The 337,747-nt window shown below is 62.9% G+C and carries 315 protein-coding genes, 1 tRNA gene, 4 pseudogenes and 1 riboswitch; of the genes and pseudogenes, 173 read left to right on the forward strand and 147 right to left on the reverse strand.

The annotated features are described in order from the left end of the window. Positions 1–67: 67 nt before the first annotated feature. The gene (locus AC0L3U_RS06715; RefSeq protein WP_456765402.1) at positions 68–769 is read left to right on the forward strand and encodes a helix-turn-helix domain-containing protein; all 702 of its coding nucleotides are present in this window, start codon (positions 68–70) and stop codon (positions 767–769) included. A gap of 38 nt (positions 770–807) precedes the next feature. Here AC0L3U_RS06715 and AC0L3U_RS06720 read toward each other — a convergent pair whose 3' ends face one another. The 4 genes from AC0L3U_RS06720 to AC0L3U_RS06735 are packed head-to-tail and all read right to left on the reverse strand — an operon-like array spanning position 808 to position 6,713. Then, complete coding sequence (locus AC0L3U_RS06720; protein ID WP_473288989.1) at positions 808–2,121, reverse strand: MFS transporter; 1,314 nt, start codon at positions 2,119–2,121, stop codon at positions 808–810. A 23-nt stretch (positions 2,122–2,144) separates the two neighbouring features. Continuing rightward, entirely contained in the window at positions 2,145–2,666 is a 522-nt protein-coding gene (locus tag AC0L3U_RS06725) for a PRC-barrel domain-containing protein (RefSeq protein ID WP_473361144.1), read from the reverse strand. A 22-nt stretch (positions 2,667–2,688) separates the two neighbouring features. Beyond that, positions 2,689–4,893, reverse strand: a complete 2,205-nt coding sequence (locus AC0L3U_RS06730; protein ID WP_473361145.1) for an amylo-alpha-1,6-glucosidase — start codon at positions 4,891–4,893, stop codon at positions 2,689–2,691. A gap of 56 nt (positions 4,894–4,949) precedes the next feature. Beyond that, positions 4,950–6,713 (reverse strand): ABC transporter ATP-binding protein, encoded by a 1,764-nt coding sequence (locus AC0L3U_RS06735; RefSeq protein ID WP_473288992.1) that lies wholly within the window; start codon positions 6,711–6,713, stop codon positions 4,950–4,952. A gap of 277 nt (positions 6,714–6,990) precedes the next feature. Here AC0L3U_RS06735 and AC0L3U_RS06740 point away from each other — a divergent pair, with 277 nt between their 5' ends. Further along, the gene (locus AC0L3U_RS06740) at positions 6,991–8,061 is read left to right on the forward strand and encodes a glycosyltransferase family 4 protein (RefSeq protein WP_473288993.1); all 1,071 of its coding nucleotides are present in this window, start codon (positions 6,991–6,993) and stop codon (positions 8,059–8,061) included. Positions 8,062–8,246: 185 nt separating this feature from the next. Here the strand turns inward: AC0L3U_RS06740 and AC0L3U_RS06745 are convergent, their stop codons facing one another. The 5 genes and pseudogenes from AC0L3U_RS06745 to AC0L3U_RS06765 all read right to left on the reverse strand — a co-directional run bounded on the left by AC0L3U_RS06745 (position 8,247) and on the right by AC0L3U_RS06765 (position 14,387). Then, positions 8,247–10,178, reverse strand: a complete 1,932-nt coding sequence (locus AC0L3U_RS06745; protein ID WP_473361146.1) for an alkyl/aryl-sulfatase — start codon at positions 10,176–10,178, stop codon at positions 8,247–8,249. 124 nt (positions 10,179–10,302) lie between these two features. Beyond that, positions 10,303–11,583, reverse strand: coding sequence for a TRAP transporter large permease (locus AC0L3U_RS06750; protein WP_456769682.1), 1,281 nt, complete (start codon positions 11,581–11,583; stop codon positions 10,303–10,305). Positions 11,584–11,799: 216 nt separating this feature from the next. Further along, positions 11,800–12,363: pseudogene (locus AC0L3U_RS06755) on the reverse strand (TRAP transporter small permease); the annotation flags it as partial. Between the two features lie 67 nt (positions 12,364–12,430). Beyond that, positions 12,431–13,432 carry a DctP family TRAP transporter solute-binding subunit gene (locus AC0L3U_RS06760; protein WP_473361147.1) on the reverse strand — a complete coding sequence of 334 codons (1,002 nt, stop codon included), beginning with the start codon at positions 13,430–13,432 and terminating at the stop codon, positions 12,431–12,433. A 184-nt stretch (positions 13,433–13,616) separates the two neighbouring features. Further along, complete coding sequence (locus AC0L3U_RS06765; protein ID WP_473361148.1) at positions 13,617–14,387, reverse strand: methyltransferase domain-containing protein; 771 nt, start codon at positions 14,385–14,387, stop codon at positions 13,617–13,619. 169 nt (positions 14,388–14,556) lie between these two features. On the opposite strand from AC0L3U_RS06765, the gene AC0L3U_RS06770 reads away from it, so the two are divergent. The 5 genes from AC0L3U_RS06770 (at position 14,557) to AC0L3U_RS06790 (ending at position 20,338) form a co-directional block, all read left to right on the forward strand. Next, positions 14,557–15,300 (forward strand): SDR family NAD(P)-dependent oxidoreductase, encoded by a 744-nt coding sequence (locus AC0L3U_RS06770; RefSeq protein ID WP_473361149.1) that lies wholly within the window; start codon positions 14,557–14,559, stop codon positions 15,298–15,300. A gap of 261 nt (positions 15,301–15,561) precedes the next feature. Next, positions 15,562–16,893, forward strand: coding sequence for a metallophosphoesterase (locus AC0L3U_RS06775; protein WP_473361150.1), 1,332 nt, complete (start codon positions 15,562–15,564; stop codon positions 16,891–16,893). Beyond that, positions 16,890–18,947 (forward strand): ORC-CDC6 family AAA ATPase, encoded by a 2,058-nt coding sequence (locus AC0L3U_RS06780; protein ID WP_473361151.1) that lies wholly within the window; start codon positions 16,890–16,892, stop codon positions 18,945–18,947. The genes AC0L3U_RS06775 and AC0L3U_RS06780 overlap by 4 nt, the downstream gene beginning before the upstream one ends. After that, positions 18,944–20,008 carry a hypothetical protein gene (locus tag AC0L3U_RS06785; protein WP_473361152.1) on the forward strand — a complete coding sequence of 355 codons (1,065 nt, stop codon included), beginning with the start codon at positions 18,944–18,946 and terminating at the stop codon, positions 20,006–20,008. Before AC0L3U_RS06780 ends, AC0L3U_RS06785 begins: the two co-directional genes overlap by 4 nt. 108 nt (positions 20,009–20,116) lie before the next feature. Further along, positions 20,117–20,338, forward strand: coding sequence for an SDR family oxidoreductase (locus AC0L3U_RS06790; protein ID WP_473361153.1), 222 nt, complete (start codon positions 20,117–20,119; stop codon positions 20,336–20,338). A gap of 111 nt (positions 20,339–20,449) precedes the next feature. Here AC0L3U_RS06790 and AC0L3U_RS06795 read toward each other — a convergent pair whose 3' ends face one another. Then, the gene (locus tag AC0L3U_RS06795; RefSeq protein ID WP_081747934.1) at positions 20,450–20,803 is read right to left on the reverse strand and encodes a UBP-type zinc finger domain-containing protein; all 354 of its coding nucleotides are present in this window, start codon (positions 20,801–20,803) and stop codon (positions 20,450–20,452) included. Positions 20,804–21,040: 237 nt separating this feature from the next. Next, positions 21,041–22,102, reverse strand: coding sequence for an isocitrate/isopropylmalate dehydrogenase family protein (locus tag AC0L3U_RS06800; protein WP_473361154.1), 1,062 nt, complete (start codon positions 22,100–22,102; stop codon positions 21,041–21,043). 169 nt (positions 22,103–22,271) lie between these two features. On the opposite strand from AC0L3U_RS06800, the gene AC0L3U_RS06805 reads away from it, so the two are divergent. After that, entirely contained in the window at positions 22,272–23,660 is a 1,389-nt protein-coding gene (locus AC0L3U_RS06805; RefSeq protein ID WP_473361155.1) for an MFS transporter, read from the forward strand. Between the two features lie 4 nt (positions 23,661–23,664). Here AC0L3U_RS06805 and AC0L3U_RS06810 read toward each other — a convergent pair whose 3' ends face one another. Beyond that, the gene (locus tag AC0L3U_RS06810; RefSeq protein ID WP_473361156.1) at positions 23,665–25,284 is read right to left on the reverse strand and encodes a B12-binding domain-containing radical SAM protein; all 1,620 of its coding nucleotides are present in this window, start codon (positions 25,282–25,284) and stop codon (positions 23,665–23,667) included. Between the two features lie 259 nt (positions 25,285–25,543). Between AC0L3U_RS06810 and AC0L3U_RS06815 the strand changes: the two genes are divergently transcribed. The 10 genes from AC0L3U_RS06815 to AC0L3U_RS06860 all read left to right on the forward strand — a co-directional run bounded on the left by AC0L3U_RS06815 (position 25,544) and on the right by AC0L3U_RS06860 (position 34,687). Continuing rightward, entirely contained in the window at positions 25,544–25,993 is a 450-nt protein-coding gene (locus AC0L3U_RS06815; protein WP_007594050.1) for a (2Fe-2S)-binding protein, read from the forward strand. Positions 25,994–26,004: 11 nt separating this feature from the next. Then, a complete protein-coding gene (locus tag AC0L3U_RS06820; RefSeq protein WP_473361157.1) occupies positions 26,005–28,191 on the forward strand; it encodes a xanthine dehydrogenase family protein molybdopterin-binding subunit in 2,187 nt (728 codons plus the stop codon). A gap of 53 nt (positions 28,192–28,244) precedes the next feature. Beyond that, positions 28,245–29,516 (forward strand): FCSD flavin-binding domain-containing protein, encoded by a 1,272-nt coding sequence (locus tag AC0L3U_RS06825; protein WP_473361158.1) that lies wholly within the window; start codon positions 28,245–28,247, stop codon positions 29,514–29,516. Continuing rightward, entirely contained in the window at positions 29,509–29,961 is a 453-nt protein-coding gene (soxX, locus tag AC0L3U_RS06830; protein WP_473361159.1) for a sulfur oxidation c-type cytochrome SoxX, read from the forward strand. The genes AC0L3U_RS06825 and soxX overlap by 8 nt, the downstream gene beginning before the upstream one ends. Positions 29,962–29,969: 8 nt before the next feature. Next, complete coding sequence (locus tag AC0L3U_RS06835; RefSeq protein WP_473361160.1) at positions 29,970–30,437, forward strand: SoxY-related AACIE arm protein; 468 nt, start codon at positions 29,970–29,972, stop codon at positions 30,435–30,437. Further along, positions 30,437–30,754, forward strand: coding sequence for a thiosulfate oxidation carrier complex protein SoxZ (gene soxZ / locus AC0L3U_RS06840; RefSeq protein WP_473361161.1), 318 nt, complete (start codon positions 30,437–30,439; stop codon positions 30,752–30,754). Before AC0L3U_RS06835 ends, soxZ begins: the two co-directional genes overlap by 1 nt. Beyond that, on the forward strand, positions 30,751–31,530 hold the full coding sequence (gene soxA / locus AC0L3U_RS06845) for a sulfur oxidation c-type cytochrome SoxA (protein ID WP_473361162.1): 780 nt from the start codon (positions 30,751–30,753) through the stop codon (positions 31,528–31,530). Before soxZ ends, soxA begins: the two co-directional genes overlap by 4 nt. A gap of 78 nt (positions 31,531–31,608) precedes the next feature. Further along, on the forward strand, positions 31,609–32,931 hold the full coding sequence (locus AC0L3U_RS06850; RefSeq protein WP_473361163.1) for an ABC transporter substrate-binding protein: 1,323 nt from the start codon (positions 31,609–31,611) through the stop codon (positions 32,929–32,931). Beyond that, positions 32,928–33,866 carry a carbohydrate ABC transporter permease gene (locus AC0L3U_RS06855; RefSeq protein WP_473361164.1) on the forward strand — a complete coding sequence of 313 codons (939 nt, stop codon included), beginning with the start codon at positions 32,928–32,930 and terminating at the stop codon, positions 33,864–33,866. The genes AC0L3U_RS06850 and AC0L3U_RS06855 overlap by 4 nt, the downstream gene beginning before the upstream one ends. Beyond that, positions 33,863–34,687 carry a carbohydrate ABC transporter permease gene (locus AC0L3U_RS06860; protein WP_473361165.1) on the forward strand — a complete coding sequence of 275 codons (825 nt, stop codon included), beginning with the start codon at positions 33,863–33,865 and terminating at the stop codon, positions 34,685–34,687. Before AC0L3U_RS06855 ends, AC0L3U_RS06860 begins: the two co-directional genes overlap by 4 nt. On the opposite strand, the gene AC0L3U_RS06865 is transcribed toward AC0L3U_RS06860, so the two are convergent. Together AC0L3U_RS06865 and AC0L3U_RS06870 are read right to left on the reverse strand one after the other, a co-directional pair. After that, a complete protein-coding gene (locus AC0L3U_RS06865; protein ID WP_473361166.1) occupies positions 34,688–36,343 on the reverse strand; it encodes a regulator in 1,656 nt (551 codons plus the stop codon). Between the two features lie 10 nt (positions 36,344–36,353). Beyond that, positions 36,354–37,055, reverse strand: a complete 702-nt coding sequence (locus tag AC0L3U_RS06870; RefSeq protein ID WP_473361167.1) for a cysteine hydrolase family protein — start codon at positions 37,053–37,055, stop codon at positions 36,354–36,356. Positions 37,056–37,747: 692 nt separating this feature from the next. Between AC0L3U_RS06870 and AC0L3U_RS06875 the strand changes: the two genes are divergently transcribed. Then, positions 37,748–41,224 (forward strand): indolepyruvate ferredoxin oxidoreductase family protein, encoded by a 3,477-nt coding sequence (locus AC0L3U_RS06875; RefSeq protein WP_473361168.1) that lies wholly within the window; start codon positions 37,748–37,750, stop codon positions 41,222–41,224. 140 nt (positions 41,225–41,364) lie between these two features. On the opposite strand, the gene AC0L3U_RS06880 is transcribed toward AC0L3U_RS06875, so the two are convergent. The 4 genes from AC0L3U_RS06880 to AC0L3U_RS06895 form a co-directional block, all read right to left on the reverse strand. Next, positions 41,365–43,092, reverse strand: a complete 1,728-nt coding sequence (locus AC0L3U_RS06880; protein ID WP_473361169.1) for an FAD-dependent oxidoreductase — start codon at positions 43,090–43,092, stop codon at positions 41,365–41,367. A gap of 59 nt (positions 43,093–43,151) precedes the next feature. Then, positions 43,152–44,171 (reverse strand): S1C family serine protease, encoded by a 1,020-nt coding sequence (locus AC0L3U_RS06885; protein WP_473361170.1) that lies wholly within the window; start codon positions 44,169–44,171, stop codon positions 43,152–43,154. A 91-nt stretch (positions 44,172–44,262) separates the two neighbouring features. Beyond that, complete coding sequence (locus tag AC0L3U_RS06890; protein ID WP_473361171.1) at positions 44,263–44,712, reverse strand: gluconate 2-dehydrogenase subunit 3 family protein; 450 nt, start codon at positions 44,710–44,712, stop codon at positions 44,263–44,265. 7 nt (positions 44,713–44,719) lie between these two features. Further along, complete coding sequence (locus AC0L3U_RS06895; protein WP_473361172.1) at positions 44,720–46,318, reverse strand: GMC family oxidoreductase; 1,599 nt, start codon at positions 46,316–46,318, stop codon at positions 44,720–44,722. 196 nt (positions 46,319–46,514) lie between these two features. Between AC0L3U_RS06895 and AC0L3U_RS06900 the strand changes: the two genes are divergently transcribed. Then, a complete protein-coding gene (locus AC0L3U_RS06900) occupies positions 46,515–47,303 on the forward strand; it encodes a thermonuclease family protein (RefSeq protein ID WP_473361173.1) in 789 nt (262 codons plus the stop codon). Positions 47,304–47,520: 217 nt separating this feature from the next. Here the strand turns inward: AC0L3U_RS06900 and cyoD are convergent, their stop codons facing one another. From cyoD to AC0L3U_RS06920, 4 genes are read right to left on the reverse strand one after another with little or no spacing between them, the layout of a single operon-like run. Beyond that, positions 47,521–47,910 (reverse strand): cytochrome o ubiquinol oxidase subunit IV, encoded by a 390-nt coding sequence (gene cyoD, locus AC0L3U_RS06905; protein WP_018457172.1) that lies wholly within the window; start codon positions 47,908–47,910, stop codon positions 47,521–47,523. Next, positions 47,907–48,548 (reverse strand): cytochrome (ubi)quinol oxidase subunit III, encoded by a 642-nt coding sequence (locus tag AC0L3U_RS06910; protein WP_473361174.1) that lies wholly within the window; start codon positions 48,546–48,548, stop codon positions 47,907–47,909. The genes cyoD and AC0L3U_RS06910 overlap by 4 nt, the downstream gene beginning before the upstream one ends. Further along, positions 48,548–50,548, reverse strand: coding sequence for a cytochrome o ubiquinol oxidase subunit I (cyoB, locus tag AC0L3U_RS06915; protein ID WP_473361361.1), 2,001 nt, complete (start codon positions 50,546–50,548; stop codon positions 48,548–48,550). The genes AC0L3U_RS06910 and cyoB overlap by 1 nt, the downstream gene beginning before the upstream one ends. Continuing rightward, entirely contained in the window at positions 50,538–51,371 is an 834-nt protein-coding gene (locus tag AC0L3U_RS06920) for a cytochrome ubiquinol oxidase subunit II family protein (protein WP_473361175.1), read from the reverse strand. Before AC0L3U_RS06920 ends, cyoB begins: the two co-directional genes overlap by 11 nt. A gap of 233 nt (positions 51,372–51,604) precedes the next feature. Between AC0L3U_RS06920 and AC0L3U_RS06925 the strand changes: the two genes are divergently transcribed. The 3 genes from AC0L3U_RS06925 to AC0L3U_RS06935 are packed head-to-tail and all read left to right on the forward strand — an operon-like array spanning position 51,605 to position 53,788. Continuing rightward, the gene (locus AC0L3U_RS06925) at positions 51,605–52,417 is read left to right on the forward strand and encodes an SDR family NAD(P)-dependent oxidoreductase (RefSeq protein ID WP_473361176.1); all 813 of its coding nucleotides are present in this window, start codon (positions 51,605–51,607) and stop codon (positions 52,415–52,417) included. Between the two features lie 14 nt (positions 52,418–52,431). After that, the gene (locus AC0L3U_RS06930; RefSeq protein WP_473361177.1) at positions 52,432–52,986 is read left to right on the forward strand and encodes a carboxymuconolactone decarboxylase family protein; all 555 of its coding nucleotides are present in this window, start codon (positions 52,432–52,434) and stop codon (positions 52,984–52,986) included. 1 nt (position 52,987) lies between these two features. Continuing rightward, positions 52,988–53,788 carry an SDR family NAD(P)-dependent oxidoreductase gene (locus AC0L3U_RS06935; protein WP_473361178.1) on the forward strand — a complete coding sequence of 267 codons (801 nt, stop codon included), beginning with the start codon at positions 52,988–52,990 and terminating at the stop codon, positions 53,786–53,788. A 192-nt stretch (positions 53,789–53,980) separates the two neighbouring features. On the opposite strand, the gene AC0L3U_RS06940 is transcribed toward AC0L3U_RS06935, so the two are convergent. Continuing rightward, positions 53,981–55,312, reverse strand: a complete 1,332-nt coding sequence (locus tag AC0L3U_RS06940; RefSeq protein ID WP_473361179.1) for a PQQ-dependent sugar dehydrogenase — start codon at positions 55,310–55,312, stop codon at positions 53,981–53,983. Positions 55,313–55,558: 246 nt separating this feature from the next. Between AC0L3U_RS06940 and AC0L3U_RS06945 the strand changes: the two genes are divergently transcribed. The 3 genes from AC0L3U_RS06945 to AC0L3U_RS06955 all read left to right on the forward strand — a co-directional run bounded on the left by AC0L3U_RS06945 (position 55,559) and on the right by AC0L3U_RS06955 (position 58,108). Next, positions 55,559–56,749: a urate hydroxylase PuuD gene (locus tag AC0L3U_RS06945; protein ID WP_473361180.1), complete on the forward strand. Its 1,191-nt coding sequence runs from the start codon at positions 55,559–55,561 to the stop codon at positions 56,747–56,749. A gap of 146 nt (positions 56,750–56,895) precedes the next feature. After that, the gene (locus AC0L3U_RS06950; RefSeq protein WP_473361181.1) at positions 56,896–57,753 is read left to right on the forward strand and encodes a VOC family protein; all 858 of its coding nucleotides are present in this window, start codon (positions 56,896–56,898) and stop codon (positions 57,751–57,753) included. Between the two features lie 79 nt (positions 57,754–57,832). Next, entirely contained in the window at positions 57,833–58,108 is a 276-nt protein-coding gene (locus AC0L3U_RS06955) for a hypothetical protein (protein ID WP_473361182.1), read from the forward strand. Here the strand turns inward: AC0L3U_RS06955 and AC0L3U_RS06960 are convergent. Further along, positions 58,105–59,139, reverse strand: coding sequence for a L,D-transpeptidase family protein (locus AC0L3U_RS06960; protein WP_473361183.1), 1,035 nt, complete (start codon positions 59,137–59,139; stop codon positions 58,105–58,107). The two genes, AC0L3U_RS06955 and AC0L3U_RS06960, sit on opposite strands and share 4 nt — an antisense overlap. 182 nt (positions 59,140–59,321) lie before the next feature. Here AC0L3U_RS06960 and AC0L3U_RS06965 point away from each other — a divergent pair, with 182 nt between their 5' ends. Then, positions 59,322–60,278 (forward strand): lytic transglycosylase domain-containing protein, encoded by a 957-nt coding sequence (locus tag AC0L3U_RS06965; RefSeq protein ID WP_473361184.1) that lies wholly within the window; start codon positions 59,322–59,324, stop codon positions 60,276–60,278. Between the two features lie 50 nt (positions 60,279–60,328). On the opposite strand, the gene AC0L3U_RS06970 is transcribed toward AC0L3U_RS06965, so the two are convergent. Then, entirely contained in the window at positions 60,329–61,453 is a 1,125-nt protein-coding gene (locus AC0L3U_RS06970) for a DUF1236 domain-containing protein (protein ID WP_473361185.1), read from the reverse strand. Positions 61,454–61,554: 101 nt separating this feature from the next. Between AC0L3U_RS06970 and AC0L3U_RS06975 the strand changes: the two genes are divergently transcribed. Continuing rightward, positions 61,555–62,040 carry an NUDIX hydrolase gene (locus AC0L3U_RS06975; protein ID WP_473361186.1) on the forward strand — a complete coding sequence of 162 codons (486 nt, stop codon included), beginning with the start codon at positions 61,555–61,557 and terminating at the stop codon, positions 62,038–62,040. Here AC0L3U_RS06975 and AC0L3U_RS06980 read toward each other — a convergent pair. Then, complete coding sequence (locus AC0L3U_RS06980; RefSeq protein WP_473361187.1) at positions 62,027–63,001, reverse strand: Bug family tripartite tricarboxylate transporter substrate binding protein; 975 nt, start codon at positions 62,999–63,001, stop codon at positions 62,027–62,029. The genes AC0L3U_RS06975 and AC0L3U_RS06980 overlap by 14 nt on opposite strands. Before the next feature lie 439 nt (positions 63,002–63,440). On the opposite strand from AC0L3U_RS06980, the gene AC0L3U_RS06985 reads away from it, so the two are divergent. From AC0L3U_RS06985 to AC0L3U_RS06995, 3 genes are all read left to right on the forward strand, one after another. Beyond that, positions 63,441–64,097 carry a hypothetical protein gene (locus AC0L3U_RS06985; protein ID WP_473361188.1) on the forward strand — a complete coding sequence of 219 codons (657 nt, stop codon included), beginning with the start codon at positions 63,441–63,443 and terminating at the stop codon, positions 64,095–64,097. After that, positions 64,094–64,375 (forward strand): HGGxSTG domain-containing protein, encoded by a 282-nt coding sequence (locus AC0L3U_RS06990; RefSeq protein WP_456765448.1) that lies wholly within the window; start codon positions 64,094–64,096, stop codon positions 64,373–64,375. Before AC0L3U_RS06985 ends, AC0L3U_RS06990 begins: the two co-directional genes overlap by 4 nt. 419 nt (positions 64,376–64,794) lie before the next feature. Beyond that, positions 64,795–65,145, forward strand: a complete 351-nt coding sequence (locus AC0L3U_RS06995; protein ID WP_456765449.1) for a hypothetical protein — start codon at positions 64,795–64,797, stop codon at positions 65,143–65,145. 126 nt (positions 65,146–65,271) lie between these two features. Here the strand turns inward: AC0L3U_RS06995 and AC0L3U_RS07000 are convergent, their stop codons facing one another. Together AC0L3U_RS07000 and AC0L3U_RS07005 are read right to left on the reverse strand one after the other, a co-directional pair. Continuing rightward, positions 65,272–65,763 (reverse strand): GNAT family N-acetyltransferase, encoded by a 492-nt coding sequence (locus AC0L3U_RS07000; protein WP_473361189.1) that lies wholly within the window; start codon positions 65,761–65,763, stop codon positions 65,272–65,274. A gap of 220 nt (positions 65,764–65,983) precedes the next feature. Beyond that, positions 65,984–66,364, reverse strand: a complete 381-nt coding sequence (locus tag AC0L3U_RS07005) for a hypothetical protein (RefSeq protein ID WP_473361190.1) — start codon at positions 66,362–66,364, stop codon at positions 65,984–65,986. Positions 66,365–66,617: 253 nt separating this feature from the next. Between AC0L3U_RS07005 and AC0L3U_RS07010 the strand changes: the two genes are divergently transcribed. Further along, positions 66,618–67,040, forward strand: coding sequence for a bleomycin resistance protein (locus AC0L3U_RS07010; RefSeq protein WP_473361191.1), 423 nt, complete (start codon positions 66,618–66,620; stop codon positions 67,038–67,040). A 181-nt stretch (positions 67,041–67,221) separates the two neighbouring features. Here the strand turns inward: AC0L3U_RS07010 and AC0L3U_RS07015 are convergent, their stop codons facing one another. Then, positions 67,222–68,418 (reverse strand): lysozyme family protein, encoded by a 1,197-nt coding sequence (locus AC0L3U_RS07015; RefSeq protein WP_473361192.1) that lies wholly within the window; start codon positions 68,416–68,418, stop codon positions 67,222–67,224. A gap of 198 nt (positions 68,419–68,616) precedes the next feature. Between AC0L3U_RS07015 and AC0L3U_RS07020 the strand changes: the two genes are divergently transcribed. Then, positions 68,617–69,891 carry a L,D-transpeptidase gene (locus AC0L3U_RS07020; protein ID WP_473361362.1) on the forward strand — a complete coding sequence of 425 codons (1,275 nt, stop codon included), beginning with the start codon at positions 68,617–68,619 and terminating at the stop codon, positions 69,889–69,891. 1,165 nt (positions 69,892–71,056) lie between these two features. Here the strand turns inward: AC0L3U_RS07020 and AC0L3U_RS07025 are convergent. The 4 genes from AC0L3U_RS07025 to xylB form a co-directional block, all read right to left on the reverse strand. After that, complete coding sequence (locus AC0L3U_RS07025) at positions 71,057–72,004, reverse strand: ABC transporter substrate-binding protein (protein WP_473361193.1); 948 nt, start codon at positions 72,002–72,004, stop codon at positions 71,057–71,059. A gap of 99 nt (positions 72,005–72,103) precedes the next feature. After that, positions 72,104–73,159 (reverse strand): ABC transporter permease subunit, encoded by a 1,056-nt coding sequence (locus AC0L3U_RS07030; RefSeq protein WP_473361194.1) that lies wholly within the window; start codon positions 73,157–73,159, stop codon positions 72,104–72,106. Then, positions 73,152–74,681, reverse strand: a complete 1,530-nt coding sequence (locus AC0L3U_RS07035; RefSeq protein ID WP_473361195.1) for a sugar ABC transporter ATP-binding protein — start codon at positions 74,679–74,681, stop codon at positions 73,152–73,154. Before AC0L3U_RS07035 ends, AC0L3U_RS07030 begins: the two co-directional genes overlap by 8 nt. 211 nt (positions 74,682–74,892) lie before the next feature. After that, positions 74,893–76,338, reverse strand: a complete 1,446-nt coding sequence (xylB, locus tag AC0L3U_RS07040; RefSeq protein ID WP_473361363.1) for a xylulokinase — start codon at positions 76,336–76,338, stop codon at positions 74,893–74,895. Positions 76,339–76,495: 157 nt separating this feature from the next. Here xylB and AC0L3U_RS07045 point away from each other — a divergent pair, with 157 nt between their 5' ends. From AC0L3U_RS07045 to AC0L3U_RS07075, 7 genes are all read left to right on the forward strand, one after another. Then, positions 76,496–77,740, forward strand: a complete 1,245-nt coding sequence (locus AC0L3U_RS07045; protein WP_473361196.1) for an MFS transporter — start codon at positions 76,496–76,498, stop codon at positions 77,738–77,740. Positions 77,741–77,834: 94 nt separating this feature from the next. Then, complete coding sequence (locus AC0L3U_RS07050) at positions 77,835–78,440, forward strand: nucleotidyltransferase domain-containing protein (protein ID WP_456650873.1); 606 nt, start codon at positions 77,835–77,837, stop codon at positions 78,438–78,440. Beyond that, positions 78,437–78,865, forward strand: a complete 429-nt coding sequence (locus AC0L3U_RS07055; protein ID WP_473361197.1) for a hypothetical protein — start codon at positions 78,437–78,439, stop codon at positions 78,863–78,865. The genes AC0L3U_RS07050 and AC0L3U_RS07055 overlap by 4 nt, the downstream gene beginning before the upstream one ends. Positions 78,866–78,902: 37 nt before the next feature. Then, positions 78,903–80,096: a M20/M25/M40 family metallo-hydrolase gene (locus AC0L3U_RS07060; protein ID WP_473361198.1), complete on the forward strand. Its 1,194-nt coding sequence runs from the start codon at positions 78,903–78,905 to the stop codon at positions 80,094–80,096. A gap of 10 nt (positions 80,097–80,106) precedes the next feature. After that, on the forward strand, positions 80,107–80,946 hold the full coding sequence (locus AC0L3U_RS07065) for an alpha/beta fold hydrolase (protein WP_473361199.1): 840 nt from the start codon (positions 80,107–80,109) through the stop codon (positions 80,944–80,946). 102 nt (positions 80,947–81,048) lie between these two features. After that, positions 81,049–82,137 (forward strand): mandelate racemase/muconate lactonizing enzyme family protein, encoded by a 1,089-nt coding sequence (locus AC0L3U_RS07070; RefSeq protein ID WP_473361200.1) that lies wholly within the window; start codon positions 81,049–81,051, stop codon positions 82,135–82,137. A 193-nt stretch (positions 82,138–82,330) separates the two neighbouring features. Further along, positions 82,331–83,479, forward strand: coding sequence for an amidohydrolase (locus AC0L3U_RS07075; protein WP_473361201.1), 1,149 nt, complete (start codon positions 82,331–82,333; stop codon positions 83,477–83,479). A gap of 6 nt (positions 83,480–83,485) precedes the next feature. Here AC0L3U_RS07075 and AC0L3U_RS07080 read toward each other — a convergent pair whose 3' ends face one another. Beyond that, positions 83,486–83,701, reverse strand: coding sequence for a hypothetical protein (locus AC0L3U_RS07080; protein ID WP_007607539.1), 216 nt, complete (start codon positions 83,699–83,701; stop codon positions 83,486–83,488). A gap of 94 nt (positions 83,702–83,795) precedes the next feature. On the opposite strand from AC0L3U_RS07080, the gene AC0L3U_RS07085 reads away from it, so the two are divergent. Continuing rightward, complete coding sequence (locus AC0L3U_RS07085; RefSeq protein ID WP_473361202.1) at positions 83,796–84,518, forward strand: DUF72 domain-containing protein; 723 nt, start codon at positions 83,796–83,798, stop codon at positions 84,516–84,518. Between the two features lie 139 nt (positions 84,519–84,657). Here AC0L3U_RS07085 and AC0L3U_RS07090 read toward each other — a convergent pair whose 3' ends face one another. Further along, on the reverse strand, positions 84,658–85,845 hold the full coding sequence (locus AC0L3U_RS07090; protein ID WP_473361203.1) for a CaiB/BaiF CoA transferase family protein: 1,188 nt from the start codon (positions 85,843–85,845) through the stop codon (positions 84,658–84,660). A gap of 166 nt (positions 85,846–86,011) precedes the next feature. On the opposite strand from AC0L3U_RS07090, the gene AC0L3U_RS07095 reads away from it, so the two are divergent. Continuing rightward, positions 86,012–86,899, forward strand: a complete 888-nt coding sequence (locus tag AC0L3U_RS07095) for a VOC family protein (protein ID WP_473361204.1) — start codon at positions 86,012–86,014, stop codon at positions 86,897–86,899. A 151-nt stretch (positions 86,900–87,050) separates the two neighbouring features. Here the strand turns inward: AC0L3U_RS07095 and AC0L3U_RS07100 are convergent, their stop codons facing one another. From AC0L3U_RS07100 to AC0L3U_RS07115, 4 genes are all read right to left on the reverse strand, one after another. After that, entirely contained in the window at positions 87,051–88,400 is a 1,350-nt protein-coding gene (locus tag AC0L3U_RS07100; protein WP_027568734.1) for a carbohydrate porin, read from the reverse strand. 136 nt (positions 88,401–88,536) lie between these two features. Continuing rightward, complete coding sequence (locus AC0L3U_RS07105) at positions 88,537–89,598, reverse strand: ABC transporter permease (RefSeq protein WP_473361205.1); 1,062 nt, start codon at positions 89,596–89,598, stop codon at positions 88,537–88,539. Continuing rightward, a complete protein-coding gene (locus tag AC0L3U_RS07110) occupies positions 89,595–91,121 on the reverse strand; it encodes a sugar ABC transporter ATP-binding protein (protein ID WP_473361206.1) in 1,527 nt (508 codons plus the stop codon). The genes AC0L3U_RS07105 and AC0L3U_RS07110 overlap by 4 nt, the downstream gene beginning before the upstream one ends. 51 nt (positions 91,122–91,172) lie before the next feature. Next, positions 91,173–92,138, reverse strand: coding sequence for a sugar-binding protein (locus AC0L3U_RS07115; protein WP_473361207.1), 966 nt, complete (start codon positions 92,136–92,138; stop codon positions 91,173–91,175). Between the two features lie 255 nt (positions 92,139–92,393). Here AC0L3U_RS07115 and AC0L3U_RS07120 point away from each other — a divergent pair, with 255 nt between their 5' ends. Beyond that, positions 92,394–93,656: an ROK family protein gene (locus AC0L3U_RS07120; protein WP_473361208.1), complete on the forward strand. Its 1,263-nt coding sequence runs from the start codon at positions 92,394–92,396 to the stop codon at positions 93,654–93,656. Between the two features lie 933 nt (positions 93,657–94,589). On the opposite strand, the gene AC0L3U_RS07125 is transcribed toward AC0L3U_RS07120, so the two are convergent. Continuing rightward, positions 94,590–94,760: a hypothetical protein gene (locus AC0L3U_RS07125; protein WP_007607525.1), complete on the reverse strand. Its 171-nt coding sequence runs from the start codon at positions 94,758–94,760 to the stop codon at positions 94,590–94,592. 1,106 nt (positions 94,761–95,866) lie between these two features. Between AC0L3U_RS07125 and nhaD the strand changes: the two genes are divergently transcribed. Beyond that, positions 95,867–97,147 carry a sodium:proton antiporter NhaD gene (gene nhaD, locus AC0L3U_RS07130; protein ID WP_473361209.1) on the forward strand — a complete coding sequence of 427 codons (1,281 nt, stop codon included), beginning with the start codon at positions 95,867–95,869 and terminating at the stop codon, positions 97,145–97,147. Between the two features lie 117 nt (positions 97,148–97,264). Continuing rightward, positions 97,265–98,485, forward strand: a complete 1,221-nt coding sequence (locus AC0L3U_RS07135) for a cytochrome P450 family protein (protein ID WP_473361210.1) — start codon at positions 97,265–97,267, stop codon at positions 98,483–98,485. Between the two features lie 342 nt (positions 98,486–98,827). On the opposite strand, the gene AC0L3U_RS07140 is transcribed toward AC0L3U_RS07135, so the two are convergent. From AC0L3U_RS07140 to AC0L3U_RS07170, 7 genes are all read right to left on the reverse strand, one after another. Beyond that, entirely contained in the window at positions 98,828–98,989 is a 162-nt protein-coding gene (locus tag AC0L3U_RS07140) for a hypothetical protein (RefSeq protein ID WP_473361211.1), read from the reverse strand. A gap of 83 nt (positions 98,990–99,072) precedes the next feature. Next, the gene (gene nhaA, locus AC0L3U_RS07145; protein WP_473361364.1) at positions 99,073–100,446 is read right to left on the reverse strand and encodes a Na+/H+ antiporter NhaA; all 1,374 of its coding nucleotides are present in this window, start codon (positions 100,444–100,446) and stop codon (positions 99,073–99,075) included. 513 nt (positions 100,447–100,959) lie between these two features. Next, positions 100,960–102,165 carry an ABC transporter substrate-binding protein gene (locus AC0L3U_RS07150; RefSeq protein WP_473361212.1) on the reverse strand — a complete coding sequence of 402 codons (1,206 nt, stop codon included), beginning with the start codon at positions 102,163–102,165 and terminating at the stop codon, positions 100,960–100,962. A 78-nt stretch (positions 102,166–102,243) separates the two neighbouring features. After that, entirely contained in the window at positions 102,244–102,942 is a 699-nt protein-coding gene (locus AC0L3U_RS07155) for an ABC transporter ATP-binding protein (RefSeq protein ID WP_007607511.1), read from the reverse strand. Next, positions 102,939–104,786 carry a branched-chain amino acid ABC transporter ATP-binding protein/permease gene (locus AC0L3U_RS07160; protein WP_473361213.1) on the reverse strand — a complete coding sequence of 616 codons (1,848 nt, stop codon included), beginning with the start codon at positions 104,784–104,786 and terminating at the stop codon, positions 102,939–102,941. Before AC0L3U_RS07160 ends, AC0L3U_RS07155 begins: the two co-directional genes overlap by 4 nt. Before the next feature lie 11 nt (positions 104,787–104,797). After that, positions 104,798–105,673 (reverse strand): branched-chain amino acid ABC transporter permease, encoded by an 876-nt coding sequence (locus AC0L3U_RS07165; RefSeq protein WP_007607509.1) that lies wholly within the window; start codon positions 105,671–105,673, stop codon positions 104,798–104,800. Between the two features lie 99 nt (positions 105,674–105,772). Next, the gene (locus AC0L3U_RS07170) at positions 105,773–107,107 is read right to left on the reverse strand and encodes a substrate-binding protein (protein WP_473292498.1); all 1,335 of its coding nucleotides are present in this window, start codon (positions 107,105–107,107) and stop codon (positions 105,773–105,775) included. A 458-nt stretch (positions 107,108–107,565) separates the two neighbouring features. On the opposite strand from AC0L3U_RS07170, the gene AC0L3U_RS07175 reads away from it, so the two are divergent. Both AC0L3U_RS07175 and AC0L3U_RS07180 read left to right on the forward strand, forming a co-directional pair. Beyond that, a complete protein-coding gene (locus tag AC0L3U_RS07175; protein ID WP_473247720.1) occupies positions 107,566–107,976 on the forward strand; it encodes a hypothetical protein in 411 nt (136 codons plus the stop codon). 113 nt (positions 107,977–108,089) lie between these two features. Continuing rightward, complete coding sequence (locus AC0L3U_RS07180) at positions 108,090–108,584, forward strand: MarR family winged helix-turn-helix transcriptional regulator (protein WP_473247721.1); 495 nt, start codon at positions 108,090–108,092, stop codon at positions 108,582–108,584. 145 nt (positions 108,585–108,729) lie between these two features. Here the strand turns inward: AC0L3U_RS07180 and AC0L3U_RS07185 are convergent, their stop codons facing one another. From AC0L3U_RS07185 to AC0L3U_RS07220, 8 genes are all read right to left on the reverse strand, one after another. Further along, on the reverse strand, positions 108,730–108,921 hold the full coding sequence (locus AC0L3U_RS07185; protein ID WP_007607498.1) for a hypothetical protein: 192 nt from the start codon (positions 108,919–108,921) through the stop codon (positions 108,730–108,732). Between the two features lie 150 nt (positions 108,922–109,071). After that, on the reverse strand, positions 109,072–111,336 hold the full coding sequence (locus AC0L3U_RS07190; RefSeq protein ID WP_473361214.1) for an alpha,alpha-trehalose-phosphate synthase (UDP-forming): 2,265 nt from the start codon (positions 111,334–111,336) through the stop codon (positions 109,072–109,074). A 105-nt stretch (positions 111,337–111,441) separates the two neighbouring features. Next, on the reverse strand, positions 111,442–111,636 hold the full coding sequence (locus AC0L3U_RS07195; RefSeq protein WP_007607496.1) for a hypothetical protein: 195 nt from the start codon (positions 111,634–111,636) through the stop codon (positions 111,442–111,444). A 360-nt stretch (positions 111,637–111,996) separates the two neighbouring features. Continuing rightward, the gene (locus AC0L3U_RS07200; protein WP_354056804.1) at positions 111,997–112,272 is read right to left on the reverse strand and encodes a DUF5985 family protein; all 276 of its coding nucleotides are present in this window, start codon (positions 112,270–112,272) and stop codon (positions 111,997–111,999) included. Next, positions 112,272–112,529 carry a DUF5985 family protein gene (locus AC0L3U_RS07205; protein ID WP_247502678.1) on the reverse strand — a complete coding sequence of 86 codons (258 nt, stop codon included), beginning with the start codon at positions 112,527–112,529 and terminating at the stop codon, positions 112,272–112,274. The genes AC0L3U_RS07200 and AC0L3U_RS07205 overlap by 1 nt, the downstream gene beginning before the upstream one ends. Positions 112,530–112,531: 2 nt before the next feature. Next, positions 112,532–112,903 (reverse strand): SMC-Scp complex subunit ScpB, encoded by a 372-nt coding sequence (locus tag AC0L3U_RS07210; protein ID WP_473361215.1) that lies wholly within the window; start codon positions 112,901–112,903, stop codon positions 112,532–112,534. Between the two features lie 170 nt (positions 112,904–113,073). Next, positions 113,074–113,580, reverse strand: a complete 507-nt coding sequence (locus AC0L3U_RS07215; protein WP_473247723.1) for a PRC-barrel domain-containing protein — start codon at positions 113,578–113,580, stop codon at positions 113,074–113,076. Positions 113,581–113,971: 391 nt separating this feature from the next. Beyond that, positions 113,972–114,769: a Crp/Fnr family transcriptional regulator gene (locus AC0L3U_RS07220; protein ID WP_473361216.1), complete on the reverse strand. Its 798-nt coding sequence runs from the start codon at positions 114,767–114,769 to the stop codon at positions 113,972–113,974. Between the two features lie 137 nt (positions 114,770–114,906). On the opposite strand from AC0L3U_RS07220, the gene AC0L3U_RS07225 reads away from it, so the two are divergent. Then, positions 114,907–117,000 (forward strand): sensor histidine kinase, encoded by a 2,094-nt coding sequence (locus AC0L3U_RS07225; RefSeq protein ID WP_473361217.1) that lies wholly within the window; start codon positions 114,907–114,909, stop codon positions 116,998–117,000. Next, on the forward strand, positions 116,972–117,646 hold the full coding sequence (locus tag AC0L3U_RS07230) for a response regulator (RefSeq protein WP_007607484.1): 675 nt from the start codon (positions 116,972–116,974) through the stop codon (positions 117,644–117,646). The genes AC0L3U_RS07225 and AC0L3U_RS07230 overlap by 29 nt, the downstream gene beginning before the upstream one ends. 689 nt (positions 117,647–118,335) lie before the next feature. On the opposite strand, the gene AC0L3U_RS07235 is transcribed toward AC0L3U_RS07230, so the two are convergent. Further along, entirely contained in the window at positions 118,336–118,566 is a 231-nt protein-coding gene (locus AC0L3U_RS07235; RefSeq protein WP_354056816.1) for a hypothetical protein, read from the reverse strand. Positions 118,567–118,891: 325 nt separating this feature from the next. On the opposite strand from AC0L3U_RS07235, the gene AC0L3U_RS07240 reads away from it, so the two are divergent. Continuing rightward, a complete protein-coding gene (locus AC0L3U_RS07240) occupies positions 118,892–120,142 on the forward strand; it encodes a cation:proton antiporter (RefSeq protein ID WP_473361218.1) in 1,251 nt (416 codons plus the stop codon). A 57-nt stretch (positions 120,143–120,199) separates the two neighbouring features. Here the strand turns inward: AC0L3U_RS07240 and AC0L3U_RS07245 are convergent, their stop codons facing one another. The 3 genes from AC0L3U_RS07245 to AC0L3U_RS07255 are packed head-to-tail and all read right to left on the reverse strand — an operon-like array spanning position 120,200 to position 123,342. After that, a complete protein-coding gene (locus AC0L3U_RS07245; RefSeq protein WP_473361219.1) occupies positions 120,200–121,624 on the reverse strand; it encodes a chloride channel protein in 1,425 nt (474 codons plus the stop codon). Next, positions 121,621–122,085 carry a hypothetical protein gene (locus tag AC0L3U_RS07250; RefSeq protein WP_473361220.1) on the reverse strand — a complete coding sequence of 155 codons (465 nt, stop codon included), beginning with the start codon at positions 122,083–122,085 and terminating at the stop codon, positions 121,621–121,623. Before AC0L3U_RS07250 ends, AC0L3U_RS07245 begins: the two co-directional genes overlap by 4 nt. Positions 122,086–122,115: 30 nt before the next feature. Continuing rightward, positions 122,116–123,342 (reverse strand): FAD-binding domain, encoded by a 1,227-nt coding sequence (locus AC0L3U_RS07255; protein ID WP_473361221.1) that lies wholly within the window; start codon positions 123,340–123,342, stop codon positions 122,116–122,118. Between the two features lie 232 nt (positions 123,343–123,574). On the opposite strand from AC0L3U_RS07255, the gene AC0L3U_RS07260 reads away from it, so the two are divergent. Beyond that, a complete protein-coding gene (locus AC0L3U_RS07260; RefSeq protein ID WP_473292538.1) occupies positions 123,575–124,615 on the forward strand; it encodes an AI-2E family transporter in 1,041 nt (346 codons plus the stop codon). A gap of 877 nt (positions 124,616–125,492) precedes the next feature. On the opposite strand, the gene AC0L3U_RS07265 is transcribed toward AC0L3U_RS07260, so the two are convergent. The 4 genes and pseudogenes from AC0L3U_RS07265 to fdhD all read right to left on the reverse strand — a co-directional run bounded on the left by AC0L3U_RS07265 (position 125,493) and on the right by fdhD (position 128,500). Next, the gene (locus tag AC0L3U_RS07265) at positions 125,493–125,678 is read right to left on the reverse strand and encodes a zinc ribbon-containing protein (RefSeq protein ID WP_473361365.1); all 186 of its coding nucleotides are present in this window, start codon (positions 125,676–125,678) and stop codon (positions 125,493–125,495) included. 71 nt (positions 125,679–125,749) lie between these two features. Next, positions 125,750–126,471 (reverse strand): annotated as a pseudogene (locus AC0L3U_RS07270) (DUF4396 domain-containing protein). A 125-nt stretch (positions 126,472–126,596) separates the two neighbouring features. Further along, the gene (locus AC0L3U_RS07275; RefSeq protein ID WP_473361222.1) at positions 126,597–127,373 is read right to left on the reverse strand and encodes a Crp/Fnr family transcriptional regulator; all 777 of its coding nucleotides are present in this window, start codon (positions 127,371–127,373) and stop codon (positions 126,597–126,599) included. A 293-nt stretch (positions 127,374–127,666) separates the two neighbouring features. Then, complete coding sequence (gene fdhD, locus AC0L3U_RS07280) at positions 127,667–128,500, reverse strand: formate dehydrogenase accessory sulfurtransferase FdhD (protein WP_007607465.1); 834 nt, start codon at positions 128,498–128,500, stop codon at positions 127,667–127,669. Positions 128,501–128,816: 316 nt separating this feature from the next. On the opposite strand from fdhD, the gene AC0L3U_RS07285 reads away from it, so the two are divergent. The 13 genes from AC0L3U_RS07285 (at position 128,817) to AC0L3U_RS07345 (ending at position 142,810) form a co-directional block, all read left to right on the forward strand. Continuing rightward, a complete protein-coding gene (locus AC0L3U_RS07285) occupies positions 128,817–131,111 on the forward strand; it encodes an FdhF/YdeP family oxidoreductase (RefSeq protein ID WP_473361366.1) in 2,295 nt (764 codons plus the stop codon). Between the two features lie 27 nt (positions 131,112–131,138). Continuing rightward, a complete protein-coding gene (locus AC0L3U_RS07290; RefSeq protein ID WP_473361223.1) occupies positions 131,139–131,792 on the forward strand; it encodes a cytochrome c3 family protein in 654 nt (217 codons plus the stop codon). Beyond that, positions 131,780–134,635, forward strand: a complete 2,856-nt coding sequence (locus tag AC0L3U_RS07295; RefSeq protein ID WP_473361224.1) for a 4Fe-4S dicluster domain-containing protein — start codon at positions 131,780–131,782, stop codon at positions 134,633–134,635. The genes AC0L3U_RS07290 and AC0L3U_RS07295 overlap by 13 nt, the downstream gene beginning before the upstream one ends. After that, positions 134,632–135,999: an NrfD/PsrC family molybdoenzyme membrane anchor subunit gene (nrfD, locus tag AC0L3U_RS07300; RefSeq protein ID WP_473361225.1), complete on the forward strand. Its 1,368-nt coding sequence runs from the start codon at positions 134,632–134,634 to the stop codon at positions 135,997–135,999. The genes AC0L3U_RS07295 and nrfD overlap by 4 nt, the downstream gene beginning before the upstream one ends. Beyond that, the gene (locus AC0L3U_RS07305) at positions 135,996–136,514 is read left to right on the forward strand and encodes a DUF3341 domain-containing protein (protein WP_473361226.1); all 519 of its coding nucleotides are present in this window, start codon (positions 135,996–135,998) and stop codon (positions 136,512–136,514) included. Before nrfD ends, AC0L3U_RS07305 begins: the two co-directional genes overlap by 4 nt. Beyond that, positions 136,511–137,041, forward strand: a complete 531-nt coding sequence (locus AC0L3U_RS07310; protein ID WP_473361227.1) for a c-type cytochrome — start codon at positions 136,511–136,513, stop codon at positions 137,039–137,041. The genes AC0L3U_RS07305 and AC0L3U_RS07310 overlap by 4 nt, the downstream gene beginning before the upstream one ends. Before the next feature lie 143 nt (positions 137,042–137,184). Then, positions 137,185–138,105, forward strand: a complete 921-nt coding sequence (locus tag AC0L3U_RS07315) for a hypothetical protein (RefSeq protein WP_473361228.1) — start codon at positions 137,185–137,187, stop codon at positions 138,103–138,105. Continuing rightward, positions 138,095–138,499 (forward strand): hypothetical protein, encoded by a 405-nt coding sequence (locus AC0L3U_RS07320; protein ID WP_473361229.1) that lies wholly within the window; start codon positions 138,095–138,097, stop codon positions 138,497–138,499. The genes AC0L3U_RS07315 and AC0L3U_RS07320 overlap by 11 nt, the downstream gene beginning before the upstream one ends. Then, positions 138,496–139,269, forward strand: a complete 774-nt coding sequence (locus AC0L3U_RS07325) for an SCO family protein (RefSeq protein ID WP_473361230.1) — start codon at positions 138,496–138,498, stop codon at positions 139,267–139,269. Before AC0L3U_RS07320 ends, AC0L3U_RS07325 begins: the two co-directional genes overlap by 4 nt. Further along, positions 139,266–140,207 (forward strand): cytochrome c oxidase subunit II, encoded by a 942-nt coding sequence (coxB, locus tag AC0L3U_RS07330; protein ID WP_473361231.1) that lies wholly within the window; start codon positions 139,266–139,268, stop codon positions 140,205–140,207. Before AC0L3U_RS07325 ends, coxB (AC0L3U_RS07330) begins: the two co-directional genes overlap by 4 nt. Continuing rightward, positions 140,200–141,873 (forward strand): cytochrome c oxidase subunit I, encoded by a 1,674-nt coding sequence (locus AC0L3U_RS07335; protein ID WP_473361232.1) that lies wholly within the window; start codon positions 140,200–140,202, stop codon positions 141,871–141,873. Before coxB (AC0L3U_RS07330) ends, AC0L3U_RS07335 begins: the two co-directional genes overlap by 8 nt. After that, the gene (locus tag AC0L3U_RS07340; protein WP_473361233.1) at positions 141,870–142,514 is read left to right on the forward strand and encodes a cytochrome c oxidase subunit 3 family protein; all 645 of its coding nucleotides are present in this window, start codon (positions 141,870–141,872) and stop codon (positions 142,512–142,514) included. The genes AC0L3U_RS07335 and AC0L3U_RS07340 overlap by 4 nt, the downstream gene beginning before the upstream one ends. Beyond that, positions 142,511–142,810: a cytochrome C oxidase subunit IV family protein gene (locus tag AC0L3U_RS07345; protein WP_473361234.1), complete on the forward strand. Its 300-nt coding sequence runs from the start codon at positions 142,511–142,513 to the stop codon at positions 142,808–142,810. Before AC0L3U_RS07340 ends, AC0L3U_RS07345 begins: the two co-directional genes overlap by 4 nt. 147 nt (positions 142,811–142,957) lie before the next feature. On the opposite strand, the gene AC0L3U_RS07350 is transcribed toward AC0L3U_RS07345, so the two are convergent. Continuing rightward, on the reverse strand, positions 142,958–143,671 hold the full coding sequence (locus AC0L3U_RS07350; RefSeq protein WP_473361235.1) for a PRC-barrel domain-containing protein: 714 nt from the start codon (positions 143,669–143,671) through the stop codon (positions 142,958–142,960). A gap of 370 nt (positions 143,672–144,041) precedes the next feature. On the opposite strand from AC0L3U_RS07350, the gene AC0L3U_RS07355 reads away from it, so the two are divergent. Continuing rightward, a complete protein-coding gene (locus AC0L3U_RS07355; RefSeq protein WP_473361236.1) occupies positions 144,042–144,854 on the forward strand; it encodes a Crp/Fnr family transcriptional regulator in 813 nt (270 codons plus the stop codon). 99 nt (positions 144,855–144,953) lie between these two features. On the opposite strand, the gene AC0L3U_RS07360 is transcribed toward AC0L3U_RS07355, so the two are convergent. Together AC0L3U_RS07360 and AC0L3U_RS07365 are read right to left on the reverse strand one after the other, a co-directional pair. Further along, positions 144,954–145,127, reverse strand: coding sequence for a DUF1328 domain-containing protein (locus AC0L3U_RS07360; RefSeq protein ID WP_007607434.1), 174 nt, complete (start codon positions 145,125–145,127; stop codon positions 144,954–144,956). A gap of 216 nt (positions 145,128–145,343) precedes the next feature. Next, the gene (locus AC0L3U_RS07365; protein WP_473361237.1) at positions 145,344–145,721 is read right to left on the reverse strand and encodes a response regulator; all 378 of its coding nucleotides are present in this window, start codon (positions 145,719–145,721) and stop codon (positions 145,344–145,346) included. Positions 145,722–146,082: 361 nt separating this feature from the next. On the opposite strand from AC0L3U_RS07365, the gene AC0L3U_RS07370 reads away from it, so the two are divergent. The 4 genes from AC0L3U_RS07370 to AC0L3U_RS07385 all read left to right on the forward strand — a co-directional run bounded on the left by AC0L3U_RS07370 (position 146,083) and on the right by AC0L3U_RS07385 (position 151,379). After that, complete coding sequence (locus AC0L3U_RS07370; protein WP_338014054.1) at positions 146,083–146,367, forward strand: BA14K family protein; 285 nt, start codon at positions 146,083–146,085, stop codon at positions 146,365–146,367. Positions 146,368–146,441: 74 nt separating this feature from the next. Beyond that, positions 146,442–147,194, forward strand: a complete 753-nt coding sequence (locus AC0L3U_RS07375) for a PRC-barrel domain-containing protein (RefSeq protein WP_473361238.1) — start codon at positions 146,442–146,444, stop codon at positions 147,192–147,194. Between the two features lie 84 nt (positions 147,195–147,278). Beyond that, positions 147,279–148,661 carry a DUF2254 domain-containing protein gene (locus tag AC0L3U_RS07380; RefSeq protein WP_473361239.1) on the forward strand — a complete coding sequence of 461 codons (1,383 nt, stop codon included), beginning with the start codon at positions 147,279–147,281 and terminating at the stop codon, positions 148,659–148,661. 369 nt (positions 148,662–149,030) lie between these two features. Continuing rightward, a complete protein-coding gene (locus AC0L3U_RS07385) occupies positions 149,031–151,379 on the forward strand; it encodes a membrane-bound PQQ-dependent dehydrogenase, glucose/quinate/shikimate family (RefSeq protein WP_473361240.1) in 2,349 nt (782 codons plus the stop codon). 370 nt (positions 151,380–151,749) lie between these two features. On the opposite strand, the gene AC0L3U_RS07390 is transcribed toward AC0L3U_RS07385, so the two are convergent. Then, positions 151,750–151,824, reverse strand: a tRNA-Gln gene (locus AC0L3U_RS07390). Between the two features lie 254 nt (positions 151,825–152,078). On the opposite strand from AC0L3U_RS07390, the gene AC0L3U_RS07395 reads away from it, so the two are divergent. Beyond that, on the forward strand, positions 152,079–153,857 hold the full coding sequence (locus AC0L3U_RS07395) for an acyl-CoA dehydrogenase (RefSeq protein ID WP_473361241.1): 1,779 nt from the start codon (positions 152,079–152,081) through the stop codon (positions 153,855–153,857). 40 nt (positions 153,858–153,897) lie between these two features. On the opposite strand, the gene AC0L3U_RS07400 is transcribed toward AC0L3U_RS07395, so the two are convergent. Next, a complete protein-coding gene (locus AC0L3U_RS07400) occupies positions 153,898–155,139 on the reverse strand; it encodes an MFS transporter (protein WP_473361242.1) in 1,242 nt (413 codons plus the stop codon). Positions 155,140–155,385: 246 nt separating this feature from the next. Between AC0L3U_RS07400 and AC0L3U_RS07405 the strand changes: the two genes are divergently transcribed. From AC0L3U_RS07405 to AC0L3U_RS07440, 8 genes are all read left to right on the forward strand, one after another. Continuing rightward, a complete protein-coding gene (locus AC0L3U_RS07405; RefSeq protein ID WP_007607416.1) occupies positions 155,386–156,147 on the forward strand; it encodes an enoyl-CoA hydratase-related protein in 762 nt (253 codons plus the stop codon). A 148-nt stretch (positions 156,148–156,295) separates the two neighbouring features. Next, positions 156,296–157,954 carry a bifunctional metallophosphatase/5'-nucleotidase gene (locus AC0L3U_RS07410; RefSeq protein WP_473361243.1) on the forward strand — a complete coding sequence of 553 codons (1,659 nt, stop codon included), beginning with the start codon at positions 156,296–156,298 and terminating at the stop codon, positions 157,952–157,954. Positions 157,955–158,087: 133 nt separating this feature from the next. Beyond that, positions 158,088–159,017, forward strand: coding sequence for a histone deacetylase family protein (locus AC0L3U_RS07415; RefSeq protein WP_007607412.1), 930 nt, complete (start codon positions 158,088–158,090; stop codon positions 159,015–159,017). Between the two features lie 73 nt (positions 159,018–159,090). Beyond that, on the forward strand, positions 159,091–159,342 hold the full coding sequence (locus AC0L3U_RS07420; RefSeq protein WP_027516568.1) for an exodeoxyribonuclease VII small subunit: 252 nt from the start codon (positions 159,091–159,093) through the stop codon (positions 159,340–159,342). A gap of 594 nt (positions 159,343–159,936) precedes the next feature. After that, complete coding sequence (gene dxs / locus AC0L3U_RS07425; RefSeq protein WP_247290957.1) at positions 159,937–161,865, forward strand: 1-deoxy-D-xylulose-5-phosphate synthase; 1,929 nt, start codon at positions 159,937–159,939, stop codon at positions 161,863–161,865. Between the two features lie 32 nt (positions 161,866–161,897). Beyond that, on the forward strand, positions 161,898–162,452 hold the full coding sequence (locus AC0L3U_RS07430) for a nucleoside 2-deoxyribosyltransferase (protein WP_473361244.1): 555 nt from the start codon (positions 161,898–161,900) through the stop codon (positions 162,450–162,452). A 26-nt stretch (positions 162,453–162,478) separates the two neighbouring features. Continuing rightward, complete coding sequence (locus AC0L3U_RS07435; protein WP_456769687.1) at positions 162,479–163,213, forward strand: TlyA family RNA methyltransferase; 735 nt, start codon at positions 162,479–162,481, stop codon at positions 163,211–163,213. Continuing rightward, on the forward strand, positions 163,206–164,453 hold the full coding sequence (locus tag AC0L3U_RS07440) for a class I SAM-dependent RNA methyltransferase (protein WP_473361245.1): 1,248 nt from the start codon (positions 163,206–163,208) through the stop codon (positions 164,451–164,453). Before AC0L3U_RS07435 ends, AC0L3U_RS07440 begins: the two co-directional genes overlap by 8 nt. Here the strand turns inward: AC0L3U_RS07440 and AC0L3U_RS07445 are convergent, their stop codons facing one another. Beyond that, complete coding sequence (locus tag AC0L3U_RS07445) at positions 164,454–165,056, reverse strand: hypothetical protein (RefSeq protein WP_473361246.1); 603 nt, start codon at positions 165,054–165,056, stop codon at positions 164,454–164,456. Positions 165,057–165,223: 167 nt separating this feature from the next. Here AC0L3U_RS07445 and AC0L3U_RS07450 point away from each other — a divergent pair, with 167 nt between their 5' ends. Both AC0L3U_RS07450 and AC0L3U_RS07455 read left to right on the forward strand, forming a co-directional pair. After that, entirely contained in the window at positions 165,224–166,282 is a 1,059-nt protein-coding gene (locus AC0L3U_RS07450) for a class I SAM-dependent methyltransferase (protein ID WP_473361247.1), read from the forward strand. 31 nt (positions 166,283–166,313) lie between these two features. After that, positions 166,314–166,493: a hypothetical protein gene (locus AC0L3U_RS07455; RefSeq protein ID WP_473361248.1), complete on the forward strand. Its 180-nt coding sequence runs from the start codon at positions 166,314–166,316 to the stop codon at positions 166,491–166,493. A gap of 4 nt (positions 166,494–166,497) precedes the next feature. On the opposite strand, the gene AC0L3U_RS07460 is transcribed toward AC0L3U_RS07455, so the two are convergent. Both AC0L3U_RS07460 and AC0L3U_RS07465 read right to left on the reverse strand, forming a co-directional pair. After that, entirely contained in the window at positions 166,498–167,130 is a 633-nt protein-coding gene (locus AC0L3U_RS07460; RefSeq protein WP_027568720.1) for a hypothetical protein, read from the reverse strand. Positions 167,131–167,305: 175 nt separating this feature from the next. Next, entirely contained in the window at positions 167,306–168,190 is an 885-nt protein-coding gene (locus tag AC0L3U_RS07465) for a DUF1194 domain-containing protein (protein ID WP_247290966.1), read from the reverse strand. A 286-nt stretch (positions 168,191–168,476) separates the two neighbouring features. Next, positions 168,477–168,567: riboswitch (Fluoride riboswitch) on the forward strand. Between the two features lie 136 nt (positions 168,568–168,703). Between AC0L3U_RS07465 and AC0L3U_RS07470 the strand changes: the two genes are divergently transcribed. The 7 genes from AC0L3U_RS07470 to AC0L3U_RS07500 all read left to right on the forward strand — a co-directional run bounded on the left by AC0L3U_RS07470 (position 168,704) and on the right by AC0L3U_RS07500 (position 173,481). Then, the gene (locus AC0L3U_RS07470; protein WP_473361249.1) at positions 168,704–169,915 is read left to right on the forward strand and encodes an MFS transporter; all 1,212 of its coding nucleotides are present in this window, start codon (positions 168,704–168,706) and stop codon (positions 169,913–169,915) included. Positions 169,916–169,922: 7 nt separating this feature from the next. Beyond that, on the forward strand, positions 169,923–170,321 hold the full coding sequence (gene crcB / locus AC0L3U_RS07475) for a fluoride efflux transporter CrcB (RefSeq protein WP_473361367.1): 399 nt from the start codon (positions 169,923–169,925) through the stop codon (positions 170,319–170,321). Between the two features lie 6 nt (positions 170,322–170,327). Further along, positions 170,328–170,756 carry a fluoride efflux transporter CrcB gene (gene crcB, locus AC0L3U_RS07480; RefSeq protein ID WP_473361250.1) on the forward strand — a complete coding sequence of 143 codons (429 nt, stop codon included), beginning with the start codon at positions 170,328–170,330 and terminating at the stop codon, positions 170,754–170,756. A 2-nt stretch (positions 170,757–170,758) separates the two neighbouring features. After that, positions 170,759–171,100: a DUF190 domain-containing protein gene (locus AC0L3U_RS07485; protein WP_473361251.1), complete on the forward strand. Its 342-nt coding sequence runs from the start codon at positions 170,759–170,761 to the stop codon at positions 171,098–171,100. Positions 171,101–171,145: 45 nt separating this feature from the next. Next, positions 171,146–171,451 carry an ATP-dependent Clp protease adapter ClpS gene (gene clpS, locus AC0L3U_RS07490; protein ID WP_007594672.1) on the forward strand — a complete coding sequence of 102 codons (306 nt, stop codon included), beginning with the start codon at positions 171,146–171,148 and terminating at the stop codon, positions 171,449–171,451. 547 nt (positions 171,452–171,998) lie between these two features. Next, positions 171,999–172,250, forward strand: a complete 252-nt coding sequence (locus AC0L3U_RS07495; RefSeq protein WP_473361252.1) for a hypothetical protein — start codon at positions 171,999–172,001, stop codon at positions 172,248–172,250. A 61-nt stretch (positions 172,251–172,311) separates the two neighbouring features. Continuing rightward, positions 172,312–173,481, forward strand: coding sequence for a sensor histidine kinase (locus AC0L3U_RS07500; protein ID WP_473361368.1), 1,170 nt, complete (start codon positions 172,312–172,314; stop codon positions 173,479–173,481). 44 nt (positions 173,482–173,525) lie between these two features. Here the strand turns inward: AC0L3U_RS07500 and AC0L3U_RS07505 are convergent, their stop codons facing one another. The 4 genes from AC0L3U_RS07505 to fabI all read right to left on the reverse strand — a co-directional run bounded on the left by AC0L3U_RS07505 (position 173,526) and on the right by fabI (position 177,493). Continuing rightward, positions 173,526–174,716, reverse strand: coding sequence for an adenylate/guanylate cyclase domain-containing protein (locus AC0L3U_RS07505; RefSeq protein ID WP_473361253.1), 1,191 nt, complete (start codon positions 174,714–174,716; stop codon positions 173,526–173,528). Positions 174,717–174,791: 75 nt separating this feature from the next. Next, the gene (gene aroC / locus AC0L3U_RS07510) at positions 174,792–175,880 is read right to left on the reverse strand and encodes a chorismate synthase (RefSeq protein WP_473361254.1); all 1,089 of its coding nucleotides are present in this window, start codon (positions 175,878–175,880) and stop codon (positions 174,792–174,794) included. 183 nt (positions 175,881–176,063) lie between these two features. Continuing rightward, a complete protein-coding gene (locus AC0L3U_RS07515; RefSeq protein WP_473361255.1) occupies positions 176,064–176,663 on the reverse strand; it encodes a histidine phosphatase family protein in 600 nt (199 codons plus the stop codon). Between the two features lie 14 nt (positions 176,664–176,677). Further along, the gene (gene fabI, locus AC0L3U_RS07520) at positions 176,678–177,493 is read right to left on the reverse strand and encodes an enoyl-ACP reductase FabI (protein ID WP_473361256.1); all 816 of its coding nucleotides are present in this window, start codon (positions 177,491–177,493) and stop codon (positions 176,678–176,680) included. 173 nt (positions 177,494–177,666) lie between these two features. Between fabI and AC0L3U_RS07525 the strand changes: the two genes are divergently transcribed. Both AC0L3U_RS07525 and AC0L3U_RS07530 read left to right on the forward strand, forming a co-directional pair. Then, positions 177,667–178,155: a sigma-70 family RNA polymerase sigma factor gene (locus tag AC0L3U_RS07525; RefSeq protein WP_007594679.1), complete on the forward strand. Its 489-nt coding sequence runs from the start codon at positions 177,667–177,669 to the stop codon at positions 178,153–178,155. A 106-nt stretch (positions 178,156–178,261) separates the two neighbouring features. Then, entirely contained in the window at positions 178,262–179,032 is a 771-nt protein-coding gene (locus AC0L3U_RS07530; RefSeq protein WP_473361257.1) for an anti-sigma factor family protein, read from the forward strand. A 328-nt stretch (positions 179,033–179,360) separates the two neighbouring features. Here the strand turns inward: AC0L3U_RS07530 and AC0L3U_RS07535 are convergent, their stop codons facing one another. Both AC0L3U_RS07535 and AC0L3U_RS07540 read right to left on the reverse strand, forming a co-directional pair. Further along, a complete protein-coding gene (locus AC0L3U_RS07535) occupies positions 179,361–180,326 on the reverse strand; it encodes a DnaJ C-terminal domain-containing protein (RefSeq protein ID WP_473361258.1) in 966 nt (321 codons plus the stop codon). Between the two features lie 109 nt (positions 180,327–180,435). Next, positions 180,436–180,837: an RT0821/Lpp0805 family surface protein gene (locus AC0L3U_RS07540; protein WP_247290981.1), complete on the reverse strand. Its 402-nt coding sequence runs from the start codon at positions 180,835–180,837 to the stop codon at positions 180,436–180,438. A 113-nt stretch (positions 180,838–180,950) separates the two neighbouring features. Between AC0L3U_RS07540 and pdxH the strand changes: the two genes are divergently transcribed. Continuing rightward, complete coding sequence (gene pdxH / locus AC0L3U_RS07545; RefSeq protein WP_473361259.1) at positions 180,951–181,592, forward strand: pyridoxamine 5'-phosphate oxidase; 642 nt, start codon at positions 180,951–180,953, stop codon at positions 181,590–181,592. Between the two features lie 96 nt (positions 181,593–181,688). Next, on the forward strand, positions 181,689–182,441 hold the full coding sequence (locus tag AC0L3U_RS07550; protein ID WP_007607375.1) for an SDR family NAD(P)-dependent oxidoreductase: 753 nt from the start codon (positions 181,689–181,691) through the stop codon (positions 182,439–182,441). Between the two features lie 205 nt (positions 182,442–182,646). Here the strand turns inward: AC0L3U_RS07550 and AC0L3U_RS07555 are convergent, their stop codons facing one another. Together AC0L3U_RS07555 and AC0L3U_RS07560 are read right to left on the reverse strand one after the other, a co-directional pair. Beyond that, positions 182,647–182,865, reverse strand: coding sequence for a hypothetical protein (locus tag AC0L3U_RS07555; protein ID WP_473361260.1), 219 nt, complete (start codon positions 182,863–182,865; stop codon positions 182,647–182,649). Positions 182,866–183,051: 186 nt separating this feature from the next. Continuing rightward, positions 183,052–184,029, reverse strand: coding sequence for a magnesium transporter CorA family protein (locus AC0L3U_RS07560; RefSeq protein WP_275171750.1), 978 nt, complete (start codon positions 184,027–184,029; stop codon positions 183,052–183,054). Positions 184,030–184,365: 336 nt separating this feature from the next. Here AC0L3U_RS07560 and AC0L3U_RS07565 point away from each other — a divergent pair, with 336 nt between their 5' ends. After that, positions 184,366–185,052, forward strand: a complete 687-nt coding sequence (locus AC0L3U_RS07565) for a L,D-transpeptidase (RefSeq protein ID WP_456765485.1) — start codon at positions 184,366–184,368, stop codon at positions 185,050–185,052. 37 nt (positions 185,053–185,089) lie between these two features. Here the strand turns inward: AC0L3U_RS07565 and AC0L3U_RS07570 are convergent, their stop codons facing one another. After that, a complete protein-coding gene (locus AC0L3U_RS07570; RefSeq protein WP_473361261.1) occupies positions 185,090–186,202 on the reverse strand; it encodes an extensin family protein in 1,113 nt (370 codons plus the stop codon). A gap of 65 nt (positions 186,203–186,267) precedes the next feature. Between AC0L3U_RS07570 and AC0L3U_RS07575 the strand changes: the two genes are divergently transcribed. Together AC0L3U_RS07575 and AC0L3U_RS07580 are read left to right on the forward strand one after the other, a co-directional pair. Further along, complete coding sequence (locus AC0L3U_RS07575; RefSeq protein ID WP_027568702.1) at positions 186,268–187,896, forward strand: fatty-acid--CoA ligase; 1,629 nt, start codon at positions 186,268–186,270, stop codon at positions 187,894–187,896. A gap of 171 nt (positions 187,897–188,067) precedes the next feature. Beyond that, positions 188,068–188,922 carry a DUF1499 domain-containing protein gene (locus tag AC0L3U_RS07580; protein WP_007594716.1) on the forward strand — a complete coding sequence of 285 codons (855 nt, stop codon included), beginning with the start codon at positions 188,068–188,070 and terminating at the stop codon, positions 188,920–188,922. A 7-nt stretch (positions 188,923–188,929) separates the two neighbouring features. Here the strand turns inward: AC0L3U_RS07580 and AC0L3U_RS07585 are convergent, their stop codons facing one another. From AC0L3U_RS07585 to AC0L3U_RS07600, 4 genes are all read right to left on the reverse strand, one after another. After that, the gene (locus AC0L3U_RS07585) at positions 188,930–189,853 is read right to left on the reverse strand and encodes an MBL fold metallo-hydrolase (protein WP_473361262.1); all 924 of its coding nucleotides are present in this window, start codon (positions 189,851–189,853) and stop codon (positions 188,930–188,932) included. 177 nt (positions 189,854–190,030) lie between these two features. Next, a complete protein-coding gene (locus tag AC0L3U_RS07590; protein WP_007594720.1) occupies positions 190,031–191,245 on the reverse strand; it encodes an acyl-CoA dehydrogenase in 1,215 nt (404 codons plus the stop codon). Positions 191,246–191,428: 183 nt separating this feature from the next. Continuing rightward, positions 191,429–192,505, reverse strand: a complete 1,077-nt coding sequence (gene ribB, locus AC0L3U_RS07595) for a 3,4-dihydroxy-2-butanone-4-phosphate synthase (RefSeq protein ID WP_007607359.1) — start codon at positions 192,503–192,505, stop codon at positions 191,429–191,431. Between the two features lie 157 nt (positions 192,506–192,662). Next, the gene (locus AC0L3U_RS07600) at positions 192,663–194,390 is read right to left on the reverse strand and encodes a cation:proton antiporter domain-containing protein (RefSeq protein ID WP_473361263.1); all 1,728 of its coding nucleotides are present in this window, start codon (positions 194,388–194,390) and stop codon (positions 192,663–192,665) included. A gap of 67 nt (positions 194,391–194,457) precedes the next feature. Here AC0L3U_RS07600 and AC0L3U_RS07605 point away from each other — a divergent pair, with 67 nt between their 5' ends. Then, positions 194,458–194,985 (forward strand): DUF3124 domain-containing protein, encoded by a 528-nt coding sequence (locus AC0L3U_RS07605; protein ID WP_473361264.1) that lies wholly within the window; start codon positions 194,458–194,460, stop codon positions 194,983–194,985. Positions 194,986–195,050: 65 nt separating this feature from the next. Next, entirely contained in the window at positions 195,051–196,283 is a 1,233-nt protein-coding gene (locus tag AC0L3U_RS07610) for an aminotransferase-like domain-containing protein (protein WP_473361265.1), read from the forward strand. A gap of 4 nt (positions 196,284–196,287) precedes the next feature. Here the strand turns inward: AC0L3U_RS07610 and AC0L3U_RS07615 are convergent, their stop codons facing one another. Beyond that, positions 196,288–196,560 (reverse strand): helix-turn-helix domain-containing protein, encoded by a 273-nt coding sequence (locus AC0L3U_RS07615; protein ID WP_018456224.1) that lies wholly within the window; start codon positions 196,558–196,560, stop codon positions 196,288–196,290. A gap of 158 nt (positions 196,561–196,718) precedes the next feature. Between AC0L3U_RS07615 and AC0L3U_RS07620 the strand changes: the two genes are divergently transcribed. Together AC0L3U_RS07620 and AC0L3U_RS07625 are read left to right on the forward strand one after the other, a co-directional pair. Further along, on the forward strand, positions 196,719–197,171 hold the full coding sequence (locus AC0L3U_RS07620; protein ID WP_473361266.1) for a hypothetical protein: 453 nt from the start codon (positions 196,719–196,721) through the stop codon (positions 197,169–197,171). A 96-nt stretch (positions 197,172–197,267) separates the two neighbouring features. Then, positions 197,268–197,495 carry a hypothetical protein gene (locus AC0L3U_RS07625; protein ID WP_026233110.1) on the forward strand — a complete coding sequence of 76 codons (228 nt, stop codon included), beginning with the start codon at positions 197,268–197,270 and terminating at the stop codon, positions 197,493–197,495. A gap of 173 nt (positions 197,496–197,668) precedes the next feature. Here the strand turns inward: AC0L3U_RS07625 and AC0L3U_RS07630 are convergent, their stop codons facing one another. The 8 genes from AC0L3U_RS07630 to AC0L3U_RS07665 all read right to left on the reverse strand — a co-directional run bounded on the left by AC0L3U_RS07630 (position 197,669) and on the right by AC0L3U_RS07665 (position 205,470). Then, positions 197,669–198,487, reverse strand: coding sequence for an aldo/keto reductase (locus AC0L3U_RS07630; protein ID WP_473361267.1), 819 nt, complete (start codon positions 198,485–198,487; stop codon positions 197,669–197,671). A 147-nt stretch (positions 198,488–198,634) separates the two neighbouring features. Beyond that, the gene (locus AC0L3U_RS07635) at positions 198,635–200,200 is read right to left on the reverse strand and encodes an alkaline phosphatase D family protein (protein WP_473361268.1); all 1,566 of its coding nucleotides are present in this window, start codon (positions 200,198–200,200) and stop codon (positions 198,635–198,637) included. A gap of 118 nt (positions 200,201–200,318) precedes the next feature. Further along, positions 200,319–200,732 carry a hypothetical protein gene (locus tag AC0L3U_RS07640; RefSeq protein ID WP_473292855.1) on the reverse strand — a complete coding sequence of 138 codons (414 nt, stop codon included), beginning with the start codon at positions 200,730–200,732 and terminating at the stop codon, positions 200,319–200,321. A 113-nt stretch (positions 200,733–200,845) separates the two neighbouring features. Beyond that, entirely contained in the window at positions 200,846–201,847 is a 1,002-nt protein-coding gene (locus AC0L3U_RS07645; protein WP_473361269.1) for an NAD(P)H-dependent flavin oxidoreductase, read from the reverse strand. A gap of 94 nt (positions 201,848–201,941) precedes the next feature. Beyond that, positions 201,942–203,561 (reverse strand): DHA2 family efflux MFS transporter permease subunit, encoded by a 1,620-nt coding sequence (locus AC0L3U_RS07650; RefSeq protein WP_473361270.1) that lies wholly within the window; start codon positions 203,559–203,561, stop codon positions 201,942–201,944. Then, positions 203,558–204,712 carry an HlyD family secretion protein gene (locus AC0L3U_RS07655; protein WP_473361271.1) on the reverse strand — a complete coding sequence of 385 codons (1,155 nt, stop codon included), beginning with the start codon at positions 204,710–204,712 and terminating at the stop codon, positions 203,558–203,560. The genes AC0L3U_RS07650 and AC0L3U_RS07655 overlap by 4 nt, the downstream gene beginning before the upstream one ends. Positions 204,713–204,912: 200 nt before the next feature. Beyond that, positions 204,913–205,071 (reverse strand): hypothetical protein, encoded by a 159-nt coding sequence (locus tag AC0L3U_RS07660; protein WP_473361272.1) that lies wholly within the window; start codon positions 205,069–205,071, stop codon positions 204,913–204,915. A 24-nt stretch (positions 205,072–205,095) separates the two neighbouring features. Then, complete coding sequence (locus tag AC0L3U_RS07665) at positions 205,096–205,470, reverse strand: PRC-barrel domain-containing protein (protein WP_456765499.1); 375 nt, start codon at positions 205,468–205,470, stop codon at positions 205,096–205,098. A gap of 156 nt (positions 205,471–205,626) precedes the next feature. On the opposite strand from AC0L3U_RS07665, the gene AC0L3U_RS07670 reads away from it, so the two are divergent. The 7 genes from AC0L3U_RS07670 to AC0L3U_RS07700 all read left to right on the forward strand — a co-directional run bounded on the left by AC0L3U_RS07670 (position 205,627) and on the right by AC0L3U_RS07700 (position 210,914). Continuing rightward, positions 205,627–207,414 carry a thiamine pyrophosphate-requiring protein gene (locus AC0L3U_RS07670; protein WP_473361369.1) on the forward strand — a complete coding sequence of 596 codons (1,788 nt, stop codon included), beginning with the start codon at positions 205,627–205,629 and terminating at the stop codon, positions 207,412–207,414. A gap of 8 nt (positions 207,415–207,422) precedes the next feature. Further along, entirely contained in the window at positions 207,423–207,650 is a 228-nt protein-coding gene (locus tag AC0L3U_RS07675; protein ID WP_007594757.1) for a hypothetical protein, read from the forward strand. An 88-nt stretch (positions 207,651–207,738) separates the two neighbouring features. Next, complete coding sequence (locus AC0L3U_RS07680) at positions 207,739–208,290, forward strand: DUF4142 domain-containing protein (protein ID WP_085352563.1); 552 nt, start codon at positions 207,739–207,741, stop codon at positions 208,288–208,290. A 206-nt stretch (positions 208,291–208,496) separates the two neighbouring features. Then, positions 208,497–209,387, forward strand: coding sequence for an SDR family oxidoreductase (locus AC0L3U_RS07685; protein ID WP_473361273.1), 891 nt, complete (start codon positions 208,497–208,499; stop codon positions 209,385–209,387). A 110-nt stretch (positions 209,388–209,497) separates the two neighbouring features. Further along, a complete protein-coding gene (locus AC0L3U_RS07690) occupies positions 209,498–210,082 on the forward strand; it encodes a phosphatase PAP2 family protein (protein WP_473361274.1) in 585 nt (194 codons plus the stop codon). Further along, positions 210,079–210,426, forward strand: a complete 348-nt coding sequence (locus tag AC0L3U_RS07695) for a DUF3147 family protein (RefSeq protein WP_473361275.1) — start codon at positions 210,079–210,081, stop codon at positions 210,424–210,426. Before AC0L3U_RS07690 ends, AC0L3U_RS07695 begins: the two co-directional genes overlap by 4 nt. Beyond that, positions 210,426–210,914, forward strand: a complete 489-nt coding sequence (locus AC0L3U_RS07700; RefSeq protein WP_473361276.1) for a DUF3147 family protein — start codon at positions 210,426–210,428, stop codon at positions 210,912–210,914. The genes AC0L3U_RS07695 and AC0L3U_RS07700 overlap by 1 nt, the downstream gene beginning before the upstream one ends. Here AC0L3U_RS07700 and AC0L3U_RS07705 read toward each other — a convergent pair. Further along, positions 210,911–211,078, reverse strand: coding sequence for a hypothetical protein (locus AC0L3U_RS07705; RefSeq protein WP_473361277.1), 168 nt, complete (start codon positions 211,076–211,078; stop codon positions 210,911–210,913). The genes AC0L3U_RS07700 and AC0L3U_RS07705 overlap by 4 nt on opposite strands. Before the next feature lie 175 nt (positions 211,079–211,253). On the opposite strand from AC0L3U_RS07705, the gene AC0L3U_RS07710 reads away from it, so the two are divergent. Continuing rightward, positions 211,254–211,502: a hypothetical protein gene (locus AC0L3U_RS07710; RefSeq protein WP_275171708.1), complete on the forward strand. Its 249-nt coding sequence runs from the start codon at positions 211,254–211,256 to the stop codon at positions 211,500–211,502. Between the two features lie 137 nt (positions 211,503–211,639). Here AC0L3U_RS07710 and AC0L3U_RS07715 read toward each other — a convergent pair whose 3' ends face one another. Further along, positions 211,640–211,846 carry a hypothetical protein gene (locus tag AC0L3U_RS07715; RefSeq protein ID WP_007594775.1) on the reverse strand — a complete coding sequence of 69 codons (207 nt, stop codon included), beginning with the start codon at positions 211,844–211,846 and terminating at the stop codon, positions 211,640–211,642. Between the two features lie 315 nt (positions 211,847–212,161). Next, entirely contained in the window at positions 212,162–212,356 is a 195-nt protein-coding gene (locus tag AC0L3U_RS07720; protein ID WP_027516515.1) for a hypothetical protein, read from the reverse strand. A 96-nt stretch (positions 212,357–212,452) separates the two neighbouring features. Here AC0L3U_RS07720 and AC0L3U_RS07725 point away from each other — a divergent pair, with 96 nt between their 5' ends. After that, positions 212,453–212,965: a DUF4142 domain-containing protein gene (locus AC0L3U_RS07725; RefSeq protein ID WP_473361278.1), complete on the forward strand. Its 513-nt coding sequence runs from the start codon at positions 212,453–212,455 to the stop codon at positions 212,963–212,965. A gap of 17 nt (positions 212,966–212,982) precedes the next feature. Here the strand turns inward: AC0L3U_RS07725 and AC0L3U_RS07730 are convergent, their stop codons facing one another. Then, positions 212,983–213,264 carry a hypothetical protein gene (locus AC0L3U_RS07730; RefSeq protein WP_473361279.1) on the reverse strand — a complete coding sequence of 94 codons (282 nt, stop codon included), beginning with the start codon at positions 213,262–213,264 and terminating at the stop codon, positions 212,983–212,985. Between the two features lie 279 nt (positions 213,265–213,543). On the opposite strand from AC0L3U_RS07730, the gene AC0L3U_RS07735 reads away from it, so the two are divergent. Both AC0L3U_RS07735 and AC0L3U_RS07740 read left to right on the forward strand, forming a co-directional pair. Then, positions 213,544–219,834 (forward strand): HAMP domain-containing protein, encoded by a 6,291-nt coding sequence (locus AC0L3U_RS07735; RefSeq protein WP_473361280.1) that lies wholly within the window; start codon positions 213,544–213,546, stop codon positions 219,832–219,834. 13 nt (positions 219,835–219,847) lie between these two features. Continuing rightward, positions 219,848–221,338 (forward strand): HWE histidine kinase domain-containing protein, encoded by a 1,491-nt coding sequence (locus tag AC0L3U_RS07740; protein WP_473361281.1) that lies wholly within the window; start codon positions 219,848–219,850, stop codon positions 221,336–221,338. On the opposite strand, the gene AC0L3U_RS07745 is transcribed toward AC0L3U_RS07740, so the two are convergent. Further along, positions 221,335–221,556: a hypothetical protein gene (locus AC0L3U_RS07745; RefSeq protein WP_018456200.1), complete on the reverse strand. Its 222-nt coding sequence runs from the start codon at positions 221,554–221,556 to the stop codon at positions 221,335–221,337. The two genes, AC0L3U_RS07740 and AC0L3U_RS07745, sit on opposite strands and share 4 nt — an antisense overlap. Positions 221,557–221,694: 138 nt before the next feature. On the opposite strand from AC0L3U_RS07745, the gene AC0L3U_RS07750 reads away from it, so the two are divergent. Both AC0L3U_RS07750 and AC0L3U_RS07755 read left to right on the forward strand, forming a co-directional pair. Next, complete coding sequence (locus AC0L3U_RS07750) at positions 221,695–221,952, forward strand: hypothetical protein (protein ID WP_473292795.1); 258 nt, start codon at positions 221,695–221,697, stop codon at positions 221,950–221,952. A gap of 95 nt (positions 221,953–222,047) precedes the next feature. After that, positions 222,048–222,296: a hypothetical protein gene (locus AC0L3U_RS07755; protein ID WP_007594791.1), complete on the forward strand. Its 249-nt coding sequence runs from the start codon at positions 222,048–222,050 to the stop codon at positions 222,294–222,296. A 91-nt stretch (positions 222,297–222,387) separates the two neighbouring features. On the opposite strand, the gene AC0L3U_RS07760 is transcribed toward AC0L3U_RS07755, so the two are convergent. Continuing rightward, a complete protein-coding gene (locus tag AC0L3U_RS07760; RefSeq protein ID WP_473361282.1) occupies positions 222,388–222,597 on the reverse strand; it encodes a hypothetical protein in 210 nt (69 codons plus the stop codon). Positions 222,598–222,615: 18 nt separating this feature from the next. Beyond that, positions 222,616–222,837: a hypothetical protein gene (locus tag AC0L3U_RS07765; RefSeq protein ID WP_456765513.1), complete on the reverse strand. Its 222-nt coding sequence runs from the start codon at positions 222,835–222,837 to the stop codon at positions 222,616–222,618. Between the two features lie 115 nt (positions 222,838–222,952). Here AC0L3U_RS07765 and AC0L3U_RS07770 point away from each other — a divergent pair, with 115 nt between their 5' ends. Both AC0L3U_RS07770 and AC0L3U_RS07775 read left to right on the forward strand, forming a co-directional pair. Next, the gene (locus tag AC0L3U_RS07770) at positions 222,953–223,147 is read left to right on the forward strand and encodes a DUF3072 domain-containing protein (RefSeq protein ID WP_473361283.1); all 195 of its coding nucleotides are present in this window, start codon (positions 222,953–222,955) and stop codon (positions 223,145–223,147) included. An 86-nt stretch (positions 223,148–223,233) separates the two neighbouring features. Continuing rightward, the gene (locus AC0L3U_RS07775) at positions 223,234–223,548 is read left to right on the forward strand and encodes a DUF6496 domain-containing protein (RefSeq protein WP_456765515.1); all 315 of its coding nucleotides are present in this window, start codon (positions 223,234–223,236) and stop codon (positions 223,546–223,548) included. Positions 223,549–223,554: 6 nt separating this feature from the next. On the opposite strand, the gene AC0L3U_RS07780 is transcribed toward AC0L3U_RS07775, so the two are convergent. Next, complete coding sequence (locus AC0L3U_RS07780) at positions 223,555–223,917, reverse strand: hypothetical protein (protein ID WP_007607279.1); 363 nt, start codon at positions 223,915–223,917, stop codon at positions 223,555–223,557. Positions 223,918–224,183: 266 nt separating this feature from the next. Further along, positions 224,184–225,719, reverse strand: coding sequence for a Do family serine endopeptidase (locus AC0L3U_RS07785; RefSeq protein ID WP_456765517.1), 1,536 nt, complete (start codon positions 225,717–225,719; stop codon positions 224,184–224,186). 209 nt (positions 225,720–225,928) lie between these two features. Between AC0L3U_RS07785 and AC0L3U_RS07790 the strand changes: the two genes are divergently transcribed. Further along, positions 225,929–226,765 (forward strand): universal stress protein, encoded by an 837-nt coding sequence (locus AC0L3U_RS07790; protein WP_473361284.1) that lies wholly within the window; start codon positions 225,929–225,931, stop codon positions 226,763–226,765. A 115-nt stretch (positions 226,766–226,880) separates the two neighbouring features. Here AC0L3U_RS07790 and AC0L3U_RS07795 read toward each other — a convergent pair whose 3' ends face one another. The 9 genes from AC0L3U_RS07795 to AC0L3U_RS07835 all read right to left on the reverse strand — a co-directional run bounded on the left by AC0L3U_RS07795 (position 226,881) and on the right by AC0L3U_RS07835 (position 236,034). After that, entirely contained in the window at positions 226,881–227,093 is a 213-nt protein-coding gene (locus AC0L3U_RS07795; protein WP_456765519.1) for a hypothetical protein, read from the reverse strand. Positions 227,094–227,291: 198 nt separating this feature from the next. Next, positions 227,292–228,029 (reverse strand): ribulose-phosphate 3-epimerase, encoded by a 738-nt coding sequence (gene rpe, locus AC0L3U_RS07800; RefSeq protein WP_473361285.1) that lies wholly within the window; start codon positions 228,027–228,029, stop codon positions 227,292–227,294. Beyond that, entirely contained in the window at positions 228,026–228,961 is a 936-nt protein-coding gene (cbbX, locus tag AC0L3U_RS07805) for a CbbX protein (RefSeq protein ID WP_473292815.1), read from the reverse strand. Before cbbX ends, rpe begins: the two co-directional genes overlap by 4 nt. Positions 228,962–229,059: 98 nt before the next feature. Beyond that, positions 229,060–229,467, reverse strand: coding sequence for a ribulose bisphosphate carboxylase small subunit (locus AC0L3U_RS07810; RefSeq protein ID WP_007594833.1), 408 nt, complete (start codon positions 229,465–229,467; stop codon positions 229,060–229,062). An 11-nt stretch (positions 229,468–229,478) separates the two neighbouring features. Beyond that, positions 229,479–230,939 (reverse strand): form I ribulose bisphosphate carboxylase large subunit, encoded by a 1,461-nt coding sequence (locus tag AC0L3U_RS07815; RefSeq protein ID WP_027516500.1) that lies wholly within the window; start codon positions 230,937–230,939, stop codon positions 229,479–229,481. A 31-nt stretch (positions 230,940–230,970) separates the two neighbouring features. Then, positions 230,971–232,056 (reverse strand): class II fructose-bisphosphate aldolase, encoded by a 1,086-nt coding sequence (gene fba, locus AC0L3U_RS07820; RefSeq protein ID WP_473361286.1) that lies wholly within the window; start codon positions 232,054–232,056, stop codon positions 230,971–230,973. A gap of 14 nt (positions 232,057–232,070) precedes the next feature. Continuing rightward, positions 232,071–234,092, reverse strand: coding sequence for a transketolase (gene tkt / locus AC0L3U_RS07825; RefSeq protein WP_473361287.1), 2,022 nt, complete (start codon positions 234,090–234,092; stop codon positions 232,071–232,073). Between the two features lie 16 nt (positions 234,093–234,108). Then, positions 234,109–234,984, reverse strand: coding sequence for a phosphoribulokinase (locus AC0L3U_RS07830; protein WP_063993396.1), 876 nt, complete (start codon positions 234,982–234,984; stop codon positions 234,109–234,111). Between the two features lie 12 nt (positions 234,985–234,996). Continuing rightward, the gene (locus AC0L3U_RS07835; RefSeq protein ID WP_473361288.1) at positions 234,997–236,034 is read right to left on the reverse strand and encodes a class 1 fructose-bisphosphatase; all 1,038 of its coding nucleotides are present in this window, start codon (positions 236,032–236,034) and stop codon (positions 234,997–234,999) included. A 121-nt stretch (positions 236,035–236,155) separates the two neighbouring features. Here AC0L3U_RS07835 and AC0L3U_RS07840 point away from each other — a divergent pair, with 121 nt between their 5' ends. Continuing rightward, a complete protein-coding gene (locus AC0L3U_RS07840; RefSeq protein WP_473361289.1) occupies positions 236,156–237,121 on the forward strand; it encodes a LysR family transcriptional regulator in 966 nt (321 codons plus the stop codon). A 257-nt stretch (positions 237,122–237,378) separates the two neighbouring features. Here AC0L3U_RS07840 and AC0L3U_RS07845 read toward each other — a convergent pair whose 3' ends face one another. From AC0L3U_RS07845 to AC0L3U_RS07860, 4 genes are all read right to left on the reverse strand, one after another. Further along, a complete protein-coding gene (locus AC0L3U_RS07845; RefSeq protein WP_354263459.1) occupies positions 237,379–237,588 on the reverse strand; it encodes a hypothetical protein in 210 nt (69 codons plus the stop codon). A 138-nt stretch (positions 237,589–237,726) separates the two neighbouring features. Next, the gene (locus tag AC0L3U_RS07850; protein ID WP_473361290.1) at positions 237,727–238,137 is read right to left on the reverse strand and encodes a DUF4118 domain-containing protein; all 411 of its coding nucleotides are present in this window, start codon (positions 238,135–238,137) and stop codon (positions 237,727–237,729) included. A gap of 135 nt (positions 238,138–238,272) precedes the next feature. Continuing rightward, on the reverse strand, positions 238,273–239,466 hold the full coding sequence (locus AC0L3U_RS07855) for an MFS transporter (protein ID WP_473361291.1): 1,194 nt from the start codon (positions 239,464–239,466) through the stop codon (positions 238,273–238,275). 52 nt (positions 239,467–239,518) lie between these two features. After that, positions 239,519–240,139, reverse strand: coding sequence for a TetR/AcrR family transcriptional regulator (locus AC0L3U_RS07860; RefSeq protein ID WP_473361292.1), 621 nt, complete (start codon positions 240,137–240,139; stop codon positions 239,519–239,521). A 1,138-nt stretch (positions 240,140–241,277) separates the two neighbouring features. Here AC0L3U_RS07860 and AC0L3U_RS07865 point away from each other — a divergent pair. Next, on the forward strand, positions 241,278–242,417 hold the full coding sequence (locus AC0L3U_RS07865) for an MFS transporter (protein WP_473361293.1): 1,140 nt from the start codon (positions 241,278–241,280) through the stop codon (positions 242,415–242,417). 6 nt (positions 242,418–242,423) lie between these two features. Here the strand turns inward: AC0L3U_RS07865 and AC0L3U_RS07870 are convergent, their stop codons facing one another. Next, positions 242,424–243,413, reverse strand: coding sequence for a Bug family tripartite tricarboxylate transporter substrate binding protein (locus AC0L3U_RS07870; RefSeq protein WP_473361294.1), 990 nt, complete (start codon positions 243,411–243,413; stop codon positions 242,424–242,426). Positions 243,414–243,709: 296 nt separating this feature from the next. Here AC0L3U_RS07870 and AC0L3U_RS07875 point away from each other — a divergent pair, with 296 nt between their 5' ends. Continuing rightward, positions 243,710–246,547, forward strand: coding sequence for an ATP-binding protein (locus tag AC0L3U_RS07875; RefSeq protein ID WP_473361295.1), 2,838 nt, complete (start codon positions 243,710–243,712; stop codon positions 246,545–246,547). Positions 246,548–246,570: 23 nt separating this feature from the next. Here AC0L3U_RS07875 and AC0L3U_RS07880 read toward each other — a convergent pair whose 3' ends face one another. The 3 genes from AC0L3U_RS07880 to AC0L3U_RS07890 form a co-directional block, all read right to left on the reverse strand. Continuing rightward, a complete protein-coding gene (locus AC0L3U_RS07880; RefSeq protein ID WP_473361370.1) occupies positions 246,571–247,509 on the reverse strand; it encodes an aldo/keto reductase in 939 nt (312 codons plus the stop codon). Between the two features lie 93 nt (positions 247,510–247,602). Continuing rightward, the gene (locus AC0L3U_RS07885) at positions 247,603–249,099 is read right to left on the reverse strand and encodes an MDR family MFS transporter (protein ID WP_473361296.1); all 1,497 of its coding nucleotides are present in this window, start codon (positions 249,097–249,099) and stop codon (positions 247,603–247,605) included. After that, a complete protein-coding gene (locus AC0L3U_RS07890) occupies positions 249,096–250,241 on the reverse strand; it encodes an HlyD family secretion protein (RefSeq protein ID WP_473361297.1) in 1,146 nt (381 codons plus the stop codon). Before AC0L3U_RS07890 ends, AC0L3U_RS07885 begins: the two co-directional genes overlap by 4 nt. Before the next feature lie 48 nt (positions 250,242–250,289). Between AC0L3U_RS07890 and AC0L3U_RS07895 the strand changes: the two genes are divergently transcribed. Beyond that, on the forward strand, positions 250,290–251,018 hold the full coding sequence (locus AC0L3U_RS07895) for a TetR/AcrR family transcriptional regulator (protein ID WP_473361298.1): 729 nt from the start codon (positions 250,290–250,292) through the stop codon (positions 251,016–251,018). A gap of 49 nt (positions 251,019–251,067) precedes the next feature. On the opposite strand, the gene msrA is transcribed toward AC0L3U_RS07895, so the two are convergent. The 6 genes from msrA to AC0L3U_RS07925 form a co-directional block, all read right to left on the reverse strand. Then, complete coding sequence (gene msrA, locus AC0L3U_RS07900; protein ID WP_473361299.1) at positions 251,068–251,583, reverse strand: peptide-methionine (S)-S-oxide reductase MsrA; 516 nt, start codon at positions 251,581–251,583, stop codon at positions 251,068–251,070. 172 nt (positions 251,584–251,755) lie between these two features. Continuing rightward, entirely contained in the window at positions 251,756–252,178 is a 423-nt protein-coding gene (locus tag AC0L3U_RS07905; protein WP_473361300.1) for an OsmC family protein, read from the reverse strand. 206 nt (positions 252,179–252,384) lie between these two features. Beyond that, positions 252,385–253,233 carry an enoyl-CoA hydratase/isomerase family protein gene (locus AC0L3U_RS07910; protein ID WP_473361301.1) on the reverse strand — a complete coding sequence of 283 codons (849 nt, stop codon included), beginning with the start codon at positions 253,231–253,233 and terminating at the stop codon, positions 252,385–252,387. Positions 253,234–253,294: 61 nt separating this feature from the next. Then, positions 253,295–254,608 (reverse strand): epoxide hydrolase family protein, encoded by a 1,314-nt coding sequence (locus AC0L3U_RS07915; RefSeq protein WP_473361302.1) that lies wholly within the window; start codon positions 254,606–254,608, stop codon positions 253,295–253,297. 261 nt (positions 254,609–254,869) lie between these two features. Beyond that, positions 254,870–255,595: a VOC family protein gene (locus AC0L3U_RS07920; RefSeq protein ID WP_473361303.1), complete on the reverse strand. Its 726-nt coding sequence runs from the start codon at positions 255,593–255,595 to the stop codon at positions 254,870–254,872. Between the two features lie 33 nt (positions 255,596–255,628). Then, positions 255,629–256,300, reverse strand: coding sequence for a sensor histidine kinase (locus AC0L3U_RS07925; protein WP_473361304.1), 672 nt, complete (start codon positions 256,298–256,300; stop codon positions 255,629–255,631). Between the two features lie 333 nt (positions 256,301–256,633). Between AC0L3U_RS07925 and AC0L3U_RS07930 the strand changes: the two genes are divergently transcribed. Continuing rightward, the gene (locus AC0L3U_RS07930) at positions 256,634–259,477 is read left to right on the forward strand and encodes an ATP-binding protein (RefSeq protein ID WP_473361305.1); all 2,844 of its coding nucleotides are present in this window, start codon (positions 256,634–256,636) and stop codon (positions 259,475–259,477) included. A gap of 118 nt (positions 259,478–259,595) precedes the next feature. Next, a complete protein-coding gene (locus AC0L3U_RS07935) occupies positions 259,596–260,303 on the forward strand; it encodes a hypothetical protein (RefSeq protein WP_473293768.1) in 708 nt (235 codons plus the stop codon). A gap of 31 nt (positions 260,304–260,334) precedes the next feature. Here AC0L3U_RS07935 and AC0L3U_RS07940 read toward each other — a convergent pair whose 3' ends face one another. Further along, entirely contained in the window at positions 260,335–263,217 is a 2,883-nt protein-coding gene (locus AC0L3U_RS07940) for an ATP-binding protein (protein WP_473361306.1), read from the reverse strand. A 354-nt stretch (positions 263,218–263,571) separates the two neighbouring features. On the opposite strand from AC0L3U_RS07940, the gene AC0L3U_RS07945 reads away from it, so the two are divergent. After that, positions 263,572–264,555: a helix-turn-helix domain-containing protein gene (locus AC0L3U_RS07945; RefSeq protein WP_473361307.1), complete on the forward strand. Its 984-nt coding sequence runs from the start codon at positions 263,572–263,574 to the stop codon at positions 264,553–264,555. An 83-nt stretch (positions 264,556–264,638) separates the two neighbouring features. On the opposite strand, the gene AC0L3U_RS07950 is transcribed toward AC0L3U_RS07945, so the two are convergent. Next, entirely contained in the window at positions 264,639–266,960 is a 2,322-nt protein-coding gene (locus AC0L3U_RS07950) for a molybdopterin guanine dinucleotide-containing S/N-oxide reductase (protein ID WP_473361308.1), read from the reverse strand. Positions 266,961–267,288: 328 nt separating this feature from the next. On the opposite strand from AC0L3U_RS07950, the gene AC0L3U_RS07955 reads away from it, so the two are divergent. Beyond that, positions 267,289–267,657: a RidA family protein gene (locus AC0L3U_RS07955; RefSeq protein WP_473361309.1), complete on the forward strand. Its 369-nt coding sequence runs from the start codon at positions 267,289–267,291 to the stop codon at positions 267,655–267,657. A 25-nt stretch (positions 267,658–267,682) separates the two neighbouring features. On the opposite strand, the gene AC0L3U_RS07960 is transcribed toward AC0L3U_RS07955, so the two are convergent. Continuing rightward, entirely contained in the window at positions 267,683–268,627 is a 945-nt protein-coding gene (locus AC0L3U_RS07960; RefSeq protein WP_473361310.1) for a LysR family transcriptional regulator, read from the reverse strand. Between the two features lie 232 nt (positions 268,628–268,859). Here AC0L3U_RS07960 and AC0L3U_RS07965 point away from each other — a divergent pair, with 232 nt between their 5' ends. The 3 genes from AC0L3U_RS07965 (at position 268,860) to AC0L3U_RS07975 (ending at position 271,862) form a co-directional block, all read left to right on the forward strand. After that, positions 268,860–269,795: an MBL fold metallo-hydrolase gene (locus tag AC0L3U_RS07965; RefSeq protein ID WP_473361311.1), complete on the forward strand. Its 936-nt coding sequence runs from the start codon at positions 268,860–268,862 to the stop codon at positions 269,793–269,795. A 15-nt stretch (positions 269,796–269,810) separates the two neighbouring features. After that, complete coding sequence (locus AC0L3U_RS07970) at positions 269,811–270,812, forward strand: alpha/beta hydrolase (protein WP_473361312.1); 1,002 nt, start codon at positions 269,811–269,813, stop codon at positions 270,810–270,812. Positions 270,813–271,079: 267 nt separating this feature from the next. Further along, positions 271,080–271,862, forward strand: coding sequence for a Crp/Fnr family transcriptional regulator (locus AC0L3U_RS07975; RefSeq protein ID WP_473361313.1), 783 nt, complete (start codon positions 271,080–271,082; stop codon positions 271,860–271,862). On the opposite strand, the gene AC0L3U_RS07980 is transcribed toward AC0L3U_RS07975, so the two are convergent. Together AC0L3U_RS07980 and AC0L3U_RS07985 are read right to left on the reverse strand one after the other, a co-directional pair. Beyond that, the gene (locus AC0L3U_RS07980; protein WP_473361314.1) at positions 271,837–272,778 is read right to left on the reverse strand and encodes a glycosyltransferase family protein; all 942 of its coding nucleotides are present in this window, start codon (positions 272,776–272,778) and stop codon (positions 271,837–271,839) included. The genes AC0L3U_RS07975 and AC0L3U_RS07980 overlap by 26 nt on opposite strands. A gap of 12 nt (positions 272,779–272,790) precedes the next feature. Next, a complete protein-coding gene (locus AC0L3U_RS07985) occupies positions 272,791–273,078 on the reverse strand; it encodes a hypothetical protein (RefSeq protein ID WP_473361315.1) in 288 nt (95 codons plus the stop codon). 354 nt (positions 273,079–273,432) lie between these two features. On the opposite strand from AC0L3U_RS07985, the gene AC0L3U_RS07990 reads away from it, so the two are divergent. The 15 genes from AC0L3U_RS07990 to AC0L3U_RS08060 all read left to right on the forward strand — a co-directional run bounded on the left by AC0L3U_RS07990 (position 273,433) and on the right by AC0L3U_RS08060 (position 289,130). Further along, on the forward strand, positions 273,433–274,533 hold the full coding sequence (locus tag AC0L3U_RS07990; RefSeq protein WP_473361316.1) for an inositol-3-phosphate synthase: 1,101 nt from the start codon (positions 273,433–273,435) through the stop codon (positions 274,531–274,533). Continuing rightward, positions 274,533–275,129 carry a histidine phosphatase family protein gene (locus tag AC0L3U_RS07995; RefSeq protein WP_473361317.1) on the forward strand — a complete coding sequence of 199 codons (597 nt, stop codon included), beginning with the start codon at positions 274,533–274,535 and terminating at the stop codon, positions 275,127–275,129. Before AC0L3U_RS07990 ends, AC0L3U_RS07995 begins: the two co-directional genes overlap by 1 nt. Next, positions 275,126–276,229 (forward strand): CgeB family protein, encoded by a 1,104-nt coding sequence (locus AC0L3U_RS08000; protein WP_473361318.1) that lies wholly within the window; start codon positions 275,126–275,128, stop codon positions 276,227–276,229. Before AC0L3U_RS07995 ends, AC0L3U_RS08000 begins: the two co-directional genes overlap by 4 nt. A 2-nt stretch (positions 276,230–276,231) precedes the next feature. Then, positions 276,232–277,041, forward strand: a complete 810-nt coding sequence (locus tag AC0L3U_RS08005; protein WP_473361319.1) for a nucleotidyltransferase family protein — start codon at positions 276,232–276,234, stop codon at positions 277,039–277,041. After that, the gene (locus AC0L3U_RS08010; RefSeq protein ID WP_085348979.1) at positions 277,038–277,805 is read left to right on the forward strand and encodes a TIGR04290 family methyltransferase; all 768 of its coding nucleotides are present in this window, start codon (positions 277,038–277,040) and stop codon (positions 277,803–277,805) included. The genes AC0L3U_RS08005 and AC0L3U_RS08010 overlap by 4 nt, the downstream gene beginning before the upstream one ends. Next, positions 277,802–278,755: a glycoside hydrolase 5 family protein gene (locus AC0L3U_RS08015; protein WP_473361320.1), complete on the forward strand. Its 954-nt coding sequence runs from the start codon at positions 277,802–277,804 to the stop codon at positions 278,753–278,755. The genes AC0L3U_RS08010 and AC0L3U_RS08015 overlap by 4 nt, the downstream gene beginning before the upstream one ends. Then, positions 278,743–279,948, forward strand: a complete 1,206-nt coding sequence (locus AC0L3U_RS08020; protein WP_473361321.1) for a phosphopentomutase — start codon at positions 278,743–278,745, stop codon at positions 279,946–279,948. The genes AC0L3U_RS08015 and AC0L3U_RS08020 overlap by 13 nt, the downstream gene beginning before the upstream one ends. Before the next feature lie 210 nt (positions 279,949–280,158). Beyond that, positions 280,159–281,271 (forward strand): NAD-dependent epimerase/dehydratase family protein, encoded by a 1,113-nt coding sequence (locus AC0L3U_RS08025; protein ID WP_473361322.1) that lies wholly within the window; start codon positions 280,159–280,161, stop codon positions 281,269–281,271. Beyond that, entirely contained in the window at positions 281,271–282,335 is a 1,065-nt protein-coding gene (locus AC0L3U_RS08030; RefSeq protein ID WP_473361323.1) for a GDP-mannose 4,6-dehydratase, read from the forward strand. Before AC0L3U_RS08025 ends, AC0L3U_RS08030 begins: the two co-directional genes overlap by 1 nt. Beyond that, positions 282,332–283,618: a TIGR04295 family B12-binding domain-containing radical SAM protein gene (locus AC0L3U_RS08035; RefSeq protein ID WP_473361324.1), complete on the forward strand. Its 1,287-nt coding sequence runs from the start codon at positions 282,332–282,334 to the stop codon at positions 283,616–283,618. The genes AC0L3U_RS08030 and AC0L3U_RS08035 overlap by 4 nt, the downstream gene beginning before the upstream one ends. Then, on the forward strand, positions 283,615–284,718 hold the full coding sequence (locus AC0L3U_RS08040; RefSeq protein ID WP_473361325.1) for a glycosyltransferase family 4 protein: 1,104 nt from the start codon (positions 283,615–283,617) through the stop codon (positions 284,716–284,718). Before AC0L3U_RS08035 ends, AC0L3U_RS08040 begins: the two co-directional genes overlap by 4 nt. Then, positions 284,715–285,845: a CgeB family protein gene (locus tag AC0L3U_RS08045; RefSeq protein ID WP_473293747.1), complete on the forward strand. Its 1,131-nt coding sequence runs from the start codon at positions 284,715–284,717 to the stop codon at positions 285,843–285,845. The genes AC0L3U_RS08040 and AC0L3U_RS08045 overlap by 4 nt, the downstream gene beginning before the upstream one ends. Beyond that, a complete protein-coding gene (locus AC0L3U_RS08050; RefSeq protein WP_473361326.1) occupies positions 285,842–286,930 on the forward strand; it encodes a CgeB family protein in 1,089 nt (362 codons plus the stop codon). The genes AC0L3U_RS08045 and AC0L3U_RS08050 overlap by 4 nt, the downstream gene beginning before the upstream one ends. Next, positions 286,927–288,051, forward strand: coding sequence for a CgeB family protein (locus tag AC0L3U_RS08055; protein WP_473361327.1), 1,125 nt, complete (start codon positions 286,927–286,929; stop codon positions 288,049–288,051). The genes AC0L3U_RS08050 and AC0L3U_RS08055 overlap by 4 nt, the downstream gene beginning before the upstream one ends. Before the next feature lie 11 nt (positions 288,052–288,062). After that, the gene (locus AC0L3U_RS08060; RefSeq protein ID WP_473349233.1) at positions 288,063–289,130 is read left to right on the forward strand and encodes a UDP-glucuronic acid decarboxylase family protein; all 1,068 of its coding nucleotides are present in this window, start codon (positions 288,063–288,065) and stop codon (positions 289,128–289,130) included. Positions 289,131–289,164: 34 nt separating this feature from the next. Here AC0L3U_RS08060 and AC0L3U_RS08065 read toward each other — a convergent pair whose 3' ends face one another. Both AC0L3U_RS08065 and AC0L3U_RS08070 read right to left on the reverse strand, forming a co-directional pair. Next, positions 289,165–289,425 carry a hypothetical protein gene (locus AC0L3U_RS08065; RefSeq protein ID WP_473361328.1) on the reverse strand — a complete coding sequence of 87 codons (261 nt, stop codon included), beginning with the start codon at positions 289,423–289,425 and terminating at the stop codon, positions 289,165–289,167. Between the two features lie 89 nt (positions 289,426–289,514). Continuing rightward, positions 289,515–290,012: a ferritin-like domain-containing protein gene (locus AC0L3U_RS08070; protein WP_473361329.1), complete on the reverse strand. Its 498-nt coding sequence runs from the start codon at positions 290,010–290,012 to the stop codon at positions 289,515–289,517. Between the two features lie 225 nt (positions 290,013–290,237). Here AC0L3U_RS08070 and AC0L3U_RS08075 point away from each other — a divergent pair, with 225 nt between their 5' ends. From AC0L3U_RS08075 to AC0L3U_RS08090, 4 genes are all read left to right on the forward strand, one after another. Next, positions 290,238–290,840 (forward strand): NuoB/complex I 20 kDa subunit family protein, encoded by a 603-nt coding sequence (locus AC0L3U_RS08075; protein ID WP_473361330.1) that lies wholly within the window; start codon positions 290,238–290,240, stop codon positions 290,838–290,840. 29 nt (positions 290,841–290,869) lie between these two features. Further along, complete coding sequence (locus AC0L3U_RS08080) at positions 290,870–291,739, forward strand: MBL fold metallo-hydrolase (protein ID WP_473349229.1); 870 nt, start codon at positions 290,870–290,872, stop codon at positions 291,737–291,739. 73 nt (positions 291,740–291,812) lie between these two features. Next, on the forward strand, positions 291,813–292,166 hold the full coding sequence (locus AC0L3U_RS08085; RefSeq protein WP_456768726.1) for a hypothetical protein: 354 nt from the start codon (positions 291,813–291,815) through the stop codon (positions 292,164–292,166). Between the two features lie 204 nt (positions 292,167–292,370). Further along, a complete protein-coding gene (locus AC0L3U_RS08090) occupies positions 292,371–293,258 on the forward strand; it encodes a manganese catalase family protein (protein WP_027566451.1) in 888 nt (295 codons plus the stop codon). 53 nt (positions 293,259–293,311) lie between these two features. On the opposite strand, the gene AC0L3U_RS08095 is transcribed toward AC0L3U_RS08090, so the two are convergent. Continuing rightward, positions 293,312–293,548 (reverse strand): hypothetical protein, encoded by a 237-nt coding sequence (locus tag AC0L3U_RS08095; protein WP_473361331.1) that lies wholly within the window; start codon positions 293,546–293,548, stop codon positions 293,312–293,314. Positions 293,549–293,619: 71 nt separating this feature from the next. Then, positions 293,620–294,816 carry an NADH-quinone oxidoreductase subunit D gene (locus AC0L3U_RS08100; protein ID WP_473361332.1) on the reverse strand — a complete coding sequence of 399 codons (1,197 nt, stop codon included), beginning with the start codon at positions 294,814–294,816 and terminating at the stop codon, positions 293,620–293,622. A gap of 162 nt (positions 294,817–294,978) precedes the next feature. Here AC0L3U_RS08100 and AC0L3U_RS08105 point away from each other — a divergent pair, with 162 nt between their 5' ends. Then, positions 294,979–295,215: a DUF3551 domain-containing protein gene (locus AC0L3U_RS08105; protein ID WP_247402501.1), complete on the forward strand. Its 237-nt coding sequence runs from the start codon at positions 294,979–294,981 to the stop codon at positions 295,213–295,215. A gap of 68 nt (positions 295,216–295,283) precedes the next feature. Continuing rightward, the gene (locus AC0L3U_RS08110; protein WP_473361333.1) at positions 295,284–296,258 is read left to right on the forward strand and encodes a patatin-like phospholipase family protein; all 975 of its coding nucleotides are present in this window, start codon (positions 295,284–295,286) and stop codon (positions 296,256–296,258) included. A gap of 27 nt (positions 296,259–296,285) precedes the next feature. Here the strand turns inward: AC0L3U_RS08110 and AC0L3U_RS08115 are convergent, their stop codons facing one another. From AC0L3U_RS08115 to AC0L3U_RS08135, 5 genes are all read right to left on the reverse strand, one after another. Continuing rightward, positions 296,286–297,146: an SIR2 family NAD-dependent protein deacylase gene (locus AC0L3U_RS08115; RefSeq protein WP_473361334.1), complete on the reverse strand. Its 861-nt coding sequence runs from the start codon at positions 297,144–297,146 to the stop codon at positions 296,286–296,288. Then, entirely contained in the window at positions 297,147–297,626 is a 480-nt protein-coding gene (locus AC0L3U_RS08120) for an NUDIX hydrolase (RefSeq protein ID WP_473361335.1), read from the reverse strand. It abuts the gene before it with no gap. A 76-nt stretch (positions 297,627–297,702) separates the two neighbouring features. After that, complete coding sequence (locus tag AC0L3U_RS08125; protein WP_473361336.1) at positions 297,703–298,488, reverse strand: succinate dehydrogenase iron-sulfur subunit; 786 nt, start codon at positions 298,486–298,488, stop codon at positions 297,703–297,705. A 37-nt stretch (positions 298,489–298,525) separates the two neighbouring features. Continuing rightward, positions 298,526–298,690, reverse strand: a complete 165-nt coding sequence (locus AC0L3U_RS08130) for a hypothetical protein (protein WP_156949026.1) — start codon at positions 298,688–298,690, stop codon at positions 298,526–298,528. Then, positions 298,662–299,171 (reverse strand): DUF2243 domain-containing protein, encoded by a 510-nt coding sequence (locus AC0L3U_RS08135; protein WP_473361371.1) that lies wholly within the window; start codon positions 299,169–299,171, stop codon positions 298,662–298,664. Before AC0L3U_RS08135 ends, AC0L3U_RS08130 begins: the two co-directional genes overlap by 29 nt. Before the next feature lie 228 nt (positions 299,172–299,399). Here AC0L3U_RS08135 and AC0L3U_RS08140 point away from each other — a divergent pair, with 228 nt between their 5' ends. Together AC0L3U_RS08140 and AC0L3U_RS08145 are read left to right on the forward strand one after the other, a co-directional pair. After that, positions 299,400–299,879, forward strand: coding sequence for a DUF4142 domain-containing protein (locus tag AC0L3U_RS08140; protein WP_473279976.1), 480 nt, complete (start codon positions 299,400–299,402; stop codon positions 299,877–299,879). A gap of 86 nt (positions 299,880–299,965) precedes the next feature. Continuing rightward, on the forward strand, positions 299,966–300,181 hold the full coding sequence (locus AC0L3U_RS08145; protein ID WP_249806685.1) for a hypothetical protein: 216 nt from the start codon (positions 299,966–299,968) through the stop codon (positions 300,179–300,181). A gap of 791 nt (positions 300,182–300,972) precedes the next feature. Here AC0L3U_RS08145 and AC0L3U_RS08150 read toward each other — a convergent pair. Next, complete coding sequence (locus tag AC0L3U_RS08150) at positions 300,973–301,146, reverse strand: hypothetical protein (protein ID WP_456768714.1); 174 nt, start codon at positions 301,144–301,146, stop codon at positions 300,973–300,975. 149 nt (positions 301,147–301,295) lie between these two features. Here AC0L3U_RS08150 and AC0L3U_RS08155 point away from each other — a divergent pair, with 149 nt between their 5' ends. Both AC0L3U_RS08155 and AC0L3U_RS08160 read left to right on the forward strand, forming a co-directional pair. Continuing rightward, positions 301,296–301,865 (forward strand): DUF1236 domain-containing protein, encoded by a 570-nt coding sequence (locus tag AC0L3U_RS08155; protein ID WP_473361337.1) that lies wholly within the window; start codon positions 301,296–301,298, stop codon positions 301,863–301,865. A gap of 41 nt (positions 301,866–301,906) precedes the next feature. Continuing rightward, entirely contained in the window at positions 301,907–302,095 is a 189-nt protein-coding gene (locus AC0L3U_RS08160; protein ID WP_473293726.1) for a hypothetical protein, read from the forward strand. A gap of 20 nt (positions 302,096–302,115) precedes the next feature. Here the strand turns inward: AC0L3U_RS08160 and AC0L3U_RS08165 are convergent, their stop codons facing one another. Together AC0L3U_RS08165 and AC0L3U_RS08170 are read right to left on the reverse strand one after the other, a co-directional pair. Then, complete coding sequence (locus tag AC0L3U_RS08165; protein ID WP_473361338.1) at positions 302,116–302,583, reverse strand: metallophosphoesterase family protein; 468 nt, start codon at positions 302,581–302,583, stop codon at positions 302,116–302,118. A 14-nt stretch (positions 302,584–302,597) separates the two neighbouring features. After that, the gene (locus AC0L3U_RS08170) at positions 302,598–302,816 is read right to left on the reverse strand and encodes a DUF6894 family protein (RefSeq protein ID WP_473361339.1); all 219 of its coding nucleotides are present in this window, start codon (positions 302,814–302,816) and stop codon (positions 302,598–302,600) included. A gap of 131 nt (positions 302,817–302,947) precedes the next feature. Between AC0L3U_RS08170 and AC0L3U_RS08175 the strand changes: the two genes are divergently transcribed. From AC0L3U_RS08175 to AC0L3U_RS08230, 12 genes are all read left to right on the forward strand, one after another. Next, positions 302,948–303,070: a hypothetical protein gene (locus AC0L3U_RS08175; RefSeq protein WP_473361340.1), complete on the forward strand. Its 123-nt coding sequence runs from the start codon at positions 302,948–302,950 to the stop codon at positions 303,068–303,070. A gap of 150 nt (positions 303,071–303,220) precedes the next feature. Then, complete coding sequence (gene coxB, locus AC0L3U_RS08180; RefSeq protein ID WP_473361341.1) at positions 303,221–304,195, forward strand: cytochrome c oxidase subunit II; 975 nt, start codon at positions 303,221–303,223, stop codon at positions 304,193–304,195. 2 nt (positions 304,196–304,197) lie between these two features. Continuing rightward, positions 304,198–306,105 (forward strand): cytochrome c oxidase subunit I, encoded by a 1,908-nt coding sequence (ctaD, locus tag AC0L3U_RS08185; protein ID WP_473361372.1) that lies wholly within the window; start codon positions 304,198–304,200, stop codon positions 306,103–306,105. Further along, on the forward strand, positions 306,102–306,701 hold the full coding sequence (locus tag AC0L3U_RS08190) for a cytochrome c oxidase subunit 3 (protein WP_473361342.1): 600 nt from the start codon (positions 306,102–306,104) through the stop codon (positions 306,699–306,701). The genes ctaD and AC0L3U_RS08190 overlap by 4 nt, the downstream gene beginning before the upstream one ends. Beyond that, on the forward strand, positions 306,698–307,051 hold the full coding sequence (locus tag AC0L3U_RS08195) for a hypothetical protein (RefSeq protein ID WP_473361343.1): 354 nt from the start codon (positions 306,698–306,700) through the stop codon (positions 307,049–307,051). Before AC0L3U_RS08190 ends, AC0L3U_RS08195 begins: the two co-directional genes overlap by 4 nt. Then, positions 307,039–307,962: a cytochrome c oxidase assembly protein gene (locus AC0L3U_RS08200; protein WP_473361344.1), complete on the forward strand. Its 924-nt coding sequence runs from the start codon at positions 307,039–307,041 to the stop codon at positions 307,960–307,962. Before AC0L3U_RS08195 ends, AC0L3U_RS08200 begins: the two co-directional genes overlap by 13 nt. A 72-nt stretch (positions 307,963–308,034) precedes the next feature. After that, complete coding sequence (locus tag AC0L3U_RS08205; protein ID WP_473361345.1) at positions 308,035–308,826, forward strand: GlcG/HbpS family heme-binding protein; 792 nt, start codon at positions 308,035–308,037, stop codon at positions 308,824–308,826. 112 nt (positions 308,827–308,938) lie between these two features. Continuing rightward, on the forward strand, positions 308,939–310,786 hold the full coding sequence (locus AC0L3U_RS08210) for a methanol/ethanol family PQQ-dependent dehydrogenase (RefSeq protein ID WP_473361346.1): 1,848 nt from the start codon (positions 308,939–308,941) through the stop codon (positions 310,784–310,786). Continuing rightward, complete coding sequence (locus AC0L3U_RS08215; protein WP_473361347.1) at positions 310,770–311,609, forward strand: substrate-binding domain-containing protein; 840 nt, start codon at positions 310,770–310,772, stop codon at positions 311,607–311,609. The genes AC0L3U_RS08210 and AC0L3U_RS08215 overlap by 17 nt, the downstream gene beginning before the upstream one ends. After that, the gene (locus tag AC0L3U_RS08220) at positions 311,609–312,244 is read left to right on the forward strand and encodes a c-type cytochrome (protein WP_473361373.1); all 636 of its coding nucleotides are present in this window, start codon (positions 311,609–311,611) and stop codon (positions 312,242–312,244) included. Before AC0L3U_RS08215 ends, AC0L3U_RS08220 begins: the two co-directional genes overlap by 1 nt. Before the next feature lie 19 nt (positions 312,245–312,263). Beyond that, positions 312,264–312,632 (forward strand): c-type cytochrome, encoded by a 369-nt coding sequence (locus AC0L3U_RS08225; protein WP_027570896.1) that lies wholly within the window; start codon positions 312,264–312,266, stop codon positions 312,630–312,632. 5 nt (positions 312,633–312,637) lie between these two features. After that, positions 312,638–315,037, forward strand: a complete 2,400-nt coding sequence (locus AC0L3U_RS08230) for a glucose/quinate/shikimate family membrane-bound PQQ-dependent dehydrogenase (protein ID WP_473361348.1) — start codon at positions 312,638–312,640, stop codon at positions 315,035–315,037. Here AC0L3U_RS08230 and AC0L3U_RS08235 read toward each other — a convergent pair. The 3 genes from AC0L3U_RS08235 to AC0L3U_RS08245 are packed head-to-tail and all read right to left on the reverse strand — an operon-like array spanning position 314,997 to position 317,499. Beyond that, entirely contained in the window at positions 314,997–316,823 is a 1,827-nt protein-coding gene (locus AC0L3U_RS08235) for an SDR family oxidoreductase (RefSeq protein WP_473361349.1), read from the reverse strand. The two genes, AC0L3U_RS08230 and AC0L3U_RS08235, sit on opposite strands and share 41 nt — an antisense overlap. A 57-nt stretch (positions 316,824–316,880) precedes the next feature. Beyond that, positions 316,881–317,282: a hypothetical protein gene (locus AC0L3U_RS08240; RefSeq protein ID WP_473361350.1), complete on the reverse strand. Its 402-nt coding sequence runs from the start codon at positions 317,280–317,282 to the stop codon at positions 316,881–316,883. A gap of 22 nt (positions 317,283–317,304) precedes the next feature. Continuing rightward, entirely contained in the window at positions 317,305–317,499 is a 195-nt protein-coding gene (locus tag AC0L3U_RS08245; RefSeq protein ID WP_473361351.1) for a hypothetical protein, read from the reverse strand. A 562-nt stretch (positions 317,500–318,061) separates the two neighbouring features. Here AC0L3U_RS08245 and AC0L3U_RS08250 point away from each other — a divergent pair. From AC0L3U_RS08250 to AC0L3U_RS08265, 4 genes and pseudogenes are all read left to right on the forward strand, one after another. Further along, positions 318,062–320,494: an autotransporter family protein gene (locus tag AC0L3U_RS08250; RefSeq protein WP_473361352.1), complete on the forward strand. Its 2,433-nt coding sequence runs from the start codon at positions 318,062–318,064 to the stop codon at positions 320,492–320,494. Positions 320,495–321,458: 964 nt separating this feature from the next. Further along, the gene (locus AC0L3U_RS08255) at positions 321,459–323,420 is read left to right on the forward strand and encodes a diguanylate cyclase domain-containing protein (protein WP_354208762.1); all 1,962 of its coding nucleotides are present in this window, start codon (positions 321,459–321,461) and stop codon (positions 323,418–323,420) included. A gap of 359 nt (positions 323,421–323,779) precedes the next feature. Beyond that, positions 323,780–324,045, forward strand: a pseudogene (locus AC0L3U_RS08260) (hypothetical protein). 182 nt (positions 324,046–324,227) lie between these two features. Further along, positions 324,228–324,515, forward strand: coding sequence for a DUF1330 domain-containing protein (locus tag AC0L3U_RS08265; protein ID WP_473361353.1), 288 nt, complete (start codon positions 324,228–324,230; stop codon positions 324,513–324,515). A 37-nt stretch (positions 324,516–324,552) separates the two neighbouring features. Here the strand turns inward: AC0L3U_RS08265 and AC0L3U_RS08270 are convergent, their stop codons facing one another. Further along, on the reverse strand, positions 324,553–325,587 hold the full coding sequence (locus AC0L3U_RS08270; RefSeq protein ID WP_473361374.1) for an adenylate/guanylate cyclase domain-containing protein: 1,035 nt from the start codon (positions 325,585–325,587) through the stop codon (positions 324,553–324,555). A 766-nt stretch (positions 325,588–326,353) separates the two neighbouring features. Here AC0L3U_RS08270 and AC0L3U_RS08275 point away from each other — a divergent pair. From AC0L3U_RS08275 to AC0L3U_RS08290, 4 genes are all read left to right on the forward strand, one after another. Next, positions 326,354–329,107 carry a S8 family serine peptidase gene (locus AC0L3U_RS08275; RefSeq protein WP_473361354.1) on the forward strand — a complete coding sequence of 918 codons (2,754 nt, stop codon included), beginning with the start codon at positions 326,354–326,356 and terminating at the stop codon, positions 329,105–329,107. Between the two features lie 1,337 nt (positions 329,108–330,444). After that, positions 330,445–331,947 carry a DUF5939 domain-containing protein gene (locus tag AC0L3U_RS08280; RefSeq protein WP_473361355.1) on the forward strand — a complete coding sequence of 501 codons (1,503 nt, stop codon included), beginning with the start codon at positions 330,445–330,447 and terminating at the stop codon, positions 331,945–331,947. Positions 331,948–332,403: 456 nt separating this feature from the next. After that, positions 332,404–332,937 carry a hypothetical protein gene (locus AC0L3U_RS08285; RefSeq protein WP_473361356.1) on the forward strand — a complete coding sequence of 178 codons (534 nt, stop codon included), beginning with the start codon at positions 332,404–332,406 and terminating at the stop codon, positions 332,935–332,937. Positions 332,938–333,452: 515 nt separating this feature from the next. Further along, on the forward strand, positions 333,453–334,019 hold the full coding sequence (locus AC0L3U_RS08290; RefSeq protein WP_473361357.1) for a hypothetical protein: 567 nt from the start codon (positions 333,453–333,455) through the stop codon (positions 334,017–334,019). Between the two features lie 584 nt (positions 334,020–334,603). Here the strand turns inward: AC0L3U_RS08290 and groEL are convergent. Further along, positions 334,604–334,794 (reverse strand): annotated as a pseudogene (gene groEL / locus AC0L3U_RS08295) (chaperonin GroEL); the annotation flags it as partial. 94 nt (positions 334,795–334,888) lie between these two features. On the opposite strand from groEL, the gene AC0L3U_RS08300 reads away from it, so the two are divergent. From AC0L3U_RS08300 to AC0L3U_RS08310, 3 genes are all read left to right on the forward strand, one after another. Further along, entirely contained in the window at positions 334,889–335,107 is a 219-nt protein-coding gene (locus AC0L3U_RS08300; protein WP_473361358.1) for a hypothetical protein, read from the forward strand. Between the two features lie 865 nt (positions 335,108–335,972). Beyond that, entirely contained in the window at positions 335,973–337,124 is a 1,152-nt protein-coding gene (locus AC0L3U_RS08305) for a helix-turn-helix transcriptional regulator (RefSeq protein WP_473361359.1), read from the forward strand. A gap of 393 nt (positions 337,125–337,517) precedes the next feature. Next, positions 337,518–337,747, forward strand: a 230-nt coding sequence (locus AC0L3U_RS08310) for an NYN domain-containing protein (protein ID WP_473293655.1), incomplete at its 3' end; no start/stop codon positions are given.

A 337,747-nucleotide genomic window follows, 5' to 3' on the forward strand; every position in this document is an offset into this window, starting at 1 on the left:
ATCTCGCGAAATTTTCGAGGCACCCGATACCGCGTACCAAAGCGTCATCACAACGGAGATGGCGCAGATGCTGACCCAGACGATCAACACCCAGGCGATCAAGACCCAGATCAACGGCAGCAAGATCGCCCCGGGCCATCCCGTCTCCGACCAGTTCGGTGCGATCGCTGGCCATGTCGGCCTCGTTGCCACCGAGTTCTCCTACCGCAAGGAAGAGGAGATCTATGGCGAGGACGAGCCGGCCGAGTATGTCTATCAGGTCGTCACCGGCGCCGTGCGCAGCTACAAGCTTCTCTCCGACGGCCGCCGCCAGATCGGCTCCTTCCATCTTTCCGGCGATGTGTTCGGCCTCGAATCCGGCACCACCCATCGCCTTGCCGCTGAAGCCATCATCGACACCACGGTGCGCCTCGTGAAGCGCGCGAGCCTCGAGAAGGCCGCAGCCACCGACGTCCAGGTCGCCCGCAAGCTCTGGGCCATGACCGCTGGTGAGCTTCGCCACGCCGAAGACCACATGCTGCTGCTGGGCCGCAAGACCGCGATGGAGCGCGTCGCTACCTTCCTGCTCGAAATGGACCGCCGCCTCGCGGTTGCCGGCATGATGGCGCTGCCGATGTGCCGCCGCGACATCGGCGACTATCTCGGTCTCACGCTCGAGACCGTCTCGCGCGCGCTGTCGCAGCTTCACGCCCAGGGCATTCTCGGCTTCTCCGGCGCCCGCCAGATCGTGCTGCGCAACCGGGCACGCCTGCACAATCTCGACGCCTGATCTCTTCTCCCCACCCGCTCATGGCCGGCTGAATTGGTTCAGCCGGCCATTTCTTTTGCTGCGATCATGCCCTTGCGCCGCGTCTCCGGCATCACAAGCAGAATGAGCAGAAGTCCCGTCGCCGCGACGCCGGACAGTCCGGTGAACGCCATGGCATTGCCGAATTTATCGCTGACATAGCCGCCGAGCGCGGTGCTCAGCGACGCGCCGATGCCCATGGCCGTGCCGACGATGCCCTGCGCCAGGTTGAAATGGCCGCTGCCGAAGGCGACGTCGGCCACGATCAGCGGGATCATCACCGCGAACACCGCCGCGGTGAGGCCGTCGAACACCTGCACGAGCACCAGCAGATACGGATCGCGCACGGTCGCAAACAGCAGGCCGCGAATCGTCAGCGCCGCGAATCCGATCAGCAGTAGCGGCCTGCGACCCCATGCTTGCGCCTTGCGCCCGACGCTCGGCGACAGCAGCGCCACGATCGCTTGCGGCACGACGATGCAAAAAGCGACGAGCACCGTCGCCCACTCGCTCGATCGCGCCGTCACCGCGCTTGCCATCAGCGGCATCATCGAGGCGTTCGCGAGCTGTAACAAGAGCACGCTGAGCGCGAAGACAATGAGCGGCCGCTGCCGGATCAGATGCCAGATATTGGTGTCGCCGCGATCCTCCGCCTCGCGCGGCATCTCGCCGTGACAGCGCGCGATGTCGACCTCGTGCTCGCGGATGCGAGAGAGCGCGATCAAAGTGGGGATTGCGAGTAGGAACGTGACCAGGAAAACCGAGCGGCTCGACAGCAGATAGCCGGCCGTTCCCATCACCGCGGCCGCAACGCCGTTGCCAAGCGAAGCAAAGCGCGCGTTGCGGCCGAGACGCTCGCCGATCGCGAACGGGCCGACCAGACCGAGGCTGATCGCCGCGATCGCCGGTCCGAGCACGCAGCTCGCCGCCGCGTGCAAGGTGGCCGCAGCCACCACCACGGGGAAGATCGGCATCGCCGCATAGGCGAGCGCACAGCAGCCGATGGTGGCGATCGCGAGGCCGGCGACCAATCGCTCGGATTTCGCGGCATCGATGATGGCGCCGCCCGGCATCTGGCCGATCAGCGCAACGATGCCGCCGATCGACAGCACGAGGCCGATCTCGACCTGGGTCCATTTCTGGGTCGTCAGATAGACCGCGATGAACGGCCCGAATCCGGTCTGCACGTCCGCGAGGAAGAAGATGAACCAGTCGAGGCCGCGCAGGCTTTGGCGCGACGGCGCCGGAATGCCGGCAGGCGACGGCGCCGCAAATTTGTCCTGCTCAACGCGACCCTCGCGATCCGCATGATTCGGCTTCCTCGACAACAGCACCGGCGGCCATCCCTCCCCGCGCCTCACTGAACGGCTTGCAGCGGCTGCAGGCTGCCGGACGCGCCGAGCACCACCATCGGCGTGTCCTCCTTGTATTCCGGCGCGGCTGCGACCTGTGCCTTGGTCAATTCCAGCGTGATGCTGTCCTTCTTGTTGACGATCTTGCCGAACCGCATCGCGTTCCAGTCCACCACGATCTTGCGGCTGCCGACGCCGAGGAAGCCGCCGAAATCGATCACGGCGGCGCGCACGTGCCCGCTCCGATCGACGATGACGTCGACGATGCGGCCCATGTCCTCGTTCGCCGCGCTGAGCACGTCACGGCCAAGCACACCGTGCGCATCGCTCGCGCCGATGATCGTGACCGACGGCGGCGGCGCGGCATTCTTGGGGGTGACGGGGACCGCTGACGCCGGCGGCTGCGCCGTCGGCGGTGCATTCGCTTCGGTCGAGGGTGCGGGCGCCTCCTCCGCGGCGCGTGACACGGCGAACGTCATTCCGCAGACGATCACGATGCTCAAGGCCAACCATCCGGCGGTACGCATGCACCCTCCTTCCGGCGCGCCGTTAGCGCGCCAGCACGATCGAGACCTGAATCTGGCCACGCGTGCGCAACACCTCCAGCGCCACGTCGTCGCCATGGCGGCTGACGCGCAGGTCCACGCTGGACTCGCCCAGACGCAGATCGCGCAAGATCACCTCGTGCAGAAACGCCGGCAGATGCGGATTGCGCAGCCGGATCTCGCCGCGCGCCACGTCGAACTCGATGCCCAGCGCCGCCTCCAAGAGCGTGAACGCGGTTGCGCTGGCCCAGGCCTGCGGGGCGCAGGCGACCGGATAGAGCGTCGGGCCGCGGCGTTTCTCGCGCCGGAAACCGCAGAACAATTCGGGCAACCGACGCAGGTCCATGTAGGTCGCGGCGTCGAACAGTCCCTTGAAGACATGCGCAACCGAATGCTTGAGCCCGTAGCGCGCGAGCCCAAGCGCGATCAGCGCATTGTCGTGCGGCCAGATCGACCCGTCATGGTAGGACATCGGGTTGTAACGCACCTCGCCGACAGCGACGGTGCGGATGCCCCAGCCCGAGAAGAAATGCGGCCGCATCAAATCGGCAGCGACGAGGCGCGCGCGGTCCTCGCGGATCATGCCGCTGAACAGGATCTGGCCGGCGTTCGAGGTCCGCACCTTGCAGGGCCGCTTCTTGCCGTCGAGCGCAAGCGCATAGGTGCCGAGCTCCTCGCACCAGAACGCGGCCTCGAAACGCTCGCCCAGCGTCTTGGCCTCGGCTTCGAGCTTCCTGGCGAGATCAGGCTTGCCAAGCCGGAGCGCGCAGCGCGCGGCGAGCCGCTTGGCGGCAAAGACGTAGCCTTGCACCTCGGCCAGCGCGAGATTGCCTTCCGCAAGCTGGCCATCGGCATGGAAGATCGCGTCGTAGGAATCCTTCCAGCCCTGGTTGGCGAGGCCCTTTTCCGTGGCGCGCTGATATTCGACGAAGCCGTCCTTGTCGGGATCCCCGGGGCCGTCGATCCAGGCCAGCCCCGCCTCGATGGCCGGCCACAGCTCGGTCAATGTCTTCTCGTCGCCGGTGCGTTCGAAATAGCTTCCTGCCAGCAGGACGAACAAGGCCGTGGAATCGACGCTGCCGTAATATTGCGCGAACGGCACCTCGCGCAGCGCCGCCATCTCGCCGCCGCGCATCTCATGCAGGATCTTGCCCGGCGCGGCATCGGCGAGCGGATCGACCGCCTTGGCCTGGAAATGGGCGAGCCGCCGCAGCACACCCTTGGCAATCCGCGGATCGACCCACAGCATCTGCAGCGCCGTGATCAGCCCATCGCGGCCGAACGTCGTCGAGTACCAGGGAATCCCCGCATAGGGATAGCGCCCCTGCGGCGTCTCCGTCATCAGCATGTTGAGGTCGGCCATGGCCTGGCACAGCACCTCGTTGAAGATGTTGTTGGAGGTCTCGATGCTGGCGGCCCCCATCGTCGATTGCCGCATCTCGCGGCGATGGGCGAGCAAACTCTGGAAAAAGCGCGCCGGCTTCTCCGCGATCGGCCGATTGCAGGACACGGCCACGAACAGGGATTTCGACTCATGCGGGTCGAGTTCGAGCTGCCAGGTCGCGGCGTTCACCGACAACTTCGTCGGGCGCGGATCGAAATGCAGGCCCGTGGTGCGCTCGGCGTCATCGAGACCGCGGTAGTCGAACAGCACGTCGGTCGGTCCCAACAGCCGGCTCGAGCCGATGCCGCGGCGCGGGCGCCGCTCGCCGCGGACCTCGAACAGATCGGCGAAATCGTTGTCGAACAGCAGCGTCAGCGCGAAGCCGGCCGGGCGGTCGCCGTGGTTCTGCACGCCGATGCGCTGATAGGCGGTGCCGCGCCACAGGAAGATCGTGCGCACGATGTGCAGCAGGTCCTTTTGCAGCACGAGGCTGCCCTGCCGGTAGATGTCCGGATTGGTGAGATCGACGGTCAGGGCTGAATTGTCGTCGCGCAGGTTCGAGCCCAGCAGCAACGGCTGGAGATCGTCGAGCACGAGCTCGAGCCTGGCAAGATAGCGCGTGTCGTGATGAAACAGGCCGTCGGGCCCGCCGGCCGAAGCGCCGATGTCGCCATGGCTGTCGAGCACGATAAAGGTGTCGTCGTGCTTGAGCGAACGCCGCGGCCGCGCCGACGGTCCCGTCATCGGAATATAGAAAGGCTGCTCCGCGACCTGGTCCACGGTCCGCGTCACGGAGACGAATTGGGTAACGGCTTCAGCCGACATCAGCAGCTCCCCTGCGCTTGTTTCGACACGCAACCGACTCAAACGCGACTGTTGGTTTACGCGGCGGCCTGGGCGAGCCGGCTCATTTCCTGCGTGACCAGCTCACGATAGGGCCCGTGGCCCTGCATCAGACGCTCGGGCGACCCGTCCTCGATGATCTTACCACCCCTCAACACGACCACGCGATCGAAATTGCGCAGGGTCGCGAGGCGATGCGCGATCGCAATGACCGTGCGGCCGCGCATCAGCCGCGACAACGCCTCGCGGATCGCCTCTTCGGATTCGCTGTCGAGCGCGGCGGTCGCCTCGTCCAGCAGCAGGATCGGCGCGTCCTTCAGGAAGGCGCGCGCAATCGCGATGCGCTGGCGCTGACCGCCGGACATCTTGACGCCGCGGTCGCCGACCATGGTGTCGAGACCACCAGGCAGGCTTTCGACGAAATCGCAGCGCGCCGCAATCGCGGCACGCAGCACCTCGTCGTCGGTCGCGTTCGGGCGGCCATAGCGGATGTTCTCGCGAATCGAGCGGTGGAACAGCGAGATGTCCTGCGGCACGACGGAGATCGCCTCGCGCAGGCTCTGCTGCGTCACCTTGGAAATGTCCTGGCCGTCGATGGTGATGCTGCCCTCGTCCGTATCGTAGAAGCGCTGCAACAGCGTGAACAGCGTCGACTTGCCGCCGCCGGACTGGCCGACAAGGCCGACGCGCTGGCCGGGTTGCAGGCGCAAGCTGAAGCGCTCGAAGATCTTTTCAGCCCCGGGATAGCCGAAGGTGACATTGTTGAACGCGATCGCGGCGCCGCTCTTCACCAGCGGCTCGGCCTCGGGGTGGTCGCGCAATTCATGCGGCACCAGCAGCGTGGCGATCGCCTCGGTGAGCCGGGCAACGTGCTGGGTGACGTCGACCAGCGCCACCGCGAGATCGCGCGTCGCGTTCAGAATGGAGAGACCGAGGGTGCAGACCAGCACCACGTCGCCGGTGGTCGCCCGGCCATCCTGCCAGAGCATGATCGCCCAAGCCATCAGGGCGATCGTGAGCACGACAGTGACGCCGGCATGGATAAGCCGCAGCTTCTCCAGATAGCGCAGGCTGCGGCCGCGCGCGGTGAGCTCCCGATTCACAGTCGCGTCGAACCGCTCATGCTCGTGCCCGATGCCACAGAAGGCGCGCACCAGCGGCATGTTGCTGATGACGTCGATCATCTCGCCGTCGACGACGGCGGCCTTGTCGGCGAAGTCGTCATGCAGCGGTTTTCCCGCGGCGGCGAGGCGGAACATCGCAAGCACCATGCCGCCGGCAATCACCATCAGGCCGAGCGCCATATAGGGACTGACCGTTCCAATCAGCGCGATGGCCGCAACCGTTGCGATGCACGGCGGCAGCACATTCCAGACGAACATGTTCTCGACCGTGAACACCGCGTTCGACGTCGCCGTGATGCGGCTCGTCAGCATGCCGGGCATGCGATCGGAGAAGTAGCTCGGCGCATGGCCGGTCAGATGGCGAAATATGTCACGGCGTAAGTCACCGGTGACACGGACGAAGGTGAAGCTGGCCGTCCAGCTCGCGATCCGCCAAAGGAAATTGTCGGCGGCGATGAGCGTCATGAGGAAAATGAATGCCAGCCATACGCTCCCACCATGCGCAGCGCCGGCCGACAAACTGTCGACGAGGGATTTGACGCCATACTGAGTGCCTACGGAGCAGGCAACGGCCGCCACCACAGCCGTCAGGATCACGAGATGCGACGCGAGCCGACGCCGAAGATAGCGCAAAACAAAGGCAAACGGCCGGTGCGCATACCCAGAAAGATGATCCATGTGACTATCGACCCCGTCGTGATGATTCAAACTTTTATTGTTAGTCGACTGAACATCGACACTTCGCCTCGGTTCCCGGGCACACTCATCACGACATGCGGATGCGGGCGTTCTGCGATGATGTGATGGCAGCATCGCGACGGGCATCCGACGTGTCGAATAAGTAACGTTCGGAAGGAGGAACTTCGCAAGTGCGGGAACGTTCCCTTGTCTGGCGTGCCGGTGCTGAACAGGCGGGGGCTTTCTACAATCATGATCGCACAGAGGAGATGGTGAGATGCGCATCGCGCAGGTAGCTCCGTTGACGGAGGCTGTTCCACCCAAGCTGTATGGCGGCACCGAGCGGGTGGTGCATTGGTTGACGGAAGAGCTGGTGGCCCTTGGGCACGATGTGACGCTGTTCGCGAGCGGCGATTCGCAAACCTCGGCAAAGCTGGATGCGCTGTGGCCGCGGGCGCTCCGCCTCGACGGTTCCGTGCGCGATCCCAATGCGCTGCACATGGTGATGCTGGAGCGGGTGCGGCAGAAATGTGACGACGAGGAGTTCGACTTCCTCCACTTCCATCTCGATTATTATCCGTGGTCGCTGTTCTACCGGCAGCCGACGCCGTTCCTGACCACGCTGCACGGCCGGCTCGACCTGCCGGAGCATCAACCGGTCTTCAACACCTTCTCGAAGGTCCCCGTCATCTCGATCTCGAATGCGCAGCGCCGCCCGGTGCCGCAGGCGAACTGGGTGAGGACGATCCACCACGGCCTGCCGGAGAACCTGCTGACGCCGAAGCCGGCGAAACAGGAATATCTCGCCGTGCTCGGCCGCATCGCGCCGGAAAAGGGCGTCGACCGCGCCATCAAGATCGCGACGCATTGCGGCATTCCGCTCAAGATCGCCGCCAAAGTCGATCGTGCCGACCAGGATTATTATGACGAGCTGATCCGACCGATGATCGAGAACAATCCGCTGGTGGAATTCATCGGCGAGATCAGCGATCACGAGAAGTCGGACTTCTTGAGCGGCGCGCTCGGCCTCTTGTTGCCGATCGACTGGCCGGAGCCGTTTGGCCTGGTGATGATCGAAGCCATGGCCTGCGGAACGCCGGTCGTCGCCTTCAACCGGGGCTCGGTGCCGGAGATCATCGACGAGGGCCTCACCGGCTTCGTCGTCGAGGACGTCCTCAGCGCAGCCGGCGTCGTCGGTCGCCTGTCGCAACTCGACCGCTCCGTCATCCGCAAGCAGTTCGAGACGCGCTTCACGGCGCGGCGCATGGCGCTGGATTATCTCGCGGCCTATCGCAGCCTCGGCGAGGAACAGGCGCCGCGGATCAAGCTGGTGAGCAGCGCGGAGTAGCAGGAGCACGCGCCCATCCCATCGCGATCGTCATGGCCGGGCATGTCTCGGCCATCGACATTTGGGTGGGGCGCGCTCCACTCGATCAACCGTCATTGCGAGCGCAGCGAAGCAATCCAGTCTGCCGCCGCAGAGGGATTCTGGATTGCTTCGCTACGCTCGCAATGACGGAGAAGGCGGTAGCCCTACCTCACCACTGCCCGCTTCGGCTCGACGATCTCGAACATGCGCGGGAATTCGTCCATCAGGCCCATCAGTTCGGCGAGGCGCATCGGGTTGCCGGCGAACTTGACCTTGCCGGCGGCCACGGCCTCGGGAAAGCTGGTCAGTTTTGCGATCACTTCATCGAGCGTCGACCGCGCGAGCGTGAAGCTGGCATCGGCATTGTCCGCCTGCATGCCCTCCGTGTAAGTCAGCGCGCAGTTCTCCAGATTGAGCACGAAGGTCTCGCCGGTGTCGGAAAAGCTCCAGTTCAGCACGATGTGCTTTCCTTCCGCCTTTGGTCCGTTGAGGCGGATGCCGAGCACGTCCCAGAGCTGTGAGGTGCGCAGCGCTGCCAGCGTCTCGCGCGGCATCGGCGGGCGTGCCGGCACCTTCGGCATGCCCTGGCGCAATTCCTGCGCGCCGAACAGATAGGCATTGCGCCAGGTCGCGCTTTCAGCGGCGTAGCCGAGCTGCTCCAGCGTATCCGCCAGCAACGCACGTGCAGCCTGATTGTCCGGCTCGGCAAAGACGAGATGGCCGAGCGCCTGCGCCAGGAAGCGGAATTCGCCCCTGTCGAAATCGGCACGCGCCCGCGCGAGGATGGCGCCGGCGCCACCCATGTACTCGACATACTTCTTGCCCGACTCGACCGGCGGCAGCGGATCGAGATTGACCGGATTGGCGTCGTACCAGCCCAGATACTTTTGATAGATCGCCTTCACATTGTGCCGGATGTGGCCGTAATAGCCGCGGCCGTGCCAGGCGCCCTCGAGGCTCTTGGGCAGCTGGATCGTCTCGGCGATCTCGGCCGCGGTGAGGCCGTGGTTCATCAGGCGAATGGTCTGGTCATGCGCGAACTTATAGAGGTCGCGCTGCTGCCGGATCATCGTGCCGATGCGTTCGCGTCCCCACACCGGCCAGTGATGCTGGCCGCACATCGCCTCCGCCTTGCCGTCCCAGAGCTGCAGGGCCTCGCCCAGATATTTCGACCAGGCTAGCGCGTCGCGCACGTCGGCGCCACGGAACGGCAGCAGATTGTGGAAATTGTGGGTGCAATTCTCGGCGAGGTTCAAAAGCTTGTAGCGCGGGATGAAGAAATGCATCTCCGCCGGCGCTTCGCTGTTCGGCGCCATCTGGAATTCGAACGCGACGCCGTCGATCACGCGCCGGTCGCCGGTCGCCATGATCAAATCGGTCGGCCGCAGCAGCGCCACTGAACCTGCTGCCATCGACTTGCCGAGCCCGCAATCGACCTGCCCGCGCGCGCCCTTGGCGAGGAGCGGCCCGAACTGGTACTGCGCCCGGCGCAGCATCGCAGGTCCCGCGATGATGTTCTCGGAGACAGCATGCTCCATGAACAAGTTCGGCGCGATGATCGGCACGCGGCCGGTCGCGAGCGCATCCTCCTCCAGCACGCCGCGCGCGCCGCCCCAATGGTCGGTGTGGGTGTGGGTGAAGATCACGGCCGCGACCGGTCGCTGGCCACGGTGCTTGTAGTAGAGATCGAGCGCGGCGCGCGCGCCCTCGATCGAGGTCAGGGTGTCGACGACGATGACGCCGCTGTCGCCTTCGATCAGCGTCATGTTGGCGATGTCGAGCCCGCGCACCTGGTAGATTCCGGGCACGACCTCGAACAGGCCGTGCTGCATGTTGAGCCGCGACTGTCGCCACAGGCTCGGATTGACCGTGGGCGGCGCCCGCTCGGCGGCGAGAAAGCCGTAAGGCTCGAGGCTCCAGACCGTCCGCCCTTGCGGACTGGTGATCGCCGCGTTCTCGATCGTGCCGAGGAAGCCGCGCGCGGCGTCGTCGAAATCCCGGGTGTCGGAGAACGGCAACGCATTCAGCATCGCCGTTTGCTGCGCGATGACGGACGGTGTTGCGCCCTTCGGCTCGTTGCTGGACGTGTCCGTCATCTCGATCTCCTCCCCGCCTGTCGCGCGGCATCTAACCGCATCTGGCGGCCGATTGCCATGGCGGGAGGACGCAGCAATGCGTAGTCCCGCGCCGACAGGTGGAGAGAAGCAGCGTGTTCGCGGGCTACATGCCCAGCAATCTCGGCAGCCACAGCGACAGACCCGGCCAATAGGTCACGACCACCAGGAACGCCAGCATGGTCAGCAGCCATGGCCACACCGCCACCGTGAGCTCGGTGATGCCCATCTTGGCGATGCCCGAGGCCACGTAGAGATTGAGGCCGACCGGCGGATGACACAGCCCGACCTCCATGTTCACCGTCATCAGGATGCCGAAATGGATCGGATCGATGCCGAGCTTGATCGCAACCGGAAACAGGATCGGCGCCATGATCAGGATGATCGAGGACGGCTCCATCACGTTGCCCGCCAGCAGCAGCAGAAGATTGACGACGAGGAGGAAGCCGATCCAGCCGAGGCCCTGGTCGATCATCCATTGCGCGAGCGCTTGCGGCACGTTCTCGTAAGTCATCAGGAACGAGAACAAGACGGCGTTGGTGATGATGTAGAGCAGCATCGCCGAAAGATTTGCCGACGACAGCAACACCCGCGGCACGTCTCGCAGCTTCAGATCCTTGTAGATGAACACGGCGACGATGAAGGCGTACACCGCGCTGACGGCCGCAGCTTCGGTCGGTGTGAACAGGCCGCTATAGATGCCGCCGATCACGATCACGATCAGCAGGATACCCCAGATCGACTTGCGGAACGCATCGAAGCGCTCGGAGAGGGTTGCTTTCGGCATCCTCGGATAGTCGTTACGCCAGGCCCGATAGAACGTCGTGGCGCCGAGCAGCATGGCGAGCACCATTCCCGGCACGATGCCGGCGATGAACAGCTTGCCGACGGAGGTGTTGGTGGAGACGGCAAAAAGCACCATCGGAATCGAGGGTGGAATGAGAATTCCGAGCGAGCCCGAGGTCGTGATCACGCCCGCCCCGAACCTCTTCGGAAATCCCTGCGCGATCATCGCGGGCAGGATCACTGATCCGATCGCCACCACGGTGGCGGGCGACGAGCCGGAAATCGCGGCGAACAGCGCGCAGGCGACCACGCCCGAGAGCGCAAGGCCGCCGTACCAATGGCCGACCAGCGAAGTCGCGAACGTGATCATCCGGCGCGCCACGCCGCCATGGGTCAGGAAGTTGCCGGCAAGGATGAAGAACGGGATCGCCATGATCTCGAAGCTCTCGATGCCGGTAAACAGCTTCAGCGCCACCGATTCCGTTCGCACGTCGGTCAGCGTGAACATGAAGCTGAGCACGGTCAGGCCGAGCGCGATCGAGATCGGCATGCCCGTGAGCATCAATGACAGCAGGAGGCCGAAAACCACGGCAACACGCATGCCCTGCGGCAGCGTGATCACGTGCGCGGAATGGGCGAAGCACACGGCGACGATCAGGATCGGCAACAACATCAGGACCCAGCCGAGCGGGCTGCGTTCGTCGCGGACGACCTGACTGCGGGTGACCGGGGCCGGATGGACCGGGTCTATTTCGACACCCTCGACGCCGGCCATGTCGTGATGCGGCAACTCGCCGGTGCGATAGAACGACCAGGCGACCTGCAGGAAGCGGAAGCACATCAGCCCGGAGCCGAGCGGGATGGTGAGATACACCAGCCACATCGGCGCTTCCAGATCGTTGGATTGCTGGCCGGTCTGCCACATCTGGCCGACGAACGCGGCCCCGAAATAGCACACGATCGCGGTGAAAAGGGCACCGCACATCAGGCCGAACGTGATGACGCGGCGACGCGATCCGCCGGGAAGGATATTGACCAGGACGTCGACGCCGACATGAATGCCGGTGCGCACCCCGTAGGCCGCACCGAACTTCGCCATCCAGATGAACATGTAGATGCAGAGTTCCTGCGCCCAGGACAGGTCGAGAGCGGCAAGCCAGACGAACGCGGCTCGCATGGGGACGGCCAGGAAGGCCAGGTTGCGCGCCTCCGCCCATTTGGCGATGTCGATCGACAGCCCGGCGCCATACCGGTGCAGCACGGCAACGAAGATGAGCGATGTCGCGGCCGCGATCATCGTCGCGATCAGCCATTCCTCGAGATGATTGAGCACACGATTCAATGCACGCAGCAACTTGGTCCCCTCAGCTTGGCTCATCATTCAAGAGCAACGGCCGGGAGTGCGATCACCCCCGACCGTTCATGGTTGTTCTCAAAGCGCGCTCGCGTCAGTTCATCTTGACGTCGAGCTCCTTGGCGACGAGATCGAGCACCTCCTGCCCGACCCGCCCCTTCGCCCATTTGTAGGTCGGCTGCATCGCTTCTTGCCACGCCTTGCGATCGGCGTCAGTCAGATAATGCAGCGTGGTCTTGCCCGTCTTCTTGATCTCGGCCAGCGCATCCTCGTTTTCCTGGCGCGCGATCGAGTTGGTGTAGTCGGTCGCCTCGTTCATCGCCTTCTCGAGCTGGGCGCGGACATCGGGCGGCAGGCCGGACCAGAATTTCGAATTGACGATGACGGCATATTGCAGGTGCGCGTGATAGGACACGGTGATGTCCTTCTGCACCTCGTAGAACTTCTGCGTCAGGTAGTTGGACGCGGTGTTCTCGCAGCCGTCGACCACGCCCGTCTGCAAAGCCTGGTAGACTTCGGAAAACGCCATGATCTGCGGGATCGAGCCCATGATCCGGAGATATTGGTCCGCGACCTTCGATCCGGAGATGCGGAATTTGAGCCCCTGGAAATCGGCCGGCTTCATCAGGGCACGGTTGGCGGAGAGCATGTGGAAGCCGTTGTCCCAATAGGCGAGCCCGGTGATGCCCTTGGTCTCGAGCCTCTCGAATAGCCACTTGCCGATCGTGCCCTTCATCGCGTTGGAATAGGTCTGGTCATCCTTGAACAGCCAGGGCAGGTCGAGCGCCTCGAACTCCTTGATACCGAGCGGTGCGAACTTCGCGGTCGAGGGCGCTAGCATCTGCACGGAGCCGAGCTGCAGCGCCTCGATCTCCTCCTTGTCCTTGTACAGCGTGGAGTTCGGGTAGATTTCGACCTTGACCTTGCCGTCGGTGTACTTCTCCGCAAGTTCCTTGAACTTCAGGGCGCCCTTGCCCTTGGGAGTGTCGTTGGCAACGACGTGGCTGAATTTGATCACGATCGGGCTCTGGGCCTCGACAACGGCGGGACCCACGAGAACAGCTGCGGCGGCGACCGCAAGAAGCAGCTTGCGCATGAACGAACCTCCCAACAACCTCTAAAACCGGGTCTTTTTTGTTTTCCGATTTCAGTACTGACAGCAATCCGCCACCCGAACAACTAGACCTAAGCCCAATTTGCCGCAGCCAAGCTATCTTGCGCAACCCGGCTCCTGCTGCCGTTCCCGAAGCGAGCGCTTATGTCGCATTGCGGCAGTGCGATCAGCCGTTGCGCTGGGCGACCATGAACAGACGCCGGAACGGAAACAGCGTCTGTCCCGCGGCGTTCCTCGGATAGGCTTTCGCCACACGCGTCCCATAGGCGGCTTCGAACGCGGCCTTCTCGTCGCCCTGCAAGATGTCGAGATAGCGCGTCAGCCAGGTCCCCTTGGTCCACTCCTTCACGGGATTCTCGCCTTCCAGCACCTGCAGATATTCGGTCTCCCAGATATCGATATTGGACGACATTGGAGCAAGAAGACCGTGATAATAGGCCGGCGCTTCGACCGGCGGCGGCGTGACGAGATGCTCGACCTTGGACCGCCAGGGACCGTTCAGCGCGGTCTCGCCGATCAGCACATGCGAGGGCGCCAGAAAGTTGCGCGGCATCTGCACCGCGAGCATTCCGCCGAGCGTCACCTTCTCCATGAGCGACGGAAACAGGGCCCCATGATTGGGCAGCCAGTGCAGCGCGGCATTGGAGTAGACGACGTCATATTGCTTCGTCGGGCGCCAGTGACCGAGGTCCTCGTGTGACCATTCCACGTCCGGCGCCGCCTTGCGGCCGGCGGCGACCATCTCGGCCGAACCCTCGACACCGGTCACCGTCGCGTCCGGCCAACGCTCCTTGATCAGCTTGGTGACGTTGCCGGCACCGGCGCCAAGATCGGCAACCGCACGCGGACCAGCATCCGGAATCCGCATCAAGAGATCGACGGCGGGCCGGAGCCGGTGGCCGGAGAATTTCAGATATTGCTGCGGATCCCAGACCATCGCTCGGCGCCTTTTCTTTTTCGTGTTTCCTTCAACGCGGCTCTTGGTTACCACTGCTCGTCCCGGTCGGGCAAATCAGGCCGACGGGGCCAGGGCAGGAAACGAACAGAAAAACGAACAGCCAAGCGAACAGCGACAAGCAGAAAAGCAAACAAGAGGGCGCGTCACCATGGATCTCGGGCTCAAATCGAAAACCGCCGTCGTCACCGGAGCGAGCGTCGGCATCGGCCGTGCCATCGCCAAGGGCCTGGCTGCGGAAGGCGTGCGCGTCGTCGGCGTGGCACGGCGCACCGACCTGCTCGCCGAGCTGGTGAGCGAAGTCGGCTCCGGTCTGATCACGCCATTCGAGCAGGACGTCATGGCCAACGACGCGGCGGAGAGGATTTCGGCCTTCGCCGTGAGCGAGCTCGGCCATGTCGACATCCTCATCAACAATGCCGGCGGCAGCCGCCCCCTCCCCGTCGATGCGCCCGACAGCCAATGGGACGAGGCGATCGCGCTGAATTTCACCAGCTACCGCCGCATCGCGCATGCGCTGCTGCCGCAGATGATCGAGCGCAAATGGGGCCGCATCGTCAACATCACCGGCAAGTCCGAGCCGGAGGGCCTCAACGCCGCGTTCGCCGCCAAGGCCGCCGTGCACGCCTGGGCCAAGGGCCTGTCGCGCGAGATCGGCGAGCACGGCATCACCATCAACTGCATCCCGCCCGGCCGCATCATGAGCGAACAGATCCGCCGCAACTACGCGCCTGATTATCGCGAGCGGTTCGCGCAGGAAGAGATCCCGGTCGGCTATTGGGGCGAGCCGGAAGACCTTGCGGCGTTGGCGGTGTTCCTGGCGTCACCCGTAGCGCGGTACATCACGGGCACGGTGATCCCGGTGGATGGGGGACTGCGGAGGTATCAGTTCTAGCAGGAGGATTTCCCGACCCCGCCCCCACTAGGATGATACCTCCCCGCCTAGCTCGCCCGCTAGCTAGGTCTTGAACCCGCATAGGCAGATGATGCGCTGCATCGCAGACTTATACCTTCGGCGCAAAACCTCTGATGCATGTTGGTATTAGGCACTCCCTAAGATAGCATTGCAATTTTCGCCGCATCACCTCGGCTGCCATTGATTGCTTGACCGACACCGACAAGTATCTAAGCTGCCGTAACAACCTTTAGTAGATCGATGCCACTTAGCAAAATCACATTATTACAAATCGGGGATATTCATCTTCCTGACTGGGAAAGTCAGACCACAGAAGTCGATGTTAAGCTCTCGACCTTCTCTCCTACCATTATCTCAAGCCTTGCAACTAAACCTCTTACATCGGTCTTGGGAGCTTTGCGATCAATCTGCCGCGACGGATCGATCGATGCGGTATTTACAATGGGCGACTTCACAAGCCGGGGCGCCACTGACGTCATCGCAGATGCAGTATTAATCCTAGACGGCATCATTAATGAATCGTTGGCCGATCGGCGCATCCCAGTCTATGGCGTTCCCGGCAATCACGACGTTAGCCGCGAAGATGCAATTCGTTTCGGGGATATGGGAAAATTTGGTGCCCTGCAGGAAGCCTTCAAGAGGTCCAACTGGAAGGATCCGCCTGTCCGAAGTTTTGTCAGCTACGACGTTTTGGGCCTTAGCAAAATCAAGCTACCCACCATCATGTTGAACTCCAGCATCGGCTCATGGTCGAAGGCGCTCTATCCGAAAGGCCTCCAAGATTCTCTCTTGAGTCCAACTGGCCCTCCTCTTGAGCTATCGGGGCACGAACCGTTCGGCGACAAAGGATTGTTGATCGATAACTCTCCCGATCTAGCCACTCAAGTTTACGAACAGATCGATACGCCCTATTTTCGAGCAATCGATCTAGAGGAGATCGCGGCCCGCGTTGGCCGCGAAAGAAAAACGACCCTCATCGTCTCACACCACAACCTCCTACCTCAATATATTCCACGCATTAGCTACTTTGGCGAAGTGTTGAATGCTGGGTATGCGAGACGCCTCTTTCTGCAAACGAACGCCAACATCATATACCTCCACGGCCACATTCATGACGATCCCATCGAGATAATTAGTCAACCAACCTGTCTCGACGCTCGTATCATTTCTATCTCCGCGCCGCCCATCTGGAAAGGCTTCAACAAGATAGCGATCTTCTTCACTGAAGATCGTCAGCCTTTCGCGCTCAAGATTACTCAATACCGGATCGGCAAGGATGGAATGATTGAACTCGGCGAGACATCGCATCCAATCCTTATTCCGCTTCTGAATTCACCAGCTGAGCTTCTAAAGAAAGACACCAATCGATTTTGGTCTTACATGGAGAACGAAGTCAGCAAGCGCCAAGGCGAGATCTTCAACTTAGAGGAACTCAGTGAACACGCCACGTCAGCAGGAATACAACCTGATGCCATCGAGCCGATACTTCTGGCACTGTATTGTAGCGGAATGATCCAAATTCGCAATTTCAGCGACTCCCTTGCGACTTGGCGCATCGAGATTAAGCGATGAAGCTACTGCCTCAAAATCCGTTTTTTCCAACCAAGATTGAGTACGACCAAGATCCGGTCTTCTGGCTCTCCAGTGAAGCCCGCAGGCTTTCGCGCACAATGAAAACGGTGTTCGTATCGGGCTCTCGGGGCAGCGGGAAGACGACACTCTTGCGTTCGCTCAGGACGGCAGAGATAAAGACCAATGCTTCACTAAGGACACAATACGGTCGCTCAACTTATGATTGGTTCGGCGTGTATCTTCAGTTCAACCGAACACTTCAATCGATTAACGCCACCGCCTCGGACGCGATAGTTCGCTTCCTAGACCAGTCAGAAACGCGAAAACTAATAGATCGATCAAGAGTGCCCCTACGGACATTCCAAAACTACCTTGAAACAACGATCGTTCTTGCACTTATAGACGATCTTGTGCGAATTATGGACCGCAAAGAACTCTTCTTAAGCTCTAAGATGGAGCAATTTGTATGCGCCGAGGTTTCAGCGCGCATTGAACAATCGCCGCCGATTTCTGACATTTATGAATTGCGATCCTTCCTTGCTCGATCACGGGGGCATTTCTCGGCGCTCCCCACCGAAGATTCCATTCCAAAGCTCATTGAGCAGGTGAACAGGTTTGCTCCGGGCGAGTTGCTCGGGTGGATGGTGAACCTCGTCGAGGGACTAAAAGGCTCTCTGATTAGCAAGCACACTGCCATCAAGCTGATTGTCCTGATCGATGACTGTGAAAGCCTGACCGAAGATCAACAAACACTACTCAATACCGTGGTTAAACAATTTGAAGGACGCATCAAGTTCGTTATCTCGTTCATTGCCGGCCAGTACAATCGCAACAGCACTCAGCTTCCAAATACCGTTCTGAGCAACGCGGACTTTGACGCCATAAGCCTCGACGATGAGTCACGCGGAGACTTTATCTCTTTCTGCGAACGAGTAACTCAACTCCGCTTGAATCATTATTACGACAATGCTGCGGGACCGCCCCGACGTCCGCTTAAGGCATTTTCCCTAGACGAAACGTTGGGCACCTTCACCCCAAACGAACTGGTTCGCCTTATCGCAAGAAACTCCATCTCGTCGCACGTAAAGGGTTGGACGGCCGAGGTTGAAAAGACGAAAGAAAAACTTCGCGAAGTAATCGCAAGGCGCAAATGGCGGAAATTTTCAATCGAGGACGACCAAACTCCGTTCATTGAGCATGTGGTCATGTCCCTCATGGGTACTGATCCTTTCTCGCTAAGCGCTGAAACAAGGCAAGATTCATTTGCCAAGCTGATAGATCGAAAGAATTTTGCAGCTCTCATCTATTGCGTTCAAAATGAAATTGGATCTCGATCAATCCCGTATGCAGGCAAGGACGTGGTGTGCGGGCTCGCAACTGGTTGCATTCGTGACTACCTCGACATTATGGGAGCAATCTATGATGAGGCGATTGCAGATATCGATGATCAATGGCCTGAGTCGAAGGAGCCGAAGATTCGACATCTGGCGTACTTTGTCACGCCAGGACGGCCGATCCCGGTCGATCGACAGCGGACAGCTATCTATCGCGCGTCAGAAAGCAAATGGGATATTTTGCGGAAGTTTACGGTGCGATCTTCGTTCGAAATTGTTCAAGTCGTCTCGGGGCTAGGTAAGCTGCTTGAGCTTTTGCAGAAGCCATCCGATGGTTACAAAATGATCTCAAAAGGAGAACGCGGAAGGTTTGCGATAGATGGAGAACGAATGGATCGCGTCTTATCCATCCGTCGGTCTGAATTGACGACTCGTGAAGCTCTTAGAGTCTTACAAAGAGACGGATTCATTCGGCTCGTTTCTGCTCCAGAGACTACGGAGGGCGGCAAGACCAAGCCTGGACTCTTTGAGTTTCAATTGCACCGAAGGCTCTATCCAGTTCTAGGTCTGTCCCCCCGAGGGCCCTATGCGACAGTTTCTCTGGATGAAACGAGATTTGCCGCGCTATTGCTGGACACCAACATGGATACAGAAACCTGGGCGCAGCGAGCTCTGACTACGGCCGAGGGAACTGCGGTACAGGGCGAGATCGAACTATGACCAAACCCTCCGTGCGTAGGAATTCTTATCACGGCTACTTGCTAGAAGAATATGCCGGTCCACACTTGAGGACCATTCACTGCGACTTAGCAATATTCGTTGCCGGCTGGGAGACACGCTGTGTAAAGTTTGCACAAGACAATCTCGTGCACGCAAAGCAAAGTGTGGTCCTAGAATTTGATGATCAGGGAATCACCGAAAATCCTGGCGTGCATTTAGCGCGGCACGGGAGGTCTTGGTTGCCCCTTAAGCTCGGCTCTCACTACGACATGAAACGATGCATGTCGAGAGTCATAGAGATGCTGCAACATCAGGCTGTAGTAGGAAAAATCAACAGCGTCTTCATCGACGTATCGAGCATGCCAAAACTCTTGATTCAATGGATCAGCATGGAATTGACTAAGTCAAAGCTCGTCCCGGAGATATACTTTGGCTACCTGCCTGGAAAAGACAATTTACCGGGCAAAAGTGATAAGGATGACCACGATCAGGGAGTACGAGAGTTCCTGACGGTACCGCACTCAATCGGAGATAGTGGCGCATCGGTTGGGAGAGCCTGTATTGCCGGTCTAGGCGCGGATGAAAGGCTACTAAGTCACTATTTCGAGAATGAGTCAGGTTTCGATCGACATTTCCTGATTGCGTCCCTTGATACTGGCGATCCAGCCATCGTCCGGGCCGTCGAACAGCAAATTGCGGGTCTGTCCTTTCGCCACCAACTAGCTTCGAATGATGTAGCGCAAATATCAGCCACGTCCGTCCTGGATTGTCTTGCTGTTATGGAAGGCTTCGTAAGGTCATCCGGCAATTGCGATTCCTGGGAAATCTTTTGTTGTGGGCCCAAGCTCCACACGGTAGCCAGCTGTCTGCTGTCGCTTAAGCATAGAAATGTGCGCCTTGTCGGACGCGTCCCTCAAGAATATCGCCAACGAAATGTGGAACCAAGAGACATCTACTGCCTGCTGCGGTGTGTTGACCTGACCAATCCCCGTGTTGTCTTCCTGAAGGGGTTGGGACGTCCTCTCGGATCGGATGACTACGTGCTCGAGGCTTTAGCCTAGCAGGTGGTCGGAGACCAATATTCGCAAGAGTCATTTTCGCTTGGGTCCAATCTCGATATCTCTGCAACTCTAGCAGCCGCGCATCCGCTAAGCGACCGGCGGCGAAGCATGTGTTTCAGCGGCGGTAACGCACAGGACAGATCCGCAGATCCGCCGGAACTACCCACCGGACTATCGCGAGCGCTTTGCCGGGGAAAAGATTCCGGTCCGTTATTGGGGCGAGCGGAAGATCTGGCCGCACTTGCGGTGTTTTTGGCCTCACCGGTGGCGCACTACATCACCGGTACGGTGATCCCGGTGGATGGGGGACTGCGGAGGTATCAGTTCTAGAACCGATTGGACTTCGTAGGATGGGTAGAGCGCAGCGAAACCCATCGACAGCATACGACGTGAAACCTGATGGGTTTCGCAAGTGCTCTACCCGTCCTACGGCCTACCGCCTTACTCATGCAGCAGCGTTTGCCAGTCTGGAGGCACCGCGCCGTCCGGTCCGGGCACCGGCTGATCCAACGGATGCGCGTGAGGACCTTGAAGCTTCGGGCCGGCGAAAGCCTCTCCCGTGCGATAGTCGTAAAACCATCGTTCGCCCGGCTCGAAGCTCGTGATGATCGGATGACCTGTCGCCGCGCTGTGTTTCGTTGCGTGCTGATTTGGTGACGCATCACAGCAGCCGATGTGACCGCATTCGACACATCTGCGAAGGTGAAACCACCACCCGCCCGCAGCCGAGCATTCCACGCACCCCGTTCCGCTTGGTTTGGCCGCGAGATTGATGCCACCCCTCTCAGACTTCATAGGTCAGCTCACTGAAATCCCGCAGCCACCACCGATGCATTCACGTCGCGATCTCCGCCACGATCGCATTTTGCCAGTGTTTTGCCCGACGCGTCAACGTCATGGCCGCGGCGAATGTCGTCGCTGCGCGGTTCGGAAATCCCTTATTAATCAAGGGGCCTTCTACTGTGCATGGGGTTGTTTTCGCGTTTTTTGTTTTGAGCCCTTCAAAAAAACACGCAAGACCCGCATGACCACTCACCCAGCCTGCAAGATCTCCGCAATCGCCGCCCCTGCCGCGATCGTGCCGAGCTTGCCGCCGACGTCGCGCGTCGCCCTGCCCTCGCCGATCGCCTTCGCTACCGCCGCCTCGATCGCACGTGCGGCTTCCTCGTAGCGCACTGCGCCGGACTTCTCGCCATGCCAGGCCAGCAGCAACGCCGTCGACAGGATCAGCGAGACCGGATTAGCAACGTCCTGTCCGGCGATGTCAGGCGCCGAGCCATGCGCGGCCTGCGCCATGGCGAAGCCGTCGCCGACATTGAGCGAGCCGCCGAGGCCGAGGCTGCCGGAGAGCTCGGCGGTGAGATCGGACAGGATGTCGCCAAACATGTTGGTGGCGACGATGACGTCGAAGCGGTCGGGGTTGCGCACCACATGCGCCATCATGGCGTCGACGAGGATGTCGTCGACCCCAAGGCCGGTATAGGCCTTCGCCGCCTCGCGGCAGATGTCGAGGAACATGCCGTCGCCGAGCTTGAGCACATTGGCCTTGTGCACGATGGTGAGATGCTTGCGCCGCTTCATCGCCAGCCGGCACGCCGCATGCGCGATGCGCTCACAGCACAGGCGCGTGATCCGGCGCAGCGAGATGACGACGTCAGGCGTGACCAGCATCTCGCCATTGCCCTGCTCCATGTTGCGGTCGGCGTAAAACCCCTCCGTGTTCTCGCGCACCACGACGAGGTCGAAATCGCCGACCCGGCCGGACAGCCCCGTATAGGTGCGTGCCGGCCTGACATTGGCGTAGAGATCGAGGTTCTTGCGAAAGTGCCGCGACGGGTTGATCTCGCCATGGGCCTCGTCCTTGAAATCGAAAGTCGCGGTCGGGCCGAGGATCAGGCCGTCGGCGGCGCGGACGATGTCGAGCAGCTCGGGGCGCACGGTCGTGCCAAATTGTTTGAGGCTCGCATGGCCGACTGCGTGCTCCTCCAGGCGCAGATTGAGCTGGAAACGCTCGGAGGCCGCGCGCAGCACGCCTGATGTCGCGGTCGTGATCTCGGGCCCGATGCCGTCACCGGGCAAAACGACGATGTGCATGGCGCTCCCCTGAAATTGCAGCAGTTCGCGCGATCATACGCCGGCGCGCAGGTTCATCGCCCAGCCTTCGCGCATACACTGCATGCAAGCATATGCCTGTGGAACGCGGCCGCGCCGTAGTACATGCCAAGGCCCCTGGAGCCGGCGGCCGGAGCAACGCGCTAACGCAATGACAATCACGTTACCCGCCGGCGCGCGCAAGCCCGACCACACAATTTCCGATGGCCTTCCGGCCGCACAGCGGCGCTGGGCCATTGCCGCGATCTTCACCGCGCTGGCGATGGCCTCGCTCGACACCGCGATCGCCAACATCGCGCTCCCCGCCATTGCCGGCGACCTGCATGTCAGCCCGGAGCAATCGGTCTGGGTGGTCAACGTCTACCAGATCGCGCTGGTGGCGACGCTGCTGCCGCTCGGCGCGCTCGGCGAGATCGTCGGGCACCAGCGCATCTATCTCGGCGGCCTGATCCTGTTCACCATCGCCTCGCTGTTCTGCGCGGTGGCCTGGTCGCTTGAGAGCCTGCTCGTTGCGCGCACGCTGCAAGGGCTGGGTGCGAGCGGCATCATGAGCGTCAACACGGCGCTGGTGCGCTTCGTCTATCCCGGAAGGATGCTCGGCCGCGGCTTCGGCCACAACGCGCTGGTGGTCGCGACCGCCTTCACCTTCGGTCCCTCGATCGCCTCCGCCATCCTCGCGGTCGGCCCGTGGCCATGGCTGTTCGCCGTCAACATCCCGTTCGGCCTGGTCGCGATCGGCATCGGATTTGCGATGCTGCCGAAGACGCCGCGCGCCGATCACGGCTTCGATTTTATCGGCGCGGCCCTCGCGTCGGCCTGTCTCGGGTTGTTCATCACGGGAATCGGCAGTGCCGCGCATAAACTCTCACCGATGGTCGTGGGCATCGAGCTGGTCACGGCCCTTGCACTCGGCTTCATCCTGACGCGCCGCCATGCCGATCATCCGGCGCCGATGCTGCCGATCGACCTGTTCAGCCGGCCGATGTTCGCGCTGTCGGCGGCGACCGCGGTGTGTTCCTTTGCGGTGCAGGGCCTCGCCTTCGTCTCGCTGCCGTTCTATTTCGAGGACGTGCTGGGGCGCTCGCAGGTCGAGACCGGTTTCTTCATGACGCCGTGGCCGCTGGTGGTCGGCATCATGGCGCCGATCGCGGGACGCCTCTCCGACCGGCACGCGGTCGGATTGCTCGGCGGCATCGGCCTCGTGCTGCTCGGGCTCGGCATGGCGCTGCTGGCGATGCTGCCGACCAATCCTGCGATCCCCGACATCATCTGGCGGATGGTGATCTGCGGCATGGGGTTTGGCTTCTTCCAGGCGCCGAACATGAAGGCGGTGATGTCGAGCGCGCCGCCGCATCGCAGCGGCAGCGCCTCAGGCATCGTCGCAACCGCGCGCCTGACCGGGCAGACGACGGGGGCGGCGCTCGCCGCAGCCTGCTTCTCGCTGGCCGGTCACGACGGCGCAGTCGTGGCGTTGGCACTCGGCGCCGGGTTCGCGGCACTCGGCAGCGTGATGAGCTTTTTGCGGCTGGCGGTGAAGTAGACCGTCAGGCCAGATGTCGGGCCGCCGTCACCTCGACAGTCGCGGCCGGAATGACTGTCTCCTCGTCGAGTGCGGCGAGGCGCTCATCGATGGCAGCGATGACCTTGCGCGAGAACGGCCCGAGATGCGCATAGGCCGCGATCATCTGCACGGCGATCCGCGCCGATGTGGTGTCGCGCTTGGCGCAGTTCATGAAGGTCTGCCACAGCGGCCCGCGCGCCTCGGGAAGGGCTGTGACCACCTTGTGCACCGTTTCCATCGCGCCGATCCGGGCGCGGATATCGCCTTCCGCGAGCTCCTGGCGCTGGCGCGAGCGGTCGAGCAGCGTCATCAGACGATCGATACGCCTTGCATAGGCCGCCGGACTGTAGATGTGCTCCAGCACGCGCTTGTAGTCCGTCAGGATGTCGCGCAACGGGCGCACCGGATCGAAGTTGATCCCGGCGGTGCACTGATCCGCGCCGATGGTCGGCGCCAAATCATGGCCCGGATGCAGCCGGCCTTCGCGCTCGAGGCGGCGTGTCAGCTGGGTGTTCGGCAAGGCATAGAGCAGGCCGACCATGCTGACCGGGATCGCCGCCTCCTCGATGAAGTCGATCATGGCATCCGCCATCGAGAGCTTCTCATTGTCGAAGCCGACGATGAAACCCGCGGTGACGAGCATGCCCGCGGCGTAGATCTTGTGGATGCTCTCGGCGATGTTGCGCCGCGTGTTCTGCTTCTTCCGCATGGCGACCAGCGTCGCCGGATCCGGACTTTCGATACCGACGAAGATGGCGAAGAAATTCGCTTGGCCCATCAGGTTCAATAGCTCGGGATCGTCGGCCAGATTGACCGAGGCCTCAGTCGACAATTCGAACGGATAGCCGTGGGCACGCTGCCATTCGGCGAGCTGGGGCAGGAACAGCCGCAGCGACTTCTTGTTGCCGATGAAATTGTCGTCGACGAAGTCGAGATGGCCGCGGTAGCCCATGGCGTAGAGCCTGTCGAGCTCGACCAACATCTGCTCGTTCGTCTTGGTTCGCGGCACCCGGCCATAGAGCTCGATGATGTCGCAGAACTCGCAGGTGAACGGGCAGCCGCGGGAATACTGCACACCGAGATAAAGGTAGTCCTCGAACTTCAGCAGGTCGAAGCGCGGCACCGGCGTCTTGGTGACATCGGCCTGGAATTTCGGCGCGATGAAGACGCCGGAGCGTGCGCCACTGTCCCAGGCGGCGACGAATTCGTGGAGAACGCTTTCGGCCTCGCCGAGCACCTGGAAGTCGGCCCTCTCATAGATATGGGGGCTCGAGGTGGGATCGGGACCGCCGACGACCACCGGCTTGCCCGCGGCACGGCAAATTTCGATCAGGCGCAGCGTGTCGGCCTGCTGCGGCATCATACCGCCGGTGAAGACCACATCGGCCCAGGAAAGATCCTCGTCGCTGAAGGCTTCCGTGTTGCAATCGATCAGCCGGACCGTCCAGTGCTCGGGCAACATCGCGGCAACGGTGATCAGCCCCAAAGGGGCCGCGGGGCGCTTCACGCCCAACACTTTGCAGGATTCGCCAAAGCTCCAGAAGGACTCTGCCGAGAACAGCGGATAGAGCATCAGGACTTTGCAAGGCTGCGGTACGTTCATGGAACCTCTTTTTGGCTGATTCCACTGTAGCAGAGCATTGTCGACTTGCACCCCGGCAAAAGGGACAAACTGTCGCTCTCGGTTCCAGGGGCGCGACGGCGCGGAAGCCGGAGGACGGCGCCCCAGGCCGTGCCGCGGGCGTCCAGGGAGGGAATCTCCGGCGGCTACCCCTCGGACTGTTGATTTGAACGTTTCCAATTTGCCGGACACATTGCGCCGCTGAGTCCAATCGGTGGATTGGGCCAATCAGGGGACTGCGATGGCAAACCTAACAATCAACGGAAAAACCTTCACGCTCGACGTCGAGCCGGATACGCCCCTGCTGTGGGCGATCCGCGAGAATGCCGGCCTGACCGGTACGAAATATGGCTGCGGCATTGCACAATGCGGCGCCTGCACCGTTCACATCGACGGCGTCGCCACCCGCTCCTGCGGCGTTTCAGTCGGCGAGGCCGCAGGCAAGAAGATCACGACCATCGAAGGGCTCGCCTCCGGCAATGCACTGCACAAGGTGCAGGAAGCCTGGATTGCCCAGGACGTGCCGCAATGCGGCTATTGCCAGAGCGGCATGATCATGGCGGTGGCGGCGCTGCTGAGCGAGAAGCCGAAGCCGACCGACGCCGACATCGACGAGGCCATCACCAATATCTGCCGCTGCGGCACCTTCCAGCAGGTGCGCGAAGCGATCCACACGATCGCAAGCGCGTAAGGAGCCGCCACATGAACAAGCATGTCTCTCCCAAGATGAACCGCCGTGCCTTCGTCATCGGCACCGCCGCGGTCGGCGCAGGTCTCGCAATCGGCCTCGATATCCCCTTCGGCGGCCCCGCAATGGTCCGCGCGGCCGACGGCTCCCCCGAGATCGGCGCCTGGGTCGTGGTCAGGCCCGACGACACCGTCGTCATCCGCATCGCCCGCTCGGAAATGGGCCAGGGCTCGCTCACCGGCCTTGCCCAGCTCGTCGCCGAGGAACTCGAATGCGACTGGTCGAAGGTCTCGACCGAATATCCGACACCGGGCCAGAGCGTCGCCCGCAAGCGCGTCTGGGGCGATTTCTCGACCGGCGGCAGCCGCGGCATCCGCTCTTCGCAAGACTATGTCCGCAAGGGCGGTGCTACCGCACGCGTGATGCTGATCCAGGCCGCCGCCGAGGCGTGGAAAGTGCCGGCGTCCGAATGCACGGCCGCCAACAGCGTCATCACCCACACGCCGTCCGGCAAGACCACGACCTACGGCAAGGTCGCCGAGGCCGCGGCCAAGTTGACGCCACCGGCCGACGTCAAGCTGAAGGACCCCAAGGACTGGAAGCTGATCGGCAAGGGCGTGAAGCGGCTGGACACCGCCGAGAAGACCACCGGCACCATGATCTACGGCATCGACGTCAAGCTGCCGGGCATGCTGAACGCCGCGATCAAGGATTGCCCGGTGTTCGGCGGCAAGCTGAAGAGCTGTGACGAAGCCAAGATCACCGGCATGAAGGGCGTCAAGAAGGTCGTCAAGGTCGGCGATACCGCGGTCGCGGTCGTTGCCGACACCTGGTGGCTCGCCAAGACCGCGCTGGATGCGCTGCCGATCGTCTGGGACGAGGGCGACAACGCCAAGGTCTCCAGCGAGTCGATCGCGACATGGCTGACCGAGGGCCTCGACAACGGGCAGCCGGCCTATGTCGGCAACAAGAACGGCGACGCGAAGGCGGCGATTGCCGGTGCCGCCAAGAAGGTCGAGGCCGTCTACAGCTATCCCTACCAGAACCACGCCACCATGGAGCCGATGAACGCCACGGCGCTCTACACGGCGGACAAATGCGAGGTCTGGTGCGGCACGCAGAATGGCGAGGCGGCCTTCGCGGCCACGTTGGAAGCGTCGGGCCTTCCGGCGGAGAAGTGCGACGTGCACAAGGTGATGCCCGGCGGCGGCTTCGGCCGGCGCGGCCAGACCGACTATGTCCGCCAGGCCGTCCTGATCGCCAAGGAGATGCCGGGCACACCGATCAAGCTGTTGTGGTCGCGCGAAGAGGACATGGCGCACGGCAGATATCACCCGATCACCCAGTGCAAGATGACCGGCGCGTTCGATGCCGACAACAATCTGGTGGCGCTGCACTACCGCCTGTCCGGGCAATCGATCCTGTTCTCGCTCCGTCCCGAAGCGCTGCAGAACGGCATGGATCCGGCCGCATTCCAGGGCGTCGCCCAGACCGGCGAAGCCGCGTTCGGTTACTCCGTGCCAAACCTCCTGGTCGAGCATGCGATGCGCAACCCGCACGTTCCGCCCGGCTTCTGGCGCGGCGTCAACGTCAATCACAACGCGATCTACATGGAATGCTTCATGGACGAGCTGGCCCAGGCCGCAGGCCAGGACCCGCTCGAATTCCGCCGCAAGCTGATGGGCAATCACCCCAAGCATCTGGCGGTGCTCAACGCCGTGGCCGAGAAGATCGGCTGGACCACCCCGGCGCCGCAGGGCATCTATCGCGGCATCGCGCAGGTCATGGGCTACGGCAGCTATGTCGCCGGCGCCGCCGAAATCTCGGTGACCGACGGCAACAAGATCAAGGTGCATCGCATCGTCGCCTCCACCGATCCCGGCTACGTCGTCAATCCGGCGCAGGTGGAGCGGCAGATCGCCGGCTCCTTCGTCTATGGCCTTAGCGCCTTGTTCTACGGCGGCTGCACCGTCAAGGACGGCAAGATCGAGCAGACCAACTTCGACACCTACAATTCGATGCGCATCAACGAGATGCCGAAGGTCGAATCAGTGATGGTGCCGAGCGGCGGGTTCTGGGGCGGCGTCGGCGAGCCAACCATCGGCGTCGCGGCGCCGGCGGTGCTCAATGCGTACTTCGCGGCGACGGGCAAACGCATCCGCTCGGTGCCGCTACGCGATCAGAACATCACCTTCGCCTGAGAAACGCCGCGGCGGCCGTAACGCTCGCCGCGGCACACTTTCCGGACAAGCCCATGAATGCGTCGGTAACACGGCGGGATGCCGTCCTCGGCATCGCCGCCGCGGCTACATCATTCGCCGTTCCTTCGATCCTGCGCGCGCAATCGGCGGGCCGCGTCGTCGTGGTCGGCGGCGGTTTTGGCGGTGCGGCGTGCGCCCGCGCGCTGAAGCGCGCGCAGGCAAACTTGCAAGTCATCCTGATCGAACCCAATGCGGTCTTCACCTCCTGCCCCTTTAGCAACGAGGTGATTGCCGGCCTGCGCGACATCGAAGCTCAGCAATTTGGCTATGACAGGCTCGGTGCCAAAGGCGTGACGGTGATCAACCAAGCCGTAACCACAATCGAGCCGCAGCTGCGCAGCGTCGTGACCGCCGATGGCGTTGCGCTGCCCTATGATCGTCTCGTCCTCTCTCCCGGCATCGACTTCCATTTCGAGGCTCTGCCCGGCTACGACCATGCCACATCAGAAAAGCTGCCGCACGCCTGGAAGGCCGGTGCGCAGACGCTGTTGCTGCGTCGGCAGCTGGAGGCCATGCCGGACGGCGGCACTGTCGCCATTGCGATCCCCGCCAATCCCTCGCGCTGTCCGCCAGCTCCTTACGAGCGCGCCAGCCTGATTGCGCATTACCTGAAAACCAAGAAGCCGCGCTCGAAAGTGCTGGTCCTCGACGCCAAGGACAATTTCTCCCAGCAGCGACTGTTCGAGAAGGCTTGGAAGGAGCTTTACGGCGACATGATCGAACGCATCGGGCTGTCGCAAGGCGGCCGCGTGACCTCGGTCGATCCCGCGACCAGGACCATCGTTACCGAGTTCGGCAATTATATCCCTGACGTCGCCAACGTCATCCCGCCGCAGCGTGCCGGACGCATCGCCGAGGTCGCGGGCGCTACGGATGCCACCGGCTGGTGCCCGATCGATCCCGTCACCTTCGAGTCGAAGCTTGTCCAAAACATCCACGTCATCGGCGATGCCTGCCTCGGCGGGGGCATTCCCAAATCGGCCTCCGCGGCAAGCGCGCAGGGCAAGGCCTGCGCTGCCGCGATCGTGAACCTCCTTGCCGGCCGCGCACCAGAAACGCCGCGACTGACCGGCGTCTGCTACAACATTGTCGCACCCGGCTACGGCTTTTCACTCGCGGGCCATTACCAGCCCAAGGGCGACATCTTCGCCGAGGTCGAGGGCGGAGCGACCAGCCCGGTCGATGCGCCGAGCGAATTGCGCACCCGCGAGGCGGCTGAAGCCGAGCGCTGGTTTCAAACCATCACGGCGGACACCTTTGGCTAGAGCATTGGTCCATATCGCAGCGCTGATCGCCGCCAGTTGCGCCTTCGCCTGCCATGTGGGAGCCGAGGAACTTCTGCCCTACAACGTCGCCGGCGACGGCATTGCGGAGTCGCTCATCGGCGCGCCCGGCGATGCCGCGCGCGGGCGTGCGCTTGTGCTTGCGCGCACCACCACCTGCATCCTGTGCCATTCCGGCCCCTTCCCGGAGACCCGGTTTCAGGGCGACCTCGCGCCTGACCTCTCGGGTGCGGGGAACCGCTGGACGGTGAGCCAGTTGCGGCTTCGACTGGTCGATGCGGCGCGCTTCAACCCGGAGACCATCATGCCGTCCTATTATCGCACCGATCACCTCGTGCGGGTCGGGCGAAATTTCGCCGGCAAACCGATCTTGTCCGCCACCGAGATCGAGGACATCGTGGCTTTTCTCGCAACGCTTCGGGACTAGGACTGTTCATGCCAACCACGCGACGACAATTCCTCAATCTCGCCGGAAGCGTGACGGTCGCCGGGACGATCCCGATCGTCACGCTGCGGTCGCTCGAGGCGACACCGGCGATGCTCAATGCCGCGATCCGCAACTTCGTCGGCGAAGCACCAGTTCGCACCGGCAAGGTGAAGCTCGACATTCCGCCGCTGGTCGAGAACGGCAACACGGTGCCGCTGACCGTGAGCGTCGCGAGCCCGATGACGGCGAACGACTACGTCAAGAGCATCCACGTCTTCAACGAGAAGAACCCGCAGCCGAACATCGGCAACTTCCATCTCGGCCCCTCCTCCGGTCGCGCCCAGGTCTCGACCCGGATCCGCCTCGCCGACACCCAGAAGGTGGTGGCGATCGCGCGTCTTTCCGACGACACGTTCTGGCAGGTCACGACCGAAATCGTCGTGACGCTGGCCGCCTGCACCGAGGAGATGAATTGATGGCGGCGCTCATCAACGTTCCGGCGAAAGCCAGGCGCGGCGAAATCATCGAGATCCGCACATTGACCTCGCACGTCATGGAAACCGGCTTCCGCCACACCGCGGACGGGGCGCTGGTCCCGCGCGACATCATCACGAGCTTTACGTGCCGCTACAACGGCACCGAGATTTTTCGCGCCGATCTCTTCCCCGCGATCGCGGCCAATCCCTATCTGTCGTTCTTCACGGTCGCGAAGGAGAGCGGCAAGTTCGAATTCGAATGGATCGGCGACAACGGCTATTCGTCCAGCGCATCCGCATCGATCACGGTCGAATGAGTTTTTGGCGCGCGATATCGGCCGCGGCACTCCTCGCCACCGCCCCTGCTCTGCTCGCCGGCGAGATTCCGCCGGACGCGCGCCGCTCCGGCTATTCGTTCATGGGGCCCGACACGCGTGCGATGCAGGATGACGACAGCTCAAATCCCGGCATGCTGTTCGTGCTCGACGGTGAGGCGTTATGGACGAAGAGAACCGGAAGCGCCGACAAGGCCTGCGCGGATTGCCATGGCGATGCACGCGGCAGCATGAAAGGCGTCGCGGCGCGCTATCCCGCCTTCGACAAGGCGCTGGCGCGCCCGGTCACGCTCGACCAGCGCATCAATCTGTGCCGCAGCAATCATCAGCAGGCAACGCCGCTACCCTACGAGAGTCGCGACCTGCTGGCGCTGTCCGCCTTCGTCGCGCACCAATCGCGCGGCATCGCGATCGCGACCGGCGACGATCCGCAACTGAAGCCATTCGTCGAACAGGGCCGCGACCTCTTCATGCAGCGCCAGGGCCAACTCAATCTTGCCTGCACCAATTGCCACGACGATAATTTCGACAAGCGACTTGCCGGCGCGCCGATCACGCAGGGACAGCCGACCGGCTATCCGCTTTATCGCCTGGAATGGCAGACGCTGGGATCGCTGGAGCGGCGGCTACGCAGTTGCATGACGGGTGTCCGCGCCAAGGCCTATGATTTCGGCGCGCCCGAGCTGGTCGCGCTCGAACTCTATCTGATGTCGCGAGCGCATGGCTTGCTGATGGAAACGCCGGCCGTGCGGCCCTGAATTCCACAGATTAGGGCTAGGCAGACGCATAACGGCCGCTAGTATCCGCCCAAATTGAGTCACAGGGAGGGACCTAAAGTGGTCAACCATAAAATCTCGCGTCGTACGCTCTTGACCGGCACTGCCGCAGCTGGCGCGCTCAGCCTGACGGGATTGCCGGCGCGCGCCGAGGTGAACTGGAAGAAATACGCCGGGACCAAGCTCGAGGTGATCCTCGCCAAGGGGCCCCGCGGCGACAATTTGCAAAAATACGTCAAGGAGTTTACCGAGCTCACCGGCATCCAGGTCGAAGCGGAGCAGATTCCCGAGCAGCAGCAGCGCCAGAAGGTGGTGATCGAGTTCACCTCGGGCCGTCCGAGCTTCGACGTCGTCCATCTCAGCTATCACGTGCAGAAGCGGCAGTTCGAGAAGGCCGGCTGGCTCGCCGACTTGACGCCCTTCATGAAGGACCCCGCGCTCACCGCGCCCGATCTCGTCGAGAGCGACTTCTCGGCCGCCGGCCTGCAATACGCCAGGAACGACAAGGGCCAGATGCTGTCGCTGCCGTGGTCGGTCGATTATTTCATCCTCTATTACAACAAGGAGCTGTTCGCGAAGAAGGGCGTCGCCATTCCCAAGACCCTCGACGAGATGGCTGCGGCCGCCGAGAAGCTCACCGACACCAAGGAAGGCATCTATGGCTTTGTCGGGCGCGGCTTGCGCAACGCCAACATGGCGATGTGGAGTAACTTTTTCCTCAACTATGGCGGGGAATTCCTCGATGCCAAGGGCAACATCCTGACCGACGGTCCGGAAGCCATTGCCGCAACCAAGCTGTATCAGACGCTCCTGACCAAATCGGCACCACCCGGCGTCGCCGGCTTCAACTGGATGGAGTCGATGGCCTCGTTCACGCAAGGCCGATCCGCGATGTGGATCGACGGCGTCGGCTGGGCGCCGCCGCTGGAAGATCCGGCCGCCTCGCGCGTCGTCGGCAAGGTCGGCTACACCGTCGTGCCCGCCGGCCCCAAGGGGCAATATTCCTCGACCTATGGCGACGGCATCGGCGTTGCCGCTGCGAGCAAGAACAAGGAAGCCGCCTATCTGCTCTGCCAATGGGTGGTCTCGAAAACGCAAGGAGCGCGGCTGCTGCAGGCCGGCGGCGGCGTGCCGTTCCGCAACTCGATCCTTGGCGATGCCGAGGTCCAGAAGGGCGTCAAGACCAAGGAGTGGCTGCAATCGGTGATCGATTCCGGCAAGATCAGCAAGCTGGGCCTGCCCGTCGTGATTCCGGTCGCCGAATTCCGCGACATCGTCGGCGCCGCGGTCACTGCGACCTTGTCCGGCGCCGATCCCGCCGCCGAGCTGAAGAAGGCCAACGATCAGTACCGGCCGATCCTGGAGCGTAGCGAGAAGGCGTGAGTGCGTTGACACAATCGACTCCGGGCGCGGCACAGTCTGATGCCGCGCCGGAGAAGGAGTTGCGGCCGCCGTCCTACTGGCCGTTCGTGGTGCCGGCGCTGGTCGTCGTGATCGCGATCATCATCTTTCCGTGGGTCTTCACGATCTGGATGAGCCTGAACGAGTGGAAGGTCGGCTCGTCGACCACCTTCGTTGGATTGTCCAATTATCTGCGGCTGACGACCGATCCCCGCTTCATCGAGGCCGTCGGACATACACTGGTCTACACCATACTCTCCGTGCTGCTGCCGCTCGTGCTCGGCACGTTTGCGGCCGTGGTGTTTCACCAGAAATTCCCCGGCCGCGGCTTTCTGCGCGGCGTCTTCATCATGCCGATGATGGCGACGCCGGTGGCGATCGCGCTAGTCTGGACCATGATGTTCCACCCGCAGCTCGGCGTACTGAACTATCTGCTGTCACTCGTCGGAATCCCAGCGCAGCTCTGGGTATTCCATCCCGCGACCGTCATTCCCTCGCTCGTGCTGGTCGAGACCTGGCAATGGACGCCGCTGGTCATGCTGATCGTGCTCGGCGGCCTGGCCGCGATCCCGACCGAGCCTTATGAAAGTGCACAGATCGACGGCGCCAGCATCTGGCAGGTATTCCGCTTCATCACCCTGCCGCTGATCATGCCGTTCCTGTTCATCGCCGGCATGATCCGCATGATCGACGCCGTGAAGAGCTTCGACATCATTTTCGCGATCACGCAGGGCGGACCGGGATCGGCGTCGGAGACGATCAACATCTATCTCTACAGCGTCGCCTTCTCCTATTACGACCTCGGCTACGGCTCGGCGATCGCGGTCGTGTTCTTCCTGCTGATCGTTCTGCTTGCGGCGGTGATGCTTTATGCGCGCCAGCGCATGCTGTGGACCGAGATCGCGAGCGGCACATGACCCCACGTCAGATCATCGGCAAGATCGGCCTGTGGTTCTCGGTGTTCGTCATCGTGTCCCCTGCAATCCTGTTCTTCCTCTGGATGCTGTCGCTGTCGCTCAAATTCGAGATCGACAACGCCGCCTACCCGCCGGTGTTCATTCCCGAGCATGTCGCCTGGAAAAACTATGCCGACGTGCTCGCTTCCAACCGCTTCCTGACGTATTTCATCAACAGCCTGATCGTGACAGGGAGCGCGACGCTGCTTGCGCTGCTGGTCGGTGTTCCCGCCGGTTACGGCATCGCGCGAATGGCCGCGCACAAATCCGCGATCGTCATCCTGATCGCCCGTATCACGCCGGGCCTGTCCTATCTGATCCCGCTGTTTCTGATGTTCCAGTGGCTAGGCCTGCTCGGCACGCTGGTGCCGCAGATCATCATCCACCTCGTGGTCACGGTGCCGATCGTGATCTGGATCATGATCGGCTATTTCGAGACGACGCCGATGGAACTGGAAGAAGCAGCCCTGATCGACGGCGCCACGCGCTGGCAGGTCTTCCGCCATGTCGCGCTGCCGATCGCCAAGCCCGGCATCGCGGTGGCCTTCATCCTGGCCGTGATCTTCTCCTGGAACAATTTTGTCTTCGGCATCGTGCTGGCCGGACGCGAGACCCGCACCCTGCCGGTCGCCGTCTACAACATGATTTCGTTCGACCAGTTGAGCTGGGGGCCGCTCGCGGCCGCCGCGCTGATCGTCACCCTGCCGGTGCTGCTGCTGACGGTGTTCGCCCAGCGACAGATCGTCGCCGGGCTCACCGCTGGTGCCGTCAAGGGCGGGTAGCTACTCCGCCGGTGCCGCGTGCATGTCCGCATGCGGCATATAGGGCTCGCCCGCGCCGAGCCTGGTGGCCGCGAACAGACCGGCGGCCATCACGGCATAGGCGAACGCGACCGCGGGCGTGACGCCAAAGCCGCCGCCGATGCCGACGGCTTCGCCGTGCATGAAACCAAAGTAGGTCAGGATCGCACCAACCAGCGCAAACGCCGAGGCCTTCTCGAAGTCGCGCTCGATGATGAAGACGCCGATCGCACCCAGGATCAGGCCGCCGAGGATGGAGCCGCCGCCCATCACTTCTAACCCGTGATAGAACACGCCCTGCTGCGGCAAGGCGGCGATCGCCGCCGCCTTGACCGCGTCGGCCTTGTCGGCGGCCATTCCGCCGACGGTCGCAGCCGCGTTCATGGTCGAGCCCAACATCGTGTCGATCTGGAGCTTGGCCCACGCGGCAAGATGCGGCGTCAGTGCCAGCACGATCGCGGGCGCGTGCTTGACCGGCGTGGTCTGGAACGCCTGCGCGCCGATCAGCATGCCGATATAGAGCAGGATGGGCGAGATCGCGACGACCGGCACCAGCGCCAGCAGCACCGAGATGATGCCGAACCAGGCCAGCACCACCACCATGATGCCGGTCGCAGCCGAATAACCGATGCGGCCGCCCATCGCCTTCCAGCCGGGATGGCCGATATAGACGGCGTTGATGAAGGGATTGCCCATCAGGCAGCCGATCAGGCTGACGATTCCGTCGGCAGTGAGCACGCGCGTGGTCGGATATTCGTCGCCGGCGGCTTCCGCGCTCTCGACATTGTCCATGGCCTCGACGAGATCATAGATGCCGAACGGAATGGCGGTGACCAGGATGATTCCGAGGAATTCGAAACCGGAGAAGACGTAGCCCACCGCCGGGATCGGCACCGAGAAGCCGAAATTCGCGAAGGCATCACCGACGCCCTTGACGCTCAGTCCACCGAGACCGAGGCCGAACAGGTTCGAGCCCCAGGCGATGACCATGCCCACCGCGATCGCAACGAGACCGGCGGGAATGCCGCGCCAATATTTCACGCCGCCGAACCAGCTCACCAGGATGATGGCGAAGCAGACCAGACCGATCTGCGGCGTCATGTACATTTCGAGGGCCGGCCGCATCGAGATGAAGGTGACGGAGACACCCGCAAGCGTGCCGAGCAGCGCCGCGCGCGGCGTGATCTTTCGGATGAAAGGCGCGATAAAGCCGCCGATCATGAGAATAAAACTCTGGAAGAACACCCAGACCAGGCCTGCCGACCAGCCCTTGAGCGGATCACCGGTCTTGATCGTGATCGGCAGCATGATCACGAAGGTGACGATGAACATGTGCGGCACGCTGACGCCTGACGGCAGCGCACAGACGTCGTTGCGGCCGGTCTTCTGTGCCAGACGATAGGCAAGGAACGCGTAGTAGAAGGTGGAGAGACACATCATCAGGCCGAGCGCGGGCAGGATGCGGCCGAACACGAGACTGTCAGGCATCTTCAACACGAACCGCAACAGGCCCGTGAGCACCAGCATGTTGACGAGGATGTTGGTGCCGAAGCCGAAAAACGCGTTCCAGTCGCCCGGTGTCCATAGTGCCGGCTTGAACTCGGAGGTGCCGGCCGTCCCTGTCGTGCCTGTGCTCATCGTGATGCCCCTACGCTGATGTGGAAATCTTCATCGCCTCCAGTACCGCGGCTGAGCTTGCGACCCAGCCGAAGATGCCGCCCTGGGCCTTGATCATCTTCAGGCCCATCTCGTGAAACTCAGGAAAGTAGGACGCGCAGCCGTCCGAGATGACGACGCAGCGATAGCCGCGGTCGTTAGCCTCGCGCACAGTGGTGTTGACGCACACTTCGGTGGTGACGCCGCACACGAGCAGATTTTCGATGCCGTATTTCTCCAGCACGTCGGTGAGCTCGGTGGCGTAGAACGCGCCCTTGCCGGGCTTGTCGATCACGATCTCGCTGTCGAGCGGATAGAGCTCCGGAATGATGTCGTGGCCGGCCTCGCCGCGAATGAGTATGCGCCCCATCGGACCGGGGTCGCCGATGCGCAAGGATGGCGCACCGCGCTCGATTTTCGCCGGCGGCGCGTCGGAGAGATCGGGCAGATGGCCCTCGCGCGTGTGGATCACCAGCATGCCGGTGTCGCGCGCGGCCTTCAGCACGGCACCGATCGGCTTCACCGCGCGCGTGAGCTCGCTGACGTCGTTGCCCAGCGTCTCCCCAAAGCCGCCGGGCTCCATGAAGTCGCGCTGCATGTCGATGATGAGGAGCGCGGTGGCGGGCCAGTCGAGCTTGACCGGCTCCGGCTCGGCGCTGATGACACCCAGTGTCGGCTTGGTTGAGTTCAACATGACTCAAGGCCCCCGCGAGAACTCTCTCCCCAGGAGTTCTGCAAGCGCCATGCCATTGTGTACAATTGCGACTAAGCCGACGGCGCAGGAAAATTTACTGCGCTGTCAGAATGTTATTGGAAAAGCCGAGGTCTGCTTATTCGCTGTGCGGCGGCTTTGCGACGTGCATTTGCCCAAAGGATGAGCGCTCCCTGTCGTCATTCCGGGGCGACGCGTAAGCGTCGAACCCGGAATCCATCGGGCGGCTAAACACGTGGTGAAATGGCTTCCGGGCTCGCGCTACGCGCCCCCCGGAATGACGAAGGTGGCGTGAGCGACCCGCTCCATACAGCCGGATACTCCTCCCCGTAAGGTCCGCAAGAGGCATTCAGCGTCGCCATGTAGAGCGACCTTCGGCCGTGCCGCGCAATACTTCTGCGTGGAGCATCTGGTGCGGGTGGCGCCACGGCTCGATCAGAGCCTCAGCCGTCTCCATGACTCGGTATCGAACGCGCTTGCAGCCATCCTGTCCTCCGCAAGCAAGCCATGACTAGCAGGAGCGCCACGGATGCGGCCAGCGATATTGACTTCGTCTGTCCATGCCTTTGACTGTCACAATTCGCGTCGCGCAGCCGCTCCTCCCTCCCGCAGCGCAAACCCCAAGTCGAATACCAAGTCGAATAAAAGCCGAACAAGAGACGAGGACTCCTGAAATGACGCTGATGCAGGTCGAGCTGGACGACAAATACCGGCTCGAATCGAAGCGGATCTTCCTGTCCGGCACGCAGGCGCTGGTCCGGCTGCCCATGTTGCAGCGCGAACGCGACCGGCTGCAGGGGCTCAACACCGGCGGCTTCATCTCGGGCTATCGCGGCTCCCCGCTCGGCATGTACGACCACGCGCTGTGGCGCGCGAAGGAACATCTCCAGCAGCACGACATCGCCTTCGTCCCCGGCCTGAACGAGGACCTCGCGGCGACCGCCGTCTGGGGCAGCCAGCAGGTCGGTCTGTTTCCCGGTGCCAAGGTCGATGGCGTGTTCGGTATCTGGTATGGCAAGGGCCCCGGCGTTGATCGCTCGGTGGATGCGCTCAAGCATGCGAATGCCGCCGGCACTTCGCTCAATGGCGGCGTGCTCGCGCTCGCCGGTGACGACCACGGCTGCCAATCCTCGACACTGGCGCACCAGAGCGAGCAGGTCTTCGCAGCAGCGCTGATCCCCGTGATCAATCCCGCCACGCTGCAGGATTATCTCGACCTCGGCCTCTACGGTTTTGCGCTATCGCGCTTCTCCGGCTGTTGGGTCGGCTTCAAGGCGATCAGCGAAACCGTGGAGAGTTCGGCCTCGATCTACAGCGATCCCGAACGCATCCAGATCAAGCTCCCCGACGATTTCGAGATGCCGCCCGGCGGCCTCAACATCCGCTGGCCCGATCCGCCGCTCGATGCCGAAAAACGCCTGTTCGGCCCGAAGATGGCCGCTGTCCAGGCGTTTGCGCGTGCCAACCAGCTCGACCGCATCGTACTCGACTCCAGGCCGGCACGGCTCGGCATCGTCGCGACGGGCAAGGCTTATCTCGATCTGCGACAGGCGCTCGCAGATCTGGGCATTACCGACAAGGACGCGCAGGATCTCGGCCTGCGCATCTACAAGGTCGCGATGACCTGGCCGCTGGAAGAAAGCGGGGCCAAGCGCTTCGCCGAAGGACTTCAGGACGTGCTGGTCGTCGAGGAGAAGCGCGGCTTCATCGAAGACCAGCTGATGCGCATCCTCTACAACATCGATGCGTCCAGGCGCCCGACCGTGACGGGAAAACGCGACGAGCGCGGCGCGCCGCTATTGCCGAGCGAGGGCGAGCTGACGCCGACTATCGTTGCATCCGCGCTGGTGGCGCGGCTGCGCAAGCTCGGCCACCACAGCCCGGTGCTGGAGCAGCGCCTCGCCCGGCTCGAGGCCTTCGACACTCCTGTTCCGGCCTCCGCGCAAATCAAACTGGCCCGCACGCCGTTCTTCTGCTCGGGTTGCCCGCACAACACCTCGACACGCGTGCCCGAGGGAAGCCGCGCCATGGCCGGTATCGGCTGCCACGGCATGGCCCTGAGCATGCCGACCCGCCGCACCGATCTGATCTCGCATATGGGCGCCGAGGGCGTGAACTGGATCGGGCAAGCGCCCTTCACGACCGAGCAGCACATCTTCCAGAATCTCGGCGACGGCACCTACACCCATTCCGGACTGCTCGCCCTTCGCGCGGCATCGGCCGCCGGCATCAGCATCACCTACAAGATCCTCTACAACGACGCCGTCGCGATGACCGGCGGCCAGCCGGCCGAAGGCGCCTTCAACGTCGCCCAGATCGCGCATCAGGTCTGGGCCGAGGGCGTCAAGCGCCTCGCGATCGTCTCGGACGATCCGACCAAATACCCCGACGCCAACTACTTCCCGCAAGGCGCGACCGTCCATCATCGCCGCGAGCTCGACGCCGTGCAGCGCGAGCTGCGCGACATCAAGGGTCTTACGGTCATCATCTACGACCAGACCTGCGCCGCGGAAAAGCGCCGTCGCCGCAAGCGCGGGCTGTATCCGGATCCCGCCAAGCGCGCCTTCATCAACGAGCTCGTTTGCGAAGGCTGCGGCGATTGCTCGCAAGCCTCGAACTGCGTCTCGGTGCAGCCGCTGGAGACCGAGTTCGGCCGCAAGCGCCAGATCGACCAGTCGAACTGCAACAAGGACTTCTCCTGCGTCGAGGGTTTTTGCCCGAGTTTTGTCACCGTGCATGGCGGCACGCTCAAGCGGATCAAGACCTCGGCGGTGGATTCAGGCCAGTTGTTTGCCGACCTGCCGCTGCCCCCCGCGCGTGAGCTCGACGCCCCCTACAACATCCTCGTGACCGGCATCGGCGGCACCGGCGTCATCACCATCGGCGCGCTGCTCGGCATGGCCGCCCATGTCGACGGCCGCGGCTGCTCGGCGCTGGATTTCACTGGCCTGTCGCAGAAGAACGGCGCGGTGATGAGCCATGTGCGCATCGCCGCGAAGCCGGAAGACATCTCCGCGGTCCGGATCACCACCGGCGGCGCCGACGTCATCCTCGGCTGCGACATGATCGTCTCGGCAGGTCCCTCCGCGCTCAGCCGCGCCGAACGCGGAACGACGAAAGCGTATATCAACGCCGACCTGCAGCCGACCGCGAGCTTCGTGCAAAATCCCGATCTCGATTTCGAGATGGGCGCGATGCAGACGGTGCTGCGCGACGCTGTCGGCGACAAGAACCTCGACATCATCGACGCCACCGGTATTGCCTCGGCGCTGATGGGTGATTCGATTGCGACAAATCCCTTCATGCTCGGCTTCGCCTTCCAGAAGGGCGCGATCCCGCTGTCGCTGGAAGCGCTGCTCCGCGCCATCGAGATCAACGGCGCCGCGATCGAGATGAACAAGCTCGCCTTCACCTGGGGACGCCTCGCCGCCCACGACATGTCGCGGGTGCGCAGCGTGCTGCAATTCAGGAGTCGGGCCTCCGCGCCGACGAAGTCGCTCGACGACATCATCGCGACGCGCGCCGAGTTTCTGACTGGCTATCAGGACAAGGCCTACGCCGACCGTTACCTCGCCGCCGTCGCCAAGGTGCGCAAGGCGGAAGCAACCGCCTCGCCCGCGTCCACGGAGCTGACCGAGGCCGTCGCGAAAAACCTGTTCAAGCTGATGTCCTACAAGGACGAGTACGAGGTCGCGCGGCTCTACACCGATGGCAGCTTCTCCAAGAAGGTCTCAGAGAAATTCGACGGCGACTTCAAGCTGAAGTTCTATCTGGCCCCCCCGATCTTCGCACAGCGCGACAAGACCACCGGACATCTCCAGAAGAAGGAATTCGGCGGCTGGATGATCCACGCATTCCGCGTACTGGCCAGGCTGAAATTCCTGCGCGGCGGCGCGTTCGATCCGTTCGGCCGCACCGAGGAACGCCGGACCGAGCGGAAGCTGGTCGCGGATTATCTCGACATGATAGATCAGCGTATCGCCGGGCTGAAAGCGGAGCAGATCCCGCTGCTGACGAGGCTCGCGCGGCTGCCGGAGACGATCCGCGGCTTCGGGCATGTCAAGGAAGCTAACATCAAGCTGGCGGCGACGGAGAAGGCGCGGCTGGAAGCGGAACTGGAGAACAGCCGCTTTGCGGCGGCGGCGGAGTAGCGGAAGACTGGCGCTACATTCTCGGTGTCATCGCCCGCGAAGGCGGGCGATCCAGTATTCCAGAGGCCAAGCGTGGATACGGATAGGCCGCGGCGTACTGGATGCCCCGCCTTCGCGGGGCATGACAGCGGAGAGGATGGTTAGACAGAGGCTGACACGCTAGTACTCGCGCCGGCCACACTCCCCTCCGCCAGATGCCTTCCTGCGATGTACCCGAACGTCAGCGCCGGCCCCAGTGCAATCCCCGGCCCGGGACAATTGCCGTTCATGATCGAGCCCATGTCGTTGCCGCAGGCGTAGAGGCCCGCGACCGGCGTGTCGTCCTCGCGCAACACGCGCGCCTGGGCATCCACCTTCATGCCGATCGCCGTGCCGAGATCGGCGGGATAGATCCGCATCGCATAGAACGGCGCGCAGAGGATGGGCGCGACGCAGGGGTTCGGCTTGTGACTGATATCACCGAGATGACGCTGGTAGATGGTGCTGCCGCGACCGAATTCCGGGTCACGGCCCTCCTTCGCATCGGAATTGTAGTTGGCGATGGTCGCCGCGAGTGTCGACGGCTTGATGCCGATCTTCGCTGCGAGCTGCGCGATATCAGCGGCCTCGGCCAACTCGCCGCTCGCCGCATAGCGCCGGATATTGCGCGTGAACGGCTGGATGCGGCCGAGGCCGTAGCTCCACAGGAACTGGCGGTCGCAGATCAGGTGGAACGGCCGCTCCGGCTCGGCATTGCCGTCACGCAGCATGGCGAGAACGAACTCGTGGTACGACAGTGCCTCGTTGACGAAGCGCCGGCCGGCCGCATTGACCGCGATCACGCCGGGCTTGGCGCGGTCGGTCACCATGTGCGGGAAAGCGCCGCGGCTTCCATCAGCGCGCCGGAACAGCGAGGCCGGCACCCAATAGGCCGGGCTCGTCGCATCCGTATTGAGCGCTGCGCCGGTTGCATTCGCAAGGCGGAGCCCGTCGCCCGTAGCGGACGCGTGGGTCGCCGAGATGAATCCGGCCGCGGGTGGGAAGAAGCGCTTGCGCAAGGTTACGTCATGCGAAAAGCCGCCGGTCGCGAGCACCACGCCGCGACGCGCCGCGATCAGGCGATCGCGCGAGCCATGACGGATAATTACACCGCCGACGCGCTCGCCCTGCATCGACAGGCCTTCGACGTCCGCACTGAAGAGGATCTCGACCTGCCGGGCCAGCAGCGAGGCATACAGCCGCGCGGCGAGCGCATTGCCGAGATGCAGCGTCGTGCCGCGCGGGCTGCGCAGCCGCTGCCACGCATACTCCAAAACGAGCCGGGTCGCACGCAATGTCGAGCGCAGCGATTTCCCGGCCCGGCGCAGATGCGGGATGTCGAGGCGGTTGACCATCATCCCGCCGAACAACGTGAACTCCGGCAGCGGCGCGCGCAGCCGCGCGAAATGCGCGCCCAGCCGCGTGCCGTCGAAGACGACCGGCTCGAGCACGCGCCCGCCCAGCGTTGCGCCCAGCCGCTCCGGATAATAGTCCGGACAGGCTTTCACCGGCTGGAGGCGCACTTGCGTGTTGACTTCGAGATAGGCGACCGCCTCCGGTCCGCGCGCGAGGAAAGCGGCGCGGAGGCCCGCATTGGCGGGCTCCGGCACCGTGTTCGACAAATATTGCACGGCGTCCGTGATGCTATCGGAGAGCCCCGCCTGTTTCATTTTGGCATTGGCGGGGATCCAGACCATGCCATCAGACCATGCGGTGGTGCCGCCGACGAAAGCGGTCTTCTCGATCACGAGCACGCGCAGGCCCTCGGCGGCGGCGACGGCCGCGGCCGTCATGCCACCGGCGCCGGCGCCGACGACGATGACATCGTAGGTCTCATGCGCCGGCATCATGCGGCGGGGTTCCCGAAGCGAGGCATGACACCGTCATACCCCGCTTCGGCGCCCACACGCTAGCGGGCCGGCTTGCGCTCGACCGGGTCGATGTCGATCGCCCGCAGGCGGCCGAGCCGCAACACGTCCATCGCCAGCCGCCGGCCGATCCGGTCGCGATCGAGCACACGGATCAGATCGTCGACGCCGTTGATCTCGACGCCGTCGAGGCCGATCACGACATCGCCGGACAACAGGCCCGCCTTCGCGGCCGGCCCGTCCGGCTCGATCTGCGCCAGCAGCGCGCCCATCTTGTTCTCGACGCCGGCCAGCACCGCGTGCCGCCGCGGGATCGGCGCCGTCTGGCCGGCCACGCCGATATAGGCGCGGCGGACATAGCCGTGGCGGATGATCTCCGACAGCACGAATTGCGCGGTGTTGCTGGCGACCGCAAAGCAGATGCCTTGCGCGCCATTGATGATCGCGGTGTTGATGCCGATCACCTCGGCATTCGACGACACCAGCGGCCCGCCCGAATTGCCGGGGTTGAGCGCAGCATCGGTCTGGATCACGTCCTCTATGGTGCGGCCACTGACCGAGCGGATCGAGCGCCCGAGCGCCGAGACCACCCCGGCGGTAACGGTCGATTCAAAGCCGAGCGGGTTGCCGATCGCGATGACGAGCTGGCCGCGCCGCAAGGTCTTGGAGTTGCCGAGCGCCGCATAGGGCAAGTCACGCACCCCGTTGGCGCGAAGCAGCGCAAGATCAGTGTCGGGATCGACACCGAGCACCCGGGCGTCGCCGACATGGCCCTCGACGTCGCGCAGCCGGATCTCCTTCGACGAGCCGACCACGTGGCTATTGGTGAGCACGAGTCCGTCCGGCGAGATCACGATGCCCGAGCCGAGCCCGCCGCGCTCGCGGCCGTTCGGCACTTTTGGTCCGGTCTCGACGCGCACGACGGCAGGACCGACGCGGTCGGTCACGTCGATGACGGCATTGGAATAGGCGTCCAGCAGGTCCCGGTCATTGTCCGGGACAGCCGCTGTCGCCCGCGATGACGCGGCGTCATCGACGATGTCTGAAGTAAAATCCAACATGGTAGGAGTCCTTGAGGCTCACACAGATGGTGGCCTGCTCCTTTAGGCGCAAGGGACCCGCCCGGGGTGCAAGGCTGGACTGCCCAGGTGGCTAGGGTGCCCGTCGCAGCGTGCCCGCCCTTGCCTTGACCGGGTCCAGCAGCGACCAGTCGCCATCCGGCAGCACGTAACCCAGGGGGAACGGCGCGCGTAGCTCGAGCCCGAGCGAGCGCAGCACACGGTCGTCGCGGTAGTAGCATTGCAGCACCACGCGGACGAGCGTCGCGGCAGCCGCGCCGCCGGAACTGCGAAACTCCTGCGCCACCGCATCGCGCCTGGCCGCATCGAGCTCGGCGAACGGTTGGCCCGCGAGCCGCGCCAGATGGTCGAGCGCCGCCGCCACCAATTTGGCGTCACGCCCCAGCGTCGCCAGCATGTCAGCCTGGATCGCGGGGTCGTCGGCGCCGGGCACCTTGTACTCATCGCTGGCGGGAACGATCATCGCGGCGATAGCGCGGAGGTCGTCGCGCTGGCTGCGTGTCAGTTGATTGTCTGCGGACATGTCGGCCTCAATCGAACAAATTGGCGAGGCGCTGCTTCATCTGGTCGGCGATGTAGAGCGCGAGGGCCTGAATGGTGGACGTCGGGTTGACGCCGCCCGAGGTGACGAAGATGCTGCCATCGACGATGAAGAGATTCTTGACGTCGTGCGAGCGGCCCCATTCGTTGACGACGGAGCGTTCGGGGTCGGTGCCCATGCGTGCCGTGCCGAGCAGATGCCAGCCGCCCCACGGGATCGGCGAGTTGACGCAGATGTCGCTCGCCCCGGCGGTTTCGAGAATCTCCCGCCCGCGCGCCAGCGCATGCTCCATCATCTTCCGGCTGTTCTCGCTGATCGTGTAATTGATCTTCGGCGCGGGAATGCCGTGGCCGTCCTTTAAGACCGGATCGAGCGTAACCTGGTTATGCTCCTCCGGCAGGTCCTCGCAGATCGCGGAAAAGCCGAGCCGGTGGCCGTTGAGCTTGCGGAAGATGCGGTGATGATCGGCGCCCCACGGCAATATCCCCTTCTGCTCGCTGACGACAGCCTCGAACACCGGCCCCGCGCCGCGCACGAACTGAACGCCATAGCCGCGCACGAAGCCGCGCGAGAGGTCCGTGTCATACCATTCCTTGCTCCACAGGCAGGTCGGCGGCGCGCGGTTGCTATCGGTCGGCTCTTTTACGTAGCCGTAGATCTGCGCATAAGGATGGAACATCAGGTTCTTGCCGACGAGGCCAGACGAATTGGCAAGCCCGTTCGGAAAGCGGTTCGACGCCGAATTCAGCAGCAGCCGCGGCGTGCCGACGCCGTTGCAGGCGATGATCACGACATGCGCCGGCTGGAACTGCTCGACGCCGTCCTTGTCGTAATAGACCACGCCGGTGGCCATGCCGTTCTCGTCGGTGGTGATCTCGCGCACCCGGCAGTGCGTACGCAGCTCGACTCCGGCGCGGACCGCGTGCGGCCAATAGGTGATGTCGGTCGAGGATTTTGCGCCCTGCGCGCAGGCCGGCGTGCAATGGCCGAGGTTGATGCATCGCGCGCGGCCCTCGTAGTCCATGGTCGCGACCGTCGTATCCGACGGCCACCAGTGCCAGCCGAGCTTGTTCATGGTCTTGCCGATGATCGCACCGGACAACCCCATCGGCTGTGGCGGCATCGGCGGATGCGTCAGCGGTGAGAGCGGATCGCCCGACAAGCCGGAGGTGCCCATCATCCGGTCGTTCTCTTCGAAGAACGGGGTCAGCGCGTCGTAGTCGATCGGCCAGTCGTCGGCGACGCCGTCGAGCGTCCTCACCTTGAAATCGGAGGGATGCAGCCGCGGCCAGTGCGCGGTGTACATCACCGTCGAGCCACCGACCGCATTGTAGTTGACGACCTTGATCGGCGAATCGTCGTCGTTGATCGGATAGTCCTCGGGCCGCCCGCGGACGTTGGGGCTCGACGACCACTCACCGTAGAACTTGGCCTCCCAGTCCCGGCCCGTGCTGGGATATTCCGCCGGGTTCATCCAGCCGCCCTGCTCCAGGCAGAGAATATGCATCTTGGTCTCGGCCAGCGACCACGCCACCGCCGCGCCTGAGGCGCCGGCGCCGATGATCAGGACGTCCACGGGATCTTTCATCGCGAAATTTTCCTCCCTTCGCCGCTTCCCGGGCGATTCGGCCTCCGCTCCGCAAGGCCGGCGAACGATAGGATCAGAGCTACGGCTGAGTAAAGCCAGGAGGCCGGAATGTCGCACTTCGCGGGGCGCAGACCATTGGTATCGCCACATCCGGATGCTAGGAACAAGGCGCACGAGCCATCGATAGCGAGACCTTATGTCCTTCCGAAAATCCTTTGCCAGCGCCCGCGCTTTTGCGCTCGTTTTCCTTCTCGCCCTGTCCGGATTTCTGGGCACCTCCGGCCCCGCCTCGGCGCTGACCGCCGCCGCGACGGTCCGCGACGGCAACGCCATCCAGCTCGGCGACGTCACCTATCGCCTCGACGGCGTCGACGCACCCGAGCTGGACCAGGTCTGCATCGACGATCACGCCGATCCCTGGACCTGCGGCATCGAGGCCCGCGACCAGCTCGCCAAGCTGATTGGCAAGCGATCGGTGCGTTGCGACGATGTCGGACCCGAAAAGAGTTTTGGCAAGCGACACCGCGCGATCTGCACGGCCGAGGGCGACAAGACCAGCTTGAACGAGCAGCTGGTCAAGCTCGGCTATGCCATTGCTCGCGAGCCGGTCAAGGCGAACGTCAAGTCGGCCGCGGCCGACGCGAAATCAAGCTCGGCCGGAATCTGGAAGGGCTGCTTTGTTGCACCGCAAGAATTCCGCACCGGCAAGAAGGACGGCGCGCTCCTGGGCGCCGCCTGTCGCACCGACCGCGACAAGGAGATTCGCGCGGTGTTGTTTCCTGAGGATCCGACGATGCCGCCGAGCTGTGGCATCAAGGGCAAGCTTGCGGTCCGCGCGCGCGTGACCGGCAATATCGGCATCTACCATTTACGGGGCTGTCCGAGCTACCCCGCGACCACCAGGCCGGACCGCTGGTTCTGCTCTGAGGACGACGCCCAGGCTGCGGGCTTCCGCAAGGCCTACAATTGCCGGCGGCCGAAATAACGACGCCCATCACGCAGCCGTGAGCGGCAGCCGGAGACAGTATTCATCCGGAATTGAACTCTATCGGGAGTTGCTGCATTTGTAAGCGTACGCAAGCGCTTTGCGCGAGCGTTTCCTTGGCGGCAATCCGGCTCCGGCCCGATTGCTTTGCTCGGGCGTTTCCTCCCTAGACTTGGGCCGCTTGTCACAACAAGCGGCTCTTCTTTTTTGTGCGCCCTTAGCGGCGCATCGGCATGATCTGATCCATGGCCGGCATGTTCGCATTCAGATGCGCCATGATCCAGACGGTACCACCGACCACCAGGAACACGACCAGCAGTCCGAAGGCCAGCGCCAGCACGTTGTTGGTGTTGTCAGGGCCGGTGGTGATGTGCAGGAAGAACACGAGGTGCACGCCCATCTGCGCGATCGCCAGCACGATTAGCGCGACGGGAATCGAAGGCTGCCAGACCAGATCCGTGCCGGCGATAAAGAACGAGGTCGCCGTCAGCAGCAGCGCGAGGACAAGACCGACCACGTAGCCGAGGATACGCGTCCCAACGCTGTGTTGCTCCTCATCGCCCGGCGCAAGGTCATGGCCGGCCGGCATATGCGTCTGATCGCTCATACGCCACTCCCAAGCAAATAGACGACGGAGAAGACTCCGACCCAGACGATGTCGAGCGCATGCCAGAACAACGCAAAACACATCATCCGGCGCAGCACGTCGGCACGAAAACCCTTTGCGAAGACCTGGGCCATCATGGTGAGCAGCCACAATATGCCTGCCGAGACGTGGAGGCCGTGGCAGCCGACCAGCGAGAAGAACGAGGTCAGGAAAGCGCTGCGCGATGGGCCATAGCCGCGGGCAACGAGATCAGCGAATTCGCGAAACTCAATGACGAGAAAGATGAGGCCGAGCAAACACGTCACCGCCATCCCGAGATAGAACCAGAACCGGTTGCGCACATCGGCTGCGATGCTCGCCATGCCGCACGTGAAACTCGACAGCAGCAGGCAGACAGTCTCGATCGCGACGTTCCGCTGCTCGAATATCTCCGAACCCTTCGGGCCGCCGGCGGTCTGGTCGGCTAGCACCGCGTAGGCCGCAAAGAAGCAGGAGAACATCACGATGTCGGAGAGCAGGAAGATCCAGAAGCCATAGGCGGTCACGATGCGCTTCGGCGCGGGGCCAGGATGCTCGATGACGAGCCCGATGTGATGGGGATCGGCGTGCGCACGGCCGGCGGTCGCGGTCATTGACATCAGACTGTCCCCGCCATGCTGACGAGGCTACGCCGCTCCTCGAGATTGACACGATCGATCGCCGCGACCTCCTCGGCCGGAATGACGTATTCGTCATGGTCACGCCAGGCGAACACGACGAAGGTCGCGAACGCTCCGATGCCCCCCAAAATCACCATCCACCAGATGTGCCAGATCAGCGCAAAGCCCATGACCGTAGCGAAGAACGCGCAGACGAACCCGGTCGGTGAGTTCCTGGGCATCTCGATGTCATGATACTCGGGCGCGTCATGATCGAGGGATTGCTGCTTGGCATGGGTCTTCAGATCCCAGTAGGCATCCTCGCCGCGCACATCGGGATTGAAAGCGAAGTTGAAAACGGGTGGCGGCGATGAGGTCGCCCATTCCAGCGAGCGACCGTCCCAGGGATCGCCAGTACGGTCGCGCAGGGCCTCGCGGTTGCGGATGCTGACCACGATCTGCACGATCTGGCAGATCACGCCGATCGTCAGCACGGCCATGCCGACGGCTGCAACCAGCATCCAGGGCCGCCACGCCGCGACGTCGTAGTGCTGCATGCGCCGCGTCATGCCGAGCATGCCGGCGACGTAGAGCGGGATGAAGGTGACGTAGAAGCCAAGGAAAGTGAACCAGAACGCGAGCTTGCCCCAGCGGTCGTCGAGGCGAAAGCCGAACGCCTTGGGGAACCAGTACTCGAAGCCGGCGAAGGCGCCGAACAGCACGCCGCCGATGATGACGTTATGGAAGTGCGCGACCAGAAACATGCTGTTGTGGAGGATGAAATCGGCCGGCGGCACCGCGACCAGCACGCCCGTCAATCCGCCGATGATGAAGGTGACCATGAAGCCTATCGACCACAGCATCGGCGTCTCGAAGCGGATGCGGCCGCCATACATCGTGAACAGCCAGTTGTAGATCTTCACCCCGGTCGGTATCGCGATGATCATGCTGGCGATGCCGAAGATGGCGTTGACGTCGGGGCCCGCGCCCATCGTGAAGAAGTGATGCAGCCAGACCATGAAGGAGATGACGCAGATCGCCATGGTCGCCAGCACCATCGAGCGATAGCCGAACAGCGCCTTGCCGGAGAAGGTCGAGACCACCTCGGAGAAGATGCCGAAGGCCGGCAGCACCAGAATGTAGACCTCGGGATGCCCCCAGGCCCAGATCAGGTTCATGAACATCATGACATTGCCGCCGGCCTCATTGGTGAAGAAGTGGAAGCCGAGATAGCGGTCGAGTAGCAGCATCGCGAGGGTGGCAGTCAAAATCGGGAAAGCCGCGACGATCAGGAGGTTCGAGGCCAGTGTGGTCCAGCAGAACATCGGCATACGCAGATAGTTCATGCCTTTGGTGCGCAGCTTCAGCACCGTCGTTACGAGGTTGATGCCGGCAACCAACGTGCCGACGCCGGAGATCTGCAGCGACCACGCGTAATAATCGACGCCGACGCCCGGCGAGTAGGACAGCTCCGACAGCGGCGGAAAGGCGAGCCAGCCGGTGCGGGCGAACTCGCCGATCACGAGCGAGAGATTGACCAGCAGCGCACCGGTCGCGGTCAGCCAGAAGCCGACCGAATTGAGCGTCGGGAACGCGACATCCCGCACGCCAAGCTGGAGCGGCACGATGAGATTCATCAGTCCGATCACGAACGGCATCGCCACGAAGAAGATCATGATGGTGCCGTGCGCGGAGAATATCTGGTTGTAGTGCTCCGGCGGCAGATAGCCCTGGGACTGGAAGGCCACCGCCTGCTGGATTCGCATCATGATGGCGTCGCTGCCGCCGCGCAGCAGCATCACCGAGGCCAGCAGGATGTACATCACGCCGATCCGCTTGTGGTCGACGCTGGTGATCCACTCGTGCCAGAGATACGGCAGATGCCCCTTCACCACGACCCAGGCCAGCACGGCGAGAATCCCGACCAGCACCACGGCGCCCGCGATCAGCGGTATAGGCTGGTCGAACGGGATCGCCGACCAATCGAGCTTACCGAGCATCATGGCCTCCACTGTGCGACCGGCCTGCTTCGGATGCGAGCTCCGGCCCCGGTCCCGGCGGAATGTGCTGGGTCGCGATCAGGTCGAACAGTCGGGGATCATCGAGCCTGTAGGTCGGCCTGCCCTTCTCGATGCCCTGCTGCATCAGCTTCTTGTAGCTGTCCTCATTGAGGACGGCATCGCTCTTCGCCGTGGTCGCCACCCAATCCGGAAACGCGAGCGGCGAGATCACGTTGACGTCGAACATCATGTCCGGAAAGCCGTCGCCGGAGAAGTGCGCCGACAGTCCCTGCAGCTTGCCTTCGTTATCGGCGCGCAGGTTCAGCTTCGTCACCATGCCGTTCATGGTGTAGATCATGCTGCCGAGCTGCGGGATGAAGAAGGTGTTCATCACGCTCGAGGACGTCAGCTGGAAATTCAGTTCGGCGCCGGCCGGCACCGTCAGCGTGTTGATGGTGGCAATGCGCTGGTCCGGATAGATGAACAGCCATTTCCAATCGAGCGAGACGGCCTGGATGCGGACCGGACTGCCGGTGCCCGGCACGGGTGCCGCGGGATCGAGCTGGTGCGAACCGATCCAGGCGACGCCGCCGAGCAGGATCACGGTGAGCGCGGGGATCGCCCACACCACCATCTCCACCCGCCCGGAATAGACGAAGTCGGGCTGAAACTTTGCTTTGGGATTCGAGGCGCGAAACCAGAACGCAAAGGCCAAAATCGCAAAAATGGTCGGGACCACGATCGCGAGCATGATGAAGACGGAATCGACCAGGATGGTGCTGTTGGCCGCAGCCACAGGCCCTTGTGGATCGAGCAGATTCATCGGCAAGCCACTGGCGGTTGGGAAGCCCCGGGACAGAGCCTAGCGCGGGAAAGGCTCCGCAACAAACGCGATCGCGTGAGGTCGGTTCCTAACGGCGCGGGTCGATCGTTCGCCCTTCTCGTGCGGCGGCATGCAATTCCATGCGATGTCAATGACATGAAAGCGGGAGCCCGGCCCTTCTCGCCGCTCCGCGCGATTGCTAGACTGCACGAAAATATTTGGGATGAAACGACATGCAGGGGCCCGAGGACGATTCCGGTCTCGCCGGCAAGGTGGCGCTGGTCAGCGGCGGCGGCGCTGTGGGCGACGGCATTGGCAACGGCCGCGCCGCCGCAATTCTACTCGCTCGCGCCGGCGCCAAAGTGCTGGTGGCCGATCGCAACCTCAAGCTCGCCGAACGCACCGTGGAGATGATCGCAGCCGAAGGCGGCGCGGCCGCGGCTCATGGCGGCGAGGTCACCAGCGAGACCGATTGCAAGACACTGGTCGAAGCCGCGCTCGACCGCTGGGGCCGGATCGATTTCCTCGACAACAATGTCGGCATCGGCAGCCGCGGCAGCGTGGTCGATGAAGCCCCCGAGCGATATCGCCGCGTCATGCAGGTCAATGTCGAGAGCATGTTCCTGCTCTCCAAGCACGCGATCCCCGCAATGATCAAGACCGCCAAGGGGGGCGCGATCGTCAACATCTCCTCGATCTCGGCGCTGCGGCCGCGCGGACTCACGAGCTACACGACATCGAAGGCCGCCATCATCGGTCTCACCCGCGCAATGGCGGTCGATCACGGGGGCGACAATATCCGCGTCAATTGCATCTGCCCCGGGCCGATGTACACCCCGATGGTTTATGGCCGCGGCATGAGCGAGCAGGCCCGCGCCCAGCGGGCCAAGGCGTCTTTGCTGAAAACGGAAGGCACCGGCTGGGACGTCGGCCATGCCGTCAAATTCCTGCTCAGCAATTTTGCGCGCTACATCACCGGCCAGGTGCTGGTGGTGGACGGCGGCGTGACGCTGCAAGCGCCCGAACGTGAATCACAAGAACACTGAAAGGAACATCAGGGATGGCTCGCCTGCCCTATCTCGAGGCCGACCAGGTCGCACCCGAATATCGCGACATGCTCAAGCGCAACACCAATCTGCACAAGCTGCTGGTCAATTCGCCGGAGATGGCGCGCGCCTTCAACGGCATCGGCGGCTACATCCGCTTCAAGAGCAAGCTCGACCCGCGCCTGCGCGAGCTTGCGATCCTCCAGGTCGGCTGGATGGAGAAATCGGAATACGAGTTCACTCATCACGTGAAGATCGGCAGGGAGTTCGGCGTCACCGATGATGACATCGCCGGCCTGATGGCTGAGACCGAGGGCAAGCCCTCGACGCTCGAGCCACAGGTCAAGGCGATCCTGAAAGGTGCCCGCGAGATGGTACGCGAACTCGCGATGTCGGATGCGACTTTTGCCGAGATCAAGCAGCATCTCTCGGACGAACACATGGTCGACCTCGTGCTGACCATCGCTTTCTATTGCGGCGTGGTGCGCGTGCTCGCCACCATGAAGATCGACAACGAGCCATATTACAAAGAGGTACTCCAGAAGTACCCGATCCCGGGAGTGAACTGACATGCGCTTGAAGGACAAGGTTGCGGTCGTCGTGGGCGCCGGCCAGAGCCCCGGCGAAGGCATGGGCAACGGCCGCGCGACGGCGCTGACCTTAGCGCGCGAGGGTGCCAAGGTGCTTTGCGTCGATCATCATCTGGAATCGGCGCAGGAGACCGCCGCCATGATCGCCGCGAAGCATGGCACCGCCGCGGCGTTCAGGGCCGACGTGACCAAGATCGCCGATATCAAGGCGATGGTCGCGGAGGCGCAGGCGCGCTGGGGCCGGATCGACGTGCTGCACAACAATGTCGGCGTCAGCCTGTCCGGCGGCGACGCCGAGCTGCTGCAAATCACCGAGGAGGCCTTCGACCGCGTCGTCGCCATCAATCTGAAGAGCTGCATTCTGGCGGCGAAAGAGGTGATCCCGATCATGCGCGCGCAGAACAGCGGCGTGATCATCAACATCTCCTCGATGGCGGCGATCACCACCTACCCTTACGTCGCCTACAAGGCGACGAAGTCGGCGATGATCGCCTTCACCGAACAGCTCGCCTACCAGAACGCCGAATACGGCATCCGCGCCAACGTCATCCTGCCGGGCCTGATGAACACACCGATGGCCGTCGACACCCGCGCCCGCGAATGGCACAAGACCCGCGCCGAAGTCGAAGCCGAGCGCGACAGCAAGGTGCCGCTGCGCAGGAAGATGGGCACGGGGTGGGACGTCGCGAATGCCGCGCTGTTCCTGGCGTCGGACGAGGCGAATTTCATCACGGGTGTGACGTTGCCGGTGGATGGCGGAGCGAGTGTGCGACGGGGGTGAGCTCCGCAAGCGCAGTGCGTCTTCCCTTCTCCCCTTGCGGGAGAAGGTGGCGCGAAGCGCCGGATGAGGGGTTGCATCCACGAACTCAAGTAGCGAAGTGACTCGCCGATAGAACTCCTCACGCGTCCCGCCGCTGCGCGGCGAGCCACCCTCTCCTACAAGGGGCGAGGGTGCACCTCCACCGTGGCGAGGCTAGCGGCTCACCCGCCAGATCGTCCCGTTGCCATCCTCCGACACCAGCAGCGATCCGTCCTTCGCCACGGCAACACCGACCGGCCGCCCCCACACCTCGGTGTCGCTCACCACGAATCCCGTGACAAAATCCTCATACTCGCCGGTCGGCTTGCCATCCTTCATCCGGATTCGGATCACCTTGTAGCCGGTGCGCTTCGACCTGTTCCAGGAGCCGTGCTCGGCCGCGAAAGCATCGCCCTGGTATTCGGACGGAAACTGCGTGCCCTGATAGAAGGCCATGCCGAGCGAGGCGGAGTGCGGCTGCACCAGCACATCAGGCACCGTCACCTTGTCCTTGAGGTCCGGCCGCGCGCCGGCGTGGCGCGGGTCTTCGTTGCCGCCGATATAGAACCATGGCCAGCCGTAGAACGCGCCTTCCTTCACGCTGGTGACGTAATCAGGCACGAGATCGTCGCCGAGCCCGTCGCGTTCGTTGGTCGAGCACCAGGGCAGCCCGGTCTGCGGCTGGACCGCGAGCCCGACACAGTTGCGGATTCCGGTGGCGTAGATCTTCCGCTCCTTGCCTTCGGGGGTAAAGGCGAGCACCGTGGCGCGCTCGGTCTCGCTAGCCCAGGCCGCACCGAGCGGCTGCGCCTTCGACCAGGCTTCCACGCCACCCGGCGGCGTGCCCATGCCCTCGGCGACGTTGCTGAGCGAGCCGACCGACACCAGCATGCGCTTGTTGTCGGGCGTAAAGACGATGTCGCGGGTGGAATGACCGCCGTCGTGGGGCAGGCTTGCGACGATCGTCTCCGCCTTGCCACGCGCCTTGAGATCGCCGGCCTGATAGGGAAAGCGGACGACGCTGTCGGTGTTGGCGACATAGACCCATTGCGGATTGTCGCCGTTCGGGAAAAAGGCGATGCCGAACGGCTGCCGCAGTCCGGCAGCGAAAACCTCGTTGGTCGCGGCCTTGCCGCCGTCGCCGGCGCGCAACACGCGGATGGTGCCCGCGCGCGTCTCCGCGACGAAGACCTCGCCGTTCGGCGCCACGCGCACGATGCGCGGGGCGCGCAGGCCCTCTGCGAACAGCTCGATCTTGAAGCCGGCCGGGACCTGAAGCGCCCCCTCCGGCGGGCGCGGCACCACGCGCGACGAACTCGCAACCGACCGGGTGGCGCCGGGCCTGACCAGATCCTGCGGCCGGATCAACCTGACTGTGCCGGGCTTGTCGGCCTGCCAATCGCCGTAGGCGTCCTTGCCCTGCAGCACCGGCTCCGCCTGGGCGCAGCTCGTGACCGCGACCAGCCACCCCGCGGACATCGCCACCAACGAAATCCTATTCCTCACGTCGTTTCCTCCCGGCCGTTACGTCGGGCGCATCAACGTCGATCGACGCGCAAACGTTCTGCGACAGGTCAAATGCCTGCCGAATCCCACGTCAGCTCATGCCCGCACGATGTGCATCAGCCGCAGCCCATCGTACTGGAAAATGCGGCTGATCGGTGCGACACATTGTAAGGGCAAGGTAAGGGCGGGACCGCCGGTTGCGGTCATCAAGGCTGCGGCATTGGGGTCGCATCTGTTGGGGTGATCATGTGGGGATCCATCATATCGGAATGGGCGAGCCTGCTGCTCCGCTGGCTGCACGTGGTCGCCGCGATCGCCTGGATCGGCAGTTCCTTCTATTTCATCGCCCTCGACCTCAGCCTCAGGCCTGACAGCAAGCTGCCGGACGGCGTGCAGGGCGAGGCCTGGCAGGTCCATGGCGGCGGCTTCTACCGGATCATGAAATATCTGGTCGCGCCCGCCCAGATGCCGGACGAGCTGACCTGGTTCAAATGGGAGGCCTACACCACCTGGTTGTCCGGCTTCGCGCTGATGGTGGTGGTGTATTATCTCGAGGCCGATCTGTTCCTGGTCGACAAGTCGATCCTCGACCTCACGCCATTCCAGGCCGGCCTGTTCAGCCTCTGCAGCCTCGCACTCGCCTGGCTGCTCTATGAAGCCGCCTGCCGCACCGGGCTGGCGCAGCGCGAGCTGCCCTTCGCCCTCGGCGGCTATCTGTTCCTGGTGGCGTTGACCTATGCTTTCACCCACGTGCTGAGCGGGCGCGGCGCCTTCAACCAGATCGGGGCGATCATCGGCACCATCATGGTCGCCAACGTCTTCGCGCTGATCATCCCGAACCAGAAGAAGATCACAGCCGCCCTGATCGCGGGACAGGCGCCCGATCCAAAGCTCGGCAAGACTAGCAAGGAGCGCTCGGTCCACAACAACTATCTGACGCTGCCCGTGGTCGTGCTGATGATCAGCAACCACTATCCCCTGCTCTATGCCACCCGCTTCAACTGGATCATCGTCGCCATCATCCTGGCGCTCGGCCCCGTGATCCGGCACTTCTTCAACGAGGGGCATGCCGGACGCAAATCGCCGTGGTGGGTGTGGGGCATCGCAGCGGCGGGCGTGATCGCGATCCTCTTCCTCTCGGCGGCCGGCCCGCGCGAGGTCAAGACAAGCGCGCTGCCGGCGCAGCCGACGCTTGCCAATGTTGAGGAGATCGTGATGTCCCGCTGCAGCATGTGCCATGCGACCGAGCCGGTCTGGGCCGGCATCGTCACCGCGCCGAAGGGCATCTTGCTCGACGCGCCCGAGCACATCCATCGCAACATCCGCCTGATCGGCCGCGTCGCCGCCTGGTCCAACGCCATGCCGCCGGGCAACATCACCGAGATGACCAGCGAGGAACGCGCCATCCTCGCCGCCTATATCGAGCAGGCGCGCTGACGCCATCGCGCGTCGGTATCGCGTTTCGCGGAATGAATTTTCCGCATGTCCCGCCGATTTGAAAATGACTTGACCGCCTATCCGGCGTAGACAGGACTTGCGGCCGCCAGCGGCGGTCCAGTCAGTTTGCATGCGGGGAAAGAACAGTGGCACTCAAGAACGTCATCGGTATCGACCACGCCGTGGTTATGGTTCAGGACCTCGACAAAGCCGCCGAGAATTACCGGCAGCTCGGCTTCACCATCTCGCCGCGCGGCACTCACAGCGCACATATGGGCACCGGCAACTACACCATCATGTTCGACCCGGACTATATGGAGCTGCTCGGCGTGCTCGCGGCGACCGAGCACAACGCGCCGGCGCGTGCCTTCCTGGACAGCCGCGGCGAAGGCATCGAGCGCATCGCCTTCACCGCGGTCGATTCCACCGCCGGCGCGGAGGAGATCCGCGCGCGTGGCCTGGAGCCGATCGGCCCGACCGATTTCGAAAGGCCCGTGACGCTGCCTGATGGCACGGTGTCGGCGGCGAAATTCCGCACCTTCATGTGGCCGACCGCCGAAGCGCCCGGTGGCGTGCGCATTTTCGCCTGCCAGCACAAGACGCGCGACACCGTGTGGATTCCCGAGCTGATGAAGCATGCCAATGCGGCCAAGCGGATCAAGCAGACATTGATCGCGACGCCCGAGCCCGCGAAGGAAGCCGCGCATCTGGGGCGGCTGATCGACCGCGAGCCGAAGAGTGAAACCGATGGCGCGGTGACCGTGGCCTCCGGTGGCGATCGGGCCGATTTCGTTTACTTGACGCTGGAGCAGCTCGGCAAACGCTATCCCGGCGTGCCGCTCGCGGGTCTTTCCGAACGCGGTGGCGCTGCCCTGGTGCTCGTGAGCGGCGATCTCGCGGCCACCGAGAAGGCGCTTGGTTCGGCAGCGGTGCGCAGCGGGCCTGCGATCTGCGTGCCGCCGGCCAAGGCCAACGGCACCCTGCTCGCCTTTGTTGCCGGCTGATTTGAACTAATTCTTTAACAAGCGTTTTACCGGGCCGCCCTAGGCTTCTGGGCTACCCGCGCCTTCAGGGGCCAAGCGCATGTTCAAAGAGAAATCGCCGATCGCCTATTACGCGCCGGCCGAACTGAAGAAGTGGCCGTCGCTGAAAGGCGAGAGGCAGAAGGATCGAGGTCCGCCCTATCTCGTCTACAACGGCACGCTCGCCGACTGCGTCCGCGAGCTCATGGGCAAGCCGATCAACGGCATCTCGCTTTACGATATCATGACGAGGCCGCAAGCAGCGTTCGACCAGACCGTGCTATCGCCCGGCGATGCCGCCGAGATCGCGATGCGCAAGGACTTTCCCAAAGATTAGTTCGAGGCGCGCCTGCCGCCGGACTTCACCTGCTGCCTGGCCGAGGAGTCCGTCGGCGCATCCAGGAAGACCACCGGCGTGCCGCGCTTGACGTGCTCGCCGAGCGCGCGCACGTCCCAATTGGTCAGCCTGACGCAGCCATGTGACGCCGACTTGCTGACCCTGTCAGGCTCCGCCGTTCCGTGGATGCCGTAACCCTGCGCGGACAAGCCGATCCAGTATGCTCCCACCGGATTGTTCGGGCCCGGCTGAACATCGAACGGCTTTTTCGATTTGACGCTTCTGAACTTGTAGTCGGGATTGTAGTGATAGACCGGATTCTCGTGGGTGCTGGTGACCTTGAGCGTACCGCTCGGCGTCGGACGATCCGGACTTCCGATTGACGCGGGATAGAATGCGATCAGGGCGCCGCCCCCGTCGAATGCTTTCAGCGTGCCGTTCTTCTTGTCGATCTCGAGCCGCGCAACGGCTGGCAGATCGCTTCGTGCAGAGACATTCGCAACGGTAATCGTCTCTCCAGCCTTGTCGAAGGACTTGCCGGGATTGAGCGTCCGAAGCAGGTCTCCGCTCATGTGGAATTTCTCGGCAAGCCCTTCGAGCGGACTGGTGTAGCTCAGCGTCTTCAGCTGCTTCATGTCATCAAGCTTGCCGGGCAGCTCCTTCAGAAACGGGCCCTTCACATCCGCGTCCGTGATCTTGTATTCGACGAGGACGGCGCCTTCGCTCGCGGCATTCAACTTGTCCCAAAGCTCCGGTGCGATCGCTTTGTCGGTTGCAACGCCGTTCTGCTCAGCGAATGCCTTCAGCGCCTTCTGCGCGTTCTCCCCGAGCTTGCCGTCGATCTCCCCGGGCGAGAACCGGGCACGGTCGAGCAAGATCTGAAGCTTCACGATCGATGCGTTGAGCTTATCGGCAGCAATTTGCCTTGCGGGACGCGCAGCGTCGTTCACCGCTGCTGCATCGAGATTGCCCGCAAACGCAGGAGAGATCATCGACAGCGAAATCACCGCGCCAAGCATCCACCGCATCATCTCGCTCGTCCCAATTCGCCATGCCCGCAAAATCGCGGAGAAGGGAGTTTCCCGTCGGGAACACCGTAGTAACACCGGCGGAACCGACGAGACCGCAGCTTTGCCGCAATCGCTCGGTTAATAACTCCTTATCGCCGGCGCACCGCTGGCCGTTCACCCACAGTTCGAGGTTGCTCCAGCAAATGCGATTTGTCGTCGCGGCTTGCGCCGCGTTCATGATTCTGATGTGCGACTTCGATCCGTCGGCGTCCCGCCAAACATCAGCTTTCGATCACACCGTTCTTCAAAACACTCAGGCCGCGCCACTTGTTCCGGTGGTCGAACTGTTCCTTGCAAGCGTACAGGCCCTCGAGCTTGCCAATGCGCGTGCGGCCTATGAGGAGACACCCGAGCCGCGGGATACGGTCTACCCCGTCGCGCAGGCGCCGGTTTCGCCGACGGAGCGCTTCTGCCACGCGCTTCGTGGCGCTGCCGAAGCCAGCGGCATTCCAGTGCCGTTCTTCGCGCGTTTGATCTGGCAGGAGAGCCGCTTCAAGTCCAACGAGGTCAGCCAGGCCGGCGCGCAAGGCGTCGCACAGTTCATGCCGGAAACGGCAGCGGAGGTCGGGCTGGATGATCCGTTCGATGCGATGAAGGCGCTGCCGGCATCGGCCAAATTCCTGCGCAAGCTGCGCGACGATTTCGGCAATCTCGGACTTGCTGCAGCCGCCTACAACGCGGGTCCCGGCCGAATCCAGAAATGGCTAGCCAAAGAGAGCGAGCTGCCGCGCGAGACCCGCGACTATGTCCGCATCATCACCGGCACCAAGGCCGAGGACTGGACCGAACGTGCGGAAGCCCTCGCGATCCGGATCGACCTGCCGCGCGAGGCGCCATGCGAGGGCATCGGCAGCCTGTCCAAGACCAAAGACGTCGCCTGGGTTCCGGTGAACCTGACGCCCTCGGTCACGACCATCATTCGCAAGGCCGAGCAGCTGGCGGCACGATTGACCGCCAGCCGCGCACGCAAGCGGCTCGCGTCCCTGATCCGAAAGAGCAACCCGGGCAGGGCACGCAGCATGATCGCCGCGCGCGCGGCGGGAAAGAGCGCGAAGGCCCGCGCCATCCGTTTTGCGGCGCGCGAACGATCCTCAGGCTGATGCGCAAATCCGGAAGCCGCTCGATGGAGCGGCTTCCGGTGGTCCACGAACTAATCGATCTCCTCGATGATGCGGCGTTCGCGGGGCTCGATGACATAGGTCCGCGTATCGCGGTGAATGTAGCGGTACTCGCGCAGGTCGGGCGCGTCCCGGTAGACGGTGCTCGGGAATTCCTCCACCTCGACACTCTCGGGAACGCGGTCACCGACATGGATCTCGGACCGCGCAGTGCTGCCGGTGGTCTGTCGTTCGCTCCGTCCCTCCGTGCGGGTCTTCGCATGCTTGCGGATCACTTCGCGATCGCGATCCGAAAACTTGCTGGCGCTGCGCTCGCGTGTCGTCGTCGTTGTCGTTGTCGCGGTGGATTGTCCCGAGTACGGCAGCACGGTGACGATCTTGTATGTCGCCGGATCGACCACGACGATCTCATCCTTCACCAGCGCAAAGCTGTAGCCGCGATATTGCGGCACGATCTCGACGACGTCGGGTGGCAGCGTCGACAGCTGGACATCGCGCGGCACGACCGTGCCGACGTTGAGCGAGAAATTGACGCTGGTCAGCGGCCGCACGTTGAGGTGGGAGATGGACGCGCTGATTTTGGTTTCCTGCTGCTTGTTGAGGTTGACGTCCGTGCGGGCGGCGGTCTGTGAATTGGCACCGGTCCGCTGGTCCTGCGCCTGATTGCTGCTCGGCGCGTTCGGCGATTGCTGGGCCTGGTTGGTGCCAGACGCACCAGGCGCCTGCTGCGCCTGATTGGTAGTGTTCGACGGAGGGTTGGAGCGATCCTGCGCCTGGTTCGCGTTCGCCGCCGGCGGATTGGCGCTCTGCTGCGAGCCGGGCTGGTTGCCGGCCGTGTTCGAGTTTGCCGTGCCGCTGGGCGGCCGGGAGGACGTATCCGCGCTGTTGGTGGCGTTGGTCCCGGAGCCGGAATTGGCCGACCCGGAAGGCGGAGTCGTCGCCTGGGTATTCTGTGTCGACGCTGCCGGCGTTGATGATTGCTGCGGCTGCGATGGCGACTGCTGCGTCTGTGCCGCGCCAGACGGCGACGTGTTGGACGGAGCTGCGGAATTGGACTGGGATCGCGGCGTCTGCTCGGATTTGGTGCTTGGCGATTGCGCAAATGCGGCGTTCGCCAGCACCAGCCCCAAGGCGGTCGTTGCCAACAGGCGGATCATGGTTCACTCCCTTGTTCGGTTAAAGCGTTGGCTATTAACCTGCGCTAAAAGCGTCTGTTCCACTTTTCCCGGGCGAAGTCCGCGCCTGCACGGAACCTGCGATGCCATCGAAAAGCGCCGGGATCATTGCCTATCGGAAGCATGGGGAAATCGAGGTCCTGCTCGTTCATCCCGGCGGACCGTTCTGGCGCAACAAGGACCTCGGCGCCTGGTCGATCCCGAAGGGCGAGTATGCGGACGGAGAAGACGCAGACATCGCCGCGCGACGGGAGTTTGCCGAGGAGCTTGGACTCGAGCTGTCCGTGCCGCTGACTTCGCTTGGTCAGGTCAAGCAGCGTGGCGGCAAGGTCGTCACCGCGTTCGCGGCCGAGTTCGACCTCGACGTGCGCAGCGTTCGCAGCAACACTTTCGAGATGGAATGGCCGCCGCGCAGCGGCAAACGCCAGACCTTCCCGGAGGTCGATCGTGCGGAATGGTTCACGCTCGCAGAAGCGCACGAGAAGATCAACGCGGGACAGCGCCCGCTGCTCGAGCGGCTGGCTCAGGTGGTCGGCATCACGCCAAGCAGACGCCCTACTCCGCTTTGATGTTCGCCGCCGCCACGACTTCGGCGAGCTCCCTGGTCTCCTTCGCGATCTTGGCGGCATACTCGGCCGGGCTGAGCACGCTGACGACGCCCTGCGTCTCCAGCCGCTCCCGTAACACCGGATCGTTGGCGGCGCCGACGATCTCCCGGTGCAGCATCTCGAGGGTCGGCGCGGACGTTGCCTTCGGCATGAAGAAGCCGACCCAGAACGAGATGTCGAAACCGGGATAGCCGGCTTCCGCGACGGTCGGCACATCCGGCAGCGCCGGCAGCCGCTCGGCCGAGGACACCGCGAGCGCGCGCAGCTTGCCGGCCTTCACGAGCGGCACGGCGGACAAGGGATCGAACACCGCCAGCACCTCCTGCGCGAGGATGCCGACCTCGGACGCAGCACCACCGCGATAGGGCACGTGGATCATCTTGACGCCGGCCTTCTGGCTGAGCAGCTCCATGGCGAGATGGGCGAGGTTGCCGTTGCCGCCCGAGCCGTAGGCAAGCGCGCCGGGCGCAGCCTTTGCCGCGGCAATGAGATCGGCGACGGTGTTGATGTTCGCCGTCTTGGGATTCTCCGGATTGACCACGAGCACGAGCGGCGCCGACACGACGGTGGTGAGCGGCGCGAAGTCTTTTTCCGGGTCGTAGCGGATATCTTTGAACAGCGTCTTGTTGAGCGTGATCGTGGAGGAGTTGCACGCCAGCATCGTGTAGCCGTCGCCTTCCGCACGCGCGACGCCTTCGGCGGCGATCATGCCGTTGGCGCCGGCGCGGTTCTCGACCACGAAGGCTTGTCCGAGCTTGTTGCTCAGCCGATCGGCGACGATGCGCGCGACGACGTCGACCGGGCCGCCCGCGCTGAAGCCGACCATGATCTTGACCGGCCGCACCGGATATTTTTGCGCGAAGGCCTCCGTCGTCACGCACAATCCGGCGAGGATCGCCAGCAAGCGAAGCGTTCGTTGCATTCGTTTTCTCCCCAGACGAATCGCGCCGCTTTGTCATAACGCGGCGGATTCGCAGATCATGATGAGCGGGCGCGCCGGATTTCGCAATCGCGTTTGCGCGCCGGCATTCCGTCGCGCGGCAGGTCAGGGCCGCTCCGAAACAAAAATGCGAAAACAACCCCATGCACAGTAGCCGGCGCTTGCGAGATCAAGCACTTGCACGAACGCGGATAGGCACGAACGAGGATTGCGCGCTTCGTAATGCCGTTTGACTCGTCGGGCAAAACACTGGCAGAATGCGATCATCGCAACAATCGCCAGCGTCCACGCCACCCGACCACGGGGGGCTCGCGGTGATTGCGCGTAAGCCCTTCATCGACATCTCAAAAATCCCACAGGCGCGCGAGCCGAGCGATTGATTTCGCGCGCAATGAGCCCGCGCGGGCAAAGGACACAGCACATGACAACATCGGCCAAACGCCACAACACGCTGCCGGTTGCGGCAACCAATCGCAGCGGCCCCGCCGCGAGCCCGCGGATCAAGCTCTACAAGCGGGGGATTGCGATCCTCCATGCCGACCCGCAAGCCGGCGAACGGTTGCTGGCTGAGGCGCTCGGCGCCGCTGACCGCGACGCGCTGCATGGTCTTCTCAAGCAATTGGTGAAGGCCAGCATGACCGGACGGAAGCCCGATGAAGCCAATCTCGCCTTCATGATCTCGCTGGTGAAGAGCATCGCGCCGAAGGATTCGATCGAGGCCATGCTCGCGGTGCAGATGGTGTCCGTTCAAGCGGCGGCGATGCGCGCTGCCTGCCGCCTCGCCCTCACCGATGACATTCCGCAGCAGGAGAGCCTCACACGCGCGCTGACCCGGCTGGCCCGCACCTTCGCAAGCCAGATCGAGGCTCTCAGCCGCCACCGCAACAACGGGGAGCGTGCGATCACGGTCCGGAATTTGTCGGTGCAGGATGGCGGCAGGGCAATCGTGGGCAACGTCACGCAACACGCAAGCTTGATCGTGTCGGAGCCGAACGTTGCGACAGCCGCTGGAACGGTCCCGCCGCGCGAGACCGGCGAATGCGAACAGGCCGAATCGAGGCAAGGCGCCAGCGCATGAGCGGCGATCACATCCGCAACACGCATGCGATGTGGACGACCCCGCGCTGTGGCGCCGAGACGCGAAGCGGCACGACCTGCCGCGCGCCGGCGCTGCACGGCAAGACGCGCTGCCGCATGCACGGCGGCGCACGGAGATCGGGCGCGCCGAAAGGAAACCAGAATGCGCGAACGCATGGCGCTTTCACGCGTGATGCGGTCGCTGAACGAACGCAGGACCAGGCCGTGCTGGATGATGCGTTGAAGCTCCTTGCGGAGCTGTCGCGAGTTGCCGAATAGACGTTGCGGCGACCAGCGTAGATCGCAATTGTTGTTGACGATACTGTTGCTGAGACCCGCAACAGATGCTCTGCAGACTTGCATCGCGGGTCATTTCCATAAGTCTGTGATGGCTTTGGTCGGCTGCGCCGTCTTGGTCGGACAAGCTCGGCGCCAGCCTGGAGGTCGGCCAAGGGGCAAGCTAGGCAAAGAAGCAGCTGCACTGACCTTTAGTTGAAGCGTTGTCGTGTTTGAACCTTCGCTCGAATTGCCGGACTCACGTCAGCGGGCGATGGGAATGAACTGCCCCATCACAGCATCGAGCGATTGTAGCTATCGTCACTCGTCAGCGGCAGTTGCAACGGACTCGGTTTCCGGGTTGCCAGCCTAAGCCGCACCAAGCCAGCGGATCGGCCGGCGAATATCGCGGAGGCAAACAGATGTTTCCAGCGAAACTTGCGGCATCGTTGCTGGGTTCAGCGTTGCTACTGACGCCGGTCCTTGCACGCGACGATGGCCGATACGACCACTCTCCGCTGAAGTCGTGGTTTGAAAGCTTGCAGAGCGAATTTGGAAAGTGCTGTACCGATGCCGACGGATACATCGTGTCCGATGCCGATTGGGAGTCCAGTCGGGGCCGTTACCGCGTCCTCATCGACGGCGAATGGGTGCTCGTACCTGACGCTGCGGTTGTCACAGAACCAAACCTCTTCGGCCGTACAATGGTCTGGAGGCATTACATAGACGGCCATCCGCGCGTCCGATGCTTCATGCCTGGCATCATGACTTGACTTCACTTTCAATGTGCTCGGCTTCGGATCATTCGGTCGATTTGCCCGCGTATTCTCGATGTCCGCTATGGCCCTAGCTGGCGGCGTGCCGGACACTTCGCCTTCAGGCCAACAGGAGATCGTGGCTTAGGTTGTACGAGCGACCACCAGGTATTCAATGGTGTGGTAGGTGAATTCAGCGACCTCCGAGAAGCCGTACTTGGTGTGAGCTGCTCGTGATGCTGCGTTGTCCCTGCGAATGAACCCGACGCCTTCGCGTCCCCGAAGGAGTGATCCCTGCAATTCAAATAGCCTTTCCGCCAAACCTTGGCCGCGCTCGCTTGCCTCAATGCACAAAGGACCCGAATTGTAGGCGCCCGCCTTGGCGGGGTACGCCGTGAACTTTGCTTGCCCGAGTGCGTAGTCCTTCGTCCTTTCCGGTGCGCTCGAAACAAGATAGCCCACGAGCTGTCCACGACGCCGAGCAATGATAATTGGCATCTCCTGTACAGTCGTCTCGAACCAAGCCGCGGGAAACTCGACCGACAAGGCACCACCTTTAGCAATCTGATTTTCGGCCTGAAGCGCGAGTATTTCGGGGACATCTCCCGTAGTCGCAACGGAAACATCATAGATCATGCTCGATCACCGACGTTGGTACCCAGCCAAGAACCAGTCAGCCCTCATGAGACCAACTCGAAGTCCGAACATTGCCAATCCTTTCCAATGTCCGCAACGGGTCCACAAGCGGCCTTCCGGTATCCCGGCTGCTTACCTTCCGGTTGAGCCTTGGGAGCGGACATCACGGCGGCTGAGGAGCTCTTCGGCTCAAGGCCAATTGCAGACCTCGCCAGCTTCCTTAGCCTAAGGCGACCTGTTGCCTTCTGCGGAAATAGAACCAAGTCGCCCTCACAGCAGCGCTTGCCATGAACAACGATCCGCCAAGAATAACTGTCCAGAAATTTATCGCATACCCAAGCAGGGCATCGAGACTTTCATTTGGCTTAGCGGCCTCAATATCGACCGCCTCTCCGATGACCCAAACCGCCGCGCCAATGAGCACGGCCGCGAGCAGAGCCACACGGAACAGCCATCTAAAATTCGGGACCATCATCGCGATCAATGGCGATAACAGCCCGGCGCACAATACAACTTTTGCAATTGTGTTTGGAGAGGGCACAACATTCCTCGCAATGAGAACCCAAAACAGCCGGTTCAGGCCGCAACCGAGCGTCACCATAGCTCCGCCAGACCATCCAACGATAACCGAACGTGTCAACCATAGACCTCAGTTAAACGCTAAATTTTGATCAAATGGTGGGGTCAGCTACGGGTCACAAGCGGTCCTCCACCGGCTGCACGCGGCAGGTCAACTACGGGCCACAAGCACTTGCAGAGGATCGTGATAGATGGCCCCTCACGAGATCGGCATCGGCCCTGCCGCGGTTCGCTAAACCAAGAGCGTGGAGGAATGCCGAGCGATGGGAATAACGATGGATAGATTGCCTAGTGGCGGCTTTGCTCGGCTTGTACCCGAGTTTGACGTATTCGACCTGGAACGCAGCAAGGGTTTTTGGTGCGACATACTTGGCTTCCAGATTGCCTATCAAAGGCCTGAGAATCTCTTCATATACATCGAACTACAAGGGGCACAGGTCATGCTGAATCAGAGAAATGGCAACTGGGAAACCGGGCCTCTGGAGCGGCCGTTGGGGCGCGGGATTAATTTTCAAATATTCGTCGACTCTGTTGCTCCTCTTCTGGATGCACTGAAGCAGCACAAATGGGCTCTCTTCAGAGAGTGTCACGACGCATGGTATCGGATCGCCGGAGAGGAGCGCGGCAACAGGCAATTCTTGGTCCAAGACCCCGATGGTTACCTCCTGCGGTTCGCTGAGGATTTGGGGAAGAGGTAACCACGCTTTCGAACGAGAGCCGCGTCAAGTGGCCCGTCCGCTCCGGCCAGAAGCGGACTTCGTCTACGCAGCTTCACTTGCCTCCCCAAGCGACTGATCAGGCAACGATGTAAAGTGCATCCGCGCGACCGGCGACGGTGAAACCCGCCCGCCCGCGGGTGCGGCAACTCCTGCTAACCACTCAACGGACATTCACTGGTGCCGGCGCCCGCTCGGCGTCGGCGGTCGCGGTGCCCATGTATTTCGATTGGAAATAAGCAACCCGCTCACGCCACATTCCGACGAACGCCTCCGACGTCAGCTTCTCCACGGATTTCCACGCCTCTTTGACGGCCGGAAGGGTATTGCCCCAGATCGCGCGCCTGCACCATTTTTCGCCCTTCTCCCTACCTTCGCCGGTGGCGCACATCGATTTCCAGGCGATGCGATTGGGTTGGCTGAGGTGCTCCGCGGCGCCTTCCCAGCCCTGCTGATGGATCAGGTAAAGATCGTTCAAGTCCGGCTTCCTGTGCGTCACCCACTGGAATAGAATGCCTTCCGTGATGACCTTGTAGGCTGCCGCAACGGCATTATCGCGGGGATTAAGAATGTCTCCGGAGCCGAATTTTCTGAACTCGTATTTGCTCAGCTGGAACAGCCCGATATACGACCCGGTGCGCTGCTTGGGGTCGAAACCGGACTCGACCTTGGCCACGGCCTTCATGAAATTGAAATCCAGACCGAAAGCGTCGGACGCGCGCTTGATCTCTTCAACCGGCGTTCCGACCGGGATGTCCTTGAACGAACGCAAGACGATCGCCGCCGGCTTCTCGGCAGGCGGCAGTTCGGACCAGACATAACAAATGAGATACCGGAAATCCTGCGGCCCCGTGCTGGAGGCACCGCCGGATGCACCGCACGTGGTCGGCGCCGGCTGGGCGACATCGTGGTGGCCCAGGTCCACCGAGTCCTGCGCAGGCGGTAAATCGGCCGACAGCGTTTGCGACGGATCAGGCAACGCGGCCACGACGATCGATTCCGGTTTATCCGAGGCCGCCGTCGTGTCGGTGGCTGTCACCGCCGCGGGCTCAGCGGCCGTCGCCACTTCGGCGCTAGCGACAGCGGCGTTCGCGGGTCCGGTGTTGCCCATTGCGATTGCCTGCGGTTCATCCGCGAGCATCGCGGCGGCACCTGCGCGGTCCTGGACTGTCACTGCGCGGGCGTTCTCGGAGCCGGCCGGACCGAAGCCAGCCAGCCAGCCAACGATCCACCCCGCGAGAACGACCGTTCCGCAAAATGCCGGCGCCACTATCGCAAATCGCCGCGGGTTCATGATGCCGTCGCCCCCATAGGCTCCGCCGGAGCCGTGTAGAAAAGCCAAGCATGCGAAGAGGCTCATTCTTGGAATCAATGTGGGCCGCGCAATGGCGTGAACGGCCGCTCGTCAATTTTTCCGAAGCGTGTTGCCCGATTGCAACGCGTCGATCACAAGCAATCGCGCCCGTCTCAGCGGCAACTCCCACGGTAATTGTGAGTACGGTCCAATTTTCGACCCACTGCGACCAGATTTGGCGACCAGATTTGGAGGAGAGGCTTGGTGCGCTGTCAGGATGACGCATCAGGTTCGGCTTCGCGCATCGTCTCGAAACGATGGAATCGCGCCTACGGGCGGGCGATGCTCGTTAAGGAATTACCAGCAATGCAGCGCGCGATAACAACCGCTGTACTCGCCATTTTCATGCTCCCTGCGGGGATCGCACACGCTCAATTTCTGTTTGGACCCCAACACACGTTCTGGCGAAGCCAATATGCTCCGTTCAAAGACAAGCACCACCACGGGCAGACAAGCTCTGAAAGGGCGAAGAGCGTTCGGCCCGAGCCCGTTCCGAAGGGCCCGCTCCAGATCATCATCTCGATAGCAGACCAACGGGTCTCGCTTTTTGACAACGGGGCCCTGATTGCACGCTCTTCGGTGTCCACAGGAATGGCGGGGCATCCGACGCCCCTCGGCGTGTTCAGCGTCATCAGCAAAGAACGATGGCACCGTTCAAATATTTATAGCGCCGCCCCCATGCCCTACATGCAACGCATCACCTGGTCAGGGATCGCGTTGCACGCCGGTGTCGTGCCCGAGCATCCAGCGTCACACGGCTGCATCCGTTTGAAAAATGATTTTGCCGTTCGACTCTGGCATCTCACGAAGCGCGGCACGCGCGTGATCATTGCGCATGGTGATGTCCAGCCGGTCGAGATAACCAATCCGCATCTTTTTCAACCGAAAGCCGCGTCCGGTTCGTCCGAATTCCAGAGTGCCACCGTCGCAACCAAGAGCATCGGGGCAGCCGCGGCAACGCAGCGATCACTGGTGTCAAACGCCGAACCTCCAGAAGCCGCCAGTCTCCAGGAGCCGGGCTCGGCTCCCGCTGCAAGCGGGCCTAAAAAGATCATCCCGATCTCCATCTTCGTCAGTCGCAAGTTGAGCAAGCTGTTCGTGCGTCAGGGCTTCACGCCGTTGTTTGATGTCCCGGTCAAGATCGAAAATCCGGAGGAGCCGCGGGGAACGCACGTGTTTACCGCAATGGAATTCCAGAACGAGGGAACGGCTATTCGCTGGAGCGTCGTGTCGATTCCAGAGGAATTGCCCCGTATGTCCGAAGCTGCCACGAAACGGCGAGAAGCGCCCGCGAAGCAAACCGCGCCGGGACCGTTACCCGACAACGCCAACGCTGCGCTCGACCGTATCGAAATGACCCAGGATACGGTTGAGAAGATCTCTGAACTCCTGACGCCGGCTTCTTCGTTGATTGTTTCCGACAACGGAATTAGCCAGGAGACGGGAAAAGACACGGATTTCATCGTGGTAACGCATTGACGCGGCGGCGCAACCCACTAACACACGATGCCGCTGCGCAACCGGGTGGAATTGTCCGACGACAACTTGATGTCCGCACCTGAGCCAAAGCGGCGCGAGGTCCGCTAAGGGTCACAAACGGTCATGGACCGGCTGCGCGGGCAGGTCAGCTATGGGCCAAGAGCGGACCCGCGAGCTACCGGCGAAGGACAAGAACCTTGTCGGGAATACGCCGGCAGATGGAAGGGGAACCATGGCAACGTCTGAATTATTCAGCCCCGCCTCGGTTAAGGGTCGGTCCAGGGCGAAGTGAACCCGCACCGCCTCAATGCCGGCTGCACGCTCGCCATGAGGTTCTGAGCTGAATATGTGCGTTCGAAGTTATCACCTCGCAAGACAAACGATTTCTTTGCGTTTTTGATTGAGGCGAACTCAAAAAGAACGTGTCCCTCCCAGACTATCGCCACATGAGATGTAGAGGCAGTCGCCGAAGTGTTGCTTGAGTGACTGCCGGTATCGGTATTGAATCGAACAGTGACCTCTTGGCCAGGCGTCCATTCGGCACGTGGCTCATAGATCATCATCGTGAGCTTTCCCTCATCCGGCGGCTGATCTGCACTTCTCCGACACCCAATGCGAATGAAGCCACCTTCGCTTCTGACGACGGCGTCGCCGGGTGGATCGATCGGTTGCCACTGAGCTTGGCAAACTGAACCCGCCATAAGCAGAAGGATCGATATGATGCCGATAAGCCTCAAGCTTGTTTCCTCCGAACCTATCGGGCACAAACGATACAACTACGCCCGCGCCAGGTAACGGTTAACGGTAACGGTCCGGTCTCCTCTATACCCACCTTGACCGAATTCATCTCGGTATCCTGCGTCGAATAGTTGTGGTGCCGATCTAACCCAATCTAGGGAATCAAACCAGAGGATGTCCGCAATGGGTCACAAGCTGAACTGGTGCATCGAAAGCCAGGGGCCCGCTTCGTGTCGAAAAGCGGACGTCGGGTGGTTGAGTCTGCGGGTATGATTAGGGACAGGATTTGAGCCTATGACCTCAAGATCATGAGCGTAACGAGCGAGCGCGGCCGACCCAGCCGCGGTCGACCGCTGCACGCCCAGCTAACACCGCACCACGCGAGCCCGCCAGCGCCACGCACCTGGCGCCAGCCGTCTTCCGCCCGCTACTGCGAGCGGTCCGAGGTCCAGCCCTTGTAGTCTTTGACATTGTCGCGCGTCACGAGTTTCGACGGCAGCAACTCGACGGTGGACGCCGGCTTCTGGCCGTTGAGGATGTTGACGCCGACCTGCACGGCGCGGCGGGCCATGAAGAACGGGTCCTGCGAGGCGGAGGCCTGGATCTGCGTCGCCTGCGGGTCCTTGAGGGCGGCTTCGATGTCGGGTGCGCCGTCGACGGCGGTGATGACGATGCCGGTGCGCTGCTGCTGGCGCGCGGCAAGGTCGGTGCCGATCGCCTGCGGATCGTTGATGGCGAAGATGGCGTCGATCTTGGCGAAGCGGGTCAGATAGCCCTGCGCCACCGTGAGGCCGCCTTCGCGCGAGCCCTTGCCGTCCTGGTCGTTGGACAGGACCTTGATGCCGGGGTTCTTGCCGAGCACGTTCTTGCAGCCGACGACACGGTCGATCACCGCGGAGACCTGCGGGCCGTTCTCGATGATGACGTCGCCTTTGCCCCCGAGCTTGTCGACGATGTACTGGCAGGAGATCTCGCCGGCCTGGACGTTGTTGGTGGTCACCGTGGCGTCGGCGCCTTCGGCCGCGGTGTCGACGGCAACGACGACGATGCCGGCGGCTTGCGCCTTCTTGATCGCCGGTCCGACCGCTTTGGGATCGCCGGGGTTGAGCAGGATCAGGTCGACGCCGGCGGCGATGAAATTGTCGATCTGGGTGACCTGCTTGCCGAGATCATATTCGAAGCCGACGGTGGTGATCTTGACATTGGGATTGGTCTTCTTGGCCTCGAACTCGGCGCCCTTGGACAACGCGACGAAGAACGGATTGCCGAGCGAGCCCAGCGAAACGCCGATCGACTTGAGCTCCTTGGCGCCGGACGGCGCAGAGCTCAGGACGAGCGCCATCGCGGCGCCGGCAAACGAGATCGACTTCAACATTGGCTTCCTCCCTGGTCTGTTTGAAGCTCCGGCACGGCGACCAGTTGCCGTGACGGAATGAACATGACGGCGCAGCACCCGCTGCACTTTTTTCCGCGCTCACGTGCGCGCTGAGCCCTGCAGCCGATAGCGGTCCAGCGCGACCGCGCCGATGATCACCAGGCCCTTGATCACATATTGCCAGACATCGGAGACGCCGATCAGGATCAGGCCGTTCGACAACACTGCAATGATCAGCGCGCCGACCAGCGTTCCCCAGATCGAGCCGATGCCGCCGACAAAGGAGGTGCCCCCCAGGATCACGGCGGTGATGGCGTCGAGCTCGTAAGACTGGCCAAGCTGCAGGCCATTGGCGGCATAGAGCCGCGCCGCCTGCATTGCGCCGCCGAGGCCCGCGAGCAGGCCGGACACGCCATAGACGAAGATCAGCACGGCCCAGACCTTGATGCCGGCGAGCCGCGCCGCGCTTTCGTTGCCGCCGACCGCGTAGATGTGCACGCCGAGCACGGTGCGCTTGAGCACCAGCCACGACACCAGGATGACCAGCAATGCGATCACCCAGAGCCAGGGAATCGACAATACGCCCGGGATGAGAGTCAAGGCGCCGTTGCCGATGAAGGCATAGGGGATCGACGGATTGAACACCGTGGTGTCGGCGCCGAGCAGGCGCGCCGCGCCGCGCACGGCAGTCAACGACCCCAGCGTGACGATGAAGGGCGGCAGGCGCAACAGCGCGATCAAGCCGCCATTGAGAATGCCGAAGACCGCACCGGTGAGCACCGCAGCCGGCAACCACAGCACCCCGAGATCCGGGAATTTGGAGATGATCAGCCCGGCCATCGCCGAGGCCGCAAGGATGGAGCCGACTGAGAGGTCGATGCCGCCGGTGAGGATGACGAAGGTCATGCCTGCGGCCAGCACGGTATTGACCGCGGACTGCTGCACCACGATGCCGATGTTCTGGCCGGTGAAGAAGCGGCCGTCCGACAGCACGTGAAAGCCGATGCACAGCAACAGCAGCACCGGCAGCATGCCGACCGCGCGAATGATCATTCGCGTCCGCTGCCGCTTGGTCTCCTGCGCGGCGGCAAGACCGGGCGCCACGGGGGCGACCTTGACGGGGGCGGTGTTGGCGGAAGCGCCGTTCTCAGGCATCGAGCTGCTCCGTTCCGGTGGCGAGGGCCATGATGTCCTCCTGGCTGAGCGGCGATGTCGCGTTGCGCCGGATCTGCCCCGCGATATGTCCTGCGCGCATCACGATGACGCGGTCGCAGATGCCGATGATCTCGGGCAGGTCGGACGAGATGACAAGAACCGCGGTGCCCGACTTCGCGAGATTGTCGATGATCGAATAGATCTCGGACTTGGCGCCGACGTCGACGCCGCGCGTCGGCTCGTCGAGGATCAGGATCTTCGGGCCGATCGCGAGCAGCCGCGACAGCAGCACTTTCTGCTGGTTGCCGCCGGAGAGCCCGCCGGCGGGAACACCGACATTCGCAGCGCGGATGCCGAGCCCCGCGAACGCGCGCTTGGCGCGGTCACGGGCCTTGTCGCGATCGAGGATGCCGCCGAATTTCGCATCCCGGCCGAGCACCGCGAGATTGATGTTGTCGAGGCAGGACATGTCGAGGAACAGGCCGAGCGCCTTCCTGTCCTCGGTGAGATAGGCAATGCCGGCGTCCAGCGCCTCGCCGGGCGTGCGGATCGAGACCGCCCGCCCCTCGATCTCGACATGGCCCGACACCATCGGCGCGGCGCCGATGATGAGGTGCGCAAGCTCGGTGCGGCCGGCGCCGACCAGGCCGGCAAGGCCGACGACCTCGCCCGCATGCACCGTCAGCGAACATCCCTTGACGCGCCTGCCGTCGGCGATGTCGACGGCCGCAAGCACGGGAGCGCCCGACCGCGCCTCATTCCTGGGATCATGCTGCTTCTTGTAGAAGGACGAGACGTCGCGTCCCACCATCATCCGGACGATGGTGTCGGCGCGGATGTCGCCCTTGTCGAGCGAACCGACCAGCGTGCCGTCGCGCAGCACCGTGACGCGATCGCCGAGCGCATAGACCTCGTCCATGCGATGCGAGATGTAGATGATGGCAAGACCTTCGGCACGCAGCTGGCGGATCAGCGCGAACAGCCTTTCGCTCTCACCGGCCGACAGCGCGGTGGTCGGCTCGTCCATGATCAGGATCCTGGAGCGGGCGTGCAGCGCGCGCGCGATCTCGACCAATTGGCGTTGGCCCATCGAGAGATTGGCGACCAGCGTCTGCGGCGTGAAATCCGCGCCGAGCCGCGCCAGGATCGGACCGACGCCTGCCTGCATCGCCTCGCGCGCCAGCAAGCCGCCGCGCGAGACCTCGCGACCGAGATAAATGTTCTCCGCAACGCTCAGGTTGGGGGCGAGCGAGAGTTCCTGATAGATGATCGCGATGCCGGCCGCGCGGCCGCCGAGCGGACCGCTGATCTGCACGGGCTGGCCGTCGATGCGGATCTCGCTGCCCGGGTCCGGCCGGTAGGCGCCCGACAGGATCTTCATCAGGGTGGATTTGCCGGCGCCGTTCTCGCCCATCAACGCGTGGATCTCGCCCGCGTAGACGGTGAGGTCGACGTCGCGCAGCGCCTTGATGCTGAAGAACGATTTAGAGACCCGGCGCATCTCGAGGATGGGCTCGCTCATCACACCTCCCCGATGCGCCGACCGGCGGCATCGCAATCTCACCCGCGTCTCGTTGGTCCCTGGCGCGGGTGCAAGCATTAAACAAAAGGTTGTGGCGCAGGGCAATACCTCCCGCCTGCCGACCAACGGTCCGGCGCTGCTTTTATCTTTCGCAGACGGAACCGATCCCGCGTGTGATGCCTTTTCTTCGCCACATCATCGCGTATCGCGATCAGCGCCGCAGCCGGTACAGGCGGCGCCATTGCGGCAGCCGCTCGGCATAGGCCTGCGCAAGCGCGGGCTCAGGCTCGAACGTCTCGACGCGCCGTGGCGCGGTGCAGACGGCATCGATCGCCTCCCCGGTGACGGCGAGGCGGCCGAGCCGCGCCGCACCGAACGCCGCGCCCGTCTCGCCGTCGGCAAAGCGATGCACCGGCATGTTCAGGACATTGGCCAGCACCGACAACCAGAACCGCGACCGCGAGCCGCCGCCGATGACATCGGCCTCCGCGATCGCCAGCCCGGTCTCGGCAAGCACGTCCCGGCAATCCGCGAGCGCGAAGGCGACGCCTTCGAGCACGGCTTGCACGATCGCGTCACGATCGGTGGCGTGACTGAGCCCGTCGAGCATGCCGCGCACGTCGGGATCGTCGTGCGGGGTGCGTTCGCCGGAGAGGTACGGCAGGAAGCTGACCGGCGACGGCGCCTTCGGGCGCAACCCGAGCGGCGCCAGCAGGTCGGCCTCGGAAGTCCCTAACAGCCGCGCGATCCAGGCCAGGCACGATGCCGCGGAGAGGATCGCGCCGGCTTGTATCCACCTGCCGGGGACGGCGTGACAGAAAATGTGCACGACCCGCTCCGGATTGGCCGCGATCGTCTCGGTCGGCACCAGCAATGCGCCGGAGGTTCCGAGCGAAATGAAGGCTGCGCCGGGATTGACGGCGCCGATGCCGACAGCTCCCGCCGGATTGTCGCCGGCCCCGCCCGCGATCATCGGCCGCCCGGTCATTCCCCAGCGCTGCGCCAACTCGCTTCGCAGCCGTGCCGCCGGCGCGCAGCCCTCGACCAGGCGCGGCATCTGCCGCCGCGACAGCGCGGTCGCGGCGAGCCCCTCATCCGACCAGTCGCGAGTGACAACATCGAGCCACAGCGAGCCCGAGGCGTCCGAGACATCCTCGATCGCCTCGCCCGTCAGCACCAGGCGCAGATAGGCCTTGGGTTGCAGCACGAGTTTTGTCGCCGCGAAGATCTCCGGCTCGTGCCTGGCGACCCACAGCAGTTTTGGCGCCGTGAATCCCGGCATCGCCTTGTTGCCTGTCGTCGTCCGCAAGGCGGGCCAGCGTCGCTCCAGCTCGGCGCATTCCGCAAAGGACCGTCCGTCATTCCAGAGAATGCAGGGCCGCAACGGCGTGTGACCGGCGTCGAGCAGCGTCGCGCCGTGCATCTGGCCGGACAGGCCGATGCCCTCGACGGCAGCCAGTTGGCGCGCGTGGTCCGCCTTCAGCGCGTCCAGCGTGGCAAACGTCGCCTCGATCCACTGTGCCGGGTCCTGCTCGCAATGGCCGGGACGCGGCGAGGAGACCGTTAGCGACCGGCTGCGGCTCGCCACCACGCGCTGCGCGTCGTCGACCAGGACGATTTTGACGGCGGAGGTGCCGAGGTCGATGCCGAGATACATGATGTCGCTTGCCTTGCACATTTAGGATCTTGCGCGTCCGTTGCCTTGTGCATCCACGACATTGCGGGAATGACATTGCGGGCATGGCGTTCCCGATGTTGGCATGCACGCGCCAATCATGTAACCCCACCCGAAACCTTGCCGGGACGCAACGCCCATGACCACCGCCGCCACCAACGACGCGGGAGCCACTCGCGCGCTGATCTTTGCGTTGCTCGCGCTGGCCTGCGGGCACATGCTCTCGACCTTGCTGCGCACCATTCCGGCGGTCAGCCTCGACCTGATGGCGGCGGATTTCGGCATCGAACCGCAGGCGCTGGCGAGCCTCACCTCGGTCTATCCGTTCGCGTTTGCGGCCGCGCAGATCCCGGTCGGTGCGGCGATGGACCGCTTTGGCGTGCGGCCGGTGTCGTTGAGCCTGCTCGCGGGAACCGTGGTCGGCGCCATCGCGTCGGGGTTCGCGACGGGTCCCGAAAGCTTCGCGGTCGGTCAGGTGCTGCTGGGCGTCGCCACCTCCGGCATGCTGATGTGCCCGATGACGTTGGCGGCCAAGCAATTGTCGGCCGCGCGCTTCGGGCTGTGGTCGGGCGCGATCCTCTCGATTGGCAATATCGGCATGCTGTTGTCGTCGAGCCCGCTCGCTTTCGTGGTCGACACTTACGGCTGGCGCGCCGGGTTCTGGATCGCAGGCCTAGGCGGCGTCGCCGTGGCGCTCGCGGTGTTCCTGCTGGTGCCGAACCAGCCGGCCGAGCACAAGGACGAATCCTCGCCGCTGTCGCAGATGATCGAGGTGCTCAGGCTCGGACTGTCGCGGCCCTTGCGCGGCCTGATCGCGCTGGCGCTGGTGTCGCTTGCGACCTCGCTGGTGCTGCGCGGCCTGTGGGGCGGACCGTGGCTGATGCAGGTCAAGGGATTGTCGCGGGTCGAGGCCGGCAACCAGCTCGGCGCGTTCACGCTGGCGATGATCGCAGGTCCGCTTGTCATCGGCATGATCGACCGCAGGATCGGACGCCGCCGCGCGCTGGTGGCCGGAACGCACCTGGCCGGCGCAGTGCTGCTGGCGCTGATGGCGTTAGGGGCGCCGCACTATGCCGTCTCGATGCTGCTCGGCCTTCCCGTGATGCCGCCGCAATACGACCTCGTGCTGTTCGTGCTCATCGGCTTGGCGACCTCGGCGCAGCCGCTGCTGTTCGGCATGTCGCGGCAGCTGGTCGACGCACAGGTCGCGGGCAAGGCGCTCGCCGCGATCAATCTCGCCTTCTTCCTCGGCGCGGCGCTGATGCAGTCGGTCACCGGCGCCGTGGCGGCGTTCGCGGGGCTGCCGGCGGTGCTGCTTTTCATGGCTGCCATGCTTGGCATCGGCGCGCTGATCTTTTTGATCTATACCTCGTCGCGTTCGTAGAGGGGACCGCCGCGTCGGGAAACTCTTCGAACGAGCTCCACCACTATCAGCAGTGTCGCTTGATATTCCCAATTTGGGTAGTATAATCCCCAATATGGGTACGAATGCAGAAACCATAAACCTGTCAAATGCACTATTCTCCAAGGTGCAGCAGCGCGTGCTTGGTCTCATTTTCGCGCATCCCGACCGCAGCTTCTACACGTCGGAGATCATCCGGACCGTTGCCTCCGGCACGGGGGCGGTCGAACGCGAGCTATCGCGCCTGCGGCGTAGTGGCCTTGTCTCGGTCGAGCACATCGGCAATCAAAAGCACTATCGCGCCAACCGGCATTCGCCGATTTTCGAAGAGCTGCAGGGCCTCGTCCTCAAGACCGTGGCGCTGAGCGAGTTCTTGAAGAAAGCTCTTGAACCCTTCGCGAGTAAGATAAAGACTGCTTTCATCTTTGGCTCGGTCGCCAAGGGAACGGACACCGCGCAAAGCGATATCGATGTCATGGTGATCGGAGACGACTTGGACTACTCGGACCTCTACACCGCCTTTCAACACGCCGAGGATCGCCTGCTTCGCAAGATCAGCCCGGCTTTTCTCACATCGGAAGAATGGCGGCAGCGGTCTTCGCGGGCCGGCTCCTTCGCCAGGAAGCTAGCTCTCGGCCCGAAGACGTTCATTCTTGGCACTCAACGCGATTTGCGCGCATGAGCAAGACCGAGCTCGACAATCTCGTGAGGATCAAGCGGCTCAAGATCGAGCCGCCCACACGCAGCGAGTATCTTGGCATGGTTGCGGCCGCGGGCAGCCGGTTGAAAGATGCTCAGAATGAAGACCTGGATCCCGATAGCCGTTTTGACCTGGCCTATGGCGCAGCACACCGGCTTGCGCTGGCTGCACTCCGGCGCGAGGGCTATCGTTCGGAAGACCGTATCACGGTATTTCAGACGCTGGTGCATACGATCGGAACGAGTGCGCCGGAGATACAGGTCTTCCTCAAGGCCCACAACGAACGAAATCTTGCCGAATATCAGGGCCGGATGGAGATCGACGAAAAGCTTCTCGCCGACCTGGTTCGGTGCACGAAGACAATCGAAGCGGCGGTCGCCAAGCTTGATCCGCCAGCGAAGCACTAGCCCCCAGCATCGCTGGCGATGACGTAAGGAATAGTCCATGCCTGTCGACACCAAAGCCGCCACCGACCGCCTCATGCGCTTTCTCGCCGTCGAGGGCGTCACCGGACAGGAGGCCGCGATCGGGCGTGAGCTCACGGCTGCGCTGAAGGAGAGCGGCGTGCCGGCGAAAGCGATCCGGCTCGACGATGCCAATACCCGCATTCCGGTGCCGACCGAGACCGGCAATCTCATCGTCGACCTGCCCGGTCGCGGCGCGCTGCACAACCAGCCGCGCATCATGTTCATGACCCACATGGACACTGTGCCGCTCTGCGCCGGCGCCAGGCCAAAGAAGTCCGGTCGCAAGATCGTCAACGAGGCCAAGACCGCGCTCGGCGGCGACAATCGCTGCGGCTGCGGCGTGCTGGTGACGCTGGCGGCCGAGCTCGAGAAGCAGCAGCTCGATCATCCGCCGATCACGCTGCTGTTCTGCGTGCGCGAAGAGAGCGGGCTTTACGGCGCGCGCCACGTCAAGCTCGACGAGCTCGGCTCGCCGGTGATGGCCTTCAACTATGACGGCGGCTCGGCTTCCAACGTCGTCATCGGCGCGGTGGGGGCCGACCGCTGGACCGTGGAGATCTTCGGCCGGGCCTCGCATGCCGGCGTTGCGCCGGAGCGCGGCATCTCCTCGACCATGATCCTCGCGCTTGCGCTGGCCGACGTGAAGGCCGGCGGCTGGTTCGGCAAGGTGGTCAAGCGCAAGCAGCAAGGCACCAGCAATGTCGGCCCCGTCACCGGCGGCGAGGGGCGGCCTGCGGGCGACGCCACCAACGTCGTCACCGACTACGTGCATGTGCGCGGCGAAAGCCGCAGCCATGACGGAAAGTTCTTCAAGGAGATCACGAAAGCCTACAAGGCCGCGTTCGAGAAGGCGGCCAAGAAAGTCACCAACGCGCAAGGCAAATCCGGCAAGGTCAAGTTCAAGGCCGAGACCGATTATTTCCCGTTCCGCATGAAGGACAACCTTCCCGTCGTCAAACGCGCGGTGGAGGCCGTGTCCGCGGTTGGCGGCACCCCGAACGTGCGCACCGCCAATGGCGGGCTCGATGCCAACTGGATGGTCCGTCACGGCGTTCCGACCGTCACCTTCGGCGCCGGCCAAAACGAGGTGCACACCGTCGACGAGTGGATCAATCTGGACGAATACGATCGCGCCTGCGCGCTGGCCGTGCAGCTCGCAACGATGCGGTGAGGCGCCTTGCGTGACCTCGGAAAGAACATTTGTCGCCAATGACGGCACCGTCATCGGATATCGGCAACTGGGCTCAGGTCCTGGCCTGGTGCTGCTCCATGGCGCGCTGCAAAGCGCAGCGAGCTTTACCGACCTTGGAGCGGCACTCACGGACCGCTTCACCGTTCTGATCCCGGACCGGCGCGGTCGAGGTCTGAGCGGGCCGTTCCGGTCCGACCACTGCATGGCGACCGAGATTGATGATCTCGGTCGGCTTCTCGCCGAGACGGGCGCACACAATGTGTTTGCATTGAGCTCCGGAGCGCTGGTTGCCATGCACACCGCGCTCGTCAATCCGGCGATCTCGCGCCTCGCGCTTTACGAACCACCGCTCGAGTTCGGCCCCGTCCAACCGAGATTTTGGACATCGGAATATGAGGCGGCCCTGACGAAAGGCAATTTGGCAGCGGCCCTTGTTGCCGCGCTCAAAGGGACTGGTGACGACGAGGTTTTGACGAAACTCCCTGCGTTTATCGTGAGACCGCTCTTCGCCGTGATGATGCGGCTGCGTCCGGACAAAGGCGTGGGCGATGGGCCCCCTCTGGCTACTCTCATCCCGACAGTCCATTACGACATTGAGCTTATTGCAGAGACGGCCGGCGATCTTGACCGCTTCAAAGGCTTGAGCACGGAAACGCTGCTGCTTGGCGGCGATCGGAGCCAAGGCTATCTCGCCGCTGCGCTCGATGCGCTCGTCACGATCCTGCAGAACGCAACACGTGTCGAATTCAAGGGTGCCGGCCATATTGCCGCAGACAACGAAGGCGATCCAATCCGCGTCGCCATGGAGTTGCGTCGTTTCTTCGCTTGATGTTGCAGGATGGGTCGAGCAAAGACGTAGCAGCATTGCCGCAAACGCGGTTGCCCACCCGTGCCTGGCCGCCTAGCCTGCAAGAAAACGCAGGGAGGCCGCATGCCGCGCATTTCGACCATCGAGACCGGATTCTACCGGATCCCCCTCCCCGTCATGCTCTCCGACTCGACCCATGGCGACATCGCGGCGTTCGAGCTGATCACCTGCCGGGTGCGCGATGCCGATGGCGCCGAGGGCGTCGGCTACACCTACACGGTCGGGCGCAATGGCGGCGCCGTCGCCGACATCCTCAGGCGCGAGATCCCGCCGCTGGTCGAGGGACGCGAGGCCGACGATACCGAAGCGATCTGGCATCAGGTCTGGTGGGGCCTGCATTATGGCGGGCGCGGCGGGCCGGCGGTGCTGGCGCTCTCGGCGCTCGACATCGCGCTGTGGGACTTGAAGGCCCGGCGCGCGAAATTGCCGCTGTATCGATTGCTCGGCGGGTTCGATGCGCGCGTGCCCTGCTATGCCGGCGGCATCGACCTCGATCTCTCGGTCGAGGCGCTGCTGGAGCAGACCGACGGCAATCTCGCCAAAGGCTTTCGCGCCATCAAGATGAAGGTCGGCCGGCCCGATCTCAAAACCGACGTAGCGAAGGTCTCCGCGATGCGACAGCATCTCGGCGACGGCTTTCCGCTGATGGTGGATGCCAACATGAAATGGACGGTCGAGGACGCGATCCGCGCCGCCCGGGCGTTCCAACCCTACGACCTCACCTGGCTCGAGGAGCCGATCATTCCCGACGACGTCGCGGGCCATGTCCGCATCATGCAGGCCGGCGGCGTGCCGATCGCAGCGGGCGAGAATTTGCGTTCGCTGTGGGAGTTCAAGAACTACATCGTCGCGGGTGCGGTGTCCTATCCCGAGCCTGACGTCACCAATTGCGGCGGCGTCTCCGCCTTCATGAAGATCGCGCGGCTGGCCGAGGCGTTCAACCTGCCCGTCACCAGCCATGGCGCGCACGACATCACCGTGCACCTGCTCGCGGCCTGCCCGAACCGGTCGTATCTGGAGGCGCACGGTTTTGGGCTCGACAAATATATCGAGCATCCGCTGGTGCTGCAGGACGGGCTGGCGCTCGCGCCGGACCGTATCGGCCACGGCATCAGTTTCGACTGGAACGGGCTGGCGAAGCTGTCGGCGTAGCACGGAGCCGCAGCGGCAGGTGTGCCCCCTCTCCCGCACGCGGGAGAGGTGAAGTGGAGCGCGCGGCGCGGTCGGTTTGCACCAGCAAGCATCAACGCGTTGCTGCACCCGAGGCATTCGCTGACGCTTGATGCAAGCTGCGGTTATTCGGCTATGGTGTCGATGCCGACACACAATCCGAGAGATTCCCGCCTTGAGCCCCGAGCTGCACCAGAGACTGACCGCGTGGCGCCGGCATTTGCATGCGCATCCCGAACTGTCCCTCCAGGAGAAAGCCACCGCCACCTTCGTGCAAGACAAGCTCACCGAGCTCGGCATTCCCTTCGTGTCAGGCGTTGGCGGTCACGGCATCGTCGCGACCCTCACGCGAGGGGCTGCACAGGGCCGCGTCGGCCTGCGCGCCGACATGGATGCGCTGCCGATCACCGAAGATACGGGGCTAGCTTACGCTTCGCAAAATCCCGGTGTGATGCATGCCTGCGGCCATGACGGGCATACCGCTTCGCTGCTCGGCGCCGCCGCACTGCTCGCCGCCGACACCAGCTGGAGCGGGACGGTCGATTTCATCTTCCAGCCGGCCGAGGAAGGTTATGGCGGCTCGCGCGCGATGGTCGCGGCCGGGCTGTTCGAGCGCTTTCCGATGGATCGGGTGTTCGGCTTTCACAACTGGCCGGGACTCGCCGCCGGCACCATCGCGGTCCATGACGGCGTCGTCATGGCCTCCGGCGGGCGCATCACCATCACCATCGACGGCCATGCCGGTCACGCCGGCATGCCGCATCTGACGCGCGATCCGGTGATGGCGGCCGGCCATTTGATCGTGGCGCTGCAATCGATCGTGTCGCGCAGCGTCGATCCGCTCGACACCGCCGTGCTCTCGCTCTGCACGCTCGAAGGCGGCACGGCACGCAACCAAATCGCCGGACGCGTTTCGATCGGCGGCACGCTGCGTTATCATCGCGATGCGGTGAAGGACACCGTCGTGGCGCGGATTGAACAGATCTGCGCCGGGATTGCCACGAGCTTCGGCGTCAAGGTGACGCCGGAGATCGTCATTGGCGTCGGCGTCGTCATCAACACGCCGGCCGAGGCGGATCTCGCGCGCCTCGCCGCAGACAAGGTGCGGGCCGAGCTGCGGCGCGACCTCGCGCCCAGCATGGCCGGTGAGGATTTCGCCCATTTTCTCTCGCGGCGCCCCGGCGCCTTCGTCTGGATCGGCAACGGTGAATTGCGGGACGGCGCCGAGCTGCACGGCCCGCGCTATGATTTCAACGACGCGATCCTGCCGGTGGCTTCGAGCTGGATGGCGGAAGTTGCCAAGGCGGCGCTGGCCTCGAACTAGGCCCGCTCACGAGATCTCGCGCGGCAGCTTCCAGCCGGGCTTCGGCTCGAACGTCTCCTCGACCTGCGCGACGTGATAGCCGGCAGGCAGAAGCCGGCCGCCCTCCTCGTCTGCGACCGGCACGTCGGTCACCAGCCCCTCGATCAAGGCGGCTTCCCACACCTCCTTCTCGGAGGGAAAGGGGTCGCCGATCTGCTTATTGCCTTCGAACAGCGCGTACATCGGTTCCGGTCCTGCGTTGATCAAGCTCACGAGCAACGTATCGGCCGCACGGACGTTCCCATCCGGCAAATCGCAACGGATGGACACCTCAAATATGGCGCGCGTTCTGATCGGAACTTCCGGCTGGCATTACGCCTCCTGGCGAGGCCCGTTCTTTCCCGAGGGCGTGACGCTGAAGCAGCAGCTTAGCTATTATGCCGGACAGTTCGACACCACCGAGCTGAACGGCGTGTTCTACCGCACCCCGACGCCGGAGGCCGTCGAGGGGTGGCGCGAGCAGACCGGCCGCGATTTCGTCTTTGCCTGGAAGGCCTCGAAATTCATCACGCATTGGAAGCGCCTGTCGGATCGCTCGGTGAACAGCCTCGAGCTGCTCGAGGATCGCATCTCACGGCTCGGCGGCAAGGCCGGCCCGATCCTGTTCCAGCTGCCGCCGCAATTCGAAGCCGACGCGGACCGCCTCGCCGGCTTCTTCAAGCTGCTGTCGCGGAAGCGGCGTTACAGTTTCGAATTCCGTCATCCGAGCTGGTATCAGCCGCGCATCTTGCGGATGCTGGCCGACGAGAACATCTCGCTGTGCCTGTCCGACCATCACGACGCGCCCGCGCCATGGAAGCGCACGGCGGATTTCGTCTATGTGCGCGGACACGGACCAAGCGGGCGCTATCATGGGCACTATACGAAACCCACGCTCGCGCAATGGGCGCGGCGCATCAAGTCCTGGAAGCGGCAGGGTTGCGACGTCTACGTCTATTTCGACAACGACCAGAAGAGCGCGGCGCCGGCCGATGCACAGGCGCTGAAGCAATTGCTGTAGCGCCCACAAGCGCAGGACATTGCCTATGGCGTGCACGATGCGGCAATCTCGCCTGCGGTCATCCTTCGAGACGCCCGCCTGCGGGCGGGCCCTCAGGATGAGGTCGTGTTTCGCGGCAAAGATACCCTACCCTTCCTCGCTAGACGATGCCGCCTTGCCGGAGCGCCGCGATCGCGGCCTTGTCGTAGCCGAGCTCGCTCAGGATGAGGTCGGTATGCTCGCCGAGCGTGGGCGGGCGCGTCGCGATTTCGCCGGGCGTTTGCGACAGGCGGACGGCGGCGCGTGCCACCGGTGCAGGCTTCGGCAGGCCGGGATAGTCGACGTCCTGCATGAAGCCGGCGGCGCGGACGTGCGGATGATCCAGCGCCTGCTGCGGGCTCAGCACGGGGCCGGTCGGAATCATAGCCTTGCCCAGGGTGTCGACGGCCTCCTGCGTGGTGCGCTCGGCGCACCAGCGCGCCATCCGCTCGCTGATCACAGGGCCGTTGTTGCCGCGGCTGATGTCGTCGGCAAAGCGCGGATCGTTCAGCCAGACCTCCTCCTCTCCCATCAATTTCGCCCAGCGCTTGAACAGCGGATGCCCCGTGACCTGGCACAGCACCCAGCCGTCCCTGGTGCGGTAGATGTCGGCGGGCGCCGCGGTCTGGCCGAGATTGCCTGTCGGCACCCGATTGACGTTGATGACGGCCTGCTCGATCAGCGTGGCATTGGTGAAGGACAAGGCGGTGGCGAGCAATGCGCCCTCGACGATCTGCCCGCGCCCGGATTTGCCGCGCTCGATCAGCGCGGCGAGCGTGCCGAACGCGCAATGCAGCGCGGTCCCGAAATCGACCCAGTTGACCGCGGCCCGGTAGGGCGGATCGCCGGCGCCGGTCATGTACACCGAGCCCGACATGACCTGGCCGACACCGTCGAAGCCGACGCGGTCGGACCATGGCCCCGGCCCGCCGAACGCGGTGGCGGTCGTCAGGATGATGTCGGGCTTGATCGCCTTCAGCGAGTCGTAATCGAGCTTCATCGCGCGCAAGGTCTGCGGCGGCAGATTGGCGACGACCACGTCCGCGGTCGCAATCAGGCGGCGCATCACCTCCTGCCCTTCCGGCTTCATCGGATCGAGCGTGAGGCACTTCTTGTTGCGGTTGACCTGAAGGAACAGCGCGCCTTCGCCAGTTTCGCCGACCGGCGCCACGAAGCGATCCTCGCTGCCGTCGCGCTTCTCGACGCGAATGACCTCGGCGCCGAATTCGGCCAGCAAGGTCGCGCAATAGGGCCCCGCGATATAGCGCCCGAAATCGAGAACGCGGACGCCGTCCAGAACCCCTCCCATCGATCTCTTTCCTTTGTGTTGTTCGTCAGCTTACAGGGATTGGCATTTGCGGCAAGGTGGCAACGGACGCCATGCCCCGCCCTCGAGATGTGATCGGCGAATCATTTCGACTGGCGGAAATTGTGCTCTAATATGGACCTGTCCCTCTCCCATCAGAGCCCCGTCCATGCCGCAACAATTCGATCGATCCAAAGAAGATCTCGGCAACGCGATCCATTTCGAGCACGTCAATATCCAGGTCCCGGACCAGCGGCTTGCCACACTGTTCTATGTCGCAGGCCTTGGGCTCACCCGCGATCCCTTTCTGATGGTGTCCGACACCAACATGTGGATCAACGCCGGACGGAGCCAGTTTCATTTGCCGAGCGGCAGGCCGCAGGTGCTGCGCGGTCATGTCGGGCTGGTCATCGCGGGCCGCGAGGCGCTGCTGGCGCGATTGGCGTCGGTCGCCAAGAAGCTCGAGGGCACCGCGTTCGCCTTCACCGAGCATAATGACCATGTCGAGGCGATTTGTCCGTGGGGCAACCGCCTGCGCTGCTACGAGCCGGACGCCGCGCGCTTCGGCCGCGTCGCGCTCGGCATCCCCTATGTCGAGTTCGACGTACCGGTGGGATCCGCCGCGCGCATCTGTGCCTTCTACCCCGAGATCATGGGCATGCCATCCGAGTTGCGGAACGGCGACGGCACGGTTGCCGCCGTGAAGACGGGCCGCGACCAGCATCTGTTGTTTCGCGAGACCGATCGGCCGCAAGGTGACTATGACGGCCACCATGTGCAGATGTACATCACCGACTTTTCCGGCCCGTATCGCAAGCTGCTGGCGCGCGATTTGATCTCGCGCGAGGACAATCAATATCAGTACCGCTTCTGCGACATCGTCGATCTCGACAGCGGCAAGCCGCTATTCACGGTCGAGCACGAGGTGCGCAGCGCCACCCACCCGATGTTCATGCGGCCGATGGTCAATCGCAATCCGGCGCTGAACAATCGCAACTACGCATCCGGCCACGATCAATCGCTGTGGGCGATGGGACCAGATCAGTACGAGGGATAGGCGATAACCAAGCCCCGCGCCCAGCCGCAGCAACGTCGGAATGACCGAAGTCGCGGCCGGGCGGCTCCGCTGAGTGGAGCCGCCACATGTTGCGTGCGCTCCGGTGGGACGGGCATGCCCCACCTTTCGCATCAGACGGGTGAGCGTCCCGTCAGAAGTGGACCTCGGTGCGCATACCAAGAACCACGGCGTTATCGGTCTTCACGCCCACCGCGTTATAGCCGCGCCCGCCGGGATTGATGACATACTGGGCGTCGAACTTGAGATTCAGCCAGCCGGTCGCCTGCCATCCGTACCAGACTTCGAGCGGCACTTCGTTGCCGCCGGCGTTGGGACTGAGGGCAGCCGTGTTCACGTGGGTCGTGCCCACCGCGAAGCCGACTTCGTCCTGCGGACGCCAGGAGAACGTTCCGGTATGCCTGAAGCCCAGGGCGATCTGGTAATCCTGGTACGACGTCCGGTGATCGGCGACAGTCGTATTGAGGAAGGTATACCAACCCTGCGCGCCCGGACCCTCGACGGTCAACCGCTGCAGGATCGACTCGTAAACGCCGAAGCGGCCGCGTTGATCGCTGATATTTTGATCCGGGACGCCACCGACGCCCGGGATGGTGCTGATGACACCCGGAAGGCCGCCATCAATAGAGGAGGCGCTGTCGTACCAGCCGCCAAGTCTCCAGGTCCCGGTCAAGGGGCCCTTCGGCGCCCAGACCAACTCCACCGGCACCATCACGCCACTGGCGCGATTCGAGGCGGGAATGCCGGGCAGGAAGTAGACGCCCGGGTCCGACGTCGTCAGGTAACCCGGATTGGCATCGTAGACACCGACCGACACCGTGAATTCCGGCGCGATCTTGTAATGCACGACACCGGCCCACTGGCTCACCGGCCAATTGTAGATGTAGCCACCCTGGATGTTGCCGGGCTGACCGCCGCAGAAGGTCAGGTTGATGAACTCGCAGAGACCGAAGAAGAAATCGGAGCCGACCGGAAGACGGCCGCCTTTGAGTTCAAGACGATCATCGAAAAGCTTCTGCGAGTAGTAGAGCTGCGTCAGGCGCAGAATATTGCCGCGGCCGAACACTTCGTTGGTCAGCTGCAGGGCGGGAATGTCCGCTTCGGTATTCAGGTTCTTGCCGAAGCGGTCGACCAGCGTGAGACCGACGGTGCCGCCGGGGATGCCGGCGAGTTTTCCCATGTCCAGCTTGGCGCCAAACCACAACTGACCGGCATTGGCTGCGGTGTTCCTGCTTCCACCCGAGAGGTTGCCGACGGATTCGTTGCCGAGCGTCAGGCCCAGCTCGATGCCCTGTTCCTTCAGCTTGGTCCTGCCGAGATCGCCGAACAGATACGGCCGCGTCCAGAAATCGTCAGCCGTACCATACGGAACAGGTGCAGCTTTCGTCGAAAAATCGGCCGCATATACTCCACCGCAAAACAGCGATGAGAAAGCAATCCCCACACCGCACACCCCTGCGGTGTTTATAAACCTGCGCAACATTTTACTCGTCCTCCCGCCGTCTCAGGCTTTGCTTGTTTCGCCTCACGTCCCTGCCCAAAGCCCTCGAGCCTGGAACGCACTCCCTCCCCAGCGGCCGCCGACCAGGCAGCCTTGTGTCAACTGGAGCCTGGATCCGTCATGCCCGATCACCCGTTCTCGCCGGCAACGCATCCGCGGCGCGCGGTGACGCGCCTTGGACTTGCTCCGCCAATGTCGATTTCGGCGTGGCGCGGGCGATGCCGGCCAGTGCCAGCTTGCGCCGCCGTCGCGCCTGCAATTGCTGATCCGCCAACACGCCGATCAGAATGACCGTGCCCATCACCGCGAAGTTCAGCGAGTTGGGAATGCCCAGGATGTTCACGAGGTTCTGCAACACCTGCAGCAGCGCCGTGCCCAGCACGATGCCGAGAATAGACCCCTCGCCGCCGCGCAAGCTGCACCCGCCCAGGACGGCGGCCGCGATCGCGTAGAGCTCGTAGAAATTGCCGAAGGAGCTCGGCGAGACCGAGTTCGTGTAGAACACGAACAAGACCGTCGAAACTCCGGCGAGCCCGCCGCTGATGATATAGGCGGTTGCGATCACGAAGTTTGTGTTGATGCCCGAGAAGCGCGCGGCTTCCTCGTTTTTGCCGACGGCATAAAGCCAGCGCCCGTAGACCGAGCGGTGCAGCAGCACACCGAGGATCAGCGCAAGGATGATCAGGAGGATGAAGGTGTTCGGGATTCCCGCCACATTGCCCGAAGCGACGTTGCTCAGTGTCGCCGCCTCGTCGCCGTAACCGAAGCCGCGGGTCGAATCGCTCGTGTAGTAGCGGGCGGCGCCGCGATAGATCAGCAAGCCACACAGCGTCACGATGAAGGGCTGCATCTTCAGCCGGGTGATCAGGAACCCCTGGATGCCGCCGAGCACCAGCCCGCCCAGCAGCACGGCCGCCAGCGCCAGGGGCCACGGCACCTCGTAGGTCGTCAGAAGATCCACGAACACGACGCCGAGCAGCGCAAACATCGAGCCGAGCGACAGGTCGATGCCGCCGGTGATGATCACGAGCCCCTCGCCGAGCGCGAACACACCGAACAGGCCGATCAGATTGGCCATGTTCAAGAGGTTCACCAGCGACAGGAAGGCGGGATTGATCGCGCCGGTGATGGCAGCGATCACCACCAGCAGCAATCCCAGACCGAGCTCTTTCCTGATCATGGCGCGGCCGCTTCCGCTGTCTCCAGCGCCTGGCCCATGGCCAGTCGCAATACGTTGTATTCGCTGAATTGCTCCCGCTCGAGCACGCCGCTGACGCTGCCTTCATGCATGACCGCTACGCGGTCGGAGACGCCGATGACTTCCTCCATGTCCGACGAGATCATCACGATCGCGACGCCCTGGTCGGCAAGCTCGCGCATCAACGCGTAGATCTCGCCCTTGGCGCCGACGTCGATACCGCGGGTCGGCTCGTCGAAGAACATCACGCGCGGCTGCATGGACAGCCATTTGCCGAGCACGACCTTCTGCTGGTTGCCGCCGGAGAGCGTCACCACCTCCATGTCGATGCTTGGCGCCTTGATGGAGAGGCGCCTGACCTGCTCTTTCGCGACCTTGCGCTCGGCCGCGCCGCTGACCAGCCACATCCGCGCATGATCCAACAGGCTCGCCAGCGTCATGTTCTCGCGGACCGGCAATTCCAGCACGAGCCCGGATTTCTTGCGGTCCTCCGGCACCAGATAGATGCCTTGGCTGATCGCGTCGCGCGGCGATGCGACAGCGACCGGTGCGTTGTCGATCCTGATCTCGCCGCCCAGCAGCGGGTCAATGCCAAATGCTGCGCGGGCAAGAGAGGTGCGGCCGGCGCCCACGAGCCCCGCCAGGCCCAGGATCTCGCCATGCCGCACGGAAAGATCAACCTGCCGGTCGGGGAAGGCTGATGTCACGACGCCGACGATATCGCAGCCGCCCGGCTGCGGCGCCTGTTTCGGCGGGGTATGCAGCGCTTTCAGGTCGCGGCCTATCATCAGCCGGATCATTGCGGCGTGGCTCAACTGGTCCCGCGCCAACTCGCCAACGGTGCGCCCGTCGCGCAGCACCACGACACGGTCAGCGCAGGTCATGATCTCGCCGAGCCGGTGCGAGATATAGATCACCGAAATGCCGTGCGCCTTCAGATCGGCAATCACTTCCAGCAGCCGTTCGGTCTCCGAAATCGTCAGGCTGGAGGTCGGCTCGTCCATGATGATCACGCGGGCGTCGATCGAGAGCGCCTTGGCGATCTCCACCATTTGGCGCTCGGCGATGGAGAGGTCTTCGACCAGCGTATCCGGCGCGAAATCGGCACCCAGCCGCTCCAGCAGCGGCGTCACGCGGGCACGCATCTCGGCATTGTCCACCAGCTTCAGCGGCCCGCCCATCAGCTTCTCGCGCCCGATAAACACGTTGGCTGCGACGTCGAGATTTTCGAACAGGTTCAGTTCCTGGTGCACGAAGGCGATGCCGGCCTGCGTCGCCTCGGTCACCGTCACTCGTGCGTGGTCGGTGCCGCCGATGCGGATCACGCCCTCGCTCGGCGCGATCACGCCGCCAAGCACGCGCATCAGCGTCGACTTGCCGGCGCCGTTCTCGCCGATCAGGCCCACGACCTCGCCGCGATCCACGCGCAAACTGACGTCATCGAGCGCCATGACCCCGGGATAGGATTTGCTGATCCCGGCGAGTTCGAACAGGATTTCCGCCATTCATTTCCTCCCGCACGACGCCCGGCGGGCGTGCCGCCGGGCGCCTGATACTCACTTCTTGAGGAGGTTCTTCATGTCTGCGGTGAACGCCGCGACGTTGGCCTTGCTGATCACCTTGGTCGGCACGATCAGCTTGCCGCCCGCCGGGATCCAGGACTTGTCGCCGTTCAGCGTCTTGATGATGTTGGTGGCGGAGAGATAGCCGAACTCGTAGGGCTGCTGCACCACCGTCGACTCGATCGTGCCGTCGGAAACGCCCCGGAGCGTGCGCTGGTCCTCGTCGAAGCCGACGATCTTCACCTTGCCGGCCTTGCCCGCCGCCTTAACCGCGTCATAGATCAGCGGTGTCTCGTAGCTCCAAAGCCCGGACAACAGTGCGATGTCGGGATATTTGACCAGCACGTTCTCCATGTTCGCCTTGGCCTTGGCGAAGTCCACCTGGTCGGTGAACACGTCGACCAGCTCGACCTTGGTGCCGGCGATCGCGTCCTTGATGCCCTGCACCCGCTCGCGGGCATTGTCCGCGTCCATCGTGCCGACGAACAGCGCGATCTTGCCGCCGTTCGGCAGCGCCTTCTTGATCTCTTCGCCCGCTTGGCGTCCGGCCGCGACGTTGTCGGTGCCGATATAAGCGAGCCGATTGCTCTGCGGCGCGTCGCTGTCCGTCGTGATCAGCACGGTCTTGGCCGCAACCTTGTTGAGCTCTTCGGTTGCATGCGGCGCATCGTCGACCGAGATCGAGATGCCGGCGACGCCGCGCACCAGCAGGTCGTCCAGCTCGCGCCGCTGGCCCGCCGCGGTCGCCTCGTTCGTGACGATCAACTGGATGTCGTATTCCGGGTGCTCCTTCTGAGCCTTCTCGAGCCCGCGGCCGGCGATGGTCCAGAAATCGGCCGCGGCATTGGTCACCAGCGCGATGGTCTTTTTCTGCTGGGCCTGCGTCGCCCCCGTAGCAAGCGCCAGCGCAGCTGCGGTCGCAAACAGCGACACCATGAGTTTCTTCATCGATCCGTTCATGTACACCTCCCTTGGTCACCCCAGTTCTGGGGTTTCACGGCGCTTATGCGCCATCTTTTATTTACGTCGCGAACAAATGCCGCAGGGCAAAGCAGCCGGATCAGGATGTACTTGCCCCTTCTTCAAGTCTAAATAGTACAGATGGTACGATAATAGTAAATATGGCTGCTGAAAACCGAATCCGATTGTGCTTTTCCAGTCACACTGGCATCTCGTTCCCTCCATTAAATTTACCTGATGAATTAAAGAGGCAGCATGGTTGACCAAATTGAGCCGTCCAGACGCGTGTCGAACACGGCCCGCGAATCCAACCGCGGCCGGCTCGTCGACGTCTTGCGACGCCAGGGGCCGCTGCCACGCGTGGCGCTGGCCCGGAGTACTGGGCTGAGCTTCCCGGCCGTTTCCGGCCTGACGTCGCGGCTGATCGCGGAAGAGCTGCTCTGCGAGACCGAGACGGCGGCAACGCCGTGGTCCGAGGACGGCGAGGAAGAGGATGCGGACGGGCCGAATGGCCGTCGCCGCGGCCGGCCGGCCGTGCTGCTGACCCTGAACCCGGAGTTCGGGCGCATCGTCGCGATCTCGGTCCGCATGAACCTGATCGAGACGCTGATCGCGGATTTCCGCGGCTCCGGCGTGGCGCAGTCGCGACTTGCACTGTCGACGCGCGCGCTCGATGCAGGCGCGCTGCGCGATCTCGTGATCGCGCAGATCAACGCGCTGCTCGATGCGACGGCGACACCGCGCCATCGGCTGTTGGGAATCGGGATTGCGCTGCAAGGCATCGTGAACGTCGACACCGGCACGACATTGTGGAGTCCCGCGCTGTCGATCACCGAAGTCGATCTGGCGACGCCGATACGTCAGGCGTTCGGCGTCGATGTCGTCATGGCGAACGACGCTGTCGCGGTCGCGCTCGCCCTCACGGCCGCCGAACCGGCATTGGCGCAAGGCCTCTCGGCCACGATCATGGTCGGTCACGGCATCGGCATGGGCGTCGTTGCCGACGGTGAAGCACGCTGGGGCGCCGGCAGCGAGATCGGCCATGTCAAGCTGGCGCCGGACGGCCCGCAATGCCGCTGCGGCCAGCGCGGCTGCATCGAGGCTTATCTTGCCGATTATGCGCTCTACCGCGACGCCCGCACCTTTCTCGATCTGCCGCCGGCGGACTCGCAGCAGCCATCGGAGGGACAGATGGCCCTGTTGCGCGAGCGCGCGCTGGGCGGTGATCCACGTCTCGAGCACCTATTCCTGCAGGCGGGTCGTGCGCTCGCCGAGGCGGTCGCGGCAACGATATCCGTGCTGCGGCCGCACCATGTCATCCTGGCGGGTCCAGGCCTGATGGCATTCGACATGATGCGCCACGCCTATGAGGAGCGGCTCGAGCAGTCGGTGTTGCCATGGCTGCTCAGGTCCACGGCGATCCATCTGCGTCCAAGCGAGTCGACGGTCATTGTCGAGGGCATGGTGCGACGGACGCTGCGGGTCGTCGACCAAAACCACATGGAAGCGACCGAGTAACCGCGAGCTAAGCTCTGGCTGGGGCGGGAGGGTACTCAGCCAGTTTTCGACCTGTGGCCGCTGAAGCTACGCACCTGAAAAAACTGGAGAAAATCCGGGCGACACTGGCAATGTGTAGCATCTTGGTGTCGCACTATCAAGAAACACCAAAACCGAAACGGCGGCGGCAATCTTGAAGCCGTCGCATCTGAACCAACTGGCCACCACACTGTCGTCTCACGTCCGGAGCGACCGCAACACAGGATGAGCGACCATACCGCCCCAAGCTGGAAGCCCTTCATGTCGTGCGGCTTGAGCGGCGCGCGGCCAACGTGTGCGACAGCAGCAGCGCCGCGGCGGAGTCGAAAGGATTCGGCGACCTTCGCCCGCCAGTAGGAAGAGCACCGGAGGCAACGCTTCGCCGCGCAGGCCCTCGCGTTCGTCCCTTAGGCGAAGTTCTGTCGTTCGCGCGGTGGTCGCCTATGCCGTGCGAAAGTAGCCGATGACGTCTCGCGCTTGAGGATTGTGCTGATGAAGGACCCGCTTGAGAGTTCGCGTCCAGCACAATGGCTGTGTCGCAGACCCAATGAAGGGTGAAAAGCTCAATCAGCCAGGCATTCCGAGTTCTGTATCTCCCAGATCACGCGTTACTTGTTCGAGAATTGGCGTTACAGTTTGCGGGATTAGGCATTCCTTTTTGAAAGAAGTAACGCAGCTTGCAACACATGTGGGTCCGGCTCACGTCCACCTCGTCGCGCGACTTCCCTGCCTTGTAAGGACCCGGTGCACAACCTGGCCCCCACACGGCCGAAACGCGGTCGGTAGTTCGGAGCGGCATCACCGCAAACAAGGTAACGGCGGTACGGATTGGGCTGGGAGGCGCTCGACACTCGGGGACATCAAGCCGCCGGGCCCACGCCGCTTCTTTCCTTGATCACGTTGCGTGTCGCGGGCCTACTGGTCCTCATGCTCCAACTGTTCGGCAAGTCCCTTGTATTCTTCAGTCAGATCCTTGATCTTTTCAGCGAATTCCGGGTGAGCCGCCCCTTCGGCTAGTTGACGCAACCACACGGCCCTTTTGCGCGACCTTTCCGTGTCAAGATCGATAGGAGCTTTCAGATGCATTTGCTTGTCCTCCTATGCTCACAGAAAAGCCGCCCCGAAGAGCGGCCTTTCCATCCTTGGACGTAATTGTGTGCGGCGTTCGAGCGCCGTCTTCGGCAGACGTTGAAGCATACTCCCACTCCTCGGGCGATTACTATCGTGCAGCGAACCGAGCCACATCACGACTGAACCTTCCTCGCCCGAGCGGAGGTCATGATAGTCAGGATTTTCCTGACGGGCGACAAGCGATCTCCCGACTGCCCGGCGAGCTGCCAATCGCTACATTTCGTTGGGCCTGAAGTGATTGTTCGTGCAGAGTCCCGTGAGGAACGCATTTTTTGAGGGCTCCCCGGCCGGCAACTTTTTGCGCAGCATCAAAAACTACTCGCCGTAGAGCCGAGAAACTCGCGTGCAGGTGCCGGCAAGGCCCGGGCTGCAGGCACGGCCCTTGCGGGCGCACACTCATTGCCCGCTTCTGTCCGCATGTGCAATTGCTCGATCGACAACTCCACTCTATCCGCGATCTCGGCGCCGCACGTTGTCGAACCACTGGCTGCTCACAGGAGCAGTTGGGTAGGAGTCATCTGAATGTACGGCACCCTGCTGCTACTCGTCATGCTAATCGCTCTCTCCGTCTTCGGCCTCGTGGCCTTGGAGGTCGCGGCGCGTCGATCGCCTGAAGGTAAACCTCAAGCGGCCAGGCCGAAGCGGCGGCTGAGATAATCCACGTTTATTGGTCCATTCGCTGGAGATTGCTCAGTCGATAGCCGCCGTGCAACGGCGGCTATCGCGGCGCGTTGTCCTTGTCCTTATTTACTCGGTGCTGGGAGGCGAGCCGGCGAGTGATCGCTCGAGCCGCCCGTCGCATTCGGAGACAAACCCGGTGCGCCACTCGTTGCATACAGGTAGAGGGCCACGACGAACATCAGAATGGATACGATGCTGACGATCCAGCCGACGGGGCCGCTCGCGCGGGAGCCCCACAAGCTTGATCCGTTACCGTTTGGTTGAGGCATTTTGTTCTCCCAAGCCAACGATACTGGACCGCGGCCTTTCAGCACATGAGGCTTCTTAGCGCAGTCGGGTTCGGGCATGATCGGCCCGAAATTCGGATTCGGAGGTTCGTTTTGCTGGTCGCACTCGTCGTCGTTTTCGTTGTGGTTTATGCCGCTATAGCGCTTGAGCACCCGATCCAAATAGAGAAATCAGCTTCCGCCCTCTTTGGGGCCGGCCTGCTCTGGACGATCTATGCCGTGGCTGCAACTGACCACGAAGCGATCGTCGATCAGCTCCGCGAGACCATCGGTTCGACGGCAGGGATCATATTTTTCCTGATGGGCGCCATGACCATCGTCGAGGTCATAGACGCCCACGACGGATTCGAGATCATCACCTCGCAAATCAACACGAAGAAATTGACGACCCTGCTGTGGCTCATCTGCTCCGTGACGTTTTTTCTGAGCGCCGTGTTGGATAACCTCACCACCACCATCGTCATGGTTTCGCTGATCAGGAAGCTGCTGGACAAGCAAAGTGATCGGCTGTTGTTCGTCGCGATGATCGTGATCGCTGCCAACGCAGGCGGCGCGTGGTCCCCCATTGGGGACGTCACCACGACCATGCTGTGGATCGGCGGCCAGATCACGGCTCTCGCCATAGTCAAGACGCTATTCCTCGCGTCCCTCACGAACATGCTGATCCCGCTGCTCATCGTGAATTACCGGTTGCGCGGGCGAACCTTCGCGGCTCCCAAGGTCGATGGCAGCGACGATGCCTTCACGCCCGCCTTCGAACGAAACGTCATGTTCACCCTCGGGGTTGCCATCCTCGTCCTGGTGCCAGCGTTCAAAACCGTTACGCACCTGCCGCCTTTCATGGGCATCCTCTTCGGCTTGGGAACATTGTGGCTCGTCGGAGAGGTCATTCATCGCCGGAAGCAACCGCTGGAGAGAAGGCCGTTGACTGTGGCGCACGCTCTTACCCAGATCGACCTCAGCTCAATCGTCTTCTTCCTGGGCATTCTGCTGGCCGTTGCCACGCTGGAGCACACCCATATTCTAGCCGCCCTTGCAGCCTGGCTGGATCAAAGCATCGGACGCACCGACGCAATCGTGCTTGCGTTGGGGCTGCTCAGCGCCATCGTCGACAACGTTCCATTGGTCGCAGCATCGATGGGCATGTATGGAATGGGCCAGTATCCACCAGACAGTTTCCTTTGGGAATTCATCGCCTACTGCGCCGGCACGGGCGGATCGATACTGATCATCGGCTCCGCTGCCGGCGTTGCCGCGATGGGAATCGAGAAGATCCAGTTCATTTGGTACATGCGAAAAATCAGCGTACTCGCGCTTCTCGGATACTTCGCCGGAGCGGCGGTCTACATTGTGCAATTCCGGTACTTTCACTGAACGCAGATTCTTTTCAGTGTGTCTGGCAGAGCGGCTACGCACCGCCCGCACGCGCGGCGTTCAGGACGGAGCACCGCTCAATTTCCAACCACAACAAACAGAAGCGCGGAAGCAGACATGTTCGACGAGCGACGGTTCGACATCTTGTCCCCGGAGTTTCACGCGAACCCTTTTACGACGCTCGACCGCATGCGAACCGAAGGCCCGGTGGTGCGCTTGAGGTTGCCGATCGTCGGCCGCACCTGGCTCGCGGCGAGCCATGAGAGCTGCGCAGACCTGTTGAAAAACAGCCAGGACTTCGCGCGCGATCCCGCCAACGCCGGAAGCAGAACGCAGGAGCGGATATTGAAAGTTCTCCCGAGGACGCTCGGGCTTCTTGCGTCGAACATGCTCGGCCACGACGATCCGGAGCACCGTCGCCTGCGTGCCCTCGTCGACCACGCCTTCCAGAGGCGCACGATCGCAGCTCTCAAGCCGACGATCGTTGAGACGGCCGATCGGCTGCTCGACAAGCTGGACGGCAAGCCCGAGGCCGATCTCATGGCAGAGTTCTGCCGAGATCTGCCCCTTTCGGTAATCTGCGCGATGCTAGGCTTGCCGGAGAAGGATCACGACCGGTTCAAGAACTGGTTGGGCGGCCTGAAGGATACCGCGAACGTCTTTGCGGTGATACGCGCCATCCCAGGTGTGATCAGCGTCGTGCGGCACCTTCGGTGCGCTTCGAGACCCGGCGGCGGGGCGCGGCCGGAGGGGCTGATCGCTGCGCTGCGCGAGGCGGAGATCGAAGGCCAGCGGCTCAGCGAGGACGAAATCGTCTCCATGATCTTCCTCCTCTTCGGTGCGGGACAGGAAACGACCACGCATCTGATATCGGGCGGTCTCTACGCGCTGCTCGCGAATAGGGACCAGTTGAGCCGGTTGCGCCAAGACCCGGGCCTGATGCCGACATGCATCGAGGAATGTCTTCGCTACGTCTCCCCCGTGCAGATGACCAAGCCCCGTTTCGCAACCCGGGATTTGATCTGGCAAGGACGCCAGGTCCGGCGCGGCGAGATGTTTGCGGCACTCCTTGCCGCAGCGAACTGCGACCCAGCAAGGTTCGAGAAGCCCCACACATTCGACATCGGCCGCCATCCCAATCCGCACCTCTCGTTCGGCACCGGCGCACACTTTTGCCTCGGATTTCAGCTCGCGCGCGCAGAAGCGTCGATAGGCATTCAGCGCATCCTGGATCGCTTTCCCGCTTTGCGGCTTGCCCGGCAGCCCGAAGACATCAGTTGGCACAAGCGGCTTGGCATCCGCGCGTTGGCGAGATTGCCGGTGCGACTGGCGGCCTAAGGGCCGGTCCGAGAACTGGGCCATCGGCTGCTCGCGCCTTGCCGCCTCTTTCGATTACCGAAGGATGTTGCGGATATGCCAGACCATGGTGGCGGCATAGACGAGGAGAGCAATGCAAATGCCAGCCGCTAGTTGAGGCGTTGAAAGCGACGCTCTCGTCAGGAAGAACACGATGCAAAACAGGGCGATGACGCCCAGCAACGACGGCACATGTTTCATAGTCGCCTACCAACCCTTCCGGGCGGCCGGAGCGATACTACCCCTTCCGCGCTCAGATACCTCGCCTCGCTCATCCCGCCTCCGGTTCACGAGTCCGTACCAGCACCGCGGCTGATGATACCGTTAGATTTCCCCGTTGCGGGTGGAAATGAGCCGAATGGAAGAAGGACCTTCCACATTGGCGCTCGTGTACGCCTCTGACGCTGCAATCAGTTGTGTGACGGCCAAGCCGTCGTAGGCGGGATGCCGCGGATTCAGGTGCAGGTCCGTCTCGACGATCATCACCTGTGTCACTCCGGAGGATTGGACCTCGACGGCAAATGAGACGAACGAGACATGCGGGGCTCTAAAGGGCATCGGTTGGACTTTCACAAGCGCCGGACTTGGCTGAATCCCCAGCCGAGGCCGAGCATGGCCGCGATGAGCGAGCCGAGAAGGACGCCCAGTTTGGCCGCCGTCAGCAGTCCTTCATCAGAGAAGGCGAGCATCGAGATGAAGATCGACATCGTAAAACCGATTCCGGCCAGCAGGCCGACAAGGCAGACCCCAGCCCACGAAACGCCCGGGGCCAACCGGCACCAGCCAAGTCTTACCGCCGCCCAAGTCGCGCCGACGACGCCAAGCGGCTTGCCGGCGACCAGGGCGAGCGCGGTGCCCAGCATCACCAAACGTCCACCGGCGGGCAGATCGACGCTCGTCAGGCCGACGCCGGCGTTCGCCAGCGCGAAGATCGGCATGATGAGGTATGCCACCCACGGATGCAGCGCCGTCTGCACCCGAGAGACAGGCGGCAGTAGCTCCCGTTGGGCCACGCGCAGGTCCCGCAGTGGTTGCGCCAACCTGTGCGGATCCTTCGTCCTAACCGCATCGCTGCTTCGCAATTGCTTGAGAGCGCGAGAGACCATCTCCAGTGGTGGCTCCCGCATGGGGATGGCGCGCGCGGGAGTCATCAGCCCGAGCAGCACACCCGCTAGGGTGGGATGGATCCCAGCCGCCATGAACCCGATCCAAACCAGAGAACCAGGCAGGAGGTAGAAAAGCGCAGAGCCGACTCCGATCCGGCGAAAGCCCAGGACGGCGACAACGCCGATCATCGACACGACGAAACCGCCAGGCTGAAGGCCTGCGGTGTAGAAGAGCGCGATGATCAGCACTGCAACGATGTCGTCGATGATAGCCAGAGCAAGGAGGAACACCCGCAAATTGACCGGGATTCTTCGTCCGAGCAGGGCGAGCACTCCGACTGCGAAGGCGATGTCCGTCGCCGTAGGCACGGCCCAGCCCTGCCCTCGATCCGGACCGGCGTTGAGGCTCAGATAGATCAGTGCCGGGAGGACGACGCCACCAATCGCCGCGACCAGCGGCAGCATGGCCTGGTCCAGCCTGCTCAGCGCGCCTTCGTGGACTTCCCGCCGAATCTCCATGCCCACGACGAGGAAGAACACGGTCATCAGCACGTCGTTGACCCAGAAATGCAGCGAGCGTGAAAAGACGAATTCCCCCAGACCAATCGTTACCGGAAGGTGCCAGAAATCGTGATAGCTGTGAGCCACCGGGGAATTCGCCCAGATCAGTGCAGCAGCGGCGGCAACGAGCAGCACCGCACCGCTGACGGCCTCGACATGCAGGAACCGCTGAAGGGTGTTGAGGGCCTGTTCGGCCAGCCGCTGCGCTTTCGGCAGATCGTCAAACGGAGGATTGTGGTTCACGGGCGCAGGATCTCCGCGTGGCGGCCCGACCATCGCTTTCCTGTCGCTGCCGATACAGCGAACACCCGAGGCCCCGGTTATACATGGCATGGGCGTCATTTCAACCTTCCACGACGGAACACGGCGTCCGGGAAGTCGGCCGTGGAGAGGATCAGGCGGCAGCAGCTGCATCATCCGCCCTCTCGGGCGGCACTCATTCCGAGTGTGTGTGCTCGCAGGCGCTCGGAATCCTCTCAGGCTCAGGAGCGGTACCGGCGCGCTACAACGCCTGGCAGGCTCCGCCCTTGCGCTTGACGGCACGTCCCCGGCGGACTGAAATCCGCCTCTGGTTGGTGTTGCGGGGAGTTCTACAGGGGCTCGGCGCAGCGCTGAACAACACGACACCATAGGTTGCCGCCAGGATCGGAGTTTTGGTCGGGCTGCCCGGCAGCGAGAGAGGAAGCGCCGCGGATGTGCCGCCGCGCACGCCCGCCCGCTACGTACTCCAACAGGAGCGCACCTGCGGGTGCGCTCCTGTTATGCGACCACGCGGTCGGAACACGACTATCAGTGTGTAACCAGCGGACACGCCGAGTCGGCCAACTTTCCGAATGCTTCTTCGCCCGACATAGTGTGCACCAGTTTGTAATAGTCCCAAGGTTGTTTGGACTCATCGGGTTTCTTGACCTGCATGATATACATCTCATGCTCCATCAGGCCGTCGGCACGGATCTTGCCGTTGCTGGTGAACATGTCGTCGATCTTCATCTTCTTGAGCTCCGCCATGACCTTCTCTGAATTGGTGGAGCCAGCAGCCTTGACCGCGTTGAGGTAGCTCATGGTCGCCGAATAGTAGCCCGCCTGATTCATGGTGGGCTCGCGCTTCGTCTTCTCATAGTAGCGTTTGGCGAAAGCGCGGGTCTTCTCGTTGAGATCCCAATACCAGCCGGTGGTGAGATACAGGCCCTGTGCGGTCTTGAGGCCGAGGCTGTGAATGTCGCTGATGAAGGCGAGCAATGCGGCCGGCTTCATCGTCTTGGCGATGCCGAACTCGTCGGCAGCCTTGATCGAGTTAGTGAAGTCGTTGCCGGCATTGGCCAGTCCAAGCACCTGCGCACCAGCGTTTTGCGCCTGGAGCAGATAGCTCGAGAAGTCCGACGTGGAGAGCGGAACGCGCACGGCGCCGATCACCTTGCCGCCATTGGCCTCAACCACCTTCGAGGCGGACTCCTGCAACTGGGTGCCGAAGGCGTAGTCGGCGGTGAGGAAGAACCAGCTTTTACCGCCCTGCTTCACCATGGTCTTGGCGGTACCGTTGCCGAGAGCCGTCGTGTCGTAGACGTAGTGCGCCGTATAGGGTGTGCAGTCCTTGCCGGTCAGCGATGCACCCGCTGCGCCGATTGCGATGAACGGAATTTTCTTCTCCTTGGCGACATTGTTCATCGCCAAGCTGACTCCCGTGTTCGATCCGCCGAGAATCATCGTAACGCCATCCCGATCGGCCCATTCGCGGAATTTCTGCGCTCCAACGTCGGGCTTGTTCTGGTGATCGGACACCATGAACTCGATCTTGTTACCGAGCACGCTGCCGCCAAAATCCTCGATCGCCATCTTGGCCGCCTCGACGCCGCCGGGGCCGATCACGTCGGCATACAGGCCGGACATGTCGTCGATATCGCCGATCACGACCTTGTTTTCGGCCGCGTGTGCAGTCGTCACCGCCATCGACGCTGCCAGCAACAGTTGAACCGTTCTTACCGCAATGTATTTCATTTGACGTGTTCCTCCTTTTCGATTTCAGCGCGAAGTCGTCAAGACCTCGCGTCGTCACGTCGCGCTCGGTGAAATCAACTAGACGCCGAGATAGCGCTGGAGCAGCTCCGGTTGTGCCTTGAGCTCCCGAGCTGGCCCGTCGTGCACGATGTGTCCGTTGTTGATGATGTAGATCCGGCTCGCCAGCGCCAGCGTCGCCGCCAAATTCTGCTCGACCAGCACGATGGTCTGGCCGGCGGCGGCGAGCTCGCGGCAGGCCTTGACGAGATCGTGGACGATGACGGGCGCGAGCCCCTCGAACGGCTCGTCCAGCAGCACGATCTTGGGATCGCGCACCAGCGCCCGCGCGATAGCGAGCATCTGCTGTTCGCCGCCCGACAGCTCGGTGCCGCGGTTGCTACGCCGCTCCTTCAGTCGCGGAAACATCTCGTAGATGCGGTCGAGAGGCCAGCGTTTGGGCGCCGTGATCCCGGCGAGCAGGATATTCTCTTCCACCGACAGGCTGCCGAAAATGCGGCGCTCCTCGTGCACGAGCTGCATGCCGGCCTGCGCGATTCTGTGGCTCTTTCGGCCGGCGATATCGATGCCGTCGAACTTCACGCTGCCGCTACGCGGCGTCACGACGCCCATCAGGCTCTTCAGCGTCGTGCTCTTGCCGGCGCCGTTGCGGCCGAGCAGCGCCACCACCTCGTGACGCTCGACGTGCATGGCGACGTCGAACAGGATGTGGGAGTCCCCGTAATAGCTGTTCAGGCCGTTGACCTCGATCAGGCTCATGCCGCGATTTCTCCGTGCACCCCGCCGAGATAGGCTTCCTGGACGGCGGCGTTGGCCTTGATTTCCTCCGGCGTGCCGGAGACCAGCACCCGGCCTTCCTGGAGCACGGTGACGCGCTCGACCAGCTCGAACAGCGAATCCATGTCGTGGTCGATGATGATCATGGTACGGCCGCGCGCGATCGACTTGAGCAGCTTGACGGTCTCGACACGCTCTCGCGGGCTCATGCCGGCGAGCGGCTCGTCAAGCAGCAGCAGGCGCGGCGACGTGGCGAGCGCAAGCCCGATTTCCAGCCTGCGCTTCTCGCCATACGCAAGCTCGGACACCGGCGTGTCGGCACGACGAGTCAGGTTCACCAAAGCGAGCGTGTGCGCCACCTGCTCCGTCAGGCCCTTGATGCCCGCGAGCGTGCGGAACAGGTCGAGCCGGAATTTTCCGCGCAGCTCTGCGAGTGCGGCGATCGTCAGGTTCTCCCGCACCGTCAGCCCGGTGAAGAGCTGGTTGACCTGATAGCTTTTGGTCAGTCCGAGCTGGCAAACCTCGGTGACCTTCAATCCCGTGATGTCGCGCCCCTCGAACACGATCTGACCAGAGCTCGGCGCGATCTCGCAGGTCAGCATCTTGAAGAAGGTCGACTTGCCGGCACCATTGGGGCCGATGATGCCGCGCAATTCGCCCTGGTTGACGCTGAAATCGATGTCGCTGTTGGCGATGAGCCCGCCATAGCGCTTGGTGAGGCCGGTGGCTTTGAGGATCGGCCCGGAATAGACGGGATGCGCGACCTCCTTCGCCTGCATCGGCGCGGGCGGGAGATGCTGCGCGGCCTCGACGTCAGCGGCCTCTTGCCCCACTTCCGCTTCCCTCCGCTTCCGCCCGTCCGAGACAAGGCGATATAGATCGGCAAGACCGCCGATGATGCCGCCGCGCAGGAAGCAGACCAGCAGCACGAACACGACGCCCAGCACGAGCTTCCAGGCCGCTCCCAGGCCGAGCGCGGACTGCAGGAAATCCTGCAGGAACAGCCACACGGTTGCGCCGACCAGTGGTCCGAACAACGTGCCCCTGCCGCCGATGGCCGTCTGCATCACGAGCTGGCCCGAGGTGTCGAAAGTGAAGGCATCAGGCGGCATGAAGGCCTGGAGCACGCCGAGCAGGCCGCCGGCGAAACCGGCGTAAGCCGCCGCGATCACGAAGGCCGTCAGCTTGTAGCCGTGGATGTTGTGCCCGACCGCGGTGGCGCGTAGCGGATTGTCCCGGATCGCGCTGAAAATAGCGCCGACCGGCGAGCGCACGATCCTGAGCGCGATGATGACGCCGACGAGGTAGCAAAGCGCGATGAACTGGTAGAGCGACCAGCCATTGGTGAAGTGGAGCGTGGTGAATCCGAGATTGAAGCTCGGCGTCGGCACCCCCGGCAGCCCGTTCTCGCCGCCGGTGAAATCCGACAAAGGATTGAACTCGACGAAGAAGAAGACCTGCGCGATCGCCACGGTGATCATGGCGAAATAGATGCCAGTCCGGCGCAGCGCAATCAGGCCGACGAGGTATCCGGTCGCCGCGGCCGCGATCATGCCGATGATCAGCGCACCCAGCACGTTGCCGAAGCCGGCGCGCGTCAGGAGGTAGGCGGCGACGAAGCCGCCGGTGCCGTAGAAGGCGGATTGGCCGAAGGACAATAGCCCGGTGAAGCCGAACAGGATGTCGAAGCCGAGGCCGAACAGGCCCCAGACCAGGATCCGGTTGACGGTGTTGGGCGCGAAGCCGAGATGGGGCAGTACGAAGGGAGCCACGATCAGGCCGACGGCCGTCAGTGTCTCGATCAGGAACGGGCGTTGCTTGAACATGGGAAAATCGCTTACTCGCGGCCCTGGACGCCGAGCAAGCCATGCGGTCGCACCACGAGCACGAGCGTCATGACCGCAAACAGCATCACATAGGCGTAGCCGGGGTTGAACATGGAGGTGACGCTGATGATCTCGCCGGCGATCAGACCGCCGAGGATCGCGCCCGGAAACGAGCCGACGCCGCCGATCACCACCACCACGAAGGTCTGGACCAGGATGTCGTCTCCGATGCCCGGCGTCAGCGACACCACCGGCGCGTTGACGATGCCGGCAAAGCCGGCGGCCATCGCGCCGATGCCGAACACCACCATGAAGACGCGATAGACGTTGATGCCGAGCGAATCCACCATCACCGAATCCTCGATGCCGGCCCGCACGATCAGGCCGAGCCGGGTCCGGTAAAGGATGATGAACAGCGCGCCGAGGGCGATCGCGACGATGCCCACCACGGCGAGGCGGTAGGTCGGATAGAACATGAAGCCGAGATTGGTGATGCCCTGGAATAGCGCCGGCGGCGGCACCAGCTGCGACTGGCTCGAGAAGATCAGGCGCACGAGCTCGACGAAGCAGATGCCGAGCCCGAAGGTCACGAGCAGTTGATCCTCGTGCGGGCGATCATAGAAGTGGCGGATAATGACGCGTTCCATGACAACGCCGAGCAGCATCACGAACAGCGATCCTGCGATCACGGCGAGGATGAACGATTCCGTGTACTGGTAGGCCACGAAGCCGGCATAGCCGCCGATCATGAACATCGCGCCGTGCGCGAGGTTCAGCACGCCGAGCGTGCCGTAGATGATGGTCAGGCCGGAGCTGATCAGCGCGAGCAAGGCACCCAATGCGAGCCCGTTGAAAAGCTGTGAAACGAGGTTAGGCCAACTTATCATGCGACAATCGCTGTTGTGGCGCGCGAGGGTGCGCGTCAGAAAAAGGTGACGCCGCGGGACCGGAGTGCAATCCGCGGCGTCACAGGGGTTTGCGAGGTCTCAGCTGTAGTCGCCGAGATGGCAGCCGAAGGCGTCGGGCTTCTGCATCAGGCCTTCGCCCGGGACGATCTCGACGACGTCGTACCAGTCTTCCTTGTTCTTCATGTCCTTCTGCTGCTTGCCCTTGACGATGATCACCGGGCGAACGCACTGATGATCCTCGGGGCGGTAATGCACGTCGCCGACCAGCGACGGGATTGTTTCGCCCTTCTCGTAGGCCTTGATCACGTCGGGCGGACTGAAGCTGCCGGCCTGCTCGCACATGTGCGCCCAATGCGCGAAGCTGACATAGGCGTTCTCGGCGCCCCATTCGGGCTTGTAACCGTACTTCTTCTCGAAGGCTTCGTTGAACATCTTGGCCAGCGGGAACTTGTCCTCGATCGTCCACCAATAGTCGGTGGCGGCATAGACGCCCTGCATCAGGCCGCCGGTCTCGCGCGCGATGAAAGGCACCTGGTAGGGGACGACCAGCTTCATCTTGTCGAGCACGCCGAACTGCTTTGCCTGCTGGGTCGACAGCACCGCATCATGGCCCCAGTTCACGTTGATGAGCACGTCGGCGCCAGAGTTCGCGACGTTCAGCAGGTAAGAGGAATAGTCCGGCGCGCCGAGCGGGGCGACCTGGTTGGTCACGGTGGTCCAGCCAGCGGTCGCCAGGAAGTCCTGCATCGACTTCGTGACGGTGTGGCCGTAGGTGTAGTCCGGCGTGAGATACGCGGCTTTCTTGCCCTTGCCGAACTCCCGCACCATCACCGGGCCGATCGCTGCAGCCGCAGTCTGTCCGTAGAAGTTCTGGCGGAAGCCGTAGCGAACGCAGTCCTTGCCGGTCGTGTCGTTCGAGCCGGAAATGCCGCACACGAAGATCACATGCTCGCGCTGAGCGAGCTTGTTCAGCGCCACCGCAACGGCGCTCGACGTGCCGCCGGTGATCATGATCGCCTTGTTCTCGCTGATGAAGCGCTGCTGCGCCTGCACCGCCTCGTTCGGCTTGGCCGCCGAATCGGCGACGCCGAACTTCAGCTCCTTGCCGAGCACGCCCTTGCTGGTCTTGGGCGAGATCTTCTTGATCAGCTGGTGGCCTTCATTGATGTGCTCGATCGCGAGCTGGTAACCCTTGAGTTCGTCTTCACCTTGCACGGCATAGGTGCCGGTGCGCGGCACCGAGATGCCGATGAAGGCGGTGGAACCCGAGACTCCCGCGGGGTAGGAGCCGATCGCTGGCTTGTCCTCGGCAAACGCGGGCATCGCCGGCAGCATCGAGCCGCCGATGAGGCCCGCGGTGGTCTGAAGCAGGCCACGGCGCGAGAGGCCGCGGCGGATGAGATTGTCAGTCATGATCGTTTCCTCCGAACATCGTTGTTGTTTGCAGGCAAAGCACGACCTGTCCGGCGGCGGCCGGCCTCGAGGGCCTGCCCGCGCCGGGCACGTCACATCCGCGTGTAGCTCTTGGGCCCAAGCATTGCTTGTGAACGCCTTCTGTCAATTTCGTCTTTGGTCGAACGCCGAAAATTATCTCGTGAAAACATATCGCATCACGATATATATTAGCCTTTGTGAGTACGAGGCTGGCGAGCTTGGCGAGAGAAATGGCGCGGCGAACGACAGTGGCGGGTACCCGGAAGCGACGGTCGTGGCCGCAAGGTGCGAAGCGGCAGGAGGCGGCGTGGTCGGTGGAAGAGGTGAACGGACAGGGGGCGACACCACAGTCCGGCGATGCCTCGCGCATGCCCGACCCTCGCAATCGAACGACCGGTGAGCGGGGACCGGCAGTCGGCTCTGTTCAGGCGAAGCGTGTGCCCGGGCCGATGAAGCGGCTGAGCGTGCGTGCCCAGAACGTCCTGAAGGAGCTCGCAGTCGAGCTCAACGGCGAGCAACCGCCGAAAGGGAATTGGTCGCCGTCGCGCGAATTGCTGCGGGCGCTCACGGCCGAACGTCTCGCGACGGCGCGCAATTGCGGGCCGCATACGATGCGGGAGATCGTGGACTGGGCGCAGGCCTGCGGCGTGACCATCAAGCCGGTAATCCCGCCCGGCGGTTCGCTGTCGCAGATGTGGAGCGAGCTGATCGCCAATGCCTCGGCAGGCAACCTGACCGGCGCCGAGATCGCCGGTGCACTGCAGCGCTCGATCAGGCGGAAGAGCGCCCGGATCCCGATCGCGTTTCAGGTCATCCTGGTGAAGATCCTACTCTCGAGCTTCGAGTAGAGCGCCGGATAGCTGTGTATCCGGAGTTCCCGCTGCTTGGTGCGGGCGCTCCTGCTTGCTACTTTTGGCTAACGGCCCGCGTCGCCGGGTGGGAAGCACGGAGACGGCATGGCATGGTTCAGGTGAAGAAGGCGCAACGGGCGACTGCGGTCAGGTCTGCGCCATCCGCAGCCACCCACACGATGCATGACTCCGACTATGCTGCGCTGGCGCAGTTCCGGTACCAAATCCGGAGCTTTCTGGCCTTCAGCGAGGCAGCCGCAGCAAAGCAGGGATTGACGCCTACGCAGCATCAGGCGCTGCTTGGCATCAAGGGCTTCGTGCGCCCGGGTCCTGCGACAGTCGGTGATGTTGCGCGCTTTCTGCTGATCCGACCTCACTCGGCGGTTGAATTGATCAATCGTTTGGCCAAGCTTGGGCTAGTAAGCCGGGTTGCCGACCCGCAGGATGCCAGACGTGTGCGCCTCAAGCTGACCGGGAGAGGTGAACAGAAACTGCGGGCACTATCGCAGAGAAATCTTCAGGAGCTCCGCCGTGCCGCGAGCCCGGCGCTGGATCGCCTGCTGAGGTCGTTTCGGGAATCTGGCGGGCCGAAACCAGCGCGCTAAGCCCCAAGGAGGCCACGTCTACTCAGGCTTGCGCTATCGGCACCGGCTACGCATCAGCCTCCTGGACGATTGGTTTCCACCTCCGCGGCTGACGGATCGCATTTTCCGCCGGATTTTGAGAGCCGTCTCATGGCTCGAAAGGCGACTATCTGGTGAGCAGGCCTGAAATCAGCGCCGCGGCGCCAAGGCCCAGAAACGACAGAATGACTGGAGGGTACAGAACCAGAGCGGCTTCGAAGCGCAGGAATTTTGGATGATCGCCAGCGCGACTCGGGAGCCCAATGAAAATCAGGACGCCTGCAGCTGCGATCATGACAGCTCCGATCAGTATGTCCATTTCCGCCTTCCTTTCCACATGCCCAAGTCCACATGCCCAAGGCAACAGCTCCCGGACGACAAGAGTGCCAGCGAGCTATTCGCCGTGGAAAGAGGGAACGGTACGCTTCAGTACGGTGTTTGTTGTAAAATCGGCATTTGGAGAGCTCGTTCAGATCTGCTTCACGCCATGACCGGCCTTGGTGGCCAGGCCAAGAACCCGCTCGCGGGTGCGACTTCTCGCTGCGTCCACCAGCATCGTGCCTGCCCAGCGATAGACGTTATGCTCCTTGACCTGCTGTCGCATGAGCTTCATGCGCTCGGCCTGTTCCTCGATTGGCATTGTAAGTGCAAGCTCGATAGCCGATGCCATTTCTTCGGTGTCATAGGGATTGACGATGAGAGCCTCGGATAATTCTCGTGACGCCCCGGTGAAGCTCGACAAGATAAGGACCCCAGCGTTGTCTTCTCGCGAGCTAACGAACTCCTTCGCGACGAGGTTCATTCCGTCATGCAGGCTGCTGACGACGCAGGCATCGGCCGCTCTGAACAGCCGGAACACGTCTGACGGCTCGTAGTGCCGCGCGACCAAATGCATCAAGGGTTGGCGACCGCGGTGCCGCTCGTTTATTTCGGCAGCGAGCGCCTCCGCTTCAGCCTGGAGCTTCGAGTACGCGTTGAGTTTGCTGCGCGTCGGTGCTGCGACCTGGATGAAGGCAAGCCGATCTGTCCAGGCCGGATTTCGCGACAAAAGCGCGTCTACGGCCCGCATGCGATCAAGAATGCCTTTGGTGTAATCGAATCGCTCAACTCCTACGATCAGCCTCGTATCCTCCGCCAATCCGAACTGGGCGAGGATGCTAGATCGGCATTCCGTGGGAGGTGGTAGCTTTTCCAGTTCCCTTGGCGGCCATTCGATCGAGATTGGATAAGCACGTATTCTGGTCTCATGTCCTCCAAGGCTGACTGCCTGCACTTCGCGATCGATCCTGCTCTCCAAGAAGCGATCCACACCCTCGATGAAGTTGTTGCAGTGAAATTGGGTATGAAATCCAACAATGGTGCTGCCGAGCAATCCTTCGATAATCTCCGCCTTCCATGGGCAGATGCTGAAGGTTTCCGCATTCGGCCACGGAATGTGCCAGAAGGTTATGATCGTCGCCCTGGGCAGGCGCTCACGGATCATTCTTGGAGCAAGCGCGAAGTGATAATCCTGGACCAGCACAATGGGGTCCTCGGCGCGCGCCTCGGCAACGACTGCATCGGCAAAGCGCTGATTGATCCGCCGATACATTTGCCAGTCGCTGGACCTGAACGTAGGGCGCACGAAAGCGATATGGCACAATGGCCAGAGCCCTTCATTGGCAAAACCGTAGTAATATCCGTCCTGTTCTTTCTCAGAGATCCAGATGCGCCGAAGCGTGTAGGCCGGGGCTGCCTCGGGGACGCGGAGCCTATCGTGGTCGTCGACAGTCTCCCGATCGGCGCTGCCGCTGCCGTGTGCGATCCAAGTGCCACCGCAGGCACGCATGATCGGCTCCAGGGCCGAGACCAATCCACTCGCCGGCCGCTGCACCACAGTCCCCGCTTCCGAAGTGTTGTGAATGTAGGGCTCCCGATTGGAAACGACGAGAACTTCGGCCCCCGGCAGGACGCTTTGCAGCACCTCTTGAAGCGATTTCGGCGTCCATTCGATCTGGCTTGTAAACGTAACTTGTTCGGCGCTACGCAACAGCTTGTGAATTTCTCGATCAATAGACGAGCCACCGAATGGGAGTGGCACTCCCTGGGCACCTCGACGGACCTCTTCGACCGCGCGTCGCAATGCCTTCATCCAGCCGCGCATCATGAGGACGGCGAAAATGATCGTGCCAACGGTCAGGACCAGAACGACGCCGGCAAGCGCGGCAAGCAGATACGCCAGCACCTGGCTGGACCTGGCCGCCGCGAAGCTGAGGTCGGTTAGAATGACGAGGTAGGAACGACCTCGGCTACTCGAGATCGGAAACGCAGCTACAAGAATTCGTCGCCCGCCACTGGCGATGCTTGCGAAACTCTCGTTCTCGGATTTGGCCGACTTTTCGCAGGAGAAGCTCGCCGGCATCTCCGGTGTTGGCGCGAGCAACGAGCCTTCCGGATCACAAAATCCAACCGCGAGAATCTTCTTGTCGAGCGCCACTCTCTTGAAAAGGTCCGAGAGCCGGTCCCACGCCTGGTCTTCCACGTCACGACTAAGCAACGGCTGGATGGCGTTGAAGACCAGCTTGGATCTGGCTTCAACATCGCTTCGCGACCACTGCTGTACGATTCCTCCGGTAAATGGCGAGATACCGAACGCCACGATTGCGGCTACCGCCAGGCCGAAAATGCCATAGCGGAAGAACTCCTTGTACGATATCGGGGTCACTCCGGAGCTACCCCGACTGTCCGCAGGCATTTGCTCGAGCCGTCTAGCAGGCGCAGCTCTCGCGGCGCATTGGGCACTGCCGATTGCGCTAAGCGGTAGTGAGCGAACATATACCAGACCAAAGAACGGCTGCTGTTAGCTCGGATTGGCGAGCCGCTTCCCCTCCTCAAAGCCCGTACGCTCGTTGTTGCAGGTGAGACAAGTCGCACGTGCCATTTGCGTACCGTGGATTGCCAGCCGTTCATGCCGATGCGGCGTCTTTTCCTCGCAAGACAGGCAGTACGCTTGCGGAAACACATTGAGTGCCGTTTGATTCGATTTGCTGATCATGAAAGCCCCCTGCGCAATATCCTTCTGAGGTCGCCCGCGAGCAAGCGGCAGCGGGGCAGATCGGCTGCCTATTGTACAGAACTGTACCCTGTTTCGTCGCGTAGCAAGCTGTGCGCGCTCTGCCGAAGATCACTCCTGTCCCACACAGCAGCCCGCCAACGTCCGGGTGAACCAGCGCGCGGCGGGAGTTGGAATCCCAGCGCTCCTCGGCTGGGGTCCGCCTCCCCTGACGGCATGACCTGTCCATCCGTCCCGGGCAAGGTCGGTGGTCGATTCCCCTGCCCGTCGTTCAAGGCGCGAAACCGGGTGTACGGTTGCACCCCGAGCGTCTTGCGAGTCAGCGCCTCTTGAATTCGAGCCTCACTTGCGCTTCTTCGGCAGCGCGTTCTTCCCGACGATCGAAAGCGCGATCAGACTGAATGTGATCAGGCGCGGGATGAAGTACACCGGTTCGCTCGCATTCGTCACTTGCACCACGGCCAGGACAAATCTCGCAACGGCGTCGATCACAAACGCAGCTGCAAAGAACAGGAAAAGGGTGTCGCCCGTCTTACGCCAAAACTTCAGGAAATATATGCTCGCCAGGAGCGATGCGAATGCCGTCGCACCTGAAAGAACGGGATTCAAATGGTCCATCACTCGGCCTCCCAGATCATGCCGATAAGCAGGACCGTCATGGCGAACAGGCCGATCGACAGACGCACGGCGGAAAGATCAACTTGAGGAAATACGATCTTATCGATCCACAGAGCAGCATTTTCGAAAGTCAGACCCGCGAAGCAGACGGCGCTCCATAGGAGCAACCTTGACCTGTTACCGATATATGCCCGAATGAGCAGCCATGCACAAAAGCCGCTCGTGATCGCGCAAAGTGTGTAAATCACCGCAGCCATGACTAATCCTTTCGAATCCTGAAGGCATCTGAAAATGCCTGGATGCGGTGTGGGCTGTTGTGGATGATATGTGTGATCGGGATCAAATGCCGCGAATACGCCAAGGCCAAGCTATCGACCACTGGCCGCAATTCGGGCCGCGGCGCAAACACATAGATCCCTGCCTCGCCGTCGAGGAAGCCATCCTTCCTCAGGGACGCTAGAGCATCGGCCATCTCGATCTTGCCCGCGTAAAGGCGTGCAGCGAGCGATTCCACGTCGAAGCGCTCGCCGGGCCGCTTGTGGAAGAACAAAAGGGCTTCGAGCTGCGCCACAGAGCGAATGTAGCGTCGGACAAGCTCCTCTACCTCTTGCGGCAGTGCTTCATCAGACATCGTCGACCTCAGCCAGCGGCACGCAAGCTGATCGATTCAATGCAGAAATTCAAGACTGCTTTTCCTCTGCCACAAATCTAAGCCGACCGGATCAAAGACAACTGCAAAAGGCGGCGTCATCTCAGATGACACCGCCGATAAGCATGCTGGAAATAGGGACCGAAATCGGCTCAGTACTTGAATTCGGGCATCTTCTTCAGCTGATCCTTGTTGGCGTTCAGCACCACGTGATCCGGATACCAATTGTCGCTTCGCTGGGCCGACGTTGATGCGCTTCCCGTCGTGCTCGTCGAACCGGCATTGCCGGTCTTTCCAGCGCCATCGTTGGACACGGTCTTCACCGGTTCTTTGGCGAATTTGAGCTGATCGAACGTTACGGCGACGTTGTGCTCGCCCATTCCAAGGAATCCTCCCACTCCGATCACCACGTTGGCAACCCGCCCGCTGGAATCCAGGATCAGATCATTGATGTCGCCGATCTTCTCGTTGCTGTTGTTATAGACGTTCACGCCAACGAGTTTCGATGCACGCCATTCACCTTCCTTGTGCATGGAGGCGGTCGAGGCAGCCGGCTGCACGTTGGGCGCCGCGGTCGTCGCGTTGTTCTGGGACGACTGCGCCATGACCGGCGTAGCCAGCAGCATCGCGGAGGCAAGAATGCAAAGTGATATCTTCATGACGATTGCTCCTACTTCTGTTGGATCATCGTCAACTCATCACACGCTCGCAAGTTTCGTTTTCCTGAATGCGAATGTACGCTCCCGCACGAGACTTATCCGACTAGCTTGAGGCGGCTGCGCATCTTTTGATGAAGCATTGCACGTGTCACGGAAGGGTTGCATATGATGAACTCGACCATAGCGATAATGTCGTCCCTGGTGCGATTGCAGCAAGGGTTCTCGTAAGCGGCAAGAAGCCTTTGGGCCTCCTCCAAGGCCCCCACCAGAACTTCGGTATCGGTTCGGATCCGGACTTCTTGCGATGACATCTCCGCCTCTATTGCTTCACGAATATCTGGACTCTGTTGGCTGCCGTACACCTCGACTTAACGGCAGTAGGGAATCGCGTTCACGAATATGCAATGCGGAGGGGCGGCACCGCACAAGAACGGTTGTGCGCCGACAGGATGATCCCCTGACAATCGCAAGACATCGCTTTCAGCCTGGCCTCGTCCATGACGACGATCCCCGCCCTGCGACATCCAATCACTCCGTCGCGCATCATACTCCCGAGAGCGACCGTAACGCCGGCGCGCCGGACCGCGAGAGCATTGGCTATGTAACTATGCGTGAAAGGTATCTCGCGAGACCCGAGCCTGTCGCTGGCAACCAGGAGCCACCGGGCGAGGCGCTGGTGCAGCGTGTGCCTGGAATTGCAGGCTGACAGCTGCGAACTGTGAATCAGGATCGCCTGAACATAGCCTAAAAGCATCTTTTCAAGCTCGACGTCCCTCTTGATCAAAGAAATCAGCTGATCGGACTGGATCCGAAGCGCTTGGCCCGGCACTCTCACGCTGCAGCGGTGCGGCGAAACGTGCATGCCCAGGACCAACGGCACGCCGACAAAATCCTTCATCCCCAGCGTATGGATCTCGACCGGCAGGCAGTCGCCCGCGCGGGTCGTGACAGAACACCCGCCGGACTCGATGAAGTAGGCATGGCGAAGAGGAGTGCCGCGATCGTAAAGAATTTGTCCTTTGTTCAGAGACACCGTCTCGCAGCTTTCGAGCAAACGGCACTGCGATGAAGCCGACAGTCGGGAGACGAGTTCGTTGCGGCTAGTCCCGCAGAAGGGCTCGTCCAAACCAAGCCGCTTCGGGTTGAATTCGTTTTCGATCAACCGCAGTGGCGATGAAGAATGTTCCATGTCAAGCCCAATTCTAGACCGCTACAATGATTGCCTGTACGATGGGATGGATCGAGCGATCCTGGGAGTCAGGGTGACCGATAGAACTGTCGGGAAAAACCTGACAAGAACCAGAAACATCGAGGAAGTGCCAGCACGTGGGCGTTTTGCTGTCTCATTTGATACCCACCCGCATGGAGGCGCCCACCTCAATCTCCCGGCGCGCAGCCCGCCGCCCCTTGATCCTCGTCTTCATCGCGGCAGCGATGCCTCTTGCGCTTTTTGCGGGTTGGGTCGTTTTCCTGAACGCGCAGCAGCAGCGCAGGGGCTCTCAGGCTGCCGCCGTGGAGACGCTCGATAGCGTCGTCAACCGGCTTGCCTCCGAGATCAGCCTCCAGCTCGAGATCGCCGAGACCGTCGCGGCTTCCGCAACACTCGACAAGCCGGACCTTGACGCGTTCTATCGCGAAGCGACGCGTGTCAACGAAGCACGTCCTCTTTGGCAGACGATTCAGCTCGTCGATCCTGACGGGAATCAGGTGCTTGATGTCAGCCGCCCACTCGGAGATGGGATGCGCGCCACCGCCGACCGAGAGAACTTCGAACAGATCCTGAAAACGAGAAAGCCGGCGATCGGCGGAATTGGGCCACGTGGTCCCATCACCGGCAAACGCGTGGTGGCCGTCAGGGCCCCCGTTGAGCGCGATGGGCAATTGAAGTTTGTACTCACGGTGGCCCTGGTGCCCGATGCAATAAGCCAGATTTTGAAGAGCGCAGGAGCCCCGGCCGGCTGGGTGGGTTTCGTGGTCGATGCCAAGGGGAACATCGTCGCCCGCACCTTCGGTGAACAATCCGAACTCGGACAATCTGCCAGCGCTACGGTCCGCCAGGCGATAGCCTCAGCGCCAGAAGGAAGCTACGTCAAAACCACGCCTGCCGGCGAACAAGTCGACTCGATCTACAAAGTCATCCCCGGAACCAGCGGATGGTCGGTCCATTTCGGAATACCGACGCAGGAACTGAATGGTCCCGTCCAGCGCTCAGCCATTTTCCTTGCCGGGGGTGGGGTATTGAGCTTCGTCTTGGCTCTGACTTTGGCCTGGTACACCATACGCGACATTTCCCTTCGCCGGCGCGAGCAAGAGGCGCAGGCAGCATTGGCACTCAGCGCAAGTGAAGAGCGACGGAGGCTGACGATCGATGCCGCAGATCTCGGCGTGTTCAGCTGTGATTTTTCGACGAGAGAAGCGCTTGTATCGCCCCGCGCACGAGAATTGCTCCAGATCGAGGGGGCGCGCTCCGAAGGCGATACGAGCGTTCCGATCGACCGGATGCTGAGCAGCATTGATCCCGCCGACCAGCAAAAGTTTGAGGCTTCGTTGCTGAGTTGCCGTTCGGGAAACGTCGCGATTGCTGATTTCCGCACTGCGGCCCCTCGTAGCAGGTGGTTACGGGCCAGCGGACGGCTGTCTCGACTCGACGAAAACAACCTAGACGTCGTGTATGGCGTCATTCTGGATATCCACGAGACCAAGCGAGCTGAGCTGGAGCGACAGCAACTGCTTCGACGTCTTTCCGAAGCGGAAGAAAATGAACGCCGTAGAATCGCAAGAGAGCTTCACGATCAGATCGGCCAGACGGTCACAGGTCTCCTTCTCGGTCTAAAGAACCTGGAGCCGCTTCTTGGCACGAGCCCGAAACGCAAGCTCGGATTGGAGAGGCTCAATTGGCTGCAAGGACTCGCGAGAGGGATTGGGCGCGATATCCATCAAATCGCCTCTGACCTGCGCCCGACTGCCCTTGACGACCTGGGCCTTTACAAGGCGCTGGAGGCATTCTGCGCAGAGATCCAGCGCCGGTTCGGGATCAGCGTCGATTTTCAGCCTCTGGGCAGAAGAGATCGTCTCGGCCAGGACGTCGAAATCGCGGTTTACCGCGCCGTCCAGGAGGCCGTGAACAACGTGGTCAAACACGCGCAAGCTCGAAACGTCAGCGTGGTCATCGACCGACGCACAGCTGAGCTTAGGATCGTCGTCGAAGACGACGGGAACGGCTTCGACTTTCAGGAATTCTCGCAGGGTGAGAGCCGCCACGCAAAATTGGGCCTGTCCGTCATCGAGGAGCGCCTCACGCTGCTCGGTGGATCTTTGGCGATCGAATCTGAACCCGGCCACGGCACCTCTCTTTTCATGAGAATACCGGTGCCAATAGAGGAGATGGGCTATGTGCCCGATCCGGATCACGTTGACTGACGATCATCCGCTTGTTCTGGCCGGAATGAAGGCGTTGCTTCAGGATGTGCAGGACATTGAGATCGTCGGGGAAGCAACGGATGGACAGGCCGCCCTTGAGGTCATTCGCAAGGCCACACCGGATATTGCTATCCTGGACATTTCACTGCCCGGTATCAGTGGCCTTGAAGTTGCTCGCACCCTAGCGACGCAGCTTCCTCAAGTTCGTCTTCTGGCGCTGACCGTGCACGAGGATCACGCCTACGTTCAACCGATGCTGCAAGCGGGAGCTCGCGGCTATCTGCTGAAGCGCTCTGCGGCCGACGAGCTCGAGCGCGCAGTTCGCGCGATCGCTGGAGGTGGTTTGTATCTGGATCCCGCAATAGCGGAGAAAGCACTTCCATCCGCGCAGGGCGCCCACTCGTCTTCCGGCGCTTCCACAGCCGGCGAGCTGACACCGCGCGAGAGTGAGGTTCTCAGATTCATCGCACAAGGCTTCAGCAACAAGGAAATTGCCAATCAGCTAAGCATCAGCATCAAGACCGTCGAAACTTACAAGGCCAGGGCGGTCGAAAAGCTCGGACTGTTCACGCGTGCCGACATCGTGCGCTACGGCGTGGCCCTTGGCTGGTTGAGCCATTCGGGAAAGAGTGCGGATCAAGTTTGAGCGGGAAGGAGGTGGGCCAAACGGCCCTGCGTGGCATGCGGACGTCAGGATTATCCCGACAAGCCCCGCTCATCTCCTGACTGCCCGATGGGACGCCGTCCATTATCTTCCATGAAGCGGACGAGAGAACCAACGCAAATCGCCGGCCGGAACACCGTTCTTTCCGGCTTCTGCATTCCGCACGTATTGGACGGATCATGGTTGTTTGGAGGCATGCATGAGAAATGTACTTTTCCGAGGACGTCCCGGTCGCCAGCTCTTTGCACAGTATGAGAAACTGCCCGGGCTCGCCACTCGGACGAGCTCGCGGCTAGATGCCCGCACGGCGAGAACCGCGGGCATTTGCCTCGCTTGCATCTATCTCACCTGTCTCCTGTTCTCGGCGTACGCGATTGCTTGACGGCAACAGGCGTTTGGCAACCGACATCGAGGAATGACGAAGTCGGATTCATCGTCCCGATCCTTTGCAGGAACTCGCTCGATCATGGATACAGTCGTGGTGCTCCTGGTCCTCGGTATGTTGTTCACGGCTCTTTGTGTCGCGGCGCTGGAGATCGCGGCACGTCGATTTTCCCGGACTCTTGAGCGTCAGCTTCCGATGTAAAGTGCGGCGCACCCATCTCACTGCGCGAAGATTGCTCTTATGCAAGGTGAGGGCCGCCTCGATCGACGGCCCTCCAAGTTTGCGCTTATCGGCAGACACGCACGTGCTTGACGATACGCCGACCATGATAGCCACGAGTGACTATGGTTCGCACGGTGCAGACCCTCCGATGATGATGATAGTGATAGCCAGCCTGCATCGTCTCGGATGTTGCCGCGGCGCCGACCGGTGGCGCCATCATCGCATTGGCAGGAACCAAGAACTGAGTGCCCGCAAGCAAAGCAGCGGCCGCAAATCCATAGGCGATTTTCTTCATAGTTTTTCCTTGTCGTACGCCCCCTCCGCACTTCTATGTCGGTCCAATGAATGCGGAGTGAACGACGATACTGACAATCGTCGTCGCGATCTTTCGCCGCAGATGCAGAAAATGGATAGCTGCTCCCGCCGCTGCGAGGTGCTTGGAATCGAGGCTTATCCCAATCCGCTTAGATGTCCCGCAGGAACTGCCGAAGTTGCTTTTTGCTTATTCACGTCTCAAAAGTCGCTATCTCGAACGCACTACCCTCACCGGCTAGAGCGAACAGCGGCCTTAACGGGAGGGAGTGAACAGGCACTCTCGCCAGAGCACAAGGGAGCCTGCCGTGCTTTCGCTGATGGATATTGCTGCCGTTCTGCTCACATTGTCTGCCGCCTTCGGCTGGCTCAATCATAAGTTCCTGCCGCTCTCCCGCAGCGTAGGTCTTCTTTTGATGAGTGTCCTGACGTCGCTGCTGATGATCGGTCTGGATGCAGCGGTTCCGACGGCTCATCTGCTAAACCAACTTGCCGACGGACTCCGACAGATCGACTTTACCGAAGTCGTCGTCAACGGAATGCTTGCATTTCTGCTGTTCGCCGGCGCGTTGCACGTAGATCTGGACACACTCAGAAGCCGCGCCATTCCGGTATTTATTCTGGCCGTTCTCGGCACCTCGATCTCAACCGTCCTCGTAGGCCTGATGTTCTGGTTCGTCTGCGGCCTTGTGAACCTACCCGTATCGTTGGCTTGGGCATTCGTGTTCGGCGCATTGATCAGCCCGACTGACCCCGTTGCTGTCCTGAGTACGCTTCGCAACACCAAAGTGCCGAAAGAGCTGCAGATCGAGACGGAAGGCGAGGCATTGTTTAACGACGGCGTCGGGATTGTTCTGTTCACGATCATGCTTCGCTTTGCGAGCACCGGAGACGGCGCTCAGGTTTCGACTGCCGATGTCGCTGAGTTACTCGTTCGCGAAGCTGGTGGCGGAATAGTTCTGGGCTTGTTGACTGGCTATGTTGCGTATCGCGCGATGCGGCTCATCGACGACTACGCCATAGAGGTACTGATCTCTCTCGCGCTCGTCACCGGAACATACGCACTTGCGTTACATCTGCACGTCAGCGGGCCGCTCTCCATGGTCGCCGCAGGCCTCCTCATCGGCGACCGAGGACCGCGATATGCGATGAGCGAGCGGACACAAGGATATCTCTTCGCGCTCTGGACTCTCATCGACGAAATCCTCAATTCCGTCCTTTTTCTGCTTATCGGGCTCGAGACCTTGATACTGCGCTTTGATCTTCGCAGCCTTGGCCTGGCAGCAGCGTCAATTCCAATCGTTCTCTTCGCCCGGTTTGTCTCCGTTTCAGTCCAACCGTTTTTGTTCGGATGGACTCAGCTGCTTTCCCTGCGCAACGCGCCCTTTCTCACCTGGGCGGGCGTTCGAGGCGGGATTTCAGTTGCACTCGCCCTATCAATCCCGGATAGCCCGGCCAAGGCCGCCATGCTCGCCTCAACCTATGCGGTCGTCCTGTTCAGCATCATCATTCAAGGCTCGACTCTAGGCTGGGTGGCAAAGCGGACTGTCGGACAATAGGTCTCGTCTCCAATGACCCTTCAAGCGCAGGCGACAAGCGCCTCATTTTTGAACGGATCAATCCTCATAGCTGTCGATGACGGCATCGGCGATCACGCGTTTGGTGAGGACGCCAACGATATCGTTCACGCGCGGGCGCGAGGCAGAGCGGACAACAATTGCCGCCCCGACCCGATGGCGCTTCAACCTGGCAAACACCAAGCTCAAAAGGTCCTGATCGCGGCAAATGACCATTCGCCGCTCGACGAATTGCTCGACCATGAGAGCTGGGTTCGATTGCGACTCCGCCCATAAGCCGCAACGTGGTGGGATCAGCCCGACAATCCGGCCTTCGCGCTCAACCACGATAGGAAGTGCATCATCGATATCTTCCGCAGCCATAGCCTGTTTTAGTGTCGTTCCTACTCCGGCGACGATAAAGCGCCTCTCCATGATGTCCTGGGCCTGCTTCACCAGATAGAGGTTGATATGCCGCTCCTTCGGAATGCGGTGCCCGCGGTGGCGCAGCTTGATCGTGTAGATCGTCTCGTTGACGAGTGCACGCCTGACGCCTGCAGCCAACGCCACCGCAACGATCACCGGAACGATGATTGCGTAATCGCGGGTCATCTCGAAGACCATCACGATTGCCGTCATGACGCCGCCCGTACCTGCACCGACGATGGCCGCCATTCCAATGATCGCGGCCGAAGATGGCGTTAGCCCTGAATGAGGCAGGATTGGATTGGTTGCAGCGGCAAAGGCGGCCCCCAGCGTGGCGCCAAGGTAAAGCGATGGCGAGAAGATCCCGCCCGACGCCCCGCAGCCGAGGCTGACCGTCGTTGCCAACAGCTTCAGCACGAACAGCAGCGCCAGTAACCCCGCCGCCGTCATCTTGTGGTCCAGTATCTCCTGAATGACGGAGTAGCCGACGCCGTCGACGTAGGAGTGGCCAAAGGCATGGGTGAGCACCACCATCATCAGGCCGATTGACGACATGCCGATGATATTTTGAACATACTCGTTGCCAGACAGCTTCGGAAACCCGTCTTCCATGAAGACGAGCAGACGGATAAACGCCCAGGCTGCCGCTCCAGACAACAAGCCAAGCAGGACAAATGCGAGAGCTTCCTGCGCATTGAAGGATGCGACCATGCTGAATTGCACATCCGGAACCGAAAAGGCCGGCTCCGGACCGATCAGGATGCGCCCGATCGTCGTCGCAGCCCCCGTGGCCACGACGACTGGGAGGAATGTCCGGTTTGAAACTTCCGGCAGAAGAATTTCCAGAGCAAACAGCACGCCGCCCAGCGGAGTATTGAAGGTTGCGGCAATGCCCGCGCCCGCGCCCGCGGACAGCAGCGTGATCCTCTGCCGGGTCGAGAGCCCGATGAATTGAGCAAAGGCTGAGCCAAGGGCTGAGCCTATCTGAATGATAGGGCCTTCGCGCCCGACGGCGGCGCCGCTTCCGATCGATATTGCGGACGCCAGCGCCTTTATCAAGCTACCGAACCCCGAATTTTGCCGCGCTTGTAGAGTATGGCGTCCATCACTTCGGGTACGCCATGTCCCTTTGCTTCTGGAGCGAACCGCCGGACGAGAAAAACGACGATGAGGCCGCCGATCACAGGCGCAAGAAGAACAAAGTCGCCGAAAGGACTGGGTCCCTCACTGACGTTTGCGTCGTAAACGACGCTCAGCCTGCCATTGTAAGACAAGTTGTGCACGAGGCCGATCAGCGCGCGAAAGCCGACGGCGCCAAGTCCGGTCATGACGCCAATCACCAAGGCGAGCGCGCAAAGCACGAGAAGGCTGACCTTCCGCTCTTCAGCAAACGGCTTGATGCTGCTGCCGATCAGGGCTTTTCGCGTGCCGTAAGTCAGGACCGAGGGCATTTGACCACTATTGCGCACAGACAACGATATGAACTCTGGTTCCGAAAGGCGGTTCCTGCCGAGAGGCATGGCGACAATCCGCGCCCATCGACCTCCACGTCACCGCCATTGGACGCCCTTGTTGGTTGCCCGTCGATTCATGGTGCCCGCCCAACGGTAGTCAGGAAGCTCCAGTTCGTCGGCGATGTCCCGCCCAATTGCGAGCCTCGCCAGCCCCGGTATCGAGAAGCTTCTGACCACGACGTTGCGGAAGAGCATTCCCACACGCGTTCTCGGCGCCATTGCTCCGGCAAAGCGCTCCGCACCCCGCTGTTTCCGGCCTATATAGCTCTTTAGCCGCGCCTCGTATCCCGCAAACGCCTCCAAATATCGTCCACCGGACAGGGCGAGTTCACCGGCCAAGACATAAGCTGAAATCATCGCCAGCGCCGATCCCTGCCCTGCCAGGAGCGAGACGCAGAAAGCGGCATCACCAATGAGCGCCACCCGACCTCGTGACCAGTTCGGCATCCTGATCTGACTGACGGTGTCGAAATAGAGTTCACCGGCGCGCTCCAGTTCGGCGAGCATCTGATCGCACTCCCAGCCGTCTCCGCCATAGACTTCCCGAAGGAGCGCCTTTTGCGAGGCCGGCGTTTCCGGCAAAACTGAGTGATGCTCGGCAAACACCAAGAGAAACAATGTACGATCGTCACGCAGCGTGAAGCGGCCTACCATGCGGCCCGGCTGACCGTAGATCAGATACACATCCTCGTCGCGCGGTCGATAGCCGTGAGCTTCGAAGGCAGCCACGATATACCCCAGACGCCGCTCGAAGTGAGCCTGTGGTCCAAAGACCAGATTGCGCACGGCTGAATGCAGGCCGTCTGCCCCGACGAGAAGGTCGAACCTCCGCCTGCCGCCGTGCTTCAGTTGGACTTCGACGCAATCTGGTTTCTCTTCGACGAGAATGATCTCGTCTCCGAAAATGGCTTCGACGCCGCTGGCCCGTTCGAACAGCATGCGCGAGAGGTCACTGCGCTGAAGAGTAACGTATCGTCCATTCGTCAACTCGGAGAAGACGTCGGTACCGAAGCCGGCCAGCCGACGGCCAGCTTCATCTACGATCCGAAACTCTCGGGCGTAGTAGCCGTCGCGATTGATCTCCGGCATCAATCCCATCCGTTCAGCGATGGTGTAGCCGAGCCCCCAAAAATCGATGACATAGCCTCCGCTCCGTAGAGCGGAGGCGCGTTCGAGGAGCGTCGGCTGGAAGCCGGCTGCTTTCAACCAATAGGCAAGCGTGGGCCCGGCAATTCCAACCCCGGAGATTAGAACGCTGTTCATGCCATCTCCTCAGAAACGAACGACGATCAGCGACACGATGCCCGAGCTCGCTCTGGTGCTTCGGCGGTCTTCGGACGAGAATTAGTCGCTTGCGTACAAGAACATTTGAGGCCGCAACAGAGTATTACATACATCGCGACGCGATCGCCGCGATGATGTTCCGAGTAGTCTCGCCTGCGCAACTTCAATGTCGAGCTTCGGAATCTGGACTGTTCCGACAAAGGAAGACGAATTGGAAGACAAGTTGACTGTTCATGTCCGGCATATCGAGCGCACCCTTCGTGTAAGCGCAATCGCTCTATTTCTCGCGCTCTCGGTCTGGCTGCTTCGCGACATACTGTTGCTCTTGTTCAGCGCCGTGGTCATCGCTTGCGTTTTGCGGGGCGCCAGCAACGCGGTCCGTCGGGTAACGCGCCTCGGGCCATACACGTCCTTGATTTCCGTCATTCTTGTGACAGGGCTCGCACTCGGTGCGCTGCTGTGGTGGCGCGGCAGCGCCATTTTCATCCAGGCCGACGAGATCAGCCAGCAACTGAGAACCCAACTGGCACGGATCTGGAGCGAACTGCAAAACAGCTCGTGGGGTTCGATTTTGGCTCAACAGTTGCAGATCGCCGGAAAGTCTCTGCGCACTGGCCTGACAGGCTACGTCACCGGCGTCGTTGGCTCCGTTCTCGGCATAGGTGGCACTCTCGTCGTGACGGCGGCGACAGCGATATTCCTCGCTGCGTCGCCCCAATTGTATCTCGAAGGCTCGCTTCGTTTGCTTCCAATGGCCTGGCGACCTCGCGGCCGAGAAGTTGCCGGAGAGCTCGGCGCTACGCTTAGGCTCTGGTTTCTTGGTCAACTCGTCGACATGCTGATCGTTGGTCTGCTCCTCGGACTGGGCCTTCTCCTCATCGGTTCGCCCTTGCCACTATCACTGGCCCTGCTGGCCGCCCTTCTGAACTTCGTGCCATACATCGGGGCACTTGCAGGCGCAGTGCCGGCGATCCTCGTGGCTCTGGCACAGTCTCCTGCTCTTGCCGCTTGGGTCGCTCTCTTGTTTTTGACGATCCAGCTGTTGGAGGGAAATGTCATCGCACCATGGATTCAGAAACGAACTGTCTCGCTGCCACCCGCACTGACGATACTTTCCCAAACGATCCTTGGCACTCTCTTTGGTTTGATCGGACTGATCGTTGCCACGCCCTTGATCGCCGTTCTGCTCGTTGCTGTCCGCATGATCTATGTCGAAGGCTTCCTGGAGCGCGAGAGTAAACAGGCTGCCTAGTTCAGGAACACTGCTGAAAATGTGCGGAGGCCACGGAGTTGGTACGGTGTCGTACACTCGCGTGTCTGACCGGCAATCGGCGCGACATAGTGTCCCGAACCCTTGACCCGAGAAACCAAGATTGCAGGCTGATGTTGAGACCGCATTCTGAAATTACAGGAGCCACAGATGCGGAGACTCACACTTGCCCTTTCTCTCACCGGCCTGGTCGCAATTTCTCCTGTCAGCAGTAGCCAGGCTGCGCCTCTGACACCGCTCTCGGCAGCCGCGAGCTCCACGCAGCACACGTCGGCAGTGCAGGATAATCTGACCCAGGTTCGATGGCGTGGCGGCTGGGGAATCGGCGCCGGCCTGCTGGCAGGAGCCTTGATCGGCTCAGCCTTTGCGACCCCGTATTATGGGGAATATCCGCCGTACTATGGCTACAGATACCCCTACGGCTACGGTGGGTACTATCCGGCTTACACCTACACACCTTACTGGGGTGGCTATGGTTGGAGACCGCGGCCATACGCCTGGGGCCCGCGCCCCTGGCGCTATAGCTACGGCTGGTCCGCGCCGAGACCGTGGGGATATACGGTCCGGCGCGCGCAACCTTGGCGTCATAGCTACGGCTGGGCGCCGCGGCACTATCGGCACCACCATCACGGCGTGATCCGTGCGCACCATCGGTGGTGACGCGCTGCGCGTGTAGCAAAGTGCCCGGCGCATTCAGTCATTGGAGAACCGCGCCGGGCGACGACGAATATTTCGTTGGAGAAGCCGCTAGATGGCGGAATTACTGCAGGACGTACGTCAGCCGTTCGAAAGACTTCGAGAGGCGATCACGTTGCAAGATTGGCTGTGTTGACGTCCTGCTTCCGAGTGAAGGTTGCACCTACGGCTCGTTTCGCCGGGTGTCGAAGCTCGTGCTTCCACAATGCGGGCATTTCGGAATCTTGTGTCCTTTTGTGACGTGAGTGGCCTGATGACATCGCTCACACCTGAAGTCTCCAGTCTCTTGGGCTGTCTCACCTGCATGCGCCGCCATGATACTTCTCCCTGTTAAGCGCGGGCGCCCCATTTGGTCCAAGCGTCGCGCGCGAAGAGAGTTGCTAATTGTGTTCGGGGTCGCCAAAGCAGCACCCTCTTGCCCTACATGCGTTCTTTCACGCCGGCCTCTATAAGCCACCAATTCACTGGGTAGCTCGTGAAAAAGCCCGCAAGCATTGCGATCTGCATCATGAACCAAAACTCCGGCATCGACGGCTCCAGCCTCACCCCGAAGAGATTCCTGAAGATCGCGAACTGCGCGATCGCCATAAATCCGTACATACCGATTTGCCACGCAGTCAGCGAGAGAGTGTCTGCCTTCACGGCTTGAACGACGCCCGCGCCTGGCGACAAGTCGCGCATCGGCTTGATCGTGAAGTACTGAATGCGACGCCGAGCGCAAAAGCGAACAGATAGTCCACGACCCAGATCGCGAACATTTTCTCTGAGAAGAGGCTTTTCCATCCCGCCCAGATCGCGATCACCGGAAACGCGAGCGCAAGGCTCTCGGCGATGATGTCCCCGAGTGTACATCCGGCGCCACAGTGCATGGCACCTTTCGCGACCATGACGGGAAACGGTGTCTCCCTCTTGCTGTCGGAGTGCTTGTTCTGCTCAGTCGCATCCCGGGCCGCAAGCCGGCCGAACCGGTAGTACAGCCACAACGTCAGTACGGTGCCGAACAGACCGTTCACTGGCCAGACGACATTCATGATCCACATACGCTGTGGATGGCGGGTGAGGTCGATCGCGATGATGACCGCGCAGACAAATCCGACACCCAGACAAGCCAGCGCGATATCTCTTAGCCAAATTGGTATCATGGCTCCTCCGTTTTCTCGGAGAAGAAACGTTGTGAAGATCGCCTTCGTTCAAATCGAGCTTTGTGGTTTCCCACGATCATCTCGGGGCGGAGCGCTTGGAGAATTGGCTATTCCACATTCAATTCTCACGCACGCAAGCGACGGCCGATCTGCCGATCGTACTCACGCTGTATCAATCCAGAGCACGAACAGGCGGAATGCTCCAGCTGGGCCCGGTCGACCAGAGTTATCGCTGCTCGGGTGTTGCGGATGATGCCGGCCTGTTCGAACGTCTCGAGACATTCGCTGACACTGGCCCGACGGATCCCGAGCAATTGAGCTAAAACAGCATGCGTGATCGGCAGTTCTCCGGAGTCCATTGCGTTTGCCGCGACAAGAAGCCAGCGGGCAAGTCGCTGCTTGACGGAATGGAGCGAGTTGCAGGCTCCCACCTGTGACGTTTGAAACAAGACAAGATTGATGTAAGAGAGGATCACTCCACGGAGGGTCCCAAGATCGTCAAGCGCGGCGAGAAAAGCCGGCGTCGGAATTCGTAGTGCCGCTCCGCCCACCTGAACGACGCGACGGTGCGGCGGCATCGGATCCTCCGGCGCCAAAACGCAGGGGGCGCCGATCATTCCCTCGGAGCCCACCAGCCAAGCCTCCACGAAGCGCCCGGCCTCGACCTTGGCTGAGACCGATACGAGACCACTGCCAAGAAAGTAGACATATTCCATCGGCAAGCGCCAATGATGAAGGACCTGACGCGGCTTGAGCTCGACATGCGTCCCGATCGACTGGAGTACTGTGAGCTCGGTTTTTGGGATGCAACGCAGCAGCTTGTTCCGTGCAGCCAAGGAGCCAACGCGGCCTCCAGGCGCAATTGATGTCGGAACTAGGCCTGTCGCCCGGCCGTCCTGCATTGCTGCGCTCCCCGCAATCTCCGAGGATCGATCGGAACGGTCCGCGGGTCTGCGGAGAGTACGCACTCGGGCCATCGGCGGTTCCTTTTTCAGGACTACTCCTATTCTCCGTTCCATCATCCTGATTTGAGGCCTTCTCCTCGAACCGAACGGCGGCTCGGAGCGACGCGCTGGAGGGCTTCGGACGTTCCGACCCAAACAGTTGAGTGATGCGATGTCGGCACGAGACCGAACGAAGGCACACGACGTTCTCTGGGACAAAGCTGGGTTGCCAAGGTCTTGCGGAAAGCAAGTCAGAGCCGGCCCAGCGCAGCGGAACCCAACTCCTCTCCAAAGATCAGTCGGCCGGCGTGGCTAAATATTTCGTAGCCATCGTCGCGCGCGACCGCGACGAGCGTCACGCCGGCACGCTCAGCGGTCTCGATCGCCAGCGAAGTCGGTGCGGAGACGGCGATGAGCAACGGCACGCCCATTCGTGCCGTCTTCTGAACCAGTTCGACGGAGACCCGACTGGTCATGAGGACAGCCCCCCGTGACATTTCGAGCCCGACTCTGGCCGCCGCACCAGCGAGTTTGTCCAGCGCATTGTGGCGTCCGACATCTTCCCTTACCAATCGGATGTCATGGCCGTCCCAGAAGGCCGCAGCGTGCATCGCGCCCGTCGCCTGGTTATGAGGCTGGAGCGGTCGCAAGGAGCGCATCGCCTCCAGAATGTCGACCGGGCGAAACCCGCCTTCGCTGACTACGCGCGTCGGCCGCGGGCAAGCCTGTTCCAAGCTCTCAATTCCGCACAGGCCGCAGCCGACCGGCCCGACCATCGCCCTCCGCCTGTTGGCGAGGAGATCACCATAGGAGTCGTCGAGCCAGATCCGTACTTCGCAACCGAGCTCGAGCTCGACGACTTCGATGCTGATGATGTCCTCGCCATGCTCCACAATGCCCTCGCTCAAGCTGAAGCCTACGCCGAAATCCAGGAGGTCAACGGGAGAGGCCATCATCACCGCGTAAGTCGAGCCGTTGTACGTGAGCGCGATCGGCCGTTCCTCTGCGACCTTGCGTGAGGACGGAATCGGGCGACTCCCCCGCCACACCAGCTCCGGCTTGTCGCGCGTACAACGATCCTGCATATCCGGCTCCGAGGTTGGCTTCTGGCAACCTCAACCATTGGGCCGCGTTCCCTGGCCATTATCCATTGTCGGGCCCCGCTCCCGCTGTTCAACATCGCGCGATCAAAACCATTCCCTTGGTACGGCACCGTGCACAGATTTCCTGAGCGGAGAATGCGTGCGTCGCCCGTCCGTCGATGGTCTTGCAGGTGCTGGTTTTTTTTACGCGCTTGCCGCTCAAGCCGCCGTCCCGCCGAGAAGCGGCTGTCAGGAACCCGCGCGGGGAACATACGTTGCCGATGCACAGGCTGGCCGGTTCCCGAAGAGAAGCAAGATCATGGCGCGACCCAACAAAGCTGGTGACGACACTCCCGACACGGTTGAATACGACGGCCCAGCTGGCGGATGGGGCTCCCTGAAAGGAATAGCGCGGATCTTCGGCAAGGAGTGGGATTCGCCCGCGGCCTTGAACACCCTTCGCCGGCAGAACAAGCCGAAAGGCTTCATGTGCGTTTCCTGCTCATGGGCCAAACCTGCGGATTATCATGCCTTCGAATTCTGCGAGAACGGCGCCAAGGCAACGCTCTGGGAGCTAACGTCGCGCCGCTGTACGCCGGAGTTCTTTGCCGAGCATACCCTAACCGAGTTGTTGTCATGGAGCGACTATGACCTCGAGCAGCAGGGGCGCCTGACACATCCACTGCGTTACGACAGCACTACTGATAAGTACGTTCCCTGCTCTTGGGACGAGGCATTTCATGCTATCGGATCGCAATTGAGGGCGCTCGATCCGAAATCGGTCGTGTTCTATTCGTCGGGGCGCGCCAGCCTCGAGACCTCCTACCTATATGCTCTCTTTGCACGGGTGTACGGCAACAACAATCTGCCGGACAGCTCCAACATGTGTCACGAAACAACCTCAGTCGCTCTCAAGAAGCTGATCGGGGCGGGCGTTGGGACCGTGGTCTTCGACGACCTCAGCAACTGCGATGCGATGTTCTTCTTCGGCCAGAATACCGGGTCGAACAGTCCGCGCTTTCTGCATCCCCTACAGGACGCTGCCAAGCGCGGCGTCCAGATCATTACGTTCAACCCCGTCCGCGAAAAGGGTCTCGAAGTCTTCATCAATCCGCAGAATCCGACGGAGATGCTGACCGGCAAGACCACACAAATCAGCAGCCAGTACCATCAAGTGAAGGTGGGTGGCGACATCGCGGTCATTGTCGGAATCTGCAAGCACGTCTTCGCGGCGGACGATGCCGCCAAGCAGCAGGGCAAACGTGTGATCGACGCTCCCTTCGTCGAGCAGCACACACATGGTTTCGAAGAGTTCGAAGCCAAGGTCCGGGCGACGTCCTGGGACGACATTGAAAGCGCATCTGGTCTCAGCCGATCGGTCATCGAGGGGGCCGCGCAGGTCTATGTCGAGGCTGATCGCGTGATCGAGATCTACGGCATGGGGCTGACCCAGCACGTACACGGCTTTCAAAACGTGGCGATGCTCGTCAACATGCTGCTCCTTAAGGGCAACATCGGGCGAGATGGCACCGGCATTTCACCCGTGCGTGGACACTCGAACGTCCAGGGTCAGCGCACCGTCGGCATCTCCGAGAAGCCTGAATTGGTCCCTCTCGACAAATACGCCAAGCAGTTCGGATTCGAGCCGCCACGCGACAAAGGCATGAACACCGTTGAGACCTGCGAAGGCGTCCTCGCCGGCAAGGTCAAGGCGTTCGTCGGCCTCGGCGGAAATTTTGTCCGCGCCATTCCGGAGCGATCGAAGATGGAAGCGGCCTGGCGCGGGCTGGAGCTGACGGTCCAGATTGCCACCAAGCTCAACCGCAGCCACCTCGTGCACGGCAAGGCCGCCTATCTGCTGCCGTGCCTCGGCCGAACCGAAGAAGATGTGCAGGCGAGCGGCCAGCAGGCCGTTACCATGGAGGATACGTTCAGCTGTATCCAGGGTTCGATCGGGTTGCGCAAGCCCGCCAGCGAGCACTTGAGATCCGAGGTGGCGATCGTCGCGGGTCTGGCCAAAGCAACCCTGAACCCCAATCCCAAACTGAAATGGGATGAATGGGTCGGCAACTACGATCTCATCCGTGACGAGATTGCCGAGACCTATCCGGACGAATTCCACGACTTCAATGCGCGGATGTTCACGCCGGGCGGGTTCTATCGTGGCAATTCAGCCCGCGAACGGATTTGGAAAACCGAGAGCGGCAAGGCAGAGTTTACAGCGCCCGAAACCCTCACCTCGACCGGCTTTTCCGATGCGCCCGGCCGCTTCCGGCTGCTCACGATGCGCAGCAACGACCAGTTCAATACGACGATCTACGGCTACAGCGATCGGATGCGAGGCATTGAGGGTACACGGGACGTATTGCTGATGAATCCCGACGAAATCGCACGCGCCGGACTTCAGGAAGGTCAAATGGTTTCCCTCGTCAGCGACGCAGAGGATGGCATCCTGCGCGAGGTGGGTCCTCTCAAGGTGACCCCGTTCAAACTGCCGGATGGCTGCGTCGGGGCCTACTATCCGGAAATGAACCCCCTGATCCCGCTGTCGCACCACGACATCCATTCGAAGACGCCGGCCGCTAAATCGGTGCCGGTCCGAATCCGCGCGTGAGCGATGGCGCGGAAGGGGGGCCGATGAATGCAGCTTTTCCGCCCCGGCGCGAACACGATTGCGACGGTGATGATCGCGGCAATTGGAGCAGCGCCGGTGCTTGCAGTTGGGTTGTCCTATGAGGTGATGCGATCCCCTTACGTGACCAACCAGGCCATCACGCGGAATCAGCCGGTGCCGTTCAGTCATGAGCATCACGTGTCGGGCCTCGGTCTCGACTGCCGCTACTGCCACACCTCTGTAGAGAAGGCGCGCTTTGCCGGCATCCCGCCGACCGAGACCTGCATGACCTGCCACTCCCAAATCTGGACCAACGCGCAGATGCTGGCGCCGGTGCGCGAGAGTCTGGCTAAAAACAAGCCGCTGGCATGGCAGCGCGTCCACCGCCTCCCCGACTACGTTTATTTCGATCACTCGGTCCACGTCGCAAAAGGTGTCGGATGCACCACCTGTCATGGCGACGTCGGAGGCATGCCGCTGATGCGCCAGGCCGCGCCGCTGACGATGCAATGGTGTCTCGATTGCCACCGCTCTCCTGAACGCTACCTGCGGCCTCGCGAGGCGGTTTTCGATCCGAACTGGCAGACCCCGAAGAACCAGGCCGAGGTCGGGCCCAAGCTTGCCGCAGGCTATCACATCAACACAGGTCATTTGACGGACTGCACGATATGCCACCGCTGAAGGAATTGCCGACGCGGCCCGATCCTGCCGGGCGCAGCAAGCTCAATCGCCGTCAGGCGCTCAGCTTGCTGGCGACCGGCATGGCCGGTGGACTCGCGGCCTGCAGCAAACCCGACGAGCAGATCCTGCCTTATGTCAGGATGCCGGAGCGCATCGTTCCCGGCGAACCGCTGAAATTTGCGACGACGCTCGCGTTGGCGGGGATCGGTCGCGGCGTGATCGTGACTTCGATCGACGGCAGGCCGATCAAGGTGGAGGGCAACCCGCGTCATCCGGGCAGCCTGGGTGCCACCGACGTTTTCGCTGAAGCAGCCGTTCTTTCGCTTTACGATCCCGACCGCTCGCGCACGATCCTGCACGATGGCGCGATTGCGCCGCGCGAAGCGTTGAACCGAGCGCTGGTGACCGAACTCTCCGAGGCCCGCAGCAGCCAGGGTAAAGGCCTGCGCTTGTTGACCGGGCGCACCACCTCCCCGACTCTGCTGCGCCAGATCGACGAATTGCTTGAGGCGTTCCCGGCCGCATCGTGGCACGCTTACGATCCAACGGACGACGAGAACGCGCGACAAGGCGCGCAGCTCGCTTATGGCCAGCCTGTGAGCAGCATTGCCGATTTCGCAAAGGCCCGCGTGATCGTCGCGCTCGATGCCGATCCGCTCGGGCATGGCCCCGATCAGATTCGGATTGGCCGCGGTTACGCAACCGGCCGCGGCGACGCGAATGCCTTCTCGCGTCTCTATTGTCTTGAGAGCGTACTCACGCTCACCGGAGCAAAGGCGGACGAACGTCTGGCGCTTCGTCCCGAGGTAATCGAGCGGTTTGCGGCGAGCCTCGCACGGGAGCTCGGCGCGGTGACAGGCCCAACCGAACTTCCGGAGCGCGAGCGCCTGCTGCTTCAGCAGATCATGGCCGACTTGAACTCGCACAAGGGTGAGGCGCTCGTCATCGCGGGCCCGGCAATGTCCAGGGAAGTCCACGCATTGGTGCATTGGATCAATGCCAAGCTCAATGCGCCCATTCGGCTCATCGATCCCGTTGATCGTACGCCTTCCGGCAAGCAGGCGGGATCGCTCGAACAGCTCGCAGGCGAGCTCGATGCCGGACGCGTGCATCAGCTCGTCATGATCGGCATCAATCCCGCCTATGACGCACCAGCCGATTTGCACTTCAAGGCCCGGGCGGAAAAGGCGCCATTCCGCCTGCATATGGGGGAGTATGCCGACGAGACGGCGGATATCGCCACCTGGCATGTTCCGCAAAGTCATCGGTTCGAAACGTGGTCGGATCTGCGGGCCAGCGACGGGACGGCAAGCATCGCCCAGCCTCTGATCAGGCCCCTCTACGAGAGCTTCAGCGAGCACGAACTTCTCGCCTGGCTGACCGGCGCAGAGGACGCGCGCCCTTACGAATTGGTGCGGCAGACCTGGCGGAGCGCGGCCGCTGCGGATTTCGAGGCATGGTGGCTGCGCGTGCTGCACGAAGGGATCATCGCAGCAAGCGGCGCCACTGCTGTCTCCCTCACTGCTCCGCTCCTGCCGCCACTCTCGGTCGCCGAACCCCACGACAAGCCCGATGACGGGATCAGCCTGGTGCTGCGCCCTGATGCTTGCCTGTGGGACGGCTCCTACGCCAACAACGCCTGGCTCCAGGAGTGTCCGAAGCCGCTCAGCAAGCAGGTCTGGGGCAATGCGCTCGCGCTGCATCCGGATGAGGCAACGCGCCTCGGTCTCACATCCGGGGACGTCGCCACGGTCGCCGCGAACGGCCGATCGATCGAGGTGTCCGTGCTGACTGAACCCGGGATGGCCATGGGCGTCGGCGCGCTCACGCTCGGCGGGGGGCGGCAGAAGGCCGGCGCGATCGGCAATGGAGTCGGTGTCAGTGCCTACACGATCCGAACCTCCGATAATAGTTGGCGCCTTCCGCAAGTTGCGATCAAGCGGACAGGACGCCGGGAGCCGATTCTCACGACGCAGAACGTCGTTCGCACGCCAGAGGACGTCCGCGAGCTCTATCCACAATACCGGCTCGGGAAATCCCTGCCCCCGTCGGCAAATCCCGATCCTCCAAGCCTAATGCCCCCGGCCGTGAAGTCGGGCGACGGCCATGCCTGGGCGATGGTGATCGACACATCGGTTTGTATCGGTTGCAATGCCTGCGTGCTCTCTTGCCAGGCCGAGAACAGCATTCCCGTGGTGGGGCCGGAGCAGGTGGCCATGGGACGCGACATGCACTGGATGCGCGTCGACGCCTATGATCATGGCACGCCGGATAGCCCGCAACTCGGCTTTCAGCCCGTGCCGTGCATGCATTGCGAGCACGCGCCTTGCGAGCCTGTCTGCCCTGTCGCTGCATCCGTCCACGACAGCGAAGGCCTGAACGCGCAGGTCTACAATCGCTGCATCGGCACCCGCTTCTGCGAGGCGAACTGCCCTTACAAGGTTCGGCGCTTCAACTTCTTCGGTTATGCCGACGGTGAGGAATACGGCAATCTCGGCGCGGAATCCTATCGCGGCCAGAAGAACCCGGAGGTGACCGTACGCGCCCGCGGCGTCATGGAAAAATGCACCTACTGTGTCCAGCGCATCAGCGGCGCACGTCGCGCCTCGGAACGCGAGAACCGGCCGCTCGGTCCACACGAGGTGCAGACTGCCTGTCAGAACGCATGCCCGACCCGCGCCATCAGCTTCGGAGATCTGAACCATGCTGACGCAGAGATCAACCACAGGAAAGCCGACCCGCGCCACTATGCCTTGCTCGGCCACCTCGGCACGCGGCCGCGCACCACCTATCTTGCCGACGTGCGCAATCCCGCACCTTCGGAACCGGAGAGGCGGACATGAGCGAAGTTCTCCTTCCCCAGCATCCCCCGGCGCACCGCTGGATCTCGGCCGCGCGGGCAGGAGACGCCGCAGTCACCCAGGCCGTAACTGATCCGCTCTTCACCGGGTTCGGGAAAGCATGGTGGCTGGCCCTGCTTATCACCCTGCCGTTCGTGATCTGGCTGTTCGTTGCAATCGCCTGGCTGTTCTACGAGGGCATCGGTATCTGGGGCATCAACTCCACCATCGTCTGGGGTGTCGCGATCGCCAACTATGTCTGGTGGATCGGAATCGGCAATGCCGGCACGTTGATTTCGGCGATGCTGCTGTTGACTCGACAAAGATGGCGCGCCTCGATCAATCGCTTCGCGGAAGCCATGACGCTGCTTGCGGTCGCGATCGCCGGGCTGATGCCCATCGTTCACCTCGGTCGACCAATCTACGCCTATTGGCTCGCCCCATATCCGAACACCATGGCGCTTTGGCCGCAATGGCGCAGTGCCCTGGTGTGGGACTTCTGGGCCATCGTCAGCTACCTGCTGTTCTCCATTCTGTTCTGGTATGTCAGCCTGATCCCCGACCTTGCGACCATGCGCGACCGCACGCCCCGCCGTGCCGGCCAACTGCTCTACGGCGCATTTGCGCTGGGATGGCGCGGCTCGTCGCGCGAGTGGTCGCGGTTGCAGACACTGCATACCACGATGGCCGCCCTCGGCGTGCCTTTGGTCTGCTCGGTGCACTCGATCGTCGGTCTCGACTTCGCGGCGAGCCTGATGCCCGGTTGGCAGGAGAGCATCTTCCCACCCTACTTCGTCGTCGGCGCAATGTACTCCGGATTCGCGATGGTCGTGGTGCTGGCGGCGGCGATCCGCTGGGGCCTCAGCCTTCAGGCTATTATCACCCGCCGCCACTTCGAGGTGATGGCCCGCATCCTGCTGATGGCCTCCATCGTCATGTTCTATTCTTATGCGACGGAATGGTTCATGGGCTGGTACGGCGGCGAGCATGCCGACCGTGAGGTGGTTCGCTTCGAGTTCACTGGAACTTACGCGCCGCTGTACTGGGCCTTGCTGGCCTGCAACTGCCTCATCCCGCAGTTGCTATGGTGGCCCTTCGCGCGACGGTCGCTGGTCATCCTGATTCCCATAGCGATCGCAATCAACATAGGCATGTGGCTCGAACGCATTCTCATCGTCTGGAACACGCTATCACACGGGTACATGCCATCCCTGTGGCGGACGTTTCACTTCACGTTCTGGGACTGGAGCTTTCTTGTCACGCCGCTCGGCCTTTTCGCCTTCCTGTTCCTGATCTTCGTGAGGCTCGTCCCGAGCATATCAATGTTCGACGTGCGCGAGCTCGCCCATCAGGAGGCCGCGGCATGACGGCCAAGCTTGTGGCGGAATTTCTCGACGGTGAAGCGCTGAAAGCGGCCCTGCAGCGCGTGCCTACCGCGGGACACGCCGCACTCGAAGCATTCACGCCGTATCCGATCGAGGGGCTCGCCGAACAGCTTGGGCAGGACCGATCCGCACTTCGCGGCGTGATGCTCGCCGGCGGCCTCGGAACTGCAGCATTCGCCTTCGCACTGCAATGGTACAGCGCCGTGATCGACTATCCCATCAACAGCGGCGGCCGGCCGCTGAACTCCTGGCAGGTGTTCCTGCTGGTGCCGTTTGAGGTCGGTATCCTCGCGGCGGCGCTCGCCGGCGTCATCACCTTTCTTTGGTCGTGCCGCCTGCCTCGTCTGCACGATGCAATGTTCGAGATTCCGGGCTTCGAACGCGCAACGCAGGACCGCTACTTCCTGCTGGCCGCTTCTGACGGCGACCCGAACGAGCTGAGGACAATCCTCCGCGACGCTGGCGCCGTGGCGGTCACGGAGCTGAGCACGCCATGACCGCCCGCGCGCTGCCATGGCTGTTGTTGCTATCATCAGCGCTCGCCGGCTGTGGCGATCATTCCATGTCTCAGCAGAATCGCTATGGGACGTTCTCGAAGGCTGGGCTGTTCAAGGATGGCACCGAAGCCCAGGCCTTACCGCAAGGGGTCATTGCACAGGGCGATCTCGACCGTTTGCAGCAGATCACCAGCCCGCCCTCGGTTGACATGGCGCTGCTGGCCCGCGGCCGCGAGCGTTACGATATCTATTGCTCCCCGTGTCACGGGTTCTCCGGCCACGGCGATGGCATGATCGTGCAGCGTGGCTTTCCCGCACCCCCCTCCTACCATTCCGCGCGCCTCCGCTCGGCCGATGCTCAGCACTTTTTCGACGTGATCACCCATGGCTACGGAGTGATGTATTCCTACGCTGCGCGCGTCGAGCCGCGCGACCGCTGGGCCATCGTCGCCTATATCCGCGCGCTGCAGCACTCGCAACACGCCGACGTCGCCGATTTCCCGGACCTGAGGAGCAAGCTGCCGTGACCGCCGTGCTCCGCAGCCCTGCCCTGAGAGCAATCGGGACGCCGCGAACCGCAGCGGGCCTCGTGTTGATCTTGCTCGCATCCGGCATCGTGCTCTCGGCAGGGAGACTCCGCCCTTATCCGAGCCTGCTCCAGGGCTGGCTCTTGGGATTTGCGATCTGGAGCTGCGCACCCATCGGCAGCATGACGCTCCTGCTGATTCATCGCTTGACCGGCGGCCGCTGGGGCTTTGCGGCCGGACCGGTGCTGCGACCCCTGGCAGTCATGGTGCCCCTCGTCGCCATCGCCTTCATCCCCGTTCTCGCCGGACTGACTGACATCTACCCCTGGGCCGCGGGTGCCAGCCAGATCAAGCCCGACATTGCGCGCTGGTACCTCGGCCAGCCATGGTTTGTCCTGCGTGCCGTGATCGCATTGATCGGATGGTCCGTGCTCGGAGTGACTTTCGGTCTCGGACTCGGTGGGCGGCTATTGGCGGCGCTCGGACTTGCGTTCTTCGGCTTCACCATCAGCATGGTTGCTGTCGATTGGTTCCTCTCCCTCGAACCTCATTACGTCTCCACTGCCTTCGCCTCCATGATCGCGATACAGCAGTTGGTCGCTGCGCTTGCCGTTGTTGCCGTGCTTGCCTCCTATTTCGAGGGTAAAGCGCTGAACGACATCGGCAGCCTTTTGATCGCGACAGTGCTGGGCGTCGTCTACCTCGAATACATGACATATGTGGTGGCCTGGTACGGCGATCTGCCTCACAAGGCCGAGTGGTTCCTGAGGCGCAGCACGGACGCATGGATGGGCATTCTGCTCGTGACATTCGTCACCGGAGCCGTTCTTCCATTTGCGATGTTGCTGTTCGAGGGCGTGCGCGGCAGCCCTGCAGGCTTGCGCATCATCGGCCTTTTGCTGCTCTTCGGGACCGTCATGCATTTCGCTTGGCTGCTAGTGCCCGCATTTGCGGCGCAAGCTCCTGTTGCACTCACGGCTCTGGGCGCTCTCCTGACCTTGACGATAGGTTCTGTCCTCTTTGGGCAGGGCATCGCATCCGCGGAGGTGCGCCATGCCGCATGAGGAGATGGGCAGCCGCGCGCTCCCGCAACCGGCCGGCATTCACAACCGTGCCGTTCTCGTCGTCGTGGGTAGCTTCCTGCTCTTCGTGGGTGCCGCGATTGCGGGAATGCTGCTGTTCCTGAATACGCAAGCGCCGGGCGCATTCACCCTGCGCGCAGAGCGCCGGTTTCCCTCGCCCGAGCTCCAGACCTTTCCGGAGGCCGACCTGACCCGGTTCGAGGCCGCGCAGCGTGCCAGGCTCACCGCTTATGCCTGGGTCGATCGCGACCACAACATCGCCAGCATCCCGATCGATGAGGCGATGCAGCTCGTTGCCGGACGGGGCGATCAAGCTTATGACGCCCTTCAACCTACGCCTGCCCCTCCGCCCGGTGCAAGTGGGGGCAATCCATGAGGCAGGCCATCGTTGTGTTGGCGCTTGCGCTCTGGCCGGGGCTCGCGCATGCCGGTTTGACCGAGCAGCAGATCGGGCGCGTCGGCTTCGATCCTCCTCAGGGCGCGCGCGTTCCGTTATCGCTGCAGTTCAGCGCAGTCGGCGGCCACACCGTCACCCTTCGCGATGCGATCGACGGACGTCCGACCCTGCTCCTTCCAGCGGACTTCACCTGCAGGCAGATTTGCGGGCCGGCGCTGACAATCGCAAGCTCAGCGCTGCAGCAAACCGGGCTTGTCGCAGGACGCGACTACAGCCTTGTCGTTGTCGGAATCGATCCGCGCGACACCATTGACGACGCCCGCCGCTTTACCCAGGGGCAGATCGGGGGCGCGGGAACATCGGTCCTGTCAGGACCGAAGGAGACCGTTGCCGCGCTGCTCGGTGCAATCGGCTACCATACCGAAATCGACGACAAGCATGACGCGATTGCGCATCCGGCAGCCTTCGTCACGCTCGCGCCCGACGGACGGGTCGTCCGCGCGCTGTCCAGCCTCGCGCTGCAGCCCGTTGATATTCGCCTCGCTCTGTTGGAAGCCGGTGACGGTCGGATCGGCGGACTTTCCGGCCGCGTCGCGCTGCTCTGCTACGGATTTGACGCGGCGCACGGCATCTACACCGGCAGGATCACCGTCATTCTGCAGATTGTCGGGGCCTCCACGGTTGCCATCATGGCCGCCTTCATCGGACTGATGCTGGTCCGCAGCAGAGGTCGCGGAGCGTCGGCATGAACTCGCTGTTCAGGCTGCCGGAAGCGAGCACGCACGCCGTCACGGTGGACCACATCTTCTATCTGTTGCTCGTCCTGTCCGGCGCGACCGTGGTCCTCGTGTTCGGCCTCATCCTGCTGTTTGCTGTCCGGTACCGCCGCGGATCAGCTGCCAAGCGCGGCCCGATGCCTGAGATTCTCAGCCGCGAGTTCGAAATCGGTTGGACGGTCGCGACGTTGCTGACGTTCGCCTTCCTATTCTGGTGGGCATCTTCTGCTGACCTCAGCAGCCTTGCCGCGCCCACGGGAGCACTTGAAATTCACGTCGTCGCCAAGCAGTGGATGTGGAAGACGCAGCATTCAAACGGCGCGCGTGAGATCAATGCCCTGCACGTGCCGCTGGATAAACCAGTCCATCTCCTGATGAGCTCGCAGGACGTGATCCATTCCTTCTTCGTCCCCGCGTTCCGGGTCAAGAAGGACGTGCTGCCCGGACGCGACACCGATCTCTGGTTCCAGGCCAGCAAAACCGGCACCTTTCCACTGCTCTGCGCTGAATATTGCGGCACCAACCATTCCATGATGCGCGGCAAGATCGTGGTCATGCGGCAGGATGACTATGCCAAATGGCTGGTGCAGCAGCCGGAGGGCGACGACCTTGCTCATGAGGGCGCCAGGCTGTTCGTATCGCGGGGATGCTCGGGCTGCCATGCCGGCTCCTCGAACGTCCACGCGCCGCGCCTGGCGGGTCTTTACGGCCGCCCCGTGCAGCTGGCGGATGGACGCACCGTTTCCGCGGACGATGCCTACATCCGCGATTCGATCCTGCAGCCGAAACGCGACGTCGTGGCCGGGTTCGAGCCGATCATGCCGAGCTTCAAAGGGCTGCTCGACGACGGAGAGATCCAGAGCCTGACCGCCTATATCCGCTCGCTCGGGGAGGGACAGCAAAATGACTGACGCCCTGCTCGCCGGAGAGCTGCCTCTGCCGCCGCGCCCCGATTATCTGCGCCACGGCTCGACGATCTCGTCCTGGCTTGCCACGACAGACCACAAGCGCATTGCAATCCTTTACGCGATCACCATCACGTTCTTCTTTTTTCTGGGAGGCGCCGCAATCACCGCCGTTCGGCTCGAGCTGTTCCAGCCGAACGGATGGCTGTTGACGTCGGACACTTACAACAAGCTGTTCTCGTTCCATGGTATCATCATGGTCTGGTTCTTCCTGGTGCCGTCGATCCCGAATACGTTCGGCAATTTCCTGCTGCCGCTGATGATCGGGGCGCCTGACGTCGCCTTTCCGCGCCTCAATCTTTTCAGCTGGTATTTGACCGTCGCTGCCGGCGCTTTCACCGTTTATGCCCTTGTCGCCGGTGGCGTCGACACCGGCTGGACGTTCTATACGCCTTATTCGTCGATGTTTTCCAACACCCACGTCTTCGCGGCCGCCGCCGGCGTGTTCGTCGTCGGCTTCGCCAGCATCGCCACGGGAGTGAACTTCATCGCGACCACCCACATGCTTCGTGCTCCCGGCATGACCTGGTTCCGGCTGCCGCTGTTCGTCTGGGCGATCTACGCGACGTCGCTGATCATGGTGCTTGCCACGCCGGTGCTCGCCATCTCGCTCCTGCTCGTGATCGCTGAGCGCGTGCTGGGCTTGCCGATCTTCGATCCGGCGCGCGGCGGCGATCCGATCCTGTTCCAGCACCTGTTCTGGTTCTACTCGCACCCGGCGGTTTACATCATGGTCCTGCCGGCGATGGGCGTCGTGTCCGAAATAATCCCATGCTTCGCGAGGCGGCGGATCTTCGGATACGACTTCATGGTCTATGCCATGCTTGCGATTGCGGGCGTCGGGTTCTTCGTCTGGGGCCACCACATGTTTGTCTCCGGACAGTCGGCCCTGGCCAGCCTCGTGTTCTCCTTCCTGTCCTTCATCATCGCCGTGCCGTCGGCAATCAAAGTCTTCAACTGGACCGCTTCGCTGTATCGCGGTCAGATCAGCTTCGAATCGCCGATGCTGTATGCGCTTGGCTTCGTCGGTCTGTTTACGACCGGCGGGCTCTCCGGGCTGTTCCTTGCCTCGATCCCGGTGGACATCCATGTCACGGACACCTACTTCGTCGTCGCGCACTTCCACTACATCATGGTGGGCGGATCGGTGTCCGCCTTCTTTGCCGGGCTCCACTTCTGGTGGCCGAAGGTCACGGGCAAGCTCTATCCGGAGAGCTGGGCGAAGTTCGCGGCCATCCTCATGTATGCCGGCTTCAACATGACATTCCTGCCGCAATTCTTTGCCGGGTATCTCGGCATGCCACGCCGCTATCATACCTATCCGGCGGAGTTTCAGATCTACAATGTCATGTCGTCTGCCGGAGCAGCGGTCCTCGCCATCGCCTACTTGTTGCCTCTGGGATATCTCACCTGGTCCCTGTTCTACGGCGGAAAGGCCGCGAAGAACCCTTGGGGTGCGACAGGCCTGGAGTGGACCACGAGTTCACCGCCTCCCCCGAAGAATTTTGACAGGCAGCCCCGCGTAGATCGCGGGCCTTATGATTACCACGCCGAAGGCATGTCGGCTGGAACCGATCCTCCCGAAATGCAAAACGCAAGAGAAACGCGATGAGCGACGAAAGCGCACTGCTGAGAGAACCCTGGTTGGATTTCGGCCGGCAGCGCGAGGCAGGCAAGTTCGGCATATGGGTCTTCCTCGCCAGCGAGACGCTGTTCTTTGGGGCGCTGATGCTGACTTACACGGTTTGTCGAATCGAGCATCCAGAAGCGTTCGCTGCAGCCGGGAGCGAGACAAATATCTGGTACGGCACGATCAATACCGCCGTGCTGTTGACGAGCAGCCTCACCATGGCCATGGCTTCGCAAGCGTCCGAAGCGTCTGCGCGACTGCGACGGCTCGTCCTCGTGTGCCTCATGCTCACGGCGATGCTCGGGCTCGCGTTCATCGTCATCAAGGGATTCGAATACAAGGAGGACATCGATAAGCAGCTCGTACCGGGAGCCGGGTTTGCATTGTCTCAGCCCGGAGCGCAGCTGTTTTATGGATTTTATTGGCTGGTCACGGGCGTCCACGCGATCCACCTTTCCATCGGCATTGCTCTCGTGAGCCGCTTGTTCTGGGTGCTGCTCCGGCGCCAACTTCCGGCCAAAGACAACCCCGAAATCGAGGTCACAGCCCTCTACTGGCATCTGGTCGATATCGTATGGATCTTCCTCTATCCGCTGATCTATTTGCCGGGGCGCGCATCATGAGCAGGCAGGGCGAATCAGGTGGTATTGTGCGCCGCCTATGGGCGAGGAACCTCTTGATCTGGGCAGCGCTCCTCGCACTCCTCGTGCTCAGCCTCGTCGCCGCCTACGTTCCCATGGGCCGAATGACAACAGCCAGCGGCATCATCATTGCGGGGGTGAAATCGACCCTCGTCGTCTTGCTCTTCATGGAACTCGCCTCAGCGAAGCCGCTGGTCCGGATCGCGGCGATCTCGGGGCTTGTTTTCGTGATCGCGATGTTCGCATTGACCTTCGCTGATGTTCTCGCACGCATCTAACGCATGGGAGCAAAGCGCTCTGATGCAGCCACCCTCGAACGCAAGCTTCGGAGAGGAGAACTTTCGCTGCGCTCAAAGGCGTGACTGCACCAGTTCGCTCGTAAAGCCGCGCGCCTCTCCGGGGACCATTAGGCGGACGTTGGTGGCTCACGAGTTCTGAAACTCCTTCATATTGAGCCGCAGACCCGCTTTGTTTGCTTGCTCTGCCGTTACGTAAGGTAGGCCATAATAGCTTAGCTTCGGGCTCCACCGCCCCGTTTGACCCGGGTACGGAAAGGCATACGTCCCTCCGCCAACGGACGCCTCGCGGGATATCACAACGGCCGCGAGCTTTCCCCCGCTGTCGAAAACGAGATCGGAGACATAGCCATAGCCTTGGCCTGCCTGCAGCCGCGCATAGTCTCCGATGACCTTGGAGACCGAGAATTCGTGCGGCTCTGCTTGCGCCTGATCAGGGTCAACAAAGAGGCCGTATTCTCGCGACCTCAAATCGGAAAAGTCGGCCACGATAGCTCCTTCATGAAGCGGGCGCAGCACCCGGTTGAAGGGAATTCGGGAGATGAACTCCGGCTCATCCTTCGTTCTGAAGCCTTCGACGAGCAAAGAATCAATCTGCCCGTCGTCTGCCAAGGTCACGTTCCGGACGGCTCCCAAATACTCACCTTTCAGCGAGAACACCGCGCTCCCAAGCAGTCGCGACGCACGGTATCCATTATAGACCGTGTTGACGAACTGCTGGGACTGCGCCGACTGTTCCGTCGTAGCCTGCGTCGCTGTCTCTGCCCATGCGGGACCCAACAGAACGGAGGTTGAGATTGTACCTATGACAAATGCAAGGGTGATCCCGCTCTTTACGCCCATTCAGTGCTCCTGCGATCCGTCGTGCCAACATCACCATTGATCGTATAATCGTTTCCGATGCGCAAAGTTCTGGCCGCCGGTCGAGTGAACGGTCCGCTGCCGTGCCAAGAAGGAAGTGCAGCGACCAATCGGGTACCCGGCCCGCCCTTGGGAAACGCACCGCAGATCCACGCGTGCACATTCAGGCAAGGCTATTACATGCCTCGGCCGACGTACTTCATTCGTTGCTCGCGATCAGAGGCAAGCTCACGATCCAGGCCTTGAGGACCAGGTCAGGTTTCTCCTGACGAGTCTTCACCTTCAGCCCGACTGTGAGGAGGCCGGCGCGCGCCCCACATCTTGGTGGATAGCCGTTCCAAGGAGACGCGAAATGCTGAGCAACGAACTCGAAAACGTCCTGCCAACGCACGGTCGGACGCCATCTCTCGCGCCGTCACGAGAGCGCGATCAAGCGCCGCACGCGAACCATGCCACGAACGATCTGGTGCGCCGCCTTCCACACTCATCACGCAGCCGGCTAGTCGAACTCTGCGACGAAGTAACGCTGCGACCGAGACAAATGCTGCAGGAACGCAATGTGCTGCTGCAAAATGCTTATTTTCTTGAAAATGGCGCGGCCTCGCTGACGGCCAGAGCCGGAGACTGCCTCCCGGTCGAGATACAGACTGTCGGAGCAAAGGATTTCATCGGCATTCCCCTGATCCTTGGCATGCGCGTTTCCCCTCACCGTTGCATGGTTCAGGTTCCCGGGAGAGCCTTGCGCATCGAGGCAGATGCTTTGATTGAGCTGGTGAGGGGCGATGTCGAGATCCAGAAGCTGTTGCTGCGCTACGTGCAGGCCACCCTGATCCAAAGCTCGCAGCTCGCTGCATGTAACTCGCGTCACAGCCTGCAGCAACGATTGGCTCGGTGGCTTCTCGTTGCGGGGGATAAATTGTTCTCCCGCGAAATCCCGCTCACGCATCGATGCATTGCACAGGCCCTTGGGGTTCGGCGCGCAGGTATCACGTCGACAATGGGCGAAATGGAAGCGCGAGGCATCATCAAGCAAGGCCGCGCCCAAGTCGAGATTCTGGATCAATCGCAACTCGAGCAATTGTCCTGCAACTGCAGTCGCGTGATATTATCCGCACATGAGAACTCTCTTAATGCAGCCAACGCTCGGCGGACAAGCAATTCGTGATGGATGGCTCAAAAGGCGCGCGTCTCCAGTCGAAGTGGGGCCGCGTGCGGATCACAGTGCTCGCTGTTGCTGGACGTGCCGAGCGCCCGTTTATCAGCGCTAAAGAATCACCTCCCCCGCAAAGAAGGCGAGGAGCACGAACACCAGAAAAATCGCAACAGCCGCGAAAAACAGCCACTTGGCGATGGTGGATGCACCAGCGGCGATTCCGCTGAACCCGAGCAATCCGGCCACGATCGATATCACAAAGAAGATCAACGCCCACTTCAGCATGCCAAGCTCCTACGGCCCTCTTTACAGTCGAGGTATGCACAAGTCCGGTTCGGAAGCACACCCACTGCGAAGGTGCTCCGGGCTTGCCTAGCGACAATCGTTCTGGGCATTCGGCGTTCCGATCAGAACGTTTTATGCCCGGCAGAAGGTCGGCGCGCCTGCGTACGCGCTACGTCAGACGCCAAGCCACAACACTATGGGCCCCTGTCGCGGCAATTACGGACGAACGCCATACCAGTCCCGCGGCGAGCCGTGCACAAGCGCATGGCGACACAAGCGATCAACCACATCACGAATTGGAATCGGCTTTTCAACCACGTACCGGGCAAATCGGCTGGGTATCACTTCGCGGCTGTATCCCGTGTAGATCAGGAAGGGGATGCTTCTGTTCAAGAGGAGATCTGCGAATTCGAACGAGGGCCGCCCGTGCAGGTCAACGTCGAGAAGCGTCGCATCGATAGCTGTGTTAGCCGCTGCATGGAAAGCAGGGCTTAGCTCTGCAAACGGGCCAATTGGTTGATGACCGCGGCGTCGGATCTCGACCGCGAGATCGTCGGCGATGAAGTATTCGTCTTCGATTATGGCTATTCGCATTGGGACTCCAATGACTTTGCGGCAAGTCCTGCGAGTCTTGCTTATCGTATGGATGATGCCGCGGTGATCAACCCGGAGCCGGATTGCAGACCGCATAAGTTGGTCCGCTGCCGCACGGGGCCAGTGGTGCTTCGACCGGGCCTTGCCGCTGCTGCAGGAAGCAGGTGCTCCCGGCGGGGTACACATACGTACCAACTGTCTCTGCAACGGCACCGCAGCTCGCGCATTTTCTTCAGGTAATGAAAACCGCGGAGATGAGTTTATGAAAGCAAACAGATGGTACGTTGCCGTCGCCGTATTGGCACTCGCGATTCCGGTCGGAACTACTGCGCAAGCCGCACCGATGTTGGCCGCGAGCGGGATGGCCAAGAACCACGCAAGCCTGGTGGAAGTTCAATGGAGGCATGGCCGCCACCACGGTTGGCATCGTCATCACTGGCGTGACGGATACCGGCACCGCTATAGCCGCGGCTGGGGTCCGGCGTTAGGTGGCTTCGTGGCAGGTGCGGCGATTGGAAGCGCCGTCGCCAACAGCCGGGCGCAAGCTGCCGAGAACAACGCCTACTGCTCCCAGCGATATAAGTCGTACGACCCGAGCTCCGGGACTTACATGGGATACGACGGCATACGGCATCCATGTCCCTGAGCAAGACGGCGTTCTGCCGGCGCGGGCCGTTACGGACGCCATCAACTTTTGAACTCGAGCAAGGAGATCCATACATGAAAGCGACCTCATTCTTGGCGGCGGCAGCTCTTGTCGGCGCATCATCGCTTGCGATGGCGCAAAGCGCCCCGCAAGCTACCGGTCCCGTGGACCATAGCGCCGTGCAGAACTCGAGCCGCAATCAGTCGGCTGACCAACGCGCTGAAAACGGCATGGCAAACAAGGGGGGCAACAAGGCAGACGCGATTCAGTCCGACCCTGGTCAGGCGAGCACTCGGCAACAGATGGTCAACGACCTGCAACAGGCAGGTTTCACCGACGTCAAGGTACGGCCGCAGTCGTTCCTGGTGGAGGCCAGGGATCGATCAGGAAATCCGGTGACAATGTTCGTTGGTCCAAATACGTTCGCCGAGGTGAAAACGGTCGGCGCTAACGCGCAGAAGTCGTCTTCGAATTCAAACTCATCCAGCAACAGCGCTAACGCAACTTCGGATCGCCCGGGCGGAGCCTTCACGTCGGTGCCGCCGAAGGACGGCCTGAGCTCGCAGTTGATGGGTCTGCAGGTGTACAACAACGCCAAACAGGACATTGGCACGATCAAGGACGTCGCGCTAAACGAGAACGGCATCGACGGCTATATCCTCTCGGTGGGAGGGTTCCTGGGCCTTGGCGACCACTACGTTGCAGTGCGGCCTTCGGCAATCAATCTGAAGTTCGATCATGCGGCCAACAAGTGGACCGCGACCATGGACACGACGGCCGACCAGTTGAAGTCGGCGCCTGAATTCAAGTACCCCAGCAACGGGTAATCTTCTGAGGTGGAGCGGTTGGGCGGAACCGCTCCACCTCCCGGCTGTTGGTTCCAGGTTCGATGTGGTTATGCGGCTCAAAATATGCTCGCCCGCGCTGAAAAACTGCTGGCTGACCTTGGCGAGACATTCTGGCTGGTGCCTATGGTCACGGTGCTTTGCAGCCTGATCGGCGCCTTCACCCTCGTTCATATTGACCAGAGCAACACGGTCTACCTCTCAAATCTACAGAGTTGGATGTACGACGGCGGCGCGACCGGCGCTCGCACCCTGCTCGGCACCGTAGCCGGCGCGACGATCGGTGTCGCGGGAACCGTGTTCTCGATCACCATTGCCGCGTTGTCTCTCGCTGCAGGTCAGATGGGGCCGCGACTGCTGCGCAATTTCACTCGCGATCGCGGCAATCAACTCACGCTGGGGATGTTGCTCGGCACCTTCTGTTACGCTCTCGTCGTGCTGAGAAGCATCCGGACAGAGCCCGAGGGGGGCTTCGTCCCTCATCTATCACTAAGCGTGGGAATTCTGCTCGCATTGGCTTGTGTGGCGACGCTCGTCTACTTCGTCGGTCACGTCGCCGGCCGGATCAACGTTGAAACTGTCGTCGAACTCGTCAGTGAAGACCTCCGCAGCGCTATGCGCCAGCTAACGGTCCAGGATCCGCAGCCGAAGCCTCCGCCGGGCGAGTACTGGATCGGCTCCCTGCCTCTGAAGGACTCGCGGCGCGGTTATCTGCAGCATCTGGACGAAGAGGGCCTGGCCACCTGGGCGGCCAAGCATAGAGCCACCATTCGGCTGTTGATCGGCCCCGGCGACTATGTTTTTCCAGGAGCGACCGTCGCTCTGGTTAATCCTCCCGTCGACGGTGCCGAAGCGGCTATCCGGAATGCGACGGCGCTGGGCGTAACAAGCAGCACTTCTTCCGATCTGCGCTTCGCCGTTCGACAACTCGTAGAAGTCGCGGTGAGGGCGCTTTCGCCTGGCATCAACGATCCACACACCGCGCTCTCGGTCCTGGATCGGTTGGGTGCGGCGCTCTGCGATCTCGTACCCCTGCATCTGCCATCAGGAGTGTCGATCAGAGGAAGTCGGCCGGTTTTGGTGGTGCCGCATGTGCAATACGATCAATTGCTCGGGACGATGTTCCATATGATTCGGCAAAGTGCAGGCGCCCAGCCTGCAATATCGATCCGAATGATCGAGGTGATGACCCAGGTCGCAAGCTGCGAGCGCGATGCCACCCGGCTCTCGGCGCTCTCCCACCACGCCGACCTCGTCATTGCGGACGCTCGTCGCCTGATTGCCGCTCGCAGCGACAGGGAGGATGTCGAACGTCGACATCAGCTGTTTGCTCTGATGGTCCGGGCAGGTCCGATGGGGCAATTCACCGAACAGGTCTTGCCTCTAGCGGGCGACGATGAGCCGCCAAAGGCTATCGCTGAGGCGGTCGCCTTCCGATCTCAGCGTTGAGTTCGGCGCCAGCCAGGACGGAATAGGCGGCGACCCAGAGCCATATCGTCAACACGGCAACTGCGCCGAGCGATCCGCAGGTCTTTATGATAGGCAGCGAACACATACGTTGAGAATGCGTATGACCCCGAAATCAAGAGCCGAGCAGAAACGAATTGCCCATCTCTTCGGGCTGCTCACGGTCGCTTGAGCTCATCGCCTCCCCGAGCCAACGGCGCTCCGTGGTCCGGAAGCGTACGAGCAAATGCAGGAACCAAAGCGGCGGACGCACTTTGGATCTGGAGCAAAGTAATCAACAGATGACGAGTAACCGGCATGGCTCAGAGGTATCGCGCAGCAGATTGGGCGGCATTCACTCTCGGAGGAGTCATGGTTCTCATCGGCCTCGTGCTCGGAGCCGGCGGAGCATGGCTGCTTTGGCTGGGAGGCTCCTTCTACTATCTGCCCAGCGGAATCGTCCTGATCCTCTCGGGTCTCCTGTTGGCCCGCCGGCGCGTTGAAGGCGCATGGCTTTACCTTGTTCTCTTCCTGCTCACCCTCGCCTGGGCGTTCTGGGAAGTTGGCGCCAACGGTTGGGCGCTGGTGCCGCGGACTGTCGGACCGGCCATTTTGCTGATCGCAGTTCTGGCACTCACGCCGAAGCTTCGGCCCATTCGCCACCAGTATGAAGCCGCGGCTACAATCGCTGCGGGGCTGGTCCTGCTGGTAGCCACAACTGTGTTGATGACCGGGGCTTTTCGGCCGGCAACCGCCGCTCCTCGCGTCATGCCGTCTCCGACCGGCGCAATGGCCGACCCTTCGTCTCTCAAGGCAGGCACAGATTGGCCTGCCTATGGCGGCAGCTACAGTGCGCGCCGCTATTCGCCGCTCGACGAGATCAACTCGACGAACGTCGCCAAGCTCACCAAGGTCTGGACTATTCATACCGGCGACTTGCCTACCAAGAATACAAAGGGCACATACGGCGCAGAGAACACGCCGCTGAAGGTGGGGGATAACCTCTACGTCTGCACGCCCAAGAACATCGTTATCGCCGTCGACGCTAGGACCGGCAAGCAGATCTGGCGATTTGACCCGCGCGTCCCGGACGAGTTCATTCCGTACACCGCGGCTTGCAGAGGCCTTGCATATTACGAACTGTCCAATGCCGATCAGGGCGCGCCCTGTGCCAGCCGCATCATCGAAGGCACGCTCGACGCACGCCTGATCGCAATCGATGCGAAGACCGGCAAGCGTTGCGAGGCATTCGGATATGACGGACAGGTCGACACTGCGACGGGAGTTGGTCGGCACGATCCCGGCATGTTTGCGATCACGTCGGCGCCGACGATTGTGCGCGGCGTCGTTGTTATCGGGCATGAAGTGCTCGATGGGCAAAAGCGGGACGCGCCCTCGGGTGTGATTCAGGGATACGACGCGCAGACGGGGGCGTTGCGTTGGGCCTGGGACATGGCCAAGCCGGATGCAAGCGCACCGCCGCAGGTTGGACAAACCTATACCAGGGGCACGCCCAATATGTGGACGACCGCCTCCGGCGACGAGGAGCTTGGACTCGTCTATCTGCCGCTTGGGGTTTCCGCCGTGGATTACTGGAGCAGCAGCCGCTCGGATCGCGAGAAGGAGTTCGCGACATCGCTGGTCGCGCTAGATGTTACGACCGGCAAGCCCGCCTGGCATTTCCAGACCGTGCACAATGATGTCTGGGACTACGATCTCGGCTCTCAAGCGACGCTGATCGACTTCCCGACGGACAATGGCGCGCCGGTGCCGGCGCTGGTGTTGCCGAGCAAGCGCGGCGACATTTTCGTGCTCGACCGCCGCACGGGCAAGCCGCTCGTCGGCGTCGAAGAGAGGCCGGTGCCGCAAGGCGGCGTGGAGCCTGCGCAGCGCGCCAAAACCCAGCCATTCTCGCTTTATCACACCTTGCGAAAGGCCGATCTCACAGAGCAGAATATGTGGGGTATGTCGCCAATCGACCAGATGATCTGCCGTATCCAGTTTCGTCAGGCGAGCTACAAGGGCATCTTCACGCCCCCCACCGCCAGCCCGCACTGGATTGAATATCCAGGCTATAATGGCGGCTCCGATTGGGGCGGCATCGCCATCGATCCCGTACGCGACATCATCATTGCCAATTACAACGACATGCCGAACTATAATCGGCTGGTGCCGCGCGACGAGGCCAATCGTCTTGGTTGGGCGCCGCGGGACCAGGCGCGCGGCGAAATTGGCGGGCAGGAAGGCGCCGGCGATCCGCAGCTCGGTTCCCCATATGCGATCAACGTCAATGCCGGCTGGCGGCTGCCGGGCACCGGATTGTTGTGCAAGCAGCCGCCCTATGGCGGAATTCGCGCTATCGATCTGAAGACCGGCAGGACGCTGTGGGATCGTCCGTTGGGTGAAGCCCGGACGAACGGCCCGTTCGGGATCCCGTCGATGCTGCCGATCAGAATCGGGACGCCAAATAATGGCGGTGCCGTCGTGACCGCCGGCGGGCTTATCTTCGTCGCAGCGACGACCGATAATCTGATCAGCGCAATCGATATCAAAACTGGAAAAACTGTCTGGAAGGACGTGCTACCTGCCGGCGGCCAGGCCACGCCGATCACCTACGAGGCCGGCGGCCGCCAGTACCTCGTCATCATGGCCGGCGGTCATCATTTCATGGAGACGCCGATCGGTGATTCCCTGGTTGCGTACGCTTTGCCGGCTAAGTAGTGGTACCCCAGTTTACAATCCGCGGCGTTGCAGGGCGGCAAGATCGCGCTCGTTGCGAGCTTTCAGAAAGACGTGGGGACGCGCAGCGGCGTTCCGAGCGTGTGAGCCGGCGCTTGGAAACGAAAGCGCGCTCTTGGGAGCGATATCCAATTTGTTCGCCGGGGTACTCTATCCTACGATGACGACGTAGCGGACCTGCGCCGGCCCGTCTCCCGAGTATATATGTTGGGATGAAAGCGACGGAGGTCATCGTGCTGTACGACGCGATCTCGTTCGGAGCGTACCAAGCTCAGAATCCGTATTTCCAAACGGCCCTGAAAACCTTGGCGGAAATAGGCTGCTTATGAAGCGAACTCAACAGCTTACGTGCTGGCTGGGGCGGGAGGGATCGAACCTCCGAATGGCGGAATCAAAATCCGCTGCCTTACCACTTGGCTACGCCCCATCAGGCCCTGGGGAACGGCGGCGACAGGAGCGTCCGCGGATTCCCTCGAGTGGTGCCGGTCTATAGGGAGAGGCGCGGCATTTCAACCGCCCGGAGGGGCAAAATACCACAGGCGCCGGTGGCGCCGCGCCATGCCTGATATGGGCGCTACGCCCCCCGCTCCCGACAGCAGCTCCGCCACCCCTCCCGACAGTTGAGACCTCCGCCGTTTCATGGGAATACGACGCCAAGACCTGTCTCTCCGGGAGTGAGCCATGACCTACCGCGCGCCGATCTCTGACATGCTGCTGTCGCTCACCCACGGCGCCGGCCTGAAGGCTGCCATGGAGGCCGGCCATTACGGCGATTTCGACGGCGATCTCGTGAGCGCCGTGCTGGAGGAAGCCGGCAAGTTCGCAACCGACGTGCTGGCGCCGCTGAACAAGGTCGGCGACGAGCACGGCATCAAGCTCAGCGACGGCAAGGTCACGACCGCGCCGGGCTGGCCGGATGCCTACAAGCGCTGGACCGAGGGCGGCTGGAACGCGGTCTCCGGCCCCGAGGATTTTGGCGGACAGGGCCTGCCGCTCGCGATCAACGCCGCCTGCACCGAGATCTGGAGCGCCGCCAACGTCGCCTTCGGCCTCTGCCCGTTGCTGACGGCGTCGGCGATGGAGGCGCTGGACGCGCATGGCAGCGACGAGTTGAAGAAGATCTATCTCGAGAAGCTCGTCTCCGGCGAATGGACCGGCACGATGCAGCTGACCGAGCCGCAGGCCGGCTCCGATGTCGGCGCGCTGCGCACCCGCGCCGAGAAGCAGGCCGACGGCACCTATCGCATCAAGGGGACGAAGATCTTCATCACCTATGGCGAGCACGACATGACCGACAACATCGTGCATTTCGTGCTGGCGCGCCTGCCGGACGCGCCCGCCGGCACCAAGGGGATATCGCTGTTCCTCGTTCCCAAATTCATGGTGAACGAAGACGGCTCGCTCGGTGCGCGCAACGACATTTTTGCCTCTGGCGTCGAGCACAAGCTCGGCATGCATGCCTCCCCCACCTGCACCATGACCATGGGCGATCATGGCGGCGCGATCGGCTTCCTGGTCGGCGAAGAGAACCAGGGCATGCGCTGCATGTTCACGATGATGAACCAGGCCCGCCTCGGCGTCGGCCTCGAAGGCGTCGGTGTCGCCGATCGCGCCTATCAGCAGGCATTATCGTACGCACAAGAGCGCAAGCAGGGCCGCGCCCTCGGCAACAAGGGTGACGGCTCCGATCCGATCTTCGTGCATCCCGACGTCAAGCGCATGCTGATGCGGATGCGGGCGCAGACCGCGGCGGCGCGCACCATCTGCTATGCGACCGCGGTCGCGATCGACGTCTCGACGCGCGCCAGGGATCCGAAGGTCCGCGCCGACGCTGCCGCGCGCGCGGCGCTGCTGACGCCGATGGCCAAGGGCTATTCCACCGACATCGGCAACGAGGTCGCCTATCTCGGCGTGCAGGTGCATGGCGGCATGGGCTTCATCGAGGAGACCGGCGCGGCGCAGCACTATCGCGATGCGCGCATCACCGCGATCTACGAGGGCACCAACGGCATCCAGGCCATCGACCTCGTCACGCGAAAGCTCGCGGCCAACGGCGGCACGGCGGTGTGGGCGCTGCTCGACGAGCTCTCGGCCATCGTGAAGCAGGTCGAAGCCTCCAACGATCCCGCCTTCGGCACCACGGGCGTGAAGCTGCGCGAGGCACTGGAGGCGCTGACGCGCACCAGCAAATGGCTGCTGCAGCGGGTTGCGTCTGCGCCGAACGAGGCGCTGGCCGGGGCGACGCCGTATCTGCAGCAGTTCGGCGCCACGCTGGGCGGCTGCATGCTGGCATCCGAAGCGCTCGCCGCGAAATCCCATGGCATCACGGACGCCGTGCGCTACGTCTCGCTAGCACGCTTCTTCGCCGAGAACATCGCCGTGCAGGCCGGCGCGCTCGAGCGCACCGTGACGGAGAGCGCGGAGTCGGTCGCGGCGGCGGATGCGGTGCTGTTGGGGTAGCTGGGACGCGCAGCCCGGATGGAGCGCAGCGCAATCCGGGCTACGAAGCCGCGAGCTTCGTATGTCGCCCCGGCCGCCACAGCACAACGGCAGCCGCCACCAGATCTAGCACCACGCACATCGCAAACGCGCTCGTGTAATCGCCGGTTACGCTGCGCACGAGACCGACGATGCCGGGGCCGAAGGCGCTGACGATGCCGCTGATCGAGGTGCCCAGTCCCATCGCGGCGGCGAAGGCGCTCGCGCCGATCTCGCGCTGGATGATCAAAGGCGGGAACGTGATCATGTTGCCGATCGAGAAACCGTAGACGGCGCAGCACACGAGGAGCACGGTCGGGTTCGTGCTTTGCAGAAGCACGAACAGAGCCGCCGCCTGGCTCGTCATCGATGCCGCGCAGGCGAGCCGCGGATCGAGCCGGTCCACGAACAGGCCGAGCGACAGGCGCCCGACCACCGCCATCGCCGCCATGATGGTGACGGCAAGACCCGCACTGGCGCGGCCGATCAGCGGTTCAAGGAACGTCACCTGGTGGATGATGAATCCCATCTGCGCCAGCAGCGCGACCGCGATCGGCAGCACCATGGTCCAGAACGCCGCATTGGCGAGCAGCGTCTTGCGCGAGTGAACCGCAGGCACGGCGGTGCCGCCATCGAATGAATCCCCGCCCGGCGTCGGCGGCATTTCGGTGCGCCAACCGGTGAAGATGACCACCACCGGCAGCACCAGCACCACCATCGCCAGCGTGGCCGCCAGCATCGCGGAACGGAAGCCGATGCTGCCGCTCAGCGTCAGCAGCAGCGGCACGAGCACGATGCCGCCGCAGGTCGCGCCGTTGTAAGCGAGGCTGAGCGCGAGCCCCCGGCGCCGTTCGAACCAGGAATTCAGCACGGTCGCGATCACCACCGTGCCCATCCCGGTCCAGCCGACCGACATCAGCGCATAGGCGAGGTAGAGCTGCCAGGGCGTCTGCAGCAGCGCCAGCAGCACCGTCGAAGCGCCGAGCGCCGACAGGCCGCACAGGATCAACGACCGCAGCCCGATGCGGGCGAGCAGATCGTCGGTGAAGATGACGAGTACGGCAGTCAGGAGAAAGGAGAAGGTGCTGGCCGCGGAAACCAGCGTGCCCGGCCAGCCATGGGCGCGCTGCAGCTCGGCAAGATAGACGCCCTGGCCGTACAGACCGAAGCCGAACATGAAGAAAGCCATCAGGAAGCAGGCCAGCACGACGCGCCAGCCGCGGTAGTGCAGCGAAGATTCGTCAACACGCGTGGCGGCAATCATCAATCGGGCAATCGGCCAAATGGAGCGGCGCGAGGCGATCGTGCACCACAACCAGGGGTTTTTCAAATGAAAAAGGTAGCTGATTGTTGCAACGCGCAGCACGCGGGGAGCGTGATGCGCCCGTCTCACGCGAATTCGGTCTCCAAAAGGTCGAGCCAGCGCATTGGCACGCCTGCAAGATGATGTAGGCTGACGTTTCGCGAGTCTAGCCAATGTCAGTATCGCGGCGACCGCAGGGGCCCCTTCATGCCGAATGGCAACATCATCGTCACCGAAGAGCGCGGAACGCGCGTGATCACCCTGCGTCGCCCGAGCAAGAAGAACGCGATCACGCAGGACATGTATCGGGAGATGAGCCGCGCGATCGACACCGCGCAGAACAATCCCGACATCCGCTGCATGATCATCACCGGCGGCTCCGGCGTGTTCACCGCCGGCGACGACATCGACGATTTCATGCACGCCGACACGTCGCGCCCCGAGACGCTGTCCGACGGCGCGAAGTTTCTCTATTCGCTCGCACTCAACGCCAAGCCGGTGATCGCGGCCGTGGACGGCGCGTCGATCGGCATGGGCACCGTGATGCTGTTCCATTGCGACTATGTGCTGGCCTCGAACGCGGCGACCTTCTCCGCGCCCTACATCCATCTCGGGCTCGTGCCGGTCGGCGCGTCCAGCCTCTTGATGCCGAACACGATGGGCTACCAGCGCGCCTTCGCCATGCTGGTGATGGGACGGACTTTTACAGCCGCGGAAGCGCATGCCGCCGGCTTCGTCAACACCGTGGTCTCGCCGGGTCATACCGAGGTCGAGGCGCGCAAGGTGGCGCGCGATATCTGCCGGCTTCCCGCCGAAGCGGTCGCGACCTCGCGCAAACTGCTGCGCGTCGCATCCGAGGAGCTCACCCGCCGCATCGACCAGGAGGCCCATTTGTTCGGTGAGCGGCTGAAGTCGGAAGAAGCCACCGCCGCGTTCAACGCGTTTATGAACAGGAAGAAGAAAAAGTAGGCTGTTTTTCCCTCTCCCCTTGCAGGAGAATTCACATTTGAATTTGCGGAGACAACCCCTCATCCGGCGCTTCGCGCCACCTTCTCCCGCAAGGGGAGAAGGAAGAAAGCTTCGTGAAATCTTCGTGCGGAACGACTAGTCTGGTTCCATGCGACATGTTCTCCGCCTGACCGTCTTCTCGCTGGGGCTCGCCGCCCTGCCCGCGTCCGCCCAAACCGCCGCACCCGTTGAGCTGCGCATCCTCGCGATCAACGATTTCCACGGCAATCTGCGCCCGCCGCCGGGCGGCATCCGGATCAGTGATCCCGAGGACAAGTCCAGGAAGGTGATGGTGGCGGCGGGCGGCGCCGAATACATGGCGACGCTGGTGAAGCAGCTGCGCGAAGGCCACAAGAACACGATCTTCGTCGCCGCCGGCGACCTGATCGGCGCGAGCCCGTTCCTGTCGGCAATGTTCCACGACGAACCTTCGATCGAATCGCTCTCGATGATGGGGCTCGCGATCAGTTCGGTCGGCAATCACGAATTCGACGAGGGCAAGACCGAGCTCCTGCGGATGCAGAACGGGGGCTGTCATCCCGTCGACGGCTGCCAAGGTCCGCATCCCTTCCAGGGCGCCAAATTCCGCTATCTCGCGGCGTCCACCATCGAGACCGCGACCGGCAGAAGCGTGCTGCCGCCTTACGAGATCAGGGAGTTCGAGGGCATCCCCATCGCCTTCATCGGGCTGACCTTGAAGGAGACCGCGGGCATCGTCTCGCCATCAGGCATCACGGGCCTCGAATTCCGCGACGAAGCCGAGACGGTGAACGCGCTGGTGCCGCAGCTGAAGGCGCGCGGGGTCGAGGCGATCGTGGTGCTGATCCACCAGGGCGGCGAGCCGGCCGGTGACTACAATGAATGCCCTGCCATCACCGGGCCGATCGTCGACATCTTAAAAAAATTCGAGCGCGCCGTCGACGTCGTGGTCAGTGGCCACACTCATCGTGCTTATGTTTGCCAAATCGACGGGCGGCTCGTCACCAGCGGCGACAAATACGGTACGCTGGTCACCGCGATCGATCTCAAGCTCGATCCGGCAACGCGCGACATCGTCAGCGCCAGGGCCGAGAACGTCCTCGTCGCCAATGCGTCGCTGCCTAGGGATCCCGAGCAGACCGCACTGATCGATGCCTACGACAGGCTTTCGGCGCCGATCGCCAATCGCCCGGCTGGATCGGTGACGCAGACGCTGTCACGCGTGCCGAACGAGGCCGGCGAAAGCGCGCTCGGCGACGTCATTGCGGACGCGCAGCTCGCCGCGACCCGGGACGCCAGGGACGGCGGTGCCGTCATCGCGCTCACCAATCCAGGCGGCATCCGCACCGACATCATTCCAAAGGAGAACGGCGCGATAACCTTCGGCGACATTTTCGCCAGCCAGCCTTTCCGCAACCGGCTCGTCACCATGACGCTCACGGGCAACCAGCTCAAGGACATGCTGGAGCAGCAATGGCTCGACCCGAAGCGGCCGCGGATTCTCCAGGTCTCCAACGGGTTCAGTTACGCCTGGGATGCGGCGAAGCCGTACGGCGAGCGCGTGATCAACGAGAAGATCACGCTCAACGGCAGACCGATCGAAGCCGGAAGCGGCTACCGCGTCACCCTCAACGATTACCTCGCAGTCGGTGGCGACGGCTTCACGGTCGTCAAACAGGGCACGGGCCTGCAATATGGCGGTTACGACGCCGACGCGCTGTTCGCGTTCTTCAGGGCGCACGGACCGATCGGGCCGCTGCCGCTCAGCCGCATCCTGCGCATGAATTGATCCGGATCAAACGGACCGGTCCGGGACCACCCTTTGCCATTCCCGGGGGAACGCATAGATTGGTTTTGCATTTGCGTTTTGGCGCCGGATGCGCCAAGCGACGTCGAGAGCCCGCATCCCATGAGGCCGACTGATGAGTACGCTTCTCCTCTCCCACAAGGCCTGCCTCGACCACGTCACGCCGCCGGGACACCCTGAAAGGCCGGACCGCCTGCGCGCGGTGGAGGAGGCGCTGTCGCATGAGCGCTTCCAGTTCCTGGTGCGCGACCAGGCGCCGGAGGGCGATCTCGATCTCGTCACGCTCTGCCACAACGAGCACTACGTCACGGAGCTGCGCCACATCGCGCCGACCAGCGGCCTCGTCTATATCGATGGCGACACCTCGATGTCGCCGGGCACGTGGGAAGCGGTGATGCGCGGCGTCGGTGGCGCGGTCGCGGCGACCGAAGCGGTGATGGCCGGCGAGCATCGCAACGCCTTCGTCGCGGTGCGCCCGCCCGGCCACCACGCCGAGATCGGCAAGCCGATGGGCTTCTGCTTCTTCGACAACGTCGCCATCGCCGCGCGCCACGCGCAGCGCAAATACGGCATCAAGCGCGCGGCCATCGTCGATTTCGACGTGCATCACGGCAACGGCACGCAGGACATCTTCTGGTCGGACCCGACCGTGATGTACTGCTCGACGCACCAGATGCCGCTGTTTCCGGGCACCGGCGCCAAGAGCGAGCGCGGCGACCACGACACCATCGTCAACGCGCCGCTCGCCTCCGAGGACGGCGGGCCGGAATTCCGCATCGCGTTCGAGAATTTGATCCTGCCTCAGCTCGAAAAATTCAGCCCGGAGCTGCTCGTCATCTCTGCCGGCTTCGACGCGCATTATCGCGATCCGCTGGCGTCGCTGAATTTGCGCGCGGAGGATTATGCCTGGGTCACGCGCAAGCTGATGGACCTCGCCGACAAGACCGCCGGGGGGCGCGTTGTTTCTGTGCTCGAAGGCGGCTACGACCTGCAAGGACTGAAAGAATCTGTTACGGCGCATGTCGGCGCCCTGATGGGCGCCTGACGCACCCGCCACATTGCGCCCGCAAAACTTTGCTTTCTCCGACGTGAAGCGAATCGGGCAATCGGAAACTTATATGGCCGAAAATACCCAAATCGACGTCTCCAGGCTGACCTTCGAACGCGCCATCGAGGAGCTCGAAACCATCGTGAAGCGGCTCGAGGACGGCAAGGTGCCGCTCGAGGAATCCGTGACGATCTACGAGCGCGGCGAGGCCCTGAAGCGCCGCTGCGAGGAATTGCTGCGCCAGGCTGAGGCACGCGTCGACAAGATCACCACCGATGCCAGCGGCCAGGCCACCGGCACCGCGCCGCTCGACGTCCAGTAAGGGCCGCCTTCAAAGCCGCTTCTCTCACGCAGTGGGCACCGGGATTTTCATGATCGCACGCCGCCGTCGGGCGTTGCTGCTGCCTGATCTCAGGGAACCGGCGCTCTGAAGGTTACGGAACCTCCCTCACGGGCCCCGCGCCCTCCTGAATCCGTCGAAAAATAGCTTCCCCTCGCCGAAAACCTCGCCGAGGAACCCGGGCAAGCTTGGAACCCTTCCGCTGGCGCCAAGATTAACCACTCTGGCCCGCGGGTTGCAGGTGCATGGCCGTAATCGGCCCAGCGGGTTGGCTTTGGCCCAAGCTTTGGTGTAAAGCTGCGCGGAGTGTGGCTTTTTGTAAGCCTTGCGTGGGCACTGATTACCGACGACAAGCGCTTCAAACTGCTGATGAATTGGCTGGATGGACGAAGCCGATCTAAGTGACAGGGATCACAGAGACTGAACCGGAGAGCACTTAAGCTCACCTAAGCTTGAAGACGGGGCTTTGCCCCATGCAGGTGGCTCCGACGGTTTAAGGACTCGCGCTGCGCCGATATTGTGCAAACCCATCGCGCACCGGAATGACCTTCCGGCGCTGACAAATTGGAAATCGCCGTGAACGCATACAGTAAAACGCCGCTTCTCGACACCATCCGGACGCCGGACGACCTGCGCAAGCTCAAGATCGAGCAGGTTCGCCAGGTCGCCGACGAGCTGCGTCAGGAGACCATCGATGCCGTCTCGGTGACCGGCGGTCATTTCGGCGCAGGCCTCGGCGTGGTCGAGCTCACCACTGCGATCCATTACGTCTTCGACACCCCGCGCGACCGGCTGATCTGGGACGTCGGCCACCAGGCCTATCCGCACAAGATCCTCACCGGCCGGCGCGATCGCATCCGCACGCTGCGCACCGGCGGCGGGCTGTCCGGCTTCACCAAGCGCAGCGAGAGCGATTACGATCCGTTCGGCGCCGCGCATTCCTCGACCTCGATCTCCGCCGGGCTCGGCATGGCAGTCGCGCGCGACCTCGCCGGCGGCAAGAACAACGTTATCGCCGTCATCGGTGACGGCGCGATGTCGGCGGGCATGGCCTATGAGGCCATGAACAATGCGGGTGCGATGAACTCGCGCCTGATCGTCATCCTCAACGACAACGACATGTCGATCGCGCCGCCGGTCGGCGCGATGAGCGCCTACCTGTCGCGGCTCTACTCGGGCAAGACCTACCGCACGCTGCGCGATGCGGCCAAGCAGATCAACAAGCGCTTGCCCAAGATCATCGCCAGCCGCGCCAACCGCGTCGAGGAATATTCCCGCGGCTTCATGATGGACGGCGGCACGCTGTTCGAGGAGCTCGGCTTCTATTACGTCGGCCCGATCGACGGCCATAACCTCGACCATCTCCTGCCCGTGCTGAAGAACGTGCGCGATATGGAGACCGGCCCGATCCTGGTTCACGTCGTGACGCAGAAGGGCAAGGGCTACGGCCCGGCGGAAGCCTCCGCCGACAAGTACCACGCGGTGGTCAAGTTCGACGTTGCGACCGGCACCCAGGCCAAGTCCAAGCCGAACGCGCCGGCCTATCAGAACGTGTTCGGCCAGAGCCTCGTCAAGGAAGCGGAGAAGGACGACAAGATCGTCGCCATCACCGCGGCGATGCCGTCGGGCACCGGAGTCGACATCTTCAACAAGGCTTTCCCGGACCGCACCTTCGACGTCGGCATTGCCGAGCAGCACGCAGTGACGTTCGCCGCCGGCCTGGCCACCGAAGGCTACAAGCCGTTCTGCGCGATCTACTCGACCTTCCTGCAGCGCGGCTACGACCAGATCGTGCATGACGTCGCGATCCAGAGCCTGCCTGTGCGCTTCGCCATCGACCGCGCCGGCCTCGTCGGCGCCGACGGCGCCACCCATGCCGGCTCGTTCGACAACGCCTATCTCGGCTGTCTGCCGAACATGGTGATCATGGCCGCGGCCGACGAAGCCGAGCTGGTGCACATGGTTGCAACGCAGGTCGCGATCAACGATCGTCCGAGCTCGCTGCGCTATCCGCGCGGCGAAGGCCGCGGCATCGAGATGCCCGAAGTCGGCATTCCGCTCGAGATCGGCAAGGGCCGCATCGTCCGCCAGGGCAGCAAGATCGCCCTGCTCTCCTTCGGCACGCGCCTTGCCGAATGCGAGAAGGCCGCCGACGAGCTCGCAGCCCACGGCCTTTCGACCACGATCGCGGATGCGCGCTTCATGAAGCCGCTGGACACCGAGCTGGTGCTCAAGCTCGCGCGCGACCACGAGATCCTCATCACCATCGAGGAAGGCTCGGTCGGCGGTTTCGGCTCGCATGTCGCGCAGTACCTGAGCGATCAGGGCGCGCTCGACAGCGGCCTGGTGCGGTTCCGCACCATGGTGCTGCCCGACGTGTTCCAGGACCACGACACCCCGGCGGCGATGTACGGTCGTGCCGGTCTCGACGCCAAGGGCATCGTCGCCAAGGTGTTCGAGGCGCTCGGCAAGGACGTCAAGGCCGAGACGGTCAAGCTCGCGTAACAGCGAGCTTCGACCTTCCGCGAAGTAGCTCGATGAAAATCTATCTGGCAGGCCCCGACGTGTTCCTGCCAGATGCGGTCGAGATCGGCCGGCAGAAGGCCGCGATCTGTGCTGCGCACGGCCTCACCGGCCTCTATCCCCTCGACAACGAGATCGACCTCGCCGCTCCCGACGCCTCGCGGCAGATCTTCTGCGGCAACGAGGCGATGATGGACGCGGCCGATGCGATCATCGCCAACCTCACGCCGTTCCGCGGCGCTGGCGCCGATCCCGGCACCGTCTACGAGCTCGGCTACATGGCTGGCCGCCGCAAGTTTTGCCTCGCCTATTCCAATGACGGCGCCGCCTATGCCGACCGCCTCGGCCGTTTCATGGACGTGACGTCCGAGGATGGGCGGCTGGCCGACGCGCAGGGGCTGGCGGTCGAGGATTTTGGCCTAGTCGACAATCTCATGATGATCCACGCGCTGGAGCTGCATGGCTGCCCGCTGGTGACGCCCGCGCAGATGCCGATCGACGTCTGGCACGATCTGGCCGCGTTCGAGGCTTGCGTCCGGATGGCGGCCGCGCGATTGATCGCTACATAAGCGCCTCAGGCATCTTTGGAGAGATGATGTCCCCTGCCCGCAAGCGCGCGGATGTTCTGCTGGTCGAGCGCGGCCTGTTCGAGAGCCGGGCGCGGGCGCGCGCGGCGATCGAGGCCGGGCTCGTCACGGCCGACGACAAGCAGGTCGCAAAGCCGTCGGAGACCATCGCCGAGGACGCCGTGATCCAGGCCGAGCCCGCGCACCCCTACGTCTCCCGCGGCGGGGTCAAGCTCGCCGGCGCGCTGGAGCGCTACCCGATCGAGATCGAGGACCATGTCTGCCTCGACGTCGGCGCTTCCACCGGCGGATTCACCGAGGTGCTGCTGGCGAATGGCGCAAGTCTCGTCTTTGCCGTCGATGTCGGCACCAGCCAGCTGCATCCGTCGCTGCGCGGCCACTCCAAGATCGTGTCGATGGAAGAGACCGACATCCGCGCCTATGACGGCAAGCGCCTGCCGGCGCGGCCCGATGTCGTCGTGATCGACGTCAGCTTCATCTCGCTCAAGACGGTGCTGCCCGTGGCGCTGTCGCTGGCGGCCGCTCCGATGAGCCTGCTGGCGCTGATCAAGCCGCAATTCGAGGCGGACCGGAAGCACAACAAGAAGGGCATCGTCCGCGACGCCGCCGTGCACCGCGAGATCTGCGACGACATCGCCGGCTTTGCGGCCTCGCTCGGCTGCACCAATATCGAGGTATTCCCGTCGGCGATCACCGGCGGCGACGGCAACATCGAATTCTTCCTGGGCGCGCGCCGTGGTTGAGCGCGTGACGATCGATCACGTCGGCCATCGCGGCGACGGCGTCTCGCTCGACGCTGGGGAAGCCATCTATGTGCCCTACACGCTCGGCGGTGAGGCCGTCGAAGTCGATCATGTCGTCGGCAATCATCCTGACCGCCGCAAGCTGCTGGCAGTGGACGTCGCCAGCCCCGAGCGCGTCGCGCCGTTCTGCCCGCATTTCGGCGTCTGTGGCGGCTGCGCGATCCAGCACTGGGCGGCTGAACCGTATCACGCCTGGAAGCGCGGCATCGTGGTCGAGACCCTGGCCCAGGCCGGCATCGATTGCGAGGTGGCGTCGCTGGTCGATGCCCACGGTGCGGGACGCAGGCGCATCACGCTGCACGGCCGGTTCGGCACCCATGACATCCTCAAGGTCGGCTTCTCGGCGGCGAGCTCGCACGACGTCATCCCGATCGATCGCTGCCCGATCCTCGATCCCGGGCTCGACGGTGCACTCGATGCCGGCTGGGCGCTCGCCGAGCTGCTGACGTCCAAAATGCCGGTGACGAAACCGCTGGACATCCAGGTCACTGCGACCGCCAACGGTCTCGACATCGACGTGCGCGGCTCCGGCCCGCTGCCAACGCCGCTCGTGACGGCGCTGTCACGTGTCGCCGAGCAGCATCGCCTGGCGCGGCTGACACGGCACGGCGAACTGGTGCTGCAACGCCTGCCACCGACCCTGCAGATGGGCCGCGCCGAGGTGACGCTACCGCCGGGCTCGTTCCTGCAGGCGACCGTCGCCGGCGAAGAGACGCTTGCGTCGCTGGTCGCGGAGCGCATCGGCAAAGCCAAAAACGTTCTCGATCTCTTCTGCGGCGTCGGGCCGTTCGCGTTGCGGCTCGCCGAGAAGGCCCGCGTCACCGCCCATGACAACGACGCCGGCGCCGTTGCAGCGCTCGAAAAAGCCGCGCGGACGCCGGGGCTCAAGCCGATCAAGGCCGAGCCGCGCGATCTGTTTCGCCGTCCCCTGGTGGCGCCGGAGCTGCGCGATTTCGACGCCGTCGTGTTCGACCCGCCGCGCCAGGGCGCGCAGGCGCAGGCCTTGAAGCTCGCCGCGAGCAAGGTGCCTGTGGTGGTCGCGGTCTCCTGCAACGTCACGACCTTTGCCCGCGATGCGCGGCTGCTGATCGATGGCGGCTACAAGATGGATGCCGTGGTGCCGGTCGACCAGTTCCGGCATACGCCGCATGTCGAGCTGGTGGCGAAGTTCACGCGCTAGTTAGCGCCGAAGGCCACTCAACGCCGGCGACTCGCCGGGCAGCATGTTCGATCTGAGATCACTATCCATGCGGCCCGAGTCCTGCTGGGTGAAGCCGGCGCCGAACGACAGGCTGAGGTTGGAGGTCGGCTTGAACTCGACACCCGCGAATGCGCCATAGCCGGGCGAGGCGCTGGAGGTGAGCGGCGCAAGCGAGCTGCCGATGCCGCCGCCGTATTTCAGCGTGTCGAAACCGGCAAAGAACGTGACGGGCATGCCGCCCGCGGTCTTGGTGTTGTAGCCAAATTGCGTGGCATCATAAGAGAGCGCGCTGAAATTGCCGCTCAGTCCGGCCGGGCTGAGGCCGCTCCAATTGAGATTGCCACGCTGACTGCCGACAAAGAAGCCGTTCGCAGAATTGCTGCGGCCGCTTGCGTCGCCGCCATTGAAGCTCGGGAAATTGCCGTAGCTGTCGGCGCTCTGGCCGGCAACGCCGCCGAAGCCGAAGGGTCCGCCGGGAATCCAATATTGCAGGGGTGCGCCTTGGGCATGAGCCGGCGCTTCGCCGAGGCAGAGCAGGGCAAGAAAAACCGCGAGACCGCAAGAGCGTGTAAGCCTGGACATCCAAACAACCGTCGAAAAGCTTGCGAATTATACCCACCAGACATCATGAACGCCAGCATGGCGACACCCGTCTCCCCTTGAGTTCCGGGATCACGTTTTCCTGCCAATTGAACTTCCCGCATTCCGGATTGACCCACCTAAGGGGGCGCGTCAGCACGGAGGCTGTCATGGAGGTCAATTCCGACAGGTTGAATGCCTTTATGGGCAAGATGGTCACCGAATTCGGGGCGGCGATGAATGCGTCGCTGGTCCTGCTCGGGGACAAGCTCGGTCTCTACCGTACCTTGGCCGCCAAGGGACCGATGAACTCGTCCGAGCTCGCAAGCGCCACCGGGACGGCGGAGCGTTACGTCCGCGAATGGCTCGCGAGCCAGGCGGCGTCCGGCTACATCGAATACGATTCCGCTTCGGCAAAATTCTCGATGCTGCCGGAGCAGGCGATGGCGCTTGCCGATGAGGACAGTCCGGTGTTCCTCGGTGCCTTCGGCAATGTCATTGCCTCGGCGTTTCTCGACGAGCCGAAGATCTCGGACGCATTCAAATCCGGCAAGGGCGTCGGCTGGAACCGGCGCAGCGAGTGCTTGTTCTGCGGCACCGCCCGCTTCTTCCGGACCGGGTACATGCATCATCTGGTGCAGGAATGGCTGCCCGCGCTCGACGGCGTCGTGGACAAGCTGAAGCGCGGCGCCAAGGTCGCTGATGTCGGCTGCGGGCACGGCGTCTCGACACGGCTGATGGCGGAAGCCTTCCCGAACTCCCGCTTCTACGGCTTCGACTATCACGAGGGTTCGATCGAGGCCGCGCGAAAGGCGGCCACCGAAGCCAGATTGGGCGACCGGGTCAGCTTCGCTGTTCATTCCGCCAAGACCTATCCGGCCGAGGGCTATGATCTCGTCTGCTTCTTCGATTGCCTGCATGACATGGGCGATCCCGTCGGCGCCATCGGCCACGTGCGCGAGACCATGGCAAAGGACGGCACCTGCATGCTGGTCGAGCCGTTCGCAGGCGACCGCCTCGAGGACAATCTCAACCCGGTCGGGCGGGTCTATTATGCAGCGTCGACCATGATCTGCACGCCAGCCTCGATCGACCAGGAGGTGGGCCTCGCACTGGGCGCGCAAGCGGGCGAGGCAAGGCTGCGCAAGGTCGCGCGAGAGGGCGGACTGACGCGCTTCCGCCGCGCTGCTGAAACGCCCTTCAATCTGATTCTGGAGGCGCGGATCTGATCTTCCCCATTCCGGCCCATGGCTGCGGCATATGGCCATGCCGATGCTGCAGCCACGCCTGGCGCCGACATCCTTGCCTCGCTCGCGCCGCAACGTAAGCTGGCCGCCGCAAATGATCGGCAATGGCGCTTTGGCGCCAGCCTGCGACGTCTTGCGTCAGATCGACCGGCAATTGAAGGCGCTGACGCGGTCCAGCGAGCAGCAGCCGTGATCGGCTATGCCGTCCTGTCCACCGAGGACGATGTATCCGACGGCGGATATTTCGTCACGGGCACGACGAAGGACTTGTTGCGGACCTGGTAGATGATCTTGCCGTTCTGCCCGTCGTCAGTCGCAATCTGCGCCTGCCCGAACATGATGACGTTCTTGTAGACGGTGCCGGTGCCCTGACGGGTGACGCCATCGGTGGTGACGCTGACTTGCGCTTCGTTGCCGTTGACAGCGAGCACCCTGAAGCTCGCGCTCTTGCCATTGTCACTGGAATAGCCGCCCCAGCTTCCCATCAGGCGGCTGTCGGAAGCCGGCGGCGCCTGCTTCTCGAGAGTCGCGGTCTGCTTGCCCGCGCCCGCAGATGACAACAGCACCAGACTCTTGCCGTCCTTGGTGCCGACCGTGACCGTGCCGAAGGTGAGAAGCGAACCGGCGACCTCGCCAAAACCGCGCTCCGTGCGTCCGTTATGGGTGTACTCGACCTGCGCCCGGGCACCGCGGATGTTCACCACCTTGAAGCTGACGGGCTGGTTGTTGCCCGCCCAATTGCCTTTCCACTCACCGAGCAGGGAGCTCTGGTGATACACCCGCTCGAGAGCGGGAGAAATCTGGCTAGTGCTCGATGAGACGATGGCCATTGGATTGCTCGGCGGATTTGTCTGACGGGCCCGCTTGGTTCGCGCCCCGACAGGAACGTCAGAACAGTATCCGGAAACAATTGGAAGCAGCCGATTAGGGCCACGCAACAGTTAACGCATGGTTAACATTCCATCGCGGGCAAATAGGGCAAAAGGTCTCGTCCGGTGGCGGCGCTCAGCGACCCCAGCGGTCCGACCAGATCTTCTCGCCGATCATGCAGTTCACACGCGGCTCCTTGTCCTTCTCAGCAACCCGCATCACGGGGCGCTCCGGCATACGGCCCGCAACCTCCATCAAGAGCTTGGTGCGGATGGCCTCCTTGAACTTGTCGCGGTCCTTGATCGTGATGACGAAGGAACCGGGACCGCCGATGACGCAATCCTCATAGTAGAAATCGAGATTGTCGATATCCATGGTCGAATAGGAGGGCTCCTTGACCATGATCGGCAGGCCGTTGATGACGATGCCCTTCTCGATCGCCGCGTCGCGCGCAATCGTGACCGGTGTGCCATTGTTGTTGGGACCGTCGCCGGAAATGTCGATCACGCGGCGCAACCCCCGATAAGGATCCTCATCGAACAGCGGCATCGCGAAACTGATCGCGCCGGAGATCGAGGTGCGCGAGGCGCGCCGGATCGGCGTCTTCATGATTTCGGCGGCGACGGCATCGGCGGTCTCCGGTCCGTCGATCAGGCGCCAGGGAATGATGATCTTCTGGTCGGTCGAGGCGGCCCACTCGAAATAGGTCACCGCGATCCGGCCGTTCGGGCCCAGCTTCAGCGCCTGCAGGAATTCCTTCGATTGGATCGCCTGCGCATAGCCTTCACGCTGGATCGCAAGCTCGTCCATGTCCATGGAGTAGGAGACGTCGACAGCGAGGATCAGCTCGACATCGACCGTCTGCGCGTCCCTGTCGGCTGCTTGCCGCTGCGGCTGATTTTTGAGCAGCGCCAGTCTGGGCGACTCAAATTTAGGTCCTGGTGCCGCGATGCCCGCGACGTCCCCTCCGGCGAACATGCCGGTCACCAGCACAGCCCCGATCGAGAACAGCAAGCGCATCGCAGCCTCCCGTCGTATGACGCGATGGTGACATGCAATCGCCTTGCCGCAAAGTCCGAAGATCGCTTGCGCTTCACATTCCAGTTAGGGATTTGCGCGTTGGGATCTGCGGGTCGGGAATTGCGAAGCATTACGCAAAGCTGCCGCCATGTTGCCGCGCTCGCGCCGCTGACTGCGCGATCGCTGGCACGGGCATGCCGTCATGTGCCATGCGCCCCGGAAGAACGGGCCACTGGACAGAGCACCCTCGCCCACTTGTCCGGCGCGATTTCCATGTTAGGCTGGCGACACAGATGGGGATGGAGTCCCCCGACAACCGCCCGGCGGCCTTGAACCCGAATCTTGGACCGTAGTGGGCTGATGACTCCTGCTTGAGGAGGGGCAATTTTCAGGCCTCTGCCTTCGGCGGGAGCATGGACAAACCCGCCGCTGGCGGGTTTTTTGTTGCCTGGATGCGAAGGCCAAGGAGAGGTCAAGCAGAGGTCAAGCAGAGGCCGAGGAGAAGTCCTGGACGTGACGACGACAACACCGAATGCTGCACGTGCGGGGCTGCCCAGGGGGATCTGGGTGCTCGGCTTCGTCTCGATGCTGATGGACGTCTCTTCCGAGATGATCCATGCGCTGCTGCCGGTCTATCTCGTCACCGTGCTCGGCGCCTCCACGCTTACCGTCGGCTTCATCGAGGGCATTGCGGAGGCGACCGCCTCGATTACGAAAATCTTCTCCGGCGCGTTGTCCGACTGGCTCGGCCGGCGCAAATTTCTCGCCGCGCTCGGCTACGGGCTCGCCGCGCTGACAAAACCGCTCTTCCCGCTTGCCCCCAGCGTCGGATGGCTGGTTGCCGCCCGCTTCATCGACCGCGTCGGCAAGGGCATTCGCGGCGCGCCGCGCGATGCACTGATCGCCGATATCGCGCCCATCGGCCTGCGCGGCGCGAGCTTCGGCCTGCGGCAGTCGCTCGACACCATCGGTGCGTTCGTCGGGCCGCTCATCGCGATCGGCCTGATGTGGTGGACGGCGGACAATTTTACGGCGGTGTTCTGGGTGGCCGTGCTGCCGGGCTTCCTGTCGTTCGGGCTGATCGCGTTCGCGGTGAGCGAGCCGGAGCCGGACCCTGGCCGGGAGCCGTCAAGGAATCCACTGAATACCGCCGCGATGCGCCAGCTCGGGTCCGTGTACTGGCGTGTGGTCGCGGTTGGCGTCGTGTTCACGCTGGCGCGTTTCAGCGAGGCCTTTCTGATCCTGCGCGCACAGAACATCGGGCTCAATGCCATGTGGGTGCCGGCCGTGCTGGTGCTGATGAACATCGTCTATGCGTTGTCGGCCTATCCGGCCGGCGTGCTCTCGGACCGGATCAACCGCACCGGCCTGCTCGCGCTCGGCCTCGTCTTCCTCGCCGGCGCCGATCTCGCGCTCGCGCTGCTGCCAAACCTTGGCGGCCTCGCTCTGGGCGTCGTGCTGTGGGGACTGCATATGGGATTGACGCAAGGCCTGCTCTCGGCCCTCGTCGCCGACGCAGCGCCACCGAGCTTGCGCGGCACTGCGTTCGGCTATTTCAACCTGTTCACCGGCCTTGCCTTGCTGGCCGCAAGCGTGATCGCCGGCGCCTTGTGGGATGCCTATGGTCCGGCCGGCACGTTCCTGGCGGGGCTCGGCTTTGCGCTGATCGCGCTGATGGGACTATTTGCCGTCGGCGGGGGGCTGGCAACGGAGGAGAAACAATGACGGGGGGCTGTTCGCCGTGCTGAGCGGAGTGCTTGCGATCATGATCGGCAGCGTGCTCGGCGGCTGCGCGCGCTATTTCATCTCCGGCGCGATCGCGCGGTGGCTGGGCGAGACGTTTCCGTGGGGCACCGTGACCATCAACGTCACCGGCGCCTTTCTGATCGGCATTTTTGGCGCATTGGCGACCCATCCCGGCTCGGCCTTCGCCGCGCCCAATCCATGGCTGTTCGCGGTCACCGGCTTTCTTGGCTGCTACACCACGGTGTCCTCGTTCAGCTTGCAAACGCTGACACTGGCGCGCAACGGCGAGGCGATGCACGCGCTCGGGAATGTCGCGGTCTCGGTCGTGCTCTGCCTCGCCGCCGTCAGTTGCGGCTTCCTCCTCGCGGACACTCTGGGAGGCTAGAGGCAGATGAAGTCCCCCTCCTCTGCCGATCGCTGGCGCACCGCGACGCTCTATGCCTGGATTGCCGCCGGCAGCATGGTCGGCGGGCTGACGCGCTATCTGGTCGGGCTTGCGCTCGACACCGGCCCCGGCTTCCCGGTCGCGACGCTGTTCATCAACGCCACGGGCTCGCTGATCATCGGCTTCTACGCGACGCTGACCGGGCCCGACGGCCGCCTGCTGGCGCGGCCCGAGCACCGGCAGTTCGTCATGACCGGGTTCTGCGGCGGCTACACGACGTTTTCAACCTTCAGCCTGGAGACCTTCCGCCTGTTCCACGGCGGCATGAAATATACGGCGCTCGCCTATATCGCGGCATCCGTCATTTGCTGGCTGGTGTCGGTATGGGCAGGCCATATGATAGCCAGCGGCACCAACCGCTTGCGAAGGAGCTGACCATGCAAATCCCCAATCAGGCAGTTTCGCTCCGGATCTTCATTGGCGAGAACGACCATTTCGACGGCAATCCGCTCTATGAAGCGATCGTGATGACGGCGCGCGAGCGGCATCTGGCCGGCGCCACCGTGCTGCGCGGCCCCATGGGCTTCGGCAAGTCGAGCCGGCTCCACACGTCGAAGATTCTGCGGCTCTCGGAAGACCTGCCGCTGTTGATCGAGATCGTCGACAGCGAGGACAACATCAATGCATTCCTGCCCATCCTGGATGGCATGATGTCGAGCGGCCTGATCACCTTGGAGAAGGTGCAGGTCCTGCAATATGGTGAGAAGGCCGCGCGCTGAGCGCGCGCCGGCAGGAACCCGAGCCCGCCATATCCGGGAGGCGGAATGAACGACACTGTTGCCAAACCGAAAACCAGGACGAAGACCAAGGTCGAGCGGCCGAAGCTGCACAAGGTCATCCTGATCAACGACGACTTTACGCCTCGCGAATTCGTCACGATGATCCTCAAGGCCGAGTTCCGCATGACGGAGGATCAGGCCTACAAGGTGATGATCACCGCCCACAAGCTCGGCGCCTGCGTGGTCGCGGTTTTCACCAAGGACGTCGCCGAGACCAAGGCCACCCGCGCCACCGACGCCGGCCGCACCAAGGGCTATCCGCTGCTGTTCACCACGGAGCCGGAGGAATAGTTGCACCGGTCCGCCTTTGGTGCGCCGTCTTTCGATTTCGGCGTCAAATCTGCCCTGCTGAATAATGTATCTATTGGCTGCCAACAGGCGCATGGTGAGCCATCACCGGCCCATCACGGCGTCCATCGGTGACTGAGAGAGTCTTGCGCTCCCGCCCCAATGCGGAGCGTCCCATGCAAGACACCACCAAGAGAACCATCCCGCTGAGCAATCGCCTTGCCCAATTGGCAGCCGAGGCTCGTCGTCGCGCAGAGATTGCCCCGCCCGGCGTCCAGCGGGAAGCGCTGCTCAGAGCGGCGCGATTGAGCGAAACGGCCTCGCACATTCATGACTGGATAAGCCTGCCTGGTCCCAAAACACCGAGGTAGTGGCAAGCCAACCTGGTCGGCGGCCTCTTCTCATCGAGCGGCGATCCAGGCCGAGGGCGGCATCCCCCCGCAAATCACACTTCAGATATAAGTTGTATGAAATGAACAATATTTCATTTTGGTTGTTGTAACAGCGTCCCCAAACAAAAGGGGGCGGTCGACAGCCAAAGCAGCCCCAAATGATGAAATCTCTTATCGCGTTCGCGATATTCGCGCTCCTTGGAGTGTCCGTAATGGTGTTGCCCGGTTTTGCTCCGCAAGTGAAAGCGCGCGAGACAGTTGCTTTGGCAAAGGCGGACCGGCTGGCGAGCCATCCGGTGGCCACGAATTGCGGTAGCCAAGTCTGGCCGGACTTCGAAGCATCGTGTCTGCGCCGATGTGAATCCGATGCCAGGGTTCATGAAGCTCGCTTGGTGACGGCGCGCCGCTAGACCAACAATCGCAAAGCGCCGACCGGCCTTGTCGGATGATCCAGGAAAGTGTCGTGCACAGATGTCTACACCTCCAACCTCCTTGCCGAACGTTCTCGTCGTCGAAGACGAGATGATCTTGCGCATGCGCGCAGTCGATATCGTGGAGGATGCAGGCTTCTGCCCTGTGCAGGCCGTCAATGCCGACGAAGCTATCGCAATCCTCGAGTCGCGGTCGGACATCTCGCTTCTGTTCAGCGACATCCAGATGCCGGGAACCATGGACGGCTTGAAGCTGGCCCACGCGGTGCACGATCGCTGGCCTGCCATCAAGATCGTGCTGGTTTCCGGTCAGGTAAAGCCGTCTGAAAACGAAACGCCGGCGGACAGCCGCTTCTTTCGCAAGCCGCTCGCCGTCGACGAAATGATCTCGCAATTGCAGGCAATGATCGGGGCTGGCGCGCTAAAAATCCTTCCGACCACCACGACGGATCCCGGGGAAAACCTTGAGGTTGGTCGTTCGCCACAGGAATCGGTTCTGGCCGCGGAAAACGACAATCTGCGCCTGTTGCTGGAACAGGCCGACACCGACGCCAAGGTCCTGCTCGCTCAAGCCGGTATCGAAGCCCACGAGCGCGAGGCTGCCGACAAGTTGCAAAAGCTCATCCTCGGAGAGCTGCATCATCGCATCAAGAACACGCTTGCGACGGTGAGCGCAATCGCAGCCCAGAGCTTCCGGACCGCAATCAATCTGGAGCACGGGCAAAAGGCCATGGATGGCCGCTTGCTGGCGTTGGGGCGCGCCCACGACCTGTTGATACAGGTCAGCTGGTCAAATGCGAGCCTCACTCATACGCTGAGCGGCGCCACCGATCCTTTTGACAGTCAGGGGGGCCGACGATTCCATTTCAATGGCCCGGACCTCCGGATCACGTCCGGTGCCGTGATAGCGCTGGCGATGACGTTCAACGAGCTCTGCACCAACACGACGAAATTCGGCGCGCTGTCCAGTTCCTCCGGGCATGTCGAGATCGCATGGACGGTGGACGAGATCGAGCAAAGGCTGCGCCTGAAGTGGAGCGAAAGCGGCGGCCCCGTGGTGGCGCCGCCGACGCGGCGAAGCTACGGCACCCGGATGATCGAGTCGCTCGGCCAGCAACTGAACGGGCAGGTGCGGCTGGCCTATGAACCGTCCGGATTTATCTATCAGCTGGACGTACCGCTGAGGTCGGTGATGGCGTCGAACGCCTGAATTCTGCTCGCCAGGTTGACGGCGGCGGACATCCGAGGACGACCTCAGGCCATCATCCCCGGCCTCTCCTCCGTCAGCCCGTACACGCGCTGCGCCTTTGAAAAGCCCGCGATCGGGAATTCGCCGAGCTCGTGCCAGTCGTGGCGGCAGACATTGGCGAACATTTCCGAGGCCACGACGGTCCGCCCCAGGCGACCCGTGATCTTCTCGAGCCTGGCGGCGAGGTTCACCGCGGGACCGATGCAGGTGAAGTCGAGGCGGTTGCCGCCGCCGATATTGCCGTAGAGGATATTGCCGACGTGGAGCGCGACACCGAAGCGGAAGCGCTCGACGACGTCGCCGACAGGATACGCGAGCGCCTCGACGCTGGCGCGGGATTCGCGCGCCGCCTCCAGCACCCGCGTGCAGACATGCGCGGCATCGCCGACATATTCGTCGATCGGGAACACCGCGAGCAGGCCGTCGCCCATGAATTTCAGCACCTCGCCGCCATGGCCCCGGATCGCGGCGACCTGACAATCGAAATAGTGATTGAGGATCTCGACCACGGTCTCGGCCGGCAGCCGGTCCGACAGTGCGGTGAAGCCGCGCAGATCGGAGAGCCAGATCGCAGCCTGCATGGTGTCGTTGTGGCCGCGGCGGATCTGACCGCCAAGGATGCGCGCGCCGGCACGATTGCCGACATAGGTGTCGAGCAGCATCTCGGCGGTGCGGCGCAGGCTGATGATCTCGGTGATGCGCGCGAGCGGTTTGATGATGGCGTGGATCGCCGCGATGTGGTCAGCGGTGAAGCCGCCTGGATGGCGCGTGGTCCAGCTCGTCGCGTGGACCGAGCCGTCGAGAAACGGCATTGGCGTCGCGACGTAGTCGGTTACGCCTTCGGCACGCATATCGTCGAAAAAAGGGAAATGCTTGCTGCCGGGATCGTCCATGCGTCCCCGCACCTCAAGTCCCTGCTCGAACACGACCCGCAGCGGACTTCTGGCGAATTCCGGGGTCTGCAGGATCTCGAAATCGACCGTGCCGATCTCGACCTCCTCGCCCTCCCGCCAGATGAAGTTGCGACCGAAAATTTCGGGATGCAGCGTGCGGATGAAGATGCCGAACCGCCATAGCGGCAGACCGGCTGCGACCATCCGTTCGCAGGCTTCCGCCGTCATCTCGGCCGGGGTCTTCGACGACCAGGCGCCGTCGATCAGCCAGTTGGTGATACGTTGGAGCTCGGAGCTTTCCATGTCCGCATTTGCGGACGAAGTTGTGGGATCGTCAAGCTGCGCGGTGGGCTAGTGGCGCGACACAAGCGCCTCGCGTTAGCGCCCGACCTGGCCGCGGTCGCGCAGGAAATGATCCGCCAGCACGCAGGCCATCATGGCTTCGCCGACGGGGACGGCGCGGATGCCGACGCAGGGATCGTGGCGGCCCTTGGTCATGATCTCGGTGTCGGCGCCGTTGCGATCGACGGTGAGACGCGGCTGCAGGATCGACGAGGTCGGTTTGACCGCGAAACGCACCACCACCGGCTGCCCCGTTGAGATGCCGCCCAGCACGCCGCCGGCGTGGTTGGACAGAAAACGCGTGCCGTCATTGCCGGTGCGCATCTCGTCGGCGTTCTCTTCGCCGGTGAGCTCGGCCGCGGCAAAGCCGGCGCCGATCTCGACGCCCTTCACCGCATTGATGCTCATCATTGCGGCGGCGAGCTCGGCATCGAGCTTGGCGTAGATCGGCGCGCCAAGGCCTGCCGGCACACCATCGGCGACGACCTCGATCACCGCGCCGATCGAGGAGCCGCTCTTGCGGATGCTGTCGAGATAGCTCTCGAAGAACGCGGCCTTGTCCTTGTCGGGACAGAAGAACGGATTGTTCGCAATCTCGTCCCAGTCCCACTTCGCGCGGTCGATCTTGTGCGGGCCCATCTGCACCAGCGCGCCGCGTACCTTCACGTCGGGCAGCACCTTTCGCGCGATCGCACCGGCGGCAACGCGCGTCGCGGTCTCACGCGCCGAGGAGCGGCCGCCGCCGCGATAGTCGCGCAGGCCGTACTTCGCTTCATAGGTGAAGTCGGCATGACCAGGGCGAAACTTGTCCTTGATCTCGGAATAGTCCTTCGAGCGCTGGTCGGTGTTCTCGATCAGGAGCCCGATCGGCGTGCCCGTCGTCACCTGCACGCCGGTCTCCGGATGCGCCATCACGCCGGAGAGGATCTTGACCTGGTCCGGCTCCTGACGCTGGGTCGTGAAGCGCGACTGGCCGGGCCGGCGGCGATCAAGATCACCCTGGATGTCGGCCTCGACGAGCGGGATCATGGGCGGGCAGCCGTCGACCACGCAGCCGATCGCCACCCCATGGCTCTCGCCGAAGGTCGTGACGCGGAACATGTGGCCGAAGGTGTTGAAGGACATTCGTATCTAGCTCGTAAGTCAGGGCTGACTTAACTCGCCCTGAAATTGGGGTCAAATGCCTACACGATCGTCATGGCCGGGCTTGTCCCGGCCATCCACGTTCTTGGCCCCGCAAGGGCAAAAGGGCGTGGATGCCCGGGACAAGCCCGGGCATGACGGCGGAGGACGCGGAAGCGAGCCGGCTTAGCTGAACTTCTCCAGCCGCCCGTCGTGGAACACGTAGACGGCGCCCTGCTCGATATAGAGTTCGGCGGCGCTCGCCGGCGTCTCCAGGCCGAGTGAAACCATCAGGGCCCGGCAGGTCCCGCCATGGGCGACCGCGACGGTGTCGGTCCGGAGCTGGTCATACCAGGCGCGCACGCGGACCTGCACATCGGCGTAGGTCTCCCCGCCCGCGGGGCCGACCGTCCATTTGTCGGCGAGGCGCCGGGCGTAGATCTCGGGATCGGAGGCCTCGCTCTCCGCCAGCGTCAGTCCCTCCCAGGAGCCGTAGCCGATCTCACGCAGGCGATCGTCGAGTGCATAGTCCGCAGTCGGCAGTTCGAGCTTGCTCCGCGCCAGTTCCATGGTCTCTCGCGCGCGGCCAAGCGGACTCGACACGTAGGGTAATGCAGCCTTGTCGCGGCCCTCGCGCTTGAACAGATCGGCGAGAATGCCGCCGGCCTGCACGGCCTGACCACGACCGCGCGCGTTCAGCGGAATGTCCTTGATGCCCTGAAGCCTCCCGAGCGCATTCCACTCGGTCTCGCCGTGGCGAAGATAATAGATCGTGGGCACGGGCATTGCTGGGTGAAAAGTTAGTCCTTCCCGCCGAACGAAATGTCCGGCGCGTCCGGGCGCTTCATGCCGAGTACGTGATAGCCGGAATCGACGTGGTGCACCTCGCCGGTGACGCCGCGCGAAAGGTCGGAGAGGAAATACAGCGCGCTGCCGCCGACGTCTTCCGTGGACACGTTACGCCGCAGCGGTGCGTTGGCTTCGTTCCACTTCAGGATATATCTGAAATCGCCGATGCCGGACGCAGCGAGCGTCTTGATCGGCCCCGCCGAGATCGCGTTGACGCGGATGTTTTTCTCGCCGAGATCGGCGGCGAGATAACGCACGCTCGCTTCGAGCGCCGCTTTCGCAACGCCCATGACGTTGTAATGCGGCATCCACTTCTCGGCGCCGTAATAGCTGAGCGTGATGAGCGAGCCGCCGTCGGTCATCAGCTTCTCGGCGCGCTGCGCCACGGCCGTGAACGAATAGCAGGAGATCAGCAGGGACTTCGAAAAATTCTCCTGCGTGGTGTCGACGTAGCGGCCGTCGAGCTGCTCGCCATAGGCGATCGCATGCACCACGAAGTCGATCTTGCCCCACTTCTCCTTCAGCACCGCGAAGGCCGCATCGATGGTCGCGGCATCGGTGACGTCGCAATGACCGAGCACGAGCCCGCCGATCTCGGCGGCGAGCGGCTCGACGCGCTTCTTCAGCGCATCGCCCTGATAGGTGAAGGCAAGCTCGGCGCCGGCCGCGTGGCATGCCTTGGCAATGCCCCAGGCGATCGAGCGGTTGTTGGCAACGCCGAGGACCACGCCCCGCTTGCCCTGCATCAGACCTGAATTCTGCGCCATTTTGCTAACGTCCCGTCGAGCTCCCGGTGAGGTTTGGAGGTACACCAGCCCTCCGTTGCGGTACAGTCCTAATACGCGGCGTTAACGCTGTTTCAAGCGCCGGAATAGCCGTTCCGCTCGGGTGTTATGATCGTTGTGGCGCTCGCGCCGAACATCAGGACGTCAAGACCGCAATGAGTGCGTTTCGCCAAAGCGTTGAAGCCATGATCCCGGCGTTGCGCCGCTACGCCCGCGCGCTCACGCGCGAGGCGGATGCGGCCGACGATCTGGTGCAGGATACGCTGGTGCGGGCGCTGCGTTCGGAGCGCCTGTTTCTCGGGGGCGACGTCAGGAGCTGGCTCTATACGATCCTGACCAACCTCAACAAGAACCGGCGGCGCTCGCTGGCACGGCGGCCGCAATTCATGCAGCTGACGGAGAACAACCCGGATGCCAGCGGGACCGAAGCCGAAGGCCGCGATATCGAGAGGGCGCTGGCGACGCTCGTCGAGGAGCAACGCTCGGTGCTGCTCCTGGTGATGCTGGAGGGCATGAGCTACCGCGAGGTCGCCGACATCCAGGGCGTGCCGATCGGCACCGTGATGTCGCGCCTGGCGCGCGCCCGCGCCCACGTCAAAGCCTCGCTGGAGGGTGAGCGCCCGGCGCTCAGGCGGGTGAAATGATGGCAGGATTGATGCATCGCGCCGGTCGTTTCTCCTGCATGGCATGGGAAGCGGCGCAGTTGAACCACGAAGAACATTTTGGGCCGCAGAGCCAGAGACGATCGATATGAACGACCGCAAGATCCCAGTGACCGAGGACGAACTGCACGCCTATGTCGACGGCGAGCTGCCGGCCGAGCGCCGCGCCGATGTCGAGGCCTGGCTTGCCGCGCAGCCCGAGGATGGCGAGCGCGTGCAGTCCTGGCGCGCCATGGCCGAGATGCTGCACGCCCGCTACGATTCCGTCGCCCAGGAGCCGGTGCCGGCGCGGCTCGAGCTCGAACGGCTGGAACGCCGCCCGCGGCACTGGCTCTATGGCGCCGCCGCGGCCGTGCTGGTGGCCTTCGTCGCCGGCGGCACCGCCGGCTGGCTGGCGCATGGCGCCGCCAACGCGCCCTCGACCTTCCAGAGTTTTACGACTGACGCGCTCGACGCCCACCGCCTCTATGTCGTCGAGGTTCGCCATCCCGTCGAGGTCGGCGGCAACGAGCGCGACCACCTCCAGGCCTGGCTGACCAGACGCTGCGGCTGGACCGTGTTTGCGCCGAACCTGGAGACGAGTGGACTGAAGCTCGTCGGTGGCCGGCTCTTGCCGGGGCCGAACGGGCCGGCGTCGTTCCTGATGTATGAGGGTGCCTCGGGCGAGCGGTACACGATCTACACCGCCAAGACCGAGAATGGCGCGACGCAGATGCGCTACGCCAGAACGGACAAGGACGGGGCGCTGTTCTGGTCGGAGCGCGGCGTCGGCTACGTCGTCAGTGGTGGCGGCGACCGCGACCGGCTGACCAAAGTGGCGCAGGCGGTCTACGACCAGGCAGAGAAAAGCGGCACCTAGACAACCACGCAACGCGGTGCCTCGATTCCGACATTGAAAATTTGGAATGAAGACATCGGCGCGTCTCATTATCGCACCGGATGATCACGCGAAAATGAGCAGCGTTCGATCCGCCGATCGACGCGGGCGGCCTCGATTGGGGTTTTTGGTACCGCGCTGGTCCCCCTCTCGAGGCCGCACCTTTTTATCGGCTGCCCCGCCGGACAGCCGACACGTCGAGCACGTGGACCAAGAAGGGCTACCACGCCCCAGGCATATGATGAGCATCATCTCGACGGACGACGCTCTCAGTCTTTAGGAGAACCCCTTCACATTTGCCGGATCACGCTTAACCAAGCCCGCTACGTGGATTGTAGGGGCGCTGGTCCCGCCACTTCTCCATCAATGCTTCAAGCTCGGCGTCGTTCCCGTCCGGTAGCATAATCCTGACGGTGACGAAGAGATCCCCGGTTCCGCCAGCTTTTGGCAGTCCCTTGCCCTTAAGGCGGAAGGTCCGGCCGCTGGAGGTGTTCTGCGGGACTGAAAGCTCCACGGCATTGCCGAGGGTGGGCACGCGGACCTTGCCGCCAAGCACCGCCTCGTAGAGCGTGACCGGCAGGTCGATCCTGAGATCGGCGCCCTCAATCTTGAAGAACGGATGCTGCGCGATGCTGATCGTGATCAGGAGATCGCCCGGCGGACGGCCCTGAGCGCTCTCGCCCTGTCCCCGCAACCGAATCTGCTGGCCCTCGGTGACGCCGGCCGGAATCTTGACGTTGAGTTCCTTGCCATTCGGCAGCCGAACGCGCTTCTCGCCGCCCTTGACCGCCTCCTCCAGCGAGACGGTCATGGCGACATTGACGTCGAGATCGAGCCCGATCCCCCCGGTGTCGAATTCGAACTGGGCACCGCCGCCGGCCCCGGGGCGCGGACGCGGCGCACCGCCGAACATGCTGTTGAGGATGTCCTCGAACGCGCCGCCGCCCGGACCAGGGCCCGCGCCGCCGCCGCGGAACGTATAGTTCTCGAACCCGCCAGGACCCGCGCGCCCGCGCGGCCCACCGCCGCCGCCCGGAAAACCCTGGAAGCGCGGCTTGCCGTCGGCGTCGATCTCGCCGCGGTCGAATTGCTTGCGCTTGTCCTCGTCGCCGAGGATCTCGTTGGCTGTATTGAGCTCAGCGAAGCGCTCGGCCGCCTTCGGATCGTTCTTGTTGCTGTCGGGATGGTGCTTCTTGGCAAGCTTGCGATAGGCGCTCTTGATCGCGGCAGCGTTGGCGCTCCGCGGCACCCCCAAGACCTCATAGGGGTCGCGCATCCGTCACGTCTCCTTCAAGAAATCGAATTGTTCAAAGGGCTCCCCGCCCCAACTGAGCCTCATGTGGGGGGCGAGTGGTATTTTTGCAACTAGCCTGGTGAAGCGATTCCTAGCTCCGCCACGGCTTTAGCGTATGAATCTCCCAACTGCCACGGCTGCTTTGGCAGCCCGCACCCTGGAGCCAGCTTTCGGTGCTGCCGTTGACGTAGCTCGCCAGGAAGTCGCGGCACTTGCGGCCATCTTCAGCGGCATAGGATTGCGCGATCGGCGTGACCGAACCGCGCGCCCCGGTTTCCGGATTCTCCCAATGCTGGCTGGAATCCTTGTCGTTCTTGCTGAGGACGTCGGAGGCAGCGTTGCGGGCGAAGGCGAGATCGGTGTCGGTCGGCGCCTTGGCCGGCATTGCGATCGAGCCGGTGAGGTCGCTGTCGTCGGCCTTGGCGTAGGCACTTTTGTCGTTGCGGGAAAAGCTGCAGCCGCCGGCGCCGAGCCCGATCAGAATGATCGTCATGACGAAGCCGGATGGCCGGATCGCCGATAGGCCAACGCGTCCCCATACCCTATATAGGGCGGTAGCAGACAACGACGCGTTTTGGACCGCAGGACGCAACTCGGACCCCAGACATGACCGACACGAGCTCGATGAAACACCAGACACCCTTAACATCCGGTGATTTCACCGCCGCCGACGAGCCCTTTGCGCTGTTCGAGGCCTGGCTGAACGAAGCCATCAAGAGCGAGCCGAACGATCCGAACGCCATGGCGCTCGCGACCGTCGATCCCGATGGCCTGCCGGACGTGCGCATGGTGCTGATGAAGGGCTTCGATACTGATGGTTTCGTCTTCTACAGCCACATCGCCAGCCAGAAGGGCCGCGAACTCGCCGCAAATCCTAAGGCGGCGTTACTTTTTCATTGGAAGTCGCTGCGCCGTCAGGTCCGCATCCGCGGCAACGTGACGCCGGTGACCGAGGCCGAAGCCGACGCCTATTTCGCGACGCGGCCAAAACAGGCGCAGATCGGCGCCTGGGCAAGCAAGCAGTCGCAAGAGCTCGAGAGCCGCTTCGCCTTCGAGCAGGCGATCGCCAAGATCGCCGCCAAGCACATGATCGGGGAGGTGCCACGGCCGCCGGGCTGGAGCGGCTGGCGCATCACACCGTCGCGTATCGAGTTCTGGCACGACCGCCCATTCCGCCTGCACGACCGCATCGAATTTCGCCGTGACGCGGCCGGCCAGAAATGGTCCAAGACGCGGATGTATCCTTAGTATTTGTTCGAGCATGATCCTTTCGGAAAACCGCTGCACGCTTTGCGCCAACGCGGCCCTCCGGGTCCGGATCATGCTCCAACCTGAAAGACCTTCATGCCGCAGCCTTCCAACGCGCCGCGCCGTACGCTGCTCCTGACCGGAGCGAGCCGCGGCATCGGCCATGCCACCGTGATCCGTTTCTCCTCGGCCGGCTGGCGCGTGATCACCTGCTCGCGACATCCGTTCCCGGAGGATTGTCCGTGGGACGCGGGCCCTGAGGACCATATCCAGGTCGACCTCGCCACGCCCGCCGATACCACCCGCGCGATCTCCGACATCCGCGACCGACTCGAAGGCGGCATGCTGCATGCGCTGGTCAACAACGCCGCGATCTCACCGAAGGGCGCCGGCGGCTCCAGGCTCGGCTCGATCGACACCGACCTCGACACCTGGACGCACGTGTTCAACGTCAATTTCTTCGCGCCGATCATGATGGCGCGCGGGCTGATCGAGGAACTGAAGACGGCCAAGGGCTCTGTCGTGAACGTCACGTCGATCGCGGGCTCGCGCGTGCATCCCTTCGCGGGCGCGGCCTACGCCACCTCGAAGGCCGCGCTGGCATCCCTGACGCGCGAGATGGCCTCCGACTTCGGCCGCGTCGGCGTGCGCGTCAACGCGATCGCACCAGGCGAGATCGACACCTCGATCCTGTCGCCGGGCACCGAGAAGATCGTCGACCAGCAGATCCCGATGCATCGGCTCGGCACGCCCGACGAGGTCGCCAAGATCATCTACGTGCTGTGCACGGACACCAGTTCTTACGTCAACGGCGCCGAGATCCACATCAACGGCGGCCAGCACGTGTAGGCTACCTCGTCATTGCGAGCGCAAGCGAAGCAATCCAGACTGCCTCGGTGGGGACAGTCTGGATTGCCTCGTCGCTTCAGCGCAAAATTGCTTCGCAATTTTGTCGCGAGGTCCTCGCAATGACGATGTTGGAAACAACGCCGGAGAAGCAAGGCGATCCAGACAACGCCGCCGCAAGACCTGGATCGCCCTTGGCTTCCGTTCCTCAATCGAGTCGAATCCGACGTGACCTCTCGCGTGTCTGCGGAGCGGCCGTGCTGATTGCAGTCGAGCAATCGTCGTCGTTCTCACCGTCGAGCAGCGGAGCACCACAGTGCCGGCACATGCGTGCCGACATCGACGACGCCTTGCCGCTCGTCGCGACGTGGCGATAGCTCGCCAGATCGATGACGTTGGGGGGCGTCGTTATGTGTTTTTCAACCATGGTTGTTCCTCGCGGCTTACCTGCTCCTTATCGCAGACAAGTTTCGCGTAAACGTTCAGCCCACCGCTCAAATTTTATCGGAGGAATTGGGGCGGCGAGCACACATCGCCGTGCGGCCGCAATCCCGCTCTATTCTGCGACACCAGACACTGTGTCTCTGCGTCCCGCGTAAGGTCCCGGTAGCTATTACAGCCACTTCTTCCACTTGAAGATCCAATAGGGAACGATCGCCGCGATCAGCATCAAGACCAGCGCATACGGATAACCGTGCGCCCATTCGAGTTCCGGCATCGCCTTGAAATTCATGCCGTAGATCGAGGCGATCAGCGTCGGCGGCATCAGGACAACCGCCATGACCGAAAACAGCTTGATGATGTTGTTCTGCTCGAGATTGACGACGCCGAGCATGGCGTCGAGCACGAAGGTGATCTTGCTGGAGAGATAGGAGGCGTGATCGGTCAGCGAGACCACGTCGCGCTGCATGGTCTTGAGCTGCTCGCGCATGTCCTTCGACCATTTCACGCCCTCCACCACTGCGGAAAGGAAGGCGACGACGCGGCCGATCGAGACCAGGCTCTCGCGAACCTTGGAGGTCAGATCGCCCTTGCGGCCGATCGAGATCAGGATTTGCGAATATTGCTTGGCGTGACCGTGGCGCTCGCTCTCCGGCTCGAAGATGTCATGCGAGACCTGATCGATCTCGGCGCCGCAGCGCTCCAGGATGTCGGCGCAGCGGTCGATCACGGCGTCGAGCAGTTCCATCAGCACCATCTCGCCGGTGATGGCCGGCGTGCAGGAACGGGCCAGCTTGGCCTCGACCAGCGCAAAGGGCTTGGGCTGGTCATAGCGCACCGTTACCAGGCGGTGGTCGCCGAGAATGAAGGTCACCGCCGTGGTCCGGGGCATATCAGTATCGGAGTGGCACATCAGCGTCGCGGTCATGTAGCGCGCGCCGTTCTCCATATAGAGGCGGCTGGAGATCTCGATCTCCTGCATGTCTTCCCGGGTCGGGATCGCGATCCCCGAGAGCTTCTCGACGGCTTTGTCCTCGGCCGCGGTTGGGTTGACGAGGTCGATCCAGACCGCATGCTCCGGTACTGCCGCGAGATCCTCGACGATGGCCTTCTTGAGGGAGGACTCGGAGGGAACAAACACAGAAAACATGCACAACTCCAGCAGGGGCCTGCGACAGACTGACAGCCCTTAGCGCGATTCTGACAAGTTGATGATGACAAGCACATTAACGGAGCGTTTGCATTTGTGGCGACCCCGTGGCCCAACTGTGGCACGGAATCGACACATGCGCCCGTTTTGCCCCGAAACCGACTCTGGCCCGCAAAACTTGCGGCAGAAAAGCCACAGGTAAGGTCTCGCAGCGCGGGAGAAGCTTCGTAAGGCTGGAATTGTGGCAGATTTCAACGATAATGGAGCCAACGGAATCGTGGAATTGGGCCTGCTCAAGCCCTGCGAAAGCTTGCTGTTGTTGATTGGAACCAAATCATGTCGTCGCTGAAAGTTACGCTGGGTATTTTGGCCGCTGGCCTGATGCTGTCGGGCTGCATGCAGGCCACACATTACGAGGCGACCGACACCAAGGCGTTCAAGCCGAAAGACAAGGAACTCCTCGCCAAGGTCAGGTATGAGAAAACTGCGGTCGCAGAGCCGTTCCGCCGCGCTATCGTCGATTACCACCGCAAGGAATCGCCGGGCTCGATCGTGGTCGATTCCGACAACCATTACCTCTACTACGTCATGGATGGCGGCAAGGCGATCCGCTACGGCATCACCGTCGGTGAAGAAGCCATGGCTTGGTCGGGCATCGCCAAGGTGGGCAGCAAGACCGAGTGGCCGGCCTGGCACCCCACCCCCGGCGAAATTTCGCGCCTGGGCGTGCCCACCTTCGTCGCCCCCGGTCCGGACAATCCGATGGGCTCCCGCGCGATGTATCTCTACTCCGGCGGCAAGGATACATTGTTCCGCATTCACGGCACCAACCAGCCGGAATATATCGGTGCCTCGATCTCGTCGGGCTGCATCCGCCTGACCAACGAGGACGCGATCGATCTCTATGATCGCGTCAAGGTCGGCACCCTCGTTGTGGTGCTCGAGCCCAAGCACGGCGACTCGCCCTACAATTCACGGCTTGCGCTCGGCAGCAGCCAAACCGGCCAAGCGGGCAGCTACTGATCAGGTACCTGATCTCAGACATTCAAAAGCGCCGGTTTCACCGGCGCTTTTTTGTTGCCGGCCTGTGTGGCTGGGTTTTATTGCCGTCGGCCGCAGGCTTGTCCGCGGGCGCAGGAGATGTGTCCGCCGCCTCGTCTTCCAATCCTTGCTTGGCTTCGGGTTTGGCCGCGACCTCACGCGGCGGCGCCTCCTCGGGCCGTTCCGCCGGCAGCAGCGGGGCGACCTGCGGCAGGGGATCCCAGACGTTCCACTGGCAGATCCGGTAGTCGTTGCGCCGCTGCGCCAGGTCGAGATGGATATGGTCCTCGTGGTACCAGTCCGAGCCGGGGCCGAGCACGGTCGAAAAGCGCGAGCAGACCGAATGCAGCACGCGCTCGCGCACCTCGCGCGGCATGGTGCGGTCGGTCAGGCCGATCGACTGCCCGTTGGCGAGCTTGATGGCGCGGACATCGATCGCATTGGCCTTGCCGTGCTCGGACAGCATGGCGCCGACAACGCGGTTGCGGCCGCGGCACTCGAAGCTGTCGAAATTGTCGAGATCGCTGATGGTCGAGCCGAGGCTCGCGGCCAGCGGCACCACGTCCTTGCGCACCCAATCGGCGATTGCGGACGCCATGGTGCAGCGGAGGATCGCCGCCGGCTTGACCGCCACCTTGCGCTTGTCCGGCAGCACGATGGCTTCGAGCCGCACCAGATCCTCACCGCCGCAGGCGCCGGGGCCGCGGATATCCGGGATCGAGGGCGCGATCGCGATCTCCTCGGTCAGCGCGAGGCGGCACGCCGAGGCCTGCTTCTCGGGCGGCGGCGCCGCCTCGGCGGGCTTGGTGGTGCCAGGTCTGTCCGCGGACGGCCTTTCCGCGGAAGGCTTGCCGCCGGTCTCCACAGGAGCCTCGTCCGATGCCTTTGCTGAGGCCTTGGGCGCCTCCTCGGGACGCGGCCTCGGGAGGGGGATCTTGCCAGAGATATTGGCAGAATGAACCGTCGCGCGCGGCCGTGGTGCGGCAATACCAAAGATGTCCAGCGGAGACCCATATTTGCGCGCCTCTGCCCGGTCTCCGAGCCCGAGCGCGACGGTAACCATTGCCGCGCCGATGGACATATAGCCGCGACAAGACCATTTGCGGCGAAAGGCGGGCAGGCTAAGACTCATGACAATTCTTTGGCCCAACGCTGAGAGCGACAATCCGCCCAGCGGCTTCTCGGAGGAACGACGGAATGCTTGGTTTGATGCAAGACTGGCCCCTGCTCTGCCACCGGATCATCGAACACGCCGCCAAGATTCATGGCAAGCAGGAGGTCGTGACGCGATCGGTCGAGGGACCGATCCATCGCACCACCTATGCCGATATCCACAAGCGGGCGCTCAAGGTTTCGCAGATGCTGGAGCGCGACGGCATCAAGCTCGGCGACCGTGTCGCAACGATCGCCTGGAACACCTGGCGCCATCTTGAGGTCTGGTACGGCATCATGGGGATCGGCGCCATCTGCCATACCGTCAATCCCCGCCTTTTCCCCGAGCAGATTGCCTGGATCATCAACCATGCGCAGGACCGCATCGTGATGACCGACATCACGTTCATTCCGGTCCTGGAGAAGATCGCAGACAAGCTGACAAGCGTGGAACGCTACGTCGTGCTCACCGACAAGGCGCACATGCCGCAGACGACGCTGAAGAACGTGGTCGCCTACGAGGACTGGATTGCGGAGGCCGACGGCAAGTTTAAATGGAAGGACTTTGACGAGAACACGGCGGCCGCGATGTGCTACACATCAGGCACCACCGGCGACCCCAAGGGCGTGCTGTATTCGCATCGCTCCAACGTGCTGCACGCGCTGATGGCCAACAATGTCGACGCGCTCGGCACCAGCGCCTCCGAGACCATGCTTCCCGTTGTGCCGCTCTTCCACGCCAACAGCTGGGGCATCGCCTTCTCCGCGCCCTCGCAGGGCACCAAGCTCGTCATGCCCGGCGCCAAGCTCGACGGCGCCTCGGTCTATGAGCTGCTCTCGACCGAGAGGGTGACGCATACCGCCGGCGTGCCCACGGTGTGGCTGATGCTGCTCCAGCACATGACCGCCAACAATCTGAAGCTGCCGGACCTGAAGATGGTGATCTGCGGCGGCTCGGCGATGCCGCGCTCGATGATCAAGGCCTTCCTCGACATGGGCTCGAACGTCCGCCACGCCTGGGGTATGACCGAGATGAGCCCGATCGGCAGCGTCGCGGCGCTGAAGCCGCCGTTCCAGAATGCGACCGGCGAGGCGCGGCTCGACGTGCTCCAGATGCAGGGCTACGCGCCGTTCGCCGTCGAGATGAAGATCACCGACGATGCCGGCAAGGAATTGCCGTGGGACGGCACGACCTTCGGCCGACTCAAGGTGGCAGGCCCGGCCGTCGCCAAGGCCTATTACCGGGTCGACACTGACATCCTCGACGAGGACGGCTTCTTTGACACCGGAGACGTCGCGACCATCGACGAGGCCGGCTACATGCGGATCACCGACCGCTCCAAGGACGTGATCAAGTCCGGCGGCGAGTGGATCTCCTCGATCGAGCTGGAGAACCTCGCAGTCGGCCATCCCGCTGTGGCGGAAGCCGCCGTGATCGGCGTGTTCCATCCCAAATGGGACGAGCGTCCGCTGCTGATCGTGCAGCTGAAGCAGGGGCAGCAGGCCAGCCGCGAGGACATCCTGAAGTTCATGGACGGCAAGATCGCCAAATGGTGGATGCCCGACGACGTTGCCTTCGTCGATGGTATCCCCCACACGGCGACGGGCAAGATCCTGAAAACCGCGCTGCGCGATCAGTTCAAAGAATACCGCTTCCCGAACGCGGCGGCGTAGGCGGCAAACCAAACACCGTCATTCCGGGCGATGCCAACGGCATCGAACCCGGAATGACAGGCCGTAACATCCCGGGAACCCTTGAATTTGCCTCGGGGCCGTGGTCTCAACGGCCCATCGTCGTGCCCGATCGGCCGGCATCGCCCTCAAGACCCCGGCAGAGCTCACCCGATGGCCCGCAGGTTTTCCGCTCCCTATCAGTCGGAGCCCGTGTCCAGTCTCGCGAGCTGGGCGCGCAATCTGGCTGTGTTTGCGGTGGTGGCGGTGGTGGTCTCGATCATCATCGTCCGGTTCGGCTTCCTGGAGATGAAGCCGGCACTCGCGACCTTCTTCGGCGGGCTCGGGATTGCGGCGCTCTCGATCCTGTTCGGGCTCGCCGGCTTCGCCGCGATCTGGCAGAACGGCTCGCGCGGCATGGCGCGCATCCTGCTTGCCTTCCTGATCGACGGCGCGATCCTCGCCTATCCCGCTTATCTCGGCCTGCAATACCGCAAGCTGCCGGCGATCCACGACATCACCACCGACCCGATCGACCCGCCGCGCTTTGACGCACTGGCCCGCCTGCGCACCGGCGATGGTGCCAATACCGCTGTGTATGCCGGCCTCTATTCGGCCGAGCAGCAGCGTCAATTCTATCCCGATATCGAGCCGATCGAGCTCGAGATTTCAGTCGACCGCGCCTATGCGATCGCGCTTCAGCTCGTCAACAAGCGCAAATGGCTGGTGATCGACGAGCGCGCGCCGCAGCCGCCGCGCCGCATCGGCCGCATCGAGGCGGTGGCGCGCTCGCCGATCATGGGGTTCCGCGAGGACATCGCGATCCGCGTCGTGCCCGACGGCGAGGATTCCCGCGTCGATATCCGCTCCGCCTCGCGCTATTTCGAGAGCGACCTCGGCAGCAACGCCGCGCGCGTGAAGAAATTCATCGACGATCTCAACACCGCCGCCGATGCCGACGCACTCAAGCCGGTGAAGAAGACGCCGGTGGCGCCGCCGAAGGCGCCGGCGAAAACTGTGAAGAAGTGACGGAACGCTAGGCGTTCGCCATCCGATAGGTCCCGCCAATCACGGGATCGCCGTCCGTCGCCACCACGCCGCGGGCGACCAGGTCTTCCAGATGCGCCAGCACGGAATAGCCCGCCGCGGTGGTGAGCCTCGGGTCGATGCCGATATAGATCGCCCGGACCATGGTCGGGATGTCGGTCTCGCCCTTGGCGAGGCGGTGCAGGATGGAGGCCTCGCGCGCCTTGCGGTGACGAATCAGGAAGCGCACGAAGCGCGGACCGTCCGGAATTTCGGGGCCGTGGCCGGAGAAATACACATCCTCCTCGCGCGCGGCGAGACGATCCAGCGATTCCATGTAGTCGATCATCGAGCCGTCGGGCGGCGCCACGATCGAGGTCGACCACCCCATCACGTGATCGCCGACGAAGTTGAATTTCCGCTCGGGCCAGGCAAACGCAAGGTGATTGGCGGTATGGCCAGGTGTCGCCACGGCCTCGAGCCGCCAGCCGGCGCCTTCGACCACGTCGCCATGGGCGATCCTGATATCGGGCGCGAAGTCGCGATCGGCGCCGGATTCCGGGTTGTGCTTCTCGCTCTCGAAACGCGGGCGCGAGGCGCGGTGCGGGCCTTCGGCGTAAACTGGCGCGCCGGTCGCCCGCTTGATCCGCGCAGTGTTCGGCGAATGGTCGCGGTGGGTGTGGGTCACGAAGATATGGCTCACCGTCTCGCCGCTGACAGCGTCGAGCAGCGCCGCCGCATGCGCCTCGTCGTCCGGACCGGGATCGATGATCGCGACATTGCCTCGACCCACGATGTAGCTGACCGTGCCGGTGAAAGTGAACGGACTCGGATTGTTACAAAGCACCCGCCGCACGCCGGGGCGGACTTCCTCGACGATGCCGGGCTTCAGCGGAAAGTCGCGGTTGAACGGGACGTCGTCGTTGTCGGACATGGCTTGCTCATACCTTGCTGACTTCGTCATGCCCGGCCTTGTGCCGGGCATCCACGTTCTTCGCGTGGTCTAAGACGTGGATGGCCGGGACGTCTAGCGCGAAGACGCGCTTCGCGCTTCTGCCCGGCCATGACGCAATTCGAGAGTTCAGCCGCATCGCCCATTCGGGCGGTTTGCTCAGAAAAACGCCTGAATACCCGTGATCGCGCGGCCCAGGATCAGGGCGTGGACGTCGTGGGTGCCCTCGTAGGTGTTGACGGTCTCGAGGTTATGGACGTGGCGCATCACGTGATACTCGATCGAGATGCCGTTGCCGCCGTGCATGTCGCGCGCGACGCGGGCGATGTCGAGCGCCTTGCCGCAATTGTTGCGTTTCATGATCGAGATCATCTCGGGCGCGAACTTGCCCTCGTCCATCAGGCGGCCGACGCGCAGCGAGCCCTGAAGCCCCAGCGCGATCTCGGTCTGCATATCCGCGAGCTTCTTCTGCACGAGCTGGGTCGCAGCAAGCGGCTTGCCGAACTGCTTGCGGTCGAGCGTGTACTGGCGGGCGCGGTGCATGCAGTCCTCGGCCGCGCCGAGCACGCCCCAGGAAATGCCGTAGCGGGCGCGGTTGAGGCAGCCGAACGGGCCCTTCAGGCCGGAGACGTTGGGCAGCAGCGCGTCTTCCGGAACCACGACGCCGTCCATCACGACCTCGCCGGTGATGGAGGCGCGAAGCGACAGCTTGCCGCCGATCTTCGGTGCCGACAGGCCCTTCATGCCCTTCTCCAGCACGAAGCCGCGGATCTGGTTGTCGTGCGCGGCCGACTTGGCCCAGACCACGAACACGTCGGCGATCGGCGCGTTCGAGATCCACATCTTGCTGCCGGTCAGGCGATAGCCGTCCGAAACCTTCTCGGCACGGGTTTTCATGCCGGCCGGATCGGAGCCGGCGTCAGGTTCGGTCAGCCCGAAGCAGCCGACCCACTCACCGCTGGCGAGCTTCGGCAGGTACTTCTTGCGCTGGTTCTCGTCGCCATAGGCGTAGATCGGATACATCACCAGCGAGGACTGCACCGAGTTCATCGAGCGGTAGCCGGAATCGACCCGTTCGATCTCGCGTGCGACCAGACCATAGGCGACATAGCCTGCATTGGCGCAGCCATATTCCTCCGGCAACGTGATGCCGATCAGGCCGAGTTCGCCCATCTCATTGAAGATCTCGCGATCCGTCTTCTCTTCGAGATAGGCCTTGGCGACGCGCGGCAGCAGCTTGTCCTGGGCATAGGCGCGCGCGGTGTCGCGCACCATGCGCTCGTCTTCGGTGAGCTGCTCGTCGAGCAGGAACGGATCGTCCCACTGGAAAGAAGCCGAAGCCGGCTTGTCCTTGGCCTGAGGGCGCGCGGTCATGAAACGTCCTTTCGTCTGGTTCCGTCAAAATTTGCCCGACAACGTAAAGCGCCGCGGCAACAAGTGCAATTGCGTTGCAGATGATCGGGTCTGCGTGAATCCCGGGGACCCGCGAGGCGCGCCTCGGGGGATGCGCTTCGCGCACCCCGGGGGATGCGCTTCGCGCACCCCGAGATGACAGCGCTAGCTTTCGAGCAGCTCGTTGGCGACGATCTCGATGCCGAAGCCGGAAAGGCCCTTGTAGTCGTGCACCGAGGAGGTGAGATGCCGGATCGAGGTGACGCCGAGATCGCGCAGGATCTGTGCACCGACGCCGACTTCGCGCCACTGGCGGTTGCGGTCGGCCTCGGTCGCGCTCTCATCGGGCAGCGGCGCCACGGGGACACCGGCCGCACCGTCGCGCAGATAGACCAGGACGCCACGGCCGGATTTCTTGAAGTGCTCGAGCACCGCCGCCATGCGCTTGTGGCCGGTGAAGATGTCCTTGACGATGTTCGGCTTGTGGAAGCGCGTCAGGACGTTCTTGCCGTCGCCGACGCCGTTGTAGACGAAGGCGACGTGAGCGATGGAATCGAACGGCGAGCGGTAGGCATAGCCCTGCAACGGCCCGATCGGGCTCTCGGTGACGAAGGTCGAGACCCGCTCGATCAGCTTCTCGCGCACCTGGCGGTAGGCGATCATGTCGGCGATGGTGACGTGCTTGAGCTTGTGCTGGGCGGCGAAGCGGGCGACCTGCTCGCCCTTCATCACGCTGCCGTCGTCGTTCATCAACTCGCTGATGACGCCGACCGGCGGCAGGCCGGAGAGCTTGCACAGATCGACCGCGGCCTCGGTATGGCCGGAGCGCAGCAGCACGCCGCCGTCCTTGGCGATCAGCGGGAAGATGTGGCCGGGACGGGCGAAATCGTTGGCACCCGCGTTGGGATTGGACAGCGCGCGGCAGCACGAGGCGCGCTCCTCGGCCGAGATGCCGGTGCCGCCGTCGGGCTTGTAGTCGATCGAGACCGTGAATGCGGTGGTGTGCGCGGAATCGTTGTGGGCCACCATCGGATCGAGCCGCAGGCGGCGCGCATCTTCGGTGGTGATCGGCGCGCAAACGATGCCGGAGGTGTGGCGGATGATGAACGCCATCTTCTCGGCGGTGCAGAACGAGGCGGCGACGATCAGATCGCCCTCACCCTCGCGGTCATCGTCGTCGGTCACGACCACGAGCTCACCCCGGGCAAAGGCCTGCAAGACTTCCTGGACGTTATCCGGCATTTCCCAATCTCTATCGGTTATGGTCCGGAGGCTTAGCCGGACTTGGGCCGGGGCGCTAGTGTCCCCGGCGCAACCACATATGCCGAACCACAGCCCTGCCCGACGGGCGGCTTGCACCGGGCGCGGAGAAGCCCGGTGAGAAGCCGGCCGGTCGCGGTCAGGGCAGCACCTCGCGACGCTCGCCGAGCCGCTGATCGAGCTCGGCACGCTTGTCGGCCAACAGGCCGGCTTGGGCGGCCTCGATCACCGTGAACAGCTCATGGGCGTCGCTGAGCCGGGTCACGGTGACATAGCTGGCGCCAGCCGCGTAGAGTTCGTCCACATCCGACAACAGATCGGCCGTGGCGACGATCATGGCGGTCGGGTTGAGGGTGCGAACGTGGCGGACCAGCTTCTCGTTGCTGGCCCCCTTCAGAAGCGCATCCGGTACGCTGAGGATGATCATCTCGGACTTGCCGACGCCGGCATGCAGCAGCGTGTCGGCACTGCTGATATCGCCATAGATCACGTGCAGGCCGCGCGAAAGCAGCGTCTGGTACACATTGGGGTTGAAGTCGATCACGGTGATCTGCTCGAGCAGCACCGGGGCCTGCCGCTCGATCTCGGCCAGCAGCGCGCTCGCCGCACGGAAAAAGCCGAGGATAACGATGCGGCGCGCGTCGCCATGACCCTCGTGCCCTTCCTCGCCTTGGCCGTTGCCGTGGTCGAGATCGTGCAGGCCGATCCGCTTCAAGGGGCCGATCGCCCAGCGGGTGATCTCGTCGCTGCGGGTCATCACGAAGGTCGAGAGCACCGCCAGCACCACGAAGGCGAAGGAGGCCGCATTCGCCGTCTGGGCTGCGATGTGGTGGTCGGCGACGCCGGTCTGGATCACCACCAGCGAGAACTCGGAGATCTGCGCGAGATTCAGGGCCGGCAACAGGCTGGCGCGCAGGCCCTGCTTCATCAGATAGAGCGGGGCGAAGGTGGTGACGAGGCGGCTCACCACCGTGAACGCCGCGATCATCAGGGCAAGCCCGATCACGGAGAGGCCGGGCACGGGAATGGTCATGCCGAGCGCGACGAAGAACAGCGTGATGAAGAAATCGCGCAGCGTGGTGACCTTGGCCGTGACGTCGAGCGCGTAGGGAAAGGTCGAGAGCGAGACGCCGGCGATCAGGGCGCCCATCTCGCGCGACAGCGACAGCCGCTCGGCGGTCTCGGCGACCAGGAAACACCAGGCGAGCGCGCCGAGCAGGATCAGCTCGGGGCGGCGGGCGATCTGGTGAAACAGGCGCGGCAGCACGTAGCGGCTCACCAGCAGCGCGGCGGCAACCAGCACCGCGACGCGGCCGATCGAGAGCAGGATGACGCTGATTTCCAGATTGGCGAGGCTCGGCTGCACCGCCAGAAACAGGATTGCAAAGATGTCCTGGAGCACCAGCACGCCGAGGGTGATGCGGCCCGGCAGCGTGTCGAGCTCGCGCTTCTCGTAGAGCACCTTGACGATGATGACGGTGCTCGACAGCGCGCAGGCGACGCAGAGATAAACCGCGTCGAACTGCCCGCCCCCGAGCGACAGGCCGATGCCGGCGAAGAACAGCACCCCGAGCAGGCAGCCGCCCAGGAGCTGGCCGCCCGCCGCGAACAGGATGACCTTTCCCGCCCGCACGATCTTCTTCAGGTCGATCTCCAGGCCGATCATGAACAGCATGAAGATCAGGCCGAGCTCGGAGATGACGCTGATCGATTCCTGCGACTTGACCCAGCCGGCGCCAAATGGACCAATGCAGAAGCCGGCGATAAGATAGGCCAGGATCAACGGTTGCCTGGAGAAGTGGGCAAGCAGGCCCAGCATCCAGGCAAACAGGATACAGAGAGTGATGTCGCGAATGAGCTCGTGCATGCCAGATTGGTCCGTTTTGCCGCACCCTAGTGATCGAGTGCGGCGCGGCAAGCGAGCAATTCGTCACATGCGGATGGGGCTCGCCATTGCAATGCTGCTATGCCCCCTCGCCTCCTCAGGGCCCGCATTCGCTCAATCCAAGGTCAATATCGAACAAAGCTTTGCCGATTCCCTCAGCGCACTGCCGAAGGAAGAACTTGCCGTCTCCGGCGGGTTCTACGTGCCCGCCTATTCCAGCGTCGCGATGAGCCAGGGCAAGCTGCGCGTCGACTTCTCGGTGACCCTGAGCGTGCACAACGCCTCCGAGACGCAAGCACTGGTGGTCAAACGCATCGCCTATTTCGATACCGCAGGCAAGCAGGTCGAGAGCTATCTGAAGGCGCCCGTCGCGTTGAAGCCCCTCGCCACCGTCTCGATCTTCATTCCGACCGATGACGTACGCGGCGGGACCGGAGCCAATTTCCTCGTCGATTGGGCCGCAACAAGCGAGATCGCAGAGCCTGCTGTCGAGGCCTTGATGGTTGGCGGCGTCGCCAATGCGCATTACGCTTTCATCAGCCAGGGCCGTCCGACCCGGACGGTCGGCAAGAAATAAGCAAGAAGCACGACTGACCGGCGCAAAGCCGGCAGCCTGACAAGAATAGAACGAGGAACGCTCCCATGACGTCCAGCTTCGATTTTGCGCCCCTGTTTCCCGCAGGGCTGCCGGCCCCCTCTGCGCGCTGGACGGGCCTCGCCAAATATAGTTTTGTCGGCGGCAATAACGACTCCGAGCAACTGCCGCTCGATCATCTGATCGAGGCGGCTAACCTCGCTCTGCAACGCGAAGGCCGTTCGCTCGCCACTTACGGGTTGGCACATGGTCCCCAGGGCTATCTGCCCTTGCGCGAATTCCTGGTGACGAAACTCAAGCGCGATGCCGGCATCACCTGCACGGTCGACGATCTCCTGATCGTCTCCGGCTCGCTGCAGGCGCTCGACCTTGTCAACGCCACGCTGCTGACGCGCGGCGATACCGTGATCTTCGAGCAGGATAGCTATCAGGGCTCGCTGACCCGCTTGGCACGGCTCGGGGTCAACGTGGTCGGCATCCCGCTCGACAAGGACGGTATGCGCATGGACGTGCTGGCCACGACGCTGGCCGACCTCAAGGGCCGCGGCATCCGTCCGAAATACATCTACACCATTCCGACGGTGCAGAACCCGACCGGCAGCATCATGCCGGAGGGCCGCCGCACCGAGCTGTTGCGGCTGTCGGCAGACTACGGCGTGCCCATCTTCGAGGACGATTGCTATGCCGATTTGGTCTGGTCAGGGCAGCGGCCGCCGGCGATCCATGCGATGAGCCCGAACGGCGGCGTGATCCATATCGGCTCGTTCTCGAAATCGATCGCGCCCGCGTTGCGCGTCGGCTTCATCGTCGCGCCCTGGGATGTGATGTCGCGGATGCTGGCGCTGAAGACGGACGCCGGCTCCGGCGCACTGGAGCAGATGGTGCTCGCCGCCTATTGCAAGCCGCATTTTTCGACCCACGTGCCGGCACTGACGAAGGCGCTACGCACCAAGCTCGACACGCTGATGGAGGCCGTCAACGAGCAGTTCGGGACGGCCGCCGAGTTCGAGGAGCCGAAGGGCGGCATCTTCCTGTGGGTGAAGCTGCCCGATCAGGTGGATACGCTGAAGCTGTATCAGGCCGCGCTTGCCGCCGGCGTATCGATCAATCCGGGGCCGGAATGGTCGACTGACAAAACCCACTCCAGATCGCGACTGCGGCTGTGCTTTGCGAGCCCCTCGCATCAGCAGATCCGCGAGGGCGTCGCCGTGCTGGCCGAGATTTGCCGCAAGGAGTTCGGCGTGCCGGCCCGCAGCGCCAATGTGGAGAAACGAGCCTGAGCCTTCAGACGATCTGGGGCTGGCTGCCGTGGATCGCGGAGGCGAGCCGCAGCAGCAGCACGATCGAGACGTTGCCCTTGCCGGCCTCGATCTGGGCGATGTAGCGCTCGGAAATCCCGGAGCGGCGGGCCAGCTCCCGCCGCGACAGGACGCAGCGCATACGTGAGGACTTCAAGCGGTCGCCCAACTCGGCCAGAAACGCGCTCTCGGAATAAGGCGGCACGGCACAGCTCCCCGGCAGCACCTCGCCTGCGAAATCCCTGACTTGATTCAGCATCGGTCTATCCAATTTCGCCTTCGGGAACGCCATCCTACCGGGGAAACGGGCCGCCTCATTGACGCGGATCAAATTCGCGCGCGAATGGCGGTCAGCGTGGACGATTGCGCGCAGGATGCTACACTTCGGCATTATTCGGAGGTGGGGCTGTTCAGGACATGAGGCGTTGTTTGAGCCGCTGGATCGCGGCAGCAGTGCTGTGGGTTGCGTTCGCGCCGGCGGCTGGTGCCGAGTCGCTTGCGGCGACCGTCGAGCAATGGGGCCTGCTCGGCTCATGGGCGATCGACTGCGCGGCCCGGCCCGACCGCGACAAGGGCGCACTCTTGACCTACGAGATCCGGAAGGACGGAAGGGTGATGTACCGGCGCAATTTCGGCGAGGCCAAGGACGAAAACGAAGTGGTATCGGCGATGGTCAACGCCGACGGCCTGCTCAATGTGATGGTGTACTTCCCCTTGCTGCAGCAGACGCGCGAGTTTGGCCTGCTCCTGTCGAAGCAAGGCAGCTTGCGCGCAATCTACAATCGCAGCGAGCGCGGCGAGTACACGATCAGGGACGGCAAATACGTCGCGACCGGCGCGCCAACACCCGCACAACAGCGCTGCGATTAACCGACCTGAACAGGCGTTCAGAATTCTCCTGCGATTCCTCCGGAACGTTCCCGCGAATGCGCCGTTTAGATTTGCATTCCATTGGAGGAGGACATCATGAAGAAGATTGGTTATGTGCTTGCCGCTGTCGGCGCGCTCGCTGTTGCAATGCCGACGCTCGCCAGCGCGGAGACGGTGGTGATCAAGCGCGGAGGTCATCATCACGGCATGTATGGCGCCCGCGCCGAATACGGCATGCATCGCGATCACGGCTGGCATCGCGGCTGGCGCCATCGCGACCGCGTCGTCGTGATCAAGCGTGGTCACCGTCATCATTGGGACTAATGCGCAACGCAATATGGAAATGGCCCCTCACGGGGCCATTTCTTTGCGTTCTTTCTTCCTTCTCCCCTTGTCGGAGAAGGTGGCGCGAAGCGCCGGGTGAGGGGTGTCTCTCAGCGAATTCAGACTGCCAGAAATGTGCACGCTGAGAGAGACGGTGCGCTCGGCGTCGACTCTCAGTCCCATGCCGGCGCGAAGCCGGGATTGACGCAGCGCCTGTCCTTCGGCAGCGCGGCGATCTTGTTGCGGTCGGCATCGTCGAGCGTGATCTTCAGCGCGTCGAGGTTGGCCTGCTGGCTCTCTCGGCGTGAGGCTTTCGGGATCGCGGCGACACCGTCTTGGTCGAGCAGCCATTTCAGCGCGACCTGCGCGGCGCTTGCATTGTGCCTGGCGCCGATCTCGGCCAGCACCTCATCTGACGCGATGCGTCCCTGCGCCAGCGGGCAATAAGCGACCAGCGGGATCGACTTGGCGTTGAGATAGGCCAGCACCTTCGATTGATCGAGCATGGCGTGGTATTCGATCTGATTGCATGCGATCGGCGCCTTGATGTCCTCGACCGCAATCTTGAGCAGCGCCGTGGTGAAGTTGGCGACGCCGATCGCCCGCGTGCGCCCCTCCTGCTTCAGCTTCATCAGGGTCTCGAACACCGCACCCCAGTTCGCGGCCTTGGACGGCCAGTGCACGAGATAGAGATCGACATGGTCGAGCCGCAGCTTCTTCAGGCTGGCGTCGAAAGCGCGGCGGATGGCGTCGGGGCTGAGGTTCTCGTGCCAGACCTTTGTCGTGACGTGCAGCTCGCCGCGCGGCAGCCGGGCCGCAGCGAGCGCCGCGCCAATCGATTCTTCGTTGCCGTACATCTCGGCAGTATCGATATGACGATAGCCGATCGACAGCGCACTCTCGACCGCCGCGCGGCAGGCATCGCCCTGCATGCGAAAGGTCCCGAGGCCGAGCTTGGGCATGTTGATGCCCTGTGTCTTGAGATGATCCATGAAAAGGCTCCTGACTTCGTTCAGCCCGCCGGAGGCCAGCAACGATGCTGCGTGAGTAGACTCTTCGGTGATGGAAAAGAGGTGGCGGGAACGGGCAGCATAGCGCGGGAGGCGCACGGCAGCCAATCAAGATCGGGTTAGCATCCCTCAGGAATGCTGCGCCACCACGGCAGGACGCGCCTGCGGCTGCGGCACGATATCGACCGACCAGAGGTCCCGGTTGTCGACGTCCTTCAGCGTTACTGTCATCACGCCGGTCCGGCCATTGATGTCAACCTTGCCGAAGAACTGCAGTCCGAAACAGGGCGCGAGGTTTTCGCCCTGCGCCTCGCTGCACCCGTTCTGGTACATCGCGACCGGACCAAAGGTATTGTCGAGTTTGCCCGGGCCCCAGGTGCCGGCATGCAAGGGTCCCGAGACGAACTCCCAGAACGGTTCGAACTCCTGGAATTGCGCCCTGTTCGGATCGTAATAATGCGCGGCGGTGTAGTGCATGTCGGCGGTGAGCCAGACGATGTTGCGAATTCCGGCGCGCTTGATCGACGCGAGAAGATCGGCGATCTCGTGCTCACGCCGGTCGGGCGACCCATTGCCCAGTGCAACCGCATCGAGGCTGACCAGCCCGATCGGCAGGTCGGCGGCGATCACCTTCCAGGTCGCGCGCGAGGCCGCGAGCTCACGCTTCAGCCAGGCGAGCTGTTCGGCGCCCAGGATCCAGCCGCGGTGATCGTCGCCCTTGTTCCAGCTATCGTCGCGATAGCTGCGCATGTCGATCATGAAGACGTCGAGCAAAGGACCATAGGCGACCTTGCGATAGACCCGCCTCTTTTGCGCGCCGATGTCGCGGATCGGCATGAAGTCGAAGAAGGCCCGGCGGGCGCGCGCGATCAGGCGCGGAGTGCCGTCATCCTCATGGCCGGCCCCGTCATAGCTGCCGGTCGGCGACCAATCGTTGGTAACCTCGTGGTCGTCCCATTGCGCGAACATCGGCACCTCGGCATGGAAGGCGCGGAAATGCTCGTCGAGATGGTTGTATTTGTAATTGCCGCGGAACTGCGCCAGCGTGTGCGCGACCTCGGATTTCTCCTCGGTCACGACATTGCGCCAGATCTCACCGTTCGGCAGCTTCTGCTCGGAGGGAATCGTGCAATCGGCGTAGATGTGATCGCCGGAGTGGATGAAGAAGTCGGGGCGATTGTCGAGCATGGTGCGATAGCTGCGGTAACCGCCGCGCGATGTGTCGATGCCCCAGCCCTGCCCTGCAGTATCGCCGGACCACAGGAACGAGATCGACCGGCCGGCAGCCGGCGCAGTGCGGAAATGGCCGATGCGGCTTTTGCCGGCGATGCCGGTCGCGATGTCGTCGAAGCGCACACGATAGAAGATGTCCTGCCCGGGCGGCAGATCTGCCAGCAGCAGCTTTGAGGTGAAGTCGGCATCGGGCGACGCATCGCGCGAAGCCGAGGCGATGACGGTCTTGAAGCTTTCCACGGACGAATAGTCCACCTGCATCCGCGCGGGCCGGTCGGCGCGCGCCCAGATCACGGCGGAGCCATCCGAGACGTCGCCGGACTGGATGCCGCCTGCGATCTGCGGACGATCCGCGGCGCGGCTGAGATGTGGCGTTGCGAGCGCGGCAACGGCGAGGCTCGAGGTGGAACGGACCAGGAATTGCCGCCGGGTCCAGGCGCGCGAGGCGCGGGGCGCTACCATTCAGGAAACCTTCGTCGACTAGCGACGGAAGGTGCCTGCGTCGTTTGACCCCCGGCTTACGGTTTCTTGACCGCGGGCCTACGGTTTTACGACGTGCGGATGACGGCTCGGAGCTGACCTAATGCTTCCAGTTGCAGATGCCGCCGCTGCGGCACGGCCAGGTCTGGATGCGGGTGTCCATCGCCTGCGCGTCGAGCGGATTGCCGTGGCGATGCGCGAGCTTCGTGCGCGCCGCGCCGCGTGGCTGCGCGGGCTTGGCGTGCGCGACCTTCGGCTCCGACACGCGCACGCGTTCGGCAGCGACCTTCTTGGGAACGTCGACCGGCTCGGCGCGCGCCTGCGCCTCGTTGCCACCGCGCGCTTCCAGCGCGACCGGCGCGAATTGGGTTTCGGGCCCGAGCCGCTTCGGCGATAACACCGCCTTCGAAAGATCGAGGCCGAGATATTCGTCGGGCTTGTAGTCGTCAGCGCGCGCGACGCCGCCCCATGCGAGCACGAGGGCAACGGCAATTGCAAAAGGAGCGCTCTTCATAATCACGGACGCCTCCTGAAATTGATTGTTAAGAGGTAATTTACCTCTATTTAGGAGGCGTCGCGCGCAATTCCAGCGGTCAACTGCCGCCGTGGTTAAGAAGTTTGGCGGTCTCAGGCGACCTTTCGCGGTGCACCCGTCCCTTCAAGAAACCCCATCAGACGGGTACGGATGATGGTTTCCGCCTCAGCCATGATCCTGTCGACGAGTTCCTTGCAGGTCGGGATATCATGGATGAGGCCCGCGACCATGCCGCAGCTCCACGCGCCCGCGTCCATCTGCCCGTCCAGCATGATCTTGGGATAGACGCCCGCGACCTGGTCGTGGATGTCGTCGATCTTCAGCCTGTCGCCCTTCTCGCGTTCGATCTCCAGCAGGCGGTCGACATTGGCGTTCTTCAGCACGCGCTCGGTGTTGCGCAGGCTCCGCATGATCAGGCGGGTGTCGAGCTCGGTCGCCGCGACCAGCGCGTTCTTGACGTTCTGATGCACCGGGGCTTCCTTGGTGGCGATGAAGCGCGTGCCCATGTTCATGCCGGCCGCCCCCAGCGACAGCGCCGCGACGAGGCTGCGGCCGTCGGCCATGCCGCCGGACGCGACGAACGGGATCTTCAATTCCTCCGCCGCGCGCGGCAGCAGAATCATGTTGGGAATGTCGTCCTCGCCGGGATGGCCGCCGCACTCAAAACCGTCAACGCTGACGGCGTCACATCCGATGCGCTCGGCTTTCAGGGAGTGGCGCACCGAGGTGCATTTGTGGATGACCTTGATCCCGGCAGCCTTCAGCGCGGGCATGTAGGCTTCCGGGCTGCGGCCAGCGGTCTCCACGGCCTTGATGCCGCCTTCGACGATGGCCGCGATGTATTCCGGATAAGGCGGCGCGGCGAAGGTCGGCAGGAAGGTGAGGTTCACGCCGAACGGCTTGTCGGTCATATCGCGGCAGCGTGCGATCTCTTTTGCCAGCAGCTCCGGCGTCTTCTGCGTGAGACCGGTGATGATGCCAAGCCCGCCGGCATTGGAGACGGCAGCCGCCAGCTCGGCAAAGCCGACGAAATGCATGCCGCCCTGGATGATGGGGTGCTCGATGCCGAACAGTTCGGTGATCGCGGTCTTCACTTAAATTACCTCCCGGGCTCTGCTTGGTGTGTTCGAACCAGTCTAGCCGGACTTTTGCGCCGCGGTCACCCTTTCTCTCCGAATGGTCGTTGGCTCAATGCCCCCGCGCGGGAGCGCCCAGCTTGATCGGGCGCAGCACCGCGGCAGTCGGGATCATCAGCACCGCGATGATTGCGAGCGTCCAGAACACGTCGATATAGGCGAGCAAATCGACCTGATGCTGCAAGGTGCGGCCGACCCAGGCGACCGCCTGCGAGGCCGCATCGCTCGCGTTCGAGCCCTGGGCCTGGAAGAAGCGGGTCATGGTCTCGATGGTCTGCTGGTAGCCGAGATCCGATGGCGCGGCGTGCTCGATCAGGCGGCTCTGGTGAAATTGCTGGCGCTGCGCCAGAATTGTCTGCGCCAGTGCGACGCCCATGGAGCCGCCGATATTGCGGGCGACGTTGATTAGCGCCGAGGCCTGGTTGGTCTTGTCCGGCGGCACGCCGTCATAGGACGCGGTCGTGACCGGCAGGAACAGGAAAGGCAGACCGAGCGCGAGGAAGATGCGCGACATCGCGGCGTAGCCATAGGTGATGTCGCCGGTGAGGCCCGTGAGATGCCACATCGAGAACGCGACGATGGTGGCGCCAAACATGATGAGGTATTTCGGCTGCACACTGCTGACCAGACGGCCCACCACCGGCATCAGCACCAGGGTCGCGATTCCGCCAGGTGACAGCGCGAGGCCCGCCAGCATGGCGGTGTAGTTCAAATCGCTCTGGAGCAGTTGCGGCAAAAGCTGCGTCGTCGAGATCAGCACCGCGCCGGTCGCAAGCATGACCAGGAAGCAGGCGGCGAACTGGCGGCGGCCCAGCAGGCGGAGATCGACGATGGGATCCTCGCGCGTCAGCTCCCACGGGATCAGCGCAAGCAGTGACACGGCCGAAAGCACCGCGAAAAACACGATCATGTTCGAGCCGAACCAGTCGCTGCGCTGGCCCTCGTCGAGCACGTATTCGAGCGAGCCGAGCCCGATCGCGACCAGCAGGAAGCCGACATAGTCGACCCGCAGGCCCTTGCTCAGCAGCTTCTCCCTCTCCTCCTCCGCGCCCGACGGCTCCTTGACCAGCGTGCCGACCAGGAACAGCGACAGCATTCCCATGGGGACGTTGATCAGGAACACCCAGTGCCAGGTATAGGTGTCGGTGATCCAGCCGCCGAGCGTCGGACCGACCACGGGTGCGACCACGACGGCAACGCCATAGATCGCGAAAGCCTGGCCGCGCTTGTGCGGCGGGAAGGAGTCGGCGAGGATCGCCTGCTCGCTGGTCGCCATGCCGCCGCCACCAAGGCCCTGAAGGATTCGGAACAGCACCAGCGCCTGCAAATTCCAGGCGAAGCCACACAGGAGCGAGGAGACCGTGAAGATCGCAACGCAGATCATGTAGAAACGCTTGCGGCCAATCACGGTCGACAGCCAGCCCGAGATCGACAGCACGATGGCGTTGGCGACGAGATAGCTGGTGATGACATAGGTGCTCTCGTCGATGCCGACGGCAAGCCCACCGGCGATGTGGCGCAAGGCGACATTGGCAATGGTGGTATCGAGCACCTCCATGAAGGTCGCGATCGAGACGACGAACGCAATGAGATACGGATTATGACCGCCCGCCGCCGAGCGCTCCGGCGACCAGCCGCCCGCGGACGCGCCGCCTTGCGCCGTATCCGTCATCGCACCCTGGTCCAGGGCACGACCGACATGCCGGGACCGACGGGCAGATCGGCCGGCCAGCTGTCGACCACGATCTTCACCGGCACGCGCTGCACTACCTTGACGTAATTGCCGGTGGCGTTCTCCGCCGGCAGCAGGCTGAACGCGGTGCCGGAGCCCGGCTGCACGGATTCGACATGGCCGGTGAGCTTACGCCCGGGATAGGCGTCGATGCGGATTTCGACCGGCTGGCCCGGCCGCATGTCGTTGAGCTGGGTCTCCTTGTAGTTGGCGACGATCCAGACCTCGTCGGGCACGAACATCATCAGGCTCTGGCCCGCGTTGACGAAGGTGCCCTTGGCGCCGCTGAGTTTGACGACGCGGCCGGACTGCGCCGCAACGACACTGGTGTATTGCAGGTTCAGCTTGGCCTGATCGAGCTGCGCCTGCGACTGCTCGAGCTGCGCCCGGGCGCCCTCAAGCTGCGCCTGCAGCGTCTTGATGCCGACTTGCGCGGCCGTCACAGCGGTCTTCGCGCGCTCGGTATTGGCCTGCTGCGCCTGAAGATCGGAGCGGGTCTGCTGCTGGCGCTGCACGGTGCCGGCGCCCTTCTCGACCAGATCCTGGGCGCGCGCGAATTCTTCCTGCGAGAACTGAAGCTGGGCCTGGGCCTGTTCGAGCTGCGCCTCCGCCTGCTTGATCTGCTCCTGCTGCGAGACGATCTGCGCCTCGACATTGGCGATGTTCGCCTTGGCGACCGCGACCTGCGCATTGGCTTGATCGATGGCGATGCGATAGTCGCGCTCGTCGATCTTAGCGAGAAGGTCCCCGGCGTTGACATGCTGGTTGTCCGTCACCGGGATGTCAGTCACGTACCCGCCGACCTTGGAGGCCACGGAAAAGCTCCGCGCCGCGACGAAGGCATCGTCGGTGGATTCATAGTGGCGTACCTGGAGCCAGTAGAGCAGTCCGCCGATCAGGGCCGCGAGCAAGACGATCGTGGCAACGGTTGCCAGCAACCAATGCTCGCGAATCCGCTCTCGCAGCGACGGCGCCTTCGCCGGCTTCTGGTCCTCGGCGTCACGGGGCTGATCGGGAGAGGTCTTCGGAGCTTCCTTCGCCCTCTGCGGCTGCTCCGCGGACGGCCCACGCTCCCGGGTCTGAGCATCCACGGTGAACACCTTTCTCGGGGATCAAACTGACGGCAGAGCCGCCAAAAGCGGCTCACGCGCCGCGAGCCCAACTGCAACTCCTGATCATGGTTCCGCTTGTTGCGAGCACCATCGCGTTCGTGAACGCCCTGCCCAAAAAAGAAGCGCGGCACAGTGGGTGCCGCGCTCGCCTCGATGTCTGATGGGAACGGCACCTCGTCTCAGTGCGTCTTCGTCGCGCGCCATTTCTCCAGATCGGGCTTCACCTCGTCCGATCCCTGTTCTTTTTCCGGAGTGCCCTTCCAGGGCTTGTCCGTCTGCTTGTGCGAACCCCAGTCGCTCTGCTGCCTGGGATCGTCGTTAGGCCGTTCCTTGCTCATCGAGCTTCCTTTCGGTGGAAACGCTTACGCGAAGGGGACGCCGTAATAGGAGTTGATGCCGCGAACCGCGGCGTCATCACCCCAGTTCCAATCACTCCGTTCGCCGTATTTCGGCGCGCCTTCCAGTTCCTTGGTGGTGATGCCGGTGACATAACCGCCAAGCTCCGTGTCGTATTTCAGGGACTGCCACGGCAGCGGATAATGGTCGTTGCCGAGGCCCAGAAATCCGCCGAAGCCGAGCACTGCGTAAGACACCTTGCCGCTGATCTTGTCGATCATCACGCGTTCGATCGAGCCGATTTTGTTGCGATCGGCGCCGTAGACCGATGTTCCCTCGACCTTGTCGCTGCCGATCAACCGACCCATCTCGTCCTGGTCCAGTTCACCCTGATTCAACATCTCAATTCTCCACTCAGCCAGTGTGGAGACAACCCAAAAAGGTGCGCGATCGTTCCGGCATGTTCCGTCAGACTTGAGGAACATCGCCGGAAACGGGCGGTTCTCTCAACTTCAAATCCCGGAAACCAAATGCCGGAAAGCGAAGGGCCGCCCTCGATGTCCCAGACCGTCTCCGACTTCATCGTTCAACGCCTGCATCAATGGGGCGTGCGCCACCTCTTTGGCTATCCCGGCGACGGCATCAACGGCGTGTTCGGCGCCCTTCAGCGCGCTGAGGGCAAGATCGGCTTTGTCCAGGCGCGGCATGAGGAGATGGCCGCTTTCATGGCGACCGCCTATGCGAAGTTCTCCGGCCAGCTCGGGGTCTGCATTGCAACTTCGGGCCCCGGCGCCTCGCATCTGATCACCGGGCTTTACGATGCGCTGCTCGATCACCAACCGGTGCTCGCGATCGTCGGTCAGCAGGCACGCAATGCATTGGGCGGACATTATCAGCAGGAACTCGATCTGGTCTCGATGTTCAAGGATGTGGCTGGCGCCTATGTCATGCAGGCATCCTCGCCGGCGCAAATCCGGCATCTGATCGATCGATCGATCCGGATCGCGCTGGCCCGGCGGACGCCAACGGTGATCATCCTGCCCAACGATATCCAGGAGGAGCCATACGAGGATCCGCCCCGCGCTCACGGCACCCTGCATTCTGGCATCGGCTATAGCGCGCCAAGCATCAAGCCTCGTGACGCTGACCTCGACCGTGCCGCCGAGGTGCTCAACGCCGGCAAGAAGGTCGCGATGCTCGTCGGCGCCGGCGCGCTGCACGCCACCGAGGAGGTGATCGCGGTCGCCGATCGCTTGTCCGCCGGCTGCGCCAAGGCGCTGCTCGGCAAGGCGGCGCTCCCCGACGATCTGCCCTGGGTCACCGGCTCGATCGGCCTGCTCGGCACCGAACCCAGCTACAACATGATGATGGAATGCGACACGCTGCTGATGGTCGGCTCCGCCTTTCCGTATGCCGAATTCCTGCCGAAGGAAGGCGCGGCGCGCGGCGTGCAGATCGACATCGACGCCAGCATGATGTCGATCCGCTTTCCGATGGAGGTTGGCCTGGTCGGCGATGCCGCCGAGACGCTGCGCGCCCTGCTGCCGCGACTGAAACCTAAGACCGATGGCGCCTGGCGCCAGGGGATCCAGGACGACGTCGCGAAATGGTGGAAGACGCTCGATGATCGTGCACATCAGCCTGCGGCACCGGTCAATCCGCAGCTCGTCGCCTGGGAGCTGTCTCCGCGCCTGCCCGACCGCGCCATTATCACCAGCGATTCCGGCTCCTGCGCCAACTGGTTCGCGCGCGACCTGAAGATGCGCCGCGGCATGACAGCCTCGCTCTCAGGCGGCCTCGCCTCGATGGGTGCCGCTGTGCCCTATGCGCTCGCCGCGAAATACGCCCATTCCGACCGCCCGGTGATTGCCCTCGTCGGCGACGGCGCGATGCAGATGAACAACATGGCCGAGCTGATCACCGCCGCGAAGTATTGGCGCGACTGGAAGGATCCGCGCTTCATCGTCTGCGTCTTCAACAACGAAGATCTCAACCAGGTGACGTGGGAGCAGCGTATCATCAACGGCGATCCGAAATTCGAGGCATCGCAGCGCATCCCGAACGTGTCCTATTCGCGCTTTGCCGAGCTGATCGGCCTCTCCGGCATCTATGTCGACAGCCCGCAGATGCTGGGCTCGGCCTGGGAGCAGGCGCTGGCGAGCCAGATGCCGGTGGTGCTGGAGGTCAAGACCGACCCCGAAGTGCCCCCGCTGCCGCCGCACATCACCCTGCAGCAAGCCAAGAACTTCTCTCTGGCGCTGATCAAGGGCGATCCCAACGAGAGCGGAGTGATCAAGGGCGCGGCGCGGCAGGTGTTGGAAAAGATCCTGCCTGGAAGTGAATGAGGTGAAGCATGAGCGATTTCCGCGATATCCAGCACGGTGTTAACGATCCCGTCGATGGCCTCGACGTGAAGCGGCAGATCAACGACAACCGGACGCCGCATGAACGGGCACAACGCCATGCAGACGTGCGTGCCGAGGCCACCGCGACGCCGACCGAGCCGTTTCTGCCCGAACGGCTTCGCCGCAAGCCGACCGACCCGATCAACCCACGGAGCGGGCGGAGACCGACGGATTAGCATTAGGAACTCCGGCCCCTGCAGCGTGTTGGTGGCCGCAACGTCGCGCGCGGCGAGAGGCCGCGCGCCCATTCGAAGGGATCGGACCATGAAACGAATGATTATCGCAGCTGCTTGCGTGCTGCTCGCAGGCCCCGCACTCGCCCAGTCGCTCGGCGAGAAAACCGGCGTCAACTCGGCGCTCGGCGTCGCGCCTGCCACCGCCGACTTCGTCAAGGAAGTCGCCATCAGCGACATGTTCGAGATCGAGTCGAGCAAGCTCGCCGAGCAGAAGGGCAACGCGCAGGAGAAAACTTTTGCGCAACAGATGGTGACCGACCACACCAAGACCAGCAGCGAACTCAAGGGCCTGGTCAGCGGCGGCAAGGTGCAGGCGACCCTTCCGACAGCGCTCGACAGCTCGCATCAGAGCAAGCTCGACAAGCTCAAGAGCGCGAATGGTAAGGACTTCAGCTCGGATTACAATTCGTACCAGGTCAGTGCCCATGAGGACGCGGTCTCGCTGTTCGAGCGTTACGCCAAGGGCGGCGACAATTCCGACCTGAAGGATTGGGCCGGCAAGACGCTGCCGGCGCTCAAGCACCATCTCGACATGGCCAAGGAGCTGGGCAAGGCGCCGAGCGTCGGCCAGACCAAGTAAACATCTTCCGAGGACGCCGGCTTGCGGGCCGGCGTCCTCTCGTTTTGCAACGATGCCCCTCTCCGCGCATTGAGATCGAAATCGCGGAGATCGTCATGACACATCACGACAAGGCTTCAGTATCCCGCCGGCACGTCGTCCAAGCGGCGAGCGCAACGCTTGCTGCCGCTTCGCTGGCCTCTTCCACAGCGAAAGGAGACGCGTCCATGGCTGAGCAGAAACTCGTCGATCCCGTCACCCGTTTTCCAAAGCCGCCGTTCAAAAAGCAGTCGCAGCCCTGGCCTGGCCTCGCCGGCAAGATGGAGCCGCCTCCGGATCACGGCGAAACGAGTTACAAGGGCTCCGGCCGGCTCGCCGGCCGCAAGGCGCTGATCACCGGCGGCGATTCCGGTATGGGCCGCGCCGCTGCGATAGCCTACGCACGCGAAGGCGCTGACGTCGCCATCAACTATCTGCCGGCGGAAGAGCCCGATGCGCAGGACGTCATCGCGCTGATCAAGAAGGAAGGGCGTACCGGGCTTGCGATTCCTGGCGACCTCAAGGATGAGGCTTTCTGCAAGAAGCTGGTCGAGCAGGCCGTCCAAGGTCTCGGCGGACTCGACATCGTTGTCTGCAACGCGGCGCGGCAGCAGACACGTGCGTCCATTCTCGACGTCTCCTCGGAAGACTTCGATGCGACCATGAAGACCAACATCTATGCGCCGTTCTGGATCATCAAGGCGGCGCTGCCGCATTTGAAGCCCGGCTCGTCCATCATCGGCACGACGTCGGAGCAGGCGTACGATCCCTCCCCCGATCTCTACGATTATGCGCAGACCAAGGCGGCGACGATGAATTACGTGAAGTCGCTGGCGAAGCAGCTCGCCTCGAAGGGCATCCGGGTCAATGGCGTCGCACCGGGCCCGATCTGGACTCCCCTGCAGGTCTCCGGCGGCGCCACGATGGAGAAGCTCGAAAAATTCGGCGGCATGACGCCGCTCGGCCGTCCCGGCCAGCCCGCCGAACTGGCCTCCATTTACGTGCAGCTTGCCGCAGCCGACGCGAGCTATGCGACCGGCCAGGTCTATGGATCCGCTGGTGGGTCGGGACAGCCGTAGTCACGCGAGTTGGTCTTGGCTGCAGGCTGATGTCTCGAGGCAGAGCCAGGAACCTTCTTTGTCTCCAGGCTTTACAAAACTGTCACAAAGGACATTACGCTTGCAGACAGATGGCATTGGTAGAGGTCAAACCCAGCCGGATCGATACCGCGATCGCGGATACGATTGCTGATCACACCAATTCAGGCGTCGAGCACACGGCGCAGACGTTAACCTGGGCCGCCGACGAGCACGTGCTGCTCGCGCTGGCCGCAATAGGCTGGCTCTATACTCACATTCGGCAGCCGCAACAGCGGCCCGTGGCAAACCACGTCCTCGCCGTGTCGCTCGCGACGGCCGCCCTGCCGCATGTCTTGAAATCCGTGTTCGATCAGACCAGGCCAGACCGACTGACCATCCGCGGACACGGGCATGGAGTACCCATCTCAGGACAGGCGCGCGACGCCTTCCCGTCCGGTCACGCGGTCCATATGGGCGCCCTTGCCTCGGCGGCGGGCTTGCTGCCGAAGGCGCCGCGCCGATTGCTGCGCACGGTTGCGATCGCGCTATCGCTGACACGGATCGCGGTGCTCGCGCATTGGGCAAGCGACGTGATCGCAGGCTTTGCGCTTGGCGCGGCCGTAGAGAGACTTTTGCGGCCATGGACACTGACGCAATCGTTCCGCAAGCAAGTCGATCGGCGGGAAAAGCCGTGACCGAATATATCGTGCGCTTCATCGCCGGTGGCATCATCGTCTCCGCTTTTGCGATCTTGGGCGATATGCTCAAACCCAAAAGCTTTGCGGGGTTGCTCGGCGCAGCACCGTCGGTTGCACTGGCGACGCTCGGTATCGCCGTCGTCCAGCACGGCCCGCAATATGCTGCGGCCGAAAGCTGGACCATGATCTATGGCGCGGTCGCGCTCGGCTGCTACAGCGTCGTCGTCTGCCATCTGCTGATCAGATACCGGGTGTCCGCGCTGCCGGCGACTGTCCTCGCTGTCATCGTGTGGCTGGCGGTCGCCTTCGGCCTGCTCGCCGGGTTGGGAGGTGCGGCCTGATGCCGGTCAAGCTGTCGCGCTCCGCGCTGAAGCAGACACGCTGGTACGAATACGGCATTCGTTTCCTGCTCGGTGGCTTGGCGACCGTGCTCACGGGGGTTCTGGGAGCGCGCTTCGGTGTGTCCGTCGGCGGACTTTTCCTTGCGCTTCCCGCTATCTTCTGCGCCAGCGCAACGCTGGTCGAAAGTCATGAACGCCGCACCAAGGAGAAGGCCGGCCTCAGCGGCACGCGCCGCGGGCAAGAGGCCGCCGCGCTCGACGCTGCTGGCGCCGCGTGGGGAAGCATCGGTCTCCTGGCATTCGCCGCCGTCTTTCATTTCACCGTGGCCGCGAGCGTTGCCGGCGCTTTCGCTGCCGCGTTGATAGCCTGGGCCGTCGTTTCGGTGTTGGCCTGGTGGCTCAGGCGCAAGCTTCGCATCGTCTCCCACAAACCGCACCAATCAGCTCCTTCGGTATCGGCAAAGGGCTCTCCACTGGCGAAGCGCTAGCCCGCTTTGGCATGCGTCGACGGCTGCAAACTCGGCGGTTGAAGGCCCGGACTGTTGGCCCAGCGCTCGACCTGCTCGATGACCTTCTGGTGGCTGGGGCGCACCGGCTTGGGTGCTTCGCTCTCGTCGATATGGTTACGCGGGAATCTGACTTCGTTCGTCATGACGTCTCTCCCATTTGCCGGGAGCATACACCTGCCTAGGAGCCTTTGCATCATGTAACTTATTGATTTTGCTATATTATTTTACTCACTTGGCGCCATAGAAGCATCTTATGGAACCGCGGTGGAATGAGTTCGTTGAGTAAACTACTCAACTTGCTCATTTGGATGATTGATCATGAACGACCTTCGCGCCGAGCGGCTCCAGGTCATGCTGTCACCGGAAGAACTGGCCGCGGTTGACGACTTCCGGTTCAAACATCGCATGCCGACGCGAGCCGCAGCCGTGCGCGAGCTCCTGAAGCTCGGACTCGCAACCGCCGCTGTCGATGCAGGGCCTAATGTCAAATCGAGTAGGTTCGGAGTTTTCGGGCGCGGCCCGGACGGCCACACGCAACCGCATCCGCAGCGCGACACTGAGGATTAGTCCAGCCTGATGCTCAAGCAAACGGCCCCGGCACAGGGTGCCAGGGCCGTCCTTGGAGATTGCTTCCGGATCACCGGGGGCATGACGGCCGGAAGCAATCCCTCGACTCATTGCGTGCGAATTCGTTCCTAATGGAATCAGCCGCTCGGGGCGTCGCCGGAATCATCCGGCGCCATGCCGGAGCCGGGCGTCTTGCTGTTGTCGTTCAGCTTGGGATCGCGCGTGGCCTCGCGAGAGGGCGAGCCCTTTGGCTCCGACTTGTGCACGGTCTGCGCGCGCTGCTTGTCCCTCGGCTGCTGTTCACCGCGCTGATCTCTGATGATGCCTTGGTCGGAATGGGCCATGATAGCTCTCACCTCTTTGCTGTCTCGAAGCGCCTACGCGCTGGAGCGTCGAAGGTTCCGGACGCGCGAGATCAGACTGCTAACTGTGCGCTGAGTGCACCGGGGCCGATGCATTTTCATGATGCACCTGCCGCACCGTTGTCACCGTGGCGAACGCGACCGACACGCCAAAGGCGAGGATGAGCGAAAGAAGAGCCAGACGTGGAGCCATTGCAAAAACCTCCTGTAATAGGAAATCAACGCGATCGACTGTTACGAATGATCCTGCTTGCCGTCCGTGAGCAGTCTCACACGTAGATCCACGAAACGAGAGCGTTACGCATCCTGCTTTTGACGGATGCGGGCTGGAACGGGCGGGACCTCGCCGTCGAGCCAATCCTGCTCGTTGGCGAGTGCCGTCCACGCGTTCGCCATGCGCAGAAAACGATTGTGTGACGGCTGTCCTTCGGCGCGCTCAGCGAGCTGGAGGCAGTTGTCGGCGTTATCTCTGAAGATCTCGGACTGTTTCATCAACATGAATTGGGGACGGAACCGTCGCGTCGCAACCGCCCTTACCGGATGGTAACATCTGCGGAACTTTCGACTGGCGTCCGCCATTGGATATCCATGCGGATTCTTCTCGCGATGGTTTTGGCATTCATCAGCACGGCCGCGCTTGCCGACAGCACCGGGGAGCGAAGGCCGGCTGGCCGCACGCCGACCGCAACCGAGACCATCAGCGATCTCTACAGCTTCAGTCGCTTCCAGCAGGGTCTGCTGGAGAGCACCGACCTGAAGGGCAATGCCGAAGTCAAGAACCTCGCCGCCCTGCGCGCCGAAGAAGCGGCCCGGCGCGACAAGGCTCTGAAGCCAATTCAGGAAGCGATCGGCACCGAACCGCGCGTCACCAAGACGACCCCGGCGAGTGCGAGCCTGATCGAGCCCGAAACCTCGGACGGACCCACTTTCGTCAGAAGCTTCTATGCCGCGCAAATTCCCGAGTATGAATCGGTGATCGACCTGCTCGAGCGCTATCTGAAGGCGCCTGATAATGCCGCGCTTGCAGCCTTCGCGCGCGAGCAGCTCCCGATGTTGCGCTCGCAGGTCAAGGGCGCCGAGCGCACCATGGCGGACAAGTAGGGCTGCCAAGCAACCCCTTACTTTGGCCCGCTCTTCGGCTGCGCGCTGCGGTTGCCCTCCAGCATCTTGTCGCGGCCGGCGTCCCCATTGTCATCTTTGCCGCCCGAACTCGACGTGCCGCTACCGCTGGGATTGGACCGGGTTGACGTACCCGTGGTTGGTGTGTCCGCGCGTGGGGTGGCGGAGCTTGCGGCGGGATCGCCGGTGACGGCCCCGCGACCGCTGGGGGCCCCGCTCTGCGCCAACGCCGATCCGGCGAACAACATCACGGTCCCGATGACGGCAAATCCTGCTTTCATGTGCGCTCTCCCTGCATCTGCGGGCTAACGGCACGCCCGGCGCTCCGTTCCGGAAGGCAGATGACCAAGTCGCTAAAACGAACCGATCTGCCGACCTGGAAATATTGGAACCGGATGGAACCATTCCGGGGGATGGCACTTAGGTTAATCGGGCTGAGCAAAGCAGGTTCCACTTCCGGGCGCCGTGACGTTGGCGCTTGATTTCGAATTTGGCTGACGCTCTATTTTGATAATCCGCGTCTTGCCTGGGAATCGGCCGACGCCTGCGGGGGACAAATTATGAGCGACCTCGATCCCGGATCTGCATCACGTTCCGGTCGTCGCGTTCCAAAGCCAAAAACCAACGGCATGTCGGAGCCCGATTCCCGGGCAGAATTGCTGCTGGCCCTGCAGGCCATGCGCAACGGCGATTTTTCCGTGCGCATGAGCGGCGACTATCTCGGCATCGACGGCAAGCTCGCCGACACCTTCAACGACATCATCGCCGCCAATCAGCGCATGGCGCAGCAGCTCGAGCTGGTCGGCCAGGTCGTAGGCCGCGAGGGCAAGACGCGCCAACGCGTGAAGTTCGGGCTGGCCTCCGGCTCCTGGGCCGACATGGAAGGCTCGGTCAACACGCTGATCGACGATTTGCTGTGGCCGACGCGCGAGGTGACGCGCGCGGTCGCAGCCGTGGCGCAGGGCGACCTGCTCCAGACCGTCAAGCTCGACGTCGATGGCCGCCCCCTGCGCGGCGAATTCCTGCAGTCGGCGACTATCGTCAACACCATGATCAAGCAGCTCGGCGTGTTTACCTCGGAGGTGACGCGCGTTGCGCGCGAGGTTGGCACCGAAGGCAAGCTCGGCGGCCAGGCCCAGGTGCCTGAGGTGACCGGCGTCTGGAAGGATCTGACCGAGAGCGTCAACTCGATGGCGAACAACCTGACCAACCAGGTTCGCAACATCGCCGAGGTGACGATCGCAGTTGCGAACGGCGACCTCTCGAAGAAGATCACGGTCGACGTCCGCGGCGAGATCCTTCAGCTCAAGGAAGCCATCAACACGATGGTGGACCAGCTCCGCTCCTTTGCCTCCGAAGTGACGCGCGTCGCGCGCGAGGTCGGCACCGACGGCAAGCTTGGCGGCCAGGCCATCGTGCCGGGCGTCGCCGGCACCTGGAAGGATCTCACCGATAGCGTCAACGCGATGTGCGGCAACCTCACAGCACAGGTGCGCAACATCGCCAACGTCACCACCGCCGTGGCGCGCGGCGACCTCTCGCGCAAGATCACGGTCGACGTGCGCGGCGAAATCCTGGAGCTGAAAGACACCATCAACACCATGGTGGACCAGCTCAACTCGTTCGCCTCCGAAGTGACGCGCGTGGCGCGCGAGGTCGGCACCGAAGGCAAGCTCGGCGGCCAGGCCCAGGTGCCGGGCGTGGCCGGTACCTGGAAGGACCTCACCGACAACGTCAACTTCATGGCGTCGAACCTCACCGCGCAGGTCCGCAACATCGCCGACGTTGCCACCGCCATCGCGAGCGGCGACCTCTCGAAGAAGATCACGGTGAACGTCTCGGGCGAAATCCTTCAGCTGAAGGAAACGCTCAACACCATGGTCGACCAGCTCAACGCCTTCGCCGGCGAAGTCACGCGCGTCGCGCGCGAGGTCGGCACCGAGGGCCGACTCGGCGGTCAGGCCAACGTGCTCGGCGTCGCCGGCACCTGGAAGGACCTGACCGAGAGCGTCAACTCGATGGCCTCGAACCTCACCGCGCAGGTCCGCAACATCGCCGAGGTGACGACCGCGGTCGCCGGCGGCGATCTGTCGAAAAAGATCACCGTCGATGTCCGCGGCGAGATCCTGGAGCTGAAAGACACCATCAATACCATGGTGGACCAGCTCAACGCCTTTGCTGGCGAAGTCACCCGCGTCGCCCGCGAGGTCGGCACCGAAGGCAAGCTCGGCGGCCAGGCCCAGGTGCGCGGCGTCGCCGGCACCTGGAAGGATCTCACCGACAGCGTCAATTCGATGGCGTCGAACCTGACCGGCCAGGTCCGCAACATCGCCGAAGTCGCGACCGCGGTCGCCAAGGGCGATCTGTCCAAGAAGATCACCGTCAACGTGTCGGGCGAAATCCTTCAGCTGAAGGAAACGCTCAACACCATGGTGGACCAGCTCAACGCCTTCGCCGGCGAAGTCACGCGCGTCGCGCGCGAAGTCGGCACCGAAGGCAAGCTCGGCGGCCAGGCCGAAGTCCCCGGCGTCGCCGGCACCTGGAAGGACCTCACCGACAGCGTCAACTCAATGGCGGGCAACCTCACCGCCCAGGTCCGCAACATCGCCGAAGTCGCGACTGCGATCGCCGGTGGCGACTTGTCGCGCAAGATCACCGTGGACGTGCGCGGCGAGATCCTTCAGCTCAAGGACACGCTGAACACCATGGTCGACCAGCTCAACCGCTTCGCGGGCGAGGTGACGCGCGTCGCGCGCGAGGTCGGCACCGAAGGTCGGCTCGGCGGCCAGGCCAACGTGCCCGGCGTCGCCGGCACCTGGAAAGACCTCACCGACAGCGTGAACTCGATGGCGGGCAACCTCACCGCCCAGGTCCGCAACATCGCCGAAGTGACCACTGCCGTGGCGCGCGGAGACCTCTCGCGCAAGATCACCGTCGACGTCCGTGGTGAGATCTTGGAGCTGAAGAACACCATCAACACCATGGTGGACCAGCTCAACGGCTTCGCCGGTGAAGTGACGCGCGTCGCGCGCGAGGTCGGCACCGAAGGCAAGCTCGGCGGCCAGGCCGAAGTGCCCGGCGTTGCCGGCACCTGGAAGGATCTCACCGACAACGTCAACTTCATGGCCTCGAACCTCACCGCGCAGGTCCGCAACATCGCCGAGGTCGCGACCGCGATCGCCGGCGGCGACCTGTCGAAGAAGATCACGGTGGACGTGCGCGGCGAAATTCTGCTGCTCAAGGATACCTTGAACACCATGGTCGAGCAGCTCCGCTCCTTCGCCGCGGAAGTGACGCGCGTCGCGCGCGAGGTCGGCACCGAGGGCCGGCTCGGCGGCCAGGCCGTCGTGCCCGGCGTCGGCGGCACCTGGAAGGACCTCACCGATAACGTCAACCTGCTGGCCGCGAACCTCACCACCCAGGTCCGCAACATCGCCGAAGTCACCACCGCCGTCGCGCGCGGCGACCTGTCGCGCAAGATCACCGTCGACGTGAAGGGCGAAATCCTCGAGCTCAAAAACACCATCAACACCATGGTGGACCAGCTCAATGCGTTCGCCGGCGAAGTCACGCGCGTTGCCCGCGAGGTCGGCACCGAAGGCGAACTCGGCGGCCAGGCCCAGGTGCCCGGCGTCGCCGGCACCTGGAAGGATCTCACCGACACGGTCAACTTCATGGCGGCGAACCTGACCGAGCAGGTCCGCGGCATCGTCAAGGTGGTGACCGCGGTCGCCAACGGCGACCTCAAGCAGAACCTCACCGTGAAATCGAAAGGCGAGGTCGCGGCGCTCGCCGACACCATCAACAACATGACCGAGACGCTCGCGACCTTCGCCGACCAGGTGACGTCGGTGGCGCGCGAGGTCGGCGTCGAGGGCCGGCTCGGTGGTCAGGCCGACGTGCCCGGCGCTGCCGGCACCTGGAAGGATCTCACCGGCAACGTCAATTTGCTGGCGGCCAACCTCACCTCGCAGGTGCGCGCGATCGCGGAAGTGGCGACCGCCGTGACCAAGGGCGACCTGACGCGCTCGATCCAGGTCGACGCCCGCGGCGAGGTCGCGGAGCTGAAAGACAACATCAATACGATGATCACGAACCTCCGTCTCACGACGGACGTGAACACCGAGCAGGACTGGCTGAAGACCAATCTGGCGAAATTCACCAACATGCTTCAGGGTCAGCGGGACCTCACCACCGTCGGTCGCCTGCTGCTGACCGAATTGTCGCCGCTGGTGAACGCGCATACCGGCGTGATCTATCAGGTCGAGAACGAGGACAATCCGCGGCTCCTGCTGCTTGCCTCCTATGCCGGCGACGGCGTCTATCCGTATCCGCGCGTGCTGCCATTCGGCGACGGCCTGATCGGCCAATGCGCGCTCGACCGGCGCCCGCGCGTGATTGCGGACATTCCGCCCGACGTGGTGCCGATCAATTCGGCGCTGCTTCGCGTCGCGCCGAAGAACCTCGTGGTGCTGCCGGTGCTGTTCGAAGGCCAGGTCAAGGCGGTCATCGAGCTCGCCTCGCTGACCTCCTTCACGACCTCCCAGATGACCTTCCTGGAGCAGCTCACGGACTCGATCGGCATCGTGCTCAACTCGATCGAGGCGACGATGCAGACCGAAGGCCTGCTCAAGCAGTCGCAGCAGCTCGCCGGCGAGCTCCAGACCCAGCAGCGCGAATTGCAGCAGACCAACGACCAGCTCGAACAGAAGGCGCAGCAACTCGCCGAGCGCAACGTCGAAGTCGAGCGCAAGAACCAGGAGATCGAGCAGGCCCGCCGCGCACTGGAGGAAAAGGCGACCGAGCTCGCGCTGACCTCGAAGTACAAGTCCGAATTCCTGGCAAATATGAGCCACGAGCTGCGCACGCCGCTGAACTCGATCCTGATCCTCGGCCAGCAGCTCACCGACAATCCGGACGGCAATCTTACCGGCAAGCAGGTCGAATTCGCCCGCACCATCCACGGCGCCGGCACCGACCTGCTCAATCTCATCAGCGACATTCTCGATCTCTCCAAGATCGAGTCCGGTACGGTGACGGTCGACGCCGAGGAGATCCTGACCGCGAACCTGCTCGAAACGGTCGGGCGGCCGTTCCGTCACGAGGCGGAGAACCGCAATTTGTCGTTCAAGATCGACGTCGATCCGAACCTCGCGCGCAGCCTCGTCACCGACTCCAAGCGCCTGCAGCAGGTTTTGAAGAACCTGCTCTCCAATGCCTTCAAGTTCACCGCCGAGGGCGAGGTCCGCCTGAACGTCGCCGCCGCGGTCGGCGGCTGGGGCACGGATCATCCCGTGCTGAACTCGGCGCCGGCCGTGATCGCATTCGAAGTGTCCGATACCGGCATCGGCATTCCCCTGGAGAAGCAGAAGCTGATCTTCGAGGCGTTCCAGCAAGCGGATGCCGGCACCAGCCGCAAATATGGCGGCACCGGCCTCGGCCTTGCGATCAGTCGCGAGCTCGCAAGCCTGCTCGGTGGCGAAATCCACCTGCGCAGCTTGCCGGGCAAGGGGTCGTGCTTCACGCTTTACCTGCCGCTGAAATATTCCGGCCCGACGCTCGCGCCCCGCGCGGCGCCCCAGCAACACAGCCAGCCGCCGGCGCTGCAGCCCGCGACAGCCGAACCGCAACGCGTCATCGAGCAGCTTCCCGACGATCGGCTCAACCTCGAACCAGGCGACAGCATCCTCCTGATCGTCGAGGACGACCCGCACTACGCGCGTGTGCTGGTCGACCTCGCGCGCGACAAGGGATTCAAGGTGCTGGTCGCCGCCCGCGGCGCGGAGGCGCTGGAGCTTGCAAAGCAGTACCAGCCGAGGGCCGTCTCGCTCGACGTATTCCTGCCTGATATGCTCGGCTGGACCGTGCTGAGCCAGCTCAAGCACAATCCGCTGACCCGCCACATCCCCGTGCAGATCATCACGCTCGACGAGGACCGCCAGCATGCGCTGGCGCGCGGCGCCTTCTCCTTCGTCAACAAGCCGACGACGACCGAGGGTGTCTCGGCCGCGCTAACCCAGATCAAGGAATATGCGCGGCCGCGGCGCAAGCGGCTGCTGATCGTCGAGGACAACGAGGCCGAGCAGCTCTCGATCCGCGAGCTCCTGCACCACGACGACATCGAGATCGTGACGACCGGCACCGGTGCCGACGCGCTCTCGATGCTGCGTGAGACCCCCTGTGATTGCGTCGTGCTCGACCTGCGCCTCCCCGACATGACCGGCTTCGAGGTGCTCGATCAGATCCGCAACGACGACGCGCTGTCGAACGTTCCGGTGGTCGTCTTCACCGGCCGCGAGCTGTCGGCCGAGGAAGATGCGGAACTCCACACCATGGCGCGGAGCATCGTGGTCAAGGGCGTGGAATCGCCGGAGCGCCTGCTTGACGAGACCGCGCTGTTCCTGCACCGCGTGATCACGGAATTGCCGGTCGAGAAGCAGCGCATGCTCGAGAAGCTGAACAGTTCCGACGAAGACCTGATCGGCAAGACCGCCCTGCTCGTCGACGACGACGCCCGCAACATCTTCGCGCTGTCGAGCGTGCTGGAGCGGCGCGGCATGAAGGTGCTGACGGCCACGACCGGCAACGAGGCGGTGGCCCTGGTTGAATCCAATCCGGAGATCGCCATCGTGCTGATGGACATCATGATGCCGCAGATGGATGGCTATCAGACCATCGGCGTCATTCGTGAAAATCCGACCTTCGCCCGTCTTCCGATCATCGCGTTGACGGCCAAGGCCATGAAGGGCGACCGCGAGAAATGCCTCGAGGCCGGCGCGTCCGACTACCTCGCCAAACCCGTCAACACCGATCAATTGCTGCTTGCAATCCGCATGTGGCTGCACCGCTGAGTTGGATGCCCGTATGGACCACGAAAAGGTCAACATCCTCCTCGTCGACGACCAGCCGGCCAAGCTGCTCGCCTATGAGGTGATCCTGAAGGATCTCGGCCAGAACCTCGTGATCGCCTCGTCCGGTCGCGAGGCTCTGGAGGTGCTGCTCAAGACCGAGATCGCGGTGATCCTGGTTGACGTCTGCATGCCCGAGCTCGACGGCTTCGAGCTCGCCGCGATGATCCGCGAGCACCCGCGTTTCCAGAAGACCGCGATGATCTTCATCTCGGCCATTCAAGTCAGCGACATCGACCGCCTGCGCGGTTACGAGATGGGCGCCGTCGACTATGTCCCGGTCCCGGTCGTGCCGGAGGTGCTGCGCGCCAAGGTCAAAGTGTTTGCAGAGCTCTATCGCAAGACGCGCGAACTCGAACGGCTGAACCAGGATCTGGAGGACCGCGTGCGTGCACGCACCGCCGAGCTGGAGAATTCCACCGCAAAGCTGCGCGAGAGCGAAGAGCGGCGCAGCATGGCGATCGCCGCCGGCAAGATGGGTTCCTGGGACTGGGACTGGATCACCGGCGACTGGATGTGGGACGAGGGACAATACCGCATCTTTGGTGTTGGCCCGGAGAGCTTCGAGGTGAATCCGGCCAATGTTCAGGCGCTGTTGCATCCGGAGGACGTCGATCAGTTGCGCAAGGCGATCGCCGAATTCAACAAGGGCACACGCTCCTATGAAACGGAGTTCCGCATCGTGCGGCCCGACGGCGATGTGCGCTGGTGTGTCGGCACGGCCGCCGCCACGGTTGACGATAGCGGTCGGGTCATGCGCGTCAGCGGCGTGACGGTGGACATCACCGAACGCAAGCGCGCCGAGGAACGGCAGACTCTCCTGGCGCGGGAGGTCGATCATCGCGCCAAGAATGCGCTGGCGCTGGCGCAATCGATCGTGCGCCTCACCCGCGCCGACGAGGTCAAAGCCTATGTCAGCGCCGTCGAGGGACGCATCAATGCACTGGCGCGCGTGCATACGATCCTGTCGCTGTCGAGCTGGCAGGGCGCCGAACTCTCGAAGCTGATCGACGAGGAGCTCGCGCCCTATTCCCTCGGCGGCCAGATCAAATTGGCGGGGTCCGAAGTTCAGTTGCTGCCGGCAACCGCCCAGACGCTGGCGCTGGCGCTGCATGAGCTTTTCACCAACTCGGCGAAGTATGGCGCGCTCTCGACGCGGACGGGACGGCTTGCGATCGGCTGGCAGGTCGAGGACGAGCTGCTCACGCTGACCTGGGAGGAGTCCGGCGGCCCGCTCGTCATGACACCGAAATCCCGCGGCTTTGGTACCCGGAGCCTGCTTGCGAGCGTCGAGTCCCAGCTCGGCGGGCAGGCGCGATTCGATTGGCGCGCTGAGGGTCTGTTGTGCCGGCTGGAGGTGCCGCTGGTGCGCAAGACTGCCGCGACGACGGCGCCCGGCAACTTCGAAGCCGCCAGCTCCGCCAAATTGCAGCGCGCATCCGGTTAACCGGAGGCCGCACTCTTCCTGCGCTGCGTCGTTTGCGGTTCGCGCGCGACCCGTCCTTCGAGCCAGGCTTCCGTTTGGGCGAGATCGCGCAGAGCCTTGGCATAGCGGCACGCCGCGCTTCGCTCCGCGCCGCGGGGCAGCTTGCGCGCTTTGCGGAGGATGTCCGCGGCGGCGTTACGATAAGCCAGAGAGCGATAGAGAAAGACCACCTTACCCATATCGAATGTTCCCGTGTTGCAGGGTCATTCTCGCCCACCCGGCATGAACGTCGGATGAAGCGGGCGATAACGATTCCTTCATGCGGGTGGAACCGGCGCGTGTCGCAGGCGTTGCTTGCGAGATCGAGATAGAGTTCCATGCGCGCGAAAAAGTCGTCGGACCTGATCTCTCCGAGCGGGCTCGTCAAGCTGATGACGCACGCCATGATGGGCGCAGCCCTCGGGCTCGCTTTCAGCCTCGTGCTCGTGCTGTCCAATCCAGCCGTCGCCAATTTGCTGAACAACGGCGGCAGGCAGGCCGTTGTCGTTTTCGCCCTCACATTGGTGACGACGTTCGCGATCGGCGCGACACTGACCGGCGTCGTATTCATGCTCGCAGAGGACAAGCAATCTTGAAGGATGCGAGATTTACCGGAACTTCTTTGTTCGGAACTCCTGCGACGAATGGCAGTTGGCTGCCTGCGTCAATTCAACTCAGGGAGTTCCCGCATATGAAGACCACTAAGCTCGCTCTTGCCGTGATGTTGGCCACCGGCCTCGCGGCCGCACCGTTCGCCGTGCAGGCCAAGTCGCACAAGGCAAAACACGGATCCTCGATGTCATCGTCGCAAACCACCACAGGCGCCAACACCAAGTCGTCCAAGGGTGCTGATCCCTCCGGTCAGGGCGGCTCCGGCCCCGGCTCGGACCAGGGCGGCACCATGACGAACAACAAGGGCGGCATGAGCAACACCAAGTAGGTGTTCCCCGACATCATGAAGGCCCCGCAATCGCGGGGCCTTTTGCTTTGGTGTTTCAACGAACTTTCTCGGGCCGCGTTGCGCGCACGCTTCAGCTACGATGGCTTCCCAGGATGTCAGGATGAACGCCGGCGCGATCAGCTTTCACCAGATGATCGAGTCGTGCACGCTTGCGCGCGATCAAGAGCTGGGCCGCGGCGTCGTCGAGCCCCTCGCGTTGCAGCTGCCGGATCGCAGAGCCCAGTTCGAGAATCTCGGCACGCAGTTTTAGAATCCGGTACGCATCCGGGTCTTCCTCCACCGTGCGCTCCCAAAGCTTTCAGCGGCGCGCGACCACGCGCAGAGGACGACCTGATGCCTTCGCGGAACGAAGGCTCATCCTGTCGCGGACATTCGGCAGGACATCGCCGCCACCTGCAGCCTTCCATTCGCCGATCAGCAGATTGATTTTCCGGCGCAGATCCATCTGCGCCAAGGCCTTCTCTGTGCAATCGTGCTCGCGGTCGACGAGTTCGCGGACGGACACCTCGATATCGGCCATTTCCAGCCTCAAGGCGCTGATTTTACGTCGAATTTCATTAATTCTGTTGTCCATGACTTGTTAGAACAAAATAAGAACATATAGTCAAGTCACGATTTCAGAAGGGAGAAGCGACATGCAGGTTCAGGGTAAATACGACGCCAAGACTTTCCTCACCGAGCAGATGACGCGGGCGCAGGGCCTCCGGCTGAAGCGACTGAGCGAAGAGGCGTATCAACCCGCGCAATATGCGCGGGATCTGTCCTCCAGCGACGCAGCGCGGCGCATTCAGGTGCTGGAAGCCGAGATCGAGCTGGCGGATTCGTTCTAGACTAAGCCGCGTATCCGGGACGTGCATGCGCGCTTTCGGAACCATGCCTGTCCCGGATTGTTTTCCCAAGCCAAGGGAGAACATGCATGGCACGCAAGGCAAAGAAGCGCCGCTACTCGCGCAGCTCCGGCAGCGATGTCGAAGGCGAGATGAAGCGCTACAAGAAGGGTACCGCGAAAAGCGGACCTGGCGGTCGAGGCGGACGCGTGAAGAGCCGAAAGCAGGCGATCGCGATCGGCCTGTCGAAGGCGCGCAAGAAGGGCAAGAAGGTCCCGAAGAAAGCCGCGAAGCGGAAGACGTCCAAGAAGACGTCAAAGAAAACGTCCAAGAAGACCTCAAGGAAAACCAAGAAGCGTTCGAAGAAAACGTCGAAGCGCAAATCCTCCAAACGGTCGCGCTGACTTCCGTCAGATCATGCTGCCCGGCATGAAGCAGCGGATCGAAACCCCGAACGCGGTCTTCACCGGCCACACCATGGTGCGGCCGGCCCGGTTCGGCTCGGTGATCACGGCTTCGTCCGGCACCTCGACCCACTCACCGTCGAGCCGCACGCGATAATGTCCATTGTGCGAGTCCCAATCGGGATCGGCGACGGCAAACCCATCCGCATCTGAGCAGCACGGACCGAGATGGCTGCGCAGGCCGTCGAACCATGGCTTGAGGGGAGAGTCCGCGTAACGGCCGTCGTCACGCCCGAGAGCGTTTCCACCCCACAGCACGAATGGCGCCACGAGCAGCGCAGTCCTCAGCGAGAGCTTCAATCGATCCATGTCGGCACCGATCAAATACGAATTGCCGGCCGGCTCAGCGGCGGCAAGTTCGAAGTTCCACGCTTGCAATCGTCGGCGGCTTCATTGCCGCCGAGTCCATACGAGATCCGCAATTGTGATGGGCGAACACGGCTTTTTCGGACGAACCGGGTCATCCTCCCTGCCGTTAACGAGAATGTTATCGGCGGGCATCCGGAATCCTGAAAGCGAACAGGAAAGGCGGCCCTTGGGCCGCCTTTTTGGACTGGCGCCGATCGACGTTCGCCTTATGCGAGCGGCACCGCCACGAACCGGGTCGCCTGCGCGCTTCTGACCTGCAGCAGCACGCTGCGCTTGCCGGACGATTTCGCCTGCGCCAGCTCCGAACGGACATCGCCGATATTGGCGACGGCCTTGCCGCCGACATTGAGGATGACGTCGCCGGTCTGGATGCCGCGCTGCGCGGCCGGCCCTTGCGGATCGACTTCGGTGACGACGACGCCCTTCTGGCCGGCGCCCTGCACGTCGCCGGCCGGAGCCAGGCTGAGCCCGAGACGCGGCGGCATGCCGGCATCTGGCTGCGACTTGCCCTCGTCGGCTCTTGCCTGCCGCTCGTTCGGCAACTCGCCGAGCGCCAATGTCACCGTCTTGCTGTCGCCCTTGTGGACGACGTCGAGCTTCACGGACGTGCCCGGCGCCAGGGTGGCGATGGTGCGGGCGAGATCGCGGGAATCCTTGATCGCGGTGCCGTTGACGGCGGTGATGACGTCGCCCGCCTCGATGCCCGCCTTCGCCGCCGGGCTGCCGTCCTGCGGATTGTCGACGATCGCGCCGCGCGCCTCCTTGAGGCCGAGGCTGTCGGCGATATCCGACGTCACCGGCTGCACCTGCACGCCGAGCCAGCCGCGTGTGACCGCGCCCTTGTCCTTCAACTGTGCGATGACGAGCTTTGCGGTCGAGGCCGGAATGTCGAAGCCGATGCCGACCGAGCCGCCGGAGGGCGAGAAGATCGCAGTGTTCACGCCGATCACGTTGCCGTTCATGTCGAAGGCCGGGCCTCCGGAATTGCCCTTGTTGATCGGCGCGTCGATCTGGATGAAGTCGTCATAGGGACCGTTGCCGATGTCGCGGCCGCTGGCCGAGACGATCCCGGCGGTCACGGTGCCGCCGAGGCCGAAGGGATTGCCGACGGCGACCACCCAGTCGCCGATGCGCGGCTTCTGGTCGGAGAATTTGACGAACGGAAAATCCTTCTTGCCTTGGACCTTGATCAGAGCGAGATCCGTCTTCGGATCGGTGCCGACCACTTTCGCGCTGTAGATCGTGCCGTCGTCCATCGTCACTTGCACCGACTCGGCGTGATCGACGACGTGGTTGTTGGTCACGGCATAGCCGTCGGCGGAGATGAAGAAGCCGGAGCCCTCACCCGTGATCATCTGGCGGTGCTGGCGCGGCATCCCTTCCATGCCAGGGCCGCGGAAGCCGAATTGCCGCGAGAACTGGTCGAACGGCGATGCCTCGTCCGAATCCATCCGGTTCTGTTGCAGCATCGCGCTCTTGTCGTTGTCCTGGTCGATCCTGACCCGCACCGAGATGACGGCGGGTTTGACCTTGCTGACGAGGTCGCCGAAGCCCGGCGGTGTCGCGGCGCTCTCCGCGGCCTGGGCGGGCGCAATGAAGGAGCTCGCGCTGAACGGCGAAGAGCCGGGAGCAGTCGCCAGCACGGCCAGGCCAAGCGCGGCCACGGTGCCGAGCAGCGCAAGCCGGCGCGGCCTCAGGACCTTGCGGGACGTTGTGGTGTCGGAATTGACGCGATCGTTCATGTCGATATGTCCATGTTGGGTAAGTCGCCTTGCACCCAACATGGTGGTCGCCACCTTACAGCGTCCCGTCCACGCGATTAAATCTTGGCAAAGTAGCCGGGGCCGGCACACGTCCAAAACTCGAGGCTGCACGTTTGATGCAGCTCAACGCGGGCCCTGCGCACCGTGAAAGACTGCGGCCACCGGATGATGTCCATCGGAGGCACGTCATGTACAAAGACATTCTCGTCCACATCCCCACCGAGAGGCCGATGCGCCCGGTGATCGACGGCTCGATCTCGCTCGCAGCGGGCCTCAACGCCCATCTCGATGCAGTCGCGGTTGGTTATGTGGCAACCAGCGCGGCCTATATCATGGAGGGCGGCGCTGCCGTGGCGGCGGTGTTCGAGATGGAGCGCGAAAGCGCAGTGGAGCGGGCCGAGGCGGCGCTCGCGGTATTCAAGAGCGAAGCGATGAACGCCGGCATTTCCTACACGTGCCAACCGCTCGGGGCGATGCCGGGGGATGCGGTCGGCTTGCTCGGCGAGATGGCGCGGCTGCACGATCTCAGCATCGTGCTCCAGCCGGATCCGGCGCAAGGCTCACTCGACAACGATGTGCCCCGCGAGATCCTGTTCCAGGCGGGCGGCCCGGTGCTTTTCCTGCCGTACACCTTCCGTGGAGCGTTCAAGGCGAAACGGATCGGCATCTGTTGGGATGGCAGCCGCCTCGCCGCCCGCGCCATGCGCGACGCCGCACCGTTCCTGGCCCGCGCCGAGGAGATCGTGATCATTGCGATCAATGAGACAGACATGGTTCCCGACGAAGTCTCGACCCGTAATCTGGCAAGGCATCTCGGCCGGCGCGGACTATCGACCCGTACCGTCAACCTGTCGGCGGCGCGCTCCGACATTCAGCCGACCATGCTGTCGCTGGCAGCCGATGAGAACCTCGATCTCCTGGTCATGGTCGGCTACGGCCATTCGCGATTGCAGGAGCGATTCCTCGGCGGCGTCACCCGCGCCATGCTGGAAGCCATGACCGTCCCGACGCTGATGTCGCATTAATCGAGGGCTGATCCAGGTCGGGCCGGTCACAAGCCTTGTCGTTCGGGCTGACAACCGCGTCCTTGAGCGGTGCCGCCGTCGGCAGGTTCAGGTCATGTTCGAACAAGTTGGACCGTCACGCCGCGGCGGGCCTCTCCCACGCCGTGGCCTCGACGCCGTCCTGGTCGTGTGGCGCATTGCACGCGTCGAAATGCGCCTTGAGTTCGACCTCGGCGAGATATTCGAAATGTTCGGCCTGGCCAAGCAGTTCCCAGCTTTGGAGCGGCCGGTAGGCGGCCTGCTGACGACAGAGGGACGCTAGCGCGCGGTAGCGACGTACGTTATCCATCAGACCCTCCCTCGCATTCACAGAGCTTATTGCCCTTATTTGCGTCAGGCCGATGGCGGTTGTGCAAAAGATTTGCTGCGCCCGCCGCGCGCTAGACGCGCTTGTTTTTAGGCAAACGCGTGTTCGGGCGAAAGTTCCAATCAGCGCGGACTCAACGCTTCGGAACCTTGCCGCGGGCCAATGTGTGCCGGCGGTAGTCTACCGGATGAGCGCGGGCTCACCGGCTCGCATCGTCCGCTCCGAACTATGTTGCAGGTTCGGAACCCTGACCGCTTCCGCAGCCGCGCGGATGGCCGCAATGTTGCCGGCATAGTCCGCGCTGCTCCTGCCGCGAAACACGGCGGAACCCGCCACAAGCGTATCGGCGCCCGCAGCGGCCACGGCCGCGGCATTGTCGCGCGTGATGCCGCCGTCAACCTCAAGCCGGATCGGCCGGTCGCCGATCATGCTTCGAATACGCCCGATCTTCTCGAGCTGGGATTCGAGGAAGGACTGGCCGCCAAAGCCCGGATTGACCGTCATCACCAGGACGAGGTCGAGACGATCGAGCACATACTCGATCGCGCCTTCGGGAGTGGCGGGACACAGGCTGACGCCGGCTTTCTTGCCGAGCGCCCGGATGGCCTGGAGCGAGCGATCGAGATGCGGACCGGCTTCGGCATGCACCGTGATGAGATCCGCGCCCGCCTTCGCGAACGCTTCGAGATAGGGATCGGCCGGCGCGATCATGAGATGCACGTCGAAGATTTTCTTCGTCAGCGGCCGGATCGCCTTGATGACGTCCGCGCCATAACTGATGTTCGGGACGAAATGCCCGTCCATGACGTCGCAATGAATCCAGTCGGCGCCCGCAGCGTCGATCGCCGCGATCTCCTCGCCGAGGCGTGCGAAATCCGCAGCCAGGATCGACGGCGCGATGAGGATTTCTCTCGTCATGGCTTCGCACTCCTCTGCGCGTCCGCACCGCCGCTGAAGACGCGGCTCGCCAGGACATCCATGGGATCGATGGTTTCGAGGTCGGCGATCTCGAGCATGCGATCGAGATCGGATACCAGGCGATCGGCCTGCCGCAGGCGGATGCGGTCGACGGCGTTGCGGATCGAGCGCGCATTGGAGAAGAACGGCTGGGTCCGGCGCAGCGCGATGTATTTCTCGAACGCCTCACGCGCCGCCGCCGACAGGCGATAACCCCGTTCCTTCAGCATCAGCTCGGCGATCACGAGCAGCTCGGCTTCCGCATAGTCCGGAAAGTCGATGTGGTGGGCGATGCGCGAACGGAAGCCGGGATTGGAGGCGAAGAAGCTCGTCATCCGCTCGCCATAGCCGGCAAGGATCACGACGAGGTCCTCGCGCTGGTTTTCCATCACCTGGAGCAAAATCTCGATCGCCTCCTGGCCGTAGTCGCGCTCGTTGTCGGGACGGTGGAGATAATAGGCCTCGTCGATGAACAGCACGCCGCCCATCGCCTTCTTCAGGATCTCCTTGGTCTTCGGAGCGGTGTGGCCGATATACTGGCCGACGAGATCATCGCGCGTCACCGAGATCACCTGCCCGCGCCGCACGAAGCCGAGGCCGTGCAGGATCTTCGCCATGCGCAGTGCGACGGTCGTCTTGCCGGTGCCGGGATTGCCGGTGAACGACATGTGCAGCGTCGGCGGCGACGAAGCCAGTCCCGCACGCTGCCGGATACGTTCGATCAGCAAGAGCGACGCGATCTGGCGCACGCGGTTCTTCACCGGCTTCAATCCTATCAGCTCCTGCTCGAGCTGTTGCAGCGTGCCGGTGATTCCAGCCTCTTCGGCCTCCTTGCGGAGATCGAAACTGGTCTCGCCGGGCTCAGTGGTCATTGCATGGGGAACATCCAGCATCGGCACCTCGAAGAAAAGGGCTTCGCCGCGGGAGAGCGGCGAAGCAGTGGTCCGCCAAGGAAACGGAGCAGGGAGTGCTCCGCGCGGAGGAGAATGAGTTAGGTTGGCGCGTGCGCGGGCTGCCGGCGCACGGTGGTGTAGCGGATCGCGCGTCCGCCCACCTCCTGCCGCACCAGCTCGAACTCGGCCTCCTGCGGGGGGCGGTTGACGATGAACGAGATCCGCACCGACTCCCAGCCATGGCTGGAGTCGAAGCCGCTGAGACGGATGTAGCGGTCGCCATACACTCTGCGGCATTCGGCGAGCTCCATCATCACGCCGGCGGCGTCCTGGAGATCGAACATCGGCAGGCCCCACATCTCCCAATAGGTGTTGCGGGGATGTGGATCGTCGGTGAACTCGATGTTCACCGCCCAGCCGTTGGTCAGGCAATACTGCACCTGCTTGGTGATCTGGTCGTCGGTCAGATCGGGCAGGAACGAGAAGCAGCCTTGGGTCAGCTTCATGTCAAATCTCCTCAAACGGTTTCGAGCGCGGTCGGCACGAAGTCCGGCGTGTCGGTGGATTCATAGTTGAAGGAGACGTCCTTCCAGACCTCGAGCGCAGCTTTCAGCGGCGTGCAGGTCTCGGCCGCCCTGGCCAGGATCTCCGGACCTTCATGGACGTAGTCGCGGCCCTCGTTGCGGGCGAGGATCATCGCTTCCAGCGCGACGCGGTTGGCGATCGCGCCGGCCGCGATGCCCATGGGATGGCCGATGGTGCCGCCGCCGAACTGAAGCACGACGTCCTCGCCGAGCAGGTCGAGCAGCTGATGCATCTGGCCGGCATGGATGCCCCCGGAGGCCACCGGCATCATCTTGTTCAGGCTTGCCCAGGACTGGTCGAAGAACAGGCCGTGTTCGAGTTTGGTCGGGTTGAAGTCTTCGCGGCAGACATCGTAATAGCCGCGCGTGGTGTTGGGATCGCCTTCGAGCTTGCCGACCACCGTGCCGGCATGGATGTGATCGACGCCGGCAAGCCGCATCCACTTGGCGATGACGCGGAACGACACGCCGTGGCTCTTCTGCCGCGTGTAGGTCGAGTGACCGGCGCGATGCAGATGCAGGATCATGTCGTTGCGCCGCGCCCATTTCGCCATCGACTGGATCGCGGTGTAGCCGATCACGAGGTCGATCATGACGATGCACGACCCGAGCTCCTTCGCGAACTCCGCGCGCTCATACATGTCCTCCATCGTTCCCGCGGTGATGTTCAGGTAGGTGCCCTTGGCCTCGCCGGAGGCCGCCTGCGCCCGGTTCACCGCCTCCATGCAGTAGAGGAAGCGGTCGCGCCAGTGCATGAACGGCTGCGAGTTGATGTTCTCGTCGTCCTTGGTGAAGTCGAGCCCGCCCTTCAGCGCCTCGTAGACCACGCGGCCGTAGTTGCGGCCCGAGAGGCCGAGCTTCGGCTTCACAGTCGCGCCGAGCAGCGGCCGGCCGAACTTGTCGAGCCGCTCGCGCTCGACCACGATGCCGGTTGCCGGCCCTTGGAACGTCTTCACATAAGCAACCGGGAAGCGCATGTCTTCCAGACGCAGCGCTTTCAGTGGCTTGAAGCCGAATACGTTGCCGATGATCGAGGCCGAGAGGTTGGCGATCGAACCTGGCTCGAACAGGTCGAGGTCATAGGCGATGTAGGCGAAATACGAGCCCGGCGTACCCGGCACCGGATCGACGCGATAGCATTTTGCGCGATACTTCTCGGCAGCGGTCAACCGATCGGTCCACACCACCGTCCAGGTCGCGGTCGAGGATTCACCGGCGACCGCGGCCGACGCCTCGATCGGGTCGACCCCCTCTTGCGGCGTGACGCGGAACAGCGCGATGACATCGGTGTCCTTTGGCACATAGTCAGGCTCCCAATAGCCCATGCGCTTGTATTCCATGACGCCCGAGCGATATCTTTCCTTGCCGCGGACGGTTCCTGCGTGTGCGTTCATGGCTCTCTCCTGCTCTTCTCTCTCTGAATGATTAGGCTGCGACAGGCTCGCGGGCGTCGACGCTCGGATCGAGGTCGCCAGCGCGGTAGCGCCGCGCCATCTCGCTCAAGGGAATGACCTTGATCCGGCTGGCGTGGCCTGCGGTCCCGAACTGCTCGAAGCGCTCGCGGCAGAGCTCGCGCATCGCATCCATCGCGGGCTTGAGGAATTTGCGGGGATCGAACTCCGAGCGCGTTTGCGCGGCCACTTTCCGGAACACCGCGGTCATTGCCAGCCGGCAGTCGGTGTCGATATTGACCTTGCGCACGCCGCTCTTGATACCGCGGACGATCTCCTCGACCGGCACGCCCCAGGTCTGCGGCATCTCGCCGCCGAACTGGTTGAACATATCCTGGAGCGGCTGCGGCACGGAGGAAGAGCCGTGCATCACGAGATGCGTGTTCGGCAGCCGGCGGTGGATCTCCTCGACCACCCGCATCGCCAGAATGTCGCCATCCGGCTTGCGGCTGAACTTGTAGGCGCCGTGCGAGGTGCCCATCGCGATCGCGAGCGCATCGACCTTGGTGGCGCGGACGAAGTCGACCGCCTGGTCGGGATCGGTCAACAACTGGTCGTGGCTGACCTTACCTTCGACGCCGTGACCATCCTCCTGTTCGCCGCCGCCATGCTCGAGCGAGCCGAGCACGCCTAGTTCGCCTTCGACGGAAGCGCCGACCCAATGAGCGAGATCGACGACGCGGCTAGTGATCGCAACATTGTAGTCATAATCGGCCGCGGTCTTGGCGTCGGCCTTGAGCGAGCCGTCCATCATCACCGAGGTGAAGCCATGGGCGATCGCAGACGCGCAGGTCGCCTCGTCGTTGCCATGGTCCTGGTGCATGCAGAGCGGGATGTCCGGATAGGTCCGCTCCAGCGCGTCGATCATGTGCGAGAGCATGAGGTCGCCGGCATAGCTGCGCGCGCCGCGCGAAGCCTGGATGATCACCGGCGCATCGACCTCGGCCGCCGCCTGCATGATCGCGATGCCCTGTTCCATGTTGTTGATGTTGAACGCCGGCACCGCGTAGCCGTGACTGGCGGCGTGGTCGAGCAGCTGACGAAGGGTGATACGGGCCACGACAATTCCTCCTGTTATTGCTTGCTTGTGCGGGCAATCGCCCGCCGGGCGGCTTCCGCAACGCTTTGCGGCGTGATGCCGAATTCGCGGTAGAGCACGGGCGCGGGCGCCGAAGCACCGAAGCCGCGCATGCCGACGAATTCGCCGTCAGTGCCGATCCAGCGATGCCAATCGCCGGCAACTGCCGCCTCGATGCCGATCCGTGGCGCGGTGCCGAGCACGGCAGCGCGGTAGTCCTCCGGCTGCTCCTCGAACAACGCGAAGCAGGGCGCGGAGACGACGGCCGCGCGGACGTGCTCGGCGGCGAGCAGGCGGGCGGCTTCCAGCGCAATAGACACTTCCGAACCCGTTGCGATCAGTGTCACGTCGCGGCCGCCGTCCGGCGAAACGATCAGATAGGCGCCGCGTGCGACGCGGTTTCTGCCGCGCACATCGCTGCGGAAGGTCGGCAGGGCCTGACGGGACAGGCACAGCACGGAGGGACGATTTTCAGCTTGAAGCGCGCAGTCCCATGCTTCCAGCGTCTCAACCGCGTCGGCCGGCCGGAACACAAGCAGGTTCGGAATGACGCGGAGCGCTGCGAGATGCTCGACCGGCTGATGCGTCGGGCCGTCCTCACCGAGACCAATGGAGTCATGGGTCATCACATGAATGACGCGGATCCGCATCAAGGCCGCAAGGCGGATCGCCGGCCGGCTGTAATCGGAGAAGGCGAGGAAGGTGCCGCCATAGGGAATGAAGCCGCCGTGCAGCGCGAGGCCGTTCATCGCGGCCGCCATGCCATGCTCGCGGATGCCGTAGTGGATGTAATCGCCGGCGAACGCGTCGCGCTTGACCGGGGTCTGCGCCTTGACATGCGTCAGGTTCGAATGCGTCAGGTCCGCCGAGCCGCCGACAAATCCGGGAATCGTCCCTGCGATGCCGTCGAGCACCTGTTGCGAGGCCTGCCGCGTCGCGAGCTTCGGACGCTCGGTGGCAAAGCGTTCGCGCAATTTCGCCGAGGCCTGGGCATAGGCGTTCGGCAGGGCAACCGCCTTGCCCTCGATAAACAGGTCGCGCTGCTCGGGCGTTGCGCATTCATAGCGGTCGAGCCAGGCGAGACGCTCGACCTGCCCGCGCTGCCCGATCATCCGCCATGCTTTCAGGATCGTGACAGGCACCACGAAGGGCTGATAGTCCCAGCCGAGCGCTCGCCGCGCGGCGGCCGTCTGCTCGGTGCCGAGCGGCGCGCCATGTGCCTTCTCGGTGCCCTGACGATCCGGCGCGCCGTAACCGATGATGGTGCGGCAGGCGATCAACGACGGTCTTGCGCTCTCACGCTCCTCCGCAATCGCCTGCGCAATTGCTTCGGGATCGTGCCCGTCGACACGGCGCACCGACCAGCCGGAGGCAGCGAAGCGCGCGAGCTGATCGTCGGAGGTCGCAAGCGACGTCGGGCCGTCGATCGAGATACCGTTGTCGTCGAACAGCACGATCAGGCGGCCGAGCCCGAGATGGCCGGCGAGCGAAATCGCTTCCTGGCTGATGCCTTCCATTAGGCAGCCGTCACCAGCGACCACATACGTAAAGTGATCGACGAGTCCCTCGCCATGCCGGGCATTCGCCATGCGCTCGGCGAGGGCCATGCCGACCGCGGTCGCAATCCCCTGCCCCAGCGGACCGGTCGTGGTCTCGACGCCCGGCGTATGGCCATATTCCGGATGGCCCGGTGTCTTCGAACCCCATTGCCGGAAGGCCTTGATGTCGTCGAGGCTGACGTCGCCGCCGGTGAGATGGAGCAATGCATAAAGCAGCATCGAGCCGTGGCCCGCCGACAGCACGAAGCGATCACGGTCCGGCCAATTGGGGTGAGCCGAGTCGAATCTCAGAAATCGCGAGAACAGCACGGTCGCGACATCGGCCATGCCCATGGGCAGGCCGGGATGGCCGGATTGCGAGACTTCGATGGCGTCGACCGCGAGAAAGCGCACCGCGTTGGCGAGATCGTTGTGTGTGACCGCGGTAAGGTCCGCGTCGGCGTGGACGGAGATGTTCATCGGATCCTCCCCTCGTTCACTTCAGGTTTCGCTTGCGCTCGATCAGCTGCATGATCAGCGGCGTCAGGATCAGCTGCATCGCGAGGTCGAGCTTCGCGCCGGGGCACACGATCGAATTGGCGCGCGACATCCAGCTTTGCGGCAGCATCGAGAGCAGATAGGGAAAGTCGATGCCGCGCGGGTTCTTGAAGCGGATCACGACCATCGATTCGTCCGGCGTCGGGATCCAGCGCGCGATGAACGGATTGGAGGTGTCCACCGTCGGCACGCGCTGGAAGTTGATGTCGGTCTCGGAAAATTGCGGACAGATGTAGTGGATGTAGTCGGGCATCCGCCGCAGAACTGTGTCGGTGACGGCCTCGGTCGAATAGCCTCGCGCACTGCGGTCGCGGTGCAGCTTCTGGATCCATTCGAGATTGATGACGGGCACGACGCCGATCTTGAGGTCGGCATAGCGCGCGACGTTGACCTTGTCGGTGACGACCGCGCCGTGCAGGCCCTCGTAAAACAGCAGATCGGAACTCTCCGGCAGCCGTTTCCATTCGGTGAAGGTGCCGGGTGCGGCGCCATGCAGCGCGGATTCCTCGGCATCGTGGACATAGTGCCGCGTCGTCGCAGTGCCGGTCTCGCCATAGTCGCGGAACGCCCGCTCCAGCTCCTCGAACAGGTTGGTCTCGGGGCTGAAATGGCTGAAATGCCTGTTGCCGCGATCGGCCTCCTTCGCCATCTGCGTGCGCATTTCCGCGCGGTCATAGCGATGGAAGGCGTCGCCTTCGATGTAGGCGGCGTTGACCTTCTCGCGGAAGAATATCTGTTCGAAAGTCTTCTTGACCGACGTGGTGCCGGCGCCCGAAGAGCCGGTGATGGAGATGATCGGATGCTTCCTGGACATGGGATGCCTCGCTTACAGCCGGAAGAAGCCGCGCCGCGCGAACAGCGGTGCGGAGACGCTGGCGACCAGCAAGGGATCGCAATGCAGTTCCTCGACGCGCTGCACCTCGTTGCTCGAGCCCATGATCAGCGGCACGCGTTGGTGCAGGCTCTGCGCCGCGAGTTCGAGGATGCGCTCGCGCCCGGTTGAAGCCGAGCCACCGGCCTGCTCGATGATGTAAGCCATCGGGTGCGCCTCGTAGACGAGGCGCAGGCGGCCGTCGCCATAGCCCGGCCGTGCATCGGAGGGATAGAGGAACACGCCACCCCGGGTGAGGATGCGATAGGCCTCGGCAACCAGCGAGCCGACCCAGCGCATGTTGAAATTGTGGTTGGCCTGCCCTTCCACACCGGCGAGGCATTCGTCGACGAAGGCGCGCACCGGCTGTTCCCAATGCCGGCGGTTCGAGGCGTTGATCGCGAATTCCTCGCACGTCTCGGAGATCTGCACGGCGCTACGCGCGAGACGGAAGCAACCGGACTTGCGGTCCAGCGTGAAGATATCGACGCCCTCGCCAAGCGTCAGCACCAGCGAGGTCTGCGGGCCGTAGGTGACGAACCCCGCCGCGAGCTGCGCCGAGCCGCGCTGATGGAAGGCGAGCGCGAGATCGTCGGGCGCCGGCAGGATCGAGAAGATCGTGCCCACGGTCATGTTGATGTCGATGTTGGAGGAGCCGTCGAGCGGATCGATCGCGACGCAGATCTTGGCCGCGCGGTCGCCGATCTGGGGTTCGCGCATCTCCTCTGACGCCAGTGCCGCGATCGGCAGCTTGCCGAGACAGCGGCGCAGGATCGCATCCGCCTGCACGTCGAGATCGCGCTGGACATCACCGTCACTGTTGCGGCCGGTGGTCAGGCCGGAGGCGTCCGCAAGGTCTCCCGTGGCGATGAGATCGGCGATCTCGATCGCCGCCGCCGCGATGGCGTCGACAGCCGCCGCCACGGCCAGCGCATGGGGTGCCGTTTCTGAATACCGCTGCAGGTGGTCGTCCAGCCTGAGTTGCCCGGTCATCTGCGTCCATCCCCTTTGCTGGTGCCGTATCCAGTTCCCTCCTCGCTGGAGGTCGGTGCGGTCAGTGCCAACAAGGATGAGATTGACAGGGGCGGCTTAATAAGGAAAATTTCTATTCATAATGAGCGCCAAAGAATTATCTTATAATGCTTCGGCACAGCTCCGGCATCTGACGATCCGGCAGCTTCGCTCGCTCGCGGCGCTCTCCGCGAAGGGCAGCGTCACGGCAGCCTCGACCCAGCTCGGCCTGACACAGCCGGCCGTGACCCAGCAACTGCGCCAGCTTCAGGATCTCGCCGGCCTGCCGCTGCTGCAGCGGACCGGCGACGGCATGCTGCTGACGGAGGCGGGCAAGGAGGTGCTCACCCTCGCCGAGCGGGTCGAAGCCGCAATCGCCGACTGCCAGGGCGCGCTCGACCTGCTTGCGGGGCGAACCGGCGGCACGGTGCATCTCGGCGCTGTCTCGACCGCAAAATATTTCGTGCCGCACGCGATCGCGGCATTCTCGAAGCGGTATCCGAAGATCGAGCTCAAGCTCACGGTCGGCAATCGCGAGGAGATCCGCGAGGCCATGCACGGCTACGATCTCGACTTCGCGGTGATGGGTCGGCCACCGGCCGACGTCAGCGTCGACGTCCGGCAGCTCGGGCGCAATCCGCACATCATCGTCGCGCGGAAGGGGCACTGGCTGGAGAAGGATTCCGGCCTCAGCCTGACTGACCTCGTGCATGAGACCTTCCTCACGCGCGAGCCCGGCTCGGGCACGCGGACACTGATGGAAGGCATGTTCCAGAGGTCGGATCTCGAGCCGATCATCGGCATGGAGATGAGCAGCAACGAGACCATCAAGCAGGCCGTCATCGCCGGGCTCGGCATCGCCTTCATCTCGGCCCACACCGTGGCGCACGAGCTCACCGAGGGCCGGCTGATCGTGCTCGACGTCGCGGGCCTGCCGATCGTGCGGCAATGGTACGTGATCCGCCGCAGCGACAAGGTGCTGTTGCCGCCGGCGCAGGCGATGTTCGATTTCCTGGGATCGGAGGGGTCGAACTATCTGCCCGAATTGCCCGAATTCGGCGCGCGATAGTCCGCCGAAATTCAGCCCATCAGCTTCATCGCGACCGTGGCCGCGAGAATGACGATGATCTGGAGCAGGCGCTCGGTCGTGAAGATGCGGTTGAAGGTGGTCATCGCTTGCCCCGGCCGAATTGGCATGTCTCGGTCGGGACGTTGCTAGCACAGGAGGGCGTCGAGAGAACTCCGTAGTCGACCCGTGTTTTCCGTGCACGACCCGACAACCGACCCTTCGGCGAGCCTGCCCAAGGCCGCGCCGATGGTTAACGATCAGGCCGCACGGGTCGCAGCGTAATCCATCCGCGCGGCGAAATAGGCTTCCAGCTCCAGCAGCGCCCGTGCTTCCCAATCCTTCGCCTGCTCGAGCAGCGACCAGCTCTGGTCCGGGCGGAATGCAGCGGTCTGGCGATAGAGCGATGCGATACCGCGGTAGCGGCGCACGTTCTCCAAGATGGCGTGACCGGTTATTTGGCCGTTCATGTCCGAAAACTCCCTCGTCATTCCCGGGGGAGAAATTGCGGCCAAATCTTTTTCGAAAAGTTAGCGCCGCACAGCAAGCGCGCGAATGGTTTCCGGACTGTTGCCCGCGCGCAACGTGCGCGGCCGTACAAGGCCGATCTATTGCGAATTCGTTGCCGCGCTCTCGCTGCGCGGCTTCAATCCGCCGCGGCTGATGATCTCGCGGCAGAGATCGGCAAGGCCGATCACCAGCACCGCGAGCAGGCAGAACAGCTTGATGGAATCGGCATGCGCGCTGGTCAGCGAATTGAACTCGAAGAAGGGCGGCATGAACACCCACCACACCAGCGGAATGGTGAGCACCGCAGCGAACGCCGCCGCCGGCGCGCCTGCGACAAGACCGAGCACGAACAGGCTGGGCAGGAACGCCGCGAAATAGAGTTTTGCGCCGAGCGCGACACAGACGCCCTGGAGCGCAGCCGACATTGCGACAACGACAAATCCAAGCAGAAACGCCTGCCACGACCATGGTCGTACCCGCGGCACGCCAACCAGCCCCGCACGCCTCATCAGCCTCCCCCTGCCGCCCGTTAACCAGGCTCGCTTGCGACCAAAGTACTACAGCGGCAGGGAAACTGCGAGGCGCAAATTGCCGGCCGGACAGCCTTGGTAAACGGCCCGGATCGCACAATTCGGGCCCGGCCCCTACTCGGTGGCCGCATAAACCAGGCCCGCGACGGGCAGCGCGAGGCCAATGGCCGATGCGAGCGTCCAGCCGCCTTGCGCGAACGCCCAGGCGCCGACCGCCGAGCCCGCCGCGCCCGCGGTGAAGAACGTCGCCATGTAGAGGCCGTTGAGGCGGCTGCGGTGCTCATGCCCCAGCGCAAAGATCGCGCGGAAGCCGAGCACGACGTTGCCCTGCACGCCGATGTCGATCGCGATCGCGGCCACGACCAGGCAGGCGAGGTTCAGCACCGATCCGGGCGCGCCGACATGCGTGATCAGGAAGCCCACGGCCGCGAGCAGCAGCGCGACCAGCGTTGCCATGCGGCTGTGGCCGCGATCGGCAAGCCGCCCCGCGATCGGCGCCGCGAACACGCCGGCGACACCGGCAAGCGCGAACAGCGCGATGCCGCGCTGGGTGAAGCCGAACTCACTCGCGAGCAGCAGCGGCGTCACGGTCCAGAACAGGCTGAAGGCGCCGAACAGGCTGGCCTGGTACAGCGCGCGGCGGCGCAGCAGCGGCGTGGTCCGCGCCAGATGCGGCATCGAGAGCAGCAACTCGCCGTAATGCATCCGCGCGACCGGCTTGCGCTTCGGCAGCGTCATCCAGAGCACGGCTGCGAGCACGATCATCAGCGCGGCCGAGCAGAAGAACACCGCGTGCCACGACAGCATCGCCGTGACGAAGCTCGATACCGGCCGCGCCAGCATGATGCCGAGCATCAAGCCGGTCGAGACGTTGCCGACGACACGGCCGCGAATGGCTGCCGGCGCAAGGTGCGCCGCATAGGGAATGATGATCTGCACCGCGACCGAGCCGAGCCCGATGAACAGCGCGGCGATCAGGAACGGTAGCGCGTGGGACGCGACCCCCGCGGCAAGCAGGGCTGTCGCGCCGAGCGTGATGACGGAGCAGATCAGGGTGCGGTTCTCGACGAGGTCGCCGAGCGGCACGATGAAGAGAAGCCCCACGCCGTAGCCGATCTGCGTCATGGTGACGATCAGTCCCGCCGCTTCATGCGACAGGCCGAGCGCGGCGCTGATCGGGGCGATCAGCGGCTGGGCGTAATAGATGTTGGCGGCGACCATGCCACAGGCCGCGGCAAGCACGAAGGTCAGTCGCTGCGACACCGCATCCGGCTCGGGGGCGGTCTCGATCGTGGCATTCATCGTCATTCACATAGTCTCCAGACATAGGAAACGCTTGTTTCCTAATATGACAAAAAATTCAGGCGAGCAGCTTCATCGCGACGGCGACCAGGCGCTTGCCGTCGAGCGAAAGGCGCGCCTTGCCGACGACGCGCAGACCCTGCGTGATGCAGATCATCAGCCGCGCGGTGTCGTCGGCGGCCACATGACGGGGAATCGAGCCGTCAGCCTGCCCCTCGCGAATGAGGCCGGCGATGAAGCCTTCGTTGGTCTCGAGCCGCGCGCTGACGAGGGCGGCGACCACCGGATCGACCGCGGACAATTCGACCGCGCTGCCGACCACGAGACAGCCGCGCCGCCCCTCGCTGCCCTGGGAATGCTCTACATACGACAACAGCATGTTGCGCAGCCGCTCGCGGCCGTTGGCGCCTTTCGCCGCGGCGCTACGCGTCTGCTCCTGGCGCAGAGCGACGTAGCGCTCGAAGGCGGCGAGAAACACCGCATGCTTGTCGCGAAACGCCTTGTAAACGCTGCCGGTCGCCAGCCGCATGGCCGCGGTGAGATCGCCGATCGAGGTGGCATGATAACCGCGCTCGGAAAACACGCGGACGGCCCTGTCGAGCGCAGTATTCATGTCGAACTCCCGGGGACGGCCGGGCGGACGGGCGACGGAGCTGGATTTGGGGGCGGCTTTTTGCATTGCGAGATAATAGGGAATGATTGTTTCCGAATAAAGACACTCGAAAAACAATTGGTTGTGATGGGGTGTGGGTCAAACTGATGACCACCAATTCCGGCGTCGTCCTGGCAAAGGCCAGGACCCATTACCCCAGGAAGGGGTTTGGCGGAAATTCGGTCGATGGGATTGATACCGGCTCAAATCGACAGACCTCGCGGTATGGGTCCTGGCCTTCGCCAGGACGACGTTTGAGGTTGTTGCGCCAACTCGCAGACACGCCTTCGCGTGCTCGCGGCGCGTTTCGCCCGAGCTTTGCTTCGTCATTCCACCCTCTTATCCAAGAGGGCGCAGGGAAGGCCGGGTGCCGGCTGGCACCCGCGGTCCGCTGCGCGAAAAGCACACGCAGGAAAACCGCACAGCAGCATACAGGTGTAGCCAATCACTCGGCCTTCCCTGCGCGATGGTTGGACGGCTTATGCCGTGCTCTCCCGGGAGCCGAGTTCCTTTTGGCCTCCCTCGTCCCAACGAAATTCACCGGCACGCGCCGGTTGACGCAGATGCCGCATTCGCCAGGACTTGACCGTAGCAACGACGGTCAGGACCACACGGTTTTGCCGTACGCACGGCCCGCCATTTCGCCACCGGTTTCGACGACGTTGTGCACGTTGCCGCCGACCTGATGACGAGACGAAGCCTAGCAGCGCCGCTCGTCGGAACGAAGCCTTGGGCTCACGGAGAGCAATCCGCCCTGCCCGACTCCTCGCACCCGAACGCTGCCGCGTCCACCGCAAGCCCGGCTCGCGAACGTGACGACCACAAGATCGCCCCTCAAGGATGAGCCGGGATGGGCGACACATACGCCAATTCCGAATTTCGGTAAAGTGGAATATTTTTCTAGAAAGGGGTTGACGGGGTGGCGGGTGTTTTGCCCGACGGCAAGTCTTGTAGCCCGGATGAGCAAAGCGACATCCGGGACTCTCGCAGCGGTCCCGGGTATCGCTTCGCTCACCCGGGCTACAGGAGCTCACTCCTTGGTTCGCACTGGCGTTCCGACCGCCCAGGGGCCGCCTGCGACAATTCGAGTCCGCCGTGGACATAAAGACGCAACAATTGCGCGGCTTGTCGATCGCCCCGCCCTAATTCCCTCCCCGGAGTTCCCATGTCTTCTGCCGACAAGCCGGCGACACGCCTTGCGACCAGGCTTGCCTTCCTCGTCGCGGGCTTCGGCATCGCGTGCTGGGCACCGCTGGTGCCGTTCGCGAAGGCGCGGCTCGCCGTCGACGACGGCATCCTCGGACTGCTCCTGCTCAGCCTTGGCGTCGGCTCGGTCATCGCAATGGTTCTGACTGGCGTGCTGAGCGCGCGCTATGGCAGCAAGCCGATCATCATTGCGGGCGGGCTCGGTCTTGCCTTGGTCCTGCCTCTGCTGACAATCGCGAGCTCGCCCGCGACGCTGGCGCTGGCACTCTTCGCATTTGGCGCCGCGCTCGGCTCCATCGACGTCGCCATGAACATCCACGCGGTTGAGGTGGAGCGCGCCGCGGGACGTCCGCTGATGTCCGGCTTCCACGCGCTGTTCAGCATCGGCGGCTTCGCCGGGGCCGCGCTCATGACCGCACTGCTCTCGCTGCAACTCGGCGCGCTCGCTTGCACGCTGATCTGCTCCGTCCTGATGCTGATCGCGATGCTGGCGGCCTGGCCGCGGCTGCTTCGCTCCGTGCAGGTGCAGGAGGGGCCGCTGTTCGTGCTGCCGCATGGCGCCGTGCTCCTGCTCGCACTGCTTTGCGCCATCACCTTCCTGGTCGAAGGCGCGATGCTCGATTGGGGCGCGTTGCTCGTCATCGGCGCAGGCCTCGTTTCCGAGGCGCAAGGCGGGATCGGCTATATCGTGTTCTCGGTCGCGATGACGATCGGGCGGCTCGGCGGCGACGCCGTCGTCGCGCGCATCGGAGACCGCACCACATTGTTCTGGGGCAGCCTGATTGCGATCGCGGGTTTCGTGGTCCTGCTCACGGCTCCCGTCGTGGCGGTCGCCGTGGCCGGCTTCCTGCTCATCGGCCTCGGCGCATCGAACCTCGTGCCGGTGCTGTTCCGTCGAGCGGCGAGACAGACGGTGATGCCCACGGGGCTTGCCGTCGCGGCGATCACGACCGCGGGCTACGCCGGCGTTCTCGTCGGCCCCGCCGGTGTCGGCTTCGTCGCACGCTTTGGCGGATTGCCGGTCGCGTTCTGGCTCCTGGCGGCGCTGATGGGCCTCGTCACGCTGACGGCGCGCATCGTCACGCGCGCCGACGCCTGAGCGGCCTCACAAATTGCTCAGCCCGATCGATTTGATCAGGGGCGCGAGGCTTGCGGATGTGGCCTCGACGATGCGCTGGAATTTGTCCGGGCTTGAATCATTGTCCGGCTCCATGCCCTGGGCGCGATAGCTCGCCAGAAGCGCCGGTTCGGCCATGGCGAGCCGCGTCGCCTGCGCAATCCGGTCGATGATCGCATCGTCGGTGTCCTTGGGTGCGAACAGACCGAACCAGCCCTCATACCGGATGCCGGGCATGCCGGATTCGACGGCGGTCGGGATCTCCGGCGCGCCGCTCAGCCGCGTTTCGGTGGTGACCGCAAGCAGCCTGATTTTCCCCGCTTGAGCCAGCTGCTGCAATTGAACGGACATGACGGCAATGACGAGCGATATCTGGCCGCTGACGAGGTCGTTGGTCGCCTGCGCGATGCCCCGATAGGGCACGTGGACGATGTCCAGCGCGCCGGCCTGCTGCTTGAAGGATTCGCCGACCAGATGGTTTCCGGTGGCAATCCCCGGCGTGCCATAGGACAGCTTTCCCGGATTGGCTTTCGCATAGGTGATCAACTCGCGCAGGTTTGCGGCGGGCACCGAAGGATTGATGGCGAAAACCAGCGCGCTGTTGATCAGGCGGTAGATGGCGCGGAAATCGCCAACGGAATATCCGGGATTCGCCGACGTCATGGGAATGATGACCTGCGTGCTGCCGTTGCCGAGCAGCAGCGAATAGCCGTCGGGCTCCTCGCGCGCGACCGCCGCGGTCCCGATGGCGCCGCCCGCGCCGCCGATATATTCGACGAAGGTCGGCCCCAGCAGCGACGGCATCCTGTCCACCCAGGGGCGCGCGATCTGGTCACCCGATCCGCCGGCTCCGTAGGGAATCACCAGGCGAATGGGACGAGACGGATAGTCGGCGGCTTGTCCGCTCCGGGGAACCGCGGGCAGCGCCGCTGCGCTTGTCAACGCGTGCACGAATTGTCGCCGCGTGAAAGAGGCCATGCTGAAAATTCCGGAAGTCGGCAGTCAATCTGGTGGCGGGACCGGCTCCCGGACCATGCCATCGCAGCAATCCGGCATCACAGTCAATGCTCCATCCGGACGAGCTCCGGCATCATCGCATTGTCACGTCGGCCTAACTCTTTACTTTCCAAGCATTATTCGGTGAGCGAGCCGACCCAAGCCGTCCACGCAGGGCTGCCAGCCCTGCCCACTGCTTTCGGCCAGTTTACTGTACGCCTCGTTCTGATAGACCAAAAAGTAATACCTTTTGACTCCCTTCGAGGGGGCGATGGCGCGTGCCAGATCGTAGCGAAGACTCGGCCATTTCCTTTGGGCCATTTCGACTTTTTCCGAAGTCACGGCTCTTGGAGAAGGAGGGCTCGCCGCTTCATGTCGGCGGCCGCGCGCTCGACATTCTCATCTTCCTTGCCGGACGCCCCGGAGAAGTCGTCGACAAGAGAGAGCTGGTCAAGCGCATCTGGGCCGGCGTCAATGTCGACGAGGGCAGCCTGCGCTTCCACGTCGCGGCGCTGCGCAAGGCGCTCGGCGACACCGGCAAATCAGCCCGTTACGTCGTCAACGTGCCCGGCCGCGGCTATTGCTTTGTCGCCTCGTTCGCTCAAGCGGCTCCGCCGGCCGCCCCGCTCCCGGCCGAAACCGCCCCTCCCCGCTCCCTACCCGCTCAGCTCACAAGGATGGTCGGCCGGGAAGATGTCATCGAGAAGATCTCGAACGGACTTTCGCTCTACCGCTTCATGACCGTCGTCGGCCCGGGCGGCATCGGCAAGACTTCGGTCGCCGTCACCGTCGGGCATTGCCGCTCCCAGGATTTCGACGGGCGAGTCTTCTTTGTCGATTTCGGTCCGCTGAGGGATGCCAGTCACATCGCGACCACCATTGCTTCGGCGCTCGGACTGACCATCAGCGCGGAAGATCCGACGCCGGCCCTGCTGACTTTTCTCAAGATCGGCCCGGCGCTGCTGATCTTCGACAGTTGCGAACATGTGTTGGATCAATTGGCGCCGCTCGTCGAGCACATTGTTCGCGAGGCACCGCAGCTTCGCGTTCTCGCAACCAGCCGCGAATCGTTCCGCAGCGAAGGCGAGCGGATTTTCCGGCTGTTCCCGCTGGATTGTCCGCCCGAGCGCGAAGGGCTTGCTGTCGACGAGGTCCTTGCCTATCCCGCGGCTCAACTCTTTGTGGACCGCATTGCGCAGAGCTCGGGCCCGTTCCAGCTCAGTGCAGAGGAGGCGCCCCTCGTCGCGAGCATCTGCCGGCGCCTCGACGGCATCGCGCTGGCGATCGAGCTCGCGGCGGGCCGCGTCAATGCTTATGGCATCGCTGGCACAGCATCTTTGCTCGACAGCCGCTTTTCGCTGCAATGGCGCGGCCGGCGCACCGCCGTGCCGCGGCACCAGACACTCGCCGCGGCGCTCGACTGGAGCTACGACCTTCTGCCTCCCGTGGAGAGCGCCACGCTGCGACGCCTGTCGGTCTTTGCCGGGCCTTTTGCGCCGAAAGCGGCTGCGGCGGTCGCGTCCGGTGACGGCCTCAACGCATCCGAGACTCTCGAAGCAATCGACAGCCTGGTGACGAAGTCGCTGATTTCGCCGTCCGGCTCACGCACGCTGCGCTATCGGCTGCTCGACACCACGCGCACCTATGCATACGGAAAACTCAACGAGCTCGGCGAAGCCAGGCAGTTCGCGCGGCGTCATGCCGAGCATTTTCGCGATTTATTCGAGCGCGCGGAGGCCGATATTTCGACGCCGCTGCCCGAATGGCTGAACATCTATGGCGCGGAGCTGGACAATGTGCGCGCGGCGTTGGACTGGGCCTTCGGGCCCGACGGCGAGGCGACACTCGGTATTGCGCTGACGGCGGCCGCGATCACGCTGTGGGTGCGTCTTTCACTGTTCGCGGAATGCCGTGAGCGCAGCAGAACGGCGCTCGCAGCGCTCGGAGGCACTGCCGACGACGACCGCATCCGCATGCAGCTCCTGTCGGCGCTCGGCTGGTCGCTGATGTATGGCGAGGGCCGCGCGCGCGAGGCGCGGCCGATCCTCGAGACGACCCTTGAGCTTGCTGACAGGCTCGACGACAAGGATTTTAGGCTGCGCGCGCTCTGGGGCTTGTGCATCGACCAGTTCAACAACGGACAGTTCGGCAAGGCCCGTGCACTCGCCGATCGCTTTGCGAACGCAGCTGCGAACTCGCCCGACAAGACCGATGTCATGCTGGGCGACCGGCTGATGGCCGTGGCGCTGCATTATCTCGGGGATCAGAACGAGGCTCGGCTACGCATCGAGCGGGTCAATGCATCGCTGCATGTGTTGGCGGAGAAGCCGAAAATCTTCCCGCTCGATCTGAGAATCTCGACGCAATATTTTCGGGCTCGCATCCTGTGGCTTCAGGGCCTGGCCGATCAGGCACAGGCCCTGACCGCCAGGAATATCGAGGAAGGCCGCGCCAATGGCCACGCGCTGACCTTCTGCAGCGTGCTCGGACAGGCCGCCTGCCCGATCGCCTTCTGGTCCGGCGATTTCGAGGCCGCGCAGCGTCACGGCGCCGAGCTGCTCGAACACACCGAGCGCCACGCCATCCGGCTGTGGGGCCTGTGGGCGCGGGCCTTCAACGCCGCAGTCATGGTCAGACGCGGCGATTCGACCGGCCTGCCACTGCTGCGCGAGGAGCTCAATCGCGCCGGCGATGCGCGCTTCCTGCCACGCTTTCTGCCCCTGCTCGGCGAGCTCGCCGCGTGTTCCGGAGAGGCCGACCAGGTCGATCGCGGGCTCGACGTGATCGAGGACGTCCTGACCCGCTGCAACGACCGGCAAGAGCTCTGGTATCTGCCGGAGCTGATCCGCATCAAGGGAGAGTTGATGCTCAGGAGCACTCGGCATTCAGAAGACGCCGAGGCGCACTTTCGCGAGGCCATGGACATTGCCGTCCAGCAAGGCGCGCGCTTCTGGGAGCTGCGAAGCGCGGTCAGCCTGGGGCGGTTCATGATTGGGGCTGGCCAGACCACGGAAGCCTTGGCAATTCTGGAACGCGCATGCGGGCCCTTCACCGAGGGCGCCGGCATCGCTGAGATCCGCAGCGCCCATGATTTGATCGAGCAGCTCCGGGCTTGACGAGTCGGCTGACCGGCACCGATTCATCCAGCCCGCGGGATGAATCCGGGCACGCCGGTCTCGACGACCGTGTTGAACCTGATGTTTGTCGTGATCTGGTCCCTCATCTCTCGCATGGCGTCTTCGGGCAAGGCTGAAATATCGAAGTTTTCCTGGATGCGCCGGGGATTGGTCGAAGTCGTCAGGAAAGCGGTGCCGCGCTGAACGGCCCACGCCAGCGCAATTTGAGCCGGTGTCTTGTGCAAACGCTCCGCGATGGCAGTGATCACCGGATCGGCCAGGACGTTCGGCTTCATCGCGTGCCCCAGCGCTGCAAACGCCTGCAGCACAATTCCGTGCTCTCGACAGAAGTCGAGCAGCTCCCATTCGGGAAGATACGGATGCGATTCGACTTGCACCATGGCGGGCCTGATCCGCGCGATCGAAACGATCTCGCGCAGCTTCTCCAGGGTGATGTCCGACAGACCGATCGACTTGCAGTGCCCCTCGTCGACGAGGCGTTCCAGCGCCCCCCACGTTTCGGCCAGCGTAACCCCTGAATCATAGATGACCCGACCGTGCTCATCTCTCGGATCCTGCTCGTCGCCGGGTTGAAAGGCAAAGGGCGTATGGATGATGTAGCAATCGATCTCGTCGAGCTGCAGCCGTCGGCGACTGGCGTCGAAGGCAGGCCTGACCCGTTCCGGCCGATGATTGGTGTTCCATAGCTTCGTCGTAACGAACAGGTCCTTGCGCTGAAGCGTCCCCGCCTTGAACGTCTCCTGCAGCGCATCGCCGACCGCTTCCTCGTTTCGATAGCGCTCCGCGCAATCAAGATGTCGAAATCCGGCCTCCAATGCGGCCCTGGTGGCCTGCCTGGTCACGAGCGGATCCGGAATGAGCGTGCCGAATCCCACCGCGGGAATCGTCCCGGATTGATGAGTTGGAATCCTCGTGTAACGAAGCGTATCTGACGAAGTCATGCTCATACTCCTGTGGTTGTCCTCGGCTCCCTCAAAGGTGAGGGACGAGGTATTCGATATTGACGATGCGATGTCGTTCCACGGCACCAGGCGTTAACCGGTAGGCCGCGGCTTACGGAGAAAAAACACGAGCGGAATCACGACGAGCATGGCGAACATCAGGATCTCGAACTGGTCGATGACCGCGACGGTCGCCGCCTGACGCGTGACCATGCCGTTGAGGGCGGCAAGGCTTGGCTTCGCGATCGGCCCCCCGACGAATGCAGCGACTCGGTAGGGCGTGAGGTTCTTTGCGAGTGCGACGTGCACAGCCTGCGTGTTGGCGTAGAAGAAGAGCTGGACGACCGCGATGCCAATGGTGCTGCCATAGAGGCGCGACAGGTTGATCAACGCGCTGCCTTCCGGGCGGAGCTTCGGATCGAGCGTGCCGAACGCGGCCCTGGCGAGCGCGGGCAGCAACATGCCGAGACCCGCTCCCTGGAGCAGGCCGGCCTCGACCACCGGCCGCCAATCCATCGTCGGCGAATAGCCGAGCATCAGCCAGTTGGCATAGACCACCAGCGTCATTCCACCCACGAGGAATGGCCGGTAGTCGATCTGCGCGGGGACCAGGCTCGTCAGCACGAGCGCTCCCACCAGCGCGACGCCGCGCGGAGCAGTCATGTATCCGGTGGTATCGACGGGGTAGTTGAGCAATTCCTCCAGCATCGGGGACGTCAGGGCCAGGGTCGGCAGCAGCACGAAGCCAAGCGCGAAGGAGATGACCGTCGAGAGCACGAGATTGCGGTCCCTGAACAGCGCCGTGCGGAGAAAGTGCTCCTTTGTCGTCATGACGTGCACGATGAAGAGATAGAAGCCGAGCACGGAGGCGCCCGCCTCGATCCAGATTTCCCTCGAGGCGAACCATTCGAGGCGCTCCCCGCGATCGAGCAACATCTGCAATCCGATCATGCCGACGGAGAACGTCGTCAGGCCGAAGAAGTCGAAGGGCTGGCTCCGCTCCGCCCGCTTCTCGCCGAGCAGCTGAGCCATCGTCAGGAAAATGAAGCCCGTCATCGGCAGGCTGAAATAGAAGATCGCGGGCCACCCGTAATATTCACTGAGCCAACCGCCAATGGCCGGGCCGCTGCTGATGCCGAGCAGGGAGCAGACGGTCCACGCCAGGCTCATGCGCGCATGTCGCACCGGCGATGTCGCCTCGAGCAGGATCGCCAGCGAGAGCGGCGCCAGCGGTCCGCTCGCCGCACCCTGGAGGATTCGCGCCAGCACGAACTGGATCGAGGTCGTCGCCAGTGTGTCGAGGGCGAGACCCAACACGAAAATCGTGACGGCGGCCTGATAGACCACTTTCCGGCCGTAGCGTCCCGCCAGCCATTGCGTGATCGACATGGTCACGGCGCTCGCGGCGATATACGAGGAAAACACCCAGCCGACTTCGTCATTGGCCATCGAGAGCGTCGCCTGAATATGGGGTAGCGCCGCGTTCGGTATCGAGATGTTGACAGCCTGCATGTAGGTCGCCATGAGGGCGGCCGCGGCGATCGCGTGATGACCGCCGGGCGCAGTGGTCGATGGGATGGGCGTACTCATTTGCCCTCCGTCGCGAGCGCGGGTTGGAGCAGATTGAGCCAGGTGCGGCGATAGCCGGTATCAACCCGTGCCGTCACGCTGATGCCCGAGAACAGCGGCCGGCTTGGATCGAGATCGTCGAGTTCCAGGCGCACCGGCAATCGCTGGACGACCTTGACCCAGTTTCCCGTCGCATTCTCGGGCGGCAAGAGCGAGAAGTCCGAGCCGGTCCCCGGACTCATGCTGACGATGTGCGCCTTGAACTTGCGATCCGGATAGGCATCGACGTCGATCGTCGCCTCCTGGCCCGGGCGCATGTGGGTCAAGCCGGTCTCGCGAAAATTCGCCTCGACCCAGACGTGCCGGCTCGACATCAGCGAGAACGTCGGTGCCCCGGCATTGACGAAGCCGCCGATCTGGAGATCGTCGACCTTGGTCACGATGCCGTCGTCCGGCGCCGTCACGGTGGCATAGGAAAGATCCAGCCGCGCACGGTCGAGCTGTGCTCTGGCCGCGCGAACGGTCGGATGGTGATCGACGTCGATATCGGCATCGCCATTGAGGGCAACGACCGTGTTGGCGATCTGCTGTTCGATCGACACCATGCGGTGGCGAGCGACCTTCATGTCCGTCTCGGCCCGCTCATAGACCGCGCGTGGCGTGAAGTCGGAGGCAACCAGCATCTTCTTGCGGTCGAATTCGCGCTCGTCGAAGGTAGCCGTCTCTTTGGCCGACTGCAGCTCCGCCTGCTGCTGACGATGGGTCGCCTTGAGGGATTCGATCTGGAGCCGCGCACTTCCGAGGCGCGCCTCGGCCTGGTCGACGGCAATTTCATAAGGCTCCGGGTCGATGCGAAACAGCACCTGCCCCCGTCGGACGCGCTCGTTGTCACGCACGGCGATCTCGACCGCCTGGCCGGAAACCCGGGCATTGATGGTCACCTTGGCGGCGCGAACAAATGCGTCATCGGTGGAGACATATTGCTCCTGCGCCAGATAGATGAACGCGCCGACCACGGCCACCGCCATCGGCAGCGCGAGCATCAGCGGTCGTCGCAGCCGCTTGCCGAGCCCTGCCCCGAACCATTGCGCGGCAGCCTCGCTCGGGCGGAAGCTGTTGCGATCGCCGAGCCCGCCGGCGATTGGCGCCAAATCGAAACGCATCGAAGGATCCTCGGGTTCAATCTAATTTAATAACGCTCGTTACAAATATTGCACTCCAACGCGGCGATCAAGTGGCCGACCTTGATTTTTATAACGATCCATACAAATATATATGTGGAGCATGGCAACCGGGGTTCTGACGAAATGGCACGGAAAAAGAGCGAAACGAGCCCGGCGCGCCGGGGACGGCCACCGGCCTACGACGCAGAGACGGCCTTGAAGCGGGCAACGGAAACGTTCTGGAGGACGGGCTATTCCGGTACCTCCCTGGACAAGGTCGCTGCAGCGACCGGCATGAGTCCGCCGAGCCTCTACGCGGTGTTCGGCAACAAGCATGCGCTCTACCTCGAGGCGCTCGCCCGTTATTGGGAGATCAGCCTGGCCGCGACGCGTGAGGCTCTCGCCGGGGACCATCCCTTGGACGAAGCGCTGATGCTGGCCTATGACGCGGCGCTGTCGATCTATTTTTCTGGCAAGGGAGCCGCACGCGGCTGCTTCGTGGTGGGGACGGCGGTGACCGAAGTCGCAGAAGATGCCGCGATCCGGAGCAGCGTCGCGGCGGGACTGCGCATGATAGATGCCGATTTCGAAGCCCGTTTCCGCCTCGCGCAGGACAAGGGGGAGCTGAAGCGCGACGCCGATCCGGCGGCGCTTGCCATTCTCGCTTCAGCCACGATGCACACCATTGCCATTCGCGCCCGTGCCGGCGCCCGCCGCTCGGAGCTGAGGGAGATGGCCCGAAAAGCGGTCGATGTGCTCTGCGGATCCCCGCGGTGACCTCGCGGATTTCGGGCATGGCTCTCCCCGGCAATAGCGCCGACCAGCTTTAGCCTGCCGCGGCAGCCCCGCGCCGCGGCAACTTCCAGTCGGGGCGGATGAAGTGGCAGGTGTAACCGTCCGGATAACGTTCGAGATAATCCTGATGCTCCGGCTCGGCTTGCCAGAACTCGCCGGCGGGCGCGACCTCGGTCACGACCTTGCCAGGCCAGAGGCCGGACGCCTCGACGTCTGCAATCGTGTCCTTTGCGATCCGCTTCTGTTCGTCGCTGGTATAAAAGATCGCCGAGCGATAGCTCGTGCCCAAATCATTGCCCTGGCGGTTGAGCGTGGTCGGATCGTGGATCTGGAAGAAGAACTCCAGCATGGTCCGGAAGCTGGTCTTGGCGGGATCGAAGGTGATCTCGATCGCTTCTGCATGACCTTCATGATTGCGGTAGGTGGCATTCTTCACCGCGCCGCCGGTATAGCCGACGCGGGTGGAGACCACGCCCGGCTGCCTGCGGATCAGATCCTGCATGCCCCAGAAGCAGCCTCCGGCCAGAATTGCGCGTTCCGTTGTCATATCTCCGCTCCCAATTGATCCGGCTGTCCATTCTGCATCCGTCGCATCCTATGCTTATGGCGGCCCAGCCGAAAGCCGGGCCTTTGTCCATCCAGTTCCACTCGCGGAGGCCAAAGCTTCGGCGACCCCAGCTTCCCCAACCAAAACTAGATGGACATAAATTAAGCCCGCCCTAGATTAGCTTGGCGTCGAGCGTGATCGCGGCGTTGAGCACCTTCGACACCGGACAGTTCTTCTCGGCCTCGCCGGCGATGCGGGCAAAGCCGGCGTCGTCGAGGTTTGGCACCTTGGCACGCAAGGTCAGCGCCGATTTGCTGATCTTGAAGCCCTTGCCTTCAGGTTCGAGCGTGACCGCGGCTTCCGTCGAGAGCTCGTCAGGTGTGAAACCGGCCAGTTGCAAGCCGAAGGCCAGCGCCATGGTGAAACAGCCGGCATGGGCCGCAGCGATCAACTCCTCGGGATTGGTGCCCTTCTCGTTCTCGAAGCGGGTCTTGAACGAATAAGGCGTCGCGGCGAGCACGCCGGATTCGCTCGATAGCTGACCAGTGCCATCGCGACCGGTGCCCTTCCAGACTGCTGTTGCCTTGCGGATCATCTCAATTCTCCTGGTTGATTTTTTTAGCACCGGCGCTCGGTACGGTACGAAAGCGACATTGGCACGACCGCCTGTCGCCGTTCCGCCTGGCCGAGCGCCGCGGCGGTTCCGTCAAGTCCCGTTCCGATAAAATCGGAACGAGACCTGATTCTTGCTTCGACGCGTTTTCTTCACGCGAACCGGTATCCACTTCGCTCGAAAACTCTTTAGCTACCGATCTGTCCGACGTGGAACCCGAGCCGGTTCTCGACGTCACCAGCGCGGTGGAAGCCGCGCGACATCAGCGCCTTGATGCGGGTCTGGCTCGCGGGGCGGCTGAGCGAGGCCAGGAAGGCGTCCCATTCCGGCTTGATCTCGACATCCGGCGGCAGGCTCGCGACGTCGACGAGGCGCTTGGTCTCGGCAATCGCCTCCTTGTCGAAGGACGCGATGCGCATCGCCAGCGCTTCGACGAAGCCGTCGAGCTCGGCATCCGGCAACGACCGGTTCACATAGCCGTAACGTTCGGCGAGATCGCCGTGGATGTCGTCGGCGCCGAGCAGAACCTCGAGCGCGCGACCGCGGCCCATCAAGCGCGGCAACCGCGCCATCGGCCCGCCGCCGGGCACCAGGCCCGCACCCACTTCCCATTGCGACAGAATCGCCTTTTCGCGGCTGGCAAAGCGCATGTCGCTCGCGAGCGCCAGCTCGCTGCCGACGCCGGTCGCGCGGCCCCGGATCGAGGCAATCGAGACAACCGGCGCGCGGCTGAGACGCACCAGCATGTCGGGGAGCGCCTGCAGGCCGGTCGGCCCGGGCGGGATACGAAGCGAATCCTCCAGCGGCGCGAGGAAGTCGTAATGCGTGATGAAGAAGCCTTCGACGGCGCTGTCGAACACCACGACCTTCACCTCAGGATCGGTCTCGATCGCCGTGACGACGTCGTCGAGAAGCGGAAGCTGCTTGGGGCCGAAGATGTTGACCGGGGGCATGTCGAAGGTGACGCGCCAATACGACGGCAGCCGACGTTCCAGGCGGATTTGGTCGGTAGTGAAAGTGCGTTCAGGGCGGTTCATGATTGGATTCCTGGTCTATAGGGAAAGAGGGGAACGCGCGGAAGTGCGCGTGCCGCAGGTTTCAGATCGACTGACGCAGCGGTCGGAAGGCGGTGCGCATTTCCGCGGAGAACAGCGCGGGCTGCTCCCAGGCGGCGAAGTGGCCGCCCTTGTCGAGGCGGTTGTAGTGCATCAGCTTCGGATAGGCCTTCTCGGTCCAGCTACGCGGCGCGGCGTAGATCTCGTCCGGAAAGACGCTGACGGCGACCGGGATCTTGATGTGCTTGGGCTCGAAGAACACCAGCTTGTTCTCCCAGTACAGCCGCGCCGAGGACACCGCGGTGTTGGTGAGCCAGTAGAGCGCGATGTTGTCGATCACGTCGTCCCGCGACAGCCCTTCCGTCTTGCCCGCGAACACCCGGGCGATCATCGCGGTGCTGCGCGCATCATGGTCGAGCATCCAGGACGCGAGACCCGCCGGCGAATCCACCAGGCCATAGAGCGTCTGCGGCCGGTTGGACATCTCGATCGCGTAGCCGAGGCCGTGCTTATAGAAATCATCGAGCTGATCGTAAGCGTAGCGCTCGTCGGCCGAGAGGTTCGACGGCCGAGATCCGCCGGGCTGAAGCGCCTTGGCAATGTCGTCCGGAACGGTCGCGGGCATATTGGTGTGGATGCCGAGCAGTTCCGGCGGCGCGATCACCGCCATCTGCTCCGTCACGGCATTGCCCCAATCGCCGCCTTGCGCGACATAGCGGTTGTAGCCGAGCCGCTTCATCAGCACGATCCAGGCGCGCGCCACGCGCTGGGGGTCCCAGCCCAGCTCCGTCGGCTTGCCGGAGAAACCGTGACCGGGCAGCGAGGGGATCACGAGATCGAAGGCGTCCGCCGCCTTCGCGCCATGTGCGGTGGGGTCGGTGAGCGGGCCGACGATCTTGATCTGCTCGATGATCGAACCGGGCCAGCCATGCGTGACGATCATCGGCAAGGCATTCTCGTGCCTGGAGCGGACGTGAATGAAATGGATGTCGACGCCGTCGATCTCCGTGACGAATTGCGGCAAGGCATTCAGCCGCGCCTCCATCTTGCGCCAGTCGTAGTCGTTCTGCCAGTAGCTCACGAGCTGCTGCACTGTCGTCAGTTGCACGCCCTGCGATTGATCGGCAACGATCTCACGATCCGGCCAGCGCGTCGCCGCGAGACGGCGGCGAAGATCGAGCAGATCCGCCTCGGGCACGCTGACGTGGAACGGGCGAACCGCCCCACTCACGCCGGCCTTCGCGGAATGCAGCGGCAGCAGGCTCGATACGCTTGCGGCAACCACGGTCATCGCGGCCTGGCTCAACAGTTGACGGCGGTCTGGATTGAGAATGTCGGTACGTGCTTGCGTGGTCATGTTCGATCTCCCTGGCTTTGGCCGGTGACGCTGACCGAATTCGACATCAGCGCCTCGGTTCGTCATGCAGAGAGATTGGCGCAGGCTCTGGCAATTTGCTCGTTATGGGTTGTTAGACCGCGTTAGCCGTTGCGAGTCGCGCGACACCGAGAAGAATCGTCGGTCCACGATGCGCGCCGCCAAAGCAACACGGCGCGCGATGAGCTCAGTCATCACGCGCCGTTTCGGCTTGCATCAGTCGAAGAATCCGTGCTGTCCCACTCAGGATGGCAGCGGCTGGCCCGCCTGCTCGCGGACGATGTAGTCGGCGTACCAATCGGCCCAGTTCTCATCGTGCCCGCCGATCCGCTTTTCGTGCTCGCCATGTGCCGCCGCCGCGCGGCGCAGTGCTGCGACCAGCGCAGCCTGCGAAGCGAATGTCGTGCCGTCGTCCGCGATCCGTCCCGGCAATCGCGTCGTGACCTCCTGGAACAACCAGCCATTGCCGTCGGGATCGCTGAACGACGCATATGAGCCGTAGCTGCCGCGCTTCGGGTCGGCACCGCTCACCCGAACGCTGCCGGAGAGATAAGGCTCGTCGGTCCCGGCGTGAACGTCGCCGGCACCGTGGAATGGAGCGCTGACCTCGACGCCGCGGTCGAGCAGATCCGTTCGCGCCGCCTCCAGATCGGAGACGATCAGGTACAAGCCTCGCGCCGAGCCCGGCGCTGCCGCGGTCACGTTCCTGCCGAAGATCACCGAGCAGGCCGAACCCGGCGGCGTGAACTGGATCACGCGCCAGTCATCGCCGGAGGCAAAATCGGCGTCCAGTCGCCAACCGAGACGCGCGTAGAAGGATTTGGCGCGATCGACATCGGACACGGGGATCACGATCACCTCGAGGCGCTGATCGACGCTAGGCGATGTCGAAGGCGTCTTCGCAGACTTGTTGGAAGGCTTGTTGGAAAGCTTGGCCGCGGCGTCGCGGTCGATTTCGGTGGTGGCCATGTCGAACTCCCTGGGTTGGATCTAAGACGAGCTTCAGGCAGCTGTGATCGGCATCACGATGGTTACGCGTGTGCCGTCTTCTCCCGCCTCGCCCTGCAGCCGGGCGTGAATGCTGCGTGCGAGTCCTTCGAGAATCCGGCTGCCGGTGCCCTGAAGCGGTCCGGTCGCGCCGATCCCGTTGTCGGCCACCGTGCAGAACCAGGCGCCGTCGCGATTGGCCATGTCGATGCGGATCAGTGCGTCATTCCTGTTCGGGAAGGCGTGCTTGGCCGCATTCGTCACCAGCTCCGTCAGCATCAGCGCGAGCCGATGGCATTGCGACGCCGGCAGCGTGCCGCTTTCGATCGCGGCCTCGCAGCGAATGCCCGCGGGCTCCAGCACGGCCTCGGAAATCGCTCCGCACAAATTTTCGAAGAAGGCCGCCACCGGGATCGCCGTATGGTCGTCATTGTCGGACAAGAGCTGATAGAGCCTGCCGAAGGCGACGATGCGCCGCTCGAGCCGGTCCGCTGCAAGCGACACGTCCCTGGTACCCGTTCTGGTGAAATCGCGGCGGACTGACGCACCGAGTATCGTCAGCGTGTTCTTCATCCGATGGTGGGATTCCCGCAGCACGAGCTCCCAGTCACGCGACTGATCGTCCAAACTTGCCACAAATTGAGATCGAACGACGTCGTCATTCGGCCGAGCATCGATACCGGACATCGTAGCCTCCCCGTTGGAATTAACGCCAAACTCGGAACGGATACTGGATGCAGTTCGCGTGCATTGCTCGTTAGACGTTGCAAGATTCTGTTATGATGGCGGTACGACGATCGGCACTCCGAACGTGAGCTGGTCGGTCAAGAAAGCTGCCGGGTTGTCCAGATCGCTTCGAAAGAGGCTCGCGTTTGAGCACAATTTGCGACGGATCGTCGCGCGCGACCGGCCAATTGCCGGCAGCCTCCACGCGATTTCGCCACTTTCGACCAGTTTACTCAGGGTTCCCTTCTGCTAGATCAAAGTGCAGAGTTCAGCTCTCACTGGAATGATTGGCCCGTGCCGGACGCTAACAATCAGGATTCGGCCATTGCTTTCGGGCCATTCCGGCTGTTCGCAAAGACGCGGCTGCTCGAGAAGGACGGCGCCCCGGTTCACCTCGGCGGCCGCGCGCTCGACATTCTCGTCTTTCTCGCCGAGCGCGCCGGCGAGGTCGTGGACAAGCGTGAGTTGATCCGGCGGGTCTGGGCCGACGTGAACGTGGACGAAGGCAGCCTGCGCTTTCACATCACGACGCTGCGCAAGGCCTTGGGCGATCCGGGCGAAGGCTCCCGCTACGTCATCAACGTCCCCGGACGAGGTTATTGCTTCACGGCCGCGCTGCTCCGGGCCGCCCCTTCGGAGAGCCGAACCAGCCTGCCCGTTGCTGCGCCGCGCTCGCTGCCCTCGCCGCTCGCGAAGATGATCGGGCGGGACGATGCGGTCGAGAAAATTTCCGCCGAGCTGGCCTTGCATCGCTTCGTCACGATCGTCGGCCCCGGCGGGATCGGCAAGACCTCGGTCGCACTGGCCGTGGCGCATCGCGAGCTCCAGGCCTTCGACGGCCAGGTGTGTTTTGTCGATTTCGGCGCACTGAGGGAGACCCGGCTCGTTACGGGAACGATTGCGGCCGCGCTGGGTCTGACAGTCAATTCCGACGACCCGATGCCGGGGTTGCTGACGTTCCTGCGCAGCCGGCGGATGCTGCTGGTCTTCGACAGTTGCGAGCACATCCTCGACGATCTCGCCCCCCTGGCCGAGCGCATGGTCCGGGAAGCGGGCGAGCTGCATATTCTCGCCACCAGCCGCGAATCTTTCCGCGCCGAAGGTGAGCGTGTCCATCGGCTGTTTCCATTGGATTGCCCGCCACAGCGCGACGGGCTCGGCATCGCCGACATCCTTGCCTATCCTGCAACTCAGCTCTTCGTGGAACGCATCGCAGAGAGTCTGAGCGAATTCGAGCTCAGCGAAGAGGATGCGCCGCTCGTGGCCGATATCTGTCGTCGGCTGGACGGCATCGCGCTCGCGATCGAGCTCGCGGCCGGGCGTGTGAATGCCTATGGCATCGCCGGGACCGCCTCTCTGCTCGACAGCCGTTTCTCGCTGCTGTGGCGCGGGCGGCGCACCGCTGTGCCGCGGCACCACACCCTGAGTGCGGCGCTCGCCTGGAGCTATGATTTGCTGCCGGCAACCGAAAGCGCAACGCTGCGCGGATTGTCGGCATTCGTCGGGCCATTCACCCTGGAAGCCGCGCTTGCGGTCGCATCCTGTCAGGGCATTGGCGAGGCAGACGCCGCCGAGGCGATCTCCAATCTGCTTTCCAAATCGCTGATCGCGACCTCGCCTGCGGAGCGGCGGCTGCGCTATCGCCTGCTCGACACCACACGCGCCTTTGTCGCGGAGAAGCTCGTCGAGAACGGCGAAGCGGACCGCGTCGCACGCGCCCACGCCGAATATTTCCGCGACTTCCTGCGCGACATCGCCGTCAAATCCACAGGTATGCAGACGGCTGGCGGCTTTCTTCCCTATGCCGACCACCTGCCCAATGTCCGGGCCGCGCTGCACTGGAGCTTTTCGGACGGCGGGGACCGAACGATCGGCGTGGATCTGGCGGCGTCAGCGGCGCAATTCTTTCTCGAACTGACATTGCTGACGGAATGCTACCGCTGGACCCAGCAGGCGCTGGCGTCCCTCGACGCGAGCGCGGTGGACGGCCGCAATGAAATGATCTTGCAGGCGGCGCTCGGTGTCTCCGCGATGTTCACGCAGGGTAATACCGAAGCGGTCCGCTCGGCATTCACGCGCAGTCTCCAGCTTGCCCGGGAGCTCCAGGATTTGCACTGGCAGCTCTGGCTGCTGCGCGGATTACACATCTATCTCACCAGGGTCGGGGATTTTCACGGAGCGCTCGGAACCGGCGAACAGGGCGAGAGCGTCGCGCGGAAGCTGAACGATCCCGCCAGCACGCTGAACGTCGAATGGATGCTGGGCGTCGCCCATCATTTGATCGGCAACCAGGACAAGGCGGTGCAGCTCTGCGAGAGCGCGATGTTACATAATCCCGGCTCGCAGCGGCTGAATATCGGGCATCTCGGCTATGACGACCGCATCGTCGCACTGGTGGCGCTGGCGCGCGGGCTTTGGCTCACCGGCCGGCCCGATCGCGCGATCGAGGCGTCCAGATACACCATTCGCGAAGCCGAGCTGCTCGAGCAGCCGCTCACTCTCGGTATTTCCTTGATCTGGACCATCTACGTGTTCCTCTGGGTCGGCGATCTGGCCAATGCGGGAATCCTGATCGAGCGGTTGATCGATCATTCCGCGCGGCACTTCCTCGGGCCCTATCACGCGGTCGGCATCGGCCAGAAGGGTGAGCTGCTGCTTCGCCGCGGCGACGTCACCGCCGGCATCGAGCACCTCCGCCGTAGCCAGGCCACGCTGTACGCAACGCGACACCGGATCATGACGACGGTGTTTGCGACCGCGCTCGCGGAGGGACTCGTGGCGCAGAACCAAGCCGACGAAGCCTTGCAGACCATCAATGATGCCATCGCGGAGATCCCCGATCATGGCGAATCCTTCGACATGCCGGAGATGCTCAGGGTCAAGGGCGATATCCTCGCCCGGTCGGGCAATGCCGCGGAGGCCGAAAGCTGCTTCCGGGACTCGCTCGATCTGTCACACCGCCAATGCGCGCTCGGCTGGGAGCTGCGGGGGGCAATCAGTCTCGGACGGTTCTGGCGCCAGGCCGGAAAAGCCGGAGACGCACGCGCCCTGATCGCCCCTCTCGTCGCGCGGTACCAAGAGGGCCTCCAGACCCGTGATCTCGTCGCGGCCAGGGAGCTCCTTGCGGCGCTGAATTGAGTGTATCTTCAACGGGATACCGCAAGGATATCCGCTCGCAACTCCTAACAAATTCTAACACGCCAAGCCGCATCTGCCCCGCCATGGTGCTGGCACTTCACGGTGGATATGGCGGGACATGGCGCTTCTTGACGATGTAATTGATGCCAGCGGCGGAATGGCCCGCTGGAATAGCTTGAGCCGGTTCACGCTTCACCTCTCCGTCGCCGGAACGCTGTTCTCCAGCACCGGACATGCCAGCGAATTCAAGGACGTGACGGCGGAGGGCTCGACCCGCACGCAGTCGGTCCGCTTCACCGGCATCACCGGAGGCGAACACTCCGGCTCTTTTCAGCCTGACGCGATCACGATCGAAAGCCTCGAGGGTGAGATCCTCAGGACCTGGCCCAATCCGAGCCTTGCGTTCACCGAGACCGGTTCGCCCGCGCTCGCAGACGAACTGCATCTCGTGTTCTTCTGCGGCGTCGCGATCTGGAATTATCTGACCAATCCATTCCTGCTCGCTCATCCAGATGTCGTGGTGGAGGAACTGCCACCGTGGCAGGAGAACAACGAGTCATGGCGGCGGCTGCGGGCGCAGTTCCCGCCGGGCCTGATCACGCTCGCGCCCGAGCAGATCTTCTATTTCGACGACAACGCGTTGCAACGGCGGACCGACCACGATCTGTTCGGCATGAAAGTCGCGCATTACTCCTGGGCCCATGACAGCTTCGGCGGCATCGTGGTGCCGACGCTCCGACGCGCGCAGACGCTGCGGCCCGACGGAACCGTGGTCGCCAAGCCCGTGCTGATGGACGTCGAGATCTTTGACGCCGTCTTCGAGTAGCGGCACGCGCGAGAAATTGGCTTCGACTTCATCAGGCCGTCGGCTCGTTCAGCATGCGCCGTGCCGCAATGAGATCGGCGGTCTCGAATCCTTCCGAGAACCGGGCATAGGTTTGAGTGAGCTGTTCCAGCGGATTCTTCCCACGATGCCGGATTCGAAGCCGTGCCAGCGACATCTCGGCTCGCAGCCGCCAGGATAACGCGCCCTGCTGTTCGGCGAGCGAGATCGAGGCGACAATATCCGCCTCGGCCGCGTCGAGATTGCCGCCATGGGCCTCCAACTCTCCCCGCAGACGGAGCAGCTCGGGCATGTCGAACGCGCCGCCTTCCCGCTCGACCCGCAGAATGGTTTCGTGAAGAACCTGAATGCCTTCCGTCAATTGTCCCAAGCTGACCAGGCCCCGAGACAGATCCGCGGCGAACGCCGAGGCATAGAGTTCGTAGCGGTCGGCATGCAGGCGTGGAAGCGCACTCCGCATCAGGTCGACGCCGCCGGCCGCCTCGCCCCGAGCGATCATGCTCTGCGCCCGAAAACCCGCAGCGACGGCTTCGTAAGGCACGAGCCCGTGCATGCTCGCATGCGCGGTCAGACGACCGGTCATGGCCTCGACCGACGACCAGTCGCCGAGCCAGCCGAATACCGAAGCGGACCAGCATAATGCTATACAATGCATGACCACGTCATGCGGCGCCGAAGCGCCGACCAGCGGCCGGATGCATTCGAGCGCACGATCGGGAAAGCCGCGCAGCCATAGCACGCGCGCGAGCGGAATTTGCGGTGTGCGTGAATAGGCGAAATGCCCGGGTTGGGTGCCGCGGAGCGCAGCGTCGTCTCGCAGGCCCTGGTCGAGATGAGCCTGCGCCGCGGCCTGGTCTCCGGCGAGGTGATATGACACGCCGAGCAGCGCTTTGCTCCCGGCGATGCCCGCGGTATCGCCGATGACGCCGGCAATCCGCTCGGCGTGAAGCGCAGTCGGCACCAGATGCCGATAGCGACCGGTCCGGCGGTAGAACATGTTGAGCCGGGACAACAGCCTGAATGTGTTGGCGTGATCGGAAAGCGCTTCCGCTATTTCCAGCCCGCGCCTGAGCGCCGCTTCCGCCTGCTCGCTGTTACGCTCGGTGAACATCAAGGCGTGACCGAGCGTCGACTGAAGTTCGAGCTCCCATGCGCCGCCCCGGTCGGCCTCGTCGAGCATTGCGAGGGCGCGATCGGACCAGATGCGGGCCTCGTTCAGCAAATTGAGTTCGACGAACAGCCTTGTGCAGCTGCCGGCGAGCGGCACGCGCAAGCCGGCGCCCTCGTCGTTGGCATAAGCCCATTGCAGCGCAGCACGGGCATCGGCGAGCAGGCTCGCACGTTCCTGCAAACGTGACGCATGATCGCTGCCCTCCTTATCCTTCATGCCCGCCTCGAGCGTGCATTGAACATAGAGAGCATGACGGCGCGCGATCCCGGCCAACTGTCCGCCGTCGGCCAGTTTCTGCAGGGCATAGGCACGCGTTGCGTCGAGCAGACGATAGCGCCGTGATGCGCCGTCCGGCTGGACGGACACCAGCGACTTCACCACGAGTTGCTCCAGGGCCTCGACGACGCGGTCCTCCGGCATCTCCGCCCCGGCCGCGACCGCTATCACGCCCTTCAAACTGAAGTGACCTGCGAAGACGCCAAGGCGCTGAAACACGACCCGCTCGCCCTCGCCGATCAGACCGAAACTCCAGTCGAGCGTAGCGCCGAGCGTCTGCTGCCGCGGCGGCGCCGTTCGCCGCCCGCGCCATTCGAGCTGCAGCCGATTGTCGAGCAGCGCCGCCATCTCGCGCAGTCCATACAGACCGACACGCGCGGCAGCCAGCTCGATCGCCAGCGCGATGCCGTCGAGCTTGCCGCAAATCCGGGCCAGGACTTCGGCATCCTCGTCGGTGATGTCGTCGCGATGCCCGGCCGCGACGGCGCGATCGACGAACAGGCGCACAGCGGGATAAGCCAGCACCTCGCCGGCGCTGAGGCGGGTGCCCTGCGGCGGACCAGGGAGCGAAACGAGCTCGAAAATCTGCTCGCCTTCCACCAGCAGCGACTCGCGGCTGGTTGCGAGGATGACGATGCCGGGCGCCTCCCGGTAGATGTTTTCTGCAAGACGCGCGACCTCCTCGATGACGTGCTCGCAGCTGTCGAGCACGAGAAGAAGCCGCCGGCCGCGGAGGAAATTGACGATGCTGGCCGAGGGATCATCGTGGTGCACGACGAGGCCCAACGCGGCGGCAACCGTGCTCGCGACCAGGGCCGCGTCCTTGAGCGGACCGAATTCGAGGAAATGGACGTTGCCGTCGAAGCTATCGCACATCTCGTGCGCGAGCGCGGTCGCAACGGTGGTCTTTCCGATGCCGCCCGGCCCTCGCAGCGTGACGAAGCGATTGCGGAGCAAGCGCGCTGCCAACTCGGCCACGGCGTCCTCTCGCCCGACCATTCGGTCCAATCGGCGCGGTAGCGACGGTGGCGGCGCGGCCCTTTCAGGCACACGCGACGCCGGTGTAGCCGCCTCCGCGCGCCCGCCACGCCGCACGGGCGCGACAAAGCAATAGCCCCGGCCCGGGATGTTGGTGATGTAGCGGGCACCATCCTTTCCGTCGCCGAGCACCTTGCGCAGCTCCGCGACATGGACGCGCAGGCTGACCTCCTCGACGGAAAGTCCGGACCACGCATAGCCGAGAATTTCGTTCTTCGGGACCACTTCGCCGGCGCGACTGACCAGCAGGCGCAAAATATCCATGGCCCGGCTGCCGAGCCTGACCGGCAAGCCATCCTTCTCCAGCAGCCGCGACCGAAGCGAAAATGGCCCGAACGCCACGGTATCGAAATCGAGCATCGTCGCGGCCTCGCTGCCGCGGGGCCCGTGTCCCGCCGAGAGCTCGGTCACTTCTGACTCATCCTGACAGCTGCTCCATGGAAATGCGGCGTGACTATACCCGGCACTGGTGCGAGGTCCAGCGAGGGCACCGCAGAGAACTCACACCGCCGCATCGCTCTCCACCGGACGTTCTGCGCTCTCCCGAGTCGGGGCGGAGATGCGCAAATATCTGATAAAATTTGAAAAAAAGACGTTTCCTGAGACGGGATGTCGCACCTGATGCGGTCCCACAAAAACTAACACATCCTAATCACCACTAACGAGCTTGCAGCGCAGCTCACCCCTATCCTCTCACCATGGAAACGTGGGGCTTTGCGCGTTTGCTGGTCGCAAACAGCGGAGAAAGCCCGGAGAGGACGAACGATGTTGACCAATTTGCAGGCGGCCGATGCCTGGATTGAATTTCCGGGCGGCTCGGGGGATTGCGAGATCCCCCAGGCAACACAGGGGATCATTCGAGAGCGGCAATGGCGTCAGATCGATCCGCGCGCGGGGGCGGCCGCTGAGGACATCGCGATCTCGCGATGGGAGGACCCGCGGAGCACCTCGTCGCACCAAGCGACGACGCTTGAGGATCGCTATTTCGTCGGCGTCGCCCTGAAGACCACGCGGGCGAAACTGACCCGGGATCGCCAAGTCATTTTCGACGGGGCCATGCCCGCGGGCACACTGTATCTCACCGCACCGTCGAAGCCCCTTGCCGTGCAATTCCAGTCGCCATGCGCCTTCTTGCACATTTACATTTCCGCGGATCAATTTCCGGCACAATTTTCCGGGACCGAGGGATTGAATGATCTCGTGTTGTTGCGCGATCCGCTCGCAGCCGAGCTTGCCAAGGCGCTGATCGAACTTGGCGACGCCGCGGACCACGAGTTTACGCGCTGCATCGGTCAAACCCTTGCGATGCATCTGGCGCGCCTGGAATTGCCACGCGCCAAGGTCAATGCCTTGCCGAAATGGCGGCTGCGGCGCGTCGAGCAATATGTCGCCGATCATTTCCACCGCTGCATCAGCCTGTCCGAACTCGCCAACGTCGCCGGCCTGTCCAGAATGCACTTTGCGGCGCAGTTCCGCGTCGCGACCGGTTACCGGCCCCGCGAATATCTTCTCAATCACCGGATCGAGCACGCCAAGATGCTGCTGGCAACCACCGACCGGCCATTGGCGGAGATCGCGCTTGCGGTCGGCTTCAGCACGCAGGCGCATTTTTCGACCGTGTTCAAGCGCATCAGCGATCAATCCCCGGCACGCTGGCGCCTCGCCAGCAAGGCCGAACGGCGAGAGATGCAAGCATTCCCGCCGCGTCGTCCTTCTACGGAGAGAGACTGGATCAGCGCAGCCGCGTGAACATTCGCTCGCGCCCTCATCCTCCCGGGCCTGCGAGCCACTCGGGGCCGTCCCTGCACCCACACAGGGCGGCCCCTTTTTTTCTACACCGAATCGAAAGCCCGGATCGGCGGCAGATTGCCGGTGAACTTCTCGACCTCGACTGTCGTGAGCTGGCCGGTGCAGCCCTGCGCAAAGGACGAGGTGCCGACGTCGCGGGTGAGTACGTTCGGATTGCCGTGCACGCAGAGCGGCGCGTCGTCTTCGGGGTCCATCGGGTCGTACCAGGCGCCGGTCGGCAGCTGGACCACGCCGGGCGCGATGCCGTCGGTGACGTGAACCGCGGCGAGACAGGCGCCGCGCGCGTTGAACAGCCGGATAATATCGCCGTGCTTGATGCCGCGCGCGTCAGCGTCCCCAGGGTTCATGCGCGCGACCTCGCGGCCGCGATGTTTGCTTTGAAGCGAATGACCACCGAAATCGAGCTGGCTATGCAGACGCGTCACCGGCTGGTTGGCGACTAGGAAGCACGGAGCCCCCGGCTTCGGCATGTCGGACTTCTCCAGCCAGACCGGATGGCCCGGGCAATCCGCATCGCCATGACCCGCGATTTTGGCGGAGAATATTTCGATGCGACCGCTCGGCGTCGGCAAAGCGTGATTGACGGGATCGTCGCGGAAGCGGCGCAGCCGGCCGCCATCGTCGGGCTGTTGCGGCACCACCAGGCTGCCGCGCTGCCAGAACTCCTCGAAACTCGGCGCCTTCAGGCCGCGCGCTTCGAGCGAGGCGCGGGTCGGCTCATAAAGATGCTCCAGCCACTGCCGTGACGTCCGCCCCTCGGTAAAGGGTTCGCGCGCGCCGAGACGGTCGGCGAGATCGGCAAAGATCTCGTAGTCGTCGCGCGCAAGGCCGAACGGCTCGGCAATCCGGTGCATGGCGACCATCAGGGGATCGTTGCTGGAATAGCCGATGTCTTCGCGCTCGAGCGTCATCGTCGAGGGCAGGACGATGTCGGCGTGCCGGGCCGTGGCAGTCCATGCGAGTTCGTGCACGACCAGCGTGTCGACTTTCGCAAACGCCTTGCGCAAGCGATTGATGTCCTGGTGGTGATGGAAGGGATTGCCGCCGGCCCAGTAGACGAGGCGGATATCCGGATAGGTGCGCGTCTCGCCGTTGTAGCGATAGGTACTGCCGGAATTGAGCAGCATGTCGGCGATGCGCGCCACCGGAATGAAATCGCGGACAGCGTTGCGGCCCTGCCCCAGTGTCGGCCCCGGCACGTCGTTGACGCGGCGGCCGTAATAGCCGATCGCCCCCAACGAATAGGCGTAGCCGCCGCCGGAGAGACCGATCTGGCCGAGCACTGCCGCCAGCACCATGCCCATCCACACCGGCTGCTCGCCATGCTCGGCGCGCTGGAGCGAATGAGAGACGGTGATGAGCGCACGCTTGCCGGCGAGGCGGCGCGCCAGCTTGCGAATTGTGTCAGTGTCGACGCCGCAGATCGCGGCGGCCCATTCGGCGTGCTTGGGTTGGCCGTCGCTCTCGCCGGTGAGATAGCGCAGGAAGACGGGCCATCCCTCGGTGTAGCGATCAAGGAAGGCCTGGTCGTGCAGGCTTTCCGCGACCAGTGTATGAACGATGCCGAGCATCAGCGCGGTGTCGGTGCCGGGCACGCATGTCATCCATTCGGCGCCGGACTCGACGGGCAGGTCTTCGCGCAACGGGCTGACCAGGATGAACTCGCAGCCGCGGCGGCGCGCAGCTTCCATCGCGCCGCGCTCGACATGCTTGCTGATCGAGCCGCCTGCGACCATCGAGTTCTTCAGCGCCATGCCGCCGAACGCCAACACGATGTCGGTATCAGCCGCGATCTGCTCCCAGGTAACGTTGCGCTTGGTGATGTCCTCGTAGCCGCAGAGGATCTGCGGCAGCAGCACCGAGGACGCGCCGGAGGAATAGGAGTTCACCGAGCGCACATAGCCGCCCAAGGCGATGTTGAGGAAGCGATGCACCTGGCTCTGGGCGTGGTGGAAGCGGCCGGCACTCGACCAGCCATAGGAGCCGCCGAACACCGCGCCGGGGCCGCGCGTGTCACGGATGCGTGCCAGCTCGTCGCCGAGCAGATCGAGCGCCTTCTCCCAGCTGACGGAGACGAATTCGTCGCGGCCGCGGCGATCGTCCGGACCGGGACCGCGTTCGAGCCAGCCGCGGCGGATCGCAGGTTGGGTGATGCGCGCCTGATGGCGCAGCGCGCCGGGAAAATTGCCGATGATGCCGTTCGGATCGGGATCGCCCGCATACGCCCTGACCTCGAGCCCGGCCTCGCCTTGACGTGCCGAGAACACGCCCCAATGCGAGGTGTGCGGCTTGAAGCCGTCGGACAGGTCGAGGCCGGGGTCGGGGAAGCCAATCGTATCGTCCATCGTCGCATTCCTTGTTCCGGTCGCGGCACTGTCCCGGCCGCACCGATGTCATCCGGATAGCAGTATAGCGATCCGCTCTTCGATGTCGTCGGGTCAGGGCCGGCGAAAATGCCGGGCGCTCGTGCAAGGACAGACTGGCGAACATTCGCAGGGACGACGGGCAGCGATTTTTCGACCAATTTGTGCTTTTATTTTCAACGGTTTAGTCGGCTGCATTCCGAGCCGCACGGTCGGTCTTCCGGCAAGACTTGGCGCGAGATCTCTTGCGACGACACTGACATTGAGATGTGCGATATGCCGTCCGTCACACAGCAACATCGGTCCCATCATGATCAAGCGCGTCTTGCCCTACGAAGGTCTGCTCCACGAAGTGGTCGAGCATCATGGCGTGCTTTACATCGGTGGCATCGTCCCCGAGGACACGAGCCTCGACATGTCGGGCCAGGCAAACGACGTCCTGGGGCAGTTGGCGCAGCTGCTCAAGACCCTCGGATCCGATCTGGCCAACGTCTTGCAAGTGACCATCTACATGACCAGCCTCAAGGAAAAGGCAGAGTTCAATGCGGCCTGGAAGGCGCATTTTGCAGAGGCTCATCTGCCGGCGCGCGCCGCAATCGGCGTGGCCGACCTCGGTCCCGGCGTCAAACTCGAGATCACGGCCATCGCCGCTCGAGGATCATCAAGTCTAGATGCGTGAACTGGTGCGGTTGAGGCAAGTCGAATCAGGAGGCGGCCGCTTGGTACAGGCACTCGCGTAGCCAGGCATGAGCTCCGTCCTCCTGATTGCGCGGATGCCACAGCGCGACGATGCGCGCTGGCGGCAGATCGAGCGGCGGCGGCGTGAGATCGAGCTCGTGGGAAAATCGCATCAGAAAGCGTCGCGGCAGGGTGCAGATACAGTCGCTGTGCGCAAGGATGACCGGCGCCAGCGCATAGGTTTGAATCGAGACGGCGACGCGTCGGGAACGGCCCAGCGCAGCCAGCGCGTCGTCGACGAGGCCCGAGAAGCCGCCGCCGTCGGCAGAGATCAGCAGATGATCGAGCGCACAAAAGCGATCGAGATCGAGCGCGCCGTCGCCGCGGGGATGCCCCTTGCGCTGGGCGGACAGGAAGCTGTCTTCGAAAAGCGGGCGCTGCATCAGATCGCCGTGTGCCCCGTCAGCCCCCGTCACCAGAATGTCGATCTCGCCCCGTTCAAGCCGATCGACGACGTCGCGCGTTGGATGAACGAAGGCCAGCCGCGCCCGTGCGGCCGTGGAGGTCAACCGCGCGACGAATCCGGGCGCCAGCGTCACGGCTGGATTCTCATGGATGGCAACGACAAAGGTGCGCTGGCTGCGGACCGGGTCGAACACGGTCGGCCCCTCGACCATGCGACGGAGCTTGCCGAGCACGTCCGCCAGCTCCGCCTGCAGCTCCACCGCTCTTGTCGTCGGCACCACGCCGCGGCCCGCCGCCGCGGGCACGAACAAGGGGTCGGCAAAGACCTGTCGCAGCCGGTTCAATCGAGCCGATAGCGCCGGCTGGCCGATGTTCAGGCGCGACGCCGCGCGCGTGACGTTCCGCTCGCGCAGCAAAGCCTCCAGGGCGAGCAATAGGCCAAGGTCGATCTCGGCGAGATCGGTGTCGTCGGCCAGCCGACCTGGACCGTGTTCCGCATCCGGCATCGGTCCTCCTCCGTTCAAGGCACATGATCGCGGCCGGACGAGCCGCGATGAGAGAGGTAAAGCCAAAATGGCGATCTGAGAAGCCACGCTGATGGCCTTTCGATATCGACGGGGTCGATGGGACCTATCGAGCCCACCGCCCTCCCGGCGGCGTGGCGCGCTTCGTACTTCCCGGTCATCGCGGCGCTGGCAATCAGGCCGGCTCAGCCACGACCTGGAGTGGAGGACCTTGATGACGCAAGCGACGAAAACCTATCGCGTTGGCGATGCAACCGTCACGCGGATCGATGAGTTGCGGCTCGCCGCATTCAAGTTCGACGCCCTCTATCCTGACGCCGAGCCGGATGCGCTGGCGCGTCATCGCGACCGGCTCGAGGCGGGCTCGTTCGATCCTGCGACCGGCACCTTTATTCAGAGCATCCACAGCTGGCTGGTCAAAACCCCGCACCACACGATCCTGATCGACACGGCGACCGGCAACGACAAGCACCGGCCCGACATCCCGCCGCTGCATTGTCTGAACGAGCCCTTCCTGGCGCGGCTGGCCGCGGCGGGCGTCGCCCCGGAACAGGTTGACTACGTTCTGCTCACGCATGTCCATGCTGACCACGTCGGCTGGAACACGCGCCTGGTCGACGGCCGCTGGATTCCGACGTTCCCGAATGCGACCTACGTCTTCTCCGGGATCGAGCAGGCCTACGGCGAGAGCCTCGCGGCGGGCACCGAGCCCACAGGGGCAGCCCGCCCGGACCCGGCGCTTGGCCCGGTGGCGCGCAAGCCGGCCGACCGCGTCTATGACGACAGCGTGCGGCCCGTGATCGAGGCCGGCCTTGCCAAGCTCATCTCCGTAAATGGCGAGGAGGTCCTGGACGGCGTCTCCTTCATTCCGACGCCCGGCCACAGTATCGATCACGCGTCGATCCGTCTCGTATCCCGCGGCCAGCAGGCGCTTTTTGCCGGCGACGTGATGCACCATCCGCTGCAGGTGTATGAGCCTTCGCTCAATTCCTGCTTCTGCGAATTCCCTGAGGCCTCCTTGCGCTCGCGCGCCAGCGTCCTGGAGGACGCAGCCGAGCGTGGCGCAACCGTCTTCACCACTCATTTCGCACAATCGTCCGTCGGACGCATCGACCGTCGCGGCGATCGCTTCGCCTGGCAATTCCTCTAATCAAGGAGACCGATCATGGACCAGCAAACTTACGCGCGGGCAGAGAGGCCCGACATCGTGGTCGAGGATCTCATGATCCCGAGCGACACGGCCGGCATCTCGCTTCACTTGCGCAACAAGCGACACGCGGCGCTCACGACGTTTTCCGCAGAGCGAACCATCCTGATGATGCATGGCGCGACCTATTCGTCGGAAAGTCTGTTCGACGCGCCGCTCGGCGGCATCTCCTTCATGGATTATCTCGCCGGGCATGGCTACGACGTCTTTGCACTCGACGTGCGCGGCTATGGCGGATCGACGCGTCCGCCCCAAATGGACGTGGCGCCCGAGGACTCAGAGCCGTTTGTGCGCACCGAGGTGGGCGTGCGCGATCTCGCCAGCGCAGTTCAATATATCCTGAAGCAGCGCAACATCATGCAGCTCAATCTGGTCGCGATGTCCTGGGGCGGATCTGTGGCCGGCGCTTACACGGCGGGCAATAACGACAAGATCGTAAAGCTCGCGCTGGTCGCGCCACTGTGGTTGCTGAAGGGCCCGGCTCCGATCGATGCGGGCGGCCGCCTCGGGGCCTATCGCAACGTCCCTGTTCTGGACTTCAGGGAGCGCTGGCTTTCGGCCGCACCGGAAGCAGCGCGACCAAGTCTAATTCCAGTAGGCGGCTTCGAACTCTGGGCGAACATCTCGCTCGCGACAGACCCGCAGGCCAGCGCAGGAGCTCGTCCGCTCATGCGTGCCGTGAACGGCCCGATTCTGGACATCCGCGAATACTGGGCCGCCGGCAAGGCCCTTTACGACGCCAGCGCCATTCGTGTGCCGGTGCTTCTGGTCCACGCCGAATGGGACCGGGACGTGCCCATCAGCTCGGCGCAGGATTTCTTCCTCTCACTGAAACACGCGCGATATCGGCGATGGGTCGAGATCGGCGAAGGCACGCACATGGTTCTGCTGGAGAAGAACCGGTTGCAGGCGTTCGACGCGATCAACCAGTTTCTCTCGGAACAGTATGAGCATGACTAGCGCGATCTCCGCGGATCCCGCCGCGAGAACACAGATGCTTCGCCTGAGCGCGCCTCGCGCTTCCGGTTCCCGAATCGTCCGATCCCTGAGGACGATCGCATGCGCCGTCTACTGTTCCGGAACCGTTTGACCGATGGTCCCTCCCACTTCTGGGCGCATGCTGGGCAGACAAACATGACCTGCATGGAGTGAAACTATCAAAGTTTAATGCGCTCTATCGTTCTCATCGATCAGATTGGAGACGGGTTCTGAGTTGTTAGGCGACCAATGCAGGCAGGATTTGCGTTCTCCAAGCTCGCCGACCGGTTGGCGAGCCTCACTCCCGTAACGGCCGACGATCTCCACCTGCTCGCGGACATGGCAAGCACAATCGCGCATCTCGGTTCGCGTCAGGCCGTTTTGCGGCATGGCGATGATGCCACTCAGTGCTGTCTGCTCCTTCAGGGATACCTGTCGTGGCAGGATGCAGAGAGTGCAGACGGGCAGATCACGTCAATCCATGTTCCCGGAGACATCGCCGATCTACACACGCTTTATCGTCCTCGCGTTGACGGCAACCTGATCGCACTTGGCCCCGCCATCGTCGCTCTCGTGCCACACCGTTTCTTCCACGATTTGTCGGCGCGTTCGCCCGCTATGGCTCGCGCATTGCTGCTGATGCTGCTCACCAGCCACGCCATTCAGCGCAACTGGACAGTGAACCTGGGTAGCCGTGATGCATTGACACGCGTGGCGCATCTGCTGTGCGAGATCACTACCCGCCTGCAAAGCGTCGGCTTGGCGAGAGATCTCAGGCTGCCGTCACCCTTTACCCAATCGGACCTTGCGGCAGCATGCAGCATCTCCCCAGTCCACGCCAACCGCACGATTCAGGAACTGCGACGATGCAACCTCCTGCAATGGCAGGGTAAGACGGTAATGATCACGGACTGGCCGGGCCTCGTACGGCTCGCAAGATTCGATCCGACTTACCTGGGCATTCCGTCCAGCCGCGACGATGCGTCGTCCTCGCGTCTCAGGCCACTTACGGCCGACCTTGCGCTGGCTTGAGCCCGTTTCGGACGACACCTTGGCGGATTGCGGAGCGTGCAATCAGGGCCTCCCGCACCTCTCCAAGGACGCTATCCCAATTGCCTGATGTCCTCTGATGAAACAGCCGCAGGCTCGGATACCAAAGGGAATGGGACTCGGATGACGGCCAGCGCCAGTCGCAATCCGCATGCAACAAGACCCACGCGTCACAGCCGAGTGCTCCCGCGAGATGAGCCACCATGGTGTCGACGCAAATGAGCAGATCGAGCCGCTGGAGGAGATGACCGAGAACCGTAGTGTCGGGCGTACTGACGTCCTTCGCGCCGATCTCGGCCAGTTCGCGCGTCCGGGCCCCGCGTTGCAGTGAGCAGAGCGTCACGCCGGGAACGGCAAGTTGCCTTAGTAGGGACGGCGGGATGGTCCTTCGCTTGTCCCAGTTGCCGACTTCCCAAACCAGGCCGATGGCAAGACTTTGTGGCAGTGGTAGCTCGACCATCGGCGGCAGCGAAACGTAAGGTGCGCGCATTTCGACGTGCTCCCGCCTCGCCCTTATGGCATGCGGCACCTCCATAATCTCGATATCGACCTCGAAGTCGACGTCAGGTGCACCGTCGTGGAGCGCAAAGGCCCGATCGACGCCGGCCGCTCGCTCAACCAGCGGCCGAAGCTCGCTCTGGCACCAGACCGTGACGCGGCGCGCGACGCCACGAAGCGGCCGCATGAAGCGCAGGAACTGGATGGTGTCGCCGAGCCCGTGGTAACAGCGGACCAGTACATCCTTGCCCCTCAGCTCCTCGCCGCGCCAGATGCGCTGGAGGTGACGAGGCCCGGTATGCTTGGGTGGATACGCAAGCATTGCCAGATCGCGGTCGCTGATCGCCCAGGCGCGTTCGAACTCGCCTGCCCGCATCGCCTCCGTCCAGCTGCCCGACACGTGGTGATCCAACTAGCGCCGCACGAATTTGTGAAAGCGGCTCGGCTTTCCGTCCTTGGTGCGGTCCTGGTGAAGGAACGCAATGCCGGCCTCGTCGAACTTGGCGAAGAATTCGTCCCAGCTGATCCGGTCGAGCCCTTCGTCGGGCGGATCGAAATCGATGCGCAGGATGCCGGCGTGTCCGTCCTCCTCGGTAGCCTTGACCGTCGCGGGCTTTCCGCCGCGCTCCTCCGCCCATTTCCGGATCACGTCATGGCTGGTGGTCTGCTGGGCTTCGCTGGTTTGTGATTTGGATGACATGTGACACCTCGATTTCTGACAAAGAGCAAGCGACGGTTAGGTCGTCGCGTCAGACTGTTTCGCCGTGAACGCCGGACGCGAGGATTTGTTCTTTTGCAGGCTGGACTCTCTCAAAGCATCATCTTCTTCATCTTCATCATGGAAGCGTTTCGTTCCCGCCAACCTGCCCGGGATTCTATCCCAGGTTAAGCGCGCGCAATTTTTTCGGCCGAAATCCGACGTGAGGTGGACATAGTGTCGTGACTTCAGGAACGAACATACGTTCCTCACGTTCGCCGACGTACTTACGTCAACACTGCAAGTCTTCAACACTGCATGCCTCAACGCTGCACGTCTTCCGGAGGGCCTCGATCCATGCATTCTCGTCTTCAGGACAGGCGGCGTGTGCGCGTCGGCATCGTCGGTGTCGGCAATTGTGCGAGCTCCTTCGTTCAGGGGCTGTCCTATTACCGGGACGCCAAATCGAATGAGCCGGTGCCTGGGCTGATGAACGCCGATCTCGGCGGCTACCACATCAGCGACATTCAGGTCGCGTCGGCCTTCGACGTCCATGCTGGCAAGGTCGGACGCGACGTGGCCGAGGCGATCTTCGCAGCGCCGAACAATACGCACCGCTTCTCCGACGTCGCACCCACCGGCGTCATGGTCCAACGCGGCCCGGTCATAGACGGCGTCGGCCACTATCTCAAGGACGACGTCCCGATCGCGGATGTCCCGGAAGCCGACGTCTCCGAAGTGCTCGCGACATCGCGCACGGACGTGCTTGTGTCCTACCTTCCCGTGGGCTCGCAGCGCGCGAGCGAATTTTACGCCGCGCGCGCGATCGAGGCCGGCTGCGGCTACGTCAATTGCATCCCGGTCTTCATTGCCTCAAATCCCGACTGGCGGCGGCGTTTCGAGGATGCAGGCCTGCCGATCGTCGGCGACGACATCAAAAGCCAGGTCGGCGCCACCATTCTGCACCGTGTGCTCGCCAATCTCTTCCGCGAACGCGGCGTGCGGCTGGACAGAACCTACCAGCTCAATGTCGGCGGCAACACCGATTTCAAGAACATGCTCGAGCGCGAGCGGCTGACATCAAAGAAGATCTCCAAAACCCAGGCCGTGACCAGCCAGTTCGACGTGCCCATGGATGCCGACAATATCCATGTCGGCCCGAGCGACCATGTGCCGTGGCTGACCGACCGCAAGCTGGCCTTTATCCGCCTGGAGGGCACGACGTTCGGCGGTGTTCCCTTGAGCGCGGAAGTCAAGCTCGAGGTCTGGGACTCCCCGAACTCGGCGGGCGTCGTGATCGATGCGGTCCGCTGCGCCAAGCTTGCCATGGACCGCGGGCAGGCCGGCGCGCTGACGGGCCCCTCGAGCTATTTCATGAAGTCGCCGCCTCAGCAGTTCACCGACGAGGAAGCCGGACGGCGAACGCGCGCCTTCATCGACGACAAGGCGTACACCTGATGGCGAAGATCATTCATCTGATCCGCCATGGGCATCATGCCCTGCTCGGCCGCACGCTCTGTGGCCGGATGAAGGGCGTAGAGCTCGATGATCTCGGCTGCGAGGAAGTTGCGCGATGCGCCGATACCTTCACGCCGCCGAGCATGGTTCAGTCGAGCCCGCAGCGGCGCTGCATGCAGTCGGCCTGCATCCTCGCGGCGCGCTTCGGCTTGCCGGTCGAGATCGTGCCGGCACTCGACGAGCTCGACTACGGCGAATGGACCGGATTGTCGTTCGAGGCGCTCGCCCGAGACCCTCGATGGTCGCGCTGGAACGAACAACGCGGAACGAACCGTCCGCCGGGCGGCGAAAGCATGCGGTCGCTCCAGAAGCGCGTCGTCGCCCATCTGGAGCAGCTGCGCAATGATCATGGTAGCGGCACCGTCGTCGTCGCCGTCAGCCATGCAGAACCGATCCGCGCGGCCCTGCTGCATTATTCCCGGAAAGAGCTCGACGACTTCCTCTCGATCGAGATCGACCCCGGCAGCGTCAGCACCCTCAGCGCGGACAATCGCGGACTCAAGATCACTGGGATCAATCAGCGGGTGCCAGCGTGAAGATCGTCATTTTTGGCCTGACAATTTCCTCGTCCTGGGGCAACGGTCACGCCACCTTGTGGCGGGGGCTTTGCAAGCATCTCGCGCGAGCCGGACACAGCGTCGTCTTTTTCGAGCGCGACGTGCCCTATTACGCCGGCGCGCGGGATTTGCACGAACTGCCCGGTGGGCAATTGCGACTGTTTTCGAGCTGGGACGATGTGCTTCCTTTGGCGCGCAGCGACATTCGTGATGCGGATGTCGCGATCGTGACCTCCTATTGTCCCGATGCGATCGCCGCGACGGAGCTCGTCCTGTCCGAGGATCGTGCGGTGCCCGTGTTCTACGATCTCGATACACCGGTCACGCTGGCGAAGCTCATGGCTGGCGAGGCCGTTCCCTATATCGGGCCGCGCGGCCTGCGGGATTTCGCACTGGTGCTGAGCTTCACCGGCGGTTCCCGCATCTGCAACGAATTTCGCGACAGGCTCGGCGCTTGCAATGTCCGCCCGCTCTACGGCCATGTCGATACGGACATCCATCGGCCAGTGCCGTCGCAGCCGCATTACCGTGCGGATCTGTCCTATCTCGGCACATATTCGCAGGATCGCCAGCGCGCGCTCGAGGCTCTGTTCGTCGAACCCGCACGCAGCAGGCAGGATCGGCGCTTCCTGATCGGGGGTGCACAGTACCCGGAAGATTTTCCCTGGTCGCCAAACATCTACTTCGTGCAGCACCTGCCGCCGTCTGAGCACGCGTCGTTCTTTGCGTCGTCCCGGCTGACACTTAACGTCACGCGCCGGGCCATGGCGGAGATGGGCTGGTGCCCCTCCGGCCGCCTGTTCGAAGCCGCTGCCTGCAAGGCCCCGCTGCTCAGCGACGACTGGCCGGGACTCGATGAATTCTTTGTACCCGGGCAGGAGATCCTGATCGCACGCGATGCGAAGGACACGCTTGCCGCGTTGACGATGGCCGACGCCGAGCTTCAGCACATCGCCGGGCGCGCATATGAACGGACCATGGATCAGCACACATCCGACAAGCGCGCAGCCGAACTGATTTCGCTGCTCGAGCAGACGGCATCCCTCGGCGCACGCCGACAGCAACCCGAGGAGGCCTGATCATGTGGGGCATCGTTCCGGCCGCGGGCCGCGGCAGCCGCATCCAGCCGCTCGCCTTCTCCAAGGAGTTGCTTCCGGTCGGAAGCCAACGGGACGACGGCATCGATCGTCCGTGCGCCGTCTCCGAATATCTGCTGGAGCGGCTGATCCTTGGGGGGGCCGACAAGATCTGCTTCGTGATCTCCCCCGGCAAATCGGACATCCTCGAATATTTCGGTGATCATTATGGCAGCGCCCAGCTCGCCTATGTCGTGCAGCCCGATGCGTCGGGGCTGTGCGATGCCGTGTTCAGGGCGGGCACGGTCGTTGGCCACGACGAAGACATCCTGGTCGGACTTCCGGATACCGTGTGGTTCCCAAAGGCGGCCCTGCAGGCGTTGCCGGCCGCTGACCTGTCGTTTCTGCTGTTTCCGGTCGAACACCCTGAGTTCTTCGATGCCGTCGTGCTCGACGGCGATCGCGTCACGGAGATCCAGGTCAAGCAGCCGGATGCGGCGTCGAAATGGATATGGGGCGCCTTCAAGATGTCCGGCAACGGGTTTCGCGAGCTCCAGTCGCTGTGGACGAAGCGCGAGCGCCGGGATGAATATTTCGGGACGCTCGTCAATGCCTACATCGCGGCCGGCGGCCAGGGTCTCGGCGTCAAGGCTGGCGAATCCTATGTCGACGTCGGCACCATCGACGGCTATCGGACGGCAATGGCGTTGCTCGCGGAAAGCTCCGCCGGGAACGGACGCTCTCGACTGCTGGCCGGCGGTTCGCCGGAGGCAGCCCGCCCGGCCCAGGCAATGAACAATGGAGTGACCGCATGAGCAGAGGTGCCCTCTCCCGCGAGGAAATCCGCCAGCGCGTCGATGCGCTCGGACCATGGTTTCACAATCTGGACCTGAACGGCGTGCCGACCGCGCCTTCACACTTTCTCGGCGACTATCCCAACGTGAAATGGCGCCGCTTTTCCGGGATCATCCCGGACCGCCTCGAAGGCAAGACCGTGCTCGATATCGGCTGCAATGCCGGTTTCTACGCCATGGAGATGAAGCGACGCGGCGCCGAGCGCGTCCTCGGCCTGGACACTGACGACGAATATCTCGCGCAAGCGCGCTTCGCGGCTGAGGTGAACGGGCTCAGGATCGAATTCCGCAAGATGTCAGCCTATGATGTCGGACAGCTGCGCGAAAAATTCGATCTCGTGATCTTCATGGGCGTGCTCTATCATCTGCGGCACCCTCTGCTGGCACTCGACCTGATCCACGAGCACGTGGCTGGCGATCTCCTGCTGTTCCAATCGATGCAGCGCGGCGACAGCCGCGTGGATTCCCTCGACAAAAACTACGACTTCTGGACCACCGATCAGTTCGATTCCCCGGGCTATCCAAAGCTGCACTTCATCGAGAACAAATATGCCGACGACCCCACCAATTGGTGGGTGCCGAACCGCGCCTGCGCCGAAGCCATGCTGCGCAGCGCCGGCTTTGCGATCGCGGCGCATCCGGAAGAGGAAGTCTATCTCTGCAAGCGGGTGACAAGGCCGCAGGCGGAAGGTCCGGTCTATCCGTCGCGGGAGACCGGCCGATGATCGAAGCCGCCAAGATCTGGAACGAGCCCAACAACAAGTCGCACTGGGACATCCTGATCGATCCGGATTGGACCATGTTCGCGAGCCTGGCGCTCGCTGCCGGAAAGGCGATCCGCAGCGCGCATCCCACACTCCCGCGTGTGCTTGGCGGCATGTCGCCAATCGATCCGTCCTTCCTGCGCAACATGCAGGCGCGCGGCGTGCTCGATCATGTCGATGCCGTGGCCGTGCACGGCTTTCCGCTGGACTGGAACCTGTGGCAGATCGCGGAATGGCCGGCCAAGATCGACGAGATCAAGGCGGTCACCTCGCTGCCGGTCTGGGTGAGCGAGGTGGGAGTCTCGTCCTTCGGTGCCGAGGAGGTGCAGGCCTGGGGACTGACCCGAACGGCGGAGTTGTTGATCGGCCGGGCGCCGCGAATTCACTGGTACAGCCTCTACGATCTTCCTTCGAGCTGGGAGGCAACCACGCGGCACAAGGAAGCTGAAGGCTCGTCGTACTATCGGCACTTCCACATGGGGCTGCTGCGCGAGGACGGCACGCCAAAAGCTGCCGCGGGCCTGTTCAGCCAATATGCACCTGCGATGGGCCTGTGCCAGTGGTTTCACTTCGAGGACCACCGCCTCGATGACGCCGTGCGCTGGATGCGCCGGCTCGGCGTGCAACATCTCAGGACCGGCCTGTCCTGGGCCGACAGCTTCCGTCCCAACGCGCTCGCCTGGTTCGATCGGCAGATGGACGCGCTGGCCGAGTTTCAGGTCAGCGTGACCTTCTGCTTCACTCCGGAACATCGGGGTATCGAGCCTCATCACACCAGCCCGCCCCTCGACGTCAACGAGTTCGCGGATTTCTGCGCACAGATGGTCGAACGCTATTGCGCGAAAACCGGACTCGCGCCGTCCGCAGCGTCTTCCCGCCCAGCCATCTCGGAGCCGACATGCGTGCCCTGATCCTGGTGATGGACTCCGTCGGGATCGGCGCCGCCCCCGATGCCATCAATTACGGCGACGAGGGTGCCGATACCGTCGGCCACATTGCTGACATGTGCATGGCCGGCACTGCCGACGGACCCAGCCGGGAGGGACCGCTTCGGCTTCCCAATCTGGTTGCGCTCGGACTTGGCGAGGCTTGCCGTCTCGCCACCGGACGCGTGCCGCCGGGGCTCGATGGCCGTCCTGAGCACGCGCGATTTGGCTGCGCGAGCGAGATCTCCAAAGGCAAGGACACGCCATCCGGCCATTGGGAGATCGCCGGCGTGCCGGTGCCGTTCGACTGGGGCTATTTTCCAAGAGCCAAGCCGTGCTTCCCGCGCGATCTGATGGAGAGCCTGTGCGAACAGACTGGATTGCCAGGCATCCTCGGGAACTGTCACGCCTCCGGCACCGAGATCATCGCCGAATTCGGCGAGCGTCACATCAGAACGGGCGAACCGATCTGCTATACGTCGGCCGACAGCGTGTTCCAGATCGCAGCGCACGAGGAGACGTTCGGACTCGAACGCCTCTATGAGGTCTGCCGCGTTGCCCGCCGACTGGTCGATCCTCTCAACATCGGGCGCGTCATCGCACGTCCCTTCATCGGCACGTCGGCAGTCGACTTCAAGCGAACATCGCACAGGAAGGACTTTTCCGTCCCGCCGCCGGAGCGGACGATCCTCGATCTTGCCGACAGCGCAGGCCGTGACATCGTCACGATCGGCAAGATCGACGACATCTTCGCCCATCGCGCGACCGGGAGGAACCTGCGCGGCGACGGCAACCAGGCGCTGTTCGATGCCACGCTCGATGGGCTGGCCTCTCTCGCAGAGGGCGGGATGTTGTTTGCCAACTTCATCGATTTCGACACGCTGTACGGCCATCGGCGAGATGTCGCGGGCTATGCAGCGGCACTCGAAATCTTCGATGCACGCGTTCCGGATCTGCTGAACCGCCTGTGCGACGATGATTTCCTGATCATCACGGCCGACCATGGTTGCGACCCGACCTGGAGCGGTACCGATCATACGCGGGAACAAGTGCCGATTTTGGCGTGGAGCGCGCGGTCAACTTCTCCGATCGGCAAGCGCGCCGGATTTGCGGACATCGGCGCGACGGTTGCGAGCCATCTCGAACTGCAGGCGCCGGTTCACGGCGTGCGTTTTTAGCCCCGCTGCACCCGGCAGATTCACCTGGGTTATTGATCCAGGTTAGAGAAATATTCGTTTGTAGGTTTCGCAGGAACGAACATTCCTTGCATCGCTTCTAATTCCAAATGTGACTGGCGCGCCGGTCGCCCGACCAGAATAGCAGCGCGCTTTCATTCTCATCACGGATTGATCCCGCAGGATCGATCTCACGGCGGCACGGAGCGGTGAATGACGCGAGTATTGATCACTGGAGGTGCGGGATTCATCGGGTCGCATACAGCCGACGCGCTGCTGGCGGCCGGCTATGAAGTCCGCCTGCTCGACAATCTCTCGCCGCAAGTCCACGGAGGCAACCGCCAGCGCCCCGCTTACCTTGCCAAAGACGCGGAGCTCATCGTCGGTGACGTCACCGACGCCCTCGCGGTCGATCATGCGTTGCGCGGCACCGACATGGTGCTGCATCTCGCATCAGCAGTCGGCGTCGGCCAGAGCATGTACGACATCGAACCTTATGTCAGGACCAACGAGCTCGGCACCGCCGTGCTGTTGCAGACACTGTCCAAGCGCCCGGTCGCGCGGCTCGTGGTGGCCTCGTCCATGAGCATTTACGGCGAAGGCCTTTACCGGAGCGCCGATCAGAGCGTGGTCGCCTGCGAGGAGCGGGCGGTCGAGCAGCTTCGCCGCGGCGATTGGGAGCTGCGCGATGCCGCCGGCAACCCGCTCGATCCTGTCCCCACGCCGGAGACAAAGCAGCCTTCGCTGAGCTCGATCTATGCGCTCAACAAATATGCGCAGGAGCGCATGTGCCTGATCACGGGAAAGGCCTATGGTATCCCGACGGTGGCGCTACGCTTCTTCAATGCGTTCGGACCCCGTCAGGCCCTGTCCAATCCGTATACCGGCGTGCTGGCCATCTTTGCCGCCCGGCTGCTCAACGGCCGCCCTCCCCTCGTCTTCGAGGACGGCCGGCAACGCCGCGATTTCGTCCATGTCCATGACGTCGCCCGCGCCTGCCGGATGGCGCTGGAGGCGGAGCACGCGCAGGACGTCTTCAACGTCGGCTCCGGCCAGAGTCGCACCATTCTGTCGGTCGCGGAGGATCTGGCCGAAGTCATGGGGCGCCGCGACATTGCGCCCGAGCTGACGCGGAAGTATCGCGCCGGGGATATCCGGCACTGCTTCGCCGACATGGGAAAATCCCGCGACGTGCTCGGCTTCGAGCCTCGCGTCGCATTCAGGGATGGGCTCGAAGAGCTGGCGGAATATCTCGCCGACCAGATCGCTGACGATCAGGCGGAGCGGGCCACCAAGGAGCTGCAGCAACGAGGATTGGTCGCGTGATGAGTGAACGAGACAACAGACCCGTCCTGATCACCGGCGGCTGCGGGTTTATCGGCTGCAACCTCGCCGACCGCCTCGCGGAGCGCGGCGAGCCGGTGCTGATCCTGGATAACCTCGCCCGCGCCGGCGTGCGGGAGAATGCGCAGTGGCTGAAGTCACGGCATGGCGACAGCGTCACAATCATTGTGGCCGACATTCGCGAGCCGATCCCGGTGATCGACGCCGTACGCGAAGCCCGCGCCGTGCTGCATTTGGCCGCCCAGGTCGCCGTCACCGACAGCGTGAGCGATCCCGCCGCTGATTTCGAGATCAACGCGCGTGGCACATTGAACGTGCTCGAAGCCGTTCGCCTCCACAACAACACCGCGCCGATCGTGTTCGCCTCGACCAACAAGGTCTACGGACGCCTGATCGACGATGGCGACATCGCGCTCACCGGCCGCCGCTATACGCCGACAAGCGGCCTGCTCGCCGCCGGCATCTCGGAAAATGCGCCGCTCGACTTCTACAGCCCCTATGGATGCTCCAAGGGAACGGCGGATCAATACGTTCACGACTATGCGCGGGTCTACGGCCTGCAGACCGTGGTGATGCGCATGAGCTGCATCTATGGGCCCCGTCAATTCGGCACCGAGGATCAGGGCTGGATCGCGCATTTCCTGCTCAGCGCCATCCGCAGCAAAGAGCTGACGATCTATGGCGACGGCCATCAGGTCCGCGATGCGCTTCACGTCTCCGACGCGGCCTCGGCCTGGCTCGCCGTGCTGGATGGCATCGCGCTCGCCCGTGGACGCGTATTCAATCTCGGCGGCGGTCCGGCCAACGCGATCAGTCTGCTGGAATTGATCGACCGCATCACCGATCTGACCGGCCGCAAGGTGGCCTATCGCTTTGCCGATTGGAGGCCGGGGGATCAGCCCTGGTACGTGACCGACACGCGCGCCCTCTCCAGCGCGCTCGGCTGGGCGCCTCAGATTTCGTTCGCAGACGGCCTCCGATCCCTTCACACCTGGCTGGACAGCCGGTTCGGATCGTCACAAGGCAACCGCGAGGCGTTGGCATGACGCGTGTTGCCCTCATCAATCCAAACTGGGATTTTGGCGGCAGCATCTATTTCGGCTGCCGATCCCCTCACCTTCCGCTCGAACTCGGGATCTCCGAGCATTATTTGAAGGCGGCCGGGCACAAGACACTGCTGCTCGACGCCCACATGTTCGATCTTTCCCTCGCCGATATCGAAGCCGAGCTGCGCGCGTTCGGCCCCGACCAGATCGTCATCACGACGGCACCGACCTATCTGTTCTGGCGCTGTGCCCCTCCCGAGCTCCGCGTTCCGCAGGAGCTTGCGAGGGCAGTGCGCGACTTGGCTCCGTTCCTCGTCGCGGTGGGCCCCCATGGCTCGACCGTGCCAAAAGCGGCGCTTCGAAAGCTCGGCACCGACATCGTCGTGATGGGCGAGTGCGAGGCTTCCTTGTTGCGTCTTGCTAATGGTGAGCGGGACTTTCCGGGCCTGTGCTTCGTCGATGGCGCATCGCTTCGTGTCAATGGCGGCCCGCAGGCGGTCGCATTCAAGGATCAGCCGCCGCTTGACTGGCCGGAGGAGATGATCCGGCGGCACCACCATCACCACCACCGTTTCGAAGCCGAGCCGCAGGCGCCGGGCGCCGAGGTCGAGGCGTCCAGGGGGTGTCCGTACAACTGCACGTTCTGCGCCAAGGAGAACTTCCGCAACGCCTACCGCAAGCGACCTGCCTCCATCGTTCTCGAAGAGATCGACGGCCTGCGTCATCGGGGCATCGAATATGTCTATTTCATCGACGAGATTTTCCTGCCGAACTCGGAACTGCTGGAAGGGCTGACCACACGCGGGCTGAAGTTCGGGGTGCAGACCCGCATCGACCTCTGGAAGCCGGACATGCTCGCGCTGCTCGGCCGCGCCGGCTGCGTCTCGATTGAAGCCGGCATCGAGAGCCTGACCGTCGAGGGCCGCGCCGCGCTCGCCAAGAACTGCAAGATGACGACCGACCAGCTTGCCGAACGGCTGGTCGAAGCGCGCCGTCACGTTCCTTTCGTGCAGGCCAATTTGATCGAAGTTCCCGAGGACGATGACCCCATCGTGCAGCGCTGGCGCCACACCATGCAGGATGCCGGCATCTGGGCCAACGATCCGGTCCCGCTGTATCCCTATCCGGGCTCGCCGGATTATCGAAAGCTGTGGGGCGAGCCCGACGATTTCGCCTGGGAGCGCGCACACCGGCACTATCTCGCGATGTTCGACCAGTTCAGCGACGTGCAGAACGATCGCCCGGTGCCGCTCGAGACTCTCGAACTGCAGGTGGCGTCATGAGCCGCAGCACGCAGTTCACGATCCTGATGACGACCGATACCGTCGGGGGAGTCTGGACCTACTCGTCATCTCTGGCTTCGTCCCTTGCTGCGAAGGGCGCCAACGTCACCCTGGTGACGATGGGCCCCCGCGCGCAGTCTGGCCAGCTTGAGATGCTGCGTGGCTCGCGGGTCCACCTGATCGAAACGGACCTTGCACTCGAATGGCAGGATCCGGAAGGACAAGATCTGTCCCAGGCCAGGCGCGTCCTTGCGAAGCTCGAAGCCAGAATCGGGCCTGACGTCGTTCACCTCAATAGTTTTCGCGAGGCGACCTTCGCCTGGCGCGCTCCGGTGGTGGTCGTCGCGCATTCCTGCGTCAACTCCTGGGGGCTCGCTTGCCACGATACGAACTGGCTCGGTGAACCGAAATGGCGCGGCTATACCGAACGGGTGATCGCCGCACTCGACACCGCAGAGGCCTGGGTTTGTCCCAGCCAGTCCTTCCACGATGACATTGCGGAAATCTATCGGCCTCGCTCGCGCGGCATCGTGATCTGGAATGGAATTGGCCCTCAGGGCCTCGCGGGGCGGAAGCAAGACGTGATCTTTGCGGCGGGCCGGCTCTGGGACCGCGCCAAGAACATCGAGGTCCTGGCGGCGGCGGCGCCTGGGCTGGACTGGCCCGTTCGGGTCGCCGGGCCGGCGGACGAGTGCCCTTCGGCTTCCGTCACCTGGCTCGGGCAGTTGTCTCACGACGCCATGCGCGCGCACTTGCAGCACGCTGCCATCTTCGCCAGCCCCGCGCTCTATGAGCCGTTCGGCCTCTCCGTTCTGGAAGCCGCGGCGGCGGGATGCGCCCTCGTCCTGTCCGACATTCCAACTTTCAGGGAATTGTGGAGCGGGGCCGCGTTGTTCGTCGATCCGACCGACAGCAAGGCGCTGCATCGAGCGCTCGCAGGTCTGTGCACCGACGATCGCGAGCGGGTGCGGCTGCAACGTGCCGCCTTTGAGCATTCCCTGACCTACTCGCTGGGCCGAACCACGAGCGCCTATCTCAGCCTCTACGAGGAGCTGCTTGCGGTCCATCACGCGCCCGCCCCCATGGAGGTACGCGCATGAAATGCGTTCTGTTCTACCACGCGTTCACCTCCTGCTGGAACAACGGCAATGCCCATTTCCTGCGTGGCTACGCCCGCGAACTTCACGCGCTCGGTCACGAGGTTGTCGTGTTCGAGCCAATCGACGGCTGGAGCCGATTGAATGCGATCAAAGAGGGCGGCAGTCAGACGATGGAGGATATTCCAGCGCTGTTTCCCGGAATCGGCATCCGCCGTTACGACGCCTCCCTTGATCTCGATGAGGCGCTGCACGGCGCCGATCTCGTCGTCGTCCACGAATGGAATTCGCCTGATCTGATCGCGGACATCGGATCGAGACGGGCTCACGGCGCTCCGTTCACGCTGCTGTTCCACGATACCCATCATCGCGCCGTCAGCGCACCGGACGAACTTGCGCAGTTCGACCTCGACGGATTCGACGGTGTGCTCGCCTTCGGCGAGGTGCTTCGCCAAATCTATCTGAAGCTCGGCTGGGCCGACCGGGCCTTCACCTGGCACGAGGCGGCCGACATCGCCCTGTATCATCCGCTGTCGCATATCGAGCGCACCGACGATGTTGTCTGGATCGGCAATTGGGGCGACGGCGAACGCAGTGCCGAGCTCAACGAATTTCTGGTCGAACCCGTGGCCGAGCTGAAGCTGCGCGCGGGGGTCTATGGCGTCCGCTATTCGGACGCGGCGCTTGCGACCATTCAGGCGGCAGGCATTCGATATGGCGGCTGGCTGCCCGCACACTGGGCTCCCATTGCTTTCGCCGGCGCACGCGCGACTGTTCACGTTCCCCGCGGCCCCTATGTCCGCTTGCTCCCGGGCATTCCGACCATTCGCGTCTTCGAAGCGATGGCGTGCGGCATTCCGCTGGTCTCGGCCCCCTGGTCAGATGCGGAAGGCCTGTTCCCGGAAGGTGCCTATCTCAGCGCTTCCGACGGCACCGAAATGAAGCGGGCGCTTCGTGCGCTGCTCGATGACCGAGAGTTATGGTCCGCCACGGTGGAGACCGGGCTCCGCACGATCAAGGAGCGTCACACCTGCCGTCATCGGGCGGAGCAGCTTGTCGGCATCGCGCAGGAGCTCCGGGCCACAGGCCACTCCACACAGCCCCTGCGATACATCGGAGCCTCCGCATGAAGATCTGCTTCTTCGGATCCAGCCTCGTCTCATCCTACTGGAACGGTGCCGCCACCTATTACCGCGGCATGCTGAAGGAGATTGCGGCCCTCGGCCACGACGTCACATTCTTCGAGCCCGATGCCTTCGAGCGCCAGGCCCATCGCGACATCGACGATCCGGACTGGGCGAAGGTGGTGGTCTACGCCGCGACGCCTGACGGCTGGCGAAGCTCGCTTGAGGAAGCGGCCCGCTCGGCCGACATGCTGGTCAAGGCCAGCGGCGTCGGCGTCTTCGATCAGGAGCTGGAGAACGCGGTCGCTGAAATTCCATCGAATGCAATGCGCATCTACTGGGACGTCGACGCCCCCGCGACGCTGGAGTCGGTGGCGGACAAGCCAGACCATCATCTGCGCCATGCGATCCGGTTCTACGACATGGTTTTGACCTATGGTGGCGGCGATGCCGTCGTATCCGCCTATCGCGGCATCGGCGCGCGGCACTGCGTGCCGATCTATAATGCGCTCGATCCCGCCACGCACTTTCCGGCCCCGCCCAATGCGCGCTTCACGTGCGATCTGAGCTTACTGGCAAACCGCCTCCCTGATCGCGAGCAGCGCGTCGAGCGGTTCTTTCTCGACGTCGCACGCCAATTGCCTGACAAGACGTTCGTGCTCGGTGGATCGGGGTGGGACTCCAAAGACACGCCAGCCAATCTGCATAAGGTCGGGCATGTCGGAACAGGCGACCACAACGCGTTCTTCGGCTCCGGTCTGGCCACGCTGAACGTCAATCGCGACAGCATGGCACGCTACGGCTTCTCGCCGCCAACACGCGTGTTCGAAGCTATTGGTGCCGGCGCCTGCCTGATCACCGACCAGTGGGACGGCATCGATCATTTTCTCGAGCCAGATCGCGAGGTGCTGGTGGCCGCGAGCGGGGCGGAGGTCGCAGAGCATCTTTCCGCACTGCGCCCCGACCGGGCTCAGGCGATCGCAGCGCGCGCTCGTGCGCGCATTCTGAGCCATCACACTTACCGGCAGCGCGCGCGCCAGTTCAACGATCTCTTTGCCGCAAGCAGTTCGCGAATCGAGGCAGCAGAATGAACCTCACCATCGTCGTCGTCGGTCTTTCGGTTACTTCGTCCTGGGGCAACGGTCATGCCACGACCTACCGCGCCCTGATCGAAGCCCTTGCACGACGAGGTCACCAGGTCACGTTTCTGGAACGCGACGTCCCGTGGTATCGCGAGCATCGTGATCTTGCCAAACCTTCCGCTTGGACCGTCGAGCTTTATCAATCCTTGAAGGACATCCCGCAGCGCTTCGGCAAGATGATCCGGGACGCCGATCTGGTGGTCATCGGCTCCTACGTGCCCGACGGCATCGCGATCTCTGAATGGATCACGACCCATACCCGGGGGATTACCGCCTTCTACGACATCGACACGCCGGTCACGCTCGCCAAGCTCGACCAGGGCCTGGACTACCTGTCCGCGGCGATGATCCCGCGCTTCGACCTCTATTTGTCCTTTGCCGGCGGCCCGGTGCCCGGCATGATCGAGGAGAACTATGGCAGTCCGCTGGCTCGGGTGCTGTATTGCAGTGCCGACACCGACATCTACGCACCACAACGCGCGGAGAAGAAGTGGGCACTGGGCTATCTCGGAACCTACAGCGAGGACCGGCAGCCGGTTCTGGAGCAGTTGCTGCTCGCCCCCGCTCGCACTCTGTCACGCGAGCAATTCGTCGTCGCCGGCGCGCAATATCCCGATGAGGTGGTCTGGCCCGCCAATGTCGCCCGGATCGAGCATCTTGCACCCAAACATCATCCGGGCTTTTACGCAGGGCAACGCTTTACGCTGAACGCCACCCGCGCCGACATGCGCGCGCTCGGCTTCTCGCCAAGCGTTCGGCTGTTCGAAGCGGCCGCGTGCGGCACGCCCGTGATCTCGGACCGGTGGCCTGGAATCGAGACCGTCTTCGAGCCTTCCCGGGAAATCCTGCTCGCATCGAGCCCCCGCGACGTCGTGGAGATCCTGCGCGACCTGCCCGAGGAGCAAAGGCGCACGATCGCGGAAAACGCACGGCGCCGCGTTCTGGCCGACCACACCTCCGACCATCGGGCCCGGCAAGTGGAGACCTACTACGCCGAGGCATCGGTCCGTCGTCGCCGGAAACCCCCGCAACTTCCCGCCTCGCGTCCCATGCAGGTCGCTCAAATCTGAAAGGCAGCACAATGACAGTTCAGACCCGCATCAACGCGTCCCGCCGCTCCCCCACTGTTCTGGTGGCCGGCGGCGCCGGGTTCATCGGATCCCACCTTTGCGACGCGCTTTTGCAGCGCGGCCACACCGTGATCTGCCTCGACAACCTGTTTACGGGAAGGATCGACAACATCCGGCCGCTGCTCAATCATCCGAATTTTCGCTTCATCGAGCACGACGTGCGGGATCCCGTCGAGATCGAGGGCGACATCGACCGGATCTACAGCCTCGCCTGCCCGGCGTCGCCCCGTCATTACCAGAAGGATCCGGTCGGCACGATGAAGACGTGCGTGCTCGGCACCATCAACATGCTGGAGCTCGCCCAGCGGAAAGGCGCCCGGGTGCTGCAGGCATCGACCAGCGAGGTCTACGGCGATCCGGAGGTGCATCCCCAGCCGGAATCCTATCTCGGCAACGTCAACCCGATCGGGCCCCGGGCCTGCTACGACGAGGGCAAGCGGGCCGCGGAAACGCTGATGTTCGATTACCATCGCATGTACGGCGTCGAAATCAAGGTCGCGCGCATCTTCAACACCTACGGACCCCGGATGCTGGAGAACGACGGGCGCGTGGTCTCCAACTTCATCGTGCAGGCCCTTCGCGGAGAGCCGATCACGATCTATGGAGGTGGTACGCAGACCAGGAGCTTCTGCTTCGTCGACGATCTCGTGCGCGGCCTCCAGCTGCTCATGGAGAGTCCATCGTCGGTCACCGGACCCTGCAATCTGGGTAATCCGCACGAGGTTACCATCGAGGCGATCGCGCGCGACGTGCTGGCGTATACGGAATCAGCCTCCCCGCTCCGGTTCGAGGAGCTGCCGAAAGACGATCCGAAGCGGCGCAAGCCCGTCATTGACACGGCCGTGAAGGCGTTAGGGTGGCGCCCGCGCGTGGCGCTCAAGGATGGTCTTCGGGCGACCATCGCCTATTTCGCCATGCGCATGGCCGGGGAAGCGCCGGCTCTTGTTCCGGCAATTGCACCGCGCAGGGCCGGACGTACCGGGGCGCGCGGACAGCTGACGATCGCCGATCGGCAGTAAACGGCAGAAAGAGCCCACGAACCCGCGTGAGCTCTCAGGCCCGCGAAGCAGCCGCGCCACGGGCCGGCTTGCAGAAGTTCTCGAGATGGTACTGGTATTCGGAGATCGCGCGATTGGCCATCCGGATCCGGTTTTCCTGGCCTTCCTCGACCATCATGGTGATGCGCTGGGCCAGAAATACGCACGCGTCGAACTCATCGTGGATCGCCCCGCTGCGGGCGAGAAAGTCCCATGCGATCTCATAGGCCTGTTCGGCAGCAGGACTGCGGTAGTCGCTGAAAATGATGTGCGCCATGACACCAAAACGCGGATGAGATGGTTTGAGAGGGCAGGCGGACCCAGCGGCCGAAGCCGCCGGTCTCGCCCTGGTGGTGTGACGTACGATCAGGCTGCTTGGCGCTGATGCGCCAGATATTCCATTGTCACCTTCTCGACGTTTGAGTCGATCCAGGCGGCCATGCGCTGCTCCTCCTTCAGCGACGTCTCAAGAGGCTCCTTGGCCTCCGCGAACCCAGCGGCGCCGCAGAGGGCGAGCAAAGACTTGTAGGCCGCGATCTCGAAATTCTCGAAGGCATTGTTGGCGAACGTGTTCTTCAGGATCTCGTCGCCGGCAACCGAGTGTGCCATGGCTTGCATGTTCGCCATCATGGATTGCGTCGTATCCTTGAGGCTGGAGGTACTCTCCCCGCAGGCTTCCAGGCATCTCTCCAGTCGCTTCAGCTGCGCGTTGGTCTCCTGAAGGTGGGCGGCGACCTTGGCTTTGACCTCGGGATATTCGTCCAGTCGTTCCGACTGACGTTCCATCAACTCTCGCGCTTGCACTTCCATCGCATGCGCATTGCGTAATCCAACCACGAATGTATCGCGGGCTGCGTTCGTCATCTCATGTTCTCCATTTCACGGGCCTTGTTGCCGCCAACCGCAATTTCGGTTGATCGTTCCTAGGGCTGATCCGGGAGGCGAGGGCCGGTTCCGGTCACCGGACCCGAAGCTAACCTGCGATAACAGAACACAAATCCCCCTACCGCCGCAGGAACGCCGCATACAACCGACGGTTTTCCCGAGCGTGGTCGCATCGGCAAGCGGCCGCAGCGCTCAGGGACAAGAATGACAGACAGCTCTCCGTACGTCAGCAACTCAGGCGCTTCGCTTGGTAGGCCTGGACTTGGCAGGCCCGGACTTGGCCGGCCGGGTGAGGGACAGCCGGACAACACGTCCGATCCGTTCTTCACGAGCATCCGCGACGATCTTGCAGACAAGGGCTTCTTCACGGCGACCGCGGAGGAGCTGATCACCTGGGCCCGAACCGGATCGTTGATGTGGATGACGTTCGGGCTCGCCTGCTGCGCGGTCGAGATGATGCAGATGTCGATGCCGCGCTATGACGCCGAACGCTTCGGCTTCGCCCCGCGCGCATCGCCACGCCAATCCGACGTGATCATCGTCGCCGGCACGCTCACCAACAAAATGGCGCCGGCATTTCGGAAGATTTACGATCAGATGCCCGAGCCGCGCTACGTTATCTCGATGGGGTCGTGCGCCAACGGGGGCGGCTACTATCACTATTCCTACTCGGTCGTGCGCGGTTGCGATCGTGTCGTGCCCGTCGACATCTACGTGCCCGGCTGCCCGCCGACCGCGGAGGCGCTGTTGTACGGCGTGATGCTGCTCCAGAAGAAGATACGGCGCATCGGCACGATCGAGCGCTAGTGAGCTGACAAAATCGGACTCGAATGAACATGACGCAGATCTCGCTTCCCTCTTCCGCCGACGCGGAGCACCCACAATCCGACCTCGACCGCAATGACAACACGCGGCAGATCGTCGCTGACGTGGCCTATCGTCAGCTTGCGATCGTCAACGTCATCTTCGTCGGATTCGAGAACGCCGGCGACGGCAATTGGGTGCTGGTGGACGCCGGCATCCCCGGATCGGCTGGCGCCATCCGCTCGGCCGCCAAGGCCAGATTCGGAGGAAACGGCCGGCCCGCCTGCATCATCATGACGCATGGGCACTTCGATCACGTCGGCGTGCTCGAAACGCTGGCAAGTGAATGGGAGGTGCCGGTTTATGCCCATGCCGCCGAGCATCCCTATCTTGATGGAAGCCGATCCTATCCGCCGGCCGATCCCAATGTCGGTGGCGGGCTGCTCGCTCGGCTCTCTCCGCTATTTCCGACCAGGCCGGTGAACGTCGGATCGCGCCTCTATGATCTTCCCTTTGATCATAGCGTACCCTTCATGCCGGAATGGCAGTGGATCCATACGCCCGGCCATACTCCAGGGCATATCTCGCTCTGGCGCGAACGCGATCGCGTGCTGATCGCCGGCGACGCCTTCATTACGACGCGGCAGGAATCCGTTTACGCCGCGGTGACGCAAACGCCGGAGATGCACGGGCCCCCGATGTATTTCACCCCCGATTGGGAAAGCGCTAAGAGATCAGTGCGCGCACTTGCCGCGCTCGCTCCAGAGATCGTCGTCACCGGGCACGGCGCGGCCATGCAGGGGCCGCAGATGCGCGCGGCTCTCGATGCTCTCGCCGAACGGTTCGACGAAGTTGCCGTGCCTTCGCAATATCGACGCGGAGTCGTCGAGGACAGAGCTTGATCACGCTGCACGGCTAGGAACGGTGGATGCTTCACATGATTGGTCCGACATCGAAACCTCAAGGAGAAGAAAGATGCGTAAGACAATCCTGACGATCTTCATGGCCACGATGCTTGCAGGCGCTTCAGTTGGCGCAGCGTTCGCGCAAGGTGCTGGCGGCGGCGCTGGTGGTGGCGCAGGCGGCGCCGGTGGTGGTGCGGGTGGCGCCGGAGGCGGCGCTGGCGGCGGCGCTGGCGCTGGTGCCGGCGGCGCAGGCGGCGGTGCTGGAGCTGGCGCTGGCGGTGCGGGAGCCGGCTCAGGCGGAGCCGGCGGCTCCGGTGGCGGCGGCATCACCCATGTCGAACGGGGCGGACAAGGTGCCTCCAGTCCTTCCGGCATGCGCAACGAGACGACCCCACCGTCCAACGGCACCATGCCGCGCCGCTAACGGCTCGCGGTTCGCAACTTTCTTAAAGCGCGCTCCTTGCTGTTGCGCGCATGAGAGCGGCTCCGGCGAGATCCTCTCCTCGCCGGGGCCGCATCGCGTTCACGTCGCAATTTAAAGGTTTTCAAAGCAGTCGCTAGAAACTCCATAGGAACGCAACCCGGCAGCACTCATTGCGCAATAGCGTGAACACAAAAGGAGCTGCGCATGTACTACTTCGACAAACGACTGCAATATCCGGTCAGGGTCGAGAAGCCCGATCCGATCTTCGCCCGCCAGCTGCAGCAAGCCATCGGCGGCGTCGAAGGCGAGATCCGCGTCTGCCTTCAATATTTCTTCCAGGCCTGGGGCGCGCGGGGGCCGGCCAAATATCGCGACGTCCTGCTCAATACCGCGACCGAAGAGATCAGCCACATCGAGATGCTCGCGACCGCGGTCGCATTGAACCTGGAGAATGCGCCGGCAACGATGCAGGAGACCAGCCTGCAAGCCAACCCGGTCGTCGGCGCGGTGATGAACGGCGGCGAGCGGCCGCGGCATGTGATCGAGGGCATGCTGCACCGGCATCTGCTCTCGACCGGCATGGCTGCCTTCCCTGCCAATTGCGACGGCGTCCCCTTCGATTGTTCGCATGTCTATGCCAGCGGAAATCTGGCCGCCGACATGTATTGCAACGTCGCGGCCGAATCCACCGGCCGGACCCTCGCCGTGCGTCTCTTCAACTCCACGAGCGATCCCGGCATGCAGGACATGCTGAGCTATCTGATTGCGCGCGATACCATGCATCAACAGCAATGGCTCGCGGTGATCGAGGAGATGGGCGCGGACGCCGCCCTGCCGATTCCGAACAGCTTCGACCGCAGCAAGGAGGCGACCGAGTTCAGCTACATGTTCATGGGCACCGAACGCAACGCCGCGCCGCTGCAGCCGGGGCGCTACTGCGAAGGTCCTTCGCTCGACGGCCAGGGATCGTTCAGCTTCCGCGCCGGGTTCGAGCCTTTGGGCGAGGAGCCTGTGCTCGGACCGGCGCGGCCGGATAGTGGCGCACAGGTCGAACAAATGAACGAGCCGCCGGTGACGAACGCGCTGGCCTGATTCTCGTGCAACGGCCGGGGTCGTCCGATGAAAGGGGCGGCCCTGGCCGACGTCTAGCGACGCCGGGCCACCAGAACGCCCAACAGAAACGCCGCAAAGACCGCTTGCAGCGGCGCTGCTCTGGTCATGCTCCTCAGCTGGTCGGCCAATTGCACCGAGGCCGCACGGGAAGGCGTATCGAGTCCTGTTCTTGTATCACGGTGCGGCGCGTGCGAGCCGTTCTGCGCGGTGACCTGATCGTCCACGAGGCCGGACGCTTCGGTCATAGCGGAGGTTTCCTTGATATCCATGCTGATCCTCCAGTGAATACAAACTCAGCTGGCAGTGCGTATTGGCCCGCATCTGCTTTGCGGTTTTCCAGTCAGCGATCGACCTCGCCGAAGACGATGTCCAACGACCCCAGGATCGCCGACACGTCCGCGAGCAAATGCCCCCTGCACAGAAAGTCCATCGCTTGCAGGTGGGCGAAGCCAGGCGACCTGATCTTGCACTTGTAGGGACGGTTGGTCCCGTCGGCGACGAGGAACACTCCGAACTCGCCCTTCGGAGCCTCGACGGCGACATAGATTTCGCCGGCGGGAACGTGGAAGCCCTCGGTATATAGCTTGAAGTGGTGAATCAGCGCCTCCATGGACCGCTTCATCTCGCCACGTCGCGGCGGCGCGACCTTGTTGTCCTGCACGAGCACCGGGCCCTGGCCGTCGGCAGATTTCAGCTTCTCGATGCACTGCTTCATGATGCGCACCGATTGCCGCATCTCCTCCATGCGAATGAGATAGCGGTCGTAGCAGTCGCCGTTCCTCCCGACGGGGATGTCGAAGTCCATCTCGGCATAGCAGTCGTAGGGCTGTGCCTTTCGCAAGTCCCAGGCCGCGCCCGATCCCCGCACCATCACGCCGGAGAAGCCCCAGGCCCAGGCCTGATCGAGCGTCACCCGGCCTATATCCACGTTTCGGGCCTTGAAGATCCGGTTGAGCGAGAGCAACCGGTCCAGATCGTCGACGACGCGCAGGAACGGATCGCACCAGGCTTCGATATCGTCGATCAGTTTCGGTGGAAGGTCCTGGTGCACGCCGCCGGGACGATAATAGTTGGCATGCATCCGACTGCCGGACGCACGTTCGTAGAACACCATGAGCTTCTCGCGCTCCTCGAAGCCCCAAAGAGGTGGCGTCAAGGCCCCGACGTCCATCGCTTGCGTCGTGACGTTCAAAAGATGAGACAAGATGCGGCTGATCTCGTGGTAGAGCACCCTGATCAGCTGCCCTCGCCGCGGAACTTCAAGCCCGATCAGTTTCTCGATCGCTAGGCAAAACGCGTGCTCCTGCGTCAGGGGAGCGACATAGTCGAGCCGGTCGAAATAAGGGATCGCCTGAAGATAGGTCTTGGCCTCGATCAGCTTTTCGGTGCCCCGATGCAAAAGACCAATATGCGGATCGACGCGTGCGACGATTTCGCCATCCAGTTCGAGCACGAGCCTCAGCACGCCATGGGCGGCGGGGTGCTGGGGGCCGAAGTTGATGGTGAAATTTCTAAGGCTGGGAGACTGCTCAGACATATCGCTTCCGATCGAGGGCGCCCGTCACCTTAATCGCGATCGGCTTCGAACGGCTTCACACAGGTTAACGATCCGCGTCGAACCGGAGAAAAAGCGCCGTGAACGTCGCCCTTTGGAACGCCGCTTCATGAGGGACGTTCAATGTTGAAATTGGAGATTTCCATGAAACATCGATTGCTCTTGGCCGCCGCCTCTCTCGCGCTCGTCGCGGGCATCGGCTCCCCAACGGCGGCCGTCGCACAAGACCGCTATTGCCTTCAGGGCCGCGTTTGGGGCTATCCGGGCAACTGCCAGTTCGCCAGTTACGCTCAATGTATGGCGACCGCATCGGGAACGAACGCCTATTGCGGCGTCAATCCCCGCTATGCCTATGCACGGCGATATCGGGGATATCGGTGACCGGCCCAGGTTGCGGCTGATAACCGAGTTCCTTTCTGACCGATCCTGCTGCTAAGCCGAGCGACCCCATGACAGCAGAGCAACCGCTCACGGCCGTCGTGTTCGCCGGCGGTCTCGGTCTCGGCGCGTATCATGGCGGCGCATTCGAGGCCCTCACTTCTGTCTCGCCGCACGTCGACTGGGTCGCCGGCTCGTCCGCGGGCGCGATCACCGCCGCTTTGATCGCGGGGTGTCCAATCGCCGACCGCCTCGAGAATTTGCGCTGCTACTGGCATGCTCCCGCAGGGGCTGCCGCCGCAACGGACGCCAGCCGCCATCTGTCCGCCTGGCTGAGCTCAATCAATACGCGCCTGCTTGGCCACACCGGTTTTTTTCGTCCTCGTCTCCCTCTACCGTCATTCCCGTTCACCGGTCTGTATGATCTCGGCCCAACACGCGAACGCCTTCAGCGGCTGATCGATTTCGGGCGCCTGAACAACGGCGAGCTGCGCATCTCTATCTGCGCTACAGACCTCGAAAGCGGCGATGCCATTCTGTTCGACTCGTCGTCGGAACGGATCGAAATGGATCACATCCTGGCCAGTTGCGGATTTCTCCCCGAATTCGCTCCGGTACAGGTTGCCGGAAGATGCCTCGGCGATGGCGGGTTCTCGCTCAACGCGCCGTTCGATCCGGTCCTCGAAGCTGCAGCCTCGCTTCGCCTTTACGTCGTCGACCTCTATGCGCGGGACGGCAGCGTCCCTGACGGCCTCGAGGCCGCGGCTGAGCGCAAGAGCGATCTCACCTTCGGCAATCAGACCTTTCAGCGTCTTCGCCACGCCCTCGAAGCCCGCCAGCTTCGCGCCGAGCTACAGGGCCTGGATCGCAACGACAGGATCTATCTCCTGAGCTACCGGCCCGGCCGCGAGGAAGCCGGACCTGAGAAATCGTTCGATCTGTCGGAAGCCGCCATGGCGCAACGTTGGCGCGCGGGCTTTTTGGACATGCAGCATGCCGCATCCCTGGCGCCCGGGGACGGGATATGCAAGGTGCGGCGAGGCTAGCAGCGTTTCAGCACGCCGGGGACCGCTTTAGGTCTCTCGCTCGATACGCTGCTGGATGTCCAGCAAAAACCGGCTGACACCATCATCCGGGCTGACGCCATCGGGCGGCGCGATGGTGGTGATGCCCCAGTTCGCCAATACGGCCTCTTGCACCGGATTGCGCTGCGTGACGAAAGCGAAGGACCTCGGCCGGTCCTGGCGGTGCCCGGATTCGTCCCAACTCTGCCAAATGCGGTGCAGCAGGAGCCGAATGTTGGGGTCTGACATGCTGTATCCAATGAAAAGCAACGTGCTTCCCAAAGCATCGGCGCGAAACCGGATATCGAGTGGCGAGTCGAACGCGAGCCGGTTGAGGAAGTCGGTCTCGGTCAAGACGAGCGAGGCATCGTCGTCGAAGTCGCCATGGAATTTGATGATGTGCGTGACGCCGGAACGGGCGCTTGCAATGTCCTTTGCGTTGCTGATCTTGGCATAGGGCTTTTCCAGGACCTCGAAGGCCGTCTCGAGGTTGCGGTCGTAGTTCGTAGTGTAAATGGTCGGAAAATCGAGCTCCACGATCAGCCGGTGGAGCCGTGAGGCAGCGATCCTGTCCGGGTCGACGCGCCAGTTGCGGTCGAGCCAGCTGCGGAGCGGGCCAATTCCGCCGCGCTTCAGCCGGTAGTACTCCGCCAGCATCTGGTAGCCACCGTGCATTCCATCGATCGCGTTGCGCTCAAGACCAAGGTCATCCAGCAGATGGTCGATCAGAGATTGCCAGGACGGCAGGCCAACAGCCATCGAGACGCCGGCGCCGACGAACAGGATGGCGCAGCGCCGCTTGATCGCAGCGGCCAGGACCTCTTGAGGCGGTCCCTCCTCGAATGCGAGTCCAGTCGGTTGCTGATTCATCTACCTTGAATGGCTGGACGAGACGCGGGTTCCTGGAGGCATGCCATCGCTCAGCGGTGAGGAGGCGGTCTTCGCCGTCTGCGCCGCGAAGCGGGCGATCAGACGACGAAGCTGCGCCTTGTGCACCAGACGGCTCGCCGTCTTCGGCGAGACCCAGATTGCTTCGCGCTCGCCTTTTTCCGGCCACCAGCGCTCCTGCCCGTGGACCCTCATGGGAAAGACGGCGACGTCCATGGTCCGCTTGCGATCACCCTTCCGTTTGCGATGCTTGAAGGAGCCGAGCGCGCGCTTTGCGGTGACGCCGACAAGACCGGCCTCCTCGTAAGCCTCGAGCGCAGCCGTATGATGCGGCTCCGTCTTGCGCATCGGCGATCCCTTCGGGACACTCCACCTGCCCTTGCGCCTGGTCGTGATCAGCATCACGCGCAATTCGGAATTTTTCAGCGTGAACGGCAACGCGGCGAATTGTTTCTTGCCCATCAGGCGTCTCCAGTTTGGTCGATAAGCCAACGCCGCAGCCATCGTTCCTTTCTGCGGACAAGTGTGCGCACGAGGATCAGAACTTTCGTTCGACCATCTTGAGGCGCAATCCGGAAATGGCTTCGCCGGGATTCAAGCCCTTGGGACACGCCTTCGCGCAGTTGAGGATGGTGTGACAGCGATAGATCCTGAAGGGGTCTTCGAGCTTGTCGAGGCGCTCGCCCGTCGCTTCGTCGCGGCTGTCATTGACCCAGCGGGCCGCCTGGATCAGCGCCGCCGGGCCGAGGAAACGCTCGGAATTCCACCAGTAGCTTGGACAAGATGTCGAGCAGCAGGCACAGAGGATGCATTCGTAGAGCCCGTCGAGCTTCGCCCGGTCCTCATGGCTCTGCCGCCATTCCTTCTGCGGCGTGGGCGACACGGTTTGCAGCCAAGGCTCGATCAATGCGAGCTGTGCGTAGAAATTCGTCAGGTCGGGAACGAGGTCCTTGACCACCGGCTGATGCGGCAAGGGCAACACGCGCAACGGCTCGCCTTGCGTGACGTCCTCGCTCATGGACTTGGTGCAGGCGAGCGTGTTCTGGCCGGCGATATTCATTGAGCAGGAGCCGCACACGCCTTCGCGGCAGGACCGCCGGAATGTCAGCGTGGAGTCGATGTTGTTCTTGATCCAGATCAGACCATCCAGCACCATGGGCCCGCAATCGCTCATGTCGACGAAGTAGGTGTCGAGCCGAGGATTGCGTCCGTCGTCGGGATTCCAGCGATAGACCTGGAATTCGCGCAACGATTTGCTATCCGGCTTGGGCCAGACCCGTCCCTTTTCGACGCGGGAGTGTTTCGGAAGCCTGAACTCGACCATGGTACCTCCGGGCGGATATGAGGCGTTGATAACCGCATCAGTTGGGATTGAAGCAACGTAGTTGCAGGAGATCGTCCAGCGACACACCAAACAGCACGATGCGAAAAGCCGGTGCTATCGCCAGCACCAGCAGCAATATAAAAATGGCATAGACCAGAGCTGGCGGAGTCTCTCTAGCGAGCCTGTAGACTGCTTTCCGCATGTCCCCTCCCCTGCGTACCCGCGCGTGACATGGCGGCGCCGATGACCAACATGGCCGCACCCCATAGCAGGAAGCCGATGTCCCAGAAGATGCGCTGTTCGTCGGGGACCGTCTCATTCACCCGATGCAGCTTGAAGATCTCATGGTCCACCACGCCTTCAACCAGATTGAAGATGCCCCAACCGAGCAGGACCGCGCCGAGGCACCGGCTGCCCGACAAGTGAATGTCGGACCTGCGCGCCCGTTGCCACAGCACATTCAGGCCGAGGAGCACAAGAACATAGGCTGCGCTATGAAAGATGCCGTCCCAGGTCGTGTTGAGCTTGACGTTGTCGATGGAGTTGAGCGGGTACCAGCCGCTTAACATATGATGCCATTGCAGCAACTGATGAAACACGATGCCATCGAAAAATCCGCCCAGACCAAGCCCGAGAAGGACGCCCGCGGAAATCGGGAAGCTGGATGAATCGCTGTCTTGCATGAATTTGACTCGTGCGCCGGTCGGCATCTGGATGATGGACAAACCGTCCTCAGTGCTGCCGTTCCTATGATCATGGCGCACTTGCCGTGCCAATAACCTGCGTTAACCTGCCGGCTCATCTCATGCCGCCGAAAGCGCTAGGTGGAGCATCGCTCGGCTGCTTATGGTGACGATAGGAACGTTCGAAACGGTCGCAGCGTCTTGTGAATCCAACATTGGAGCTTCATCATGCTGAGAAGATCGTTTTTACTTGCATTGGGCGGCCTCGGACTATCGACCTACACTGCGCAATCCAAACCAATCCCGCAGCGGGATTTTCGAACGGCCGACCTCATGGGTGGCGCGTTTGCGATGCAGACGAGTCAGCTCGCGCTGACGCGCACCGGCAATCCCGACATCGTCAACTTCGCGAATGCAGAGATCGCCGAACAGGTCCAGGTCGCGAGCGCGCTCGGAGCAGCGCCGGGATCGGCACCGCTGCGGCCGGATCATGCCGCCCTGCTTCAGCGCCTTCAGGCCACACCGTCGGGTCCCTTCGACCGGATGTATGTGCAGGGGCAGATCCGCGGGCACCGTGAATTGCTCGCGCTCAACAATTCGTATTTGCGATCCGGTGGCAACCCCGGCGAACAGCAGGTCGCACAGATGTCGCTGCCGATCATTCAGCGTCACCTGGCGATCCTGAGCAATCTCAGGGAAGTCGGCTAGAGCTTCACCCAGGGACAAGGAGCGGCGGTGGCCGCGTGTGTCGACCCCCGTCAAAGTCTTCGATGATCCAATCGCGAGGAGCTGATATGGCGTATGCCCTGTTCAAGGACGACGAAAAACTGAGCCGGACGTTTCCAACCAAAGAGGAAACGCTGAAAAAGGCCGAAGACGCCGGTCTGGTCGAAAGCAGCGAGGGCAAGCCCAGGCTTGAGGACGATCTGAAGATCAAGCCCTGCTCGCCCGACCCCGAACCTCGAAGCGAGGACGACCTCGATTGGACGCCGGGGAACCCGACGTCCTGATCACCGATCTAGCAACCTTTGCAGATGCTCTTGATCTTCCGATCGACGTGGGAATCCTGAGAGTTCTCCGATCGTATTTCGGCGTCGCCCGGCATCGACGGACCGGGTGTCGCAGTTCCGTCAATCCGTCCGCTGCTGGTCCCTCCTGCAGGATTGCCGGCACGCCCGACCGTGGTTGATCCTCGCGGGCCACCACCGGTTGATTGGGCCGTTCCAGCGGTGTTCGTGCCAGCCGTGTTCGTGCCGGTAGCCGTCGTGCCGCGCGAAGCCGCGGCCGCGTCGGCTGGATTACCCAGATTGGGCGATGCACCGCCAGCCTGGTTTGTAGCTCCAGCAGACCCGAGGCCTGCAGACTCAGGACCTGCAGACCCAACGCCTGCAGACCCAAGGCTTGAGGCACTGCCGGCTGACCCGGGGCTTGTGGTGCCGCCGGTGCCGCCGCTCGTGCTGCTCGCGCTTGCTCCGCCCGATCCTCCCGAACCGCCACCGCCGCCGCCGCCACCCCCGCCACTCTGCGCCGAGGCAGCCCCTATCGACGCGCTCGCCAGGAAGGCGATCAGTATCAAACTCGAAGTTGTGCTGGCCATTGCTCAGCTCCTCTCACGATCATTGTGCGTGTGATGTTGATCGCGCTCACCACCGCCTCCCGAGACGTGTGATTTGCGGTCGTTGGTGGGCATTCCGGGCGCAGGGCGCTCATGCTCGCGACCTCCCTTTTCCGGGTGCTTGCGGTCCTGCCGCGAGGAGCCCGGACCACCGAAGCGTTCTGTGTCTGGGTTCTTGTGTGGCATTCATCGGTCCTGCTGGTAGCCTTGGTTGGTCGTGTTCTGCTTGATGTTGCCGTGACGGCCCTGGGTGTCGAAGTTCTCGCGGCCGGGGGCTTTGTCGTCGGTCTCGATCTTTGGATCAGATCCGGGTCCCTTGTCGCTGCGCTGCTCTGGCGGTACGGGGGGCATTTTGGACATTGCATGCTCCTTGTCTCGGTCTCGCGACCTCATGCGCTTGCAATGAGATGCGGCGTCGGTCGTTCCTGATCGATGCTGACGCATCCCCGGAGGAACGAACGATTCCTGCCCGTGTTGACCCCGCAGTTCATACCGAAGGCTTTCAGTTCATGGTCAAGGATCTATCGCGTGAAACGGAGAAGGACGGCACCCGGAAGCTGATGATGGCGGGATCGGTAGTGGCCGCGGTTCTGTTTGTAGGTTTCATCGTCTGGTTCGCCGTCCCCCAGATGTTCGGGACAACGGACTATCTGGGCCGCCCCTCCACAGGAGCAGATAAAAGTGCCGCGGCCACGACGGTCGGCACTGGAGTTCCAACGCAACACGAAGCCGTCAGCAAAGCGGCCAAGGAAAACCCGGCTGGCAATGAAGATGCGACCGGCGCCCGTGCGCGGGATGTGAAACAGACCGCGCAGCCGGCAGGCCTCAACGATCAGCAACGCGAACAGCTCCGCGCCATCATCTCATCGGCGCACAGCCCGACGATGGATCGCCCGAATTTCGAGATGATGATCGGTACTTCCGTGCCGCGCCAGACCGAAGTGGCCGACCTGCCGCCCGAAGTCACCCAAGTGCTGAACGGTTTCTGGGGCGACCAATATCTGATCGCCGGAAAAGATCTCGTCATTGTCGATCAGCATTCGCGCCGCGTCGCCGCAATCATCGCTGGCGTACGCTGATCGCGTGCCGCCGCATCGATAAATCATAAAGAGGACAACTCATGCCGAAAGCAAAAGAACCTGAAACCGACCCGAGAGAGACCCCGGTCGACGATCCGCGACAGCAGACTGATTTGCCAACCCACCGGCAGACGGATCAGCCTTGGCAGGGAAATCCCGAGAAGGAGCAGATCGACCCAAAGCGTCCCCCGATTGACCTGGAGCGGTGGCAAAAATCGAATACCCACTAGCTGCTACGCATGTACCTCGTTCACGCGTCGAGCTCATGGATGGTGGGCCGCAGGTCGCTGCCCTCATCCAGATCGAGCGTTGCCAGCGTGATCGGCAGCTTGAAGCGCCTTGGACCGGCGCTCCCAGGATTCAGGAAAAGCACTCCGTTGATCGTGTTGACCTGCACCCGGTGCGAATGTCCTGATATCACCGCGTTCACGCCGGATGCTGCAGGGTCGAGGGCGAGCGCCTTGAGATCGTGCAGAAGGTAGAAGCAGCGAGCGCCGAGGTGCACTGTTTCGGTTTCGGGATAGCGCCTCGCCCAACTGCCCACGTCGACGTTTCCCCTGATGGCGGTGACGGGCGCTATTCGGCAAAGCCGCTCCAGAACCTCCGGCGCGCCGATATCACCGGCGTGGAGGATATGCGACACTCCAGCAAGGCAGCGTTCGGCCCCCGGCCTGAGAAGGCCGTGCGTATCCGAGATCACGCCGATCCTCAACGTCATGTCAGGCCAGGACTTCAGTGCAGGACATCCAGAGGTACCTTCCCGATTTCCTCGCCCTCCTGGTTCGTGACCAGGATGGAAAAGTGACGGTTCCTGAGTTCGGGACGCTCTGCAAGTAGTCTCCTCCCGATCTCCTCGGCAACATCCAGCGCCATGATGTCGTCAGGCAATTCAGCTCCCCCCTCGTCGGCAACGGTCCTGGAGTCGACCAGATCGAAATGATAGCGCGGCACGTGAACCCTCGAATTCGTCGCAGGAACGCGCGATCTCGAGCCTTCGTTCCGGCGCTCGCACGTCAACTCCCGGCACGTCCGCAGGAACCCTCAGGGTCATCGCGGCATTGCTGCGTTTTTGGAGCCGACACATGCTCGGAGAGTTGCGCGTGCTTGCCCAGCCGGGCGCGATCATTGCCAGTCTTGCCGTCCTGTTGCTGATGGCCGCTGGCGACGCGGCGATCGTGATCGCCGCGAAGGGCTGGCCATTCTAGCCCGACGATCGATGTCGGACATATCCCTGTTGGGCCGATCGCTCCGATTGGCGCATAGGAACCTTTGTAGGCCTGACCGGTTCCGCCTGTGAAGCGGAGTGCGACAAAACGTCAATGCAGGTCTGGGTGCAAAGGGTTCTGGTGTTGTGCATGGCCTGGCCGCTTGCTGCGTGCGCGGGCCGGCAATCGGCGCTCGATCCACAAGGGCCGCAATCCGACCAGATCTTGCACACGCTGTTCATCTTCCTCGCTGTGGCAGCGATCGTCTGGACCGCTGTCGTGATCGTCCTCGGCATCGGAATGTTGCGGCGGAAGCGTTCGGCTGAACGGCCGCTCGATCTTCACCAGGCGTTTGAGGAACGCTCCGGGCGGGTCATCCTCGCGCTCGGGATCGCGACCACAATCATCGTGCTCGGCCTCTCCCTTGTCAGCTATGCCGGTCAGCGCACCGTCTTTGCCAAGGATGAGAAAGCCCACACGCTCAAGATCATCGGCCATCAATGGTGGTGGGAGGTTCGCTATGAAGCCGACAGTCCGCACCAGAGTTTCGTGACGGCCAACGAGATCCGGATCCCGACCGGCCAGCCGGTGAAGGTCGAGCTGGAATCCGCCGACGTGATCCACAGCTTCTGGGTGCCTAGCCTGACCGGCAAGATGGACTTGATCCCCGGGCAGAAGAACGAGCTGCAATTCACGGCGAAGAATGCCGGCGTCTATCGCGGACAATGCGCCGAGTTCTGCGGGATCCAGCACGCCCATATGGCATTCGCCGTGATCGCGATGTCCCCGGTCGAGTTCGGCCGCTGGCGCGACCATGAAAACCAGAGCGCGAACAGCCCTGCGGATCAGCTCGGCAAACAGGGCGAGGCTCTGTTCCGGGCGCGCGGATGCGCCTTGTGCCACAACATCAGCGGTACGCTGGCGGGCGGGCAGCTCGGCCCGGATCTCACGCATATCGGCAGCCGCACGACCATCGCGGCGGGGACGCTGCCGAATACTCCCGCGACGCTCGGCGCCTGGATCGCCGATCCCCAGCACATCAAGCCCGGCAATCTCATGCCGAAGATGCCGCTGCAATCGGACGAAATGATCGCCCTCATTCATTATCTGGAGCAGCTCAAGTGAGCATGGCCGCTGAACCAAATGAGTTGCGGGACGACGTCCTGAACGGCCTGCAGCTTTCGACGCAGCTCGAGCGGGTGTGGCGCACGCCGTCTGGACTTGTCGGTGCGCTGATGTCGGTCGACCACAAGGTCGTTGGACGCCGCTATATCCTGACCGCATTCGCCTTCCTGCTTCTCGGCGGCGTTCTCGCGGTCCTGATGCGCATTCAGCTGGCCGGGCCGGAGAAGACGTTTCTCTCCGCTGACAAGTACAATCAGGTCTTCACGATGCACGGCTCGACGATGATGTTCCTGTTTGCCGTGCCCGTCATGGAGGCGTTCGCCGTCTATCTGGTGCCTTTGATGGTCGGCACGCGGAACATCGCCTTCCCGCGCCTGAATGCCTTCAGCTATTGGATGTTTCTGTTCGGGGGCTGCTTTCTGTGGATCTCCTTCCTGTTCAACGTCGGCCCCGATGTCGGTTGGTTTTCCTACGTTCCGCTCTCCAGCCTGCAGTTCACACCGACGAAGCGCGCCGATGTCTGGGCGCAGATGATCACCTTCACGGAGGTGGCGGCTCTCGCGGTCGCCGTCGAGATCGTTGTGACCGTGTTCAAGCTCCGCGCGCCCGGCATGACGCTCGACCGCATTCCCCTGTTCGTCTGGGCCATGCTGGTGACGGCCTTCCTTGTGATGTTCGCGATGCCCTCGATCATGGTCGCATCGACGTCACTGATCCTTGATCGGCTCGTCAATACGCGCTTCTACGACTCCTCATCGGGTGGGCATCCCCTGCTCTGGCAGCATCTGTTCTGGTTCTTCGGGCATCCCGAGGTCTACATCATCTTCATCCCGGGTACGGGAATGGTCTCGGCGATCCTTGCGACGTTCGCGCGGCGGCCCGTGATCGGCTATCCCGTCGTGATCCTCTCCTTGATCGCGACCGGCTTCCTCTCGTTCGGCCTCTGGGTCCACCACATGTTCGTCACGGGCCTTCCCCAACTCGGCGCGGCCCTGTTCACAGCTTCGAGCATGCTGATCGCGGTGCCGAGCGGGCTGCAGATTTTCTGCTGGCTGGCAACGCTCTGGGACGGACGTCCGGTGTACCGAACGCCGCTGTTGTTCGTGATCGGCTTCATCGTGATCTTCGTGCTCGGCGGGCTGTCCGGCGTCATGGTCGCCTCGGTCCCGATCGACACCCAAGTGCACGATACCTATTTCGTCGTCGCCCACTTCCATTATGTCCTGATCGGCGGCGCTGTCTTCCCGCTGGTCGGCGCGGTCTACTACTGGTTTCCCAAGATCGCCGGCCGCATGCTGAGCGAACGACTCGGGCGCTGGAATTTCTGGCTCGCCTTCCTCGGCTTCAACGTCGCGTTCTTCCCGATGCATTTTCTCGGCCTGATCGGAATGCCGCGCCGGGTTTACACCTACACCGCCGACATGGACTGGGCTCACTTGAATCTGCTGTCCAGCGTCGGCTCCTTCGTGTTCGCGCTCAGCTTCGCGCTGCTTGTGGGCAACGTGATCTACAGCCTGCGCAAGGGTGCGCTTGCGGGCGACAATCCCTGGAATGCCTCGACATTGGAATGGGCGACCTCGTCGCCGCCTCCGCCGCAGAACTTCGACCGCATTCCGGTCGTCAAGCACCGCGATCCCCTGTGGGCCGATAGCGAGAGCCTGCCCGTGGTCGCGGGTCTGAGCGCCGAGCGGCGCGAGGTGCTGCTGACCTCGCTTGCGGAAGCCGAGCCCCAGATCCGCGAGGCATCGCCCGAGCCGAGCATCTGGCCGCTGCTTGCGGCGATCGCAACGACGATCTTCTTCATCGGATCGATCTTCACGCCCTGGGCGGTGCTCTGGGGCACGCCACCGATGGCCGTGACTTTGATCGGCTGGTTCTGGCCGACCGGCAGCAAGGAGGACGAGGAGTGAGACAGACCATCGTCCGCAATGTCTCGGACCTGCCGACTTACGGCTATGGCCCGCGTAGTGGCCCGTGGTGGGGCGCCATGGGTTTCATGGCGCTCGAAGGCATGGGCTTTGCCATTGCCATCGGCGCCTACCTTTATCTCTACGCAGTCAACCCGACCTGGCCGATCGGAGCATCCCCGCCGGATCTCTGGCCGGGAACGGTCGAGACGGTGATTTACGTGTTGAGCATCATTCCCAACGAGTTCACGAACCGCGCCGCACACCGGCAGGATCTCGCGAAGGTGCGGATCGGCCTAATCGTGATGGCCTTGATCGGCATCGCGCTCCTGGTGCTTCGCGGCTTCGAGTTCGCGCATCTCAACACCCGCTGGGACAATTCAGCCTACGGCTCGATCGTATGGCTCATTCTGGGGCTGCACACGACCCACCTTGCTACCGATCTCGCCGACACGGTCGTGCTGGCGGTGTTGATGTTCACGCGCCATGCGAAACCGCGCCGGTTCAGCGACGTGACCGATAACGTGTTCTATTGGAACTTCGTCGTGCTCGCCTGGCTGCCGCTCTATGTCTTGCTCGATTGGGTGCCACGCCTATGACCGCAGCCGACGGACGTTCCAGACTGCTCTACTGGGCCGGCGTTGCGCTTGGGCCCATCGCCTGGGGCATCAATTTGCAAGGCGTCTACGTGCTCGCGCACTTCTCCTGCGAACAGACCAGGATCAGCGGCGCGATCATGAGCGCGGTTCTGGCTGTCGTCGCCCTCGCGGGCACTGTCATTTCCGCCCGCGCGGTTCGACGCGGCGCGGGGGCTGAATGGACGGATGCGCAGGGCGGCGGGCCACGAACGTTCATGGCCTGGCTTGGCGTCGGCTCCGGCCTGCTGTTTGCGTTGGTGATTGCGAACCAGTTTGCCGCCTCGCTCATGATCAGCCCATGTCTGCGCTGAGCTTTGCAGCGCTGCTGCTCGCGCTGTTCGCGGGACCGGCCGCCGCACACGGACTATCGGAGGTCGATCCCGGCTCGCTGTGGAGCTACGATCCCTGGCTCATGGCCCCGCTCTATGCCGTCGGTATCGGCTTCTATGTCGGAACGCAGCGGCTCTGGCACCATGCGGGTGGCGGCCGTGGCGTCAGCTTCCGCCAGGTGGCCGCATTCTGGACCGGATGGCTGGTGGCTGCGCTCGCCGTGACCTCCCCGCTGCACTGGCTCGGCGAACGTCTGTTCACCGCGCACATGGTCGAGCACGAACTGCTGATGGTGGTCGCGGCACCGCTGATGGCGTTTGCCCGGATCAACGGCCCGCTGCTATGGAGCCTGCCGGCCCGGCTGCGCCCGGCGGCGGGCCGAATGCTCAATCTGCCGATACTGGCGTGGCCGTGGCGGTTTGTCAGCCACCCAATGAGTGCGACTGCCCTCCACGGCGCAGCGCTCTGGGTCTGGCACGCACCCCCGTTATATGCGTGGGCTCTCGAGAATACGGCGATCCATCGTCTCCAGCACATCAGCTTTTTTGCGACCGCGCTGTTGTTCTGGTGGGTGCTGCTGCATGGCCGCGGACAGGGCCGCAGCAACCGAATCCGCGACGGCATCGCTGTCGCGTGCCTGTTCATCACGATTTTGCATTCGGGTGTGCTCGGGGCTCTGCTGACCGTGTCGCCCCGGCTCTGGATCCCGGGCCAGGGCGCCCTCGCCGGCGAATTCGGCCTCTCGGCACTTGAGGACCAGCAACTCGCCGGAATCCTGATGTGGGTGCCCATGGGCATACTCTATACGGGCGCGGCGTTGTTCTTTGCTCACCGATGGCTGACCGCGAACGGCGGCCATTCCCACCTGCCGCTCCTTCAACATCCGGGCTGAGCGACGTTGCATAGGAACCGCAACTTCTGTTCGAACGTTCGCCCGCCGACTGCGACACTCCACGGAGGCCACATGGAAAAACGATCCGTCAGGGCGGCAACGGTTATCTTCACCGCAGCATTCTTGATGCCTGCAGTCTTGAACGCGCAGGATCAACCCCAGCCAGGGATGTCGTGCCCGGTCGACCATGACAAGCTCGCCGATATCCTCAAGAAGAGCGTCAAGCCGGGAGGCGGCCCAAGCAACGGAGGTCTCGACAACAACGAATGGGCAGCCGTCGTCAATCGGCAGGGCGTCGTCTGCGCGGTCGCCTACAGCGGCGGCAAGGTCGACGACCAGTGGCTGGGCAGCCGTGCCATCGCGGCCGAGAAGGCCAACACGGCGAATGCGTTCAGCCTGAAGGACAAGGCGATGGCGACGGCCAATCTCTATGCAGGTGCGCAGCCCGGCGGGTTCCTGTTCGGCGCGGCCCTCGGCAACCCGCCGTCCCCGGAAGCCTTGTACGCCGGATCTCCGGACACCTTCGGCACGGCTCAGGATCCGATGGTGGGCAAGCCGATCGGCGGCACGATCGTGTTCGGAGGCGGGCTGGCGCTCTATGACGGCAACGGCGTCACAGGCGCGCTGGGCGTCAGCGGCGACAGCTCCTGCGCGGATCACAACGTGGCCTGGCGCGTGCGTCACCAGCTCGGGCTCGACCGCGTGCCGGCCGGCGTCAGCCCCAACATGAAGGACGCGATCATCTATGACATCGGACCGGATGGCAAAAGTCCGTCCGGATTCGGTCATCCCAAGTGCAACGGCAAGGAAGACCAGATCGCAGTCGACCTCGGCGCCGGCGTGTCGGGCAACGTCGTGCGATAGCGCTCCGCCCAATCGCCGCTTTTTGGAACCAAGCGAAGGCGGAACGTTTGTACGTCCGTAAACCGGCCTGCAACTCGGCACGGCCGCATCCCTGCCGTGGAGATCTTTACATATGTTAGTGCGTGGTCGCACGCGTTTGCTCAACCGGATTCTGGCCATCCTTTGCGCCTGCTGCGCGATACTGTCATGCGCGTCAGCACAGAGCGATCTCGCCAGCCGCATGAAAGATCCCGGCCAGTGGCCGATGGCGGCGCGCGACTACGCCAACACGCGCTACAGCGAGCTCGATCAGATCAACGCGTCCAATGCTTCGCGCCTCCAGCTCGCCTGGACCTTCTCGGTCGGCGCCGATCGGGGGCAGGAGGCGGCGCCGCTCGTGGTGGACGGCACCATGTATGTGGTCGGTCCCTATGCGGGACCCTATCCCAACCGCGTGTTCGCGCTCGATGCCACGACTGGCGAGTTGAAATGGTCCTATGCGCCGAAGCCGGAGCCTGCGGCCGCGGGCGTTGCCTGCTGCGACGTGGTCAACCGCGGGCTGGCCTTCGACAATGGCAAGGTTTTCCTCAACACGCTCGATAACCACACCGTCGCGATAGACGCCAAGTCCGGCAAAGAACTTTGGCACACGAAACTTGGCGAGATCAACAAGGGCGAAACCATCACGATGGCTCCCATCGTGGTGAAAGGAAAGATCCTCGTCGGCAACAGCGGCGGCGAGCTGGGTGTGCGCGGCTGGGTCACCGCGCTCGACGAGACCACCGGCGCCATCGCCTGGCGCGCCTATTCGACAGGCCCCGACAAGGACGTGCTGATCGGAGACGATTTCAAGCCGTTCTACGACAATCTCAAAGGCAAGGATCTCGGCGTGAAGACCTGGCCCGCCGACCGCTGGCAGGTCGGTGGCGGCACGGTCTGGGGCTGGATCTCCTACGATCCTGATCTGAACCTGATCTACTACGGCACCGCCAATCCAAGCCCCTGGAATGCGAACCAGCGCAGCGGCGACAATCTCTGGAGCACATCGATCTTCGCGCGAAACCCGGACACGGGCCAGGCGAAATGGGCCTACCAGATCAACCCGCACGACCTCTTCGACCACGACGAGATCAACGAGAACGTCCTCGTCGATCTCGAGCTGAATGGCCACCCGCGCAAGGTTCTGATCCATCCCGGCCGCAACGGCTATATGTACGTGATGGATCGTGCCACCGGTGAAGTCATCTCGGCGGACGCCTACGAGTTCGTGAACGCCTACAATGGCGTCGACCTCAAGACCGGCAAGATCATCCCGAACGAGGAGAAGACCCCGCTCGTCGGCAAGACGGTCGAGAATATCTGCCCGACAGCGCCGGGGGCCAAGGACTGGCAGCCGAGCGCGTGGTCACCGCGTACAAAGCTGCTCTATGTGCCCCATCAGCATCTCTGCATGAACTTCAAGGCTTCTCAAGTCGGCTACATCGCCGGGACCCCCTATGTCGGTGCAGACGTCGACATGTATGCCGGCCCCGGAGGCTATCGCGGCGAGTTCATGGCGTGGGACCCCATCGCGCGCAAGAAAGTCTGGGAAATTCACGAGAAGCTGCCGGTCTGGAGCGGCGCGCTGGTGACGGCTGGCGATGTCGCGTTCTACGGCACCATGGACCGCCTTTTCAAAGTGGTCGACGCCAAGGATGGGCACGTGCTCTGGCAATTCCGTGCCGGCTCCGGATTCATTGGCCAGCCGATCTCCTATCGCGGCTCCGACGGACAGCAATACGTCGCGATCCTGTCGGGCGTCGGCGGCTGGCCGGGTGTGGTGGCAAACGCCGAGGTCGATCCGCGGGTGCGCAACGGCGCGCTCGGTTTTGTCGGTGCGACCCAGGATCTGCCGTTCTACACCGCCGGTGGGAGCGAGCTGCTGGTCTTCAAGCTCGGCGGCGCCAATGGTGAGGACACCAGCCATGCGCCTTCTAAATAGTTGTCCGGGCATCGCCCTAGGTCTTCTGGTCGGGCTTGCAGCCGCGGCGGCGGCAGCGTCGGACCGCGAGCTTCGCGTCTGTGCCGATCCGAATAATCTGCCGTTCTCAAACAACGCGGAAGCAGGATTCGAGAACAAGCTTGCCACCATGGTGGCCGCGCATCTCGGCGAGCAGGTCTCTTACATCTGGTGGGCGCAACGCCGCGGCTTCATCCGTAACACGCTGAAAGCCGGCAGATGCGACGTCGTCATGGGCGTGCCGGCCGGCTACGATCTCGTCGAGACGACCAAGCCCTATTATCGATCGAGCTATGTGTTCGTCACGCGGCAGGACCAGCACCTCGAGCTTTCGTCCCTGCTCGATCCGCGCTTGCACCACCTCGTCATCGGCGTGCATCTGATCGGCGATGACGGCAACAATCCCCCGCCGGCGCAGGCGCTCGGCGACCAGGGCATCGTGGATAACGTCCGCGGCTACTCCATCTACGGCGACTATCGCCAGCCCGATCCGCCGGCGCGCCTGATCGAAGCGGTCGAAAGCGGCAAGATCGATGTCGCCGCAGCCTGGGGGCCGCTCGGCGGATATTTCGCGCAGCACTCACCCGTCCCCCTGACGGTCACGCCGATCCGGGATTACGAGCGCTTTGCACCTCAGCAGTTCCAGTTTGCCATCGCGATGGGCGTGCGCAAAGGCGATGACGCCTTACGCGACCGACTGAATGCATTCATCGACGAGCACCGGTCCGAGATCACCTCGCTGCTGCGCAGTTACGGCGTTCCGCTGGTGGACCAACCGGTTGCGGTATCGGGAGGACATGAGTGATGTCTGGTCCAATGCTGCGCGCGAGCGCCCTGTCGTTACTGCTGGTGGTCGTGTCGAACGGTTCGGGATTAGCCCAGCAGACTTTGCCGCAGTCGCAGGAGGCGCAAATGCCGACGCTGTCTCCGCGCCCGAATTTCGGTGGCAGCGTCGGCAATGGCAGCCCCGGCGTCTTCATGCAGGTCCCGGTCAGTCACCTCCATCCCGGCGCGCAGCCAGACCCGCCCCAAATCAAGAATCCCGTGCAAGGTGATCCCAACGCGCAGCAGCGCGGCATGACCTACTATGTCAACTTCAACTGCGTCGGCTGCCACGCGCCCAATGGCGGCGGCGGCATGGGGCCGGCACTGAGCAACAACACCTTTACTTACGGAGCGCAGCCCGAGAACATCTTTCTCTCGATCTACCAGGGGCGGCCAAACGGAATGCCGGCCTGGGGCGGCGTGCTGCCGGACAGCGTGATCTGGGACCTCGTCACCTATATCGGCAAGATCAGTAACGAACCGAGCCACCAATGGGGCCGCACTTTTTCGGCGAATCTGCCATCGCCCGAGGTCGAGCAAGTCCCGAGCGAGCAGGTCTCGACGACCGATCCCTGGTCTGCCACCAAGTCTTTCAATTTCGGCCAGAAGCCCTGACCGGCCGAGCGGAGCAGCGATGGTGAATCCGATCGCGAAATTGCTGGTCACCGCACTGCTGGCTACCGCTACCGCCGCCTGCGAGGCTGCGGGCCCGGACAATTTCACCGGCGACGCGCGTCGTGGCGCCGACCTCGTCAAGCAATACCAGTGCGGCGGCTGTCACGATATTCCCGGCATTGCCGGCGCCGAAGGCAATGTCGGCCCACCCTTGCATCGGATCGGCACGCGGACCTACATCGCCGGCTACATCCACAATTCGCCGGACAACATGGCTGACTGGATCGAAGATCCACAGCGGGCGTTGCCGGGCAATGCGATGCCGCGAATGGGCATCCCGCAGAAGGACGCGCGGGATATCGCGGCGTTTCTCTACACGCTGAAGTGACCATCATGCCTCCTGCGCATCGTTCAACGAATTGGCTCCGTGACGCGCCGTTGCTGGCCATCACCATTGTGGTCGTCGCTATCATGGGTCTGGGCCTCCTCGCCGGCGGTGCCTGGCTCGCGGCCCTCGGTGGCTCCGTCTATTACCTGATCGCGGGCATCATGCTTCTGCTCACGAGTTGGCTGCTCGCGCGCCGTCGCGCCGAGGCGCTCTGGATCTATGCGGCGCTGCTGGGCGGGACGATGGCCTGGGCAATCTGGGAAGTGGGTCTCGATTTCTGGTCGCTGGCGCCGCGCGGCGACGTGCTCGTGCCGCTTGGCCTGTGGCTGATGCTGCCCTTCATTGCCTCGCGCCTCGCGCCTCGCTTGCGCGCGGCGCGATGGGCGCTCGGCCTTGTGTTGGTCGCCGCAGCCATCGTCGTCGGCATGTCCCTGACGAGCGATCGCCGCGATCTAGCCGGCACGATACCAGAGAGCGAAACAACCGGGGCCATTGCGGCTCCCGAACCGGACCAGCCCGCTGCCGGGCAGAACTGGACGGCCTATGGCGGCAGCGGCTTCGGTACGCGCTTCTCGTCGCTGAGCCAGATCACCAAGGACAACGTCAAGGACCTCAAGCTCGCCTGGGAATTCCGCACCGGCGACCACAAGGGCCCTGATGACCCCGACGAGATCACCAACCAGGCAACGCCGCTCAAGGTGGGTGATCTCCTCTACACCTGCTCCCCGCACCAGATCGTGTTCGCGCTCGAAGCTGCGACCGGACAACTGCGCTGGAAATTCGATCCGCAGGTCCAGCACAACAAGGCGTTCCAGCACATGACCTGCCGCGGCGTGTCCTATCACGCGACCAAGCCCGGCGCGGTGACTGCCGACGGCACGCCGGCGCCGAGCAATTGTGCGGAGCGCATTTTTGTTCCGACGAACGACGGACGGATGTTCGCGCTCGATGCGCAGAGCGGCGCGCCTTGCGAGAGTTTTGGCAACCAGGGACAGATCGATCTCAAGCACGGCAGCGAGATCCAGACGCTCGGCTTCTACGAGGGCACCTCGCCGCCCGTCGTCACGGACAAGGTTCTGATCGTCGGCGGAGCGGTGATCGACAATTATTCCGACCGCGTGCCATCAGGCGTGATCCGTGGCTTCGACATCTATTCGGGACGGTTGATCTGGGCGTTCGATGCCGGCAATCCCGACCCGAACGAGATGCCCTCGGCCTCGCATCATTTTACGGCCGGCTCACCCAATTCGTGGAGCATTTCGGCGGTCGACGAGAAGCTCGGACTCGTCTACGTGCCACTCGGCTCGAGTTCTCCGGATATCTGGGGCGGCGGCCGTTCGCCCGAAAACGAGCGCTACGATTCGGCATTGATTGCGCTCGATGTCTTGACCGGAAAACTGCGTTGGTCGTTCCAGAACGTGCACCACGATCTCTGGGACATGGATATGCCGTCGCAGCCCAGTCTGGTCGATTTGCGCTCTAACGGCGGCGTGACGCCTGCGATCTACATCCCGGCAAAGACCGGCGACATCTTCGTGCTCGACCGCCGCGATGGCCGCCAGTTGGTACCCGCACCGGAGAAGCCGGTGCCGCAGGGCGCCGCGAATGGAGACCGGCTGTCGCCAACGCAGCCATTTTCGGAATTGAGCTTCCGCCCCTCCGGCATGCTGACGGACGCGCAGATGTGGGGCAGCACGATGTTCGACCAGCTCGCCTGCCGCATCAAGTTCAAGCGCCTGCGCTATGAGGGGCCGTTCACGCCGCCGTCCGAACAAGGCACGCTGGTGTTTCCCGGAGACTTCGGCATGTTCGAATGGGGCGGCATTGCCGTCGATCCGCAGCGCCAGATCGCGATCGCGAATCCCCAATCGATTCCCTTCATCTCTCGCCTGGTGCCGCGCGGGAAAGACAATCCGGCCGCGCCGAATGCGGCTCATCCACCAGGAACCGAGCTGGGCGTGCAGCCGATGTACGGCGCCCCCTATGGCGTCGACCTCGGCATTTTCCTCTCACCGCTCGGTATCCCCTGCCTTGCACCGCCATGGGGCAACATCGCAGCGATCGATCTCAAAACGCACAAGGTGGTCTGGCAGCATCGCATCGGCACGATCCGCGATCAGGCCCCGCTGCCGCTGCCATTCAAGCTCGGCGTGCCCATGCTCGGCGGTCCGATCGTCACCGCAGGCGGCATCATCTTCATTACGGGAACGATGGATGACTATATCCGCGCGTTCGACGTTCGCGATGGCAGACAGCTTTGGCAGGACCGCCTTCCTGCCGGCGGCCAGTCGACGCCGATGACCTATGAGGCCGGGGGCAAGCAATATGTCGTCACGGTCGACGGCGGCCACGGCTCGTTCGGAACTAAGCTCGGCGATTACGTGCGGGCCTACGCGCTGCCCTGATCTGCCTCGGCATGACTTGTTTGTGCTTGGCGACGGCTTGCCCCGATCTGCCGACGCGACGCGCAACTGCTGAAGCCAGGATACCCACGCCCGCAGCTAGTCCGAGCACTGCGAGCCCCTGACTGATCACCCCGGCAGGTGGAAGTTGCTTGCGTGACAGCCAACCGCCATCGATCGACGTGCCCTGCGGACCAGCTTCGATCATGGTGCCCTCGCTGCTCTTCGCCGGGCGCGCGCGCGACAGTAGGTAGCGGAAGGCAGCTCCCACGATGTTCTCGGTAATCTGCGGAGCCATCGCGTAGGCAAATTGGCCGGCACGAGCCGGCCAGCCCACGGCGACCTCGTCTCGGGGTGCACGAACGAGGCTCACGAACGTCTCGGCAACATCCTCCGCCTGATACAGCAGCGGACCGGGATCGAGCGTTCGACCGGACATGTTGGCGCCGTGGACGAAGCCCGGCGTGTCGACCATGGCCGGGAAGACGCCGCAGACATGGATGTTGCGGTGAGCACTGAGCTCTTGACGCAAGCTAGCGGTGAAGCCCCGAAGGCCGAACTTGCTCGCCGTATAGGCCGCAGCAAAAGGCGTCGGCGCCCAGCCGCCGAGCGAGATGTTGTTGATCAGGATACCGCGGTTCTGGCGGAGGAAGATCGGAAGCACCGCGAAAGCACAATGCATGGTGCCGAGGAGATTGACCTCGATCGTTCGGCGATGAAGCGCGATATCCGCGTCCTGATAGGCCCCGAAAACGCCGGTGCCGGCGTTGTTGATCCAGACGTCGATGCCACCGAACGCGTCTTCGGCCTCTCGGGCCAGTCGCTGCACCGCCTCGGCATCGGTGACATCGGTCGCGATCGGCAATGCGCGGCCTCCGAGCGCCTCGCATTCTGCGGCGAGGCTCGTCAGGACCTCAGCACGGCGTGCCGCCAAGACCACGCTTGCGCCCTTGCCCGCGAAGGCCAGCGCCGCAGCACGCCCGATTCCGCTCGAGGCACCGGTGATGACGACGCGCGTGCCGGTCATTTGCCGCGGCTCAGATCCGGAGCCGCCCGCCGGAAGCAGCCAGTGCAGGGATCGCCGGAGATGCTCGGTTCCGTTCGCTTCGAACCAGTCGCCGTGCGCGAAGATCACCCGCTCCGGCGACAGCCGTATGAGCCGCTCGGCTGCGGACCGCACGGAGCGGCCGCCGAGGCGCAGCAGTAGTCGCAGATAGACCGGCGCCATTCCGTTTGGCTTGGAAATGCCGAGGAGGTTTGCCGCGGCCTCATTTGGCGCGCTGAGATCGTTGGGATCGAGATTTTGCACGAGATCCGTCAGGATCAGTGTCCGGCTGCGCTTGTCGAACAGCTCGATCTCGGAGAACATCGGAGCGTTCACCGAGACGGCTTCGAGGTCGGCTCTCCATTCCTCAGGCGTCGCGTCTCCAAGCTCGCGGTCGATGCGGATGCGTGCTGCTCGAACTTGCCTGCGCGCCGCAAGGCCGCGCGCCGCGAAAATCGTCACCTGTGGCAGCTCTTTCTGCCAGTCGGGCAGGAACATCCAGTGCGCGATATTCGGCGCCAGCAAGTACTTTATCGTCCCAAGCCGCTCCAGCTCACCGCGGAGGGCCGGCGAATATCTCACCGGCGAATGCAGCACGAGATCGCCGTTCGACAGCCGAATGACGGTCATGCGCACCGGGAGTTTCAGACCGGCGGCGCTGATCGGGGCGTCGTCCACGACCCAGATGTCGTCCGTCACGCGCGACAGACGGGCGGTCGACAAGGTGGCGTCGGAACTTTGCATGAGCGTCTTCCATTACAAGGCGCTTGCTCAAGCTTCGGGAGCGACGCTCGTTCCTCGCTAGGACGCCCGAGCCTGCTTGCGGGCATTGCGTCGGCGACGGCGCGCCGCGAGTTGTCCTCGGCCCCTCTCCGCCGGAATGTGCCGCGAGATCGCCGGGGCAAGCTCCGGCTCCGAGGGAGGTTGTTGGGCGGCAATCGGCGCTTGGTCCGGGCGAGCTTCCATCAGCTCGAGCACGGCGCGGCCCTTGGCCGTGATGCGCCACCCGCCATTTGTCCGGTCGATCAGCCTTTGCGAAAAGATGTCCAGCCCCGGCACCCGTCCGGCGAGCCGCCGGGTGCGCTCGGTCCAGTCGCGACCGCTGGTCGCTAGAATGGCCATATCCCGCTTGAGATCCTCCATGGCGGCGAACCCATCCGGATAGCTCACCAGGATCTTGAGGACCGTCACGTGGAAATTCACCCCCGCCCCCACATGACCATCGTCACATCGTCTGGATTTCTGAGAGAGCATTGCGGGCCGCTTGTTTGAGGCGATCTGCAGAGATGTCACCCCCGCTTGCAGTCTCCAGAAGCTTCGAAGCTACGCGGGTCCTGGCGCCGATCTCACAGCGTGGAACACCTTCACACACCTCGTCGAGAACGGTGCGCAACAACGCCTTGGTCGCGGTATCGATCATGGAAAGCCCCAGCGGAAAGGCTCACGCTAGGACAATCGCTCCGGCCAGGGATTCAACATTGTTAATGATTTGAAAATTTCGCTGCAGTGATCGGTCAGTATTGCTCCCTGTTGCGTGGCGAAAGAGCATCAGCCGACAACAAATTAAAGTTGCATCTCCTGTCGTCACAATTACGGCCATCCGATCACGATTGTGATCCTTTGTACTCCATCATGACGGCTGCGTTTATCGTTGCGGATTGGAGGCTGCTTTGGACCCGGATCGACTTCTCTTCATCCGACCGCGCCGCGATACCTCGCCAGCACGCGCCACGTGCAGACATCTCTCATCAGGATTGTTAGCAGCGATTGCGCTTGTCACTGCAGCACCGGTTTCGACACACGCTCAGACAAACTGGACCGGGGCATTCTCCAATGGCTGGTTTAACCCTCTAAACTGGAGCGCCGGTGTTCCGAACACAGCGACCAGCGCAAACATTGACACGGTGATCCCAAATTCGACGGAGGTCAGGGGACCGGGAGCAACAGCACTAAACCTTGCGGTCGGTCAAAATGGCACAGGAATGCTCTTCATCCGAAACGGCGGAACATTGACCGACATAGGCGGCTTTATTGGTAATTTGCCAGGTTCGCAGGGTACCGTGACCGTTTCCGACGCCGGCTCCACATGGACGAACATTGGCAACCTCGTGGTTGGCGGTTTGGGCACGGGCGCGCTCACCATCGAAAGCAGCGGTACCGTGAACAGTTTCGGCGGCGTCTCCGTCGGATTGTCTACCAACTCGTCTGGGACAGTGACGGTTACCGGCGCGGGGTCCAGTTTGAACATCACTGGAGGCGGCGGCTTCAATATCGGCAGTTTTGGCACGGGCACGCTCACGATCACAACCGGTGGAACGGTCATCAATAACACTGCGTTCACTGCCAACGTTGGTAGCGATGCAGGCTCGCTCGGTACGGTAAGGGTGGCAGGCGCGGGCTCGATCTGGAGCAACAGTTCGGGCGTGAACGTCGGCAACTCGGGCACCGGCACGCTTACGCTTGCGGAAGGCGGCGTCGTTACCGCGGCTACTGTCGTGATCGCCGCAAATGTAGGTGCGAGTGGAACGCTCAACATCGGCGCGGGCGCGAGCGCCCCGGCGGCTGCTCCCGGCACGCTCAACACCCCGAACGTGGCATTTGGCGTCGGCGCCGGCACAATCAACTTCAATCATACGTCCGCCGACTATGTGTTTGCACCAACGATCAGCGGCACCGGCACCGTCAATGTGCTTGCCGGTACCACCAGGCTCACCGCTGCCAACAGCTATTTCGGCGCCACGAACGTCAACGCGGGCACGTTGGGGGCCGGCGCGGTGAATACGTTCAGCCCAAATTCGGCAGTAGTGGTGGCCTCAGCCGGAACGCTCGATCTCAACGGCTTCAACCAGACCGTACTCAGCCTCACCAACCGCGGTCTGGTGAGCATGGGTACGAGCACTGCCCCGGGCACGGTCTTGACGACGAACGGCTACATCGGGATTGGCGGAACTATCGCGATGAACACATTTCTTGGCGCTGACGGTTCGCCGTCGGATAGGCTGGTCATCAATGGCGGGAGCGCGACCGGCAATTCCTTTTTGCGCATCACCAATGTCGGCGGCCGCGGCGCCGAGACGGTGGCAAACGGCATTGCAGTGGTGCAGGCAATTAACGGCGGCACTACGGCGCAAGGTGCCTTCGCGCTTGCCGGCGAGGTGCGCGGTGGCGCCTTTGACTATTTTCTCTTCCGTGGTGGCCTCGACCCCAGCAACAGTCCCAACGACTGGTTCCTACGATCGACCTTCACCGTGGGGCCGCCGATCGAGCCGCCGACCTTGCCGCCGCCGATCCTGCCGCCCGAGCCGCCGGTGACAGGGCCGCTGCCGCCGGGCGTCTATCCAATTATTGGGCCGGAGATCGCGACCTATGGCGTGGTCCAGCCGATCGCCCGGCAATTGGGGATGACGACGCTTGGCACCTTGCATGAACGCACCGGCGATACTTCGCCGACCGCAAACACGGACACGCCGTGCCCAGCCGGTGGCAACACGTGGGACAGGATGCCGCGCAGGGGACCGGTGAAGGCGTCGACAGATTGCCTGAACGCCGGCTGGGGACCTTCGGTCTGGGGCCGGTTCCTGGGCCAGCAGATCGACAACCACTACAAGGCGTTCGCTGATCCGCGCACCTCCGGCCAGGTGCTCGGCTTTCAGAGCGGTGTCGATCTGTGGCGAGGCGAATGGATACCGGGCCATCGCGATGCCGGAGGCATTTATGTCGGATATGCCAATGCCAATGTCGATGTGAGCGGCCTCGTTACTAACGAAGCAGCGACCAGCTACGTGCTCCGTCACACCGGCGGTCTCAATCTCAATGCATGGTCGGGCGGCGCTTACTGGACGCATTACGGCCCGAATGACTGGTACCTCGACGCAGTGGCGCAGGCGACGCGCTATGAAGGCGCAGCCTCCACACAATTCGCCAGCCTTTCAACCACCGGTTTGGGCTTCCTCTCGTCGCTGGAGACGGGCTATCCGATCCGGCTGCCGATGTTTGGACCGGGCTTCGTGCTGGAGCCGCAGGCGCAGATCGTCTGGCAACATGTCTCATTCGACGACGCCAATGACGGCCTGGGTGCGGTTGCACTGGGTACAACGTCGGGCACCAGCGGGCGGATTGGCCTGCGCGGTCGATGGTCCATCGCCAGCGACAGCGGCCAGCTATGGCAACCTTATCTGCGCGCCAATCTGTGGCGCGATTGGGCGGCGCAGGCGACGACGACGTTTTCCGGTGTCGATCTGGTGCCCTTGCTTGAGCAGGCCACGCGCGTGCAACTGGGAGGTGGGGTGAGTGTGAGGATGAACGCCAACTTCAGCTTCTACGCCAATGCCGACTACCAGTTCGCTGTCAGCGATACCGACGGAGGCAGGCGCGACGGCGTCCGCGGAGCGGCCGGTATGCGATATGCGTGGTGAAGCACACCTCCTGCACAAAAATCAGAAACCATGCAGCAAACCGGATCAACCATTCCGGTTCTGTACAACCCTAAACTACTGAAGGGATTGGTGGGCGCACCAGGGCTCGAACCTGGGACCCGCTGATTAAGAGTCTCATGTTCTACGAACACAAACAGGTACTTAGCTGTAAAAGAACCATTCGATAGGCCTATATAGATCAATAGGTTACACCTGCATTGTAAATCGCATGCGCAACCCGCGACCCCTACGTTCCTAACGTAAGTAGGATGCGAAAAGACCGACAATAACAATGAAGTTCGCTCGCGATTGACCATCTTTATAGCTGTTTGTTCACGCGGTTTCGGTGGTCAATCAATTGGTGGTCAGAGTTCAATTACAACGCCGTTGATCCGGGCGGCGTTTGGCGCGCCGCCCATTACGTTCGCCATGAGGTTCGAGAGGTCATATGACAGCGCTGCATAGAACCAGAATTCGCACGCTGCCGCACGAGGGGCTAGTAGGTTTGAGTGAGACAGGTGCCCAGGGGCGGACTCGGCCCGCCCTCATGCAACCGAAGCAATTTCAAAGACTTAGCGACTCTCCTCCATCTCTCTTTGTACCACCGCACTGTGCTCGCGTCCACGGCCTCCCACACGGTGTCAGGAGAAGATCACGGGAGGGCATTGCCGGCTCGATCTATAGGGATCTGCACCCATCATCGGCCAAAAATTGGTTCGCAATGTAGTTTTCATTCCAGCGGCACCTCAGGGAGAGAGCAAGACAAGAACAGGCTCTGGCCGCTCCCCGCGTGGCCGATCTACGCGGCTGGCTTGCGGTGGCGTACCCGGGCGGCCGGCGGAGCCCGCGGTGCTTATTGCCACAGTCACTGCCGGATTCCGCTCGGGTTCTCAATGGGCTGTTAGCCAAACGCCTGCATTTGCCTCAACGCAGCCCCCGCTTGTTAGCGGCTTTGAAGCTAAAAATGATGATCGTCATCTTGAATGCACCCTTAGCAGGTGACTCCGTCGTGGCATCACTAAATCAGGCGATACATCGCAAGCCTCAACTGGTCGTCGGCGCCTTCCTGGCCGTCATGATGGCGTGCGTCCTTGGCCTCGTCTCGTGGAAGGCCTCAGTGGCCCGTCAAGCCACCCTGGCCCGGGCTCAGGAGGATTTAGGCAATCTGGCCCGTTCGCTAGCTCGGCACGCAACCACTACCCTCAAGGCCCCTGATGTGGCTATGACCGGGTTGGCAGACTTGCTGAAGTACCAGAGCCCGCTGCCTGAGCGGTTCAATGCCCACCTAGTCGGCACGACCAGCTCTCTGCCGCAGATCCGGGAGATCGGCGTTTTGAATGCGGAGGGCAATTGGCGATACTCGTCCTTCGAGCGCCTACCAGACTACAACAACTCCGATCGAGCGTACTTCGCGCACCATCGAGACGATCCCAGCCCCAAGATGCTCGTGAGCGGGCCGATAGTCTCCAGGACTAGCGGGCAACCATCCATCATCTTGTCGAAGCGGATCAGCACTCCAACCGGGGACTTCGCAGGTGTTGTGGTCGCCGCGATCGACTGCAACTACTTCAGCAACTTCTATTCGTCCTTTGGTGTCGGCGCTCAAGGCGGCATCAGCCTCCTGTCCGCCGACGGAACGATGTTCGCTCGCTGGCCCGTGGTGGAAAGTGGTCGAAAGATCGCCGACACCTCACTGTTCCAGAAGCGCTTGATCGAAAGCCCGAGCGGGTCCTATAAGATCACCTCCCCGTTCGATGGGCTCACCAAATACATCGCATACGAGCTGGACCCCGAATACGCGGTGGTCGTCACGGTGGCGCGATCAGAGAATGAGGTATTGGCAAACTGGCGGACCGATCTAATCTCGGATGCGGTCGTAGCGGTCCTGCTGGTCGCAATCATCGTCGCCATGGCGGCGCTGTTGAGGAGCCAATTCACCTTCAGGACTGGACTCGAACGGTCGCTGCGGGAGCGGGAGGCGCGTCTGCGTTTGTTGGCGGACAACATCGCCGACATCGTGATCGTGATGGACCGAAGGGGATACCTCCGCTACGTGTCACCTTCTGTGGTGGCTGTGCTCGGGATGACCGAGAATGATTTCCTCGGTAGGTCGTGTCTCGACGTGGTCCATGACGACGATCGCGATAAGGTCATGGCTGCGAGCCGAGAATTGAAGCACGCGAACGCCTCCAGCTCTGTCCGGTTCCGTATTCGACGGGGAGATGGGGCGATCGCCTGGTTGGAGGCGCACTTCAAGCTGGCCGAGCAGTCCATCGGCGGCGAGCTGGAGATCGTCGGAACTCTTCGCGACATCACGAAGCAGAAGCGCCTCGAGGACGAGCTGTCATCAGCCAACCTTAGACTGGCGCAGCTCGCGACGACAGACGGTCTGACGCGGCTCGCGAATCGGCGCAGCTTCGATGCCTTCTTGCGGGAGGCCTACGCCAAACATGACATGCTATCGGTTCTCCTGATGGACATTGACCAGTTCAAGGGCTTCAACGACGCGCTGGGCCACCAGGCCGGGGACGGTTGCCTCCAGCGCATTGCCGAGGTGATCGGAAGCGCCACCGCAAATACGGGAGGATTGTCGGCGCGGTACGGCGGCGAGGAGTTCGCCGTGGTCCTGCCCGGCGTGAACGAGGAAAGGGCGGTGAAGGTGGCCGACGCGATTCGGATGCTGGTCGCTCGTTTGCAGATCTACCATCCGCGCTCGCCGCGAAAGTACGTAACGATAAGCGTGGGCGTCGCCGAAAAGCGGGATGCGACCACGGATGAGTTGGCGCTCACCCGTGACGCCGACATAGCTTTGTACCGCGCGAAGGAACAGGGCCGGGACTGCTCGGTCTCAAGCTCCTCGCTCGTATCCTCGCGCCTGGAGATGCCGTCGCTGGTGCCCTCACTGCCTGATCTGGAGGGTGCGTGATGAGAGCACCGGTCTAGCGAGGGACACGGCGAGTTGCGTTCGACCGGGCTATTCCGGCGAGCATGATGGCGATCGACGGAACATGGCAGCGCGCTTGCACCTTGAAAGATATATCTGATGTGGGAGCCAAACCTCCTCATCGATGGCTCGGTGGAAGGCTTGCAGTGAAGGAGTTCTTCTGTGTTTCGGCGGGGGGTCTCGACCTTGATCGGGTGGGGTCCGATCAATCAGATTCAACACAATCAGTGACTTAAAGGGGTTTCGAACGCGCCGATGGGGGTCACTTTTCGGTCAGCATTCACACTAACCGCCAGGAACGAGCCGGCGCCCAAGGATCCGTCACGGCAGGAGGGATTTCGATGTTGATGACGAAGCAAAGACGGCCGGCGATCCGGACGCTGTGTGGCTGGGCCATCCACATGCTGCAGAGGCCGAAGCGATCCGCGAATGCGAGAAGCACGGCTGGGCGCAGGACCGCGCCGATCCGCATGCGCGGGAGCGCGCGCTGGATATGGCAAGGCAGGAGCCACCGGACGGCATTTCCCCGGAAGCGGCACTCGCGGGGGTCCGGGACGTGTTGGAGTCGATGGGGGACACTTGCCCCGAGTGCCCGGTCGACTATTGACGAGAATCGCAGCTGCACCATCGCAGCTGCACCTTCGTAGGTTCAGCCGTCACGCGCTTCCCGGATGAGTTCGCCGGTTGCGGTCCCCAGTTATCTGCGACAACGGACAAGAGTGAGACGCGCCCCAAGAAGCATGCTAGGCTGCGCGTCTTCTCTCAGATCATTGCCGTGGGAGGTTGATTATGCCCGCCTATTTCATTGTCCAAAATACCATCAAAGACGAAGCGCAGTATCAGAAATACGTGCAAGCAGTCGTACCATTCATAGCCAGCTTTGGCGGAAAGCTTGCAGCCAGGCGAGCGAACGTGGAGGTGTTGGAAGGCGAACACGATCAGCGCCCCGTCGTCATGTTCGAGTTTCCCGACATGGAGGCGATCCACGCCTTCTGGAATTCGCCGGACTATGTTCCGATCAAGAAGCTGCGCGAGGGCATAGCCACCATGAACATCTGGGCATTTCCCGGCGCCTGATCGGTGGACGACAGGTGGCTGCTGGCGGGCGCAGAGGCTAACCGGTGGCCGCGAACAGATCCCATTTGCCCGGCAGCCCCTTCAATTCGTACGAACCGCGCTCGCTGAAGCGTAGTCCCGCGCCCGCGACGAGATCGGTCACAACTCGCGAAACCAGCACCTCGTCCGGCCCGGACTGCGACATAACGCGGGCCACCGCGTGGACGGCGATGCCCCCAATATCGCCGCCCCGCATCTCGATCTCGCCAGTATGCAGACCAGCGCGTACCGGCAGCCCGATCTGACGGGCGGCACTGCTGAACGACAGCGCGCACCGGATCGCACGACCGGGCCCGTCGAAGGTGGCGAGCACGCCGTCAGCGGTGGTCTTCACCAGATTGCCTCGATGCCGGTCAATGAACTGGCGCGCAAGCGCGTCGTGCTCGTCGAGGCGGCCCCGCCACCGCTGGTCGCCCATTTCGGCCGCCTGCCGCGTGGAGTCGACGATGTCGGTGAACATGACCGTCGCGAGAATGCGCTCGAGATCGGTGTCGCCCGCCTGGCGATGGCCGGTCACGAATTCCTCGATGTCGCCGACCAGGGTCTCGGTGTCCCCGGTCCAGAATGCGTGATCTCCGGACGGATACTCGATGTACTTCGCCCCGGGTATTCCCGCCGCCATCTTAGCGGCCGCGTCCGGATTGGACGCCTCGCTCGCGAACACGTTCGCCAGGAAGCTTCCGCTGCCCCAGCGCTTGACGAGGTTCGTTAGCCTTTCATCGGCCTCTGCAGGGGAAAAGCTCGGCGGAAACAGGTCGGCGATGGAGGCAGGGCCGCCAAAAAGAACCAGGTGGGGGATACGATCTGGATAGGTCGTCGCGAACAGAACTCTCATGGCAGCGTCCTCGGAGAAACCGACCAACACGGCCCGTCGCGATCCGATTGCGTCCATCACCGCCCGGACGTCGTCGATGCGGTCCTCGAGCGAAGGCACATCGGCAAGCCTGTCGGACAGGCCTTGTCCTCTCTTGTCGAAAGTGACGATCCTCGAGAACCTGGCCAGCCGGCGAAGGATTTGCGTGTAGCGGGGCAGCTCGTGCTTCCAGTGAGGTGGCGGCCGGTTGGCGTCGCAGCGAGCATCGTCGAGCTCCCTTGCGGGTCGTCGTCATAACGTTCAGAGTGAAGGAAATGGGTGAGCGGGTCGCAGTTTCCGGCGTCTAAAAAGCGTCGGTATCGGGCAGCCAAGCTCAGGGCTGCAGCCCAGCTCGCGCGCAATCCGCTTCAGCCCTCATCCGCACGCTCTCAGGCGCAACATCTCCGCCACGTCATTTGGCGTCTTCATTACCTGCCCCCATGGATCACTCCACGGCGAGCCTCTAGTGATTCGTTCCTTGTTCATTTGCTCTCTCCTTGGCTATCCAAGGAGGGGGCAATTCCTCATGGCGCCGAGGCGGCAGTTTTCCATGGCGCGCGACAGCGAGGGCTGCAACGCGCGTCAACGACGGCTTCAATGCGCGTTTGCTCTGACGGCTGGCTGGGCTCACTCACTCGCCTGCAACCCTGCCTCGCTCTGCACGTTCGCGTATGCGTGGTTATGTAACGATGGGCTGATCGGGTTCACGAGCCTGTCTGTTTTGAATCGAACTAGCAATCTTGTGAACTAAATCACTGCATAATCTTCCGTCGTACTGTTAGGGTTCATTTATTGATTTGCTAGGATGCTCAACGCAAAAGATTGAGCGCGACCGCGTCGTATGTTGGCGCGAAGCAAATTTGATTGTGCCGGCTTGTGCGCCATTGCGACGATTCAGAAATCGGATCAAAGTCGCCTTGTAAGAATGTTCATTTGGAGGAAGCCAATGAATGAAACCTTCTTACCCAAGCGTTTGGCCTATTGCTGCCGTTCAGCGCGGTTGAAAACATTCGTTGCGACCTTATTGGTTGCTGCGCCCGTCGCGCTTGCGTCCGCGCAGACCGTTGCTCCCGCGGAAGGCGCGTCTAGCGGCCAGAATAGCGCTATGCGCATCAATCGGGACGGCGAGGGTGACCCCATTTCGCTCGAAGCCGTTCAGGACGGGGTCAGAAACTTCGAATTGCGCCAGGCGGGCGTTGGGCGACCTAGTGCCACCAGCGCGGATGACACCAAACGTCGCGACTTCGGACCGAGCAAGTCTGATGTGGCGGATCGGTTGGTTTTCCCTGTCGATCGCAAGCCGCCGCGCGATGCACTTCCGCATCGGAGCACTGAGGCGACAACAGTCCAAACGGAGGCGCCCAACAGGCCGCTGTCTGCGCCAAAGGATCGCCCAAAGCCTCCGGCCGATTATCCTTCGCGCGGCGCGTCGGATGTCCGATCATTCGAGGCCTATCAGCTTGGGTTCTCGGGAGGGACGATGACACCGGCCTCCGGGGTCGACCCGCGCATACGATCGGATTTAGCGGCAGGGGAGCGGACTGAGACCTATGCCTTTCTGCTGATGGATTTCCTGCCGGATGCGGCCACGGAGCGCACGCTGATGAGCGAGTTCGGGGTCGCATCGCTCGGACTGCATGGGACAGCACTCAAGGTGCGCGTCCCCCTGCAAGCACAGGCGTTGGAGGGCATTGCCAAAATGCCCGGGTTTAGATCATTGTCTTACCCCTCACCCGACCAAAAATTAGCGCCGGAGCTGAAATCTGCCATCGAGCGTCTCGGCTCCGAGGTGGTTCGATTTCCAATTATTATCAGCCTGTTCGAAACTGATCCCAAAACTTCGTTCGCCGAACGGGTCCAAGCTACGGGTGCGGAGGTCGGTCGCTACGACCCGGTGTTGCGGAGCTATGAGGCTCTCGCAACACCCGAACAGATCCGCATTCTTTCCGGTTTGGATTTCATCCTGTTCATCGAAATCGAGCGCCGGAGCGGCGGTGGACACGATCAGAGCATGGCTACGAATGGAGTCGATTACATCCGTGCGTCCGGCTTCCTGGGTGCGGGAACTGTATTGGGCTTACTCGACACCGGCGCCATGTTGGGAAGTGCGGCCGCAACCATGCACCAAGACCTCAACAAGAACGGTTGCGGGATTAATTTCACGAGCGACGCCGCGGGCGTTTGGAATGATCAGAATGGCCACGGCACTCACGTCCTCGCAACCATCTCCGGAACTGGCACTGCGAAAGCGCGGTTCCGCGGCGTCGCAACTGCGGTCGGTTCGCGTGAGCGCATCCGGGTTGGAAAGATCTGGAAATCGACCAACACCGGACAAAACTCTTGGCTGCGGGACGCGATCGACTACATGGCGGACGCAACCAGCTGCGACGCGCCACGCCCCTCTGTCATCAATCTGAGCGGTGGGGCGAGCGGATCGGGACAGACCGGAACCGATTCCGAATCGCGCAAGCTCGACGCCCGCGTCTGGGAAACACGTCAGGCCTACATCGTGTGCTCCGGCAATAACGGTCCGGGCGCGCTATCGATCTGGTCACCCGGTGTGGCCAAGAATGCGCTCACAGTCGGAAACGTGCAGGACGCGGGATCAAGCTTAGTTGGCGAATTGTCCGGCAGCAGCAGCCGCGGCCCGACCGGCGATAATCGGATGAAGCCAGACCTCGTTGCAACGGGCGCTGTCGTGACCTCCGCGCAGGCGGGAACGACGGATGGTTATACGGATAAGAGCGGATGCAGCATGGCAACGCCACATGTCAGTGGCATCGCGGCTACGTTGCTGGAGCACTATCCTGATTTCAGAGATCGACCGCACTTGCTGCGTGCCCATCTCATGGCTTCCGCTTCGCTGCATTCGGACGAGGTCAGTCCGGCAAACAACACCGGTGGCGGACGCAGTGATTTTGGGCTCGGACGCGTCTCCGATTATCAATCTCATTGGGCGCGCCTCGACCCCAACGGCTGGAGCGGCCATTGGGCGTGGATGACAATCACCGACAAGTCTTGGGGCTTCTTCGACATCGACGTGCCTCGGGGTACCAAGCGGGTCGTCGCTGTGCTTACTTGGGACGAGCCCGAATCGAGCGCAGGAGCGTCACAGGCGGTGACATACGATGTTGACCTGTGGGCCGATCCCGGCGCCAGTTGCACGCCGGACGCAGTTGGACAATGTGGTGGCTGGGCCTCGCAGTCTAATATCGACAACGTCGAATATCTCATCATCGACAATCCGCCTCCTGGCGTTCTCCGGCTCAAAGCAATCAACTGGAGAGCTCCCTCATTTGGCTTGCCGGTGGCGATCGCAGCTAAAATCATTCGCGGGGATCCAACGCCTGCGATTTCGATGACGGCTACGCCGAGCACAACGTCTCCCGCGATCGGCTCGACCTTCACAATCAAGACAACGATTTTCAACCCGAGTTACGAGGCTTATGGAGTTCAGGTGTCAGCGGCGGCGGGGTCTAGCGGTCTAAGCCTGCTCGGGGTCTCAACCACCCGCGAGGATGGGGTGGCGATGGATTTTCCAAATGCGGCCAGCCTCACACTTGGCACTGTAACGGAGGCCGATACGCGCTCCGCCATCTGGAAATTCAGTGCCACCTCGCGAGGTCCGCAGACCGTCCGCTTCAGCGGCCGCTCCAACAACGGCGGCACTGTCTTCAAGAGCGTGACCGTTACACCTTGAGCACCCCGGGCGGACCGTATCCTAGTTTGACCAAGGTCGCCTTAGACATCCTAGTTCAGAGTACACGGTCGGCCGAATCGCCGAATCGCGAATGTATCGCTGTTGAGAACGCGCGAGGGTTCGAGACGATAGGCACGCAACAGCGAACCGGGATCAGCAGCTTCGGACCGGAGACCGATCTTCGGCAGAGATTGGTCGGACCGGTCGGTTAACGGATTAGTAGCGGCTTCTTGCCAGCCTGCAACCATTGCAGATCGTCGCCGCGGCTAGTTTAGAAAACATATCGTCTCTCTCAGTTCATACCTGCTCGGTTGGCAGTCTCATCAAGGGACAAGTCCGCTATGCGCAAGGGAATTCTGATTTCGATTAATGCGCTATTCCTTTTGCTGATTTGCGATCAGTTCTGGTCGAACGGCCGCTATACGGATGTTGCTATCGTGATGGCGAAAGACATCAGTCGCTCTTTCTGCGTCTGATGCAGCCAGTTTCCGCGAGTTCGAAATGACTGACGCAGGTGCTCTTGACGCATTGAACCAGAGAGAATGCCCGGATTGCTGGTCAAAAAAGATGTTATCTGGATTGGCGGGTTGATTGCGGAGCACTTGGAATGCCTCCCCGGTGAGGCACGCTTTTACGTTGCTCCGCGACCTCCACATGCCATAGTCTTCATCCGACAATAGACCATGCGAGAATCAACAAGCGCTTGCCATGGGTCAACAGCGCCTGCCGTCATTGCCGACCACCTACTTGCAGCCGCGGCAGATCGTAAGCTTGCGCTTCAATGCCTCATCTTCTTGCTCAACCAGGTGCTGTGTCGCGATGTTGTCTGCCCCCGAATTGGGCTAGGAAGGTCTTGCTGCGCAGGATCTCCTGGTTCGCGCCGCATAACCTGACATTTCACTTGACCGACGCTGCCGGCCGGAGAGCGTCGGTCCGCGATGACGACTCGCCATTGGTCTTCGCCGAAGGCCTTGGATTCTTGGCCGGCGCTGGTGACGACGATACTTTGGCCGCCGCGGTTGTCGGCCAGGCATTCTTTGGGTGGCCGGAGGCGCCGGCTCCCGTCCGCTCGACGGCGGAGCGAGCGGAAGCGGCGGAGCGACTAAGGTCTTTGGCGCCCCCCTGCTGGCTATCATGGACATGATGGACGAGACCAGACATTGCCTATTCGACCAAGGCGTCGCATTGCCGACTGATACAGGCCAATAGAGCTGACTTTTCTTATCCGGCTCGGTTCGACTAAAACCAGTTGGACACAAAGGGACCGCGTCGATTGTCGCGTGGCTAGTCGGCCGACTAACCAGTATTGCCGGCATGGAGCGAGGTAGCATACTGATATGAACGGGTCATCCCCAGTCAACGAAGGCCTCCTGAATCAGCGCCTCATAGAGCTCGGGTCGATAGCGAGTTGGGCGCCGCAGACCCTCTCGGATCTCGAAGGTTTTATTCGCGCCTCCGGCGACTATGATCTCTTTCGAGTCAATCCTATCCAGTACGCGACTGCCAACGGCCTAAGTGACGCCGAAGGAATCGAGCTGTTCGTGTACGCCGCTAAGGTTGGGCTATTCGAGATGCAGTGGCTGCTCATCTGCGCCTACTGCCCGCAGGTCGCCGGCACTTTTCGTGAGCTAGACCAGGTTCATCCACGTTTCCAATGCGAATTCTGCAACGCCCTCAATGAGGCGGCGCTTGACGACTACATCCAAGTCACCTTTACCGTCTCGAGTTCGATTCGCGACATCCTATATCGTCATCCGGACATGCTGTCCGTCCAGGACTACTATCTCCGTTACAACTTCTCCAAGGACTTCAAGCCCCCGCACGGAATGACACACGAGCAACTGGTTGCGGCACTATCGCGGGGATTCGCCGATATCGAGGCGGGTCAGCGGTTGATATTTGAATTCGCCGTAACTGCCGGTCGTTTCGAGGTGCTCGATCTTAGCCATAAACTTCTTCTGGTTTTCTTCGCGAACGGTGAACCGGCGGAACGCCAGGAAACGCTTGTCCAACTCGAATCGGGCCGGTTCGTTACGGATCGACCCACTAAACCGAGAGATATGATTCTTGGCGACGGACGCTTTGCGTTTCGACAGACGGCCGATCTTAGCCCAGGCAAACACATCATCCACATTGAGAACCGCACCAAGGATCGTGGCCGCTTCTGGTTTCTCCAATACCCTTTCCAGTTCCAGCCCCATCTGGTCGAATATGAGCCTTTTCTTTCCGGTAAGCGATTGTTGCTGACGCCCTGCTTCGGCGAACTGTACAAGACCCAGCTGGTGGACGAGCGCGAAAGCCTGGCCGTCTCCGACGTCACCTATCTGTTTACTGATCTAAAGGATTCGACGCCGTTGTACGAAAACATCGGCGACGTGAACGCTTATTTTCTCGTTCGTCAGCACTTCGACATCTTGAATAAGATCATCAAGATTCGATCTGGCACTATCGTGAAGACGATCGGTGATGCAGTCATGGCTGCCTTCGGGCGTCCCCAGGACGCGGTTCTTGCATCCGTCGAGATGATCGAAGAGCTGTCGCGTTTCAATCGGACCGCTTCGCAGCCGCTCGGCCTCAAAATCGACGTGCACAGAGGCAGGGCCATAGCCGTAAGGCTCAATGACCGGATCGACTACTTCGGTCAGGACGTGAATATTGCCGCCCGTGTGCAAGGTCTAGCCGGCGTCAACGAAATCTGCCTGACAGAAACGGTGATGGAGGCCCCTGGAGTGAGTGACATCGTCAAAGGATGCTCGGCATCGCGCGACTACCAAAATTTGAAGGGCATCGCCGAAAAAATGGAAATACATCGTATCAAAATTCATCCGGCGCAGAGATAGAGGACCGCGCGCGTCCGGCAACGCAGACCGATTGTCGGCTGCGGTTTAAGCGCCAATTTCGCGCCACTGCGCGTATATTCCGGGCGAACGAGGCCAGCAGGCATCGCTGTGTCTGCATTCCCAAGCAGCGCCATTGTTCGGAGATCCAACCTGGAGTGACTAGGTTCGAGCCAGGGTGCACACGCAAGCAGCGCAACGTTCGCATTTGTACGACATCGAAGCCATACTTTGCATGTGCGCGCAGGTGAAGCCGACCTCTGCGTCTTGGAGAGAGCTAATCCTCTCAAGCGCTGAAGGCTCGGCTCTCTCTCTCCCTCCCTCTCTCTCTCTCTTTCGGCCAAATGGCGTCGCTTCTGCGTCGCAACATCTCCGATAACCACGTTACCGTTTTTAATCTACCTTTACCGATCTACTAAGAATTCCGGCTTCAAGATCGTCTCGAATGGGAGACGACCCATGCCGTTGATTAAATATTTCGGGTTTGTCGGCAGCGCCCTTGTCCTTTGGCTGATCGGATTGGGGTGGTGTTTGCCGCAGCAAGTGATGGAACCTACCGGTGGCTCGACCGAAAGGCCCGCCATAAGGATAGCCTCGGCCGAACGGGTGCCCGAGCGGGTCGTTATCGACACGAGTTTGCCGACGATCGTCTCGCCGCCGAGCGTACTGGAGTTTGCTGAACGATGGCCACAAACAGCTGTTGCAGCTGTCGTGCCTCCTCCCAAGATAGCAACTGCGACGCCGGTTGGGGACGTACCGACAAAGCCGACTCTCTCAAACCGAGAGCGTTCGAAAAAGCTTGCTGTTCATCAATCAAATACGAATACCAAATCCTCAAGGAACGACAAAGCAACAACCTCACCTGCAGTCGCTGAATTGTCTCTGTTGGACAGCTTGAAGGAAGGGTTGGGGCAAGCCCAGGAAAAACTGGTGGCGAGCCTCGAAACCGTGACAACCAACGCTTCGAAGTCCCGGCTCGAAAAACGGCGATGATGCTACTGCCCAACATCGTCGTTGGGGGCTGACCGCGATTGTACCTACAGAAATTCGGAAACCCGACAGATGAGGCACCTGAAGGGGAGCAAGTGCTTCTCGAGGGAGATACTGCACCTTGTCCAGCCTGCGAGCGCTCCGGTCCTGGCGATCTGTCGGAGGGTTCATCGTCGAACTGAAGCGCAACGATTAACGACGGCTGATGAAGGCCTTTGATGATCCCGGCCCGGTCAACTAAGTGGCTGGGGGAACGATGAAAGCGAGATGCGGCGCCATGCATAATGTTTTCCTTGGCATCACCTTCGCCGGAGCCCTGGTGCTCGTCTTGGCCTCTCTTATCGCACTTCAGAGGATAATCGAGTGATAGTCGCCTGACGATCCGTTGCACTGCTTGCGAGGAACTTTGGCTTGTCGCGGTTTCTTCAAAGTGTGTGAGCCATCTCTCACAAGATTGCGTCGAGTCTGGCGTAAGTTTGGCGTGTAGGTCGCCTTCCGCAAACATCGTGGAGATCGAAATGGCCAAAAATCCAACGGGCTCTGCAAGTGACCGTCTTCCGCATCCATTCAGCGAATTGCTCGCCGCCACCACCGCACCGCCGCAAGCCGAGTTCCTCGTGCACAGCGTAAAGGTCGTTTGCGGCAGACAAACCGAGACGAACTGCTGCTGTACCGCAGGCGCCCGGCCCGGCGTGTACGCGACCGAGGTCAACATTCAAAATATCACCGGTCAGCCGGCGCAGGTCGCGAAATTTTTCGTACCCTTGATCAACGCGGGCGCCGTTATTGGACGCGAGCCCAAATTCGCCGATCCAGCTAAAATCTCTCAACACACCGGCGAGCTCATCACCCTTCCACCGCTGGCGGCGACGATGGACGATTGCTGCCACATCGCGGAATTGCTGCTCGGCGGTCCGCCAAGCGGAGAGTCGGCGCTCACAATCGGCTATCTCACGATCGGGAGCTTCTTCGAATTGGCTGTCTCTGCGGTCTATACAGCGACCCCCCTGAGCGGAGACGGCATCAGCATTGATGTCGAGTACATTCTGCCGCGGCGGCTGGGACGTGGCCCGGGTCAAGGCTGAACCGCCCGACAGAACAAAGGTCATTGCGAGGTGTTGTTGGCCCCTTTGCGCACGCTGGGCGGTCTTCCTTGCCGAGGAAATCCACCTGCAGCGGAAATTGGGCCTACCTCCCGATAGGTCCGCGTCGCGCGCAAGCATTCAGCTTCGTTTGAAGAAGATCCGAGCTGCTGCGCGAGCAAGAACGGGGATTCGCAAATCTTTGTTATGGAAGATATCGGCCGGAGGCCGATCGACCTACCACGAAGGCGCGCCAAGCACATTGCGGAAGCCAAAGGCACCGCGTCCCACGGATGCCACCTTACCGGGATTGGCACCTCCCAAATTAGAGCCCCCGGGCAAGAGCTTAGCCGACGACGACTGTAACGGCTGAGGATTTTGACAAGAATCTGCTGGGGTTGTCTCCAACGAAACTCTCCGCATCACGGCCATGGTCAACGCATGTCCTCAGCGACTCGAGCCAAAATGGCCGATTGTGATGTTGCGGATTTATGAAAGGTGATGAGCAGCGTCCTTGTCATGTCGCCGCCCAACTTCTCGGCCCCGCCACTCTGACGTACTCACCTGTCGAACCCGTAGGCTCAAATTTTGTTTTCCGAAACTTTGCCGGCGATCACTGACCCATCTTCCCCGGAATTGATCGCTATCTGTCAGGCGGGCAGGACGAGAGTTTGCGCACGATCTCAACGCCCCTGTTTTGATCGTCGTTCTTGCGCAGGCACTTGAGTCGCTGGGAATCGCGCAACAGGGCGACACCGCCGGGGGAGCGATAGCCTTCGCACCTGCAGCAACGATCCTCGTTGCTTAAAATCGGTCTGCCGATAAGCTTTCCATATTGTCGCCAGTTCATTTAAGCACCTTTGGAGATTGCTTTGACGAACGACACAGCCGTTTACGTCGTCGGTCGCGTCGATCCAACTACCCGCAGCAAGGAGTGGGCCGGCCGCATGGGCACGCGACGCACCATCGCCAGAGATGGGTTTACCATCGATCCTGCATCCCTCGCCTATTGCCGGCACGAATGGCTGAACGGAAGCGGTTACGTCGATATCGAGCGGGTACGAGAATTCCCGTCGATGTTCACGCTCTGAGCATCAAGATGAACCGGCAGCCTCCTCCGGAAGAGACAGTCCGCCGACTGCTAGGCCGCCTCGCAAGACGAGGTCGGCCCGCTCGAGTGCTTTCGACAACGCCTCACGCGACCGACAGCAACCCAAACCGCGAATTCGCGAAAACCGATCAGTCAGTGGTTTGGTTCTTCGTCTTCTTACCGATCTTCGTGCTGCTCTACGCGATAGTCGAGAAAATGCACGTTAGATAACGCACTCGGCGGCCGCGCGTCGATCTCAAGTCGCAAACGTCCTTAGTCGCATCGCTTGAAGATGCCCTGCTCTAAACTAAATCCCGATCACACTAGTGATCCCTGAGTGCATTCCGCTGGGCAACTCGTATCAGGTCGACCGTTGAAGCAATGGGGGTACTTTCTCTTATCGCGTTAACGTGTGAAAGTGAACTAACTAGGTCTGCCGGCGCGTAAAGCTTCTTTGACTGCTTTCTGATAGGGCGAGGAAGCCAATAGCTGAAACAGCGCTCGTGCCGCCCTATATCTCGCCTCGGCCCGACTGCGCTCTCGGCCTTCTACTAAGCATTCGCCCGAGCTTGTCCGAATGAACCAGCCCCAACGTCGTCCCCTGCGTTGAACATCGATGTCAAAGGTTGGCAGATCACTGGTTCTATTCCGACAGAAGTTGCGGTCGTAGCTGTTCATGAAGACGGGCTCGTGCACAGCGAAACTCGTGAACAGCGGACCGGCCCGCATTGCCCAAGAGGGCGGTCGCTACGAGCCCCTGTAGGACTGTGGCCAACTTCCATGATGGTCATTTTGCTCTCGCCTTGCCGAAGTGGGTCTCGCGGGGCTACCCCAACCCCTTGATAAGGCGAATATCCTGAGGCAGCATGGCCCAATTGGGCTATGCCTTTAGAGGTGCTGCGGCACATTCGACGACGTCGGAATGGTGGATGGAACCCTTTGATCTGCAGCGACTTAGCCGCGTGTTGGCCGCCGCCGCGATCGATCCCTCTCTCTGGACAGAGGCATTGCAGACGGCGGCGGAATGCACCGGGTCGTATGGCGCGGTCCTGTTACCAGTTGTCGGAGCATTGCCTATCGTTGCTGCTACTCCTTCCATGGATCGCAGCGCAAATGTTTACGTCAGTGACGGATGGCAAGGCCGCGACGAGCGCTACCGGGGGAAGGCCGCCTTCTTGGCCAATGGAGTGGCGACAGACGACGACTGCATGCCATTAGACGCACGCAAGCGTTCGCCTTTTTATCAAGAGTTCCTTCGGAACTGTAATCTTAGCGGTTGGGCAGGCGTCCGGATCGGCCGGGGAGATCTAGTTTGGAATTTGAGCCTACAAAGGACGCCAGAACAAGGTTCTTATTCCGCGAGAGAGTTGCGAGCTCTTTCCGAGCTGTCCAACAGTTTGGATTCGGTCGTTCAGACTTGCGCAGCGCTCGGCCTGGCAAAAGGGGAATCAGCACTAAGTGCCTTCGATTTCTCAAAGCGCGCGGCACTTCTGCTTGACCGGTCGGGCCACGTCGTTCGCGTCAATCCGGCGGCGGAGCGACTAATCGGATTGGATCTGCAGATTTCGGCAGGACGCATTCGCTGCCAAGATCCGAAATCAAATGAGCTCCTGCACAACGCGATCAGGGCTCTGTTCTGGAGCGTTGAAGCCTTCACTATCGCGCCCATAGTTCTGCAAAAGGTTTCAGGCGGCCGACTTGTCATCTACCCGATGCGGCTTACTGGTCTAACCGACTCTCCCCTTTCCCTCTTCCACGCAATACTAGTTATCTCCGACACCGACCTAACGCAGTCAGCAGGTATGATGACTCTGCGCGAGGCCTTTGAGCTGACGGCCGCAGAATCCCGGCTTGCATGGGCTCTTGCGAGCGGCAAGGATTTGGAAAGTTTTGCGGCAGAGCGAGGGCTTTCTAAGCAGACCCTGCGCAATCAATTGAAGTCTGTTTTTATGAAGACGGGGACAAACCGCCAGGCTCAGTTGGTGATGATGCTGTCAAACCTCGTTCCGGAGAAGTGATGACTCCAGCTTAGCGACGCCATCTATCACACTTAAGAACGATTGAACGATTGACGTCAATCTTCGAGCGCCATGGTGCCGCAGGCCGGCAACGCTCACTTCCGTCATTTGCGCGATTCCGGACTTATCCGAGACGATGCTAAGTGCGGCCACGCGCCCTGTAGTACTGCCCGACGACGTCGGCAAAACCAGCCCTGAAACGGTACGGCAAAAGCGCAAATCTGACCGCCTGCAACCTGAAGTCACAAGGGCGCAATCGAGAATCCCCTTTACAACCGCCTAGCGCGCATCGTCCATGGCAACTATGCTACAATAAGTGTCCGCCTTTCATCTTCAGTCTTCAGCGAAGCATTCCTTCTTATTTCCTGATGAAGTACCTCCGCGAAAGCAAAAATGGCCTCCACTATTAACAAGATCGCGCTCTTCATCGACGGAGCCAATCTTTACGCGACGGCGAAAACTCTGGGCTTCGACATCGACTACAAGCGCCTGCTGAAGGAGTTTCAGAGCCGCGGGACGCTGCTTAGGGCATTCTACTACACCGCGATCATCGAGGATCAGGAGTACTCCTCGATCCGGCCGCTGATCGACTGGCTCGACTACAACGGCTACACCGTCGTCAC

It is taken from the genome of Bradyrhizobium sp. Kon69 (assembly GCF_055807515.1).

Bases quoted from the DNA above. Each gene is read 5' to 3' on its own strand.
- AC0L3U_RS06715 (WP_456765402.1), top strand. From the start codon at position 68: ATGCTGACCCAGACGATCAACACCCAGGCGATCAAGACCCAGATCAAC.
- AC0L3U_RS06725 (WP_473361144.1), bottom strand. From the start codon at position 2,666: ATGCGTACCGCCGGATGGTTGGCCTTGAGCATCGTGATCGTCTGCGGA.
- AC0L3U_RS06730 (WP_473361145.1), bottom strand. From the start codon at position 4,893: ATGTCGGCTGAAGCCGTTACCCAATTCGTCTCCGTGACGCGGACCGTG.
- AC0L3U_RS06735 (WP_473288992.1), bottom strand. From the start codon at position 6,713: ATGGATCATCTTTCTGGGTATGCGCACCGGCCGTTTGCCTTTGTTTTG.
- AC0L3U_RS06740 (WP_473288993.1), top strand. From the start codon at position 6,991: ATGCGCATCGCGCAGGTAGCTCCGTTGACGGAGGCTGTTCCACCCAAG.
- AC0L3U_RS06745 (WP_473361146.1), bottom strand. From the start codon at position 10,178: ATGACGGACACGTCCAGCAACGAGCCGAAGGGCGCAACACCGTCCGTC.
- AC0L3U_RS06750 (WP_456769682.1), bottom strand. From the start codon at position 11,583: ATGCGTGTTGCCGTGGTTTTCGGCCTCCTGCTGTCATTGATGCTCACG.
- AC0L3U_RS06760 (WP_473361147.1), bottom strand. From the start codon at position 13,432: ATGCGCAAGCTGCTTCTTGCGGTCGCCGCCGCAGCTGTTCTCGTGGGT.
- AC0L3U_RS06765 (WP_473361148.1), bottom strand. From the start codon at position 14,387: ATGGTCTGGGATCCGCAGCAATATCTGAAATTCTCCGGCCACCGGCTC.
- AC0L3U_RS06770 (WP_473361149.1), top strand. From the start codon at position 14,557: ATGGATCTCGGGCTCAAATCGAAAACCGCCGTCGTCACCGGAGCGAGC.
- AC0L3U_RS06775 (WP_473361150.1), top strand. From the start codon at position 15,562: ATGCCACTTAGCAAAATCACATTATTACAAATCGGGGATATTCATCTT.
- AC0L3U_RS06780 (WP_473361151.1), top strand. From the start codon at position 16,890: ATGAAGCTACTGCCTCAAAATCCGTTTTTTCCAACCAAGATTGAGTAC.
- AC0L3U_RS06785 (WP_473361152.1), top strand. From the start codon at position 18,944: ATGACCAAACCCTCCGTGCGTAGGAATTCTTATCACGGCTACTTGCTA.
- AC0L3U_RS06790 (WP_473361153.1), top strand. From the start codon at position 20,117: ATGTGTTTCAGCGGCGGTAACGCACAGGACAGATCCGCAGATCCGCCG.
- AC0L3U_RS06795 (WP_081747934.1), bottom strand. From the start codon at position 20,803: ATGAAGTCTGAGAGGGGTGGCATCAATCTCGCGGCCAAACCAAGCGGA.
- AC0L3U_RS06800 (WP_473361154.1), bottom strand. From the start codon at position 22,102: ATGCACATCGTCGTTTTGCCCGGTGACGGCATCGGGCCCGAGATCACG.
- AC0L3U_RS06805 (WP_473361155.1), top strand. From the start codon at position 22,272: ATGACAATCACGTTACCCGCCGGCGCGCGCAAGCCCGACCACACAATT.
- AC0L3U_RS06810 (WP_473361156.1), bottom strand. From the start codon at position 25,284: ATGAACGTACCGCAGCCTTGCAAAGTCCTGATGCTCTATCCGCTGTTC.
- AC0L3U_RS06815 (WP_007594050.1), top strand. From the start codon at position 25,544: ATGGCAAACCTAACAATCAACGGAAAAACCTTCACGCTCGACGTCGAG.
- AC0L3U_RS06820 (WP_473361157.1), top strand. From the start codon at position 26,005: ATGAACAAGCATGTCTCTCCCAAGATGAACCGCCGTGCCTTCGTCATC.
- AC0L3U_RS06825 (WP_473361158.1), top strand. From the start codon at position 28,245: ATGAATGCGTCGGTAACACGGCGGGATGCCGTCCTCGGCATCGCCGCC.
- AC0L3U_RS06835 (WP_473361160.1), top strand. From the start codon at position 29,970: ATGCCAACCACGCGACGACAATTCCTCAATCTCGCCGGAAGCGTGACG.
- soxZ (WP_473361161.1), top strand. From the start codon at position 30,437: ATGGCGGCGCTCATCAACGTTCCGGCGAAAGCCAGGCGCGGCGAAATC.
- soxA (WP_473361162.1), top strand. From the start codon at position 30,751: ATGAGTTTTTGGCGCGCGATATCGGCCGCGGCACTCCTCGCCACCGCC.
- AC0L3U_RS06860 (WP_473361165.1), top strand. From the start codon at position 33,863: ATGACCCCACGTCAGATCATCGGCAAGATCGGCCTGTGGTTCTCGGTG.
- AC0L3U_RS06865 (WP_473361166.1), bottom strand. From the start codon at position 36,343: ATGAGCACAGGCACGACAGGGACGGCCGGCACCTCCGAGTTCAAGCCG.
- AC0L3U_RS06870 (WP_473361167.1), bottom strand. From the start codon at position 37,055: ATGTTGAACTCAACCAAGCCGACACTGGGTGTCATCAGCGCCGAGCCG.
- AC0L3U_RS06875 (WP_473361168.1), top strand. From the start codon at position 37,748: ATGACGCTGATGCAGGTCGAGCTGGACGACAAATACCGGCTCGAATCG.
- AC0L3U_RS06880 (WP_473361169.1), bottom strand. From the start codon at position 43,092: ATGATGCCGGCGCATGAGACCTACGATGTCATCGTCGTCGGCGCCGGC.
- AC0L3U_RS06885 (WP_473361170.1), bottom strand. From the start codon at position 44,171: ATGTTGGATTTTACTTCAGACATCGTCGATGACGCCGCGTCATCGCGG.
- AC0L3U_RS06890 (WP_473361171.1), bottom strand. From the start codon at position 44,712: ATGTCCGCAGACAATCAACTGACACGCAGCCAGCGCGACGACCTCCGC.
- AC0L3U_RS06895 (WP_473361172.1), bottom strand. From the start codon at position 46,318: ATGAAAGATCCCGTGGACGTCCTGATCATCGGCGCCGGCGCCTCAGGC.
- AC0L3U_RS06900 (WP_473361173.1), top strand. From the start codon at position 46,515: ATGTCCTTCCGAAAATCCTTTGCCAGCGCCCGCGCTTTTGCGCTCGTT.
- cyoD (WP_018457172.1), bottom strand. From the start codon at position 47,910: ATGAGCGATCAGACGCATATGCCGGCCGGCCATGACCTTGCGCCGGGC.
- AC0L3U_RS06910 (WP_473361174.1), bottom strand. From the start codon at position 48,548: ATGTCAATGACCGCGACCGCCGGCCGTGCGCACGCCGATCCCCATCAC.
- cyoB (WP_473361361.1), bottom strand. From the start codon at position 50,548: ATGCTCGGTAAGCTCGATTGGTCGGCGATCCCGTTCGACCAGCCTATA.
- AC0L3U_RS06920 (WP_473361175.1), bottom strand. From the start codon at position 51,371: ATGAATCTGCTCGATCCACAAGGGCCTGTGGCTGCGGCCAACAGCACC.
- AC0L3U_RS06925 (WP_473361176.1), top strand. From the start codon at position 51,605: ATGCAGGGGCCCGAGGACGATTCCGGTCTCGCCGGCAAGGTGGCGCTG.
- AC0L3U_RS06930 (WP_473361177.1), top strand. From the start codon at position 52,432: ATGGCTCGCCTGCCCTATCTCGAGGCCGACCAGGTCGCACCCGAATAT.
- AC0L3U_RS06935 (WP_473361178.1), top strand. From the start codon at position 52,988: ATGCGCTTGAAGGACAAGGTTGCGGTCGTCGTGGGCGCCGGCCAGAGC.
- AC0L3U_RS06945 (WP_473361180.1), top strand. From the start codon at position 55,559: ATGTGGGGATCCATCATATCGGAATGGGCGAGCCTGCTGCTCCGCTGG.
- AC0L3U_RS06955 (WP_473361182.1), top strand. From the start codon at position 57,833: ATGTTCAAAGAGAAATCGCCGATCGCCTATTACGCGCCGGCCGAACTG.
- AC0L3U_RS06960 (WP_473361183.1), bottom strand. From the start codon at position 59,139: ATGATGCGGTGGATGCTTGGCGCGGTGATTTCGCTGTCGATGATCTCT.
- AC0L3U_RS06965 (WP_473361184.1), top strand. From the start codon at position 59,322: ATGCGATTTGTCGTCGCGGCTTGCGCCGCGTTCATGATTCTGATGTGC.
- AC0L3U_RS06970 (WP_473361185.1), bottom strand. From the start codon at position 61,453: ATGATCCGCCTGTTGGCAACGACCGCCTTGGGGCTGGTGCTGGCGAAC.
- AC0L3U_RS06975 (WP_473361186.1), top strand. From the start codon at position 61,555: ATGCCATCGAAAAGCGCCGGGATCATTGCCTATCGGAAGCATGGGGAA.
- AC0L3U_RS06980 (WP_473361187.1), bottom strand. From the start codon at position 63,001: ATGCAACGAACGCTTCGCTTGCTGGCGATCCTCGCCGGATTGTGCGTG.
- AC0L3U_RS06985 (WP_473361188.1), top strand. From the start codon at position 63,441: ATGACAACATCGGCCAAACGCCACAACACGCTGCCGGTTGCGGCAACC.
- AC0L3U_RS06990 (WP_456765448.1), top strand. From the start codon at position 64,094: ATGAGCGGCGATCACATCCGCAACACGCATGCGATGTGGACGACCCCG.
- AC0L3U_RS06995 (WP_456765449.1), top strand. From the start codon at position 64,795: ATGTTTCCAGCGAAACTTGCGGCATCGTTGCTGGGTTCAGCGTTGCTA.
- AC0L3U_RS07000 (WP_473361189.1), bottom strand. From the start codon at position 65,763: ATGATCTATGATGTTTCCGTTGCGACTACGGGAGATGTCCCCGAAATA.
- AC0L3U_RS07005 (WP_473361190.1), bottom strand. From the start codon at position 66,364: ATGGTGACGCTCGGTTGCGGCCTGAACCGGCTGTTTTGGGTTCTCATT.
- AC0L3U_RS07010 (WP_473361191.1), top strand. From the start codon at position 66,618: ATGGATAGATTGCCTAGTGGCGGCTTTGCTCGGCTTGTACCCGAGTTT.
- AC0L3U_RS07015 (WP_473361192.1), bottom strand. From the start codon at position 68,418: ATGAGCCTCTTCGCATGCTTGGCTTTTCTACACGGCTCCGGCGGAGCC.
- AC0L3U_RS07025 (WP_473361193.1), bottom strand. From the start codon at position 72,004: ATGTTGAAGTCGATCTCGTTTGCCGGCGCCGCGATGGCGCTCGTCCTG.
- AC0L3U_RS07030 (WP_473361194.1), bottom strand. From the start codon at position 73,159: ATGCCTGAGAACGGCGCTTCCGCCAACACCGCCCCCGTCAAGGTCGCC.
- AC0L3U_RS07035 (WP_473361195.1), bottom strand. From the start codon at position 74,681: ATGAGCGAGCCCATCCTCGAGATGCGCCGGGTCTCTAAATCGTTCTTC.
- xylB (WP_473361363.1), bottom strand. From the start codon at position 76,338: ATGTATCTCGGCATCGACCTCGGCACCTCCGCCGTCAAAATCGTCCTG.
- AC0L3U_RS07045 (WP_473361196.1), top strand. From the start codon at position 76,496: ATGACCACCGCCGCCACCAACGACGCGGGAGCCACTCGCGCGCTGATC.
- AC0L3U_RS07050 (WP_456650873.1), top strand. From the start codon at position 77,835: ATGGGTACGAATGCAGAAACCATAAACCTGTCAAATGCACTATTCTCC.
- AC0L3U_RS07055 (WP_473361197.1), top strand. From the start codon at position 78,437: ATGAGCAAGACCGAGCTCGACAATCTCGTGAGGATCAAGCGGCTCAAG.
- AC0L3U_RS07060 (WP_473361198.1), top strand. From the start codon at position 78,903: ATGCCTGTCGACACCAAAGCCGCCACCGACCGCCTCATGCGCTTTCTC.
- AC0L3U_RS07070 (WP_473361200.1), top strand. From the start codon at position 81,049: ATGCCGCGCATTTCGACCATCGAGACCGGATTCTACCGGATCCCCCTC.
- AC0L3U_RS07080 (WP_007607539.1), bottom strand. From the start codon at position 83,701: ATGTACGCGCTGTTCGAAGGCAATAAGCAGATCGGCGACCCCTTTCCC.
- AC0L3U_RS07085 (WP_473361202.1), top strand. From the start codon at position 83,796: ATGGCGCGCGTTCTGATCGGAACTTCCGGCTGGCATTACGCCTCCTGG.
- AC0L3U_RS07090 (WP_473361203.1), bottom strand. From the start codon at position 85,845: ATGGGAGGGGTTCTGGACGGCGTCCGCGTTCTCGATTTCGGGCGCTAT.
- AC0L3U_RS07095 (WP_473361204.1), top strand. From the start codon at position 86,012: ATGCCGCAACAATTCGATCGATCCAAAGAAGATCTCGGCAACGCGATC.
- AC0L3U_RS07100 (WP_027568734.1), bottom strand. From the start codon at position 88,400: ATGTTGCGCAGGTTTATAAACACCGCAGGGGTGTGCGGTGTGGGGATT.
- AC0L3U_RS07105 (WP_473361205.1), bottom strand. From the start codon at position 89,598: ATGATCAGGAAAGAGCTCGGTCTGGGATTGCTGCTGGTGGTGATCGCT.
- AC0L3U_RS07110 (WP_473361206.1), bottom strand. From the start codon at position 91,121: ATGGCGGAAATCCTGTTCGAACTCGCCGGGATCAGCAAATCCTATCCC.
- AC0L3U_RS07115 (WP_473361207.1), bottom strand. From the start codon at position 92,138: ATGAACGGATCGATGAAGAAACTCATGGTGTCGCTGTTTGCGACCGCA.
- AC0L3U_RS07120 (WP_473361208.1), top strand. From the start codon at position 92,394: ATGGTTGACCAAATTGAGCCGTCCAGACGCGTGTCGAACACGGCCCGC.
- AC0L3U_RS07125 (WP_007607525.1), bottom strand. From the start codon at position 94,760: ATGCATCTGAAAGCTCCTATCGATCTTGACACGGAAAGGTCGCGCAAA.
- AC0L3U_RS07135 (WP_473361210.1), top strand. From the start codon at position 97,265: ATGTTCGACGAGCGACGGTTCGACATCTTGTCCCCGGAGTTTCACGCG.
- nhaA (WP_473361364.1), bottom strand. From the start codon at position 100,446: ATGGTCGGGCCGCCACGCGGAGATCCTGCGCCCGTGAACCACAATCCT.
- AC0L3U_RS07150 (WP_473361212.1), bottom strand. From the start codon at position 102,165: ATGAAATACATTGCGGTAAGAACGGTTCAACTGTTGCTGGCAGCGTCG.
- AC0L3U_RS07155 (WP_007607511.1), bottom strand. From the start codon at position 102,942: ATGAGCCTGATCGAGGTCAACGGCCTGAACAGCTATTACGGGGACTCC.
- AC0L3U_RS07160 (WP_473361213.1), bottom strand. From the start codon at position 104,786: ATGTTCAAGCAACGCCCGTTCCTGATCGAGACACTGACGGCCGTCGGC.
- AC0L3U_RS07165 (WP_007607509.1), bottom strand. From the start codon at position 105,673: ATGATAAGTTGGCCTAACCTCGTTTCACAGCTTTTCAACGGGCTCGCA.
- AC0L3U_RS07170 (WP_473292498.1), bottom strand. From the start codon at position 107,107: ATGACTGACAATCTCATCCGCCGCGGCCTCTCGCGCCGTGGCCTGCTT.
- AC0L3U_RS07180 (WP_473247721.1), top strand. From the start codon at position 108,090: ATGGTTCAGGTGAAGAAGGCGCAACGGGCGACTGCGGTCAGGTCTGCG.
- AC0L3U_RS07185 (WP_007607498.1), bottom strand. From the start codon at position 108,921: ATGGACATACTGATCGGAGCTGTCATGATCGCAGCTGCAGGCGTCCTG.
- AC0L3U_RS07190 (WP_473361214.1), bottom strand. From the start codon at position 111,336: ATGCCTGCGGACAGTCGGGGTAGCTCCGGAGTGACCCCGATATCGTAC.
- AC0L3U_RS07195 (WP_007607496.1), bottom strand. From the start codon at position 111,636: ATGATCAGCAAATCGAATCAAACGGCACTCAATGTGTTTCCGCAAGCG.
- AC0L3U_RS07200 (WP_354056804.1), bottom strand. From the start codon at position 112,272: ATGGACCATTTGAATCCCGTTCTTTCAGGTGCGACGGCATTCGCATCG.
- AC0L3U_RS07205 (WP_247502678.1), bottom strand. From the start codon at position 112,529: ATGGCTGCGGTGATTTACACACTTTGCGCGATCACGAGCGGCTTTTGT.
- AC0L3U_RS07210 (WP_473361215.1), bottom strand. From the start codon at position 112,903: ATGTCTGATGAAGCACTGCCGCAAGAGGTAGAGGAGCTTGTCCGACGC.
- AC0L3U_RS07215 (WP_473247723.1), bottom strand. From the start codon at position 113,580: ATGAAGATATCACTTTGCATTCTTGCCTCCGCGATGCTGCTGGCTACG.
- AC0L3U_RS07220 (WP_473361216.1), bottom strand. From the start codon at position 114,769: ATGGAACATTCTTCATCGCCACTGCGGTTGATCGAAAACGAATTCAAC.
- AC0L3U_RS07230 (WP_007607484.1), top strand. From the start codon at position 116,972: ATGTGCCCGATCCGGATCACGTTGACTGACGATCATCCGCTTGTTCTG.
- AC0L3U_RS07235 (WP_354056816.1), bottom strand. From the start codon at position 118,566: ATGAAGAAAATCGCCTATGGATTTGCGGCCGCTGCTTTGCTTGCGGGC.
- AC0L3U_RS07250 (WP_473361220.1), bottom strand. From the start codon at position 122,085: ATGCCTCTCGGCAGGAACCGCCTTTCGGAACCAGAGTTCATATCGTTG.
- AC0L3U_RS07255 (WP_473361221.1), bottom strand. From the start codon at position 123,342: ATGAACAGCGTTCTAATCTCCGGGGTTGGAATTGCCGGGCCCACGCTT.
- AC0L3U_RS07265 (WP_473361365.1), bottom strand. From the start codon at position 125,678: ATGGGGCGCCCGCGCTTAACAGGGAGAAGTATCATGGCGGCGCATGCA.
- AC0L3U_RS07275 (WP_473361222.1), bottom strand. From the start codon at position 127,373: ATGCAGGACGGCCGGGCGACAGGCCTAGTTCCGACATCAATTGCGCCT.
- fdhD (WP_007607465.1), bottom strand. From the start codon at position 128,500: ATGCAGGATCGTTGTACGCGCGACAAGCCGGAGCTGGTGTGGCGGGGG.
- AC0L3U_RS07285 (WP_473361366.1), top strand. From the start codon at position 128,817: ATGGCGCGACCCAACAAAGCTGGTGACGACACTCCCGACACGGTTGAA.
- AC0L3U_RS07290 (WP_473361223.1), top strand. From the start codon at position 131,139: ATGCAGCTTTTCCGCCCCGGCGCGAACACGATTGCGACGGTGATGATC.
- AC0L3U_RS07295 (WP_473361224.1), top strand. From the start codon at position 131,780: ATGCCACCGCTGAAGGAATTGCCGACGCGGCCCGATCCTGCCGGGCGC.
- nrfD (WP_473361225.1), top strand. From the start codon at position 134,632: ATGAGCGAAGTTCTCCTTCCCCAGCATCCCCCGGCGCACCGCTGGATC.
- AC0L3U_RS07305 (WP_473361226.1), top strand. From the start codon at position 135,996: ATGACGGCCAAGCTTGTGGCGGAATTTCTCGACGGTGAAGCGCTGAAA.
- AC0L3U_RS07310 (WP_473361227.1), top strand. From the start codon at position 136,511: ATGACCGCCCGCGCGCTGCCATGGCTGTTGTTGCTATCATCAGCGCTC.
- AC0L3U_RS07320 (WP_473361229.1), top strand. From the start codon at position 138,095: ATGCCGCATGAGGAGATGGGCAGCCGCGCGCTCCCGCAACCGGCCGGC.
- AC0L3U_RS07325 (WP_473361230.1), top strand. From the start codon at position 138,496: ATGAGGCAGGCCATCGTTGTGTTGGCGCTTGCGCTCTGGCCGGGGCTC.
- coxB (WP_473361231.1), top strand. From the start codon at position 139,266: ATGAACTCGCTGTTCAGGCTGCCGGAAGCGAGCACGCACGCCGTCACG.
- AC0L3U_RS07335 (WP_473361232.1), top strand. From the start codon at position 140,200: ATGACTGACGCCCTGCTCGCCGGAGAGCTGCCTCTGCCGCCGCGCCCC.
- AC0L3U_RS07340 (WP_473361233.1), top strand. From the start codon at position 141,870: ATGAGCGACGAAAGCGCACTGCTGAGAGAACCCTGGTTGGATTTCGGC.
- AC0L3U_RS07345 (WP_473361234.1), top strand. From the start codon at position 142,511: ATGAGCAGGCAGGGCGAATCAGGTGGTATTGTGCGCCGCCTATGGGCG.
- AC0L3U_RS07350 (WP_473361235.1), bottom strand. From the start codon at position 143,671: ATGGGCGTAAAGAGCGGGATCACCCTTGCATTTGTCATAGGTACAATC.
- AC0L3U_RS07355 (WP_473361236.1), top strand. From the start codon at position 144,042: ATGCTGAGCAACGAACTCGAAAACGTCCTGCCAACGCACGGTCGGACG.
- AC0L3U_RS07360 (WP_007607434.1), bottom strand. From the start codon at position 145,127: ATGCTGAAGTGGGCGTTGATCTTCTTTGTGATATCGATCGTGGCCGGA.
- AC0L3U_RS07365 (WP_473361237.1), bottom strand. From the start codon at position 145,721: ATGCGAATAGCCATAATCGAAGACGAATACTTCATCGCCGACGATCTC.
- AC0L3U_RS07370 (WP_338014054.1), top strand. From the start codon at position 146,083: ATGGCCAAGAACCACGCAAGCCTGGTGGAAGTTCAATGGAGGCATGGC.
- AC0L3U_RS07375 (WP_473361238.1), top strand. From the start codon at position 146,442: ATGAAAGCGACCTCATTCTTGGCGGCGGCAGCTCTTGTCGGCGCATCA.
- AC0L3U_RS07380 (WP_473361239.1), top strand. From the start codon at position 147,279: ATGCTCGCCCGCGCTGAAAAACTGCTGGCTGACCTTGGCGAGACATTC.
- AC0L3U_RS07385 (WP_473361240.1), top strand. From the start codon at position 149,031: ATGGTTCTCATCGGCCTCGTGCTCGGAGCCGGCGGAGCATGGCTGCTT.
- AC0L3U_RS07395 (WP_473361241.1), top strand. From the start codon at position 152,079: ATGACCTACCGCGCGCCGATCTCTGACATGCTGCTGTCGCTCACCCAC.
- AC0L3U_RS07400 (WP_473361242.1), bottom strand. From the start codon at position 155,139: ATGATTGCCGCCACGCGTGTTGACGAATCTTCGCTGCACTACCGCGGC.
- AC0L3U_RS07405 (WP_007607416.1), top strand. From the start codon at position 155,386: ATGCCGAATGGCAACATCATCGTCACCGAAGAGCGCGGAACGCGCGTG.
- AC0L3U_RS07410 (WP_473361243.1), top strand. From the start codon at position 156,296: ATGCGACATGTTCTCCGCCTGACCGTCTTCTCGCTGGGGCTCGCCGCC.
- AC0L3U_RS07415 (WP_007607412.1), top strand. From the start codon at position 158,088: ATGAGTACGCTTCTCCTCTCCCACAAGGCCTGCCTCGACCACGTCACG.
- AC0L3U_RS07420 (WP_027516568.1), top strand. From the start codon at position 159,091: ATGGCCGAAAATACCCAAATCGACGTCTCCAGGCTGACCTTCGAACGC.
- AC0L3U_RS07430 (WP_473361244.1), top strand. From the start codon at position 161,898: ATGAAAATCTATCTGGCAGGCCCCGACGTGTTCCTGCCAGATGCGGTC.
- AC0L3U_RS07435 (WP_456769687.1), top strand. From the start codon at position 162,479: ATGTCCCCTGCCCGCAAGCGCGCGGATGTTCTGCTGGTCGAGCGCGGC.
- AC0L3U_RS07445 (WP_473361246.1), bottom strand. From the start codon at position 165,056: ATGTCCAGGCTTACACGCTCTTGCGGTCTCGCGGTTTTTCTTGCCCTG.
- AC0L3U_RS07450 (WP_473361247.1), top strand. From the start codon at position 165,224: ATGGAGGTCAATTCCGACAGGTTGAATGCCTTTATGGGCAAGATGGTC.
- AC0L3U_RS07455 (WP_473361248.1), top strand. From the start codon at position 166,314: ATGGCCATGCCGATGCTGCAGCCACGCCTGGCGCCGACATCCTTGCCT.
- AC0L3U_RS07460 (WP_027568720.1), bottom strand. From the start codon at position 167,130: ATGGCCATCGTCTCATCGAGCACTAGCCAGATTTCTCCCGCTCTCGAG.
- AC0L3U_RS07465 (WP_247290966.1), bottom strand. From the start codon at position 168,190: ATGCGCTTGCTGTTCTCGATCGGGGCTGTGCTGGTGACCGGCATGTTC.
- crcB (WP_473361250.1), top strand. From the start codon at position 170,328: ATGAAGTCCCCCTCCTCTGCCGATCGCTGGCGCACCGCGACGCTCTAT.
- AC0L3U_RS07485 (WP_473361251.1), top strand. From the start codon at position 170,759: ATGCAAATCCCCAATCAGGCAGTTTCGCTCCGGATCTTCATTGGCGAG.
- clpS (WP_007594672.1), top strand. From the start codon at position 171,146: ATGAACGACACTGTTGCCAAACCGAAAACCAGGACGAAGACCAAGGTC.
- AC0L3U_RS07495 (WP_473361252.1), top strand. From the start codon at position 171,999: ATGATGAAATCTCTTATCGCGTTCGCGATATTCGCGCTCCTTGGAGTG.
- AC0L3U_RS07500 (WP_473361368.1), top strand. From the start codon at position 172,312: ATGTCTACACCTCCAACCTCCTTGCCGAACGTTCTCGTCGTCGAAGAC.
- AC0L3U_RS07505 (WP_473361253.1), bottom strand. From the start codon at position 174,716: ATGGAAAGCTCCGAGCTCCAACGTATCACCAACTGGCTGATCGACGGC.
- aroC (WP_473361254.1), bottom strand. From the start codon at position 175,880: ATGTCCTTCAACACCTTCGGCCACATGTTCCGCGTCACGACCTTCGGC.
- AC0L3U_RS07515 (WP_473361255.1), bottom strand. From the start codon at position 176,663: ATGCCCGTGCCCACGATCTATTATCTTCGCCACGGCGAGACCGAGTGG.
- fabI (WP_473361256.1), bottom strand. From the start codon at position 177,493: ATGGCGCAGAATTCAGGTCTGATGCAGGGCAAGCGGGGCGTGGTCCTC.
- AC0L3U_RS07525 (WP_007594679.1), top strand. From the start codon at position 177,667: ATGAGTGCGTTTCGCCAAAGCGTTGAAGCCATGATCCCGGCGTTGCGC.
- AC0L3U_RS07530 (WP_473361257.1), top strand. From the start codon at position 178,262: ATGAACGACCGCAAGATCCCAGTGACCGAGGACGAACTGCACGCCTAT.
- AC0L3U_RS07535 (WP_473361258.1), bottom strand. From the start codon at position 180,326: ATGCGCGACCCCTATGAGGTCTTGGGGGTGCCGCGGAGCGCCAACGCT.
- AC0L3U_RS07540 (WP_247290981.1), bottom strand. From the start codon at position 180,837: ATGACGATCATTCTGATCGGGCTCGGCGCCGGCGGCTGCAGCTTTTCC.
- pdxH (WP_473361259.1), top strand. From the start codon at position 180,951: ATGACCGACACGAGCTCGATGAAACACCAGACACCCTTAACATCCGGT.
- AC0L3U_RS07550 (WP_007607375.1), top strand. From the start codon at position 181,689: ATGCCGCAGCCTTCCAACGCGCCGCGCCGTACGCTGCTCCTGACCGGA.
- AC0L3U_RS07555 (WP_473361260.1), bottom strand. From the start codon at position 182,865: ATGGTTGAAAAACACATAACGACGCCCCCCAACGTCATCGATCTGGCG.
- AC0L3U_RS07560 (WP_275171750.1), bottom strand. From the start codon at position 184,029: ATGTTTTCTGTGTTTGTTCCCTCCGAGTCCTCCCTCAAGAAGGCCATC.
- AC0L3U_RS07565 (WP_456765485.1), top strand. From the start codon at position 184,366: ATGTCGTCGCTGAAAGTTACGCTGGGTATTTTGGCCGCTGGCCTGATG.
- AC0L3U_RS07570 (WP_473361261.1), bottom strand. From the start codon at position 186,202: ATGAGTCTTAGCCTGCCCGCCTTTCGCCGCAAATGGTCTTGTCGCGGC.
- AC0L3U_RS07575 (WP_027568702.1), top strand. From the start codon at position 186,268: ATGCTTGGTTTGATGCAAGACTGGCCCCTGCTCTGCCACCGGATCATC.
- AC0L3U_RS07580 (WP_007594716.1), top strand. From the start codon at position 188,068: ATGGCCCGCAGGTTTTCCGCTCCCTATCAGTCGGAGCCCGTGTCCAGT.
- AC0L3U_RS07585 (WP_473361262.1), bottom strand. From the start codon at position 189,853: ATGTCCGACAACGACGACGTCCCGTTCAACCGCGACTTTCCGCTGAAG.
- AC0L3U_RS07590 (WP_007594720.1), bottom strand. From the start codon at position 191,245: ATGACCGCGCGCCCTCAGGCCAAGGACAAGCCGGCTTCGGCTTCTTTC.
- ribB (WP_007607359.1), bottom strand. From the start codon at position 192,505: ATGCCGGATAACGTCCAGGAAGTCTTGCAGGCCTTTGCCCGGGGTGAG.
- AC0L3U_RS07600 (WP_473361263.1), bottom strand. From the start codon at position 194,390: ATGCACGAGCTCATTCGCGACATCACTCTCTGTATCCTGTTTGCCTGG.
- AC0L3U_RS07605 (WP_473361264.1), top strand. From the start codon at position 194,458: ATGCGGATGGGGCTCGCCATTGCAATGCTGCTATGCCCCCTCGCCTCC.
- AC0L3U_RS07610 (WP_473361265.1), top strand. From the start codon at position 195,051: ATGACGTCCAGCTTCGATTTTGCGCCCCTGTTTCCCGCAGGGCTGCCG.
- AC0L3U_RS07615 (WP_018456224.1), bottom strand. From the start codon at position 196,560: ATGCTGAATCAAGTCAGGGATTTCGCAGGCGAGGTGCTGCCGGGGAGC.
- AC0L3U_RS07620 (WP_473361266.1), top strand. From the start codon at position 196,719: ATGAGGCGTTGTTTGAGCCGCTGGATCGCGGCAGCAGTGCTGTGGGTT.
- AC0L3U_RS07625 (WP_026233110.1), top strand. From the start codon at position 197,268: ATGAAGAAGATTGGTTATGTGCTTGCCGCTGTCGGCGCGCTCGCTGTT.
- AC0L3U_RS07630 (WP_473361267.1), bottom strand. From the start codon at position 198,487: ATGGATCATCTCAAGACACAGGGCATCAACATGCCCAAGCTCGGCCTC.
- AC0L3U_RS07635 (WP_473361268.1), bottom strand. From the start codon at position 200,200: ATGGTAGCGCCCCGCGCCTCGCGCGCCTGGACCCGGCGGCAATTCCTG.
- AC0L3U_RS07640 (WP_473292855.1), bottom strand. From the start codon at position 200,732: ATGAAGAGCGCTCCTTTTGCAATTGCCGTTGCCCTCGTGCTCGCATGG.
- AC0L3U_RS07650 (WP_473361270.1), bottom strand. From the start codon at position 203,561: ATGACGGATACGGCGCAAGGCGGCGCGTCCGCGGGCGGCTGGTCGCCG.
- AC0L3U_RS07660 (WP_473361272.1), bottom strand. From the start codon at position 205,071: ATGAGCAAGGAACGGCCTAACGACGATCCCAGGCAGCAGAGCGACTGG.
- AC0L3U_RS07665 (WP_456765499.1), bottom strand. From the start codon at position 205,470: ATGTTGAATCAGGGTGAACTGGACCAGGACGAGATGGGTCGGTTGATC.
- AC0L3U_RS07670 (WP_473361369.1), top strand. From the start codon at position 205,627: ATGTCCCAGACCGTCTCCGACTTCATCGTTCAACGCCTGCATCAATGG.
- AC0L3U_RS07675 (WP_007594757.1), top strand. From the start codon at position 207,423: ATGAGCGATTTCCGCGATATCCAGCACGGTGTTAACGATCCCGTCGAT.
- AC0L3U_RS07680 (WP_085352563.1), top strand. From the start codon at position 207,739: ATGAAACGAATGATTATCGCAGCTGCTTGCGTGCTGCTCGCAGGCCCC.
- AC0L3U_RS07685 (WP_473361273.1), top strand. From the start codon at position 208,497: ATGGCTGAGCAGAAACTCGTCGATCCCGTCACCCGTTTTCCAAAGCCG.
- AC0L3U_RS07690 (WP_473361274.1), top strand. From the start codon at position 209,498: ATGGCATTGGTAGAGGTCAAACCCAGCCGGATCGATACCGCGATCGCG.
- AC0L3U_RS07700 (WP_473361276.1), top strand. From the start codon at position 210,426: ATGCCGGTCAAGCTGTCGCGCTCCGCGCTGAAGCAGACACGCTGGTAC.
- AC0L3U_RS07705 (WP_473361277.1), bottom strand. From the start codon at position 211,078: ATGACGAACGAAGTCAGATTCCCGCGTAACCATATCGACGAGAGCGAA.
- AC0L3U_RS07710 (WP_275171708.1), top strand. From the start codon at position 211,254: ATGAACGACCTTCGCGCCGAGCGGCTCCAGGTCATGCTGTCACCGGAA.
- AC0L3U_RS07715 (WP_007594775.1), bottom strand. From the start codon at position 211,846: ATGGCCCATTCCGACCAAGGCATCATCAGAGATCAGCGCGGTGAACAG.
- AC0L3U_RS07720 (WP_027516515.1), bottom strand. From the start codon at position 212,356: ATGAAACAGTCCGAGATCTTCAGAGATAACGCCGACAACTGCCTCCAG.
- AC0L3U_RS07725 (WP_473361278.1), top strand. From the start codon at position 212,453: ATGCGGATTCTTCTCGCGATGGTTTTGGCATTCATCAGCACGGCCGCG.
- AC0L3U_RS07730 (WP_473361279.1), bottom strand. From the start codon at position 213,264: ATGAAAGCAGGATTTGCCGTCATCGGGACCGTGATGTTGTTCGCCGGA.
- AC0L3U_RS07735 (WP_473361280.1), top strand. From the start codon at position 213,544: ATGAGCGACCTCGATCCCGGATCTGCATCACGTTCCGGTCGTCGCGTT.
- AC0L3U_RS07740 (WP_473361281.1), top strand. From the start codon at position 219,848: ATGGACCACGAAAAGGTCAACATCCTCCTCGTCGACGACCAGCCGGCC.
- AC0L3U_RS07745 (WP_018456200.1), bottom strand. From the start codon at position 221,556: ATGGGTAAGGTGGTCTTTCTCTATCGCTCTCTGGCTTATCGTAACGCC.
- AC0L3U_RS07750 (WP_473292795.1), top strand. From the start codon at position 221,695: ATGCGCGCGAAAAAGTCGTCGGACCTGATCTCTCCGAGCGGGCTCGTC.
- AC0L3U_RS07755 (WP_007594791.1), top strand. From the start codon at position 222,048: ATGAAGACCACTAAGCTCGCTCTTGCCGTGATGTTGGCCACCGGCCTC.
- AC0L3U_RS07765 (WP_456765513.1), bottom strand. From the start codon at position 222,837: ATGGCCGATATCGAGGTGTCCGTCCGCGAACTCGTCGACCGCGAGCAC.
- AC0L3U_RS07770 (WP_473361283.1), top strand. From the start codon at position 222,953: ATGCAGGTTCAGGGTAAATACGACGCCAAGACTTTCCTCACCGAGCAG.
- AC0L3U_RS07775 (WP_456765515.1), top strand. From the start codon at position 223,234: ATGGCACGCAAGGCAAAGAAGCGCCGCTACTCGCGCAGCTCCGGCAGC.
- AC0L3U_RS07780 (WP_007607279.1), bottom strand. From the start codon at position 223,917: ATGGATCGATTGAAGCTCTCGCTGAGGACTGCGCTGCTCGTGGCGCCA.
- AC0L3U_RS07785 (WP_456765517.1), bottom strand. From the start codon at position 225,719: ATGAACGATCGCGTCAATTCCGACACCACAACGTCCCGCAAGGTCCTG.
- AC0L3U_RS07790 (WP_473361284.1), top strand. From the start codon at position 225,929: ATGTACAAAGACATTCTCGTCCACATCCCCACCGAGAGGCCGATGCGC.
- AC0L3U_RS07795 (WP_456765519.1), bottom strand. From the start codon at position 227,093: ATGGATAACGTACGTCGCTACCGCGCGCTAGCGTCCCTCTGTCGTCAG.
- rpe (WP_473361285.1), bottom strand. From the start codon at position 228,029: ATGACGAGAGAAATCCTCATCGCGCCGTCGATCCTGGCTGCGGATTTC.
- cbbX (WP_473292815.1), bottom strand. From the start codon at position 228,961: ATGCTGGATGTTCCCCATGCAATGACCACTGAGCCCGGCGAGACCAGT.
- AC0L3U_RS07810 (WP_007594833.1), bottom strand. From the start codon at position 229,467: ATGAAGCTGACCCAAGGCTGCTTCTCGTTCCTGCCCGATCTGACCGAC.
- AC0L3U_RS07815 (WP_027516500.1), bottom strand. From the start codon at position 230,939: ATGAACGCACACGCAGGAACCGTCCGCGGCAAGGAAAGATATCGCTCG.
- tkt (WP_473361287.1), bottom strand. From the start codon at position 234,092: ATGAACATCTCCGTCCACGCCGACGCGGACCTTACCGCGGTCACACAC.
- AC0L3U_RS07830 (WP_063993396.1), bottom strand. From the start codon at position 234,984: ATGTCCAGGAAGCATCCGATCATCTCCATCACCGGCTCTTCGGGCGCC.
- AC0L3U_RS07835 (WP_473361288.1), bottom strand. From the start codon at position 236,034: ATGACCGGGCAACTCAGGCTGGACGACCACCTGCAGCGGTATTCAGAA.
- AC0L3U_RS07840 (WP_473361289.1), top strand. From the start codon at position 236,156: ATGAGCGCCAAAGAATTATCTTATAATGCTTCGGCACAGCTCCGGCAT.
- AC0L3U_RS07845 (WP_354263459.1), bottom strand. From the start codon at position 237,588: ATGAACGGCCAAATAACCGGTCACGCCATCTTGGAGAACGTGCGCCGC.
- AC0L3U_RS07850 (WP_473361290.1), bottom strand. From the start codon at position 238,137: ATGAGGCGTGCGGGGCTGGTTGGCGTGCCGCGGGTACGACCATGGTCG.
- AC0L3U_RS07855 (WP_473361291.1), bottom strand. From the start codon at position 239,466: ATGACGATGAATGCCACGATCGAGACCGCCCCCGAGCCGGATGCGGTG.
- AC0L3U_RS07860 (WP_473361292.1), bottom strand. From the start codon at position 240,139: ATGCAAAAAGCCGCCCCCAAATCCAGCTCCGTCGCCCGTCCGCCCGGC.
- AC0L3U_RS07865 (WP_473361293.1), top strand. From the start codon at position 241,278: ATGTCTTCTGCCGACAAGCCGGCGACACGCCTTGCGACCAGGCTTGCC.
- AC0L3U_RS07870 (WP_473361294.1), bottom strand. From the start codon at position 243,413: ATGGCCTCTTTCACGCGGCGACAATTCGTGCACGCGTTGACAAGCGCA.
- AC0L3U_RS07880 (WP_473361370.1), bottom strand. From the start codon at position 247,509: ATGACTTCGTCAGATACGCTTCGTTACACGAGGATTCCAACTCATCAA.
- AC0L3U_RS07885 (WP_473361296.1), bottom strand. From the start codon at position 249,099: ATGAGTACGCCCATCCCATCGACCACTGCGCCCGGCGGTCATCACGCG.
- AC0L3U_RS07890 (WP_473361297.1), bottom strand. From the start codon at position 250,241: ATGCGTTTCGATTTGGCGCCAATCGCCGGCGGGCTCGGCGATCGCAAC.
- msrA (WP_473361299.1), bottom strand. From the start codon at position 251,583: ATGACAACGGAACGCGCAATTCTGGCCGGAGGCTGCTTCTGGGGCATG.
- AC0L3U_RS07905 (WP_473361300.1), bottom strand. From the start codon at position 252,178: ATGATCCGCAAGGCAACAGCAGTCTGGAAGGGCACCGGTCGCGATGGC.
- AC0L3U_RS07910 (WP_473361301.1), bottom strand. From the start codon at position 253,233: ATGAACCGCCCTGAACGCACTTTCACTACCGACCAAATCCGCCTGGAA.
- AC0L3U_RS07915 (WP_473361302.1), bottom strand. From the start codon at position 254,608: ATGACCACGCAAGCACGTACCGACATTCTCAATCCAGACCGCCGTCAA.
- AC0L3U_RS07920 (WP_473361303.1), bottom strand. From the start codon at position 255,595: ATGGCCACCACCGAAATCGACCGCGACGCCGCGGCCAAGCTTTCCAAC.
- AC0L3U_RS07925 (WP_473361304.1), bottom strand. From the start codon at position 256,300: ATGTCCGGTATCGATGCTCGGCCGAATGACGACGTCGTTCGATCTCAA.
- AC0L3U_RS07935 (WP_473293768.1), top strand. From the start codon at position 259,596: ATGGCGCTTCTTGACGATGTAATTGATGCCAGCGGCGGAATGGCCCGC.
- AC0L3U_RS07945 (WP_473361307.1), top strand. From the start codon at position 263,572: ATGTTGACCAATTTGCAGGCGGCCGATGCCTGGATTGAATTTCCGGGC.
- AC0L3U_RS07950 (WP_473361308.1), bottom strand. From the start codon at position 266,960: ATGGACGATACGATTGGCTTCCCCGACCCCGGCCTCGACCTGTCCGAC.
- AC0L3U_RS07955 (WP_473361309.1), top strand. From the start codon at position 267,289: ATGATCAAGCGCGTCTTGCCCTACGAAGGTCTGCTCCACGAAGTGGTC.
- AC0L3U_RS07960 (WP_473361310.1), bottom strand. From the start codon at position 268,627: ATGCCGGATGCGGAACACGGTCCAGGTCGGCTGGCCGACGACACCGAT.
- AC0L3U_RS07965 (WP_473361311.1), top strand. From the start codon at position 268,860: ATGACGCAAGCGACGAAAACCTATCGCGTTGGCGATGCAACCGTCACG.
- AC0L3U_RS07970 (WP_473361312.1), top strand. From the start codon at position 269,811: ATGGACCAGCAAACTTACGCGCGGGCAGAGAGGCCCGACATCGTGGTC.
- AC0L3U_RS07975 (WP_473361313.1), top strand. From the start codon at position 271,080: ATGCAGGCAGGATTTGCGTTCTCCAAGCTCGCCGACCGGTTGGCGAGC.
- AC0L3U_RS07985 (WP_473361315.1), bottom strand. From the start codon at position 273,078: ATGTCATCCAAATCACAAACCAGCGAAGCCCAGCAGACCACCAGCCAT.
- AC0L3U_RS07990 (WP_473361316.1), top strand. From the start codon at position 273,433: ATGCATTCTCGTCTTCAGGACAGGCGGCGTGTGCGCGTCGGCATCGTC.
- AC0L3U_RS07995 (WP_473361317.1), top strand. From the start codon at position 274,533: ATGGCGAAGATCATTCATCTGATCCGCCATGGGCATCATGCCCTGCTC.
- AC0L3U_RS08005 (WP_473361319.1), top strand. From the start codon at position 276,232: ATGTGGGGCATCGTTCCGGCCGCGGGCCGCGGCAGCCGCATCCAGCCG.
- AC0L3U_RS08010 (WP_085348979.1), top strand. From the start codon at position 277,038: ATGAGCAGAGGTGCCCTCTCCCGCGAGGAAATCCGCCAGCGCGTCGAT.
- AC0L3U_RS08015 (WP_473361320.1), top strand. From the start codon at position 277,802: ATGATCGAAGCCGCCAAGATCTGGAACGAGCCCAACAACAAGTCGCAC.
- AC0L3U_RS08020 (WP_473361321.1), top strand. From the start codon at position 278,743: ATGCGTGCCCTGATCCTGGTGATGGACTCCGTCGGGATCGGCGCCGCC.
- AC0L3U_RS08025 (WP_473361322.1), top strand. From the start codon at position 280,159: ATGACGCGAGTATTGATCACTGGAGGTGCGGGATTCATCGGGTCGCAT.
- AC0L3U_RS08030 (WP_473361323.1), top strand. From the start codon at position 281,271: ATGAGTGAACGAGACAACAGACCCGTCCTGATCACCGGCGGCTGCGGG.
- AC0L3U_RS08035 (WP_473361324.1), top strand. From the start codon at position 282,332: ATGACGCGTGTTGCCCTCATCAATCCAAACTGGGATTTTGGCGGCAGC.
- AC0L3U_RS08040 (WP_473361325.1), top strand. From the start codon at position 283,615: ATGAGCCGCAGCACGCAGTTCACGATCCTGATGACGACCGATACCGTC.
- AC0L3U_RS08045 (WP_473293747.1), top strand. From the start codon at position 284,715: ATGAAATGCGTTCTGTTCTACCACGCGTTCACCTCCTGCTGGAACAAC.
- AC0L3U_RS08050 (WP_473361326.1), top strand. From the start codon at position 285,842: ATGAAGATCTGCTTCTTCGGATCCAGCCTCGTCTCATCCTACTGGAAC.
- AC0L3U_RS08055 (WP_473361327.1), top strand. From the start codon at position 286,927: ATGAACCTCACCATCGTCGTCGTCGGTCTTTCGGTTACTTCGTCCTGG.
- AC0L3U_RS08060 (WP_473349233.1), top strand. From the start codon at position 288,063: ATGACAGTTCAGACCCGCATCAACGCGTCCCGCCGCTCCCCCACTGTT.
- AC0L3U_RS08065 (WP_473361328.1), bottom strand. From the start codon at position 289,425: ATGGCGCACATCATTTTCAGCGACTACCGCAGTCCTGCTGCCGAACAG.
- AC0L3U_RS08070 (WP_473361329.1), bottom strand. From the start codon at position 290,012: ATGACGAACGCAGCCCGCGATACATTCGTGGTTGGATTACGCAATGCG.
- AC0L3U_RS08075 (WP_473361330.1), top strand. From the start codon at position 290,238: ATGACAGACAGCTCTCCGTACGTCAGCAACTCAGGCGCTTCGCTTGGT.
- AC0L3U_RS08080 (WP_473349229.1), top strand. From the start codon at position 290,870: ATGACGCAGATCTCGCTTCCCTCTTCCGCCGACGCGGAGCACCCACAA.
- AC0L3U_RS08085 (WP_456768726.1), top strand. From the start codon at position 291,813: ATGCGTAAGACAATCCTGACGATCTTCATGGCCACGATGCTTGCAGGC.
- AC0L3U_RS08090 (WP_027566451.1), top strand. From the start codon at position 292,371: ATGTACTACTTCGACAAACGACTGCAATATCCGGTCAGGGTCGAGAAG.
- AC0L3U_RS08095 (WP_473361331.1), bottom strand. From the start codon at position 293,548: ATGGATATCAAGGAAACCTCCGCTATGACCGAAGCGTCCGGCCTCGTG.
- AC0L3U_RS08100 (WP_473361332.1), bottom strand. From the start codon at position 294,816: ATGTCTGAGCAGTCTCCCAGCCTTAGAAATTTCACCATCAACTTCGGC.
- AC0L3U_RS08105 (WP_247402501.1), top strand. From the start codon at position 294,979: ATGAAACATCGATTGCTCTTGGCCGCCGCCTCTCTCGCGCTCGTCGCG.
- AC0L3U_RS08110 (WP_473361333.1), top strand. From the start codon at position 295,284: ATGACAGCAGAGCAACCGCTCACGGCCGTCGTGTTCGCCGGCGGTCTC.
- AC0L3U_RS08115 (WP_473361334.1), bottom strand. From the start codon at position 297,146: ATGAATCAGCAACCGACTGGACTCGCATTCGAGGAGGGACCGCCTCAA.
- AC0L3U_RS08120 (WP_473361335.1), bottom strand. From the start codon at position 297,626: ATGGGCAAGAAACAATTCGCCGCGTTGCCGTTCACGCTGAAAAATTCC.
- AC0L3U_RS08125 (WP_473361336.1), bottom strand. From the start codon at position 298,488: ATGGTCGAGTTCAGGCTTCCGAAACACTCCCGCGTCGAAAAGGGACGG.
- AC0L3U_RS08130 (WP_156949026.1), bottom strand. From the start codon at position 298,690: ATGCGGAAAGCAGTCTACAGGCTCGCTAGAGAGACTCCGCCAGCTCTG.
- AC0L3U_RS08135 (WP_473361371.1), bottom strand. From the start codon at position 299,171: ATGCAAGACAGCGATTCATCCAGCTTCCCGATTTCCGCGGGCGTCCTT.
- AC0L3U_RS08140 (WP_473279976.1), top strand. From the start codon at position 299,400: ATGCTGAGAAGATCGTTTTTACTTGCATTGGGCGGCCTCGGACTATCG.
- AC0L3U_RS08145 (WP_249806685.1), top strand. From the start codon at position 299,966: ATGGCGTATGCCCTGTTCAAGGACGACGAAAAACTGAGCCGGACGTTT.
- AC0L3U_RS08150 (WP_456768714.1), bottom strand. From the start codon at position 301,146: ATGTCCAAAATGCCCCCCGTACCGCCAGAGCAGCGCAGCGACAAGGGA.
- AC0L3U_RS08155 (WP_473361337.1), top strand. From the start codon at position 301,296: ATGGTCAAGGATCTATCGCGTGAAACGGAGAAGGACGGCACCCGGAAG.
- AC0L3U_RS08160 (WP_473293726.1), top strand. From the start codon at position 301,907: ATGCCGAAAGCAAAAGAACCTGAAACCGACCCGAGAGAGACCCCGGTC.
- AC0L3U_RS08165 (WP_473361338.1), bottom strand. From the start codon at position 302,583: ATGACGTTGAGGATCGGCGTGATCTCGGATACGCACGGCCTTCTCAGG.
- AC0L3U_RS08175 (WP_473361340.1), top strand. From the start codon at position 302,948: ATGCTCGGAGAGTTGCGCGTGCTTGCCCAGCCGGGCGCGATCATTGCC.
- coxB (WP_473361341.1), top strand. From the start codon at position 303,221: ATGGCCTGGCCGCTTGCTGCGTGCGCGGGCCGGCAATCGGCGCTCGAT.
- ctaD (WP_473361372.1), top strand. From the start codon at position 304,198: ATGGCCGCTGAACCAAATGAGTTGCGGGACGACGTCCTGAACGGCCTG.
- AC0L3U_RS08195 (WP_473361343.1), top strand. From the start codon at position 306,698: ATGACCGCAGCCGACGGACGTTCCAGACTGCTCTACTGGGCCGGCGTT.
- AC0L3U_RS08200 (WP_473361344.1), top strand. From the start codon at position 307,039: ATGTCTGCGCTGAGCTTTGCAGCGCTGCTGCTCGCGCTGTTCGCGGGA.
- AC0L3U_RS08205 (WP_473361345.1), top strand. From the start codon at position 308,035: ATGGAAAAACGATCCGTCAGGGCGGCAACGGTTATCTTCACCGCAGCA.
- AC0L3U_RS08210 (WP_473361346.1), top strand. From the start codon at position 308,939: ATGTTAGTGCGTGGTCGCACGCGTTTGCTCAACCGGATTCTGGCCATC.
- AC0L3U_RS08215 (WP_473361347.1), top strand. From the start codon at position 310,770: ATGCGCCTTCTAAATAGTTGTCCGGGCATCGCCCTAGGTCTTCTGGTC.
- AC0L3U_RS08220 (WP_473361373.1), top strand. From the start codon at position 311,609: ATGTCTGGTCCAATGCTGCGCGCGAGCGCCCTGTCGTTACTGCTGGTG.
- AC0L3U_RS08225 (WP_027570896.1), top strand. From the start codon at position 312,264: ATGGTGAATCCGATCGCGAAATTGCTGGTCACCGCACTGCTGGCTACC.
- AC0L3U_RS08230 (WP_473361348.1), top strand. From the start codon at position 312,638: ATGCCTCCTGCGCATCGTTCAACGAATTGGCTCCGTGACGCGCCGTTG.
- AC0L3U_RS08235 (WP_473361349.1), bottom strand. From the start codon at position 316,823: ATGCAAAGTTCCGACGCCACCTTGTCGACCGCCCGTCTGTCGCGCGTG.
- AC0L3U_RS08245 (WP_473361351.1), bottom strand. From the start codon at position 317,499: ATGATCGATACCGCGACCAAGGCGTTGTTGCGCACCGTTCTCGACGAG.
- AC0L3U_RS08250 (WP_473361352.1), top strand. From the start codon at position 318,062: ATGCTCTTCATCCGAAACGGCGGAACATTGACCGACATAGGCGGCTTT.
- AC0L3U_RS08255 (WP_354208762.1), top strand. From the start codon at position 321,459: ATGATGATCGTCATCTTGAATGCACCCTTAGCAGGTGACTCCGTCGTG.
- AC0L3U_RS08265 (WP_473361353.1), top strand. From the start codon at position 324,228: ATGCCCGCCTATTTCATTGTCCAAAATACCATCAAAGACGAAGCGCAG.
- AC0L3U_RS08275 (WP_473361354.1), top strand. From the start codon at position 326,354: ATGAATGAAACCTTCTTACCCAAGCGTTTGGCCTATTGCTGCCGTTCA.
- AC0L3U_RS08280 (WP_473361355.1), top strand. From the start codon at position 330,445: ATGAACGGGTCATCCCCAGTCAACGAAGGCCTCCTGAATCAGCGCCTC.
- AC0L3U_RS08285 (WP_473361356.1), top strand. From the start codon at position 332,404: ATGCCGTTGATTAAATATTTCGGGTTTGTCGGCAGCGCCCTTGTCCTT.
- AC0L3U_RS08290 (WP_473361357.1), top strand. From the start codon at position 333,453: ATGGCCAAAAATCCAACGGGCTCTGCAAGTGACCGTCTTCCGCATCCA.
- AC0L3U_RS08305 (WP_473361359.1), top strand. From the start codon at position 335,973: ATGGCCCAATTGGGCTATGCCTTTAGAGGTGCTGCGGCACATTCGACG.